The sequence below is a fragment of the Neofamilia massiliensis genome (genome assembly GCF_001299475.1).
Classification (GTDB): domain Bacteria; phylum Bacillota; class Clostridia; order Tissierellales; family Peptoniphilaceae; genus Neofamilia; species Neofamilia massiliensis.
In genome coordinates this window covers 57,672-519,044 of sequence record NZ_CYUJ01000003.1, presented here as the reverse complement: position 1 = coordinate 519,044, position 461,373 = coordinate 57,672, and the positions used below count along the sequence as shown (strand labels likewise).

The following is a 461,373-nucleotide window of genomic DNA, read 5'->3' as shown; positions in this document are numbered from 1 at the left end:
ATAACAAAAGTAGGAATTTATTTATCCCTTGAAAATTTTCAAGACATGATTAATGCATTATTGCCTATGTTGTCATTTTTAATAGGAAGTATTTTAGCATCACTGATTAAAATTAAGATCAATGATGAAAAAGAGTGGATCAATTTTATAATAATTTTTGAAATTGTTATATTTACATTAATTGGTTTAGTTCCTATAGAAACTACTTATATTTTAAATGAAATTTCAAAACTTACATGTAGCTTCATTAGTGCATTTCATTTAACGGCGTTTAGGAATTTAAGAGATTTAACGATTAATAGTACGATATGTACTGGAAATATTAGGACATTAGGAGATTTGATAGCAAATGCTATAAAGTATAAAACTTTAAACCATTTAAAAATTGTTTTTCTTTATTTTATTGTATTATTTTTTTTCCCTTTAGGTGCTTTCATTGCGATTAAGATAAGTGGAGTTATTTTTGAAAAATCTATTTGGGCATGTTCAGTAATTTGTTTCATAAAACTTTATTTAAAGAATAAAGAAGTTTAAAAAATGAAGAGGAGGTAAAAATATGTTATTTGATAATGTTTATTTTTGTGTTTTAGTGGTTTTTGGGATATTCGCTTTTGGCGATTTTTTAGGAGTTATTACCAAGGCTAAACTTTCATCAGTATTTGTTGCTTTAATGATTTTTTTAGTAGGATTTCTCTTAGGAATTATACCACCAGATATTATTGAAAGGGCAAACTTAACTCAAGTAAGTAAGTTAGCTACAGGTTTTTTAGTGTTTAACATGGGAACATCAATTGATATTAGACAAATGATAAGAGAATGGAAGGTATTATTAATGTCTCTTGTAACTATGGCCGTAGCAATTGTAGCTCTATTAGTAATGTCTCCTATTTTAGGTAAAGAAGCTTCTTTAGTAAGTATACCTATAGTAAATGGTGGAATTGTTGCAACGAATATTATGACAGAAGCTGCATTAGAAAAAGGCTTTAATTTAGCAGCAGCATTAGGCGCAATTGTATTTGCCATACAAAAATTTGTTGGTACTATACCAGCATCAAGAAGTGCTTTATCAGAAGCTAGATCTTTAATAGAAGATTATAGATTAAACGGACCTGATGTTTCTAATTTAGACGAAAAAGAAGATATTTTAGAAGTAGAAAATTTTGCAAGTAAAAATAAAAAATACTTTACAAACTATATGACATTAGGAATAGCTGCATTTTTTATTTTTATAGCTAGTATTTTAGGTAAAGTAACATTTTTGGCTATGTCCATTTGGTGCTTAATACTAGGAATTACTTTAAGATCATTTAATCTAGTTCCTAACAAAATATTAGATGTAGGAAAATCTTCTGGTTTATGGATGACTTTAACATTCACTTCTATAATCCCTGCCTTAGCAAAAATTAATTTAAGTGATTTAGCATCATTAGGAATTCAAACTGTTTTAGTATTTGGATCAGTTTTATTATTCACATATATATTTGTATATAAACTTCCATTATGGAAAATAGTTGGCTCTAGAAATTTAGCTATTGGAGTAGCGATGTCACAATTATTAGGATTCCCAGCGACCTTTTTAATAATTAATGAAGTTGCAACAGCAGTATCTGAAACAGATGATGAAAAGAACTATATCCTAAATAAATTAACTCCAGCTTATGTAATATCAGGTTTTGTATCTGTTACATCTATTTCAATAATAATTGCAGGTATATTTGCCTCACTATTGTAAAAAGTATATGAGTATATACTAATTTTTCAAAAACCATAAAACTTATACTTCAAGATAACTATATATTATTTGAGGAATTTCTTGATATAGCCATGGAGTATACTGTAGTTAGCTTAGAGTTTAATGAAAAAATTATTAGTTAAAGTTCCTACTTTTAATTAGCATAATATAAGAAAAACAATTCGTAAATCTAAATAAAAAAATTCCCTTGAATTTATTTTTCAGGGGAATTTTTTTCTATAGCTTTTTTTAATTCTTTAACTTCTTCTTCTAAGTCTTCCATTAGACTTAAAAGGTCTGATAGATAGTAGTTGTAGTTTTCTTCATAGTCTGGCGGGGTTATTTGAGATGCAACTTCTAGGTCTTTTTCAAAGTGAGATTTTAGTTTTTCCTTGTTGCCTTCAGATAGGATTGGGACTGTGCCGTCTTCTGACAATTGGGACAAAAATCCAAAGGCTGTAAAGAAGTTGGAATTAATTTTTGAAAGTTTATTTAGTTTTAAATAATACTTTGATCCGTACTTACCGTCGTTTTTTATATTTTTTAGGTCTTCGTTTAAAAGCTGAACTTCTTCTATAAACCAATCAATGGCAAGGCCTGAGCCAGATAAAATATTTATTAGGGCCTGGTCACACTCTACTAGAGACCTTTCGTAGGTCTTTAAAATAAATTCGCTTTGGTCTGGTCTTAGTAAAAAATAATTTACTAAAAATCCAATGACAAGGCCGACAAAGGTATCAAAAAACCTGTGGATGCCATAAAGCCAGTAGGGCATAAAATCAGGTTCAGATGGGGTGTAGACCATAATCATCATACATATCATAACGGCTAAAGTTGTAGAGTCTTCCCATTTAAAATAATTACAAATATTTATTACTATAATAATAGACAAAATCAGCGGGAAGAAACCTAAAAAATTTATATAGTTAAAAATTGATCCAATTACAACTCCAACAAAGGTTGAAACCAACCTGTCAATTGAAACTCTAAAGGAGTGGGAAATAGATGTTTTAATTGTTACAATTGCAGCAAGGCCTGACATAACAGGCATACGCAAGTCAAAGGCCATGGAAATATAAAGGGCCAAGGCAGTTGCCAAGGCTGTTTTTAAAGTCCTTATGCCAAAAAATCTTTTAAAAAATTGTGAAACATCATTTGCCATTAAAATTCTCCTCCAATATAAAAATTATACTATAAGATTGGCGGGCTTATTTGAAAAAGCTATGACAAATTATAAAAAAATTATCTTAAGCTTATTGACTTGGAGTTTGGTCTGTAATATTTTTTGAAAATGTACTATAATATAGACAGGAAGATGAAAATTAAATTTAGCCTAGGAGGGACAAATGAACAGAGAACAATTAGACATTATTAAGAACAAAAAAGGTTTTATTGCCGCCCTTGACCAAAGTGGTGGATCAACTCCAAAAGCCTTAGCTGCCTATGGAATTTCAGAAGATGCCTACAAGGATACAGACGAAATGTTTGACCTAGTTCACGAGATGAGAACTAGAATAATTAAGTCTCAAGCCTTTAATTCTGAAAAAATTATTGGAGCAATTTTATTTGAACAAACCATTGACAGAAAAATCGATGACAAGTATACTGGCGACTACCTTTGGGAAGAAAAGGGCATTGTTCCTTTCTTAAAAGTAGACAAGGGTCTAGCAGAAGTTTCTAATGGAGTTCAACTAATGAAGGACATTGACAACTTAGACGAACTTATTAAAAGAGCTAATGACAGACACATCTTTGGAACAAAAATGCGTTCAGTAATCCAAGAAGCCAACGAAAAAGGCATCAAAGATATTATTGACCAACAATTTGAAATTGGCCAAAGAATTTTTGATGGCGGCCTAATGCCAATTCTTGAGCCAGAAGTTTCTATTAACTCTAAGACAAAAAAAGAAGCTGAAGCTATAATGAAAGAAGAAATTCTAAAACACTTAGACGCCCTTAAAGGAGACACTAAGGTTATGCTAAAGCTTACTATACCAACAGAAGACGACTTCTTTAGAGAAATAATTGACCATGACAGGGTTATTAGAGTTGTTGCCCTATCAGGTGGCTACACAAGAGATGACGCCAACAAAAAGCTAGAAAAAAATCCTGGCCTAATTGCTTCATTCTCCAGGGCCCTAGTTTCAGAAGTTAGAGCGAGCCAAAGTGACGAAGACTTTGAAGCTGAAATGAAAAAATCAGTAGATTCAATTTATCAAGCATCAATAATTTAAGAAAAATTTAAAGCGTGGGAAAGACTCACGCTTTTTTACTAGGAGAAAATATGTATAAATTAGGAATAATCGGTTGTGGATCTATGGGCGGCGCCATAATTCGCGGAGCCTTAAAGGCAGGAGTGCTAAGTAGAACCGACCTTATAATCTACGACCACAATAAAGATAAGATTCAAGACCTCCTTGACCAAGGGGCAAGTCTTGCAAAGTCAGAAATAGATTTAGTAGGTCAAGTAGAAAATTTATTAATCGCAGTTAAGCCTCAGTCTTTTAAAAATTTAGCAAAAAGTTTAAAGGGAAAAATTCCAGGTCAGACACTTTTAATTTCAATAGCAGCAGGAATTTCTGTAGAAAAAATTAAAAATGACTTTGACCACGACAAAGTTTTAAGGGCCATGCCAAACACACCTGCTTTAGTAAATGAGGCAATGACTTCTCTATCAGCTGAGGAAAAATATTTAGGAGAAATTGATTTTGCCAAAGACCTTTTCCAAGCAGTTGGCAAAATAACTTTAATAGACGAAGAAAAAATCGACGCCTTTGCAGGCCTTGCTGGTTGTATGCCTGCTTTTGCCTTTATGTTCATTGAAGCAGCAGCTGATGCTGGAGTAAAAAACGGCATTAAAAGAGCAGACGCCTACGACTATGTGGCTCAAGCCATCCTAGGATCTGCAAAAATGCTTTTAGAAACCAAGGACCACCCAAGCAAACTCAAGGACCAAGTTTGTTCGCCAGGTGGAACTACAATTGAAGGAGTCTTGGCCTTAGAAGAAGCTGGCTTTAGAAATGCTCTAATTAAGGCAGTGGACGCAGCTAGCAATAAGAAAATAAAATTATAGGAGGATGGCCATGAAAAAAGTATTAGTTTTTATAGCAGACGGAACAGAAGAAATAGAAGTTTTCACCCCAGTAGATTTTTTTAGAAGGGCAGGGATCCAAGTAGACCTAGTTGCAGTTAAGGATTCAAAAAAAGTAAGACTAGCCCACAAGGTTTACGCAGGAGCAGACAAGACCTTTGACCAAGTTCAAGGTCAGGACTACGACGCCTTTTATATACCTGGAGGTCTGCCAGGAGCAACGAATATTAGAGACAATGAAAAGGTTATCGAATTAATAAAAGAAGCTAAAGACCAAGGAAAAATTCTTGCAGCAATTTGTGCAGGGCCAATAGTCTTAGAGGCAGGAGGACTTTTAAAGGACAAAAACTTTACCTGCTATCCAGGTTTTGAAAATGAAATAAGTTCAGGATCCTTTGTAGACGACCTTGTAGTTAAAGATGGAAATATTTTTACAGGCAAGGGGCCAGCAGCTGCAGCTAAGCTTTCCTTTGCCCTAATTGAAGAACTTTTAGGCAAAGACAAGGCAGAGGAAATTAAGGCCCAAACCCTTTTTAATCTTTTATAAAAACTTACTGTAACTTTTTAGTAAACACTTTTTTTCTCTAAGGTCTATAATTAAAATTAATAAGAAAATACAAGGAAGTGTTTATATGAAAAGGGGATTTAAAATTTTACTTGTCCTTATGACCCTAGGCTTACTAGTTTCTTGTAAAAAGGAAGAAGAGAAAGTTGTTGACTATGTCTTTCTCTATCCGGAAATAGACGACCAAGTTTTAGTTGACTTAGAAAACGGCCATTACACATCTTACTTTAACAAAGAAGACCTGGCCTACGAATATTTGGAAAAAGTTTATCCAGACAAGGACTTTGACCTAGTTGACTCAGCGTCCACAAGTGATACAGCTGACCTAAGTTTTAAAGCCAAGGACCAAGACCTTAAGGTCAATTTAAGCTTAGAAAAAGTTGATCTTGAAGGACCAAATGAAACTTTAAGTATTTGGACAGTAATGACCATAAAAGAAAATTAAAAGAGACAGCCAGATAAAACTTATCTAACATGTTTTCTCGGCTGTTTTATTTTTTGTCCTTTGAGGGTAAAAGAATTTAAACTTAAGGAAAATTTGGGATGTACTCTTAGGTCCGTCCCCTTTTTAAAAATTTTGTCTATACAAGACTAAGAGAAGTAAAAGTATTTAAACTTTAGTAAAAACTTTTAACTGTATTTAAAGCTTTGTGATATAATAAATGTTCGGGAGATGATTGTTATGAAAATTGAAAATATAAGAAACATCGCCATAATCGCCCACGTTGACCACGGAAAAACCACCCTAGTAGATTCGCTACTTAGGCAGTCTGGAATTTTCCACGAAAACCAACAGGTCCAAGACAGGGTTATGGATTCAGATGATATAGAAAGAGAAAGGGGAATAACCATCCTTTCTAAAAATACAGCAGTAAACTACAAGGGCAAGAAGATAAATATAATTGACACTCCAGGCCACGCCGACTTCGGAGGAGAAGTTGAACGTGTTTTAAAAATGGTGTCAGGAGTTGTCTTACTTGTCGATGCCTTTGAAGGCCCAATGCCTCAAACAAAATTCGTTCTTAGAAAGGCCTTTGAACTAAACCTGCCAGTTGTAGTTTGTATAAACAAAATTGATAGGCCAGATGCTAGGCCAGACGCAGTTGTAGATGAAGTCCTAGATTTATTTATAGAATTAGGAGCAGATGAATCTGCCTTAGAATGTCCCTTTGTCTATGCCTCAGCAAGGTCAGGCTTTGCAAGTCTTGATCCAGATGTTAGAGAAGGAAATATGGAGCCCCTACTTGATACAATAGTAGACTACATTCCAGCTCCAGAAGGAGACAAGGACGCTCCAGTCCAAGTTTTAATTTCTACAATTGACTACAATGACTATTTAGGAAAAATTGGCGTAGGAAAAATTGAAAGAGGAACTATAAAAATTAATTCAGATGTTTACAGACTAAACGCCCAAGACCCTAGCCAAAAAGAAAAAGTTAGAATAGTTCAGCTTTTTGAATTCCAAGGTCTTGAAAGAGTTGAAGTAAAGGAAGCCAGCGTTGGATCAATTGTTGCCATAGCAGGAATTGAAGACATAAACATTGGCGACACTTTAACAGATCCTAGCCAACCTGAAGCCTTAGACTTTGTAAAAATTTCTGAGCCAACAATAGCCATGAACTTTTCAGTAAACAATTCGCCATTTGCAGGCAGAGATGGAAAGTTTTTAACATCAAGAGAAATTAGGGCCAGATTATTTAAGGAACTTCAATCAGACGTTGGCCTTAGAGTTGAAGAAACTGATTCAGCTGACACCTTTAAAGTTTCAGGTAGAGGAGAACTTCACCTTTCTATTTTAATTGAAAATATGAGAAGAGAAGGCTATGAGTTTCAAGTTTCAAAACCTCAAGTCCTTTATAAGGAAGACGAAAATGGCAAAAAATTAGAGCCAATGGAAATGGCAACCATTGACGTAAACACAGAATACCTAGGCACAGTTATAGAAAAACTTGGCAAGAGAAAGGGAGAGATGATAACTCTAGAAGAAACTAGTCCAGGAACTTCAAGGGCAGAATTTAAAATTCCAGCCAGAGGCCTAATAGGTTACCGCCAAGAGTTTTTAACTGACACCAAGGGAACTGGAGTTTTAAATACAAACTTCGAAGGCTATGAAAGCTACAAGGGAGAAATTCCAACTAGACAAGTGGCGTCTCTAGTTTCCTTCGACACAGGAGAAGCAACAGCCTATGGACTTAACAACGCCCAATCCAGGGGAGAACTTTTTATTGAGCCAGGCGAAGAAGTCTACGAAGGCATGGTTGTAGGAATGAGCCCCAAGGGCATTGAAGTTGAAGTTTCTGTAACAAAAAGGAAAAAGCAATCAAACGTCAGGGCCTCAGGCTCAGATGAAGCCTTAAAACTTTCTCCAGTTAGACAAATGTCTTTGGAAAATGCCTTAGAATTTATAGAAGATGATGAACTAATAGAAGTAACCCCTCACAAGATGAGAATCAGAAAGAAAATCCTAGACTCAACTTTAAGATACAAGGCAGCAAAGAGAAAATAATAGATGAGTAAAGCTGGGTTAGTTTTGGTAAAAAGAAAAGCTGGGCATTCGAAGCCCTAGTCCAAATCTTCCCATTGCCCGCCACAACGTGGGGACTGACCCTTGTGGTCTGTCCCCCTTAACCACAGGGAGAATAACTACAACACAGTGGGGACATTCCTTTAGGTCTGTCCCCGTCACCACATACCACAGGGAGAATAACAATGACTGAATTTATTAGAATTTACCTATCCACCTTTGGTGTATTATTTTGGATAGACTTAATATTCGCCTTTATTGTAATTTTTAAAGAGAAAAAACCAGCAACATCAACCATCCTTTGGGTCATGGTTATTTTCTTGTTCCCAGTTATAGGAGTTATTTTCTACCTAATGATAGGAATTGACATGACCAAGTCTAGGTCCTTTAGAGAAAAAGACATTTCCTTTGGAAAAATTTATCCCCAAGACCTAGAGAGAATAGAAGCCATTAATGCAGGCTCCTACAACTATCACGACATAAAGTCCTACGACTACCAAAGTCTAATAAAATTACTATCAAATAACTCTCTGTCTAGATACAACGAACACAACAAGGTAGATGTCTTTTACGACGGAGTCAGCCTTAAAGACGATATGTTAAGAGAACTAAAAAAGGCCAAAAACTCAATTTACATGCAGGCCTATATAATAAAGTCAGGAGATTTTTTCGACGAAATCAAAGAAGTACTAATTGAAAAAGCTAAGGCAGGCCTAGATGTAAAAGTCCTAGTAGACGGCATGGGAGGCAGAAATCTTAGGCTAAGAGATAGAATAGAGTTAAGAGAAAATGGAGTTAAGTTAGGCATATTTTTCCCACCATTTTTAGGAAACTTAAATGTTAGGATGAACTTTAGGAACCACAGAAAGGTTATAGTTATAGACTCAAAAGTTGGCTATGTCGGTGGCTTTAACATTGGCGACGAATATATAGACATGTCAAAAAGATTTGGCCAGTGGAGAGACACTCATTTAAAGGTCCAAGGAGAAGCAGTTAACGATCTGACAACAAGATTTTATCTAGACTACAAGTTTGCCACAGGAGACGACTGCGGCTGCTACCAATCCTACATCTATGACGGCGAAGCAGACTACAATGTAGCCATGAATATAATCTCATCAGGACCAGACAACGAGCTAGAACAAATCAGAGACGGCTTTAGCAAAATGATTGAGTCGGCAACATCGAGAATTTATATCCAAACTCCCTACTTTATTCCAGACGAAGGCCTATTTAAGTCCCTTAGAATGGCAGCCTATTCAGGAGTTGACGTAAAAATAATGGTTCCAAAAAAACCAGACCACCCCTTTGTAAAATCAGCCTCTAGGTCCCACCTGGCAGAGCTAATGAAATACGGAGCAGAAGTTTACTACTACGAAACCCACGGATTTTTACATTCAAAGATGATTCTAATAGACAACTTTGTCTCAACAGTTGGCACAGCAAATTTTGATATTAGGTCCTTTGCCCTAAACTTTGAAGTCAACGCCTTTATGTACGACTACGGCATTAACAACGACCTAGCCAAACAATTTGAAGAGGATATGAAAAAAAGCGAAAAATATTCTATGGAAAAATACAACAACAGAAAAATATATTCAAGGATGGCAGAGTCAATATCCAGACTCCTATCCCCAATTTTATAGGAGGTTAGCTTATGATAAACGAAGCCCAAGGAAAATATTTAGTCTACAATGGAAATGTTTCTGAAGTTGAAGATTCGACTTACTTTGAAGCTATAAAAGAAGAGCCCCAATACGAAGTTTTTGTAGTCAAAGACTCAGTAGTGATGTTTTTTGAAGACCACATGAATAGACTTGAAGCTACAGCAAAAAAACTTGGCATAGAACTTTCAAGGACTGCTTCCCAAATTGAAAAAGATTTGTACACAGTAATAGAAAAAAATGGGATAACAGACTCACTATTAAAACTAATAGTCTACAAGGATTCCTATTTGGCCTACGAATTTTATGACAGAAAGGTAAGCGAAGAAGACTTGGCTGAGGGAATAAAGGTAGCGATCTTTGACTACGAAAGACAAGATCCAAATTTAAAAATCCTCCGCCACGAATTTAAAAGAGAAGTTGCAAAATTTATGCTAGACACAGAAAGTTTTGAAGCCCTTTTAAGAACAAAAGATGGAGAACTTCTAGAAGGCTCAAGGACAAATCTCTATTTCACTAAAGACGGCAAGGTCATATCTGCCCCAGCTGATAGAGTCCTTAGAGGCATAACCAGGTCCAGACTAGAAAAAATCTTTAAAAGACTTGGCGTTGACTTAGAAGAAAAAGTAATAAGAGACATAGACCTAGTAGACGTAGATGGAGCCTTTTTATCAGGCACAACAGTTGGCATCCTACCAATAAAATCCATTGAGTCCATAGACTTTGACGTCAAAAACAACGACCTAATAAAAAATCTAGTCCAAGGCTACAAGGACTTGCAAGAAGAATATATTAAAAGTAAGAGAAAATAAATTGTTTTGTTGAAAGGCAATGAAATTTTGGGGACATTCGAAGCCCGAAAGAGTGGGGACAGTCCTTTAGGCCTGTCCCCTTTACCAAACTGTCCCCTTTACCACAAACAATTTTTGTGTCAACAAATCCAAAAAGGGTAAATTACAAATAAGAAAAAATAATTACTTACAAAGGAGAAGCTTATGAAATGGCAAGGCAGAAGAAAAAGTTCTAATGTAAAAAGAGGAGGCCCTAAAGGAGGCGGCGTAGCCCTTGGTGGAGGGGGAGTAATCATCCTCCTAATAATGTATTTGCTATTTGGAAAAGTTCCAGCAGATGTCCTACCTAACCAAGCTACCCAAGGAGGCCAACAAAACCAAGAATATACCCAAACTGCAGAAGAAAAAGAGCTAGATGAATTTTTATCAGTAGTTTTAGCAGACACAGAAGACTATTGGAAGGAAATATTCTCTCAGTACGGCCAAACTTATAGGGAACCATCTTTAAATATTTATTCAGATTCAATAAACACAGGTTGTGGACTTGCAAGTTCAAACGTCGGTCCCTTTTATTGTCCAAATGACGAAAGGATTTATATAGACCTTTCCTTTTATCATGACTTAAAAAATGAATACGGAGCAGAAGGCGACTTTGCCTTGGCCTATGTATTGGCCCATGAAGTTGGCCACCACGTTCAAAAACAATTGGGAACTCTACAAGAAGTTTATAAACTTAGAGAGCAAATGTCAGAGGCAGACTTTAACAAGTATATGGTAAGACTTGAACTTCAAGCAGACTACTACGCAGGAGTCTTTGCCCACTACACCCAAGAAAATGGCTACCTTGAAAAAGGCGACTTCCAAGAGGCCATGGATGCAGCAGCAGGAGTAGGCGACGATAGGATCCAAGAAAAAGCCTGGGGCCAAGTAATTCCAGATAAATTCACCCACGGAACAAGTGAGCAGAGAATGAAATGGTTTAATCGCGGCTACGAGTACGGCGACTTAGACCACGGCGACACCTTTAGTGGAGACATATAAAATTAAGTATGAAAAAAGCTAGGAGTAAAATCCTAGCTAATTTTTTTATTTTGTTTTTTGTTAAAGAAATAAAATCGGGGACTGACCCTTGTGGTCTGTCCCCTTCTTCTCACATCTTACATCTTTTCCGGTGCCTTCATTCCCAAAAGTCCTAGGCCATTTTTAATTACAGTTTTCACTGCAAAAGAAAGGGCCAGCCTTGACTTCTTTAAGTCTTCGTCATCAACTAAAATTGAAGTGTTGGCATAGTAGGAATTATAGGCTTGACAAAGGGCCACTAGGTGTCTGGAAATAAAGAAAGGTTGGTACTTGTCTCCAGCATCTATAACAGTGTCCTTAAAGCCATAAATATTTTTCAAAATTTCAAACTCTTCATCTAAAGATAAAAGGGAATAGTCAACCTCATCACCAAGGTTAAAGTTTCCTTTTTCTAGTAGAGAAGAAATTCTTGCGTGAGTGTATTGAACATAAGGACCAGTTTCTCCTTCAAAAGATAATAACTTGTCCCAATCAAAGACATAATCCTTGTTTCTGTCATTAAATAACTCTTGGAAAATTACTGCTCCAATACCAATGTCAGCAGCTAGTTTTTCCTTGTCTTCAATGTCACGGTCGGCAATAATATTTTTTGTCTTGTCAATGGCAGTCAGTAGCACATCTTCAAGGTAAACAACATTGCCACGTCTAGTTGACATAGTTCCTTCAGGAAGGGAAACCATGCCGAAAGGAACGTGAACACAGTCTTCGGCCCAGTCCTTGCCTAAAAGTCCTAGAACAGTAAAAAGCTGTTTAAAGTGTAGGTTTTGTTGAGAGCCTACAACGTAAATGTTCTTATAAAAATCATAGGTCTTGTGCCTATAATAGGCAGCGGCTAGGTCCCTAGTTGCATAAAGGGTAGAGCCGTCAGACTTTTTAATTAACATTGGCGGCATAGAATATTTTTCCAAGTTTACAACAATTGCATTTTCAGATGGAACTAAAAGATTTTTATCTTCTAGATCTTTAACAACTTGGTCCATCTTGTCTGAATAAAAGGCCTCGCCGTTCCAAGAATCAAAGTCAATGTCTAGCATCTTATAAACTCTGTTAAATTCAGACAGAGAAACCTCTCTAAAATACGTCCAAAGTCTAACAGCCTCATCTTCGCCAGCTTCTAACCTTCTAAACCAATCTCTGGCCTGGTCTCTAAGACTTGGATCTTCTTCTGCCTCTTGGTTGACTCTAACATAAAGCTTTAAAAGCTCAGGAATTGGGTTTTTGTCAATGGCATCTTGGTCGCCCCAAAGTTTATAGGCAGTAATTAAAAGTCCGAACTGAGTTCCATAGTCGCCTAGGTGATTAACAGCTACAGTCTTAAAGCCTAAAAAGTCAAAAATATTTCTTAAGGAATTTCCAATAACAGTTGATCTCAAGTGGCCAATGTGAAAGGCCTTGGCAATATTTGGGCTAGAAAAATCTATAATTAAGTTCCTATTTTGTCCCAGGTCACTTGAACCAAACCTGTCCTTATTTTCGTAAACATCCTTTAAAACATCTTCAACCAAAAGTCCCTTGTTAATAAAAAAGTTTAAATAAGGTCCCTTGGCTTCGATTTTTTCAAAGTAAGGAGATTCTAAAGTCTCAGCTAATTCTCCAGCAATTAAATTTGGCGCCTTCTTCATTGTCTTTGCAAAGGAAAAGGCTGGTAGGGCAAAGTCGCCCATGGCAGGATTTGGTGGCACTTCAATAAGCTTCTCAAGTCCACTTTCATCTATGTCAGAAATTTTTCCCTCTATTAATTTTATTATTTCACCTTTAAAATCTATCAAAATCTATCCTCCCTAAAGTTAAAAAATTTTCGTCTTCGTATACTTCTCTAAATTATAACATAAAAATCAGCTACAAGGCTTTTAATTTTTCTCCAACAAAAAACTCGAAGTCATAAACTTCGAGCCTAAATTTATTTCTTTAAAAGATTTTCCCCAATTTTATAAACATCTCCTGCTCCCATAGTTACAATACAGTCGCCAGGCTTGGCATTCTCTAACAAATATTCTTCAACTTCTTCAAAGGACCCTAAATAAATAGCGTCCTTGCCATTATTATTAATTGATTTAACTAGCATCTTTGAGTGGATGTCGCCATAATCTTTTTCTCTGGCAGCATAAATATCTGGAATAATAATTTTGTCAGCATTGTCAAAGGACTGGGCAAAGGAATTTAATAGTAGCTTGGTCCTTGTATAGGTGTGAGGCTGGAAGATACAATAAATGTCGTTGGCATAGCTGTTTCTAATTGCAGCTAGGGCAGACTTTATTTCAGTAGGGTGGTGGGCATAGTCGTCAAGAACGTCTATACCATCAAAGGTCCCCTTAAATTCTAATCTTCTGTGAACTCCTGTGTAGGCAGATATTTTTTCAGCAATCATAGCTGGATCTAGGCCATAAATGTGACAGGCAGCAAAGGCAGCTAAGGCATTATAAATATTGTGTTTGCCCATAACACTTAAATCAAGGTGGGCAATTTTTTTGTGCTTAAAGAAGACGTCAAACTTTGGGAAACCAGATTCTCTAAAGTCAATGTTCTTAGCAGAATAGTCTGCCATTTTGTCCACACCAAAACTTATATATTTACAAGAACATTGGTCTCTTAAAGTATGAGAATTTTTATCGTCAGCGTTGACGAGAATATAATCATCTGGCCCTAGGTTGTGGCAGTAGTCTTCAAAGGTTTTAATAATATGGTCAATATTGTCAAAATAGTCCAAGTGGTCTTCGTCAATATTTAAAATTATAGCCAGCCTTGGAAAATATTTTTTAATGTTGGCCTTGTACTCACAAGCTTCAGTTAAAAACAACTTGTTAGATCCAAGTTTAATATTGCCGTGGATTTTATCTAACATACCTCCAAGCATAATAGTAGGATCTTCTTCCAAATCAAAAATAACTTCAGTAATCATAGAAGTTGTAGAAGTCTTGCCGTGAGTTCCAGAAACAGCAATAGAAAAATCAAAGTCTCTCATAAGATTTCCTAGAAACTCTGCCCTATCGACAATATCAATTTTTTCTCTAATGGCAGCCTTTAAATCTTCATTGTCCATAGAAATTGCATCAGTGTAGACAACAAGGTCAGCTCCATTTACATTTTCTGGCCTATGTTCATAAAAAATTTCTATGCCATCTGCCCTTAGTCTTTCTGTTAGCTCTGAAACTTTTGCATCAGAACCAGAAACTCTATAGCCCTTGCTGTACATATACTCAGCAAGTGCGCTCATACTAACTCCACCTATGCCGATGAAGTGAATTTTTTTACCCTTATTTTTATCTATATCAAAACGAAACATCTTTACCTCTCTTTTTTACAAAAACCATTATACCATAAAAAGTCTAAAGAATCTTAAAAATCTTTAATCTTAATTTATATACTTGTCCACCTTTAAAAAAGACTTGATTTAAGATAGAATATAAGAGAGGCATAAGATGAAAGAAATAAAATTTATAGACATATTTAACAGCGAAAAATTAGAAGAAAATCCAAAATTCCACCAGGACCTAATGGATTTTTTTGATAGCCTGGCAGATGGCATTTTAATAACCGACTCAAATGGCAAAATAATTATCTACAACAGGGCCAAGGAGATCCAAGAAAATAGGGACAGAAAAGATATGCTTGGCAAATACACCTGGGAGACCTATGGCTATTCAGGACCAGAAAACTCAGAGCACTATGAGGTTTTAAAATCTCAAAAACCAATTTTAAATAAGTACTCTGCCCACTCAAAACTAGGAGGAGTTGAAAGATATATTTCCTATTCCACCTATCCAATAATCCTAGACGGAAAGACCATTGCCGTCTATACAGTTGGTAGAAGCGAAGACTCTCTCCACCAGGTTTTAGTAGACACCATTGAAAAAAAGAGAAAGCACAATGCAAGTTTAGAAAAAGACCTGCCAGTCTATGCAGAAAACGGAACCAGATATACTTTTTCAAACATTGTTGGAGACTCAGAAGAAATTAAAAACGTAATTAACATTGCCCAAAACGTTTCTTTCTTAGATAATTCAATTTTAATAATTGGAGAAACAGGCACAGGCAAAGAAGTTCTATCTCAGTCCATCCACAACTTTGGCGATAGGTCCAAGGAACCATTTATTGGCATAAACTGTTCAGCCATTCCAGAAAACCTATTAGAGTCCATGCTCTTTGGAACAGTAAGGGGAGCTTACACAGGAGCAGTTGATTCAAAAGGCCTTTTTGAAAAAGCCAAAGGCGGAACTCTTTTTCTTGACGACATTAACACTATGCCTATGGGCCTCCAAGCAAAACTTCTAAGGGCCCTCCAAGAAAAACGAGTTACTCGAGTTGGCGACTCTCAGGCCTATCCAATTCAGTGCAGAATAGTTTCAGCAACTAACGAAGATCCCTTTGACCTAATTCAAAAGGGAAAACTCAGAGAAGACCTTTACTATAGAATCGCTGGCTTTACAATAAATATTCCACCCCTTAGAGACAGGAAGAAGGACATAATTATCCTAATCGAATACTTTATAAGAAGGTACAACAAGCCTCTAGGCAAACCTCACATAGGCATCGACTCAAGGCTGAAAAAAATTCTAGACTCCTATCCTTGGCCAGGAAATATTAGAGAATTAGAAAACCTAGTGGAAAATATGCTAGTAAATTCCTCTGGCGACTCGAGGTATTTGACAGTAGAAAATATTCCAGCCTATCTCAAAGAAAGATTTTTAGGTGAAGAAATAAAACCAGAAAAGAAAAAAGAAATCGAAAGACTTAGTTTCAACGATATGGTAGACGATTTCGAAAGAGAACTTTTAAGAAAATACTTAGAAGAAAACTCCTGGAATTATTCAAAGACTGCCAGGGTCTTAGACCTTAATCGCAACAGCCTCCTCTACAAAATAAAGAGACTAGGCCTAGAAAATGACTAAAAACTAAACAAAAACACAAAAATCGTTTAAAAACTAGGCACAAAAACTAAACACAAAGACAAAAAAATCATCGGCAAAGGCCCACAAGTCCATTGAAAAAATTTGGCACGGTTCTTGCGTTATATATAAGTGTTAGCAATCCAATATTTTGGAAGAAAGATATTGTCGGTCCTAAAGACCTGGAGATCTAGAGACCTTTAATTCTGGTAAAATTAAAGATGCTAGATATGTTAGAATGAAGCTCAAGTTTATTTCGCCCTCATAGCAGGGCGATGAAATCGAAAGACAAGTAAATTTAAATATAGATAAAACTTAAGGAGGACAAACTGTGAACAAAATACTTTTAAAGAATTGTAAATCCCTACTGACCTTAAAAGAAAAAAATGAGGACATAACAGGGGCTTTAGAAGGCTATAGTCTATTAATTGAAGGAGAAAAAATAAAGAAGATTGATTTATTTGAAAATCTAAAAAACGAAATTGACGACGAAACTGAAATTATAGACTGCTTAGGAAAAACAGTTCTTCCTGGTTTTGTAGACCCTCACACCCACTTAGTATTTGGTGGCGACAGGCTAGACGAATATGTAGCAAAACTTACAATGACAGACCCAGACGAAATTAAGAAAAACGTAAAGATTGGTCTAACAGGACTAGAATCATCAATAGTCCAAACAAGAGAAGCAGGATTTGACGGCCTTTTAAAAGAAGGAGAAGAAAAATTAAAGACCCTTCTTCTCAACGGAACAACAACAATTGAAATAAAATCTGGCTACGGCATAGATAAAGATGTTGAACTTACTCAACTTAGGGTAATAAAAGCATTGAGGGACAAGGTTCCACAAACCCTAGTTGCAACTTATCTTGGTGGCCACGACTGGGACAAGGAAATGGGCAAGGAAGCCTATCTAGACTTTATGCTCAAAGAAGTAATGCCAGTTGTTGCAGAAGAAAAATTAGCATCAATGGTTGATATTTGGGTAGAAGACTCAATCTTTTCCATTGACCAAGGCAGAAGATATTTACAAAAAGCCAAGGACCTAGGCCTAGCAGCAACAATTCACGGCGACGAACTATCCTCAATTGGCGCATCAAAAATGGCAGCAGAAGAAGGAGCCTACTGTGTAGCTCACTTAAACTACATTACAGAAGACGCCATTGACACCATGATAAAAAATAAAACAGTTGGAATTGTCCTACCAACAACTGACTATGTAAAAAAATATGACGACAACCTTGCTGACGCTAGACACCTAGTTGACAGAGGCATGGACGTAGCCATAGCAACAAATATAAACCCAGGAGACTATACAGTTTCAATGACCATCTGCATGGACCTAGTTTGTAAAAGACATGGCCTAACTCCAGCAGAAGCCCTAAGGGCAGCAACCTTAAACGCCGCAAAAGCTTTAAGATTAGATAGAGATTACGGATCCTTAGAAGAAGGAAAATACGCAGACCTACAAATTTGGGACACAGACGACTACAGAAACGTAGTTTATAGACACGGGTCTAACTTTGTAGAAACAGTAATCAAACACGGAAAAGTTGTTGTAAAAGACAGAAAGTTAGTTTATTAAAATTTTTAAGGAGAAAAAAATGGATTTTAAACACGTATTAGACCTAATACTTGACACAGACGACGTAACAGTAGGAGGCGGATCAGCATCAGCCCTAGCAGGAGCAAAAGCCTGTGGCCTAATAGGCATGGTTTGTAAGCTATCAACAAAAAAAGACTTTGGTCTACCAGCAGAAAAACAATTAGACTATGCCAAAGAGCTAGAAGAAATAAGAGACAAACTATTAAAAGGCGTAGTAGAAGACGCCAACGCCTATGGAGTAATTAGAGACGCCTACAAACTTCCAAAAGAAACAGACGAAGAAAAAGAAGCGAGAAAAAAAGCCATTGCCCACGCAGGTATAGTTGGAGCAACAAGCCCAATGAACAACGCAAAACTTTGTCACAGAGTCTATGAAATAGCAAATGAAGTAAACGGCAAAACAAATCCAAACTGTCAATCAGACTTAGAAATTGGTTTAGAGCTAGCAAAAATTGGAACCAACGGCTGCATTATGAACATAGAAGCCAACCTTCCTCTAGTAAAAGACCAAGAAAAAATTGACGAATTTAACAGTGTAATAGCTGATTATAAAATAAACTAAGACAAAGGAGTAATTATGACACAAGAATTCAAAACAGACGTACAAATAGCCCAAGAAGCAAAAATGCTACCAATCTCTGAAGTAGCAAAACAAATTGGAATTAGCGACGACTACCTTATCCACTACGGAAAATATAAGGCAAAAATCGACCTAAAACTTTTAGAAGAACTAAAAGACAAGGAAGACGGAAAACTAATTTTAGTATCAGCCATTAACCCAACTCCAGCAGGAGAAGGAAAGACTACAGTAAACATTGGTCTATCAATGGCCCTAAATAAAATTGGCAAAAAGACAATAACAACCCTTAGAGAACCATCCCTTGGACCATCTTTTGGAATAAAAGGTGGAGCAGCAGGTGGAGGATATTCACAAGTAGTTCCAATGGAAGACATTAACCTTCACTTTACAGGAGACTTCCACGCAATAACAACAGCCAACAACTTAATTTCAGCCTTACTTGACAACCACATCCAACAAGGCAACCTTCTTGACATCGACACAAGAAGAGTAGTTTGGAAAAGAGTTCTAGATATGAACGACAGGGCCCTAAGAAATATAGTAGTAGGTCTAGGCGGAAAACCAAACGGCGTACCAAGAGAAGACGGATTTGATATAACAGTAGCATCAGAAATAATGGCCATCTTCTGTCTAGCAACAGACCTAGAAGACCTAAAGAGAAGAATAGGCGACATAGTAATTGCCTACAATAGAAAGAACGAGCCAATCTATGCCAGAGACATAGAAGCCCAAGGCGCTTGTGCTCTACTATTAAAAGATGCAATAAATCCAAACCTAGTTCAAACCCTAGAAAACACACCAGCAATAATTCACGGTGGACCATTTGCCAACATTGCCCACGGATGTAACTCAGTAACAGCACTAAACATGGGTCTAAAACTTGGCGACTATGTAGTAACAGAAGCAGGCTTCGGTGCTGACCTAGGAGCAGAAAAATTCTTTAACATTACAGCAAGATACGGCGGCTTTGAACCAGACGCAACAGTACTAGTAGCAACAGTAAGAGCCTTAAAACACCACGGTGGAGCAGCCAAAGAAGATCTAGGAAATGAAGACCTAGAAAAACTAGAAATTGGAATGCCAAACCTTGAAAAACACATTGAAAATGTTAGAAAATTCGGCATCGAACCAATAGTTGCAATAAACCAATTCCCAACAGACACCCAAGCAGAAATCGACCTAATCGTTGAAAAATGTAAGCTTATGGGAGTAGAAGCAGTGCCAATCCAAGTTTGGGCAAAGGGCGGAGACGGAGCCATCGACCTAGCTAAAAAAGTAGTAGAAGTAGTAGACAAAGGCGACGCCAACTTCAAATTCCTATATGACGTAAACCAAAGCATCCCAGAAAAAATCGAAACCATAGCCAGAGAAATCTATGGAGCAGACGGAGTAGACTTTACAAAGAAAGCTCAAAAAGCAATAAGAGACTACGAAAAACTAGGCTACGATAAATTACCAATTTGTATGGCAAAGACCCAATACTCATTCTCAGATGACCCAAGCCTACTAGCAAGACCTGAAGGCTTTAGGATCACAGTAAGAAACTTTAAACTATCAAGAGGAGCAGGCTTTATAGTAGCCCTAACTGGAGATATAATGACAATGCCAGGACTACCAAAAGTTCCAGCAGCAAACAAAATCGATATACTTGAAAACGGAGAAATAGTAGGATTATTCTAAAAGATATCTTAAGGAGGATATTAAAATGGCAAGATTAGTTGAATGTGTACCAAATTTTTCAGAAGGTAGAGACCTTGAAAAAGTAGAAAAAATTGTCGACGAAATTAGAAAAATAGAAGACGTAACTCTATTAGACTACTCATCAGACCCAGACCACAACAGGTCAGTAGTAACAGTAATAGGCGAACCAGAAAAAGTAAAAGAAGCAGTAATAAACGCCATTAAAGTTGCAACAGAACTAATAGATATGTCAACTCACGAAGGCGCCCACCCAAGAATGGGAGCAACAGACGTAGTACCATTTACACCAGTATCAGAAGTGACAATGGACGAATGTATAGAATTAGCTAACGAAGTAGGAAAAGTAATGGGAGACATGGGCATTCCAGTTTACCTATACGAAGACGCAGCAACAAAAGCTGACAGAAAAAACCTAGCAAAAGTTAGAAAAGGCCAATACGAAGCCTTCTTTGACAAAATTCACGAAGAAGGATGGGAACCAGACTACGGCCCAAGAGAAATGAACAAGAAAAGCGGAGCAACAGCAGTAGGAGCTAGAGTTCCACTAGTAGCCTTTAACATAAACCTAGACACACCAGACGTAGAAATCGCAAACGCAATAGCAAAAAAAGTTAGACACATTGGTGGCGGCCTTAGATATGTAAAAGGAATCGGCCTAAAAGTAGAAGAAAGAAACATTACCCAAGTATCAATGAACCTAGTAAACTACGAAAAAACAAGAGTTTACCAAGCCTTTGAAATGGTAAAAATGGAAGCTAGAAGATACGGCGTAAACGTAGTAGGATCAGAAGTAATAGGAACAGTACCAATGAAATCCCTATTAGACGCAGCAGAATACTACCTTCAAATCGAAAACTTCGACATCAATCAAATTTTAGAAAAGAGACTACTAGACTCAATGAGCAAGTAAAAATAAAATATGAGAAACAAAAAAAATGGGGACATTGCTTCAGCTGTGTCCCCATTTTTTGTTGCTCTGTTTCTATGCCAGGGGACTGTCCCTTTGGGCCTGTCCCCTAGAAATCGGCGAAACCTACCACAAACTTTAAAAAGAAAGAAAAAACATTTTTCCTAAACTCAATTTGCCAACGGCGAAGCAAACCACAATTATCTTAAAAGAAAGAAAAACTATTTAACCTCAATTCTCTTGGCAATCGGCGAAGCAGCCTTCCGCAGGAACAGTTTAGGGTGAAGGGGGAGGAGGGTCTCGGGAGGAGGCGATGAGGGAGAATTAAAGCCCTAGTCCAAATCTTTGATTTGGCTAACAGGTCTTATGCAAAAGATTCCCAAGAGATCGACTGAAAGGAAGGTCGATTGGCTAGAATCTTACTGCCAGCTCCCTTAGCCTCCTCCTGAGGTGGCAACTCATTAAGTCAATGAGAAAGATTATGCGTCACAATAAATTTAGAATATGGCGAAGCCAACCACAATCATTCAAAAGAAAGAAAAAACATTTTTCCTAAACTCAATTTGCGATTGGCGATAGCCTACCACCATTTACCGGGGACACACATAAATGAATGTCCCCTAACAAATCTTACCAATCATTTAAGCAAAATCCTATTTAAGAATAATTCCAAAACGGAAATAAAATTAAATAGGCCTTTAGACTGTCACGAATGCTATACAAAATCCGTGACAAACTAAAGACCTACTATCTTAAATAAAAAAATAACTCTTGCTAACAGTGTATCACCGCAACTTGCTACAAATCTAAACTATTCTTATCCAATAAAAAGTCAAAGAGATTAATAGTTAGTATTCCATTTTCGTCTCTAAATGGTTTTACTCTGTCTTTTACTATAATAATTTTTTTAAAAGAATCATCTATATTTAACAAAGACGCTTTTTCTTGATTCATTTTATCAAGGGAAGGAAGACTGTAAGCAGACTGAATATAATATCTTTTACTTCCTAAATTCGCAATAAAATCAACCTCTAGTTGTTTTTTTATATCCCTATTATCATCACTTTCTCTTTTTATGACCATTCCTACATCAACCATATAACCACGAAATCTGAGTTCATTATAAATAATGTTTTCCATTAAGTGAGTTGGCTCTACCTGCCTAAAATTTAATTTTGCATTTCTAAGCCCTAGGTCCTCAAAGTATATTTTATAAGGAGTTCCAATATATTTACGGCCCTTAACATCATACCTGTAGACTCTTTTAATCATAAAGGCATCTTCAAAATATCCAATAAATTTATCAATAGTACTTGCAGAAATTTTTGAATTTTTAACAGATAAAAAAGTTGAAGAAATCTTTTTTGGATTAGTAAGAGTAGAAATACCAGAAGCCAAAATATTAAGCAGGTCCTCTAACTCTGAACCTAAACGAACATCATACCTATTTATAATATCGCGCAAATAGACATTCTCCAATTGATTTTTTAGATAATTCATTTTGTCTTCATCAGTTTTCATCAAAGCTTGTGCCGGCAAACCGCCATATACTTGGTATTCGGCAAAAGCATCTTCTTTATCACCATCAAAAGTTTGGAGAAATTCAGAAAAAGAAAGTGGCATAACGTGAATCTCATCACCTCTACCAGCAAATTCTGTAATAATATCCTTAGACAAAAACTTTGAATTACTACCAGTAACATAAACATCAAAATTATCTTGACGCAAAAATCCATTTAAGACCTGCTCAAAAGATGCTAACAATTGAACCTCGTCTAAGAGTATATAAAACTTATCAGTGTTATTAGTTTTACTATTTATATATTCTAGAAATTTCTTAGGATCAACTAACCTTTCACCACTCAAGGTATCTAAATCCATTAGATCTTCGCCAATTTTTAATAAATCATTTCCTGAATCGAAGGCAAATCTTATAATGTGTTTATCATCAACCCCACTTTCAAGTAGGTGATTATAAAAAAGATTATTAAGCAAAAAAGATTTCCCACATCTTCTAATTCCTGTAATAATCTTGATAAATCCGTTATCCATTTTTCTTATCAACTTATCCAAATAAAAATCGCGTTTAATGATCATAATATTTCCCCTATTTCTATTTAAGATTATTTCCATTTCGGAAATTAAATTAAATACATTATACAATTTAATTCTAAGACAAGCAAGTCTATTTAAGAATAATTCCAAAACGGAAATAAAATTAAATAGGATTTTAGTTTTTGACTGGGGAGATTCATTTTTTGGGGACATTCCTTCAGGTGTATCCCCGGTTTTTTGAGAATGTTTTTTGAGTTAGGGGACAGTCAAAGCCCTAATCCAAATCTGTCCCTTGCCCGAGAAAGCGTGGGGACTGACCCTTGTGGTCTGTCCCCCTTCACCGCAAAGAAGCCGACTGAAAGGAAGGTCGATTGGTTGAATCTGACTGCCAGCTCCCTTAGCCTCTTTCTGAGTTTAGAGAATCACTAAGCCAATGAGAAAGACTATTTAGCTTAAATTCTTTTCGCAAATGGCGAAGCAAACCACAACTCTTCTAAAAGAAAGAAAACACTATTAACTTAAACACTTCTAGCCAACGGTGCTAGCAGCCCTCTGCAAGAGCTCTACAGGGTGTAAAAAGAGGAGGGGATTGGGGAGGAGAACATGAGGGAGTCGAAGCCCTAGTCCAAATCTTTGATTTGGTTACAGGTCTTGTGCAAAAGATTCCCAAGAGACCGACCGATAGGGAAAGTCGATTGGTAGAATCTGACTGCTCGAGCTTCCCTTCGTTCTCCTCCCCAAGAACTGAGAATCTTTCTGCTAACAGAAAAAGTAACTAACCGAAATAACTTCAATAAACTGCGAAGTCAACCAAAATTATTTTAAAAGAAAGAAAGACTATTTAGCTTAAATTCTTTTCGCAAATGGCGAAGCCTAACACAATTTGTAAGTTAAGAAACTAAATTTTTTTCCTAAACAACTTCAACAAATAGCGAAGCAGCCTTCCGCAGAAAAAGTATATGGTTTAAGCGGCCTGCCCCCCGTTGACCACAACAACAAATCACAAAAAAAGGAAGAGATTCTAAAATCCATTCCCAAACGTCAGGGGACTGTCCCTTGCGGCCTGTCCCCGGTGTTCACCACAAAACCTTAGCTAACAGCAAATCTAATTCAAATCACAAAAAAAGGGAACAGATTCTAAAATCTTTCCCTTGCTCGCCATATTGTGGGGACAGTCCTTTAGGTCTGTCCCCTTTTCCATAAATACATTGATACCCAGCAAAAATAAAACTAAACACATAAAACCAGCAGACAAATAAAACAAATTCACAATTATATCATCTTTGTAACAAAAAAAGACAAAAATTACAAAAATAAAACAAAAAACAAAATTAAAACTATCAAAACCCCAACAACAAACTTTAATACATTAAAACGAATCCACTAACAATAAATCTAAAAACAAAAGACAAATTAGAAACGATTATCAATATACAGTGGCCTAAAAAACTTTTTCCCCATCCCCTTGGGGACAAAGAAAAATCTAAAAAATCCAAGCAAAAAATCAATAAAAGATTAAATTTAAGTAAAAACTAAAAAAATTAACAAAATTTTTAAAAAATTTAAAGATTACTACACTAAAACAGTTGACAATGTTGTTAATAAGATGTAATATTATTGACATAAGAATGTAATAGTGAAAAATATACGAAAATTAGAAAAAAACGAAAAAAAATAAAAATAAAATTTCTAGATTAAGGAGAGTAGTAACTTGAACAAAAAGAGAATAGTATCTCTTATCTTGGCACTAACAATCTTATTCCAATCATTAAGTTTGCCAGTATACGCCATAGACAGAGATCAATACGACCAAAGATTAGCCCAAAGGAGTATAGAATACAAAGAAGGAATTTATCAGGCAGACCTTTACAGACTTGACCCTGAAAAAATTCGCCTAGCAGATCCAAAGAAAGCCTACGGCCTAAGGATCTATTGGTCATGGGAAAACGTAAAAGAAGGATTCGGCTACAGAATAAAACTAGACGATCATATCGAACTAGCCGAAAGCTTTGTAGACAAAGATACTTATTTAGACCAAAAAGACTTTACTGAGTCAGCCTTCCCATACTTCAATCAATTCAACTCACATATCCAAGAATTTAATAAGGAAGAAGAGATAAGACAAGAAGGATACCTAGGCCAAGCCCTAGATGCCAATAACCTTCCAGCCTTAGACGTCTATTACAGAAATGGCTACCTAGACCTAGTACCTCTAGAAAACGTAGACAGTTCTTTTGGTGACCTATTTTTAGCAGGAGTAGATCTCCTTCACCTAGAAGACTTCATCGGAGAAGACGTCGATCCACAAATTGAAAAAATCTTAAAACTAGAAATTACAGAAATTCCAGTAACTCAAATGACAGAAGAAGAAAACCTAGCAGAGATCCAAGAAGAAAATCTTGAATCAGAAAATACCCTAGGTTTATTTGCAAACCCATTATTCTCAAGAAAACAAAAAAATGAAAACACTACTCTAGAAATAAATAACCAAGAAACAGAAGAACCAATAGAAGGAAAAAATCTATTAGAAAAAGCCAAAGACCTTTTTGAAATAGAAAACCAAAAACCACAAATAATTGACCTTGATCTAGAAAAAATTATAGATCTAAAAACAGAAAGTTTAGAAAGAGCATATATAATAGAAGAAAACCTAGAAGAAGAAATTCTAGACGCAGACCACCAAGGTCAAAACATGGATTCACAAATCCTAAACCTAGACGAAAATAACGAAATCGTCCTAGAACTACCAGGAGAAAAAGAAACAGAAGAAAAAGCTCTTCCAGAAGAAAACTTAGAACAAATAGAAACAAAAGAAACAGACAATATAATAGAAGAAACTACTGAAGAAGAAAATAATGCTGGCGAAGAAGAACCTAATATAGAAGAAACTAATATAATAGAAGAAAACTCTCAACCAATAGAAGAAAACTTCGAAGAAGAAAACCAACAAAATCCTCAAGAAGAAATCGTTAGAGACGAAAACAGTATCTTCAACCCAGACACAGAAGAAAAATCAATAATTCAAAAAGCAGAAAAACCACTAAGAGCAAACAGCATAATAAAAAAAGCCCCAGTAGAAAAACCTGAAGAAAAAGCTCCAGTGGAAAATAAAATAGAAAGAGAAATTGAAAAACAGCCAGTAGAAAAAACTGACTTAGAAAAACCACTAGATCAAGAAAGACCAAAAGAAAAGCTAGAAGAAAAAGAAACTCTTCCATGGACAGACCTAGTTCCAGCAGAAAAGCACGAAGACCAACTAGTAGACTTTCCAGAAGAAGAGGAAGAAATAGCAGTTAATGGCCTAATAAACTTAAGAGACAAATATATAAAAATAAAAGCAGAAAAAGGCCAAGAACTTTTCCTAGTAGACCTAGACCAAGAAGATCCACTTCTAGCCCAAATGACCTTAGACCAAAAAAACAATCTAAGACCCCTAGAAGAAAAAATCACTAGCTACAAGGCAGACGAAAACGGTAACCTAGCAATTAGTCTAGCCCCAGGATCCTATGACCTAATCGCAGGCGAAGAAAGTTACCACATAGACCTAAGAGAAAAATTAGAGGAAACTTTTTATGCCTTCGATATGACCGACTACAATATCGACAGGCCATTAGAACTATTAGTAGACGGCGAAGAAATAACTGACCCAACCTATGTCCTAGATTTAACAGCAACAGAAGACAAAATTATAAATGCGGCAATTGCTATGAGACTAGCAATGGACAAATTAGGCTTGAACGAACTTGGAGCAGAAACTATACACAACTTCCAAGTATCCTACAAGCTAAAAGATAGCCAAATAATAGCAGCCTATGATCTAGCTAAAGAAAATACTTTAGAAGACCTAGAAGCTATGGGCCAAGACCAACCAGCTGATCTAGAAATATCAGCCCAAGAAATAAAAGCAGCCATAGCTATGAGAATAGCCATGGACAATCTAATTGACCTAGCTGGCACAGACGAACTTGGAGAAGAAACAATAAACAACTTCCAAGCAACCTATGAGCTAACAGACGACCAAATAAAAGCAGCCTATGAATTAGCAAAAAACCATAGCCTAGAAGAATTAGAAAAAATGGTCCAAGACCAAGCAGAAAAAGAAAACCGTGGCCTAGAAGTTTCAGAAGAAGAATTTCCTGGGGCAGTAGGTGCAGGTCTTGAAGGTCTAGAAAATAAAAAGTTCCATATTATGACTAGGTTTGATACCTCAACAGCAGTTGGTCCAATTAAAAAGGATCAGTACTTTAGAATACATCTAGACGAAAAATTAACAGTCAAACCAGAAACAACACTGGAACCTATAAAATACAATAATGAAGTTATAGCTACTCCAAAATATAATAGTTCAGATAATACAATAACTTATACAATTACAAGAGATATAACAGAAAATATCCAAGTCCCATTAAATATTCCAGTAGACTATAACACAGCTAATATCCAATTAGATGAAAATGGAGAATTTGTGGTAACCAACAAGGTATCTGGCCTAGGAGTAAAAGCACCTCAAGACCTTGTTCCACAAAAAGTAGACAAAAATGGTAACCTAGCAGGTTCAATTATCGAACCAGATAGAAAAGATGTTACAGAAATAATAAGTCCAGACGACTCAAATTACAAAATAACTACTGACGCAGTAGCGAACCCAGTAATAAAAGACGGAAAATTAGTAGGCTACAACTGGACCATTAAAGTTGCATCAGACACTGACCTAAATACTCTTGGCTACAAAGCCAACTTTACAACAGTAAAGGGATCTGGTCTTGGTGTAATAAATGATGTCATTATAAATGGTAGTATAGGTGGCCTAAAAAAGCAGCTTGAAAATGCAACTGGAATTGTTGACTCCAAACACCATATACCAACATCTGGCGCTAGAGAAGTAACCTACAATTTCTTTACACCTACAAGAAATAAACAAGAAAAGTACATGATGGATATATCTATCGTACTTACTAATAAAAATAAAGTTGGTGCCAAGAGAATTGTAATAGACGAAGGCTGGCCAATAGAAAAGGTCAAAGAATCTACTCCAAATAGAGTAGATATGAACAACAGGACTACAATCCTTGGCGAGTTCACATCTAATACTAGCGCAAAATGGACAGTGACAGATGCAGTTTCAACTGGCGACGTAGACAAAGATAATAATATCTCCACAAGCCTACCATTAGAAACAAGAACACTCGGTGGTGGACAAACTTTAAACCAAAATGGTGGCCAAGTTGCAGTTTATAAAATAGACCCAACTTCAGGCAAGATGGTTCAAGTTGGACAAACTCAAACAAACGTAAATCCAATGCCATCTAAAGGCCAAAATCCAGGATCAAGTGACGTTGGAACAATTGCAGTCTATGAATACAACACAAGTATTCCTGCAGGAAACAAAAATCCTCAAGCACTTGGCGGAGTTGAAATTTCAAGATATGAAGATCTTAAGATAAACCAATCTTGGACCCTACAAGAAGGTCAAAAAATGCCAAGTCAAACTATTAAGGCAGTAGACCCTAATACAAATAATGAACTTGGAAAAGTTGAGGTCCCTGCATCACAAAGCACAGACCCAAGAAGATCTATAATAATTCCGCAAGTAAAAGTTTGGGATATAGATAATTTTGGAACAGCTACTAAAGCTCAACCAGAACTTACACAAGATTTCCCAACCAATGATAAAGATCCAAATACTGGAAAAACAATTAGATACTATGAAAACAACAACTATTATCTAAAAGAAACAGACGAATACTATATTCACAACGGTGCAACAGTAGAAGAAATCCCAACCTTTGCTAGCTTTACACTAATAAAGAAAGACAAAGAAGGTAATCCACTACCAGGAGCTACTTTCAAACTCCTTAATGGACCTCAAGTAGTTACAGATGAAAATGGTAAGGCACTATTTTCTAATATAGGACCTGGTCGTTATACTCTTAAAGAAACTAAGGCGCCTAAAGGCTTTAAGGTCAACACAGAAAATATAATTCTATATGTTGACGAAAATGGCAGACTTTCAAAAGAAGGCGGACCTGGAACTTTAGAAATAGGAGCAAACCCTACAAAGTCAGTTGCCCATGGCGGATATCCTGACTACATGAATGCAATGCAGTATGCAACAGTTGATGAAAACGGAGATGTAACAACTTATATCTACCTAAAAGCAAATGCAGCAAGTCATGGTGGCTCAACTGATAGGGATACAAGGCTAAATATAGTTTCAGAAGGTGGGGAAATTAAAAGATTAGATGATGTCCAAGTCTATGACGTAAATCCATACTACAGAGACTCACTTAGGACAGAAATGATCCAACAAAGTGTTGACCAGAACACCATAGACATGATAGGCAATACTAATGTTCTAAAATCACCAAATGATAAACCAATTAGAGCAAGTCGTAGACCTAGAGATCCTTACACTAAAGAACTAGGTTATAAGATTACCTTCCCTAAAGAAAGATTTACTAACGACTGGGGTTTCCTAGTTGTAGCAAAATCTACCAAAGATAGGAACTCTACACAACAAAGAATCCACTATGACTGGCTAACAGACCAAGATACTGCTACCCAAGCTAAACTAACAGATCAATACATCACTCCTACTACAGCAGAAGATGCTAAGAAGGACACAACCCTTACTATTACAAACGAAGCCTTCCAAACTCGTCCTGTAGAAGTATTAAAAATCGATAAGGATAAAAAACCGATTCAAGGTGCAACCTTTGTTATAAAAGACGAAAAAGGAAATCCTATCACAACGGTAACTTCAGACGCAGAAGGTAAAGCATCCTTTGGAAAACTTCCAGAAGGTAAATATATAATAGAAGAAACTGAAGCACCAGCAGGTTACAACAAATCAAATGTAATTTTCTATGTAACAGTAGATGATTCAAATCAAGTAACTTATGAAGCTAAATTTAAAACTGGTGCTGGAAACCCAGTAAATGGAAAAGATTACTGGATAGAAGATGAAGAACAAACTCAAGAAGATGCTAAAGCAGGAGTAAAACACGTAAGTCAAACCCTATCCATCCAAGAAGGAGAAGAAGGGGATATAGGTAAAAGACCAGGCGTATGGGAAGCATATAGACTTGAATCTTTAAAATACCAAGCAACTATTGACCTTGAAAACACAGCTCCTGGCAAGAGATTTTCAATCCAGTTTGACCCTAACCTAGACTTTACCCAATACTTTGGAGAACTTCCTAAGTTATTAGTAAATGGTAAAGAAGTTGCAGACCCATACTTTGACTATAGCACAAACAGACTAACCTATGTATTTAATGAAGACTCAGCTGGAGGTGAGGGTACTGCAAAGATTAACCTAAGAGGTATTATTCCAAGTAAATATTTTGCCCAATACGACGGAACTTATAACTTCACAGTAACAGTTGAACCAGGACAAGAAAATGTGACTGGCGATCAAACAATAACACAACCTGTCAAGGCCAATTATGAAGATTATGACTATGACCCAGCAGCCAAAAAAACATCACAATCATATTACTTTAGAGATGTCTACATGGGCGATGACGGCGAGTGGTATGTAACAGCTCTTGCATATTACAACCCTATATATGCAAATGAGGGAAATAATGACACACTAAACTTCAACTGGAAGTCCACTAACTACCAATATGGTAACTATGTTAACTGGAAAGGTAATGGTAAAACACCAGCCTTTACCCTAAGAGATGTTAAAGTTTATAGAACAAGTCCAAACATCATCACACAACCTATAGAGGGAACTGAGTACAATAAGAAGATTAACAAAAATATGCCATTATCATTTGGTATAAGGCCAGAACAAGACCCAACAACTTATACTTTGTTATACAGCAGAAGTATTAATCCTAACCAAACTATAACAAATGATAGACAAGGCAACATTACACTTAACTATGATCCAAATATGTTAAATCCATTTGGAACGATGAGTGACAAAGGGCCTTTAGATGTACAAATGCCAAGTGTAGGTCCTTACTCTAATTATGGTTACGTAGTTGAACAAACCTTCAAGATTGACGATATGAATAAGTTCAACAATACTTGGAGAGCATTTAATATGTCCAATGGGTCTTTCAACTCTGCCTTTGTAACAAGAGCAAACTATAACAAGGCTGTTGGTGACCAAACAGGTGGAGAAATTCCAAAATTCTTCAGCCAAAAAGTTGGACTTTTTAACTATAAGTTTACACCAGGTAAGTTCAGTATAGAAAAAGTAAATGAACTAAATAATAGTGAAAAACTAAAAGGTTCAACCTTCTCATTGACAGATGAAGATAATAACACAATTTATAGGACTACAGACGAAAATGGTAAAATAGATTTCAAAGATCTAAAACCAGGATCCTATACACTAAAAGAAGTTCAGGCACCAGAAAATTACAACAAATCTAACAAGACTTGGACAGTAGATGTAAGTAATGAAGGAAATGTAACAATAACTGAATTTAGTATAGGCTCAACTGGCAAGCAATTAAGTGGAGATAATATCACGCTTGAAGTTACCAACCAACCAGTTGCTCAAAAGTTTGTTGTCTACAAAAAAGACGGCGACAACAGACCACTAGAAGGTGCAGAGTTTAAGCTAACTAAAAAAGGCGAAGATGGTAAATTCACTGACTTTGCGACAGGCACATCAAATGATAAAGGTGTAGTAAGCTTTGATAAAGACCTAAGCCAAGGAATATATATCCTAGAAGAAACTAAGGCACCTACAGGCTACACTAGGCTAAATAAAAAATGGGTAGTAGAAGTAGATGCAAACAACAAGGTAAAAGTCTACAACTATGTAGAACCATCAGGAACAACAGACCCTGAAGTTAATAAGTCTATCCTTGGAGATCAAGGAACAAAATGGGTTAATGTTGCAAAAAGACCACTTGATGGATGGATTCTTGGAGATAATAGGCAAACTGGTTACTATAACAACTATCCAGTGCCATATAAACTAGGTACAAGAATTGTTGCTAAAAACACTGGGGAAAAATATGTTATCCAAAGATATGTAATAAACCCAGAAGCAGACTCAATAACTCTTAAAAACGCGTCAATCCATAGAGAAAAACCACAGTTTTCTAATATGGATTGGTATGCAGGAAATGGAGTTTATAAGATATTTGAACTTGACAAGGCAGTAGAAGGTAAAGTAGAAGATATTAGATTAGAAAACTATGGCCTTACAGAAATTAAAGGCGTAACTGCAACAAGTCAAAATATCTCAGGACAACCAAGACTTTATCTAGACTTTAACGACAGACAAATTACAAAACCTATTGTTATAGATGTCAAGGTACCTTACACATCAGAAGATGGTGGAGTAGGTACAGGAATGGACCTTCAAACTGATAAGGGTCTATATTGGAAATCAGACTACTACGATAGGGCAAACCAAATCGTTGAAGGAGAACCAGTTACAACAAGTAGTGAAGCTGGAAATATCAAGGGTGCATATATCTCAGAAGACTCACTTGACGTAACCAACACTCTTGACAAAAAGGACTTCTCTTTCAAAAAAATAAGAGCAGGTTCTACAGATGCAGTTTCTGGAGCAACCTTTAAACTTATAGGACCAGAACCAAAAGAAGACCACAGATACGCTAAGTCTGATGCGAATGGAAATGTAAAATTCAGAGACTTAGAACCAGGAGTTTACAAACTTATAGAAACAGGTGCAGCTCAAGGTTATGAAAAAGCCAATACAGATTGGACAGTAACAATAACCAGAGACGGCAAAACTTATATAAGAGATAACGATACTGAAGGTACTCAAGGTCCAAAATGGCAAAAAGTAAATGACTTTGATAAAGAAAATGCTGGTAGGGAAAGAGAATCATCTTCATACGATCTAAATCCTTATAATGCTGGCAAGGCCAATAAAAGTTATATTACTGAAGTAGATAAAGCAAACAAGAAGTTCAGACAAGTGTTTATTGTAAATAAACAAAGAAACTACTTGAATAACCCTAAACTTGAAATCCACTTCTATCCAGAAAATAGAAATCTTTCTGAAGAAAACACAAAGATTTTATCAATTAAAGAGGTAGGAGCAAATTCTGAACCTAATAAAATTGAAAATGCTGGAAAAGATGTACCATATACATCTAAAATAGAGACTAGAAAAACCAAAGAAGGACAAGACATTGACAGGTTTGTAATCAATACTACAGTTGACCAAAGTAAAACTCTTATGGTAGAAGTAGAATCAGTCCTACCAGAATCTGGACCTTTTGGTTTAGGAATGGACTTTATAAATAGGGGAACTTATTGGGCAGCAGAAAAATATAACAGCCTAGATAGTGTAAACCTAGATCCAGTTCCACCGTCTACTGTTGAAAAAAATGCAACAATAGTAGTAAAAGATGGAAATCCTACTGGAACGAACAACCTAGGTCCAGTAAGGACTATGGCCTTTAGAAGTTCCGGTCTAACTCAAGAACTAAGAGTAGACCCACAATCAGTAACAGCCCTAGCCCTAGACGAAAACCTAAGTCAAGCAACTAACCTTCCAGGAAAGATTCTAGAAGAATATATGACTGGAAAACAAACTTTGAACCTTGAAAATCAAATACAAAATGATGAAACTACAAGCCAAATAAATTCAGGCTTAGAAATAGGTGATGAGCTTGTAGGAACACCAGTTGGAGCAGGAGAAGGATGGCAAGCAATAGACCCAACAAGGTCAGAAACTCCAACTACAAAGGCAAATCCTAACAATCCAGTTCAAGTTCAAACAAAGATAACTGACATTAATAAGGATACAAAACAATTTAAGCAAGTATTCTTAATTAATGGTAGTTTGAACAATAATAATAAATTTCCATTGAATCTTCATAGAGAACCATTAGCAAGTCTTGTTCCAACTGACATTATTTCTTATGAAGTTTACACTACAAAGAGCACCTCAATTGATAATGTAGTAAAAGGAAGCAAAGTAAGAGCAAACAATCCATCAGAAGACCCATATAGTGACAATAAAGTTAGACTATATTGGGATACTGCAAAAAACAATTACTTCTATATTGAAGTTACAGCCAGGTATGTAGAAAATGGAAGCGTCGGTTTAGGAATGGATTACTTCTATTCCAAATCAGGAGCACCTAACACTTGGCCAAGCTATTGGGGAGCACAATACTACAACAGTGCAAATGACATCAACAAAACTCAAGAACAAACTTACGATGTAAATCTATTGACTACAAGTGATGTTGGTACAGGAGGAACATTAAATAGTTCAGTTAGAACTGCAAAAGCAGGAGATATTGTAAATGTAACACCAGAAATAAATCCTGGTTATATACTTGAAAAATTTGAGGTATTAGATTCAACAGGAGCACAAGTTTCTTACACTAATAACGGCACATCTTATAGCTTCACAATGCCAAATAGTGATGTTACTGTTAAGGCTAAATTTAAGAAACAAGCTGAAGAGCCAACTAAGCACAAGATTTACACCCAAACTCCATCACATGGATCATTCACAGTTGACAAGACCGAAGCTGCAAAAGGAGAAGTAGTTACAATTACTCCAAAACCAGCACAAGGTTACAGAGTAAAAGAAATCTACGTTGGAAGTGGAGCAGGACAAGTTCCTGTAAACAACAATAAATTTACAATGCCAGACACTGATGTTACGATAAGAGTTGAATTTGAACAAGTAAGTCAACCTCAACCAACTAAACACAACATCAATATAATCAAAACAGAAGGTGGTACAGTTAAAGCTGACAAGTCCACTGCAGAACAAGGTGAGACTGTTAAACTTACAATTACACCAGACACTGGCTATGAAATACAAGCCTCAATACTTTTAGACAAAAATGACTTGCAAGTACAAGGTTCATCTATCAGCCATCTAGATAATACCTTTACAATGCCTGATGAAGATGTGTGGGTAAAGATTTTATTTAAGAAGTCAGAAACCCCAGCTAAATCTTTCATTGTTGGTAAAGAAAATGATGGTGGAAGAGGAGGAGTAACTGTAGATCCAACACAATCAAGAGATGGCTATGCTAAGGTTGGAGAAAAAGTTACTTTCACCTTATATCCATACAATGGATATAAGGCTACTAAAGCTACTGTCACAAAGAATAATGGTCAGCGATTAAGCGATACCGAAGTAATCTTTGATCCAGCAACAAACAAGGGTTACTTCATAATGCCAGATATTAGTCCATCTACTGGAGTAACGGTTCGTGGAGTATTTGAAAAAATCCCAGAAGGAGAAAGAACTGCATCTGAGGAAAGAACTGAAACTCTTAACTACAAGACTGACGTAATTGTAGATGAAAATCTTGCACCAGGCGAAAGAGTTGTTGACCGAGAAGGTACTAACGGCCAAGTTAAGTACAGATACACTGCAACTTACAACAAAGCAAAAACTACAGGTCAAACAGATGTAGCTGCACCAGCAGACTGGCCAGCAGATGTAATAGCTGCCCTAAAAGCTGGTAAGCAATCTGGCGAAGTAATTACTAATTTTGAAAAGCTAGAATTATCAAGAACAGAACCAACTAATGCAAAGGTTCGTATTGGTAAATCAGATGATCCACTTGATAGCTTTGATCCAGACACAACTGGAGATATTCTAATACAAGATTTAGAAAATAATATCAACAAGGATTTACAAATCACTAACAAAACTGGTGGACTTGGACTTAAGATCCTAAAGAGAGACATCAATGACATTCCTCTAGAAGGAGCAGAGTTCACTATCAAGAAGATGACTGATGGAACTTATGAAAAAGAAGATACAGACTTCACACAACTTACTGGAAAATCAGACGCTAACGGTGATCTAGTCTTTAAAGACAAAGACGGAAAAGAAGTTAAGCTTGAAAAAGGATTCTATGTTATAACAGAAACAAAAGCTCCAGTAGGCTTTAAGGAATCATCTGCTGACTGGAAGATTGAGGTCAAAGATGACGGTGGACGTATTTACGCTGAGTACAAGGGTCCACAAGAAACTTCAGCAAGTCTTATCGAAGATAACGACAAAGCAAATGCAGGTAAATCTTTTGATAATGCTGGAATTAAGTATTACTCAAGACTTACCTACCTAGATCCAGAGGCAAAGACCTTTGTCCAAAGAATCTATGTAGATACTAGAGGATATACAGGCAGTGACCAAATCAATGTACAAATCACTCCTAAGTACAAGAGAGAAGAAATTGATACACCATCAAAACCTCCAGTAACAATAAAAGAAGGTGTAAAGACAGCCTACAGAACAACTTACGAAATCACAAACCCAGAAGCAAACGAAGACGTACAGAAAGGAAATTATGACACAATTCTAAGATCATATGACCTTTCTAAGAAAGATATGTCTATGGTAAACACTGCAAGGTGGAGACCATTTGACTGGGGCTTTGATGAAGACCAACTAAACTTAGGCAAGGGAGTCTACATCATCGACGTAGAAGGTTACTATGATACTTCAATAATAGACGGAGTTGTAACCAACGAAGTAAAATATGATGATAATTACAACCTTCTTGATGAAAATGGACAGATAATTTCTGATAAAGAACTATTCAAAACAAAGGACCCTGCTAAGAAGGAACCATATAAGAGAACTGATATACCAGAAGAGGACTTAGGTAAGATTGATTTAAAGATTGACTTCTTTGATGGAAAGAGAGAGTTCAAGCAACTTAAGTTTGATGAAAATGGTAACCCATACTATGAAGCATTCCCTGGTGCATCCTTCCAAGGCGGTGCTAAAGCACTTACTGAAGCGAAAAATGTAACAGAGTATAAAGCACCAGGTGCAAAATATGCTAACTTTGTAAGCAGAAAGATTACAGTTGATGGAAAGACTTACGATACAGGTATAATTGACCCATCAATAGATAAAAATCCAACTTATACTGCAAATACAAGTGTAAACCTAAAACCTGTTTATACTTCAGACAAGCCGACTGAGATACCAAAAGATGGACTAGTAGTTGAAAACGAAAGAGAAAAATTCAATATCACATTCTCTAAACACGGACGTGATAACCCAGAAGACGATCTTAACAGTGAAGCAGTAACAGAAAACAGACTTGAAGGAGCAATCTTCAAGCTTCAAAAACAAGTTGCTGGTGGTTATGAAGACGTTCCTGGATCTACAGTATCATCTGCATTTAATGGTTACTTTGGATTTAGAGGTCTTGAACCAGGTCGTTATAGACTACTTGAAGTTAGACCACCTAAGGACTATGCACCACTTAAGGGAGCTGTTCTTCAATTTACAATAGCCTATGAAAAGGGCGATATAGATAAGGAAACTGGAGAAATCACCCCAGGTAGAGGTGTCATAACCCTTGAATATGACAATGCCAATGGCATTATCCAATATGCAGGTAAAAATGCAGAAGGTTCAGGTCAGTTAACAGACTTCGTAACATCTGCTACTGCAAAGAACATGGGTAAGATCATAAACAACAAACCAGGAAAAGGTAAAGTTGTAATCAAAAAAAAGGACCTAGATGGAAAACTTGTTGAAGGAGCAAAGTTTAAACTTACAAGAACATCTTTGGCGAAAAACACTGATGGCACTACTCCAGAAGATGCAAGCCAAATTGGTGAAGTTGGAACAGATGGAAAACTTATATTTGAAGATTTAATTATTGGTAACTACGAACTTGAAGAGATAAAACCAGGAGACGGTCACCAAAACATTGGACAAAAATGGAGGTTTACTGTAGGTGGTAAGGGCTTAGACCCATACTCTGGACCAATCGAAAGAACAGGTCAAGATTTGACAAGCAAAATCACTCTTGAAAGTTCTAAAATGGAAATTATCAAACCAGATAATGATGAAGCAACAGCTACAGCAAATACAATCTATCCTAACTCAGCTCATCTATTGTCCTTTGACAATGACTTTAAAATAGCTGATGGAACTGTTATAAAACCTGGAGATTATTTCCAATTAGATATAAGTTCATATACAGACCTTTACGGAATCTACAACAAAGATTTAGTATCTGGACTTGATATATTTGCAGATGGAATTGGTACAATAGCCAAGGCTGAATATGACGATCAAAACAATGTGATAACATACACATTTACTGAGTATGCCAACACTTATGAACTTACAGACTTTAAGAACAAATTAATATCTCACATTGACAGGTTTGCATTCGAGCCTCAAAATGACAAGGCAGTTTATCAAAATGTTCCTGTAGGATTCAAGATGAAAGGGGACCAAGAAGGACAATATAAAAACATTAATGTAATATTTGATGCAGGAACTCATAGTACTCCTGAAAATGTTTATAGAAGGTACCCAAATATATCATCTAAGATAACCTACTTTGATTACAAGACTGGTGAGTTTGAGCACATTATCTATGTAAATAGAGATCAAATGAATATTATTGATGGTACTCTAAGATACACACCAGGAATGGATATAGAAAATGTTAGCTTTAATATTTATAAGGTTAATTACAACTATATAAATCCTAACTATCAATATGGTAATTACTATAAGAACTTGATTTTATCTCCATCTTATGCAGTCAACATCAACGACTTTGTAAACAAAGGTTATATCTCCTCATTTTATAACTACTATGGAGAAATAACTAAACAAGACGGTTACAGCTATACTTTCCCTTATTACTGGGACTCCTATAATAGAGTTTATCGTAACTTCCTAAGCTCAGATGACACTTATATAATAAGAGTTACAGGTAAGATCAAAGGTGAGGACAAGAGTTTCTATGGAGCAACAACTAACCTTGATAGATATAATATCTATGGCGTCCCATATATGGGTGTTGAAAGACAAGACTATGTCTATGGTTTGCAAAATGAAAACACAGCAGAAGGTAAACTTGAAATAACTGCTATAAATCCTAAGAATGAAATCAACTTCAAGAAAGTTGATCAAGAAGGTAAACCACTTGAAGGTGCAAAATTTGCTCTTATTAAATTCGACAAGAACACTAAAAAGTGGTCAGAAACACCAGTATCTGGATCAGTAAAAACTTCTGGAAAAGATGGTTTAATCCACTACGAAAAACTATCTCCTGGAAAATATGCCCTTATAGAAATCGAAGCACCAAAAGGCTACAAGAAAATAGAAGGACATATAGAAGAATTCACAGTAGAAGCAAATGGTACAATCACAAGACTTGTAGAAAAGCCAAAAGAAGAGAAAACAGAAACCACTGAAAACTCTTCAGCTTTAGCAAATATAGCAGAAAAATTAAAAACTGCAGCGAAAGCAATTGTTGGCGATACTACTGAAAAAGTAAGTCAAGCAGCTGGAACGGCTCCAATAAATGTTGTAAACTACAAAGATATTGAGTTTATAAAGGTTGATGGAGACAAGAAAGAAACCTTCTTACCAGGAGCAGAATTCGAAGTCTGGTATAAGGAAAAAGAAGATGAAAAGTATCAACCTTATAAGATTAAAACTACTGAAGATGGCAAAGAAGTCGAAAAGACTAAGACTGTAACATCTGGAAAAGACGGAAAATTTGTACTAAATCCAAGCAAACCAGGCTACTATGCGCTAAAAGAAACCAAAGCACCTAAGGGATATGCTAAATACCCAGGTTGGATCAAAGAATTTAAGCTAGAAAATGGAAAAATCCAAGTACTTGAAAAAGATTTGAATAAAGCAACTCACAAGACAAGTGCTAAGTCACTAATCACAAGTGAAATTCTAGAAGTGGATAAGGATACGGGAACATTTAAACAAAGAATTATAATTAACCCTAACCACACTGAAATGACAATTCCATCTTACGAGTCCTATATCCGTATAAAGGAAAATGACTGGAAGATAACACCAAAGTACAAGGAATCAACAGGAAATGGAAAAGGTATTGGTGGAGAAGTCAATGTAGCTATTCTTAAGAAAGACGGAGATAAAACTCTAGAAAGCTTAACAAAAGATGACTTTAAGGAATATGACGCAATAAGCTTCACAACAGCAGGCAATGTTACAGGTTCAAGATACGGCCTAAAGGAAATGCTTGGAGAAACATCTACAACAGATAAACCTCTTACAACAACAGATTCAATAGTAATGGAATTTACTGGTAAGCTTGATGATACTAACACAACAGGCATAGCCGACCAACTATTTGAACTAGTATTTGACTCACAAATAGACGATTCCATTGAAGATAAGCTAGACCTAAGCATACTAGCAGGCGATAAGCCACTTTATGGAGACCTTGACACAACAAAGCCAATCCAAATAGAAAACCGCAAGGCGGAATACCCTTGGACTGGTGGTCCTGGTACGGTGATCTTCATCTTAGCAGGCTTAAGTCTTATGACTGCGGCGGCTTATGTTTATAGGAGAAAGAGGGAGGTGTCTTATGGTGAATGATTTTAATAAGGCACTGAGGCTGCCTCCTTAACAGAGGAAGTTAGTTGATTCAGGGGACTGTCCCTTCGGGCCTGTCCCCGGTGATGAAAAGTTAATTGTGGTGAAGGGGGACAGACCTCAAGGGTCAGTCCCCACGGATCCACGATAAAATCCATTTTATCTTAATAGTTTTTGAAAATGGTGAGATATGGACAAAAAGCTGAAAAAACAATTAAAAGATACTAAATTCTTAAAAGAGAATTACCTAAAAGAAGAAATTTTTGTTTGTACACTATCTTATAAAAATGGAAAGACCTTAAAAAATCTAAAAAAAGATGAAATAATTAAATATATTGAAGACAATTATCTTAGTGATAAAACAATTGACAAAAATAATTTAATTAATGACTTAATAGGGTTTAAAATATATAGAGATAGATTAGAAATAAAATACAGGGACAATGAAGTTTTTATGTCTTTTGTTAGTTATATTGTTTCATTGATAGCATTGGTAGTATCAACTATTACTTCTTTTAAGAGCTCAATTGATTTTAATTTATTAACCTTTGTTATTAAGACTATGGTTTATATATATTTGCTTATGATATTGTTTAGGTTATTAAAAACAGTAAGCAAAAATGGAGAAGTAGGAAAATTGAATGTCATTAATTATGGCATATATATTCTAGAAGCTATTAAAGAGGAAATGGATGAGTGTTCAACTGATTATCACTCAGAGATAAAACGCAATGAAAATAATTCATGTAAGAAGCTTTGTAAGAAGCTAGAAGAAAAAATTAGTAAAAAAGCTGAGTCCATAAGGGCGAGGCGGGGTTAGTGAAAGACTAACAGGGTTTTAAACCCACACAATTTTAATAATCGATCTTTGGGTCGTTTATAATAAGGGAACTGGGACCCTTATCCCAGAGTTAAGAAGACTTGAAAGAGTCTAGGAAATTATGGGAACTGGGACCCAATCCCAGAAAAATAAAACGAAGGAGTTTATTATGAACAAAAAACAAATTTTATCACTAATACTTGCATTAGTGATGGTAGTTGGAGCATTTAGCCCACTAACAGCATTTGCTGCAAATGATGCAGTAACAGAACCAACTGGAACAGTTGAAACAAGTCAACTACAAGATACAAAACCAACAGAAACTACTGTTAATCTTTATAAGTTGACAACTAAGACAAGCTATAAAGCAGGTGCACCATGGCTTCACAATGGTGGAAAAATTGATCCGAAAGAATATGCTAATTTAGGAGCAGATGTTACAGCATTAGCAGGAGCTCAATTTACATTCTACAAAATCAATGGAGAAAATGATGTAGAAAATGAAAAAATCCTTGAACTTTTAAAAGCTAACCAAGGAAGCTTCAAAACAGTAGCTCAAATGAACGATTTAATTGCTAATGGAAAAACTGAATTAACACCAAGTAAAGTTGATAATACTATGAACTCAATCGCTGCAAATAAACTTGCAGTTGCTACTGGCACAGGTTTAACAGATGGACATACTGCTGATACAGCTGAAAATACAGGTCTAGCAACTGTTACACTTGCTGATGGTTATTACTGGGTAATTGAAAGTAAAGCACCAGAAAAAGTAACAGGACAAGTAGCAGTACCATTTGGACTAACACTTCCACTTACAAACGCATATGATGTTGAAGATGAAAATGGTAAAATTATAGCTGAAGCTGGTACTAAATACCTTAACCCAGTTCACATTTATCCAAAGAACATTGAAACTAATGATGTAAAAATTGACAAGAACTTCTTAAAAGAAAAAACTGGCAAAATGACAGATGAAGAATTTGCTCAATTTAAAAAAGAAGCTATTGCAAGCGGATATACTGAAGAACAAATTGCAAAATGGGAAGCAGATATCAACAATTATGATGCAGAAAAAGCTAAAATTGCTCTTACTGTAGGAACAAAGGCACCTTACGACATAGTAACTGAAATTCCACAAAACTATAACTATACTTCTATGTCTTGGTCAGATATTATGACTAAGGGACTAACATTTAATAACGACCTTAAAGTAACAGTTTCACAAGAAGGACAAGATGATAAAGTATATGAATTTTCAAATGCTGCTACAGTAACAGGAGCAACATATGCACAAGGAAGCTATGGATTCGATTTAACATTCGATGAAAATGGCGAAATAATGAAAGATATATTAGCAAAAGCTCAAAATGGAGCTGTAAAGGTTCGTTTACAATATTCTGCAACTGTAAATAACAAAACAGTAGCTGATGATTATGAAAACAACAAGGTTTCATTCACACCAGGTAAACCAAACCCAACACCAAATGTAACTCCTGCAGATAACAAGATTGAAGTTACAAAAACTTGGGATGATGGAAAAGGTGGAACAGATGCACCTACAGGTGTTGAAGTAACTTACTTCCTAATCAATAGCAAAGGTGTAGTTGTAGATTCTGTTACAAAGAAAGGTCCAGACTTCAACCACACATTTGAAATTGATGCAAAAATCGCAAACGACACATTCACTGTAAGAGAAGTTGTACGTGGATACGAAGCATCTTATAAATCAGAAGAAGATGGAAAAGTAACTGTAACAAATACATCAAAACCTGACGTTCTAGTACCAACAAATCCAGAAGTAACAACTGGCGGTAAGAAGTTTGTAAAAGCTGACCAAACAACTGGTGAAAGATTAACTGGAGCAGAATTCGAAGTTTATGATTCAAAAGAAAATGGAAAAGTTTTAGCTTATGTTACAACAGAAGACGCTGAAAATCTTAAAAAAGCAGTTACAGATGCAAAGGCAGAATTAGACAAAGCTATAAAAGCATATAATGATTTATCAGCTGAACAACAAAAAGGCGAAGATGGAAAACAAGCTAAAACAGCAATCACCACAGCTCAAGAAGCTTATAATAAGGCAGTAGTTGAAGCAGCTCAACAATACAAATGGGTTGAAACAACTGATGATACTGCTGAAAGAGTAAAATTAGTTTCTGATGGACAAGGTAAGTTTGAAATAACCGGTCTTGCTTATGGAACATACTACCTACAAGAAACTAAAGCTCCAAAGGGATATGCTCTAAATGAAGCTAGATATTCATTTGAAGTTAAAAAAGGTTCTTATAGCGCTACTGAAGGTGGAGTAACTTATGAATCAGACGATCCAGTAAGTGATGCAACTGTTGGTGGAGCTCAAAGAATAGACAACAAGAAAGTAACAATCCCACAAACTGGTGGTATTGGTACTGTAATCTTTACTGTTGTTGGTATTGGTTTAATGTCTGCAGCTGTTGTAGCTATGAGACGTAATAAAGAAGAATCTTTTGAAGCTTAGGATTTTATAAATTTAAGTTTCCCATACTGGCCTAGTGCCAGTGTGGTTACATAGGGGAGAGATGATTTTTGCTTCGCCGTATTCTAAAGTTATTGCGACGCATAATCTTTCTCTTTAACTAAAAAAGTTGGGGTTTGCTTCGCTGTTAGCGATAGAAATTAATATTAAGAACTCGTTCTTTCTTCTAAAAGAGTTTAGGTAAAATGGGGAGGAGAACGAAGGGAAGCTCGAACTCCCTCATGTTCTCCTCCCCAAACCCTACCTCTTTTTACACCCTGTAGAGCTCTTGCAGAGGGCTGATCTTCGTGTTAGCTAAAATATTTTCAGTGCTAAACTTAATTGCATTTTCAAAAGTTATTGGAGCTATCGCTTTTTAAAAACTAAAAATTAGTTTATAACTAAAAAACAACCACAATTCGTAGGTTAAGATAATGAATCTTTTCCTAAACAACTTTTGTCAATGGCGAAGCAGCCTTCCGCAGGAACAGTTTAGGGTGAAAGGGGAGGAGGGTCTCGGGAGGAGGCGATGAGGGAGAATCTGACTCCCTTAGCCTCCTCCTGAGGTAGCGACTCATTAAGATAAAGAGATAGAGTATGCGTCGAGGTAACTATTGTAATCGGCGAAGCATTACCACAGTTTGCTGAGAAGGGGACAGACCACAAGGGTCAGTCCCCACATCGAAAAAATAAACGGGGACGATTTGTCCCCACTACATAGCCTTTGGGCAAAATATTTTTTGTGGAAAGGGGACACAGCTAAAGCAATGTCCCCAGACAGGGCAAAATAAAAAAAACGGGGACATTGTTCCCATGTTAGACATTTTATTATATTATTAATTAGGGGAAATTATGAGAACTTTTAATAGAAACAAATTTACAATTTTATTATTTTTACTTGTACTGGTGCTTGTTTTTGGGCCTAGGCAGGTTTTTGCTACTGAATTAGATATGAGTCCAGGTGATGGGGCTGATAGGGGACCTAGGGATGTGGCTTTTTGGAAGATCAATGATGATCTTTTAAAGACCTATCCTGATCATTTTAGGCTTTTAGAAATTTTGTCTAGCTGGTCTGAGGACAGGTTAGATGAGATGAGTTCTAGGAATGTTTTTCATATTTCTAATAAGGATTCTTATAAGCTAAATCTTGATCTTGAGACTGGGGTTTATTATATGAGGGATGTTACTAGTCCTCGTGGTGATTACTGGCTAGTTGATAATATTATTGTAGTCGGTAAGGATGCTCCTCCTCTTATTAAGATTAAGTGGACTAAGGGCGAGACTCCGCCACCACCAGGGGATACTCCTCCTCCACCAGGAGAGATTTTACTTTTTAAGTCTGATGACAGAGGTAAACCTCTTGAAGGAGTAGTCTTTCATCTTTATGACGAAAACGGAAATCCTGTAAAGACTAAGAACTATGTCTACGATCCTGATGGGGAAGTCGAAGACCTAGTTACTGATAAGGACGGTTACATTAGAATTACTAACCTGCCAAAGGGAACTTATAAGTTCGTTGAGGTTAGGACTCTTCCTGGTTATGAAATGGAGAGAGGATCTTCTTATGTAAAGGTGGATTATTATACTGGCGGTTTTGTCCATGTTGTCAACAAGAGATTAAAGGGCGAGATTAATTTTAAGAAGATTGATGGGGAGGATTCTACTCCTCTTGCTGGTGCTGACTTTTTAATCTATAGGAAGATTAATGGAGAGAAGGTTTATTTGACTGATGAAAATGGGGACAAAATCCATGCTAGGTCTGATAAAGATGGTAGGTTTTCTTTTAAGGATTTAGATTTTGGTTATCATTATGTTATTGAGGCCGAGGCTCCTGAAGGTTATGTTTTGTGTCAGGATGAGATAGAGGTTGTTGTAAATTCTGAGTCTTTTGATAAGACTATTGATGTTGAGAATTTTAAGAAACCAATTCCTACACCTGATGATGAGGGTGAAACTCCTATTCCTAAGGTTGGGGATATTACTCTAATTATTATGTTTATTGCCGGTGCGATTTTCGTTCTTGTAGGCAAGTATTTAATTAAATCTGAGAGAAATTAGAAAATAGGGTCTAGGGCCCTATTTTTGTTGAAAGAAGAAAACCCCCAGTTAGACTGGGGGTTCAGTATAGCTTTAGCGATGAAAAACCAACAAAAAACCTCCTATGATATATAATTAAATTGTAGTTCGCCAACTGCAATAAAAAATATCAAGGAGGTAAGAAAATGTCATCAATAAATGACAAACATAGTTTATCACATACAAAATGGAACTGTAAATACCATATAGTATTTGCACCGAAATATAGGAGAAAAGAATTTTACGGAAGCAAAAGATTAGAAATAGGACAAATACTTCGAGAATTATGTAGCTGGAAAGAAGTAAACATAATAGAAGCGGAAGTATGCCCAGATCATATTCATATGTTAGTAGAAATACCACCAAAACTATCAGTATCAAGTTTTATGGGATTTTTAAAAGGAAAGAGTAGCATAATTATATATGAAAGATGGGGAAAATTAAAATATAAATACAGAGGAAGACAGTTTTGGTGTAGAGGATATTATGTAGACACAGCAGGTAAAAATGCAAAAGCAATCCAAGAATATATCCAAAACCAATTAAAACAAGATCAGTTAAGCGAACAACTAACATTTGATGTAGTTGACCCTTTTAAAGGGTAGCAAGTAGAAGTTGCAAGTGGCGAACTAACCAACGCCATTGAGGCGTGGCTGGTAATACAGGCCCTTTGGGCCGCATTAGAAAAACCCCCGGCTACGCCGGGGGATGATTATTATTAAAATATATTTTTTGTGAAATTTCTTTTAACAAAAGGGAGGTTTTTGCTTCGCTGTTTGCGAGGGTTGTGAGGGGACTGTTGAAGCCCTAGCCAAAATCTTAGATTTTGTAGCAGGTCTCATGCAAAAGATTCCCAAGAGACCGACTGAAAGGAAGGTCGATTGGTTGAATCTGACTGCCGATTTGTGGCCTGTCCCCGGTGGAATCGTGGTTAAGGCTTCGCTGTTAGCGAAAAGAGTTTAGGAAAAGCGTTTTTTCTTTCTTCAAAAATAATTTTATTTGGCTTCGCCGTTAGCGAAAATAGTTTAGGAAAATAGTTTTTTCTTTATTTTAGAATAATTGTGGTAGCTTCGCCGTGTAGTGAAGTTATTTCAGTTGATTACTTTTTCTGTTAGCAAAAAGATTCTCAGCTCTTGGGGAGGAGAACGAAGGGAAGCTCGAACTCCCTCATGTTCTCCTCCCCAAACCCTACCTCTTTTTACACCCTGTAGAGCTCTTGCAGAGGGCTGATCTTTGTGGTATCAGAAGTATTTTCTGCTTGATGCTTAATTATGTAATTAACTTTATTGGAGCTATCGCTAGCTGTTGCCGTTTGCATAAGTTTTTGCTGCTTTTAATTTTATTTAATAAGTGAGATAATTGGAGCTATCGCTTTTTTATTTGTGAATTTTACTTTTAATTAAAAATAATAACCAGAATCTGTGTGTTAAGAAATTAAGTTTTTTCCTAAAAAGATTTAGTAAACGGCGAAGCAGCTTTCCGCAGGAACAATTTAGGGTGAAAGGGGAGGAGGGTCTCGGGAGGAGGCGATGAGGGAGAATACTAGGCCGTCGAATTCTAGCCAATCGACCTTCCCTTTGGTCGGCCTCTTGGGAATTCTTGGCATGAGACCTGTAAGCCAAATCGGAGATTTGGACAAGGGCTTCAACTCCCTTAGCCTCCTCCTGAGGTAGAGAAATATCTTATTTAAAGAAAAAGACTTTGCGTTAGAATAAATCTAGTAAATGGCGAAGCTAATTTGTTTTGAAAAAGGAAAAGAGTTTTTATTTTATTTTTTGCTTGTTCAAAATAATTTTTGTGTTTTTATACTTAATTATAAAAGTGATTTTTTGTTTAATAAATGTTATTATAGTAGAGAGATTTTGTTAATTTATTTTTGTTATACCCCTCGATTTCGAGGGGGTTTGGATAAGGGGTCGGTTTCGACTCCTTTTGGAAAAGGGGACAGACAACAATTGGAAGTCCCAAGGAACCGTGTGCAATTCGACACGGTTAATAGAAAGGGGACAGACCACAAGGGTCAGTCCCCACACTGAGAGGTATTTTAAGTGAACGAAGATAAGAATTTTAAGAAAAAAAAGAAAAGAAAAAAGAAAAAGTCTAATTGGCCTTTTGTTTTGGTTTTTATTATTGGGCTGGGGATTTTGTCTTATCCTATGATTTCGGATTGGTATTATAGGGTTGAGGCGTCTAATGAGGTTTCGGATTTCCAAGAGGCTAGGTCTGAGCTTGATGAGGCAGAGATTGCTCGTCGTATGGACCTTGCCCAGGTTTATAATGATACTCTTGCTAATATTATTACTGAGGATCCTTATTCTGAGAATAAGAAGGAGGAGGCTTTTGAGAATTATGCTAGGATGCTTGAGCTTCATGAGAAGATCGGCCATATCCAAATTCCTCGTATTAATATCGATATTCCTGTTTATGCTGGTACGGCTGAGGAGGTTTTGCAAAAGGGGGCAGGGCATCTTGAGGGGACTTCTCTTCCTATTGGGGGGAATTCTACTCATTCTGTTATTACTGCTCATTCTGGGCTTCCTAAGGCTAGACTTTTTACTGACCTTCACGATCTTGAGGTTGGGGACAAGTTTTATTATCACAATATCGAAGGGACTATGGCTTTTCAAATTGACCATATTGATGTTATTGACCCTAGCGATTTTAGTCAGCTTTTAATTCAACCTGGCAGAGACCTTATGACTCTACTTACTTGTACGCCTGTTATGATTAATACTCACAGGCTTATTGTTAGAGGTCATAGGATTGATTATATTCCTGAGGTTGAGGAGCCTATTATTCAGGATCTTTCTTCTAACTTTATTTATAAGCAGGCCTTTATTGTATTGGCTGTAATTCTTTTAATTCTTCTTATCGCCTTTATTTTCTTAAATAGGAAGGCTAAGAGGCTTGAGCGTCAGCTTAGGGCTATTGCCAGAAAGCAAAGGGAGATTGATAAAGAGAAGGCTGCTGGTGGTCAAGGTCTTAATAATCAAGTTAATAAGGAAAGGGACGAGTCTAATGAAGATTAGTAAGGGTTTTAAGAAAAACTGGAAGATTATTTTGATTTTTGTCCTTGGTCTTTTGATTTTTGTTTATCCTATGGTTTCGAATTTTTATTATAGGGTGCAAAATAATAATGAGGTTATGGCTTTTGATGAAAGGGCTCAGGCTCTTGATCGTGAGGAAATCGAAGAGAGGATGAGACTGGCGAGGCTTTATAATCAGACTCTTGATCCTTCGAGGCTGGCGGATCCTTATTCTGATGAGGAGAAAGAGGGGATCGCAAATTATGCTAGGATGCTTGAGCTTCGTGAGCATATTGGTTATGTTTCTGTTCCTAAAATCAGGGAGAACATTCCTGTTTATGCGGGAACTTCTGAGGAAGTTTTGCAAAAGGCTTGTGGCCACTTGGAGGGAACTTCTCTTCCTATTGGGGGAGTTGATACTCATGCGGTTATTACTGCCCACAGGGGCCTTCCTTCTGTAAAGCTCTTTAGGGACCTTGACAAGATGGAGATGGGAGATATTTTCTATTATACGAATCTTGAGACGACTCTTGCCTATGAGGTGGACCAAATTCTCACTGTTGAGCCTAGTAATTTTGAGCCTGTTTTGGTTGTTGAGGGGGAAGATCTTATGACCTTACTCACTTGTACGCCTTATATGATTAATTCTCACAGGTTGTTAGTTAGGGGCCACAGGGTCGAATATGTTCCGCCTGTTGTTGAACCTATTCTCACTATGCCAACTGGCAGGGATTTAAGGCTGTGGGTTTATGGCCTTGGCCTTCTTGTTATTATCGTTGCGATTTTAACTGTGAAGAGGTTTAGAAGGATTAGGGAAATAGAGAAGAAGTCAAAGTTTTGGTAGTAATGTAGTAAAGGGGGACAGACCACAAGGGTCAGTCCCCACGTTGTGTGGAGACAGGGGAATTAGTAAGGGGACTGTCCCTTTGGGCCTGTCCCCGGTGAAACCACATTACCTTAGTTAACCAACAAAACGTTTTTTATAAAGGAGAATTTATGCCTAGAAGAGCAAGAGAGTTATCTGATTCTGGTGTTTATCATATTTTTGCTAGAGGAAATAATGGTAATAATATTTTTATCGATGATCAGGACAAGGATAAGTATATTTCTTTGGTTAAAGCTGCTAAAGAAAAGTACCCTATTAGTGTTTATTCTTATTGTATTATGGACAATCATGTTCATTTGCTTTTAAGGGCCGAGGGAGATTTGCTGTCTAGGGTTATGAAAAGCATTCAGCAGTCTTATACTTACTATTTTAATAAGAAATATAACAGGTATGGGGTTATATTTGCTTCTAGGTTTTCTTCTAAGGCTTGTAAGGATGATAGTTATTTGTTGGATGTTGTTAGGTACATACATTTAAATTCTGATAATGCTATGTTATCTAAGGATTATATTGATCGTTTTACTTCTCACAGGTTTTATCTTTCTAATGATAATTCTTTTTGCGATTGTGGGTATATTTTAGGCTATTTTTCTGATAATATTAATAGAGCAATTGAGTTGTATAATGAGTTCTTGTTTGGGAAATAGTTTTGTGGAAAGATAGTTTTTTGTGGATAAGGGAGACAGACCACAAGGGTCAGTCCCCACACTTTGGTGGGCAAGGAAGAAAGGGGACTGTCCCTTTGGGCCTGTCCCCGGTGAAACCACCATCGTGCTGAGAACGGGGACACACCTGAAGGAATGTCCCCAGAAAATACCGTGTGCAATTCGACACGTTTAGATGAAGATAAAGGGGACACACCTGAAGGAATGTCCCCAATATAAAGGAGGGAGAAGATGAGAAAAAAATCTCCATGGGTTGTTATTGGATATGTTTTGGTGATTCTTGGGTTGGCTTTGCCGCTTTGGGGGCTGACTAGGATTTCTTTTAGGGAGCTTTCTGCTTCTAGTACTTATGCGGATTTTAAAGCCGAGGAAGATCTTGATGCTAGGCAGTTTGTTGCCTATAATCAAAGGCTAATGGACCAGTCTTTTAATCTTTTGGTGGATCCTTTTAGGGATGACCAAGATGATGAGCTTGAAGCTAGTTATGATCTTGATTTTGATAAGGACCAGGCTTTTTCTTTTCTTTATATTCCAAAGTTAGATATTAGAAAACCTGTTTATCTTGATGCGACTTATGAACACCTTGATTGGGGTGTTGCCCAACTTGAGGGGTCGGCTCTTCCTATTGGTGGGAAAGGGCAAAGGTCTGTTATTGCTGGTCACAGAGGCTGGTGGGGAGACCTGATGTTTTTAAAGATCGAAGACCTTGTTGCTGGAGACAGGTTTTATCTTGATGGACCTACTGGGCTTTTGACTTATGAGGTTGTTGATCATGAGGTTATTGGGCCTTATGATTGGGATCTTTTGAAGGCCAAGGACGATTTGGATATGGTTTCTTTAATGGCCTGCCATCCGCTAAGACCGCCTAGACCTGACAGGTTACTTGTTAATGGGGTCAGAGTTGTTGAGGAAGAAGAGCCAGAGCTTATGGAATTGAAATCTTTTTCAGATATTCACGGTGAAGAACCTGATCTTTCGTCAAAGTTATTAAAGTACGGGACTTATGGTCTGACTGTGATTTTGTACTTGGCTATTTTTAAGAATTTTTATTCTTTAATTAAATATTTGAGAAAGTAAGAGAAGACGCTTAAGAGGCGTCTTTTTTTAAAGATTGTGGTTTGCTTCGCCGTTAGCAAGGATTGTTAGGGGACATTCGAAGCCCTAGCCAAAATCTTTGATTTTGTAGCAGGTCTCGTGCAAAAGATTCCCAAGAAGCCGACCAAAGGGAAGGCTGATTGGTTGAATCTGACTGCCTATTTATGTGTGTCCCCGGGGGAATCGTAGTAAAGGCTTCGCCGTTTGCTGAAGTTGTTTAGGAAAAATATTTTTCTTTCTTTTAGAAGAGATTTGGTAAGTTTCCCCAAGAGCTGAGAATTGTTTTGAAGATGAAAAAGAGTTTTTTACTTATAACTTTGTTTTTAATAGCGAAGCCTATGTACTTGATATAAAAACAGTAAATGATTTTGCCGTTGCTAAGACAAGAACAATGAAACAAAAAATTTTTGTCGGTCAAAATGACGGTCAAAATGACGGTCAAAATGTCGGTCAAAATGACGGTGAAAGTGAATGGCAAAATGTCACCAAAAATGTCACCCAAAATGTCACTCAAAGTGATAAATTAAAACCAGTAGATAGGCATAAAAAGATAGTTGAAATAATAAGAACAAACTCTAAAATTACTGCTAGTGAGCTTTCAAAACAGTTTAATGTAACAGAAAGAACTATAAAAAGAGATTTAAAAGTTCTCACTGATGAAAAAATAATAGAATACGTTGGCAGTGCTAGGGATGGTTATTGGAAGGTATATAAATAGAGTTAATACGTAAATAGATTTGTCCCAAATATGATGTGATTTTTGGGACGGAATTTTATAAAGTGTCGGTCAAAATGTCACTTAATATGAGAAAAATTTTTTGAAATTGAAAAAAAGGTCTATCTTTATGAGATAAACCCTAAATTTATTTTCTTTATTTTTCTTCTTTATCTTTTTTACCAAAGACCCCAAGTTTGTTTAGGACTCCTGTTAGGCCTAGTCCTACTAAAGCAAGGGCCAGGCTTAGGAAGTAGACCCAGTAGAGTTTATTTACAAATAAAAATGCTTTGAGGCCACTTAGGTCTGGCTTATCAATCATTACTACATATGAATCTTGCATTGAGCCGTATATGCTTAGGCCGATGGCCATTATTATTCCTATGGTTATTAGGATAATGCCAAAGGTTATTCGCATTTTATAGGCGTAAAGGTCTTTGGCTAGGCCGACTGTGTCTTTGTTGTCTTTTAGGTTTTCTAGGTCTGTTTGGACCAGGTCGTCTATGGATACGGAAAATATTTTTCCCAAGGCGATTATGTTTGAAAGGTCAGGAAGGGCCTGGTCTTGTTCCCAACGTGAGATTGTCTGTCTAGAAACTTTTAGTTTTTCTGCTAGGTCTTCTTGGCTCATTTGTTTTTCTTTTCTTAGTTTTTGGATTTTTTCTCCTAGGGTCATTTTTTTGCCTCCTTTTATTTTTATTATACTTGTCTTTGGAGATTTTTCTAGCAAATCTTCTAGGAATTTATGTAAAGTTGATGTTACATAGGGGATTTTTTTGGTTTTTCTTTAATTTTTATTTTTTTACTAAAGTATTGTGACGCATGATTTATCGTGTTAGTTAGAAATATGTGGTAGCTTCGCCGTTTGCTGAAGTTGTTTAGGCTAGTTAATCTTATTTTCTTTTAAAAGAGTTTAGATAAATTGGGGAAGGGAACGAAGGGAGCTGGCAGTCAGATTCTAGCCAATCAGCCTTCCTTTCAGTCGGCTTCTTGGGAATCTTTTGCATAAGACCTGTTAGCCAAATCAAAGATTTGGACTAGGGCTTTAATTCTCCCTCATGTTCTCCTCCCCAAACCCTACCCTTTCTTACACCCTAAACTGTTCCTGCGGAAGGCTGCTTCGCCGATGGCTGGGTGAGTTTAGGAAAAATGGTTTTTCTTTCTTTTAGAAGAGCTTTGATAAGGATTCGCTGTAGGCAAGGGCTGTGAGGGGACATTCATTTATGTGTGTCCCCATAAAATGGTGGTTTGGCTTCGCTGATTTCTAAATTATTATTGATTTTAAATTTTTACCTTAGCGTACAGATTGTGGTAGCTTCGTCGTATTTTAAAGTTATTGTGACGCATAATCTTTCTTTTTAACTTAAAGAATTTCACCCTCAGGAGGAGGCTAAGGGAGCTGGCAGTCAGATTCAAATCTGTACATAAGACCTGTTAGCCAAATCAAAGATTTGGACTAGGGCTTCGACTCCCTCATGTTCTCCTCCCGAGACCTACCTCTCCTTTCACCCTAAACTGTTCCTGCGGAAGGCTGCTTCGCCGTTTGAGTAAGTTTTTTTCTGTTCTTTACTCTATTTAATAAGTTAAAGAGTTGGAGCTAGCGCTGCTTCGCCTTTTTTGGCAAGGGCTGTGAGGGGACATTCATTTATGTGTGTCCCAGTGGAATGGTGGAAAGGTTTCGCCGTTAGCAAAAGTTGTTGTGACGCAGAGTATATTTCGTTAACTAACAAATTTCTGCTTTTGTATCTTTTAAATTTAAAATAAAAAATCTCTATTCCAGTATTTGGCTATTTTTCATTCCAGTATTTGGCTGTTTTTCATTCCAGTGTTTGTCCGTTTTTCATTCCAGTGTTTGGCGATAATTTTTATTTTTGCAAATACGCAGTTCAAAAAAGTCAGTTTTACTACAAATACGCAGTTCATTTGTGATTAAATGGGGACACAGCTAAATAGGCAGTCAGATTTTAGCCAATCGACTCTCCCTAGCGGTTGGTAGTAACGTGGTTAAGGGGGACAGGCCCAAAGTGTACCGATGTGCCCAAAGTAGACAGCGTAATTAATTAAAAATACGCTAGATACTTTGGAGGTATATCGATGAACAAACAATATGATTTAGAAACAAAAATTAAAGCTTGTAAAGATTATGAAAAAGGCAGAGAGTCATATGATAGCTTAGCAAGAAAATTATCTGCAGCAAAATCAACAATTAGAAGATGGTGCTTTAGATACAGAGAACATGGAGAAGAAGCCTTTAAAAAGCCAGATCATAAACAGGTCTACACAAAAGAATTCAAACACAAAGTAGTAGAAGAATATGTAAGTGGAGAATCTTCATATGCAGACTTATCCGCAAAATACAATCTAAACCACAGCACCATAGTTAGATGGGTAAACAAATGGTATAATGGAATAGAATTAAAAGACTATACCAAAGGAGCTACCATTACCATGAAAACTAGAAAGACCACATATGAAGAAAGAATAGAAATTGTAGAGTGGACAATAAAAAATAATATGAACTACAAAAAAGCTTCAGAAAAATATGAAATTCCATATGCAAACATATATAAATGGACAAAAAACTATCTAGAAAATGGTAAAGAAGCTCTAAAATACAAGAAACGTGGAAGAAAAACTAAGACTAAGATAAAAAAACAAAATCTAACAGAAACAGAAAGACTAAAGTTAGAACTAGACGAAGAAAGAGCCCTAAGATAAAAATGAGAAATAAATTAAAAATAATATAAATAAAAGAAGAAGGAAAAGTAACTGTAACAAAAGTAAGACAGCTAGCAGAATATCAAACAGTAGACTACTATAGAGAAAAAGGATATCCAGTAAAATTAATATGCGAAGTACTAAACATATCAAGAAGTAGCTACTACAAAAACAAAAAAAGAATAACACCAGAAAAAGAAAACCAGGACCTGTTGCTATGTATGTTAATATCAGAATATCATTTGACATTTGATGGAATACTAGGCTATAGAAATATGGCCATGTATATAAATAAATTTAACAGCACAAACTTTTCAGAAAGCTACATTTATAGACTAATGAAAGTATTAGGCGTATCATCAAGAGTCAAAAGAAAAAAAGTAAACAGAAAAACCATAATGCCAGAATACACCGGAGAAAACATACTAGCAAGAAACTTTACAGCAACAAGGCCAAACGAAAAGTGGCTAACAGACGTAACAGAATTTAAGATTCCAGGAGAAAACAGAAAGCTATATCTAAGTGCGATAAAAGATCTATATGACAACAGCATAGTAGAATACGAGATATCATATAGAAACAACAATAAATTAGTATTTAAAATGTTTGACAGAGCAATTGAGAGTAACCCAGACGCAAAACCACTATTCCACAGTGACAGAGGATTTCAATACACAAACAAAACATTTAAAAGAAAACTAGAAGAAGCAGGAATGACACAAAGCATGTCAAGAGTAGGCAAATGTATAGACAATGGACCAATGGAAAGCTTCTTTGGAACATTAAAATCAGAAATGTTTCATGACAAAAAATTCAAAAGCCTGGAAGAATTGAAGGAAAATATAGAACAATACATTAAATTTTATAACGAAGTGAGACTACAAAAAGGCTTAGGATGCATGAGTCCACTAGAATATAGAAATCAAGCATCCTAAAGATAAAATTAATTTAATTATGTGTCTACTTTATAAACATCAGTTCAAAGGGACAGTCCCCACGATATGGCGAGCAAGGGTAGATTTAGACTAGGGCTAAAACTGGAAAGGGGACACAGCTAAAATTGGCAGTCAGATTCTAGCCAATCAGCCTTCCTTTTGGTCGGCTTATTGGGAATCTTTTGCACGAGACCTGCTGCAAAATCAAAGATTTTGGCTAGGGCTTCGACTGTCCCCACATATAAAGTCGTAACGTGGAAAGGGGGCACAGCTAAAGCAATGTCCCCACACATACAACAAAATAAAAAAGGACCGATTTCTCGGTCCTCATTCTATTCATTTATTCGAATATTGTTACATAAACTGTGTTTGTTGAGCCTTGCCATTCGATGTTTTTGCCTTGGCCGTAGTTGCCGTGGCTTAGGCCTAGGGCCATGCCTAGTTCTGATACTGGAAGCATAATTCTTCCGTTTACTGTTACTGGCATTACTGATAGCATTGAGTTTTTACCGTTTACATAGATTTCTCTTGAGTATAGGTTTACTACTGCTGTGTTTGAGCCTTTAATAAAGACTGCATTCTTTGTTGCTTGGTCCCAGTTTACTTCATAGCCTAGGGCTTCTGCTACGTATCTAAGTGGTAGCATTGTTCTGCCGTTTTCAATATATGGGGCAACGTCCATTTTTTCTGTTTTTGTTGTGTCGTATTTTGTTTGGCTATAAGTTTTATCGCCGATTACAAATTTGCTTACGATTTTTTCTGATTTTTCTATGCCACCAACTACTACTGTTGTTGTCTTGTCAATGTAGTTGTTTCTAGTGCTTGTTAGTCTTAGGGCTTCTCCTGCTATTAGTTTTCTGTTTAAATCTATTGAGAAGCTTCCGTCTCTCTTTGCTGTTCCTGATCCAAGTAGGTTATCTTGGTAGTCTCTTACTATTACTTCTGCATATGGATATGCCCAAGCGCCTTTTATAAAGTCGTCTCCTGCTAGTGGTGTGCTTACTAGGTTTTTGTCATAGTCATAGTAGCCGTCAATGTAGTAGTTTTTAAGTGAGTAGCTTTGGCCAGCGTTTGATCTTAGGTAGTAGTTGTCTAGGTCATACCAATAGCCATAGTCTTTGTAGTTGTAGTAGTAGGCAAAGTCATAGTAGATAGTAAAGTCACCGTATCTGTCTGCTGTTACTGTTTTTAGACTGCCGTTACTATTATAAAGAGTTACTTCTGCATATGGAGCAGCTTTTCCTGTTACTCTGTCTTTATAAACATTTACTCCTGATATTGTGTCATAGTATGGAGTGTATTTGTCATATCTGTCGTATCTTCCATAGTAGTTTAGATAAACTCTTGAGCCAATTCCATTGTAATAAAATGGTTCTGAATAATAGTAGTCGCCATTATAATAAACTTTGGCTGTGTAGTCGCCTCTGTTTAAGTCTACAATGTTTCCATATCTTGTTGATGTTACATAATTGCCATCAGCATCATAGATTTCTATATAGTGGTCGTAGTAAGACCAATTCCAATAGTCTGTCCAATAGTCGTCTGGAACTATTTCTACATTTGATTTAGCAAAGGCACTTGTTGGTACAAGGCTAAGTACTAAAGCTAAAAGTAAAACTAGTCCAATAAGTTTCTTTTTCATAAAATCCTCCTATTTAAATTAATTTATTCTTATATCTTAAATATACCACAAAAAACCTTTGCCTAAGCTTTATTTTTCAAAAAAATAGTTAAGATTTGGTTACAAGTTATTTATTAGAAAAATAAAAGTGTAAAGTTGGAAAATGTTGGTATAAATATAATAACGAAATGATTTTTATTTTTTAAAGGAGGAAGAAATATATGAGTATTATAGGATGGTTAATTTTCGGAGCCTTAGTTGGCTGGATAGCAAGTAGAATTATGAAAACTGATGCCCAAATGGGTGGCGGCGCTAACATTGTCGTAGGTATTGTTGGATCCATGTTAGGTGGATGGATATCTACAGCTTTAGGTATTGGCGGAGGAAATGTTGACGGCTTTAATCTTCCAAGTATTTTAGTTGGAATAGCTGGAGCTTGTTTACTATTATTTATTGTTGGAAAAATTAAAGGCAGTAGATAAATAAAATAAATTATCCCCTAGGATTTTTAGTCTTAGGGGATTTTTTATGCCTGCTATTTAATTTTTTTAAATTTTCTTGTTCTTAAAGCTTCAAAAATTGGGAAAAGTAAGGAAGCAACTAAGCCTGATGCAAAGCCGTTGTTATAAAGGTGGAAACCATCGTGTAAAAGTCCTGTTTTTGAAACTAAACTTAGGTGCAAGAAACCAGAAAGAACTCCTGCAAGGGGACCGTAATAGCCTGCAAGTGGGGCAAGGGTCGTGCCAAAAAGGGCGGCGATTACAACTGATTCAGAGTTTACAACATAGTGGCCAAGATGACCTGCTAGGAAGACTCCTAGGAATATAGGAAGAATATTTCTAGGATTTATACCATACATTGCAAAGGCAACAACTGCACAAACTCCGCCTAGGTTTATGCCGTTTATGTTTGCTCCAACTATTTTTAAGTAGCAAAGTCCCATTAGGCCAACAAGACCCATATTAAAGAGGATGGCATAGTTTTCGTATTTGCCTATATAGTTACAAGGAGATTTTCCTGACTCCTTATTTATAGCTAGAATTTCTGCAAAACCTGACCTTGAATAAATTAATTTTGGAACCATAAGACCTACAAACATAAAGACAAAGACCAAAAAGAGCCTTAGGTTTTCTTTCATGTAGATAAGGTGGATATTTTCAACTGCCAGGCCGAACATCTTCATTACTGAGTGAAAAATTACATAAATAATTCCAAGGGCAAAGCCGTTATTATAAATTGTAAAGCCTTGGTGAAGGTTCCAAGAGTTTTTTGAAACTGCTGGCAGGAAAAATCCAATTAGCATACCTAAAGAATTTCCAAGTAGGATGCCTGCAATTATAGGTAGGTCGGCTTCAAAGGTCATATAGGAAATTAGTGGGCCGATACCTGTTGCAAAAAGGGCAAAGGCCACATAGTCTTTAAAGGCTTCTCTTTTGAAGCGGGAAAACAAATAAGCGCCAAACATTGGGGCGAAAATGTTGTAAATGTTTTTTCCTAAAAAGCAGAAGGCAGTTAGGTTTAAAACTCCAGCAACAACCACACTAGAAATATCTGCCCTAGAAAATTTCACCACAAGACAGGCAACTAGGGTGCAAAGGCCAGCATTAAAAAAAGCTGATCCAACATTTCCCACTTCCATATAGTCTGTTAGTAAAATTGATTTTGATGTGATAATTCTTTTTAGGCCTTGAAAAACTTCTAGGGGACTAGAAAATAAAAAACTTAGGGCCATTAAGCTAAAGGCAACTATAAATAAAAACCTCATCCAAAAAATATTATTTTCTCTAAGAGTCGACTTAGTTTCCATTAAAACCTCCAAAAATTTTTAATTATTTATATTATATATTATAGAGCAAGGGGCTGGCAAGATTGTTTTGTGGGAAAGGGGGAAGTTTGAAAAAAGGGACAGACCCAAAGGAATGTCCCCAACAGTACGTGAGACCTGCTAAAAAACAGGGATACCCATAAAAGATTTTGGCTAGGCTTTAGGAGTCATAAAGTTGAAATAAGATAATAAATGAAAAAAAGAAGATTTTAGAAATATAGAAAAATACAAGAGAGAAAAATTTAAACTATTATTTATTATTATATATTTGACAAGGCATATATATACTATAAGTAAGAAGTTTTAGCCTATAGATGAAAATAACTATTTTTCAAAGTCGTGTGATTTTTTATCAAATATGGCTTATACTTGTTATATAGGGCATAGGCAATATGAAAATGTTTATATAATAATTAATTTTTGCAATAAAGTTAATACTTTGAGAGGTGGAAAATGAAGTACGAACTAAAGTCTATTTTAAAAAATAAAGTATTTATTTTTATGCTAATACTTTCAATTGGTCTTTCTCTATATAATGCGCATTATATGGACAAGGCTATAAATGAGTCTGATAATGAGACCTACTTATACTATTTAAATCTTTATCAAGGTGGTCTTAGCCAAGAAAAAATTTTTAGGCAAACTATAGACAGCCATGACAAAATTCAAAACAACTGGTTAGATGCAGAATTATGGCAGAGTGAACTATACAGAGATTTTGGAAATTATTATAAATATAGAAATTTGACATCCGATGAAAGATTAGAGAAAAGAGCTCTAATGGCCTTGTTTTCTTTCGAAAAAAATGCGACACCTTCTTATAAGGACTTTGCCAGTGATCAATATAAGGAAGAAATAGAAAAGTATATGGACTTATCTTCTTATGATTTTGATTTTTCTTTAATTAAAGATTATGCATCCAGCTATAGACCTACTATTATTGATTATAACAATGCTATAGTTGAAGAGGAGAGAATGGTATTAGAAAGATATTTTTATCTTAAAGAAAATAATTTAAGTGAAGTAGATTCTGAAACTAATTCTCCTTGGACTTATCTTTATTACTCTTATTCCCACCATGATAGTACTATGTTCTTTTTGATGAACGTTTTGCCAATTTTTATTGTTTATATTATAGCAGATTTTAGAAGCAAAAAAACTTTAGAGTTAAATCAACTAAGACCAATTAGTAAAATGAAAGTCTTTAATCATTACTTATCTATAATGTTATTTATCAGCTTTATAATTATTTTTCTACCTAATATTCTTATGGTAATTTTTCAGGGGCTTAGATATGGTTTTTATGGCCTGAAAAATCCAATTTTAGTTTATAGGGATGGTTTTAAATCATTTTCTACTTATAAAAATTTAGGCTATGACTTGGATGTATTTGGAATTAATACCCTAGGTCTTAGTAAGTTAAAAGCTGTTTATGTAAATCCAGAAACTAATATTGCTTTTCCTTCTTTTGAATTAGAAAATATAGAGTTTTATAAGTTCATTTTCTATGCATTTGTTTTAGAATTATTTAAATTCAATTTATTAGTATTATTAGGTACTTCAATAGGTCTAAATATAAAAAACAAAAATGTTGCTATAATAATTGTTTCAATTTTAATAGCTATGTCTATTTTATTAAGCTATCTACCACAAACTAAGAATATCTTTAATCCCCTAAGTATGAATACAGGCTGGGAAATAACTTTAGGAGGAACAGGGACTTCATGGCTTAAGAGTCTTGTATATTTATTGTTGTTTACAGTTATTTTAGTAATTGTGTCAGTTAGTTTTTATAAAAAAACTGACGAGAAATAGTTAAATGAAAAAAACATATTACAAATTTATATTTTTTACAATTAGCAATTTGGAGGTTAATAATGAAAACAATAATTTCTGCAAATGATTTTATAAAAAATAATAATAGTGAAAAAGAAGACAGCGATAGATTACCAGTATGTCCAGGTTATAACTTTTGTCCAGGGTATGAATATTGCCCTTGTACAACTTATGAAAAATTAAGGTCAAAAGTAAGAAGATAGACTTTAGATATAATGTAATATGTTTTTTTCTATATATCTTGTTATAAAAATTATTAACTAATAAAGGAGACTAAAGTGAAAGGATTATTAAAAAATGAAATAAGCTTGTTTTTCAATAGAAGAAATCTTTTTATAATTATATTGTATTTCTTGATTTTGATTTTGTTTGTGCAATTTGTTTTTGTTCCTAATTATAATTCATATTATGAAGACCAGTACAATAAAATTTCCACTATAAAGAAGCCCTTGGAGGCAGTATCTAATTATCGGGAAATAGAAATTTCAAATAATTTTTTAGAGATACAAGATATTAATATGAAAATGTTTATGGCTGGTCCAGATAGACAAAAAAATTTGAAGAAAAAGCTTGAAAGACTAGAAGAAGAAATCGAGGAATTAGAAAAAAACAATGAGCCACTAAATCAAATTGTCTCTAATTTAGGAATGTTAGAAAGTGCCTATAAGGAACCGAAGACAAATTATGCACTAATAGAAGATAGCTGGCAGGAAATAGATGATTATTTAGATTATCTTGTTTCAAATGATGTAGACCTAAATACAGGTGGATTATTTTTAGAAGATGCTAGAGACTGGAACAAGAGAAAATTACTTAGAGATGCAGATGCTGATATTAATTTTACTTATGAGCTAAATGAAGAATATCCTAGCTCTATAAGGACAACTTATAATTTTCTAAATGGCAAGAACTGGTATTTTGCTGGTCTTATTGTAATAATTTTAGTGTTTTTAAATTATGATTTATGGTCTATGGAGTTTGACGAAAAAGAGGGAAAAATTATTTACACTATTCCTTTTTCTAAAAAAGCAATTTTTAGAAGTAGACTTTTTACTAGGCTTTGTTTAAATATTTTAGTAATTTTAGCTGGCCTACTTATTGCATTTATCTATTCAGCTTTTAGATTTGGAATAGGACCAAATTTTCATGTGATTATTAATTCTAATGTTGTAGATACAATGTTTAGAATTTCAACTGATCTTCAAAATCTTTGGAAAACTGATATTCCTATAAAGATGTCTACTTACATTGGATACTCTTTGGTCTTAGTAGTTTTCTTTATTATATTTATATTTTCTATTATAAATTTTATTTCTTTAGCCTTTAAAAATTCTAGTATTTCTATAATATCAGGCTTAGCCTTAGTTGGAACTTTAATAAATGTTGATTTAGTAAAAATTAAAAATCCTTTTAGCTTTTATCGGGTGGACGATATTTTAATGAATGGAACTTCTATAGCACCTAGTGTTATTGCTCCTACTAATATGGGTTTAGGCTACTATATTGTAGTTTTGTTATTAGCAAGTTTTGTTCTTAGTATAATTTCTGAAGTTATTTTTAGAGCTAGTAATTAATTGGAGGTCTCAAGTGAAAGTTTTACAAATTGAAAATTTAAGTAAGTCCTTTGGCGATAAAAAAGTTTTAAAAGATGTTTCCTTTGATGTTAATAATTCTGAAATTGTAGGTTTTTTAGGGAAAAATGGAGCTGGTAAGTCTACAACTATGAAAATTATTTGTGGCCTTCTTTCTGCTGATTCTGGAAGGGTTGAAATTTGTGGTCATGATATAAAAAGAGACAGGGTCGAGGCATTAAAGTCTATGGGAGTAAGTATAGAAGCTCCAGCACTTTACGACAACTTAACAGGCAGAGAAAACTTGAAACTTATGGCTAATTGGAGATCTGTTGACGATAAAAGAGTCAAGGAAATGGAAGAGTATTCGAGGTTAGGTCATAATTTAAACAGGTTAGTTAAGGGTTATTCTATGGGAATGAAGATGAGGTTAATGCTAGCCATGGTTTTAATGGCCAAACCGAAACTTTTAATTCTAGACGAGCCTATGAACGGTTTGGACCCTGATGGAGTTTTTGAGCTTAGAGAAGAAATGAAAAAACTAAAAGATGATGGCTGTTCTATACTATTTTCGTCTCATCAATTGGCTGAAGTTGAAAAAATTTCTGATAGAATTGTTATGATTGAAAATGGCCAAGTTGTTTATAATGATAAGTTTTCTGATAATATTTTAAGTGAAGATACTTATAATATTGTTACTGATGATTTAGAAAAAACTAAAAAAGTATTGGAAAAACTTAATATAAGTTATAGGGACTCTTATAATAGAAATGATGAAAAATGTTTAAATGTTAATATTCCAAAGGGATCTTTAGATACTTATATAGAAAATATAAAAAAAGAAAATATTGCTATTAATGATATTGATAGGGTTCATAAGACTTTAGAAGAGTTATATAAAGAACTAAGAAAAGAAACTGCAAGTCTTTAATAGAAAAATATTTAAGCTCAAGATTTTATTGTCTTGGGCTTTTTCTATTGTGAATTGATAAAGAGTTAGTTAGTGGAAAAAAAGTTTTTCCACCAAACAGAAAATGGGGACACACCTAAAGGAATGTCCCCACAATAAATCGGGCCTGTCCTCGGTTTTATTTTACAAAAAGTTTTTCTCTGTTTTCCTTGAAATATCTATTCTAAGCCTTATAATATTAAAGGGAAATGAGGTGGAAGGATGTACGATGGATATTTGACTGATGTTCCAGGGATAAGAGTTGGGCATTTTGAAGATCGCGATGCTATGACTGGGGCCAGTGTTATTATTTTTGATCATGGTGCTGTTGGGGGAGTTGATGTTAGAGGGTCTGCTCCTGGCACTAGGGAAACTGATTTATTTGATGAAAAGAAAATGATGGACAGGATTAATGCCATTGTCCTTGCTGGTGGGTCTGCGTATGGTTTAGATGCTGCTGGCGGTGTTATGAAATACTTAGAAGAAAATAATATGGGCTTTGATACTGGAGTTTGCAAGGTTCCCATTGTAGCTTCTGCTGTAATTTTTGATTTAGGCCTAGGAGACTTTTGTGTAAGACCTGATTTTCAAATGGGCTATAAGGCAGCAAGACTTGCGACCAAAGACGAAAACCGCCAAGGAAATGTTGGGGCAGGTTGTGGTGCTTCTGTTGGAAAAATTTTAGGAAATGACCATGCTATGAAGGCAGGACTTGGGTCTGCTTCTGTAAGCCATGGCGATTTAATTGTTTCTGCTATGGTTGTAGTTAATGCCATGGGCGATGTCTATGATCTTGAAGGAAATGAAATCGCTGGAGTCTATGACTATGAGAAAAGTGAGTTTTTAGATACTGTCGAGATTATGAAAAATGGATTTAAAAAGGACCTTGCGGGTAAAAATACTACGATAGGAGTTCTTGCAACTAATGCAAAACTTTCTAAGGCCCAGGCCAACAAGCTGGCAGAGTTAGGCCACAATGCCTATGCCAGACAAATTGTGCCTGTCCACACAAACTTTGACGGAGATACAATTTTTGCCTTAGGGACAAATGAGGTCCAAGCAGATGTAAACTTAGTTGGTCTTTTGGCAGTTGAAGCCATGGAAAAGGCCATAGTAAATGCTATTAAGTCAGCTCAGTCTTATAAGAATTTTAAGGCCGCTGCTGATTTATAATATATGCCTGCATCACTATGAGCAGGACAAGATGGTAAGCTTATTGCATGTAATTTTTTAGACCGGCACCTTAATGGGCTGGATCGGAGGTAAAAATGAATAAGATGATGGTAAAAAAAGGACTTACTACAAGGAATATTACAGTGATCGCCTTGTTAGGAGCCTTGACAGCAGTTTTAGGTATGACTCCTCTTGGATTTATACCAATTGGACCTACTAGGGCGACAATTATGCACATTCCTGTAATTGTTGGCTCAATTGTTTATGGTCCAGTAGTTGGTGGTTTTGTTGGCTTGATTTTTGGAGGGTCTTCCTTAATTAATGCCCTTATAAATATGACCCCAGTTTCTTTTGTCTTTTTAAATCCACTTGTTTCAATTGTGCCAAGGGTTTTGATTGGTATTGGAACTTATTATGCCTATGAGGCAGTAAAGAAAATTGGCGGAGACAAGACTAGGGGATTACTTCTTATAATTTGCCTGGCAATTGCTTCATATTTAATTTACGGATCATATAAGACTATCTTAGACAAAAACTGGATAAATTTAGGAGCAAATATTATTTTACTTGCCCTAACTTTATATATAGCCTATGCTGCAAGGACCAAGTACCAAGACCAGTCTTTTGAAATTGTAATTGCTGCTGCCTGCGGAACTTTAATTAATACACTGGGAGTTCTTTCTACAATTTACTTTTTATATGGGGAAGAATTTGTGGCAGCTATGGGCAAGGATATAGCCATGGCTAGGAAAATTATTTTTTCTATCGGCCTAGTTAATGGACTTCCTGAATGTATTATTGCTATAATTTTAGTAACTAATGTAGTTAACAAGATAAAAGAATTAAAATAGGAGAAGCCTATGCTACTTGTAATAGATGTTGGAAATACAAATATTGTCTTAGGAATTTTTAAAGGTGAGAAATTAATTTTCGATTGGAGAATTTCTACTGACAAAAACAAAACTGTTGACGAATATGGCCTTATGCTAAGGCAGATGTTAGGATCAGCTGACATTGACCCTAAAGACATTAAGGATATTATTATTTCTTCAGTTGTGCCAAATATAAATGATATTTTCCCAGAAATTGCCAACAAGTATTTTGACCTTGAACCAATTATTATTGGACCTGGGGTAAAAACTGGCATGAATATTCTCTACGACAATCCAAAAGAAGTTGGAGCTGACAGGATAGTAAATTCTGTTGCAGCCTTTGAAAAGTATGGCGGACCATTAATTGTTGTAGACTTAGGAACAGCTATAACCTTTGATGCCATTAATATCCACGGCGACTACCTAGGTGGGGCAATTTGTCCAGGAATAAAAATTTCTGCTGATGCCCTCTTCCAAAGGGCTTCAAAACTTCCTAAGGTGGAAATAATTCCTAAGGAAAAAGTCATTGGCAAAAACACAGTTGCATCTATGCAAGGGGGAATTTTCTTTGGCTACCTAGGCCTTATTGATGCTATTATTGAAAAGATGATAGAAGAGCTTAGGACTGGAGATGAAAAAGTTAAGGTTATTGCAACTGGAGGTTTTTCAAAACTCTTTGTAGAGGGAAGTAAGTACATTGAAGAAATTGATCCAATGCTGACCTTAGACGGACTTAGACTAATCTATGAGAGAAATTTAAAATAAGAAATTTTAAGCTACAGGTTGTAAAAAACTTGTAGCTTTTTCCTTGCGAAAAATAGCAAATTCATATAGAATATTGGTGGTGAAGAAAATTGGAAAAAGAAACTTTATTTTCAAAATTTTTAAGATATACATCTTTAAATATATTAGGCATGTTAGGTACCTCTCTTTATGTTGTAGCAGATGCCTTTTTTATTGCGTTTTTTATTGGAGCCAAGGGTCTAATTGCTGTTAATTTGACCCTGCCAATGTTTAATTTAATGACGGCCTTTGCCCTTGCCATTGGAGTTGGTGGAGCGTCAAGGTTTGCCATGCACAAGTCCTTGGGGCGGGATGAAGATGCTTATAGGGTTTTTTCTGCTGCCCTTAAGATAAACCTCTTTATAGCTTTAATATTTTTCTTAGGTTTATTTTTTGCAAATGATTTGGCCCTAGCCTTTGGTGCCAATGAAGAAACCTTAGAGGTAACTAGAACCTATATGAAGGTGGTTATGTTTTTCGCTCCCTCTTATATGTCCAACCACCTGATAACAGTTTTTATTAGAAATGACGGCAGGCCAAAACTAGCTATGGCTGCAATGATTTCTGCATCGCTTTTAAATATTATCTTAGACTATGTCTTCTTAAGATACTTTGAATGGGGAATTTTTGGAGCAGCTTTAGCAACTGGAATTGCTTCAGTGTTTTCTTGTACACTTATTATTAGTGCTTATTTAAGGGACAAGAAGAAGTTTTTCTACTTTGATGAAAAAGTTAGTTTATTTCATATAAAGGACCTAATAAACTTTGGTCTTCCAACTTTTATTGTAGATATTTGTGTGGCGATTTTAATTACTAGCTTTAACTTTATTATTTTAAAAACTGAAGGAAATCCTGGAGTTGCTGCCTATGGTATTATTGCCAACCTAAATTATATGTTTGTGGCAGTCTTTAAGGGAATTTCCTATGGAACCCAGCCGCTTATTTCAGAAAATTATGGCCGCAAGGATTTTGCAAGTATTAATTCTCTAATTAAATATTCTATTTACTATTCGCTTTTAGGAACTGTTGTAATTTATGGCCTTTCGTTTTTCTTTACTGACCAACTTGTAAGTATTTTCTTATTAAAGGGCGGGGCTGAAGTTTATGATTTGGCCTACAAGGGAGTTAGAATTTATTTTGCTGGCTTTTTATTTGCTGGTATAAATATGGTTTTAATTACGATTTTAGCAGCAGTAGAAGAGCTAAGAAAGTCTTTTATAATTACAGTTTTAAGGGGCATAGTACTTTCTCTGCCACTGGTAATTATTATGGGCGATCTTTTTGGAATGAATGGAATTTGGGCTTCCTTTATTGTTGCAGAATTTTTAACTCTGCTAATTGGAATTTATTTATTTAGAGCAAGTAAACTAAAGAAAATTTATGACTTAGGAGAATAAAAAAAAGTACCCTGGACAAGGGTACTAATTTTTTGCGAAATTTTATTTAAGTTTTTCTAAGGTCCTATCTAAGATGACATTGGCAAGATCTGTCTTTGTCATTAACTTTAAGTCTTCTACTTTTAAATCTCTGTCAACTATAAAGACCTTGTTGGTGTCAGTTTTAAAACCTGCGTCCTTGGCGGTTATATTGTTTATTACAATCATGTCTAGGTTTTTTTTCTGGATTTTTTTCTGGCCGTAGACTAGTTCGTTTTCAGATTCGGCAGCAAAGCCAACTAGGACTTGGCCTTTCTTTTTCTGACCCATGGTTTTTAAAACGTCAGGGTTTGGTGCAAGATTTAAGGTCATCTCATCTTTTTCTTCTTTTTTAATTTTTTGGGAAGACTTATCTTTTGGTTTAAAGTCAGCTGGGGCAGCGGCCATTATTAGGACATCTGTCTGGTCAAAGTTTTCATTAACTGCATCGAAGAGGTCTTGGGTTGATTTTATATTTATTAATTTACTTACCTTTGGTGGCTGGAGGGCTGTTGGTCCAGAGACTAAAGTAACTTCAGCTCCTCTTTTATAAGCTTCTCTTGCAAGTTCATAGCCCATTTTTCCTGACGAGTGGTTGGTCAAATACCTTACTGGGTCAATGGCTTCAATTGTTGGACCTGCTGAAATTAAAAACTTTTTCCCTGCCAGGTCTTTGACTCTCAAGGCTGTGTCAATTTCATCTACAATTTCATAAGGCTCTAACATTTTTCCATCACCAACGTCATTGCAGGCCAGTAAATCTATGTGAGTGCCTAAGACAATCATGCCTCTATCTCTTAAAGTCTGCAAGTTTTGTCTAGTTGCAGGATTATTTAGCATGTAGGTGTTCATAGCTGGAACAATAATAACTGGACACCTGTAGGCCAGCATCATTGAAGTAAGCAGGTTGTCGGCTATGCCATAGGCAATTTTTGCAATAGTATTTCCCGATGCTGGGGCGATGACAATTATATCTGCCCATTTTGCCAGTTCAATGTGGTCTACTTCTGCCACAACTGGATGATCATTAAACATTTCTGTATAAACTAAATTATCTGTCATTGTCCTAAAGGTTAGGGGACTTATAAATTCTGTTGCAGCCTGAGTCATTACAACCTTTACCTTGGCTCCAGCTTTTCTAAGTAGGGAACAAATTCCTGGAGCCTTATAGGCAGCAATGCCACCAGTAACTCCTAGGACAATTTTTTTATCTTTTAGATCCAAAAAAATCTCTCCTTTTTCTTCAACTTAAATATATCATACCACATTAAAGGCTGAGCTAAGCTATAAATTTACTTGAAAAAATTTTTCTTCTTTGCTATACTTAAAGACAGTTAAATATTGCGATGACAAGGACTAGTAAAAATTGGAAGCTTATAGAGAGCTGGCAGTTGGTGAAAAGCCAGTAGGGGAAGATTTTGAATCCACCTTGGAGCAAGTGTATTATTAAGAGAGTCTTTTAGACTAAGTAGGGTGGCAACGCGGGTAATCTCGTCCCTTGGTGGGATGAGGTTTTTTTGTATTAAAAATTCGGAGGATAAGATGATAGACATTAGATTAATTAGAGAAAATGCAAACTTGGTTAAGGAAAATATTAAGAAAAAATTTCAAGACGAAAAGCTTCCACTTGTTGACGAAGTTTTAAAATTAGACCAAGAATTTAGAGATAAGAAAACACTAGCTGATAAACTTCGTGGAGACAGAAATAGGATCTCCAAAGAAATCGGCGGCCATATGGCTAAAAAGGAAATTGACCTAGCTGAAGAGTGCAAGAAAAAAGTTGTGGAAATTAATAGTGACCTAGAAAAAATTGAAGCTGACGAAGTTGACCTTGAAAAGAAAATCAGGGACATTATGGTTGTAATTCCAAACATTATCGACCCATCAGTTCCAATAGGCAAAGACGACAGCGAAAATGTTGAAGTAAAAAAATACGGCGAGCCTCTTGTTCCAGATTTTGAAATTCCCCACCACATTGACATTATGGAATCAATTAATGGTGTTGACCTAGATTCTTCAAGATCTACATCAGGCCATGGTTTTTATTATCTCCAAGGAGACGTAGCTAGAATTCACTCAGCCTTAACTTCTTATGCCAGAGATTTTATGATAGACAGAGGTTATAGCTATAATATCCCACCATTTATGATTCGTGCTGATGTTGTTACTGGAGTTATGTCCTTTAATGAAATGGAAGATATGATGTACAAAATCGAAGGAGAAGACCTGTATTTAATTGGAACTTCTGAACACTCAATGATTGGAAAGTTTATTAATTCAATTACTGACGAAGATGCCCTGCCTCTAAAGATGACTTCTTATTCACCTTGTTTTAGAAAGGAAGTTGGAGCCCACGGCATTGAAGAAAGAGGAGTTTATAGGGTCCACCAATTTGAAAAACAAGAAATGGTAATTATCTGCAAGCCAGAAGATTCAATGGCCTTTTATGACGAACTTTGGCAAAATTCTGTAGACTACTTTGTGTCCTTAGAAATTCCTGTTAGGACCTTAGAATGTTGTTCTGGAGACCTGGCAGACTTAAAGGTAAAATCAGTTGACGTTGAAGCCTGGTCACCAAGACAAAAGAAATACTTTGAAGTTGGATCTTGTTCAAACTTAGGCGATGCCCAAGCTAGGAGACTGGGTATTAGAGTTAGGGGAGAAAAGGGAAATTACTTTGCCCACACTTTAAACAACACAGTTGTTGCAACTCCAAGGGCCCTAATTGCCTTTTTAGAAAATATGGTCCAAGCTGACGGCTCAATTAGAATTCCAAAAGTTTTACAACCTTATATGGGTGGCAAGGAAGTCCTTTATCCAAACAAATAAAACACTTTTGACCTTCAAGAAAACTTGGAGGTCTTTTTTTAAACTTGTTAACAGTTTGTAAGGATTTTAAGCTAAAATTAGTATATACTATAGATAGTATTAGTTGAGGTGAATTATGGAAAGAAAGAGAAAAAACAAAAAACAAGTTTATATGATAAGAAGACTTTTGGCTCTTTTGATTTTAATACTTTTAATTGCTGTAATCGTTAGTCTTTTTAAGAAACTTGGAACTGCTATTGCTAAACCAAAAATAGAGGACCACAATGTTTCAACTTATATCGACAAGGACAATGAAAATTTAAGTAAAAATGAGAGAAATGCCATAAGGATTTTAGAAAATTCTACAGTTGAAAATATCAACAAGGAAATAGCTTTTGCTAGCTATGAAAAAGCTGCTGAGCTAGAAGACCTATCTAAGTACAGGCTAGAAAAAATGAAGCTAAACTCTATGGGCAAGGGGGCCAAGCAGGCTTATTTGAAAAAACAAGTTTTCCTAACCTTTGATGACGGACCATCTTCAAAGTCTACTGAGGCGATTTTAGATATTCTAAAAGAAGAAGATGTCAAGGCCACGTTTTTTGTAGTAGGAAAAAATGCCCTTAATTTTCCAGATGTTTTAAAAAGGGTTTATGATGAAGGCCATACAGTTGCAATTCACACCTATTCACACGACTATAAAAATATTTATTCCAGCCCAGAGGCCTTGGAAGCAGATATTAATAAGGCAGCAGAAAGTCTAAAAAGTGTTTTAGGTGAAAACTTTTCTACAAATCTCTATAGGTTTCCAGGTGGATCTTGGAGAAAGAACAAGGAGGCCTTTGTAGAAAAAGTTGAATCCATGGGCTACATTTACTTTGATTGGAATGTATTAAATGGAGATGCTGAAGGAGCTAATCCATCTGTTGACTACCTAGTTAACAAGTTTGACTCAACTAGGAAGGGTTACAATGTAATTTTATCTCTAATGCACGACACCAATGCTAAGACCAATACTGTAAGTTCTTTGAGACAAATTATAAGAGATCTAAAAGATGAAGGCTTTGAATTTAAAAGTCTAGGAGAAGTATAATGACAAAGATATTAATAGTTGAAGACGAAGAAACTATAAGAAAGTTTGAAAAAATAAATTTAGAAATGGAAGGCTTTGAGGTTTTAGAAGCTGCCAGCGGCGAGGAAGGAATAGACCTTGCAAAAAATGAAAATCCCGATATTGTCCTTTTAGATGTTATGCTTCCAGGCATTGACGGTTTTGAAGTTTGTAGGCAGTTAAGGGCTATGGAAAGAGAAGTTGGTATTATTATGGTTACAGCTAAAAACCAAGACATAGACAAAATCGAAGGTCTTGAAGCTGGATCAGATGACTATATTTCTAAGCCCTTTAATCCAAGGGAGCTAACTCTTAGAATCAAGTCCTTAGAAAGAAGGCTGAGAAACATTAACGAACCTTCAGATGACAAGGTACTTGAAGTTGGACAATTTAAATTAGACAAGGCATCAAGAAAGTTTTATAAAGACGGCAAGGAAATCGACCTGACTCCAACTGAATATGCTGTTATGGTTTTATTTTTAGAAAACCAAAGAGAAGCTATTTCTAGAGACGAAATTTTAGACAGGGTTTGGGGCGAAGACTTTATTGGCGATTCAAAAATTGTAGATGTAAATATTAGAAGACTCAGGACGAAGATCGAAGCTGATTCATCAAAACCAGCCTATATAAAAACAGTTTGGGGTGTAGGCTATATTTGGGAACCATAAAATAAATGAAAAACTCTATACAAAAAAGGCTCTTTAAAAGTTTTACTGCAGTTATTGCCCTAGTAGTAATTCTTTTAGAGGCCTTTGTAATTTTTGCCACCAGTAAAATTTCATATCAGAATATGGAAAGGATTATGACAGACAACTTAGACTATGCTATGAACTCTATAGTCTTTCGTACAGAATCCCTAGACATAATGGACATCCTAGATCCGTCTTTTAGGCAGTACTTTAACGACAACAACGCCCAGGTCCAAATTATTAACCAAGACGGCTATGTTATTTTTGACTCTCTAGGTGTTTTTTATACGGAAAAAATTGTCTATCCAGATATTACTATGGCAAAAAACGGCCAAAGAGGTGTTTGGAGAGGCAAGGTCGACTACTCTGACGATCAAGTTATGGCTATGTCTGCTCCAATAATTAACTCAACTAACGAAAATATCGGTACCCTTAGGATGATAATTTCCCTAAACAAACTTAACAGCCTTAAGATCAAATACATTACTTATTTTATTGGTCTTGGTATTTTAACAATTTCAATTGCCCTATTAATCTCTAGGTATATGGCAAAAAATATTGTAACTCCACTAAAAAGTTTAAATGACGTTGCAGTAAAAATTGCCGACGGCCAGTTTAATGTAAGGTCGACTATAGATTCCAATGACGAAATTGAACAAGTTGCAAATTCAATAAATTATATGGCAGAAGAATTAATAAAGAGAGACCAGCTGAAAAACGACTTTATCTCCTCTGTCAGTCACGAACTTAGGACTCCACTAACTTCAATAGAGGGTTGGGCTCTGACTATTTTAAATTCAGAAAAAATTGACCCAAAACTTAGAGACGAAGGACTGGAAATCATTGTAAAAGAAGCAGACAGACTGTCAGATATGGTTGAAGAGCTTTTAGACTTTTCAAGATTTACCTCAGGAAAGATTAGCCTTAAAAAAGAAGAAGTTGACGTCAGCTTTTTCTTAGAAGAAATTGTCAAGCAAATGAAGCCAAGGGTCCTAGCATCTGGCCATATGTTTTTAACAGACTTTGGGGACAACCTTGGATTAATGGTTGTAGATAGAGACAGACTAAAGCAAGTCTTTATAAATGTCTTAGACAATGCCATTAAGTTTACTGAAGACCCTGGACTAATTTCAATTTGTGGCAGAAGGACTAAGGCAGATGAACTGATCTTTATAATAGAAGACACAGGCATTGGCATTGACGAAAAAAATATAAAGAGGGTAAAAGAAAAATTCTTTAAAGGCGCCTTAGGAAAAAGCCACACAGGACTAGGACTTTCTATATCTGATGAAATTGTAAACCTACACGGTGGTAACTTAGATATAGAATCAAGTCTAGGCCAGGGAACAAAAATTACTATAACTATTGAAGCAAATATTGTAGAGAAAAAAGATACAGGAGGGATTTAGTGAAAAGACATTTTAAAATCTTAGTAGTATTTTTCTTAGTCTTACTTGTAACTTCCTGTCAGTCTGAAAACTACACAGAAATAAATAGGACCCACAAACCAAGTTTAGAAGTGGCACCAGTTAATGGATCTTGGGAATTTATAAAATCCTTAGACGACAACAAGACAAACTTTAAGCCAGGAGACTTATTTCACCTGGACATAAATCTCTTTGCCAGCAAGGACAATATTTATTTAAATCCTGACTTCGAAGTCATAAGAGTAGACTTAGACAAGTATCTCTACTCTAGAAATATAAGTCCTTCAGTAAAGAGCAGCCTAAATGAAAAAGAAATATCTGTAATTGAAATAATAAAAGAAGGCCAGCTAATAGCAGAACTAATAGCCTTGGAAAAGGACAGGATGGTTATAAATATTTCTAACAATCTTTTAGAAATCAAAAGAGTTTCTAATAAATTATCTAAGGAAGAAATAGAAGAGCTAAAAAATCACTACTCTGAAGAAGAAAAGGTCTACCAGGCATCTAACACTTGGGCAGTGGCCCTAGGCCTAAGACTTCAAACTTTAGAAAATAGCGGAAGTATAAACTCAAGTAGTTCAACTTATGGCAGTTTAGTTTTTATTTCCAAGGACGGAAAATTGTCAACTAAGTTTGTAGACGGCCTCTTAGTAAAAAATGCCGACTCCTTAGACCTGATAAGTGTAAAAAAAGTCGGAGAAAACGGCCAAGACAAGTACCTGCTCTGTTTAAACGACAAGGAAGTACCTATAAACAATGCTAGAGAAGAGAAAATCGAAAACTTTTTTAGGATAGTATTTTTATCAGACAAGTATATTTCACTTGAATATATAAATCCAGGCCAAAATCTAAACACCTGGGCCACATATTCAACTAGCTCTAAGCTTGGATTTAACCAAATTAAAATTGACGACATAGCCCAGTATTCCTATGACAAGGTCTTAGATGGAATTATATCCCTAGGATCAAATGCAACCTTTCAAGAATCAATTTATAACATTGCCTTAGGCAGGGAAAATGGACTGACAGTTTTAAAGGGCAGGATTCCCTATATAATTAATGGCAAGAAAATGAACAGGGACTATATAGTTTCGTCTAGATTTACCTTTGCAGACCAAGGCTACCAAAGGTTTGATTTGCAAAACCTAGCGAAAATTTTTACAAGTGTTGAAGACGCAGTGCCAACACCGTCAAATGACTATGGAATTTTACTCTTTAAAGATTCCTTCCAGCTATATAAAATTGACCAGGCTAGTAGAAAATACGAAAAGGCCCTAGAGAAGAAAATAGAAGGCCCTTATGCTTTAGTTTCAATAACTATGTTAGAAGAAGGCGACCTAGACCTACTAAAGGCCTATGAACTAAAAGATAATTTGAAATAGTTGTTATAAAAAAAGAATTATTGTATAATTATCTTTAAGAGGTGAAAAATGGACAAAATTAGAGAATTAATCCAAAGCAATAATGAATATTTGACAATGATATTATTTGCCGTGCTTGCAATGATGGTAGTAGTTTTTGCTGTTCATTTCTTCACAGAGCGAATAAGATTTCCAAAATATTTACCAGGACTTATAGTTTTAATAGTAGGCATAGTAATGTTTGTAGGAGTAATTCCAAAACTAACAGACAAGGCCTATATAGACGATATAGTAATGGCCTGCCTTTTAATAGGCCTAGGCATAATCGGCCTTTGCTTCGGCCTTATCTTAGGAGTGATTTTTAAAGTTAAGAAGCAGCCGAAAAAAGAAGATATAGTTTATGATGAATACTAAAAGACTGACCCTAGAGGTCAGTTTTTTTAGTGGATTTGTTTTTTTATGATATAGTAGTAGATGAAGGAAATTTTTGTTTTTAAAATTAAATATTTATAAACTCAAGGAGGCGAATAATGGAAATTAAGATTCAAGATTTAACTTATAATTACTTAAAGGGGCCTACAATTATAAAGAATCTTTCTGCTTCTTTTAAGGAGGGAGAAATTTATGGGATTTTAGCTCCAAATGGTAGGGGCAAGACTACTTTTATTAATTTACTTATGGATTTTTTAACTCCAAAGGCTGGGGAAATTATTTTAACTGATGGCCTTAGCATTAAAGATTTTAGCCTAGTTCAAGGTGGAGATAAAAACCTCTATATGAAAAACACAGTAGAGGAAAATGTCTATTTCTTTTCAATTTTAAAGGGTCTAAGTGAAGAAGAAATTGCAAAAAACATAGACAAGTACAGGAAAATCTTTTATTTCTATGATGAAATAAAAAATAAACTTTGCGAAACTCTGTCTCATGGGCAAAAGCGCATGGTTGCAATTTTTGTTTCCCTAGTTTCTGAAGCCAAGGTTCTAATTTTAGACGAGGCTACAGAGGGTTTGGATATGGAAAATATAAACATATTAAAGGAGCTAATTTTATCTGTCCATAGGGACAAGATAGTTATTATAGTTTCTCACGACTATTCCTTTGTAGAAGAGATGTGTCAGATGATTTATTATCTCAAAGAAGGAAGCTTTATAAGTGGAAATCCTTCTCTTACTTTAAAGGAGAACTACTCAGAGATATTTAAGGGAGGAAGAAGCCATGTTTAAGACCTTGTTTTGGAAAATTAAAATGGATTTAAAATCTACCTTTCGTTACAAATTTTCTTTTATTTCAGACATTGTAGTAATGACTGTCCTTTTATTAATATTTTTATTTTCAAATACTGGCCAGTCGCTAGGAGAAAAATATGGCATGGAGTCCTACAAAAGCCTGCTTCTTATTGGTTACTTTTTGTGGATGATTTCCATAACTGCCATTTCAAGTTTGTCGACATTTTTAAATTCTGAAGCAAAAATTGGGACCCTGCCTTATTTAATGCACTCAGCCTATCCAATAGAGCTAATAGTTTTAGGAGAATTTATTTCATCTCTCCTTGTTCAAAGTTTAGTGATTATTATAATTAGCCTTTTGGCGAAAGTTATTTTTACAATAGACTTGTACTTTTCACTTTTCTTTATTCTAATAATTTTAATTTGCGCTCTTGGAATGTTTGGTATGGGTTTAATAATATCTGGCCTAAGCCTTTACTTTAAAAAAGTTGGAGCAGTAGTCTTAGTTTTACAAATGCTTTTGTTATTTATCACTGATACAATTCCTACATCTTCTGCAATTTTAAAGGTGTCTAGGTTTATTCCTTTGACTATGGCAAATAATGTAAGTAGACTTTATATGGCAGGAATGGCTTATTCTAGTGAGCTTATAGAATTAATTATATTTTCAATTCTTTGGTTAGGTCTTGGAATATTCGTCTTTAGAAAGTGCTTAAAAGCAGCCAAGAAAAGTGGCATACTTTTACTTTATTAAAAATAATTTTTTACTTTAAAACCATCCTTAGTAGAAAAACTAAGGGTGGTTATTTTATTTAAAGATTAAAATTGTCCTTGAAAAAATTTGAAACAGAATTGTAATTTATAAATTAGCCTATGTGATAGAATATAAAAAAATACAAGGGAGGACTCTTATGAAAATAGCAGAAGGACTTATAACTAAGGCAGATTTAGAAGAGAAGATTTATAACTTTTATAATAGGGCCAGAAATAATCTTTTGGTCCAAGAAGGGGAAGTGGCTCAAGAGGACCCAGAAAAATTAATTAAGTCACTGGAAGAGGCCAACAAATCTTTAGTTGAACTTACAGCTAAAATCCACAAGGCCAACAGCCAGTCACAGCTAGTTGATGAAGATGGAAATCCCTTGGACATAACAATTCAAGAGGCTCTAGCAAAAAAGGAAGGGCTAGTTTCTTTAGCTTCTAAGCTAAGGGACCTGGCAGAAAGTGCAACTCCACAAAATCGTTATAGCAAGTCAGAAATTAAGTTTATTGCAACTGTAGATTCAAAAGTCCTTCAGACCAAGGCAGACAAGCTTTCTAAGGAGGCAAGAAATTTAGATATAGCCATCCAAAGAACTAATTGGCTGGTAGATTTATAAAGAATTTTAGGTTAGCCAAAGGCGAATAGAAAAACACTAATATAAACAGATCGAACGATACTTCGAAGAGGTTAATGTTAGTATTCTTATTAAGATTTAAGATTTAATCTTATTTTTATTACCATCTATTGATTTGGCAGGGTGGGATTGGGGATTGAGGCCTTCGGGCCTCTTTTAGTACCATAAATAGTGTAAGAAAGGAAGTAGTTCCTATCTTGCACTATTTTTGTATAATGAAGAAGTAGTATGACGAGGCTGTTTTAGGGTTTAAACATCCGAAATAAAAACTGTCAACTACCTCTTCATTATTCATATTCGGTTAAGCAGGTTGGGCAAAACGTCCGTGTCACAAGCTAAAATGAGTGTAATGGTGCAGGTAGAAACTACAAAAGAAAAAAGAAAGAAGGCAAAACATGATATCTGTAGGTATAGACATATCAAAAGAAAAATTTACAGTTTGTGCATTAGAACAAGGAAGTAAAATAATTTGGAAACCATTTGATGTTTCACTAAACAAAACAAAAGTAGAAGAATTTCTAGCGAAACTAGAAAAAATAAAAGAAGAAGTAAAAATAACAATGGAAGCCACAGGAAAATATCATCTACCAATACTTTATGAATTAAAAGATAGAGGATACTTTGTAACAGTAATAAATCCATTAAAAATGAAACAATTTTGCCGAGCCTTAAACTTTAGAAAAGCAAAAAACGACAACATAGACGCAAGGCAAATAGCAGAATATGGAATAATGTATTGGAAAGAATTAGAAGACTACAAAGTAGATGAAGAAAACTACAGAGTCTTAAAAGAATTAAATAGAAACTACCAACATTACATGGATCTAAGAATCAACCAAATGAACTTCGTAGACCAAACAGTACATCAAACATTTCCAGGAATAAAAAAACTAATCCCCCATGGATCAGGAGACTTTTCAAAAGATAAACTATTAGACTTTTTAGAAAAATGGTGGCATAAAGACCTAATATTAGAAAAAACAGAAGAAGAATTTGTAGAAGAATATAAAACATGGGCAAAAGAAAAGAGATACCATCCAACTGTAAACAAAGCAAAAGCCATTTACAAATTAGCAGAGGACAGTATCTCAACCCAACCTTCCCATAACTCAAAAATAGAAACGAATATCAGAGAAGGAATAAATCTGATAAAGCAAATAAATCAGATTCTAAATAATATTTTATCACAAATGATAGAAATATCCGAGCCCTTAGAAGAATATCAAGAAGCAAAAAAATTCTCAGGTATATCAGACAAATTAGCAGTACAAATAGTAGCAGAATTTGGAAATCTATCAAAATTTAAAAACAAAAAAAGTCTAATATCCTTCATGGGGATAGATTCACCCCCATATGAATCAGGAAACTTTAAAGCAGACCAAAGAAAAATAAGTAAAAGAGGGAACGCAATACTAAGAAAAGTAGGCTACCAAGCAATGAAATGTATGATGAGTGCAAAAAATCCAGAAAATGAAATATATAACTACATGATAAAAAAAGAAAAAGAAGGAAAAGCAAAAAAAGTTTGCAAATTTGCCGGCTTAAACAAATTCTTAAGAATCTACTATGCAAGAGTTATGAAGTCAAAAGCCTGTAAAACAGAATTAAAAGTAGCTTAGAAATAAAAATAATATGTTACTAAGCCGAAAAACAGTCGGCTTAATTGTAATGATCAAAATTAATAAATCAGGAAAATAAAAATAACCTGAAAATAAATTCAGGTTATGCTTGACTTTTGTTAGCAGGTTTTTATTGTAAGAAGAAAACCCCCAGTTAGACTGGGGGTTCAGTATAGCTTTAGCGATGAAAAACCAACAAAAAACCTCCTATGATATATAATTAAATTGTAGTTCGCCAACTGCAATAAAAAATATCAAGGAGGTAAGAAAATGTCATCAATAAATGACAAACATAGTTTATCACATACAAAATGGAACTGTAAATACCATATAGTATTTGCACCAAAATATAGGAGAAAAGAATTTTACGGAAGCAAAAGATTAGAAATAGGACAAATACTTCGAGAATTATGTAGTTTGAAAGAAGTAAACATAATAGAAGCGGAAGTATGCCCAGATCATATTCATATGTTAGTAGAAATACCACCAAAACTATCAGTATCAAGTTTTATGGGATTTTTAAAAGGAAAGAGTAGCATAATGATATATGAAAGATGGGGAAATTTAAAATATAAATACAGAGGAAGACAATTTTGGTGTAGAGGATATTATGTAGACACAGCAGGTAAAAATGCAAAAGCAATCCAAGAATATATCCAAAACCAATAAAAACAAGATCAGTTAAGCGAACAACTAACATTTGATGTAGTTGACCCTTTTAAAGGGTAGCAAGTAGAAGTTGCAAGTGGCGAACTAACCAACGCCATTGAGGCGTGGCTGGTAATACAGGCCCTTTGGGCCGCATTAGAAAAACCCCCGGCTACGCCGGGGGATGATTATTTTGCAAGACATAAAAAAGGCCCTTAGAATTTTCTAGGGCGTTAATTTATGAACTGTATTTTTTATAAGTTTTTCTTTTTGTTTGCGACTTAATTTTTTTATTTGAATTTCTCTTTTTAAGGCAGAAGACTTGTCGTGGCCTTCTTCGCAGTAAACTAAAGTAACTGGAGTTCTTCCTCTGGTGTACTTGGCACCTTGTTTTTTATTGTGGGTCTCAATTCTCTGGTCTAAGTCTGTAGTGATTCCTGTGTAGAGACTGTCGTCTGAACATTTTAAGATGTAAACATAGTAGGAAGATTTAGTCATCTGTAAAGTAGGCTCCTATTAGGTCGGAAATCATTGGATAGGGATAGCCCTTGTTCATGAGGTATCTGATCATTTTGTTTTTGTCCTTGCCTCGGGATGTCTTTTTAGTTGCTGCCATTAGGTCTTTTAGGTTTTCTTCTTCCTTGTCTCTGTATTCTTCTAGATAGGGATCAACTTCAGCTGATGAAAAGCCCTTGAGAAAGAGCTTGTTTTTTATTTTCAAAGACCCGTCAGTTGAGTAGTTAAATCTTTCGTCTAAGTACATTTCTAAATATCTTTTATCATCTATAAGTCCAAGGTCTTCTAGTCTTTCAATAATTAGATCGTGGATTTCTACTGGGACCTTGTTTTTGTAGAGATAGTCTATAATTTCTTTTTTTGTCTTCATAGCTCGGGCCAGGTATCTAATGCACTTGTTTGTAGCTTTTTCTAAGTCGTCTTGGTCCATTAGCTTTTTAAAGTCTGCATCAGATATTTCAAATTCGCCATAGCCGTAGGGGCTTAGGTTTTCTGCTGTAGCTGAGCCGACGTATTCATCTCCTGAAAAGAGAGAAAATCTATTTTTATCGTTTTTTTGTTGGACTACTTTTGTAATTTTCATATCAACCTCACAAAGTTAGTTTATCATAAAGCTAAGAATATATACAAATATTTATTTTAATGGGCAAATATGATAAAATAGACCTATAATGGAGGCAAGTATGTTTGAGATTTTATCATTAGTACTTAGGTATGTATTCATTGTAATCATATACTTATTTATTTTAAATATTATTAGACTAATTTATCTAGACATAAGGTCGTCAGTTTCAATGACGCCAAAAACTGATGTGGCTTATTTAAAGGTCATTAACAGGCTAGACCAACTTGATTTTAAAATGCAAGAGTACTATCCAATTGTTGGCGAGATAACAGTTGGCAGAGGGTCTAGAAATGACGTCTTTATTAAGGACAGGGTTGTTTCTAAAAGCCACATGAAAATATTTTTAGCAGATGGCTATTATTATTTAGAAGACTTAGGATCTGCAAATGGAACTTTTTTAAATGGCAATGACATTGAAAACAATGTTGTGGAAATTGTTGACGGAGATTTAATTTCTGTGGGAAAAGTTCAATTTATGTTTGTAAATAGATAGGATAATTATGCTAACGAGAATTACTAAACTTAGAAAACCTAGAAATTTACTTTTGTTATTTGATATATTGGCTATTGGTCTTTTAATGTTCTACAAGGACGAGGAGGCATCAAAGGCAATGGGCATATATGCTTCAGCCTTAATAGCCCTACTTTATATTTCAAATATTCTTTTAGAAAAAGTAACTTCAGGTGACAGCTATATATTTATGATTGTGTCCATGCTAGTTTCTATTGGAGCTATTATGAATTTCTCCATAGACCAAAGTCTAGGCATTAAACACTTGGTTTGGGCCCTTATTTCCATAGGGGGATTTTTTGCTACCTATTTTTTAATTAAGTATGTAGATATTTGGGACAAGCTAATGACGCCGCTTATTCTTTTGTCTTTGGGACTTTTCCTAGCGACTATGGTCTTTGGTAAGGTCTACAATGGATCTAAAAACTGGATTATAATTGGCGGCGACGGCAGTCCAGGCAGTGGATTTTCCTTCCAGCCTGCTGAGTTTATAAAGCTAGCCCTTATTTTTATTATTGCCTCATTTTATTACAACAAGAAGTACTATGAAAATGTAAAATACTCATCTGTTATTATGATGGGCATAGTTTATCTCTTTATTGGATTTTTATTTTTACAAAAGGACCTGGGAACTGCTGTAATGTTTTTGGCTATCTTTATGGGTATCCAATTTATTTATGAGGACAAGAGGGGATTAATTTTCTTTTCTATTGTCCTTACGGTTTTAGCAGTTAGCCTGGGGTATTTTAAATTTGCCCACGTTAGAAAGAGATTTAATATTTGGCTAGATCCTTGGTCTGAAGCAGGGGGCCAAATTCTCCAATCCCTCTTTGCAATTTCATCTGGAGGTTTTACTGGAGTGGGCCTAGGCCTAGGTTATCCAAAACTTATTCCAGTTGTGTCTTCAGACTTTATCTTTGCAGCAATTTGTGAAGAGCTAGGAGTTTTAACTGGCATTGGAGTTATTATGATGTTTTTAATTTTAGTTTACAGGGCCTTTAAGGTTGCTCTTGTTCAAAGGCATCCCTTCTACAGGATTTTAGCCATTGGCATAGCCATTTCCTTTGGCATCCAAACATTTTTGGCCATAGGTGGAGTTACTAAATTTATTCCTATGACAGGGATAACGACGCCATTTATTTCCTATGGAGGGACATCTATGTTTACATCCTTTATAGCCCTGGGAATTTTGCAGGTTTGTTCAGAGGAACTAAAGCACAAGCCTATAGAATCGGAGCCAGCCTATGAGTGATAGAGAAAGACGAAGAATTTTAATTCTCCTAAGTGGCATAGTAATTTTATTAATTGGCCTAACAGTTTATATTTCTTATTTTATGGTCTTCCAAGGCGAGGCCTATAGGACATCAGCCCAAAATAAGAGAAACAGATTAGAAGCTGAAAATGTAATTCGCGGAGAATTTTATGACAGAAACAATTTAGCCTTGGTTCAAAATACAAAGACAGAAGATGGAATAAAGAGAGATTATTTATATCCTGAACTTTATTCTCACATAATTGGCTACACTTATCCAAATCTTGGAAAATCGGGTCTTGAACTTTCTATGGATACCTATCTTACCAACCAAAATAAAGCAGGCATTGTTGAAGCTGTTAAAAAATATTTTGAAAAAGAATCAGTTGGAAATTCAATTAAGTTGACTATTGATTCTAAAATTCAAAAAAAGGCTTCAGACCTACTTGGAGAAAACAAGGGAGCAGTTGTGGCCTTAAATCCAACAACTGGAGAAATTTATTGTCTGGTTTCAAAACCCACCTTTGATGTGAATAAGGTCCAAGAAAACTGGGAAGAAATTAGCCAAAACCCTGATTCAGTTTTATTTAACAGGGCCATTAACGGCCTATATCCACCTGGATCTGTAATGAAGGTCATTTCAACTGCAGCAATTTTAGACCAGGGCATTGACCTTGACTACGACCACACAGGCAGCCAAATAATTGATGGCTATGAATACAAGGACGCAACAGAAAAAAAATACGGAAAAATTTCTTTAGACAAGGCCTTTACTTCTTCTTTAAACACTTATTTCGTAAAGAAGATCCAAGATGTAGGCATGACTAAATTTGCCAGTGTTGCTGGAAAGTTTATGTTTGAAAAAGACCTTCCCTTTGAACTAAAGGTGTCTAAGTCTACACTAAACTACAACTCTACAACAAATATTAACCAAGTTTCTGCATCAGCCATTGGCCAAGGTAGGGTTTTAGCAACGCCTATGGAAATGGCTTTGACGGCAGCAGCAGTAGCAAACGACGGAATAATTATGGAACCTCATGTAGTTAAGGAAATTAGAAATTCTGATGGCGACTTAGTTAAGGATTTGGAAAAGAAAGAACTTTCTAAGGCCATGGACCCAGAAGTCGCTAGAGAAATTAAGGACCTAATGGTGAAAACAACCAACGAGGGAACTGGTAGAAATGCAGCGATAAAAAGTGTTCAAGTTGCATCAAAAACTGGAACAGCTGAAAACGAAACTGAAAACACCCACGCCTGGTATATAGGTTTTGCCCCAGCAGAAAATCCCCAAGTTGCAATTGCCGTTATAGTTGAACAAGGTGGCTCAGGAGGAAAAGTTGCAGCCCCAATAGCCAGAGACCTAATGATTTCAATTTTAAATAATATATAAAATAAAAAAATCTCCTCTGTTAATTTAACAGGGGAGATTTAAAATTTATCTAGGATTTTATGATGGCCAATGTCTAAGAGAAAAATTAAGTCATCGCCTTCATAAAACCAAATTATTCTAATGTCCATATTAATAGAAGATTCCCATATACCATCAGCTCCTTGAATTTTTTTAGTTCGCAAGGAAGGGTGTCTAGGATCTTCTACAAAAAATTTTATTTTATTCTTAGTTTGTTTCTTTTCTGAATCAGATAGGCTCTTATAATGTTTTTTAAAAGCTTTAGAATAAGTAATTTTATAAGCCATTACTTGTCCAAGTCTTCAAAAAGGACATCAAGAGAATCAAAAACTGGTTGTTTTCCATTTTTTATTGACTCTTTAATTTCATTAACTTCAGCCTTTAAATTTTTAATAACATGGTCAGGATAAATTGTTACTGGAACAAGGACAATTTTTCCTTGGTCTTCACTTATTTCAAATTGGCTGCCTTGTTTCAAGTTCATAGTCTTTACTATTTCTTTTGGAATAGTCACTTGAGATTTTGATTTTAATTCAACTAACATAATAAAGCCTCCTTAGTTAGAAAATCATACTTTCTAACTAAATTATATTTTTTCAAAAGAGAAAAGTCAAATAGATTCTTAAAATTAAAACAAAACCTATCTCAGCAAGATCGTCCTTGCTTTGATAGGTTTTTTCTTATAGAAATTTATCTTTTAAGTTGTGCCAGTAAAAATCTTTTTTAAAGACCAGGCGCCTAATGTACTTGTTAGACATGGTGATGTCAACTCGCAAAAGATCCCAAAATTCTTTTTCGCTGCCATCTACAACAAAGAGGCTGCCATTTCTATATCTAGAAGTTGGCTTTAGGGAAATTTTTGTTTGCCCTGGAACTATTATTGGAGACTTTAATGACCTGTAGGCCCTTGAATTTAGTGGGGCGATTGGAGTCATTTGCAGGGACTCTAAAGTCGAATAGACTATGGCTCCACCTAGGGAAAAGTTATAGGCAGTTGATCCAATTGGAGTTGAAACCATAATTCCATCTCCAGCAAAGTTTTGTAAATGGTTCTCATCAATTTCAACAGCCATTTGAATTATCTTTGAGTCCTTACCCTTTAAAATAACTTCGTTAATGGCGTGAAGGGTAAACTTTCTATTTTTTGTATAGACATCTGCCCTAAGCATATAAGATTGTTCTTCGTAATAGTCTCTATTTTCATAAAGGTCTAGAAACTCATCAATTTCTTCAGGAGAAATTTCTTGGAAGAAGCCTAGGGTGCCAGTATTAATTCCAACTATTGGCATTCTTGGAAAGCGGTTATTGTGGATGGCCTTTAAAAAAGCCCCGTCGCCTCCAATAGAAATAGTAAGTTCTGCCTCGTGGTCAAAGGTCTTAGAGATTTTATAGTCTCTTTTTATTAATTTGTCTTCTAAATCTTGCCTGACTTTTCGTGTTTCGAAATTTGTATTGGCAACTATATTAATTAATTTTCTCTTCATTAAGTTTTTACCTTTCTTAATCTATAGTTAGTATAACCAATTAAGGTAAAAAGTAAAAGGTTAAAGTGAAATATTTTAAGCTTTAGGGGCTAATTTGTTCAAGTTTATTTTTTTATAGACAATATAGGCGTAAAGGCAGGTTAAAAAGTTTGAAACTACCATGGAAATCCAAATTCCCCTTGGCCCTAGGTTTGTAAAAGTGTTTAAAGACCAAATTAGTGGAAGACGAATAAACCAAAGTCTGCCTATGGACATAAACATAGAATACTTAGTTTGACCAATTCCTTGGAAGTAGCCAGTAAAGCCTGAATAAAAGCCCATAAAAAATATTATAAAGGCTGAGAAGACTATATATTCAGAAGCCTGTCTCCAAATTTCTGGGTCAGACCCATCTTTGATAAATAATTTTAAAAGCTGGCTTTGGAAGGATAAAACTATTAGAGAAGACACTAGGGAAATAGATAAAACTATTAGCATGGCCTTCTTAAAAACTTCTTTTACTCTTTCTATATTTCCAGCTCCAATGTTTTGGCCAATAATTGAAGTAAGGGCAGTTCCAATAGCCATTTGTGGTTGAGTAACTAGGTCAGTGACCCTATTTCCAATTGCAAAGGCTGCCATAGTGTTAGTGCCAAAGGATTGGATAAAGCCGTGCATAACAGTAAAGCCAAAGGATGATCCTGAATAACCAACTGCTGTTGGGAAGGCGATTTTTCCAATCTCCTTCATTACCTTAAGGTCTCTTTGATTATTTTTATAGGAAATTCTAATATTTGATCTGCTATGGACTGTTCGCATGGCCAAAAGCATAAGGACAAACTTTGATGCAATTGTCGCCCAAGCAGCTCCAGAAATTCCCAAGTTGAGACCAGGTAGGTTAAGAAGGGGAACTCTTTCAAAAATAAAAATTGGATCTAGAATTACATTTACTAGAGACGAAAGGACACTCATTCTAGTTATATCCTTGGTCATGCCCTCTGCATTTAAAATAGCTTGGTAGGCAAAAAACATAAAGTCAAAAAACAAACCGAAAAAGGAAATTTGTAGGTAGGTTGTTGCTTTAATTAAAAAGCTGTCTCTGGCGCCCATCCAGTATAAAAAAGTTGGGGCAGTTAAATAACCTAAAAAAGAGGTTAAAATTCCCAGGATAAAAATCATTAAAATTGTATTGTCTGCATAGATGTCGGCCTTTTTATAATTTTTTGCTCCAAGTTGTTGGGAGATTAAAGACGTTGCACCAATTCCAATTCCAATGCCTATAGAAATGAAAATTGAATTTAAAGGCCAAACGAAGGACGTAGCTGCAAAGTCTTCAGCTGAAAGTCTAGCTACAAAAAGTCCGTCTGTAAGATTGTATAAAGTTCTAATTAAGTTGTTAAACATCAAAGGCAGGGACAGGGTCATTATAACTTTACTGATATTGCCTTGAGTAATAAAATTTTTGTCTAATTCTTTCATTTTTACCTCCTTTAAAAAATTTGTCGTAAAAATAATTATAGTACAAAGAAATAATTATAGCAAAGACTTTATAAAATAAAAAAGCCTAGCTAGGCCTTGGAAAAATTAAAAAAATATAAAAAGCCAAGTGTAGAAAGTTAAAAAATCTGTTATCATTAGATTTAGAATATAAAAAGGAATATACAATGAAGAAGAAATATAGAATTAACGAAATAAAACTAGACCTAAGAGAAAGTGAAGATAAATTAATAGAGAAAATTGCCAAAAAGGCTAGGATAAAAACTTCTGACATAAGTGATTATGAGCTAGTTAGAAAGTCAATAGACGCCAGAAAAAAATCTGCCATAAAGTTTGTCTACACCATTGACTTTACTTGCAAAAAATCTTTAAAGTTAGATCTTGCACCAGATAGGACCTATGTCTGGCCAGAGGAAAATCTTTCAAAGGATAAGAGAATTGTCGTAGTTGGCTTTGGTCCAGCTGGAATTTTTGCAGGCCTTTTACTTGCGCAAATGGGATACAAGCCTCTAATTATTGAAAGAGGTACAGATGTTGACCAAAGAACTGTAGACGTTGAAAATTTTTGGGCAGGTGGAGATTTTAAAGCAGAGTCTAATGTTCAATTTGGTGAAGGAGGTGCGGGAGCTTTTTCTGATGGGAAATTGACAACAGGAATTTCAGATCCGAGAATCCAAAAAGTCCTTAAAGAACTGGTAAATTTTGGAGCGCCAGAAGAAATTCTCTACAAGCACAAGCCCCACATTGGCACAGACCTTTTAAAGGGCGTTGTAAAAAACATTAGAAATGAAATTATAAACTTAGGCGGCCAAGTTTTATTTTCAACCAAGCTTGTTGACATAAAGTTAGATGAAGCAAATAAAGTTAGGTCTATATTAGTTGAAAAAAATGGTACAAGAGAAGAAATGGAAGTAGACCATTTAATTTTGGCCTTAGGTCATTCAGCTAGAGACACTTTTAAAATGCTCTACGAAAGAAAGCTTTCCATGGAACAAAAACAATTTTCCATGGGAGTTCGAATTGAACACCAGCAGGAATTAATAAATAAGGCCCAGTATGGAAATTCAAGTCTTGCTGAAATCTTAGGGCCAGCTGAATATAAACTTTCGACAAAGACTCAGGCAGGTAGGGGAGTTTATAGTTTTTGTATGTGTCCAGGTGGTCGAGTTATTTTATCGTCATCTGCCCCAGGCCAAGTGCTAACTAACGGCATGTCCTACCACGCCAGAGATGAAAAATTTGCCAACGCAGGAATTTTAGTAGATGTGAGAAAGGAAGACTTTCCATCAGACCATCCCCTTGCTGGTTGTGATCTCCAAGAAACTTATGAAAAAAAGGCTTTTGATTTAATGGGCGGCTATAAAATTCCTCAAACTACTATTGCAGATTTTAAGGGATCAGATTTAGAAAAATGTCTGCCAGACTTTGTGGGCCAGGCTCTCTTAGAAGCTCTTCCAGTTTTTGGAAAGAGAATTTCTGGCTTTGATAATCCTCAAACGATTTTAAAGGGACCAGAAACCAGGTCTTCGTCACCAGTCAGACTTTTAAGAGACGAAAACTTTGAATCTTCTATAAAAAACATCTATCCAGCAGGAGAAGGGGCAGGCTATGCAGGTGGCATTATGTCAGCAGCAGTTGACGGTCTAAGAGTTGCAGAAAAATTAATTGCAAGGACAGATAAATAGATTTAAGAAAACCCAGAGGAAAAATTCTTCTGGGTTTGTCTTTGTAAATTTTAATTTTTATTTGCTCAAGTACTTGTCGTTTTTCTTGTCTTGCAAGTAGACAAAGTTAAAATGCTCCTTTGATTTGGAAAATTCTTCATAGGCTTTTTCTTCGCAAGCCTGGCAGGCATCTCTTGGAATAGTTATCGCCTTTACAAAGGTCAGCCTGTCGTCTTCTGAATGAATTATATCAAGGCCTGAACAAGACGTGCACCTGTGGAAGTAGCGACTTTGTTTTTCTAGTATTCCATCTGTGTCATAGTAAATTTGCTTTTCCTTTCTTACAACTTTGGCATCTGCAAAAACTTCTTTGGCCAGGGCTTCTTTGTTTTTCCACCTATACATAACTTCTCTAGAAATATTTTTGATATAGGCTGTGACCTTAGGGTCTTGGGCAACTTTAGATGGATTAAAGTCAGGCTCAACTATATGAGAAAAATCTAAGCCCGCCATGGCAAGAACTATGGCCAAGTTTACATAGGGAAGGGCTCCTTCAATTGAATAGCCACCTTCTAAAACTGCCAGGTCAGGATTTAAAATTTTATTAAGCCTGCCATAACCTTGGGCAGAAAAATTCATCGAGGTTAGCGGGTCAGAATAGTGGTTGTCTTGGCCAGCAGAATTTATTATTAGGTCAGGTTTAAAGTCATCGAGAATTGGCATAATGACATTTTCTAGAACATATAAAAAGCCTGAATCTCCAGTTTGAGGAGGCAGGGGAATATTTATATTGTAGCCATAGGCAGAAGGTCCGCCTAGGTCGTCAAGATAACCAGTGCCAGGAAAAAGAGTTCGGCCGTCTTGGTGGATGGAAATAAATAAAGTGTCCTTGTCATTATAATAAATATCTTCTGTTCCATCTCCGTGGTGGCAGTCAGTGTCTACAATGGCAACTTTTAAATTTCCATATTTTTGTCTCATTTTTTCTAGGGCAACAGCTTCAATGTTGGCTATACAAAAACCACGGTCTCCGTAGACGATTTTGTGGGCGTGGTGGCCTGGCGGTCTAACAAGGGCAAAGGCCTTAGAAGCTTGACCAGAAAAATATAAGTCAAAGGCCTTGATGACTCCGCCAATAGAAACTAAATGGGACTTACTTAGGCGAGACTTAACATCTGGCACGCAAAAGTGAACTCTTTCAATGTCTTTTGGCTCAGCAATGTCAGGTTTGTACATTTGAATTTGGTCTAGGTCCTCTATGCCTTCTTCCATAAGTTGGTCCATAGTATATAAAAGTCTTTCTTCTCTCTCTGGATGGTCTGGACTTATGGCCCAGTCAAAGGCAGGAAAGAATACTAGCCCTAATTTATCTTTAGTCATTACAATCACCTTGGTCCCATAAATTATACAAAAGCCCTCCTTGGATTTGGGCCTTGATGCGAATATTTCGTCCAAAAGAATAATAGTCAACCATATTAAAAGACGAGGCCTCTAAAATTTCAACTTGTGGATCTTCAAGTTTAAGGTCCCTAGCTTTTTTTAAAATTTCTTCTTTAATTAATTCTTCTCCAGCCTTTAAATCAAAAGTGCCAGGAATTTTTTTATAAATACCTAGTTCAGGAATATTTACATAGCCCCTCTTAGTGTCGGCCTGTAAGTTTGCTTCAAAGGTTGGCTTTGATAGACAGGCTCCCAAGGCGTTGGCAACTTGAAAATATTTTGGAACTTGAGTCTCAAGGCCAAAGGCACTTTCAATAAAGGGAGCCAGAGCTTTAGCAGGACCGCCAATTAATTTTATCTTCTTAGGCTGAAGTTTTTTATTTTCCAAAACTTCTTTTACTGTGTAAAGAGGCTTAGAATTTATTTTTTCTAGGTCAGATTTTACTTCATCGAAAATAATTTTCGCAGCCTTATTTAAAATTTCTTCTGCCAGTTTTTTATAAGCTAAATCCATTTGGTCTCCTAAGATTTTTAATCCACTTATAGATTTATTTACATCTCCAAGGTCTGAAAGACCAAGGGCGTTAAAGGCATCAGTTAGGGTTAGATAGTTACCTTCAAAGGCTAGGGGCCTATCTTTTCTCTCAGGACCAATTTTAATTTGCTTACCTTCAAGGCGGACATAAGAGTCACCACCTAAGCCGATAGATTTGCTATAAAGGCCTTTGACTAGGGTCTTCATAGATTTTATTTCCATGCCAAGAGGCTGGTAAAGAGGACGACCATCTGTTAAAAAGAAAATATCTGTAGTTGTGCCACCAATGTCTAAATAAATTTCATCGTCTTTACTTTGGCTCAAGGCTGTCATGCCCATAAAGGAAGCAGCAGGGCCAGATAAAATCGATTCAATAGGTCTATCCTTTCCTTCTTCTAAAGTCATTGTTGCCCCATCTGCCTTTAATATATAAAGGGGAGCGAAAATTTTTTCTTGGGCCAAGGCTTTTTGAATATTTTCTGCAAAGCTAACAAAAACTTTGGCAACAGCTGAGTTTAAGTAGCTTGAATAAACTCGCCTTGGAAAGTTTAATCTGCCAGACATTTTGTGGCCTAGAGAAATATATGAAAAATCATCTGCAAGCAGGTCTTTTAATTTATTTTCAACCTCCGGATTTCTAGTAGAAAATTTTGTAACCAAGGCTAGGCTGTCAATATCTTTATAAGCCTCATTATTTTTTATTTCTACAACTTTTCCCACATCAAAGTCCACAACTGTTTTGCCTCTATGGTCAACATAGCCGTCAAAGTTTTCTAAATAGGGAATTTTTTCCTCGAAATCATTAACCATGCCAGGTCCTTCTTGGATTATAACTAAGACCTCAGAAATTTTATTTTCAATTATGGCATTGGTAGACAAGGTTGTAGATAAATTTATTCTTTCAATTTTTTCTACATCTTGGTCAGCAGTTAACTGAAAAATAGCTGTCTTTATAGTGGCCAATAAATTGTCTTTGTCTACAGGATTTTTTACGATTTTTAAAATTTTATTTCCATCAACTAAGACTCCGTCAATATTAGAACCACCAATATCAATTCCTACAAGCATTTGAACCTCCTTTTATATTAAGTATAGCAGAAAAATAAAAATGTTTTTTGAAAAAATTCTGACCTAAGCACAGTAGGTGAAAATTTACAAGTCTTGAATATAAAATAATTTTTTTTATAATAAGAAATAAGGAAGTGAAAAAATGCATCAATACAAAGGAAAACTTATTATTCATACAGGTTCAATGTTTTCAGGAAAGACATCTAGCTTAAAAAAAGATTTAAACAGATTTAAAATTGCTGGCTACAAGGTTGGCGCCTACAAACCTTTAGTTGACACCAGAGGTGGAGACAGAATTACTGTCCACAACGAAGAAGGCTTAGCAGCAACTTGTGTAAAGACAATTGACCAAATAATTAAGGACGTAGAAGAAAAAAATCTTCAGGTTATTGGCATAGATGAAGTCCAATTTTTATCAGGCCAAGGCGAAGAAGTTAGACAGGGGATTTTAAAAATTTTAGACCGTGGTCTTACAGTTGTTCTTGCAGGTCTTGACATGGACTACAATGCTGAAGCCTTTGAAATAATTAAAGAGCTAATGCCCTATGCAGACTATGTCAACAAGCACCACGCAGTTTGTACCATGTGTGGAGTTGACGCCTGGGTTTCTCACAGGAAGGTAGCAGGCGGAGACAGGGTCCTTATTGGAGCAGAAAGCGAATACGAACCTCTTTGCAGGTCTTGTTATAAAAAGGTAAGAGAAGAAGAGGAAAGAGAAGTAAACAAAAACCAAATGGCCTTGGAAATTAAATAAATTTTAAAACTAAGTTTAAGAGACTTAGTTTTTTAATGGAAAAATTTATAAAAAAATTCCCCAAGCTTATACTCAGGGAATTAATTACATTGGTTTTTATAAAAGATAAATTTTGTGGTCAGCACAAGTCTCAATCATTTCCTTTGGCCAAATTGAGGCTTGGACTTCGCCAACATGGGCCCTCTTAAGTAAGAGCATACAAAGACGAGATTGGCCAATGCCGCCGCCAATGGTGTAAGGAAGCTCTCCATTTAAAAGTTTTTTGTGGTAGTCAAAGGACTTTCTATTTTGGCAGTTAGCAAGTTCCAATTGTCTTTCTAAGGCTTCTTCGTCAACTCTTATGCCCATAGAAGAAATTTCCAAGGCGCACTTTAGTGGCTCAAACCAAAATAATATATCTCCATTTAAGGACCAGTCGTCATAGTCTGGGGCCCTACCGTCATGAGGCTTTCCGTTTGAAAGCCTGCTGCCAATTTCTTCAATAAAGACGCAGCCATATTCTTTGGCAATTAAATCTTCTCTTTCCTTGGGAGTCTTGTCAGGATATTTTTGTAAAAGTTCTTCTGATGTGATAAAGAAAATATCATCAGCTAATTTATTTACTGCCTGGGGATACTTGTACCAGACTCCGTGTTCTAGGTGCTTGATAACCTTGAAAATAGTTCTAACTGCATCTCTTAATGTTTCCTTGGTCCTTTGGTCTTTACTTATAACTTTTTCCCAGTCCCATTGGTCAACATAAGATGAGTGGAGGTTGTCTAAGTCTTCGTCTCTTCTAATGGCGTTCATATTTGTATAAAGGCCTTCCCCAGGCTTATAGCCGTATTTTGCTAGGGCCATTCTCTTCCATTTGGCTAGAGATTGAACAACTTCAATGTCCTCTCTTTGGATGTCTTTAATGTCAAAGCGAACTGGTCTTTCAATTCCAGACAAGTTGTCATTAAGTCCAGAAGATTTTTCTACAAAAAGTGGAGCAGAAACTCTTTCTAAGTTCATCTGCCTGCCAAATTCTTTTTGGAAAAGATCTCTAATAAATTTTATAGCCTCTTGGGTTTCTCTTATAGTTAAAACAGGGTCATAGCCTGCTGGTAATATTAATGCCATTTTTACACCTCTATTTTTAAAATTAAAATAAATTATATAGGATATCTTCAGTCCTTGCAAGAAAAATTAATTTATAGTAAAAACTTTTAGAGGTTTTTAAGTAAGGACAAAGAATTATTGCTACTTTTTAAAAATATTGGCGAAAAAATCTAAAAGGCTCTGCCAAGGAGATTTTTTTCTTTGAGTCTCCTTATTTTTATTAGGATCATTTGCTTCATTTCTTATAGGAATACTTTTTGCATTTATTATAGCCTGGTCCATAGAAGAATCTTGGGAGTTTATAAGGATATCTGACTCAGAAAGAGGAATTTTTTCATAGATTCCATGTTTGGTCATAATTCTGGCCTTGGTATTGTCAGCCCATTGGCCTTCCATATAGGCTATAATTTTTTCTTTTACAAGTGGATCTTTTATTGGGCTAGTTACTTCAATTCTCTTTTCAGTATTTCTAGTCATTAGGTCAGCTGAGCCAATAAAGACTTGGGCTTCATCGCCATCGCCGAAAATATAAATTCGAGGGTGTTCTAAAAACCTGCCGACAATAGACCTTATTTCAACATTGTCTGTATAACCTGAGACAGCTGGTCTCATACAAGAGATCCCGCGGATTATAAGTCTAACTTGGACGCCAGCCATTGAGGCCTGACAAAGTTTTATAATTAGGTCCTTGTCAGTAAAGGAATTGTATTTAAAAAATATTCTGCCTCTTTCTTTTTTCTCAATTTCCCTGTCTATTAGGTCCATAAGTCTGCTTTTAAAAGAGACAGGAGAGACTAATAGACTTTGGTAGTAGCCATTTACATTGCCAATATTAATATTTTTAAAGAGATTAGACACATCTGTTGATATATCTTGGTTAGCTGTTATTAGGCTTAAGTCTGTGTACTGCCTTGAAGTCTTTTCGTTGTAGTTGCCTGTTCCAATTTGGTTGATAAATTTTATTTGACCTTGGTCTTCTAGGGAAATTTGCATAACTTTTGAGTGGATCTTGTAGCCTTCAATGCCGTAGATTATATTACAACCTGCATCTGCTAAGACTTCAGAATAATTTATATTTGACTCTTCATCAAATCTGGCTTGGAGTTCCATTACAACAGTAACTTCCTTGCCATTGTCTAAGGCTCTTAAAAGACTTCTTACGATTTTAGAATTTTTTGCCAATCTGTAAATTGTAATTTTAATAGCAAAAACCCTAGGGTCTCTTGCAGCCTGGTCTAAAAGCTGGATAAATTGGTCAATGTCTTCGTAAGGGTAGATAAAAAGAAAATTTCTTTCCAAGGCCTGGTCCAATAGACTTTTATTTTTGTCTATCATTGGATTTGTCTGTGGGCTAAAGGGCTTGTAGAGAAGCTTTTCTAAATCCTTTTCTCTAACTAGGTCTTCTAAGCCAAAGACATAATCCATTACTAGGGGAGCAGAACTTGAAAAAATTTGGTCTTGGGAAATTTGAAGGTTGTTTATAAAAAAATGTTCCAAGTTTTTTGGCAGGGGCTCATTAGCAACTAGGTCCACAACTTGGAGCCTGGATCTTTTTTTCAAAATGGCCTTCATAAAGTTCTTGTAGTCTTTTTTCTTATAGATATCTTCGTCTTCTTCTAAATAATCTTCTATATTAATATCTGCATTTCTTGTAACTTTAAAAATGTAAGACTTCTTTATAGGATAATTTTCCAAAGTTGCTTCTATATTGGCCCTAATAATATTTTCAATCCTAATTATAGCCAGGCCATCTTCTCTATTTAGCTTTATAAAGGACTTTATCTTGTCAGGAACTTGGACTAGGGCATAGGCCTTGTCATCTTTGTCCTTAAGCTCAAGAATTATACAAAGTCTGTTATTTTCAATAAAGGGAAAGGGATGTCTAGAGTCAATTATTTGGGGAGATAAAACTGGCTCGACAAAATCTTTGTAGTAGTCAGTGACTAACTTCTTTTCTTTTTTTGTCAGGTAGTCAAAGTCTAGGTCGTAGATATTAGATTTTTCTAAGTCACTTATAACATCTTCATAGACCCTGTCTTTTAGTTTAAGTAGCGAAGCAGTTTCCTTATAAATTGCTGCTAATTGTTCTTCTGGGCTCATGCCTGTTTTGTTGTCTAGTTTTTTATTAAAGACATAGCTAAGATCAGATAGGGATCCAACCCTAACTCTATAAAACTCTTCTAGGTTTGAAGTGAAGATGGCTATAAACTTTAAAGACTCAAAGGCTGGAGTAGCAGGGTCTAAGGCCTCTTCTAAAACTCTTTTATTAAAATTCAACCAAGAAAGTTCTCGGTTTTTTGAATACTTAAAAATATCCTTAGACTTTTTTATTTGCTCTCTGTCCAAGACTTGAAGAGTATTTTTCTCTTCTTCTAAAATTTCTCCACTATTAATTTTCTCGTCAGACATTTCTTACTCCTTTAATTTACTTATTTGCAAGTTTGTCCTTTAAATAACCTTCGCGAACGCCGTTTTTACTTATATACAAGTCTGAAGCATTTAGGTATCTAAAAATTTCATATAAGACAATAGCTCCAGGGCCTATGGTGTGAATTCTCTCTGGCACAACTTGTAAAATAGTTTTTGTTAGCTCTGGGTCCTTGTTTTGCAAGTCCTTCCTCAGGCTCTTTAAAGAGTCCTTGTAAAGATGGCTGTTAGATGGCAGGTCAAAGTATTCCTGACAAATATTGCCGCAGGCCCTTATTGAACCGCCAAGGCCATAAATTGGCAGGCTCTTATTAAATCTCTTAACCTTGTTTTTTTCTAGGTCTATGCGAATGGCCTTTTTAATATTTTTGGCGGCTTTTTTATTTAAGAGAATGTCATTAGAATAATTTTTATAATAGGACAAGGCGCCGTTTTTTAAAGATGTGGCGTAGACCACCTTGTTATCTTCTACTAAGGAAATTTCTACAGATCCACCGCCGATGTCGACAATGTAACCGTTTGAAATATTGTATTCTTCTCTTATACCAAGATAGCCAAGTCTGGCTTCTTCTTCACCAGAAATCAGTTCGATTTTCTTTCCAACTTTTTCTTCTACATAGGTGAGAATTTGCTTGCTGTTTTTTGCATTACGAAGGGCAGCTGTAGCAAATAGGTATAAGCTTTCTATTTTTAAGTGGTCGACAATATAGATAAACTTATTTAAAACCTTGACTAACTTGTCCGCACCTTTTTTTGTCATTAGGCCATCTTCAACATAAGATGAAAGACCTGCAACTGTTTTTTTGTTTAAGAGAGAGTCTATGTTCTTAGATTCATCAACTGCATAAATTTGTAGTCTAATTGTATTTGATCCAATATCAATTACTGCGTATTTCATTTCAATCACCTTTTAAATATTTTCTTATCTATATAATAACCAAAATACTAGCAGATAAATGTTAAATCCATATAAAGTTCAATTATTCTGTTAGAAAAATCTTTTTTGTGGTATAATCATTTTAAATGAAGGGGAGTAGCATATTAATGTTTAGTCGTCAGTACGAAAAATTTTCCGGCTAAACGCGTAACCTACGTTTGCAAGACCTGAGTTTAGATTTTCTAAGCTTAGGCTATTTTTTATTTATGGAGGTAAGTATGAAAAACTGGTACAACTTAAGTATCCCAGATGCTCTGTCCCAGCTTGATTCAGACAAGGAAAAGGGGCTGACTTCACAAGAAGCCCAAAGTCGTCTGGAAAAAAATGGGAAAAACGAGCTAGACCATGGCAAGAAAAAATCCTTGGCTGCAAAATTCTTAGACCAATTTAAGGATCCAATGATTTTAATCCTAATAGCTGCGTCTATAATTTCTGCCTTTGTTGGTGAAATTGAGGATACTTTTATTATTTTAGCAATTGTAATTGTAAATTCACTTTTAAGTGTCTTCCAAGAAGGTAAGGCTGAGGCAGCAATTGAAGCCCTACAAAAAATGTCTGCCCCAAAGGCAAAGATTATTCGCGATGGCAAGGTGAGAGAAATTGATTCGACCCAAGTTGTAGTTGGAGATATAGTAATTTTAGAAACTGGATCTATTATTCCAGCAGACATAAGAATTATTGAATCCACAAACTTAAAGGTAGACGAGTCATCTTTAACTGGAGAATCAGTTCCTGTTGAAAAACACGCTGAAGCCATTTATGACGGAGAAATGGAAATTGGCGATAGGGAAAATATCGGCCATTCGTCAACAATAGTAACTTATGGTAGAGGTAAGGGCCTAGTTGTTGCAACAGGCAAGGATACAGAAATAGGAAAAATCGCCTCATCACTTTTAGCTTATGATGATGAACAAACTCCATTACAAAAGAAACTTGCAGGTCTTTCTAAGACTTTAGGAATTTTAGTTTTAGTAATTTGTGCCATAGTTTTTGCAGTTGGTCTTTTATATAAGATGGACCTACTTGAAACTTTACTAATTTCAATTTCCCTTGCTGTTGCAGCAATACCAGAAGGTCTGCCAGCAATTGTAACAATAGTATTGTCACTAGGTATGGGCAGAATGGCAGAAAAAAATGCCATTGTCAAAAAACTTTTAGCAGTTGAAACTCTAGGAACAACTACAGTAATTTGTTCAGACAAAACTGGAACCCTAACTCAAAATCAAATGACTGTTGTTAAGTCTTATGTAAACGGTGAAGTTGTAGAAGTTTCTGGAACAGGCTATGACCCAAAAGGCGACTTTGCCATTGACGGTCAAAAAATTAATCCAGCTGACAAGGAAGAACTTAGTATTCTAATGGGAATTTCATCCTTAGTTAATGACGCCGATTTAGTTGAAGACGCAGGTTCCTATCAAATGATTGGCGACCCAACTGAAGGAGCCCTACTAACTTTTTCTGAAAAAGCTGGCATAAACCAAGAAGATTTAAATTCTAAACATCCAAGACTTGCAGAAATTCCTTTTGACTCTGGAAGAAAGATGATGACAACCTTCCACAAGGATTTTGTTGGAGAAGGCTTTGCTTCACTAACTAAGGGAGCACCAGATATAATTATTTCAAAATCATCAAAAATTTTATTAAACGGCAAGGAAGTTGACTTTACAGACGAATTAAAAGACCAAGTTCTTCAAATGAACAAGACCTTTGCTAGAGATGCTCTTAGAGTTTTATCTTACGCCTATAAAAAATGGGATGCTCTTCCAGGAGAAGAAAATTTAGATTCAGATTTTGTAGAAAAAGATATGGTTTTTGTTGGCTTAACTGGTATGATTGACCCAGCTAGACCAGAAGTTAAAGACGCAATTAGAGAATGTAAGTCAGCTGGAATTGTTCCTATAATGATTACAGGTGACTACTTAGATACAGCCTATGCCATTGGCAAGGACTTAGGTATAGCAGAAAGCGAAGACCAAGCAATAATGGGTAGGGAATTAAACTCAATGAGCCCAGAAGAAATTCGCGAGATTGTTAAGACTAAGAGAATTTTCGCCAGAGTTTCTCCAGAAAACAAGGTACAAATCGTTTCAGCCTTAAAGGAAAATGGAGAAATCACTGCCATGACTGGAGACGGAGTTAACGACGCCCCAGCTATTAAAAAGGCAGACATTGGTATAGCCATGGGCATAACAGGAACAGACGTTGCAAAAAACACTGCAGAAGTTATTTTAACAGACGACAACTTTGCAACAATTGTATCAGCAGTTGAAGAGGGAAGAATTATTTATTCAAACATTAAAAAATTCGTGTCCTTCTTATTATCATGTAACATTGGAGAAGTACTAGTTGTTTTCATAGCAATAATTTTAAAACTTCCAGTTCCATTTACACCAAAGCAATTACTTTGGTTAAATCTTGTAACTGACTCCTTCCCAGCAATGGCCCTAGGAGTTGAACCTGGTGAAGAAGATATTATGGACCAGCCACCAAGAAAGGTAGACGAACCAATTGTAGACAAAAAGGCTACAATGACTATAGCAATCCAAGCTATAGCAATTACTATTGCAACCCTAGTATCCTATTGGTTTGGCCTTGAACACTATGGCAGGGACAACTTAAATGGAGCAAGGACCATGGCCTTTGTAACTTTAATATTAGCTGAGTTATTAAGGTCTTACACAGCTAGGTCAGACAAGTACACTGTTTGGCATTTGGGAATTTTTTCAAATATGAAATTAGTTATTGCAACAATAGTTTCCTTCTGTCTAATGCTTGCAGTTTTATATGTGCCAGTATTAGCAGACCTATTTGACACCCTTCCAATTCACTCAGACGGCTGGTTGGTAGTAATACCATGTGCCTTCTTGCCATTAGTTATGGGAGAAATTTATAAGGTTATTTCAAATAAAAAAGAAAAATAAGAAACGACATTAAATAAGGATGGTCAATTTACGGCCATCCTTTTTTAATGCTTAAAAATAGAATTACAAACAAAAAAGGGCCCTAAAGGCCCTAAAAATTTTAAAATTATTCTTCGTCAGTTTCTGCTTCTTCTTCGTCGTCACCAATTACTTCTGGTTCAGCTGAAGTTTCAGTGTCTTGAGCTTCCATAGCTTCAATTTCTTCGTCAGTAAGAACAACTGGTTCTTCTACTGCTAAGATAACTGTATCTAGTGGAAGTGAAACTTTTTTGTTTTCGTCATTAGCTATATCTAAATCAGCTAGAGTAATTGCAGTTCCACCTTCTAATCCGTCTACATCAATTACAACTTCAGATTCGAAGAATCTTGGTTCTGCTGAGTATGGAATTTCATCAACGTGTAGGTGAAGAATGTTTTTGTTCTTGTCTTCGTTTCTAAGAACAACTCTACAAACTGTGTTCATAGCTTCACCTTTTGTTAGGGCTTGGAACTCAATGTGTTCTACACTGTGGCTAACTGGTGAAAGTGACTCTTCTTTAAATAGAACATCGTGGTTGTCAGATCCTACTGCTACTGTTAATATTCCACCCTTTGATAATTTGTTTCTAAAAGTAAAGACATCAGAATCTTTTATTTGTATATAAATTGGTTCTTCAAGGTTTTTTCCATAAATTGTTGCTGGAACATAACCTTCACGTCTTAATTTTTTTGCCTTGTTGTTAAGGTCTCTTGTTTCTGCGTTTAACTTATACATAATTTTCCTCCTATATTATTTTCTCTTAAAATTCATGTATTAAATGTACCCATTTTTTAATTGAAAAATTCACATTCAATCCCTAATTATCTATTATATGCTAGTTAGATGAAAATGCCAAGTATAGAAAGGAAATTTCTTTAAATTCTAAAGAAAAATCTTAGAGAAAAACTTTTTACATTGATTTTTATCCTAGTAAACGGTATTATTAAAGCATAGTAATTTACTTGGAATTTTCGGAGGTAAAATGAAATTATCAACAAAGGGCCGTTATGGACTAATGGCCATGGAAGTTTTAAAAGATAAATATGGAAGAGGACCTGTTTCAGTTTCTTATATAGCAGGAGAAAAAAATATTTCAGAAGCCTACTTGGAACAACTTTTTTCTCTTATGAAAAAACGTGGACTAGTAAAGTCTATTAGAGGAGCTCAAGGGGGCTATGAACTTGCTAGAAGTCCTGAAGACATTAGCATTGAAGATATTTTAGTTTCCCTTGAAGGAGAACCTGAATTTTCTTGCTGCGATGGAGTATCTGAAACTGACTGCGTAGAAGGGAAAAACTGTAGGATGAAAAATATTTTAGATAGAATTGAAAATGGTTTTTCTGAAGTTACTGCTTCAATAAAATTATCTGAACTATAACTTAGCTTTAAATTTATAATAAGAGCGTGTTCTAAAAAAATATTTTTTGGGTATAAGGTCAGTGGAGGATGTGTATGAAACTAGATATTATTAACTTTGTAGACCAGGCTATGGATGATATTACAAAAAACTATGGCGACCTTGACCAGGCTAGGCTAGAAATTGTAGACCTAATGGAAGAGCTTTTTAAAGATGACGACTATATACTTAATGTAAACTCTAGGGTAAAATCTCCAGCAAGCGTCAAGGAAAAAATTTTAAGAAATAATATTTATAAAGACGTAGACAATGTAAAGGACTTAATTGGACAAATTTCAGACTTAATTGGAATTAGAATTGAATGTAGGTTTATTCCTGATGAGGAAAAGGTTTACAGCAAACTCTTAGAAAAATTCAACATAAATGTGGGAGGCGGCTATTATTCTTGTAAGAAAAACACCAATATTTCTATAAAACTAAATGAGCCTCAACCACAATTTCAAAAAAACGGCTTTGAAATTTATAAAATTGACGGCCACTTTTATAACAACCACAAGGTCTATAATTTTGAATTGCAAATAAAGTCTTTGGTAAATAATTTTTGGGGAGATATTGAACATAGAATTCTCTATAAAAACTACAACTACATTGTGTCTGAATCCTTTATTAAGGACATAATGGGATCTATTAAAGAAAATCTAACACTAATTGACAAGCAACTAAGGGTTGTTTATTATCACGTCTTTAATTTAGGCCTTAGCGACAGCGACCAAATTGAACAGATAAAAGACGTCTTAAAGAAAATGACCTACGATGTTTATTTCCACAAAATAAGAAAGCAACTTGGTTTTGTTGTAGACTTTAGAAGTATTGTCGATTTAATTGTAGACTATATTTTTATTAGAGATGGAGAAGATGGCAAGAGCCAAATTGCAAAAAACTTTTTAGATATTTTAGGAAAACTTTCTAATACCAAAAACCGCGACCAAGATTTTGGGCAGACTATTGTCTTAGAAGATCATATAGACTTTAAAGATCCAAGGGCTGAAAAGTTGGGCCAGGCTATTATTGAAGTTATAAATAAGGACTTTAAGTGGAATATTTTCTTTAAAATAATTTTAGATATTGAGGATATAAATGATCCAGGAAAAATTGTAGAAAAGTTTTCTATGTATCTTTTACAAAAGTTCGACAGAATTTGTAGCCAGGTAGTTGAAGAATCTAATTTTTATAAGCCTTTTGAATTTATAGAAATCAAAGAATTTTTATTAGACTCTGTAATTGATTCCTTTATAAAAGATGCTGAAGTTGAAAACCTAGACGACCTTACTTTAAATTCTCTAACTAGTAATTTAAAGGCCTATTTGTTGGGTATAGTTAGTTATGAAGAATGGCAAGCAAATAAAGAAGATATTAGAAGGGGAATTCTTTCTTTTAGGTCCCCAAAATAAGTAATGAAAATATCTTTTAGAAATGGTAAAATTAATAATAAAAAACAGGAGGTTTGTAAAATGACAGACAAAGATAAATGCTCATGTGGTTGCGAAAACCACGACCACAACCACGACCACGAATTTGAAGATGGAATAGAACTAGATACAATCTATTTGACCTTTGAAGGCGAAGATGGTGAAGATGAAGAAGTAGAATGTGGAATTCTAGGATTTTTTGATGTAGAAGATCAAAACTACATTGCCCTAGTAGTTCCAACAGACGAAGGCGAAGAAGGAGACCTTGAAGAAGAAATTTACATCTACAGATATGACGAAGATGTAGACGGCGAACCACTTCTAGACATTATTGAAACAGAAGAAGAATTTAACAAGGTTAACGAAGTATTTGAAAGAGAATTTTTCGAAGACGAAGAATAAAAACTAAAAGAGGCTTACTTGGTGAGTCCTCTTTTTTTATCTAAAGATTCAAGGAGGAAGAGACTATGGACTATAACTTTAATTTGGCAAGCAATAAAAGAGACGAAGTTTCCCTAGATTCTTTTAAGGGGAAAAAATTGGTTTTATATTTTTATCCAAAGGATAACACTTCAGGTTGTACAATCGAAGCCCAAGAGTTTACTGAACTTTATAAGAACTTTCAAGATTTAAATACTGAAATTGTTGGAGTTTCTAGAGATTCTAAAAAAAGCCATGACAATTTTTCAAATAAATATGATATTCCCTATGAATTATTAATTGACAAGGACAGAGAGCTTGCTGACCAATATGGAATTTTAAAGGAAGCAAAGATGTATGGTAAGGACGTTATTAAAACTATAAGATCTACCTTAGTCTTTGACGAAGATTCAAATTTAATAAAAGAGTTTAGAGATGTTAAGGCTCCAGGCCATGCCAAAGAAGTCTTAGACTTTATTAAATCTCTAGAAGCCTAATGGAAAGACTTTATTACAAGTATTCGGATTTTTTAAAAGACAAGTATGGGGAAAAAGTTTATAAACTGCCAATAAAACTTCCCCTTACCTGTCCTAATAGAGATGGAAAAGTAGGCAGGGGAGGCTGTATTTTCTGTTCAGAAACTGGCGGCTCTCACGAAAACCTTGAAGCCACTTTGTCTATTAAAGACCAATTAGAAAAAAATAAATCCTATATTGGCTCAAGATACGGGGCCAAAAAATTTATAGCCTATTTTCAATCCTTTACTAATACCTACCTATCCTTAGATGATTTTATAAAAAATATAGAAGAGGTTAGAGAAGTTTCCGACATTGTTGGAATATCTATTTCAACTAGGCCTGATTGTATAGGCGAAGAATTTTTAGATTATTTAGAAGGCCTTAAGGACCAATATATGATCACCTTAGAATACGGCCTCCAAACTGTTAACAACAAGACCCTAGAAAAAATAAATAGGGGCCACAGTCTTTCAGATTTTCTAGATGCTGTTTTGAGAACTAAAAAGAGAAATTTAAGAGTTTGTACTCATTTGATTTTAAACCTGCCTTGGGATGATATGGAAGATGCAATTGAAGCGGCAAATATTTTATCTATTTTAAAGGTGGATGAAATAAAGCTTCACTCCCTTTATCTGGCTCAGGGAACTAAAATGGCTGAAATGTATAAGAGAGGAGACTTTATCCTTAGGTCTAAGGAAGATTATATTAAAACAGTGGCAGGCTTTTTGGCCTATTTAGATAAAGATATTGCTATCCAGAGACTTTTGTCTAGAATTCCAGAAGAAGAATCTGTTTTTTCAAATTGGTCAACTTCTTGGTGGAAGGTCCAAGATGAAATTATTTCTTATATGGAAGATAATAATCTCTACCAGGGAAAACTTTGTAAATTTTAAAAATATCTAAAAACTAATGCAATTATTAGTAAATTTGGTATAATGGTAATATGGAAGTATATTCAAATATTGCAAAATATTTAATATAAGAAAGGATGTATGTTTATGATTAAATTTATTACAGGAGCTAAAGGCTCAGGAAAAACAAAATGGCTTATTGATAGTGCTAATACAGAATACAAGGCTGGAAATGGAAACATTGCCTTTATAGATGTAGATGACGACCATATTTTTTCACTAGATTATAATGTTAGACTAATTAATGTAACTGAATACACAATTAAATCAGTTGCTTCCCTATATGGTTTTCTTTGTGGCCTAATGGCTATGGACTATGACCTAGAAAAGATCTATGTAGACTCAGCCTACAAAATTGTAGACTTTAAAGATGAAGAACTAGTTAGAATTTTCAATGATTTAAATAAAATTTCTGATGAAAGAGAAACTGAAATTTTTATTAACCTTGACAAACTAACAGAAGAAATGCCTGAGTCATTAAGAGAACACTGTGTAGAGGCTTCTTTATAAAATATTTAAAGAAAGATTGAAGGTGAAAAAATGAGTAACAAAAGAAAAAATCACAGAATAGTTTGGATTGTCTTAGCTGTACTGATGGTAGTTACAGCAGTAATTCCAGTTGTAGCTCATCTATTTTAGGAGGTAAATGTTTTGAAAGACTTAAGAAGGCAAAATGCCTTTGATAAATTTTTCGAAAACAGGTCCTTCTTAATTCAGATGTACGAAAACAATGCTATTAGCAAAAGAGAGTTTTTAGAACTTAACTATGATGCTATTAGAAAAACTCCAATAAAACCTTTTGTAAAAATAGACAGTTTTGAAAAGGGATTATTTAACTACCAATATTACAACTCTTTAGCCAAGTACTATAAAACTATGGCTAGTGAGTTGAGATATTCTAAAAACTATAAAAGAGATAGGAATTCTTATATGAACAAGTGTTACCACTTTTATCACCTTAAGGACCTTTCTTCTTTTAAACTTATTAAGTTTTTAAATTATGAAGGCGTTGAAGCTTACTTTGTTGAAACTAAGTCTAATAGCCTAAAGGGAAAACTTTATGAAATTGTACTTAATAATTTTGAACAAGCAGTTTTTCATTCAAAAGCAGAGTGGCTACTAGAAGAATTAAGAAAGGCTGGAGTCTTTGTTGAAGGCAGGCACCAGTCTGTTATTTCAAATTATATAAATGAAGTTTATTAGAGAGATGATTTTTTTTTCATCTCTTTTTTATTTTAATTTTCTTCAAAGTATTTCTTTAGAAAATCGAGATTAAAAGTTTTTAAAGCACTTATGCTTCTATAATAATGAAATTTTTAAACTGAATTTGATTGATGATTATGATTAAAAACATAGGGTAATAGTATAGTAAGAAAAAAATGGAGGTTTTAATTATGTTAAGAGAAATTTATGAAGAAAGACGTAGAAAACAATTTAGAGAACAAGTTGGAAAGGTAGTTATATCTGGAACATTTGCAGCCTTAGTTGGTGCAGCAGCAGGAGTTTTATTTGCTCCAAAATCAGGCAAAGAAACTAGAAAAGATATAGCTGAAGGAGCTCAAGATATAGCAGACGAACTTTATATTAGAAGCCTAGAAGCTAAACACGCAGCACAAAAAACTGTAGAAAGAATTTCAGATAAAACAAACGAATATGTTGACCAAGGTGTAGAAAAGGCTCATGAATTTGCTGACAAGGCAAAAGACAAGGCTGAAGAAGTTGGCGACGAAATCGAAGAAAAGAAAGAAGAATTAGAAAAGAAAGCAGAAGAAAAAGCTAAAGAAGCAAAAGAAAAAGGCAAAGAAGTAAAAGAAGCTAGTAAAGACTTAAAAAAAGATCTAAAAGAAGAAAATAAAGAAGTAAAAAAAGACGTAAAGGAATTTAAAGAAAAAGTAACAAAATAATAGGAGCTAACTAATGATTACAATAAACATTAACCAAGTATTTTTAGTAATTTTAGGTATAGCTGGTTTAGTTGTTTTAGTATCCTTTGCAGCCTTACTAATTTCTTTGAGAAAACTAGTTAAAGATCTTAATGGCCTAGTAGACGATAAAAAAACACAAATTAATTATGTAGTAGATGGTATGCCTAAATTAATGGATGACGTTAGAGATGTAACAGACAAGGCATCTAATATACTAGCAGATGTAAATAACATAGTTGTAGATTCGAAAGCAGACATTAATGGAATTGTTCATTCAATAAACAATTCTATGGATGATGTAACTGGAATTGTCCGCTCAGTAAATGTAAGTATGGGTGATGTAAACAGAATCACCAATAAAGCCAGCAATTTAGTTGGAAAAGCTGAAGACACAGCTGAAAATGTTCAGTACTCAGTCCACTCTCTAGCTGACAACCTACTTGATATGTCAACTTTCGTAAACAGGGGTAGAGATAATTTCTTTGACTATGTATATATCTTTAAAGATTTTTTCGAGGAAATACGAAGAATACTTTTTGGAAGAAGATAAGATAGGGACCTAGATTTTTTCTAGGTCTTTTTTATTTGCAAATTATTAAATTAAAACAAAAAAAGGACTTCAAGAAAACTTGAAATCCGTATTTGTATTTACAATAATGGAATTGTAAATTGATGCAATTATTTTTTTTATTAGATAGGACAATAGATTATCTATTTACATTAAATTGTTGTCTTACAACAAGCATGTCAGAAGTTCTTTTTGCTTGTTCTTGGTTCCTTCTAATTTTTTCTATTCTTTTCTTTAAACATGTCATTTTATTCAGCCCCCTTCTATAAATATATGTAATATAAATGTAGAATTAAATATGTTTAGGACTTCTTTTTGACTTCATATACAGTATAAGATGAGTCAGGGAAAAAATCAAGGGTTTTTGAAAGATTTATTTCACTTTTCATATAATTTTAACAATTCTCTTATTTTATTCAAAAAAATACAAAAATGATTAAGCATTAAGGCAGTATTTAACAGAGATTGAACTGGTAGTACAATAATTTTATTCCAATGAAACAAAAAGGTCATAAATTATGAAAATGTGAAAACGATTATCATTGAGACTAAAAAACAAAAAGATTCTTGCAAACAATTTCAAATTTTAAAGTCATAGAAAAATCTTTTTTAAAAAACTTTTGGATTTTCTAATTAAATATCTTTATAATAGGTATATATTAAAATAGAGTATAAAAAACGGAGGTAAAAATGGACAAATATAATTGGGATTTAAGTAAAATGTACAAGGACGAAAATGCTTTTAACGAAAGCTACGAAACTTTAGCAGCTGATGTTAAAAAGATTAAAAGTCTTACAGAAGATTATGGAAAAAACTTTAAAGAATTTTTTCCACTAACTATGAAGACTGCAAGAGGTCTTGATAATCTTGCTACCTTTGCCCACATGAAATTTGACGAAAACACAAAAAATTCCAGCGGACAAAAAATGCAAATGAAGGCATTTTCACTTTATGACGACTTTGAAACAGCTATAGCAGGTTTTAAACCTTATTTATTAACTTTATCTGAAGATGAAATTGCAAGCTTAATAAAAGAAAACAAGTTAGAAGACTATGAAATTTATTTTTCTAGGATTTTAAGATACAAGGACCACACCTTATCTGCTGAAGAAGAAAAGGCAATTGGATCTTTATCATTTTTAGCTGGAGCTCCAGGAGAAGCCTACACTTTACTTAGAAATGCTGATATGGAATTTCCAACATTAGAAACAACTGGCGAAAAACTAACTGAAGCCAACTACATTCCACATCTTCTAAATAAGGATGTTAAAGTTAGAAAAGAAGCCTTTGAAAAATATTATAAGACTTTAAGGGGAGCAGAAAACACAATTGCATCTCTACAATTTAACAACGTAAAAGGTCTTACAACTATGGCTGAACTTAAAAAATTTGACTCAGCTAGACAAATGGAACTTTATGAAGACAATGTTGATGTAGGAGTTTATGATACTTTAATAAAAGTTATTCACGACTACCTACCAGTCCTTCACAAATACTATAAAATTAAAAAAGAATACATGGGCCTTGAAGACCAACACATGTATGATGTTTATCTACCAATGATTTCAAACTTCGATAAGAAAATTCCTTACGAAGAAGCCAAGGAGACAATTCTTGAAGCCTTAAAACCACTTGGAGATGAATATATTTCTATTTTAAAAGAAGGTTTTGAATCTAACTGGATTGACGTTTATCCAAAAGATGGCAAGAGATCAGGAGCTTATTCTTCAGGATCTTATGACTCAGAACCATATATCCTAATGAACTATAACGAAAACCTTGATTCAATGTTTACTTTAGCTCACGAACTTGGCCACTCTATGCACTCATATTTTTCTAAGAAGAACAATGTCTTTATAAACTCTTCTTATACAATATTTGTTGCAGAAGTTGCTTCAACAACAAATGAGCTTTTATTATTAAACTATTTAATTGACAAGGCTGAAAGCGAAGAAGAAAAACTTTATTTAGTCAACCACTATGTAGATAGCTTTAAGTCAACAGTCTTTAGACAAACAATGTTTGCAGAGTTTGAAAAGAAGACCCACGAAGCTGTTGAAAGAGGAGAAGTTCTAACTGCAGAAAACTTTAACGAAATTTATTATGACCTAAACAAAGAATATTATGGCGACGCTGTAATTTCTGACAAGGACATAGAATTTGAATGGGCGAGAATCCCTCACTTCTACAGAAACTTCTATGTATATAAATATGCAACAGGATTTTCAACTGCAGTAAGTCTTTCTGAAAATATACTATCTGGTGACAAAGACAAACTAGAAGCCTATCTAAACTTCTTAAAAGATGGAGGAAGAAACTTCCCACTAGACCAACTAAGAGCAGCAGGTGCTGATATTTCTAAAGAAGAAACCTTAGTTAAGGCCATGAAAGTATTTGAAGCCCAAGTTAATGAATTAGAAAAATTATTATAAGAAAATTTGGTTCTTTGTCAAATAGTGTTGATGAAGAGAAAAATAACTATCAAATGGCTCAGACAGAAATGTCTGGGCCATTTTCAATATACCGAAACTTTTCAAAGACCAAAATTATTCTTTTCTTGTAGTTATAGAAATTTCTATGACCAAAAGCATTTCTCTTAATAAGCTTAATCTTGTTGATTTTTCCTTCTAATGGGCCATTAGAAAGCTTGTATCTACAAGCATTTAAAATAAACTCCTCATACCTCCTACAAGTTTCAATTGCAACATTAACATAATGAGAAACCCTAGAATCAAGCTTTCTATCAAACAAAGAAGAAAGAATATAAGTAGGAGAAAGAATAATAGAAGCTAAAATAGCAAGAAAACACCGGTAAGACTGATCGAAAACAGGATCAATATCGAGAATAAAAGAAACAATAGAAGCCTGACTAATAAAATTTTTAAAATAAGGATACTATCAACGACCAGTATTTAAACTCAAACTCATTTAATAAAAACAACTTCCAATATCTCTTTAAAACCTTGTATTCCTGAGAATCACGAGCAAAACCATTCATAACAGAAATCCTAGTCCTATCCAAAGCCCGAGTAAGATTTTGAACAATATGAAACCTATCAAAAATAATCACGGCATTAGGAAAAACAGACTGAATAAGAGTAATATAAGGCTCATACATATCAATAACAACTCCCTTAACCCTTCTTCTAACCTCGATAGGATACCTTTGAAAATAAGAAATAAGCCTATGAATTCTTCTATCAGGCAAAATATCAATAACCCTTCTAGAAACAGCATCCATAAAAATAAAACTCATATTAAAATCAACACTCTTAACCGACTTAAACTCATCCATACAAATAAACTCAGGAAGAGAAGAAAAATCATTCTTAAGAGGCGGCACAGAATTCAAAACCCTTAAAACAGTAGAAGGAGAAACATGCCATCTTCTAGCAATAGACTTAAGAGAATAAACCTCCATTAAATCAATTAAGATAGCCTTTTTAAGATCATTAGACAAATTACAATAAGGATCCACAAAAGACGACTCAGCCATAAAAGAAGAACCACAATCCCTACACAAAAACCTTTGTTTCTTCAAAACCAAAAAAGCAGGCAAATTAGAAATAGGAAGAAGCCTAATCCTAGAAGACTTAAAACCATTCTTAACAATAGAATTAGAAGAATTTATAGCCCCACAACAAGGACAGAAAGAAGGCACATAAGACAAAGAAGCAAAGAAAAAATGAGAATCAACATACCTAAACTTCTTCTTAAGATAAAAATTATCAGAAAAAATAATATTATCATCTTTAATATTTAAGATATCTCTGATAGAATTAAGATTAATAGACATAACAAACCACTCCTTATTAGATTGATGATGACTATATTTTAGGAGAAAGTGTAAGTTATGTCTATTTTTTTACACTAAAAACTAAAAAATAGTGTCAATGGATATTTCCATCAACACTATTTAGTATAGAACCGAAAATTTTAGAAGCCTGAAAGATGGCTTCTTTTTTTTAATTGCATTTAAATTTGACTTTATGAAAATTAGGTGTAAAATGTTAATAAGGAAACGTTTTACTTTTATATTTTGTTTCCTAAGAAATTATTTTTTTTTCATAATCAAAAGGAGGGAAATGTATTATGGAAGCATTGCACGGAATTATTAATGTTATTAATGGTTATTTGTATTATCCAATACTTATAATCATGCTACTTGGAGTTGGTCTTTATTTTACTTTTAAGACCAAAAATGTTCAACTTTCACAATTTGGTGAAACTTGGAGAGTACTTAGAGAAGCGCCAGACAAGGAAGGTGGAGTATCATCTTTCCAAGCCCTAATGGTTTCAACAGCATCAAGAGTTGGAACTGGAAACATAGTTGGTGTTTCATCAGCTCTTTGCCTAGGTGGTTATGGTGCAGTATTTTGGATGTGGATTGTTGCTATAATTGGTGGAGCTTCTGCCTTTATAGAATCAACTCTTGCCCAAGTTTATAAGAAAAGAGACGACGAAGGTAACTCTTATGGTGGACCAGCTTATTATATTGAAGCAGGTTTAAAATCTAGACCACTTGCTATTATTTTTGCAATTTCACTTATTACTTGTTACGCAGTTGGCTTTAATATGCTAGCAGCCTTTAACATCCAATCATCATTTGCAGGTTATAGTTTTTATGATGAAAATGTAACTCCATGGATTATTGGAGCTATCTTAGCTATTTTAACTGCAGTAACTATTCTTGGTGGTGGTAGGAGAATTATAAAAATTACTGAAAAAGTAGTTCCTTTCATGGGAGTTATTTATGTAATTGCATCTCTTATTATGATTATAACTAATATCACAGCCATTCCATCAATATTTGGAAAAATTTTCTCAGACGCTTTTAACTTTAAGGCAATCTTTGGTGGACTTGCTGGTTCATCAATGATCCAAGGTGTTAAGAGAGGTCTATATTCAAATGAAGCTGGTATTGGTTCTGCTCCTAACGCAGCAGCTGCAGCTGATGTATCTCACCCTGCAAAGCAAGGTTTAGTTCAAATGTTTTCAGTTTTCTTAGATACAATTATTATCTGTACAGCAACTGCCTTTATGGGACTTTCTTCAGGTGTTGAACCTGTAGCAGAACTTAACGGAGCTCCTTATATCCAAGAAGCGCTTTCAACTCTATTTGGAAACTTTGGATACTACTTTATATCTATTTCATTAGTTCTATTTGGATTCTCAACTTTAGTAGGAAACCTTTATTATGTAGACTCTAACATTGCCTACATTAACAAAAAAGTTCCAACTAAAAACTTCCAAAATATCTATAGAATTATTTGCGCTATTTTAATATTTATAGGCGCAGGCCAAGACATTGGATTTGTTTGGGACCTATCAGACTTACTAATGGGAGTTATGGCCTTTATTAACCTACCTTGTATTTTAGTCCTAGGTGGTATTGCTACTAAGTGTCTATTTGACTATACTAAACAAAGAAAAGCTGGACAAAATCCAGTGTTTGTAGCTAAAGAAATTGGCATGGACGACAGCAAGTTAGATTATTGGAAATAGTTTTTAATTAAAAATAAGACCATCTCTTTATCAGGGATGGTCTTTTAATATGCTTTAATTTAAATTAAATTTTTATTTTAGGCTAACAGCAGTTCCAGAAATTGTAACCATTAACATAGAACCAGCTTGGCCTAAAACTTCGTAGTCCATTTTTGCGCCAACAACTGCATCAGCTCCAATTCTTTCTGCTCTCATCTTTAACTCTGCAAGGGCTTCGTTTCTAGCATCAATTAGCTCTTCTTCGTAGCCTTCACTTCTGCCGCCAAAAATATCTCTAAGGCCTGCACCAAAGTCTTTTATAAAGTTAACTCCTGTTATAACTTCGCCAAAGACCAGGCCCTTGTATTCTAAAATTTCTCTGCCTTCTATTGTAGGTGTGGTAGTAATAATCATAAGTCTTCCTCCTAATTTTATCTAAAAATAACTTGGCCGTCTTCAAACCTATCAATAATTGATTGGCTGTAAAGTTTGTAGCCGTCAGCTCGAAGATTTTTGCCCCCATTTTGGAAGGCCTTTTCAATGGCTATGTTAATGCCAGCAACATCAGCTCCAGCTTGTTTACATAGGTCAATTAAACCATAGGCAGCATTTCCTTCTGCAAGGAAGTCGTCTACTATTAAAACCTTGTCTCCTTCATTTAAAAATCTCTTGGCAACTGCAACAGGGTATTCAGTTTTGTAGGTAAAAGATTTTACCATTGTCACATACTTGTCCTTGTCTAAGTTTCTGGACGAAGATTTTTTTGCAAAAACAAAGGGAACTTTAAAAACCCTGGCAAATATTGCTGCAATAGCAATTCCTGATGACTCAATAGTTAGAATCTTATTAATTTCAGTATCTTTAAAATACTCTTTGGCATCTAGGGCCATGGCTTCTAAAACCTCTACATCAACTTGGTGGTTTAAAAAGCTATCGACTACAATTATATTGCCATCTAATACCTTGCCGTCTTTAAGGATTTTTTCATCTAAGTATTTCAACTTTCCACTTCCTTTTTATACTTATTTTTTAGTCTTTACATTATAGACTAAAAGGGAAGAGAATTCAACACTGACTTTGTAAACAATTTATTTCTAATATAAATAATAAAGCTTAGGTCTTGTGGTATAATATGATATAGTAAAAGTGGAAAATAAAAAGAGGTGGACTATGTTAGAAGATTTATTAAAAAAGAGAAGATCAATTAGAAAATTTACAGACGAAAAAGTTACAGATGATCAGATAAGAGAAATTATAGAGGCAGCCCTTTATGCTCCATCAGGCATGGGGAAAACTCCTTGGGAATTTTTAGTTTTATCAGACCCAGAGGATATGAAAAAGGCAGCTCTAGCTAAAAAAGATCAGCCAGTTTTTGAAGACAAGGGCTCTCATCTTATTTTAGTCTTGACAGACAAGGAAAAGTCTCAAACTTATATAGAAGACTCAGCTATTGTCTCCTTTCTTATGCAAGAAAAAATTTCTGAACTTGGTCTAGGTTCTTGTTGGATCCACTTAAGAGAAAGGTCTACTCCATCTATTAAAGATTCAGAAGAGTATTTAAGACAGACCTTTAATATTCCAGAAAAATTTGCAATATGCCAAATGCTAGTCCTAGGTCATATTGGAGAAGAAAAAGATGATAAAGAACCTGCAGACTTTGAAAGTAAGGTTCATTTTGATAGATATAAATAAGAGGTGACAAATGAAATTATATAACAGCTTAACTAGAAAGAAAGAAGAATTTATACCAATAAATGAAAACGAAGTAAAAATGTACAACTGCGGACCAACAGTTTATAACTACATTCACGTTGGTAATGCTAGGCCTTTAGTTGTATTTGATACCCTAAGAAGATATTTTATCTACAAGGGCTATGATGTAAAATTCGTTGTAAACTTTACAGACATTGATGACAAAATTATTCAAAGGGCCAACGAAGAGGGGATTTCTACAACAGAACTTTCTAATAAGTACATTGAAGCCTTTATGGAAGATGCCAAGGCTTTAAATCTTTATGACTATGAAACAATTAATCCTAGGGCAACAGAATATATTCAAAAGATAATCGACTTTGTCCAAGGTTTAGTTGACAAGGGAGCAGCCTATGAAGTCAACGGCGATGTTTACTTTAATATTGAAGCAGCAAAAAACTATGGAAAACTTTCTAAGAAAAATTTAGAAGACTTAATTTCTGGCGCCAGAGTTGACGTCAACGACCAAAAAAGATCCCCAGCAGACTTTGTTTTATGGAAGGCAAAGAAAGAAGGAGAACCATCTTGGCTATCACCTTGGGGCGAAGGCAGACCAGGTTGGCACATTGAATGCTCTGTAATGGCAAAGACACTTTTAGGCGAGACCATTGACATTCACTCAGGAGGAGTTGACCTACAATTTCCCCACCACGAAAACGAAATTGCCCAATCTGAAACCTTACACGACAAGACCTTTGCCAGATATTGGCTCCACAATGGCTTTATAACAGTTGACGAAGAAAAAATGTCTAAGTCTCTAGGGAACTTCTTTACACTAAAAGATGTTGCGGAAAAATACGACCTAGAAGTCCTAAGGTTTTTCTTACTGTCAGCCCACTACCGTCAACCTCTAAACTTTTCTGACTTTGTAATGGGTCAAATGAAAAACGGCCTAGAGAGAATGTATAATGCCAAGTATAGGCTAGAAGAACTTTTAGAAAAAACTACAGCGACTGATCTTTCAGATGCAGACAAGGACTTAATAAAGGCCTTGGAAACAAGAACTACTGAATTTGAAAATGCCATGGACGATGACTTAAATACAGCCGATGCAATTACTGCAGTCTATAATTTAGTAAAAGATATAAACACAAACCTAGACGAATCTTCTAATAAAAACTTAGTTCAAAGAGCCTATGAAGAGCTAATGAAATTAACTAACGTTTTAGGAATCTTAAAAAGAGCCAAGGAAGAAATTACTGACGAAGATATTTTAAAACTTATCGATCAAAGACAAGAAGCTAGAAGAAATAAGGATTATAAAAAAGCAGACGAAATTAGAGATGAACTTTTAGAAAAGGGCATTCAACTTGAAGACACTAGAGAGGGTGTTAAATATAGAAGAGTTTAATATTTTTAGGTCTGTAAATTCTGACCTAAGTAAAGAAGATATACAAATGATGAACCCATTAAGCCTGGCCTTTGTTGGCGATGCTGTCTTTGAAATCTTTATTAGAACTGAAATTTTAGGAAAAGGGAGAAAAAATTCTAACAAGCTTCACATAGAAAGTTCCAAACTTGTTAACAACAAGGCCCAAGCAGAATTTTTAGCTCGTATTGAAAAGGATTTGACAGCTGACGAAAGGGCAGTAGTAAAAAGGGGAATTAATTCTAAAAACCACACCATTCCAAAAAACGCCGACGTCCACACCTACAAAGAAGCCACAGGCCTAGAAGCACTTTTTGGCTATCTTTATTTATTAGGTAAGGACAATAGAATGATAGAACTTTATAGGAAGGGCTTAAAATGAAAGTAGAGTTATTAAACTACACGCCTAAGGGAGAAATGACCATAGCCCAGGCAGGGAAACTTTGTTATTCCCCAGTAGGTGTAGAAGAAATAAAAAAAGATTTGACTGAAGAAGAAATTTCAAAATATATACAAATGCTTATTAACCTAGGCCACTTTAGCCCCTTGGAGCATGTGTCTTTAACCTTTGCCATTGAAGGAGTTTCTAGAACCCTTACTCACCAGCTAGTGAGACATAGAATAGCTTCTTATTCCCAACAGTCTCAAAGATATGTTAGGCTAGATAAGTTTGAATATATTATTCCGCCAGCTATTTCCGAAAATCCCAAGGCCAAAGAAATTTTTTTACAGGCCATGGATGCAGATATGAAAGCTTACAACGATTTAGTTGACTGTCTTTATGAAAAAAATTATAAGGTCATGATAGAAAAAGGTTATAGCGAAAAAAAAGCCAAAAGCCAGGCTGAGAAAAAATCTATTGAAGATGCAAGATATGTCTTCCCAAATGCCTGTGAGACAAAAATTGTTATGACAATGAATGCTAGAAGTCTCTTGCACTTTTTCTCAGTGAGAACTTGTAATAGGGCCCAATGGGAAATAAGAAATCTGGCAACTGAAATGTTAAAACTAGCCAAAGAAGTTTATCCAGCAATTTTTTCTAAGGCAGGACCAGGATGCGTTAATGGCCCATGTCCAGAAGGAAAGATGACTTGTGGCGAGATAAATGCAGTTAGAGAAAAGTTTAGGAGTATATAATGAAAGAAAATTATATTTATGGAAAAAATCCAGTAATAGAAGCCTTAAAATCTGGCAAAGACATAGACAAGATTTATGTCCTTAAGACCATGAATGACAAGAGAATTTTTTCCCTTGCAAAAGATGCTGGAATAGTAATTACAAAAACTGACGACCACAAACTTGAAGCCATGGCAGGAACAAAGTCCCACCAAGGTGTAGTTGCTATGGTGACAGATTTTTCCTATTCGACAATAGAAGAAATTTTAAAATCAGCAAAAGACAAAGGCGAAGATCCCTTTGTAATAATTTTAGACCAAGTTGAAGACACCCACAATCTTGGCGCAATAATTAGGACTGCTGTTTGTGCTGGAGCCCATGGAGTTGTTATACCAAAGAGAAGGTCTGCAATAATAAATCAAACTGTCTATAAAACTTCTGCAGGGGCAGTTGAGTACATGAAAGTAGCCAAGGTTACAAACATTGGCCAGTGCTTAGATCAGTTAAAGGAAGAGGGTCTGTGGATTTACGGAGCTGACATGGAAGGATCTGAAAATTATTTTGACGCCAATATGACTGGACCTATAGGCCTGGTAATTGGTGGAGAAGATAAGGGGATTACAGACCACATTGGAAAAAAATGCGACGTTCTAGTAAAAATTCCAATGACAGGAAAAATTTCTTCCTTAAACGCTTCAACATCTGCAGCGATATTAATTTATGATATTATTAGACAGAGAGCTAAAAAAATATAAAGACCTACTTTTTGTAGACGGCTATAACATAATAAACTCTTGGGAGACCTTAAAAAAATATCCTAAAGATAATTTAGAAGAGGCCAGACGTGAGCTAATAAATATATTAATGGAGTACAAGGCCTATAGTAAAGAAGGAATAATTTTAGTATTTGACTCCTATAACGTAAGGTCAGATAGACAAGTTGAAATCCAAAACAAGCTTATAATCGTCTACACAAAAGAACTAGAAACAGCAGACCACTTTATAGAAAGAGCTACAGAAAAATACGGCCGCAATAAAAAAATTCGAGTTGCAACATCTGATAGACTTGAGCAAGATATAATTCTAGCCAAGGGAGCAAGTAGAATTTCTGCAAAAGAGCTAGAGTATGAAATAAATAATTTTTATAAGGACATCTCTCGCATCCAGGCCTATAAAAAAAGGCAAAACCGCCTTCACCTAGCAGGTCTAAGCCAAGACTCTGTAGAACTTTTAGAACAATTAAAAAAAGATTTTTATAAAACAAAAAAAGATTCTGACAAATAAAAATTTCAGAATCTTTTTTAGTGGTCAAATTTATTTTATCTCAACAACTTCATAGCCTGCCTCTTCAACTGCATTTTTTAAAATGGCATCGTCTAAGTTTTTGTCAAGTATAAGTTTAGCAAGTTTTTCTTCTAAGCTAACTTCAACCTTAGAAACTCCATCTAAAGCACCAAGGGCTTTTTCAACTGCAGTCTTACAATGGCCACAGGCCATACCTTCAATATAAATAATCTTTTCCATTTTTTCACCTCACCTTATAAAAAACTTATACCCACAAAGAAGAAATTCTAAAGATTTTTAAAATTTAATAATATCGCAATGATAATTTACTTGTTTTAGTTTATAATGTATGCAGGAGGTTTATATGAAGAAAATATTATGGACTCTATTTCTTTTAGCATTGCTTTTAATGCCTTTGACCCAAGCAAGTGCTAAGGCAGAAAATGGAGTAGAAGTAAATTTAATAGAACCAGAAGTTGACCAAGTAAATAAGGGAGATATTCTAACTTATAGATTAGATGTTAAGTTTATAGAAAAACTAAGTAACTTTAAAAATCTTTTTCTAACCTTTAGATTAGACGACTCTTTAGATTATGTAGAATCACAAATTCAAGGCGACTTAGAAAGGCCAGGTGCCTTTGAAACTTTTTCTAAGGAAAATGACCAAGGCAGAAAGGGCTTTATGACTCTTAGACTTTCTGATATAGATGCCTTAAATGGAAAGACTTCATTTTCTGTAAATGTTAGTGTTAAAGTTAATGATAGGGTAAAAATCGGCCAAAAGTTAGACAACCAAATAACAGCTTCTTATCAAAAGCAAGGACAAAAAAACAAAGCTGATTACTTTCAATTTAATCAAAAATCAGACTTTTTAATTGGGAAGGCTAACGGAACAAAGACCGAAGATAAAAAGCCTGAAGAAAAAAAACCAGAAGAAAAGAAAGTAGTTCCAATAGCAAATCCATTTTTAAAAATAAAAACTAGTCCAGTCTATGGTGAATTTATGAAAGAAATAGAAGGGCTAACAAATCCTGAAGCGAGAATAAAAGTATTGTTTCCAGATGGAGAAAAGGAAATTGCAGTTGATAAATCTGGAAAATTCACTATACCTTTAAACAAAAAATATACTGAAGATATAACTATTAATTCTCTTCAAGGAGATAAGATTTTAAATTCTATAACTTTAAAATTTGTAGACGAAAATACTATGAACGACCAGTATTTAAACTCTATAATTGCGTCTATGAAAGAATTCGGAGATGAAGAATTAATTAATAGGATTTTAGCAGACTATAAGGTCTATACAGATCAAATGTCTATAGTAATTGGTCTTGAAGGTGGAACCTACCAAGAAATGTACCACTTGTTTGAAAATCTTTACTTGGCAACAAGAAGAGGTAGAAGTCAAGAAACAGGCAACCATAAAAGCTTTATGCAAGGCTATCCAGATGGGACTTTTCTTCCTGGATCAAGTATAAAAAGATCAGAGACAGCTGCGATTTTATCTAGAATTATTGCAGGCGGAGAAGTAGGAGACAAGGCTACTAGCTTTGAAGATGTTCCTTCTAATGAATGGTACAAGAAATATATTGGCCACATGGAAGAGTTAGGCCTTATGAAAGGCTATGCAGAAGATGGAACTTTTAGACCAGATAGAAAAATTTCAAGAGCAGAATTTGCAAGTATTGTTTCTAGGTATTTAAATTTATCACAAAGTCAAGCTATTAACTTTCCAGACCTTAGAGCTGACCACTGGGCCTTTGAAGATATAAAGAAAGTTGTTGCAGCAGGAATAATGAAGGGCTACGAAGATGGCAGTTTTGGCCCGCAAAAACCTGTAACCAGGGCGGAGGCAGCTACAATTATAAATAGGGTCCTAAAGAGATATCCAGATGAAGCCTATATTAAAAATACTAAAATTAAAACTTTCTCTGATATAAAAAATCATTGGGCCTACTATCAAATAATAGAAGCAACTTATAGCCACGACTACACAATAGTAAATGGAGTAGAAAAATATAATTAAGCTAATAATTTTTTTTAAGATAAAGTTATAACAAAAATGAAAAATCTAAGTGGAGGTAAAAATTGAAAGATTATAAGGTTTTTGACATTATTGGACCTATAATGATTGGGCCATCGTCTTCTCATACAGCAGGAGCATGTAGGATTGCAAAAACTGCTAGGGCAATAGCAGACCCAGGTTTTGATGAAATAGAATTTCAACTTCATGGGTCCTTTGCTGCAACCTATAAGGGCCATGGAACAGACAGGGCCCTTCTTGCTGGAGCCTTAGGCTTTGATACTGATGATGTTAGAATTAAAGATTCTTTTGAACTTGCTAAAGAAGAGGGACTTAAGTACAAGTTTTCTAGGATCAACCTAGGTAAGGTTCATCCAAATACTGTAAGGATGATCTTTAAGTACAAGGACAAAAAAGACATAGCAATTGTTGGATCATCTATTGGTGGAGGAAATATTGAAATAATTGAAATAGACGGAGTAGCTATTTCCTATACTGGTATGTGGCCAACTTTAATTTTAAAATACCCAGACCAAAAGGGCGTTATCCATAACGTATCTGGCTTACTTAGTCTTTGTAACTACAATATAGAATCTATAAAGACAGTTAAAAATAGTGAAGGAATAGCTACATTAATAGTAGAAACTTCAGAAGTAGTTGACAAAGATATTGTTGAAAGAATAATGGAAGACAAGAGATTTATCTTCTCAAGATATATAGTGGGGGCCTAAGATGTTTACTAGTGTAGAAGAAATAAAAAAAGCATGTAAGGAGAAAAATTGTAGCCTAGCAGACTTAGTTATGGAAGATGAGCTTAGAACTTCTAAGCTAAGTGAAAAGACAATAAGAAAAAACCTAAAGGGAATGATTAACGTTATGGAAGAATCAGCCCTTTCAAACCTAGACCAACCAAGTGTAACAGAAATGAAAATGATAGACGGCTTTGCCTATAAGATGAAAGAATACGCAAAGGCAGGGGACACAATTACTGGTGAGTTTATTAATCTAACTATGGCCAATGCCTTTTCAACCTTAGAACTATCTGCATCAATGGGAAAAATTGTAGCCAGTCCAACAGCTGGATCTTCTGGAATTTTGCCAGCGGCAATAGTAGCTGCAAAAGCAAAAAAAGAAATTTCCGATGATGAAATGGTCAATGCCATGTTAGTTGCAGTTGGAGTTGGAAAAGTTATAGGTAGATATGGATCTTTCTCAGGGGCAGAAGGTGGATGCCAAGCAGAAACAGGTTCAGCAGCAGCAATGGCAGCAGGAGCTTTAACTTATCTAAATGGCGGCAACTTGGATCAAATTTTCCATGCAGCATCCTTTGCCTTTATTCACGTTCTAGGCTTAGTTTGTGATCCAATAGCAGGCTTAGTTGAATATCCATGTACTTTTAGAAATGCTATGGGAGTTGTAAACGCAATGATTTCAGCAGATATGGCCCTAGCTGGAGTGACATCAATTGTTCCATTTGAAGAAGTTTGTGTAACAGTTGGCCAAGTTGGAGAAGGTCTACCAACAAACCTAAGAGAAACAGGTCTTGGAGGCCTAGCAGGAACAAAAACAGGAAGAGAAATTAGGAAGAATTTCTTATCAGCAGCTGAAGAGCTTTAGAAAGATGACAAAGACATATGTATAAGGAAAAAATAAAAATTCCACCCTATGCAGGAGATGCAAATGCAAAAATAGCCCTAGGAAAGCTTTTTGATTATCTAATTAACATTGGCAGCTTACATGTTGAGTCCATTGGCCTTCCAACAGATAGGCTTTTAGAAAAAAATATTTCTTGGATGATTTACCAAGTACTAATAAAAATAAAGGACCTGCCAAAAATCGATACAGAAGTTACAATAGAAACTTGGGTATCAAAAATTGACAAGCTAAAAATTTACAGGCAGGTAAATGTTAGGGACCAAGAGGGCAGGCTTTTAATTGAATCGTGTTTTATCTGGCTCTTAGTTGATATTGAAAAAATGAGAGTCATTAGACCGGTAAAAGAAGTAAAAGACTTAGTTGAAGAAAATGATCAAAGCTTCTTTCCAGACTTTAGAAACTTTAGGTCTATGGATGACTATGATCAAAAAACTTCTATGCCTGTTTATAAATCAGACATAGACTACAACAACCACGTTCACTCAGCAACCTACCTAAGGTGGATAACAGACCTAGTTGACATAGACAATGACAAACTTAGGGAAGTAGAACTTTATTTTAAAGACCAAGTATTTAAAGAAGACAAGGTTGAAATCTTACAAAGAAGAGACGACCAAAGATACGACTTCCAATTAAACAAAAATAACTCAGAAGGAGTTTTTGCCAGTTGTATTTTTGAAAGAGACTAAAGACAAAGAAGGCTTTATGAGAAATAGCTCTTGATTTTTAAAGGCTACAATGGTATTCTATTTTAGAAAGCTTTAATCAAGTATTACGGTAGTGAATTCTTTTAGTATAAAACTTATCGGGATTTTTTCGTATTATTGTAGGTTAAAGAAACAAGGTTGAGCCTTGTTAATTCACAAAAAATTTCGGAGGTAGAAGAATGAACGGAAAAGTAAAATGGTTTAGTCCAGAAAAAGGATACGGCTTTATTACAAGTGAAGATGGTACAGATGTATTTGCACACTTTTCACAAATCAACATCGAAGGCTTTAAAACCCTTTCAGAAGGACAAGAAGTTTCATTTGAACTTGTTGATGGTGAAAAAGGACCACAAGCAGCAAATATAGAAATTATCTAATAGACTAAAACCTCTTTATATTAAGAGGTTTTTTTATAAGAAAAGGGAGGATTAAATGAGCAAATTAGTAGCAAAAATTGGAGACAAAGAAATAACTCAAGACGACGTAGTTAAATTTATAGAAGAAATTGGCCCACAAGTTGCCATGCAATTCCAATCAGAAGATGGAATTAAGGCAATAGTAAAAGAAATGGTCAACCAAGAACTACTACTACTTGATGCAAAGAAAAATAAACTAGACCAAGACGAAGAATTTTTAAGAGTTTTAGAAGAGACAAAAGACTCACTACTAAAAAACTATGCCTTTACAAAAGTTATTGGCAACCTTGAAGTAAGTGAAGACGAAATTAAAAAAGTCTTTGAAGAAAACAAAGATGTCTTTGCAAAAGATACAATTGACGCTTCTCACATTTTAGTTGACAGTAAAGAAAAAGCTGAAGAAATTAAAAAAGAAATCGAAGAAGGAAAGAACTTCGAAGACGCGGCTAGAGAATATTCAACTTGTCCATCAAAGGACGCAGGTGGAGCTTTAGGAGAATTTGGTAGAGGCCAAATGGTAAAAGAATTTGAAGAAGCAGCCTTTGCCCTAGAAGAAAAACAAATTTCAAAGCCAGTCAAAACTCAATTTGGCTACCATATTATTAGACTAAACAAGAAAAACTCTAAGGCTGAGACAGAATTAAAAGACGTTTACAATGAAGTAAGAGCAGAAGCCCTAAGACTAAAACAACAACAAGCTTATTTAGAAAAAATCGACGAGCTTAATAAAGAATACAAACCAGAAATTGTAGACGACAATCTTTATAAATAAGAGCTTAAAAGACAGGTGAAAAAATCATCTGTCTTTTTTTCATGGGATAAATTAAAAATAAGTTTTAAAAGACATTTTTAAACAAATAAAATAAATATTTAATTAATAGTCCTTAATTGTAAAAACCTGCTATAAATGATAAAATATGTATATATATGAATATACGGAGTTGATTGTTTGATTATAGATCAAAACTCAAAAGCAGCCCTTTACTTGCAGATCTATGAGTACTTTAAAGAAAAAATTGTCTCAGGTCATTTCAAAAGTGGAGACAGGCTGCCATCAAAGAGAAATTTAGCTGATAAACTTGGCCTTAGTTTGAATACGATTTCAAAAGCCTATTATCTTTTAGAAGAAGAAGGATTTATTTTAGCAGTGGAAAGGTCTGGTTACTTTGTAGAACAGTTAAATAACTTTTATCCTAGTTCTTACCAAGAAGACAAGGTAGAAGTAGAGAAAGAAAGAGAAGAGACAAAAGAAATTCTCTACGATTTTTCTCCCTATTCAATAGACGAAGAAAAATTTCCATACTATACTTTTTCTAAAATCTTTAAAGAGGTTATTGACTCAGGAGCTAAGGATGTAATTAGTCAGTCAGACCCCCTTGGCAAGTGGAATTTTAGAATGGCTATAAGCAAGTACTTAAATGATTCTAGGTCTTTAAATGTAAAAGCAGAAAACATAGTTATTTCATCTGGTATGGAATATCTTTATGAAATGCTCTTTTATATTTTTTCTAAGGACAGTGTCTTTGCAGTTGAAAATCCAGGCTATGATATTTTGCCTGAAATGATTTTATCAAGAGGCTTTTCTTGCAAGCCTATTAAAGTTGAAGGTGATGGAGTCTCCCTAGAAAATTTAAAAAATTCTGGGGCCAATATTTTAACTATAACTCCATCCCACCAATTTCCCACTGGATCAATTATGCCAATTTCTAAAAGGCTGGACCTATTAAAGTGGGCATCTTCAAAAGACAACCGCTATATAATTGAAGATGATTATGATACAGAGTTTCGCTATGTTGGTAGGCCTATTGATCCAATAAAAAAACTTGATGCCAAGGACCGGGTTATTTATATGGGATCTTTTTCAAAATCTCTGGCTCCGTCTATGAGAGTTTCTTATATGATTCTTCCAGACAAACTTATGGAAGACTTAAGGGTGAACTTTCCATTTTTTATTTGTCCAGTGCCTGCCATTAACCAACTTGTTATGACCAAGTTTTTAGAAGAGGGTTACTTTCAAAGGCACTTAAATAGAATGAGGAGAAATTATAAGAAAAAGAGAGAGGCCTTAATTGAAAAATTAAAGGCCTATCCCCAAGTTTTAGATATATCTGGGGCAGATTCGGGTATTCATATAGTAGTGGAAGTTAAAACTAAAAAGGATGATTTTGAAATTGAAAGCCTTTGCAAAAAAAGCGGCATCGAAATCTATCCGCTAGCAGCTTATTATAGCAAAAACTCCAAGGAAAAATCCTCAGGGAAATTCCTCTTTGGTTTTGGAAACTTAAATACTGCTAGTCTTAACAAGGGCTTAGATGAATTTTTTAAAGTCCTCTAGTTTTACTTATAAATTTAGTTGTTAAAACTTTTCTTTTTGGGAGGTGAGTCATTGATTATTGATTCAATAAATAGAATAAGAGAGTTAGAAGATGGTTTAGAAAGACAAATTAAAGAAGCAGAAAAAAACGCCAGCGACCTTTATAAAATAACTAGAGATGAAGCTGAATTTGAGTCTAGGGAAATTATTGACCAGGCTAAAAATGAAGCAAAAAATATAGTTGAAAGAAAAAAGGCAGAAGCCGAAATGGAATCTGACAGGCGTTTAGCAGAAGGGGAACTTGAATTTTCTCAACTAAAAAACTTAAGCGATAAAAAGCTTCAAGAAGCAGTTGATTTTGTATTAGAAAGGATAGTGATTTGATATGGCAATTGCTAAAATGCATCATTTCAAACTCTATTTTTTACGCAGTCTCAACAGTGAGTTTTTAGATTTTCTACAAGACTTTGGTGATGTCCACTTAAAGGACCTTACTGAAGAAACTGAATTACTTGATTCTGGATTAGAATATTTTTCAGAAGATGAGGCAATTTTAGATGTTAGAGAAGAAATTGGAGAGATTGAAAGTGCAATAAATCTTTTGTCTTCCTATCAGGAGAAAAAATCTGGCCTTAAGAATTTGCAAGAAGGCAATAAAAATTATAGCTACGAAGACCTTATGACTAAAGGAGCCCAGCTAGACTTTACAAGATTTCTATTAAACCTTTCTAATTTAAATAATTCTATTGAAAATAAGAAGAAGATTATTGAAAGAATTGAAAATGAAATATTGGATCTAAAACCTTGGATAGACTTAAAAGTTCCATCTAAGGCCATAGAAAAAACTAAACATGTAAACTTTATTACTGGTTATATTCTATCAGCCCAATATGAGTCTTTAAAAGAAGACTTAAAGGACTTTCAATATGGTTTAGTAGAGAGAGTAGGACAAGATGATAAGAACTCTTATATCCTTGCTATTGTAGAGGAAAGCGAACTTAGTAAAATGACAGAGCTTTTAAGAAAATATTCTTTTTATGAAGAAACTGTCAAAACTGAGAAAAATCCTGCCCAAGATATTAAGGCCAAGGAAAAAGAGATTGAGACCTTAAATAATGAAATTAAAGAAATTGAAAATAAGTATAGGTCTATGACAGAAGACTTAGATAATTTGAAATTAAGATATGAATACTTAAAACAAGTTGAAAAAAAACTTGCTTCTGTCGATAATTTTTTAGCAACTAAAAAAGTTAGTGTAATTGAAGGTTATGTAGCTAGCAAAAATGCTGACATCTTTCAAAGAAGACTAAGAAAAAACTTCCCTAAGGACTATTATCTAGAGATAAGCGAGGCAGACAAGGACGATCCTAATGTGCCTATAGAACTTGAAAACAACAAGTTTGTTTCAGTTTTTGAACCACTAACTGAAATGTATTCTATGCCTCGTTATAATGAAGTTGACCCGACGCCATTTTTAGCACCATTTTATTGGTTGTTTTTCGGCATGATGATTGCCGATGCTGGCTATGGTTTGTTACTTCTAATTGGCACTTATGTACTTTTAAGATTTAACCTAAGTGATTCTATGAGAAAAAATATTAAGTTTTTTAACTACCTAGGTTATTCGACAATTTTGTGGGGGCTAATTTATGGATCTGTCTTTGGCGGAGCTATAGAGATTCCACAACTTATTGATCCAGCTGGAGACTATATGACTGTTCTAATTATTTCTATAGCCCTAGGCGCTGTTCACATGTTTTTAGGTATGGCCATGAAGGCCTATGTCCTAATTAGAGATGGCCACTCAATTGATGCCTTCTTTGATGTCTTCTCTTGGTACATGGTTTTAATTGGAGCCATCTATATGATTTTAGCAGGCCCACTTTCTCTACCAGGAAGAAATATTGCCAAGTATGTGATGATAGCTGGTATGCTAATTATTGTATTTTTTACAGGCAGAGAGGCCAAGTCTCCTGTTGGTAGAATAGCATCTGGTGCCTACAACCTTTATGGGATTTCATCTTGGTTAGGAGACTTTGTTTCCTACTTAAGACTAATGGCCCTAGGTTTGGCAGGCGGCTTTATAGGTGTTGCTATTAATATGATAGCTGGCACTGTAGCATCAAGTGGTATAGTGGGAATAATTTTTGCAGCTGTAATCTTTGTTGGTGGCCAATTATTTAACCTGGCCCTATCAGCACTTTCAGCTTATGTCCACACACTAAGACTGACCTTTGTTGAATTCTTTGGAAAGTTTTATGAAGGTGGAGGCAAGAAGTTTAATAGAGTTAGAAAAGAAACAAAATATATTAATATTAAAAAATAGGAGGAAAAAAATGTCAGGATTCTTCGGACAATATGGCGGATTAATTTTTGGAGTGTTAGGTGTAGCAGTAGCAGTTTTCTTATCAGGAATGGGCTCTGCTAGAGGAGTTGGAATTGCAGGTGAAGCTGCAGCTGGAGTTATAGTTGAAGAGCCAGAAAAATTTGTATCAGCTCTTATCCTACAATTACTTCCAGGTACTCAAGGCCTTTATGGCTTTGTAATTGGATTATTCTCAATGTTTAGACTATCAGTTGGTATGCCTTTAGTTGAAGGACTTTATCTACTAATGGCAGCTCTTCCAGTAGGAGTTGTTGGATATTTTTCAGCAGTTTCTCAAGGCAAGGTAGCTATTGCTGGCCAAAACATTTTAGCTAAAAACTCTAAAGAAGTTACTAAGGCTATAATCCTTGCAGTAATGGTAGAAACTTATGCAATTTTAGCCTTTGCAATTTCATTCTTATTATTACAACAAGTTGCATTTTAAAGGAATTGATGTAGATGTCAAATATAGACAATATTATAAATAAAATCCAAACAGAAGCTGAGGAGCAAATTAAGGCCATTGAATTTGATGGCAAGACCAAGGCTTTTGAAGTAAAGGACAAAATCCTTAGTGAGGCCAATGCAGAAAAAGAAAAAATTCTAGCTGATGCAAATAATAAGGCAGATGTTATTTATAAGAGAATATTAGAAAATGTAGGAATTAGAATTAGAGACCAAAGACTTAAAGAAAGACAAAATCTTATAGACAGAGTCTTTGATTTTACTTTAGATAGACTTAATAATATTTCTGACGAAGAATTTATAGAAGAAGTTAAGGCTGCCATAGAAAAAATTGGATCAGATGATTTAACTCTTAGGCTGCCAAAGTCAAGATTAAATGCAGTAAAAAATTCTAATTTAAAGGTAAAAATAGACGAAGAAAATTTTGTAGAAAATGGTTTTGTCCTAGCTAAAGAAAAGATGGACTATAATTTTAAATACGAAGATATTTTAAATGATTGTAGAAATGAAATTGGACCTGAACTAATAAAATTTTTGACCAAATAAGATAGGAGGTAAGCTTTGAACAGAGAAGACTATATTCAAAATTCTGCAACTGTTAGAGTTTATGAAAAAAGGCTTATAGATATTCAGACCTTTAATAAGTTAATTGACTCTGAAGATCTTCAAGACTTTAAAAGAGTTCTTGCTGAAACTTCTTATGCTGATTTGGCTGACCTAGTAGGTCAAAGGACAAAGTTTGATAAGGCTTTAAATGACAGACTTTCAACTATGTACAAGGAATTTTTTAAAATGGCCAAGGATAGAGAGGTTGTAGAAATTTTAGCTTCTAAGTATATTTTCCACAACTTAAAAGTCATTATTAAATCTTATTTATTAGACCAAGACCTAACAGATCTTCTAATACCAATTTCTGATTATAACTATTTAGAACTTTTAGAAGATTTAAAGGAAAACGGCAGGGCAACTAAGGACTATAAGTTTAAGGCTGCAATAAATGCTGCCCTTGATGAATATGAAGAAAGCAAAGACCCTCAAAGACTAGATATGACTTTAGATACCTGGCACAGTGAATATGCCAGCGAACTTTCTGAAAAGCTTGGGTCTGACTATATAAAGTTTATGGTTAGAAACCGAATTGACAGTCAAAATATCAATATGACAGTTAGAGGGAAAAAACAAAACCACAGGGTCAACTGTGTAGCTGACTTTATGATTAAGGGAGGCAACATTCCAGCAGACCTTTATTCTAGGTATTATTATGAAAATACTGAAGACCTAATTGAAGTTTTTAAGCCTTATGATATTTACAAATTTTTAGACCAAGGTTTAAAGGCCACCATGGAAGATGGAAAACTTCTTCACATTAGACAAAAGGTCTTTGAGTATATTGATGAAAATACATTAAAGGGTCTAAAGATAACCTATGGCCCTGAGGTCTTATATTCATATATGTTGCGCAAGGAAAGAGAAGTCCAAATGATTCGAACTATTGCTGTAGGAAAAATTAACCAAATGACTCCTGAGCAAATTAGAGAAAGGACAGGTGAATTGATTGCATAAACAAAAAATTGCTGTTATAGGCGACAAGGATTCTGTTCTAGGTTTTAGGGCCTTAGGACTTAATGTTTTTATTCCTGAAGCAGATATTGAAATCAGAAAGACTATAGAAAGACTAGCCAAGGAAAACTATGGAGTTATTTTTATTACTGAACAAATGGCAAAGAGGGCCATGGAAACTATTAATCGCTATGACCATGAGCCAAATCCTGCCATTATTATGATTCCATCTAATGCTGGATCTTTAAATATTGGCCTAGACAGGATAAGTAAAAATGTTGAAAAAGCCTTAGGTTCCAACATTTTATAGAAAGTGAGGACTATTATTGAATACAGGAACAATAGTAAAGGTTTCAGGACCTTTAGTTGAAGCTGTTGGTATGAGCGAAGCCAATGTCTATGACGTTGTCGAAGTTTCAGAAGACAGACTTATTGGAGAAATAATTGAGATGAGAGGCGACAAGGCCTCAATTCAAGTATATGAAGAAACTACTGGAATTGGACCAGGAGAACCAGTTTATACTACAGGAATGCCCCTATCAGTTGAACTTGGACCTGGAATGATTGAAGGTATGTTTGATGGAATTCAAAGACCTCTAGAACACTTGAGACAAGAAGCAGGAGACTTTCTTACTAGGGGAGTTATTGTTCCATCACTAGATAGAAAAAAGACTTGGGACTTTGAAGCTACTGCAAAGGTAGGCGACAAAGTAGGCCAAGGTGACATTCTTGGTTTTGTTCAAGAAACTACTATAGTAAAACACCAAATTATGGTTCCACCTGGAAAGAGCGGAACTATTACAAAAATAAATTCAGGAACTTATCATGTAGATGATACAGTTTATGTTTTAAAAGACGAAAGCGGCAAAGAAGAAGAATTTTCTCTAATGCAAAGGTGGCCAGTTAGAAAGGGCAGACCTTATGCGAGAAAACTAGACCCAAAAAAACCTTTAGTTACAGGTCAAAGGGTTATAGATACATTTTTCCCAGTAGCCAAGGGAGGAACTGCAGCAATACCAGGACCTTTCGGATCTGGAAAGACAGTTATCCAACATCAGCTGGCAAAATATTCTGATGCCCAAATTGTAATTTATGTTGGCTGTGGCGAACGTGGCAACGAAATGACTGACGTACTAAACGAGTTCCCAGAACTTATTGACCCTCAAACTGGAGAGTCTCTAATGAAGAGGACAGTTTTAATTGCCAATACATCTAACATGCCAGTAGCAGCTAGGGAGGCCTCAATTTATACAGGAATTACTATAGCTGAATACTTTAGAGACATGGGATATTCTGTAGCACTTTTTGCCGACTCAACATCAAGATGGGCAGAGGCCCTTAGAGAAATGTCAGGTCGTCTAGAAGAAATGCCTGGTGACGAAGGTTACCCTGCATATTTAGGATCCAGGGCTGCAGAGTTTTATGAAAGAGCTGGTAGGGTTATATCTTTAGGAAAAGAAGGCAGAGAAGGAGCGCTTACAACAATTGGAGCAGTTTCACCTCCAGGTGGAGACCTTTCTGAACCAGTTACCCAAGCCACCCTTCGTATAGTTAAGGTCTTCTGGGGCTTAGACTATGCCTTATCTTATGCTCGTCACTTCCCAGCTATTAACTGGATAGAGTCTTATTCCCTATACCAAGATAAAATGGACAAGTACTTTGACAACTTAGAGGGAGATGACTTTTCTAAAAATAGAATTAAGGCCATGCAACTACTTCAAGATGAATCTGGCCTACAAGAAATTGTAAAACTAGTTGGTGCTGATTCACTTTCAGACCAAGACCAACTTAAGCTTGAAGTTTCTAAAATGATTAGAGAAGACTTTTTGCAACAAAACTCCTTCCACGAAATTGATACCTACTGTCCAATTGACAAGCAAAATCAAATGCTAGGAACAATTTTAGACTTTTATGACATGGGACTTAAGGCTTTAGATGCAAAAATCTATATGAAAGAGTTATTAAACTTAGACATTCGTGAAAAAATTGCAAGAATGAAATATATTAATAACGATACAGCAGCAGAAGAAATTAAAAAAATTAGAGAAGAACTAAAAGACCAAGTTGAAAAACTAATAGAAGAAGGAGGGGTCCTAGATGCTTAAAGAATATAAAACAGCCAGTGAAGTAGTAGGCCCTCTAATGGTTGTTGAAGGTGTAGAAGGAATAAAGTTTGAAGAACTTGTAGACATTAGACTACAAACTGGCGAAAAGAGAAGGGGCAGGGTTCTTGAAGTTGATAGAGACAGAGCCCTAGTACAAATTTATGAAGGAACCTCTGGTATAAACCTAAAGGAAACTTCAACAAGATTTTTAGGCAAGCCACTTGAAATTGGCGTTTCTGAATCTATGATTGGTAGAGTTTTTGACGGCCTAGGCAATCCAATTGACGGCGGCCCAAACATTATTGCTGACAAGTATTTAGATGTTAACGGAACTCCTATTAACCCAGTATCCAGAGACTATCCTGATGAGTTTATCCAAACAGGAATTTCTGTTATTGACGGACTTAACACCTTGGTTCGTGGACAAAAACTTCCAATATTCTCAGGCTCAGGTATGCCTCACAATAACTTAGCTGCCCAAATTGCTAGACAGGCTAAGGTACTAGGCAAGGATTCAAAGTTTGCCATTGTATTTGCAGCTTTAGGAATAACCTTTGAAGAGTACCAATTCTTTATTGATGACTTTAATGAACACGGATCCATTGACCAGTCAGTACTATTTATTAACCTGGCAGATGACCCAGCCATCGAAAGAATTTCTACTCCAAAAATGGCACTGACAACTGCAGAGTATTTGGCTTTTGAAAAGGGCATGCACGTTTTAGTAATTATGACTGACATGACCAACTATGCAGAAGCCCTTCGTGAAGTTTCAGCAGCTAGAAAAGAAGTTCCAGGCCGTAGAGGTTATCCAGGATATTTATACACTGACCTAGCTGGAATTTATGAAAGAGCAGGAAGAATTGTTGGCAGAGAAGGATCAATTACCCAAATTCCAATTCTTACAATGCCAGAAGATGACATCACTCATCCAATTCCCGACCTTACAGGCTATATTACCGAAGGCCAAATTTTACTTTCCAAGGAATTACACAAGAGAAATATTTCTCCACCAATTGATGTAACTCCATCCCTATCTCGTCTAAAGGACAAGGGTATAGGCGAAGGTAAAACTAGGGAAGACCATGCAGACACAATGAACCAAATTTATGCAGCCTACACTTCAGGAGTTCAAGCCAAAGAACTGGCAACAATTCTTGGAGAGTCAGCCCTATCAGATACAGACAAGGCCTTTATGAACTTTGCAGAAGAGTTTGAAGAAAGATATGTAGGCCAAGGTTTTTATACCAACAGGACAATTGAAGAAACCCTAGACTTAGGCTGGGAGTTACTTGATAAACTTCCAAGATACGAGCTTAAGAGAATTGATGACAGGTTAATTGAAAAATATATTGGACTAAAGAAGTCAGATAAAACTAAAGTAGAAGACAAAGAATAGGTGGGATATTATGGCAATATTAAAGGTCAATCCTACTAGAATGGAGCTGTCTCAGCTTAAGAAAAAGTTACAGACGGCAAAAAAAGGCCATAAACTTTTAAAGGACAAGCAAGACGAGCTTGTAAGAAGATTTATTGAAATAGTTAGACAAAACGAAGAACTAAGAAGGGAAGTTGAAGATGAACTTACCCAATCTTTTAAAGACTTTACTATGGCATCAGCCCTAGCTATTCCAGACTTTTTAGAGCTGGCACTTTCTATGCCTAAACAAAAAGTTTATGTAAATGTAGATGTAGAAAATGTAATGAGTGTAGCCATTCCCCAAATGGAATTCGTCAAGGAAAATGCAGTTGAAATAGAAGAAGGCAAACAATCTTCCTCAATTTATCCTTACGGTTTTACTCATACTAACGCAGAACTAGACGAGGCCATTATGCGTCTAGATGAAATTCTAGACAAACTTTTAAAGCTAGCAGAAATTGAAAAGACTAGCCAACTAATGGCTGATGAAATTGAAGTAACAAGGAGAAGGGTAAATGCCTTAGAGTATAGGACTATACCAGACCTTGAAGAGACAATTAAGTCCATAAGAATGAGACTAGAAGAAAGTGAAAGGGAAACTATCACTCGACTAATGAAAACTAAAGAACTAATAGCAAAGGCTGAATAAAATTAATTAATTTGGATTTAGACTTTGACAAGAGAAAGGCTCAGAATTTTTCTGGGTCTTTTTTAACTTGATTAAAAATTTAAGAAAAAATTAGAGCCGGCAAGATTTAAAATCCTGCTGGCTCAAATATTTTAAAAGTTAACCTTATAATTTTTTGTAAGCTCAATGGCCTTTTTTATATTTTCGTCAGGTGAATCGTTTGGAGCATTGCAGCCAAAGGCAACCATGTAGTTAGGATAGGCCTTCATATCTTCTAAAAGTTTATAGGTTGCTGCCTCTACGTCTTTTACTTTTCCCCTGCCAATTATATCAATAGGGTCAATGTTTCCTACGATAACCATGTCCTTAGGCATAATTTTTCCAGCCCAGCTTAGGTCCATAATTTGGTCCAGACTTATTGCATCAGGTCCTGCTTCAATCATCATAGGAAGAAACTTTCTAGTGTCGCCACAAATATGAAGCTGCTTCCAACAGTCAACTGACTGGTAGACATGTTTTAATCTAGGAACAACTAAGTCTTCAAAGTTCTCTGGACTTAGGGTAACTGATGCAGGCTCTGCTATGGACATGTACTTGACCCCTGCTTCAACAACAGCTTGGGCATAGGTGGTCACGCACTTGGTTGTAAAATCTAAAAGCTCAAGGACAAAGGCCTTGTTTTTAATTAGTTCTCTAAGAAGATGAGTGGCTCCTGCTAGTTGAACGGCTAGGGTAAAGGGCCCAAAAATTGAAACGTATAGGGGCTTGTCAATGCTCTCAGCAATTAGTCTTTGAGACTTTAAATTTGTTGGCATCCTGCCGTCAACTTTTGGATCTGGAACCTTTAAGGCCCTAACATCATCTATTGTTAGAATTTTATGTTCAAGGGGACTAGGAAAGTCATAGGCTGGTTTTAAAAGTTTTACTCCCAGGGTTTCACTAATAATATTCCCATCACTAAGTGGGAATACAAAGTCTCCAGGAAATTCTTCATCTAATCTCTTTGCCATTTCAAGTTGCAAGTTTGGATTTTCGTAGACCTCATAGACTTTTTTGCCTATAAATTTTAGGCCGTTAGTTCCTAGGTCAGTTAAGAAAAACCTCCTTGGCTCCGATAAAATATATTCCATTAAAGTCATATTTCTAAAGTCCACTTTTTAGCCTCCTTACTAGGTCAACTGCTTCAACTGCATTTTTTGAATAGCCATCTGCGCCAATTTCATCAGCAAAATTTTGGCTAATTGGGCCGCCACCAATAAGAATTAGGGGAGTCTTTCCTTCATTTAGCTTGACAACTTCTTCCATCTTGTGCATGGTTGTAGTCATCATTGTGCTTAGGCCAATAAAATCTGCATTAACTTCTTCAGCTTTTTTTATAAAGTCTTCGGCCTTTACATTTAGGCCTAGGTCATAGACATCAAAGTTAGCAGCTTGGAACATTATTTTTACAATATTTTTTCCAATTTCGTGGAGGTCTCCTTCTACAACTCCAAGGACAATTTTTGGCCCATCTTTTTCAATTTCATGGGCAGATTTTCCCTGCAAGTAGTTGACTCCCTTGTTTAAGGTATCAGCACATACAATAACTTCTGATACATAATAGACTTCTTCTTCAAAAAGTCTGGTGACTTCTAACATTCCAGCAGACAGGCCCTCGTTATAGATCTCCTCATCTGTAAGGCCATTTGCTAGAGCCTGGTCAATTAGGCCAGTGATGTTGTCTTCATCCATGTCGACAACTGCATTTTTAATTGCTTCTAAGTACTTATTCATCATATCCCCCTCTCATAGGACAAGAAAAATCACAAGAATCGCAAGGTGAAAGCTTTAAATCTGAAACTCCATCTTTTAAGTCTGCCCTTAGGGCAACAGTTTTTATTGGATAGAGCTGCTTGTAGGAATTTATTTTTATATAGCCAGTTTCTGGCACAAGTTTATAAATTTCCTCTTGCAGGTCCATGCCATAGTTCTTGGTGCCAGGATAATAAAACTTAGAAGGAGTTTTTCCATAGGAGTCTTTAATTTCTTCTATAATTAAAGACCTAAGTTCATCTAGGCACAAGACTCCAATTTTATCTAAGATCATTCCATTCATAGCCTGGCCGCTGTGTATTAGTTTTTCAACTTCTTCTTCAAACTTTGGGCCAACAGAATAAATTAAATTTAAGACATCGTCTTCAATCTTATAGTTATAAAAAATATCTAAAAGCCCAGGAAAAGTTTCCATTTGCTGGGCGATTTTTTTATTTATAACTTTTGGCGCTGGTCTGTCTTTAAAACCTAAAAATCTTTCAACAATATGCGATTTGCTTCTAACGTTTTCAATTAATATACTTTTATCTACACCCTTCATCATAAGTTAATGATAACAAAGATTGACTTCTTTTCCAAGACTTTAAAACTTTAGAATTTTTTATTTTTTCGTCTTGTGCTATACTTTAAACAGGTGATTAAGTGAAAATATTATTAGTAGGAATTAATGCCAAGTACTCCCATCAAAACTTGGCAATTGAATATATAAAAAGATATTTAAAATCAGAAAATGTAAAGACTCTGGACTTTAATATAAATCAAAACATAGACGACATTTACAGGGAAATTATAAAAGAGAACCCTGACGTCTTAGGATTTTCTTCCTATATTTGGAATATAAACTTTGTTGAAAGATTGACTTCTGACTTAAAAAAGGCCAAGGAAGATTTATTTATAGTCTGGGGCGGTCCAGAAGTTTCCTTTGACAGCCAGGAAATAATGGAGAAAAATCCAGCTGTCGATTTAATAATAAGAGGAGAAGGAGAAGAAACTGCCCTTAGACTTTTACAGGCCTTAGAAAATAAAAAACCACTTGATGACATTTTAGGCATAACTTATAGAAAAGATGGAAATATTATAAAAAACCTAGATAGGCCCTTAATCCAAGATCTAGATACAATTCCATCGCCTTTTATAGACTACCAGGCTCCTAAAGGGAAAATGGTCTATTTTGAAATGACCAGGGGATGTCCCTTTAAGTGTGCCTACTGTCTGTCTTCAACAACAAGGGGCTTGAGGAGATTTTCTACAGAGAGAATAAAGGCAGACATTTTAAGGTTAATTGACTCTGGGGCAGACACGATAAAGTTAGTTGACAGGACCTTTAATGCCAACGAAAAATTTTCCATGGAAATAATGGATTTTATTCTAGCAAATGCCAGACCAGGCATGTGCTTTCACATGGAATTAATGGCCCATTTAATATCTGACGACTTTTTAAAATTTTTAGAGAAGATGCCTGTTGGACTTTTTCAATTTGAAATAGGCATCCAATCAGCCAACGAAAAAACTTTGGCGGTCATTGACAGGGTTACAGACTTAGAAAGGTTGGCTAAAGTTGTTAGGACTATAAAATCCTATGGCAATATCCACCAACACGTTGACTTAATTGTAGGCCTGCCTTATGAGGATATGAAGTCTTTTAAAAAGTCCTTTAACTATGCCTCGTCTCTAGGGGCAGATAAACTGCAAGTTGGATTTTTAAAACTCTTAAGAGGATCAAAATTAAGACAGGAAGCATTAACCTATGGCCTAGTTTATTCAGCCTATCCAACTTATGAAATTATAAAAACTCCTTGGCTAAGTCCAAGAGAAATTAGAAGGCTTAAAATTATTGAAGACCTTGTTGAAAAATACTACAACGAAGGTTATTTTGAAAAGACCTTAGAAAAGTTAGTTGACCCAAGTAACCCTTTTGAGTTTTTTGAAAACTTTGGAGGCTATTGGGAAGAAAAGTCCTATCAAAATAAAAAGCACTCTAGAGAAAGTCTTTACAAGATCTTTTCTGATTATATAAAAATCAAGTATGTAGAAGATAAGGACTCACTAATTGAAAATTTACGTTTTGACTTCTTAGCTTCTAATAAGGGACAGGCAAAATCCTACTTAAATCCAAGGCCCCTAGAACAAAGGCTCTACCATGATTTATTAAAAGATGAAGAAGTTAGAAAGGCTTTTGGCCTTACCATGGACCTGCCAACAAAAAAGCTAGTTAAGGACTTTGCCTTTGAAAGTTTTACCTTTGACGCTGGCGAACCGTCAGTCTTTGGATTTTTCTATGACGACTTGGGTATAAAAATAATAGATATTACGAAATTTATGAAAGGATAAGATATGGATTATATAAAAGACTTTTTGGAAGTTTATAAAAAATCACTAGGGGAGACAGGGAAGATTTTAACAAAAGCTCCACTAATTATAATTTTGCCCTTACTTTTTTCTCTAGTTTCAACCTTGGTCTATACAGGCTTAATTGCTGCCTTGTCTAACCTAGGAATTATACTTGGTTTTATTTTAGCTATTGTTGAGGCGATTTTGCTTTCTGCCTACTTTAGCTTTTTAGATGAGGCCATTAATTATCAGAGGTTTAAGTTAGTAATAGACAAGTCCCTAATGAGATATGCCAGGGCAATTTATGCAGTGAAATTTATTTTCTACCTGGCGTCAATTTTACTGGGAAATCTTTTAGCCCTAGGACCTATTGCAATAATTGTATTTATTTTATTAAATCCCCTTGGCGAAAGTATTTATTTGGGCCAAAGATATGGGCTAGACGCCATTAACTATTCTTTTTCTTATTTAGGAGAAAATTGGTATCTGTGGATGCCTCATACCTTGCTATTTTTGCTTTTAGGAAAGTTTAGATATCTTTTCTTTACAGCTAACCCACTAAATATCTATGTAACAACTTTAAGCTTTAATCCAGTAGACTTAATTATTATGGCAGTACTAGGAATTTATTTTATCTTTAGGGGAGTTCTCTTTAAAAATACTAGAAATTCTTCTATGAGAAAGAGAAAATACATGGGGGCTTGGCAATGATTTATGAAAAATTTCTCCTTCCAAGCTTAGATGACCTGGCAGTTTTAGAATTAAAAGAAGGGGCCAGCATTGAAATAGAAGACCAGACTTTTAAAGGTTATTTGCCTCTTCCAATTTTAAATTCAAGGCTGGTAACCTTAGTTCAAAAAGACCTGGACCAAATTCCTCTAGCCTACTTTGTTGAGGGAATGATTTACTATCTTTCTCTATCAGCTGACGATAAGTACAAGGACACATACCTAGACTTTGTAAAGGAAACAAGCAAGGACATTAAAGGCTTTGTCTTTAAGGCGGCCCTAGAGCTAATGGCAGATGAAAACTTTTTAGATGCCCTAGTCTACTTAAACTTTTTAGTAAAAGAAGACCTAGCCGATCCAAAAATTTACTTTACTCTAGGCCAGGCCTTAGAAAATTTAGATATTTCAACTTTAAATGATAGGGAAAAAAATTCCTACGCAGTTGAAATAATGAACACTTACGAAAGAGTTTTAAACCTGGACCCAAGTTTTTCTCTGGCCTATTATAAGCTGGCCTATATTTACAGGGACTTTGGTCAATATATAAAGGCAAAACTTGTTATAGAAAAGTTTTTACAGCTAGACAAAAACGACTTCCGCCTTCACGAAGCTAGGCTTCTCTTAGACGACTTAGAGTCTGAAATAAAAAAAGAAGAAGCAGTTGTCGATATAAATGCAGGCGCTTATGAAGAGGCCATGAAAAAACTTATGGCAGTTAATGTTGAAAAGCGAGATGACATTTATTTTTATAACCTAAGTATTTGCTATTACTATCTTGGACTTTTTGAAGACGGCATCGATGCAATAAAAAGGTCCCTAGAAATAGAAGAATCTCCAATTTATAAAAACCAGCTAGCTTTATTTTACCAACAAGTTGGCAGTTTGGACCTGGCGAGAAAAGAGTTAGAAGAGGCCATTGACACTTACGGTCCAGACTATTTTCTAAATTACAATTTAGCCACCATTCAATATCAAACTGGTTTTAAAGATGCAGCCCTAGGAAATTTTGAAATTGCTTATGACATCGACCCAAATCCAGACCTGGGAAATCTAATTGAACAACTAAAAAAATAAAATTTTAATAGGCTTTCAAGGCCTATTTTTTTGTGGAAAACTTTAATAAAAATAAAACTAATATAAATAAAATTAAAATAAAAATAAAATTGACTTTAATAAAATTAAAGATTATAATATGATAAAGAGGTGAAAAATGAATATAGAATTTATTCCTCCATGGATGAAAAACCTAGACGAAGAGGACATGAATTTTGTAAAGAAGTTCATTTTAGCCTCAGGATCTTTAAAAGAATTGGCCAAAGAATATGAAGTCACCTATCCGACAATTAGGCTGAGACTTGATAGGCTAATTCAAAAGGTTGAAGTTGGAGACGAAGGAAGAAGAGACTCATACATAGATTTAATTAAAGACCTGGCCTTGTCAGAAAAAATCGATTTACAAACAGCTAGCCTTTTAATTAACCAGTATGAAAAAGCAAAGGAGCAAAGCTAATGGAAGTACTTTACTTATTTTTAGGCCTATTTACTATTCAAGGGTTTCTATCAGCCCTTAGAAACAAACTTTTTGTACTAATCTTGCCAGCCATAAACTTTTTGTGGTCGCTACTTATGTTTTTTAATATTTTAGCCCTGCCAGATATATCAAGGATTCAACTTTTCCTTACAAGCCTTATAACCTTAATTATTTTTAATGTTCCAACCTTTGTATTTTTAGCCATTGCCTTTTTAGTAAAAAAGAGACAAGAAAAGGTTCAAAGAGACTTACTTAGAGCCAAGGCTGAGGAAGCCCTCCAGGCATAAAATCTTTTTGCAAATTTTTTGAAAATAGGCTATTCTATTTGTAAGAAAATAAGAGGTGGACTATGAATAAGGTAACAGTTATAGGAGTAGCTGGTGGAACAGCTTCAGGCAAGACGACAATTGTAAATGAACTGAGAAAAAACTTTGAAAATGACATAGCAGTTCTCTGCCACGATTTTTATTACAAGTCTCATAAAAATTTACTCTTTGAAGAAAGATCAAAATTAAATTACGACCATCCCAATGCCTTTGATACAGATATTATGATTGACCATTTAAAAGAATTAATTGCAGGCAGGGAAATAAAAAGACCAGTTTACGATTACACCATCCACGATAGGTCTAGCGAAGAAGTTATTGTTCAGCCGAAAAAGGTTATAGTTGTTGACGGCATCTTGATTTTAGAAAACAAGGACCTAAGAGACCTAATGGATATAAAAATCTTTGTAGAAACTGACGATGACGAAAGACTAATTAGGAGGATTCGCAGAGACGCCATTGAAAGAGGTAGGTCACTAGAGTCAATCCTCGACCAATACGAATCTACTGTTAAGCCAATGCACGACCAATTTGTGGAACCTTCAAAAAAATATGCAGATATAATTATTCCTCGCGGCGGGGAAAATAAAATTGCTGTAGAAATGCTTCTTGAAAACATTAAAAAGAGAATAGGATAAGTTCTTGTAAAGAGATTCAAGAAAAGTAAAATTTAATTTCTAGGCCTTTAATTTGTTGACAAAAAGACCTAAAATTGCTAGTATAAATATGAAAGAAAGCTATATTTTAGAAAGTATGTCTAGGGATTCGAGGACTATCCTAAAGAACCAAGCGACATAGGTGCTGATTAATTTAGCACTACACCTAAGGGACAAAAGCCCAGGGGGGTAGGTTTCGTAAGCCTACCCTTTTGGGCTTTATTTTTTTGATTGGGAGGAAATCATGGAAAAAATTTACACAGGTAAGACAAAAGACGTTTACAAAATGGAAAGTGGCAACATTTGTCTAAAATTTAAAGATGATGTAACTGGCAAGGACGGAGTTTTTGATCCAGGTGAAAACCAAGTTGGCCTAAAAATTGACGGCGCAGGAAGAGAAGCCTTAAAGATTACAAAATTCTTCTACGAACTTTTAAACGACAGGGGAATAAAAACCCACTACCTTTCAGCAAACATTGATGACAACACTATGGAAGTTAAAAACGCCCATGTCTTTGGAGAAGGCCTTGAAGCTATTTGTAGGTTTAGGGCAGTTGGTTCCTTTATTCGCAGATATGGAAAATACATTGAAGACGGCACTCCACTTGATGCCTATGCAGAAATAACTTTAAAAGATGACGAAAGAAAAGACCCTCTTATTACAGATGAAGCCTTAGAAATGCTTGGGATCTTAACTAAAGACGAATACAAGACCATAATTTCTATGACTAAAGAAATAGCAAAAATCGTAAAAGAAGTACTAGCTGAAAAGGGGCTTGATCTTTATGATATAAAATTTGAATTTGCCAGAGATGATGATGGCGAAATTATGTTAATTGACGAAATCTCAGGTGGATCAATGAGAGTTTACAAGGGAGATAAAAAACTTTCTCCATTAGAAATTCATTCTTATTTAATTTAATTAGGAGGACAAAATGATAAGTGTAATTATGGGATCAGCCTCTGACAAGGCAATTGCAGAAAAAGTTATTAAGATTTTAAAGGAATTTGACGTTCCTTATGAAGTAAAAGTAATTTCAGCCCACAGGGCCCTTAATGTCCTTGAAGACTATGTTGGGTCAACTGATTCTAAAATTTTTATAGCCATGGCTGGCAAGGCTGCCCACCTAGCTGGAGTTGTAGCAGGTATGACAGTAAAACCAGTTATTGGTATTCCAATTAAGTCATCAACTATGGACGGCTTAGACTCTCTACTTTCAACAGTACAAATGCCAAAGGGCATTCCAGTTGCTACAGTTGCAATAGATGGCGGAGAAAATGCAGCCCTTCTTGCTATTTCAATGCTAGCCATTGAAGATGAGGCTTTAAGAGAAAAATTAGTAAAATACAGAAAAGACCTTGAAGCTGCTGTAGTTCAAGCTGACAAAGACTTAGACCTTAATTAAAGACAAAGGAGAAAATATTGAGCGGACATATTGGAATTTTTGGAAATGAAGATATAAACGTTGCTCCACTTCTTCACTGGTCCTTGTACGCCCTTCAACACAGGGGAGAGGTTGGAAGTGGCCTTGTTGTAGTTGATGATGATAAAATAAACGAACTTAGGGGACCAGGCTTGGTTTCTGATATTTATAAGGAAGAAGAAATCAATTCTATAAAAGGCAACAAGGGAGCAGCCCATGTAAGATATGCCTTTGAAGACGACGATAAAAACGCGACTTTTTTACCAGAGGTCTTTCCATGTGAAAAAACCCAGGCCCTACTTTCTATAGACGGAAACTTTTTAGAAAAGGCCCTTAGTAGAAAACACATAGCAGATTTTTTGTGTAATGAAGAAGACCTGCCAGAAAAAATTAAAAATTTAAAGGGCGCCTATTCTATTATTCACATTAACAAAGACAGGATGATAGCCATTAGAGACCCTTGGGGAATAAAAAACCTAGTCCTAGGCAAGTACGACAACTCCTATGTTGTAGCCTCAGAAACTGCAGCTATAGATTCAATTGGCGCAGAGTTTTTAAGAGACATCCTGCCAGGAGAAATTGTAACTATTGATAAAGACGGTCTTAAGTCTCAATTTACTGGCGAGAGACAAGAAAAAAATTGTATCTTCGAATATGTTTATATAGCCAGACAAGACTCCTATATTGGAGGAAAATCTGTTTATGAAGCCAGATACAATATGGGTAGAAGGCTGGCAGAAGAAGAACCAGTAAATGGAGACCTAGTAATTGGAGCGCCAGACTCTGGAACAATTGCAGCCCTTGGCTACTCTCACGAATCTAGAATTCCATATAAAGAAGGAATTTTAAAAAACAGGTATGTAGGCAGAAGTTTTATTCTCCCTGACCAAAGAATGAGAGAAAAGGCTGTAAAAATAAAGATGAATCCACTAAAGAAAAACCTTGACGGCAAAAGAGTAATCCTAGTAGACGACTCAATAGTTCGTGGAACTACAATTAAGTCTACAGTAAAAATGCTAAGAGATGCTGGAGCCATTGAGGTTCACGTTCGTATAGCCTGTCCACCTGTAAAACACTCATGTGACCTATGTGTAGATACACCAGACGAAAAATATTTAATAGGCGCAAACCTAAGTGTTGAAGATACCTGTAAGGAAATCGGTGCAGACTCTTTGGCCTATTTGAGCCTAGATAGTTTAGTAAGTGTATGTGGTGGCAATAGATTTTGTAAGCATTGTTTTGATGGAAATTATCCAATAGAGGTGGAAAATGGCAATAACTTATAAAGACGCTGGCGTAGACAAAGAAGCTGGCTACAAACAGGTAAAGTTGATAAAAGAAACAGTAAAAGCAACTCACATCGAAGGAGTTCTTAACGACATTGGCGGCTTTGCTGGCATGTTTGACCTTGGAAAATTAAAAATGGAAAACCCAGTTTTAGTTTCTGGGACAGACGGAGTAGGTTCAAAGGTTCAAATAGCCCAAATGATGGACATCCACAACACAGTTGGCGAAGACTGTGTGGCCATGTGTGTAAATGACATCTTGTGCCAAGGAGCCAAGCCAATATTTTTCTTAGACTATATAGCAACAGGAAAACTAGTTCCTGAAAAAATGGCGGCGATAGTAGAAGGAGTTGCATCAGGTTGTAAAAAAGCTGGAGCTGCCCTTTTAGGTGGAGAAACAGCAGAAATGCCTGGAATTTATAAAGAAAATGACTACGACCTTGCAGGCTTTGCAGTTGGAGTAGTAGAAAAAGACAAGATCATCGACGGCTCAAAAATTTCTGAAGGCGATGTGCTTTTAGGCCTTCCATCATCTGGAGTTCACTCAAATGGCTATTCACTTGTGAGAAAAATTATCTTTGACCACAAGAAGATGGACCTAAATGACTATATAGACGACCTTGGAACTACTTTAGGGGAAGCCCTCCTAGTGCCAACAAAAATTTATGTAAAAGACGTCTATCCACTAATAGAAAAGTACGAAATCAAAGGCCTTTGCCATATAACAGGCGGCGGCATTTATGAAAACCTACCAAGGATCCTGCCTGAAGGCCATGGAGCTGACGTAGACATGACCCAAGTAGAAATTCCTAAGATTTTTAAACTTCTTCAAGAATGGGGAGGCATTGAAACAAAAGAAATGTATGGCACCTTTAATATGGGCCTAGGCATGGTCTTAGTTGTTTCAGAAGAAACTGCCCAAGAAATTTTATCCAAGGAAGACCAAAAACTTTATAGGCTAGGCAAAGTTACTAAGGGTGACTTATGTGTAGAAATCTAAAGAGATTTGCAGTTTTAGTTTCTGGCGGAGGATCCAACCTCCAAGCCCTAATTGATGGAGTAGAAGCTGGAGAAATTAAAGGCGACCTTGGCCTAGTTGTTTCCAATCGAAAATCTGCTTATGGCCTTGAAAGAGCAAAGGCCCATGGTATTGAAGCCATATATTTAAGAGGCGACAACATAAGCGTTGAAGAATATGACAAGCAGCTTATAGAAATTTTAAGAGACAGACAAATTGACTTTGTAGTCCTAGGAGGCTTTTTAAAAATTCTCGGTCCAGACTTTATTAGAGCCTATGAAAATAAGATTATAAATATTCACCCATCATTAATTCCATCATTTTGTGGCGAAGGTTATTATGGACTAAGAGTCCACCAGGCAGCCTTAGACTATGGAGTGAAAGTATCAGGAGCCACAACTCATTTTGTTAGTGAAGTTGCTGACGCTGGACCAATAATCTACCAGGTTTCTGTTCCAGTTTTAGATGGAGACCAGGCAGAAGACTTGCAAAAGCGAATTATAAAAGAAGAACATAAACTATTAGTCAAGACAGTAAAAGACTATTGTGACGACAAATTTGAAATCCAAGGAAGAATAGTTAAAGTGAGGTAAAAAATGAAAAAGAAAGCACTAATTTCTGTATTTGACAAGACAAATATTGTAGATTTAGCCAAGGGCCTTGAAGACCTAGGCTGGGAAATAATTTCAACAGGAGGGACCTTTAAGCACTTAAAAGAAAACGGTCTAAACCCAATAGATGTTTCTCAAGTGACAAAGTTTCCAGAAATTTTAGACGGCAGGGTAAAGACCTTAAATCCAATGATCCACGGAGGCATCCTCTATAGAAGAGACCATGAAGACCATGTTGAGACAATAAAAGAAAACCATATTGAGTCAATAGACATGGTAGTCAACAACCTCTATCCTTTTGCGAAAAAGTTAAAGGAAAAGGCCCCTCATGAAGAGATGATAGAAAACATAGACATTGGCGGCCCATCAATGATTAGGGCAGCAGCTAAAAACTACAAGGACGTTTTGATCTTAACAGACCCAGCAGACTATGAAAGAGTTTTAGAAACTTTAAAAAATGGCGAAGATTCTATAGACCTAAGGGCAGACCTAGCTAGAAAGGCTTTTTCATACACAGCCCAATACGACAGCCTAATAGCCTCTTACTTTAACAACTACCTAGAAGTTTCTTATCCAGAAAAACTTACAATGACCTATGACAAGGTAGACCAACTTCGCTATGGAGAAAACCCACATCAAAAGGCAGCCTACTACAAAAACGCCTTTGACGACCTAGGCATAGAAATAAAACAACTTCACGGCAAAGAATTATCTTACAACAACCTAAACGACATCTTTGCAACAGTAAAGGCAGTAAAAGAATTTAAAGAGCCAGCAGCAGTTGGAGTAAAACACACCAACCCATCTGGAATAGGAGTTGGCGAAAACATTTATGACGCCTATATAAGGGCCTATGAATGTGACCCAACATCAATTTTCGGCGGCATCTTTGCCCTAAATAGGGAAGTTGACGAAAAAACTGCTGACCACATGAGCTCCTACTTCTTAGAAGTAATAATAGCCCCAAGCTTTTCAGCTGGAGCTGTGGAAATTCTAACTAAGAAAAAGAATCTTAGACTTATAGAAATAAAAGACCTAGCAGACTTTGACTTAGACAAAAAGAACTTTAAACAAGTACTGTCAGGCCTAGTCTACCAAGACCAAGACAAGTTTTCTCAAGAAGAAAAAGACTTTGCCTTTGAAACAGTAACGAAGAGAAAGGCAACAGATGAAGAGATAGAAAATTTAAAATTTGCTTGGAAGTGTGTAAAAAACGTAGCCTCAAATGGAGTAGTCTTAGCAAAAGACAAGGCCACAGTAGGAATTGGCCAAGGAGAAGTTAGAAGGTCCTGGGCAGTAGAAGAAGCCATAGAAAGAGCTGGCGACAAAATAAGTGGAGCAGTCCTAGCATCAGACGCCTTCTTCTTTGAGGACACAGTAGAAGCCCTTCACAAGGCTGGAGTAAAGGCCATGATAAGTCCAGGCGGATCAATAAAAGATCAAGGTGTAATTGATCTTTGTGACAAATACGACATGACCCTAATATTTACAAAGACCAGACACTTTAGACACTAAATAAATTTGAACTTAAAAAAGACCTAGAGGAAAAATTTCTCTAGGTCGATTTAGTATGACAGGTATGTCATCAATCTGTGGTGAAAGACCACGTAGGGCGCAGTTGCCAGCGAACCTCATAGCGACTCCCAAGGTTTGTATCGTGAGATGCAGGCGAGAAGAAGGGATAGCAAAATTGTTGCCTGACGAACAGAAACCTAATACTAAGGCTTGCGTGGTGGATAAGCGGGCTAAAAGTCGTGAAGTCCAAAAGACAACCGTAACCCATGTAAGTAAATTAGGCAGGTAGACAAGGAAAGATTGGTGACTTATCCCGTGAGGTCTCACTAGCGATTTAGAAGTAACAACTAATAGTGAGAAGTCAGCAGAATCCATAGTAGCAAAGAAGTTTCTGTAATGGAAATGGAGCGAAGGGAGGAACAATATTTATTGTAATATTGGAAAAGGGTGCACTATGACTTGATGGAATACAAGAAATGACGTATTTATTTCTCAAGGTTCGGATACAAAAAGAATAAAGTTAAATAGATGCATCAGAAATAAATAATATAATACAAGAAATATTGAACCGCCGTATGCCGAACGGCACGTACGGGTGGTGTGAAAGGGGCTAGTTCTTAGCCCCTATTCGATTTTTTGGCTATTTTGCAACAGCCCTTTTTTATTGAAAATATTTGGCCTGAGCCTTGTAGAGGTCAGAGTATTTGTTTTTGTATTTCATGAGGTTTTTGTGGCTGTCAAAGGCTACTGTTTTGGCATTGTCTAAAAGTAAAATCTTGTCGGTAAACCTTGATGAGCTCATCCTGTGGGAGATAAAGATTGCAGTTTTTCCCTGAGTCATCTCATTAAAATGCTCGTAGATCTTGCTTTCTGCAAGGGGATCGAGGGATGCTGTTGGCTCATCTAGGACTAGAAAGTCTGTATCCTGGTAGATAGCCCTAGCTATAGCAAGCTTTTGCTTTTGGCCAAGAGATAGGTCTGTAGCATTTTCGTATATGTCCTTATTGAGGTAGGTATCAAGACCATTTTCTAACTCACCTACTCTACCATCTAGGTCAAGCTCTTTTAGAATCTCATCAGTTTTTTCTTTGTCAAAATCCTTGTTTGCAATTATATTTTCCTTTATTGTAAAAGGCATGATGGCAAAGTCTTGGAAGACTCCGCTGATTTTCTCATAAAGAGATTTCTTGCTGATATTTTTGATGTTTACACCATTATATAAAATCTCTCCGCTATCTATGTCGAAAAACCTTAGGAGAATCTTAACTATAGTTGTCTTTCCTGCGTTATTTACACCAACGATTGAGATTTTCTCTCCTTTATTAATCTTAAATGATAAATTATCAATGATTTTCCTGTCTGATCCTGGATAGGTAAAGGTCACGTTTTTAAATTCTAGGCTCTCAAAATCTCCGGCTTCATCTAAATTTTCTTCTTTATCAGAATCTAGGACGTAGAAATCATAGAGAGGTTCAAGGTTTGCTAAACTCATAATAAAGTCCGCCAGCTCTGAAAACATGGTTTGGAAAGATTTCATAAAGTTTTCGTTGGCAGAAATTATAGCTGAGAAAGATCCAAAGGAAATTTGTGGACCGTAGGCAGCTGATAGAGTCCTCATCGCAACATAGGTGTAGGAAACTAGTCTTAAAATAGATTCTAAAAATATTTTAATAGCTCCCATATTTCCTTCATAGGCAAATTTATCTTCAAACCCATCCATCATTTGGTCTAAATATCCTTGGGTTTTGGACTTGACCATAGGTCCTAGGTCGAAAACCCTGATTTCCTTTTGGTAGTGGGGACTTGCCATGAGGGAGAAATAATAGGAAAATCTCCTATTTACATTTACAATCTCTAGGTTGAACTTGCTGGTATAGGCCGATTCTTTGCCATTTACAAAAATTATTAGCAGGGAAATCAGGATAGAAAATCCGACCAAGTAGGGTGAAAAGGATATGATGATGATAGCAGTACCAATCATTGTTGCAAGGCTTGTGATGATATCCTTGAGTGTATATAGGAGGTTGTGGATAGCTCCCATATTTATAGCAGCATTAGCCTTTTCCTTTAGGTCTAGGGTGTGGGGATTTTCTATATTTTGATAAGTCAAATCCATAGCTTTTTTTGCAAGTTCAAAGGTCAAATAATCATTAATTCCCTGGCGTCTTACAAATTCTTCTCGGCTTAGAAGTCTTTCAAGACTTTCTAGGAGGATTTTTCCTATAATTAACAAGACTACAATTTTTATAAACTGGTCAGCTGGCTTTGGGTCTGTGATTTGGTTAATAAAAATCATTGGCACAAAGACATTTACCATGGTTGCTGCTGCTGGAGCCAATGCGTTTAGGATAATTACCGGTATATAAAGAGGATCGTTTTTTGCAGTAATTTTCGCAAAAAGCCATAGGGCCCTTAATTTATTTTTCATGATTTTCCTCCAAGTAGTATTTTCTTTGGGATTCGTACATTTCCTTATAGAGACCATTTTCTTTCAAAAGCTCATCGTGAGTCCCGTATTCGGTAACCTTACCGCCATCAAGAAGCATAATTTTATCACAAAATCTAGTTGATGCTAATCTGTGGGAGATAAAAATTAAGGTTTTGTCCTTACTAATTTCATCAAGGTTCCTATAGATTTTCTCTTCTGCTAGGGCATCGAGGGCGGCTGTTGGCTCATCCATTATTAAAGCTTTTGCATCTTTCTTGTAAAGAGCTCTTGCGATTGCAAGTTTCTGGTTTTCTCCACCGGAGAAAAGTGTTCCGTCATCGTGGATATTTCGGGTCATTTGGGTGTCGATTCCCTTTGGTAATTGGTCAAGCTTATAGGCAAGCCCTGCTTTTTTTAGTGAGTCAATTACTCTTTCCCTATCAATGTTTTCATCAGTTGCTGCCACATTTTCTGCAATGGATACTGCAAGGGGCTCTACATTTTGTAAAACTGTTGCAAAGGCGGCGTACCTTTCCTTTAGGTCAAGGTCATTAGCATTTATCCCATTTATAAAAATGTCACCTGCTGTTGGCTTATAAAGGCCAAGGATAAGAGAAACTATAGTAGATTTGCCCGCTCCATTTACACCAACAATTGCGACTTTCTCTTTTTCACGAATTGTAAATGATAGATTTCCCAAAACATTTTTATCAGATAGGGGATAGGAAAAGCTCACATTCCTAAATTCAATTGACATTGGTCCTGTAATTTTATCATCTCCTGCGTCTGATTTGAGGTCTGCCCTTAGCATATCAAAACCATCTGATACATAGAGGAGGTTTGACCTGGTTTTGGCAATATTCATCACAAGACTTAAGATAACTTGTGAATAAATTGCTACTGATGTGATGATTAGAGTTAGGTTTTTTAGTGTGATTTGGTCTGATAATATTTTTCCTGTTAGGAAGTAATAAGCGATAGCCTCTACTCCTACAAGGAGGACTGCAAGAACAGGGGATAAATACATTTCAGGTTTGATAAAGGTCCTTGAAATCTTAACTACATCAGCCACAAGGGGTTTAAAACCCTCTATAAATTTGTCTTTGAAAGAGAAAACCCTGATATCTTTAGCAAAACGAAAATCGGATGCTTCCTTGTAATATGTGTCGGTTTTTCTTTTTACTTTTCTTAATTCTCCCATGTGGGAATGTCTGTATTTATTTGTATAAGATTTAATCGCCAGCTGAATCAGGATTGAAATTATGGCAAGGATAAAAATTAGGGGAGATAGTTTTGCCATAATCACTGATATTATCACAAAAGACATAAGATTTGCCAAAATCTTATACATATCGTGATAAATTCCTTCAAGACCCTCGACGTTGTTAGAAAAAGGTTCAAAACCTCGGGAAAATTCTGCCATGAAGAGAGAATTTTCACCAAGACCGTAGTCCATTTCCATGATAGGACCACTTGCTTTTATAAAGTATTCAAGCCTTGTACCCATATATGTTGCGTAAGTTCTGCGCTCTATCTGATTTGAGATTATTGAGCAGACGAAAACTATTAGGGCGTAGGCTAAAATTACAAAAATCATTGTCTTTAGTTCAGTGTTTTTTTCTATTAGACCTACTAAATAATACATGATAAAGGCCTCTATAATTGGTATGAGACCAGCAGTGAAAGGATAAATTATGAGGGATAATTTAATTTTAAGATTGTTCTTAAAGGGCTCATAGGCCATTTTTAGAAGGTCAAAATTCGAAAGTTTATTCGCTCTGAGATATGATTTTACAACCTCTTCGTCATTTAAATTTTGGGCTAGGTTTTCTTTTAAGTTTTTAAGATTCTTTTCCATGTTCTTCCTCCCTTATATCCTTAGAAAATTCAGTGAGTTCTTCTATAACTTTGTCAAAACCAGGTTTTCTCAAATAATAATAGGTCTTCCTGCCCTCGATATAGGCTCCAATAAAGCCGCAAACTTGAAGTTGGTTTATGTGGTAAGACAGGGTCGCTGGTCTTATAAAAAGCTTGTCAGAAAGCTCTTTGGCATAGTAATTTCTTTCCTTTAAGAGATCTAAGATGTCAATCCTAGTTGTGTCTCCTAGAATTTTTAGGTATTGGTTTAGGTGTTTTAGCTTATTTTCCTTTTCGATAAATTCTTTATTTGAATAAATTCCAAACTTCATAAAGGCGTAATCGTAATCTTCTGATATAAACTGAATCATGGTCATGTTTGGTGCAAGGATTAGTCCATAGATATTAAGTGGTTGTTCTCTTTTCCTAAGAAAATCATTAAGGCCAACTTGATTTATAATATCATAGACCTTTTTGTAATCATCTTTTTTTATTTTTTTAAAATGTTCCATGAATTCATCTTGAATTTTTGTAAAATTACTTTCTAAAATCTCACAAATTTTTTCTAGTAGTGGATAAAGCCTATCGTATATTGATTTTTTGTTGGAAAAAGATCTCAAAAGTGCCATTGAAAGCTTATCTTCGTAGGGAAGAGTAGGTATAAGGCTAAGAAAATCTGATTTAAGGGCTTTTTTCGTCCATTCTTTTATATTTGCTGATTTTAGTTCTGAATCATTTATGTCTACACCGACAAATTTTAAGAAAGAAAGGTCGAATACAAGTTCAAAGATATCGTAGGTGAAATCTTTTATATCAATGACATTAATATTTTGGAAAATTCCCGCCATAAAAGGCAAGTAATTCCCGTCATTTTCCGAAAATAGATAAAAAAGATTTAAAATATCTTCGTTTTTGTCATGGAAAAATTCCTCTAGATGGGGAAGGGATCCTTTTTTAATACTTCTAACAAAATCTGTATAGACCTTGTTGTTATAAAAGGCCGTATCTAGGTAGGTCAAATTCATATCCTGGGAGTAGTTAAAACCTGGGTAGGACTCCTCAAATGAGAAAAAGTTTTTGTTTTTTGCAGCCAAGTAATCTGTGTAAAGATAAATCATTACTCCTGCTTCATTAACAAGAATTGGTTTTTTTACTAGGTTAAAATTATTAAATTTAGGATTCATTTCATGTCCTTTCTTAGATTTATATCTAAATATTATTTTTATCTTAGATTTCTATTAAGGCAATCATAAGACAAATTCCACCTAATATCAATAGATACATATTCGATATTAATCTAAGATAAAACTCTTCTTGCTTGACCGAAACCTTTACAAGCTTTAAAATAAAAATATACAAGGGTGTTATTTTAAAGATCTGAGAGGAGGCTAAGCCTCGACCTTACCTGATTTGGATAATTTCTTATCCCCCAACAGATATTATAGAACCAATAAATTTGAACTTAAAAAAGACCTAGAGGAAAAAATTCTCTAGGTCGATTTTTTTATGAATGTAAATTTCTATGAAAAATATTTTTTGATTTTTTCTGCAATTAATATCTTAGTTTGGTCTTTGCCAGTTATAGTACAAAAATCTAAGGCCTTAGAAAATGAATCTTTATAAGTAGATATTCCTAATTTATACTCACAAGACCCTTTAGCAAAAAATAAAAGATCTAGCTCAGCTAAATAATTATTTTTTAAAGCTGCTTCAAGGCCAAGATTAAAAACTTCCAAGGCCTTTTCATAATTCGCATCTCTCTTATAGACATTTCCTAGGTTAATACAAGTAGAAATAAAAAATTTGTCCCTAGGATCGACAGAGGAAAAACAAAAATAAAGAATTTCTCTATAACTTTTATAATTATCTTCTAAATAATAGACTTTCCCTAAGATCATTAATAATCTTAGCTCTAAAGTAGAAAAAGAAAAATCCCTATAATTATTGACATCAAAGTTTTCTTTAGTGAGTTTTAAGGCCTTAGTAGTAAGTAGTTTTGCTCTGGAAGTATCATCTTCTTCCATAGCTAAAATAGAATCAATAAACAAAATATATTGGTCAATTCTTATTTTTAAAAAACCAGTTTCTACATGACTTCCAAGTCTTTCTAAATTATTTTTTTCGCTTATTAATTCATCAAAAAATCTTTTTTCAATTAAAATATCAATATTAGCCAAGATAGAAGAAAAGAGTTCAAAGTTTATATACCTAGACTCTAAGTATAATTTAATTAAGTCAGTTTTATAGACATCAGAAAGAACTTCTAAAGTTTCAATTTTAGGAATAACTGTCCCATTTTCAATTCGGCTAAGAGTTTTCTTACTTATTAAAGCCAAAGCAGCAACTTCTTCTTGAGTAAGATTATTTTCTAAACGCAAGTCCCTAAGTTTGTCAGCAAAATTTTTTATATTATAAATATTAACCACCTCAAAAAGGACTTTAATGTCCCTTGTTATATATAAAATAATACATTATACTTTTAACTAAGTAAAGTAGCTGACTAGATGAAGACAAATATTAATGATAATAAGAAAAATTATAAAATATAAGGAGAGATAAATGATAAATGCTAGCCAAATTATTAATATATCATCCCTCCTTCAAAATGTAAAGTGCAAACATTTGCACTTTTAAAAACTCCACTTTTATATTAATATTATATTAGCACAATTGGGGATAAATATCTATATTTAGAGTTTGATATAAATTATAATGGTGTAAATTTTTTATAAATACCAAATTTTCTAAAGGAGAGACATGAACAAAACAAAGAAAATACTAATAATTTTATCATTGCTTACTTTGACAATAATTTTTACTAGTTGCGAAAATAAAACAGACTATACTTATGAGCTTACTAAAGAACAGATGCTAGAAGATTATGATGAATTGTGGCAGGTTTTAGAGGACAACTACTTGTATTTTGATATTTTGAAAAATATGGGAATAAATGTAGAGTCTTTGAAAGAAGTTTATAGGGGACAAATTGAAAATGTAGAAAAGTTTGAAGACTTTTATTTTTTGCTTTGCGACCTTTTAGCAGTTGGACTCCATCAAGAAGGTCATCTAAATATGGTTTATGCCCAACAATATAAGCCTGTAGCAGAAAATATTGAAAAAACCCTACTTGAGAATATTCCTAAGGACACAGAGAAATATCTCAAAGATACAGTTTTAAATGAAAATACTAAAAAACGCTACAAAGACCTAGAAGAAAAAATATCAACTAATAATTCTTACTCAGCAAGTGATATTGTTGAAATGGAAATAATTAAAGAAGAGGCTTATAAAACATTAATTTTAGACCTTAACACCTTTGTAATTGAAGACTTGGATAAAAATAAAAAGCAAATACAAGACGCTCTTTTAGAAAGACCCTATGAAAATATAATTATTGACCTTAGAAATAATTACGGAGGCGATTTAAATGGATGGTACAATATTGTAAAGCTTTTAATTGATCAAGACATAGATATGAAAATCAACTATCTTGCCAAGGGAAAAATTGCAGAATATATTTACGATTCTTACGATTCGCATTTTGAAAAAAATATTTTACCAAGTCAAAAAGGCGAGGAATTAAATATCTTTACATTTGACTTTCATTTAGATTCTGAAAAAGAAATTAACTACGATCCAAAGATATATTTATTATTAAATGACCAGTCTCTATCAGCATCTATAATGTTTGCTCAATTTGCTAAAGACACAGGTTTTGGAAAAGTTATAAGTAGGAGCTCAATTAGCAGAGGAAATGGAAGTTTTTCTCAAGGCCACGGTCTAAACGCCTATAGGCTAAAAAACTCAAACTTGCTTTTTCAATTTTTCACTGGTAGAAGATGTGATGAAGATGGAAATCTCTTTAATATAATAATTGAGCCTGACATAATCCTTCGAGAAGATGATGATTATAAGAAGATTTTAAGAACAATTCGATAAAATTTATTTACAGATTTGCTTATATAGTAATTGAAAGATTTAAAATATCAATTATAGAAGGAGTATATATTTTGCAAACAGATATAAAGGCCATATTTAAAAACAAGCTAATAGTATTTATATTTGTCTTTTTGACGCTAATATATTTTAGCTTTACTTTTATTTCAAAAGACCATTCTATAGGGAAAGATGAACTTAGTTATCTGAGCTTAAAAAACACCTACCAGTCTTTGATGACATATAAAAGCCAGCATTTATACGAAGCCAAGCTTCAAGATCCAACTTCTGACAAAAAATATTACAATAACTACTTAACTTATTACGAAAATATTATGGCTGAGATGTCTGCCTTACTTGAAAAATATTCAAAGGGCCAAGATGTCAATCCTCAAGAAGTTGAAAAGTTATTAATATTGAAAATACTTGTTCATAATGAACGTTTTTCTGGAAATTATGGAGCTGACTTTGTAAGTCCCTACAAGGCCTATCCAGAAAAAATTGAAAAGTTTTTAAAGGAATTTGATTTTACATTTAATATTGAAGACATAAATTATTTCGAAGAATCTAATGGTAGCTTATACAAAGACCTGGTTGCCTATAATATAAAGACTGTTGAATCTATGATAGATGCCTATTTTGAAAAAGACCCATATCCGTCAACAGAATATAGCATCTACACCTATATTAGAAATATAAACTATGGAACAATTTCTAAACTTATCTATATGATGGAGACTTTTTCTCTTGGGATCTTGCCTCTAGTAATATTTTATCTAGTAAATCTCTATAAAAAAGATGGGACAATTAAAAATTTATACTTAAGACCTGAAAGAAAAATAAAAAATTACCTATATTTCATCCTGATATTTTTATGCCTAGCTATTTTTATTGTATATTTGCCTAGAATCATTTCCTATATTTATGTCTTAATAACAGGAGACCTCTATAAGACCAAGGCTCATGTTACAGTATTTCAAAAAGGTCTAAATACATTTGCAACAAGTTATGAAAATTTTTGGGCTGATGAACTACAAGGCTTTTCAATGACAGATTGGAAGCTTGGTAGCAAGGGAGACCTATTAGCCTACAATGACCTAGCAAATATTAGCTTCCTTAAATTTTTGTCCTACTATTTGACAATAGACCTACTAAAAATTATTTTATTAGTAATAACTGCAACAAGTATTAGTCTCTTTATGAAAAACAAAATTTTCGGATTTGTTCTAAATGGAGCCATTGGGACCATGACAATTTTAGGCGGGAAAATTAATAGCAGATTTTTCTTAAATAAATTTAATCCCTTTATCTTGCCAAATGGCTGGAAGCTAACCTTAGGCAGGGAATATATTTCCTACTTTAATGCCTTTGTTTTATTATTAGGGTGGATTATACTTATGCTAGGAATTTCTCTATTTCTTGCAAGGAAAAGAGATTTAGAGTAAGAAAGGTGGAGAAAAATGGAAAGTATTTAAATTATAAAATAGAAAAATGCTAGGATTTCTAAGCTTTATTAATAAACCAAGAGGTAATATATATGAAAACAGATTTAAAAGCCATGCTCAAGAATAAAGTAATAATTTTCATTTTACTTTTTTTAACTATATTGTACATTATTTTTGCAAGCGATTTAAAGAACACTTCTATAGCTAGAGAGGAAGCCAATTACTTATCTTTAGAAGGTCTTATGAAATTTGATGCGATGTGGAAAGAAAATGACCTTCTTAGAGCTAAATCTCAAGACACAAGTTCTGATAAAAAACTTTATAATAATTATAAGGATTCTTATGACTGGTCTACAAGAGAAGTTCATAGAATATTAAAAAAATATTCTGAAGATAAGAAGGTTCCAGATAGAGAATTTGCCCAATGTCAATGCTTAGCTTCTCTAATTAGAAACGAACATTATTCTGGACTTTATGGAGAGAACCAAATAAGTCCATACAAAGCTTATCCAAGAAAAATAGATAAATTTTTAGAAGATATAAATTTCCCATATAATTTTCAGGCCATTAATTTTCTTTCCCCTAGTGAGGAATTTATAAATCAAAAAGATCTTTTAAACTATAATATTCTTGCTATTGAAAATAAATTAGATTCATATTTTTTGAAAGCTACTCTTCCAAATACAAGTGATTATAATATCTATAATTTTATTAGACTTGTAAATTATGGTCAACTTGGAAGCTTTATTGAGTGGATGGAAAATTTCTTTATTAGCATTGTGCCACTTGTTATTTTCTATCTCCTAATACAACAAAAAAGTATGGGTACTATAAAAAATACATACTTAAGGCCCAAGAAGAAATATATGAATTATCTATACCTATTAATTTTATTTTTTATTTTTTCTTTAGTTTTAGTCTACTTACCAAAGATTATTTCATATCTTTATGTGCTAGTAACAGGAGAAAGATATAAGGCATTTACTGACATTACTGTTGTAGATAAGGGACTGAGGTCATTTGAAACAGCTTTCGAAAATAAATGGATTGATTCTGGCACTTTTGGAATGACTAATGTTGTTAATGGCTTGTTAGGAGATACTATAGAGTATTCAGATTTAAAAAATATTTCATTTTTAAGTTTTATATTTTATGTTATAAGCATAGACCTATTAAAGCTAACTTTACTAGTTATAACAGCGACCAGCATATCTCTCTTTATAAAAAACAAAATTTTCGGATTTGTTTTAAATGGAGCCATTGGGACCATGACATTTTTAGGTGGGAAAATTAACAGCAGATTTTTCTTAAATAAATTTAATCCCTTTATCTTGCCAAATGGCTGGAAGCTAACCTTAGGCAGGGAATATATTTCCTACTTTAATGCCTTTGTTTTGTTAATAGGGTGGATAATACTTATGCTAGGAATTTCTCTATTTCTTGCAAGGAAAAGAGATTTAGAATAAGAAAGGTGGAGAAAATGGAAGTTTTAAAAGTTGAAAATTTACAAAAATCTTTTGGAAAAAAAGAAGTTTTAAAAGATTTAAGCTTTACAATAAATGAAGGAGAAATCCTAGGCTTCTTAGGCCGCAATGGATCTGGAAAGTCTACAACAATGAAATGCCTATCAGGTCTTATGGCCTTTGACTCAGGAAGTGTTTCAATTTGTGGCTTTGATATAAAAAAAGATAGAATAAAGGCCCTAGAAAAAATAGGAGTAAGTATAGAATCTCCAGCCCTTTATCCAAACCTTTCAGCCTATGACCACTACAAGCAAATGGCAGCTTGGAGAAAAATTCCAAAAGCAAGAGTCCAAGAGATGATTGACTTTTCTAACCTTGGATCATATTTAAAAAAACCAGTTTCAACATATTCTATGGGAATGAAAATGAGACTAATGCTGTCTCTAGTAATAATGCACAAGCCAAAACTTCTAATCTTAGATGAGCCAATGAACGGCCTAGATTTTGAAGGAGTTTTAAATTTAAGAAAAACTCTAGTTGATTTAAAAAATTCAGGCTCAAGTATTTTATTATCTTCCCACCAGCTGTCAGAACTGGAAAAAATATCAGACAGGGTTCTAATGATAGAAAACGGAAAAGTTGTCTATGACGATAAAATTTCTGGCGGAATTTTAGAACTGTCAACTTATGACATAGATACAAGTGATAATTCTAAGCTAATAAAGATTCTAGAAGAAAGGGAAATAGAATATTCCATCAGCAAAAATCCTGCTACAGAAAACTATATATCCTTTAACTTAGAATCAAGTAAAATTGGATCTCTCCTTGAAAAATTATTTGAAGAAAAAATTTATATCAAAGACATTAGCAAGGAAAGTCTTGGCCTTGAAGAGCTTTATCAAAGTATAATTGAGGTGAAGAACCAATGAAAGACCTATTAAGGGGAGAATTAAGGACTCATACAAATAGAAGAATGATTCTTCTAGTCCTAGTAATTTTAATTTTAGCTACGACCTATAATTTTAAAATCTACAAGGACCTTAGGGCAGGACTCTTCCAAGACCAAATGTTAAAGGCCCAGGCCAACAGAATGGATGCCTATCAGTCTTATTTATACTTAGATGAACTTTCTATAGATATGACTAAAAGACTAAAAGAATTAAAAGAAGAAGGTGGGTCTGAAGAAGAAATAGAAGACCTACAAAAAGACCTGGCTAATATAGATACAGAAAAATTTCTAGTCTTAAATATTGAACCATATTATGGAAACATAGAAGCTGCTTTTAAAAATGGGCTAGAAGATGATAAGGCAGACTTAGACAAGAATTTTAAAACTGCTATAGCAAATGCAAACACAATTAACAAAATGACCTACAAGGATTTAATTGAAAAAGAAATTGTCCCAAAAAACACAGCCCTTTTATATAAATACAATATAGAAGATTTTTATAAGAGATTTGTAACAGTAAAGGCAAGGGCAGACCTTGGGGAAGGAGCAAACATAAGTCCAACAGGTCTATCAATGCTTGACTTTCAAATGAAAGAGAAGGTTCCTTATTTACTTATTGCCCTAGTTGTCTTACTAAATTACAATACTTGGTCCAAGGAATTTGAAGAAGGTCATATAAAGACTTTAAACAGCCAGCCCTTTGACAAAAAGAAAATATTTTTAGCTAGAACTTTGATAAGTCTTCTAAAGACCCTGATAGTTACCCTTTTAGTTTTTTTCTTGCCAGTTTTAATAGCGGGAATAATTAATGGAAGTGGGACAGACTTAGGCCATGCAGTAAACTCACTGGCCCTAGAAGGACTATTTTCTTTAAATTCGTCTAAAGAAATTTATAAATACCTAGTAGCTATGGGAACAAGCTCCTATAAGACCTATTATATAAGTCTAATGCTAGTCTATTTAATGTTTTTAATAGCAGTGATAAATTTTATTTCCATCCTTTTAAAGAGTGACTTTGGCTCTCTAGTTGGATCAATAATAGCCCTAAGTCTAATGCTTTTCCAAGGAGCCTACAATCCATTTTCTTACTTTAAAATAGAAGAGCTACTACAAGGCGACACAGGCATAGCCTTTAAAGGCAGCCTTTTAATCTTAGGAATATTTATCCTTGGTCTTAATATAGCAAGTTATTTCTTGTATAAAAATTATGAAAGTGACTAGGGAAAAATTAAAAGGAGAGTGTGTATATGAATAATTCAAAAAAAGAAAGAAGCCTATTTAATCCCTTATTGTTAGTTGCCATAATAATACCAGCAATTTGGAATTATTATTGTCTTAGTAAGAATGTAAGCCAAATGAATATGGTCGCCAATATCTTTTACGATCTAAGTAAAATAATAGTTGTTGTAATTTTTTATTTAGTTGTAGTAAAAAATGATTTTAAAAATATGTCCTTAAAACTATTTTTGTTATTATTTTCTACTGTCAATGCAATTAGCCTGATTGCTATGCAAATGATTATGGGTATAGACGAAAGAATATTAATTTTTCCATTACTATTTGTAATAGTAACTATTGTTAGCATAAAAGAATATACAAGTTTAAAAAATTGATTTTTATTTATTAGTGCTAGGTGTAAAAGCCTAGCATTTTTCAAGTTGAGATTCTTTAGTAGATTTGTTTTTATTAAACTTTATCGAGATAAGTTAATTAAATATTTCTTGACTTAGAACGCTAATGTCCCTTGTTATATATAAAATAATACTTTATACTTTTAACTAAGTAAAGTAGGTGACTAGATGAAGACGACCATTAATAATAAAAAGAAAAATTTTAAATTAGAAAAAAGAAAATATAGAGCCCTTGATATTATTTTTTTGACCTATAAAATTGCGCCTATGCAAGTAGGTTTTTTAATGTTCTTAACAATTATTGATGGTCTTGCTTCTACGTCACTTATGGCTCTTGCAACAGCAGGTTTTGTTGATAGAGCCCTTGATATTTTTCATGGGGCTAGGATATATTCTGAAATTTACAGGCCCCTTTGTTTTTTAATTTTTCTCACAGCCTTTATGAGCATGACAGGAAGTTTGTATATGCTTGTTGGTGCGAGGATAAAATTATTGTTAGAAGACCAGCTTCTTCCTTTAATTATTGAAGTCCAAGCTAAATTAAAATATTCCTACATGGAAGATTCAGCTTGTCAAGAAATGCTTGAGATAACAGCAGACGAAATGGAAGAAACATTTTTAGATGGCTTAGAAGCTTATATTGCAATTATTCGCAGTGTTTTTGCCCTTGGTTCTTTAGTATTTCTTTTAATTACACAAATGTGGTGGAGTGCACTTATAATTTTCTTTTGCTCTCTTCCACTTGTTTATATTGCCCTTTGGGCAGGCAAGAAAAATTATGGAGCCAAAGTAGATGCCAGAAAATACGAAAGACGCTATAGTTATTTTTCAGATGAAATGTTATGTAGCCGAGAAGCGGCCCTTGAGAGAACCCTCTTTGCCTATGCAGATAAAATGACAGACCGCTATTATGAAAATTTTTTAAAGGCAAGCAATATACAACTTGGCGTTCTTTTTAAAACCCGCCTTGCAACTAAGGCAACAAGCATTGGACTTTTAGTTATCAGTATGCTAACAGCCCTTACTTTAATTGAGCCTTTGCTTTTAGGAAATCTTAGTCCAGGAATGTTTACTGGCCTTGTGGCAGCCCTTATTGGCATGGGCAAAGGTTTAGGCTCTCAGTTTCAAGATGCAATTAAAAACATTGCAGAAGCAAAAGAATACATGGAAGGTTTGACCAAGTTAATGGAAATGGACTCAGTAACTGGGGCAACAGACTTGCCAGAAAAAGATCCTATGAATTTTGAAAAAATTGTCTTTAATAATGTTTCTTTTTCCTATCCTAACAGCGACCGTCTAATCTTAGATGACCTGTCTTTTGTTCTTGAAAAAGGCAAACACTATGCCTTTGTTGGATCCAATGGCGCAGGAAAAACTACAATTACAAAATTATTGACAGGACTTTATGATGACTATGAAGGAGAAATTTTAATTGATGGAAGAGATATTCGCTCCCTGCATCAGTCTCAATTAAAAAGTCTCTTTTCAGTTATTTATCAAGACTTTTCCCACTACCAAATCTCAATAAAAGACAATTTACTTTTAGGTAATACAGCCTATGGATTGACAGAAAATGATTTTAATCTTGCCTTGGAAAAAGTTGGTCTAAAAGAAATGGTGGACCAAGAACCAAGGGGAATAGAAAGTAAACTTGGAAAAATTCATCCTCATGGTATTGACTTATCTGGTGGCCAGTGGCAAAAACTTGCTCTTGCACGGTCTATTTTAAGCCAGGGGCCTATTAAAATATTAGACGAGCCAACTGCGGCCTTAGATCCTATTTCTGAAAACCAACTTTACCATCAATTTCAAGATTTAATGGCAGGTAAAACGGCGATTTTTATTAGCCATAGGTTTGGATCAACAAAATTAGCAGACCAAATCCTAGTTTTAGATGGAGGGAAAATTGTTCAAAGAGGTAGTCACCAGCAATTAATAAGTGAAAGAGGACTTTATGCTGAAATGTACCGAGAACAAAGTAGGTGGTACTCTATATGATAAAGAATAAATCTTATTTTTCGATAATTCTTCGAAATAGCCGAGAATATTTTTCCAAGGGCAGGGGCTGGGCTGTAACAGAACAGTTGATAGCTGTTTTCCGTGCCTTAGTTTGTGCTGCTGAAATTCTTATAAGTAAAAGACTTTTCGACAATGTATCTAAGGCAAAATCATTTTCGACTATAGCGACCAGTCTTTTTCTATTAATTTTTGTAATTATCTTCCAAGAGTTACTTAGTGGCCTAAGTCAATACTTGCTGAGCAAGGTATCCTATAGCAATATGGGAAAATTCATGGTTGATTTTCAAAAAAAGCTTGGTCGCCTGCCAGCAATATATTTTGAAGATGTAAACTTTTTAGACCAAATTGAAAAAACCAAAGAGTGTTTAGAATACGAAAGCCTAGGTCACTTTGCATCACTTTGTCTACAAATGGTCAGTTATTATTTTATATATTTACTTTTAGTAGGAAGTTACTTATTTTTCACATCTCCACTTTTAGGGACCATTCTTTTATTGGCCTTTGTTCCAGCTGTGTTAGGACAGATAATTAAGGCCAAATACTTTGTGGACTTAGAAGAAGGGCTTGCACCAGAGCGAAGAAGGTGTCAGGCCTATAAAAATAGTATTGTCCACGTGAGGTCTTATAAAGAAACGAGAATGCTTGGAGCTTACAAGTATTTTTTCAAGCTCTTTTTGGAATCACTCCATATAATGACAGAAAAAAGGTGGCAGACAGAGAAAAAAATAGCCTATATTCAAATGGGCCTTAATGGCTTTACCTTTTTAGGTCTCGGCCTTTCTATTTATATTTTATTTAGCCAACTTATGGCAGGCCTTATTAGTGTCGGTATGTTTGCAGCTGTCTTTCTAATGTTAGGAGATGTATTTGGAATTATAGATGAGCTTGTATCTTCTCAACTTAGCCAAGGAAGTGAACTTGTCGGCCAAGTTGCAAACTTTTATCAGCTAATGGACCTAGAAGAAGACTTAGAAGAAAATTTGCCAGCAGACTTTAGCCAGGGAATTAAAGCAAGGGGAATTTCTTTTTCCTATCCAGGCCAAAGTAAGGATGCTATAAAAAATCTTTCTCTAGAAATTAAAGCAGGAGAGACCATAGCTCTTGTTGGAACAAATGGCAGTGGCAAGTCAACACTGGTAAAGTTATTGACTGGCCTGTATGGACCTGATTCCGGGCAGCTAATAATTGGTGGACAAAAAGTCCAAGGACAAGGACTTGGAAAAAATTATGCAAGCATTTCAGCTGTATTTCAAAACTTTCAAAGATATAAGCTAAGCTTAAAAGAAAATGTGACGATTAGTAATTTAAATGCTAAGGACAATGTGGAAAGAATTAAATCTTCTTTAGAAGAAGCCAGCTTTAATTATCAGGGCCTTCCATTTGAAACTATTTTGGCTCCTGAATTTGCTGGAGTTGACCTTTCAGGTGGCCAGTGGCAGAGGCTGGCTCTTGCAAGAGGTCTATTTCGACCAAGTGAATTTATTATATTAGACGAGCCAACTTCTGCCATTGATCCAATTGAAGAATCAAAGTTGTATCAGCAGTTTAAAGAGATAGTTGCAGACCGCTGTGCTGTAATTGTAACCCACAGGTTGGCATCGACAAAATTTGCCGATAGAATTATCCTTATGGAAGCTGGACAAATTGTTGAAGAGGGAAGTCATGAGGAGTTAATGAAAAAGAGAGGAGAATATTATTCCATGTGGCAGGCCCAAGCTGCTTGGTATGATAATAAATAAAATTTGTAAATTTAATACTTGGATTGGAAGTAAATACAAAAATAATATTTAACCAAAAAAGACCTAGGATTTTTCTTTTCCTAGGTCTTTGTGTTTTTATTTTTCCATTAATTTGTCAAAGGATTCTTCGTCGAAGGATGATTGGCCTTGGGTGTAAAGTTTGTAATAGAGGCCCTTGTTTTGCATTAGTTCTTGGTGGTTGCCTTCTTCTTGGATGCCGTCTTCTGTTAGAACTATTATCTTGTCTGCGTTTAATATTGTAGACAACCTGTGGGCTATGGTTATTGTAGTTCTGCCGTTAGATAGCTGGTCAAGGGATGACTGAACTAGTTTTTCTGATCTGTTGTCTAAGGCTGAGGTTGCTTCGTCTAAGATTAGAATTGGTGGATTTTTTAAGAAAACTCTGGCTATGGAGATTCTTTGTTTTTGTCCACCTGAAAGTCTAACTCCTCTTTCTCCAACTGGAGTTTGATATCCTTGTGGCATTTGATCTATAAATTCATCTGCTCCTGCTAATTTTGCAGCTCTGATAATTTCTTCGTCAGATGCGTCAGGTTTTCCGTATCTAATATTTTCTAAAATTGTGTCGTTAAAAAGGTAGACGTCTTGTTGGACTATGCCAATATTTCCTCTAAGGGAATTTAATTTTATCTTTCTAACGTCTGTGCCGTCAATTTTTATTGCCCCTGAGTCAATGTCATAAAATCTTGGGATTAAATTTATAATTGTAGTTTTTCCAGCTCCAGATGGGCCGACTATGGCTACATTTTCTCCAGGCTTTACTGATAGAGAAAGGTCCTTAAGGACATAGTCTTCATCTTCGTTGTATCTAAAGGACACCTTGTCAAGGTCAACTTGGCCTTTAACATTTTTTAAGTCTATGGCGTCTTCGTCGTCAAATATTTCTATGCCAGTATCCATTACTTCTACAAATTTTTCTATCCCTGACATGCCCCTGTGAAACTGCTCAGAAAATTCTACGATTCTTCTAATTGTTGCAGTTAGAACATTGGCGTAGAGAACAAAGACTACTAGGTCTTTTGGGTCTAAGGATCCCTTCATCATAAAGATGCCGCCAAAGAGAATAATTACAATATACATAAGAGCGTCAAAGGACCTGGAAATTGCATGAAAGACTGAAAGATTTTTGTACATACCTTTTTTTATATCTAAAAAGGCGTTGTTGTCTACTTGAAATTTTTCTATTTCATAGTTTTCGTTAGTAAAGGATTTTACTACATTCATTCCAAGGAGAGAGTCTTCAATAGATGAATTTAGTTCTCCAATGTGGGTTCTTTGGTTAGCCATTGTCGCCCTTACGGCCCTGTTTTTCTTTGACATGGCAAAGATCATTACAGGAATAATTAAAAATAAAAGTAGGGTAAGGGGAAGGTTAATTCTCACTAGGATTATAAAGGAAACTAAAAGTTTTATTCCGCCAATGAAAAATTCTTCTGGACAGTGGTGGGCAAATTCTGTAACGTCAAAAAGGTCGTGGGTAATTCTTGACATAAGTTTTCCAACCTTGTTTTTGTTATAAAAGGACGTTGACATTTGTTGGAGGTGGGAAAAAATATCCATCCTCATATCAGTTTCGATTTTAGCTCCAGTGACATGGCCTACGTTGTTCATAAAATAGTAGGCGACTATGTCAATTAGTTTTAAAATAATATATAGAGAACTTATCCTTAAAATAAAGGACATAGTTAGTAGTTGTGCATTTGTTGTTGCTGTATCAGTTAACTTTCTTAGAATAATTGGAAAAGCAAGTTCGTTTAAGGTAGTAAGACCTGCACAAAAGAGGTCTAAAAATACTAGGCCCTTGTACTTTTTAAAATAGGGCAAAAATCTCTTCCAAAGGTCTAAGTTTGAATAGTTGTTTTTTGGCATTTATCCTCCTTTAGTTTTCGTCAGTGTCGTCTGTCTTTAAAAGTTCTTTTATTAAAATAAGTCTTTCATCTGTAGTGTTTTCAATTAAAATTAGGCCTCTTTCTGAATCAGTAAGGGTGATGTCCCCGTTTTCTCCATCCATTAAGAAGATTAAATAATTGTAGTTGGCCTGCATATTTGGAATATCAGGTAGGACAATATTTTTTAAAGATCCCTTTAGGTCTTCAACTACGTGGATCTCCTTGCCATTTGGTCCAGTTTGGGACATTTTTATAATTGAAATGTAGTCAGAATTTTCTTCTAGGGTTTTTATTTCATCCTCTAGGCTTTTAGAAACTTCTGGGTCTTCTTCAGAATTTTCTTCAGTTTCTTCTTCTTCAGTTTCTTCATTATTTGTATTTTCTTCGTTATTTAGATTTTCATCTGCTTGAAGATTTGTATTTTCTTCGTCTAAGTTTTCGCTTTCACTTTGTCTTTCAATAGTAACTGCAGGACTTTCAGATGGATTATTAATTTCTCCGTCTGAGTTTTTGTCCTTATTTTTTGAACAGCCAGTTAGAACTAGGGCTAGTCCTAATAGAATTATAAAAAATTTATTTTTCATTTGAGCCTCCAGCTAAGTCTTGGTGGGCTTTTTCTAAGCCAGCAATAATTTGTAACTGTTGTGGGCATTTACTTTCGCATTTGCCACATTTGACGCAAGCTTCCTTTCCTGCATTTCTCTTTTGTATTCTCTCATAAGTTTCTACAGATTTTTTCTCATCTTCAAAAATATACTTGTTGTTGTAGGCCCTAAAGATGTCTGGAATTTCAACTCCAGCAGGGCAAGGCATACAATAAGAACAACCTGTACAGTCGATTTTTATCCTAGCCTTCATTTCATTTTTTAAATAGTCGATTTTTTCTAAGCTATCAGCATCTAGTGAATCTGCTTCAACTTCAGAAAAAGTTTTGCAGTTTTCTATTATCTGCTCTTTGGTGTTCATGCCAGATAAAACTATATCTACTAGGCCCTTGTTTAATAAATACGAAAAGCCCAGGTTGGCAGGAGTGTCATCTCCTAATTTTTCTGTAATAGACTGAGGCAGGTTTGCAAGTTGGCCGCCTCTAAGGGGTTCCATAATTATTACGCCAAGTCCCTTGTCTTTGGCATACTTAAGTCCTTCAAGGCCTGCTTGGTAGCCTTCGTCTAAATAGTTAAGTTGGATTTGACAAAAATCAAAGTCATAGGTATCTATAATTTCTTTAAATAGCTCTAGGTTGTCGTGGAAGGAAAAACCTAAATATTTTATCTTTCCAGCTTTCTTTGCCTTTAAGGCTCTATTATAAACATTATGTTTTTTTACATTTTCAAATTTTTCTCGATCTAAACTGTGCAGCAGGTAGAAGTCGATATAGTCTGTTTGTAGTTTTTGTAATTCAATGTCTAATAGATAATCGAAGTCTTCTTCTTTTTCAATTTGCCAGACAGGGCACTTTGTAGCAATTTTTATTTTATCTCTATGGTCTTTTAAAACCTCGCCTGTAAAAATTTCACCTTGCTTGCCGTGGTAGACATAGGCAGTGTCAAAATAAGTTATTCCACTTTCTAAGGCTAGGTCAATTAATTCTCTTGATTTTTTATAATCAATAAGGGAGTTATCATCTTCTATAATAGGAAGTCTCATTAGTCCAAAGCCTAAGCGAGAAACCTCCACCTTATCTTTTGTAAAATTAATATATTTCATTATTACCTCCTACAATAATTTATTATAACATAAAAATTCTAATTTTAATTATAGACTGATTATAAGTTGATAAAATACTTACAAAAATAAAAAAATGTAGTATAATAAGACTGGTGATAAGTATAGAAATGACAAGTATTGGAGTAGACCTAGTAAAAATTAAAAGGATCAAAAACTTATATTACAAGTTTGGTCAGAAATTTTTAGACAAGTGTTTTACTGAAGATGAAATTGCATATATAAAAAAGAAAAATTACAAGGACGAAACTATAGCAGGGATGTTTTCCTTTAAAGAAAGTATAGGCAAGTGTTTGGGGACAGGTTTTGGCAAAGACTTAAAGTTTAAAGACATAGAAATCTGCCACGACGAACACGGCGCACCATATGCACTGGCAAAAGGAAGAGAATTTTACATATCATCATCCCACGATGGAGACTATGTTGTAACTGTTGGAAGTGAAAAACCTGGAAGAACAAAAGGCCATTTAGATATTCCAGAAGATATATTTAAGCTTTACAAACAAAGACCAGACAAGTCTCACAAGGGTAGTTTTGGCAGGACAATGATAATTGGCTCATCAAAGTCTATGCTAGGGGCAGGCTACCTATCAGCTCTAGCTTCTTTAAAGGCAGGTTGCGGTTATACATATCACTATGTCTTTGAAGAAGACGACATTCTTTTACCACTTTCAATAAAACACACAGAAGTTATTTTAAGGCAGGGAAATATTTTAAAAGATGCTAAGAAGATGGACGGAATTTTATTTGGTCCAGGTCTAGGTCTTTCTAGAAACAAAAGAGAAGTTTTAAAAGAGCTTTTACTTGGAGACAATAAACTCGTCCTAGACGCTGATGGCATAAATATCCTTGCTGAAAACGTGGACCAACTTTATGTAAATAATTCCCAGCTAATACTAACTCCACATATTTTAGAATTTTCTAGACTTATTAAAGAAGTAATTCCACCAGGTCCAAGACTTTATGAAAGGGCTAAAGAATTTGCCAAAGAATATAAGTTGGTCTTGGTCTTAAAAGATTCTGTAACTTTTATTACAGATGGAGAGAGCGGTCATTTTATAGAAAGGGAAAACTCTGGACTTGCAACAGCAGGATCAGGAGATGTTCTAGCAGGAATAATTACATCCTTCCTTGCTCAAGGTTATGGAATTTATGAAGCAGCCCTCTTAGGGGTAGAAGTTCATTCACTTGCAGGCCTTGGAGCTGCAGAAGAAAAATCTAAGACCTCGATGATTGCTGGAGATATAATAAATGGCTTAGACAGAGTTTTTAAAAATTTAGAAGAAAGGTGATTTTATGATAATAAATAGAGGCGACCTCTTTTATGCAAACCTAAGTCCAGTTTTAGGATCAGAACAGGGTGGACTTAGGCCAGTAGTAGTAATCCAAAATAACGTAGGCAATAAATATTCGCCAACAATAATTATTGCACCAATAACATCTAGGACTAACAAGGTAGACCTACCAACTCACGTAAAAATAAATGCCAGTGAAAAATATGGCCTGCCAAAAGATTCAGTAGTCCTACTTGAACAAATTAGAACCATAGACAAACAGAGAATCAAAGACAAAATAGGTAAGTTTGACCAAAGACGTTTAGACCAAATAGACTCTGCTATAATAATTTCCCTAGCCCTACAAAACGCCTATTAAGAGCCTACATAAAAAACCAAGCTAAGTTTTTTAGCTTGGTTTTTATCTTTATATTTTTACATTTTTATTTTACTTTTCAATATTATAGGCGACTTTAGTAACATCTTCTAGTCCTAAGATCCTACCTATAGCCACAAGACCTCCATCTCTATTATCTTCGTTTTCTAAATCCACTAGAAGAATTTCAAATTGTTTGCCAGATTCATTCATGGCATCTATTAAGAAATTTTTTGTTGATTCAGAAATAATTAGGTCTATATCATCATAAGTCAGGTCAGAAAGATCTGGATTTTTATAATCACCTATACTTTTTGCTTCAGGAAATAAATCTAAGGCATCTTCAGGAACAGCAACAACATTGTCATAGGCAATTTCATTTAAAACTTCAGCAATATCTCTAGTTCCTGCTGCAACCTTTAAGTCCTTTTTTGTATTCCATTTAAGCTTATTTTCCTCAGCTTTTTGAATTTCCTTTTGAAGAACAGATTGGGAACTTACTTTCTTAGGTTCTTCTGCAGGAGTTTCTTTAGCACTTTGATTTTCATTTGTACATGCCATTAGTAAACAGGCTAGGGCAAGAACGAGGCTTAATAAAATTAAATACTTTTTCTTCATGCTATCCCTCCTAGATAGATTTTTTCGTAAACGCTTCCTTCCTTTAGACCTATTATATCACAAAAAAACACAGTCTAGGATAAATTAATTTTAAATGAAATAAATTAGGCATTATGCTATAATAAAGAAAAGAAAGTTGAGGAGATCTTATGAAAAAATTATCCTTGGTCTTAGTTTTTTGTCTCTTGCTGGCCTGCAATAAAAATCCAGAGTCTCAAGAGCAGAGCGAAAACTCAAAGGCAAGTGAAGAAGAAATTCAAAGTGAAGAAGAAGTACAAGGTGAAGAAGAAGTCCAAAGTGGAAAGCAAGCTCTGCCTCCAATGGTTCAAGTAGATGACCATATCTATATAGACACAGGCTATGTAAATTCAATGAGCAAATGTGGAACAGCTGATGGACAAATTACTTCAACTGTAAGTACAAATGAAAGCCCAAGTGCAAATGATCAGGGAAACTTTGGCCCAGGTTATGACTACCAGTTTTCTTCAGATTCAGGCTATATAAGTTTAGAGATAGACGACAGGTGGATTATTTTTAGAGACATTGCTATCTCCTATAATGGCCCGCCAAAAATGGTTGCGAATTTTACCGCCAAGGTTATTGGGGCAGAAGATGATAGACTTTTAGTTGAAGTCACATCATATCCTGAAGAATTTTTATTTATGGACCAAGTGGATAAACCAGTATCACTTGAAATAGAAAACTTGGATTATAGTAAAGACGGCAGAGTTACAACTGAAGGACTAGAAGGAAGGTCGGTGAAAGTTTTCTTTGATGGAGACTTAATAAATACAGACCCATTAACTTCAAGTCCAGCAAGACTTGGACAAATTTATAAAATTGAAGTTTTAGATTAAAAATAAACCCTCTTAGGATAAAATCTTAAGAGGGATTTTTTATAAGATGCTAGTTTACTAGCTTAATTATTTAGTTTTTTGGAACCAAGATTCCATAGCCGCCTTTATTTCTCTTATAAAGTACGTTAACTTGGTTGGTTTCTGCGTTGTTAAAGACGTAGAAGTTGTGGCCAACTAATTCCATTTGTAAGATGGCTTCTTCTTCCATCATTGGTCTTAGGTCGTAGGTCTTAGTTTTTACAATTTTTTCTTCGCTGTGGTCTTCTTCTACTGGACCTAGGTCAGGAATGTTTTCTATTCTAATTGTATCCTTGCCACGGAATTTCTTTTGTAATTTTGCCTTGTGTTTAACTATTTGTCTAGTTAGGACTTCGCTAACTCTGTCTAAGGCTGTTCTAATATCCCTGTCAGTTTCTTCTGCACGAATAAAGGCACCTGGTAGGTTAATTGTCGCTTCTACAATAAGGTTGTCTTTAAAGTGAGAGAAGACTACATTACAATTTACATCTGTGTCAAAGTACTTGTCTAATTTTCCTAGAGTCTTTTCAGTTTGGTCTCTCATGTCGTCACTTACTTGTAAATTTCTACCTGTATAATTAAATTTCATAATATACCTCCTAGGTTTTTAACCTATTTTATTCTTATCTCATTCATACCCTAAAAAATAAAATGTTAACGTTTTATTAGCCATATTAAATTAAAGTTTTATTCTTGCTATATTTTAATTATAATATATACTTGTAATAAAAGAGGTGACTACTATAAAAATTATAAAGAAAGAAGAAATTTCAAAAATAATTAGCTTTAAAGATTTTGAAAACTTTGTTAGAAGCGAGGAAGATAATTTAAATAATATTATTGCAAATAGCCTAGGTTTTTCTAAAAATAAATTAAAACAAATTTCCAAAGAGCAAATGACCCTTTTCCATTTTGCAGTTGCCAAAGACTATTTAGTCCAAAGTCTAGTTTATATTGAAGATGAAGACAGGAATTTTGTCTATGACTATATTGAAAAAACTAGTTTTTTGTCTGTGAATTTTGAATTTTTTAAATTAATTTCTCAGACTGATGACTCTGTAAGAGTGGAGAGAATTCAGTCAGGAAAAATTACCGAGTTTAGAAAAGAAGAAGGAGTAACTTTTCCTGAAGGCCAGGTCTTTTATGCAATGACCTTTTACCAAGAGGGAGAATTTTATATGGCTAAGACCTTTGTCAGCCTAGATGACGAAGAAGCTGATAGCATTTATGATATTTTAATTAATTACGATGATACTAATGCCAGCCATATTTTTGTAGACAGAATTCTTGTAGGCAGGATGCTTAAAGGTTATTTAGCAAGCATTGATGACTTAATGAATGAATATGGAGGAGAACTTTTAGATAACTTTGATGAGGCAGAAGTGCTTAATTTTTACAATCATCTTAACGGCCTTACCAAGTATTTAATTATTTCGCCTGAAGATTTAGACCTTTATCAACTAAACTATTATGACTATATAAAAGGTCAATGTCAGGTTGGAAATTTTGTTGTCGATGGAGACCTAGAAAGTTTTATAGAAATTTGCAAGTACCTAATGGAATCAGTTAGCCAAGACCTAGGCCATGAAGTTCTAGGGAAAAAATATATTTTACAGGCTGAGGAAAATATACTTTCTCTAAGAAAAGAAATTCTAAAAAATCATCCTCTAACTGACCAAGAAACCATAGACTTTGTAGGTAAGGAAGTTATGAAAAACTCTGACGACTTAAATGAATTTGTAAAGCTAAGCTACTTTATAGACTGCCTAGCTAGAGACGCAAACCTAGACCTAACTGTAACTAATAAGATAAAATTAAAGTCTATAAGGTCATTTTTAGAAGAATTTATTCCAGACTACAAGTCTTCTGAAGACAAAGATTTTGAAAAAACTAAGATCTTAGTCGATCTATCTTTTGCAATTCTTTTAGCCAACAACTTAGTTTTTATAGATGAGGGCCAAGTTTTTCCAACTGATAGGCTAAATTTCTTTTTAGACTCTGACCCAGTTATTAGACTTGCAAATATTATTAAAGGTATCTTTAGGAAGGAGACCTTTACTTATTATTTGGCCAAAGCAGAAAAAACTGGCGAAGAAACTTTTACTAAGACCATGGAAGCCCTAAGGACCAATAACTTTTTTGATTTTGGTCTAGATAAAAAAGAAGTAGAAATTTTAAAACTTTTACAGGCCTTAGATATAATTAGAGAAAGAGACCACCAAGGAGAAATTTTTTACGACTACAATGAATTAGGAAAATTTCTTCAAGGCCAAGAAGAAAAGAAACAAAAAAAAGCCAAGGTCATTAACCTTGCTGACTTTAGATAAAAATAAAATCATACCTTTCTTTGGATCCACCAAGGAAAGGTTATTTTTTTGTAAAATTTAAAATCCCTATTGACTTTGAAAATCTATTTGCTAAAATGGTTTAGTAATAATAAACAAAATACTTAATAAGGATGGTCTTAAATGAATTTTGGCGAAAAAATAAAAGACATTCGACTAGCCCAAGGCCTTACTCAAGAAGAGTTGGCCCAAAGGTGTGAACTTACTAAGGGATTTATTTCTCAAGTTGAAAACAACCTGGCCTCTCCGTCAATAACATCTTTTATAGATATACTTGACGGCTTAGGAGTTAGTCCAGCTAAGTTTTTTTCTGAAAAGGAAGAAAAAATTGTCTTTGCAGAAGAAGAATTTTCAGAATACATTGATGAAGAAAATAAATATATTATAAATTGGCTAGTGCCAAACTCACAAAAAAATCACATGGAACCAACTTTAATGGAAATAAAGGGTGGAGGAAGGTCCTTGGACCTAGATCCCTTTGAAGGAGAAGAGTTTGGTTATGTTCTTGAAGGCCAAATTGATTTAGTTTATGGCGACCAAGTATTTAATATAAAGACAGGCCAAAGTTTTTATTTCTCTGCAGATAAAAACCACAGGCTAGAAAACCCAGGAAAAAGAAAGGCAAAAATAATTTGGATATCTAGCCCACCAAATTTTTAAGGAGTTAGTATGGAAAAGAAAGTTATAATCGATTTAAAAAATATTTCAAAGTCCTATGGAGACAACAAAATCCTAGACAAATTAAATTTAAAAATATATGAAAATGAATTTTTGACTCTTTTAGGTCCTTCAGGTTGTGGAAAGACTACAACTCTTAGAATTATTGGAGGCTTTGAAAACGCAGACGAAGGCCAAGTATTTTTTGACGGTCAAAACATAAATAACCTAGCTCCTTATAAGAGAGAGATTAATACAGTCTTCCAAAAGTACGCCCTCTTTCCTCACCTAACAGTAGGAGGCAACATTGACTTTGGTTTAAAATTAAAAAAGGTTCCGCCTAAGGAAATTGAAGAAAGGCGCAGGGAAGTTTTAAGGCTAGTAGGCCTAGCTGGCTATGAAAACAGAAATATTTCATCCCTATCAGGTGGCCAGCAACAGAGAATTGCAATTGCCAGAGCCTTAGTTAACAGGCCCAAGGTTTTACTTTTAGATGAGCCTCTAGGAGCCTTAGATTTAAAACTTAGAAAGGAAATGCAAGTTGAGCTAAAGGAAATTCAACAGTCAGTTGGCATTACCTTTGTCTATGTAACCCACGACCAAGAAGAAGCCCTTTCTATGTCTGACACAATTGTAGTTTTAAATGAAGGAATTATCCAACAAATTGGCAGTCCTATTGATATTTATAACGAACCAAAAAATGCCTTTGTTGCAGACTTTATTGGAGAATCAAATATTGATTCAGGAATAATGAAAGAAGATTTTGTCTTAGAAATGTTTGGGAAAATTTTTCCTTGCGTTGACAAGGGCTTTGACAAGGACCAAGAAGTTGATGTTGTCATTAGACCAGAAGACGTTGAAATTGTCAGGCCAGAAGAGGGCAAACTTCAAGGAGTTGTTGAGTCTCTTGTCTTTAAGGGAGTCCACTATGAAATGGTAATTAGAGGAGAAGACTTTTCTTGGTTGGCTCAGTCTACCATAGCCAAGGAAGTTGACGAATTAGTTGGCATCAATGTTATTCCAGAAAATATTCACATAATGAGGAAGATGGCATGAAAAAATACTCTATACCCTATTTCTTTTGGCTTTTAATTTTTGTAGTCATGCCCTTAGCTTTAATTACTTTAATGGCCTTTAGCCAAGGGGACATGATGAATATATCAACCTTTAGTTTTTCTCTGGATAACTTTGTAAGGTTTTTTGAAAAGACTTATTTGTCTATTTTAAAAAATTCCTTGGTCCTAGCAGCAGTGTCAACTGTTCTTTGTTTTATTATAGGTTATCCAGCAGCCTTTATAATTTCTAGGCAAAAGGAAAAGCTACAAAATATTTTGATTTTACTTTTTGTAATTCCAATGTGGATGAACTTTTTACTAAGGACCTATGCCTGGCTTAGCTTACTTGGCAGCAATGGCCTTATAAATAAATTTTTTGGTCTAATTGGCCTTGGACCTTTTGATATAATTTATAACAACAAGGCGATACTTTTAGGCATGGTTTATAACTTTTTGCCTTATATGGTTTTGCCAATTTATACAGTTTTAAATAAAATGGACGAAAGCCTAGTTGAAGCTGCCAGAGACTTAGGAGCCAGCGAAAGGGAAGTTTTTACAAAAGTAATTTTCCCACTTTCATTAGCTGGAGTTAGTTCAGGGGTTATTATGGTCTTTATTCCAGCCCTGTCTACCTTTGTAATTTCGTCACTTCTTGGTGGCAACAAGGCCATGCTTATAGGAAATGTAATTGAACAACAATTTAGATTTACAGGAGACTGGCATTTTGGATCTGCAATTTCAATGATCCTAGTTTTCTTAATGTTTATTTGGATTATTGTTTCATCAAAGCTTAATATTGACAGGGAAAGTGAGGGAGGCTTATGGTAAAGGATTTTAAAAATAAGTTTTATCTTTTTCTAGTTTATTTATTTTTATATTTACCAATTCTTGTCCTAATAGTTTTTTCTTTTAATTCATCAAGACTAAGAGGCTCTTTTGATTCCTTTAGCCTAATTTGGTACAAGAAATTATTTACAGACAGGGCAATAATGACAGCTCTTTCAAACACCTTGGTAGTTGCGCTTTTATCAACTATAATTTCCACAATTCTCGGCACAATTTCTGCCATAGGAATTTATCAGTTGAGAGGCAGATCTAAGGATTTAATTTTAAATTTAAACTATATACCGGTAATAAATCCAGATATAGTTACAGCAGTTGCAATGATGTCGTTATTTAAGTTTTTTAGCGTAAAGTTTGGCTTTTCAACTATGTTAATATCTCATGTGGTCTTTTCAGTTCCCTATGTAATATTAAATGTGCTTCCAAAACTAAACCAGTTAGACAAAAACCTAATTGATGCATCGATGGACCTAGGCGCAACTCCATTTTATTCTGCAGTCCATGTAATTGTGCCACAAATAAAAACGGGAATTATAACAGGAGCTCTAATGGCCTTTACTCTTTCCATTGACGACTTTATAATTTCCTATTTCAATACAGGCCATGGTTATTCTAACCTATCAATATTAATTTATTCTATGGCCAAAAAGGGAGTGAACCCATCTATAAACGCCCTTTCAACACTAATGTTTGGGGCCATGCTTTTATTAGTTTTAATAATTAACAAATCAAGTCAAGGAGAAAATGAAAATGAATAAAAAACTACTAGGAATTTTAGCCCTTTGCCTAATTTTATTAACAGGCTGTGGCAGTGATGACGGCAAGGAAATATTAAATGTTTACAACTGGGGAGACTATATAGATGAAAGCCTCCTTGGAAAATTTGAAGAAGAAACTGGAATTAAGGTCGTTTATGACACCTTCTCATCAAATGAAGACATGTATATAAAAGTAAAACAAGGCATCGACTCTTATGACATTCTAGTTCCATCTGACTATATGATTGAGAGAATGATTCAAGAAGATATGTTAGAGGAAATAGATTTAACGAAGGTTCCTAACTTTGAAAAAGTAAATGCATCTTTAAAAAATCCAGCCTTTGATCCAGAAAATAAATACTCTGTTCCATATTTTTGGGGAACAGGAGGAATAATTTATAACTCAAATGAAATTACAGATCCAATTGATTCTTGGATGGATCTTTTTAACGAAAAGTATGACGGAAAAATCGTTATGTACAACTCATCGAGAGATTCAATAGCCGTAGCCTTAAAAGCCCTAGGCTATTCAATGAACTCAACAGACCTGGGCCAATTAGAAGAAGCAAAAAACTTACTTTTAAAACAAAAGCCTCACGTTCTTGCCTACCAAGCTGACGAAGGGAGAGATACCTTAGTTTCAGGAGACGGTCATATTGGCTTTATGTATTCAGGTGATGCCCTAATGATGATAGAGCAAAATTCAGATTTAAAATATGTACTGCCAAAGGAAGGACCAAACATTTGGTATGATGCCATGGTTATTCCAAAGGGCTGCCAAAACTACGAGGCTGCCTTAAAATTTATTGACTTTATGTGCAGGCCAGAAAATGCAGCTTTAAATGCTGAATACTCTGTGGGTTTTTCATCTCCAATTGACGAAGCTGTAGACTTACTGCCAGATGAAATTAAAAACTCCAAGGTTGCCTATCCAGATGAAGCTGACCTAGCAAATGGAGAAATTTATAAAAACGATTCGTCAATTTTATCAACCTACGATAAAATTTGGACTGAAGTTACAAATGCAAATTAAAAATCCTGCCAGCTAGAAAGTTAAATCTAGCTGGTTTTTATATAAAAATTCTTCCAATAGGGTATAATGAATAAAGAGGTGAAAAAATTGAAAATAAAATTTTATGGAGCGACCAGACAAGTAACTGGATCTAATTACTTAATAGAGGCAGGAGGAAAGAAACTTCTCTTAGATTGTGGAATGTTTCAAGGAGGCAAGGAAGAAGATCTTTTAAACTTTGCAGACTTTCCCTACAATCCAGCAGACATTGACTATCTAATAGTTTCCCATGCCCACATAGACCACATTGGTAGGATTCCAAAACTTGTTAAAGAAGGTTTTAGCGGAAGAATTTTAGCGACAAAGGCCACAGTTGACCTAGCAAGAATTATGCTAGAAGACTCAGCCCATATTCAAGAATCAGACGTAGAATGGGAAAATCAAAAGAGAAAGAGGGCAGGGAAAAAACTTCTTGAACCCCTATACACTCTTGCAGATGCTAGCAGGTCTTTTTCATACTTTGAAGAATACTACTACGACCACTATATAGAAATAGATGAGACCTTTACCCTAAGGTTTTTAGATGCAGGTCACATTATTGGATCAGCAATTGTAGAATTGTGGATAAAAGAAAATGACAAGAACACAAAATTAGTTTTTTCAGGAGACCTAGGAGTTGACGAAAAAGCATTAATTAATAAGCCCCAAGTTGTTGAAGCAGCTGATATTCTCTTAATGGAATCTACTTATGGAAATAGACTCCACGAACCTTATGAAGAATCTGAGCACAAGTTAATAGATATAATAGAAAGAACTGCAGCCAGAGGCGGATCAGTAATTATTCCATCCTTTGCAGTTGGCAGGACTCAGGAACTTATCTATCAACTAAACAACTACTACGACAAAAAAGGCTTTGAAGAATATAAGAGGGTACCAGTTTATGTAGATTCGCCAATGGCCTATGAAGCAACTGAAGCCTATCAAAAAAACTCAGACCTTTTTAACGAAAAGACCAGAGAACAAATTCTCGGAGGAGACAATCCATTTTCTTTTCCAAACTTGAGATTTGTAAAGACAGTTGAAGAATCAAAGTCTTTAAACAAGTCGTCTTTTCCAAAGGTAATAATTTCAGCTTCAGGTATGGCAGATGCAGGTAGGATCCGCCACCACTTAAAGCACCATTTATGGGATCCAAAAAACACAATCTTGTTTGTAGGCTACCAAGCTAATGGGTCAACAGGAAGAAAGATTTTAGACGGAGCCAAAGAAATTAGACTCCTTGGCGAAGTAATAAAAATTCGTGCAGAAATCGAAGAGCTTCAAGGTCTTTCAGCCCATGCAGATAAAAATATGCTTTTAAATTGGCTGGGAGCAATTAAGTCAAAGCCAAAAAAACTTTATTTGGTTCACGGCGAACTTGATGCCCAAGAAAATATGCAAAAGGAAATCAAACAGAGATTTAATTTAAATGCAGAAATTCCAAAACCAGGAGAAATTGTAGAAATTGGTGGAAAAACTGACAAAATTTCTATAGACGAAGACTATGGAGTGGACCTAAAAGAAAACTTAGACAAGTCATTAGAAGAAGTTTTAGAATTAATGGAAGCCTATCAAAAGCAAGATGACAAGGACTTTGGCAAGGACTTTATAAAGAAAAATTATTCAGATTATTCAGAGGCCCTTTTAGATATAAAAAACAGGTTAATGGAACTTATTTTAATGGAAAACAAATAGGTTTTCAAAATTTTTTCATGTAAAATCAGGAATTTTGTGATAAAATTTTTTAGTAAAAAAATTGACATGTTATTAAATTTTTAAATTAATAAGGAGAACCTATATGAAAATATTTGTTGTAAAAAATTATGAAGAATTAAGCCAAATGGCAGCAGACCTAGTAGCCAAAGAAATGGCTGCCAAAGACCCTATTGTTTTAGGCCTTGCAACAGGTTCTACACCAGAAGGAATGTACGAAATCTTAGCTAGAATGTATGACCAAGGAAAATTGGATTTTAGTCATGTAACTTCATTTAACTTAGACGATTATTTAGGCATAGATGAAAACAATGACCAGTCTTACAGGTACTTTATGAACAAGCACCTTTTTTCCAAGGTCAATATAAAAAAAGAAAACACTTTTGTTCCACCAGCAATGACCAAGGACCCGACCCAAGCTGGCCTTGACTATGACCAAAAAATCTTAGACGCTGGCGGCATTGACTTACAAATACTAGGAATTGGCATTAACGGCCATATTGGTTTTAACGAACCAGGTCCTGCATTTGTCGGTCCAACCCATGGCATAAAACTTACAGAAGAAACTATTAAGGCCAACTCAAGATTTTTTGAATCAATAGATGATGTGCCAAGAGAGGCAATAACCATGGGAATGAAATCAATTTTAAATGCAAGAAAGATTATTCTCGTAGCCAATGGCAAAAACAAAGCTGATGCAATTTTTAAAACTGTAAAAGGACCAATTACACCAGAAGTTCCTTCAAGTATTTTACAATTGCATAACGATTTAACAATAATAGTAGATGAAGAGGCTGCAAGTATGTTAAAATAGATTTAAGCCTCTAGCTTTTAGTTAAGGCCTGAATAAAAATATTAGAGAAGTAAAAAGGAAGGTCTATGATGAACAAAAAGGTAAAAAATCTAATTATATATTTATTACTACTCCTAACCCTATTTTTGTCTAGCCTATCACCAATGTTTGGCAAGGACATATTATGGAAGGAAAAATACAATAAAACCATTCCATTTGCAGGAGTGTATTTTGATATTCCAACAAATGTAGCAAATTTAAAAATTAGAAGGTCTGAAACAGATGGTCTTTTAAATGATTTAATTTCCTATGATGTGGAATTTGAATACACAGGTGTTGACTCATCAATGAGAATTTTAGGAAAAACTGCTGAACAAAGTTTTTTTGGTGACTCAGTAGTTCCAAAACACTCAAAGGCCACCTTAAAAGGCGAATACGACAAGATCAACAATTTGATTTTTGACGAAAAACTAAACTACGGGCAAATGCACAAGAACTTAGAAAACTATAAGTTTACTTCAACTTCAGAAATTAGGGTTCCACTTTCAGAAGGAGTTAAAAACTATAAATTTAGAATCTCCTACGAACCAAAGAGACTAATTTATGATGAAGGAGAAGAGCTATCTAAGGTTTCAGTATTTTTAACAAACTCAAGAGTAGATAATTTTACAGACGGAGAATATATTAACGACTCAGAAACTCAAAGCTTTAACGAATCTGGCATGTATGTAAATGTTCTAGAAGTTTATGACGGAGAAAAAATTTCTTCTCTAAATTTCTGGCACAAGGTTAACAATGTAATTTTTATTTTATCAGCTGTCTTAGTCCTAGCCTTAATTTGGTTAGACAAGTCAAAGAACCCATATCTAATGATTTTGGCTATGATAATAAGTGTTTTAACCTTCTTTAGATTTTTTGAATTTGGAGTTTCAGTAAAGGCAGTTTTAATTTTCTTCCCAATATTTGGCTTCCTATCTGTGCTTTTAGGCAGACAAACAGTGAAAGATAAGATTGCATTTAACAAGTATGACTTTACCCAAGGTCTACTTGGAGCCATAATAATGTTCTTCCTTGCTATGATTATTTATCTACTACCAAAATTAATATAAGAAATGAGACAAGGGCTTTAGGGTCCTTGTTTTTTTCTTGAAAAAAATTTATAAGCTAATGAAAATTATTTGTCTTTGGTGTATTCTATAAGTAGAGAAAAATAATTTAAAGGAGAGATAAAATGGCAGAATTTAAATTTGAAATTGTAGAAAAAATTGGCGTCCTAGGAGAAAAAGAAAACGGCTGGACAAAAGAACTAAATCTAGTTTCTTATAATGACTATCCAGCAAAATATGACATTCGTGAATGGGATCCAGACCACCAAAAAATGTCTAAGGGAATTACCCTTTCAAAAGAAGAACTTCTTCAGCTTAAAGAATTATTAAAAGACATAAAATAAAATATGCTAGTTGTAGAGGGAATTTTAGAAAGCATCGTCTATAGAAACGATGGAAATTCTTATACTGTAGCAAGACTATCAACCGAGGACGGTATGCTTACTGTCGTCGGTTATTTTCCATACCAACCTATTGGCGCAAGTCTAAAATTAAGTGGAGACATGATTTACCACGACAAATATGGCGAGCAGTTTAAAGTGAAAAGACTTTTAAGTAAAACTACAACTTATTCAAATGCCTTTGACGCCTACTTAAGAAGTGGAGCCATTGACTTTGTTGGTCCAACCTTGGCTGAAAGAATTTTAGAAAAATTTGGCGAAGATGCCTACGATGTTTTTAAGTCTAGTCCAGAAAAACTTTTAACTGTTAAGGGCATTGGCAAAAAGACTTTTGATAAAATAATGGAGTCCTTTAACGACCAAGTTGACCTGAGAGATTTAATGATAGAACTTTCTAATTTTGGCATTAGCAAAAGCCTAGGAGAAAAGCTCTTTCAAAAATACGGCGACGGAGTTTTAGAAGTAATAAAGAAAAATCCCTATTTACTTATAAATTCTCATGATGGAATTTCCTTTAAAACTGCCGACCAAATTGCCAAGGAAGCAGGAGTAAAAGACAACGACCCTAATAGAATTGAAGCTGCCATGGTCTATCTATTAAAACTTTCAACTAACGAAGGATCTTGTTATCTTCCTTATGAAGAATTAAGGATGAGGATAAAAGATTATTTAGGAGTTAATGATAGGGATATAGAAGCTAGCGAAAAACAATTTATGACCAATAGAAATATTCGCATGGTCCTTGAAGGTGGAAGAGTTAAAGCCTACAACAACAATCTTTACTCCAGCGAAAATTATATTGCCTTAAAGATAAATAAGCTAAACAAAACTGGAGTCTACTGTCCTACATCTTCAATTGATTCAAAGATAAATATGATTGAATCCCTAGAGGGCCTAAGTTTTGCAAGTGAACAGAGACAGGCGATAAAGTCTGCCTTTGAAAATCGAGTTTTAATTATTACAGGCGGACCTGGAACAGGAAAGACTACAACCTTAAAGGCAATTTTGCACATAGCTAGAGAACTTGGCATAGGTTATTTACTTGCTGCTCCAACTGGCAGGGCTGCAAAGAGAATGGAAGAGGCAACTGGAGACGATGCAAAGACAATTCACAGGCTTTTAGAATATCAATTTAATGGATCTGCCATGGTCTTTGGGAAAAACGAAGAAAATCCCCTTGACCAAGAAATGATAATAGTTGACGAAATGTCTATGGTAGACACCCAGCTTTTAACAGATTTATTAAGGGCAATGTCTCCAAGGTCCAGACTAATTCTCCTAGGAGACGTCAACCAAATTCCATCTGTTGGACCAGGAAACATTTTAAAGGACATGATTAACTCAAATTTAATTCCTCTTGTCCAGCTAAATAAAATTTTTAGGCAAAGTGGCGGATCGAAAATTGTAGACAACGCCCATAGAATTAACCAAGGCTATTTTCCAATTTTAAACGAAGCAGATAGCGACTTTTTTATGATTGGCTCCAAGTCTGAAGTAGAAACTGTGGACCACATAAAAAGTCTAGTTGGATCAAGGCTGGAAAAATTTTATGGCATAGATCCAAAAAAGGACATACAAGTTATGACTCCAATGAAAAAAGGCCTAGTTGGAGTTGAAAATCTAAATTATGAATTACAAAACTCTTTAAACCCTCCAAACTTTGCTGTAGAAGAATTAGTTTTTGCAAACACAGTTTTTAGAAAAGGCGACAAGGTTATGCAAACAAAAAACAACTACCAAGTTGAGTGGGAGGCCTATACAGAGGATCGAATTAAATACGATTCAGGAACTGGAATTTATAATGGAGATATTGGTTTTATAAGTGAAATCGATAGTTTTCGAAAGACTATGGTTGTAGACTTTGACGGCAGAGAAGTGACCTATGGTGAAGACACTTTAGCAGACTTGACCCTGGCATATGCAATAACCATTCACAAGTCCCAAGGATCAGAATTTCCTGTAGTTATAATTCCCGTCCACTATGCCCCAGACTTACTTGCAAATCGAAATCTTATTTATACAGCCATAACCAGGGCAAAAAAACTTGTTGTCTTAGTTGGCAAAGAAGCTAGACTTAAAACCATGATAGACAACACCTATGTTAACGAAAGATATACAGGACTTAGAGAAAAAATCCAAGGCTTTTATAAGGTGGTTTTATATGACGGAGAAAAAAACTTGTTTAATTTGTAATAGAAAAACCCAAAACTATCTTTATATTTGTAACTCTTGTCTAGAATTATTTTCACCAAAGGCAGAAAAGGTAGTCAAAGATTTTTCTTATGTAGATGAAGCCTTTGCCTGTTTTTATTATGGGTCCCTACTTAGGGATTCAATTACATCCTTTAAGTTTTATAAAAAAAGGTATTTAGGAAAGGTCTTTGGAGAATTATTAACTGACAAGATATTTTATTTAGGTCTTAACAAAAAGGTAGACCTAATAATTCCTGTGCCAGTTCACAAGAAAACCCTGGTTGAAAGAGGTTTTAATCAAGTTGAACTTTTAGCAGATGAAGTTTCTTTAAACACAAAAATCCAAGTAGATGCAAATAATCTTATAAAAATAAAGAAAACTTTGGAGCAGGCTAGACTTGATAGGTCTTCTAGGGCTACAAATCTAGCTGACTCATTTGCCATAAAAAGGCCAGAAGCAATTAAGGACAAAAACATTTTACTTTTAGATGACGTTATAACAACAGGATCAACTGTTGAAGAATGTGCCAAGCTTTTAAAAAATGCTGGAGCAAAAAAAATTTACGCTATTTCCATAGCAACTAGCCACTAGCTTTTTATAAATAAACTTGAATTCCACTATCAACAAACATTATAATACTTATAGAGAGGGAAATATCTAGGGTGGTAGAAAATTTTATCGAAAAGAGGAAAAAACTTGTTAATGAATTTTGGACTTGTTGGCATTGACCACAAGAAGACTCCAATAGAAGTAAGAGAGAAGATACACTTTTATGACAAGGATAAAATTGAAAGCCTAAGTTATTTTTCAGAACATTTTGTAGAAGAAGCTTTGATTTTGTCAACCTGCAACAGGACGGAAATATATTTTGTAGGAGAAGATATAGATTCTGCCAGTGAAAAAATTCAAGGCTATCTAAGGGACTATTTTAAAGTTGATTTAAAAGAAGACCAAGTAGTTTTTTTAAAAAACGACCAGGCCCTTAGACATCTTTTTAATACAGCCATAGGCCTAGAGTCTTTGATCATAGGAGAGGATCAAATTCTAGGTCAAATTACTGATGCCCAAATTTTGGCAATTGAAGTTGGAGCTGCGAAGAAATATTTAAACAAGGTCTTTAGAGAGGCCATCACCTTTGCCAAGTGGACCAAGGCAAGGACAGGTGTTTCAAATATTCCAGTTTCCATATCCTATATGGGCATTAGAAAAATTGAAGAAGAGATAGACTTAAAAGACCAGGAAGCCTTGGTTATAGGTTTAGGCCAAATGGGAAAACTTGCAGCCATGTATTTACTTGAAAGAGGAGCAAAAGTTAGAGTAAGTAATAGAACTTACGAAAACTCTTTAAAGGTTGCAAGGGACCTAGGAGATTTAGAAATCGTCGCCTACGAAGACCTAGCCAAGGCTATTTTGTCGTGTAAAGTTTTAATTACAGCAACTTCATCTCCTCATACAATTATAAAGAAAAGTCATATAGGAAAAAGATCTTCTGACCTTTATATAATGGACCTTGGTCTACCAAGAGACGTAGCATCTGAGGTTTCTGACCTAGACCATGTCATCCTCTATGACATAGACAACTTAAAAGAACTGTCAGATGAAAACTTACAAAAGAAAAAAGAAATCTTAGATAAGTACCAAGGAGAAATTCAAGAAAAGATTTCTGAAATAAAAACCTGGTGGGGGCAAACTAAGGTTGACCCAATAATGGCAACAGCAGACGAAAGATGCAGGGAAATTGCTGACATGACCTTAAATTATATTTTTAGAAAAACTAACCTCAACCAGATGGAAAAGAGAAAAGTAGAAAAAATTGTTAGAGCCTCAATAAGAAGGGCAATGAGAGAGCCACTTTTGGCCTTAAAGGAAATGGAGTCATCAGAAGAAAAGACCATTGCAATTAAAGTTATGGAAGAGGTGTTTGATATATGAGATACCTAGCTGTAAGTATAGATACCAAGGATAAAAAAGTCTTAGTTGTTGGAGGCGGCAGGGTTGCTTTTAGAAAAGTTAAGGTCTTAGTCGAAACAGACTTTAGCATTGATATAGTTTCCAAGGACTTTGTAGACGACTTTAAAAGTTTAGAAACAAATTCAAAATTAAATTTTATATGGAGAGACCTTGATGAAAATTTTGTCCTAGGATCTTATGATTATTTAATAATTGCCAGCTCAGATAAAACTTTAAATAAAAACTTAGAAGACCAGGCAAGACAGAAGAAAATTCCATTTTTAAATGCTTCTACTTCAGAAAACTCAGACTTTATTATGAATAAAATTCTAAGCCAGGGAGACCTAACTATTAGCCTGTCAACTGGAGGGAAAAATCCAGGTCTTTTAGGAATTTTATCAGACCAAGTTGAAGAGCTTTTAGCTGACTTAGACTATGAAAAAATTGAAGCACTAAATAAAATTAGACAAGACCTAGTAGAAAGGGGAGAAAAAAATATAGGTCAGACAATTCGCGACCTTTATGCTAAACCCCTTGATCAAATAAAAAAATACGGAGAAGAAAATTGCAAATAACAATTGGTTCAAGAGGGTCAAACTTAGCCCTAATACAAAGCAAACACGTTAAAAAACTTTTAGAGGAAAAATTTCCTGAAATAAAAATTGAAATAGAAATCATCCACACTCTTGGAGACAAAATCTTAGACAGGGAAGTTTCAAAAATTGGCGACAAGGGAGTCTTTGTCAAAGAAATTGAAAAAGCTCTTTTAGATGGAAGAATTGATCTAGCAGTTCATTCAATGAAGGACATGCCAGGAAAATCTCCTGACGGTTTAGTTTTTGCTAGGCCGCCAAAGGGAGAAGATCCAAGGGATATTTTAGTTGCAAAAAAACCTATTAAGTCTCTAGATCAAATGGAAGGATTTTTAGTTGGAACAGGATCAGCCAGAAGAAAAATCCAACTAGAGAGACTGGTAAAAAATATTTCTACTAAAGCTATTAGAGGTAACATTGAAACGAGAATGGGAAAAATCCAAAGTGAAAATCTAGACGGAGTTATTCTAGCCAAGGCTGGCCTTCTTAGGGCTGGCTATGGAGACAGGATTTCCTATACCTTTTCTCCTGAAGAAATAATTCCATCTCCCTGCCAGGGAATTTTAGCCCTTCAATACAGGGAAGATAGCCAAGTAATAAAATATTTACAAGCCCTGGCAGATGAAGAAACTGGCCTTAGATTCGATGCAGAAAGGGCCTATCAAAGAGAACTTGACGCAGATTGCCACAGTCCAATTGGAATTTATTCAGAATTTTCCAGGTCTACTTGTAGGTTAGTGGCCTGTTTTGGAGACGCAGAAGAAAATATTTTAGTAAGACGTGAACTTGCAGGCGATTTAAATAAGAGAGTTGACCTAGCTAGAAAATTAGCTGACCAAGTGAAAGAGGCTGTTTATGAAAAAAGGAATAGTTAAAATAACTGGAGCAGGCATTGGCCCAAAAGACATGCTGACCATTAAGGCGAAAAAAGCTTTAGACGCTGCCGATGTAATTGTCTACGATAGACTTTTAAATTCAGACATTATAAAAGATTACGAAGGCAAAAAGGAAATGTACTATGCTGGCAAAACTGCAGGCGACCACTTTTTAACTCAAGACCAGATCAACGACTTAATTGTAGAAAAGTCCAAGGAAGGAAAAAATGTAGTTAGACTAAAGGGCGGTGACCCCTACATCTTTGGTCGAGGTGGAGAAGAGGCCCTTTATCTTTTAGAAAATGGCCTAGACTTTGAAGTAATACCAGGTGTAACTTCAGGAGTCCTATCTTTAATGTATGCTGGAATTCCTGCAACTTTTAGAGATGTGGCCACTTCAATAAGTTTTATTACTGGCCACAGGAGCCAGGGAACAGAAAATAATTTTTCTGCCTACGCAAAGCTAGACGGGACTTTAGTTTTTTATATGGGCCTAAAGAATTTAAAAGATTTAAGCGCAGATTTAATTGAAGCTGGCATGGACAAGGATAGGCCTGCAGCAGTAATAATGCACGGAGGCTATCCAGACCAAAAAATTCAAGTGTCAACTGTAGAAAATATTTATGCAGACATCCAAGACAAGGATTTTGGATCTCCATCTTTAATTGTAATTGGAGAAGTAATAAGACTAAGAGACCAACTAAACTTTTACGAAAACCTAGACTTGTTTTCTAAAAAAATTCTAGTAACAAGGGCAAGGACCCAAGCATCTAGTCTTAGTGAAAAGCTTACAGACCTAGGAGCTGAAGTTATAGAGGCTCCTTGTATAGAAATAAAGGAAAGAGTTGACGAAAACTTTACCCAGGCTCTTGAAGACTTTAAAGAAAAGAGATATAGCCACTTGGTTATCCATTCAGTAAACGGTGGAGAAATATTTTTTAAAAACTTTTTAAAAGACCACGATATTCGGGACCTGGCAGGAGTAAAAATTTGTTCAATTGGCAAAATGACTTCAAAACTAATTAAATCTTATGGCCTTAAGCCAGATATTGAACCAGATACCTATATTGGTGAAGAACTATTAGACGCAATTAAAAGAGATTTAAAAAATTGCGGATATAAACCGAGATTTTTCTTGCCTCACTCAAACTTAACTAGGGAAAAATTATTAAATGGCTACAGGGACTTAGGAACTTTAGATTCTTTTGTAGTTTATGAAAATACACTTCCAGAAGAAAAAGTAGATTTTGACAAGGTTGATTATATTTTATTTACTTCATCGTCAACAGTTGAAAACTTTATAAAACTTTATGGCAAGGAAAAAACAGCTGGAGCAAAAATTGTTTCCATAGGAGACATTACTTCAAAGACAATAGAAAAATTTGGCTTAAAACTTTATGGCCAATCTAAAGAAGCGACAATTGATTCTTTAATAGAATTTTTAAGGGAGGACAGCAAAAATGAGAATGAGAAGAACTAGAAACAATCCTATAATAAGGGAGATGATTAGGGAGACAAGTCTTGAAGTCAAAGATTTTATCTACCCACTTTTCCTAGTAGAAGGGGAGGGGATTAAAAGAGAAATTTCCTCTCTGCCAGGGGTCTATCATTTTTCTATAGACATGTTAGCAGATGAAATAAATGAACTAGTGGACTTGGGAATAAAGGCAGTAATCCTCTTTGGCATACCAGACCACAAAGACTCTTGTGGGTCTGAAGCCTATGCTAAAGATGGAATTATCCAAAAGGGCATTAGAAAAATCAAAGAGCTAACAGATGAGCTTTTAGTTATTACTGATGTCTGCATGTGCGAGTACACCGATCACGGCCACTGTGGAATCTTAAATGAGTCTGGCCAAGTCCTTAATGACAAAACGCTTGAATACCTAGCAAAAATTTCCCTTTCTCATGCTGAGGCAGGAGCGGATATTATTGCCCCATCTGATATGATGGATTTTAGAGTAAGGAGAATTCGTAAAGAGTTAGACGCAAATGGCTTTGAAAATATTCCAATAATGGCCTACTCAGCAAAATACGCTTCAGCCTACTACGGTCCCTTTAGAGAAGCGGCAAATTCTGCCCCACAATTTGGCGACAGAAAAGCCTACCAAATGGACTTTCACAACGGAGCAGAAGCCCTAAGAGAAATTGACTTAGACCTTAAAGAAGACGCAGACTTTATAATTGTAAAACCAGCCTTGGCCTACTTAGATGTAATTAAAGAAGCCAGCCAAAACTTTAATACAACCATTGTTGCCTATAATGTTTCAGGAGAATATTCAATGCTCCTAAAGGCAATTGAAGAAGGACTTTTAAATGAATCTGTAATTTACGAAAGTCTAATAGCTATGAAAAGGGCAGGAGCTAAATTAATTATTTCTTACCACGCCAAGGAAGTAGCCAAGTGGTTAAAGGAGGGAAGATATTGAACTTATATAAAAGAGCAATAGATGTAATGCCAGGTGGAGTTAACTCACCAGTAAGGGCCTTTGGATCAGTAGGCATGGAGCCAGTATTTTTTAAATACGCCAAGGGACCCTATGTCTATGACGTCGACGGAAATAAATATGTAGACTTTATCTGCTCATGGGGGCCAATGATTTTAGGCCACGGCAGAGAAGACTTTATAGAAAAAGCAAAAACTTATTTAGCAGAGGGAATAACCTTTGGTCTGCCAACAGAAATTGAAGTTGAAATGGCAGAGTTTTTAACCAAGGCTACAAATACAGACATGGTTCGTATGGTTAACTCTGGAACAGAGGCAACTATGTCAGCAATAAGACTGGCCAGAGGTTATACAGGCAGAAATAAAATAATAAAATTCGAAGGCTGCTACCACGGCCATTCAGATGCCCTTTTAGTTAAGTCTGGATCAGGAACTTTAACCTATCAGGCGCCAACATCACTTGGAGTTCCAGCTGATGTAATAAAGGATACCATTGTCTGCCAGTATAACAATATTGAAGACGTTAAGAAACAAATTGAAAGCAACAAGGACCAAGTGGCCTGTGTAATTATTGAACCAATAGCAGGCAACATGGGAGTTGTTGTTCCAGATAAAAAATTTATTCAAGACTTAAGAAAATTAACTGAAGAAAATGGCGTCGTCTTAATTTTTGACGAAGTTATTACAGGTTTTAGGACAGGCTTTGGATCAATATCCAAGGACTTTGAAATTGAAGCAGACCTTTACTGCTTTGGAAAAATAATTGGCGGCGGCCTGCCAGTTGGAGCCTTTGCAGGCAAGAGAGAAATCATGAAAAATCTTTCGCCAACAGGAGGAGTCTACCAGGCAGGAACCCTATCAGGAAATCCTCTGGCTATGAAAATGGGCCTAGATATTTTAAAATATTTAAAGGACCATGGAGAAATATATGAAGAGCTAGACCACTTTGCAGAAAAACTTGAAGCAGGCTTTAATAAAAACCTCAAAGAATCAGGAGTCAAAGGAAAAGTATCTAGGTACAAGTCAATGATCAGTCTCTTCTTTGGAGACTTTGATAAGATTAAATCCTACGAAGATGTTAAGCACGCCGACACAGAAACTTATAAGGTCTACTTTAAAAAGATGTTAGACCGAGGCTATATAGTTGCTCCAGCTCAATTTGAAGCCATCTTCTTATCAGATGCCCACACAGAAGAAATGCTAGATAAATTTTTAGAAGACAACTTAGAAGTCTTAAAAGAAATCGCAGCGAACAAATAAAAATAAAGTCAAGACCTAGGCAGAAGAATTTTTGTCTAGGTCTTTTTATCAAATTAATTCTATATAATTATTAGAGTGTCTTTTATATAAGTTGTATATAAATAGAATAGAGAGGACAATTCTCTTAATAATCCAATAAGATATTAGCTTAGAGGTAAAAATTATAAGACAATGAATTAGCTAGCAGAATAAAATTAAAAAGATTCAATAAATTGAAAAAAAAATATAACTATGATATAGTTTAATTATCTAAGTTTGTGAGTTTATAGAGAGAATTATGAATTAAAAAAAATTTAACATTAGTTTAATTTTAGGAATTGTGATAACGTTTTCGATAGCTAGCATAGTTTTTGCTGGTTTTACCGAATTAGCATCAATGTCTGAGGATACTTATGTGGCTCATTACCATCCAGATGGACTTTCAGACGACTATTATGGATTTTTATCTATTAAAGGTTCAGATAGAGAACTAAGGTATGGAACTTATTACTATCCAAGACTTGTAAAAATTACTTGGAATCTAAGAGGAACTTATAAGTCAAATATACTTGAAAGTAAAAGCGAAACAGATACTCAAGTTTTAAAGAAAAGAGTGACATTTAAAGATCCATGGGATTTTGGAGAAGTAACTAGAGTTAGCGGAGATATTAATCTTGTTCCAGCAAAGGTAACACCTTATAGATTAAGATAGCAACAATTATAAAGTGATAATATGTAAAGCTTAGGATTTTAATTTAGGAGAGTATGTATGAACAATTTAAAAAACAAAAAAATAATTTTACTTTTGATCTGCCTTTTTATTTCTTTATCTCTTTCTTCTAATTACTTATATAGAAGAATACTTGATAATGCAAAAACCCCTTTTAATCTAAGCTATAAGTATAAGGAGTTTACAAATACTGAGACAAACTTTCCTACAAATAGTATTTATGATCAAATTGATGATTTAGATATAACTCTAATAACTACTTATAATGAAAAATCTTATGCAGGATTCTTTGATACTAGATATTTTTATAATTTTTATCTTAAGTATAGCAATGGAGAAGGTAGATATTTCTCAAAAGATGATTACAAAAACAGAAGTGATATAGCTTTTTCAAAAGAATGGGATGAAAATAACGATAATCTTTACAAAATTAAAGACAATTCACCTTTAGATTATAAGGGCCTTACTCGTTATAAAAATTTATTTGCCTTAGATTATTTTGGGAATATTGTTTATCTTGACTCTGAAGATTCTGAGTCAATGGAAAAAATTTCTCGATTACTTAAAGACAATGGTTATAAGGAAAAACACAAAATTGGAGACTTATACTTTCTAAAATTAGTTAATAACTTTTCAATAGAAAAAAGAGCCTGGCTTGTTTACTATATTGTCTTAATAATATATTTATTAGCTGGAATATCTGCTTACTTTTATAAAAAAAATAATCTAAAAATAATACAACTTTATTATCTTTCGTCTAATTCAAAAGAAAAAATTTTAAAAGAGCTAAAAAGAATTGACTTGATGGCTATATTTTATAGTGTCCTAATAGCTTTTCCAATTTTACTCTTAATTCACTTTAATTACCAAATAAAACTGAATTCTTTTATATTCACAACAATTGTTCATATTTTGTATTTTATGCTTATTTTTAACTTAGGCAATTCATATTTAATTAAAAATATTAACAAGGACATGGAGGCTATAAAATGATTAACTTCAAGTTTGTAATTAATTTTATCAGAAAGAATTTATTGTTTATAATAATAAGTACAGTAGGAATATTCCTCTTCTCTAATATATTTTTTAGGCTTGTAGACTCATTTGAATACGAAAGTAAAATTCTAAATATAAGTATAAATAATAAATACAATAGAAAAGACGTTGAGACAATAATTCTGTCTAATGAAAAGCCTAAAGTAGATAATATAGAAGATTTTATAGCCTTATATGATGAAAATTTATATGGCTTAGGTGAAATTGCCTTTGATAAGTACATTTTATTAGGAGATAAGAGTATTTTTTTTGAGGAGGATAGTAAAGAAGACATTATTTTAGGTCTCAATAATTATAAGTTAGGAGAGGAAAAAGTTTCTATTAACAATAAGGATTATAAAATAATTAGAAGTAAGGATGAAAGCTTAATAGGCTTGTACAAAAAGTTAGATTTAGATGAAAACAGAGGTATAGTATTTGTAAATTCTTCTAATTACCAAAACTTTATAGAAAAAGAAGACTCAGAACTTATTGAGAAAATAATTAATCATTCTTTAATATTTGGGAACGATAGAAGTAAAATAGATGAGTTAAATGAATTTTTTGGAGAGAAAGATATTTTCTTTAGAGCAGCAGAATCTAGTCCAAATTTTATTTTGCTGTATATGATGCCTTTAATGTTAGCAAATTTTATAGCCATGCTTACTAGTTTAGAACTAATTTTAAAAAACAATTTGATTGAAATGAATAGATATATAAGCATTTATAAGATTTATGGCCTTAATAAGAAAACTATAGTATTAACGATATTTATTATGTTAGCTCTAATTTCTAGCTCTGTATTATTATTAGGGAAGAAACTAAATTGTCTAAACTTTTTCTTTGTTTTACCTCTACTGGCTACAAATATATATTTAATAATATCATTGTTATACTACAAAAAGAAAAATAGTTTAAAATAGGAACGAATTATGGAAATCTTACTTAAAAATATTAACAAATCATTTAAAGACAGAAATGTTTTGAAAGACCTTAATTTAAAAATAGAAGAAGGTGAAAAATTATTACTTACAGGACCATCTGGAATTGGTAAGACGACTTTATTAAAAATATTAGCTTTAATAGATAGAGATTTTACTGGTGAATATTATATTGATAAAAAGGATATAAGCACTTATAAAGAAAAGGATATAGAAGAAATCAAGAGAAATATTTCCTATATGTTTCAAGAGTATGCCTTAATAGAAGATGAAAGTGTATATGAAAACGTGCTAATCCCTTTATATTTTTCTAAAAGCAAGGATAAAGAATCTCAGATAAAAAAGATTTTAAAGATTGTCCAATTAGATGAATATATAAACGACAAAGTTTCTATCCTATCTGGTGGTCAAAGACAAAGGGTGGCTTTGGCTAGAAGTTTAGCTGTAGAAAAAGATATTATAATTCTAGATGAGCCTATTAACTCCCTAGATATAGATCTAGCTAAGTCTATATTAGATTGGCTAATGGAAAATTATAAGAATAGTACAATAATTATAACAGGTCATGATATAGATTTTTATAAAGCCTATAACTTTAGAATTGTAAATCTTAATAATTTTTAGTCAGAGCTTTTATCTTTACAAAGTAGAATTTTTATAATATACTTTGATAAAGATTAGATGGAAAGAGTAGACGAAAAATTTACTTATAGAGAGCTGACGACTGGTGGAAGTCAGTAGAAATTTTCCTTGAAGATGACTCCATTTTCGCGACAATGCCGTTTTACTTGCGTTAAAAGTTAAAGCTGATCTATTTTTATAGATAATTAGAGTGGAACCGCGGATAACTTCGTCTCTTTGTTGTGACGGAGTTTTTTTATTGTTAAGTAGAAAAAATTATAATATAAAGGAGACTTTAATGAATAAGAAGAGTTTGTATGTTACGACACCAATTTATTATCCTAATGACAACTTACACATAGGTCACACCTATTGCACAATTGCAGTAGATACCTATAAGAAATTTAAGACCTATCAAGGCTACGATGTATTTTTTACAACTGGAACAGATGAACATGGACAAAAGCTAGAAGACAAGGCTGGAGAAAATGGCTACGACAATCCATTAGATTATATTGATCCAATTGTAGCTTCTGCTAAAGACCTATGGAAAAGTTTAGATATTCACTACGACGCCTTTGTTAGATCAACTGACAAGGCCCATGAAAAAAATGTCCAAGACATCTTCCAAAAACTCTATGACAAGGGAGATATCTATAAGGGAGAATACGAAGGCTACTACTGCACTCCTTGCGAATCATTTTGGACTGAAACCCAAGTTGGCGAAGACCACATCTGTCCAGACTGTGGCAGGGAAGTAAGTCTTGCAAAAGAAGAAACTTATTTCTTTAGACTTTCTAAGTACAGGGAAAGACTTCTTCAATACTACAAGGACAACCCTAACTTTATTATGCCAAAGTCTAGGGAACACGAAATGGTAAATAACTTTTTAAAAGACGGCTTAGACGACTTATCAGTAACTAGGTCAAGTTTTTCCTGGGGAGTAAAGGTTCCCTTTGATCCAAAACACGTTGTCTATGTTTGGATCGACGCCCTTTCTTGTTATTTAACAGCTATAGGCTATGGCACTGACGAAGAAAAGTTTAATAGACTTTGGCCAGCATCAACCCACTTTGTTGGCAAGGAAATTGTAAGATTCCACACAATAATTTGGCCAGCCCTACTTATGGCCTTGGACCTAGAACTTCCTAAACAAGTTTTTGGCCACGGCTGGATTTTATTTGACAACGAAAAAATGTCTAAGTCTAAGAAAAATATTTTCTATCCAGAGCCAATTGTAGAAGCCTACGGAGTTGACTCCCTAAAATATTTCTTACTTCGCGAATTTACCTTTGGCCAAGATGGGTCTTTCACTAGGGAAAAGTTTTTAAACAGACTTAATTCTGACCTAGCCAACGACTTAGGAAATTTACTTTCTAGAACTGTATCCATGGTAGAAAAATATTCTGATGGCATAATTAATGAACCAGGAGCCTATGAAGCAGTTGATGAGGACTTAAAAAATGTTGCCACATCAATTTTAGACAAGGTCAACGAAAAAATGGAAGTCTATGATTTTTCTGGATCCTTAGAAGACATTTGGTCCCTAATTAGAAGGACTAACAAATATGTAGATGAAACAGAACCTTGGGTTGTAGCCAAAGATGAAAACAAGGAAAGGATTAACACAATTCTTTACAACCTTTGCGAGTCTCTTAGAATAATTTCAAACTTACTCTATCCACTATTAACTGAAACATCTTTAAAAATTAGAGACCAACTTGGTCTAAACGATTTACCAAAAATTGAAGATGCCAATGTTTGGGGCTTAACAAAGGCTGGAACAAAAGTTAAAAAATCTGAAATTATCTTCCCAAGACTTAATGTAAAAGTTGAAATGGAGGAAATGGTAAAGAGAAATGATGCCTTAATTAAAGAAAGAGAAGAAGAAAAAAAGGCACCAGGTTTTAAAGGGGAAGCAGAAGGTCTCGAAGACGACAAAAAGGCAGAAATAACCCTAGAAGACTTTGACAAGTTAGACATTAGAATGGGAACAGTTAAAAAATGTATAGATCATCCAAATGCTGACAGACTTTATGTCCTAACAGTTGATATTGGATCTAAAGACATAACTATAGTTACTAACTTAAAGTCTAAATATTCAATAGAAGAGATGGAAGGCAGGAAACTTTTTGTCCTTTACAATCTAAAGCCTCACAACTTTAGAGGCATTGACTCAGAGGGCATGTTACTTGCAGCTGAAGATGAAGATGGCAACTTAGACCTTCTAACTGTAAAAAAAGAACTTAGAAATGGAGCCAAGGTAGAATAATGATAGATGCACACGGCCACTTAGAAGACAGAGCCTTTGATACAGATAGAGATGAGATTTTAGGAAATTTAAAGGATTATGGAATAGATTATTTTTTCAACTGCGGGTCTAACATTCAAACATCTAAGACCTCAGTTGACTTTGCAAAAAAATACGACAATGTCTACGCCATAGTTGGCATCCATCCACTTGACGCAGATGAATATTCAGAAGATTCTTTAAAAATTATAAGAGATCTTTCAAAAAATGAAAAAGTCGTCGCCATTGGAGAAATTGGCCTAGACAACCACTATGACGACAGCCCAAGTCCAGAGGTTCAAGAAGAAGCCTTCTTAGGTCAACTTGACTTGGCTGTTGAATTAAAAATGCCAGTTGTCATTCACGCTAGGGAAGCTGACCAAAAGGTCTTTGATATTTTAAAGTCCTATAAGGACAAGCACGAAGACTTTGTCGCTCTTCTCCACTGTTTTTCTGGTTCAGTTGAACTAATGAGAGAGTATATGAAACTAGGTTTTTATATTAGCCTTGGTGGAGTGACAACCTTTAAAAATGCCAAAAAGCCAAAAGAAGTTGCAATAGAAGTTCCTCTTGATAGATTATTACTTGAAACTGACTGTCCTTATATGACGCCAGTTCCCTTTAGAGGCAAGAGAAATGAACCAAAGTATGTTCTTCATACGGCAAAAAATATAGCAAGTCTTAGAGGCATAAGTTTAGAAGAATTGGAAAAACAAACTGATGCAAATACTTTGAGATTTTATAGGTTATCAAATGATTAAAGAAGTTATTGTAGTTGAAGGCAGAGATGACGAGCAAATTGTAAAAAAAGCCTTAGACGCTGACGTCATCCAAACCCACGGCTATGCCTATGGCAAGGTCTTAATTGAAAAACTAAAGGTCCTAGAAAGGACTAGGGGAATAATTATTTTCACTGACCCAGACTATGTTGGCAAAAAAATTCGCAAGGACCTAGGAGAAAAAATTCCCAACGCCAAGCATGCCTTTTTGCCAAGGGGCAAAGCCATTAAGGGAGATGACATTGGTGTAGAAAACGCCAGCGCTGATGATGTTCGAAAGGCCATAGCAAAAGCTAAACCTCAAGTAAAGGACTTTGAGCCAACCTTTAAAAAAGAAGACCTAATAAAATACGGTCTAACAGGTAAGAAAAATTCAAAAGTCCTTAGAGAAAAATTGGCAGCGAAATTAAACATAGACTATGGCAATGGCAAGCAGTTTTTAAATATTTTAAACTCCTTTCAAATAAGCAGGGAAGATTTAGAAAGGGCCTTGGAGGAAATAAAGCTATGAAGCTAACATCAGCTAGAGAATTAAAAAACCTTTTAGACCAATATGGATTTTCCTTTAGCAAGTCTTTAGGACAAAATTTTTTAATTGACCAAAATATAGTAGATAAAATTGTAGACCAAGGACAAATCCAAGGAGAAAATATTTTGGAAATTGGCCCAGGTATTGGGACCTTAACATATTCAATGGCTCAGAAGGCAAAAAAAGTTTTGGCCATAGAAGTAGACGAAAGTCTAAGAGAAATTTTAGCCTACACACTGGGAGAGTTTTCCAATGTCAAGGTCCACTTTGCAGATGTTTTAAAGACAAATATAGAAGAAGTAACTAGGGAATATTTTGGCGACGAGCCCTTTAAAGTTGTGGCAAATCTACCTTATTATATTACTAGCCCAATTTTAATTTATCTTTTAAAGTCTCAGGCCAACATTTCTGAAATTATTGTAATGATGCAAAAGGAAGTTGCTCAGAGAATTGTTGCAGACAAGACCAAAAAAGAGTACGGATCAATTTCTGTTTTTATTTCCTACTTTGGACCTGCTGGGATACTAATGAATGTACCGAAGACTGTTTTTATGCCCCAGCCTAAGGTAGACTCTGCAGTTGTAAAAATAAAAATAGCTAGGGAAGACAGGCCTCTAACAATTGAAGACTTAGAAAGAGTTTTGCGGGCAGCCTTTGGCCAAAGGAGAAAGACTATTTTAAATTCTCTATCCAAGGGCCTAGACTTAGAAAAATCTTTTGTTGAAGGAGTGCTAAAAGACCTTGACCTGCCTACAACTTATAGGGCAGAAAATCTTTCCCTAGATGATTACTTGTTATTGGGAGAAAAATTATTAGACCATGGAGGTAAAAATGTTTGACCAAGAAGTTCTATTTAAATTAGCAGAAATTTTCAAATGCCTAAGTGACCCAACTAGGCTAAAGATTATTAAGTCTCTCTTAGAAGAAGAAAAAAATGTATCGACAATTTGCAAGGAAATTGAAATGGAACAATCAGCTACCTCCCACCAACTAAAAAAACTTAAGGACCTAAAGTTAGTTAAGGCTAAAAAGATCGGGAGAGAAGTTTATTATAGTCTAGACGACGACCACGTTGTTGAACTTTTAACTGCTGGTATAGACCACGTTTGTCATGATTAAAAAACCTTTATCTAGAAAAAATTTTATGACCTTTAGTGATTTTGTTTAAGCTTTTTTTAATCGGGTAAATTTAAATTAGTAAAGAGAAAATTTATTTTAGAAAAGGAGTTAATTATGAAAAACGTAATTGTATATACTAGTTCAACTTGTCCTTATTGCACACTTGCAAAAGATTATTTAACAGAAAAAGGTGTTGAGTACGAAGAAAGAAATATTTCAACATCAAGAGAAGCAAGAGAAGAACTTATGGCTAAGGGCCATACAGGAGTTCCTGTAATTGTTATTGACAACGACGAAATTGTTGGCTTTGACAAGGCAAAAATCGACACACTATTAGACAAATAGTTTTTTAAATCTTAGGAGTCTTTAAGGCTCCTATTTTTTATTGTGATTAAAAGTTAAATTTTATATCTATAAGATAGATTTTTACCTTTATTTATCATATAATAAATAGTGGAGGAATTTTATGAACGAACTAATAAAAGCTGGAAATTTTTCGGTCTTTGCTAGTACAATAACCTGGCTAGTAGGTATAGGTTTTATTTTGCTGGCAGGATATTATCTAATTAATATTGGCAACAGATATATTGAAAGATCAAAAAAAATAAAAATAAATACTGTTTTATTAAAAAGAATTTTAAGAGACCTTTTAATACTATTAATTGCCCTTGTAATAATGAGAAAAAATCCAATAATAGGAAAGGTATTAACTGCTGCAATTATATCGGCGATTTTAGCCTATATATTAAACCCCCTAGTCAACAAGTTAGAAAAAAAGGGAGTTAAAAGAGGTTGGGGAGTGGCAATTGTCTACTTATCAATTCTTTTGCTTTTAATTATTTTATCAGTAGTAGTTGTACCACAAATCACTAAGGAAGTTGCAAACCTAGTTACTGACCTTCCTAAGTATGCAGACTATTTGGCTAAAAAGTTTTCGACTATTGCTGAGATGACACCAGGCTATGAAGACTCAGAAGCCTACAAGACTGTTATGGATTCAATTAACAAGTCTTATAGAAAAATTATAAACTCTTTAATGGACTGGATTAGCAATTCTGCTTCGTCAATTACTACCATGGTTTCACATTCTGTACAAAACCTAATTTCGGTTTTATTTTCTATAGCCATGATTTTAATTATGACCTACTACTTCCTAGTAGACAAAAAGAGATATGTTGCTAAGACTAAAAATTTAATTCCAGAAGTCTATAAAGATGACCTAAGATATTTAAGTGAACGTATAAATAAAATTTTAAGTGAATTTATTAGAGGTAGAATTATCCTGGCAGTTTTTGTCGGTGCCTTTACTGCTGTTTTACTTTTAATTTTAAGAATAGACTTTGCCATTGTAATAGGTATTATTACTTGTATAGCAGATATTATTCCATACATTGGACCTCTACTTGGTTTTATTCCAGCGTTTTTATTTGCTGTAATCCAATCACCAATAAAGGGACTTATTGTAGCTATATTCTATTTAGTAATCCAATGGGCTGAAAACAATGTACTGGCTCCAAAGATTATTGGAAACTCAATGGGCCTAAATCCACTATTTATTTTCTTAGCCATAATTATTGGCGGGGGAATGTTTGGTGTTTGGGGAATGGTTGTGTCTGTTCCACTAGCAGCAATTGGCTTAGTATTAATTGAATTTTTTAGAGATAAACTTAAGGCGAAAAAACAAGAAAAGGATGAAAGTATAAAGAAATGAGAAAGTTAGGACTGCACGAAGTTAGAAAAGAGTTTTTAGATTTTTTTGCAAGTAAGGGTCATCTAGTTCATGACTCTTATTCACTTGTTCCAGTAAATGATAAGTCACTATTACTTATAGGAGCAGGAATGGCTCCACTTAAAAAATATTTTACAGGAGAACTAGTTCCACCAAAAACTAGAATGTCCACCTGCCAAAAATGTATGAGAACAGGAGATTTAGAAAATGTTGGAGTAACAGCCCGTCACGCAACATTTTTTGAAATGCTAGGAAACTTTTCCTTTGGAGATTATTTTAAAAGAGAAGCCATCCACTGGGCCTGGGAATTTTTAACTGAAAGATTAGAAATAGAAAAAGACCTTCTTTGGGTTACTGTTTATTTAGATGACGACGAGGCCTTTGATATTTGGGAAAAGGAAATTGGCCTACCTAAAGAGAGAATTATTAGACTAGGCAAGGAAGACAACTTCTGGGAATTAGAAGTTGGACCATCTGGACCTTGTTCTGAAATCTATATAGACAGGGGACCTGAATACGGCGACGATACTAAACCAGGTGGAGAAGGAGACAGGTTTTTAGAAGTTTGGAACCTTGTATTTACCCAATTTGATAAAGACGAAAACGGCAACTACAATCCTCTAGCTCATCCAAACATTGATACAGGTATGGGACTAGAAAGAATTACTGCTGTCCTTGAAGGAGCAGACAATATTTTTGAAATTGCAGCTATCCAAGATATTATAAAAGAAATTGAAAAAATTTCTGCCTACAAGTATGGAACTGACGAAGAAAAAGATATGTCAGTTAGAGTAATTACAGACCACATTAGGGCTATGACCTTTTTAGCTTCAGACATGGTTATACCATCAAACGAAGGTAGGGGCTATGTTATGAGAAGAATTATTAGAAGGGCGGCTAGACATGGAAAACTTCTAGGCATTGACGATCTTTTCCTAACAGACCTAGCTCAACTTGTAATTGATTCTTGGTCAGTTTCTTATAGAGAACTAAAAGAAAAAGAAGACAAGATTCTTTCTGTAATAAAAACTGAAGAAGAAAAATTTGCAGAAACCTTAGACAAGGGCATAGAAATTCTAGCTTCTTATATAGATGATTTAAAAAAATCAAAAAAGACTACCCTAGCTGGAGCTGACGCCTTTAAACTATACGACACCTACGGCTTTCCACTTGACCTTACTAAAGAAATTTTAGTAGAAAAAAATATTTCCGTTGACGAAGAAGGCTTTAAAGCCGAAATGGAAAAACAAAGACAAATGGCAAGGTCTGCCTCTCACGCTGGAGAAAATGTTGGTTGGTCAGCCCAAAGTTCAGACTTAAAAATCCAAGGAGACGAAACTAAGTTTTCTGGCTACGACTCTACTAAGGGAGCAGGAAAGATTTTAAAAATCTTAAAAGACAAAAACGAAGTTGAAACTTTGGACCAAGGAGACCAAGGAGCCTTAATTTTAGATTCTTCATCTTTCTATCCAGAAGGCGGAGGACAAGTTGGCGACACAGGACAAATCCTTGGAGACGACTTTGTCTTTGAAGTAGAAGACACTAAAAAGACCAAGGACGGAATAATTATCCACCTAGGCCACTTAGAAAGTGGATCTTTAAAAGTAAATGACCAAGTTTCAACTTGTGTCAACCAGGCTAGAAGAAGGGCTATTGCTAGAAATCACTCAGCAACCCACTTATTAAATGCAGCACTAAAAAAAGTTTTAGGCGACCATGTTAACCAAGCTGGATCAGAAGTAACTGACCACTCCTTTAGATTTGACTTCTCTCACTACGAAGCAGTTTCAAAGGACAAGTTAAATGAAATTGAAGACTTGGTAAATAAATATATATACGAAGAAATTCATTCTGACATCTACGAAAAACCTATTAGCCAAGCCTATGAAGAAGGGGCTGTAGGAATTTTTGAAGACAAGTACAAGGACCAAGTTAGAATTGTTTCCTTCCCTAATGTTTCCAAAGAACTTTGTGGAGGAACTCACGTAGAAAAAACTTCTGACATTGGAATTTTTAAAATTTTATCTGAAGCAGGAATTGCATCAGGTGTTAGGAGGATTGAAGCAACAACTGGTGAAAATGTCTACAAGCTTTTGAAAAATCTTGAAGGCAGAGAAGAAATTTTAATTGACACCCTAAAGGCCAATAAGGGCAACTTATTAGAAAAGGCCCAAGCCCTAGTTGAAGAAAATAAAAATATTTCTAAGGACTTAGAAAATTTAAAGAAAGAAAATGCCAGGGCGGGAATTGACGACCTATTAAAGACCTACAAAGAAGTTTCAGAAATAAAAGTTTTATCAGCTAGAATAGATGGCCAAGATGTTAACAGCCTAAGAGAACTAGCAGATGAACTTAGAGACAAGCTAGGCTCAGCTGTTGTTGTTTTAGGAACAGCAAGCGAAGGCAAGGTAAATTTTGTAGCAACTGTTTCTAAGGATTTAATTGATAAGGGACTTAATGCAGGTAAGATTGTAAAAGAAGTTGCAGCAATAACCAAAGGTGGCGGAGGTGGTAGGCCAGATATGGCTACAGCAGGAGGAAAAGATCCTGAAAAACTTGACGAAGCCTTGGATTTTGTGTACCATATAGTTGAGAATTTATTGTAAAGAAAAGAGAGTGAGCAAATGACTAACAAAGATATGTTCGAAACTCAAAAATTTTCAAAACTTAATGATTTACTATCAGTTAAGACTATTTTAAAAGAGGTTTACAAGGCCTTAGAAGAAAAAGGCTATGAACCCTATGATCAAATTATTGGCTATATCCTTTCAGGAGATCCAACTTATATAACATCTTATAATAACGCTAGAAATTTAATTCGCGAAGTTGAAAGAGAAAATCTGTTGGAAGAACTTTTGAAAGAATATTTGAATGAAGATAATTAAGAGGTTTAGGTAGTCATTTTCCTTGAGAATTTGACTACCTAATTTTTTGCTTTATGGAATATAGAAAATTAGGAAATACAAACATAGAAGTATCTAGACTTTGTCTAGGCTCTTTGACTATGACTAAGTCTCAAGGAAACTTATCTAAAGACCAGGCAGGTAGACTTATATCCTTTGCCTACGACCAAGGTGTAAATTTTATAGATACAGCAGAACTCTATGACAATTACGATTTAATTAGCCAGGCCTTTTCTCATGTCAAAAGAGAAAATTTAATTATAACATCAAAGACCTATGCTTATTCAAAAGAGGGAGCAAGAGAGTCAGTAAATAAATATTTAAAAGAGTTAAAGACAGACTATGCTGATATATTTTTGCTCCACGAACAAGAAAGCGAACACACCCTAAGAGGTCACTACGAAGCTTTGGAAGAGCTGTGGAAATTAAAAGAAAAAGGGTATATAAAAGCTATAGGAATATCGACCCACAAAATTAGAGCAGTTAAGGCTGCCAGAGACTTTAAAGAAATAGATGTAATCCATCCTATGACTAATATGGAAGGTCTAGGAATTTTAGATGGAACTATTGAAGAAATGTTAAAAGAAATTCACCTAGCCAAGGAAGCTGGCATAGGAATTTATGCTATGAAAGTTTTAGGCGGAGGCCATCTTAGGTCCAGAAGTGAAGATGCAATTAAGTGGGCAGTAGACCAAGAAGATTTTGATTCTATAGCCTTAGGCATGCAAAGTCAAGATGAAGTTCTTGCCAATGTTAAGCTTATTAATAGACAAGACCTTCCTAAAGATCTTAAAGAGAGATTGTCAAAGAGAAATAGGACTATAGATGTAGAAGAATATTGTGTAGGCTGCGGCAGATGCAGAGCAAAATGTAAGGCTGGAGCAATTGAAATTGTAAATGGCCAGGCAGTAATTAATAGGGACAAGTGTATTTTGTGTAGCTATTGTGCCTCTGTCTGCCCAGATTTCTATATAAAGGTATATTAATGGAAAGATATTTAGGACTAGACGTTGGGGAGAGGACTATTGGACTTGCAGTTAGCGATCCTCTAGGCCTAACAGCCCAGGGTCTAACGACAATAATGAGAACAAGTAATAAAGAAGACTATGAAAAAGTAAAAGAGTATATTGATAAGTACAATATAAAAACTCTAGTAGTGGGTCTTCCTTATAATATGAACGGGACCCAAGGCCCATCAGCAGAAAGAGCAAAGAAGTTTGCTGAAAAACTAAAAAACAAATACCAGTTGGAAATAATTTACCAAGATGAGCGTATGACAACTATGAGTGCCGAAAGAGTTCTTATAGAAGCTGGTATGAGGAGAGAAAAGAGAAAGGCTCATATAGATAAAATAGCAGCAGTTTTTATTTTACAGGCCTTTTTAGACTCTAAGTAATAATAGGAAGGATGCTAATATGGAAAAATTAGCCTTTGAAGATGACCAAGGAAGATTTGTAGACTTTATTGTTAAAGCCAAATTTAAAATAGGTTATTCTAAGTATATAGCAATTTTGCCAGTTGAAGAAATTCAATCACCAACCTATATTTTAAAAGTAGAAATGGACGACAATGGAAATGAAATTTTTGTAGGCATAGATGACGAAGAACTAAAAGAAGTTAGTCAGGCTTACGAACAAGCAAAAAACCAAAACATACAATGAGGTGGATGCCATGAATAGAATAGATAAGGCTTATAAAATTTTAGCCGACCAAGCTTATAAGACAACAGAGCCAAGAAGGGTTCTAATTGAATTTTTAGACGATGATAAAAATAAGCACCTATCTTGTGATGAAATTTATGACAGAATATCTAAAGACCATCCCAATATGGGCATAGCAACTATTTATAGAAATATGCAGCTCTTTGAAGAGTTGGGAATAGTTACAAAACTTACTCTTGACGACGGCATAAGTAGGTATGAACTTGCCAACCTAGAAGAAGATGTTCACCAACACCATCATCTTGTATGTTTAAATTGCAATAAATTAATAGAAGTAAAAGAGGATTTATTAGGAGCACTAGAAGTAGAAATTGAACAGGAACACGACTTTAAAATTGTGGACCACGATCTTAAATTCTACGGCTATTGTTCTAAATGCAAATAAACACAAGGAGATAGAATGAAGAACAATAACAAAGTGAAATTAATACCCCTAGGAGGTATGAACGAAATAGGGAAAAATATGTTTGTAGTCGAATATAGAGACGACATTATTATAATCGACTGCGGCATAACCTTCCCTGAAGAATCAATGCTGGGTATAGACGTAGTAATCCCAGACTTTTCTTACTTAAAAGAAAACAAGAAAAAGATTAGAGGAATGGTTTTAACCCATGGTCACGAAGACCATATTGGAGCCATTCCCTACTTTATTAAAGAAGTAGGAAATATAGACATCTATGGTAGAGACCTAACCCTAGGACTTTTGAAAAACAAATTACAAGAACACAGACTATCAGATACGAAGATTCACAGGGTTGATGCAGGAGATGTAATTAAGCTTGGAAAAATGGAAGTTGAATTTATCCAAACTACCCACTCAATTCCCCAAGCTTGTGCCATAGCAATAAAGACACCTCAAGGAAACATTATCCACACAGGTGATTTTAAAGTAGACTTTACGCCAATTGACGGTGGCTCAATAGACTTAAACAGATTAGCCCAATATGGGGAAGAAGGAGTCGAACTTTTAATATCTGACTCAACTAACGCCCACAGGTCGGGCTACACAATGAGTGAAAGAGTTGTTGGAAAAACTCTTAACAACTTATTTTCCAAGTACTCAAATAAGAGAATAATTGTTGCAACCTTTGCATCAAATGTTCACAGGGTCCAACAAATTATTGCTGCAGCTGAAAACCAAGACAGGAAGGTAGCCCTTTCTGGCAGATCAATGTCAACTACAGTAAAAACAGCCCAAGAACTTGGCCTCTTAAAAGTAAAAAAAGATACTCTAATAGATATAAACGAAATTCACAAATACGACGACAACAAAGTTTGTCTAATTACAACTGGATCACAAGGTGAACCATTTTCAGCCTTAACTAGGATTTCAAATGGCGACCATAAAAAGATCCAAGTTACAAAAAATGACGTAGTAATCCTATCTGCATCATCAATCCCAGGAAATGAACTTGCCATAGGAGGAGTTATTAACAACCTAATGTCAAGGGGAACTGAAGTAGTTCACGAAGCCCTTTCAGAAATTCACGTTTCAGGCCATGCCTGTGAAGAAGAATTAAAACTAATGATGAGCCTAACTAAGCCTAAGTATATTCTTCCTTTCCACGGAGAAATGATGCAAATGAAGGCCCACGAAAAAATAGCTCAAAAAATGGGCATAGCAGATAAAAATATTTTAATGATAGAAAACGGCGATGTTTTAGAACTTGACTACAAGGGCATTGATGTTTCTTCATCAGTCCAAGCTGGAGCAGTTTTAGTAGACGGCCTAGGTATTGGAGACGTAGGAAACATTGTCTTAAGAGATAGAAAGTGGCTTTCTGAAGACGGCCTAATAATTGTAGTAGTAACCCTATCTAAAAAGACTAAAAAAGTTCTTGCAGGTCCAGATATTATTTCTAGAGGTTTTGTCTATGTTAGAGAATCAGGAGACCTAATGGACGAAGCCAGAGAAGTAGTTACAAAGACCCTAGAAAGATTAGAAAGAGAAGGAAACTCTGACTGGAATTATTTAAAGACAGAAATAAAAGACGACCTTAAAAACTATATCTCTAGGGAAATAAAGAGAAAACCAATGATATTGCCAATAATAATGGAAGTATAATGAACGAACTAAATTACGATTATGTAGAAAATTTTTTATATGAAAATATTAAGAGGAAAAGTGATTTTTTAGAGTCTCTGGAAAAAGAGGCTTTGGAAAATCACGTTCCTATTATAAGCCCAGATGTTGGCCAGTTTTTAAAATTTTTAATAGCCTCTAAGAAACCGAAGAAGATTTTAGAAATTGGAACTGCAGTTGGCTACTCAGGCCTTTTAATGTTAAGTGGATCTGAGCAAATAGAAAAATTTGTTACCATAGAATTAAATGAGACTACAGCAAATATTGCCAAAGAAAACTTTAAAAAGGCAGGAGAAGATTCTAGGGTCCAAGTCATTATTGGAGACGGCCTAGAGCAAATAAAAAAACTTGACGAAGACTTTGACCTTGTCTTTATAGACGCAGCCAAGGCCCACTACCAAGAATATTTTAACGAAATAAAAAGACTTATTAAGCCTGGCAGCTTAATAGTTTGTGACAATGTCTTATATAAGGCCATGGTAACAACAGATGATTTACTAGTAAGAAGAAAAAAGACCATAGTAAAAAGGCTAAGGGCCTTTATAGATGAAGTTATTAACTTAGAAGACTTTGAATCTTCTTTAATTCCCATGGGAGATGGTCTATTAGTAGCAGTGAGGATAAAATGAAAAAGATCGAATTATTAGCACCAGCAGGTGATTTAGAAAAATTAAAAATGGCTCTTACCTACGGGGCAGATGCCATTTATTTAGGTGGGGAAGCCTTTGGCCTTAGAAAAAGGGCGAAAAACTTTTCCCTTGACCAAATAGAAGAAGGAGTAGCCTACGCTCATGAAAGAGGCGCCAAGGTCTATGTAACCTTAAACATAATTCCCCACAATGACGACATGGATGGGGTAGAAGACTATATTAAAGCCTTAGATAAAATTGGTGTAGATGCAGTTTTAGTTGCAGACCCAGGTATGTTTATGAAGGTAAAAACCCATGCCCCAAATATGGAAATTCACATTTCAACCCAGGCCAATGTAACTAACTTAGAAACGGCTTTATTTTGGTATGCTCAAGGAGCTAGGAGAATTGTCTTAGCCAGAGAATTGTCTTTAGAAGAAATTAAAAAAATTACAGCAAACATTCCAGACGACATGACCATAGAAACCTTTGTCCATGGAGCTATGTGTATGTCATATTCAGGCAGGTGTTTGATTTCCAACTACATGATCGGAAGAGATGCCAACCGTGGCGACTGCGCCCAACCTTGTAGGTATAAGTACAATCTTGTAGAAGAAACAAGACCAGGAGAATACTTCCCAGTTTTCGAAGACGAAGAGGGAACTTTTATTATGAACTCCAAAGACCTTTGTATGATTCAAAATTTAGAAGACCTAATAGATGCAGGAATTGATTCTCTAAAAATCGAAGGCAGGATGAAAACTGTCTATTATTTGGCGACAGTTATTAGGTCATATAGAATGGCCCTTGATGAATATTACAAGGACCCATCGACCTATAAGTTCAACAAAAAATATTTAGAGGAGATAAAAAAAGTTTCTCACAGAGACTTTACAACAGGTTTTTATTACGGAGAGGCAAAATCAGACGCCCAAGTCTATACAACTAACTCCTATATAAGAGGCTATGACTTTACAGGCCTAGTCTTAGACTATGACGAGGAGACAAAGATCGCCACAGTTGAACAGAGAAATAGAATGTTTTTAGGAGATGAAATTGAAGTCTTTGGACCAAACAGAGATTTCTTTAGCCAAAAAATTTCTTATATGACAGATGAAAAGGGAGAGGATCTTGAAGTAGCCCCTCATCCTCAACAAATTTTAAAAATAAAAATGGACCAAGACGTTTCTAAGGACTTTATAATAAGAAAGGCCTTTGACGAAGAAGAATAAGTATTAATGCAAGTTCAAAGGGGACTTGCATTTTTAAAGAAAAAGTTTAAGGAGTGCTTAGGTGAAAATACTTTTAAGCTATGTAGAATGGAAGAGAGAAAAATTTGAATATCAGTCAATGGATGAATTTAGAAAGACCTTAAAAGGTCTAGGCCTAGACGGCATTGAATTAGTATCTTGCTGGGAAGATAATTTTATTGCAAGAGACTTAATCCATGGAGTCCACCTGCCATTTTTTACATCCTGGATGGACTATTATTTAAAAAAGGAAGACAGGGTAATAGAAGAATTTGGATCAATGGATATAGCCAGAGAACTTTTTTTAAACAAGCCAGAAGAAATTTACAAATATTATCTTCAGGCCCTTGCTTATGCAAATTCTCTTGGCTCCTATTCGGTCTTTCACATGGCCAACTGTAACAGCCTAGAATACCTGGGCCAAAATCATTTCTATTCAGACAAGGACGTCATTGACGCAGGAGCAGACCTAGTAAATAAGTTAATAAAAGAGGCGAATATAAAATCGCCACTTTTATTTGAAAACCTCTATGTGCCAGGTCTAAAGTTTACAAACTTAAGTCTAACAAAAAGACTCCTTGAAAAAGTTTCTTATGACAACATTGGCTTTGTCTTAGACACAGGGCATTTAATGTGCACCAATGAAAATATTGAAACAGAAGGTGAGGCCTGGGAATATGTTGACCAAATAATTGAATACAACAGGGAAATTCTTCCATTTATAAAAGTTGTCCACTTGCATGGGTCCCAGTCAGGAAAATTAATAAAAGCCTACAAGGAAAATCCTCCTCAAATGACAGGAGATTTTTACGAAAATCTAAAAGACTATTACAAGTATGTAAATAAAATCGACACTCATTCCCTTGTAAGATCAAAAAAAGCAAGAGATCTTATTGAAAAAATAAATCCAGATTATTTGGTCTTAGAATTTTCTTATAGAGACAGAAAAGACATGGAAGAAAAAACAAAAAGGCAACTTGAAATATTTAAATAGGAAATTAGTGAAAAATTATTTTAAATATTATTTGACAAAGCTAGGAAAGTATGGTTTAATATTAAAGGTAAGACAAGTAGAAGTACCGCTTCTCACCTCGTGGCTGGCGCCTATAGGTTACAATTTATTATTATAAGATAGTAATTTTTTGTGCGGGTACTTTTATGGTATCCGCATTTATTTATTTCCGGGGGTGTAAACATAAAGGAATTAAAAATTAATCAGGAAATCAGGGATAAGGAAGTTAGGCTAATAGGAGCCGACGGAGAACAATTAGGAATTATCCCAAACGCAAGGGCACAAGAACTTGCACAAGAAGCTGGACTAGACCTAGTATGCGTTTCTCCAAATGCAAAACCAGCTGTTTGTAAGATTTTAGACTATGGCAAGTACAGATATGAACAAATGAAAAAAGCCAAAGAAGCTAAAAAGGCTCAAAGAGTTATCAATGTTAAAGAAGTTAGGATGACTCCAAACATTGAAGAGCACGACCTAAATGTAAAAGCCAAACAAGCAGAAAAGTTTTTAGGAAATGGAGACAAAGTAAAAGTATCTGTTAGATTTAGAGGCAGAGAGCTAGGCCACACAGACCAAGGGAAAGTAGTATTAGATGATTTCCTAGAAATCCTTGGGGATAAGGCAGTAGTTGACAAAAAAGCAAAAATGGAAGGCAGAAATATGACAATGTATTTAATGCCTAATGACAAATAATAGGAGGAAGAAAAATGGGTAAAATGAAAACTCATAGAGGTTCTGCTAAAAGATTCAAAAGAACTGGTAGCGGAAAACTAGCTAGAATGCAAATGGGAGTAACTCACATGACTGGAAAGATGTCTCCTAAAAGAAAAAGAAAACTAAGAAAACAAACACTTGTTAGCAAAGGCGATTTAAAGAGAATCGACCACATGTTACCAAGAAAGTAGGAGGCGAAAGAAATGGCAAGAGTAAAAAGAGCAGTAAACGCAAAGAAAAAACACAAAAAAATATTAAAACAAGCTAAAGGTTACTTTGGAGCAAAATCCAAATTATTTAAAACTGCCAACCAAGCAGTAATGAAGTCACTAAACTATGCATATATAGGAAGAAAACAAAGAAAAAGAGACTTTAGAAAACTTTGGATCCAAAGAATTAACGCTGCAGCTAGAATTAACGGTCTAAGCTATTCAAGATTCATTAACGGCTTAAAGAAAGCTGGAGTTGAAATCAACAGAAAAATGCTTGCTGAAATAGCTATTCACGACGACCAAGCTTTTGCAAAGTTAGTAGACCTAGCAAAAGAAAATTTATAATAAAAAACAAAACCTCAAGATCAAAAATGATTTTGAGGTTTTTTGTATTTTATGTTTTTGGGGACATTCCTTCAGGTGTGTCCCCATTTTCTATTGACCTGTGAGTGGTAGGGGATAGTCCTTGATTGTTAGGGGACATTCCTTCAGGTGTGTCCCCGGTTAATTTTAAAAATCAATCCTACCTATGAACCCTAGCTGCAAGCTTAGTAACAACAGTAAAAATTACAACAGCAGCAACAGAGGCAGTAGTATTATCCTGGTCAAACCTTGGAGAGACTTCGCAAATATCAAAAGAAATAGTCTTGCCAGAGTTTAGAACATACTTAATTAACTTGACAACCAGCTCTGGATTTAGACCAAAAGGTTGGGGAGCAGAAACTCCAGGAGCATTTGATGAATTAAAAACATCAGAACAAACTGTCATATAGACATGGTCCATGTCAATTAAAAAATCATCTAGCCTGTCAAAAACAGGATACAAGTCTCCATTTGCAATTTCTCTAGCTAGGACATACTGGGTCTTTGTCTCATCAGCATACTTAAAAAGAGAAACAGTGTTAGAAGACTTTTGGATGCCCATAACCATATAATTATAGGTCAAATCATTTTCTAAATTAAGGTCGTGGATTTGCCTAAACATAGTTCCAGAAGAAGGTCCTTGGTCCTTGTAAGGTCTGTTGTCAAAGTGGGCATCAAAATTTACTATAGCAATGTTAGGTTTGTCCTCTCTCTTGTTTAAATAAGAAAAGACGCCTTTGTAATGGCCAAAGGTAGTTTCGTGGCCTCCACCTAAGACAATAGGAAAGTAATTTAATTCTAAAAGCCTTTCAACACAAGAAGCTAAAATTCCTTGGGCCTCATCTAAGGACAGACCATCAGCAGAAACATTGCCAGCATCAAAAAGCCCCAGGTCCTTAGAAAAGTTACAAGGTTTGTTGGCTAGCTCGTGGCGAATAGCCTCAGGTCCCATAGCAGCTCCTAGTCTGCCCTTGTTCTTTTTTATTCCCAAGTCAGACTCAAAACCAATAAAACAAAAGGCCAACTTGCCGTCAAAGGTCTTTAAATTTTCGTCATTTAAGTCTAAAGGTTTTACAACTTGATGCCAGCGAAAAGAATCGTAGTCAGATTCTGAATCAACCCTGCCTTCCCAAAATTTCATATTTTGAACTTTATAATTTTTAATCATAATATCACCCAAAGATATTATAGCACAAAAGAAGGCCTTTAAACTTTAGGCCAAAGAAAAAAGAGACAAGGTCTGCCTCTTTTTATAAATTTTATTTAGCTCTTTCAATTTGTATTTCACTGTCGTATAGGCTCAAGTAGTCTGATGAAAAACTTTCTACAAATAAATAATAGACTCCAGTACTTTCAATTTGGTATTCAAAGTTGTCACTGATATTTTTAAATATATCTGAATAAATTATATCATCGTCTTTGATTAAGCCTACTAGTAAACTTTGTTCTTCAATTATTTCAGAAGGATATTTTTCAAATTGAAAAGTTATTGTATCTCCCTTATTGAGATCAAAGCCACTGTCTTTTTCAAGGGTAAAGACAAGGGGACTATTTGGGGTCAAAATAAGGCCAGGTACTTGAAACTTATTTTTATCGCCACTAACTTCAACTTTAACTAATTTTTTATTTTCTAAAATATTTTTATCTTCATAGGCTTCTTCTGTTGCTTGTTCATTAATACCATCAGGGGATTTACTTATATTACTTTCATCAATTTCAAGAAAAATACTCTTGCCTATATATTTTTTATTGTCTGCTGAAATAACTTGAGATTGGTCCAAAGACGGTTTAGGAGACCCAACAAAATCGTTTTTAAATTCATTTTTGCTTGCTAGGTTGTTAGAACAAGCAGTTAAACAAAGTGCAATTAACAATATTGAAAATAAAAGTTTTAATTTATTATTCATTTTAATAGTTTACACCTACTGAAAATTCTATAGTTTTTGAACTTAAATTTCTAACTTCTACCCAATATCTCCCATAATTTTTAGCAGTAAAACTTCTATTTTGTTTTTGCATATCACTTTCCATGCGAAGCATTTCATTTACTGAATAGTTATAATCTCCATATACGATTGTTCTTCTATTCATTCCTTCTCCCCTTGCATGGTTTAAAATAGTAACTCGAGTATTATTTGATATATAGAAACCGTCTTCACCTAAAGGCTTAACAGTAACTTTCTCATTTACTCCTAATCTTATAGGATCACTAGCGTATCTTAAAAAAGTATCTACAGTAATTATATCTTTTATATTATTATTTGAATCATATATAGTATACTGTATAAACCTATAATTTTCAGAACTAGGATTTTCACTAGCATAAACATTTGATGCAATAACAAAAATTAATACTAAAACTAATAACATACTTATAAATTTTTTCATAATTTTTTTCCTTTCTTAAATAGATTTTAAAGTTATAAACTTACATAATTTGATATCGTTGTGAAATTTTCACCCCCTATGTTTACGGTAACTCTCGCTCTATAAGTAGATCCAGCTTGACCTGAATATATTTTCGATAATGAAATAAATCTGTTTCCACTTATTGGCCAAATATTAACATTTTCCCATCCATAATCTGTATATTTTTCTAAGTATAAGTTACCATAAATAGTATGATTAGAATTGATGGAGAGATCTACAAATAATTTTGAACCTCTAGAATCTAAATCTAAAGAAATAGTATTACTATTATCCCATTTAAGTTCGTTTTGGTAATTTATTTTAGAAAATGCCAAAACATTGTCTGTAACTAATAAACAAAGAATAAAAACACAAACTATAAATAATATTCTTTTTTTATTCAATTTTCTCACCTCCGTTAAGTTTTATAATATTTTATCTTCTCATATATATAACGCACTAAAGACAAAAACGTGACAAAAAAATTTACTTATTTACAAATATTTTTTGCAATTTCAAAAAGTTCATCTTTATTAATTTTTCCAAATACACAGATTTCCAGGCCATTTTGTTGCCAAAGAAGAAAATTTATATCACGTTCCCAATAGTAACCGTTGTGATTATTTACTAATATTTCTTCTAATTGAGCATCTTCGGTGTTATATTCTGTATGATTATTTGCAAGAGAAAGATTTTTAATAAATATAGTAATGGTATCCCCTTTAGTGTTTTCATAATAATGAGATCTTGTAATTCTACTTTTAAAAGTATCAACAAGTTCATATCCATCTGGCATATAAGATATTTTCAAATCATCAAGACCTAAAATTTCTTCGTCTGTTTCTTCTAATTGTACAAAGCTAAAGGTTGAATAGGTACCAAAGTCTTTTATTATCCAGTCGTAGACCTTGGACCTGGCTGCTGTGTTTATTGAAAAAAACAAAGAGATAGATCCTGCTAGGACTAGGAAGATGACGGCAACTTTTTTTAGAATTTGTCTCCTTGGTCCTTGGACTTTTAATCCTAGGTCTTGCATATTTTTTCTAAAGGCCTTAGATGGGTCAAAGGAAGTTTTTGGAATCCTATAAAGCTTGTCTGTATAAGTATTTATTAGCATGAGACAGGCCAGGTCTAGGTCAGAATCTTTAATAAGATGGTCGTCTAGGCCTAGGCTTTGAGATAGTAGGTCTAAAGTCCAGGAGTATTTTTCTCTAGGATTTTCTATATCAAAAACTTTTTCTAGGCTAGAAGGTGGGTTTTTAAAGTAGTGTTTTTCTAAAAGAATTGTCTGCAAGTCTACTGGCAAAATTTTTATTAGATCAACTAAGTTTTCTAAGTCTTCTTGGCTTAGATTATTTTTAGAAACAGATTTTTCTTTTCTCAATGAACTTTCTATTTGTTCTTGCAAGGTCAGGTCAAGGGCTTGGCCTAATAAGAAATCCATATTTTTCTCAGTCATTTTTATCAACTCCTTTAAGTTTATTTTCTAAAGTTTTTACAAGTCTTTCCTTTCTCTTTCTAGCTGCCCGAGGACTTATATTTAATAGCTTAGCAATATCTTTATAGGCCATATCGTATTTATATTTTAAAATTAAAAGCCTTTGGTCATCTAAGGGCAGGGCCTTAATGTGTTTTAACAAGTCGGCAACTAGGAGATTTGTTTCAACTTGGTCATAGGTTGATGGATTTTTCTCATCTACTAGCTGGTCAAAGTTTTCAATTTCGGAAAATTTATTTTTCTGGCGGAAAATATCCATGGCCTGGTTGTAGAGGATTACAAAAATATAAGAGGAAAGTTTTTCTTCTGGCAGGGCTTTAATTCTCTCTATATTTTCAATTATTTTTATGTAAGTTGTAGACAAGGCGTCTTCTGCATCTGCCTTGTTTTTTAATAGGGACAAGGCAAGACTGTAAAGGCGGTCCTTGTAGGATTTATAAAGATCGGAAACAAAGTCCCTGTCTTCTTGGTTTAGGTTTAAAAATAATGCCAGCATACTTCCTCCTCATCTTCATTCTACCATAAAGAAGCTTCATATATATAACGGGCCAGGGCAGAAAATGTGACAAGGTATTTTAAATTTTTCAAAAAAAAAAAAAAAAGAGAGACTTAAAATTTAAGTCCCTCCTTAAAATCTATCTTAGATTATTCCCATGTCTTTGCCAGCTTTTTCAAAGGCTGCTACTGCCTTGTCTAGTTCTTCTTTTGAGTGGGCTGCTGAAATCATGCAACGAACTCTACCTGTTCCCTTTGGAACTGTTGGGAATACAATTGCTGATCCAAATACTCCGTATTCTCTAAGTTTTTTAGAAAATTCCATAGTCTTAGCTTCGTCGCCAATTATTACTGGTGTAATTGGTGTTTCAGAATGGCCAGTGTTAAAGCCAAGTTTGCCAAGTCTTTCTTTAAAGTACTTAGCATTGTCCCAAAGTTTCTTTTGTAGTTCATCTGATTCCATTAATAGTTCAACTGATGCTATACAAGCTGCTGTGTCGCCAGGTGATAGGGTAGTAGAGAATAGAACTGGTCTAGCTCTGTGGTTTAGCCATTGATAAGCAACTTCGTTACAAGCTACATAGCCACCCTTAACTCCAATAGCCTTTGATAGGGTACCAATTACAAAGTCAACCTTGTCATGTAGGCCAAAGTGGTCAACAGTTCCTCTACCGTGGCTGCCCATAACTCCTGAACCGTGAGCATCATCTACATAAGTTATTGCGCCGTATTTTTCTGCAAGTTCTACAATCTCTGGAAGTTTTGCAAGGTCGCCATCCATTGAGAATACGCCGTCAGTTATAATTAACATAGTCTTATACTTGCCAGCATTTTCTTTTAAAACTCTTTCAAGGTCTTCCATGTCAGAGTGTTTGAAGATGGCCTTGTCAGCCTTAGTCATTCTAATACCGTCGATAATAGATGCGTGGTTTAGTTCGTCAGAAATTACTAGGTCTCCCTTTTCAACTATAGCTTGAACTGTTCCAACGTTACAGTCATAACCTGATTGGTAAATAAATACTCTTTCAGTGTGTTTAAATTCTGCTAGTTTCTTTTCTAATTCTTCGTGGATGTCCATGTTACCAATAATTGTTCTAACAGCACCAGCACCAACGCCGTATTTTTCTATAGTTTTAATAGCTGCTTCTTTTAGTTTTGGGTGGTTGGCTAGGCCAAGGTAGTTGTTTGAAGATAGGTTAACCATTTCCTTGCCATCAAGGACAATTGTTGAAGAGTTTTTGCCTTCTAGAACTGGAAGAGTACGATAAACTCCGTCTTTTTTAAGTTGGTCAACTTTTTCTTCTAAAAATTTTAGATCATGTACGCTCATTTTAAAATCTCCTTATCTATATTATTTTAATTTCTTTTCTAAGTTTTCTAACATGTCCTTAGTCATTTTGTCTAAGTCATATTCAGGTTTCCAGCCCCATTCTTCTCTGGCTGCTGAGTCATCAAGAGAATTTGGCCAGCTTTCTGCAATTGCTTGTCTAACTGGGTCTACATCGTAGTCTAGTTTAAAGTCAGGCATATATTTTTTAATGCTTTCGTCTAAAATTTCTGGTGTAAGACTCATGGCAGTTATGTTAAAGGCGTTTCTGTGAATTAATTTATCTGGATCTGCTTCCATTAAATCAACTACTGCCTTAAGGGCGTCTGGCATATAAAGCATGTCCATTTGAGTTCCTTCAGCAATGTAAGAAGTGTAGGCGCCTTTTTTAATTGCGTCATAGTAAATGTGAACTGCATAGTCAGTTGTGCCTTGGCCAGGAAGAGTTTCGTGAGAAATAATTCCAGGATAACGAACTCCTCTTACGTCTACGCCAAATTTGTGGAAGTAGTAGTCACAAAGAATTTCTCCAGCAACTTTTGTAACACCGTACATAGTGTTAGGTCTTTGGATAGTTACTTGTGGAGTCTTGTCAAGGGGAGTTCCTTCGCCAAAGGCTGCTATTGAAGATGGAACAAATACTTGGCATCCTAGTTCTCTTGCAGCTTCAAGAGAGTTAATAATTCCATTAACATTGATGTCCCAAGTTTTTTGTGGCATAGTTTCTCCTTTAGCTGAAAGAATAGCAGCAAGATTTATTATTGTATCTGCCTTAAAGTCTTTAGCTAGGTCAAATAATTTTTGGCCGTCAGTAACATCTAGGGTTTCAAAGCGAATATCGCCAAGGGCTTCTAGATTTTTTTCTGAACGATTTGTAGCGAGAATGTTTTCCCTGCCATAAATGTTTCCTAAGTAGTTGGCTAGTTCGGTACCAATTTGTCCACTGGCACCTGTAATTAATATTCTCTTCATTTATGCATCTCCTTAAAATATTTTTAGGTTTTCAGGCAACCTATAAGCCTAAATTAAACTATATTAAGTTTTCACTCACAAAATTATTATACAGCAGAAAAAATAACAATTCAAGGAAAAGGAAAATGATTGCAAAAAAATTTTATAAGTATGAGAAAAATTTTTCGAAAAATTAAAAGTGGCTAAAATACTTTAGTTGATTTTAAGTATAAATTAAGCTAGGCTAATGAAATAATTTTTTAAATACTATATAATAAAATCCAAGAGCAAGTAAATATTTTAAGTACATGACTTAAAGATTTCTAATTTGAAAAACTAAAGAGATTAAAAAACTTGTCAAAAGATCTAGGAACTTATATGAAAAGATAATTAAAGAGAAAGGAAGAAGACAATGACCTATAAATTTGATTTTGAAACTTATATTGATAGGACCAATACCAACGCCAGGGCCTTAGAAGAAAACCACTTTCCAGACGTTGTTACTAGAGAGGGCTTTTCTAAAATTCCTATGTGGGTTGCAGACATGAGTTTTCCAACTGTGCCTGCAGCAATTGAGAAAATGAAAAAGAGACTGGACCATCCAATTTTTGGTTACTTTATAACTCCAGATGAATACTTTGATGCAATTATCTCCTGGCAAAAAAGGCGAAATGGAGTAGACATTGAAAGAGAAAATATATCTTACGAAAACGGAGTCCTTGGTGGAATTGCATCTATAGCTAGAGTCCTAGCAGCTCCAGGAGACAATGTGCTTATTCATGCTCCATCTTATGTTGGTTTTATAAATACTATGAAAGCCAATGGCTACAATCCAATTTTTTCAAATCTTTATTTAGATGAAAATAATATTTGGCGTATGGACTATGAAGACATGGACAGAAAAATTAAGGAAAACAATATTAATTTAGCAATTTTCTGTTCTCCTCACAACCCATCAGGTAGAGTTTGGACTAGGGAAGAATTAGAAAGGGCCTATGAAGTTTTTAAAGAAAACAATGTCTATGTAATTACAGATGAAATTTGGTCTGACCTAATTTTAGCTGACAATGTTCATATACCAGCCTGGTCAATAAACGAAGATGCAAAGATGAGAACTATAACAACTTATGCACCATCAAAAACCTTTAACCTTGCAGCCTTTATTGGGGCCTATCACTTAGTTTTCAATCCATATTTAAAGGCTAGAATTGATCGCCAAGTAGAGAAAACTGCCTACAACCGCCAAAACGTCTTATCTTGTGCGGCCTTAATTGGGGCTTATAGTGATGAGGGCGCTGCCTATGTAGATGAGCTTAGAGAAGTTCTTGCAAAAAATATTTCCTATGCAATTGATTTTATTGAAAAAAACTTTAAGGGTGTAAGCCTAGCTAGACCCCAAGGAACTTATGTAATTTATTTAAATACAAAAGAATGGGAAGAGGCAAACAATAAAAGCCATGACGAGCTTTTAAATAGAGCTGTTGAATATGGAGTGATTTGGCAAGACGGCAGACCTTTTATGATGGACCACACAATTAGAGTAAACCTAAGCCTACCTTTTGCAAAGTTAGTTGAAGCTTTTGACAGGCTAGACAAGTATGTCTTTAATGGAGACTGGTAAAATGATATTTTTATATGTGCTTTTAGGCCTTTGTGCAATATATTTATTAATTGGCCTTTACTTTTATAATATTTCTCTCAATGCCAAATCTGACAAGACTAGCGTTATGGAAGGTAACAGGTCAGTAAATGGCTTTGACGAAAGCAAAAACGAAAATGCCTGGTTTGATGAAAATTCTATAGAGACTTCTATAAAATCAAAGCGTGGTGAAAAGCTAGTTGCCTATAAGTCTATTAATGACCAAGCCAAGGATTGGGTTATTGTAGTTCACGGCTACCTTCTAAGTGGCAGATCCATGTCTGTATACACAAAGAAGTTTTTTGAAATGGGCTACAATGTTTTAACCTTAGACCTACTTGGCCACGGAAAATCAGAAGGCAAGACTATTTCAATGGGAGGTTTTGACTCAGACAATTTAGTTCTTTGGGCAGAAAAATTGACTGAAGAATATCCTGAATGTAAGATCATTCTCTTTGGAATATCAATGGGAGCAGCTACAGTTTTAAATTCTCTAGGCAAGGGACTGCCAGCAAGTGTAAAGGCCTTTATAGAAGACTCAGGCTATGTAAGACTAGAAGAAATTTTCAGCCACCAGCTTAAAAAACTTTACGGTCTTCCAAAATTTTTAGTTATCCCACCTGCATCATTAATGACAAAACTTATTGGCGGCTACAGCTTTAAAGAAGTTGATGCTACTCAGGGAATTAAAGATACAAAACTTCCAGGACTTTTAATCCATGGAGACAAAGATGGCTTTGTGCCAGTTGAAAATGTAGATATGGTTTATAAACTAATGAATTCAAGAAAAGAAAAACACATTTTCACAGACTCAATCCACTGCCAAGGACCCTTTAAATATCCAGAAGAATATTGGACCCTGGTAGAAAATTTTTTAAAAACTCTAGACAAATAAAAAGCGTAAAAAAAATAGCTAAGACATTTTTTGTCCTAGCTATTTTTATTTTAAAAACTATTTGTGGTCCTTAGATTTTTCTACTAAAGCAAAGACTAGGCCAAGGACAATTGCTGGAACTATCCAAGCAAAGCCTTTTGAAGAAAGAGGTAGAGATTCAATAACGGCAATTGGCGTATCGAAGTTTACCTTTTCTGGTGTAATATTTGCAAAGAAAGGACTAAGTCTGATTTTTTGTAAAATTTGATTAATTTTATCTTCTGCTCCTAAAATATTTTGGCTCAAAGATATAATTAAGGCTCCTAAAGAAGCTCCCTTGTAGGCAGACTTGTGTTTAATTAGTCCATCAAAAAGGGACATGGTTATTATTACAATAGTAACTGGATAAAGAACAGTTAGTATTGGTACGGCAAAGTTTATTAGGGTGTCTACTCCGTTAATGGCAGAGAAGGCAGAAAAGCCACAGACCATTAAAACAACTCCCTTATAAGAAATTTTATCGTGGAAGACTTGGGAGAAGAAATTTCCTGCAGTTGCAGTTAGGCCAACAGCTGTTGTCAAACAAGCCAGTGAAATTGCTAGACCTAAAATAAAATTACCCTTGCTTCCTAAAATTTCGTTAACCAAGGCTATAAGTAAATCAGCCCTTGATAGGTCTTTTGATAAAACTCCTGAGGCAGTTGCACCTAAATAAATAAAACCTCCATAAACTAAAAATAATCCAATTGCTGCAATTATTCCTGCAAAAACTGTCATTTGAAATTTTTGTTTTTGGTCAGTGTAGCCTTTTTGAATTACGGCTTGGATTATAATTGTTGCTAAAACCAAGGATCCAAGGCCGTCCATAGTTTGATAACCTTCTTCAAAACCTCTAAGGAAGTGTTGGGTGTTACCAGTATCTACAGGTTTGCCAATGGGGTTAGTTACGCCTACAATAATTAATATTGCCAAGACCACTAATAGAAGTGGAGTTAATAATGAGCCAATTTTGTCTACAACAGACATGGCATTTAAAGTAAAATATAAAACTATGGAAAAAAATATTATAGCTGAAATAACTGGGCTGATATTAAAAACTGGTTTGACTCCAATTTCGTATGTAACAGCAGCAGTTCTTGGAATGGCAAGTAAGGGCCCAATGGCTAGTAAAATAATAAAAGTTAAAAATCCTGCAGCCTTGTTGCCTAAATGCTTAAAAACGTCTGTCGTCTCACCGCCAGCCTTGGCAGTTGCAATAACTCCTAAAACAGGTAGACCAACACCTGTAAGCATAAAGCCAATCATTGTAAAAAGCCAGCCCTTACCAGCTATAAGACCTAGAGTTGGTGGAAAAATCAAGTTTCCAGCTCCTAAGAAAATAGCAAAGAGGGCAAAGCCAACGATAATTATATCCTTAGTTTTTTTCAATTTAATCAACCTCCATTTAACAATTATAGACCAGAAAACCTTTTCAGTCAAAGGATTTTTAGAAAAAATTTTCATCCTTAGAAAAAATTATCATAAAAAAGAGAAGCACGAAACTTCTCTTTATGATCTGCCAATCCTAACCTTAAAAGTCTTTGGCGCCAACTTATAAACTAAAATTAAGGCGAGAATTGAATATAAAATTGATGCGCCGATAAATATTGGACCAATCATTGGACCTTCAAGGCCTAGTTGCATGGTAAAGTAACAAACATAGTAGACAGCCAAGTTAATAATAAAGTAAATTGGACTTTTAGCCTCTTGGGCGTCGTTGTAAGGTTGAAAAATATAATACAAAAACAAAGTGTGAACTGAAAAGAAAACCCAAAGGGCTAAAAATTGTACTCCTAAAATTATACAGTCTTCGAGACCAGCTGAATTTATTCTATTCATTAACAGTAAAAATACAAAGAAGGGAATAAGCCCTAGGCCATTCCAGAAAATTAATTTTTGTAGTCTTAAGAAAAACATTTTTAACAGGTCCTTAGGCCTTCTATAAAAACCATATTGCATTAGAGCCTGGTCACAATTTGCAAACATAGTTCTAGTAATAGATTCATTTGCAAATAAAATATAAGTTACAAAAGGTAAAATTCCAGTTAGTCTTTTTACTAAAAGACTGCCATAGTCAGCTTGAAATTCTTCTTGTAAGCCTTTAATTGGAATAAAGGGAATTATAACCATGACTAAAACCACAACAGCTAAAATACCTGATTTTACAATAATTGGCTTTAAAATATGCCTCCTGTGCCTTTGGAAAAATAGTTCATTTAAAAGCTTGTAGCCAGAAAGATTTTTGTTTAAGAGGGTCTTTGAAGCTTCAAAATCTTCTATTTTAAGCTGGTTGGCCTTGTCAATAGCTTCCTTTTTCTTGTCCTTATAAGTCTTTACATTTTCGTAGTCTTGGCTAAGGTCATTTAAAATTATAGAGTAGCCTGAAAATTTTATTAGACCTATTATAGATAAAAGACCAAGGATTAAAAAAATTAATTTAAAATATAAATTTTCTAACAAAATCTCAGAAGATATATTAAAGAAAACCATGGCTACAAAGACTAGGATCATTATCAGTATTGAAAAGTAGCCTAACTTTGTAAGGGAGTTTTCATTTAATTTCTTCTTGGCTAAAAGCCTGGCATTTATATAATTATAAATACTTGAAGCCAGATAGGAAAGTACAGCTAAACTAAGGGCCAGACTGACAGAAAATCCTGCAAGCTTTCCTACAAGGGCCAGGGCCAAAAAGCTAGCTAAAGTCTTTATAGGCAGGTTAATAAAGTGATTTGCTACAAAAATTGTCCTAGGGTCGACCTTAAAAAGATTATAGTAAATCAGTGACTTGTCTTTCTTTTTCATAAAATAAAATTCTGTAAAGTCAAGTAAGAAGGCTATTAAAGTCATATTTAAAAATACATCTCTAAAGGCCATGTCTTTAAAAATAGAAATTATTAACTTAGCCCACAGGGAGAAGAGAGCTAGAATTCCAATATCAAATAAAGACTTAAATACAGAAAAAACCAATATAGCCAGAGGAGATAAAAATACCAAAGTCCTTTTTAGACTTTCGTTTTTGTAAGATGATCCAGGAGCCAGCCACTTTAGGATAGGAATTTTTCTAAAGTAATATAAGACCATATTTAAAATAGTCCTAATGTCGTACTCAGCTGACTTTAAGAAAAAATTAAACATCAGCATCATCTCCCTTTTCATAAATATCTCTAGAACTAACTTGAGAATCTTCAGCTAAAACTTTTGCCATGTCAGATTCTTTGCCCTTAGGACCTGCCTTGGATAAAATTCTAATAATTTCATCTTCAAAGTTAGGGTCCTTTAATTTTTCGTCAGGAAGTTTGTATAACTTTCCGTCAGAGAGAATAACTAACTGGTCGCAAAGGTCTGTAGCCAGTTGAAGAATGTGGGTGGAAAATAAAATTATGTGGTCATTTTCCATGGCCTTAAGTAATTTTTTAATTTGCAATTGAACTACAACGTCAAGGGAAGTTAGAGGCTCGTCCATGAGAATGACATTTGGTTTAATTAAAAGAAACATTAGCATTTGCAACTTGTTTCTAGTTCCTAGAGAATAAGTTTGGATAAGATAGTCTCTTTCAAATTTATCAAAGTCAATCCAATCAAAAAGCTCATCAAGACTTCTGTTTTCTTTAACTCTTTCCTTGTTAACATCTATAAAAAACTGCAAAAATTCCCTACCAGTTAAAAAGTTTGGTAGGAGGGGATTGGCAACCATATAAAATAGGTCTTCTTGGACTAGGGGCCTTTGCTCGCCGTCAATTTCTAAAAGCACTTGGCCGTCGTCTGCCTTTTTCTTTTGGGCAATAATATCAAAAAGAGTAGTTTTTCCAGAACCATTTCTCCCTAATAGGGCATAAATTTGTCCAGCTTGAAAAACTTCTTCTGCTCCTTTGAGAACGTCATTGGCCCCAAAGGACTTGTGTATATTTTCTATAAGTAATTTCATAATTCACCTCTAGGCTATTATAACAGAAAAATTAGGGTAAAAATATTAAGAAAGAATAAAGAATAAAAAAGATTATCTTTAGGAGGGACCTATGGGAGACATGGAACTTAGAAAAATAGAATACGGAACTCCAGCCTACGAAGAGACAATTGATCTTAGAAATGAATATTTTAGAAAGCCTCAAGGCATGGACATTAGAAATGAAGACTTAACAGGTGATGCCAAAGTTAATATGTACGGAGGCTATATTGACGATTGTCTCATGGCAACAGTTTTTTATGCAGAAAAAGATAGAGCCACTGCCCAAGTAAAGGCTTTAATTGTAGATGAAAAATACCAGGGCCAAGGCTATGGCAAGTACTTAATGAACTTCATTGAAGGTCTAATTAGAGAAAAAGGTTATAAAAAAGCCATCCTCCAAGGAAGAGTTTCAGCCCAAGGCCTATACGAAAAATTAGGCTATGTGCCTACATCTGAAGTCTTTGACTACAATACAATTCCCCACTTGTGGATGGAAAAAGATTTAAAATAAAATAAAGAGATGAGAAGTGGAAAATTTATCCAGAGTCTCATCTTTTTTTAAATTTTTATTTGTTTGATAATTCTTCTATGGCCTTAACAGCCTTCATAATTTCTTCTTCAGTATTATAAGAAGAAAGTGACAATCTAACTATGCCTCGGTCTTCTGTGCCAACCCATTTGTGAAAAAGGGGAGCACAGTGGCTGCCAGTTCTGACACAAAGACCATATTCGTCATAAAGTCTTTGGCCAACTTCGTTAGCTGCCATGTCCTTGATGTTAAAGGAAACAACAGGGGCATTTTCATGAGTAAAGGAAGTATAAAATTCTAACTTGTCATTTTTCTTTAGCTCAGTATATAAAAGCCTAGTTAGGTCTTGGATTTTTTTGTAAGGCGGATTTTTAATTAGCTCTTCAATTCCAGCCTTTAAACCTAAAAACGATGGAACGTTAGCAGTTCCTGGTTCAAATAATTCTGGCAGGACATTTGGTTGGTGTTTAGAAAAAGAATCAAAACCAGATCCGCCAGCAAAAACTTGATCAAAGGCAAAGTCTCCCTTAATCAAACATCCACCTGTGCCTTGAGGACCGTGAAGGGACTTGTGGCCAGTAAAACAAAAGATAGTTTGGTCAAAGTCCTTCATAGAAAATTCAAGACAGCCAGCACTTTGGGCCCCATCAATAATTAAAATTAAATTATTAGCCCTGGCAATCTCACTAACTCTTTTTAAGTCAGTTATCCTGCCAGATACATTTGAGGCTGCAGTTATAACTATGGCCTTGGTGTTTTTGTTAATGTGCTTTTCTATGTCTGCAATTTTTATAGAAAAATCCTCGTTGAGACCTAAGAAGGAAAGAGATCCCCCTCTTTCTTCAAGGTCATAAAGAGGCCTAAGAACAGAATTATGTTCACTAACTGAAGTAATAATATGGTCAGGTGCCTTAAACAAAGACTTAATTACAAAATTTAGTCCATAGGTAATATTAGGAGTTAGAACAACTTTTAAAGGATCGTCTAAGGAAAAATAATCAGCCACAGTCATTCTAACTTCCATCAAGGCCCTTAGGGCATTAAGACTTTGGTCATAGGACCCCCTAGATGGATTGCCATAGTCTTCAGAAACAATAGCCTGATAGACTGCATCAGCAACTGCCTTTGGTTTTTTTAAAGAAGTGGCACCATTATCAAGATAAATCATAAACTTTCACCTCAGGTTTTCTTTGGCCATCGACATATGATAAAACATAACGGCCTTCATAAGAAAAGTTTTCAGCTACAAATAAGTCTTCAACCTTCTTATAATCCTCTATATTAAAGCGAAGGGCAAGGCCACAGCTTGCATCAATTTCAGCAAGAAGTGGCACTAGCCTACAGTTTATTTTATTTTTTCCTAAGAGAATTTCAGACTTCATAGCCTGTGAACTAGAAGAAAAAGTATAAAGACAGTAGTCCATTAAGGTCTAACCACTTTAAACTGAGTCATTAGCTCACAAATCCTATACATATTTGTAATTTCACCAACTCTTAGTTTGTCCTTTAGATGATAGTTGTCTAGGCAAAGGCCACAAGATAGAACTTCGACACCAGCATTTGTAAGTTTTTCTAAGTCTTCAACTGCATTGTCAACAATAGTTGTTAGCTCGACTCCCTTGTTATAACAAATTACATATTCTGGATACTTGTCTTGTTCAGTTAAAGCGAGCAAGAAACTTTCTATTAATTTTTTAGAAAATTCTTCTTCGCCATGGCCTAGTTTGTTTGAGTCAAAGACAACAACATAGGCATCTTCTTTTTCCTTACTTGTTTCTTTATTAGTTGTCTTTGTAAAGACAACTTCATATTTTTCGTCATCAACTTTCTTAATGTCTACATCAAAACCAGTTTGTTTGGCCATTTTAGAAAGATTTTCTGTAGCAACTTCATTGTCAACTAAAACTAAAAAATTATCTTCTCCTTCTTTAATAACTCTCTTAGCCATAATTACTGGCATTGGACATTCAATTCCTAGTGCATCAATTGTTTTCATAATAAAATTCCTCCTTAAATAATAATTATATCCTTGTCAAATCTCTTGTGAATTTGACCAATAATACTTGCATCAATATTTGCGTTTTTTAATTCTTCAAGAGCCTCCTCAGCTTGGTCTTCTCTTAGACAAACTAAAAGTCCGCCAGAAGTTTGTGGATCGTAGAGAACTTCTTCTAAGGCAAAGTCATCAACTTGAAACTCAACCCTATCTTCCATAAAGGACCTGTTTCTTTGGCCGCCTTTAGTGAAGATAAATTCTTCAGCACATTTTTTTGCTCCTGGCAAAATTGGAAGCTTATCAGCCTCGATTATAGCTGTGTACTGGCCGTCAATTATTTCACCTAAATGACCTAAAAAGCCAAAGCCTGTAACATCAGTTCCACAAGAGACATCGTATTTACAAAAGATATCTCTGGCGTATTTATTTAGCTTAGTCATAGATGCTAGGGCAGCTTCATACTCTTCTTCACTAGAAAGGCCAACGCTGTAACCATTTGTTATTAGGGTTACACCTAGGGGCTTGGTGAGAATTAAATAGTCTCCCTGTCTTGGCGTATTGTTTTGCCAAATATTTTTTGGATGAACTTTGCCAAGAACACTTAGGCCATACTTGACTTTTGGGTCGTGGATAGAGTGGCCACCAACTAAACTTGCTCCAGCTTCTTTAACTTTTTCTGCTCCGCCTCTTAAAATTTCTTCCAAGGCCTTAACATCTCCTTCTTCAGGAAAGGCTACAATATTTAGGCCACAAACTGGTTCAGCTCCCATAGCATAAATATCTGATAGGGCATTGGCAGCAGCAATTTGGCCAAAGATATATGGGTCCTTAACCATAGAAGGAAAAAAGTCCAAGGTTAAAATAACGGCAACTTCATCTGAGATTTCAATAACAGCTGCGTCGTCTTTTGAGTCAAAGCCTACAAGAATGTCAGGCCTTTTTAGTAGGGGAATGGACTTTAATATTTCATCAAGAGAGCCTGCAGGGATTTTTGCATTACATCCACCACAAACTTCTAATTCTAAATCTTTCATAGTAGCTCCTTTCTGTAAAAGCAAATTTACAATAAGAATTTTTACTTATAGCTATTATAACATTTCTATAAAGGCAGAAACTCTAGTATTAAGTTGGCCTATGTCAGCTTGTGAGTAGTCAGTTTCAATGGAGATAAAAGGAATGTTCTTTTCTTCAGTTATAAACTTTCTTATACTGTGACTTTCAATTGCATAAGTGTGACAGGCTTGAAGGTTCATTTCAACAACACCGTCTACTTTGTACTCATCAATTAGTCTGCTTAAAAGGTCAAATCTGTTTTGGTCTGGAGTCATTACAGAACATCCAATGTCTAGGTACCTTCTAGCTATAGCCCTGTAAAGGTCGTCAGCATTTTCATCTACAAAGTTATCATAATTTTTTTCGCCAGTACAGTTTTCATAAGAGACAATTACAGCACCATTGTCTTCAATGGCCTTAATAATTTTTTCAGTAGCTCCACCAAGAGGACAACCAGTTACTAAAATTCTAGGTTTCTTTTCTCTACTTGTATCTGGATTTTCCACAATCTCCTTGGCAAGGGCATTTATTTCCTCAGGTAATTTTTCTCTTTCAAGTTTAAAAGTTGAGCCATATAAAACCTTAAATAAATCATAGCCAGAAATTGGAGTAGGATCAGCTTTCATTACTCCAGCTAGGTTTTTCATTGCCTTTCTAATATTGTTTTCAATTTTAACAGTTTCCAATAACTTTTCGTCAGTAATTTCAGTTTCAAATTTTTCTTCTAAGAAATTTTTTAGATCAATTACTTCTTGAACCCAAAGGTCCAAAGATCTTTCAGACTGGCTGTTAGGAAGTTCCATTAAAAACACTGGCTTAAATTCACTCATTAGCTCATACATTTTTTTCTTGCCGTCACAAGTAGTTTCGCCTACAACTACATCAGAAAAATAGAAGAAAGGGCACTTGTCAGCTTTTGCAAAGCCATAAGAAGATTTAATTAGGGGACAAAGGTTTTTTGGTAGGTCCTTTTCTGCTTCAGCTATAGTTTCATCAGAAGTTGAACAAAGAGAAACAGTAGCTGCTCCAGCTGCTTCAGCAATTTCTCTAGGGAAATAAGTACAATAAGAACCAACTACTGGAATGTTTTTGTCCTTGTATTCTTTTACAGCTAAAAATGAATTTTTTCTCTGATCGGCAAATTCTTCAAAAATTTCTGGCAAGTCTTTTATAATTTTCATATTATTTTTTCTCCTTTGCAAGTAATGCGGCACCAATTGCTCCTGCATAGATGCCATTTTTTGTAGTTTTAACATTTCTTCCTAATTTTTCAGACAAGATCTTAGTAAAAAATTCATTGTGACTGAGACCACCTGTCAAAATAACAGTTTCAGGAAGGTCTAACCTTTGGACCAGTTGGCTAACCTTTGTTGCAACAGAATCAACAACTCCAGCAGCAATATCTTCTCTTTTCTTTCCTTGGCCAATGTAGCTAATAATTTCTGACTCAGCAAAAACTGTACACAAACTAGAAATAGGAAGAACTTTTCCTTCCTTGGCAAGTTCAAATAGATCATCTATAGTTACAGACAACTTGTTAGCCATAACTTCTAAAAATTTTCCAGTTCCAGCTGAACACTTGTCGTTCATTAAAAAGTTTGTGACCATGCCATTTTCAATTAAAATCGCCTTGGTGTCTTGGCCACCAACATCAATAATGCCGACATTATCTCCTGCAATTTCTCTACCGCCTCTACCATGGCAGGTGATTTCTGTAATAACCTTATCAGCATAGTCAACTGCAACTCTGCCGTAACCAGTAGCTACAACTTTAGTGTCAGAAGAGGAAACATCAATTCCTTCTTTTAAAAGTTTTTCTCTAATAGTCTGAGCAGTTTCAACACTAGACCAGCCAGTAGGTAGTCTAAAGAGTAAATCTTTGTCTCCCTTTACACAGACTTTAGCAGCAGTTGAGCCAATATCAATTCCAATAAAATTCATATCCACCTCAATTCTTAAAAGTCTAATAAGACCATCTTTTCCCAGGCTAAATTATTAACCCTTAAAAAATCTTCTAAGTCAGCTTCGCTTTTATAGGCGTCCTCAAACTTCCAGGCAAGGCCACAAGAAGTTGAAAGCTCTTTAGGATTTGCAATAAGTCTGCCAGGAACCTTATTTTTTTTACAAAAATATTCCATGGCCATAGCATCACTTGTACTAGCAAAGCCAATAACAAAATATTTCACTTGACCTCCTATTAAATTAATAATTACTTAACTAGCTTTAGTATAGCATCAAAAAAAACCTTAGACTAATAAAAAAAATCTATTTATATCACTTATATATTGAAATTTATGATAAATACATATAGAATAGAAGAGGAGGGAAAAAATGGACATAAGACAACTTGAAACTTTTGTAGAAGTAGTAGAAGCAAAAAACTTTTCCAAGGCAGCAGATAATTTATACCTAACCCAACCAACAGTATCTGCCCATGTTAATGCCTTAGAAAAAGAATTTAAGGTTCAACTAATAAAAAGGACAACTAAAGAATTTCAAATAACAGAAGCAGGACAAAAACTATATGACTATGCAATAAAAATCTTAAGCATAAAAGATAAAATAAACGAAAGTTTACTTGGTTCAAGAGGGGAGGTTCTTAGAATTGGATCCTCATCTGCAATTACCATAGGCGACCTGCCATTTATTATAAAAAATTTCCACGAAAAGATGCCAGAAGTGAAATTTGATATAATAAATTCTGACTCCATGGACATAATAAACAAGGTAAATGACGGAGTTTTAGAAATCGGCCTAGTTGGAACAAAAGTTTTAGACTACGATTTACAGTTCATACCCTTTACAAATGATGAACTTTTATTTATAATGCCTAAGACAGATGAATATAAAAAAATCCACTCTAAGAAAAATCCTAGAGAAGAAATTTTTACAAAACCCTTTATAATGAGGGAAGACCAGTCTGGAACAAAAAAGGAAATACTAAAATACTTTTCATCAAAAAAACTAAACCCAAAAGACTTAAATGTAGTTGCTTCAATGTCAGATCCAATAAGTATCTTAGAAGCAGTAAAAATTGGCCTTGGAGTATCAATATTATCTAGCAAGGTTATAAGCGCCCTTAACTATGACGACTTAGTTTTAACCTATCCATTAAAAGATATAGGATCAGCTAGAGACTTTTATATAGTTTGTCAAAAAGAAAAGTATATGTCTATTTTAAGTAGGGAGTTTTTAGATTTTTTACTAGACCTATATAAAATAAAAAACTAAAAATCTGAAGGCGAATGAGTTTCTGGTGTGCTCTGCGGTCTTCAAAACCGTTGTGAGAGGAGTTCCTCTTAGGTGGGTTCGATTCCCACTCGTCTTCGCCATAATGTATTTAAACGTTGAAAATTAGCCATTAAAAAAATAAGTGATACTAATTTGATACTAAAATTAAAAGAAGCATATTGCAGGCCAATCAATTATAATCTGGCTGAATGCAATATGCTTCTTTTTGTTGTGTTTGTTTTATTTATTTTCTAGTTGTTTGTTTATGTTCTCCATTAGGTTTATTTCTTCAGTAGGGAAGAAGTGGCTATAGGTGTCTAGTGTTATTGATGTGTCTTTGTGGCCTAGTCTTTTTGATATTAGGACTATATTAACTTTTTGATTTATTAAATAGCTTGCGTGGCTATGTCTTAGGCCGTGAACGTGGATTCTTTCTATTCCTGCATCTTGTGAGCCTTGTTTTATTCCATTTTCTATAAATCTTTTATTCCATTGGAAAACTGGTGCGTCAGGGCTAGTGTCATAACATTTGGCTTTATATTCTAGTAATTGATTTACTGTTGTATCAGGGATCATTATTAGCCTGTTTTCATAGGTCTTTGTTGGTGTTATTACGTCTTTTCCTTTTAGTCTTTGATATGACTTGTTTATGTTTATTGTTTTGTTTTCTAGATCTATATCTGCCCAAGTAAGAGCGAACAACTCTCCTTTTCTCATACCTGTCCAGTACAAGAGATTTATAGCCGTTTTTGCTTTTAAATCGTTTATTAATGCTATTACATGGCTATATTCGTCAAAGGTCCAGAATCTCATTTTAGAGGGAATTTCATCAGGTATGTTAACCCTGCCTGCTTTTCTTGCTGGATTTTCTTTTAGGCCATAGAATTTTACTGCATGATTTAATATTGCTGATAGTTGATTTTGTAGGTTGTTTATATATGAGCTTTTAAAGCCTAGTTTTATCATTTCATTTTGCCACTTTACTATATCTATTGATGTTATGTCTTTTAGTGGTATATCTTCAAAGTATGGCAGGATTCTAACTAATCTATATTTTTTATTTTGTATTGTATGCTCTCTTAATTGGGGATAGGTGTCTTTCTTATAGATCTCTATAAAATCCTTGAATGGGATTTCAGGTTGAAACTGGCTTGACTGTAAGAAATTCCTTTCAAATTCTTGGGCGTCTTTCTTTCTTTTAAAGCCTCTTTTAAATTTTGTCTTTGTTTCTCCCTTGTAGTCTTCATAATAAAATTTACAGTACCATGTGTTGTTATTGGTGTCTTTGTATGCTGGCATATTATTTCATTCCTTTCTTTGACTGTTGGGGTTAGTCTATATTGTTTAAATTGTCTAGTAAGCTATTTAATGTTGATGTTCTGTTTTTTTGATTATCATCAATTGTCGCTGATTCTAATAGATCATTAATGGCTGGAATTTTGCTTGAATCTCCTATTTTTATTATTTTGTAATCACTGCAATAGAATTCTGTCATTGCATCAAATTCAATGTCAGTCTCCACATAATAAAGATGAATAACAGTTTCAATATCTATTAGTACATAGAAATTACCTGAAATATCAGTGTAGTATACGTTATAACATATATTCTCAGCATCAATATCTACTATTTCACTTAGTTTTTGGAGAAAATAGTTCCTGTTGAAAACCCTAGAATAATTTTCAAGCAATCTGTCATTAAACTCATTGTAGTTCTTTGATGGATCGTCTTCATACCATTTAATAGTATTGTCATCAGTTTTCTCAGTTAACCTTTTTACAATTTCTTCTTCTTGGGATTTTTCACTAATTCCTAGAAGGTAGTTAGTAGAAACATTAAAATAGTTAGCTAAAGCTTCTACTATTTTTAAATCGGGAATGGTAGCCCCATTTTCTTCTCTTTCATAATAGGAAATATTTCTATTTGAAAAATTAATATCATAAAGCTTTTTTAATTCACTAGATAACTCTTTTTGTGTTAGCTCTTTTTCAGTTCTTAATTTCTTTAATTTTGTTGAAAAGCACATTTTAAAACCTCCTCATAAAACAATTATAAACTTTTTCCGTAAATTTGCAATAAAAACTATTGACAACAGTAAAAAAACACTTATAATAATAATTAACGGATACAGTAAAAAGTAAATACCGTAAAACAGGAAAGGAGGTGTAAAAGTGAATCCAAACAAATTAAAGGCTAAAATGGTTGAGTGTGGAGATACTCAAGTAGACCTAGCGAAAGCTATTGGCATAAGTGCATCTAGGTTAAACTTAAAAATTAATAATAATGCACAATTTAGACAAGAAGAAATAGTAGCTATAAGTGAGAGATATAAGCTTACTGCTATTGAAATTGGGGAGATATTTTTTAATACTGGAGGTGTAAAATGTCAAGATTAGCGACTATTGATGACGTTATGGATATGTTAAGCGTCAAGCAAGGTAAGGGATATCAGATTATTAGAGCCTTAAATCGTGAGCTTGAGGATCAAGGTTATATGACTGTTAATGGTAGGGTCCCTATAGACTATTTAAAAGAAAGGTTTAATTTAAAAGATGATGATGTTAGGCAGTAGGAAACAAAAAAGGACCATGGCCTATAAAAGTTCCCCAACTAAAAGCCATGGTCTAAAGAAAGGATAAATTAATATCCTTTCTAATTATAGCATATTTATTAGAAAAGAGGTGAGGAATTTTTGAATGAATTTAATTACAGAAGATTTTAAACTTATTGAGCAAATAAAGGCAGATGATAAAGATTATTTTAATGGCCTTTACAATTCTTCTAAGCTTGAATTTTCATCAATTGAATCTTATAAAGAGGCTTATAGCAATTTTTTAGCTTATTGGACGGCCAAGGACGGGGAACAGATGAAAAGAATTATTGTTAATTCTAAGCCTTATAAGACTTTTAATGATGTTGATGATATTGATGACTATATTAGCAGGGCAATTTCAAGTTGCAAGAAAGTGAATAAGAATAAGCCTAGGCCAGTTAAATCTAAGTATAAGGCTATATCTTTTGAAGATATAGAGGCTAAAGATGTAGAATGGATATGGTTTCCATGGATCCCTAAAGGCTGTATAACTGTTATAGCTTCAGAACCTGGAACAGGTAAGACTTATTTATCCTTGAATCTTGCAGCAGTATTGTCAAGTGGTGGTTATATAGATAACCCCAATTCTATATTCTATGGATTAGATTTTAAAGAGTATAAAATTATATACCAAAGTGCTGAGGATAGTCCTTCAATGTTAAAAAACAGGTTAGAGGGTTTTAAAGAAAAGCCTAATTATAAAAATATAATTATGATGTCAGAAGATGAAAAATCAACTAACTATAAAGATAAAGAACTGGAAAATTTTATAATAGAACATAAGCCAGATATTATAATCTTTGACACTTTACAGGCATTTTTACCACCTAATACTAAAGGTAATGATCAAGCTAGTATGAGAGAGGCCCTCAATCCTTTGTTTTACCTTTGTGAAAAATACGATATGACAGTTATATTGCTGGCTCATACAAATAAAAACACTGGAGCAAAAGCCATTAATAGGGTTACTGGATCAATAGATACAGTTGCCGCTGCTAGGAATGTTTTGGCCCTTGCTAGAGATAGGGAAAGTTCATTAATAAATTTATGTGCAGTAAAAACTAACGTTGCAGATATAAGAAAAATAAAAACAATACAGTTCCATATTGATCCAAAGGCGGGCGGAATTGTTTTTGACGGATATAGTAATTTATCAGCAGATGAAATAATGAATGATTTTGAAGTAAGAAGAGCAGCACCTAAAAAAGATAAGGCAAAGGATTTTCTTTATGAATTGTTAGAAGACGGGCCAATGCTAAAAGAGACAATTGTACAAAAGGCTGAAGCTGAAGGAATATCAAACAGGACACTAGAGGAAGCCAAAAAGGAATTAAACATAAAGTCTAAGAGATATGAGTATCAAGGCCATTATTATTGGGGCTGGCCTGAAGATCTTGAAAATTTTGTAGTGCCTATTCAAGAAGAAGTTAAGTTCTCTATAGACAATAAATAAAATGTATTCTAGTTATAAATGGCTAAATATATATATATGTACTAGTTAACATAAAAATGTATTCTAGTATAAAGTAGCATGTTACTAGCTAACATTGTGTAAGCTAGTGAAGTAAAGTAAAATAGCCAACATTAGCTAGTTAACACTCTAATATAGGAGTATAGAAAAAAGAAAGGATAAGTAAATGGAAAAGAAATATAAACAAATATGGGTTTTAAGTTTTCTTGAAGATGACGAAATAGAAAGTCATGTAAATGGAACATTAAACTATTTGCAAGATTACGGCACGGAGATATTAAGCATTAAATATAATGCAGTAGCTTATGGTGAAGATCCATATTATAACGTATTTATATTGTATGAAGGTACAGAGGATAGCTACGAAAAAATAAGAAATTCAGGCGGAATATGTTATTTGGGAAATAGCGTTGCATATGATAAGCCACAAATATAACCCCAACTAAAAGAAAGGATAAATTTAAAATGTTATTTATAAACGAAAAAGATATTAGAGAAATTGCGACAGAAGGTGGAATAGTTTTAAAGAGTCCTGAGGACTTTGCTTTGATTGTTCGAGGATCTTTAAACTGTATTGATATTTCATTAGATGACGAGACAGAAGTTAATTGGCTTCTTATGATGATTTTTGAATGTGGTAGACTTCAAGGTCTTAGGGAAAGATCGTATCTTGAAGATGGTTTCACTTTAGGGCTTCGCTAATGAAGTATGTTATGGTTAATTTAGATAAGCCTGATTCTTGGGAAAATAATTTTATTTTAAAAAATTTGACTATGGGTGAGGTTTATAAGATTGACACTTTAAATATTAAGGGCAAGGCTGTTGCTGTTGTTTATTATTGTACTAAGCCTAAGAGGTATGAACATGATGATGTAGATATTTACAAGTAAAAATTTTTGTATGTTTTTTAGGGCTATAGGTTTATTAATTGTAGGCTTATAGTCCTAAGCTTCTTGATGGTTACTTGGTTAGGAGGTGTTTTTATTGGGGAAAAAATATTCTAATAGATTGAATACTATTGCAGGTGTTAATAGGTTCTTGCAAAGGATCATTATTGATCTTGCTAATGATGAAATTGATGAGAGTAAGGCTAGGGCCTTGGGCTATTTATGTAATATTAGGCTTGTAGGCTTTGAAAAGGCTGAGCTGGAAGAAAGGTTGAATGATCTTGAGGAAAAAATTAATTATAGTGCTGATAAGCTTAAGTTAGTAAAGTAGGTTAAATATGAGTTTTAAAAGAAAGCTGATCGAACTTGAAAATAGGTTTAATGAGGCTAATGTTAGCTTGCTGGCTATTGTTTCTAAGGACAAGGCGACTATAGATGTTACTATTAACGGGATCTATAGGCAAATTGTTTGCGATAGTGAGGAAGATGCCTTATTGCAGATTGATAGTTTGAAGAAACAATTTAATATTAAGTCGTCAGTTGTAATTTTTGACGATATTTAAAGGTCGCTTATTAGTGGCCTTTTTTTATTTTATGTTATGTATTTTATTAAGTGCTATTATTCCTATATAATGACACATACTACATATAGTTGAAAATCCTTTAAAATTGAAAAATATATCAATATATAGTATAATTAAGTTACTGCTATGATGCAGGAAATACTTTATAAAGGGGTTTTATAATGGAAGCAAAAGAAACTAATCAAGAATTAGGACAAGACCACGAAAGTGGCGAAAAGTTATTTACTCAAGATGAGGTTAACTCTATTGTTCAAAAAAGAGTTGCTAGGGAAAAAGATGCTAGCAATGAGGACTTAGAGGAAAGGGAAAGATTATTGCTTGAAAGGGAGTTAAAGGCTGATTGTAGGGATGCCCTTTCTGAATCAGGGCTATCAATTGAGTTTTTAGATCTCTTTAATGGAGAAACTAAGGAAGATGTTGATACTTTTGTTAAAAGGGTTAAGGAGATCACTGACAGCGTGAAAGGTTCTGAAGATAATAGATATATTCCTCACATTCCTGAAGTTGGATCTTCTGTAAAGGGAGACCCTATAAAAGAAGCTTTTAAACCTCCTACTGTTTTGTAAAGGAAGGTGAAAAATGGCTATTGATTTAGCTACACAATATTTGCCTTATGTTGATGAGCAGTTTACTACTGAAAGTAAAATGGCCCTAATTTCTAATAGGGACTTTGATTTTACTGGTGCCAATACTGTAAAAGTGTATAAGATTAATACCGCTCAACTTAATAATTATGATAGAGACGGCGAAGGTAAGTACGGTTTTTCTAGGTATGGAAAAATTGAAAATCTTGGCGGGTCTACTGAAGAGTTTATTATTAATAATGACAAGTCTTTTACTTTTGCTATTGACAGGCTAGATGAAGATGAAACTAAAAGAAATCTTCAAGCTGCTTCTGCATTGGCTAGGCAAATTAGGGAAGTTGTTATCCCACATAGTGAGCATAGTGCTATCGCTAAGATTTTAGCAGGTGCTGGAACTAAGGCTGAGGCTTTAAAGCTTACTAAGGAAAATATTTATGATGAAATTTTAAAGGCCAATAGTGTGTTAGATGAGGCTAATGTTCCTACTTATGGTAGGGTACTATTAGTTAATGCTAAGACTTATATGCTTTTAAAACAGAATAAAGATTTTCTAATGAGTACAGATATAGCTCAAGATATGAAGATTAAAGGGGTTATAGCTATGGTTGACGGCTTGACTGTTGTTAGGCTTTCTGAATCTGTTTGCCCTGATAATTTTGGCTTTGCTTTAGTACATCCAAGTGCTATTGTATTTGTACAAAAATTAGAGTCTTATAGAATCCATGAAAATCCACCTGGAATCAGTGGAGCATTGGTTGAAGGTAGGATAGTCTTTGATACTTTTATCTTAGACAATAAAAAGACTGCTATTTATTCTCAAGTAGTACAGATCTAAAAAATAAAAATTCTCTAAACATATAAAATTTCTTAACATTACGTTTTTTTATAAATGGCTGCATATAATAAAAATATGTGGCCTTTTACATATCAAGGGGGCTTTTATGGATAATTTATATCAAGCTTATATTAATGAGATCAAAAAAATAAATGTTCTAACAGCAGATGAAGAGATTGAATTGGCTAAGGAAATTGAAAAGGGAAATGTTGAGGCTAGAGATATTTTCATTAAAGCTAATTTAAAGTTGGTTGTTAGTATTGCCAATAGTTTTCATTCTAAGAGTTTAACAGCTATGGATCTAATTCAAGAGGGAAATATAGGACTTGTTGAAGCGGTTGAAAGTTTTGATTATAGAAAGGGTAACAAGTTTTCTACTTTTGCTAGTTGGAAAATTAAATCGGCTATTTATAGGGCCATTGAAAATAAAGATAATACTGTTAGGATCCCTGCCTATGCCTTTAAGATTTTAAATGACTATAAAAAGATACAGGGAGACCTAGAAAAGAAATTATTAAGAGAGCCTACTATAGAGGAAATAGCCTACACTATGAAAATATCTGTTGAAAGCCTTAAGAGCATATTGCCCTTTAAAGATAGGCTAGTTTCTTTAGATATGCCTATAGAAACATTAGAGGGAGATTATTTGCTTGTTGATCTGATAGAAGATGAGGAAGCAAGCTTTGAAGATGATTTAATAAACAACCTTGCATCTCAGGAAATTAGAAAGGAAACTAGGGGCCAGCTATCTGAAATTGAATATATTTTACTATGTAATTTATTTGGTATAGGAACCTATGGCAAGGGAATGAAAGAAATTGCTGATTTACTTGGTTGTCCTATTAAAGATATTAAATCTATTAGGGACAGGGCTTTTAAAAAGCTTAGGACCTGTAAGTATTTTATTAATTATTATAATGAGTTCTTAGATCCTATTTCTTATTATGGATCTCCGTATGATTTTGACAGTCTTAGATCAAAGACTAATAAGGTTTCTGATTTTACGTCATATCTAGCTATTAATAATATTGAAATGGAGCAAAAGGCTATGAAAAAGTTTTTAATCAGGAATCAAGGGAAATAGCCTGTATTATTTAGGCTGATATGGTATAATATATATAATCTTAAAGAACGGCCAGTGTTATTGGCCAACAAATTAGATCTCCTAGGGATCCTTTTTTTGATACTATTTTGATACTAAAAGAGTTTAATCTGTCTTAAATTGATAGAAAAAGCTATATTTATATAAATAGAAATGGCTATAAATACACGTTGTAAAAGCTATAAAAAGCTTATACTGTCCCCACTCGTCTTCGCCATGACCAACTATAAGACTTACTTGTAGTTGGTTTTTTTATACTTAATGTTATAATGAAAATAGAAAAACTTAAGAAAAAAAATAAAATAGGAGGAAAAATGAAAGACATCTTAGTTGTAGTAGACATGCAAAAGGACTTTGTAGACGGAAGCCTGGGAACAAAAGAAGCAAAAGAAATTGTAGCAAATATGCTAGACCTAGTAAAAAACTTTAAAGGCGACATATACTTTACCAAAGACACCCATGAAGTCGATTACTTAGCTACTCAAGAAGGAAAAAATCTTCCAGTAGAACACTGCATTAAGGGAACAAGTGGATGGGAAATAATTGACGCCCTAAAACCTTATGCAAATGAAGATAATATTATTGACAAACCAACCTTTGGCTCTAAAGACCTGGCAGAAAGATTAAAAGAGATAAATGACAAAGAGGGAATAATATCAATAACTCTAGCAGGTCTTTGCACAGATATTTGCGTAATCTCAAACGCCATGGTCCTAAAGGCCTTTATGCCAGAAGTTCCAATAAAAGTTGTAGAGTCTGCCTGCGCAGGAGTCAGCCCAGAAAGCCATAAGAGAGCTCTAGATGCAATGAAAGTCTGCCAGGTTGAAATAATTTAAAAAACAAAGAAAGAGCGTCTAAGAATTTGAGAAAATTCAAAAGATACTCTTTTTTATTTTATTCTATTGGAATTTCAACATTTTTTCCTCTAAAAACTTTAAAAAATCTTCGTAGCCAAAAGCCATAGCCAAGGACCTACTTATCTCAAAAGAATTTTTATAATTTTCATCTCCTAGCTTATATTCAATTAATCCCTTTTCATAGTAAGTACTATGAAGTTTAGAAGAATTCCTATATTTATTAGAAAGAAAAATTGCCCTATTTATTACAGCCAAGGCTTGCTTATATTCATTATTTCTAATCTTAAAAATCGCTAGGTTATGAAGACTTGATACATATAGCTGAGACTTCTTGTCTAAGTTTTTCAGTAGAAATAAAAAAACTTTTTTTGAAAAATCAAATTCCTTTAACTTACTTAAAGTCAAGGCAATGTTCATTAAAATTCTCAGCTCAAAAGTATTATAAGTATAAGTTTCAAAGTTATTAATGTCGAATTTTTCAATAGTTAAGCTTAGAGCTTCTAAAAAGTTTTCATAAGCCAGCTTATAATTTTTATCATTGCTGTCTAGGTATATCCCATCTAAGAATAAAATAATTTGATACAAGTGTGTAGACAGATCCTCATCGTAAGAAAAATTATCATAAAGGTTATTTAATATATCCAAAACTTCAGTAAGGTTAGAAAATTGATTATTGTCTAACATTTTCTCTACTAAAATTTCTAGCTCAGAAATGTCTTTCATATTAAAATAATTTTCTAAACCATAAGATGAAGAAAAAGTTTTTAAAAGATCAGTTTTTAAAACAGCAGAAAGGGCAAGTAAAGTGTTTACAGAAGGAACATGGTCTTCATTTTCAATTTTAATTATAGTATTTTTTGAAACTCCAGAGAGATTTGCTAAATCAACTAAGGATAAATTTAAATTTTGTCGCCTTTCTTTTAAAACAATAGCTAAATTATTAATATATCATCTCTCCTTTAAAATGTAAAGTGCAAACATTTGCGCTTTTTAAAATTCTATATCCATGTTAATATTATCTTAGCATGCTTAGAATGTAAAATCTATATTTAAAGCTAAAATCCAAATTTAAAAAAATCATTTTACTAAGGAGGTATAAATTGGTCTATCAAATTAAGGCGCTTTTTAAAAACAAAATTACTTTTTTATTGTTAGTCCTAAGTTTTACCCTATCTTTTACAGCTATTTATAAGATTTATCAAAGGGTCAATCTTCCCAATGAAGGGGTTTATTTGTCTTATCAAGATTATTATGTTCAGGCCTATAAAAATTTAGCCTATGAAGAGAAGTTTTTGGACCTAACTGATCCCTACCAGGAAAATTATTTAAAGTATTTAAAGTGGACTGTGGACAGGAGGCATAAGCTGGGGAATTTTTACTTAGATTCTTATAAAAACCACAAGGCCGACATTGATGCCTACAAGGATCTTTATTTAATGGCTGAGATGAATATTTCTATGGATAGGGGAGTGGGAGATGAAAGTCTTCGGGAAAGATATGGAGACAGCTACTTAGACCTTGTTAATAAAGACTTGTACGACTTTGATTTAGACTTGTTAGAAGAGTATGGGATGAATTATTTAAATTATGCAGAGGTCAAGTCCTATGCCTATCCTGTTTATAAGTCTTTTGTAATGGGGCTTGACCACAGGTTTGATTTAAAGGAAAAGGGCTATAGGGAAGTGGATTTTTTCACGGAGTCTCCATGGACTTATTTGGCAGAGATTTATTCTAAGAATTCTATTAAGGGCAAGGTATTTTTCCCCTGCTTAATAATTTTTTCTACTTATGTTGTGAACCTAGCTAGACAGGAGAGGACCTTTAATCTTTTAGCTAGCAAAAAGGGAAAGAGGTCTTTTGCATTTAGGAATTATGTTTTACTTAGTTTTATTATGCTTTTAATAGTTGTCTTTTTTTCTGATCTTATTTCTATTTTATTTATGGGAATAAAAAATGGTTTTGCTGGTTTAAAAAATCCTATGTATATTTATAGAGATGGCTTAAAATCTTTTTCAACTTATGAAAATATAGGAGCTTCGGCTTTGAGTCTAGGACTATCTGACTTATATCCACTTCCTAGCAATAGCCAAGAATACTATTATCTTTCAGACCTATATCAACTTGAGCTTTGGAAATTTTTAGGCTTAAGTCTTTTGATGGATATTTTAAAACTAGGATTTTTTGCTGTTCTAGGTGCCTCAATAGGGCTTATTATTAAAAGTCCCTTGCTTTCAATTGCCCTATCTAGTTTTTTAGCTATGGTGGGAATTATTTCTGGCCAAGTAAGGGGAGCTTGGCATTTTCTCAATGTATTTTCTATTAATACTGGTTGGAACCATGTTTTAGGTTGGCCTAGATTTTCTTGGGCCTGGGCAACTTTGTTGTTGTTAATAAGTAGTTGTCTTGTTTATTTTGTAGCTGCTAGTGTTTTTAAGAAAAGGGATTTGGTGTAGGACTTATGAAAAATTTAATGAAGAATGAAAGAAGATTATTTTTAAACAAAAGATTTTTTATAGCCCTAACCTTTGCCCTTGTTAGTGTATTTTTTCTAAACCAAAGGGAGTATATAAACTTTTACCAGTCTTATTACCCTAATATGCAAAGCGTCTACAAGTCTTATCTTATTCCACTTGAGTCAGCTCAGGTGAGATACGAAGTTGAAATAAAGGCCTACAAAGACAAGCTGCAAAATTCATCTGAAGATGAAAAAGAAGAGATTAAAGAAATAATTTCTGACCTTGAAAAAAAGGAAGAAAAATACAAGGACCTAAGCGGCCTAGTAAAACCTCTGTCTTTAAATTTAAAACAAGTTCAAGATAGGGACTTTATAGACAAACAGTTTTTTGTTATAGATCAATATATTGAAGAAAATTTTATCGAGGATATAAAATCTAAGGGAAGAGATGGCTACGAAGAGGGCTTTGCCCTTTATTCAGAACTAGACTGGGCCAACAGGGTCCAAAAAAGAATCTGGGACCAAAGTCATGAGGATAATATTCCCTACGGAGAAATAACTGCCAGTGAAGCTGTGTCTTATCTCCTTGATGGATCAATAAAGCACTATTATATTATTGCCATTGGCTTAATATTATTTTTAAACTATGATATATGGTCAAAGGAATTTTCTGACAACGAGGGGAAAATGATTTTGACCCTAGCCTATAAGAGAAAAAAAGTTTTTGCATCTAGGTTTATTGTAAGATTGTTATTTACTCTCTTAGCCCTCTTGCTTCCAATTTTAATTTTATTTGTCTACATGTCAATAAGATACAGGCCAGGCTTTGGTGGAACAGTTTCAGTAAGTGCCCTTTTAGGCCAGTGGAAACTTTCTAATGGACCTCTTATAGCCAGCCTTGAAAATTTAGACTTTCTAGCAGTTAATAAGATTGTACCTATTTGGAAGGCCAACCTTTTAATTTTAATTTTATTCTCAATGTGGTCAGTTTTGATTTTTTCTCTTCTAAGTCTTTTAGATTTATTTTTTGAAAATGGAATTGTCACTATCTTGACAGGTTTGGTTTTAGTCTTTGTGACTGTTGCTGCAAAAAAACTTTCTATTTTTAATATCGGGACTTATCCTATGCAATACAACTTGCTCTATGGATTAGAAAGAGAAGGACTTTATAACTATAAGGCCCTTAGCCATACCTATGAGGCCTATCTTTTAGTTACTATTATTGGCAGCATTATTTTATATTTACTTGGAAGTCTGGTACTAAGGAAAAAAAGAGTTTAGGAGCGTACAATGGAAAAATTTTTACTTGTAGATAATATAAAAAAATCATTTGGACAAAAAACTGTATTAGATGGCATAAGTTTTGAAATAAATAAAAATGAAATTGTTGGACTCTTAGGTAGAAATGGATCAGGAAAATCTACCTTGATGAAAATTATTTGTGGCCTACAAAATCCAAGTTCAGGAAATGTTAGGGTTTGTGACTTTGATATAAAAAAAGAAAGAGAAAAAGTTTTAGAAAACCTTGGAGTTTCTATAGAAAACCCAGCCCTCTATACATCACTTTCTGGCCTAGATAATTTAAAACTAATGGCAACTTGGACTAATTCGCCTAAGGAGAGAATTGACGAAATGGTAGCCTATAGCGGCCTAGGTCACAAAATAAATTACAAGGTTTCAACTTATTCAATGGGAATGAAAATGAGATTGATGTTGGCCATGGTTTTAATGTCAAAGCCAAAATTAATTATGCTAGACGAGCCAATGAATGGCCTAGATCCTGATGGAGTAATAGAACTGAGAAAAGAACTTGAAGACCTAAGAGACCAAGGCTGTGCAGTATTATTATCATCCCACCAACTTTCAGAAATGGAAAAAGTTACAGACAGAATAGTTATGATAGAAGGAGGCAAGGTTGTCCTAGACGATTATATTGGAGACTTAAAAAACACCAACACCTATCTCATTAAAACATCAGACAAGGAAAGGGCCATTAAAGAACTAGAAACATCAGCTTATAAAGTAGAACCTTGCAAAAATCCAGACAAAAAAGACTACTTAGAAGTAGCCATAGAAGGTGAGAAGCTAGAAGCCCTAATCCTGTCTTTAGTTGAAAAGAAAATTAACGTTTTAGACATAGAAAAGTCCTTTAGAACTCTAGAAGACCTATATGAATCTATAATTTCTTAAGAGACTTGAGCGAAAACTAAATTTGAAAAATGTAATAAAAACAAAACCTTGTAATTTCCTTTTTTTCTCTCAAATATAGTATATTATTAAAGTAAGAAAAAAGAGAGAAAGCTTGTATGAAAAAGTATTTTTTACAAAGATAAAATTATTATAAATCTAAATATTTAAGGGTGAAGAATGGATCAGGTAATAAGAGTCGAAAATTTAGTAAAAGAATATGACAATAAAAAATCAAATAAAAAAATAAGGGCAGTTAATAATATTAACCTGAGAGTCAATAGAGGAGAAAAAGTTGGCTATATAGGTTTAAATGGAGCAGGGAAGTCAACTACGATAAAGCTTCTGACAGGTTTGATTTGCCCAACTTCTGGAAAAATAAATATTTTAGGTTTTGAGCCTTTTAAGGATAGAAAAACTTATGTCAACCATATAGGAGTACTGTTTGGGCAGAGAAACCAAATGTTTTGGGACTTAAAGGTTAAAGATTCATTAGAGTTTAATAGACATATTTATAAGTTAAGTGAAGACCAGTATGAAGAAAAGATTAAGTTTTTTAACAAATATATTGACCTAGAATCACTTATGGACTCAAAGGTTATGACCCTATCTCTGGGACAAAAAATGAGATGCAATCTTGCAATGGCCCTATTACATTCGCCAGAAATCATTTTTTTAGATGAACCTACTATCGGTATTGATATTTTTGTTAAAGACGAAATAAGAAATTTAATTAATGAAGTAAATAGGAGTTTTAATACTACAGTCCTATATACATCCCACGATATGAAGGATATAGAACAAATATGTGACAGGATAATTATTTTAGAGCAAGGAAAAATTATTGAAGATCTACCAATTCAAAAATTCAATAATAAATATGGTGGAATAAAAAGAGTAAAATTATTTTTTGATGGCGATGAAGAAATAGAAACTTTAGAAAGTGAATTATGGAGACTTAGTTCTTATAAGTTTATTTCTTTTGATCTTGATAAAAGTCGCAAAAGTTTAAGTTGTTCTTTTAATGACAAGGAAATAAGCACTTTAGATCTTTTAAAGACTTTTCAATCAATTGGTCTTTGTATTGAAAATGCAGAAATCAACTCTTCTAGCTTAGAAGATGCAATAAAAAACATTTATCAATCATAATTTTTTTAATAGGTGTGCGATGATCAAATACTTATCTATAATAGGAATTTCATATAAGAATTCTGATGCTTATAAATTTAAGCTGCTGTTTTATTCTCTAACAGGCATCGTTTCTTTCTATATTTATTATTCTTTATGGAAGTCTCTATATAGTAATCACAACTTTTTTAATGGTTATAGTAGTAGCGAAATAATTTTATATTTTGTACTTTCATTTGTATTGCAAAGTATTTTACCTAGATGGATTTCTATGGAAATAGGCTGGAAGGTAAAGAGGGGTGAAATAGCAGATGTTTTATTAAAACCTTTGGATTTTAAAAAATTTTTTTTATTCTATAGCTTTGGAGATGTTATACATACCTTTATTTTTATGGGGTTGCCGTTAATATTATTCTATTTAAAGACAAATACTTTATTAGCTTGTGCCAATCCAGCTATGTTTATTTTGTCTATTATTTGCTCTTATGTTATATCCTTTAATTTGTATTATATTTTAGGCTTAATGAGTTTTTGGCTAATTAATATTTGGGGAGTTTTTATAACCTTTGACTTAATATATTTATTTTTTTCTGGGGCCTTTATACCTCTTGATTTTATGCCAAGCCAGATACATTCTTTATTTAATCTTCTTCCATTTAGAGCTATAGTTGATATACCTATTAGCTATTGGCTTAGAGAGGGAATTGGCATAAAAAATCTTTTTTTCCAGATTTTTTGGTTATTAATTTTAACTTTTCTATCAAAGGTTATTTACAAAAGAGCTAGAAACAAAACTGATGTCTATGGTGGTTAAATGACTAATATATATTTAAAAGTATTTATAAATAGAATAAAAATTTTAATGGCAGCAAAGTACGATTTTATTTTAGGACTTAGTTCATCTTTAATTAAGGCACTTTTAAGTATAATTTTTTTGCGTTTTATACTTTTAAAATTTAATAGCATAGAAGGCCTTGAGGATAATGTGCTTATGTATATTTACTTTTCAATAGAGCTAGTAAAGTCTTTTATAAATTTATTTTTTATGGGGATTATTACCTTTTCTAGTTCTTATATTCAAAAAGGTGACCTAGATATGTTATTAATAAAACCAGTAAATAAAATTGCTTATATTATTGCAGATAACATAAATATCAAAGAGTTTCCAAATGTTGTTGTTAACTTAATAATTTTTTTAATCACATTGAAGAAATTAAGTTTTTCTATAGGGACTAAGCTTATTTTATTTGTCCAACCGCTAGTGATTGTAGTTATAATTTTTTCTCTCTTACTAATTATGAATAGTTTTAGTTTTAAGTACAAAGATACTTTAATGGCGAATAAATTTATAATAGAACTTTTAGACTTTTCTAAATATCCATTGACTATATACGGTGTACTTATTAGAAAAATTTTTACATTTATTATTCCTTTAGCGATTTATAATTATTTACCGATAATAAATCTGCAATCAATATATATATATTTTCTACTAGGGATTTTTGTAGCTGGAGTATTTTTATTTATATCACAAAGGGTATTTAATAGGGCTTTTATTAATTATGAAAGCTCAGGTTCATAAGATAAGTATAAAATGATATACACAAGGAGACCAAGAAAATTAATTTGAAAAAAACTAAAATTTCCAATAAAAAGCCCTGTACATTTAGTACAGGGTTCTTTTGTCGTCTGATCTCTTTGTAATTTTTTCGTCGTCAAAGTGCTCTAAAAGGGCCAGGGCCATTTTTCTGGAGAAGCCGTTTAGGTCTCTAAAGTCTGCTACTGTTATTTCCTTATTTTCTTCTAGGTAGCCAACTAGTTTTTCTTTGATTTTTTGGTAGTAGTCTCGTCTTAGGACAAAGGAGTCTACTTTTATAACTTCATTTTTTAAAAGGAAGCTTAGGGTTTTCTTTTCTTCCTTAGTTGAGGCAAAGTCTGAGCCTTTTAAGAGGCCAGGTTCTGCTTTTTTTAGTTTTTCTAAAATTTCTTCAGAGATTTTCATGTGGTCGTCAGACATTTTTACTTCAAAGTCCCTTAGGCTGACGTAGACTTCTTGGGTTTTAATTTTTTCTTTTAAGACGCTAGAATCTAAAAGGGAGTTAAAGTCTTTTGGATTTATTTTTTTTCCAACTTTTTCTCTTAGCTCTTCTTTTTTCATGCCAGCTACTAGAGGATTTTCCTTGTGGTAGACCTTTAGGGCTGAAGTAATTTTTTCTCTTAAAGTTTCTAAAAATCTTCTAGAGAAGTAAAGGTCGTTTATCTTATATATTTTTTCTTCTTGAGAAAGTTTTTCTAAATTTTTTTCTATGTCTGCTTCTAGGTGGCCAGTGTAGGAGTAAAGGTCAGCAAAGGATGTTCCAAATTCTCCTCGGTCAATGTAGTCGTATACCATTTCTTCTAGGCCAAACTTTTCTTTTTCTAAAAGGTCTTTTAGGTGGTCGGTGTCCTTGATATTGTACTTGTCTGAAATTGTCTCTAAGACTCTTCCTCCACCAATTGTTGCAACAGGTGAGTAGGACCTTAGGACAAATGGGTCGCCAATTTTACAATAAACTGGCTCTTCTAGGCGAAGTTGGACAAAGGCCTCGTCGCCTTTTTTTATATATTTTTCATTGAGGGGAACAATTCTCGCTAGGACTTCTCTAGTTCCTAAAAAGACCCTAACCCTAGACCAGTGTTCTAAAACTAGGTCAGTGTGGTTGGATAGTTTTAGTTTGCAGTCAATTATTGTAGACTCAACTAGGGAATTTTTGCTGGCAATAGTATCTCCTCTAGAAATTTCTTCCTTAGACAAGTTTGAAATATTGAGGGCAGTTCGTTGCCCTCTGTAGGCTTTTTTTACATCTTCGCCGTGGACTTGGATGGACCTAATTTTTACTTCTTTCTTTGATGGATAAAGTTCGTAAGTTTGGTCTACAGTGATTTCTCCTTCTAAGAGAGTTCCTGTTACAACTGTTCCTAGTCCTTTCAGAGAAAAGGACCTGTCTACATTTAATCTGGTTGATAAATCTATTTCTTGGTCCTTACTTTCAACTTCAGCGTATTTTTCTTGGATAAGTTTAATAAGTTCATCTAGGCCTCTTTTCGAAAGAGAATCGACTTTAACTATAGGGGCGTCATTTAAAATTGTGTCCTTTAGTCTGTGCCTAATGTCAGCTTCAACTAAGTCTAACATTTCTTCGTCAACTGTATCTGCCTTAGTTATAACTATAATAGAAGACTTTACTCCCATGTAGGTTAAAATTTCTGCGTGCTCAAGGGTTTGGGGCATAACTCCGTCATCTGCTGACACTACCATTAAGACTATGTCAATGCCAACAGCTCCAGACATCATATTTTTTACAAAACGTTCGTGGCCTGGGGCGTCAATTATGCCAACTCTGTTGCCGTCAGGTAGGTCAAAGTAAGTAAAGCCTAAGTTTATGGAGATCCCCCTTCTTTTTTCTTCTTCAAGTTGGTCTGTGTCTCTTCCTGTTAGGGCCTTTATTAAGGTGGTTTTTCCGTGGTCAATGTGGCCAGCTGTGCCTAAAATTATATATTTCATTAAACTTTATAGTACTCCTTTAATACTTGAACAATTTTTTCAAAGTCACTTTCGTCAATAGTTCTCAGGTCTAGGTGGACTTGGTCCTTGTAGACACTTGTAATTATATGGTAGGGAGACAGTCTTAAAAACTCTTCTAGATTTTTTGAGTCTCCTTTAGTTTTTATTGAAAGTTTTTTTGATGGTAATTCTTCTTCTGGATAAGCTCCACCGCCAACTAGAGAAGAAGCATCTTCAAGACTTAAATCAATTTGTGGAATCTCTTTTAAAATCATGTCTCTTAATTTTATTGCCTTTTTTTCAATTTCTTCTAGAGGCATGGAGATCATTCTAAGGGTAGGATTATTTTTCATTAACAAGTCTTCGTCTAAGTATTCAAACAAAGTTGCCTCTAAGGCAGCTAAAGTTAATTTTCCAACTCTAAAGGCTCTAAGGAGTTGGTTTTTCTTAATCTGATCAATTAAATCTTTTCTACCAACAATAATTCCACCCTGAGGACCACCAAGAAGTTTGTCACAGGAGAAACTTACTAGGTCGATGCCTTCCTTGAGACACTGAGAAACTGTTCTCTCTCTTGATAGGCCGTATTTACTTAGGTCAATTATAGATCCTGATCCAAGGTCTTCTAAAACTAAAAGGTCCTTATTCCTAGCCAGGTCTTTTAGTTCTGGTGCAGTAACTTCCTTGTGAAAGCCTAGGACTTTAAAGTTAGAAGTGTGAACCTTCATTAAAACTTTAGTTTCTTCGTTTATTTGTCTTTCATAGTCTTTAAGATGGGTCCTGTTAGTTGCACCAACTTCAATTAATTTTGTTCCAGACCTTTCCATAATTTCTGAAACCCTAAAGGAGTCGCCAATTTCTACTAGCTCTCCTCGGCTAATAATTGTTTCCTTATTATAGGCCAGGGTGTTTAGCATTAAAAATACTGCAGCAGCATTGTTGTTTACAATTATTGCATCTTCAGCACCTGTTAGGTGTTTAATTATGTCTACAACTTGTTTATATCTAGAACCTCTTTGGCCAGCGTCTAGGTCGTATTCTAAATTTGAATAAGATGAAGAAATTTCAACTAGCCTTTGGCAGGCGTTTTTAGAAAGTAGGGCCCTGCCTAAGTTAGTGTGAAGGACAACTCCTGTTGCATTAATTGTCTCTTTAAAAGAATAGTAGTCGCCCTTGGCTAAAGTCTCTTCAATTTTTTTGTAAACATTTTCTTTTTCAAAATCAAAATCTGGATTTGATTTTATTTCATTTCTATAGTCATCGAAGATTGAAATTGCTATATATTTAATCAGGTCCTTAGACGCATCTATATTTTCATTTTCAAAGTAACTAAGCACATCATTGACCTGAGGAATTTTTCTGTATTTGTTAGTCATAGTCTCTCCTTATAAAAGTCTGAATAGTTATAGAAAAAAATTATAGATATCCCAAAAATCTTTAAGAATTTCTATAAATCATCTTGATTTATTCACTAGCTTATTATATTATAATTATAGGTGAATATTTTAATTAGTTCAAGTTATATCAGCTAGAGATTTTTCTTAAAGCCCTTTAGAAAACCATTCTAAGTAAGTGAAAATTTTTTAAGAATTATGTCTAACTATTTTAATAAAGATACTAAGGCTTTTTAAGATGCACCTAAAAAGAGGCAAAGCTTTTCTTTTTCAGCTGAGCCAATAATTTTAAAGGATAGATTATTTTGAAATTAATAACTAACAATAAGAGTTTTTTAGCCTATAAAAAAATTCCAGTGGAATTTATAGACGGCTCTTACTTAGATGTTTTTACTAGGGTGAGAGACTATGTTCACAAAAACTATAAGGTCGTAACCCATCCTCTCTACGGAAATATTCCACCAACAACAACTCTCTTTAGGTCAGTTGTTATTGAAGAAGGAGGAGATTCTATAGACCTTGAGTCTTTAGAGTTAATAGAAAATTCTATTATAAAGGTAGAGAGAATTATAAAAACAGATAAGGTCAAGGAAATTAATGACGATATTGAAAAAGATCTAGAGTTTATCGACTACACTTTAATTAGCGAAACTTTAGAAAACATAATACTTTAAGGAGGTTTTTACCATGTATGATTTAGTAATTATTGGAGGAGGTCCAGGAGGACTGTCAGCTGGCCTTTATGCAGGCAGGGCTAGACTAAACACTCTTATAATTGAAAAGGGTTCAATAGGTGGCCAAATTGGAATTACTGATTCCATTGAAAACTATCCAGGATCTCTAGTTGGAGAACATGAATCTGGAAAAACTTTAACTGAAAGAATGAGGAAGCAAGCTGAACACTTTGGCTGTGACTTTGTTTTTGAAGATGTAGTTGAAGTTGATTTAAAAAGCCAACCAAAAAAAATTACTCTTGGCAATGGAGATGTAGTTGAAGGTAAATCAGTTATAATTGCAACTGGTGCCAGCCCTAGAAAGCTTAATGTACCTGGAGAAAAAGAATTTTCAGGTAAGGGAGTATCTTACTGTGCAACATGTGATGCTAACTTCTTCGAAGACTTTGAAGTCTTTGTTGTAGGTGGAGGAAACTCTGCTGTTGAAGAGGCAATTTATTTAAAGAAATTTGCTAGAAAAGTTACTATTGTTGTAAGAAGAGATGTTCTAAGATGTGACGCTGTTGTAAAAGAAGAGGCTGACAATACTGAAGGCCTAGAATTTATGTACAACACATCTATTAAAGAAATCCATGGCGATCCTCTAGTAAATAAACTAATCCTTGTTGACAACAAAACAGGAGAAGAAAGTGAATATTTAGCTGACGAAGACGACGGCCTAATGGGTGTATTTGTCTTTGTAGGAACTGACCCACAATCTGAAATTTTCAAAGGTCAGGTTGAAATGACTGATAATGGTAATATAATTACTGATGAACTAATGAGAACTAATATTCCACTAGTTTATGCAATTGGAGATGTTAGAGACACTCCACTAAGACAGGTGGTTACAGCAGCTAGTGATGGATCAATAGCAGCTGTTACTATAGAAAAAGAAATAAAGACATTAAAGTAAAGGAGGAAAAAATGTTAGAACTAGATAAGAAAAATTTTGACGAAGTGGTTTATGATTCAGAAGGTTATGTGTTTGTAGACTTTTGGTCAGAATCTTGTGAACCATGCAAGGCATTAATGCCAGGTGTTCACGAACTTGCAGAAAAATATGGTGACAAAATTAAATTTGCATCTCTAGACATTACTAAGGCTAGAAGAGCTGCTATTAAATGTGGTGTACTTGGCCTACCAACAATGTTAATGTTTAAAGATGGCGAAAAAGTTGACACTATAGATGCAGACACAGCTACTATAGAAAATATAGAAGCTATGATCAAAAAATATTATTAATTTAAAGGAGGACCTATGCGTCTAGAATTAGGTGAAATCTTTATTAAGGATATTAAGTTTGCTGAAGAATCAAAAATTGAAGACGGCATTCTTTTCCTTAATAAAGAAGACCTTGTTCGAGAATCAGGCTTTGAAGAAGACGAATATCTTGAAGATATAGACTTTGACATCGTCCATCCAGGAGAAAGTGTAAGAATCACACCTGTTAAAGACGTTCTTGAACCAAGGTATAAAAAAGAAGGCGGAGAATTTTTCCCAGGAGTTTTAGGAAAAGTTGATACCGTAGGATCAGGTAAGACTATTTGTTTAAAGAATATGGCAGTAATGACTACTGGTAAGATTGTTGGTTTCCAAGAAGGAATTATCGACATGACTGGACCAGGAGCAGACTACACTCCATTTTCTAAGTTAGTTTCATTAGTAGTAGCTACTAATCCAAAAGAAGGAGTTAAGCAACACAACCACGAACACTCAGTTAGAATGGTTGGCTTAAAAATTACTAGATTTATTGGAAGCCTAGCTAAGGATCTTGAAGCTGAAGAAGTTAAGGTTTATGAAACTAAACCTCTACTTGAACAAGTTAACGAGTATCCAGACCTTCCAAAAGTAATTTATGTTTATATGCTACAAACTCAAGGTCTACTACACGACACTTATGTTTATGGAGTAGATGCTAAGAAGATTATCCCAACATATCTATATCCAACAGAAATTATGGACGGGGCAGTAATCTCAGGTAACTGTGTATCAGCATGTGACAAAAACCCAACTTACGTTCATTTAAACAACGACGTAATTAAATCACTTTACGAAGAACACGGAAAGACTTTAAACTTCCTAGGAGTAGTAATAACTAATGAAAATGTATATCTAATGGACAAGCAAAGATCATCAGATACTACTGCTAAATTAGTAGAATTCTTAGGTGCAGATGCAGTAATTATTTCTCAAGAAGGATTTGGTAACCCAGATACTGACTTAATAATGAACTGCAAGAAGATTGAAAAGAAGGATATTAAAACAGTTATAATAACTGACGAATACGCAGGCCAAGACGGACTAAGCCAATCTCTAGCAGACGCTGACCCACTTGCTAATGCTTGTGTAACTGCAGGTAATGCAAATGAAGTTATTGAACTTCCAAAACTTGACAAGGTAATTGGAGATATCCAATATGTAAACATCATTGCTGGTGGTAATGACAAGTCATTAAGAGAAGATGGAACTATAGAAGTTGAGCTTCAAGCTATAACTGGAGCTACTAACGAAACTGGTTTCACTAAACAATCAGCAAGAACTATTTAAAAATTTAGAATTTAGAAAAGGAAAGAAGAGGAACTATGAACTTATTAGAAAACAAGAAAATAGTTATCATAGGTGACCGTGACGGTATACCTGGACCAGCTATTCAAGCTTGTGTTGAAACTGTAGACAACACAGAGGTAGTATTTTCAGCTACAGAATGTTTTGTCTGAACTAGTGCCGGAGCTATGGACCTAGAAAACCAACAAAGAGTAAAAGATTTTGCTGAGCAATATGGCCCAGAAAATATTGTTGTTATTTTAGGCGGAGCTGAGGCAGAGGCTGCAGGTCTTGCAGCTGAGACATGTATAGCAGGAGACCCAACTTTTGCAGGACCACTTGCTGGTGTAGAATTAGGGCTAGCTTGCTACCACGTAGTAGAAGACGAAATGAAAGAACTATTTGACCCAGATGTTTATGACGAACAAATTGGAATGATGGAAATGGTTCTTGATGTAGATGAAATTGTAGAAGAAATGCAAGACATCAGAGAGGATTTGTTAGGATAATAAAGGGGTAACAAATGGCAAAAATTAAAGTTGTGCATTATATCAACCAATTCTATGCAGGTATTGGTGGAGAAGAAAAAGCCGATACAAAACCTCACATAGCCGAAACCCTACCACCACTAAGTGTTCAATTTCAACAAAAACTTGGTGATGACTTTGAAATAGTGGCAACAGTAGTTTGTGGAGACACTTATTTCAATGAAAATATGGAAGATGCGAAAGCAGAAATCCTAGGCTTTGTAAAGAGTTTTGAACCTGACTTCTTTATAGCAGGACCAGCATTTAATGCAGGTAGATATGGTGTTGCTTGCGGTACTATTACTGCAGCAGTAAAAGAAGAATTAAATATTCCAGCTATGACAGCTATGTATGTTGAAAACCCAGGTGCAGACATGTTCAAGAAACAAGTTTACATCATTGAAACAAAAGATAGCGCAGCAGGAATGAGAAAGGCCATTAAGGCTGTAACAGCTTTTGCACAAAAATATGCAAAAGGCGAAGAAATTGGCGATCCAGAAGTTGAAGGCTATATGCCACAAGGTAGAAGAAAGAACTTTTTCACAGAAGAAACTGGATCTAGAAGAGCCGTTAATATGCTTATAAAGAAAATTAATGGCGAAGAATTTAAGACAGAATATCCAATGCCTGAATTCGACAGAGTTGAACCTCACGAAGCAGTAAAAGATATGTCTAAGGCTAGAATTGCTTTAGTAACATCAGGTGGTATTGTTCCAAAAGGAAACCCAGACCATATTGAATCATCTTCAGCTTCAAAATATGGCAGATACAGTCTTGCTGACATTGATGATTTAACTCCAGAAAATTCTGAAACTGCCCACGGTGGTTATGACCCTGTTTATGCAAACGAGGACTCAGACAGAGTTCTTCCAGTTGACGTACTAAAAAACATGGTCAAAGAAGGAAAAATTGGTTCCCTACACGATTATTGGTATGCAACAGTAGGAAACGGTACTGCAATACTATCAGCAAAACAATACGGTAGAGAAATAGCTGAATACCTAAAAGAAGACAAGGTTGACGCAGTTATTCTAACCTCTACGTGAGGTACCTGTACACGTTGCGGTGCAACAATGGTTAAAGAAATAGAAGCAGCTGGATTCCCAGTTGTTCACGTATGTACAATTACTCCAATTTCAATGACAGTTGGAGCAAATAGAATTGTACCTGCGATAGCTATTCCTCACCCTCTAGGCGATCCAGCCTTAACAAAGGATGAAGAATACAAGTTAAGATATCACTTAGTAGAAAAAGCTTTAAAAGCTTTAGAAACAGAAGTACAAGAACAAACAGTTTTCGAAGACTAAGGAGGCAAAATGAGTTTTCCTGTATTGAAATCTGCAGGGTTTGTACTAGTGAATACTCCCGACATGGTTGTAAATGCCGGGAGTACTTTCACTACTGAAAAAATACTAAATCCTGACTCAGATTTATTAAAAAATGCAAAAGACCACATAAGATCTTTTGAAGAATTTGTTAGTTATTTACCTAATCAAATTTATATCGGTAATGAAAGACCAGAAATGTTAGCAGGCCACAAACTTCCATATTCAGCTATCGACTACAAGTCTGATAAAGTTATGGGAAAGATGGGCTCTATAGTAAGAGAAGAAGAATTTATTGGTGCTATGAAGTACTGTGATGAATTCGACTTAGTTATCCTATCAGAAGCCTATGTTAACAAATATAAGGACCAAGTTGAAAAACGCTTTCCAGAATTAGAAAAATCTTTTGGAAAATTAGTTGCTGAAGATACTTCTAAGGGAGAAGACCTAATTGCAAACGACAAGGCTATGGGACTTTATCTTGAAGGCGAGCTAGTAGGTTATGTTCGTCAAGCTCATGACACTGACGTAAACTTAAATGCCCACACTATGTTTGAAAATATAGTTTCAAAAACTTCAGCAGTTATTGCAGCCATAGAAACTTTTAGACATTCAGAAGTTAAGAGAGAAGAAATTGACTATGTAATTGAATGTTCAGAAGAAGCCTGTGGTGACATTAACCAAAGAGGTGGAGGAAACTTTGCCAAGGCTATAGCAGAAATTGTAGGAATTGGAAACGCAACAGGATCAGACATTAGGTCTTTTTGTGCAGCTCCAGTTCACTCAATAATTCATGCAGCAGCTATGGTTAAGGCTGGAATTTTTAAAAATGTTTTAGTTGTAGCTGGTGGATCAACTGCAAAACTTGGAATGAACGCCAGAGATCATATAAAGAAGGACCTACCAATTTTTGAAGACGCTGTAGCATCTTTTGGTGTAATTATTTCTGAAAATGATGGCGTAAGCCCAGTTCTTAGAACTGATATCATCGGTAAGCATACTGTTGACACAGGCTCATCTCCACAAGCAGTTATTACTTCACTAGTACTTGAACCACTAAAGAGAAATGGCCTAAAGATTACAGATATTGACAAGTATTCACCAGAAATGCAAAACGCTGACATCACTAGACCAGCAGGAGCAGGTAATGTTCCAGAAGCTAACTACAAGATGATCGGTGCTTTAGCAGTAATGGAAAAAGAAATTGATAGAAAGGGTCTAGCTGACTTTGTTGCAAACAAAGGATATCCAGGCTGGGCACCAACTCAAGGTCACATTCCATCAGCAGTTCCATATTGTGGTCACATGATTACTGACCTAACAACAGGAGACTATAATAGAGCAATGTTAATTGGTAAGGGCTCTCTCTTCTTAGGAAGACTTACTAACTTATTTGACGGAGTTTCAATAGTAGCAGAAAGAAACACTGGTAAAGTTGAAGAAGATTCAGCTGCAGGAAACAATGAAGATGTAGTAAGAAAAGTTGTAGCTGATGCTATGAAACAAGTAGCTGAAAAGATCTTAGAAGAAGAGGAATAAGCCATGGACAAAAAGAAAATAGCTCATTCAATTATGAATTTAGCAGAATCTTTAGAAAGTGGCGTCTTAAAAGACAATATAAAAATTGCAGTTACTAATTTTGGCTCAGAACTTGGAGTAGAAAATGTCAATGAGGCAATTCTTGCATCTAAGTCAGCCTTATTTGATATAGTTGTTGTAGGTACACCCTTAGAAGGCTTTGAATCTTATGAAGCCTGTGGCGATGATGAGGTTGCCAAGGTTTTAGAAGACCTTTTTAACAAGGGAGAAATCCAAGCTGCTGTTACTATGCATTATCCATTTCCTATAGGTGTTTCAACAGTAGGAAAAATAATAACCCCTGCCTTTGGCAAGGAAGTATTTTTAGCTACAACTACAGGTACAACCCATGCAAAAAGAGAAAAGGCTATGGTTTTAAATGCCATTAACGGTATAGTTGTTGCTAAGGCCAATGGCATAGAAAATCCAAGTCTTGGAATTTTAAATATCGAAGGGGCAGTAACTGTAGAGAGAAAACTTAAGGAACTAAAGGAAAATGGCTTTGATATTAACTTTGCTAAGTCAAAAAGATCTGACGGTGGATCACTACTAAGAGGTAATGACCTAGTAGCAGGAGTTCCAGATATTTTAGTCTGCGACTCTCTAACAGGAAATGTTTTAGTCAAGACCTTTGCTTCTTATACTTCAGGTGGTTTTTATGAAACTACAGGTTATGGCTATGGACCAAGTGTTGGTGAGGGCTATGACAAGGCAGTTTTTATAGTATCTAGGGCATCAGGTGCTCCAGTAATTAAAAATGCCATCTCCTATGCTTATGATAGCGTAAAGGGAGACCTAGTTAAACTTTCTAAGACCTACTATGAAAAAGCTAAAGCTGCTAAATTAGATGAAATTTTAGAATCACTAGATGACAAGGCTAAGGAAGAACTTCCACAAGCCCCAATGCCAGACAAAGAAATAGTTACAGAATCTATTGGTGGCATTGATATATTAGAAATAGAAAATGCAGTTCAAACACTTTGGGCTGAAAAGATTTATGCAGAATCAGCCATGGGTTGTACAGGTCCTATGGTAATGGTAAGCTCAGCAAACATTGACAAGGCTAAAGAAATTTTAGCAAATAAAGGCTTTATTTAGGCCCTAAAAGTTAGATATCCTTTTAGGATATCTTTCTTTTTAGCTAATATATAGACTTATTAAATATATAAGCGACGTTTATAAATTTATTTAATAGCCCAATAAATAAGTTTAAAGCTTACAGGTTAAATTTTAAAAATTTATATCTTAAACAAAGAGCGAGAGTAAAACAAAGACAAAATAATAAACCTTTTCACTTTATTGTATTTTGTCCTTAGAATAAAAGCTCCAGGATTTATAAAAAATATAAAATGTCACTAAAGACTTTAAACAAAAAGGTATTTTAAAATTATAAAATATCAATCATTCTAAAACTAAACAAAGGAGATGACCAATATGTTAGATAGTCTAACTCAAGTTGTCGTAAAGATTAATAGTATCTTATGGGGACCTCCTATGATGATATTACTTGTAGGTTTTGGTTTAGTATCAACAATCTACCTTAAATTTCCTCAGTTTACAAAACTGGGATACGGATGGAATGAAACTTTTGGAAAATTATTTAAGAAAGATCAAAGAGAAGACGCAGATGCGCAGTCACTTTCATCTTTCCAAGCCCTTGCTACAGCAATAGCTGCACAAGTTGGTACAGGTAACATCGGCGGTGTAGCTGGAGCTATAGTTTCAGGTGGACCTGGAGCAGTCTTTTGGATGTGGATTACAGCGATTTTAGGAATGTCTACTATTTCTGTAGAAGCAATGCTTGCTCAAAAGTATAGAGAAAAAAGAGGAGACCAATTAGTTGGTGGACCTGCTTATTATCTAAGCAAGGGTCTAGAAGGAAAAGGCAAGGCTGGCCTTGGAAAAGTTTTGGCTGCAACCTTTGCAATTTTAATTGTTCTTGCCCTTGGCTTTATAGGAAACATGGTTCAATCAAACTCTATTTCTACAGCTATTACAGAAGCCTTTAGTGTTAATCCATTAATTGTTGGAATAATTATAGCTATACTAGCAGCTTTTATTTTTATCGGTGGAATTAAACGTATAGGTAAGTTTGCTGAATATGTAGTTCCATTTATGGCTGCCCTATATATTGTTGGATCAATTGTCGTTTTAGTAAAATTTGCTGACATGATTGGCCCTGTATTCAAGGCTATTTTCTCAGCAGCCTTCACTGGCCAAGCCATGCTTGGTGGTGCAATTGGTGTATCCATTAAAACAGCAATAAGATATGGTGTTGCTAGAGGACTTTTCTCTAACGAAGCAGGTATGGGATCTACTCCAAACTCTCACGCAGTAGCCCACGTTCCTCATCCAGCAGTTCAAGGAACAGTAGCTATGGTTGGTGTACTAATTGATACAATAATTGTGTGTACAGCAACATCACTAGTTATCCTAGCTACAGGAGCCAACAATGCAGGCAAGCAAGGCGTAATGATTACTATGGAAGGCTTTAGAATTGCCTTTGGCGAATTTGGAGCTCAATTCCTAGCAATAGCCCTAGTATTCTTTGCCTTTACAACAATTATAGGCTGGTACTATTTTGGCGAAACAAATATTAAATATTTATTTAAATCAAAAACTGCCTTGAGAATATACCAAGTAATTGTACTATTCTTTATAGTAGCTGGCTCAGTTCAAAAAGTTGACCTTGTTTGGGAACTTACAGACATGTTTAATGGTCTAATGGTAATTCCAAACATAATTGGATTATTTATCTTATTGTCAGAAGCTAGAGAAATGCTTTTCGACTTTGATGCTCAAAGAAAACGTGGAGAAAAATTAACCTACCACTACAAATACCAATAAAAATTTAATTATTAAAACTAACAAAAACAAATCAGGATGTTTTCGAAAAAACTAACCAGGCAGGCTCTTAGGAGTCTGCTTTTTTAAGAAAAAAATATAAGAAAAATTATTTTGCTTAAAGTCAAAAAATATTTAAATGTTCAGCCATGAAGTTAAAGAAGGAACAATAAAGCTTTTGATAAAAATAAAAATGAAAGTTTTAAAAGATAAAAAATTACAAAAACACTAACAATTTTTCTAAAAATAGGATATAATATAGGTGTCCAAGAAATAATTTATATTGTTGATTATAGGGGAAGATTTTATGTCTTTCTCTTTTTTTATATGAAAATAGAGAAATTATTAATAAGAACCCTATAGAATAAAGATTCTTATTTGGAAAAGCACTAAGGAGGAAGAAGATGAAGAATAATCCAATTCACATAGGATCAGAAATCGGCAAATTAAATTCTGTTATCCTACACAGACCAGGCAGGGAACTTTTAAATGTAACCCCAGAAATTATGGGCGAGTTACTTTTTGATGAAATCCCATTTTTAGATGCAGCAAGAGAAGAACACGACGCCTTTGCCCAAGTCCTAAGAGACAATGGAGTAGAAGTTTTCTATTTAGAAAAACTTGCAGCTGAAGCCATTACCAGCCCTGAAATAAGAAAAGAGTTTATTGAAACTTATTTAGACGAAGCTGGAATAATTATTCCTAGGGAAAGAACTTTTGTAGAAGAAATTTTTAAAGACCTAAGTAACCAAGACTTAGTTTTAAGAATGATGGAAGGAACAAGAAAAAGTGAAATTCCATCTTATGCAAAGAAAACCTTAGCAGAAATGGTAGGAACAGAAAATAATTTTGTCATCCAACCTATGCCAAACCTTTACTTTACTAGAGACCCATTTTCATTTATAGGTGACGGAGTTTCAGTAAACCACATGTGGTCTAACACTAGAAGAAGAGAAACACTTTTTGGAAAGATGATTTTCGACAACCACCCAATGTTTAAAGACTGTGGAGTTAATAGATGGTACCACAGAAACGACCTACCATCAATTGAAGGTGGAGACATTATTGTACTTTCAGACAAGGTCCTAGCAATTGGAATTTCTCAAAGGACCAAAGCCCAAGCTGTTGAAGCCCTAGCTAAAAATCTACTAAGTGCTGATTCAGGTTACCAAACAGTTTTAGCCTTTACTATTCCAAATAAACACGCTTTTATGCACCTAGATACAGTATTTACTATGGTTGACAAGGATTTATTTACCCTGCACCCAGAAGTAGACGAAACCCTTTGTGTTTATTCTCTACAAATGGAAGATGGAGAGCTAGTAACTAGGGAAGAATCTCATATAATAGAAGAAGTGCTAAAGAAGTTTTTAGAAATAGACGAAGTTCATTTAATTAGAGAAGGATCAGGAACTATGATGGACGCCGTTAGAGAACAGTGGTCAGATGGTTATAATACTCTAGCTATTGGACCAAGAGAAGCTGTAGTTTATGACAGAAACACCATAACAAACGCAGAGTTAGACAAGTTTGGTGCAAAACTTCACATAATAAAATCAGGGGAACTTTCTCGTGGTAGAGGAGGCCCAAGATGTATGTCTATGCCAATTAACAGAGATAGCGTAAAATAAAATAAAATTACCAAACAAAAAGCCTCTAAGGAATTAAAATCTTAGAGGCTTGTTTTTTAATTTTTACTTGGATCAGAAGAAAGAGCTAAAATAGTTTCAAAGTCTACATAAGAAACTAGGCCAGGCTTGTTGGCAGGATGTCTTTTGACATTTTGTTTTTTTGTATAGTCAACTTCAACTGAACCTGAATTTCTAGCCTTGGAATTAAAGGCAGCAAGTCTGGCAGCAAATTCGATTACTTCTTCTGGTAGATCTCTGCCTTCAGTTTTTACGATTACATGGCTGCCTGGCAGACCTTGAATATGAAACCAATAGTCGTCTCGTCTAGCTACCTTGTGGGTTAAAAAGTCATTTTCTCTATTGTTTTTGCCAACATAAATTTTAAAACCATGGCAGTCATATTCTTTAATATTTGTCTCTTTAGAATTTTTGTTTTTCTTCTTGCTTTTCTTTCTCTTTATATAGCCTTCTTTTATTAGCTCATCTTTAATTTCGTCAATGTCAGTAACCATATCTGCCAAATCAATTTGAGACAAGATAGATTCAAAATACTCAATTTCAAGTTTTGTTTGGTAAATTTGTCTGGTCAAAATATTTTCTGCATTTTTTAACTTGCCGTATTTTTTATAGTACTTTTGAGCATTTTGTGGGCCAGAAAGTTTTACGTCTAGGGGAACTAAAACTTCTTCTAGGTCTTCAGAATAAAAATTTTCTAGGGAAATTTCGCTGGCTCCTGGTTGAATCCTATGGAAGTTAGCAGAGAGAAGGTCTGCATAGACCTTGTATTTTTCACGGTTTTCTGCTTCCAAAAGATCTCTTTCAAGTTTTCCAAGCTTTGACTTGTCCTTAGAAAGTTTATTAGTAACTAGACGTCTAAGGGCTTGAGATTTTTGGCCCAGGCGGTCGTCCTTGTCCCTCTTATAATAAACTGCGTCTAACATCTTTGAAGGGGAGTCAAAGGTCTTTGTCTCAATTCCCTCCATGGACTCAAGCCTTAGGACGTGAAAATCTAAAATTTTTTCCCCCATCAAGTAGATAGCCGGCTCATATTTATTATTTTTAATTTCATCTATAAGATCTACAAGGGCTGCTAAAAGTTTTTCTTTTTCTTCTTGGTCTAAAGATGCCACTGGTCTGTCAGGATCAAGACCAGCGCGGGCACAAACTTCTATGCCAATGGACTTTGAAAAACCAGTAAAGGAAGTGAAGATTCCCTTGGATATTGTTGTTGCCCCTTTAAGACCTTGAAGCTTTTGAAAAATTTCTTCATTACTTGCCTTGTAAGGATCTAATTTATTTTCATCGCCAATATAGACATAAGGTAGGTGGGGAAGGACTTCTCTAACCCTGGACATAGTAAAGTTGACCCTTTTTATTGCGTCAATAATCACCTTGTCAGGGTCAAGTAAAATAATATTTGAATGCCTGCCCATAATTTCTACCACTAGAGACTTTTCAATTTTTTCGCTAAAGTCATCCCAGGCATCAAAGACCAGTTCAATAACTCTGTCGTTGCCATATTGGACTACATCTTTTAAAATCGCGCCATTTAAATGTTTTCTCAAAACCATAGAAAAAATCGGCGCCTTTTGTGGGCTGTCCTTTTTTTCTTCTGTCAAATAAATTCTCGGGTTGTTGCCAGAAGAGGAAATTAACAGCCTAAATTTTCTAAAACTAATATTTATTTCATCATTTTCAACTTGATATATTTTATCAACTCTAAGGCCAACTAAGGTAGACTTTAATTCTTCTACTAAGGCCCCAGTTACAATTCCATCAAATGCCATTTCATCACCTAAAAAATATTATAACACAAAGACTCATCCTTTGATATAATAGACCTTGGAGGATTAAATGGATATATATATAACCAGACACGGACAAACTGAATGGAATTTAATAAATAAAATCCAAGGCCACCTAGACTCACCTTTAACAGAAAAGGGAAGGGAAGATGCAAAAAAACTTGGCCTTAGATTAAAAAATAAAAACATCGACCTAGCTTATAGCTCAGATTTAAAAAGAGCCATAGACACGGCTGAGATAATTATCGGATCAAGAGACAAAGTTAGACCCTTAAAAGCCCTAAGAGAAATTGGCGTAGGCAAGTGGGAAGGCATGTTTTATGAAGACATAGAAAAAACTTATCCAGAAAAATTCAAAGCCTACAAGACAAATCCAGATGCCTACCAACCAACTCCTGGCGGAGAAACTTTTAAAGACTTTGAAAAAAGGGTAAGAGACTTTGTAGAGGATTTAAAAAACGAAGACCATGATTCGATTTTAATTGTAACCCATGGCCTAACTTATATGATGCTTTTAAATATTTTTGAAGGCAAAGAATTAAAAGATATAAGCAAAAGAGTTTTGCCAGCAGGAACATCCCTGTCTCACATTAAATACGAAAATGGAAAGTACAATATAATAGAAGAAAACTGTTTAGAACATTTATCTTAAGGAGGAAAAAATGGAATTAAAAAGTGTTAAGAGAAGTGAGGTAGACGAAAAATATACCTGGGACCTATCAGCCATGGCCAAGGACGAAAATGAATTTAAACAAGGTCTTGACCAAGTTGCTAAAGACCTAGAAACTTTTGAAAAAACTTACAAGGGAAAAATCAAAGACGTAGACTCAATTACAAAAATGAGAGAAGCCTACGAAGATATTTACCAAAGATACAATCGTTTTGCAGGCTATGCCTATTTACAAATAACAACAGACCAAGGCAACCACAGCTTCCAAGAATACGAAGCCTATGCAGCTAACGTTGGAGCCCTAATGGCAGAAAAACTTTCCTTTGTTGAAAGCGACCTTATCCAACTTGATGAAGAAATTTTAAAAGAAGCAGGAAAAATCCCAGCTAACAAGTCACTAATAAAAGACGTTTTGAGACAAAAGGCCCACTACCTAGGCGCAGATGTTGAACAAGCCTTATCATCTCTGTCTAGGGTTTTTGACGGACCTTATTCAATTTATGCCCAAGCAAAACACGCAGACTTGACCTTTGAAGACTTTGAAGTAGGTGGAAAAACTTACCCAAACTCCTTTGTACTTTTTGAAAACTACTACGAAGGGTTAAAGGATACAGAAGTAAGAAGGGCAGCCTTTGACGCCTTTTCCAAAGACCTAAGAAAGTATCAAAACACTATGGCAGCAACAATGTCAGCTCAAGTCTATAAGGAAAAATCTCTAGCCAACTTGCGTGGTTTTGATTCAGTAATAGACTATTTATTATTTGACCAAGAAGTAACTAGAGAAATGTATGACAGGCAAATTGACATCCTAATGGAAGACTTTGCACCAATAATGAGAAGGTATGTAAATCTAATTAAAAGAGTAAACAAGCTAGACAAATTAACTTATGCAGATTTAAAAATCGCCTTAGACCCAGACTTTACAGAGACAATAACTATAGAAGAATCTAAGGACAAGCTAATAGAAGGCTTAAAAGTTTTAGGTGACGACTATGTTGAAATGATTAGAAAAGCCTTTGACGAAAGATGGATTGACTTTCCAATTAACGATGGCAAAGAAAATGGAGCCTTCTGTTCATCACCTTATGGAGTTCATCCATATATTTTAAATTCATGGACAGGATCTCTAGAAGACTTATTTGTTTTAGGTCACGAACTAGGTCACGCAGGCCACTTTAGCCTAGCAGGCAAGGCCCAAAACCTAACTAACACTAGACCAAGCCTTTACTTTATAGAGTCACCATCAACAACTAATGAACTTATTATTGGTAACGACATGCTAACTTGGAATGACGACCCAGCCTTCCAAAGATTTGTCTACTCATCAATAATTTCAAGGACCTACTACCACAACATGGTAACCCATCTACTAGAAGCCCACTTCCAAAGAGAAGTTTATAAGCTAGTAGACAAGGGCCAAGGCATAAACGCCACAGTTTTAAATAAATTATTTATGGAAACTCTAGAAAAATTCTGGGGAGATACAGTTGACTTGACTTCCGGGGCAGAATTAACGTGGATGAGACAGCTTCACTATTACAGGGGCCTATATCCTTACACTTATTCAGCAGGCCTAACAATTGGAACAGTTGTGTCTCAAAAAATTGTAAAAGAAGGTCAGCCAGCAGTTGATGCTTGGAGAAAGACTTTAAAGGCTGGAGGAACTGAAAATCCAGTTGGCCTTGCAAAAATTGCAGGAGTTGATATTACAACTGACCAGGCTCTAAGAGATACCTTAAAGTATTTAGACGGAGTTGTTAATAAAATAGAAGAGTTGACAGACGAACTTGAAGGCAAATAGAAAATAAATTTTAAAATATCTGTTGGGAAAAATCCTAGCAGATATTTTTTTCTTTAAAATAAAAATCTATTTACTTGAAAAAGAGGATAGAATAAATTTGAAAATAAAAAATGGGAAAAGAAAAAACTGGCTTCAAAAACGAAACCAGTTTAAATCTTTTATTCATATCTCATAGCATCTAAGGCAGAAATTTTCATAGCCTTTCTTGCTGGGAAGTAGCCAGAAATTACTCCAATTAAAGAAGTAAAAACTAAGGCAGCAACAGACAAATAAATCGGTATAATAGAAATTTTTGTTTCTCCCATTCCCATTCCACCAATCATGCCTCCTAAAAGATTATTTAAAAGAGCAGAGGCTCCGTAGGATAGAATGAGACCAACAATACCACCTAAAAGTCCAATGGCAGCAGCTTCTAAAAGGAACAAGGCTCTAATGTCCTTAATAGATGCGCCAATAACCTTCATAATACCAATTTCCTTGGTTCTTTCTTGAATAGACATAACCATGGTGTTGGAAATACCAATAGCTGCAACTAAAAGAGAAACTGCTCCAATGCCTCCAAAGATAGCCTGAGTTACAAGCATATCTTGTTTCATTGAATCTAGCCAGTCAGTCATAGCTTCAGCCTGGTAGCCTTCGTTGTCTACTAACTCGTTTTTTAAATCCTTTACATAGTCAATGTCTTCCATAACTACAACAATTCGATTGTATTTTGTTTTTAAGTCCTTGTCTTGTTGGGCCTTGTCTAACTTGTCATTTTCATCTAAGAGAATTTTTCTAACTGCCTGGATAGGAAGGAAGATGGCAGAAGACTTTTGCCAGTCTTGAGACTCTACAAGTTCTCCTGAATACTTTATTTCCTTTTTGTCAGAATTTTTAACTTCTCTCATTCCAGTTTCAGAATATTCTACCTTTACAAGCTCAAACTTTATTTTTTTAAGATCTCCATCGAGTTGGCGGTAGGTGTTACCAGCCATGTAACCAAAAGAATCTTTGACACGAGAGCCAAAAACTGCATTTAGGCCATCACCAGCATTTGGATATTTCCCATCAGCCAGTTCAAGGCCGTAGGCTTCCATATTTGCAGGATCAATTCCTACAATTTCTGCATAGCCGTCGTATTTTCTATTGGCAATAACTGAATATTCACCTTGGAGATTTAAAATCCCGAAGACATTTTTTACATGAGGTTTTTTTGTAAGTTCAGCTACAAGTTTTTCGTTTAAAACTTCATTTTTTCCATTAGTTGGGTTAGTCTTGCCATAAATTGTTATGTCAGTAAGGTTTCCCATAGACTTTACCCAATCTTCACTTTGCTTGGTCATCCCATAGCCTAAAGACATCATAACCACTATAGAAGTACAACCTATAACAACACCTAAAACAGTTAGAAAGGTTCTTAACTTTCTAGCGCCTAGGTTTTTAAAGGCCATGGCGATGAGATCTTTAGTCTTCATCTATTTTCAAATCCTCTTCTTCTTTTTTCTTTTTATGTTTCTTAAATAAAACTGCGCCAAGACCAAGGGCCACAAGACCAATTAGAGAACCAATTATTATCGGCTTCTTTGAAGAACTTTCAGGTTCCATTGGCATTTCGCCCATGTCTTCGTCAGGCATTGGCATATCTTCTACAGTTACTTCAAATTCTTTTTCCATAGTGTGGCTTTGACCAGTTGTATCTTCGTAGGAGAAAATTAATTTTCCCTTTTTAGCCTCTGGAGAATTTACTGTTAAAGTAGCTGAATAAGTGTCAGTAGTTCCAGAAGGGAAGTTGCCCTTATAATAAGTTGGCATATCTACAGACATGTCGTCATCTGATTCAAACTCTACCATAAAGTTAGAAAGAGTTACCTTACCAGTGTTATAAAAATCGACAGAAATATTTCCAGGCATACCAACAAAGAAAGTTGGATCTAAAACGACTTCGCCTATAGAAAACTTCGAATCTTGAACAACAGTTACTCCAATAATTTCCTTAGAAGTATATTGTTTAGCTTGGGAGTCTTCGTAGGTAACATCAGCAGTTAAGGTATAAGTATTAGCTGCAGTGTCGTGGCTTGTAGTCATAGTAATTTGCTTGTCAACCTTTTGGCCAGCTGGAATAGAATCTATGAAGAAAGTATTAGAAGACTGCACTGGTGTAAATACAGATGCTTGAGTTGCAGGTTTGCCTTCAGTTGATGATTGGGCAGCATCTGATGAAAGGGCAATTTTTATATTTTTAATTGCCTTGTCAGAAGTATTTCTAATTACTAGGTCCATTTTAAATTGGGTTCCAGCATAAATTAATTCTGGGTCAAAAGAATATTTTTCGATTATTAAAATCGGTGTAGAAGTTGGAAGGTCTTTGTCCTTTTCAGCTTCAGCCCTCCAGTCAACACCATTAACTCCAACAATTTGAGTAATCTTGTGAGGTTCTTCTGAAACGGCGCTGTCTGTGTACTCAACTGTAATTTCTACAGGATAAGATTTTGTAGCAACTGAGTTAGTTGTTTTAAAATCAAATTGGTAGTCTGCACTTTGGCCAGGAAGAATTTTTTCAACTATGGCAGTTGAAGAAGAAACTGGAGTTAGGCCTTCAACGTCTTGGCTAATAGCAGTTATTTTAATATTTTGAGCATTTTTTGTTCCAACATTTTTTAAAGTAAAAGTTACTGGAACATTTTGATTTTTTCCAAGTCTGCCAGTAGGGAAGTTAATCCTTTCAAAAATTAAGGCAGATGGATCTCTGTCAGCTTGGTTAACATCAACTGATAGGGCATAGGATCCAGAAATTGGAGAAGTTGTTTCATTGCCCTTGGCATTTTTTCCATTAAAATCGTATTTTAAAGTAAGTGGATACATGCCACCTTTAGCTGATGGTGGAATTTTCATATCGTAAATAAGAGTTGTTTCTTCTCCTGGTTTTAAGATAGTTATATCTTTTGTTGCTAAACCTTGGGCAATATTTATTCCCTTAGGGTCCATGCCTTCAAGAGTAGCCTTAATGTTTTTAGCTTCTGCATCTCCAACGTTTTTAACTGTAAAGACTAGGGAGAAGTTAGATCCAGGAACGACATAACCATTAGGGTGGATGTCAACCTTTGAAATTTCAAGGGCAGAGTTTGAAGCTAATTTTTCTGCACGGTGGATTACATAGATAGTTGTTGTAACTTCTCGAGTTTCCATAATCATAGAGCTGTCATTAGATTTTTTAACTTCAGTATCAATAGTTAAGTTAGTGCCATTTTTATCTTTTGTAAAAGTAGTTGTGTTTGGCTTTTCCTCTTTACTAGTGTCTGTCTCAGATTTTTCAACGTCATATTTAATAGTGATATCAATTGGAACGGTAACATCTTCATTGGTATCAAGAGTTGAAACATCAATTCTAAAAGTGTTGAAATCTGTAAAATCACTTAAGTAATAAGTACCGCTTCCATTTATATAAACTGTCTTAGGTGAATTGATTTTTGCGTAGGCAACGGCATTTGAAAACTTTTTATCCTTTCCTCTAACAGATACATTTACATCAATATATCTATTGTTAAAGTCACCTGCTATAGTTGACTGTTTTGCAGAAATTATTAAATCATCACTAGTGTTATTAGTTTTTGTATTAGTATTAGTTGTCACTGTTCCGCTTTTTTCTTGGTAGAAAATACTTTTTTCTTCTTCCTTTTCCCCTTCAGCAAAAACTGTAGAAAAACTTCCAATTACAAGCACTAGGGCAAGTAGACTGGCTAACACATTTTTAAACAGCTTGGTCTTCTTCTTTTGCATCACTTTCTTCTCCTTCATCATCTTCTTCTTCATTCTTGTTTTGTCCTCCATTAAATATAGAAATATTGTCTCTAATATCTATTATTTTTCCGTCTCGAATTTCTACAATCCTGTCAGCATACTTGGCTGTTTGAGGGTCGTGAGTAACTATAATCATAGTTTGATTGTGAGACTTAGTCATTCCTACTATCATATCCATAATCTCTATGGAAGTTTTTGAGTCTAGGTTTCCCGTTGGCTCGTCGGCAAAGACAATTTTCGGTTGGTCTACAAAGGCTCGAGCAATTGAAACTCTTTGTTGCTGGCCACCAGACATTTCATTAGGCCTGTGCTTTAGTCTAGTTCCAAGGCCAACGTCTTTTAAAATTTGAGTAGCCATTTGCTCTCTCTTTTTCTTGTCGACGCCTTTAAAAATAAGTCCAAGGGCAACATTTTCAACAGCAGTAAGTCCTTGGATCAAATTGTAGGCCTGAAAAACAAAACCTACATTTAGCTGTCTAAATTTTGTAACTTGGGCTTCACTAAGCTTTTCAATATGTATGCCAGCGATTTCAACAGAACCCTTGGTCAGCTTGTCTAAACCTGCAATCATATTTAAAAGGGTAGACTTACCAGAACCAGAAGTTCCCAGTAGACATAAGACTTCGCCTTTGTAGACATCGAGATCAATGCCATTTAGGGCGACGACTTTTTCTTGGCCCATACGAAAAACCTTTTTTAAGTTTCTAATCTTTATTAATGTTTCCATATCCACTCCTATTTATATATTTATTTTATCATTAATGGCCTTAAAAGTGTAACAAAGAAGTAACAAAGTTTTTAAAAATTCACTAAGTTTGCAGGCTTTTAACTTGTTTGCAAAGTAGATATTAATCTGATAAAATTTTGATATTGAACAAGGAGAAATAAAAAATGGGAAAACTTATGATTTATGGAACTACATCATCAGCTGGCAAGTCTCTACTTACAACTGGTCTATGTAGAATTTTAGCAAACAAGGGCTACAAGGTAGCGCCTTTTAAAAGCCAAAATATGTCGAGAAATTATTACAAACTAAGTGACGGCAAAGTAATTGCAGCAGCCCAAGTTCTTCAAGCCAAGGCTGCACGAATTGATTTAGACCCAAGACTAAATCCTCTAGTTTTAGTACCGCAAGAAACTAATGGCTCAGACATTTATTTTATGGGAGAAAAAGTTGCCTACATGAAGGCCAAGGAGTATTTTTCTTATAAAAAAGATTTGGGACCTAAGATCAAAGAAATTTTCGACGACCTTAAAGAAGACTACGACGTTGTTGTCATTGAAGGAGCTGGATCTCCTGCAGAAATAAATCTACTAGAAAATGATTTTGTCAACACAGGCATGGCAGAAATTGCCGACTGTAATTGTATTTTAGTTACAGACATAAATAGGGGAGGAGCCTTTGCTCATCTTTATGGAACTGTAAAAATTTTAAATGAAAAAGACGCCAAGAGAATAAAAGGCTTTGTCATAAACAAATTTAGGGGAGACAAAAGCCTACTAGATTCAGGAATCGAAGAAATTGAAAGATTAACTGGCGTTTCTGTTTTAGGAGTTCTTGATTATGGAGACTATAATCTTCCAGACGAAGACTCTCTAGTTGATGGCAAAGACGAAAGGACCTTTGGAAATATTTCAGAAGAACTTTTAGACTCTGAACTAAATAGACTGGCTAAGGACATGGAAGAAAGTCTAGACATGGACAAGATAATGGAGTTAATGGGCCTATGATTTTAATTTTTATTGCAGTTGCCATTGATTGGATTGTTGGAGACCCATACTTTCTCCCTCATCCAATTAGGCTAATGGGATCTATTATTGCCTTTGAAGAAAGATTTTTTAAAAAATATTTTTCAACTAAGACTGGCTTAGAGTTTGCCGGTCTTTTAATTGTCCTTATAAATATAAGTCTTGCAATTTTTCCTATGTACTTTATATTTTCATTTTTAGGACCAAGGACAAAAAATGTGCTTACTGTAATTATTTATTACTATTGTATATCTGCAAGGATGCTTCACTATGAAGCCATGGAAGTAAAAAAAGCCTTGGACATCTCCCTTGAAGCTGGCAGAGAAAGAGTCAAGTACATTGTCGGCAGGGATACAGAAAACTTAAATGAAAATGGAGTTGTCAGGGCGACAGTTGAAACTGTTGCAGAAAATACTTCAGATGGAATTATCGCTCCGCTTTTTTATATGGTTATTTTTGGCCCTCTTGGTGGACTGACTTATAAGTTTGTAAACACAATGGACTCAATGATCGCCTACAAAAACGAAAGATACATTCACATAGGAAGAGCTGCAGCAATAGTTGACGATATTTTCAATTATATCCCTGCTAGACTAACAGGACTTTTAATGGCTTTAACAAATATTTATCCAAAAAAAATCGTTGAAACTTTAAAAGATATAAAGAAATTTGCTAGGCACCATTCATCTCCAAATGCTGGCTATCCAGAATCTGCTGTCGCATCAATTTTAGGAGTTCAACTTGGCGGTGGACAATTTTATAAGGGTCTCTGGGTTGAAAAACCAAAAATTGGCTACGAAAAAAACTTCTTAACTAGGGAATGTATTTTTTCTACTATAAAAGTCATGTATAAGACAGAAATTCTCTTTTTGATTTTTTATTTTGTAATCAGTATAATTTTTTAAAAATTAACTCTTTTGTAACTAAATAAATTTTAACTTAACTTATAATTGATTTTACAAGGAGGATTTTATGAGAAAATCTATACTATTAGTAGTCCTTATAATGGCTAGTCTCTTAGTAGGTTGTGATGAGTCTCCAACAAAAAGTCTAAACACAGACCCAGAGTCTTTTAACACAGCGGCCAAAGAGACAGAAGAAAAGGACCAAGAAGACCTTGTCTCAGAAGAAGACAAGCAAATAACAAACGAAAATAAAGAAGCAGAAAATATAAATATAGAGGCAGACCAAGTTAAAACCATAGCCACTAATAAAGAAGAAATGTCTATTGAAGAAATAATTTTAAAGTACAAGGAAATTCTAAAAATTTCTCCAGACTTTGACGAAGTTTCAACAGAAGAGTCAAGCGAAACAGATGGAAACAAGTACTACACAGTAAATTATTATGATTCAAAGACAGATGAGTCCATGTGGTTTTCTGCAGATATTTATGGAAACTTAATGAATTTTTCAGCCTTTACCAAAGACACTGATAATAAAAGTGAAGGCCTAACTTCAACAGAAGCAATGGATTTGGTTAGAGAAACATTAAATGACTTATACGGTCCAGTATCAGAAGACTTTATAATCTCTAAAAATGCTGACATAAACACCCTAGGATCAACTTCCTATTATTTTAATGTTATTAGAACAGTAAATAAAATTAAAGTTCCAACTGACACAATCCTATTTGAAGTTTCTAAGGGCCAAAAGAAGATTACATCATTAAATGTCTACACTGCCAGCAACTACGATTTTTCTGACACATCTAATTTTGAAGACCTAGATGGAATAGTTGATGAAATTACAGCCTTTGATGCCTTTATGAAGGAAAATAAAATTTATCCACTGCAATTAAAGATTTTAAACAGGGACAATTTCCATCTTTACGAAAAATATAACTTGCAGCCAGCCCTTGGCTTTATTGAAAAACAAATTCCAGTAAATGCCAAAGACCTAAGTCCCTATTACTTAGATCCTTTTAGACTAGTAGGTTATGGAGGAGAAAAAGCTGAAGAAGCAGCTCAAGTTGCAGAAGGAGCTTTAAGCCCAGCAGAACAAGAACAATTAGACACCGTTAAAGACCAGTACAGTCTAGAAGATGCAGAAAAAAAAGCTAGATCCTTATTTTCCTTAAAGGACTATAAGCTTTCTTATTCTAATTTTTCAACTTATAGGGGAACAAAAGGCTATAACAAGTGGTCCCTAAGTTTTAACAAAGACGATTCATACGTTTATGTTTCCTTACTTGCAAACGACTTGTCTTTAGTTTCTTATTCAAACTATGAAGAAGGAAACAAGGCAGAAGCAGATGCAGAAAATTATTTAAACCTAGCCAATGACTTTTTAGTTTCAAAGGCAGGCCTAGATTTATCAAAACTTACCTTGACAAAAAGATCTAGCCAAAAACAAGGAGACAACTATCACATAGTTGAATACCACAGAAACTTAGATGACGGCCAAATTCTTTATAGCGATACAGTAACAGTTAATATAAACAAAAAATCTGGCAAGGTCGAGTACTTTGACAAGGCCTGGACCTATGATCTTAAAGACCAAGTTCAAGCAGGAACTATTAACGAAGCAGAAGCCTATAAAAAACTAAAAGATTCCTTTGGCTTTGACCTAGTATACCTAAGAGATACTCAGGCAGATGACAAAATTCTAAAGGCCTACTACTCTTTTGATTCCTCAAAGTTAGACTACACAGGAATATTTTTAGTAGATGGCAAAACTGGCCAAGTTATAAACCTTGAAGGTAAGGAATTTTTAACAGGCGACCTTGTAGAATATGAAGACATAGATTCTGCTAAACATCCAGAAATAATAAAAACCCTTTTAGAAAACAACATTGGTTTTCCAGGAGGAGAACTTCTTCCTACAAAGGCAGTAACCCAAGAAGAAGTATTTAGAATTTTATTAGCTGGAGATATATACGGAGACTTTTCTTCAGCATCTACAGACGATATTTACAAACTTGCAAAAGATCGAGGACTTTTAAAGGACGAAGAAAGAAAAGAAGAAAAAATAATTAGAAATAGAGACTATGCTAGATATTTAGCTAGATATTTGTCTTACGATGAAATCGGCCTTCACAACGAAATCTTTAAAGACACCTATAAAGATATAAGTTCAACAGATTCAGACTATGGATATTTAGTCTTAGCAAAATTGAAAAAACTTATGGACTTTCCATCAGATAATCTACTAGAAGCCGACAAAGAAGTAGATAGAGAATCCTTACTATATTACTATTACTATTTAAAAGCAAATAACTAAAAACAGACAGAGAGCTTGTTATAAGTCAGGCTCTCTATTTTATTAATAAAAAAATAAATAATACTTATAAGACTTGCAAAAAATTAAAAAAAGACTTATAATATAAATATGAAAATTTAAAAACATAAATTTTCAAATTCAAGAAGTCTATCTCTATAAATCTAAAAAAAAAGAGAGGAGGCTATCTTGATAAATGTTTTTCATTTTTGTTTTCTCCGATTTTTTTATTTTTTGAATGCGACTAAACACGAAGATCGGCAAAAAAGACTTGGGTCTCCTTTTCCAAGTCTTTTTTGGTTGGGGAAAATTTAAACATTCTTTACTAGAAAGAAAAGCGTCTTAGTTCATGTTATAATTAAAGAGACTTTCATTCAAAGGAGCAGTTTATGAATTTAAAAGAAACTTTTAATAAATTTTTTGTAAAAGATGGGTCCTATGATATTTTTTATTTTATTCTAGGCCTTGAAATTATATTTACCTTTGGCCTTATAAATCTTAAAGATTGGCAGTGGGTTATAGCCCTAGTCTTAGGCCTCTTACTATCATCCATCTTTCACTATATCACTAGAGACGAAAAATATTTTGCAAAAGAACTTCCTAGACTAAAGAGAGAAGAGCTTTCATCATACATACTAGGGAAAAATATCTTCAGCATATTATTTGCTGCTATGATTTTAATAGACGCTCTTATAATAAGCCTAATCATAAATTGGCTCGGTCTTATAGGCAGGGTCAACCTAGATTTAAAACTTCTCATAAATGTGTCCTTATTTGTCCTAGGAACAGAAAATATAGTTTTTATCTTTAATAAAAGTACTGAAAAATCCTATAAAAAAGGCTACAAAAGAAATGCAGCTGAAGATAAAAAAGTTGGATTAGAAAACTGGAAAAACTTATTTCCATCAATACTAATAAACATTGCCTATGTGATAATGTTTTATTATTTCAAAGCCAATGTTCCAGTTTATAGTGGAATTTTATACTTGTTAGTTACCATGGGAATTTTTATTTTTATTGAAAGAGAGAAGATGAAGAAATAGTGTTGTATAGAACCTTAAAAATTACTAGTCTAAGCCCAGCCTGAGCTGGGTTTTTTTCTATAAAATTATAATCATTGATAAAGGTTATGGAATTTATGATTATAAGATTTTTGTGGTTTATAAAATATGCTTATCAAATAAAATTTACAAGAATCAAATACTAGGCTAACAAATATCTAAAATAATTTTAAAAGAGATAAAATATTTAAATTAGACACTCTTGTCTAGAAGAAAAAATAAAATTCTCAGCCCTTGTCCTTAAAAAATATCCATAAGAGTCATAAAATTATCTTGAAGGAGGAAAAAATGGATTTACAAAAAATGGGTTTGTTTTTAAAAGATCTTAGAAAAGAAAAAGGACTAACCCAAGAAGAGTTGGCAGAAAAATTTTATGTATCTAGCAGGTCCATCTCCAGGTGGGAAAGGGGATCAAATATGCCTGACATTGAAACCCTTCTTATCCTTGCAGATTTTTATGGAGTTGAGCTGGTGGAAATTTTAAATGGATCTAGGAGGTCTGAGATGAAAAACGAAGAAAGAGAAACTAACATAAAAGTTTCAGAATACGAAAAAGAAAACAACAAAATATTTTTAAAGGCCCTTAGGGGATTTTTACTAGTATCATTTCTAGGAAGCGTTCTTGCATATTTCTTAGAAAAGATAATACCAAATTTAAGTGGAAAGACCCTTGACCTAGTTGAATTTGCAATTGGATTTTTCCAAGGCTTTACTATGGCCTTTTTGCTTTTAGGTCTTTTATATTCCTTTGGAGTTTTTAAAAGCGACTTTTTTAAAAAAATTAAGGGAGAAAAATCTTTCAACTAATTAAAGCCAAGGAAAAAATTTAAAAATTTCATAGCTTAAAAATAAGTCTATTCTAAAGAGAATAGGCTTTTAATTTGAAAATAAAAATAAAAACAAAGAGAAAATGTGTTATAGTTGAAGAAAGAAAAGAGGAGAAGGAAAATGACTTTTAAATTATGTTGCGACCATAGACAGGCTCATACTTATAACATCGACCACAGACCAAAGCCAAAAGATTGGGACAAGGACCTTTTAGATTCCATCCAAATGCTCTTGTGGTATATACCAAACATCGATTCAGTTCAGTCTAAGCCAAGTTCGCTAATTAGAAACAAGGCCTATGACAATATTTTCTTTACCTATATCTTAGAAGTCTTAGGGATGACAGATGACGATGTAAAATTTATTAACCAAGGAGAGGAAATTGATAAGAAGATCTGGGACTACTATCAGGGTGAAATTTGTACATCTTGTCAAAAAATTATTCTAGTCAGAAGACCCTACAATACAAAAACAGAAAACCTCCTTAGGTGCATAAGAAATTCAGTTGCCCATGGAGACTTTAACCTTGTAGGTGACACGTTTATAGGCTTTAACGAATACAAGGGCGAGAGAAAGGCCATAATAAAAGTAAAGCCAAAAAAACTACTAGAAGCCTTAAACCTAAGTTTAACAGTTAGTGAACTTTCAAGGACCCAAATGGTAGAAAGAATCTTAAGAAAAAACGGCTACGAAGTAGAAAGAGAACCAGCCATTCGCGGACCAAAATCTACGATAAGACCAGACCTAATCGTCAGAAAAAATGACAAGACCTATATAATAGAATTTAAAAGAAGCTACAAGGGCACATACATGCCGCCAGAAAAATTTGAACAAATTCTTACGCAAATATCAAAATACGAAGACATAATAAAAGAGCCAAACACAGAACTCGTTTTAATCCTCGACGACACTAGACTAACAAAAGCATCAAGAGATTTAATAAGGGAAAAGAAAAATTTAAAAGTAATAGACATAAATATTATGAAAGACATGACAGTGAAAATTTAATTATATTGAGTAAATGCCAGACTAAAGTGACTTAGTTTGGTATTTTTTTATTTAACAACATTGTTTGAAATTATACCCAAAAATTCATTAAAAAAATAAGACGATGCTTTAAAAAATTCAGGCAATTATGAAAAATAAAGAGTCATAATTCAAAAAAATAAAAATAATTAAGTCATTTTTCTTGACAATTTGATTATCATGTTATACACTCTTATCAAATACAGCTGTGTTAAATAAAAAATATATAAAGGAGTTTATAATTATGATTTTTGATTTACCTCCAATTATTGGTTTCCTTCCGCTGTTGGTGTACATAATTCTTATGTTAAGAAATACAGAGATGAATGTAGCCGTAATAATCAGTGTAGTTATAGGTGCAGTCTTGACAGGTGAAAACGTTATTGGTTTTGGAAGTAAGGTAGCTACATCACTTGGATCTTTTACAGCTTTAATTGGTTTTATAATTGTATTAGGTTCTGGCTTGGGAGAAGTAATGACTCGAACTAAAGTAGCTCATAATATAGTTTATAAAGTAGTAAACAAAGCTAATATTAACAGCAAACCTAAGGGAGTCATTGTATCAATGTTAATCTCGACATTATTAGTTTCTCTACTAGGCACTTTATCTGGTGCAAATGCTATTATAGCACCAATACTTATACCAATAGTTGCTAGTATAGGTCTTAGTCCAGATACATTAGGAGTATTATTACATGGTGCAGGAGCTGCGGGTTATTCTTTAGGACCTTTTTGCCCAGTACCAGTTACAATAATGGGCTTAACAGGAATTTCTTATGGACAATATTTATCTAATATTGGTATACCTTTATTCATTTTATTATGGGGATGTACATTATTTAATGCCTGGAGAATGGAAAAAAATAAAGAAAAGTTAAAATTGGCTAAGTACAGTGAAGAAGATGAATTAGAAAGTGAATTTGTACCAAATAAAAAAGCAAATAGTGCAACAATCGCTTTCCTAGTAACAATGTTTGGATTATTAATTTATGGAATTATAGTTAAAGCAGGTGCTTCTCATGCGATATTCGTAATGTTAGCTTCTTCTATTATTACTGGTGTTGTAGGCGGACTTGGATTTAAGGGATCTATTCAAGCAATGCTTGATGGTGCATCTAGAATGTTTTATATGTTCTTTATGTTCATTATGTTTGAATTGATGTTAAATTATGTATCAAGTTCTGGAGCCTTTGAGGCTGTAACAAGCTATATGCAACCATTTATAAATATTGGTGGGGATTTTGCTTTCTTAATGTTAAGTGCAGCCATAGGAGTATTTGGTATATCAGGTGCAGGCGTAGCTCAAATTCAAATTATTGATGAGCTATTTAAACCTTTAGTAAATAGCTTGGGAGTAGCAATGCCTATGTGGGCTATCATTCTATCAATAGGATCTCAAATAACATTCTTTGTTAGTCCTACAGTTGACATGGTAGCGCAAATGGGATTAGCACGTTCTGAAAACATTAAAGAGATGCTTAAAAACGGTTGGACTATAAGTATAGTAGTTTTCATTGCCTTAGCTATTAGAGCTTTAATTTATACAATGTAATTTGTTAAATACGATAAGAAAGGAAGATATATATGACTAAAATTATTATGTTACAAACTGACATACACTTTGCAAATCCTGAAAAGAATTATGAAAATGTAGATAATTTATTTAGAAAAGCTATGAAAGAAAATCCAGAGACAGATTTGATCCTTCTGCCAGAAGATTGGAATTCAGGATTTTCGGATAAAATGTTTCACGAAATAGATAAGCATGCTGAAGATGTTAATGGACCTTCACTTACATTTTTAAGAAACTTAGCTAAAGAATTTAAAGTTTGGGTTGTAGCTGGATCTTTATCAATAAAACATGAAGATGGATTATTTAGAAATACAACCTATTTAATTAATAGAGATGGAGAAATAGTTGGAGACTACAGCAAAATGCATCTCTATAATGATATGGATGAAAATGTTGCATTTGAAAATGGATCAAAAACTGAAGTTTACGACACGGAATTTGAAAAGTTAGGATTTATGATATGCTATGACATCAGATTTCCAGAACTAGCAAGGACTTATGCTTTAAAAGGAGCGGATGCATTAATTGTTGTTTCTGACTTTCCAGAACCAAGGCTAGACCATTGGAAAACTTTACTAAAAGCAAGAGCTATTGAAAATCAAATGTATGTTGTTGCTTGTAACCGAGTAGGAGATAGCCCTATGGGAACATATTTTGGGCACTCATTAATTATAGATCCGTGGGGAGAAATTATTAGCGAAGGCACTAAAGAACAGGAAATAATTACAGGTGAAGCAGACTTTAAAGAAACTGAAAATGTAAGGAATTTAATTCATGTGTTTGATCATAGACAGCCACAATTTTATGGTGAAGTAGTAAAATAATTTAGTAAAAAATAAAGGGCAAATAATTAGATTTTGCCCTTTATATTTTCAAAGGAGATAATAAAACTAAAATGGAAAAAATTTTAAGTGATTATATAAAAAAGCAACAAAATGCTCTAAAGGATATAAGATGGGAAATACATAACAATCCTGAACTTAGTAATAATGAAATTGAGACTACAAATACTATCGAAGAATTTCTATGTGAATATGGAATTAAATTCACAAGATTTAAAAACATTCATGGTGGATATGTATTTATTGATAATAAGAAAGCAAGCAGTATAGCTTATAGGTCTGACATTGACGCTCTCCCTATAACAGAAAAAACTAATTGTAATTATTCATCAAAAAATAATGGTATTATGCATGCTTGTGGACATGACATCCATACAACTATAGCTTTAGGCTTATGTCTTGTTTTAAATAATTTTAAAGAAAAACTTGATAATAATTTTATTATAATTTTTCAACCAGCTGAAGAAAATAATCCGGTGGGTGGATCTAAAGATGTAATAAATGAAGGAATATTTAATGAATATAATATAAAAGAAGTATACGGAGCACATTGTTGGCCAAAATATAAAGTTGGAGATGTATTGGTTAGACAAGGAACTCAACAAGCATCTTCTAATAAATTTATTGCACATATAGAAGGTAAGAATTCTCATGCTGCTGAACCTCATTTAGGAATTGATGCTATAAATATATCTATTCAATTCATAGATTATGCTCTTAATAAATTGAGAAGGGAGATAAGCCCCAATGATGTATGTGTAGTATCTATAGGAAAAATGGAAAGCACAGGGAGATACAATGTTATTTCTAATAATGTATCAATAGAAGGTACTATTAGAAGTTCTAGCGAAGAAGTTAAACATTTAATATTTGATAGATTAAATTCTTATATAAGAGTGTTAAATGAATTCTATGGAACCAATAGTGTAATAGAAATAGCTGATGGATATGGCCCTGTAATAAATGATAGAGATCTAGTTAGAAAATTTATTGAAAAACAAAGTAATTATAATGATATCAATATAATAAGCGATTTTAATATGTCATTGATTGCTGAAGACTTTTACGCCTATGGGAAAGTGGCAAAATCAATGTTTGCTTTTTTAGGTTGTGGAGTAGATGAATCTCTTCATAGTGACAAATTTTTACCAGATGAAGATTTAATTTATTTTGGAGTATTAGCATTTGCAAGATATTTTATTCTATGATATATTTAATTAATGAAAATATTTAACGAAATTAATGAAAAATATAATGAAATGTCAAAATCTCATAAATTAATATCTGATTTTATTTTGAATAATAGAAACATAGTTCCTTTTTTATCTATTATAGAATTATCTGATGAATGTAGAGTTAGTACATCAACAATAACTAGATATTCTAGATTATTAGGATTTAATGGTTTTACCGAATTACAAAAGCAACTAAAGAGAGAAGTTACTACCGATTTAGTATCTTTTGAAGAAATTCGAAAATTAAATGAAAGCAATAGTAATAGCGAGAGTATTTTTAATACGATAGTAGACAGCAATATAAGGGCTTTAGAAGCAATAAGAAATAAAAAAACAATTATAGATTTAAATGAAATTACTGATCTAATGATTAAGTCTAAAGATATATATATAGTCGGTTCAAGAAGTTCAATGTCTGTAGCGTATTATCTATATTTCTTACTAAAATCAGTTAGAAAAGATACATTTTTAATTTCAAATCAAAATGATGGGTTTATAAAAGAAGTCCAATATATTGATAAAGATGATTTATTAATATCTATAAGTTATTCTAAATATACTAAGTTCACTTATAGGGTTACAGAATATTTTAAATTACAACATAGCAAAATTGTTGCGATTACTGATAGCACTGAATCACCTTTATATAATATTGCAGATAAAACTTTAATTATTAAAAATGGAGAAGAATCTTTTTCGTTTGTTTCTACTATGACAATATTAAATATTCTTGTAATGTTGTATAACAAAAGCTCTAACTTAGGGGACCAACTGTATGAAGTTCAAGACCTAGTTTCTACTTTCTTTGATGTTTATCTCTAATAAAGCATTCTGAAGCACACTTAACCAAAATAAATTTTTCATTAATATAAAAATAAGGCTAGTTTTTCTAGTCTTATTTTAATTTTTTTATAAATTCTTAGCCTATATAATTTTTTTGTAGTATAATAATAGGCAAGTTATTTTTAAATCTTAGAGAAATTTTTATTTATATATATTGGAGGCACTATGAACAAGTACAATCACGCTGATGTGGAGAAGAAATGGCAGAAGTTTTGGCAGGACAATAAGTCTTTTGAAGTTGATATTGATAAGGACAAGGAAAAGTTTTATGCCCTTGTTGAGTTTCCTTATCCTTCTGGCCAAGGTTTGCATGTTGGTCATGCTAGACCTTATACTGCCTTAGATGTTGTTTCTAGAAAAAAGAGATTAGAGGAAAAGAATGTCCTTTATCCAATGGGTTGGGACGCTTTTGGTTTGCCTACTGAAAACTATGCTATTAAAACTGGCATCCATCCTAAAAAGGTTACTGAAGATAATGTAGCTAACTTTAAAAATCAATTACAGTCTATTGGTTTTTCTTTTGATTGGTCCAAGGAAATTAATACTACTGATCCTGACTACTACAAGTGGACCCAATGGATTTTTATTCAAATGTTTAAAAAGGGCCTAGCCTATAAAAAGGAAATGCCTATTAACTGGTGTCCTTCATGCCTTTGTGGTCTTGCTAATGAAGAAGTTGTAAACGGCAAGTGCGAAAGGTGTGGGGCTGAAGTTGAACAAAAAGTTAGGTCCCAATGGATGTTAAAGATAACTGAATATGCTGACAGGTTAATTGAGGACCTTAAAGATGTTGACTACTTTGACAGGATCAAGGCCCAACAAATTAATTGGATCGGCAGGTCTATTGGTGGCCAACTTAAGTTTAACATTGCTGGCACTGAAGACTACTTAGAAGTTTTTACTACTAGACCAGACACAATTTATGGGGCGACTTATATGGTTATTGCTCCTGAACATGAAATTATTGAAAAGTATGCCGACAAAATTACAAACATTGACCAAGTTAGAGACTACAGGCACAAGGCCTCTCATCTTTCTGAGTTTGAAAGAACTGAACTTGTTAAAGACAAAACTGGAGTTGAACTTCTTGGCCTAAGGGCAATTAATCCTTTTACAAAAAAGGAAATTCCAATTTGGATTTCTGATTATGTCCTAGCTAGCTATGGAACTGGAGCGATAATGGCTGTTCCTGCCCACGACCAAAGAGACTATGACTTTGCTAAAAAGTTTAATCTTCCTATGGTCCAAGTTGTAGACGGCGGAGATATTTCTAAGGAAGCCTTTACTGATATTGAATCTGGAAAGATGATTAACTCTCCACTTTTTGACGGCCTAAGTGTTAAAGAAGCCAAGGACAAGGCCATTGAATATGCAAGGGTAAATGGTTTTGGAGATAAAAAAGTAAATTACAAACTTAGAGACTGGATTTTCTCTAGACAAAGATACTGGGGCGAACCAATTCCAATGATCTATTGTGACAAGTGCGGCTGGGTTCCTCTTGATGAAAAGGACCTACCTCTAACCCTACCAGAAGTTGAAACCTATGAGCCATCTAAAGACGGATCATCTCCAATTTCTAAAATGACTGACTGGGTAAATACTACTTGTCCATCATGTGGTGGCCCTGCCAAGAGAGAAACTGATACAATGCCTCAATGGGCTGGATCATCTTGGTACTTTATGAGATACATTGACCCTCACAACCACGAAGAGCTTGCATCTAAAGAAGCCAGAGACTACTGGTTAAATGTAGATTGGTACAATGGCGGCATGGAACATACAACTCTTCACTTACTTTATTCAAGATTTTGGTACAAGTTCTTATATGACCTAGGCATTGCTCCAACTAAAGAACCCTATGCAAAGAGAACTTCTCACGGCATGATCCTTGGTTCAAATGGAGAAAAAATGTCTAAGTCTCGTGGAAATGTCATCAATCCTAACGACATTGTGAGCGAATACGGCGCCGACACTTTAAGGACCTATGAAATGTTTATGGGCGACTTTGAAAAGTCTGCTCCTTGGTCAACTGAATCTCTAATTGGAACTAGAAGGTATTTAGACAGGGTTTGGAAACTTGCAGATAACTTAGTTGATGGAGATGAATATTCTAAGGACTTAGAAATTGAATTTAACCAAACTATTAAAAAAGTTTCTGAAGACTACGAAACACTAAAGTTTAACACTGGAATTGCAGCCTTAATGGAACTATTAAATACCATTAACAAAAAGGGATCTATAAATAAGACAGAGTTTAAAACTTATTTGATTTTATTAAACCCAGTTGCCCCTCATATTACCGAAGAGCTTTGGGAATCTTGTGGTTTTGAAGGTCACATTGTTGACCAAACTTGGCCGACTTATGATGAGGCTAAAACTGTTAGAGATGAAATCGAATATCCAGTTCAAATAAATGGAAAACTTAGAATGAAACTTCAAGCATCTAAAGACGCAAGTAAGGACGAAGTTTTAAAAATGCTTTATGAATCTCAAGAAGGCAAAGAAATCTTCGGCGGACAAAATATTGTAAAAGAAATTTTTGTTCCAGGAAAGATTATAAATATAGTTGTAAAATAAAATAAATCGAGGAGTTTAGGACTTGTGCTTAGGCTCCTTCTTTTTCGGGTAAATCCATAGTGAATAACTAGGAATTAAAAAGGTGATATAAATGCAAAAACAATTTAATGTTGAAGGAATGACTTGCGCCGCTTGTGTCTCTGCAGTTGAAAAGTCTGTGGGCAAACTTGACGGTGTAGACAAGGTTGAAGTAAATCTACTGACTAAGTCTATGGAAGTTTCCTTTGACGAAAAACAAGTAAATGATTTTGAAATCATAAAGGCAGTTGACAAGGCTGGCTACAAGGCGGAAGTTTTTAAAAAAGAAAAATCTGCTAATAATACTTCTCAGACAAATGAATCTACAGATATTTATAAAAACGAATTAGAGGACAAGGTCTTTCGCCTAAAAGTTTCCTTTCCTCTAATGATAATTTTAATGTATGTGGCCATGGGACCAATGATGGGCCTTCCAAGTCCAGGTTTTTTAGTAGGAGCAGAAAACTCGCTAATAAATATTTTTATTCAGTTTTTACTAGCCAGTCCAATTCTATTTGTAAACAAGGCCTATTTTATAAATGGCTTTAAGTCTCTTTTCAATAGAAATCCAAATATGGATTCGCTAATTGCCATTGGATCTGGAGCTTCATATCTCTATGGCATCTATGCAATTTTTATGTTGATAATCGCCTTTAGAGACCAAAACATGGACATGGTCCACAAGTTTAGCCACGATATTTATTTTGAATCGGCGGCAATGATTTTGACTTTAATAACTTTAGGCAAATACTTTGAAGCCAGGTCCAAGAGAAAAACTTCTCAAGCTATTACAAAGCTAATGGACCTTGCACCAAAAACTGCCAGAATTTTAAAAGACGGAGAGGAAATTGAAATCCCAGTTGACCAAATAAAAATTGGCGACGTCTTAGTAATTCGACCTGGAGAAAAAATTCCAGCTGACGGTAAAGTTATTAATGGCTCAAGCGCAGTTGACCAAGCCTTACTTACTGGAGAATCTCTTCCTATAACAAAAGATCTTGGTGACGATGTCTTTACTGCAACTATAAACAAGACAGGAGCTCTTGAAGTTGAAGTTACCAAGTCCCAAGAAGATTCAACTCTTGCACAAATTGTTGACCTTGTAAAGAAGGCATCTTCATCAAAGGCGCCAATTGCAAAGCTTGCTGATAAAATTGCTGGAGTCTTTGTGCCAATAGTTTTAGTAATTGCTTTAATTACTTTTATAACTTGGTCTATCCTAGGCCAAGGCTTTGAATTTGCCATGCAAATGGCTGTAGCAGTTTTAGTAATTTCATGTCCATGTGCCTTGGGACTAGCTACTCCTGTTGCAATTATGGTTGGAACAGGTAAGGGAGCGTCTTTTGGAGTTTTAATTAAATCTGCAGAAAGCCTTGAAGGTCTAGGCCATATTTCAACTGTGGTCTTAGACAAAACTGGAACAATAACTTTTGGCAAGCCTTTTGTAACTGACCTTATTTCTATAGCAGCTGACGAAAAGACTTTAATCAACTTAGCTCATGCTATGGAAAAATCATCTGAACATCCACTAGCTGAAGCTATAGTTGCCTTTACCAAAGAAGAAAAAACTTCTGACCTTGAAGTTAAAGACTTTGAAGCCCAAGTCGGTATGGGAATAAAGGCCAAGGTTAATGACAGGGAATACTTTGCTGGCAATAATAAAATTCTCGACCAGCTAGGTCTTGAGTCTGAAGAAATTTTAGCTGAGGGAAGAAGGCTGGCTGAAGAAGGAAAGACTCCTATGTACTTTGCCAATTCTGAAAGTGTTTTAGGAATAATTGCCGTAGCTGATGTAATTAAAACAAGTTCTAAAGAAGCTATTTCAAAATTAAAGGCTGAAGGCATTAAAGTTGTCATGTTAACAGGTGACAATGAAGTAACAGCCAAGGCTATAGGAAAGAATTTGGAAGTTGATCAAATAATTTCTGACGTCCTTCCTCAAGACAAGGAGGCGGCAATTTCCAGTCTCCAAGACCAGGGAGAAAAAGTTGTTATGGTAGGAGATGGTATTAACGATTCGCCTGCTTTAGTAAAGGCCGACATTGGTATGGCAATTGGAGCTGGAACTGACATAGCTATGGAATCAGCTGACATTGTCTTAATGAAAAACAATTTATTAGATGTTGTAAACGCCATTGACCTAGGCAAGGCCACCTTGAAAAACATTAAGGAAAATCTCTTCTGGGCATTTTTCTACAATGTTATAGGAATCCCAATTGCTGCTGGATTATTTTACAAAGCCTTTGGTCTAAAATTATCTCCAATGCTAGGAGCCTTGGCCATGTCTTTTTCATCAGTTTTTGTTGTGACTAATGCCTTGAGATTAAATGGATTTAAACCACTTAAAAGTCAAGATGTTTCTGATATGAAAATGGAAGACGTTCAAGTTAATAGGTCTAGGTTGACAGCAGATTTTTCTAAAAAAGAAGTAGAAGAAGTTAAAATTTTTGTAGGCGGCATGACTTGTAAGCACTGTCAAAGAAGAGTTAAGGAAGCCCTTGAAAGTCTTGACGGCCTTAGGGCCCAAGTTGACCTTGACGAAGGAGCTGCCTATATAAAAACATCTGTTAGCTATGATGAAGAAACTTATAAAAAGATAATTGAAGATGCAGGCTATGATTTCAAGGGAATGAAATTATAATCTATTATTGAAAAAAACTTTTTTATTTGATATAAATTAAGAGGGAATAAACTTCCCGTGAAAATTTTAAAATTAAATTATTTATTATAAAGATAGGACGGGGGATTGCAGTTGGAAAAACTGGTAGTTGAAAAAAGTATGAACCTAAGGGGTCACATTAGAGTTAGTGGGGCAAAAAATGCCTGCCTGCCAATTCTTGCAGCAACTCTTTTAGGAACAGAAGATATTATTTTAGAAGATGTGCCAAAACTAAAAGACGTTGAAATAATGTGTGAGGTTTTAAGGGCTCTAGGAGCTGAAGTTGAAGACCTTGGCGGTGGAGTAGTAAGGGTAAATGCAAAAAACATAAACACTTATGAAACCAAGTATGAACTAATGAGCAAGATGAGGGCATCATTTTTAGTAATGGGACCACTTCTAGGTAGGATGAACAAGGCAAAAAACTCCTTGCCAGGTGGATGTACTATTGGCGCAAGACCAATTGACCTTCACTTAAAAGGCTTTAGGGCCTTGGGAGTTGAGTGTGAAGAACACTATGGAGAAGATGACGACGGTGAAGATTCTTATATCCTAGCCCACACAGAAAATTTAGTTGGCAACAAGGTCTACCTAGACTTTCCATCTGTTGGCGCCACAGAAAATATAATGATGGCAGCAGTTTTAGCCAAAGGCAGGACTATAATTGAAAATGCAGCTATGGAACCTGAAATAGTTGACCTTTCTAACTTCTTGAGAAAGTTAGGTGGAAATATTAAAGGAGCTGGAACTAACACAATTATTATTGACGGAGTTGAAAAACTTTATGGGGCCAAGCACCAAATTATTCCTGACAGAATTGAGGCAGGAACTTTTATGGTTGCAGCAGCAATCACCCAAGGGGATGTAATTATTGACAATGTAATTCCAAATCACTTAAGACCAGTTATTTCAAAACTTGAAGAAGCTGGCTGCCAAATCGAAGAGTTTGACGAGTCAGTTAGAGTAGTAGGCCCTGAATTTTTAAAGGGCATTGACATTAAGACTTTGCCTTATCCAGGTTTTCCTACAGATATGCAGGCCCAGTTTATGGCAATGATGACCCAATGTCAGGGAACTAATACTGTAATTGAAACTGTTTTTGAAAACAGGTTTATGCACGTTGACGAGTTTAGAAGAATGGGTGCAATGATAAGTGTAGACGACAGATCTGCAACTATTAAAGGCGGGAGGAAACTTGTAGGCAATAAAGTTTATGCAACAGATTTAAGATGTGGGGCAGCTTTAATCCTAGCTGGTTTTGTAGCTGAAGGCCAAACTGAAGTTTATGACATCTATCACATAGACAGAGGTTATGAAGATATAGAAGCCAAACTCAAGGGTATTGGTGGAAATATTAAAAGAGTAAATGAATAGAATTTTTAACTAGGGCTAGAGATTTTTCTGGTTCTTTGTCAAATAGTGTTGATGAAGAGAAAAATAACTATCAAATGGCTCAGACAGAAATGTCTGGGCCATTTTCAATATACCGAAACTTTTCAAAGACCAAAATTATTCTTTTCTTGTAGTTATAGAAATTTCTATGACCAAAAGCATTTCTCTTAATAAGCTTAATCTTGTTGATTTTTCCTTCTAATGGGCCATTAGAAAGCTTGTATCTACAAGCATTTAAAATAAACTCCTCATACCTCCTACAAGTTTCAATTGCAACATTAACATAATGAGAAACCCTAGAATCAAGCTTTCTATCAAACAAAGAAGAAAGCATATCAGTATTAGAAAGCCTAATCGCAGCTAAAATATCCTGAACACACATGTAAGACTTATCTAAAACAGGATCAATATCTCTCATAAAAGAAACAATAGAAGCCTGACTCATAAAATTTATAAAAGCAGTATACCTTTGAATAAAACTAGGATGTAACTCAAACTCATTTAATAAAAACAACTTCCAATATCTCTTTAAAACCTTGTATTCCTGAGAATCACGAGCAAAACCATTCATAACAGAAATCCTAGTCCTATCCAAAGCCCGAGTAAGATTTTGAACAATATGAAACCTATCAAAAATAATCACGGCATTAGGAAAAACAGACTGAATAAGAGTAATATAAGGCTCATACATATCAATAACAACTCCCTTAACCCTTCTTCTAACCTCGATAGGATACCTTTGAAAATAAGAAATAAGCCTATGAATTCTTCTATCAGGCAAAATATCAATAACCCTTCTAGAAACAGCATCCATAAAAATAAAACTCATATTAAAATCAACACTCTTAACCGACTTAAACTCATCCATACAAATAAACTCAGGAAGAGAAGAAAAATCATTCTTAAGAGGCGGCACAGAATTCAAAACCCTTAAAACAGTAGAAGGAGAAACATGCCATCTTCTAGCAATAGACTTAAGAGAATAAACCTCCATTAAATCAATTAAGATAGCCTTTTTAAGATCATTAGACAAATTACAATAAGGATCCACAAAAGACGACTCAGCCATAAAAGAAGAACCACAATCCCTACACAAAAACCTTTGTTTCTTCAAAACCAAAAAAGCAGGCAAATTAGAAATAGGAAGAAGCCTAATCCTAGAAGACTTAAAACCATTCTTAACAATAGAATTAGAAGAATTTATAGCCCCACAACAAGGACAGAAAGAAGGCACATAAGACAAAGAAGCAAAGAAAAAATGAGAATCAACATACCTAAACTTCTTCTTAAGATAAAAATTATCAGAAAAAATAATATTATCATCTTTAATATTTAAGATATCTCTGATAGAATTAAGATTAATAGACATAACAAACCACTCCTTATTAGATTGATGATGACTATATTTTAGGAGAAAGTGTAAGTTATGTCTATTTTTTTACACTAAAAACTAAAAAATAGTGTCAATGGATATTTCCATCAACACTATTTAGTATAGAACCATTTTTCTAAGCCCTATTTTTTATTGAGGACATTTCGTTATGTGCTTTGGAATTAGGTACATTGCTTCAGCTGTGTCCCCATTTTTTTAATGAAATAACTTTAGATTTAAGATATAATATATGTAAGAGAAGTAATTGGAAGTTTTGAATTTTAAAAGGAGAGAAACTATGCCAAATTATTCTATGATGATTAAAGACTTTTATTTAACAGCTTTAAAAGTTTATGGACCGCTTACTTTAATATTTTTAGTCTTACTTTACTTTGTAATTTATTTTGCAGTAAAGAGGGCTATAAAAAAATCAGGCTTGGTAAAATAAGCCTGATTTTTTAAATGTCATTTTTAAATTTTAATTTCTGTCCACTTGCCTTGTTTAAACCTGTGTCTAAGTAAAGTGAACCTTGAAATTTGGTCTGACAAAATTCCAATCCAAATTCCATAAAGGCCAAGGTTAAAAATATTTACTGTAACTAGGGTTACTGATGAACGAATTATTGTTACAGCAATTATTCCAGCAACTAAAGTGTATTTAACATCTCCACCTGACCTTAGGCAGCCGCCATAAATGATTTGAGAAATTTGTAAAAGGACAATTACCATCATAAATCTAGTAATGATAACTCCATCTTCAATTATAGCAGGGTCTTTAAAGTATAGGCCCATAATATTTTTTCCAAAGAAAAACATTACTAGAGAAAAAATTACAGAAATCATAAAGCCAATTCTCTGACAGACATGGCCGTAAGTAATTGCTTCCTCTCTATTGCCAGCGCCTAAGGACCTGCCAGCTAGGGCAACTGCAGCAACTTGCATGCCGTCTGCAAAGGAAAATCCTAGGGACAAAATATTCATTCCTGCGTTGTGAACTGCAAAGGCTTGGGTCCCAAGTTTTGCAGCTGTAACTGCTGTAATTAAAAAACCGATTCTCATAGCAAGGTTTTCAAAAAATATATTAAAGGAAAGTTCAAAAATTGACTTAAAGGAAGCGAGAGATAATTTTATCTTGCTAGCTAAAATATATTTTATATCAACTAGGGACAGAGGATTAAAGAGAGACCTAATTGCCATAAGCATAGCTATAAATGATCCAAAAACTGTAGCAATGGCAGCTCCTCTAACGCCTAAGGCAGGAAAGCCAAAGTTTCCTTCAATTAACAAATAGTTAAAAATAATATTTACAATTGAAGATACAAGATTAGTAACAAAGGCAATTTTTGTATTGCCTGATCCTCTTTGGGCAGCGTTAATTATCATAGCAACAACATTAAAGACCATGCCTCCCATAATAATTCTAAAGTATTCAACTGAATAGACATGGGTTTCGTGGTTGGACCCAGACATTCTCATAAGTGGGTCTGCTAAACTAACTGCAATTATAGAAACTAGAAGGACCAAAACAAGGGCCAAGATAAAGGCAGTAACAAAAATTTCATTTGCTCCTTTTTTGTCTTCTTCTCCTCGTCGTCTGGCAACCAAGGCAGAAAGAGAAACGTTAATGGCTATAAAAATAATAAAGCCAATTAACTTTGGTTGAGTTGTTAGTCCAACTGATGCAATAGCATAGGGGCCTAAATTTCCAACCATCATTGTATCAATCATAGCAGCTAAGGCTATGAAAAAACTTTCTAAAACCGAGGGCCAAGCAACTTTCAAAGCCCGACTATAATATTTTTTATCTTCCATAATTTAAAACCTCATTTATAAATAAAACACTTAATTAAAATAGTACATATCTATCTTATATCTTTTAAAAATAAAATTCCAGTAAATATTAATTTAACATCACTTTGACATTTAAAATAAGAAGCTTAACTTTAAAAAAATTTGGCAATAAATATAAGGAAGAGAAAAATAAATTGTAATTAATTTTTTGGAGGGCCTATGGATATAAAAATTAGAAAAGCAAAATTAACTGATCTTGAAGATATAAAAAAAATAATAACAAAAGCCAAGACCTTTATGGCAGCCAATGGCAATCCAAGTCAGTGGGGCGGAGCTTATCCAGGAGAAGATGTTCTTATAAAAGACATTGAAGCTGGCAACTCTTATGTCTGCATCTTAGATGAAAAAGTTATTGGAACTTTCTCTTTAATCTTTGGCCAAGAAGAAACTTATAAAAAAATTTATGATGGAGCTTGGTCAGAAGATATTCCCTATGGAACCATTCACAGATTAGCATCTGATGGAAGTGTCAAAGGCCTTTCCTAAATAGTTTTTGACTATGCCAAAGACCAAATTAATTATTTAAGAGTAGATACCCACAGAGCCAATGAAAAAATGTTAGCAGCCATAGAAAAAGCTGGCTTTAAAAAATGTGGAATAATTTATGTTAAAGACGGCAGTGAAAGAATTGCCTTTGATTTTGTAAAAAAATAAAAATACAGCTACAATAAAAAATAAACTTATGCTATAATAATAGTGAAATTAATTGGGGAGAGACTTATGTTTTTATTTTCTTTTAGATATTTAAGAAAAATTTTACCACTATCTAAAACTAAGGCTTGGAGTGTCTCTTCTTTTAGCTTTAACAAAATAAGTGTAAGTATTTAGAGAACTTTATTAGTTCTCTTTTTTGTATACACTTATAAATTTGTAAGAAAGACATGTTTTATATCATGAGGAGGATGTATGAATAATAGTAGTACTTGTGTAAACAGGGTGTTTGTAAGGAGAAAAGATGACAAGAGAGAAGAAGCTTTAATTAGTGAAATCAAAGACTTCTTACACATAGACCTAGGATCTTTAAAAACCTATAGGCTCTATGACATTGAATCTTCAAAGGAAACTTTAGATTCAATTTTGTACACTGTTTTAGCAGAAAAACCAGTTGACGAAGTTTTTGTAAATGCTGATGCAAAAAAGCTTCAAGATAGCTTTGACAAATACCTTTGTGTAAACCTACTTCCAGGTCAATTTAACCAAAGAGACCAAGGTTTGTTAGATAATATTGCCTTATTTACTGGCGAAGATGTAAGGGTCAGGTCAGCTGAAGTCTATGTTTTTGAAGGCTTAAGTGACAAAGACCTTGAAAAAATTGAAGAATACTTAGTAAATCCAGTTGACAGCCAAACTATTGATCTTTCTAAGGAAGTAAAGACTTTAAAGAAAAATGCATCGGACAACTTAGAAAATCTTATTTATGATGGCTTTAGAGACTATGACGAAGAAACTTTAAAACAATTTTTAGTTGACGAAAACCTAGCTATGAACCTAGATGATTTAAAATTTTTCCAAGACTATTTTAAATCTGAAGATAGGGACCCTAACGAAACTGAACTTGCAATTATCGACACTTATTGGTCAGACCACTGCCGTCATACTACTTTTAACACCCAGTTAGAAGTAGCCTTTGATGATGTAAAAACAGACCTAGATAGAGAAATTAAAAAGGCCTTTGATTATTATTTATCTCTAAGAGAAGAATTAAAAATCGAAAAGCCAATATCTTTAATGTCTTTTGGTACAATTCTTGCCAAATATTTGAGACAAAATGACAAGCTAGAAGACTTAGAAGTTTCTTCTGAAATCAATGCTTGTTCTGTAAAAATTAAAGTCAGGGTAGAAAAAAATGGCAGGGAAGAATTAGAAGACTACTTGTTATTATTTAAAAATGAAACCCACAACCACCCAACAGAAATTGAACCTACTGGTGGCGCATCAACTTGTTTAGGTGGAGCCATTAGAGATCCACTTTCTGCTAGAGCCTTTGTTTACCAAGCAATGAGAGTTGTTGGAGCAGGAAATCCTCTTACTCCTTTTGAAGAAACTCTTGAAGGAAAACTTCCACAAAGAAAACTTGCCATTGATGCTGCCAAAGGTTATTCATCTTATGGCAATCAAATTGGTCTAGCTGCAGGTTATATGGACGAAATTTATCATCCAGGTTATATGGCCAAGAGAATGGAAGCAGGAGCAATTATGGCCTGCGCTCCAATTGAAAATGTAAAGAGAATTGAACCAACACCTGGCGATGTGGTAATTTTATTAGGTGGCAAAACTGGTAGAGATGGAATTGGTGGAGCAACTGGCTCATCTAAGTCTCACAATGTTGAATCAATTGTAACTGAATCTGCCCAAGTTCAAAAGGGAAATGCCCCTGAAGAAAGAAAAATTCTAAGATTATTTAGAAATGAAAAGGCGGCTAAGTTAATAAAGAAATGTAATGACTTTGGTGCTGGCGGAGTTTCTGTTGCCATTGGCGAACTTGCTGACGGAATTGAAATTCACTTAGACAAGGTTCCTGTAAAATATCCAGGCATGGCTCCAAAAGAAGTTGCCATTTCTGAATCCCAAGAACGTATGGCAGTAGTTGTTGGAAAAGATGACCTTGATGAATTTATAAAATTAGCTGATGCAGAAAACTTAGACGCAAGCATTGTAGCTGAAGTTGTAGACACAAACAGGATGACCATGTACCATGACGACATGCTAATAGCTGACCTATCCTATGATTTTATAAACACAGCTGGAGCAGACAGGTTCCAAAAAGTTAAGGTTAAATCTGAAGAAGTTGCTAAATCTTTAAAAGTTTCAGATACAGACCCTAAAAACTTAAAGACTTATTTAAAAGACTTAAATACAACTTCAAAGAAAAATATTATAGAATTATTTGACGGCTCAGTAGGCAGGGCAACAGTCCTAGCTCCACTTGGTGGTAAAAAACAAACAGTTCCAATCCAAGCTATGGCAGCAAAGATTCCAGCCCTAGAAGGAAATGTAAATACAGTTTCCCTAATGTCCTATGGTTTTAACCCATATCTTTCTGAAGAATCTCAATTCCTAGGAGGCTACTATGCAGTAATCGAATCTCTAGCAAAGTTAGTAGCAACAGGATCTGACCTAGATAAGATCAGACTTTCCTTCCAAGAATTTTATCAAAGACTTTCATCAGAAGAATCTTGGTCCAAGCCATTAAAATCTTTACTTGGTGCCTTAGTTGCTTCAGCACACTTTGACGCTCCACCAATTGGAGGTAAGGACTCAATGAGTGGAACCTTTGAAGACATTGACGTTCCGCCAACACTAATTTCCTTTGCTGTAACAACAACAGACATAGAAAACATTTTGTCTCCAGACTTTAAAGGCAAGGGCAAGTTAGGTTTAGTTGAAGCCCAATATGACAAAAACGGCTTACTTGACTTAGATAAATTAAAAGACAACTTTGAAAAATTACACGCAGATATTAAAGCAGGAAATATTTTAGCTGCATCAACAATTACCCACAAGGGAACTCTTCCACAAATTTATGAACAAGCCCTTTATCAAACAGGCTTTGACATAAAACTTGATGACTTGTATTCACCAAAATACGGATCCTTTATAGTTGAGTACCTTGAAGACAGAGACTTCATTAAAAACATCGGTAGCTTTGCTGACAAGATGATAGTAAATGGCGTAACCTTAGATGAAGAAGACTTAGAAAAGGCCTATTTAAATACCCTTGACCCAGTTTTCCCTAGCGAAAAAGTTTCTGAAGCTAAAGATTTAACTAATGCTGAAGTTGAAAGAAAACTTCACTCAACAAAGAAGACTGACAGACCAAGAGTATTAATTCCAATTTTCTACGGAACAAATGGAGAATACGACTTGACCAAGGCCTTTGAAGAAGAAGGCGCTGAAGTTGTGACCCTTGTTTATAAAAACAGGACCCAAGAAGAACTTGAAGCCTCAAAGTTAGCCCTTGCTGAAGAAATTAAAAAAGCACAAATCCTAGCTATTCCTGGTGGAGCAGTTACAGGAGATGAGCCAGATGGAGCAGGCAAGTATATAGCAAATATTTTAAAGAAATCTGAAGTTAAAGAAGCTATTGAATATCTCCTTGAAGAAAATGACGGCTTAATTTTAGGACTTGGTAACGGCTTCCAAGGTCTAGTTAAGTCAGGACTTCTTCCTTATGGAGAAATTAGAGACCAAGAAGAAAGTGATATGACAATTTCCTTTAACTCATCAGGCAACTTTGTTTCAAGACTAGAAGAAATTGAAATTAAAACAACTAATTCACCTTGGTTAAAGAATTTTGAAGCAGGCAAAACTTATAAGACTCCAATAGCCCACTACGATGGCAGACTTGTCGTTTCAGAAGAAATCTTAAAAGAACTTTTAGAAAACGGCCAAGTTGCTTCAGTTTATAAGACAGCTGTCAATGGATCTTCATACAACATTGAAGGCCTAATTTGCAAGTGTGGAAAGATCTACGGCAGAATGGGTCATCCAGAGAGAAATGAAAAAGACTTATTTAAAAACATTGAAGGTGTAGAAGAAAATAATATTTTCAAAGCTGCAGTAGAATACTTTAAATAAAAGTTAAATTGAGAAAACCTTGTTAATCGCAGGGTTTTCTTTTTATTAAAGAGAAATTTTGCAGATTAATTTAAGTATTTTTAAAAATTTTCCTTGACAAGTGAAAAAAGTTTTGCTAAAGTGTTATTTAATTAAATGCTTTGATAAGAAGATTAGCCCTATGATATATTTACAGAGAGTCTTTGGTGGTGAGAGAAGATAATGTTAGTAGGAGTGAAAAAAGACTTGGAGCAGCAGCCTGGATTTTTGATAAGTTGTCGGGACTTCCCGTTATAGAAGGAGAGTATGATAGTACTTGATAAGGTTTAAGGTGTGAACTTTAAATAAATATGGGTGGTAACACGGAAATTTTAACGCTCCGTCCCTAGTTGGAAACAACAGGGATGGGGCTTTTTTATATTCAGTATTGTCATAAATAAATTTAAGGAGAAAAAAATGAGAAGAAGAATTGTAAATTTGATTTTAGTTTTAGGAATTTTACTTCCTAGCATCTTTGTCTTTTCAAGTCCAGTTGAAGCAGAGGAAGACACAATAAGAATAGGCCTTGAAGCAGCCTATCCACCATTTAATTGGACTCAAAAAACTGCAGACAATGGAGCCCTTCCTATTGAAGGATCAAATGAATATGCCAATGGCTACGATGTTCAAATGGCGAAAAAAATTGCCAAGGTCCTAGGCAAGAAGCCAGTAATTATTAAAATTGAATGGGACGGTCTTGTTCCAGCTTTAACATCAGGACGAATTGACTTAATAATGGCTGGCATGAGTCCAACAGCAGAAAGGGCCAAGCAAATTGATTTTTCAGATGGCTATTACCAGTCAGACTTGGTTATGGTTGTAAATGCAAAGGGACCTTACGCCGACGCAAAGGTTCTAGAAGATTTTTCTGACGCGGACATTGTCGCCCAGCTAAACACCTTCCACGATACAGTTATAGATCAAATTCCTGGCGTCAACCATCTTGAACCAATGTCAGACTTTTCAATTATGAGAGTTGCAGTTCAAACAGGAAAAGCCGACGGCTATGTAGCAGAAAGACCTGAGGCCATGGCAGCAGCAAGGGCAGGAGTTGGCCTAAAAATGGCTGAACTTGATCCAGGTTTTGAAACCAGTCCAGAAGATACACAAATTGCCATTGGAATAAAAAAAGGCAGTCCCCTAAGAGACCAGCTTAATGAAATCTTAGCTACAATTTCTCAAGAAGAGCGAATGGATCTAATGGACGAAATGAATATCCTACAAGACAAGGACGATGACGACAGAGATGGCCTAGAAAGATTTTTATCTAATATGAAAAATATTTTCGTAGAAAACAAGGACAACTTTTTAAGGGGAACAGCCTTTACAATAATTATTTCCTTTGTTGGAACAGTCCTAGGACTTGTAATTGGACTAATAGTTGGAATTATAAGAACAATTCCACCGTCTCTTAACAAGGGCAAAAACTTTTTCTTGAACTTGTTAAAAGTTCTAGTAAACATTTATGTCCAAGTTCTAAGGGGAACGCCAATGATTGTTCAATCGGTTTTAGTTTATTTTGGCCTCTTACAATTTGCTGGCATAAACTTATCGCCAATGGAAGCAGCCTTTTTAGTTGTATCAGTTAACACAGGTGCCTATCTTTCTGAGGTTGTTAGAGGAGGAATAAATTCTATTGACTCAGGTCAATTTGAAGCAGCAAGTTCATTAGGTATGACTCATTTTCAAACAATGACCCAGGTTATCCTTCCACAAACTTTAAAAAATATAATTCCATCAATTGGCAACGAGTTTATTGTAAACATAAAGGACACATCAGTTTTAAATGTAATTGCAGTTAACGAATTGTTCTTTACAACCAAGTCAATTGTCGGCGGCAATCTAATGTATTTTGAAACGTATTTTATAACTTCATTAATCTACTTGACTTTGACTCTGTCTATAGCCTATCTTCTTCATTTAGTTGAAGAAAGACTAGCAGATCCAGGTTCATATTCAAGGGTTAACAAAACCGACGTAATGAGAAGCGCAAATTAGGAGAGAAAAATGGAAAATATAATTGAAATAAAAAATTTAAAAAAATCTTTTGGCTCCAAAAAAATACTAAAGGGCCTATCCTTAAATTTAGAAAAGGGCCAAGTTGTAAGTTTAATTGGCCCATCAGGATCAGGTAAGTCAACTTTTCTAAGGTGTATTAATCTTTTAGAAAGACCTGACTGTGGAGAAATTATTTACAAGGGCGAAAATATTTTACAGGGAGATTTTAAAACAGCTGACTTTAAAGGAAAACTTGCCATGGTCTTCCAAAACTTTAATCTCTTTAACAATATGAGTGTTTTAGATAATTGCACCAAGGCGCCAATAAAAGTTTTAAAAGCATCAAGAGAAGAAGTTGAAGAAAAGGCCATAAAAAATTTAGACCTAGTTGGCATGGGAGACTTTATTAAGGCAAGACCTAGTCAACTTTCAGGTGGCCAAAAACAAAGGGTAGCAATTGCAAGGGCCTTAACTATGGATCCAGATATAATTTTATTTGACGAGCCAACTTCAGCCCTGGATCCAGAAATGGTTGGAGAAGTTTTGTCTACTATTAATAATCTAAAAGACCTAGGTCTAACAATGTTAATAGTTAGTCACGAAATGGACTTTGTTAGAAGGGTTTCAGATAAAATAATATTTATGGACCAGGGGAAAATTTTAGAAGAAGGAAGTCCAGATCAAATATTTACTAGTCCTAAGTACGATAGAACCAGACAATTTTTAAATGTAAATTTATAGGCAAAAAGGGTGGAGACCAAGGCTCCATCCTTTTTTAATATTTAAGTGTTTTACTTATATACTTTGATATTTTATATCATTTCTATTGACTTTAAATTAAAATTTAGGGTATTATATACTATAACAATGAAAGCGTTTATTTGAAATTTAAAAATAAGCAGCTTTAATATAAGGAGGAAAATATATGAAAAAATTTAAAGGACTTATAGCTTTAATTTTAGTCTTAGCTGTAGTTCTAACTGCTTGTGGAAAATCATCTACAGATAAGCCAGCTGACAATGGAGAAGCAACTCCAGCAGCAGGTAGCTTAAAGGGTGAAATTTCTGTTCAAGCTGAAACTGATTGGATGGATTATTACCAAGCGGCAGCAGACAAAATTATGGAAGCTAACCCAGATGCAAAGATCAACATTATTGAAGTAGGAGCCTTTGACCACCTAGATACTCTAGATGCAACTGATGCTCTTAACGAAGACGTAGCTGACCTTTTTGCTATTCCAGCTGATAGATTATATGGCCTAAACGATGCCCAAGTTTTAAATCCAATTGATTCAGAAGCCTTGGCAGCAGAAATAGGAGGCTGGGACGATTTTACAGCAGGTCTTGGTGGCCAACTTAAAATCGATGACGAATATTTAGCCTTCCCATATAATATTGAAACTTTAATCACTTATGCTAACAAGGCCAACGCTGAAGCTACTGGCGTAGACTTATCAAAGGCAGTTGACCTAAATGCAGGACCTAATGAGTCTACAGTTTTAATACCAATTTTTGATGCTTGGTTTGGAGTTGCATTAACAAATGCAGCCAACATTGAACTTTTAGGCATGGATGAAAATGGAAACTTTTATTCTGACCTTACTAAAGAATATGCAGACCTAAGCTCTGACCAACAAGCAGTTATTGCAGCTGTTTATGATTACTGGAAGGTCCACAACGATGCTGGAACTGCCTTATTTGACGCAGATGCTGGCTGGGGTTATATTGACGACTCTTTTAGAACTGGATCAGAAGGCGTTATTAGACTAGCCGGACCTTGGGAACAAGCAACCATGAACGAGCTTGCAGGAGAAGACCTAGTAATTGATTCTATTGACAAGATTACTGTTGCCGGCAAACCACTAGCTCACTGGAAGGGCGGCTGGGGATTTGCAATTAATTCTAGAAATGAAAAGGACCCAGACAAGATTCAACTTTGTTATGCAATGATCAAGGAACTAGTAAATCCAGACAATGCTGTAGAATTATTTAAGGCTACTGGAAAGATCCTTGAAAATGCCAATGCTGATGTTTATAAAGACTCAGACCTATCCGACACTCAAAAAGAAATTATAGAAGCAGCTTATGCATCTTATGCAGATGCACCATATAGACCACTTTTCTCTGAATGGGGTAAGGTTTGGGATACATGGAAAAATGCTGTTCTTTCTTGGAACAGTGTTAAGCCAGCAAGTGTAGAAGACGCCTATGGCGAACTAAAAGCATCCTTTGATGCAATGATGGCAAACTTTAAATAATTTATAAAAGTTAGTGGGGGAACTTAGGTTCCCCTCTTACATATAAGTATGTACAGGATTAAAAATGAAAAAAATCAACAAAAACCTCAGCTATATTTTAATAGTATCCCTAGCAATAATTCTTTTATCCTCTCTTGAAGCCCTTATTACAGCTAAAAGCTCAGAGGCCTTTGAACTTTTTAAGGCAGCCTACCCAGGAAGTCAGGGAAGTGACTACCTTAGCTTTGTGCTAGTTTATTACCTATCAAATATCATTGAACCTATTATTCTTTCAGTTTTTTTATTTTTGACCTTTGACAAAATTAAAATCAAGGGCATCCACAAGCTGGTTTTTGCTGGCATAGTTTTAGTGAGAATACTGAGATTGATCTTTTCTTTTAATATAGCTTCAATATTTTTTTATATTATTTTAGCCTTGTATGTTGTTTTATTTATTTTACTTGTAAGATACGAAAATTAATGGAGGAAGTTATGAGATATGAAAAAACTTTAATAGACGAGATTGGCAACTCCCATCCTAGAAAAAATCTCTATCTATTAGATTTGGCTCAGGCATCTGGAGAAGACTTTGAAAAAATAAAGAAAAATAGGGACTCCCACCCTTATATTATTGAATATAAAAAATATAAGGACCAGGAGAAGGATTTTCTATCTGATCTAAAAAAGCAAGTAGCCAGCTTTGAAAAGTCATCTAAGGCTGTAAAGGAAATCAAAGCCTTAGAAGTTGAGTTTTTTATAGCAGAAAAAAAATTAGATTTTTATAAGCCCTATGTAGACTTAGACTATGATGCCCAGCTAGAGTATGAAATTTCTGCCCACAAGCTTAGGCACATACCAGATATAATAGACAACCACAAAAATCTATCTAAGCTTTTAAAGGAAAAGAAGGAAGCCCTAGCTAAAATAGATGCAAAAGAAGTTGCAAAAAAAGAAGCAGAAATAAAAGCCTATAAGGAAGCTAGAAAGGCAGACCTTGAAAAAGAAATTTTAGAAATTAAGGCCAAGGAAAAATCAGGTTTAATTTCTCAAAAGGCCTACAACAACGAGGTAAAAATAGCCAAGACTAGGGCCAAGGAAGACGTCTTAGTTTATTCCTATGAAAATCCAAAAAAATCCCTGGAAGAGGAAATTGAAAATATTAATCACCACCTTAAGCTAGATACAAAATCTATGATCAAGGTTATGAAGTCAGATATAGCTGACACAAAGAGAAAAATTCCAGAAGAAATAGAAAAAAGTTCTTTAATTAACACTATAATTGGCGCCCTTGTACCTGGTCTAGGTCAACTGTTAAACAAGCAGCCAGTTAAGGCAGGTCTATTTTTCTTAGGCTCTCTCTATATTTATTTTCTTGCTATCCCTTATTTTTTAGGTTTTGGCAATTATCAAGGCGAGGGCTTCTATGGTCTAATTTCACTGGCCCATGATGGAGCTAGAATGGACAGGTCTATTATCTTTATGATAGAGGGAATAATTTCAATTTTACTAATATTAATAGCAATATTTTTATTTGTCTTTTCCTTTGTAGACGTCTATAGGACTGAAAAGAAAAATATTAAAGGAGTTAGGGTAAACACTTGGTTTGAAACTAAGCAGACTTTAAACAGAGAAGGCTTTCCATATTTGGTTTCTATACCAGCCTACTTGTTAATAGCCTTTATAGTTTTGATTCCAATAGTGACCACACTCTTAATATCCTTTACTAATATGGATCCAGACCACCAAAATAAATTTTCTTGGATTGGCCTAAGTAATTATGCCCTTATTGCCAAGGGTGAGGGGGTAGCTGGAGGAGCCTTTTGGCTAATTTTAAGGTGGACCATTGTATGGACTCTAGGAGCTACTACTTTGGCCATAGCTATTGGTTTTATTTTAAGCTTACTTGTTAACCAAGACAGAGTTAAGGGCAAGAAAATTTTCAGAACTATTTATCTACTACCTTGGGCTGTGCCTGCCTTTATAACCATTATGTTCTTTTCTCTAATGGTATCTAGAGGTGGACCTTTGACAGATGTAATAAATTCTACCTTTAATGTCAATGTTGATATAAAAAACTCAACCCAATTAACAAGGCTGAGCCTAATTTTATTACAAGGCTGGTTGGGATCTTCTTATATCTTCTTATTGTCAACTGGAGTTCTTCAAGGAATTCCAAAAGACCTTTATGAGGCAGCTGAAATTGATGGGGCCAAGGGATTTCAACAGACCTTGCGAATAACTATTCCCCTAGTTTTATATCAAACAGCACCTCTACTAATAAACCAGTACACCTTTAACTTTAATAACTTTTCAATAATTTATTTGTTTAACAGAGGTGGACCGTTTTTCCCAACCCTTTATGGTAATTTAGCTGGATCTTCAGACTTGTTAATTTCTTATATTTATAAGCTAACTATAGAAAACCAGTACCAGGGTATTGGGGCAGCAATAACCATAGTAATTTCCCTAGTCATAATGTTTGTTTCATTTTTAGGCTACAGGAATACTAAGGCCTTTAAGGAGGATTAAGATGTTTAAGAAAAAGAAAAAAGATTCCCAACTTTATTTGTCTGACAAACAGCCTCTTACAGGAGTGGGCAAGGTCTTACTTGTTATTTCTTATGTCATTATGATAATTTGGGCCTTTGTTATTCTTTGGCCCCTATCAGTGATGGTAGTATCTTCATTTAATGGCAACCAAGGAAGAAACATTTCTCTAAACTCTGAATTTGTCTTCTCCTTAAAGAATTTTCAGTATCTTTTTGAAGAAACCTACTTTTTATATTGGGTGAGAAATACTATTTATATAGCAATTCTAACGGCGATAATTACCTTACTAATTGTCTCCTTTACAGGCTATGCCTACTCAAGGTTTAGGTTTAGGGGAAAGAAGATGAGTCTACTTGCAATTATGCTAATCCAAACAATCCCAACCTTTGCAGGTATTACAGCCTACTATGCTATTCACTCAATTATCTCTGGAGTCCTTCCAGTTTTTTCGAGAAGGTTTATGTTAATTTTAATTTATGCAGCAGGAGGGATAGCTTCTAATACCTTTATTTTAAAGGGCTATATAGATTCAGTATCTACAGAGCTAGACGACGCTGCTAGAATAGATGGCTGTAACAATATGCAGGTTTACAGGTTAATTATTATGCCTATAGCAAGGCCAATGCTTGCAATTATTGCCCTTTGGTCTTTTATAGGACCCTTTATGGATTATATGCTACCAAGTATTCTACTGACAAATCCAAAAAATTATACGCTGGCAACAGGACTCTTTACTTTAATTAACGACGTTAGGACCATGAATCAACCTGCCTTTGCAGCAGGAGGTTTGTTGACAGCTATTCCAATAATAATCTTATTTATTTCCTTGCAAAAGGAATTAGTATCAGGACTATCTGCAGGATCAGTTAAAGGCTAGGAGGAAAAAGTGAAAGTTGAATTAAAAAATATCGGCAAGAAGTACGAAGGACGAGAAAACTTCACCATTAGAAATATAGATTTGCTTATAGATGACCAAGAATTTTGCGTAATATTAGGGCCTTCTGGCTGTGGAAAGTCAACCCTTTTACGTATGATTGCAGGGCTTAACTCTATTACCGAAGGTGAGCTTTTATTTGATGGCAAGTTAATGAACAAGGTTGACCCATCAGACAGGGATATAGCCATGGTTTTCCAATCTTATGCACTATATCCTCATATGACAGTTTATGAAAATATGGCCTTTTCTCTAAAGATGAAAAAAGAGAGAAAAGAAGTCATCCATCAAAGGGTATTAGAAGCGGCCAAGGTCTTACAAATTGAAGACTATCTTTATAACAGGCCATCTGATATTTCAGGCGGCCAAAGACAGAGAGTTGCTTTGGGCAGGGCCATGGTTAGAAAACCTGGAGTATTTTTAATGGACGAGCCCCTATCAAACCTAGATGCAAAACTTCGTGAACACATGAGAGTTGAACTAGTAAGGCTCCATAAGCAACTGGGAACAACATCTATTTATGTAACCCACGACCAAACTGAAGCAATGACTATGGCAACAAAAATTGTTCTCTTAGACAAGGGAAAGGTCCAACAAGTAGGCAAGCCTGAAGAATTTTATAACAGACCAGAGAATCTTTTTGTAGCCCAATTTATTGGGTCACCAACTATTAATATTTTTGAGGGTAAGATGAAGGACAATAAATTTGTTTCTGACTCAGGAGTAATAATTGTAGACCCAAGGGATGAAGACAAGGAAAAGTTAAAGGCCTATGAAGGGAAAAAAGTGGTAATGGGCATTCGCTCTGAAAGATTTTTATCAAAAAAAGAAGATAAAAATTCCTTTGTTGCTAGAATTGATGTAATAGAAAACCTAGGTAAGGAAAAACTTCTCTATACTGTCCTTGAAGATGGCAATGAATGTGTAATGAGTGTGCCAGGCCACTATGAATATGCAGTAGATGAAAAGCACAACTTTACCTTTGACCTAGAAGCCTTACACTTTTTTGATGGAGAGACAACCCTTAGAATAAATTAGTAGGTAAAAATATATGTTAGATGAAAAATACGACTACAAAGAAACAAAACAAAATAGAGGTTCAGGAATTCTCATGCATATAAGCTCTCTACCAGGCCCTTATGGAATTGGAACCCTAGGAGACAAGGCCAGAGATTTTGCAGATTTTTTAAAAGCTGCAGGACAAAAGTATTGGCAGCTTCTGCCAGTTGGACCAACAGGTTATGGAGACAGTCCCTATGCTTCATTTTCTTCCTTTGCTGGCAATCCTTACTTTATAGACTTAGACTATTTAGTTAGAGATGGCCTTTTAACCAAGGAAGACTTGGCGTCATTAGAAGAAGGTTTTGATCCTGAAAAAGTTGACTATGCAAGACTTTACAATGAAAGATATCCAATTTTACAAAAGGCCTTTGCAAATTTTGATATTGGCAATATGGGCTTTCAAGACTTTGTGGCCAAAAAAAAAGATTGGTTAAACGACTATGCCTTGTTTATGGCCCTGAAAAATAAGTTTGCTGGAAAAAATTTTTACAGTTGGCCTGACTCTTACAAGTATAGAGACCCTATAGCCTTAGAAGAATTTGCTAGAGACCATCAAGAAGAAATAGATTTTCAAAAGTTTATCCAATATGAATTTTTTAAACAATGGACAGACTTTAAGGCCTATGTCAATGAAAGAAATATAAAAATTATAGGAGACCTGCCAATTTTTGTGGCAGCAGATTCTTTAGAAATTTGGACCAAGCCTCAGCTATTTCAAATGGAAAAGGACCTAAGGCCCAAGTATGTAGGAGGCTGTCCACCAGATTATTTTTCAGAAGATGGTCAGCTTTGGGGTAATCCAGTTTATGATTGGGAGGCCAACAAAGAAGAGGGCTATAACTTTTGGATTAATAGGATCAAACACAATTTAGAAATTTTTGATGTCCTAAGACTAGATCACTTTAGGGGATTTGAATCTTATTGGAAGATTCCCTATGGAGATGAAAATGCCAGAAGAGGGTCATGGGAACTAGGACCAGCCATGGACTTGTTCAATAAGGTAAAAGAAGAACTTGGAGAACTTTCTATTATTGCTGAAGACCTAGGTTATATAACTGAAGAAGTTGTTAACTTTAGAAAAGAAACAGGTTTTCCATCTATGAAGGTCCTTCAATTTGCCTTTAATCCAGATGCAAGTAGTGACTACCTTCCTCACAACTTAGTTGACAATTCAGTTATTTATACTGGCACCCACGACAATGACACCATCAAAGGCTGGGCAGCAAATGCCAGAGAAGATGAATTACAATTTGCTAGAAAATATTTTAATATTGATGAAGAAGAAGGCTTTAACCACGGCCTAATTAGAGGGGCAATGACCTCTGTTTCATTTATGGCAATTTTCCAAATGCAAGACTTCTTAGACCTAGGCAACGAGGCAAGAATGAACAACCCAGGTAAAATTGGAGACAATTGGACTTGGAGAATGAAAGACGATGGCATAAACAAGCAAATTATTGATGAACTTAGAGAGCTAACTAGGATTTCTGGAAGACTGTGATGGAAGACTTTAGACTTTACAGTAAAAATTTTATTTTGAGACCCTTTAAGACTGAGGATGCAAAAAAGGTGGCGGAACTTTGTAACGACAAGAGTATTTATGACAACACATTTTTGCTTCCATTTCCTTACAAACTTATTGATTCTATTGAATGGATAGAATATTTGCAAAAATCTTGGGATTTAGATAGACAAATTACCTTGGCAATTTGTAGAAAGGAAGATGGAGAAGTAATAGGTTGTATAAGTTTAGATTTATCTCAAGTCCACAAGAGGGCGACTATTGGCTACTGGTTAGGAGCTCCTTATAGAAATCAGGGAATAATGACTGAGTGTTTAAAGAGAATTATTTCTTATGTCTTTGACGAAAGATCTTATAACAAAGTCTATGGAGAGCACTTTGCTTCAAATCCTGCATCTGGCAAGGTTATGAAAAAGGCAGGACTCAAATATGAAGGAACTCTCAAAGGCCACTTAAAAAAGGGACCTACTTATATTGATTTAGTTTGTTATGGTCTAACTCGAGAAGACTATAAAAAACTTTCTAAGGGATAAATAGGAGAAAAAAAATGTACGGAATAGAAATTTTAGAAAGAGAACACGAAAATATTTTAAACTTTACTAATATTTTAGAAGAGAAATTTATAAATATTTTAGATGGCAAAGAAGAAATTGGTATAAATTTTTTTGAAAAATCAATTAACTTTATTAGAGTCTATGCTGATGGCCACCACCACAAAAAAGAGGAGGATATTCTCTTTAAGTATATGTTAGAAGATTTAGGACCTTTAGCAGATAAACTAATTCGCTCAGGTATGTTAGTTGAACATGACCTAGCTAGGTTTACAACCCTTGAACTTGAAAAGGCTCTTAAGTCTTATGAAGCTGACCCGTCTACAAAAAATAAATTAGACATAATCGGCCACGGTATGGCCTATGTTTATTTATTAAGACGACATGCAGAAAAAGAAAACCAAGTTCTTTATCCCTTTGCAGCAAAGAACTTGTCTGAAGAAAAATTAAATTTAATAAATGAAGAGACCAAGGCCTATGAAGAAAACTTTAATAAAGAATTTCTTGCAGATTTTGAAATGGTTTTATTAGGTTAGGGTTTTATAAAGACTTAAATTTATTTTACAAAAACAAAAAGCTTCTAGAAAATCTAGAGGCTTTTTTTATTTTGTGGGTATAGGTATAATAATAGTTAAATTAAATACATGTTGATGAAAAAACTTTAAATAAAAAAATTAAGAAAGGAGTAGAAACTTTGGGAAAGAGATCACTTAAAAAAATAATAATTTTTCTATTTATTATTTTACTGGCAACATCAAATTTAGTTTTTGCTGAGGCAAAAGAAGACACAATTTATATTCTTCCCCTTAAAGAAGAAATAACCAAGGCATCTTCTAGGTATGTAGACCAGGCTATTAAAGAAGCAGAAGACCTTGGAGCCAGTCATTTAATTGTAGACTTAGATACTTATGGCGGCTTAGTTGATGGGGCAGAGGAGATAAAAAATTCTCTTTTAGACTCAAGTCTTTCAACAACTTGCTATATTAATTCTAAGGCAGAGTCAGCTGGAGTTTTAATTAGTCTATCTTGTGATCATATTTATATGAGCCCAAGAGGGACAATAGGATCTGCAGAAACTATTCCTAATACGGAAAAAGTATTATCTATGTGGAAGTCCCTCCTTAGAAACACAGCCCAAGTCCAAGGCCGAGACCCTGAAATTTTTGAAGCCATGGCAGATTCTCAAATGGATATTCCAGGTATAAGCCCAAAAGGCAGTTTACTCAATCTAACTGCCAAAGAAGCAGAAGATTTAAAAGCTTCTGACGGGACAGCAAAAGATCTTGACGACCTTATAAAAACTTTGGGTTTTCAATCATACTCTAAGGTCTATGCCAGTGAAGATTGGGCAACAAAGTTTGCTAAAAGTATTTCTAAGCAGTGGGTTTCTTCTATATTAATAGTCCTAGCCTTTGTTGGTTTAGTTGTTGAACTATTAATGCCAGGCTTTGGAGTCCCAGGAATTATTTCCCTAGTTTCCTTTGCCCTTTTCTTTGGCTCAAACTTAATGGTAGGAAATGCCTCTTGGATTTCACTAATTTGCTTTATGGTAGGGGCAGTTTTAATTGTTGTAGAGTTATTTATTCCAGGTTTTGGCCTACCAGGCATAGCTGGAATAACCCTTTCAATAATAGGCCTTGCAACTTCTATGGCTAGTCTTCAGCAGGCTTTAACTTCAATTGTTATAGCCATTGTTGTTACAAGTGGAGTTATATATTTGATTTTCAAATTTGGTCTTAACTCTAGGACTTTTTCTAATATAACCTTGACTACTGCCATTAAGGGAACTTCTGGACCTGACAAAAAGGTTGATGATGCAAAGATTAAAATTGGAGATAGGGGAAAGACTCTTACAATGTTAAGGCCTTACGGCTTTATAGAAATTAATGGTATAAAATTTGACGCAAGTTCAGAGTCAACTTTTATAGATAAGGATCGCACAGTAGAAGTAATAAAACTTCACGGAAACACAATAATTGTAAAGGAGATTTAAAAGTATGGGTGGATTAGGTATTGGTACAATTTTAATTACTATTTTAGTTATCTTTTTGCTGGTAATGTTTTTTACATTTATTCCAGTAGGACTATGGGTAACAGCATTTTTCTCTGGAGTTAGAATTAAACTTTCTAACCTAGTTGGAATGAGACTAAGAAGGGTTGTCCCTTCTAGGATAGTTAATCCTCTTATTAAGGCAACAAAGGCAGGACTAGACTTAGATATTTCTGAATTAGAAGCTCACTATCTAGCAGGTGGTAATATTAACACCTTAGTAGATGCATTAATTGCAGCCCAAAGGGCAAACATCCCTCTAGTATTTGAAAGGGCAGCAGCCATTGACCTTGCAGGAAGAAATGTTTTAGAAGCAGTCCAAGTTTCTGTTAACCCAAAGGTAATTGAAACTCCAAATATTTCTGCAGTTGCCCAAGACGGAATTGAAGTTATTGTAAAGGCAAGAGTAACTGTTAGGGCAAATATTGACAGACTTGTTGGTGGTGCTGGTGAAGAAACTATTATAGCCAGAGTTGGTGAAGGTATTGTAACAACAGTTGGTTCTTCTGGATCCTACAAGGGAGTTTTAGAAAATCCTGATAACATTTCTAAGGTAGTTTTAGACAAGGGCCTTGATTCAGGTACAGCCTTTGAAATTTTATCTATTGATATAGCAGACGTTGACGTAGCTAGAAATATTGGCGCAAAACTTCAAGCTGACCAAGCTGCAGCTGACAAGAAGATTGCAGAAGCAAAGGCATCAGAAAGAAGAGCCATGGCCCTAGCTAGAGAACAAGAAATGAAGGCCCAAGTTGTTGAAATGAAGGCCAAGGTTGTTGAAGCAGAATCTCAAGTTCCACTAGCCTTGTCAGAAGCATTAAAATCTGGAAAGCTTGGAGTTATGGACTACTATAATATGAAAAATGTAATGGCAGATACTGACATGAGAGAATCTATTGCAAGAGTAGATGAAAAATCAAAGGCAGACGACGATAAGGACAAAATAAACAACTAGGATGTGAAATAGATGTGGAAATTTATCCTATTAATAGTCTATTTGGTAATTAGTAAGTCTTTGGAAAAAGGAAAATTTACTAATAAATATGAAAAATACGAAGATTATAAGGCAGATAGACCAAAGAAAAATACCTTTGACTCTTCAGTTCAAAGGAAGAAGGCTCAAAGACAGGCAAATAAAAGAGACCTTGGTGAATTTTTAGGCGGTTTAGAAAAATCTTTGTATAGAAATTCTAAAAATCCAAAAGATAGAGACCAATCAACTTATATTTTTGAAAAAAGCAGGAAAAAAAGAGCTGAAGAAAATAAAGCTTATAGTATGGATCCTGACTATTTAGAGCCAGAAGTCCTTCAGGTCCAAAGATTTAAAGAATATGAACTTTCTCTTTATGGGTCTGATGAAGAAAATCCAATGTTTGATTATGACTACGATGCAATAAATAATGTTGATGAAGATTTTGAATTAGAAATTTTTGAAGGCTCTAAAAAATCTTTAGACTTGAAAGAAGCTATAATTATGAAAGAGATTTTAGACAAGCCTGTGGCTTTGAGAAGAAATTAAAAAAGGAAAGACGAAGGTGGCAAGATGCTGCCTTTGTTTTTTGCCTTGAACTTGTATTTGTTTTTATAGTAAAATAAGATAAAGCGAGGTATAAATGACAGAATTTAAAAGAGAAATAGACATTAATCACATTGACACTATAGATCTAAGCCAACTTTTTGGCAGGCTAGATGAAAATATTAAATTCCTTGAAGACAAGTTTCAAGTTAGGATTAAATTAAAAGAAGGCTATTTATTAATAAGTGGACCTAGTGAAGAAAATATTTCTAAGGTCGAAAAACACTTAAAGTCCCTTTTTAAAGTTTTAAAACAACAAAAATCCCTAAGCCTAAGAGATGTAAAATATCTTGTCTACCAGGGAGAGAAAAATCCTGAAGTAGATTTAAGCAAACATTTTAAAGAGGCAATTATTTATTCATCAACTGGCAAGGTCATTAGACCAAAGACCCTAGGTCAAAAAAGATACATTGACGCCATAAAAACTAACAATGTAACCTTTGGCGTAGGGCCAGCTGGAACTGGAAAAACTTATTTGGCTGTTGCCATGGCAGTTAAAGCCTTTAAAGAAAAGGAAGTTGCTAGAATAATTTTAACTAGGCCAGCAGTTGAAGCAGGAGAAAATTTAGGATTTTTGCCAGGAGACTTGCAAATGAAAGTCGATCCTTATTTAAGACCTCTTTATGATGCAATTTTTGATATGCTTGGAGCAGATGTTTTCTACGATCTTTTAGAAAAAAACATAATCGAAGTTGCACCTCTTGCTTATATGAGAGGAAGGACCTTAGACAATTCTTATATTATTTTAGACGAGGCCCAAAACACAACTAGCGAACAAATGAAAATGTTCTTAACTAGACTTGGCCAAGGATCAAAGGCAATTGTAAATGGAGACATAACTCAAATTGACTTAAAAAGGGGACAAAAGTCAGGTCTCTTAGAAGTAATTGACATTCTCCACGATATAGACAAGGTCAGCTTTATATTTTTAGATAAAAGTGATATTGTTAGACACTCTGTAGTTCAAAAAATTATTGAAGCCTATGAAGAGGCAGAAGAAAAGAAAAAAGCATTAGAGAAAAAATTGGAATCCTAGGATTCCTTTTTTTAAAATCTGGGTTTTTAAAGTGAAATTTTAGGGGAAAAGTGGTAAAATAATATTATGTATGCCAAAGACTGGAGGAGATTTTATGCTAGACTTAGAAATTTTAAACGAAAGTGGCAAAGATGTTGATGAAAACTCTTATGCCTTAATTGAAAATGCCATAAAAACTTCTTTGGCCTTTATGGGAATAGATGAAAATATTTCTGCCAGTGTTTTTTTAGTCAATGGAGAAAAAATTCAGGAAGTCAACAGAGACTACAGAAATGTAGACAAGGTCACTGATGTTTTATCCTTTCCTATGGACCTAGTTGAATTTATTTCATATGAAGGCAGGGCAAAAGAATTTTTTGAAGCTCAAGAAGTTCACCAAATCCAATATTTTTTAGGAGATATTTTTATTAACTTAGATAGAATAAAAGACCAGGCTTTAGAATATGGTCACAGTGAAGAAAGAGAACTTTCTTATTTAACTGTTCACAGCCTCTTACATCTTTTAGGCTACGACCATATTGAAGAAGGGGACAGGCTTATTATGAGGCCTAGGGAAGATGCAATTATGGAAAGACTAGGGATTTTAAGATGAAAAGAGACAAGAACAAAAATATAATCTTAGCCTTAATTGATTCTTTTAACTATGCCATTAATGGTTTGATTATTGCAGTTGAAACTGAGAGAAATATGAAGATCCACTATAGTGCAGCTTTAATAGTTTTGTTTCTCTCTATGTTTTTTAATTTTTCAAGGGTAGAGTACATTCTCTTGCTTCTAACTATTTCTTTTGTTATTGTGGCAGAGCTTATGAACACGGCTATTGAAAAGACCATTGACTTAGTTACAGAAGATTACCATCCACTGGCAAAAGTTGCCAAGGATATAGCAGCAGGTGGAGTGCTTCTTGCAGCAATAAATTCAGTTGCTGTTGGATATTTATTATTCTTTGATAGACTGGACCAAGTTAGGTCAGCTGTAGTTTTGAGAATTACTCAATCCCCATCTCATTTAACTTTGATGGCGATATTATTAGTTTTAGTAATAACTCTAGGCTTAAAGGCCCTCTTAAAAGGTTATTCTAAAGGCAGCCATCTTCAAGGTGGGGCAGTTTCAGGCCACTCATCATTGGCTTTTTGTTGTGCAACAATTATTTCAACTAGTGCAGACAATACAATTATTACAATTCTCGCCTACATTATGGCTCTATTAGTTGCAGAGTCAAGAGTAGAGGGAAAAATTCACTCGACCTTAGAAGTTGTAGCAGGGTCTTTATTAGGCATCTTAGTTGGGGTACTTATTTTTCAAATTTTATAAAGGAGATTTTAATGACAAAATCAGGTTTCGTATCTGTAATTGGTAGGCCCAACGTTGGAAAGTCTACCTTATTAAATAGGCTTTTAGGAGAAAAGATTTCTATTATTTCTAACAAGCCACAAACAACCAGGGACCAAATAAAAATGATTTACAATGACGATGAGTCTCAGATTATTTTTGTAGACACTCCTGGCATGCAAAATCCTAGAAACAAACTAGGTGACTATATGCTAAATATTTCAAAAGAATCAGTAGTTGATGCTGATTTAATCTTATATATAGTAGATGCTAGCCCTTATATTGGAGCTAGAGACACAGACATTATTAATTTTTTAAAGACCTTAGACCTGCCAGTAATTTTGGCGATTAACAAGGTAGACACAGTTGAAAAGGGAAAAATCTTAGAATTAATTTCTCTCTACAAGGACTTAGATTTTATAAGCGAAATTATTCCATTTTCTGCAAGTATGGGAGACAATGTTTCTCAGCTTTTAAATACAATAAAAGAATATTTGCCTCAAGGACCCAAGTATTATCCAGAAGACTATATTACAGACAAGTCTGAGAGATTTATAATTTCAGAAATAATTAGAGAAAAGACCTTGACCAACTTAAGAGAAGAGGTTCCCCACGGTATTGGAGTTATAGTTGACTCTGTAAAGGACAGTAAAGATGGAAATAGCTTTAACATTGGAGCAACAATTTATACAGAAAGAGACTCTCACAAGGGAATTATTTTAGGAAAAGGCGGGTCTATGATAAAGAAAATCCGCCTGGAGGCCACTGAAGATTTAGAGAAATTTTTAGATAAAAAAGTAAACTTAGACCTTTGGGTCAAGGTTGAAAAAAATTGGCGAGAAAAGGAAGACAAGTTAAAGAACTTTGGATACAAATAAGCTTATAAAGACTAGGGGCCTAGTTATTTTCCAAAACAGGTACAAGGAGTCTTCTAAAATTGTAAATATTCTCACCAGAGACAGGGGCAAAATCAATGTATTTGTATCAGGAGCCATGCTTCCAACTAGGGGGCTAATGCTAGTTACAGAAAAATTTGTTGAGTCAGACTTTACACTAAGGCTTAATAAAAATTCTTATTATATAGAAAAGGCAAAAATTATTGACTCAAACCTATCCCTAGGCCAGGACCCAAAAAGGGTAATTATTGGAGATTTAATTTGTGAAATTGTAGATCTGACAATGTTAGAAAACCAAGTTGACAGCACAGTCTATGACCTGGTAATAAAGACTTTTAAATACTTACAAGATTTCAGTCTTGACCCTGATTTAATAAATTTGGCCTTTATGATTAAATATATTTCTCACATTGGTTTTAGGCCAAGGTTAGAACTTTGCTCATCTTGTGAGACTAGAAATTTTTCAAATATTTATTTTTCTAACGAAAGTGGCGGCATTGTCTGTGATAATTGTTTGAATAATTTTGATGACTGTGTTAAATTAAACAAATCCACCTATGAGGCACTTATAAAATTACTTTTTTCCAAGTATGAAGATTTTTATTCTTTTGACTTTGATGAAAAGACAATGAAGGACCTCCATAGGCTTATATATGGATATTTGACTTATAATATAGAAATAGATGGATTAAAATCTCAAATTCGCTATGACAAGTTTTTTGGGATTTAGAGGAGGAAAAAATGTATTTTCAAGATTTAGTTTTTAAACTTAAAGAATATTGGGGCAAGCAAGGCTGTTTAGTTATGGAGCCCTATGATGTAGAAGTAGGGGCAGGAACTATGAACCCTAATACTTTTTTAAAGGCCCTAGGCCCAGAACCTTGGAAGGTTTGTTATGTTGAACCTTCAAGAAGACCTGATGATGGTAGATATGGAGAAAATCCCAATAGACTTTATCAACACCATCAATTTCAAGTTATTTTAAAACCTGCACCAGAAAACATTCAAGACCTATACTTAAACTCTTTAAAAGCCATAGGTATCGACCCAACTGTCCACGACGTAAGATTTGTTGAAGACAACTGGGAGTCACCAACTCTTGGAGCTTGGGGCCTAGGCTGGGAAGTTTGGATTGACGCCATGGAAATAACTCAGTTTACCTACTTCCAACAAGTGGGAGGAATAAATTGCGATCTTGAATCTGGTGAACTTACTTATGGTTTAGAGAGAATTGCCCTTTATTTACAAGAAGTTGACAATGTCTATGACATCCAGTGGAATGAAAATATAAAATACGGCGACATTTTTAAAAAGGCTGAATACGAACATTCAGTTTATGCCTTTGAAAAATCAGACAAGGACCTTTTAAGAAACTTGTTTAACGAATACGAAAAAGAAGCTCTTAGAATTATAGATGAAGACGCCTTAGTTCTTCCAGCCTATGACTATGTTCTAAAGTGCTCCCATGTTTTCAATCTCTTAGACGCTAGGGGAACAGTTTCTGTTTCTGAAAGAACTGGCTATATCCAAAGAGTTAGAAATCTGGCTAGAAAAGTTGCCAGCCTTTATGTAAAACAAAGGGAAGAAATGGGCTATCCTTTACTTAAAAAGGAGGAAAAATAAGTGAAAGATTATTTATTAGAAATTGGAGTTGAAGAACTTCCAGCTAGATATATAAATAGGGCCATTGACCAATTTGAAGGAGACTTTAAAAAACTCCTTGAAGAAAACAAATTAAGTTTTGATAAAATAATAAAATACTCTACACCAAGAAGACTAAGCCTTCTTATAAAAGATTTAGAAGCTGACCTTTCTGACAGTGAAGTTGAACTAAAGGGACCAAGTGCAAAAATTGCCTACGACGAAGCAGGCAATCCATCAAAGGCCCTTCAAGGCTTTATGAGATCTCAAGGTTTTACTGAAGCTGACATAGAAATTAAAGACGACTATATTTATGGCAAAAAAACTGTAAAGGCAAAAACTGTTGAAGAAATTTTTGCTGACCAAGTTCCAGCTTTAATTAAGGGAATAAACTTTCCTAAAAATATGAAATGGGGCGGCAAAAACCTAAGATTTGCCAGACCTATTAGATGGCTAGTTTCTCTTTATGGATCAGAGGTTCTTCCTCTAGACCTTGAAGGCATTAGTTGTTCAAATATAACTAGGGGCCACAGGTTCTTAGGCTCAGACCATATAGTTTTAACTGAACCTAGTGCTTACGAAAAAGTTTTAAAAGAAAACTATGTAATTGTAGATGCTAAAGAAAGAAAAAATATAATTAAAAGAGAAGCTAATAGGTTAGCCAAGGAAGTTTCTGGAGATATTATTGAAGACTCAGATCTAATTGACGAGCTTACAAATATAAATGAATATCCTACACCAATTTTAGGATCAATAAAAGAAGAATATCTAGAGTTTCCCAACATTGTAATTACAACAACAATGAAGGAGCACCTAAGATATATTCCTATATACAAGGATGAGAAAACTCTACTTCCATACTTTATTTCAATTGTAAATGGAACAGATGACCACAAGGATGTAGTTATAAAAGGCAATGAAAAAGTTCTTTCTGCCAGACTTGAAGATGCTAAGTTTTTCTATGGCGAAGATTTAGCTACAGACTTTGCAGGATTAAACGAAGCCCTAAGTGGAATTATCTATCACGAAAAACTAGGTTCAATGAAAACCAGAGTTGATAGGATTGAAGAACTAGTAGAAAAAATTGGCGACCAATTAGATATTGCAAAAGAGTCCCAAGACCAAGTAAAAAGAGCAGCATATTTATCAAAAAACGACTTGCTTACTCACATGGTTGATGAATTTTCTGAACTTCAAGGTATTATGGGAGAAATTTATGCAAAAAAATCTGGCGAAGACAGTTTAGTAGCAGAAGCTATTAGAGAACAATATAAGCCTAGATTTAATGGAGATAGCCTACCAGAGACAACAGTTGGTTCTATACTTTCAATTGGAGAAAAGTTAGATGCCATAGCTGGAATGTTTGCAATAGGAATGGCACCAACAGGATCCCAAGATCCATTTGCTTTAAGAAGGTCAACCCTTGGTATAATAAGAATTATTAGAAAAAATAACTGGAGACTGTCAATTAAAGAGGCAATAAAAGACGCCTTATTTATCTATGTTGAAAATAATTCTCTAGTTTTTGACTATGAAAGTGTGTCTAAGGAAATTTATGACTTCTTCTTATCTAGGATTAAGGTAATTTTACTTGACGAAGGAGTAAGATACGACCTAGTAGATGCGATTATAGACACTCAAGACGACGACATTTACAATATTTTCAAAAAAGCCTTTGACTTAAAAGAATGGTTTGATCAGACAGACAGGTCTAAGGAAGTTGAAACCTTTGCTAGATTAAATAATATTGCTGTTAAGGCTGAAAGCTTTGACTTTAGTGAAGACTACTTTAATGACTACGAAAAAGATCTTTATAAGACCTACCTTAGTGTTAAAGACCAAATTGAATCAACAGTTGGGGATTTAGACTATAAGAAAGTTTTAGAAGAGGCTGTAAGTATGCAAGAGCCAATTAATAACTTCTTAGATAATGTCCTAGTTTTTGATGAAGATGAAACACTTAAAAATAATAGGCTAGGTCTACTTGATACAATAAATAAATTTATGCATACCATTATTGATTTTTCTAAAATTGTTATGTAAGGAGTCTCAAGTTGAACTTTAATAAAAAGCAAGAGCGAATTATTAACTTATTAAAAGAAGAAGGAAGGCTATCTGAAAATGAAATAGCCGATAAACTACAAGTGCCAAAGTCAGATCTAGAATCTGACTTGGCCTTGTTAGAAAACCTTAGCGTAATAGCCTTTAATGAAAAATTTGGCTATTATTATCAGGGAAGTAAAAATTACATAGTTTTCACTGAGGTATTAAAATACTATGCAGTTGAAAACATTATGAGCATGCCAGTTATAGTTGAAGACTTTGTCTCAATTTATGACACTATTGTGTTTTTGTTTTTAGAAAATGTTAGCAGCATTTATATAACTAAAGACTCGTCCTTAGTTGGTGTTGTTTCGAGAAAGGACCTTTTGAAAGCAGCCATTAGCGACCTTGATATAAAAACGACTCCAATAAAGTCAATTATGACAAAGATGCCAAATATAAAATCAGTTGAAAGAACTACATCTGTTTACGAGTGTGCAAAGAAAATTGTAAATTCTCATATTGATGGAGTTCCAGTTATTGAAAGGACAGCTAGTGGAATAAAAGTTGTAGGCAGGGTTACTAAAACAAATATTACCAGCCTTTTTGTAAAAATGGGCTACAATTATGATGGTGAGGAATTATTATGAAATATTTAAAAATTTATGTATTATCAGATTCTATAGGAGAAACTGGAGAACAAATAGCCAAGGCAGCAATTAGACAATTTGACTTAGATGATTATGAAATAAAAAGATTTCCCTACCACAATTCAATTGGAATGATTGAACCAATTTTATACGAGGCTGCCAAGGAAGAAAATTCTATGGTAGTTTATACAACTGTAGAAGAAAAAACCAGAAAATTTATCCAAGACAAGGCTGAGGAATTAAATGTAGCCCTAGTTGATGTAATGGGACCACCTTTAGATGCTATGGAAAAAGTTCTTAAAGAAGCTCCTCTTAGAGAACCTGGTTTAATAAGAAGGTTAGACGAAAACTATTTTAAAAAAGTTGAGTGTATAGAATTTGCAGTAACTTATGACGACGGCAAGGACCCAAGAGGAGCCAAGAATGCAGATATATGTTTAGTTGGAATTTCTAGAACTTCAAAAACACCACTTTCAATTTATTTAGCCAACAAACACTTTAAAGTTGCAAATATTCCACTTGTGCCAGAGGTTCCTGTTCCAGATGAAGTTTACAAAAAAGATAAGAGAAGGGTCATTGGATTAATCGCCAATCCTTATAAGATAAATGCAATTAGAGAAGAACGACTAAAGACCCTTGGACTTTCTTCAAGTGCTAGTTATTCATCTCTAGACAGGATTGAAGAAGAATTAGATTATTCAAAAAAAATCATGAAGGACCTAGGATGTTTAGTAATTGATGTAACTAACAAGTCTATTGAAGAGACAGCTGGAATAATAATAGATCACATGAAAGAAAACTTTGGTGAATAAAGATAAAAGGCCACACATTGTGGTCTTTTTTTAGTTACATACATGGACATATAGGGTATAAGTAAGTAGGACTTATAGGTGGTGATTATATTGAACATTAGAGAAGAAATTGAAAACCTAGAAGAACAAAACTTATCTAAATGGGCCAGCCTTTCTAAAAACTCTTTAGGCAGAGAGGTTTATGAAGAAGAATCAGAAATTAGAACTGCCTTTCAAAGAGACAGGGATAGGATTTTACATTCAAAGGCCTTTAGAAGATTAAAGCACAAGACCCAAGTTTTTATCGCTCCTGAACAAGACCATTATAGGACTAGACTTACCCATACCCTAGAAGTTTCTCAAATTTGTAGGACTATGGCCAGGGCCTTAAAATTAAACGAAGACTTGGCAGAGGCAATTTCTCTTGGTCATGACCTAGGCCACACTCCTTTTGGCCACTCAGGAGAAGAAGTTTTAAATAGGCTTCATCCAGGAGGCTTTAAACATTACGAACAAAGTGTGAGAATAGTAAAATATTTAGAACAAAGAAGGGCAGGCCAAGGACTAAATTTAACTGCAGAAGTTATAGATGGCATTAGAAATCATTCAGGCACTAACAAGGCAGCAACCTTAGAAGGAGAGCTATTAAAATTTGCAGATAGAATTGCTTACTTGAACCACGACATTGACGATTCAATTAGGGCAGGAGTAATTTCTTTAGAGCAAATTCCAAAGGGATACATTGAAGTTCTAGGCCAAAGTCATTCAAAGAGAATTGACACTATGATTAAGGACTTAATTTATTCTTCTCAGGATAAGAAAAAGATAACAATGAGTGACCATGTTCTAGAAGCAATGAACGGCCTTAGAAAGTTTATGTTTGAAAATGTCTATCTTAATCCTCTTGTAAAAAGCGAAGAAGATAAAATCAGTCATATACTTACAGAGCTTTATCATTATTATTACAAGGACTTGAGCAGAATACCCAAACACCATCTAGACATTTATAAAAATTTAGACGCAAGTGACGAAGATATTGTTTGTGATTATATATCAGGAATGACAGACACCTTTGTAATAAAAATTTGGAAAGAAATTTATGAACCGAAAATGTGGAAATAGGATGTTTTTATGGCTTATTTTATAGATGATAGAACTTTAGAAGAAATTAGAGATAGGGCAGACATAGTCGATGTAATTTCTCAGTATATGGATTTAAAAAAAGCTGGAGCAAATTATAAGGGCCTTTGTCCTTTTCATGGTGAAAAAACTCCATCCTTTACAGTTTCTCCTCAAAAGAAAATCTACAAGTGTTTTGGCTGTGGCGAAGGAGGAAATGTGATTAGCTTTGTTATGAAAATGGAAGGCCTATCATTTCCAGAAGCCTGCCAAAGGCTAGGAGACCAATACGGAGTAGAAATTAAGTCAAAAGGAAACATTGACAACTCTTATCAGGATATGATGGACGAAATGTATACAATGACTAGAGATGTAGCCGCCTATTATATGAAAAACCTAAGAGTAGCCAAAGAACCATTAAGGTATTTAAAAAATAGAAATATTGGACCAGGTGGAATTAAAAGATTTGGCCTAGGTTATGCAAAAAATTCTTGGGATGACCTAGTAAGTTATTTAAAAGCTCAAGGTTATGACCTTGAACTTGCCTTTAAAGCTGGTTTAATTGGAAAAAATAAGTCTGGATCATATTATGATTTTTACAAAAATAGAATTATCTTTCCAATTATTGACACCAAGTCCAGGGTTTTAGGTTTTGGTGCCAGGGCTATGGGTGATGAAATGCCCAAGTATATAAATACAGCAGATTCGCCAATTTATAACAAGGGCAGGACAATTTATGGCCTAAATAGAATGGAGAAACACAAAAAGCTAGACAGGCTAATTTTGTGCGAGGGTTATATTGATGTAATAGCCTTAGACCTAGCTGGAATTAAGGGATCAGTTGCCTCCTTGGGAACAGCTTTTACTCCTGACCAGGCCAGACTTTTGAGAAAGTACACAGACAACTTATATATATCCTATGACGGAGACCAGGCAGGAAGGACTGCCATAAAAAGAGCCTTAAAGGTTCTGCATTCTTTAGATTGGGACGCATCTGTAGTCTTATTACCTAGAGACCTAGACCCAGATTCATTTATTCAAGAAGAAGGTCCTATCCAATATGAAAGCCAACTTAAAGGGGCCAAATCAGGTTACAATTTTTTAATTGACGACTACAAGGACAGCTTAAATCTAAATGAAATTGACGACCAGGTGAAGTTGATTAAATACATTGGAGACATTATAAAGACTATAAAAAGTCCAATAGAAAGAGAATTACAGATAAAAAAACTATCAAAAGACTTTGACATTTCAGTAGATGCTATAAAGGCGGAAATTTTTGCTGGCAAAGGCAAGCAGCCTAGGATAAATAATGTTAAGCCAACAAAGAGGCCTGAAAAAATTAACTTGTCTCAAAAAGACAAGGATATTATAGAAATTTTTAAGCTAATGATGGACGACAAGGAGCTTTTTTTAGAGTTTTCAAAGACCTTAGATGCCTCTATGATTGACAACAAAAAACTAAAAGAGGTTTACCAATCTATTAAGTCTAGCTTTGATGAAGAAGAAAACTTAGACAAGGATACAGTCTTGCAATATTTGAGAAATAATTATATAATTGATGAGTTTTTATATACCGAATTATCTAAGGACGTTTTAGAATTTGAAAAAATAGACAAAAAACAACTAGTTCAAGAAATGATTGACAGGTTAATAGAAACAGACTCTATTAATTCTAGAAGAGATATTGTAGAGAGAATTAGAATATTAGAAGCAAAAAAAAATAAAAGTCCAGATGAAGTTGAACTTTTAAATGACCTAATAAACAAGCTTATAAATATAAATTTGTAGTCTTAGATTAAAGCGAGGGGATACTATGACAGATACGAAAGAATTACTTGAAGAGAACAGAGAACTAGGAGAAGTTTTAGAAGAACTTATTAAGGCAGGCAAGGGCAAGGGCTACTTGACCTATGAAGATGTAGCCAAGGCCTACGAAGACCAAGAAGACATAGACGCTGAACAAATAAACTCTGTTTATGAAAGATTAGAAAAAGCACATATAGATGTAATGACAGAAAATGAAGCTGAAGAAGACGATATTGACGTCGATGCTGATATAGATGACGAAGATGATGAAGAAATAAATATCGAAGACGAAGACTTGTCTGTTCCTGCAGGTATTTCTGTAGATGACCCTGTCAGAATGTATTTAAAGGAAATTGGAAAAGTCGATTTGCTTACTGCAGAAGAAGAAGTTAAACTTGCCAAGGCTATTGAAGCAGGTGACCAATTTGCCAAACAAAGACTAGCTGAAGCCAACCTAAGACTTGTTGTCTCTATAGCAAAGAGATATGTAGGCAGGGGCATGATGTTCTTAGACCTAATCCAAGAGGGAAATCTTGGTCTAATGAAGGCTGTAGAAAAATTTGATTACAGAAAAGGCTTTAAGTTTTCAACTTATGCAACTTGGTGGATAAGACAGGCTATAACTAGGGCCATTGCCGACCAAGCTAGGACTATTAGGATACCAGTTCACATGGTTGAAACTATTAATAAGTTAGTTAGAACCCAAAGAAAACTTATAGTAAAACTTGGAAGAGACCCACTTCCAGAAGAAATTGCCAAGGAAATGGGCATAGACGAAGCCAAGGTTCATGAGATTTTAAAAATTGCCCAAGAACCAGTTTCTCTAGAAACACCAATTGGTGAAGAAGAAGACTCTCATCTTGGAGACTTTATTCCAGATGATGAAATAGTTTCGCCATCAGATGCTGCTTCTTTTACACTTTTGAAAGAACAACTTACAGAAGTTTTGGATACTTTAAATGAAAGGGAAAAGAAGGTTTTAATTTTAAGATTTGGTCTAGAAGATGGCAGGTCTAGAACTCTAGAAGAAGTTGGCAAGGAATTTGACGTAACTAGAGAGAGAATAAGACAAATAGAAGCCAAGGCCCTAAGAAAGTTAAGACATCCTAGCAGAAGCAAAAAACTAAAAGACTATTTAGAATAAAAATTATTTAGAATAATGAAAAAACTTATTTTAGACCAAAGACTTAGTGCAATTGTTGATTTAGTTGGAAAAGCTGACATAGTAGTAGATGTTGGTTGCGACCATGGGTATGTAGCAAACTATTTAGTAGAAGAAAATTTAGCAAAAAAAGTTTATGCCACTGATATTTCTGAGCCATCTTTGAGAAAAAATGAGAGATTTGCCTACAACAGAGGCAATGACCAAAGAGTTATTTCTCTTTTAGGCGACGGCCTTGTCCCCCTTAGAGACAAGGACTTTGACCTAGTTATTATAGCAGGCATGGGCGGAGACTTAATTATAAAAATTCTTCAGGAGTCCTTTGACTTAGTGAAGGATAAAACTCTAATCCTGCAACCAATGACCCAAAGAGACCAAGTTAGAAAATATTTAGTAGCAAATGGTTTTAAAATCACAAAAGAAGCCATAGTCAGAGATAAAAATAAATTTTATGAAATAATGAAATTTATTCCTGGTAAAGATTTAGGATCTAGCTGTGACTACTATTTTGCTAAAAATCTTTTAGAAGAAAAAGATCCAGTGCTAAAAGAATATTTGGAGCATCTTTTAGAAAAAACTGAAAATTATATAAAAAAGGCCAGCCAGTCACAAAGTATAAAGGCCATAAAGAGAAGAGAAAACTTAGAAAGACAAGCTAAACTTTATAAGGAGCTATTAGATGACTATTAAAATTTCAGAACTTATAGATTATATAGAAGCCATTGCACCCTTAAATACCCAAGAAGATTGGGACAACTGTGGCCTGCAATTAGGAGATAAACAAGCTGACCTTAAGGGAGTTTTGCTTTCTATGGACCTAACAGATCGAGCAGTTGATAAGGCTTTAGTAGAGGGAAAAAATTTAATTCTCTGCCACCATCCATTTTTCTTTAATGAGATTAAGAAGATTGACATTGGAACTTATAAGGGAGCTTTAATAAAAAAACTAATTGACAATTCAATCACTGTTTACTCAGCCCACACTAACTTAGACAAGGCTGTAGGTGGAGTTAATTATGCTCTAGCAGAAAAGTTTCCACTTAAAAAGTTAGAAAACATATCCCAGTACTTTGAAGATGAAATTGGAACTGTAGGAGAGATAGAAGAAGTTTCTCTTGGAGATTTTAAAAAGGTTTTAGATAAAAATTTCAAAGACTATAAAATCTATGGCAGAAGTAAGGACAATATTAAAAAGCTAGCCTTTATTGGCGGATCAGGTGCCTTTGGAATAAAAATTGCCAAGGCCCTAGGCTGTGACGTTTTAATAACAGCAGATATTAAACATCACGATGGTCAATTAGCTTATGAAGAAGACTTGCTATTAGTAGACCTAGGTCATTTTCAATCAGAATTTCCAGTCCTCTATTCCATGAAAAATTTAATTGAAGAAGAATTTAAAGACTTATCTGTAGATATTTTTACAGATCCAGTATTTTTTTAAATCTTACTTGCACAAAGCTTGGTTTAGGCCAGGCTTTTTTATTTTATTAATCTAGTCCTTGTATTGAGGAGATTTATAATATTTGCTATAATAAAAAAGAGAAAAAGTTGTTTGTTAATTTTTGGAGGACTTATGAAAATTTTAATTGTCGGTTCTGGTGCAAGAGAACATGCCATTGGAGAAAAAATAAGCCAGTCACCCATGTGTGATAAAATATATTTTGCTCCAGGCAATGGCGGCACTGGAAAAGTAGGAGAAAATGTAGATATAAAAGTTACAGACCTTGATGGCCTAGTAGCTTTTGCAGAAAAAAATAAAATAGACTTTACTATTGTCGGTCCAGAAGACCCACTAAACCTAGGTCTAGTTGATGTCTTTGAAGATAAGGGGCTAAAAATATTTGGACCAAGAAAAGAAAGTGCAAGGCTAGAAGGCTCTAAGGCCTTTGCCAAAGACTTTATGGTTAGACATAATATTGCAACTGGTCAATATATAGAAACATCAAACCTTAACCAGGCGATTGATTTTACAAAAAAACTTTTAGACGAATCATCTAAGGCTGTAATTAAAGCTGATGGTCTTTGTGCAGGTAAGGGAGTTTTCATTGTAGATAATCTTTCAGATGGAGAAAAGTACTTAAGGAGAATTTTAAAAACTGGAGACTATGGAATTAAGAAAGTAATTATTGAAGAGTTTCTCGAAGGCTTTGAAATGAGTTTAATTGCCTTTGTAGACAACCACACAATAAAAATGCTTCCAACATCCAAGGATCATAAAAATATTTTTGACAAGGACCAGGGTCTAAATACAGGTGGTATGGGAACTTATAGCCCAAATATTCAAGCAAGTCCATATTTAGCTGATCTTGAAGAAGAGATTCTAAATCCATTTCTAAAAGGGATCCAAGCAGATAAAATGGATTTTAGAGGAGTTATTTTTATTGGCCTAATGATTACAGCAGATGGCATTAAGGTTTTAGAATTTAACACTCGCTTTGGAGATCCTGAAACCCAATCAATTTTAAATAGACTGGATTCAGATCTTTTAGACCTAATGATAAAAACCAGCGAAGACAAATTAGCTGAGGCCGATCTTGTCTTTAATGACAAAAAAGTTTTAACTTTGATTTTAGCATCAGCTGGATACCCAGAAAGCTACAAAAAAGGCTATGAAATATCAAACATTCACCAACTTGAAGGCGTAAAAATTTATCATGCAGGAACTAAACTTGAAGATGATAAATTAGTGACAGCAGGTGGTAGAGTTCTTTCAGTAGTTGCCATAGAAGATTCTTTTGAGGAAGCAATAAATAAAGCTTATAAAGCAGCAGAGACAATTGATTTTGAAGGCAAGTATTATAGAACAGATATTGGACCTCAAGTTCAAAGATTTTATATAGAAGAAGACCTTGGAGATTTTGAGGAAATTGAAAAACTTTTAGAAAAAAATAATATTGATAAAAGCAAAATAAAAGTCTACTCAAGATACGACTACGAAAATTTAAATCAAGAAGAAGGAAAAGACCTTTGTAAGACCTTAGCTGGAAATAAAAAATCTTTTTATAACTTAAAAGCCTTTGATTTACAAAAAACTTTTGAAAAGGCCCTAGTAGTTGACTTAGAAAAAGAAGCTGAATTTGAAAATATGTATTTAGAAAAGTCTTTAGTTCTTGCTAGCAGCAAAGAAGTTAATAAGAATGATTTTATAAATTTAAAAAGAGCCTTGTTAGAAATTCTTCAAGGATCAGATGGAAAACTTTTAGGCGTTCCAACAAAAATATCATAAAGACTTGATAAAAAAAGAGATTTAAAATATAATATGGAAAGAGTAAACTGACTAATCGCGCTTAAAGTGAGGAAAGTCCGTGCTCCTACAATAGGTGCTGGATAACGTCCAGTAGGGGTGACCCTAAGGCTAGTGCAACAGAGATATACCGCCTTATTTATATAAGGTAAGGGTGGAAAGGTGAAGTAAGAGCTCACCAGCATATAAATGATTATATGGCTATGTAAACCCCACCTGGAGCAAGATCAAATGGGGCAAGCAATTGTCAGATGGTAGATCGCATGAACTTATTGGCAACAATAAGGCTAGATTAATGATTAGATAACACAGAACACGGCTTATAGGTTTACTCTTTTTTGTGAAATAATTATGAAAAGTTACAAAATATTTACAATTGTAAACATTTTGTAACTTTTTTTCTTGCATTAAGGCCTAGTTTAGTCTATAATTTTATTAGTTATTAGAAGTAAAGAGAAAAGGAGTGCTTAAGTTGCAAAAACGCAATTTTAAAGTTCCAGTAGGCCTGGCCTTTACATTAGTAATTGGCCTAGTAGGCTTTAAAGATACGGGAATTTTTGTAAATAACTTCAACGCAAAACTTAATAACGGAACAGAAGTTTCTTATAGCCCTAATGACAGGGCTGAAATAACAGGCGAAGGTGCCAGCAAAACAACTTACAAGGTTGAAGCTGATGGCAATACTTTCTATGTACCAAAAGAAAGTCTATTGAAAGTTGACAATGGAGTAAATGGTTACACTGTTATTAAAAACACAACTTTATATGATGAAAATGATCAAGTAATTAGAGTACTTGCTAGTAATGAATATTTAAAATTCCTTGAATCTCAAGGAGACAAAGACCTTGTTCTAACTGAAGATGGTCTTAGGGGATTCGTAAAAAAAGATGATTGTTTGGATCCAGACAGAATTAGAAACATAGTTGATGGAAAGGCCAATGAGGATTTATTTTTAGATAATGGTAGAAGTAACTTTTCTATTAACCAGGGAGATTCTGTTAAAGTTGCATGGTTCCAAGAAGACTATTACATAGTTTTCGACAACAACCAAAACAAGTACCAAGTAGCAAAAGAAAAGATTTCAATTTATACTAAAGAAGAAACTTTAGTAGAAAAAATTAAAAGAACAACTTATGAAAGACCACTAAGCCTAAGTGCTGAAAGTGCTGGTTTAGTTGAAAAAATTATTGACAAGGCCTATACCCTAATTGGCAGCCCATACGTTTATGGAGACACTGGTAAGGAAGGTTATGACTGTTCAGGTATGATTTATTCTTTAATGGGTGAATTTACTGACAAGAAATTACCTAGATCCTCAAAGGATATGGCCGAAGTAGGAGAACTTGTTTTTGAAGAGGATTTAGAACCAGGAGATTTCTTATTCTTCACTAGCAAGGGTGGTAGTGTTATTAATCACGTTGCCCTTTATGTTGGTGGTGGAAAAATGGTTCATGCATCAAACTCTGCCAAGAGTATTATTGAAACGCCAATAGATTCATATTATTTCAAAAACTGTTTTTCTCATGCAAGAAGAGTATTAGACTAATAACTGAAAAAATTTTAGTCCTTAACATTTAACTGTTAGGGACTTTTTTTGTTTAGATTGTATTATTTAAAATCGGGTAAATTTGAGATGAGGTGATTTGTTTGTCTTATGTAGAGTTAAAAAATGTTTCAAAAATTTATACTATGGGTGAAAACAAAATTATTGCCAACAATGATATTAGTTTTGACATAGATGAAAGAGATTTTAATGTAATAGTTGGCGCATCAGGTGCTGGAAAATCTACAATTTTAAATATTTTAGGTGGCATGGATAGGCCGACTAAAGGAGAAGTCTTTGTTGACGGGCAAAACATTGCAAATTTTTCAGAAAAGGACCTTATTAAATACAGAAGATATGACGTAGGTTTTGTCTTCCAATTTTATAATCTAGTTCCAAATCTTACAACCTTAGAAAATGTTGAACTTGCAACCGAACTTTCTAAGTCTCCTTTAGATGCAAGAGAAGTCCTTGAACAAGTTGGCCTATCAAATAGGCTCAATAACTTTCCATCTCAACTTTCAGGTGGAGAGCAGCAAAGGGCAGCAATAGCTAGAGCTATTGCAAAAAACCCTAAGCTTTTACTTTGTGACGAACCTACTGGAGCCTTAGATTACCACACTGGCAAGCAAATTTTAAAACTTCTTCACTCTACAATTGAAAAATTTGACTCAACAGTTATAGTTATTACTCATAACAAGGCTATAGCACCAATGGCAGACAAATTAATTGAAATAGCAGACGCAAGGGTAAGAGATATTTCGACAAACGAAAACCCACAATCAATTGATTTAATAGAATGGTAGTTTTAATTAATGAACAAAACTGTTTTAAAAGATATTTTTAGAGAGATAAGAAAAAACAAAGGCAGGTTCTTCTCTATAATGGCCCTGCTTTTTATAAGCATTCTTGCTTTTTCAGGAGTCTTTATGGCTACTAAACTTTTAGAACTAACACCTGAATATTATTATAACGAAGCAAATATGCACGATGTCATCATTACATCTACTTTAGGCTTAGGAGAAAAAGATAAGTATATTATCGAAAATAATCCCTTGGTAGATGATTTTGAAATGCTCAAATTTGTTGACGTCTTAAATGGAGACAATAATGAAATTGTAAGACTGGAAAATCTTTCAAAGAGAATAACTAGGCCTATTTTAGTTGAAGGAAGACTTCCTCAAGCAAGTGACGAAATTGCTCTTTCTTACCAGCAATTTAAAGACCTCATTGACCTTGGGGATACAATTAGTTTTGTAGACGTTGATAATGATGAAGATATTAAAACCTTAAGATCAAATGAATTTAAAGTAACAGGCCTTGTAAACAGCGTTGAACACATTTCTGAACTTTCTACTGAGTTAACCTCAATTGGCTCTGGAACAATTTGGTCTTATGGATATATCTTAGATGAAAACTTTGACATGGATTATTATACCAAGGCTAAAATCAAGGGTGTGGGTCTAGACCAGTATAAGTCCTACGACAAGGCATATGAAGACGGAGTAGACACACTTATAACTTCACTAGAGGCAGACTTTAAAGATAGACCAAGACTTAGGCTAGATGAGTTTAAAGAAGAACTTCAAAATCAAATAAAGGAAGCAGAAGAAAAGCTAAAGGATGCCAAGGACCAACTTGCTCAAGCCAAGGAAGAATTAGACGATGGAAAAGTTAAGCTTTTAGATGGCAAGGTAGAACTTGAACAGGGAAGAGTCGACCTTTTAAAGGGAAGAGAAAAACTTGATGATGGCTGGGAAAACTATCACCAGGGCCTAAGAGATTTAGAAAAAGGAAAGCTTGAAGGCGAAAAAAAACTAGCAGATGGAAAGATAAAGTTAGACCAATCAAAAATAGAATTAGCAGATGGAAGAGTAGAACTGGAAAAAGCTAGAACAAAGCTTGAAGACGGAAGGAAAGAATTAGACAAGGCCAAGGCCGACTTTAAAAAAGGCGAAGACCTTTACTTAGAAAACCTAAAAAAACTTGAAGATGGCAAAAGAGAACTTGAAAAACAAAAAGAAAAAATTAAAATTTCCAAGGAAATTAAATACGGCGACCTAAGCCACTATAAGTCAAAAGAAGAAATCACAAGAGCCATTACTGATTTAAATAATCAAATAGATAGGCACAAGGAAAATTTAGAAAACTACAAGGCCCAACTTGCCTATAATGAAGAGATTGTTGAAACTGATTTAGAAAAAGACCTAGTAGAGAAAAAAATTGCAGACCTAAAAAGTTTAATTTCTAATGAAGAAAACGCTCTTAATGAAAAGACTAACAAACTTGCAGCCTTAAATAAAAACCTTGAAAACTTTAAAGAAGTTGAAAGTGAGGGACCAGCCAAGGACGAAGTTATAAAATACGGCGACGAGGCCATTGAAGAGGCAGAAAAAAAACTAGCCCAAGGCCAAGCTGAACTTGACAAGGCCAAGGAAGATTTAGATGCAGGTAGAAAAAAATTAAATGCAGCTATAGAAGAATTTGAAGCTGGCGAAAAAGAGTTTAAGAAAAACGAACAAAAACTAATAGATGGAGAAAAGGCCTACAAAAAAGGTCTAATTGATTATGAAAATGGCAAAGAAACCTTAGCCAAGGAACTTGCTGACGGCAGAAAAAAATTAGCAGATGCTAAAAAAGAACTTGAACAAGGAGAAAAAGATTTAATCCAAGGACAAAAAGACCTAGACCAAGGCTGGATTGACTATGAAAAAGCCAAGGAAGATTATGAAAGTGGACTAAAAGAATACAACAAAGAAGAAAAAGATGCTAGAAAGAAAATCGACAAAGGCGAAAAGCAAATTATTGATGCAAAGGATAATATTGTTAAACTAAAGGCTCCAACCTTTATGATCGATTCTAGAAAGGCTGACCAAATGTATTATATGGTAAATTCTTTCCCAGGATCTTTAAAAATTTTAGCCCTAGTTTTTTCAATTCTCTGCCTATCTGTTGCAGTTTTAGTTGCTTCGACAACTATGACTAGAATGGTAGACGAAAGAAGAATTTTAATAGGAACCTTTAAGGGTCTAGGCTATGAAAATAAAATTATAGCCTTAAAGTTTATAGTTTTTGGAACAGTATCAGGCCTGGCTGGAAGTATTTTAGGAAATTATGTAGGGCAAAAAGTAATTGCACAGATGATTTACGAAATCTACATGGGCAATATGTTTTATTCAAAAGCACTTAAGATAACTTCACCAACCCTACTTGTAATAGCTATAATCTTGGCAATAATTACAACAAGTCTTTCAGCATATCTTTCTGTCAATAAGACTCTAAAAGAAAATACAGCCTCTCTTCTTAGACCAAAGGCACCAAAAATGGGAAAGAAATTGTTTATAGAAAAAGTTACTCCACTTTGGAAGAGACTTTCTTTTATGAACAAGATAACTGCTAGAAATATATTTAGATACAAGGGCAGGATGCTAATGACTATAACTGGAGTTGCAGTATGTATGGCTTTAATGATCTTAGGTTTTGGTATGAAAAATTCTATGCAAAATATTGTAAGTATCCAATTTGGTGAGCTTGTCCACTATGATATGACCCTAATTTTAAAAGAAGACCTAGGCGTAAGTGATTTAAAAGATAATGAAAGCTTTGTAGATTCATATAAAAATGTAAGAGATAGAGTAGGAGTTTCAATAAATTCACTGAAACTTCCTGTAAAATCTGGCTACACCCAAGATGTAAATTTAATAGTAGACTTAGAAAAAGATTTAGACTCTTTAGTAAATTTTGTTGACTATAAGTCTGAGGAAGTTTTAGACTTAGATGATTCTGGTGTATTTTTAACAGAAAAAATTTCTAAACTTGCAGGAGTAAAGCCAGGAGATTCTATTATTTTAGAAATTGATGGAGAAGATGTTGAAGTTAAAGTTTCAGCTATTGTAAAAAATTATTTGGCCCACTATATTTACGCCAGTCCAGCCTATATGGAAAAAGTTTCTAAAAAAAATTTTACAGTCAATGCTTTACTACTTGACCTTTATGAAAATGACTCTGAGTCCATAGATGATCTTTCAAAGACCTTACTTGAAAATGAAAATATAATTTCCTCAATTTCAACTAAGGATGCATCAGAAATTTTAGACAACACCTTAAATTCTCTAGACTTAATTATAGTTATTATTGTTGTGGTTTCAATGCTACTGGCCCTAGTGGTTTTATATAACCTGACAAATATTAACGTGTCAGAGAGAATTAGAGAGTTGTCTACAATGAAGGTTCTAGGTTTTTATAATGGAGAACTAACCCAATATGTTTATAAGGAAACCTTTTTTCTATCTCTAATAGGAATATTTTTAGGCATGGGCCTAGGAAGGGCCATAGTTGAATTTATACTTGCAGCCTTTGCGCCAGACAATATTTTATTTGGAGACCCAGTTTATCTTTTAGCATTTTTAATTTCATCAGTTTTTACTATTTTCTTTACACTAATAGTAATGGTGTTAATGCATATAAAACTAAAGAACATTGATATGATAGAGGCCTTAAAGAGCGTAGATTAGGAGATTTAATATGAAAATTGGAATAATAGGTGGCGGACCAGCTGGTATGCTTTTAAGCGTTCTTATAAAAAAACAAAAACCAGACTTTGAAGTCAACCTATACGAGAGAAATGAAAGAGTAGGAAAAAAACTTTTAGCAACAGGTAATGGCAGGTGTAACTACACAAACGTCAGCCTTGAAGCAAATAATTTTCACAGTGAAAATTCAGACTTTCCTATGGAAGTTGTAAGCAAATTTAATAACCAAGATGCCATTGAACTTTTAAAAACTCTGGGAATTTATCCTATTTCAGAAGCTGATGGCAGAGTTTTTCCCCTGTCTCTTCAAGGATCTTCAGTTTTAGATTTTTTAAGACTTGCAATGGAAAGATATGAAGTAAATGTCATCTTAGAAGAAAAAATCGATAGAGTTAGAAAAGTTGGCGAAAGTTTTGTCCTGGAAGGAAAGAAAAATTATAAGGCTGATAAAGTTGTAGTTGCAACTGGCGGCATGGCCCTGCCATCATCTGGATCAGATGGAATTGGCTATAGAATTGCCAAAGACTTTGGCCACAGAATAATAGAACCAGGACCAACTATTGTTCAGTTAGAGTCAGACTATAAAAGGATCAAGGCCTTAAAGGGAGTTAGAATAAATACATGGGCGAGTCTATATATAGATAAGAAAAAAATTGATGAAAAATTTGCCGACGTTTTATTTACAGATTACGGCTTGTCAGGACCAGCAATAATGGACTTATCCCGAAAGTCTATTGCAGCCTTAAATCAAAATAAGAAAGTTGAGATTTCTATAAACCTAATAGGCCTGCCTAAGGATGAGGTCAAGCAAATGATTAAAGACAGGGCAGAAAACTTAGAGGGAATTAGCTTTGAAAACTTTTTACTTGGAATTGTAAATAAAAAATTGATAATTAGTGTAGTAAACCAATACAAATTATTGTATAATAGGGATTATGAAGAGCAAATAAGATGCACTACCAATTTTGTTAATGCAATGACAGAAATATTAACAGACTTTAGAATGAATATTTCTGGATACAAGGGTTTTGCCTTTGCCCAAGCTACAACTGGCGGAGTTGATACTAGAGAAATTGATCCAATGTCTTTAGAGTCAAAAAAAGTTAAAGGATTATATTTTATCGGCGAAGTTTTAGATGTAGATGGAGATTGTGGAGGCTATAATCTTCAGTGGGCTTGGTCAAGTTCTTATATAGCGGCAAAAAATATTTTAGAAAGAGGTAAATAGATGAAGCTCAATTTAGAAAACGACTATGGTTTTAGAATTATTTATGCTTTTTGTAAAAACCCAAAGGGAGAAATTTTAACAGCTTTACAACTTTCTCAAGAATTATTAATTCCAGAGAGATTCACCTATAGAATTTTGAGAAAACTTATGGCAGCAGATTTAATTGAATCAATAAGAGGACCAAAAGGCGGCTATGTTTTATGTAAAGATCCAAAAGATATAAGTTTATATGATGTATATACTGCTATATCTGGAGATTTAGTTATTAATGCCTGCGTTAATGAAGGCCTTTGTGACGCTGGCTCAAAAATGGGCCACTGTGCAGTCCACAATAGTCTTACTGGTATTCAAAACACCCTTTTAGACGAGTTTAAAAGCGTAATTTTTTCTGATTTAGTTAAAGAAGAGAAAAATATTTAACTATAGCTAAATATTTTTTTGAAAAATTTATTGTAATAGTCTATAATATTACTAGATTTCAAATCCTAAAACTCCCTTTTGAAACAGGGAGTTTATTTATTAATAACAAAATTATTTACTTATAAGACAAAAGGAGGAAATTTTTTGGACTTATTAAAAGAATTATCTGAAAAGTCTGTTGATGATCGTGAAAGAGACTTAATGGAATATTGGAAGGACATTGACCTTCTTCATCTTTCTATAACAGAAAGAAACGATGCACCGCCATTTATTTTTTACGAAGGACCACCAACAGCAAACGGCAGACCTGGTATCCACCACGTTATGGCCAGAACCTTAAAAGACTTAACTTGTAGGTATAAAACCATGCAAGGCTTTCAAGTTAAAAGAAAGGCTGGCTGGGACACCCACGGCCTTCCTGTAGAAATTGAAGTTGAAAAGAAACTTGGCCTAAAAAATAAACAAGATATAGAAAAATATGGAATTAAAGCATTTAACAAAATGTGCAAGGATTCTGTATTTGAATATGAAAAAGAATGGCGTGATATGACTGAGCGTATGGCCTATCTAATTGACTTAGACAATCCATACATTACCTTAGACAATAATTACATCGAATCAGTTTGGTGGATTTTAAATTCAATGTTTGAAGATGGACTTTTATATGAAGGCCACAAAATTTTACCTTACTGTTCTAGATGTGGTACTGGACTTGCATCTCACGAAGTTGCCCAAGGCTATAAGTTAGACAAGGTTGAAACAGTCTACGTAAAGTTTAAGAGAAAAGATGCAGACGAGTACTTCCTAGTTTGGACTACAACTCCTTGGACCCTACCATCAAATGTACTATTAACAGTTCACCCTGATGTAACCTATGTTAGAGTTAAAAACCAAGGGGAAACTTATATTTTAGCCAAGGCCCTAGTAGATGAAGTTATTAAAGACGACTACGAGATTGTAGATGAATTTTTAGGCAAGGACCTTGAATATGTTGAATATGAACAATTACTTCCTTTCTTACAAGCAGACAAGAAGGCCTTTTTCGTAACCCTTGCTGACTATGTTACAACTGATTCAGGTACAGGTGTAGTTCATACAGCTCCTGCTTTTGGTGAAGACGACTACAATACTGGAAGAAGATATGACGCTCCAGTTTTAAATCCAGTTGACGACAAGGGCCAATTTACAGACACTCCTTGGAAGGGAATGTTTGTAATGGATGCTGACCACGAAATCCTTCACTACCTATATGACAACAATATCTTATATAGAAAACAAAAAATAGAACACAACTATCCTCATTGCTGGAGATGTGATACACCACTTATTTACTATGCAAAACCATCTTGGTACATTAAAGTAACAGACTTTAAAGAAAAACTAATTGCAAACAACAATGAAGTAAACTGGTATCCATCCTTTGTTGGAGAAAAGAGATTTGGCAACTGGTTAGAAAACTTAAACGACTGGGCAATTTCTAGATCTCGTTATTGGGGAACCCCACTGCCAGTTTGGAGATGTAATGACTGCGGCCATATAAGTTCAGTTGGATCAAGAAAAGATCTAGTTGAAAGAGCCATTGAAGATATAGCTGAATCAATAGAACTTCACAGACCTTATGTCGATGACGTACATTTAAAATGCGACAAGTGTGGCGGTACAATGACTAGGGAAGAAGATGTTATAGACGTTTGGTTTGACTCTGGAGCCATGCCATTTGCCCAACATCATTATCCATTTGAAAACAAAGAAAACTTTGACGAGTTATTCCCAGCTGACTTTATTAACGAAGGTATTGACCAAACAAGGGGCTGGTTCTACTCCCTACTTGCAATAGCAACTTATGTCAAAGGTAAGTCTCCATACAAAAACGTCTTAGTTAACGACCTTATCCTAGACAAGGAAGGCAAAAAAATGTCTAAGTCTAGAGGCAACACAGTTAATCCAATAGAACTATTTGAAAAATATGGAGCAGACGCCTTAAGATATTATTTAGTTTATGTGTCACCACCATGGACACCAACTAAATTTAACGAAGAAGACATTAAAGAAGTTCAATCAAAGTTCTTCGGAACAATTAGAAATATTTATAACTTCTTAAGCCTATATGCAAACACAGATGAAATAGACCTTCAGTCCTTTAATATTCCTTATGAAGAAAGGCCAGAAATTGATAGATGGTTACTTTCTAAGTACAACAACCTAGTAAAAGAAGTAACTGATGCCTTTGACCATTATGATGTAAATAAAGTCGTGAAAATTATCCAAGACTTCTTAGTTGAAGATTTTTCTAACTGGTATATAAGAAGAAACAGAAGAAGATTCTGGAAGGAAGACTTAGATACAGACAAGAAGGCAGTTTATAATACAACTTACGAAGTTCTCCTAGGCCTAGTAAAAATGGTAGCACCAATAACACCATTTATTGCAGAAGAACTTTATAGAAATCTAACAAACGGCAAAACAGTTCATCTAGAAAAATATCCTAAAGTTAATGAAGACTTGATTGATACAAAGCTAGAAGAAAAAATGGACTTAGTAAGAAAAATTGTATCCCTAGGTCGTGTGTCTCGTGAAAATGCCCAAATAAAAGTAAGACAACCACTACCAAGTGTTGTAATTGATGGCAGTTTCAAAGATACAATTGGAAACCTAACAGACCTAATCAAAGAAGAACTTAACGTTAAAGAAGTTAACTTTGGTGAAGACATAACTGAGTATATGAACTACAGTCTAAAACCAAACTTCAAAGTTGCAGGATCAATATTAGGTTCAAAGATAAAACTTTTTGCCAAATATTTACAAGAAGTAAAGGCCAAAGACTTTATCGACAAACTTAGGGCAGATGGAAAAGTCCTTGTAAACTTAGATGGAGAAGACGTAGAAATCATTGAAGACTATGTTCTAATAAACATAGAAGGAAAAGAAGGCTTTGATGTTTCTCACGAAAACAATGTCTATATAATTTTAGACACCCACATCAGCCAAGAACTTAAAGACGAAGGCTTTGTAAGAGAAGTTATTTCAAAAATCCAACAACTTAGAAAACAAGCTGATTTTGATGTACTTGATAAAATAAAAGTCTATATCCAAGCAGATGACGAAATTAAATCTGCTCTTTCAAAAGACCTAGACTATTTAAAAACAGAAGTCCTTGCAGACGAAGTTATCTTTGATGAAGCGATTGAAGAAAAATATAATATTAACGGCCTAGACACAGGCATAAAAGTTCAAAGAATATAAAAAAAATCCCTGGAAGATTTAAATCTCCAGGGATTTTTTAAGTTATAAAATTATTTCAAACCATCTAACATCTTTTGAAACATTTGATCAGATGTTGAATTATAAATATTATATCTTGAAATTTTTAAAACATTGTCAGCATTAAATTGGTCAGGTCTGCCTAGGCCTTCTTTAGTAGTGACTGCAGTTTTAAAACCTAGTTCTTTTACAGCCTTTATAACTTCGTCATTATAAATTCCAAAAGGATAGGAAAAAGTATCAACCTTAATATCTAATTCACTTTCTAAAAAGTCCTTACAAGAAGAAATTTCTTTATACATTTCTTCATAGGAAAGTTTAGTAAGGTCAGGATGAGAATAAGTGTGAACGCCAATTTCTTGGCCGCTTTCATATAGTTCTTTTAGGCCATAAAGGTCTCTACTATAAATTCCCATTTCTAGCCTGTCTTGAATTATATAAAAAGTTGCCTTAACTTTTAGACGAGTCAAAAGATTTTTTACAAAAGTAAAATGAGATGCATAACCATCATCAAAGGTAAGTAGAACTGGCTTTTCAGGAAGTTCTTTGCCATAGGCCCAATTATCATATAGGTCCTTAGTTGTAATAGTAGTATAGCCATTGTCAATTAAAATATTTAGCTTTCTCTCTAAGTTGTCTTTGAAAATAAAGTTAGCATCAGAATATTCTTTGACTCCAACATAGCCAACATCGTGAAACATTAAAATAGGAACAGGTCTAGCCTTTGAGTCAGTAGTGTATTTAGGAGGCTGAACTTCTTCTACTGTTTCAATCTCACTTGTTTTAACATCTTCACTTTCCTTAGAACTTTCTACTTGGTCATTGGCATAGGACATATTTGGAAAAACTAATGTCAAAGCCAAGGCCAAAAATAAAATAAATTTTTTCACAAAAAATATACCTCTTTTCTATAATGTATACAATTATACCATAAAACAAGAAAAAATTAAGTGAAAGTTGTAATAAGAAAAAATATCAATTAGCCAAACAAAAACTAAAAACTTATAAGCTTATATGATAAAATAAATAAGACAAAAAGAAAAAGAGAGGTTAATAATGGCCAAAAAATTAAAGACGACAAAAATTCTTTCGACAACTTACCCAAACATTGGCATAGGCCATTGGGAAGAAGGAGACGAAGAAATTCATATAAAGGGAGCAATAGAAGGACAAGTAGTAGAGTATACCCTGGGACGAAAACGACCAGACCACAGAGACGGAAAACTTTACAGGGTGGTTGAAAATTCGCCCTTAGAAGACCAGACAGGTTGTGTTCACAAGGACAAGTGTGGCGGCTGCGTCTACCAGTCCTTGACCCAAGAAAACGAAATAAAATACAAGCAAAAGCAAATTCAAAACCTTTTTAATAAAGAAGGCATTGAAATTTCAAAAGTCATAGACAGTCCAACTTATACATCTTATAGAAACAAAATGGAATATAGCTTTGGCGACGAGTACAAAGACGGACCATTGACTTTAGGCATGCACAAGAAAAATAGATTTTATGACATAGTAAACACAGAATCCTGCCTAATAGTCCATGAAGACTTTAACATCTTACAAAAATCTATAAGAGACTACTTTGCAGCTTTAGGCCTTGACTACCTCCACAAAAAAACAAGAGAGGGAAATCTTAGACACTTAGTAATAAGAAGGTCAGACCTAGGAGAAATATTATTAAACCTAGTTGTCACATCAGATACGAAAATTTCAAAAGAAGCTTTTGTAGACTTTCTTTTAAACTTAGACCTAGAAGGGGAGGTAAAATCAATTTACTTAACCTATAACGATGCTCTTTCTGATGCAATAATTCCAGAAAAGGTCGAAAAACTTTTTGGCAGAGACTATATAATAGAAGAACTTGCAGGCTTAAAATTTAAAATCGGCCCATTTTCATTTTTTCAAACAAATACAAAAAGCGCCGAAGTTCTTTATAAAGAAGCCATAGGCATGTTAGAAGACATTGAAGATAAAATAATTTTTGACCTTTACTCAGGAACAGGAACAATAACTCAAATCCTAGGAAAAAAAGCAAAAAAAGTCTATGGCATAGAACTAGTAGAAGAAGCCGTTGAGTCTGCAAAAAAATCAGCTGCAGAAAATGGCATAGAAAACGTAGAATTTATTGCAGGCGACGTCTTAGAAAAAGTTGATGAGCTTCAAGTAGATGCAGACATAATAGTTGTAGACCCACCAAGAGAAGGCATCCACCCAAAGGCCCTAGGAAAAATAATCGCCTTTAGACCAAAAGAATTTCTCTACATTTCCTGCAACCCAAAGACCATGCTAAGAGATTTAAAAATCTTTAAAGAAGAAGGTTATGAAATAGTTGAAACAAAAATGCAAAATCAATTCCCAAGAACCAGCCATTGTGAAATGATTTCAATTTTAAAAAGGAAAATGATTTAGAAATAATGATAATGCAAGAAAATATTTTATAAGATAATTGGAGGAATAATGAGTAAAACTGCTGTACTAATTTATGATTCTTTTTGCAACTTTGAAATAAGCGTCACACTTGAAATTTTAGCTCTTAACAATAGAGAAATTGTTGTATTTGCAAAGGATACTGAAGTTGTAGTAAGTGAAGAAGGCCTAAAAATATTTCCTGATAAAGCTATTTATGATATAGATATTGCTGAGTTTGATAGTTTATTACTGCCAGGTGCAGCAGATATAGAATCTGCTGTAGAAGATCAAGAAATAATAGAATTTATAAAAAAATTTAATGGAAAAATAATTGGTGCTATATCAATTGCTCCAATTTTGTTAGTTAAAGCAAGCATACTAAATGGAAAATCATTTATGGCTGGAGTAAACAAAGAAGATCTTTTAGAAGAAGGATTTTTAGAAGCTGAATTAGTTAAGATGAAAGACTGGAATGAATGTATAGAAAATCCTATAGAAGATGGATATATTTTAGAAGATAAAATTATTACTTCAGTTTCTTATAATTTTGTAAAGTTTGGAATACAGTTTGCAAAAATGTTAGGAATAGAAATTTCTCCAAAAAGTTTTGGAATTTAAAAATTAAAAGAAATGTAACTTTATTAAATTAAGGGAGAAGTTAAAGTGAAAATGAAAAAACCAAAGAAAAAAATAATACTAACTGTTGCCATACTTATACTTGTTTTATTAGTAGGAGGCTTTGGATTATTTTCAGCATCTATATATGACCAGAATATTAATCAGCGCTATGAAACTTATAAGCCACTAATGCTAAAAGTTTCTGACTTTGAAGGACTAGAAGCTACAAGCTATGAGTTTCCATCAGACAAAGGTCAAATCCTATCAGGCGCTATGTATAAGGCAGGAGATGACCAAAAGGGAATCATAATTTTAGCCCACGGCTTTGGCGGCGGTTATAATTCGTATTTGGACATCATAAATTATTTTGCCCAAAATGGCTACTATGTCTTTGCCTATGATGCAACTGGCAACGATGAGAGCCAAGGTGAAGGAGTAGGCGGCTTTCCTCAAGGACTAATTGATTTAGACTATGCCATATCTTTTGTTGAAGATAGTGGAAACTTCCCAGCTTTACCTATAGGCCTGTTCGGCCACAGTTGGGGAGCTTATAGTGTTTCTAGTGTACTAAGCTACCACCCTGAGGTGAAGGCAGTTATTGCCTGTTGTGGGGCCAATAAGTCTTCAGATTATTTTGAAGCTGTAGGAAAAAAAGAAGCAGGTGATTTTATTTATACCATGATGCCCTTTGTAAAGCTTCATGAAAGGATAAAATTTGGAAGATATGCTAGTAACACGTCTATAGACGGTTTTGAATCAAGTAATGCGAAAGTTTTACTTGCCCACAGCGAAGACGACCAAATGATCCCCATCTCCTATGGCTACAACTTGTTCTATGAAAAATATAAGGACAATCCAAGGTTTACCTTTATGCACTTTGAAGACAGGGGCCATAATAATTTCTTTGTAGACCCTAATAACACTTACAAAGATGAGCTGGATCAAACAATAGAAAAATGGGCTGAGACACTTCCATATGATTATCAAGCCGAAGAAAATAAAGAAAAATTTAAAAAAGACAAGGCAGACTTTATTGAAAAAAATTTAGATAGACAAAAATGGGCCAATGCTTTAGACCTTAAACTCTTTAAAAAGTTTCTAGACTTTTATGATGAGAATTTAATTTCAAAGTAAAAATCACTTATAAAGTAAGCACAAGATAGAAAATAGAAAAGAGAAGATGATAAAATGATAAAAGTAGGAATAATAGGTGCTGGCCACAGGGGCAGACAGACCTATGGAACTTTAATGAAAAAATTTGGCTGCCAGATTAGCGGAGTTTGTGACACCGACCCAATAAAACTTGCAGTAGCCAGGGAAGAATATAATTTAGACAATGAATATTTATTTGAAAATAAGGAAGACTTTTTTAAAAAGCTAGACAAAGAACAATTTTGCAATGCCTTAATTATAGCAACACCTGACAAGGACCACTACGAAACTGTAATGAAAGCCTTAGACTATGACCTGGACATCTTATTAGAAAAACCAATTTGTCAGACCAAAGAAGAGGCTATAAATATTTCTAAAAAAGCAGCTGGGTCTAAGAACGTACTTATGATGTGCTATGTCCTAAGGTATGCACCGTTTTATAGAAATCTTAAAGAAATTTTAGACTCAGGAGAAATTGGAGACATAATGTCCATAGTCCACAACGAAAACATTGGCTACTATCATTTTGCCCATTCCTTTGTCAGAGGCAATTGGGGAAATGAAAAAAGATCATCGCCTTTGATTTTACAAAAATCCTGCCACGACATGGATATTTTATTATACCTAACAGGCTCTCGGCCAAAATCAATAAATTCCTACGGCAGCCTTTCTTATTTTAAAGAAGCCAGACAGCCTAAGGGGGCAGCGGACAGGTGCTTAGACTGTAAGTTTAAAGAGACTTGCATCTATTCAGCTCCAAAGTTTTATGGAAATCTTCCTCTTTCTGGTTGGAGATTAGTTGTTACAGAAGACAAAACTGAACTTGGACTAGAAAAAGCCTTGAGAGAGGGACCTTTCGGCAGGTGTGTTTGGAAGTGCGACAACGACGTCTGTGACCACCAAGCTATTTCAATTGACTTTGAAAATGATATTAGCGCAGTTTTTAATTTGTCAGCTTTTTCAAATGAAATTCACAGGAATATAAAAATCCAAGGGACCAAGGGCGAAATAATTGGGGATGATCTTGATGGAGAAATTGAAGTTAATCTCTTTGGATCTGATAAAAAGACCATTTATAAAAAAGTAAAAGTAAACGGCTCCCACGGTGGAGGAGATGAAGAACTAATAAAGGCCTTTATAGCCGCCATAAAAGGTGATAAAGAAGCAGTAAAAACTGGGGCCCAAGAATCAATAATGAGCCATCTAATGTGTTTTGCTTCAGAAGTATCTAGAAAAGAAAATATAAGAGTCAACATTAAAGACTATATAGAAAAATAAAAACAACCCTCTTGCTGACTTTTCAGTAAAGAGGGTTTTGCTTTTTAATTTTTAAAATTCTAATCCTGCGTCTTCCATTACGGCGCGAATAGTTTTTTGTTCGCGGAAGGGTAAGTTTACTTCGCGACCTGCATACTCAACTTCAATGTCAGGAGTAGTTTGGTCTCTTTCGTTTATGGATCCTGATTCTGTTACGCCCATATTAGCAGAATATCTTATAGCATAGCCTGTATTTGGTAGGTCAAATATTAAAGGGTCAAAACCTATCCCATCTCCACCAGTTCTAGTTCCAACTAAGGTTGCAAGGCCTGACTCCTTACAAAAGCTGGCAAAGGCTTCAGCAGAAGAATATACTCTTTCATCAACTAAAAGATAAATTTTCCCTTGATAATTAATTGAATCATCAGCAGGATAGACAGGAAGAGTACCTGAACAATAAAAATCAAAGTCTTTTAATATATTTTTAGTTTCCTGATCAAAGGAAGAAGATTCTAAAAATTTTGAAACATTGGAATTATAATGGCCCTTATTAATCACTAGTTTATTTACTGACCCATTTTTCATAAAGTCATAATTCATTACATGGTAGGGTTCAGCTACAATATTTTGTAATAAAAGATACATCCAATAATCAGTGTTGCCACCGCCATTGCCTCTAATATCAATAATTAAATTGCTATAATCTTGAAAGTCAATTAAGGCCTCTTTTATTAGATCTCTGTCAAAGTTAATATTGGTATTCGCAAAACTTTTTATTCCAATATAGGCAAGTTCATTATCAATAATACTTCTTATTTTTAAATTATTATTTGTTTGAAGATTAGATTCTGGTTCTTCTTTAGAATAATATCTATTGACATAGGCTTTAAGGCTTTCATTATTGAGATTATATCTTCTGCGGACATTTTCTTTTTCAAGGACTTTTGATAGATTATGTCTCCAACTATTTTTTGGAGACGTATAATATATTGTATAGACATCTATAACAAAATCTCTAGTTAACATATTAGTGTGGCCATTATTGATTTCTCCTAGGATTCTATTCATCCTATCGAAAAAGTCATTATCATTCAATGACCTAGAAATGTAGTCTGCATATTGGTCCTTGTTGGCTAACCAGTCTACACCATGAACTTGTTTGTTAATTTCAAAGTAAGGATAATTGTCCCTTAGAACCCCATAGGCATAGAGGAAATCTTCTACATAGTCTTTACTTGTTAGATTAAATTCTTTAGGTTCTAAGTCTTTTAGATATATTTTACTAAGATCTCTTGGCATATAATAGTCATTATAAAAGTAGCTGCCAATAACATATAATAAAAGGACGATAATTATTTTTAGATTTTTATTTTTCTTATTCATTTAATCACCAGCTTAAGTATATCATAAGAAAAAGTTTTTTAGACTAAAGATTAAAGAAAGTAACTTATTAAAAGGAGTTATTGGGTATCAACATAAAAGGAGGGAAAGTATGGATATATTTATTGTTGGACTTAGATTATTTTTAGCAGCTCTTTTAGTGGCCATTATTGGCGTAGAAAGAGAAATAAAAAACAGGGCGGCCGGTTTTAGAACTCATATTATAGTAAGTGTCGGTGCTTGTTTAATTATGCTTATAGGAATAGATGGCATAGGAGAAATTTCTACTGACAAGGCTAGAGACACAGCAAGACTTGCAGGCCAAGTTGTTAGTGGTATAGGTTTTTTAGGAGCTGGAACTATACTACAAAGAAAGGAAGGAGTTTCAGGTCTTACTACTGCTGCAACCTTGTGGTTATCTGCAGCAATTGGACTTGCAGTTGGAATTGGTTATTATGAAGGAGCAATAATTGCAACTGTAGTTTGTCTAATAACTTTAATTTCACTTAAAGGAGTTAGCGACTTTATCAATAAGAGAACTACAAAATCTTATTCTATGGTATTTGCTAGTTCTGATTTTGACCAAGAGACTTTTTTAAACTTTATATCAAAAGAAGGAGTAGAGCTAAGAAAAATTGATATTCTTGATGAAGATTTAGATGATAAGTTTATGGTTGAAGCTAGCTTTTCCTTTCATAAAAATTATAATATAAGTGGATTTTTTAAGAAGTTAAAAGAAGACTTTAATTTAAAATCAGTAAAATTAATGGATGATGAAGATTAGTTTTAAGATTATTATTTTTTCTTAGACAATTTATTTATCGTTTAAGAATTTCAATAAAAACAAAAACCCTTAGGAAGAAAAATCTTTCTAAGGGTTTTCTAATTTCAATTCTAATTTTTATTTAGAATATTTTTTTGCTAGCTTGTAAAGAGTTTTTACATGAACTCCTGTTGCTCCTTCGTCAAAGCAGTCGTAGCTAGATGATAGATAGGCTGTTCCTGCTATGTCCATGTGGATCCAGTTGGTTCCTTCTTTGACAAATTCGCCAACAAATTGGCCAGCTGTTATTGTTCCACCAAGTCTGCCGCCTGAGTTTTTAATGTCGGCAACTTTTGATTTGTTTAATTCTTTAAAGGCGTCGTCATTTGGTAGCATCCAAATTTTTTCGTGAGCCTTATCAGCTGCTTCTTGTAGGTCAGCAAAGGATTCTTCTGAGTTTGTAATTACACCTGAAAATCTTTCGCCTAGGGCAACAAGGCAGGCACCTGTTAATGTCGCAAGGTCAATTAGAAGTCTTGGTTGGTATTTTGTTGATCCGTAGCAAACTGCATCAGCAAGAGTTAGTCTTCCTTCTGCGTCAGTGTTGTCAACTTCAATTGTCTTTCCGGCTAGAGAAGAGATAACATCTCCTGGTTTATAGGCTCTGCCTGATACTAGGTTTTCGCAGGCAGCAACTATGGCAACTACATTTGTCTTTACTTGGTTTTTAGCTATGGCAGCCATGGCTCCAATTACTGTTGCTGATCCGCCCATGTCTGAGTTCATAGTCTTCATTCCGTTACTTGGTTTTAATGAGTATCCTCCAGCGTCATAGGTTAGGCCTTTACCAACTAGGACTAGAGGTTTTTCGTCTCCTCCATTTAGGTATTCCATTACTATAAACTTAGGTTCCTTGTCCGAACCTTTTGCAACTTCCATAAAGGCTTTTAGGTTCATCTTTTCAATTTCTTCCTTATTATATACCTTTACATTTACTCCAAGTTTTTCTAATTCTTCTTTGGTGTAGTTAGCAAGACTTTCTGGATAGATGTCATTTGATCTTTTATTTACTAGGTCTCTAGCTATAGTTTGGGCTTCTAGGACATTTACTAGTTCTTCAACTTGGTCTAAGTTATTTGTATTTGAGTTTATATTAACTGTTTCTAAGTTAAAGTCGCATTTTTCTGTCTTGTAGAAGTCGAAATTATAGGAACTTAGGAAAAGTCCTTCAACTAAAGCTAAGATACATTCATCTTTGTCGATTTCTGGACTTTCTTTTAAGTTAAGAGTTATGGCCTTACAGTCTTTGTCAGCAATATATTTTCCTAATTTGTTAGCTGCAAGTCTTAGTGAAAGATAGTCAAGGTCTTCTTTGCTACCTAGACCTACTAAAATTAGGTTTTGGCAAAGAACTGGAAGGATTTCTCCCTTTTCGCCTTTAAAAAATTCTGCGTATTCTTTTTCAGAATTTGTAAAAGCAAATTTTACTTGAAAAGCTTGATCGTCGTTAAATTTAAATTTCATAAATACCTCCAATTAGTAATATCATTCTTATAATATCATATTTTCTCCTAAAATGTTATGATAGTAGTAAGAATAAATTAGGAGGGAAACTTATGACTTATATACCAAGTAGACAAGACGCTGAAGACTTATTTTTAAAATACAACAAGTCTGAAAGTCTTTATAGGCACGCCAAACAAGTTGAAGTAACTTTGAGATACTTTGCAAAGAAATATGGGGAAGATGAAGAGAAGTGGTCCATAATTGGATTTTTACATGATCTGGACTATGAAATGTATCCAGACCTTCACTGCCAAAAGACAGAAGAAATCTTGAGAGAAAATTCTTATCCAGAAGATTATATCAGGGCAATTATGGCCCACGGTTATGGAATGAGAACTGATGTAAGGCCTGAGAGCCAAATGGAAAAAATCCTATATGCAACTGATGAACTAACTGGCCTTATAAATGCTACTTGTTTAATGAGACCATCTAAGTCTGTTTTAGATCTTAGCTACAAGTCTTTTAAAAAGAAATACAAGGACAAAAAATTTGCGGCAGGTGTTGATAGAAGTATTATTGAAAATGGGGCGCAAATGTTAAATATGGATTTAGAAGAGCTTGTAAATGAGACTCTAGCAGCTTTAAGCGAGTATGCAGAAGAAGCCCAACTCAAGGGGAATTTGTAAAACTTTACATGAACTTTACAATAGAAATATAAAGACCTAATAAAATTAGACTATCCTAGATATTGTTAAAACAAATAATTAATTTCTAGGAGGAACATTAATGAACTTAAGAAAAATTGCATCAGTATTTATGGTAATGCTTTTACTAGTAGGCCTAGTAGCCTGTGGTGACAAAGCTAATGAAAGTACTGGAGAAAAAGAAACACCAGCACAAACAGAAGAAAGTGCTAAAGTAGAAGAAAAAGAAGCAGAAGAAACACCAGAAGCTACTGGAGATTTTGATACTTCAGCTGAAATTACACTAGTTTCAAGAGAAGACGGATCTGGAACAAGAGGAGCCTTTATTGAAATTACAGGTGTAGAAGGAAAAGTTGACGGAGAAAAAGTTGACCAAACTTCTGAAGAAGCTATGATCCAAAACTCTACAAATGGAGTTATGACAGCTGTAGCAGGAGACCCAAATGGTCTTGGTTATATTTCTCTTGGTTCTTTAAACGATACAGTTAAGGCCCTTAAAGTAAACGGAGTAGCAGCTACTGCTGAAGGTGTTAAAGATAAGACCTATGAACTTGCAAGACCATTTAACCTTGCTTGGAAAGAAGATGTTATTGGAGACATTGGCAAAGACTTATTAGTATTTATTGCCAGCCCAGAAGGCCAACAAATTATTAACGACCAAGGCTATGTTGGACTAGAAAATGGAGAAGCTTATACACCAGCAAACCTTGAAGGAACTATTACTGTAGCAGGTTCAACTTCTGTTACACCTTTAATGGAAGCTCTAGTAGAAGCTTATGAAGGATTAAACCCAGGCGTATCTATAGAAATTCAATCAACTGGTTCATCTGCAGGAATGACTTCTGCTATGGAAGGATCAGCAAATATAGGTATGGCATCTAGAGAACTAAAAGGCGAAGAAGCTGAAGCCTTAACTTCACAAGCCATTGCCATGGACGGAATTGCTGTAATCGTAAATAATGAAAACCCACTTGACGATTTAAGTCTTGAACAAATTAAGAATATTTACGTTGGCGAAATACTAACTTGGTCAGACCTTGAAAAGTAAGATAGTATTCTTTAAAAGCCTGAGGATTAAAATCCTTGGGCTTTATCTTTAAGATTGGAGAACTTATGAAGAAAAAATATTTTTTAGAGTCATTAATGAAATATGTTTTTTTAATCTCTGCCTTAATTTCTGTTTTGTCAATAATATTAATTTGTTTTTTTATTTTTCAAGGCGGACTTCCTTTTATAAAAGATTATGGCCTAGGAAATTTTTTATTAGGAACAAAATGGAAACCAACTTCTTCAAATCCACAATTTGGAATTTTGCCAATGATTTGGGGAACAGTTTATATAACACTAATAGCCTGTGTAATTGGTATTCCTATTGGAGTGTTGACTGCAGCATATTTGGCTAAATCTTGCAATAAAAAACTTTATAAATTTTTAAAACCTGCCCTAAATTTAATGGCTGGAATTCCTTCTATTGTATATGGATTCTTTGCCTTAGTTGTAATTGTTCCCCTAATTAGAGACAACCTTTCTGGTAAGGGAACAAGCATACTAGCAGCAGGAATTTTACTTGCAATTATGATTTTACCTACAATAATTTCTCTTTCTGAATCCGCAATTAGGGCAGTGCCAGAAAGTTATTATAATGGATCCTTGGCCTTAGGTGCCACTGAAGAGAGATCAATTTATAAGGTAGTTATTCCTGCAGCAAAGTCAGGGATTTTTGCATCAGTTGTATTAGGTATAGGCAGGGCAATTGGAGAGACAATGGCAGTTATTCTCGTTGCAGGCGGCCAACCTAGAATTACCTTTAATCCATTAAAGGGTATAAGAACCTTGACTACAAATGTTGTAACAGACATGGCCTATGCCCAAGGCCAACATAGGGAAGCCCTAATTGCCTCAGGTTTGGTTTTATTTGTATTTATTTTAATAATTAACGCTGCCTTGTTTGCTGTAAAGAAAAGAGGTATGGCCAATGAATAAAAAATCTAAATCAAAAAAAGATTTTGGATCAATAGTTTTTTCTTTTTTCACTAAACTTGCCTGCTTTTTAACGTTTTTTGTACTTTTGTATTTGATATTTCATATTATTTCAAATGGAATTAGACATATAAACTTAGATTTATTTGCTTGGAATTATACAACAGAAAATGTATCTATGATGTCTTCAATTATAACTACACTTATTCTTGTATTCTTAGCTATATTAATTTCTGGTCCTCTTGGAGTCTTTACTGGATTTTACTTAGTTGAATATGCAAATAAGGGAAGCAAGTTAGTAGATTTAATTAGGCTTTCTGCTGAAACTCTGTCGGCAATTCCATCTATTATTTATGGTTTATTTGGTATGTTGTTTTTTGTAAACAGGCTGAACTTTTCCTATTCGATTTTGTCTGGTGTCCTAACTGTGGCTATAATGATTTTGCCACTAATAATTAGGTCAACAGAAGAGGCTCTACTATCTGTAGACCAAGATCTTAGAAACGGATCATTTGCCCTTGGAGCAGGGAAGCTTAGAACTATATTTAAAGTTGTTCTTCCAACTGCTATGCCAGGTATTGTTGCTGGTATAATTCTAGCCATAGGAAGAATTGTTGGAGAAACTGCAGCTTTACTATACACCCTAGGTTCAACAACAAAAATGCCAAATAGTATTTTTTCATCTGGAAGAACTCTGGCCTTACACATGTATGTCTTATCAAACGAAGGCTTCCATGTTAACCAGGCCTATGCAACAGGAGTAATACTTCTTGTTCTAGTAATAATCTTAAACCAACTATCAGTGTATTTATCTAATAAATTGACAGGAGTAAAAAAATGAGTAAAATTGAAGTAAGAGACCTAGACTTGTTCTATGGCGACTTTCAGGCCTTATATTCAGTTGATATGGATATAAAAGCCAATGAAGTTACAGCTTTTATAGGGCCATCAGGTTGTGGGAAATCAACTTTTATTAAGACCCTAAATAGAATGAACGACCTAGTTGAAAATTGTAAAATAAATGGAACAGTTAAAATTGATGGAGTAGATATTTATAAGCCATCATATGACGTAAACCTTTTAAGAAAAAATGTTGGCATGGTTTTTCAAAATCCAAATCCATTTCCAATGTCTATCTTTGATAACATTGCCTACGGACCTAGAACCCATGGTATAAAATCAAAAAAAGATTTAGAAGAAATTGTAGAAAGATCTTTAAAAAATGCAGCTATTTGGGATGAAGTTAAAGACAAGTTAAATAGAAATGCAAAATCCCTATCAGGTGGCCAACAACAAAGAATTTGTATAGCTAGAGCCTTGGCAGTTGAGCCAGAAGTCCTACTAATGGACGAACCAACTTCGGCTCTTGACCCAATTTCTACAATGAAAATAGAAGACCTAGTTAGTGAACTAAAGGAAAAGTACACTATTGTTATGGTAACTCACAATATGCAACAAGCAGCGAGAGTTTCAGACAAGACAGCCTTTTTCTTACAAGGTAAGGTATTAGAGTTTGGAGAAACTGATCAGATATTTAATACACCTAAAAACGAAGAAACAGAAAGATATGTTACAGGAAGATTTGGTTAAAAGGAAGGTGGCTTATGAGAAAAAAATTTGATAAGCAAATGACAGAGCTTCACGAAAAAATTGTAGACATGTGTTCTTTTGTAGAAAACTCACTTAAAGACTTAGAAAGTGCCTTGGTAAACAAAGACAAGGACTTGGCCAGTGAAATTTATAAAAGAGATCCTCTTGTAGATGATATGGAAAAGGACATTGAAGACCTTGTAAGTAGAATTATTATTAGGCAACAACCTGTAGCAACTGACCTTAGAAAACTTACAGCTGCCTTAAAAATAATTACTGACTTAGAGAGAATCGGTGACCAAACCCAAGACATTTCAGCCTTAATTTTAAAAATGGAAGACAAGCCTTATAAAATACAACTTGTAGTTCTTTCTACAATGTTTAGGGAAGTAAGAGATATGCTAAAAATTGCCATTGATTCTTATGTAGTTGGCGACTTAGACCTAGCTTTAAAAATTCAACAAAGAGATGATTTAATAGACGAATGTTTTTTAAAGGTGAGAAACAACTGTGTCAATGCCATTAAAGAGGATTCGACCTATGCTGACCAATTTGTCGATTTAATTCAAGTTGGCAAGTATTTAGAAAGAATTGGTGACCATGCAGCTAATATTGCTGAGTGGGTTGTCTATGTAGAAACTGGCAAGCACAGAGACTTAAATTAGTAGGAGTTAGTATGATCTATATAGTAGAAGATGACGAGAATATAAGAGAGCTTGTAAAATATACCCTAGAGTCCTATGACTTTAATGTTAAAGCCTTTGAATCAGGGAAAAATTTAAAGGAAAATCTTTTAGAAGACCAGGTTGAATTATTAATTTTAGATATTATGCTCCCTGGCCAAGATGGAATTTCTATTCTCAAAGATCTAAGAGATGATAAGAAAACTACAGACCTGCCTGTAATACTTTTAACTGCAAAGTCAGCTGAACTTGATAGGGTTAAGGGCCTAGACCAAGGAGCAGATGACTATATTACTAAGCCATTTTCTGTTTTAGAATTAGTTTCTAGAGTCAAGGCCTTACTGAGAAGGTCTAAAAGTGAATCTAACACAAGTATTTATAAGTACAATGGCTTGTCCCTAGATGAAAACAAAAGAGAAATAGACTTAGAAGGTAAGCCTATAGAACTTACCTACAAGGAGTTTGAACTACTTTTGTATATGCTAAAAAACAAGGGCCTGGTCTTAGACAGAGAAACAATTATTTCTAAAGTTTGGGGTTATGACTTCCAAGGGGAAACTAGAACAGTTGATGTTCACATAGCAACTCTTAGAAATAAACTAGGATCTTGGGCCAAGTATATTCACACAGTGAGAAATATTGGCTATAAAATCGGTGACTAAAGGTGAAGAAACAAATGATGAAAACCCTAGTAGTGCTTTTGCTACTAGGAATATTTTTAAGCTTTACAGTCTTTTTTTTCAACTTTTATAAAATTAATTACCAAAGAGAAATCCAAGTCAACAAAGACCTAAGAACCTATACCATGTCTTTAATAGAGGACGTAGACCTAGATGAAAGAGATGCTATATTAAAAGATTTGAGCAAAAACAAAAATTCTAAATTTTTTATAATAAATAGCCAAGAAGACTTAGAGAACATTTTAAAAAGTATTGACAAGGACTTGCACTTAGAAAAATATGAAGATTTTTTGGAAAAAAAAGAGCCTACAAATTTATATAGTAAGATAAACAAAGAAAGCTATTATTTATTGGCGACAAATTTAAGTGAAGAAACTTATCTGCTTACTTTAACTAAAACCAATAATTTATTCAAAAACTTTTCTGAAAGCCTACCATATCTATTAATTATTTTAGCTATAGGTTATTTTTTTTCCTATTATGCAACAGAGAAAAATATAGACAACTTAGTTTCTGTAATTGAAGATGAAGCTATGATGGCGGGTAAAAATGAAATAAATTTAGATCCTAAGTACAAGGAAATCTATCCTCTACTTAGAATAATAGAAGACCAAGCTAAGGACATTGACAGAAAAATTGAAAAGTTAGAAGAGCAGTCTTCTACAATAGATTCAATAATTTCAAAAATGGAAGAGGGAATGATTCTTTTAGACCAGGACTTAAAAATTCTTTCTATAAACCAGGCTGCAATAAACTTTTCCCAAGTTTCTAAAAACGACTTAGACTTTAAGGGCCTGTACTTTTTTGATATTTTTAGAGATAGGTCTTTAAAAGAAAAAATACTAGCTGCCTTAGGCGAAGACGATGGAAGCTTTTCCTACGAAATCCACCAAGATGGAAAAATTTTAAACCTCTTATTTTCAAAGGTAGAGCAAAACGACAGAGAAATTGGCTATGTAATTTTATTAGTAGATGAGACTAAAGAAAAATTACTTGAAATTCAAAGAAGCGAGTTCTCTGCCAATGTATCCCATGAGCTAAAAACTCCTCTTACTTCTATTAACGGCTATGCAGAAATGTTAATGGCAGGATTAGTTAAAGAAGAAGATACAAAAAAGTTTGCTGGAATAATTTACGAAGAAGGCAAACACCTACTAAGTATGATAGAAGATATAATAAAAATTTCAAAGTTAGACGAAGAAAAAACTGCTTTGGAAAAAGATAATATCGATCTAATTCCTCTAGCTAAAAAGATTACAGAAAACTTAGAAACAAAGGCCCAAGCCAATAAAGTAAACACAAACTTTATAGGACCAGATAGCCTTTTTATAAATACTAACAAGGGCTTAATTACTGAGCTTATAACAAATCTCTATGACAATGGAATAAAATATAATAAGGAAAATGGAAACCTTAGCCTTGAAATTAAAGACGACTTAAAAAATATTTTTTTAATCTTTTCAGATACAGGTCTAGGAATTTCCAAAGAAGACCAGGCTAGGATTTTTGAAAGATTTTATACTGTAGACAAAAGCCACAACAAAAAGGACTCATCAGGCCTAGGCCTATCTATAGTAAAACACATTGTGAGAATTTTAGATGGAGATATTATTTTAAAAAGTGAGCTTGGTAAGGGGTCAACCTTTACTATTAGATTAAAAAAATAAAAAATTTTTGAAATGGGATTGTACTAAATGTACAGTCCTATTTTTATTTTTAATGTTATAATAAGAATGGAGGTATTTATGTATAAGGCAATTTATAGAAAATATCGACCTAAGACTTTCGAAGACTTAATAGGTCAAGACCATATAACAAAAATTTTACAAAATCAAATACAAACTAATACAATTTCTCATGCTTATTTGTTTTCAGGAACAAGGGGAACAGGAAAGACTTCTTGTGCAAAAATATTTGCCAGAGCCATAAACTGTTTAGACCCAGATAACAAACCTTGCAATAAGTGTGAAAACTGCTTAGAAAGTTTAGATGAATCTTCAATAGACATTATAGAAATTGACGCAGCTTCTAACAACGGCGTTGATAATATTAGAGATTTAAAAGACAGGGCCTTTTATCAGCCAACATCACTAAAGTACAAGGTCTATATAATAGACGAGGTCCACATGCTAAGTAAGGGAGCCTTTAATGCACTTTTAAAAATTTTAGAAGAGCCTCCAGACCATTTGGTTTTTATACTTGCAACCACTGAGCCAGATAGAATTCCACTTACAATTTTATCAAGATGCCAAAAATTTCAATTTAAGCGCATAGACACAAATGAAATGTTTTTGGCCTTAAAATCTATTGCAAAAAAAGAGGGAGTAACCATAGACGATGATTCCTATAATCTAGTAATAAATGCAGCAGACGGATCAATGAGAGACGCTCAGTCAATACTGGAGCAATTAGTTTCTTCTGGCAGGGACCAGATAACTTATGACTACGCAATAAATCTACTAGGCATTGTAGACAAGTCTAACATTATAAAAATTGTAGACTCAATTATTGAAAACGATGCAGCAAGTCTTATTGAGGAGATTGACCAAGCCCTTTTACAAGGCAAGGACACAGAACAACTTGCTAAGGATATTTTAGACCACTTTAGAAATCTAATGCTAGCTAAGGTTTCGCCTGAGTCAGCAGACAGACTAATTAGATCTAATGTAGAAGCCTATCTTAATCAAAGTAAAAAACTTTCCTTAGAAAAAATTTTGCAGGCCATGGAAAAGTTAATTAACCAGCTTAATGAAATAAAATACTCCCAACAACAAAGGGCTTTTTTGGAAATAACTCTTTTAGAAGTCTTTCAGCTGGTAAATTTTAAGTCTGAAGTTTTTACAAGAGAAGAGAGACCAGAAACTCCTAGAAAAGAAAAAACTCAAGTTAAAACTGCTGATGTAAAAGATAATTTAGAAAAAGAAAATAAAAAAATTGAAACAAAAAAAACTAGTCCAAGTCAGACAGAAGAAAAATCTTTAGACTTAGAAGAAAGTTCTAAAAAACCATCTTCAAGCCCTGCTGACACAAAACTTACTAAAGAGAGAATCATTTCGGACTGGAAGGATATTTTAATAGAAATAAAAAAAGAAAAGCCAATGGTCCACGCATTTATTGTTGAGGCAACTATTAGCGATTGTGTAGATAACACAGTTACCTTTGGTTTTCATAAGGAATATGATTTCCATATGGACAAATTACTAAAAGATAATAACCGAGAACTTGTTGAAAAGGTTCTTAGTTTGTTCTATAATACTAGTGTGAAGATTAATGCAAAATTTATAGAAGATGAAAAAGAAGCTTCTATAAATAAAGACATTGATACTTTAACAAAGCTAGTTGGCGAGGAAAATATTAAGATATTTTAGGAGGATATATGGCAAAAGGATTTGGCAAGATGCCTAACATGAACAACATGATGAAGCAATTTGAAAAAATGCAGCGAGAAATGGAAAAGACTCAAGATGAATTAAATCAAAAAACCATTGAAACCACTGCAGGTGGTGGAGCTGTAAAGGCTGTAATGAACGGTCAAAAACAATTAGTTGACCTAGTTATAGATGAAGATATTGTCGATCCAGATGACATTGACATGCTTCGCGATCTTATTATTGCTTGTGTGAATGCAGCTATGAAAGAAGTAGACGACCTTCAATCTAAAGAAATGTCTAAGTTCACTGGCGGACTTAATATTCCAGGTCTATAAAAATGGAAAATCCAATAGGTAATTTAATTAATCAATTATCTAGATTGCCTGGCATAGGTGAAAAGACAGCCCAAAGGCTTGCTTATTATATTATTGAATTAGATGAAGCTAGGGTCAAAGACCTAACTGACTCTATAACAAGGGCCAAAGAAAATTCAGGTTTTTGTAGTATTTGTAACAATATTACAGACAAGGATCCTTGTGAAATTTGTTCTAACGATAGTAGAAACAAAAAGCTAATTTGCGTTGTTGAACAACCTAAAGATGTTATGGCTATAGAGAGAGGCAAAAAATACAAGGGCCTTTACCATGTTCTTCATGGCGATATAATTTCATCTGTAGATGGAGATGAAAAAATTAAAAAGCTTATTGAAAGAATAAGAGATAACGAAGTAGAAGAAATAATCTTAACATTCACCCCCAATGCTAGCGGTCAAGCTTCGATAATATATTTATCAGAGCTTTTAAAGCCTCTGGGCATTAAAGTAACAAAGATAGCATACGGTCTTCCTTACGGAAGCGACATGGACTTCTTCGATAAGGATACAATCAATATTGCGATTGCTAACCGTACAGAAATTTAATCGCAAAGGATGATGACAAATGTTTACAAATGATCAAATTGCAAATGCAATGAAAATTAAACTTGACGATGTTTTACCAGAATATCCAGAGTTTGAACAAGGAATAAGAAGAGCACCAAAAAGAGAAGCTGATCTTTCAGACCAAGAAATTGAAATAGCTTTAAAAAATGCTCTTAGATATATTCCAGAAAAATTTCATGAAGAATTAGCTCCAGAATTTTATGACGAGCTAATGACTAGGGGAAGAATTTATGGATATAGATTCAGACCAGATGAAAGAATTTATGGCAAGCCTATTGATGAATACGAAGGAAAATGTATTGAAGGTAAGGCCTTCCAAGTAATGATTGACAACAACCTTTCATTTGAAATAGCCCTTTATCCATACGAACTTGTAACTTATGGAGAAACTGGCTCTGTTTGTCAAAACTGGATGCAATACAGACTTATTAAAAAATACCTTCAAGAACTTACTGATGACCAAACACTAGTATTATATTCAGGTCACCCAGTAGGACTATTCAATTCAAAAAAATCATCTCCAAGAGTAGTAATTACTAATGGACTAATGATTGGTATGTATGACGACCTTGAAAACTTTAACAGAGCTGCAGCAATGGGAGTTGCTAACTATGGTCAAATGACTGCAGGTGGCTGGATGTATATAGGACCTCAAGGTATTGTCCACGGAACCTACAACACTTTACTAAACGCTGGTAGATTAAAATTAGGTATTCCTGATGATGGAAACTTAGCTGGAGTATTATTTGTAACTTCAGGTCTAGGCGGAATGAGTGGAGCTCAAGGTAAGGCGTGTAACATTGCTGGAGGAGTTTCAATTATTGCTGAAGTAGATGATTCAAGAATTGGTACTAGATATGAACAAGGTTGGGTTGACGAAAGAGTAGAAAGCCCAGAAGAAGCTTTCAAGATGGCCTTTGAATATGTTGAAAAGAAAGAAGCAAGAGCTATTGCTTATCACGGAAATGTTCTTGACCTATTAAGATATGCTGTTAAAGAAAACATTAATATCCCACTACTTTCTGACCAAACTTCATGTCACGAACCATACACTGGAGGATACTGCCCAGTAGACATTACTTTTGAAGAAAGAACAAGACTACTTGCAGAAGACAAAGAAAAATTCCACAAGTTAGTTGACGAAACACTTAAAGAACACTTCTCTTTAATTAAGACATTAACTGAAAGAGGAACTTACTTCTTCGACTATGGTAACTCATTTATGAAGGCAGTTTTTGATGCTGGAGTAAAAGAAATTTCTGTAAACGGAGTAGACGACAGACACGGCTTTATTTGGCCTTCTTATGTAGAAGACATTCTTGGACCAAGACTATTTGACTTTGGATATGGACCATTTAGATGGGTATGCTTAAGTGGCAAACCAGAAGACTTAAGAAGAACTGACAAGGCTGCTATGGAAATCATCGACCCTGACAGAAGATACCAAGACAGAGACAACTGGATTTGGATTAGAGATGCTGAAAAGAACAAATTAGTTGTTGGAACTCAAGCTAGAATTCTTTATTCAGATGCCCTTGGAAGAAGAGACATTGCTCTTGAATTTAACAGACTTGTTAGAGAGGGAGAAATTGGACCAGTTATGTTAGGTAGAGACCACCACGACACAGGTGGAACTGACTCTCCATTTAGAGAAACATCTAACATCAAGGACGGTTCTAATGTAATGGCTGACCAAGCTACTCAAATCTTTGCTGGTAACGCAGCTAGAGGTATGTCTCTAATTGCTTTACACAACGGTGGAGGAGTTGGTATTGGTAAGTCAATTAACGGAGGATTTGGTTTAGTATTAGACGGATCTGAAAGAGTTGACGACATCATCAAGACAGCTATGCCTTGGGACGTTATGGGTGGAGTTGCTAGAAGATCTTGGGCTAGAAATGAAAATGCTATAGCTACTTGTATCGAATACAACGAAATCACTGAAGGTAAGGACCATATTACAATCCCATATCTAGCAGATGATGAATTAATTAAAAAGACTATTGCTAATTACAATAAATAAGAAATAAACTGGTAGAGTATCAATTTTTTGGTACTCTACTTTTTTAATTTATCAACTTTAATAAAGGCCCTTTGTTTTACTTTTGTTAGATTATTATTAAGGTTAAAGGGGTATGATTACATATGTAAAATGATAATTAGAAAGAGGATATTATGAAAAATAATAATAAGAAAAAAATACCTAATACAGCTTATTATGTTATAGTTGTTGCAATTATGATAATAATAAATTTCTTTCTTCTACCAAGGCTCGCTCAAGAAAAGATAGTTGAACAAACCTACGACCAATTTATTAGCCAAAGTGAAGAAAAGAAAATCGAAAAGGTAAATGTATTAGATACATCAATAGAATACAAATTAAAAGATGACGATAAAATATACACTGTTAAAAAATTTGAATACGGTGAAGACAGAGATTTAGTAAATCGTCTTTATGAAAACGGAGCTGAAATAAAAAGAGTTTCAGAAAAAATGAACCCAGTTCTATCTGCCTTTTTAAGCTTTGGTGTTCAAATGCTCTTTATAGTTTTACTTTGGATGTTTATCTCTAAGGTATTTCTAAAAAAAATGGGACCAGGTGGAGGAGCAATGAATCTTGGGAAATCTAATGCCAAGATTTATGCTGAATCAACTGAAGGCATAACCTTTGAAGATGTAGCAGGCCAAGATGAGGCCAAAGAAGCCTTGACAGAAATTGTAGACTTTTTGCATTCACCAGAAAAGTATGCAAGCATTGGAGCTAAACTTCCTAAGGGAGCTCTTTTAGTAGGCCCTCCAGGAACTGGTAAGACTTTACTTGCTAGAGCAGTTGCAGGCGAGGCAAAAGTACCATTCTTTTCCATAACTGGATCAGACTTCGTTGAAATGTTTGTGGGCCTTGGAGCTGCTAAAGTTAGAGATCTTTTTCAAGAAGCAAACAAAAAAGCTCCTTGTATAGTTTTTATTGATGAAATTGATACCATTGGTAAGAAAAGAGACGGGGCAGGATTTTCAGGCAATGACGAAAGAGAACAAACTCTAAACCAACTACTATCTGAAATGGACGGTTTTGATTCTAACAAGGGAGTTGTAATTTTAGGAGCAACAAACAGACCAGAATCCCTAGACCCTGCCTTACTAAGACCAGGTAGATTTGATAGAAGAATTCCTGTTGATCTACCAGATTTAAAAGGCAGGGAAGATATATTAAAGGTTCACCTTAAAAATGTTCGCCATGCACCAGACTTAGATGTAAACTTTATTGCCAGGTCAACTGCAGGAACAAGTGGAGCAGACCTTGCAAATATTGTAAACGAAGCAGCCTTAAGAGCAGTTAAACACGGAAGAAAAAGAGTTGAAACTGAAGACCTGGCTGAAAGTGTTGAGGTTGTAATAGCAGGCTATCAAAAGAAAAATGCTGTTATATCAGCCAAGGAAAAGGAAATTATCGCCTACCACGAAGTTGGCCATGCCTTAGTTGCAGCCAAACAAACTCACTCAGCTCCAGTTACAAAAATTACTATTGTACCAAGAACTTCTGGAGCCCTAGGCTATACTATGCAAGTTGACGAAGAAGAAAAATATATTTACACTAAAGACGATGCCTTTAATAAGATTGTCACCTTTACAGGAGGAAGGGCAGCCGAAGAACTAGTCTTTAATACAAGGACTTCAGGAGCAAGTAATGACATTGAACAGGCAACTAGAATTGCCAGGGCCATGATTACTCAATATGGTATGAATGACGAAATTGGTTTTGTAAATATTGAATCAAGGGTAAACCCTTATTTAGGTAACGAAACAGTTTCAAATGCCTCAAACGAAACTGCAAGACTAGTAGATGAACAAGTTAGAATTCTTGTAGAAAGAGCACACGAAAAAGCAGTTAATATTTTAAAAGAAAATATGGACAAGCTTCACGAAATTTCAAGACACCTACTAGTAAAAGAATCTATTACTGGCGAAGAATTTATGGCCATACTAGAAGGTAAAACTGAAGTAGAAGAAGAAAGCGAAGAAAATAATATAGGAGAAGAAAATAAAGCAGTAGAAGAAAATCAAGTAGTAGAAGAAAGTCAAGAAGGAAGCGAAGACTAAGGAGCATAAAATGGAAAAAGGATATGTCCAAATTTATACAGGCTCTGGCAAAGGCAAAACTACTGCAGCCTTAGGACTAGCTCTTAGGGCAGCGTGTTCAGGTTTGAATGTTTATATTGGTCAATTTTTAAAGGGCTTTGACTATTCAGAGCTTAAAGTAGTCGACCACTTTTCTAACATTACCATCGACCAATATGGCAGAGACTATTTTATAAAAGGTCAAGCAGAACAAAAAGACAAAGACCTTGCTGATATAGGTTTTTCTAAGGTCAAAGAAATTTTACAAGATGACAAGTACGACCTGGTAATCTTAGACGAAATTTGCATAGCCATAATGATGAACTTAGTTGATGAAGATGAGCTTCTGGAACTTTTAGAAAACAGAAAGCCAGGAATGGAAGTAGTCTTAACTGGAATAAATGCATCAGAAAAATTAATAGACTTTGCAGACCTGGTTACAGAAATGAAAGAAGTCAAACACTATTATAAAAATGGAGTCCTTGCTAGAAAGGGCATAGAAAATTAAAAATAAAACTGTTAGGAGAGAAAAATCTTCTAGCAGTTTTTTATATGTCTTTGATTTTAAATTTTACTTAAAAGCCTAGTAGCAAGAATTAATGAATTTGTCCGCCAACAGTTTTTATATCGTCCTTGCCTTTAAATTCAACAAGAGTTTCTATAGCAAGTTCCAAGGCCTTTGTAATATGAGCTAGGGACATTGATGGCTCTTTGGCCTTAGTTACAACCTGGTCTGGCAAAAATGGAATGTGAATAAAGCCGCCTATGGTATTTGGAAATTCACTGTCAATAAAATATAGGTTTTGATACATAATGTGGTTACAGACAAAAGTGCCAGCCGTATTTGAAATTGAGGCAGTGATGCCACTGTTTTTTATATTTTCGACAATGGCCTTAATAGGTAGCGACGAAAAATAAGAAGGGCTGTCAACAGATCTTATAGGCTCATCAATTGGCTGATTTCCTTAGTTGTCTGGAATCCTTGCGTCATCTAAATTTATGGCCACTCTTTTAGACTTATATCAAAACGTCCGCCAGCCTAGCCAATATTTAATCCTTTTTTACATGAGCATCTTATTGTGCTTAAGTATTTTAAAAATTTTATGCTATAATAAAATTAGAATAAATCTTTTATGATTTAAAGTCGATTAAAAAGATTATTATAAATTTGGAGGCAACAATGAAAATAAAAATTAGATATATTATTATCCTGCTTTTGCTAGTTCCCTTTATTTATAGTTTATTTACTAAAAACTATAAAAATTCAAACTTAGATGGAGAATTTTATCCAGCAAAAAATGTAGATTTTCTACATGACCTGACCTATATGAAAGATGGTCAGCTAGTTAAAGACCAAAGTATTTTTAAAGAACAGATAAAACTAATAGCAAATGCAAAAGAATTTATTATCCTAGACTTATTTTTATACAATGACGAATACGACAGGAGCAAGATGGATTTTGCTAATCAAGTTGAAGAGATGACCGAGGCCTTAATAAAAAAACACAAGGAAGATCCAAGTCTTGACATAGTTTTTATAACGGATGAACTAAATAACTTTTATGGATCGTACAAACAAAAACACTTAAAGAGACTAGAAACTGAAGGCATTAAAGTAAATCTTGTAAACTTAAATACAATTAGAGATTCAAATCCACTATACTCAGGACTTTATAGGTTTTATATTAAACATTTTGGCCAAAGCGACAAAGGCTTTATAAAAAATATTTTTGATCCCCAAGGTCCCAAACTTTCAATCAGGTCGTTTTTAAGACTGCTAAACTTTAAAGCTAATCACAGAAAGGTTTTGATTACAGAAGAAGCTGCCTTAGTTTCATCTTCAAACCCTCACGACCCTAGCTCTAAGCACTCAAATGTAGCAGTGAAGTTTTATGGAAAGGCTATGGAAGATTTAATTAAATCAGAACTGGGCTTAGTAGCAGACAAATATGAAAACATCCAAGCATTTAAGGCTGAAGAAGTTTTAGATAAGAATATAAAAATTAGGGCCATAAGCGAAAAGAAAATTTTTGACGCATTGGAAGAAAATATTTTAAAGGCAGAAGAAGGTGACCAGATTAATATTGGCATCTTCTATATTGCAGATAGAAAACTTTTAAAGTCACTAGCAGATGCTTCTAAAAGAGGAGTTGAAATTAGAATTATAGCAGACTTAAACAAGGACGCCTTTGGCCTAGAAAAAAACGGAGCACCAAATAGGCCAGCCCTAAGTCAGTTAGTTGATGAAAATCCTGAAATCCAAGTTAGATGGTATCAAACTCACGGCGAACAGTTTCATACAAAAATGGCAATATTTTCTTATAAGGACAAGGATCCTAGGATCATATTAGGGTCAGCAAACTTTACTAGAAGAAACCTACAAAACTACAACTTAGAAACAGACTTAGAATTAAGCCTTTCAAAAGATTCTGACCTTTACAAGGAAGTCGAATCCTACTATGAAAAAATTTGGACCAACCAAGATGGAAATTACACTGTGCCTTTAGAAGACTACTACGAAGACGGGAAATTTTTAAGACTTTTATGGAAGATTCAAGAGTTTACTGGTTTGTGTACTTGGTAAAATATTTATAATAACTAATAAGTTTTCTGCTAGGTGTCAGCTTGATTTGCAGACAATGATAAGGGTATAAATATTTTGATAGAATAACAATCAATAGAAAATTTAAGGAGGACCAAATGACAGACAAGAAAAAAATGAAAAAAGACCCTATGGACAAAAATAAATTAGGGGACCACTTAGCTAGCAAAAATGATACTAAAGGAAAAAATCCTAAGATAACAAGAGCATCTGGTGCTCCTGTTGAAAACAATCAAGACTCAATGACAGCAGGACAAAGAGGACCTCTTGTTTATGAAGATACTTGGTTGTTTGAAAAACATGCTCACTTTAACAGAGAAGTTATTCCTGAAAGACGTATGCACGCCAAAGGATCAGGCGCTTTTGGAACATTTACAGTGACAAATGATATTACTAAATACACTAAGGCAAAAATATTTTCAAAAGTTGGCAAGCAAACAGAAATGTTCGCAAGATTTTCCCTTGTTGCAGGAGAAAGAGGCTTTGCTGATGCAGATAGAGACATTAGAGGCTTTGCCTTAAAATTTTATACAGAAGAAGGTAATTGGGACCTAGTTGGAAATAATACTCCAGTATTTTTCTTTAGAGACCCAATGAAATTTATTGATTTAAATCACGTTGTAAAAAGAGATCCTAGAAATAACATGAGAAGTGCAAATAGTAACTGGGACTTTTGGTCATCACTTCCAGAATCACTTTTACAAGTGACAATTACAATGAGTGATAGGGGAATCCCATCATCATATAGATACATGCATGGTTTCGGCTCTCACACTTATTCATTAATTAATAAAGACAATGAAAGAACTTGGGTGAAATTCCACTTTAGATCAGTCCAGGGCATACAAAACCTTACAGACCAAGAAGCTGAAAAAGTAAAGGGCATGGATCCAGATTCCCATCAAAGAGATTTATTTGAAGCTATTGAGAAGAAGGACTATCCTAAGTGGAAGATGTATATTCAAGTTATGAGCGAAGAAGAGGCTAACAAGATGGAAGTTAATCCATTTGACCTAACTAAAATGTGGTTAAAAAAGGACCATCCATTTATTGAAGTTGGAGAATTTGAATTAAATAAAAATCCAGACAACTACTTCCAAGATGTAGAACAAGCTGCTTTTAGCCCAGGTAATAATGTTCCAGGAATAGCCTTTTCACCAGATAAAATGTTACAATCTAGAATTTTAATGTACGGAGATGCTCAAAGATATAGACTAGGCGTAAACTTTAATCAAATTCCAGTTAATTCTCCAATGGGAATGAAAAAGGGAGATTACCATACATTCCATAGAGATGGACTAATGAGAGTTGACGGTAACTTAGGAGGAGAAAACCACTATGAGCCTAACTCCTATGGAAACTGGGAAGAAGACCCTAGAGGATATGAGCCAAAACAAAGTGGCGGAGATGTTTATAGGTATGATTATAGAGAAGATGATCAAGACTATTATACACAACCAGGTTTACTTTATAGGGCAATGACAGAAGATCAAAAACAAGTCTTATGCGAAAATACAGCAAGACATATGAAAGACACAACACTACAAATTAAACACAGGTGGATTGGACATTGCTACAAGGCAGACGAAGATTATGGTAAAAGGCTTGCTAAGGTTTTAGAAATTGATATTGACGATGTTGATTTAGATTTACCACAAAGGGATTCAAGAGAGAATAATTATAAAGCCAATAATGCCCATCCAGAACTTGATAAAGTAACTGAAGACTTATCAATGAGAGAATGGGAAGAAATAAAAACAGATTATGATCCAAAATCTTTTGTTGACCCAATGGAAGATCCATATGTTCTATAAGAATAAAATTAAGACTCAAGATTTTTCTTGGATCTTAACTTTTAATATCTAGGACTTTTATAAAGAGAAGGCCTATATATTTATTTATAATCAAAGGAAATAAGAAAAAGTTTGTAACTGCTTTGTTTATTTTTCGTAACCCTTTTGTATATTTTTAACTTTATGCCTGTGATAAAATGCTTTATAAGAAATAGCTATTAAGCACAAGGAGGATTTTTATGAAAAAGATTTTATTTTTTAGCATGGCCTTAGTATTAATGTTTTCAAGTCTAGCTCTTGCAAAAGAAGAGCCTGTAAAATTTGCTATGGACTTTGCAAAAGTTGAAGAAGTAAATGAAAAAGATGACTCTAACAAAATTTTAGTTGCCAGTGATTCTGATTCAGAAACTGCCTTAGACAAGGTATATTTATTTACCAAGGATGTTCCAGTAATGGATTTAAAAACTGGAGAACTTGTTGAAAATTATAAGTTTAAAAAGGGAGAAGAAATCCAATACTTCTATAGAGAAGACACACCAATGTTGATGTCTTATCCAGGCCAAATGACTCCTAACTTTATTGGAGTCAATGTTAAAGATAGCAAATATTCTTTAGAGGTTGACTATTTTAACAAAGAAGGTAAGGGCATTAGTAATAGATTAGAACTTAATCTTACAGATGAGAACGTGGCTAAAAACTTAAAAGGTGAGGAAGTTAAAGACTTTTTAGAAAAAGATTTAGCTGTTCTTTATACTGTAGCCACAAGATCACTTCCACCAATTGCCCGACCTGAAAAGATAATAGTTTTAGATATTCCAAAAAAAGTTGTCGACCTAATGGATTATAAGTCTGACGATGACAAGGGATATTTATTGAGAGCTTATTATGAAGACCTTGGCGCCCAAGTAACTTGGGAAAAATCAGATGACACAACAACAATTAGCCTTAAAGATAAGACAATTAAAATTTATAACAAGGAAGCTAAGTTAGAAATTAATAAAAAAGTTGAGACAATGAAAGATTTTTCTGTTGTAGACGGAATATCTTATATTCAAGAGGAAGATATAAATAAAATAAACAAATTTTTATTTGAATAAGATTTCTAAGAAAGGACAAAATGGAAAATAATTTACCAAGACAAAGAAATATAGAAATAGGAAAGGCCCTTTGTGGTCTTTCCCTTATACTTATAATAATATTTGCCTTATTAAGGAGTTTTTTTACTGGCTTATTTTTAGCCCTGCCAATTTTTTCTTGCGGCCTGATATTAATTTTTAAAAGAGAAAATGTTCTTCTTTATTGTCTTTGGACCATATTTTTCTTTGCAGATATTTATATCCGCTATGGCACTGGAATAACTTGGAGATTAATATTTTTGACCAAGGATTTTCTTCCTCAGTGGAATTATTCTAGGCTAGTAGTTGCTTGGATAGAATTTATTATTTTTATTCTGCTTACTATAATTACAATAGTAAAAGAAAAGAATAAGCCAATAATCTTAAATAATAAGAAAAAAGTTTTTTATATCCTAGGTTGGATCTTATTCTTTGTTCTTCTAGTCCCATTTAACTTTAATGATTTAAGTATCTTTGCAAATATTTATTATATTTTTGGAGACTGGCTAAGAGTTTTCCTTTATATTTTCTTAATTACTTGGTCCCTTAGACTAAGAAGCCATAAAAACTCTTAAGACATAAAATTAAATAAAAATAAAAATATCTGCTAGAGGGTTGACCTTTAACAGATATTTTTTTGCTTTTATAAAATTTTTTCTAATTTTTCTAAAAACTCAGCGACTTCTTCCTTAGTGGTCCTATAAGATGTGCAAAGTCTAAGGCTAGCTTCATAGCCGCCAAGACTTTCTAGGTCAATGTTTGCAAATTTTCTAACTTCTTCAATTTGTTTATCACTTAACTTAATAAAAAGCTGGTTGGACTCTGGTGGATAAGTAAAGGAAACTCCTAATTTTAAAAGTCCATCACTTAAGGCCCTAGCACTTTCATAAGAATTTTTTCCCAGCTGATAATAAAGTCCGTCATCAAAAAGGGCATCAAATTGGGCAGCGAGAATAAAGCCTTTGGCCATAATTGCTCCTTTTTGTTTCATATGGTTTCTAAGTCTTTCCTTTAACTTGTCTTCTACGACAACTAGAATTTCTCCAAAAAGCGCTCCGTTTTTTGTTCCACCAATGGTAAAGGCATCACAAGAATTAGCAAGTTCATTTAAAGTGAAGTTTTCAACAGCCATAGCAACAGCAAGTCTAGCCCCGTCTACATAAAGATAGCAGTCATAGTCCTTACAAAGCTTATGCAAGGCCTTTATTTCTTTAATAGAATAAACTGTTCCTGCTTCACTTGTATTTGAAATGTAGACGATTTTTGGAATAACATTTGTTTCAGCTCCAAATAGTTCAAGCTCTTTTCTTAAAAGGTCTGGAGTAAGTTTTCCATTTTCAGCAGTTATAGTTACAAGCTTGTGGCCAGTGGCTTCAATTGCTGCAGTTTCATGGATGGAAATGTGGCCAGTTTTTGCACAGATAATAGCCTCATAAGGTCTTAGGTTGTTGGTGCAGGCGACAATGTTTACAATAGTTCCTCCAGGAAGAAATTCTACTAAAATATCATCTCTTTCAATTTCTTTTTTTATTTTCTCTTTAACAGCTAAGGTATAGTCATCTTGGCCATAGCCTGACATTTTGTCTTGAGGCAGTCTTTCTAAAAATTCATAGACTTTTTCGTGGCCTTTGTCATTATAGTCATTTAAAAAATTTATCATAAGTCCCTCTCCTTGGAAAATTTTCTTTACTAATATTATACTACAAGTAGATTTTTTTATGATATGATTATGTAAATAGAGTAAATATAAAATAAAACTTAGAAGGGAGTAGGTATGAAAGATTTTACTTTTGAAATATCAACTAAAATATTATTTGGCAAAGATACCTTAGAAAATTTAGGAAAAGAAATTTTGCCCTATGGAAAAAATGTACTTTTAGTTTATGGCCAAGGGTCAATTAAAAAAACTGGCCTCTATGACAAAATCGTAAATAATTTAAAAAACATTGGAATAAAAACTTTTGACCTAGATGGAATTGTTCCAAATCCTAGAATCGACAAGGTTAGAGAAGGAGTTGTGCTTGCTAAAGAAAATCAAATTGATTTTATTCTAGCAGTAGGAGGCGGATCAGTAATTGATTCAGCAAAACTTATTGCTCTTGGAGCCTACAGCGAGGCTGATCCTTGGGACATAGTTATAGGAAAAGAAGAACCCAACAAGGCCATTCAATTAGGAGCAGTTTTAACCTTATCAGCAACTGGGTCAGAAATGGATACAGCATCTGTAATTTCAAATGAAGAGACTGGACAAAAATTAGGCTGGGGATCAGAACTGGTTAGACCAAGATTTGCTATCTTAAATCCAGAACTTACTTATACAGTTGATGCCTATCACACAGCAGCTGGAACAGCAGACATTATGAGCCACACCATGGAAAATTATTTTAGCCTTAATGACGGAGCATTTTTCCAAGATAGGACGGCAGAAGGAATTTTAAAAACTTGTATCAAGTACGGACCAATAGCCATAAAAGATTCAAATAACTACGAAGCTAGAGCAAATTTAATGTGGGCAGGATCTTGGGCCATTAATGGCCTTCTTGATACTGGCAAGGACACAGCCTGGTCTGTTCACCCAATGGAACACGAACTGTCAGCCCTAAGAGACATTACTCACGGAGTTGGCCTTGCAATCTTAACTCCATATTGGTTAGAATACTGTCTAAATGATCAGACAGAAGAAAAAATTGCAGACTTTGCGACAAATGTCTTTGGAATTAAAGAAAGTTCAAAAAGGGAAACTGCCTTAAAGGGCATAGATGCCTTGAGAAAGTTTTTTACTTCAATGGGCATTTCTGAAAGATTAAGAGAAGAAGGCTTTACAGAAGAAGACCTACCGTTAATGGCAAAAAATTGTGTCAACAATAGATCCAAGGCAGAAATAACAGGCTTTGTTCACTTAGAAGAAAATGACATTTTAGAAATTTATAAGAAAGCCTTTTAAAAAAATTAAGAAAAGAAAAGTCCACTAAGCCTTTTAGTGGATTTTTTTTACTGCTTTGATATAATTATTTTATATTAAGGAGGAGACAAGCTATGGCAAGAGAAAATTTTATAAGTTCAAAGAAAAAGTTTTTTATAGACATCTTACTTATTTTTCTTTTGGCCTTTGTTTTAACCCTAGTTAGCATTTTATTTGTGGACCAAGTTGTTGACTTAACTTTGATCAAAGCACTTTTGACCCACAAAATAATTTTTATAATGAATTATATTCCAATTTTTATTTTTTTACTTATAGGATATTTTTTAACTGGAAGTTTAGGCCTTAGTTTTTGTATAAATTCCACCCTCTTGTTTTTAATGGGCATTGGCAATCAAAATAAACTTTTTTATAGAAATGACAACCTTAGACTTACAGACCTGGGCCTAATTAAAGAAGGACTTTCTATGCTTGCAGAAGGAAATCCACTAAAGGTCCACAAGATATATTTTGTCTATCCAATTTTTATTATTTTAGGAAGTTTTTTACTTATAAAATTTTTAAAAACAAAAATGCCCAAGGCCCTTAGACTTGGAGGCTTAGTATTTTCTCTAGTCCTAGGAGGCTTAATTTTAAATACCATAATGATCGACAGAGACACTTATTGGACCAACTCAATGGGCAGATACCATCCCTATATTGAAGTTGAAAGAGCCAAGGACAGGGGCCTAGTCTACACTTTTACCTATGCATATAGGGATTTATTTAATCATCCGCCAGAAAACTACCAGCCAGAGGAGGCTAAAAAAATTCTAGCTTCTTATAAGGAGTCAATGCCAGAAGACAAAGACAAGGTAGACATTATATTAATTTTAGGCGAATCTTATGGAGATTTAGAAAGCCTCGGAGCCAAAGTCGATCCAGAAGTTTATAAGCCTTTTAAAGAATTGAGAGAAAAAAGCCTTTATGGAAAAATTCAAAATTATACCTTTGGTGGTGGGACAATTGAAACTGAGAGAAATATTCTTACAGGAGCTTATTCAAATATTCCCTACATTAAAAATCGCAATTCTCTTGTGTGGATGTTAAAGGACCAAGGTTATATTAGTCACACAATGCATCCCTTTACAGGCACCTTTTATAACAGGCTTAACACCAATAAATTTTTAGGCTTGGATAATTTTTTATACTCAGAAAATTTCTTTGACCAATATTATGTCAACCAGCCAGGTAAGTATTTCCCAGATAATCTTTTGTTTCCTTTGATCTTAGAAAATTATGACCAAAGAGCCAAGGACCATCCTTACTTTAACTTTGTTGTTACTATGCAAAATCACACGCCTTATAGTCAAGAAGACCAGGGTATAGAAGATTATTTAGACAGGGAGACTTTTAATGGAAGTGACGGCGACTATAACTCTGCCAATAATTATCTCTACGGCATTAAAAATACTGGAGAAAATCTTTTAAAACTGACTCAAGAACTCGAGAAGAGAAAAGAGCCAGTTGTAGTAATATTTTTTGGCGACCACTTGGCCAGACTTGGAGGAGAAGGAGAACTTTATAAGATGATGGGCATAGACATAGGATTAGATAACGTCGATGGTTGGCTTAATCATTACACCACTCCCTATATTTTCTGGGCAAGTTCAGAAGCGCAAAAACATCTTGCAGATAAAATTAAAGGCCAGGGACCCTATATGTCTAACTACTATCTCTTTGCCTACTGTTTAAACAAGCTAGGCTTTAAAAGTTCCTATGTTAAGTATCTAAATGACATCTTAGAAGAAATGCCAATTGATGCAAGTTCCTATACAAGCGAAAACGGTAGCTTAACAGCAAATCCAAAAGAAGAAACTCTGCTTAATAAAAATCGCTTCAAAAATGTAGAATACTATTATAAAACTAACTTTTTTTATTAGAAGAAAATATAAAGAAACGAGAAAGAAAATGCAAGTAGACAAAATTGAAATCAAAGAAACTATTATGCCAAACAAAGACCAAATTTTAAATCTATATAAAGACGCAGGCTGGACTGCCTATACTAATGAGCCAGAAAAATTATTAAAGGCCATAGAAGGATCTTTAAAAGTTTGGACTCTTTGGGATGAAAATGTTTTAGTAGGCTTGGCTAGGGTTGTTGGAGATGGACAAACAATAATTTATCTCCAAGACCTGCTTATCTTAAAGAAATATCAAGGTCAGGGCCTAGGCTCAAAAGTTTTAAAAAAAATTTTAGATGAATACAAGGACGTCAGACAATTTATTTTACTAACAGACCAAGTCCAAGAGAATATTAATTTCTATAAGAAAAATGGTTTGAAATTAGCAAGCGATTATGAGAGTGTAGCCTTAATGAAATAAGAAAAATATTATTAGAAAATTCTGCCAAGGAGATTTTGATTAGTGAAAAAGATTTTTAAAAAATTTAAAAAATTTATCCTAGGCCGTGGCGACTATGGTTTTTTAGATACAGACCAGCTGCCTAAGGGAAACTTTACTGACTTTTATATAGACGGCTTAGCTAATTTAGAATTTATTACAACAGCTGACAACAAAGACCTAGCAAAAAACCACTGCGGGGCAACTGCTGCCACAAATCTTGGTCACTATTATATAAGAGACATAGACCAAGACAGCTTGTTTAAAAAATTTTACAGTGAAATTGGCAATGGGCCAGTATTCTTTATTGCTAAAAAAATTCAAAGGACCTTTAAAGACCTAGGCAAAGATGTTGAATATTTTTCAACTAGAAATATAAATGAAATTAAAGCTGCCTTAGACCAAAATCACATGGGCATCTTGTTATTGGCCAATGGACTTTTTGACTGGCACTATGTTGTGGCCTTAGGCTATAGGTTTTATGAAAATGAAGAGCTTTATTTAATAATAATGGACGGCTGGACCAAGGATAGAAGAAGATTTTATAAAATAAACTCTGGGTCACTTTTGCTTTCTGCAAGTTTTTATAAATTAAAAGGAGAGGGAAGTTTGAAAGAAGACAAGGAAGAGGGAAGAAAAATGAAGAAAAAATATTTTTTATTTTTTATTTTAATGTTTCTTGGGGCTGTAGGCTTTGTTTCTTATGCCCTAAAAAATCCCCAAGGAAGTTTTAGCATTCCTCTAAGTTTACTTTACTGCCTTTACTTGCTTTATATTTTTCTAATGTTTTATTTTCTCTACAGGGCTTTAAAAAATAAGACAATTTAAAATGCAATTTAAAAAACAAAAATCTAGATTTAAAATTTTTCTTGACAAGTATCGAGTATCGATATAACATATAAGTATCGAGACTCGATATTTGATTTGAAAGAAAGGTAAGCTATGATTAAATTTAGATTTTTAACTTATACAAACTTTGGCCTTTTTGAAAAATGGTATGAAGATCTGGCCAGAGAAGGTTGGCAAATTGAAAGCCTACCACTTCCATTTGTCCACAAATTTAAAAAAGCTCCAGCAGCTGAAGTGAAATACAGGGTCATTATGGCCCCTAACGAAGGATTTTATTCTGCATTTTCAAAAGATGAACTAGATGATTATAAAAATATGGCTGAAGGCTTTGGTTGGAAACTAGTGGATAAGTCTTTTAACAACAATGTTTACAAACTAGAAGAGGGAGCTGCAGATTCTCTTTATAATGATGCTAAGGAAGAAAAAGAAATATTAACTAAAGGCATAAAGGGAGAAATAATCGCCATGGCATTAAGCTTATTTATTTTTCTAGGCTTATTTTTCTTAATAAGTGGATCTTTCCATTCTTCTTCAATATTTTACTCTAATGCAACCTTATTTAACTACCCAGCAAGCATATTACTTTTGGTTTTTATTTTTCTTTCAATTGGAGATTATATAGTTTTTAAGAAGAGAAATAAAGATGTTGCAGCTGTAAAAGACATGAAATTTTCAAAATTGAGTTTTTCCAAAACTTACACTTTTTTAATTTGCCTAAGTTTGATACTTATAATTTTAGGCTTAATTGCTCAAATTTTATATTTTGGAGGAAATGTTGAAAAAATTTGGATTTTATTACTTCCATTAGTAGTATTTTTTGTTACATTTTTTTCTATAAAGAAGGTTAAAAGACTAAATAAAAAAACTAGAACAAAAAAGGTATTAATGTTTGTTATTCCAATTTTAATTATTATTTTACTAAGTATAGCTGGTTCTATCTTAATGGGTCAATGGACAAATAATAATTTTGTCTTTAAAGATGCTGGAGACTTTAAAAAACTTCCTATGGAAAAAAGTTTTTTGACATCATCTCACGACCTTTATGAAAGTAAAGACAGAGACCTAAGAATAGAAAAAACAAAAGTTAAAAATGAAAAACTTGCTAGGGTACTTTCTGAAAGAATAATAAAAAACGCTAAGGACCATCCTTATGAAAGCGCCTTAGTCAAAGACTTGACAGGAGACTTTCCTTACGAAAAAACTTATAGCTTGGCTGGAGAAAAATCTTTCTTAGTCCTTTATGGACCTACAGTTTTAGAAGTCAGTGGAGATATCTATGACAGTGAGGTCCAAGAGCAGATAGAAAAATTATTGGAGGTAGAAAGATGGCAAGGGATCAATTCCAAACACTAACTGAGCCAATGTACTACACTCTTTTGGCTCTCGGCCAAGTTAGAAATGGATCAGAAATAACCAGCTGGGTAAGTCAAATTACAAATGGCAGAATTAATCTGGCTCCTGGAACTCTTTACGCCCTTCTAGCCCAGTTTTTAGAAAATGATTTAATAAAAAGGGTAGACGCAGACAAAAAAGGCAAGCACTACATTCTTACAGAAGAAGGGAAAACCTTGTTAAAAGAAGAAGTTGAAAGGCTTAAACTTTTAATTTCAAATTACGAAGACAATTTCAAAAAATAAGAATAAACCTAGGACGAAAATTATTTGTCTTAGGTTTTTGTTTTTGCGTGGAATATTTTTTTAATAAAGCCTATAATTAAATTAAGAAACTTAAAAGGAGAAAGATATGGACAGTAATTTTAATTTTAAAAAAGTTTTTGAAGAAAAATTTTTATCATATATAAAAATATCCAGTCAAAGTAATGCTAGTGCTAAAGAAGTTCCTTCGAGCCAGGGCCAATGGACTTTAGCAAAAGTTTTAGCAGCTGAACTAGAAGACCTAGGCCTAGAAGACGTTTATATAAATAATTTTTGTGTTGTACATGGAGTATTGAAAAAAAGATTAAAGACAGATAGAGATACTCCAGTGGTCGGCTGGGTTTGTCACTTAGATACAGTTGACGTATCTCAAAGCCCTGACATAAAGGCAAAAGTAATTAGAAGCTATCCAGGTGGCGACATAGTTCAAAACGAAGACTTGGGAATAATTTTAAAAGAAGCAGATCATCCAGAATTAAAGGCATATGTTGGCCAAGACATAATTATTTCTGACGGCACTTCAGTTCTTGGAGCAGACAACAAGGCGGCAATAGCAAATGTAATGACAGTGCTTCAGTACCTAAAGGAAAATCCACAGGTAGACCACGGTGAAATTCACATAGCCTTTGTGCCAGATGAAGAAATTGGCCTAAGGGGAGCTAGAAAAATTGACTACGACAAGTTTAAAGTTGACTACGCCTACACCATCGACTGCTGCCAACTGGGAGAAGTTGTTTACGAAACCTTTAATGCAGGAAGTGGCCGAGTTCATATTAAAGGAGTCTCTGCTCATCCAATGTCTGCCAAGGGAAAATTAGTAAATCCACTTATGATATCCAACGATTTTATAAATATGCTAGACAGAAATCAAACTCCAGAAAATACTGAAGGCAGAGAAGGCTATATTTGGGTAAACGGCCTCAACTCAAATGTAATAGAGGCAGAAATTTCTTTAAATATCCGTGACCATTCAAAAATAGGTTATGAAAATAAAAAAGCCTATCTCAGACAGGCAGTTGACTTATTAAAATTAAAGTATCCTAAGGCAGAAATTTCTATAGAATTAGAAGATGTCTATGCCAATATTTATGATGCAGTAAATGATGACAACAGAGAATGCATTGACAATATTTATAAGGCCTTTGAAGAATTAGATATTGAACCAATTACACTTCCAATGAGAGGGGGAACTGACGGATCTTTCATTTCTAGCCTAGGCATTCTTACGCCAAATTACTTTACTGGCGCCCACAACTTTCATGCAACTAGTGAGTTTTTGCCAATGGATTCAGCAGAAAAATCCTGCTTAGTAACTTTAAAGTTGATAGAAGAGGCAGCCAAATAAAATGAAATATTTTTCTTTTTACAATTCGCCACTTGGCCAAATGCTAATGATTAGTGATGGAGATCATCTTTTAGGTTTAGACTTTGAAGACAGCAAATACATTCCTAAGGACTTAAAAAATTTTCAGGAAAAATCTGATTTAAAAGTCTTTATTCAGACAAAAAAATGGTTGGACCTTTATTTTAATGGCCAGGTCCCAGACTTTTTGCCGAAAATTAAACTTGAGGGAACATCTTTTAGGAAAAAAGTTTGGGAAAGACTTTTAGAAATTCCCTATGGCACAAGCAAAACTTACGGAGACCTTAGCCAAGAAATATTTGCAAATAAAAAATATTCACAAGCCCTTGGCGGAGCAGTTGGTCACAATCCTATTTCAATAATCGTCCCTTGCCACAGGGTCTTAGGAGCAGATGGAAAGTTAACTGGTTACGCTGGCGGCCTTGAAAGAAAAAAATTCCTTTTAGATTTAGAAAAGATCCCATATAGAAAGTGATTAAGATGAAAGACTCAAATTTATTTAAAATAGAGAAAGTAAAATTTAAAAATATTTTGTCTATAGATGACTTAGAAATAAAAGAAAATAAAATTACCTGTATAGTTGGCCCAAGTGGAAGTGGCAAATCAACTCTTGTAAAACTTTTAAACAAGATGATTTCTCCAGACTCTGGAAAAATTTATTACAGGGGCCAGGACCTTGACGAAATTAATTCAATAAACTTAAGGCGCAAGGTTTTAATGGCAAACCAAAGTCCAGCTATTTATAAGGGAACGGTTAAAGATAATTTATTAATTGGCCTAAAGTTTTCTGAAAAGCCCTTGGCATCAGATGAGACTTTAGAACAAATACTCTCTGATATTAAAATAAAAAAATCTCTAAATGACCAAGTTGAAAATCTTTCTGGCGGAGAAAAGCAGAGAATTTCCTTAGGTAGACTTCTATTAATGGACGGAGAAGTTTTAATTTTAGACGAGCCATCATCAGCCTTGGACCAAGATACAGAGGCCTTTGTTATGGATTATATTCTTTCTTATGTAAGGACAAAGAACAAGTCTCTCCTAGTTGTAACTCATTCAAAAAAATTAGTCCAAGACTATGCTGATGCTCTAATAGAGATAAAAGAAGGAAGAGCTATTTATGAATAATAACTTAGACATTAGCCTGTACAGGCTGGCAGCTGCCTATATTTTTGTCATAATACTTTTAATAATAGTTAGAAAAAAGAAAATTTCTAGGGAAAAAGAAATACTCTTAGCCAGTTTTCGAATGACTGTTCAATTGATTTTGGCAGCCTATCTTTTAGTTTATATTTTTAAGGCCAATAACCCTCTTTATATAATTCTTCTGACCTTGGTAATGGAGGCCTTTGCAGTTAGAAATATAATTAAAAGGACCAAGAGAAAGCTTTCAGAAGACTTAAAAAAAGTTATCGCTTTTTCCATTGTTACATCGACTTTATCTTGCCTAATGTATTTTATCCTAGTGGTTTTAAATGTAAGGCCCTGGTATGACCCAAAAACTTTTATTCCAATAGCAGGTATGCTAATAGGAAACTCTATGACAGGAATAACATTAGGAGTAAATAATTTGTTGGAAGGCATACACGCCAACAGAAATCAAATTGAAAGTGCCTTGATGTTAGGCGCAAAGCCCAAAGATGCAGTAAAAGAAATAGTCGACAAGGCCTTTGACTCAGCAATAATCCCAACAATAAACTCCATGCTAGGCATGGGCATAGTATTTTTGCCAGGTATGATGACAGGCCAAATCCTATCAGGCCAATCGCCACTAGTAGCAACCCGCTACCAAATAGCAATAATGCTGGGAATTTTAGGAGCTGTATCTTTAAGTGTAATAATCTTTGTCCATCTTGGATCAAAGACATTTTTTAACGACAAAGACCAGTTTATATTAGAAATAGAAGAGGAGAAGTAGAATATGCTTTGTAAAATAATGGACAGGTGTGGAGGTTGTCATTACAACCACGACAACTATCCCTTGTCCCTAGAAGGAAAAGAAAAACACATAAGAGAACTTTTTCCAAATGAAAATATTGAAGCCATAGAAGGTGAGTGGAATCCATATTATTACAGAAACAAAGTTCACGACGCCTTTGCCTTTGATGGTAGGGAAGTTATTATGGGCAAGTATGAAGAGTACACGAAAAACGTCTTAGAAATAGACTCATGTTTAATCGAAGACACCAAGGCCCAAGAAATAAATGCTACAGTCAAAGACCTGGCCAAGTCCTTTAAGTGGTCAATTTATGACATAGATACTAAAGAAGGACTTCTAAGAGGGTCCCTAGTTAGAGTTGGCAAAAGTTCCAAGGAAATTTTACTAGTAATAATTGTAACAGATTCAATAATCACATCATCAAATAACTTTGTTAAGGCAATAAAAAAAATTCACCCAGAAATCACATCTATTGTCTTTAACATAAATGACAGAGACACATCAATGATAATTGGCAAGAAAGACCTTGTCGCCTATGGAGATGGATATATTTTTGATGAATTATTAGGATTATCTTTTAGAATATCTCCTCAATCATTTTATCAAGTCAACTCAAGGATGACAGAAAAATTATACAAGACAGCCCTTAAGTGGGGCGACTTTAACGAAGACGACACTCTTGTTGACGCCTACTGTGGCATAGGAACAATCTCCCTCTATGCCAGCCAGTTTGTAAAAAAAGTACTAGGAGTAGAATCAAATCCCCAAGCAGTCAAAGACGCAATTTATAATAGCAAACACAATAAAATAAAAAACACCTACTTCACAGCCATGGATGCAGGCCTTTATCTACAAGATTTAAAAGCAAATAAGGTAAAAGTCGATGGCATAATAGTAGACCCAGCCAGAAGCGGCCTAGACGAAAATGCCATCAAAGGCCTTTTAGACCTTCAAGCAGAAAAAATAATCTATATATCCTGCAACCCTTATGCTCTTAAAGAGGACTTAGAAAAACTAAGTGAGAAATATAAGGTTGAAAAGATGAAGGGTTTTGATATGTTCCCGTGGACCAGCCACGTCGAGACTATAGCGTTGATACAAAAGATGTAAATATAGAAATCCTGCATTTTAAGCAGTTTTATAAGCATTTTGTCTTCGATAAAGATGAAGAAGGATACGTCAAAAAGACCCAAAAAAACTACATGGACGTAAGAGTAGTTTTACAACTGGTATGAGGAGACACAAGGAAAAATATAATAAGATAAAACCCATTTTATACTTTCTACAAGAGTAGCTTAAATAAGGCTGCTCTTTTTTATTTTAAAGAGAGGAGGTAGGAATGAATTTTGATTATTTTTATAATAGGCAATCTGAGATGTATAACTTCATTAGGTTACCTATGGTATTAATGGAAGATGAGGTTTTTGAAAGCATATCTATTGAAGCTAAAGTTTTGTATTCATATATGCTTAATCGAATGGGTCTTTCATATAAAAATGGCTGGATAGATGAAGATGGAAAAGTCTTTATCTACTACACAATTGAAAGTATAAAAGAGCAATTTAACTGTGCTAATGATAAAGCCTTAAAGATTATAAATGAGCTTGATACAAAATCAGGAATTGGATTGATAGAAAAGAAAAGACAAGGACTTGGAAAACCAAATAGGATATATGTTAAAGATTTTATGAGTGTTTTCTCTGATTCAAATAATAGAAATCCAGATTTCCGAAAAGCAGAAGTCCAGACTTCCGATAATCGGAATTCAAGAACTCCGAATAACAGACTTCAAGATTTCCGAAAATCGGAAGGTAACTATAACAATATTAGTAATAATGAGTTAAGAAAGAATGATTTTAATAAAGGGCAAAAGCCTTATGGAATATATAAAAATATATTTTTGACTGATGAAGAATACAAGGACTTAACAAATGAGTTAGGAAGCAGAATTAGTGAATACATTGATAGGCTTTCGTCTTATATGAAAGCAAATAACAGAGATTATCAAGATCACAAAGCAACAATAATCAATTGGTATCTTAATGATCAGGCAAAAAACATTAATGAAAGTTCAACAAGAAAAATGAATTACGATATAGGAGAGAGTTTATGAAAAACTTAAAAGATTTTGTATTAAGAGAAAATGATATTGAAAGAAATGGACATATTTATTGCAAGGTATGCGGTAAAAGGGTCGATGGAGAATTACTTGACCTTGGATTTACAAAGTTTATTCCAAGAATTAAATGTGAATGTGAAATAAAAAGAGATAAGGAAAATGCAGAGAGAGAAATATTGACGAGAATATCATCGCTAAAAAGAGATTGTTTTTCATCGCCGCTCCAACACCAATATACTTTTGAGGAATTCCTAAATGAAAAAGGTCAAGCCTATAAGGTTGCTTATAATTATGCCAAAAGTTTTGAGCAAATGAAGGAAGACAATGTTGGACTTTTATTTTATGGAGATGTTGGTAGTGGAAAAACTTATCTTGCTTGTTCTATTGCAAATGAATTAATTGAAAGAGAACAAGTTAAAGTTAAGATTATGAATTTATCTCAGGTTATAAATCAAATACAAAAATCTGCATTTAAGGTTGATTCAAATGAAATAATAAGTAACCTCTCTAATGTTCCTTTGTTGATCTTAGATGACCTTGGAATTGAAAGGGATACATCTTATGCAAGAGAACAAGTATATAACATTATAAACTCAAGATACTTAAAGGGTAGGCCGACAATTTTTACCACAAACTTATCATTGGAAATAATTCAAAATCCAAATATTGACCTTGAGTATCAGAGAATATATTCAAGAATACTTGAAATGACAATACCAGTTAAAGTTACGGGAGAAGATTTTAGAAGAAAAATTCATCAAGAGAAGTTAAGAAAATACAAAGAGTTACTTTTATATGGAGGTGGAATAGATGATTAATGAAGAAGTATCTAGGTCGAGTCTTAACCTTGAAGTAAGACTTGCAAAAGCAACGAGCAAGGCAATTCTTGATGCATTAAAGAAAGTACACAAGCAAATAGAGGAACAAGGAGGCTTGAAAAATGTAATAAAAAATAACGGAGAAGAAGTAAAGCTAAAGGATATGGTAAAAAAGGGACAGTTAGAAGAAATTAATCTAAAAGATCCTGAGTTAAAAGAACTAAAGAAAATTTTAAATAAACACGGAGTGAAGTTTTCTGTAATGAAAGATAAGGAAACTGGTAACCACTCTGTGTTTTTTCAATCTAAGGATATAAAGGTAATGGAACATGCTTTTAAAAAAGCAGTTAAAGCTTCTGAAAAAAAGGCCGATAGAAAAGATTCAATAACAAAGACAATAAATAAGTTTAAAGATATGGCTAAGGACACCATCAGCAAAGATAAAGTTAAAAATAAACATAAGGAGCAAAGCTTATGATAAGTGATTTAAAAACATTTGAAAATAAGAATTTTGGGAAACTCACTGTTATAGAAAAAGACGGTGAGTTTTTCTTTATAGCAAATGAAGTAGCAACTATGTTAGGATATGTTAATCCAAGAAAAGCTATTTATGACCATGTAGACGAGGAAGATAAGGGTGTAACGAAATGGAACACCCCTGGAGGAATACAGAATATTTCAATAATTAATGAATCAGGATTGTATTCACTTATCCTTTCATCAAAACTACCACAAGCAAAAATATTCAAGGCTTGGGTAACGAGAGAAGTCTTACCAAGTATTAGAAAAAATGGAGGATATATAGTAGGGCAAGAAAAGAAAACCAATGAAGAGTTACTTGCAGATGCAATTTTAGTAGCCAATAGAATTATTGCTGAAAGGGAAGAAGAAATTGAAGAATTAAGACCAAAGGCAGACTATTATGACAAATTAGTAGATTATAACCTACTTACAAATTTTAGAAATACTGCCAAAGAGTTAGGAATACCACAAAATCAGTTTATAAGTTTTTTAATGGATAAGGGATTAATTTATAGAGATAAGAAAAAGAAGCTCTTACCTTATGCAGATAAGAATAAGGGATATTTTGAAGTAAAAGAATGGGTTGATCCACTAGGTACACTTGTAGGCATACAAACATTTATAACACCAAAAGGAAGGCACTACCTACTAATTTTATTAGATAGTGAAGGTTTTTACGATGAATAAGATATTGGAAGCTATTCTTTCTGATATTAAAAACCTAATTAAAATAGACAACCCAAAGAAATTTATATTATCAAACATTCCTTATCTATCATTTTTCTACATTGGAAATATCTTTTCTAAGCACATAAATTCTTATGTAGGAGGAGATATTATTGATAGAATAATGGTGGGGATTTCTGATATAGGAACTTTATCTTATGTACCAAGTCTTAATCCAAGGGACTTATTAGTAGGTATTTCAGTTGCTGGTCTTGTTAAGCTAATTGTTTATAGCAAAGGAAAAAATAAAAAGAAATATAGGCAAGGCAAGGAATATGGATCTGCAAGATGGGGAGAAAGCAAGGATATTGCTCCATACATTGACCCTAAGTTTGAAAATAATGTTCTAATAACTAATACTGAAAGACTTACAATGAACTCAAGACCTAAAAATCCTAAATATGCTAGAAATAAAAATGTATTAGTAATAGGTGGTTCTGGATCAGGTAAGACAAGATTTTATGTAAAGCCAAACCTAATGCAAATGCACTCTTCTTATGTAGTAACAGACCCTAAGGGAACACTTGTGTTAGAGTGTGGAAAAATGCTCTATGAAAATGGATATGATATAAAGATATTAAACACAATAAACTTTAAAAAATCTATGAAATACAATCCCTTTGCTTATTTGAGAAGTGAAAAAGATATTTTAAAGCTAGTCCAAACAATTATTGCTAACACCAAGGGAGATGGAGAAAAGGCAGGAGAAGATTTCTGGGTAAAGGCTGAGAAACTATATTACACTGCCCTCATCGGTTATATCTATTATGAAGCACCAGAAGAAGAAAAGAACTTTAAGACACTTTTAGATATGATTGACGCAAGTGAAGTCAGAGAAGATGACGAAACCTATATGAACCCAATTGATAGGCTCTTTGAAGCTCTTGAAAAGAAAGACCCAAGTCATTTTGCAGTTAAGCAATATAAGAAATATAAGCTGGCAGCAGGAAAAACTGCTAAGTCAATTCTAATATCTTGTGGAGCAAGACTAGCACCTTTTGATATAAGAGAGCTTAGAGAGCTAATGAGTGAAGATGAATTAGAACTCGATAAAATTGGAGATAGGAAAACTGCTTTATTCGTAATAATATCAGATACTGATGATACTTTTAACTTTGTAGTATCAATAATGTATTCTCAATTATTTAATCTACTATGTGATAAGGCAGATGATGTGTATGGTGGTAGACTTCCAGTTCATGTTAGGTGTCTACTTGATGAGTTTGCGAATATAGGCTTGATTCCAAAATTTGAAAAACTAATAGCGACAATTCGTTCAAGAGAAATATCTGCAAGCATAATTCTACAAGCACAATCTCAATTAAAAGCAATATATAAAGACCATGCAGATACAATAGTTGGTAACTGTGACTCTACACTCTTTTTAGGAGGAAAAGAAAAAACAACAGTAAAAGAATTATCAGAAACCTTAGGAAAAGAAACCATAGACCTATATAACACATCAGAAACAAGATCAAATCAAAAATCTTTTGGACTAAATTATCAAAAGACTGGCAAGGAACTTATGAGCCAAGATGAAATAACTGTAATGGATGGTGGTAAGTGTATTTATCAGTTAAGAGGAGTAAGACCTTTCTTATCTGATAAATTCGATATTACAAAGCATAAAAATTACAAGTTATTGGAAGATTATGATAAGAGAAACTTGTTTGATGTAGAGGAGTATTTAACAAATAGAGATAAGGTAAAGTTAAAATCAAGTTATAAAATAAATAGGTTAAACATTTGAGTATATGGAGAAAGCAAAATGTGTGAAAATAGAAAATCATCTTTAATTATATTAAATATAAATGGTGAGCAGTTTATTCTAGAAAGTGATACAGAACTCACTATGGATAAGAAAAATTATATTCAAGCAATATGTGAGACAATGTACGATGAAAGTAATGAATGGTATGAAGATATATATGATATGTCCCCATATGATATAGCTGATCTATTTGAAAAAACAGTAAAAGACGAAGTAGGAATAACTGTTACATTTAAAGCGATAGACCTTGAAGTATCAATTTTAGAAGACTAGAAATAAGGTATTAATGAGCGATAGAAATTAAAAACTCTATCGTCTTTTTTTATACTCAAAATTAGGAGGTTAAGATGGTAAGGATAAGAAGTCCCACTTAAAACAATTTAATATATAAGACATTTAGCGATTGAAATATAAGTTCATTCGCTTTTTTAATTGAAATTTTTAGAATAAGTAGAAGAAATTAATGGATAGAGAAATGATAAATATTAATGCAAATTTAGTTAAGGAAGCTGAATTCTCAGAATTTGAAAAAGATGGAGAAAGTGTTCAAGTAGCAAATTTTGCTCTTGTTAAAAAATATGGAAAGGACAAAGAATATACAAATTGCTCAGTATATGGAGAAAAGGTAGAAATTGCAAAAGAATTTGAAAAAGGAGATCTAATCCATGTCTTTGGATATTTCAAAGAAAACAAAAAAGGAGATAAGGTCTACAAGAACTTTATAGTTAAATCACTAAACAAAATAGAAAATAAAGAGAAAGAAAACGAGGAGGAATAATATGGAATTTTTTACAGCTGGAGTTGGAGTTTTAAAGACACTTGTAACTGCAATTGGTGCAGGTTTAGGAGCATGGGGAGTTATTAACTTAATGGAAGGTTATGGTAATGATAACCGTGCGACACGTTCATAAGTGAAAAGCTTATGCACTAAATCGAAGGACTGAAAGTTCAAAACTTAGGAGAACTGGCAATCTGATAGGTAGAATGACGGGGTAACGCCCTGAAATGCCTACACTGATACTCCGATTGGCAATGAATATTAGACTATTTCATTGTCAAAAGCTCGGTGAAGTCGGCAGAGAGTAGCCGTAAGACTGATATTAACATCAGACACGAAAGCTGTTCAGAGGTGGACGGTGCTACCTATATGTCGGGTGTCGAATACGCATGGTGAGAATGTGTATACCAAAGTACTGACGTACTTCCGAATGTAAGGGTCTAAACGTTTGAATTTGCCTAACGGCAATTCCCATCAAAGATGGGGTGTTTGTGGATGAGTAAGAATGGTTGTTATGAAAATCCATATATCGTTACAGGCGATATGGTGAAAACTAAACACAGGCTTAGAGGAAGAACCTAAACGTATGCAAAGATAAGATTGTCGGAACGTGGTAAGCCAAGAGCATGGAAGCAGTCTAATGCTAATGAAGTGTTGAATGGGAAAATGACTGAAAAAAACAGCATATAACCGTTCTTTATCTTGGTGAAAGCGGTGGCACAGTACCTATGAAGCGAAAATAATAAGTTCGTGGAGGGATAGCCACCAGTCACAGGAAAGTACAAGAACTGAAATTAAGACAAACACAGCTTCGAGTATGACAAAGAAAATCAAATCCGAAAGGAGATGGTGACTGTGTCCACTTCGAAACAAACACTGAAACAAAGCAAAATCCGTTATACGGAATACTATGACTTGCAAAAAGTCCTTGATGATTTATATGAAGATAGCAGTAAGAATAAAGTATTTTCAAATTTAATGGAGTTGATAACTTCAAGAGAAAATATAAAACTTGCCTATCGCAGTATCAAAGGGAACAAAGGAAGTCATACAGCCGGAGTAGATGGCAGAACAATAAAACATCTATCAAGGCTAAATGAAGAAGAATACATTTCTCTCATACAAAAACAGTTTCATTGGTATAAACCACGCCCTGTAAAGAGAGTGGAGATACTAAAGCCTAATGGGAAAATAAGACCTTTAGGAATACCGACTATTGTAGACAGAATTGTACAACAATGTATCTTGCAAATATTAGAGCCGATATGTGAAGCCAAGTTTCATGACAGCTCCTATGGGTTTCGACCTAACAGGAGTACGGAACACGCTATTGCAGAATGTGCGAGACTAATGCAGATACAGCACTTACACTATGTAGTTGATATTGATATACAAGGATTTTTCGACAATGTATATCATGCAAAGCTCATAAGGCAACTTTGGAATTTGGGTATCCAAGACAAAAAGCTACTTTGTATCATTAAGGAAATGCTGAAAGCAGACATAGTTATGCCCGATAAAAAGGTAATTACACCAACAAAGGGAACACCACAAGGCGGTATATTATCACCGCTACTATCTAATGTAGTCTTGAACGAATTAGATTGGTGGGTTTCTTCTCAATGGCTGACAATGCCCACGCATTATCCATATAAACAGAGAACGAACAGTCAAGGAACAGAGATAAAAAGCCATACCTACAGAGCTTTAAGAACAAGCAACCTAAAAGAAATATACATTGTAAGGTATGCTGATGATTTTAAGATATTTTGCCGTAATTACTACGATGCAAAAAGAACCTATCAGGCAGTTACAAAATGGTTGCAAGACAGATTAAAACTAAATGTAAGTGAAGAAAAATCTAAAATAACAAATCTAAAACAAAAGTATTCGGAGTTCTTAGGTTTCAAGCTGAAGGTTAAACCAAAAGGCAAAAAGTTTGTTGTACAGTCGCATATAAGTGATAAGGCACTGAAAAATGCAAAAGAAGATATTTCTAAATGTGTTGCGGATATAAAAAGACCTGCAAACAAAAAGGAACAGTACAAAGCAATAGCCAAGTATAATGCCACTGTTTCAGGCTTGCATAATTACTACCAAATAGCAACAAATGTAAGTTTGGACTTTGCTAAAATAGCCTTTCACATTAAAAAGCAGATGAACAACAGACTTGATATTAAAACCAGTGGAACGCTAAACAAAGGATTTATCAAAGAAAAATATGGAAAAAGTAAACAGCTTCGCTTCCTTAATGGACATCCGCTAATTCCAGTTGGATATATTAGGACAAAGGACGCAAAACACAAGAAAAAGGTTGTAAATAAATACACTGTAAAGGGCAGAGCTTTTATTCATAAAAATCTGCAAATTGATGTAGATACACTTGTTTGGTTGATGAGACATCCTGTGCTTGATAAAAGCATAGAGTTTGCAGACAACAGAATCTCGCTCTTTGCAGCTCAATATGGCAGATGTGGAGTAACAGGTGTAAAACTTATACCAAACGACATACATTGCCATCACAAGATACCGCTTGAACAAGGCGGTACAGATAGTTACAGCAACTTAATTCTTGTTACAGAAGCAGTTCATATACTCATCCATGCAACAAAAGTAGATACAATCCAAAAATATATAAAAGAGCTTGGGTTAACAGTCAAGCAGATTGAGAAATGTAATAAGCTTAGAAAAATGGCAGAACTGCCACTAATTTAGAGAAAAAAATAATTTGTTACGAAGTGTGTAAGTCTTAGTTAAAACGTGAAAATCTTTCTTGTGATGGAACGCCGTGTGCGGTGAAAGTCGCATGCACGGTGTGAAGTGGGGGAAAATCCGGAGATAACATCAAAGGATTACCTATCACTATCTGGTGCTAAATCTCAAGGTATTAAGCAGCTTATGGCTGGTGGGGGAATTGTACTAATCGGTATTAAATTAATTCCACTACTTGCAAATGTTTTAAATTAGGAGAAAGTCTATGTTTGGTATCTTTGACAAGCTAACTGAATTTTTTTAGGATATGCTACTCGGAGGTATCAAAGCAAATCTTGAGTCCATGTTCTTAGATATAAATGACAAGGTAGGAGTTATTGCAACTGATGTTGGGAAGACGCCAATGGGTTGGAATGGAGAAGTATACAACTTCATAAAAAACATGAAAGATAATGTGATTGTCCCAATAGCAGGTCTTATCATAACAGCAGTTTTATGTATTGAACTCATAAATATGGTTATGCAAAAAAATAATATGCATGATACAGATACTTTTGAGTTTTTCAAATACATTATAAAGATGTTTATAGCAGTCTACCTTGCAAGCCATGCCTTTGAATTTTCAATGGCAGTCTTTGATGTGGCACAAAATCTTGTAAACAAAGCGGCAGGGGTAATCACTACTTCTGCCACTGTTTCAGGAGATCAGATAGTTGCAATGGTTGATACATTAAAAGAAAAAGAAATAGGTGAGCTGATAATGATATTAGTTGAAACAAGCCTAGTGAGGATTGCAATTCAATGTATATCTTTAACTATTACCTTAATAGTATATGGGCGTATGTTTGAAATATATGTCTACTCATCAGTATCATCCATACCATTTGCGACTATGGGAAATAAAGAATGGGGTCAGATTGGAACAAATTATATCAAGGGACTTTTTGCCTTGGGACTACAAGGTTTGTTTTTGATGATATGTTTAGGTATCTACACCGTTTTAATAAGAACGGTACAGATTACAGATATTCACGCAAGCTTGTTTAGTATATTAGGATATGCTCTACTACTTGGACTTATGATGTTTAAGAGTGGAACAGTTGCAAAAAGTATTATGAATACGCACTAGGAGGAATAAATGTTAAAAAAGAAAAATTATGCTTTATTAGGACTTGGAATTTTATTGGGAGGAACTTATGAAATCTTAAAAGAGAAGAAAAGAAATGAAGAGATTAGAAACTTAAAGAGGAGAATAAATAGACTCGGAAGATGTCACAATGAATTTGTTATTTATCAAGGAGAATACAATGACAGAAATGAAGAAAAACAAGAAGAATTAGAAGAAAGAATTAGCTACCTAGAAGAGGAAACAACATCTAATTATGACCATATACTTGAACTTTCCAAAGAAGAAGTAGAGGGAGATTAAAATGGCGTATGTACCAATACCAAAAGATTTGGACAAGATTAAAACAAAGGTTGCCTTTAACTTAACTAAAAGACAACTTATAGGTTTTTCTATGGCAGGACTAATTGGCATACCAACCTATTTATTTATGAAGAAATATCTACCTAATGATGTTTCAATCATTGTAATGCTAATAGTAACCCTGCCAATCTTTTTTATAACCTTATATGAAAAAGACACCTTAACTTTTGAAAAGTATTTTAGATTTTTCTATCTTCATAAGTTTTATCAACCAACTAAGAGAATAAGAAAGGAGGCATACCTTGAAGCAAAGAAAAAAGCAAATCAGCGACTTAAATCTAAGGGAAAAACAATTAAAAAAAGACAGAAAGGAAGTAAGAAGGCTAAAAACAAAGAAAGAACCAACAAATAGTCTACTAAGTGTACTTTTAAAGAAAGAGAAAAAGAGATTTACTGTTGAGGATACAATTCCCTATATAAGAATGTTACCAGAGGGCATTTGCCAGTTAGATGAAAAAAATTATTCAAAGACAATTTCATTTCAAGATATAAATTACCAGTTGGCATTGGAAGAAGACAGAGATTTAATCTTTAACCAATTTGCCAACTTTTTAAATTCTTTTGATCCAAGTGTCCACATTGAACTTTCATATGTAAATCAATTAGGAAGAAATAGAGACCTACAAGATGCAATTAAAATTGCTGATAAGGGAGACTTCTATGACGATGTAAGAAAAGAGTTTAGGGANAATGTTAAAGCTTCAACTTGCAAAGGGCAATAACGGACTTAAAAAGATGAAGTATATAACTTTTACCACAGAAGCAGATAACCTAGAGCAAGCAAGAGCAAAGTTAAATAGACTTGAAGTAGATATTTTATCTAACTTTAAATCTATGGGAGTAAGAGCAGAAAGCCTTGATGGCGAAGAAAGGCTAAGACTTGTTCACGATATGTTAAATCCAGACAAGAACTTTGGTTTTTCATATAAAGATTTGAAGAAGAAAGAGTCTACAAAATCACATATAACTCCCAATATCTTTAATTTTGCACCAGCAAATAATTTTAAATTTGGGAAATTCATTGGAGCTGTAAGCCATTTTCAAATACTTGCAAGTGAGTTATCAGACAGAATGTTATCTGAGTTTTTAGATATTGATGACAATATTTATGTAGCTTTTCATATAGATGTAGTTGAACAAGCAGAAGCTATTAAACTTATTAAGAGAAAGAACACAGACCTAGACAGAATGAAAATCGAAGAACAAAAGAAAGCAGTTCGAGCAGGATATGATATGGATATTATTCCATCAGATATAAATACTTTTGGGGCTGATGTTAAGTCCATGTTATCTGACTTACAAAATAGAGATGAAAGGCTCTTTGTAGTATCTATAGTAATGATGAATTTTGCAAGGACTATTCAAAAATTAGAAAACACTATTGCTCAAATCTCATCAATTGCTAACAGACATAATTGTCAGGTAAAAAGATTATCTCATCAACAAGAACAAGGACTTGTTTCTGTCTTACCTCTAGGAGTTAACCAAGTCGAGATAAAAAGATTTTTAACTTCATCATCAACGGCAGTATTTATGCCTTTTACGACAGAAGAGCTATTTATTGATTCGGCAAATTCTTTGTACTATGGCTTAAATGCCCTTAGCCAAAACTTGATTATGGCAGATAGGAAGAAACTAAAGAATCCTAACGGATTAATATTAGGTACACCAGGTTCTGGTAAATCTTTCTCGGCAAAGAGAGAGATGGCAAATGCAATTCTTGTAACAGACGATGATGTAATTATTTGTGATCCTGAGGGCGAGTATTCAAACCTTGTAAAACAATTTAATGGAGAAGTTATTAAAGTTTCGGCAAAGTCAAAGGACTATCTAAATCCATTAGATATTAATATGAACTATGGAGATGGGGACGCACCTTTAAAGGATAAGGCAAACTTCATAATGTCTATGCTTGAACTTGTAGTAGGAGGATCTGGTCTTACTGCTGCAGAAAAATCTGTTATAGATAGGTGCTTACCAAAGATATATCAAAAATATTTTGAATACCCAAAACCAGAAAATATGCCAATATTAGGAGATTTATACGATATGCTCCTATCCCAAGAAGAGGGAGTTGGTAGAAAACTAGCAACAGAAATGGAAATTTATGTTAAGGGAAGTCTTAATGTCTTTAATAATAGGTCAAATGTTGACCTAAATAGGCAATTGCTCTGTTTTGATATAAAAGAGCTAGGAACACAACTTAAAAAAATAGGTATGCTTGTAATTCAAGACCAGGTTTGGAACAAGGTTTCCCTTAATAGAGGAAGCAAGTCTACAAGATACTATATAGATGAGTTCCACCTTTTATTAAAAGATCCACAAACTGCTTCATATTCAGTAGAAATCTGGAAAAGATTTAGAAAATGGGGTGGTATTCCAACAGGCATAACTCAAAACGTAAAAGACCTTTTAACAAGTCAGGAAATTGAAAATATCTTTGATAATACAGACTTTGTTCTAATGTTAAATCAAGCATCTGGAGATAGAGATATTCTTGCTAAGAAATTAAAAATATCGCCTTATCAGTTAAACTATATTACTAATTCAAACGCAGGTGAGGGACTATTATTCTTTGGAAATACTATTGTTCCATTTATAGATAAATTCCCTAAAGACACAATGTTATATAAGCTGATGACAACAAAACCAGAAGAAGCTAAGTAGGTGTGATATGGATAAAAAACTAAAAAAAGATTTTCAAAAGAAAATTATACGAAATAGGGACGCTCCTGAAAAGAATGTAGATAGTAAACTTGTTCATTCAGATGATTATACCAATAAGATTATTAAGACTAAGGATAGGTTCGGAGATAAAATTTCAGAAAAAGAATCTAAACTTATTCATGAGAATGTATTAGCTAAAGATCAAAAACAAGATAAACTAAAAGATTTTCAGAAGGCTAAAAACAAGGAAAGAATTAGAAAAGAAGTTTTAGATAATAAGGATAAGGCTGGAGAAACAAAACAAACTAATCCTGAAATAAGGGCAGATGAAAGCTTTAAACTTGATGAAGACTTAGATGTAGACTTCAAAAAGGTGAATTTTGATAGTGAAAACAGTAGAAATATTAATTCTAATAAACTAACAACAGATGATATTTCAGCTAAGGCTCAACCAATAAGTAATAAGAAGGCATCAAGTAAAAGACAAGTTCTTAAAAATTATGAGGATAAACTTATCCATAGTAAGGATAAATTCCAAGACAAAATCAACGAAAAAGAGTCTAAGCGAATCCAGACAAGTGAAGATAAACCTATTGAAGCAAAGAAAAGCAAGAGAATATATAGAAAAGATAAGCTTGTTAAAGATGAAGTAAGTAAGAACGAAAGTAATACTAATATCGATAAAAAGCAAAAGCAGAAGCTTTATCAAGAAAAGAAGTTTAGAGATAAGGAAAAATTTTCTAAAGAAATAGATAAAGAAAGTAAGCTAAGCGAAGTCGAAACAGATAAGACTTTTGATAATCCTGAGCTTAAAGACAATAATCAAGAATTTATAAAAGATGAAAAAGAAACAAGTCTTAAACCTTTAGAACAAAAGAAAGTTAATAAAAAGAAGACTTACTACAAAAGAAAAAATTATGAGAGTGATAAATTCACTCGAAAGAAAATTGATAACTTAAAAAATGAATCTAAGAAAGTTTCAACGAAAGATTCTAAGAAAGCACAAGATGTTAAAGATTTTATCTCAGATAAAAAGATTGGAGAGCTTGAAAAGTCTAAAAGCAAGCTAAAGGATAATATCTTAAAGAATAAAACTAAAGGAAGTCTATCCTCTGGGGTTTTATTATCTGGAGCTAAGTCTTCAGAGTTAGTGAGAGATTATTTAAGTTCAGGATCTGACAATACTGGTGTAGAATCTGGAGAAAAAGTCGCTAATGTAAGCTCTAAACTCCAGCATGGAATAAGGAAGTATAAGTTAGACAAAAAGAAAAAGTCCTTAAAAAAATTATCTAAACTTGATAAGAAAATAAGAAAGAGAAAAAGCAAGTTGGAGTTTAAAAGTGGCTTGGAAGATTTAAAAAAGTCAGATACCTATATAAAGAAAAATAGATTTAAGAAGTTTTACCAAAGAAAGCAAATGAAGAGCATGATAGCTAAAAAGCACGAAACAAGACTTGTAGATAGAGTTAAAAAAGCTATTTTAAGTTTAGGCAAGGCTTCTAAAGAGCTAATAGTAAGAAAAAGCAAGATGGTTCTATTTCTAGTAATAGGGCTAGGTCTTATGCTATCAATCATGATTGGTGGTGGAAGTGTTGGTATGAGTGGATTAAGCAACTCTGTTAACTCAGTAATGACAACAACATACCTATCACAAGATACAGTTCTAAGTGAAGTTAATCAAGAATTTTCATCAATGGAATATGACCTACAATCACAAATCGAAAGTGTAAAAACAAGTCATCCTGGATATGACGAATATATAATAAACAAAGAAGGAGAAATTGGTCATAATACCCATGAACTTTTATCCTATATAACTTCAAGATGCGGAGAAGTAAAATCAGCATCTGAAGTAAAAGGAATTTTAAAAGAGCTTTTCGATAAGATGTATAAGCTTGATTTTAAGGAAGAAATTGAGATTAGAACAAGAACAGTAGCAAGAACAAGATATGATAGTCGTGGTAATCCTTATACTAGCTATGAAAAAGAAGAGTACGAATATAAGAGGTTAATTGTAACTTTAAATAAAAGAGAAATGGATGAAGTTGTTAGGGAAATATTTAAAGATTATCCAGACAATGTAGTTCATTATGAAGCTCTTCTTGAAGCTAAGGGAAATATGGGAGATGTTTTTGGATCAGGTAATGGGGACTTAGGAGAAATAGTAGACAATCCAAACTTTGGAAATCCTGGTCTTGCTTTTGATTCAGCTACTACCAAAGCCTTATTTAATGAAGCAGAAAAACATATAGGCAAAAGATATGTGTTTGGAGCAAGTGGACCATCTAACTTTGACTGCTCAGGATTTGTATGTTGGTCATTCACAAAGTCAGGAGTAAAGAGAATGCCAAGAACAACTGCATGGAGAATATATAAAGACTATTGTAATCCAGTAAGTCCAAGTGAAGCTCAGCCTGGAGATATTATATTTTTCCACTCAACATATAACAGTGGAACACCAATATCTCACGTAGGAATATACGCAGGTAACGGAATGATGATTCACGCAGGAGATCCAATTCAATACACATCAATAAATTCAAAATATTGGAAATCACACTTTTATGGTTTTGGAAGACCAAGATAGAAGGGAGATATTATGTGAACAGAAAACTTATAAGTATTAGGAACAAAAAGAAAAAAATAGAAGAGAAGTTAAAAGATTTAAATGCAAAATACAAGGAAATTTGCGATGAAGAAATACAAGTTGAAAATGAAGAAATAATTGTAACTCTTAGGAGGAACAATATTAGCTTGGAAGAATTAATGGAGAAAATTAATGACAGAAAAAGAGAAGAAAAATTAAAAGAAAAGGAGAACATTCATAATGAAGAAATTTAATACGAACAGACTAAGAGCCTTTTTTATGGCTCTTTTATTAGTTTTAACATCAACTTCAACTACTAATGTACTAGCTAAAGCTGATGATACAGATGGTAGTAAAAAAGTGATAGAAAGTTCTATAAGTAAAATTAGTGATTTAGAAAATCAGATCAAAGACTTAAATGATAAGAAACAAGAAGACCAATCAAAGATAGATGAATTAAAGGAAAAGTTAGAATCTTGCAAAGATAATGGAGAGAAACTAAAACAAGAAAAAGCTAAGCTAGAAGAAGAGATTAGAGATAAAGATAATAATATTGCTCAATTGAATAAAGAAATAGAGGATCTTAAAAACTCTAATAATGATGAACTAATAGCAGAAATTACTCAGCTTAAAGATGAATTAAAAAGATTACAAGATGAAAATGCAAAACTAAAAGAAGATTATTCATCTACAAAATGGGAGTTAGAATCTGAAAAAGAAAAGACAGACAAAAACGAAAATAAAATCAAAGAAATGCAAGAAAAGCTCGAGTCTTTAGAAGAGAAACTTGCAAAGAAGACTAAAGAAATTGAGGATAAAGATAATAAAATAAAGGACTTAGAAAAAGCTCTTGATGAAAAAGATAATAAGATAAAAGAATTAGAGAATAAAAAGAAAGAAACAGAAAATTCTAAGTCAGAATGCTGCAAGAAAATTGAAGAGCTTCAAAAGGCTATTGATAGCTTAAAAGAATCTTCTGAAAATACGAAAAAAGAATTAGAAGATAAGATTAAAGGACTAGAAGAAAAACAAAAAGCTTCTGATGAAGAAATTAAAAGGCTAAAAGAAGAATTAGATAAGAAAATTGAAGAAGCAAAGAAGTTAATCGAGGAAGCAAATAAAAAAGCAAAAGAAGAACTTGAAAAACAAGCTAAAGATGAAAAAGAAAAAAATCTAAACCAAGACTTATCTAAGAAATTAGATGAACTTCTAAAACTCCAAAAAGAAAACAAAGAGAAGAAAGAAGATAAGAAATCTCAAGATAAGAAGTGGGACGAACTTTTGAAAGCTGATGATAAGAACATCCTAAATCAATTTGATCTTAACAAGATGAAAGAGCAAGATAAACAATTGGACAAAAAACAAGCTAAAGATGAAAAAGAATTTGCAGTTTTCCAAGTAGACAAAAACTTTTATAACATTATCAACAAAGATGGTAAGACAACAGTCTACATGGATGTAAAAACTTATGTGTATCAAGGAAGAACTATGATTCCAGTAAGATATATTGCTTATACTCTAGGTTTTAATGTTGAGTATGACAACTCTACTCGTGAAGCTATTTTCTCAAACAAAGAGAATAATATCTTAGCTAAAAAGACATTAAGACTAAATATTGATACTGGTGTTATGAAAGATTCAGATGGAAAAGTCTACAATTCAGATGTTAAGCCAGTGATTATAAATGGAAGAATTCATGCTTCAATTTCAAATATTGCCAAAGCTTTTGGAGCAAGTCATGGAGATATCAAAGATGGTAAAAACCAAACAATAGAATGGGACAATGCTAGAAAAGCAGTCTATGTATTTAAAAATGTAAGATAAGAAAGGATAGAAAAATGAATATGAGCATTAAACGAGGAGTAGCCATAGCGTTACTCCTTTTTACATTTACAGTACCAGCAACTACATTTGCAATGACAAATGAAGGGCAAATAAAAAGTCAAAACGAATCAATCTATGAACCACAAAAAGAAGAATTTGAAAAAATGTTGAAAGATGATGTTTTTACACCATCAAAAGAAGAAATTCCTTATCAAGACGTTCCAAGAATACCAGGAAATACAAGTGAAGCAAATAAGCCTTCAAATAATCCTCCAAAGAAAACCCCACTTGTAAAAGGTGGTAATACTAAGGCAGTAAATAATCTTGCGACTGGGGAAAATAAGGCAAGAGGTTCAGTAATTGAAAATGTCGATAGGAATGGAAAAGATATTACACCAAGTGGAGATACAGAAAAAGATAAAGAAAATCCAGTAGATGTAAGACAATTTTTAACATTTCAAACTAAAAGTGGAAAAACTATGCACCTAATAGTGGATCACTCATCAAATCAAGATAATGTAAGATTATTGACAGAAGTAGGAGAGCAAGACCTACTTAATATGATTGAATCAGAAGATAAAAACACTATAAAGGTTGAAGAGCCTAAGAAAGAAGAAGTAAAAAAAGAAGAACCTAAGACTGTTCCAGTAAAAGAAGAAAAGAAAAGTGGAATAGGTTCATTTCTAATTGTTGCACTTGTAATTGGAGGAGTTGTAGGAGCAGGATATTATTTTAAAGTAGTCAAAGCAAAAGAAGATAGAATGTTGGAAGACTTTGAAGAAGATGATGAGGATTATATTAGTGAGTCAGAAGATGAATCTTACAATGAAGAAAGTCATGAAGAATCTTTAGATGAAGATGATGAACTATTATAAATCTCAAGTCCTATTATCGAATAAACAATACAAAAATATGGTATAATTAAATATAATGTTTGCCAGAGAGGAGGGATACTTTGAACTTAAAAGATTATCTAGGAGAAACAAATCTATATGATAAAAAAGAAAAATTAGAAATAAATAAGTCAAAGTCTTGGTTAAAATCTGTGTCAGCCTTTGCTAATGGTAGAGGTGGGAAGCTAATATTTGGAGTAAAAGATGATAACACAATTCTTGGACTTAGTGACTATCAAGAAGTTTCCGAAAATATTTCTGAATTCATAAAAATTAAAATGGATCCGAATCCAGAATTTGATATGGAAATCAAGGAGCTTGATGGAAAAGTTATATTGATTTTAAGTGTATTTACTGGGAAAAACACTCCATATTTTGTAGTAGATGGTGGAACGAGAACAGCCTACAAAAGAGTAGGAAATCAAAGTGTCTCTGCAAGTCGAATTGATCTTTTTAATTTGTCTTTAAAGGGAGAACATATAAGTTACGATTCACTTCAGTCAAAGAAAAAACTAGAAGATGTAAGCTTTAAGGAACTTAAAATCGAGTACAAAGAAAGAACGGGAAAAGATTTTGAAGAAAAAGATTTGAAATCTTTCGGACTTGTAAATGATGAAGGAAACCTAACTATAGCAGGAGCTTTATTTGCAGATAACTATCAAGTTTATCAGTCAAGGGTATTTTGTACTAGGTGGAATGGGCTTACTAAAGCTAATGGGAGAATGGATGCCTTAGATGATATAGAATTTGAAGGCAACATTATTTATCTGCTAAAATCGTCTTTGAACTTTGTGAAGAGAAATTCTAAAAAGATGTGGAAAAAGGGTCCAGTCTATAGAATAGAATATCCAGAATATCCTGAAAGGGCAGTCCAAGAAGCTCTAGTAAATGCATTAATTCACAGAGATTACTCAATAATTGGCAGTGAAGTCCATGTTGATATCTATGATGACAGACTGGAAATATATTCTCCTGGAGGGATGTATGATGGTACATTTATTCAAGATATAAATCCACTAGATGTATTTTCATCAAGACGAAACCCAATCATAGCGGATGTATTTGCTAGGATGGATTTAATGGAAAGGAGAGGATCTGGACTTAGAAAAATCATAGAAGCTTATGAAGCTGAAGAAAATTATAAAGAAGAATTAAAACCAAAGTTTAAGTCAACAGAATCTTCATTTACTACAATTTTAAAGAATTTAAATTATGATACCCAAAATGTCACTCAAAATGACGGTCAAAGTGAGGGGCAAAATGAGGGTGAAAATGAAGGTCAAAATGACGGTAAAAAGTTAAAACCAAAAGATAGACGAAATAAGATAGTGAAACTTATGAAAGAAAATTCAAACATAACAACAATTGAATTATCTCATATATTATTGGTGTCTGTAAGCACGATAGAAAGAGATTTAAAAATTCTCACAGATGAAAAAACAATCGAGTATATAGGCAGTGCTAAAGATGGATATTGGAAAGTAAACAAATAAAGTTAAAAAAGAAAATAGAATTCTCCCGAAAATAATATGATATTCAGGAGAAATACTTTGAGCGAGAGAGAAATCTTTCGCTCTTTTTTTATTTATGGAGGTATTAATGAAGTTAGTAATAGCAGAAAAGCCAAGTGTAGCAGTTACAATTGCAAAAGTAATTGGAGCAAGAACAAGAAAAAACGGATATTATGAGGGAGGTGGATACATTGTTTCCTGGTGTGTAGGTCATTTAATTCAAATGGCAAGTCCAGAAAGACACGACGAAAAATGGAAGAAATGGACAATAGACACTCTTCCTATAATTCCAGAAGAATATATTTATGAAGTATCTAAAAGCACTAAGAAACAATATGGAGTTTTAAAGAAACTTTTAAACGATAAGAACATCGACACAGTTATAAATGCTTGTGATGCTGGAAGAGAGGGAGAACTTATTTTTAGGCTTGTATATAATCAAGCTAAATGTAAGAAGAAGATTCAAAGACTTTGGATATCTTCAATGGAAAACAAGGCTATTGAAGATGGATTTAGAAATCTTAAAGACGGAGAAAACTTTGAAGACTTATATAGATCAGCAAGTGCAAGAGCAATTGCGGATTGGCTGGTGGGAATGAATCTAAGTAGGCTTTATTCTTGCATTTACAAGGAAACACATTCAGTTGGTAGAGTACAAACACCAACTTTATATCTAATAGCTAAAAGGGATAGTGAAATAAACCTATTTAAGAAGCAAAAATATTATACAGTTGACCTATCTTATGGAGAATTAAAACTTGTATCTGATAGGATTGATAAAATTGAAGTTGCAGAGCAACTTTTAAATCTACTAGAAGATGAAATAGTTATTACAGAGGTAGAAGATAAAGAAATAAGCACAAAACCAGATAAGCCTTATGATCTCACTACCTTACAAAGAGAAGCAAATAAATATTTTGGATATTCAGCAAAAGATACTTTAAACCTGGCACAAAGTTTGTATGAAAAGAAGCTAATAACATATCCAAGAACAGATAGCAGGTATTTAACCAATGATATGGTTAATACTATGAAAGAATTATTAGAAGGACTTGAAGAAGATTTTAAGATAAATGAATCAAACTTTAAGTCTATTTTTAATTCATCTAAGGTTACAGACCACTATGCAATTATTCCTACTATATCAGGTATTGGAAAAGCCAAAGGTTTATCTGATAAAGAAAGCAAAATCTATAATTTAATTAAGGATAAATTACTTGCTTCATGTTCGGATAACTTAAAGGAATCTAGTAGAAAAATTAGATATGAATATGATAAATTTAACTTCAATGCAAGTGGCAAGACTGTAATCGATGAAGGTTATACAAAGTATCTAAAGACCTATGGAAAGGGAAGACAAGAAAATGAATTACCAGATATAAAGACTGGAGATAAAATTAAGCTAACTTCTAAAAACATATCTGAGAAATTTACAAAAGCTCCAGGTCATTATAATGAAGATACACTTTTAAAGGCTATGGAGAATGCAGGGATTGAATCACTGGATAAAGATATAGAAGTAGAAAGAAAAGGCTTAGGAACACCAGCTACAAGAGCAGGAATTATTGAAAATCTTATCCACAAGGATCTTATAAGAAGAGATAAGAAAAACTTACTTGTAACAGAGAAAGGCAATAGGCTTGTATCAATTGTAGAGGATAAGTTTAAATCAGCAGAAACAACATCTGAATGGGAAATGAAACTTGCAAAGATTAGCTCTGGTGAAGTAGATAAAGAAGACTTTTTAAGAGAAATTGAAGATAGTATAAGGGAGCTTGTAGATAGGTACAAGAATAATCTAAATGAATAAGGTAAAAATATTAGAGCTTTTCGGCGGCATAGGTGCTATTAGAAAGGCTTTTATTAATTTAAAGATACCTTATGAAGTTGTTGATTATGTAGAAATAGATAAGGCTTGTGTTAAATCATACAACGCACTTTATGGAGAAGACTATAAGCCAAAATCAGTAGTAGGATATAAAGCTCCTAATGAAAAGATAGACTTAATTATGCATGGAAGTCCTTGCCAAGACTTTTCAAGAATAGGAAAAAAGCAGGGAGGAGTAAAGAATTCAGGAACTAGATCAAGCTTACTATTTGAAACAATTAGAATAATTAAAGAAATGAAAGAAAAACCTAAATGGATAATTTGGGAAAATGTAAAGGGAGTCCTTGATAGAAATATGAGGGACTCCTTTTTTATTTATCTAAAGGAGCTAGAAGACCTTGGATATGAAAGCAAGTATGAAATATTAAATGCAATGGACTTTGGAATTCCTCAGAAAAGAGAAAGGATATTTGTTGTTTCATGTCTTGGAGCAAATAACTTTTCTTTTAATAAATTGGAGAGGAAAGAAACAAGACCACTAAGTGAATTTTTAGAAAAGAATGTAAGTGAACTTTATACAATGACCCAACCTTATATGCTCAAATTTTTAAATAAAGGCATAGATAACAGTTTTAGAGGGCGATTAAAAGTGATTAAAGATTTTACTTATACTATTTCTACAAAACAGATGAGAGTTCCTAATTCTGGAATAATAGATATTGGAAATGGTAAGTATAGGTATTTAACAGAAAGAGAATGTTTAAGACTCATGGGTTTTGATGACAGTGATATTAACAAACTAGAAGACGCACATCCAAGAAGAAAAAATTGCACTTCAAGCAAACTATATAAGCAGGCCGGCAATTCTATTGTGGTTGATGTTTTAATGGTTATTATAAAAGAAATTCATAGAATGGAGGTAGAAGATGCAAGTAAATGATTTTAAGAATATACAAGAAGCAATAAAGTATGAAGTGTTACAAGATGAAAAAGAATATTTAAAACTCTTAAAGGTTATAGGTAATAATCAGAAATATGATTTTTCTAGTCAATTGAGTATATATAACAAGGAACCCGAAGCTAGAGCTTGTGCGACTTTTGACATGTGGAAAAAATATTTTGGAAGAGTTGTTATGAGAGGAGAGAAGGGTATTCCAATTTTAGTTGGAAGTGATGTAAATCAAAGAATTTCATACATTTTTGATATTAGTCAAACCACATCAATGGATAGGAATATTAATGAGGTTAGCTTATGGCAGTTTGACCACGAAAACCATAACGAGGCTTTAAAAGAAATAATAAGAGATTTTTCATTTGAAGCTAGTGATTTACTTAATGAAAATATATTTTCTTTAAGTCGAATTTATGGAGATGAATATATTAATTTGGCTCTAGCTGATTTGAGGATAGATATAGAGGATAAACTGAGTTTTGAAAAGTTTATGAGAGACTCAATATCCTATGCAGTAGCTAATAGGTTTAATACTATCTATCCTATGGACATGGAAAATTTAAAAAATAATTTTTCTAGGATTAATACAATTTCTTTAGAACAGATAGGTCTTGTAATATCAAGGGTTAGTGAAGATATTATAGATAGCACAATAGAAAAATCTAAGGAAATAGATCGTGCTAGGCTGCTGACAGAAAGGGTCGCTGCCGACTATAATAGAGATATAGAAAATATAAATGAAGATAGAGGAGGTCAAGATGATTTATATAGACGAGATGATAGGTCAAGAAGTAGAGATGGACGAGTTTTCACAGATGGAAGCGACAGAAGAAATAGCAATGAAGATCGAAGAGAAAACCTTGGATATGATGGAGAAGGATCTGGAATTTATGGAGAGATTTCCGAATCCGACTTACGCAGTTCAAAGACTGTCTTACCTAGTAGGGAGCGAGGACATGGAGAACTGGAAGAAACTTCAGGAAATGTACGAGGAGAAAACACTTTTGAATCATCTGAAGGAAATTCAGAATCAGGCAGTGGACTTTATCAAGAGAGAGAAAGTCAAGATGATGAAAGCACAAGGATTGACAGAGAAGATGATGAGAGAGAATCCAGAAGAATACCAAGGACAGATGAACAACTTGATGGCAACAGTGAAGAAAATGGCAATCAAGGAATACGTAGAAGCTTAGAAAATGAAATAAGTCAAGAAAAGGAAGCTGATGAAGCTTCTTTTTTTGATGACAACGAAATTGAAAATAGAAAAGATTATTGGATTGTAGAATTTAATGAAAACCACGAATTAATTCCAGATTATAGTGGGCAGATAGTAACTAAAGACTTAATTAATGTCCTAAGACAAAAAGATATAGATGTTAAAGACCATAATCAAACTCTTGGAGAAAATGAGTTTGGAGAAATGACTGATGATTATATCGGATATTTCAAATTCTATTTTGACCACTATGTAGACGGAGAAGTTGTCGAGCATTATAGGATTGACCTTGGTGATGGTGAAGAAGTAAATGAGCGTGAATTTTCATATTTAGAAGAACAAGTTGCACTAAGTGAGGAGAAATCTTTACAAGAAGAAGCTAAAGAAAATATAGAGCCTAAATTTAAGATAGGCGATCAGGTTAGATATAAAGATAAGGACTTTACTATTACAGATTTTGATGAACTAAGTGGAGGACTTAAAACTGTCACTATCAGAGACAATATGGAGTATATGGGAGGTATGATTAGGGGTTCGGAAGTAATTCCATATAGAAACGATTCGTACCTTGAAGAAATCTTTGAAAATCTAAGTCAAACATCAGAAAAACTAGCAGTAAAAGTTGGTAAAGAATTTATTTTAGAAGATGAGAATACCTTTGATGGAATTAACTTGATTGAAACTGGAACAAAAGCAGAAGTTAATGGGGAAGAATTTCCTTTATATAAGGGCGAAACATTTGAAGAAAGTAGAAAGATTGATGACCTTTTAGATAGTGGAAATTATGAGATATACAAATTATCTGAGCATGAAAAACAAATTGAAAGACAAGTAGAACAAGAAAGCTTTATAGATAACCACAATCTTGAAATTGACCAAATGATGGATAGATACAATGTTCCAAGAGAAGCAGCCGAAAACTTATTGAGGGGTAAAGAAGAGTTAAAAAATCTAGGCTATGAACCTAATAAGGAAAGACTAAGTTTTGCTAGAAATTATGACTTAAAAAATCATATCTACTCAGAATACCTAACACCATCAGAAAGGCTAGATAAAAATATAAAAGCTATTAAAATGCTAAAAAGACTTGAAAATGAAAATAGGAGTCCAAGGGAGTATGAGCAAGCCTATCTTGCTGATTATCTAGGTTGGGGTGGTCTTGCCGATGTCTTTGATGAAGAAAAGGGAGGACAATGGCTTGAAGCAAGAAATATTTTAAAGGAAAATCTAACAAATGAAGAGTATTTGAATGCTAAAGAGTCTACTTTAACGTCATTTTATACACCTAGAGAGGTAATGGATGGAATATATAAGACTCTAACAGATATGGGTTTTAAGACAGGGAATATTCTTGAACCATCGGCAGGAGTCGGTAACTTCATTGGTAATATTCCAAATGAAATTAAAGCGTCTAAAATCTATGGAGTAGAAAAAGATAGTCTAAGCGGAAGAATAGCAAGAGAACTTTATCCTGAAGCTAATATACAAATTAAAGGCTTTGAAGAAACAAACTTCTCAAATAATTTCTTTGACTTGGTAATAGGAAATGTTCCCTTTGGAGATTTTAAAGTTAACGATCGTGAATATAACAGAAATAACTTTCTGATTCACGATTATTTTTTTGCAAAGTCAATAGATAAGGTTAGGAATGGAGGAATTATTGCCTTCATAACTTCGTCTGGAACTATGGATAAAAAAGATGAATCTGTTAGAAAATATATTAATGCAAGATGTGAGTTTTTAGGAGCTATGAGGCTACCTAATACAACATTTAAAGGACTTGCTGGTACAGAAGTTACTTCGGATATTATTTTTTTAAAGAAGAGAGATTCAGTTATAGAAAGAGATGACGATTGGATTCATCTAGCAACTGATAAAAAGGGTTTGACTTACAACAAATATTTTGTAGATAATCCTCAAATGGTATTAGGGGATATGAAAGAAGTATCTGGAAGATTTGGAAATACAATTACTTGTGATGAAAGAGAAGACGAAAATCTAAAAGATTTAATGGATCTTGCAAGTAAGGAAATATCTTCAAATTCAAAATATGAAGAGGTCGAACTATTGGAAGATGAAGAATTAAGTCTTCCAGCAACAGATGATGTTAAAAATTTTTCTTATACTATTATTGACGAAGAAGTCTACCTAAGAGAAAACTCAGTCTTAATTAAGCAGAATATATCAGATAAAAATAAAGAAAAGATAAAAGATTACCTTGATGTAATGAATGCTTTAAAAGATGTAATAGAAAAACAAAAGGACGATTTTTCTGATGAAGAAATAAAAGAATCACAAGCAAAGTTAAATGAAGTCTATGATAACTTTTCAAAGAAACATGGCTTTATTAACTCCCTATCAAACACCAGAGCCTTAAAGGAAGACTCAAACTTTCCTTTAGTATCATCAATAGAAATACTTGATGATGAGGATAATTTCAAAGCTAAGAGTGATATATTTTCAAAAAGAACAATAACAAAGGCAAAAGTAGTAGACCATGTAGATACTTCCCTTGAAGCCTTAGTCTTATCAGTTTCACAAAAAGGATATGTAGACTTTGAATATATGGAATCTATCACTAATAAAGATAGGGACACCTTAATTGGTGAACTTGAGGGCGAGATATTTTTAGATATTAAGGACACAGACCTAATAAATAACAGAATGCCCTTTGAGAACTTTGACAATGACGATCCATTTCATTTTTCATATGTATCGGCTGATGAATATTTAAGTGGTAATATCAGAGAAAAAATTGGCTACCTCAATTCATATATCGGAGAAATTGAAAATGTAATAGATTTAGCACCTTCTGAAAAGAAAGACACATTATTGAACGAGTTAGGCAAACTTAAATATCAAAGAGAAAAATTACAAGAAGTTATGCCTGAAGAACTCACTGCTTCTGATATAAATGTAAGGCTAGGAGCAACATGGATACCTCAAAAAGATATAGAAGACTTTACTTTTAATCTTTTAAAAACACCAGGTTATGATAGGTGGAATATAAATGTTAGGTTCTCACCACACACAAGTGAATGGAACATTGAAGGTAAAAGTGTTGACTCGACTAATGACCTTGCTAATATGACTTATGGTACAAGTAGAGTGAATGCCTATAAGCTAATTGAAAATGCCCTTAATCTAAAAGATACAAAGGTATTTGACCAAGTAATAAATGATGATGGGTCTAAGACTTCTGTATTGAATAAAAAAGAAACTATGCTTGCAAGTCAAAAGCAAGAACTGATTAAAGAAGAATTTAAGAATTGGATATTTGAAGATCCTGGTAGAAGATATAGGCTAGAAAAGATTTATAATGAAAAATTCAATTCAATTAGAAATAGAGAATTTGATGGCTCTAACTTAACTTTTGATGGAATGAATACTGAAATCAGACTACGAGAACATCAAAAAAATGCCATAGCAAGGACTCTTTATGGTGGAAATACACTACTTGCCCATGTTGTGGGAGCAGGAAAAACTTTTGAAATGGTAGCTTCTGCTATGGAATCTAAAAAGTTAGGACTTGCAAGTAAGTCATTATTTGTAGTTCCTAACCATTTAACTACTCAAATTGGTAGAGAGTTTATGCAATTATATCCGTCAGCCAACATTATGGTGGCCGATAAAAAAGACTTCCAACCTAAAAATAGAAAAAGATTTATTGGTAGGATTGCAACTGGAGAATATGACGCAGTCATCATAGGACACTCTCAATTTGAAAAAATACCAATGTCCAAGGAATACCAGGTAAGGCATATACAAGACCAAATAGATGATATAGTTTCCTTTATTGACGAGAATAAAAGAAATAGAGGGGAAAATTTCACTGTAAAACAACTGGAAAAGACAAAGAAGAAACTCTTGGTAAGACTTGAAAAACTAAATGATGACTTTAAAAAAGATGATGTAATAACCTTTGAAGAACTAGGAGTAGATAAGTTATTTATAGACGAAGCTCATAATTACAAAAATTTATTCTTGCATACCAAGATGAGAAATGTTGCGGGTATTGGTCAGAGTGAAGCCTTTAAGTCTTCGGATATGTATATGAAATGTAGGTATATGGATGAAATGACAGATGGAAAGGGAGTTGTATTTGCTACTGGTACACCAATATCAAATTCAATGACAGAGCTTTATACCATGCAAAGATACCTTCAGTATGACGATTTAAAGGCAAGAGGATTAGAACATTTTGACGCTTGGGCTTCTACTTTTGGAGAAACAGAAAACACCTTTGAATTATCTCCAGAAGGCACTGGATATAGGCAAAAGACAAGATTTTCAAAGTTTTATAACTTGCCAGAGTTGATGAGCATGTTTAAAGAAGTAGCAGATATAAAGACTTCAGATATGTTAAATTTGCCAGTGCCAGAAGCAAATTTTGAAGTTATTAAAACAAAACCTACTGAGGAACAAAAAGAAATATTAGAAGCTATTTCAGAAAGAGCGGACGCAGTTAGAAATAACCAAGTAGAACCAACAGAAGATAATATGCTAAAGATTACAAATGATGGTAAAAAACTTGCCCTAGACCAAAGATTAATAAACCCACTACTTCCAGATGATCCTAATTCAAAGGTAAATGTATGCGTTAAAAATATCTTTTCAATCTGGGATAAGACAAAAGAAAGCTCATCAACCCAGTTAGTATTTTCAGATATGTCTACACCAAAAGGAGATGGTGAATTTAATATCTATGATGATATTAGAAACAAGCTAGTGAATATGGGAATACCAAAAGATGAAATAGCCTTTATCCACGAAGCAGATACAGACAAACAAAAAGATGAATTGTTCTCTAAGGTAAGAAGAGGAGAAGTAAGAGTATTATTAGGATCTACTCAAAAAATGGGAGCAGGTACAAATGTACAAAATAAATTAATAGCCTTACACGATTTAGACGTCCCATGGAGACCGTCTGACCTAGAGCAAAGAAGTGGTAGAATTGTTCGTCAAGGTAATGAAAATGATAAGGTAAATATCTTTAGATATGTAACAGAAAATACCTTTGATGCCTATTTGTGGGTGCGACATGAAGTCGCTTAATTTAACTGTTTGGCAAAATGACCAAACCAACTGTTCCGTTAGTTGAGCCGAGTATCGACTGCACTTAGGTGTGGTAAGCCGATATTAAAGTAGCCCTACTTGAGGTAAAACCGTGAGGGAATACCGAAACTGCTAGCAACAAGGTGGTTAGGGAGCGAGGCTTGATAATATGGCTAACATATGTGAACTACTGATAAATGTCGTTAAGGCGAACAGGCTAAAGTTGCTGATAAGCCTGAACAAAATGGTGTGTAGTCGGATAATTCTTTCCACAGTGGGATTACACGGACAAAAAGACTACCGGCAGAGAGGTAGAGCCTAAGTTATCAATGTTAATTAAGTGAAACATGGTAAGCCTGTACTATTGCCATAAGGCAAGGCAAATCGTAAGAAATGCTGATAATGGTGCAGGTAAAGGAGAATGGAAAAAGCGAATGCCATCTTGTAATGAGATGGATAGGGGTTCAAAATTTGCCCTAACTTGAAAGAGTGCAGACTTCCATTTGGTTTTTAATCACAAGAGAACTTGTAGAATTTTTGAAAGGAGAAAGCAAATGAACAGTAAAATGTGTGCTACTACTAACAGAGCTAAAAACTGGGAAAGTATAGATTTTTCTCTAGCAGAAAGCTATGTTAAAAAACTACAAATGCGTATTGTGAAAGCGTGGAAAATGAGTAAATATGGAAAGGTAAAATCTTTACAACATTTACTCACAACTTCATTTTATGCAAAAGCCTTGGCTATTAAGAGGGTAACTGAAAATCAAGGCAAGAAAACAAGTGGTGTAGATGGCGAATTATGGCTAACACCACAGGCAAAGTATAAGGCGATAGAAAAGTTAAATTTAAGAGGATATAAACCTAAGCCTCTTAAAAGAGTGTATATACCAAAGAAAAATGGCAAGAAAAGACCTCTCAGCATTCCTACAATGACAGATAGAGCAATGCAAACCCTATATAAATTTGCACTTGAACCCATAGCAGAAACTACTGCTGACCCTAATTCTTATGGATTTAGGGCAAAAAGATGTACACAAGATGCTATCGAGCAGTGTTTTACATCACTTAATAAAAAGAAATCTGCAAAATGGGTACTTGAGGGAGATATAAAAGGTTGTTTTGATAATATAAGTCATGAATGGATATTAAATAATATCCCAATGAACAAGAAATTATTAAAACTTTGGCTTGAGTGTGGATATATAGAAAAACAAAAACTATTTCCAACAGAAACAGGAAGTCCCCAAGGCTCTCCAATATCACCTATTATTTCCAATATGGTATTAGATGGTTTAGAAAAAGCAATCAAAGAGAAATACCATAGAAGAACAGTAAATAAGAAAACATATTTCCCAAAGGTTAACTTTGTTAGATATGCAGATGATTTCATCGTTACAGGGGAAAGTGCAGAATTACTTGAAAATGGTGTAAAGCCAATCATTGTAAAATTCTTGGCTGAAAGAGGTTTAGAATTATCAGAGGAAAAGACACTCATAACACACATAAATGACGGTTTTGATTTTCTTGGAGTTAATATTAGGATGTATAAAGATAAGTTGCTTACAAAACCATCTGATAAGAACTTTAAGGCTATTGTCGATAAAATCAGACGAATCATAAAAGATAATCCGTCAATGAAACAAGAAATTTTGATTAGAAAATTAAATCCAATCATTATAGGTTGGGTAAACTATCAGAAATATAATGTTTCATCTAAAACCTTTGGAAGAGTTGTTATGAAATATATAAAAGCTTGTGGACCTGGTGCGTTCGTAGACACCCAAAGAAAGGTAGAAAATGGATAGCTAAGAAATACTTCCATACCATTGGAAATAGAACCTGGACTTTCAGTGTAGCAACTGGCGACAGAATGGAAAATGGCGAGAAATACTATCTTCGTCTTAAATATGCTACAGACACTGATATTAAAAGATTTACCAAAATACAAGCTGAAGCAAATCCATTTGATGAAAATTGGCAAATATACTTTGAAGAAAGAGAAGAGTTAAAAATACGAAACGAACTTAAAGGACGTACAGTTATAAATAGACTGTATAAAACGCAAAATGGAATATGCCCTGTTTGTGGAGAGAAAATAACTATTGATACAGACTTTAGAGTACATCAAACAATTCAAAATAATATTACTCTTAAAACTTTAGTACACCCTTGGTGTCATAGAAAATTGCATATAGATGATGAAGAAAACACGCTGGCTCTTTAATTAGGGCTTATAAAAACTTGAGCCGTGTGAGGGGAAACTCTCATGCACGGTTCTTAGAGGGGAAAGGGATAGTAATATCCCCGACCTACTCGACCAGACAATAGAGAATAAGCAGAAATTCATTTCTCAAATTATGACAAGCAAGACACCTGTGCGTGTTGCAGAAGATGTTGATGAAGCAAGTCTATCTTATTCAGAAATTAAGGCTTTAGCTACTGGTAATCCTCTAATTAAAGAAAAAATGGATTTAGATAACAAAGTTACAAAGCTAAAAATGCTGGAAGCAAACTACAAGTCTAATAAATATAAGCTTGAAGATAAGGTAAATAAAATTTATCCTCAAAGTATTTTAAAAACTGAAATGGAAATACAAGCAGTTAAAGAAGATATTGCAAATGTTGAGAAATTAGGAGAAGGAGATAGCAAATTCACTTCAATCAGTCTTGGGACAAATAAAATTTTAGATAAGAAAGAAGCTGGAGAGAAGCTATTAGAAGAAATAAAAAAGGTAAAGATAAATGATAGCAAGGTTATTGGTAAATATAGAAATTTAGACTTACAAGTTTCATATAACTTTATGACTAACACTCACACTTTTAAACTTCTAGGAAAAGCAGAATACTTTGGAGAGTTTTCAAACTCTACTGATGGTAATATAACAAGGCTTGATAATGCCATTGAAAAAATGCCTTCAAAACTTGAAAGATTAAATCAAAACCTTGAAAACTATAAAGAATCTTTAGAAAATGCCAAAGTAGAATTGACAAAACCATTTGAAAAAGCAGATGAGTTAAGGGATAAGACGCTAAGATTAGCTGAGATTAATAAACTTTTAGATATGGGAGAAGTAGAAGAGTTAGAAAACCAATCACCACTATTAGAAGATTTAAAGAGGGCGATAGTTGATTATTCTAACTATGAGTTTTCAGAATCTAATAGCTATGAAGACTTTGACAAACTATATCCCGATTTAAGCCATATAGGACTTGCCTATACAGAGACACCAGATGGTAAGCACTCTATTCAATATGAGGTAAATTTGGAAGAAAAAACATGGACTCAGTATGTAGATGATGTAGCTATTAGAACAGAATCTTTTGTAGATGAAGATATATCTAATTCACAAGCTCTTAAAGATATGACTGAAGCCATAAAGATGTCAAGTTTTGATGATCTGGTATCAGTAGATGAAGAAGATTTGAAACAAGCTTTAGGCTTAGAAATAGATGATGATGGAAACTTCTATGATCCACTTGCAAAAGATCTTGATAATGACGGGATACCAGATAGGTATGACAATGATTTTAAAGATAGTGATTACTTTGAATCAACTTATGATGTAGAAGATAATCTTAACGCAAGGGAAGAGAAGCCATCAATATTAGGACAAATATCAAAATTCAAATCAGAAGAAGAAAAAGATAAAAACCAAGAAAAAAGTGAAAAAGGACAAGAACGATAGAGGAGAGCGAAAGGCTCTCCTTATTCATTACAAGGAGGAAAATATGGAATACAAAGATATTAGAGAAAACTTAGAAGAAATGATTAATGATAATTACAAAGATTTTATAAAAGCACTTGTGAGTATAGAAAAGGGTGTTAATGATGAAAAGGCACTTGAAGAAGTCTATGTTTTATATATGAACAATGATACAACAGGTCTACTAAGCGATGACTTTGATTATATGATTGATGATATGAAAGAACAAGGTAAGATTGTTGAAAATACCAATGAACTTGAAGAAAAAGATAATCTTATAAATCTCGTGGGTAATATATCAGGTCAAGTAGAAAATCTTGAAAGAGAAAACGCTAATGGAGAAAAGTTCAAAGTAAGTAATTTTTCAATTGTTTCAAAAGATGACAATGGAAATAAAGTTTATACCAATTGTTCAGCCTATGGAGATAAGACAAAAGATTTAGAGAACCTTAAACAAGGCGATTTTGTTAAAATCTTCGGACAAGTAAAAACAAGCATTGATAACAACGGAAAGGAACATAAAAATGTTCGTATTTTGTCTTCTAAGCTCTTAAAAGCAAAAGAACAAGTAAAGAGTCAAGACAAGGATAAAAAGTCCATATTAGGGCAAATAAAAAGCTTTAAGATAGATGACAAAACTAAGTCAACTAAGAAAGACCATAGCAAAGGTGCAGAAAGATAAATATCGGCAGTCTTCGGACTGCCTTTATTTTTTTGGTTTTTTATTACAATGAAGCGAGGCATTGAAAATGAACAATAATTCATGATACAATAAAGTATATATTAAATTCGAGAAAGTGTAAAAATAATATAGGTGAATTAAATGAATAGATTAAATGAAATAGAAAAGAAATATATAATAAACCTTATAGAAAATGGAGAGCAAATACCAGAAGATTATAAATATATGCTATTTCCAAATCTTCAAGAAGAATATGAATTAACATATGCAGGGAAAATGAGAAAAGAAGATATCCTTGCTGGTGAAGATGGAACATTCCCTGTACCACTACAAATAGATCGCATATTTAATGGTGATGAACATCCAGCTTTTGAAGATGGATGGAGGAATATGATAGTATTTGGAGATAATCTTCAGTTTTTAAAAACAATAAACGAAAATAAAGATCCGTTAATAAAAGACAAAGTTAAAGGAAAAGTAAAACTTATTTATATAGATCCACCTTTTGCTACACAAGATGAATTTGAAAATAAAGAAGGAGCAAAAGCTTATAGTGATAAGAAAAAAGGGTCTGAGTTTCTTGAATTTATAAGAAGGAGACTTATTTTAGCCAAGGAAATACTATCTGATGATGGTTCAATATATGTTCATTTGGATGAAAAGATGGTTGATTATATAAAAACTATTATGGATGAAATTTTCGGCAAAAATAATTATAAAAGACAAATAATATGGTTTACAAAAACATCTTCAGGATATAAAACAAAAGCAGAAAACTGGATTAGAGGTCATGACGTAATTTTATACTATTCAAAATCAGACAATCCCATATTCAATAAACAATATATTTTAGATTATAAAAAAGAGTATTTGGCACGATTTAAAAAAATAGATGATAATGGGAGAAAGTATAGAGATGATAGAAGTAACGGTGAGAGACAATATTTAGATGAATTGAAAGGTATTGCTATAAATGATGTTTGGGATGATATAATGTCTTTTCAACAAGCTGCAACATCAAAAGAGATAACAGGATATCCAACTCAAAAGCCAGAAGAATTATTATCACGAATAATAAAAGCTTCCACCAACGAAGGAGATCTTATTATGGATTTTTTCGGAGGATCAGGAACAAGTATGGCTGTGGCAGAGAAACTTGGAAGACGTTGGATAACATGCGATTTAGGGAAACTAGCTTTTCTTACCATGCAAAAGAGAATTCTACAGAGCAAAAGAGAATTCTACAGATTCAAGACAGCAAGAGCTTAGAAGATAAATCAAAAATATATAGTAAACCAGCAAAGTCTTTCATAACTTGTAAACTTGGAATGTATGATTTAGGAACTACATTAAATCTTGAATGGGATAAATATAAAGATTATGTATCTCAACTTTTTGAATATGATACTAAAGAAATAAAATCTTCAGGAGTAAAATTTGACGGAGAAAAAAGAGGATTTCCAGTAAAAGTTTAGAATTATATTGAACATAAAGAGTCGGCTGTAGACTATAATTATATAAATGAACTTCACAAGAATATAAAATCTAAGAGATATAGTAGAGTATATATTGTTGCTCCTGCAACAAGAGTGGATTTTATTGCAGACTATGAAGAACTAGATGATACAAGATATTACTTTCTAAAAGTTCCGTATGAAATGATAGAAGAACTTCATAAAACACCATTCACAAAGTCTAGACAGCCAAGAAGTAAAGATGATGTAAATGATATAGAAGAAATGAAGGGATTTCAATTTATATATACACCAGAGGTTATTTCTGGGAAATATCCAACTCAAAAGCCAGAAGAATTATTATCACGAATAATAAAAGCTTCCACCAACGAAGGAGATCTTATTATGGATTTTTTCGGAGGATCAGGAACAAGTATGGCTGTGGCAGAGAAACTTGGAAGACGTTGGATAACATGCGATTTAGGAAAGCTATCGTTTCTTACCATGCAAAAGAGAATTCTTCAGAGCAAAAGAGAATTCTACAGATTCAAGACAGCAAGAGCTTAGAAGATAAATCAAAAATATATAGTAAACCAGCAAAGTCTTTCATAACTTGTAAACTATGGATGTAAGAATTAGGAACTACAATAAAGCTGGTAAGGGATATATATAAAGATTATGTATCTCAACTTTTTGAATATGATACTAAAGAAATAAAATCTTCAGGAGTAAAATTTGACGGAGAAAAAAGAGGATTTCCAGTAAAAGTTTTTAATTATATTGAACATAAAGAGTCGGCTGTAGACTATAATTATATAAATGAACTTCACAAGAATATAAAATCTAAGAGATATAGTAGAGTATATATTGTTGCTCCTGCAACAAGAGTGGATTTTATTGCAGACTATGAAGAACTAGATGATACAAGATATTACTTTCTAAAAGTTCCGTATGAAATGATAGAAGAACTTCATAAAACACCATTCACAAAGTCTAGACAGCCAAGAAGTAAAGATGATGTAAATGATATAGAAGAAATGAAGGGATTTCAATTTATATATACACCAGAAGTTGAGTGTGAATTAGTAGTAACGAAAAAAGAAGCAATTTTAAAAGTTGCAAAATTCATTAGCGATCCACTTAATGGCATAGTATCAGACAATTTTTTAACACTATCAAGTATATTTGTGAACTATGATTATAATGGAAAAGAATTTTTATTAGACGATGTAAGATTTTGGAATGAGATAGAAAGCAACAAAAAGGAAGATAGAGATACAAAAATAAATTACAACGATAATAAAATTGAAAGTATAGAGTGGCATATACCAAATAAATTATTGGGAGATAAAACAGTATTTATATTTACGGATGTTTACGGTAATGATGTTACTGTATCTTTATCTAAGGAGAAATAGAATGGAAAGTAAAATTGTATTTAATCAAAAGGATTTGATTCTTAAAGTAAATGAAAATTATAACAGATCATGTCTTAACTTAGATAAGTGGGAAAGATTTTTGGACATTTTATGTGGAGATAGAGTATACCAAAAAGAGGCAATAAAATCTGCGGTAGTTTATTTAGCTTCAGGTATGTATAATTCATTAGCTGATATAGTTGAAGAAAATTATAGAAATAATTCAGAATTAATGAAAAAGTATTTAAAGCTTGATGATTATAAAAAAAGTCTTCAAATTAAGGATAAACTATTTGCTAATATAGATTTAGCTACAGGGGAACGTGTCATAATAGTGATGGGTGCAGTTAATGTTATGAAACCAAGGGTTTCAGGAACTTTAAATAAATATATTTTGTGTATTGCTTAGAGTAATTAAAGTTGATTGCTGTAAGCAATGTATGAGAGGGGGCAAGAATATTAGTTCTTTAATAGTTGACAATTAGTTAGTATAATTACATTTAAAATAATAATAATAATTACGTATATGTAGTATTAAGCGAACTTAATTGAAATTAAAGGAGTGAACTCATATGATTAATGTTTTACCTTCACTTTTTATTTCATTACCTTTATACCTAGGAATACCAGCAATAATCCTATATTTTGTAATAAAAACAGCCGTGAAAAAGGCAATAAAAGAACTAAAAGATGAAAATATATTATAATTAAAGAAGCGTGTAGTTTATAAACTGCGTCGTGGATATAGAAAAATGTGCAACAAATCTTTTGGGTTTAGTGATAATTTTAATAGTTAAAAGCTGATAACTTCTTACATAAAAGAGTAAGATTTTCAGAAGGCATAATCCCAAAAGAGTTTATAGAATAACAGGGGGAATATGGAACAAGAGATATGTTATATGAAAAGGAGGTATGATTTATGTGGGAAAATACAGAATTAACAAAAAAGAGCTTATGAACTTTTTGATGACGGAATAATAGATACCTTTGAAGTAGGAACATTTAAGGGAGTGCAACAAATTCATCATTATATATTTCAAGATGTATTTGATTGTGCAAGAAAAATAAGGACAGTTAATTTATCAAAAGGTAATTTTCGTTTTGCTCCTGTTGGATTTTTAGAATCTAACCTGGAAGTTATTGAAAAGATGCCAGGGTCCGATTTTGATAGTATTATTGAAAAATATGTAGAAATGAATGTTGCACATCCTTTTAGGGAAGGGAATGGTAGAAGCCAGTAAAATAAATATTCCATCAGAAAACTATAGGAAACAAGCAAGAAACATTGCATAATGCTGCTAAGTCCATTGAGCAGAGAATTGAAGGTTTGGGGGAAATAAAAGCTCTAGAAAACGTCAGCGCTATTCGTTTTAAACAGAGCAAGGCATTTGAACTTCATAATCCCTACCCTATTATTGGAGAAGAAGGGAATAGGAACTTTGGGGATAATGTGCTATTTAAAAAAGCCTCCTTCCAAATTCCTATCGGGGCAAATGTGGCACTAACTGGAGAAAATGGTACTGGAAAACAACTCTAATCGAAATGATATTAAACCATGAAGATGGTATATCAATATCCCCTAAGGCAGAAGTAGGCTAATTTTCCTAAAATGGGTATAAATATAACCATAATCGAAAGGTTATGGAATTTATACAGGAGGATTGTGATTACAATATTTCCAAAAACCGCTCATTACTCACTTCCATGGGAATTAAAGATGGGGATATTAACAAAAAACCATCTGTTTAAGTGGGGGCGAAATTATTAAATTAATGCTGGCCAAAAAGCTTATGGGTAGTTATAATATATTATTAATGGATGAACCAAGTAATTTTCTTGATATACCTAGCCTGGAGGCACTGGAAGTGTTAATGAAAGGGTATGCTGGAACGATAATTATTTTATTTTTAGTACTGATAAATTGTAAGTGGACCAATAAAAGGGACTATAGCTTTTGATATTAAAGGGATGTATTAGTATGGTAGACAATGCTATTCAAATGGTAACAGAGAAATTATCTTCTTGGCCTTGCGTGAGAGGTATTATATTAGGGGTTCATGTGCAAGAGGCACCCATACAGAAGATTCTGATATAGATGTGGGAATTTATTACAATGCGTAATCATTTGACCTGATAGCGATTAATCAAATTGCTACAGAATTGAATGATGAAAGATGTGGAATTGGGAATGTAAAAGCCATTTTATAAAAGACTAGTTCAACAAATGGGACAGATTACTTAATAAATTATTAATTTTAGGAGAATGATAAATGAATGTAAAAACCTTTACTGCGATGACTGAGGCAGGCTTAGACAGAAAAGTAAATAATCTTTTAAATGGTAATTCTTTTGATGTCGTAGATATAAAGTATTCATCCTCAATTTTTTATATGAGGGCTGTATAGTAGGTACAATAGAATATGGACCTGCCAGTGACCTAATTAATAGTTGTACACATGGAAAATATAAGAACCTTTATGAAATAGGTACAGTTTTTGTAAGACCAGATTACCAAGGACAGGGTATAGGTAATTTACTATTGAATGCTATGATTCAAGAATTACAATGTAAAGGAATCAAAGAGTTTTGTATGGATAGTGGATATTCCAATGCACAGAAAATATGGAGAAAAAGGTTTGGTGAACCTGAATATTTCCTAGAGAATTATTGGGCAGAGGGTCAACATCATCTAATCTGGAAAATTAAGATTTGAATATATCATGTAAAGATGAATTCCTATAAAAATCTCTACGAGTTATTAGTAATATGACAAGTTAAATGCGTTAAGGGATCAAATCTTCCTTGACAAATATAATAAAAACAAATATTATAATATGTAGTATTAATTAAAGGAGTTTTATCATATGAGGCATAGTATTTTTAAATAACTATTAATAAAATAGAACAAGTACATTTTCCATACTAGTTAATATTTGTATGGCTTGTTAATTGTACTTTTATTTAAAAATATTCTCATAATAATAAATTTATATTTTTATGTATTATAAGGCATTGACCAGATTAAAGATATAGCACGATTATGCTATATCGAATTGTATATGTCATATTTACTTTAAGCAGTTATATAAAAAATAAGTTCCCCTGTGAAGAGAGTATTTTATCACAGGGGATTTTTTATATAATTATGGAGGTATAAAATGAAAATTATTAATATAGGAATATTAGCACATGTTGATGCAGGTAAAACAACTGTTACAGAAGGTTTATTATATAAAAGTGGGGCGATTAATAAAATTGGAAGAGTTGATAATGCTACAACGACAACGGATTCGATGGAACTTGAAAGAGATAGGGGAATAACTATACGGGCGTCTACAGTTTCATTTAATTACAATGATACAAAGGTAAATATCATAGATACACCTGGGCACATGGATTTCATAGCCGAAGTTGAGCGAACTCTGAAAGTGTTAGATGGAGCTATTTTAGTAATTTCAGCAAAAGAAGGAATTCAAGTCCAAACTAAAGTGATTTTTAATACTTTAGTGAAATTAAATATACCAACACTTATATTTGTGAATAAAATAGATCGAAAGGGAGTATGTTTGGATGAGATATACACTCAAATACAGGAGAAATTAACTTCTAATCTTGCAATAATGCAATCAGTTAAAATAAAAGATAAAGGTGATTTTGAATTGACAAATGTAAGGGATGATAAAGTAATTCAAAGTCAAATAATAGAGAAGTTACTGGATATAAATGATTATCTAGCAGAAAAATATATAAATGGCGATGTCATTGCAGAAAAAGAATATAATGATGTATTTTTGGATGAGATTAATAACTGCAATCTTTATCCTGTATTTCATGGTTCGGCTTTAAAAAATATTGGAATTGACGAGCTATTATTTGCCATTACTAAATATCTTCCTACCAAGAGCTATAATACTGAAGACCTTTTATCAGCGTATGTTTATAAGATTGATAGGGATGAAAAATCTAGAAAGATGACTTTCTTAAGAGTATTCAGTGGGAATATAAGGACACGTCAAGATGTTTATATAAATGGCACAGAAGAAACTTTCAAGATAAAAAGTCTGGAATCAATTATGAATGGTGAAATTGTGAAGGTAGATCAGGTTAATAGTGGGGATATTGCTATTATTTCTAATGCTAATTCTCTGAAGATAGGTGATTATATTGGTAAGAAATATGACGGGATTTTAGATATAAAGATAGCCCAACCGGCATTGAGAGCATCAATTAAACCTTGTGATTTAAGCAAAAGAAGCAAACTGATAGAAGCACTATTTGAATTAACTGAAGAAGACCCATTTCTCGATTGTGAAATTAACGGAGATACTGGAGAAATCATATTGAAGCTATTTGGAAATATTCAAATGGAAGTAATAGAATCACTACTTAAAAGCCGATACAAAATAGATGCTAGATTTGGTGAATTGAAAACAATATATAAAGAACGACCTAAGAGAAACTCTAAAGCAGTAATCCATATAGAGGTTCCACCAAATCCTTATTGGGCATCTATTGGACTGTCAATAGAACCACTACCAATAGGGTCAGGATTATTATATAAGACAGAGGTGTCCTATGGATATTTAAATAATTCATTTCAAAATGCAGTAAAAGATGCTGTAGAGAAGGCTTGTAAAGAAGGGCTTTATGGATGGGAAGTTACAGACTTAAAGGTAACTTTTGACTACGGATTATACTATAGCCCGGTAAGTACCCCCTCTGACTTTAGGAATTTAACACCATATGTATTTTGGGAAGCTCTTCGAAAAGCAGGAACTGAAATATTAGAACCTTATTTAAAATATACAGTTCAAGTTCCAAATGATTTCTGCGGAAGGGTTATGAGTGATCTTAGAAAGATGAGGGCTTCTATTGAAGATATAATAGCCAAGGGAGAGGAGACAACTTTAAGTGGAAAGATACGTGTTGATACATCGAAGTCCTATCAGTCAGAATTACTTTCTTATTCAAATGGAAAGGGTATATTTATTACTGAGCCTTATGGGTATGATATATATAATGATAAGCCTATAATTAATGATATTGGGAACGACAATAATGATAGCAACAAGGAAGGGTTAAGATATTTATTTCAAAAACAGGATGAAAATTGAGGCCTAAATATAAAATTTAAAATAGAATCGAGAAATCATAGTTTTAAAATAGTTGATGAGGGAGCATACCTGTATCAATTAGAAAACTTGAATGGTAGTACATTACTAAAAAAATGAAATTGGTGTTTTTTTACTTCTGAATGATAGGAAAAATATAATTTAGATGACAGATTTAAAACGAGTATTTGGATCAAATTGAATTTTATGAAGTAAAAGACATATATTCAAAGTGGAAATATTCTATTCAAATCAAATGAAGTGGGGGAATCCCTACGTAATAAAATTGAACATAAGATCAAGGCAGTTTTCGGGACTTTCATAAAGATTATTTTGAGGATTTCTATAGTGTTAGAACAGATTATTTTGGATTGCCCATTCTCTAAGGATGAAGTAACATAAGCAGAGACATTATCAGAAGTAGTAAGTCTATATGCTGTATTATTGACACATAATCTTGTAAAAGATAAGATTGAATACATAGATATTTATCGAAGTGAAAGTGATAAATATCATATTGTAGAGAGGGATGTATATCTTTTATTCTATATTAAACTAATATTGGCTTGAAAACTTATTTATAATAAAATAATAAATTTCAAAGGGGCAGATCAAATAATCTGGACATTTTTTTCTTGCCACCGAGGAACGTGTCATAATAGTGACAGGGTGCATAAATGTTTTAACATAAGGGTTTCAGGGATTTTTATTGAAAGCATTCATGCATTGGTTAGAGCAATTGGGTATAATTGTTGTAAGTAGTGCATGAGAAGTTATGAATTGGAATATTTAATATAACATATTCAGGAGGAGTGTTTAAATGATTGCTAATAAATTAAAAATTGGAGATGAGATAAGGGTTATAGCTCCTTCTCGAAGTTTGAGTGTAGTAAGGCAAGATACTTTTGATAAGGCTTTAACATTGTTAACGGAAAAAGGTTTTAAAATAACTTTTTCACGAAACAGTCGTGAAATTGATGAAGTGAACTCTTCAAGTATCGAGTCTCGTGTTGAAGATTTACACGAAGCCTTTTTAGATAAAAATGTTAAGGCTATACTTACCTGCATAGGCGGATTTAATGTTAATCAAATATTGGAGTATATAGATTATTCTTTAATAGAGGCTAATCCCAAAATTATATGTGGATTTTCTGATATTACTGCTTTGCTTAATGCCATTTATTCTAAGACAGGTTTAGTTACTTATCATGGACCCCATTTCTCAAGTTTTGGCTTTGAAAAAGAAACTGACTATACATATTCATATTTTGAAAGATGTCTTATGAATTCTGATAAGTATAATATAAGACCATCTAAAGATGCAAAAGAATACTATCTTATACAGGAAGGAAGTTGTGAGGGAGAACTTATAGGAGGAAACCTTTGCACACTGAATCTTTTGCAAGGAACAAAATTTATGCCTAACTTAAAGAACAAGATATTATTTTTGGAAGATGATAATATTATGGGGAATTATTTCGCTGCCGAGTTCGAAAGAAATTTGCAATCTTTAATTCAAATCTTAAAATTTAATGGAGTAAAAGGAATATTATTTGGGCGATTTGATGATAGTTGTAAAATAGATATAAATGTAATTCAAAGAATAGTATCAACTAAAAAACAACTTAAAAATATACCTATTGTATTTAATGTTGATTTTGGACACGTATTCCCCTTTGCAACATTTCCAATAGGTGGACTAGTAAGGGTGAATGCAACAGAAACTTCCATTTTATTGGAGGTAGTGAAGCATTAGTTAATAATCTCTAAAGGCATATAGAACACTTCTATCAACCATTAAAAGAGAAAAGTTAACCAAAGAGGGAGATGTTATAAATGAAAATGGAAGTTAGAAGGGTTTTAACAAAAGATGCTGATGATATAGATGGTATTATGTAAATGATGGAGAAAAACTTCCTTAGATTCCTACAAAAAACTTAAAAAATTACAACATAAAGTCTAGATTTATTGGTGAAAAAATAGAAGAAATTCTTAATAGCGATAAAATTATACATATTATCAATGCAGAGAATGTATTTTGAATAGAGGATGATGTTAATAATTTAATAAAGTAATCAAATATTAGTCTTCCAGATATAATTGTTTGATTTTCTATCCACAGGTACAGGTAAGTCATATGTTATATATGGAATAGCTCAGATTTTATTATCGGAAAAACTAGTAAAAAGGGTATTAGTTTTATGTCCTTCATTAACAATTGAAAAAGGGTTGACAGAAAAATTTGAAGATTTAGTTTCAAATCCAGAATTAAGGAATGCAATACCTGAAGAATCCAAAAATATACTACCTAGGATAATAAATGCAAATTCAACAATAATAGAAGGAGATATATGTATAGAAAATATACATGCAGTATATGAATCTACTGGATCTTCTATAAAAGATAGTTTTAAAAATGGAGGTGAAGATACACTTGTTTTAAACGATGAATCTCACCATATTTTTAATAAAACAAACGAAAAAGATATAAAAAAATGGAAAGCATTTCTTTTAAATGAAACTTATAATTTTAGATATATACTTGGATTTACAGGCACTGCATATATAGATGACGAATATTTTAATGATGTTATATACAGGTATTCGCTAAGAAGTGCTATAGATGATAAAGTTGTAAAATCTATAGATTATGTTCAGAAAGATGATGTTTCTAGAGATAGAGAATACAAATTTCAAAAAATTCATAAAAATCATGAAAATAATAAGATAAAATACAGTAAAATTAAGCCCATTTCAATTTTAATTACAAAGGATATTAGAAGTGCAAAGAATCTATATGAAGATTTTATTGATTTTTTATGTGATTTTGAACAAATAAACAGAGAAAAAGCTGAAAGAAAAGTTCTTATAGTAACATCTGATAAAAAGCATAAGGCAAATCTAAAAATGTTAGATTTTGTAGATGAGAAAGAAAATTCTTTTGAATGGATAATTTCGGTTAGTATGCTTACAGAAGGATGGGATGTTAAAAATGTATTTCAAATTGTGCCATGGGAAGATAGAGCCTTTAATTCTAAGCTATTAATTGCTCAAGTGTTAGGAAGAGGTCTTAGAATCCCACCTGAATATTCTACTCCTCAACCTTCAGTTATAGTATTTAATCACGATAGTTGGAGTAAAAATATAAAATCTTTAGTTAATGAAGTTCTTGAAATAGAAACGAAAATAATAAGTACTGTAAAATTTGAGGGAGATAGGAATAAATATAATTTTTCAGTTAAAAATTTGCTGTACGATAAAGAGGAAAAAGAAGTTAATACGGAATCTAAGCAATTAAATTATAAAAAATCTTGGAATCAAGGTATAAAACTTAAAAGTCAAATTTTATCCTCAAAAAAAGAAACAGAATATGAAAATTTATTAACGGGTAAAAATACCAATATTAAATATGACATAAAGTTGAGAACTAAAACTGTAGATGAAGTTTTAGATAAGATATACCATGAATTTAGGTTAAGAGACTGGGAAACGGAAATACTAGGTCTTGGAGATGAAGTTTATTCAAAAGATAATTTACCCCCTAGAGAAAAGTTGAAAGAAATTATTAAAAATTCTATGCAAAATGCAGGTATAGAAGGAGATATCTTAATAGAAGAAAATGCGAATAAAATATTTACTGCATTTTCAACATTATTTAGATCAAGAAGTAAAACTGTAATAAATTCTATCAAATCAACTGATTTTATTGAGGTTAACACAAATGATATAAGAGATGAAACAAGAGGAATATTATCATTTAGAACGGATTCAATGCTTTTTTATTCAGATAGATATAAAGACGAAATCTCAAATGAAGAACAGAGGGAAATAATAGAAAAATTTTTAGAAGATGATAACTTGCCAAGAAAGGCTTGCAATGAAATAAATTTTTTTGATTTTAAAACACCCCTAAATCTAGTAATATCAACAAGAGATCCAGAATATAAATTTATAAAAAAATATCTTACAGATAATAAAAATGCTCAGAAAATAGATGCTTGGATTAAATCAAGAGATATGGGATTTTATAGTATAGAGTACTCATATAAAATGAATTCTCATACAAAAATTGCAAATTTTAATCCTGATTTTATACTAAAATTAAAAAGTGATGAAGATATTTACGTTGTTATTGAAATTAAAGATAATAAAGATGATTCTGCTGAAAATAAAGGTAAAAATAGAGCGGCAAGAGAACATTTTAAGTTGTTAAATGAAAAGTTAGAAGCGTCTGGAATCAAAGAAAAGTATCTTTTTCATTTTCTAAGTCCAAATGATTATGAAATATTTTTTGAATATTTAAGAAATGACAAACTAGATACTTTTGTAAGTGAATTGGATAATTTGCTTGATGAGATATAGAAGTAGAGAAGGTTTACCTCTCTACTTCCTTTCCATAATAATTTTCATAGTTTTTCCTATATTGAACAAGGTCAGAAAATTGTTCTTTATTTAAAGAATACTCTTGCATAAGGGTGTTCTTTTTTTCTTGCAATTTATCGAGATTTGATAGTATTTCTTTTGTTTTTGGAAGCTTTTTATAGTTTTCTAAAATTTCTTTAGCAGCTATTTTGTAGACGGAAAGTTCACTATAATACTCATCTACAAATTGCTTGTCTTCAGGATTTTTCTTATGGTATTTATAGATTTCACGATACTTATTTATAGTATTTATATTTTCCATATCTTGAGATAAACTCTTCATTTCAGTTTCAATCTTCTTTATTTTATCCAACAAGTCTTGTCTATCATCAGCAGATTTTTTGATTAGATCATCTAGTTGAGTGATTGAATTAATTCCTTGTTCTCTAAGTTTAATTATTGAATCAGCCATTGTTTTGATATTGTGTTTTCTTGCCCAAACTTCGTAACCTTTAGAGGATTGTGCTTTTTCATTAGTAGATATATCAATAACATTTCCTACTCGTTTTTTAATAGGATTAGCTTTATTTTTGATAGCTAAATCTATTCTTTCTTTGATTTTTTCTTCAGTATAATCTTCTCCGATAGTCTTCGATCTTGTAAATCTTTGCTTATCTTTATGACGAAAAGCAATGTGTTTACAAAACTTAATTTCATAATCAAGAGACTTCATATTTTCTAAAAACTCTTCCCACGTTTTAGACTTATTAATCATTCTATCTATATCAAATTGCAGTTTAGACTTCCAAGAATTTCCTTTCTTATTTTGGTCATATTCGTACCAAGACTTACCAGCAGTTTTATATTTTCTTTTGTAAGCTTCATAGTATTCATCAATGACTGTAAGCTTATTTTCTTTACATAATTCGTCACTTTGATACCTGATTTTGTGGTAAGATTTTTTGTTAGATTGGTAGCATTTGCCAGTCTTGTATTTAACATTATTAAAGATTATATGGTTGTGGATATGCCCTCTATCTATATGAGTTGCAAAAACAAATTCATAATCTTCTTTTAAAATTTTCTTACATAATTCCATTCCAATTTCGTGAGCTTTTATAGGATCAACCTCTCCTGGTAGAAAAGATTGGATTAAATGTCTAGCCAAAACTGTACCTTTAGTATCATTATCTTCTCGTCTTTTTATAAATTGAATATGAGCAGTAGGTGGATGTCATTTAAATGAAGATACCAAGACTTTTTCATCAGTTTTTTCACTCTTAGTTATATAGTCTATTGCCAAATTTAGAGTTGATTTTATAGGATGTATTTTTGTAATTGCCATACTAATCACCATAATTTCCTTTTGACTTATTAAGAAGTAAGGAATGGATCTGCCATATTTCTTTTGATAATTTTTCTATCTGTTTATTCATTGATTCGATTTCATTTTTGTAAATAATTCCAGTTGTATTAGTAGCTTTTGCAATTTGGTTTATATTATTTGTTGCATTTGAAAGTAGCCATTGTAGGTTTCTAAATGGTTCTAAATCTACAACATAAATCTCTTTTTCTAATACACACTTTCTAAGAAAGTGGGACATAGTTTTACAATTAGCAAGTTTCATTTTCTTTTCAAAAACTTCCTTTTCTTCTTTAGTTAGTTTTATTTCTATTCTTTCATTTCTAAATCTATTTGCCATTTTATTCTCCTTTATAAAATATATTTCGGGGTCTTAGGGTTCTCCCTAACAAGGTAAAAATTAAAAAAATGGAGCATTCCGTAAAGGTCTGCTCCATTAATTTTTTCGTAAGTGTCCGTACACTTACTGTGCTTGCTATTAAAGTTATAAGCATTAAGCGTATATTAAGTTATTCTTCTAATTTTTTAGTATCATTTTCTAGTTCTAAGAACTTATCAAAATCACTTTTGTAAAGTCTATCTTGTATAATTCTATATTTTTCAAACTCACTCTCTGCGTGCTTTTTAGCAAGAGCTGCAGACACTTTTCCTGCATCGTTTAAGATTTCTTTATCCCATAATTGTAAAAATCCATTTAATCTTTTTTCCCAATCTTCCATAGTCATAGGGATATGCCTTTCTGCTTGTAGTTCTGCCATGTCCAAATATGATGAAACAATTCTTTGCATTTGATTTAATTCTTCTTCATTTAGATAATTTTTTGCAACAACTACATCATATTTATGAATTTTTGAATCTGGAGATCCTTCCCAAGTAGTAAGTCCCATATTTTTAGTTTTGTGGTTGGCTCTATCTACAATTAATTCAGCTGCAGTTTTTCCATGAATTGCATAGTGCAATTTGTTTTGAATAGCTGCAAAAAATCTTTTTGTTGCTTTTGCAGATGGATCATAGTCTAAAGAAGTGGCATAAATATCTGTGATTTTTTGATAGAATCTTCTTTCAGATAATCGAATCTCACGAATTTTTACAAGTAATTTTTCGAAATAATCCTTGGTAAGTTTTGTGCCAGAATTCTTGAGTCTTTCATCATCCATTGCCCAACCTTTAATTGTAAAATCTTTTACAATTTGGTTTGCCCACTTTCTAAATTGGACAGCACGTTCGTTATTTACTTTAAACCCTACTGCAATAATTGCTTGTAGGTTATAGTGTTTTGTATTATATGATTTTCCGTCGTTTGCAGTTATTAAGTATTTCTTAATAACTGAATTTTCGTCTAGTTCGTTATCGTCAAATATTTTTTTTAGATGCTGATTTATTGCCGATACACTTACATCATAAAGAGCTGCCATCATTTTTTGAGTTAGCCAAATATTCTCATCTTCATATCTAATTTCGATAGCTTCTTGATCATCACCATTTGCTGCAACAAAAGTCAAGTATTCAGCAGCAGAGGACCTAATTTGAAGTTCTTTTTTTTTCTGATTTTCGTCTTTATTTTTATCCATTTCTCTACTCATAATTTCCTCCAAGTATAAATTTCATTCTACCTTTAAACACTGGAATACTAATCAAGAATACAATTACATAATGTATAAAGGAATTTATCATCATACTTTTTGTTATTGGTAATTGATGATAAGTTTGACCTATTATTTTAAAAGCGGCTAGAGTGTTTGTTATAAAATCAAGTGCCAACCATAGGGCGACTGATGAGCCTATAAAAGCAATTATATAGTTTAAAAATCTGCTAACCTTTGGTAGCTTTCGATTTATTAAAACTAGCAATATTCCATAAATTATTACTACTGTAATTGAAAGGGGAATAGCTAATTTGCTATCTAGTTTATCTTTTATGGATATGTAAAATCCTAAACCTACAACTATAAAATCAATTAAAAATGCTGAAATTTTTACAGAGTAGGTAGTGATGAGATAATAGAAAACTATTCCAGAAAGGATTAATAAAAAATATCCTGCAATAAAAATTCCCATAGAGTCTCCTAATAATAATCATCATGTTCAGGGCGATAATTTTTAAGAAAATCTCCCTGAGGTATATTAACATTAACTGGTTTATTAAACTTGCCCATTTTTGCTAACTCAGAAATTTTTAAATTTAGTAAATTTATATCTACGCCTAACTGTCCAGCGATTTCATAATCACAAACTTGATCATTGATATTATCTAGGATATCTTCATCACTTATTAATAAATGAGCTGCAAAAATATTAGCTTCAGTTTCAAATTTATTTGTAGGGTTTAGCACTGTTTGGTCATGGAAAGCTCCGCCACTCATACAATAATCTCTGTGAAGTTGATCGTGACCTAATTCATGTGCTAATATAGTCTTTCTATTAAAATTTGTGTTGCTACTGATAAAAATAAATCTGTTCCTTTGAATATAATGGTACATTCCTAAAAGTATTTTTGTTTCAGGTAGATATACCAGGTTAATATTCAAAGCTTCTATTAATTCGATAGGATCTCGTGTCTTATATTTTTTTATAAGTCGATTAACCTTATCATATATATAGCGATTCATGCTCATAAAATCACCTAATCTTTTTTCTTACGACCATATTTCTTGTTTTCTCTTTTAGCCTCCCAATAAGCACGAGTAATAGCTTCAAAAGCAGCATCTTTATCTTCGTCAGAAATTTCTCCACCAGCAAATAAAGAGCTTAGACCTTCTGTTAATGCTCTAGCTTTTTCTAATTCTCTTTTGCCACCCATGTTATAAACTCTATTTAAAAACTCATCACTTTCTTCTAGAAGATAATTGTAATCACAGTCCATAACTTCAGCTATTTTTTTGTAAACCTCGACATCTCTTGGGTATCTTTCTCCGTCTTCATAATGTACAAGAGTTCTTGTACTTATTCCTATCATCTTTGCAAAATCTGCTTGACTTAACTTTTCTTTTTCACGAAAATCCTTTAATCTATCCGCAAAAGCCATAACTTTAACCTCCTGAACTAATGTGCATTTATAACTTTCAATACGAACAATAGTGCTTGAATTATTTTTCAATTTGAGATATAATACAAACTGAACTTATATTCATATTATAGCACAAACATTCAAGTTTGCAAATAAATTGTATTGAGGTGATTAGATTGAGAATAAGTAAAACTTTAAAGAATATAATGAACATGTATGCAGATAGCAACTTGAAATTTGAAGAAATCAGTTCAGCTGCAAAACTTATTTTAAGTTTATATAGACAAGTTACCTGGGCAGTAGATAGCAGGGCAAATTTTATGATGTTTGAGAGTAAAGAAAACTATGGATCAACTTCAGAATCTGCTTACTTGTATCTTTCTACATTTGCTCCAGAAAGAGTTGAAGAAAAGTTTAATAATAGAGTTTCCAATGTAATGGATAGTAAGCTTATGCTTTTAATAATTTATGATGCCTGTGTTAGGCTAAAAGTTTATCCAGAATATGGAGAAATATATCATAAGATTATTTATAACTACTACATTGCTGAAAAAAAGATTACTGATGAAGCTTGTATGAGAAGTGTATCTTTAGAGAGAACTGTTTATTATCAAAGAAAAAAGGAAGCAATTGCATTGGTTGGTGTAATAATTTGGGGATATACTTTACCGACTGCTATTAGCCAACTTAAAGACGGTCGTAGCATTGAAGAAATAATGAACATCTAAGAAATTAATTTATGACGAACTTATTGCGTACTATTTCCGAATGAAAAAAGTACCATATACGAATTTTATGTGTACTTAGGTGCATATATAGTATCCATGATGGGTGATCTGCACCTAAATTTAATATTGGCATTTATTGACTGAAAGAATTTATTTTCTTTCGGTCTTTTTTTATGCCCAGGAGAATATATGCATAGAATTAGAAGTCCTCCTTGTGTGAATTTTATCTTTAAATAAAAGAAATTCATGTCAACAAGGAGGAAAAATTAATGGACAAAGAATATTATTTATTTGTAGAAGGGAAGAAAGTAGTTGTTAGCAAGGAAGTATATCTTGCTTATCATAGTGAATTGAATAAAGAGAAATATCAAATGAGAAGGGACAGGTTAAATAACTGTTTCTTTTTTTGTTCCTATGATCATGATGGTAATTTTGAAGAAAATTTAGAAGATCTGGAATTTGATGTTGAAAAAATTATCGAAACAAAGGAAATGATTGAAGAAGTAAGAAGAGCTATTTCTAAACTCAACACTGTTGAAAGGGATTTGATAGAAAGTCTTTTTTATAAAGAAGAAACAATTAGAGAAGTAGCTGCTAAACTGAATATTTCTCATCCAGCAGTTATTAAAAGGCGTAATAAAGTCTTAGAAAAACTAAAGGAAATGTTGGAAGACTTTTAGATGACATTTAGCAAGAGGGTCTAATTTTCACTGTTACTTATGCAGTGGGAATTGGACCTTTTTATTTAACCAAATTTATTTTTGAAAATTGGTTACCAAGAAAGACTTCTTTTCACTGTTAATTATAAGAGGGTAATTTTAAACAATTTTGTTTCATCAAGATAAGTATTTTCTGATGGTCAAATTTTAAAAAGATTAATAACTCTCGATAAATTTTGAACCTTAACAACTGAATAGACCAAGACAAGACGTTAATCATTTTTGGAGCGTAATAACCTATCCGCCAAGATCTATCTGCTGAATAATTCGGCAAAACAAGTACTGCTAAGCTAAAAGCAAGGGTAGAAGAAAGGGAGCGATAAGTAAGAGTTTGAATATAGGGAGGGATACCCTATTCGCTATGAAGAAAATGAGGATAATGATACTTCTAAGGTTGAAGCCGGCTCATCCTGAACAGAGGCGGAGGTGAGATTCCTATGTTGCTAATCCAAGGCACTTGTCAATGTCAAAAAACTTAAATTTACATAGGAGGTTATTATGAAAGCAATAAAAGTTTATAGCATGAGAGTTGCTATGTTATGTAGACTTTATGATCTTAAATTAATTAATGATAAGGAATATACAAAAATTAAGAACAGAATAGAAAATGATTATAAGAAGAGAGATAGAAAGTAGTTAATTTTGTGATATAATAACACTGTAGAAAGATACAAAATGGGAAGGAGGTAAAATGAATACTAAAGTAAAATTAATAAAAGCTTCAAATATAGGAGCAAGAAATAGAAATGCACTACATTTAGATTTAAAACGAGTTGCAGCATATTGTCGAGTAAGTACAGATAGTAAAGACCAACTTGAATCATATAAATCGCAAGTTGATTATTACACAAATCTAATAAAAAATAATAAGAACTGGACTTTGGCTGGTATATATGCAGATGAAGCAACAACAGGAACAACTGCTACTAAAAGAGCAGATTTCATGAGACTAATAAGTGATTGCCAAAATGGAGATATAGACATGATAATTACTAAATCTATATCAAGATTTGCTAGAAATACATTAGATACTTTGAAATATGTAAGGCTTCTAAAGGAAAATAACGTTGGTGTAGTATTTGAAGAAGAAAATATAGATACTTTGACAATGGATGGAGAGCTATTACTAACAATATTAAGTTCAGTAGCTCAACAAGAAGTAGAAAATACCTCAGCCCATGTGAAAAAAGGACTGAAAATGAAAATGGAAAAAGGGGAACTTATTGGTTTTCAAGGTTGCCTTGGATACGACTATGACCCTATAACAAAAAGTATCTCTATAAATGAAGAGGAAGCTAAAATTGTTAGATACATCTTTAAAAGATATCTAGAGGGCAATGGTGGCTCAGTCATTGGTAGGGAATTAGAAGAACAAGGTTATCTCACCCCTAGAGGTAAAACAAAATGGTCTGATACTACAGTGTTGGGAATAATTAAGAATGAAAAGTATATTGGAGATATACTAATGGGAAAGACCTTCACAGTTGATCCCATAACAAAAAGAAGACTAGCAAACTTTGGTGAATCTGATAAATACCACATTGAAAATCATCACGAGCCAATTATATCAAAAGAAGATTTTGAAAAAGCACAGGAGATTAGACTCAGGAGAGCACAAAATAGAAACACCATTGCTAATAAGGATAGGAAGAGAGAAAAACTATCAAGGCAATACGCTTTTTCAAGTATGTTAGAATGTGGATTTTGTGGAGAGATACTTTCAAGAAGAACATGGCATACAAGTTCAATTTATAAAAAAATTAACTGGCAATGTGTAAAGTCAACAAAAAAAGGTAAAAAATATTGCCCTCATTCAAAGGGAATACAAGAAGCAGCAATAGAAAAAGCATTTGTTGAAAGCTATAGGCAATTATGCCATGCAGATTCAACAGTAATAGATGACTTTTTAAAAATTGTTGAAGAAGAAATAAATGATAATACGTTAGTCAAAGATTTGAAAAAGTTAGAAAACCAATTAAACAGAATCATTAGTCAAGAAAGAAAGTTAGTTGATCTTCATTTAGAAGATAGTATAGACGAAGAAGTTTATGCTAAAAAGTATAAAAAACTTACAAAGCAAAAAGAAGAATTACTCGATGAAAAGAAAACATTGGAACTAACGATAAAAGATGAAGACTCTATTAAAGAAAGATTAAAGCAATTTAAAAAGGTCTTAGAGAATAAAGAAATTATAGAGGAATTTAACAGAACAGTATTTGAAAGCATAGTTGATAAAGTCGTGGTGGGAAGAATTGACAAAGACGGAACAGTTCATCCTTATGACTTAACATTTTACTTCAAAACAGGAGTTAAAGATAGTCAAGATTCTAATAACTTTAAAGATAAAAGAAAAAATGCCAAAGACAATGACATTAATAAATTGTGTTCCTACAAGAATGACGAGGATAAAAAATTATGTTCCCAATCAAAAGACAACGCACGTGGAGACTATAGTATTGATGTCAAGAAAATAAGGGAAAAAGGGAAGGAGGGACTGAATGATTAGCGAACGATTAAAGATAAGAAAATTTACCAACAATGATCTAAGGGACCTATACAATCTACTTTCAGATGAAGATGTCATGGAATTTATAGAACCGCCTTTTTCATGGGAAAAAACAGCGAATTTTCTAAATAGTGTCGCACTTATTGATCCTCCTTTAATCTATGCGGTAGAAGATTTTAATCAGAAGTTTATCGGATATGTAATATTTCATGAGTATGACAAAGACTCCTTCGAACTTGGTTGGATACTAAATAAGAGAGACTGGGGGAAGGGATATGCCAATGAACTAACAAAAGCCTTTATAAAGCGTAGTTCAAAGATAGGGAAAAACTTGATTATTGAGTGTAACCCCAACCAAGAAATCTCCAAAGAAATTGCGATAAAAAATGATTTTGAATTTCTAGGAGAAAGTGATGGTTGCAGTGTATTCAAAAGAAGTCTTTAAATGTCAATCGAGAAATGGTCCACTTCTTTTTCATATTTAATATTAGTTTTAATACCTCTATCTTATTTCTGTCATTTATTGTAAGACATTTATAACTCATATTAACCTCTGTGTGTTTTATGCTTATTTACATTTAACACAAAGTTAGTATGAGTTTTTTATTTAGTCAAAGTGTCGCATTTAATTTTACAGACTATTAATTGGAAAAAAAATACTATGCAGAACATTAATTAAATTATCAGAGAATAGCTATTAATTATGGTTGCTTTTTCGAAGCTTCCCGAAAATCTTCAAACTCATCAACTCTGATAACTTTTTAAGTCAAAACTACATTAAGTAATTGCAAATGTTAATGAATCAAAAAAATTAATATTGATTTAATATTCGGTCTTAGTTTTGTTAATATCCATCTTTTATAATTAATTTAAGATTAAAGAGGAGGACATAATGAAAAGGAATATTTGGATATTTATCATTATAACTTTATTTTTAGTTTTACTGAGTTCTGAAAATAGTTATGCAAAAGAGTTATATAATAGAGATGAGGATATTAAAAAGATAGAAATAAACATAGACGAATATGTAGAAAAATATAAGGAAGGTCTTGTATCTTGTCAGATAGCTGTTTTTAATGGAGATAGAATCTCACTTAAAAAAACTTATGGCTATAAAAACATAAAAAATAAAGTATTAGCAGACTTTGATACAGTTTACGATTGGGGGAGCTCTTCCAAGCTTTTAGTTTGGGTCTCTGTCATGCAGTTGTATGAAGAAGGCAAGATTGATCTAGATGAAGATATAAGAGTTTATCTTCCAGATGGATTTTTAAAAAAGATAAGATATAAAGATGAGAAAATTACCATTAGAAACCTCATGAGTCACAATGCAGGTTTTCAAGAAAGTTTCTATGAAAATCAGTTAGCAAATGAAGATCAGTTATATAGTAATCTTGAAGAAGCCGTCAAATCATGTGAGCCATACCAAGCATATCATGTCGGGGAATACACAGCGTATTCAAATTGGGGGACAGCACTTGCTGCATTGATTGTAGAAAATGTGAGCAAAGAAGATTATATATCCTATGTGAATAATCATATTTTCAAACCTCTAAACATGAGTCATACCTCAATAGACCCTAAACTTTTAGATAATGACTATGTTAAGGATAAAAGAAATGACTTATATTGTTATTATAGAGGTGAAAAAATAGAAGACAATCAAGATTTAGGAATAGCTCGTTCTTACGTGCAGCTATATCCTGCAGGTGCCTGTGTAGGTACTTTACATGATTTTGCAACATTTGGACAAGCCTTTGTTTCAAAAGAAAATCCATTGTTTAAAAAAGAAGAAACCAGACGCGAAATGTTTGAGCCGACTTCACATTATACAGATAGCAATATAAGTAAAAATTGCCACGGCCTGTGGACTTTAGAATATGGAGTTCAAGTTCTAGGGCATGCTGGCAATACTATGGGATGCTCTTCTAATCTAGTTTTTGATCCAAAATCGAATACCGGTATTGTAATAATGACCAATGAGCCTGGTGAAACCATATTTAATTATGGATTGCCTAAAGTATTATATGGAAGTATTACAGATAGGAAAGGAATAGATACTAGTGGTATTTCATCCGATGATATTTCAGGTTTTTACATACAAAAGAGGAATATATCAGAGGGCATGGGTAAATTTCAGCAGTATTTTGGGGGAATCTTACCTATAAAGAAAGCGGCTAAAGACAAGTATTCACTAAATCTTTTTGGCTTTAGTATAGGAGACACAAATATTTTCAAAATTGGTAAAAATTCATATCTTATGGATAATGGAAATGGTTTAGAAATGTTTATGCACAAATCAAAAACCAAAGCGAACGATAACAGACTTGAGATGATGTCTACCGACTACGTTGCCCACAAATCGAATAAATCAATGTTTTTATTCTTATGCATAGCAATATTATTAGGAATAATAAGCCTAATTTTATTAGTTGGAAAGTTTATTATTTTAATATTTAAAAATATAAAGAATAACACTGTAAACTTCAATAAAAACATTAACCTGACACAAATATTATGGGTTACTATTACGGTTGGGATAGTATTTTATTTAGCAAGTGACAAGGTATTCACGCCCAAAAATGCAGTGATTACCGGAATCGTTATTGCAGTAATGGGACTTGTATCATTAATTAATGGACTTAAGTTGTTTATGATATCTGCTAATGGAAAATCAAGAAAAGAAAAAATATATTTTATATTTTGGGGATTTATTTCTTTTGTTTTTACAATATTTGTCATATTATTTAAGCTCTATAATTTTTGGAATATATAAGGAGATTTTAGAAAAAAGATATCGACCTTGCGATAATAGATTTTATGATGCCAAAGATAAGCGGATATAAACTCATAAAACACATTAGAGATAAAAATTATTTAGCATGAAGAAAATATTCCTATTATTGTGATTTTGGCTAAAGTTCATCTAAGTGATAGGATTTTAGGACTAGACCTAGGTGCTGATGATTATCTTACAAATTCTTTTGAGACTTTAGAGTTACTGGCAAAGGTAAAAAGGGAATTTAGAACATAAGAAATATACTTTTGGACATATCCTCACATATGAGGCTTCCTTAAAACATTAAATTTTATCCATACTGATCACTCAAGCCATTTAGAAATAATAACTTCTTTGAAAAGAAAATTAAATAGAAAATTATAAGGCTATGAGAATTAAATATTAGATTCCAAAAGACTTATTTGTAAGAAGCTTGATAAGATTAAGAGTTTATAGTAAATCATAAATTAGAAATAGACAGCTATGCTGAATACTTGGTTAAAAACTAGTAGATAAAGTAGTTGTTTACGAGGAAAAATTAAAGGTAATATTATAGTCTAGAATTGAAACTTATATTGACAAGTAGCAGATCCATAAAGGGTCTGTTTTTTAATATAAGTGATAATGGTATACTATAGATGTAATTATTGGTATAGAGTCTTAATTTTCTTATAGACGAATGCTGTAAAACAAAAATTTTTAATAGATTTCAAAGTTGATACATGAAAGGGTTAAAATGAAGAGTGTTTTGATTATAGAGGATAATAAAGAAATTGCCTCACAAATGGAAAAGTATTTAGTTAATAATGGCTATGAGGTAGAGCTTGCATCATCTTTTTACGAGGCGACCTATAAGATGAATGTAGACATTGATGTGGCGCTACTTGATATAAATCTACCAGATAAAGATGGCCAACATTTGATAGATAAGTTAAAAGATAAGGACATAAGAGTTATTGTAACAACAGTAAAAAAAGATGAAGATTTTATAATTGAATCTTTAGATAGGGGAGCAGACGACTATTTAACTAAACCATTTTCCCTTGCCATATTAAGAGCGAGAATTGATGCCGTTTTAAGGACAATAGCTCTAAGTCAAGACAAAAAAATTACTTACAAGGATATCAAAATAGATTTAAATGATTCAAAAGTTTATTTTAAGGGAAATCTGGTGGATTTAACTTCTCTAGAATATGAAATCCTAATCTTATTTATCAAAAATCCTCACCGAGTTTATACCAGAGGTCAGCTGTTAGAAATGTTTTGGGAAGACAGGGATAAGTTTGTAAATGACAATACTCTCACATCAACTATTAAGAGAATTAGAGAAAAACTTGATAAGGAAGTAATTTCTACTGTTAGAGGAATTGGATATAGGATGGATTGAGATGATATATGTATTTTGGATAATAAGTCTGGGGCTTCTTTATTATTTTTTAGAAAAAAGAAAGAAAAATAGAATAAATGAGCTTATAGTTCTGATAGAAAATATGAAAAATCAGGACTACAAAATTCCTATGAAGCAAGATGATTTTTCGATTTTAGAAGATAAAATTTATAAGCTATTTATAGAAATAGTAGAAGCCAAAGAGAAAAGTACTAAAAACAGCGAAAAACAAATTGAATACCTAGAAGACATCGCCCACCAAATTAAAACTCCCATCACATCTATGCTTTTTTCCATAGAAAATTTGGAGATGGATTTTCCAGATAATGATGATATAGAGATTTTAAAAAGGCAACTCTTAAGATTAAACTCTTTATCAGATATTTTACTCAAACTATCAAGCCTTGATGCAAACAAAGATTTAATGAAAGCAGAACAAATTCGTTTAGATGAATTAGTAGATTATGCCTTAGATAGTTTGAATATAAAGAGATCTACTAATGTAGAAATAAAGAAGAGTTTAAAAGAAAATAGCATTTGTGGAGATTTTTATTGGCTGGCAGAAGCTCTCATTAATATCATAAAGAATGCTGATAATAGACCGACTTGTGACAAAATTGTGGTTTCATCATACAAAAATCCCCTCTATACAAGCTTAATCATTGAAGACAATGGCGGAGGAATAGAAAAAGAGAAAATGAAAAAAATCTTTAAACGCTTTTATAAAACTCCCGACTCAAATGGTTTTGGAATTGGCCTTGCTATGGCGAAGACAATTGTCGAAAAGAATAACGGAGAAGTTTCTGTTTCAAATATTGATGCTGGAGCAAGATTTGAAATTAAATTTTACAATGTCACCTAAAAATCACTTTACTTTTATATGCTTACCTTGACATAAGAAAAAGGAGGCAGTTATGGAAATATTAAAAGTAGAAAATTTAAGAAAAGAATACGGCGAGGGTAATTCTAATGTCATAGCCTTAGACGGTGTTAACCTTACAATAGAAAGAGGAGAATTTGTCGCTATTGTTGGACCAAGTGGGTCTGGTAAATCAACGCTCCTACATATCATAGGAGGAGTAGATAGTCCAGATGATGGCAAAGTTTATATAGATGGTAACGACATCTCAAATTATTCTTCAAAGGAATTAGCCTACTTTAGAAGAAGAAAAGTCGGACTGATTTACCAGTTTTATAATTTGATTCCCAACTTAACGGTTCGTCACAATATAGAACTTCCATTAAAACTAGATAAAAGAAAAATAAATCAAGATGAATTTTCAGATATAGTAAACAAACTGGGTATAGAAAGTAAACTTGACTCTTTTCCAAGTGAATTATCAGGAGGTCAGCAGCAGAGAGTTGCCATAGCCAGAAGTCTTATCTACAATCCATCTATCATATTGGCAGATGAACCGACTGGAAACTTGGATAGAAAAAATTCTAAGGAAATAATTGAAATTTTTAAATATTTTAACAAAACTTTAAAACAGACGATTATCCTAATCACCCATGACGAAGAAATAGCCTTACAAGCACATCGTATCATTACAATAGTGGATGGAAAAATTGTAGGAGATGAAAGAAATGAATAAGAAGAATTTTCCTATTTTTATTTCACTATTAATCGTAAGTTTATTTTTTACTGTGGTATTTTATTATGGTTATATAAACAGACAAGCCAACTATGGTTATGCCATGTCAAATAATTTTTATCATGCTGAGATTAAGGATGAGTTATCAAATGATGAAGTAGAAAAACTAAGGTCTATTGAAGATATCAAATTAATTGGAAAAATGTCCAATGACCCTGATAATGCTAAATATAATAATGATTTACTTGTCATTAATTATCAGGATGAAGCAATAAATAAAATGAGAGAGTATTCAAGACTTCAAAAAGGTAGATTTGCAGAAAATGAAAATGAAATTGTTCTATCAGAAAGCTTCATAAATGAAAATAGCATTAATTTAGGTGATGAAATAAAACTTGAAATAGGTAAAAGGTTTATAGATGGGGAAGAAATAGGACCTACTAGTGCAAATACTGATAAGGAAAAATTTAAAAAAGTTTCCACTAAATCTTTTACTGTAGTAGGAGTTTATGGGGACGTTTATAACAAATATAGTAAACTAAACTTTGCTTTAGGATTACAAGAAAAGATGTCATCCTTTAAAACATATGTGAAGTTTGATTCATTTGAAAAAACTTATAAAAATAAAGAAAATATTCAGGAAGATATAAATAATAAGCTTGGTAGGGATGTAGAGCTAGAATTTTCTGATGGATTAATATATTATTATGGTGTCGAAAATGATCCTTTACAAAAAATTATGAGTAAAGCGGTTATAGTATTATCTATACTTGGATGTATAGCCGTCTTTGTATTCTTTATAAAAAATATCTTTTGGGTGTGGGGTCTTCGAAAAATTAGAGAACTGTCTATATATAAATCTATAGGGTCAACTAATGGTCAAATTTATTTGATGCTTTTAAAGGAAGGGTTAATTATATCAGCCATTCCAATAGTTTTAGGTCACATAGCTGGTTTTTCTTTTATATATTATCTGTATAGAAATTTACAAAAAGGTGAGGGAGTAAGTGCCTTTGAAGTAGTAAGATTTAATCCATTATTAAGTTTAGCCATACTATTTGTTTCTTTTATAATTGTTGCTTTGGCTATAAAATCTCCTGCAAAAAAGATTTCGAAAATAAATATAATAGATGGTATTAGAGGAAATATAGATTTTTCCAAGTATCAGAAAAAGAAGAAACAGAACTTATGGCAAGAACTAAGAATTAACAACTTAGCTTCAATAAAATCACAAAGGTATATTTCAGCTATTGGAATTCTAATCATCTCAGTATTTGTAATTGTAATAGGAATTGGAAATTATCTTAGAGACTATTCGTATTATGATAATGGATATAACTTTTCTGTAGATTATTATAGTGATAAGGATGAAGTGCCATCGGTACTAAAAGAAATTGATGAGAAAACTCCTAATGAAAAATCCTATATTTCTAAACAAAAATATGTAACAGTTGAAAATAATAAAGATTTTTCAAAAGAAGCTAGGAATGCAGGATTAGATAAAGAGGCTGAAAAAAACATTGAAAAATATAATGCGGAAGGAATGGATGGATTTTTGATAGCCTTAGAAGATGATGATTTAAAAGAGCTTGGAGGAAATAAGGGAGAATTTCTACTTTATAATATGATCCAAGAAGATTCTTCCATACCTATATCTAAAGCAAAGAAAATTCCATATTTTGAAAATCCAACAAGTCTTGATATAAGTATTGGAGATGATTATCAAAAAAATATTAAGATTTCAAAGTCAATAAGAGACTTGGGAAAATTTAATTCCAAAACCATGCCTTTCGATGTGAAAATCTACACCGACTTTGATACATTTTTCAGTCTAATGAAAGAAGCAGGCGATGAAAAATATAAAAACTATCCTTATACTTTGAATATGAAAATAAAAGATTCTAAAGCAGAAGATGCACAAGATTATGCGGAAGCATTAATTAGGGAACAAATTTTACCTGAAGATAGATTTAACATTATTATTGGTAATGAGATAGAAGAAAAAGAGTTTAAAAGCTTACAAAGTTTTATGAAAATTGTGGTAAGTATTGGATTAATAATCTTTGTATTAAATATAACAAACGGATATTCATTCATTAATTTAAGCTTGATGAGTAGAAGAAAAGAAATAGGAAGCTTTTATTCTTGTGGAATGGATTTGGATGAACTCAAAAGGGTTTATGAAAAAGAATATTTAAATGAACAGATAAAATCATTGCTTATAGTTATATTAACTAGTATAGGTGTAATGTTTATAATTTCTATATTCTCATCAAGATTGACTTTTTTAAATCTCGTAAGATACTATGACTATAAATTATTTATAGCATTTTCGTTAGTAGTCTACGGAATAAATGTGCTAATTTATCATTTATCTTTAAAAAGAATTCTAGACAGATCAACTATTGATTTAATTCGAACAATATAATTTCAAAGAAAGAGAAGTATATGAAGAAAAATATCAGTAAAAAATTTTTTTTACTTGGACTCACGATTTTTATGATTTCTTACCTACTGCCAATAGACATCTTTGAAAGCTATACAAGTCTAAGACCAACTGGACTCACATTAATGTTTGTCTGCCCAATTATTGGACTAATAGGTTTAATATTCGAGGTAAAGGAAAAGGACAGATTATTTATAGTGTTGAATATTATGTTAATCTTATTACTGCCTATAGCCATTTTTATAGGTCATCTAATATAAGTAATGCGACAAAAACAAGAAAATAATAATCTAAACAGCTCTTTTATGAGCTGTTTTTTCTGTGCTTAAAAATGATATAATAGATTATAAGATGAATACTAATTAGACATATTCCCACATACGAGGCTTCCTTAAAATATTAAATTTTATTCATACTGACCGTTCAAGCCATGTGGAAATTATTTCTTATTTGACAAAAAATAAGGACTTTAAAGTTTGAAAATAAAAAATTAATTATATTAAATTGATTTGTGAGGTTTCTATGTTTATAAGAAGATTTCTCCCTAGAGATGGGGAAGCAGTTGCATCTATGGTTGCTAAAACTCTTAGGGAAGTTAGCAGTAAAGATTATGATAATGAATATATTGAAGATTTAATTTCAAGATGGCCAGCTCAGTATTTTATTAAAAGCAGCCAGGTCAATCATTTTTATGTTTTAGTTGATAATGATGAAATTGTCGGCTGCGGGGCAATTGGTCCTTATATGGATAGGTCGGACGAAAGTATTTTGCTTTCAATTTTTGTCCATCCTTCTTATCAAGGTAGAGGGCTTGGGAAAAAGATCCTTGAAACTTTAGAAGCTGACGAATATTTTTTAAGGTCAAGACGAATTGAACTGCCGGCATCACTAACAGCTGAAAATTTCTATTTAAAAATGGGATATATTTATAAAAATGGCAAAAGAAAAATTAATAACCTCCTTCTTGTTGAAATGGAAAAGGTCTTAGTAGAAAAATAAATTTTTTATATGTTAGAATATATATATAAATACTTTTAGGAGGAAAATATGTCATTACCTAAATGCCCTAAGTGTGGCGAGACATACACTTATCAAGGAGGTCATCTTTATATTTGTCCTATGTGCTTTCACGAGTGAACTGACAAGAGCCAAAGAGAAGCAGAAGAGGCAGAAATTATTAGAAACTCTAACGGCAATATCCTTGAAAACGGTGATGATGTTATTGTAATTCGCGACCTAAAGTTAGGCAAGGATATAATTAAACAAGGAACCAAGGCCAAGAACATTCAAATTTTAGATGAAGAATATAACGGCCATAACATCCAAGGCAGAGTTGATGGCTTTGGAGTGGTTTATTTAAAATCATCAGTAGTAAAGAAATAAAATTAGCTTGGGTATTTTTATATCCAAGTTTTTTTGTTTAGAAATTTTTTAAAGATAAAATTTTCCTTGACCTGGCCCCTGGGTCCAGGCTTATCCTTTAATTAAGGAGGGATGAAAATGCTAAGAAGTGAAGTTGAAGAAAAAACTGGTCTAAGTAGAAAGGCTATTGAGTACTACGAAGATAAGGGCTTAATTGATCCACAAAGACTTGAAAATGGTTATAGAGATTATAGCATTGAAGATGTAAAGCTTTTAAAAAAGATTTCTCTTTTAACAAAACTTGGTCTAAGCCTTGCAGAGATTAAAGATATTCTATTAAATAAGACGTCCTCTCTGTCTTCAGTTTTAAGAAAAAAAGAATATGTCTTAGAAGTTGAAGAAAAGAAAAAAGAGATTTTAAATCTTTTTCTAAAGGGAGCAGACCAAGCTTTAATTGAAGAGAGGGTAAAGGCCCTTGAAGGTCAAAAGACTCTTTATGAAAGGCTGACAGATATTTTTCCTGGTTACTTTGGTCAAATGTTATTTTCTTCTTATAAGCCATTTTTAAATGCGCCCTTAGAGGCTGAGGGAGAAATTTATTTTAAAGAATTTGTGGATTATTTAGACAAGCTTCCAAATTTTAACTTGACTAAAGAAGAAGAGAATTATTTAGAAGAGCTCTCAAAAGAATACTCTATGGAAAGCCTTGCTGATGTTAACGAAAGAAAAATCCAGGCAGTTTATGATAGTGAAAAATGGCTAGAAGAAAACAAGGACATAATTGAAACTTATGAGGCCTACAAAAATAGTCAAGCTTATAAGAATAGCCAAATGAAAGTGATTCAAGACAAGTTAAAAGATTATATGATTAGCAACAATTATTACGAGATAGCCATTCCATTAATTAGAAAATTTTCTAAAAGCTATGATGCTTATTATGAAAAACTTTTAGCAGCCAATGAAAATTATTTGAAAAAGAAAAATTAATTTTAAATTTATTTGATCTAGGCCCTTGGGACAGACAGGATTTGTTTGTATCTTAGGGCCTTGTTTATTATAATGAAAGTGACATAAAAAAATTTATAAAAAAAAGGAAGGAGACCTATGATTTTATATTTTTCAGGAACAGAAAACAGCAAGTATCTAGCAGAAAAATTAGGAGAACTTTTAGATGATGATGCTTTAGACCTTTTTACTTATATAAAAGCAGGCAAGGAAGGAAACTTTAATTCTACCAAACCTTTTGTCCTAGTGGCGCCAACATATAGCTGGAGGTTGCCAAGATTTTTAGAAGACTTTCTATTAAAGTGCAAGTTTTCAGGCTCTGCTGACATTTATGTTCTTATGAACTATGGCGACTCTTTTGGCAATGCAGAAAGCTATCTTAAAAAAGATTTTGAAAAGCTTGGCCTAAATTTTAATGGCCTTTACGGAATAAAAATGCCAGAAAATTATCTGCTACTTTTTAATTTGGATTCAGACCAGACCAATAAAAAAATCGTAGAAGAGGCAAATTTAGAACTTGAAAAAGTTACTTCAATAATAAAGAGTGGAGAGAACTTTCCTAAAACGAAAGTTAGCTTAGCAGGTCGCCTGCAATCATCTTTAGTCAATAGTCTTTTCTATAAGTTTATTGTCAAGGACAAAAAGTTTTATGCTAGTGGTAAGTGTATTGAATGTGGTTTGTGCAGCAAAGTTTGTGTTCTAAATAATATTTCTTGTGAAAATGGAAGACCAAAGTGGCTGGGATCCTGCACCCACTGCTGTGCTTGTATAAGCAAGTGTCCTACAGGCGCTATTGAATACGGTGAGAAAACTATTGGCAAGGACAGGTACTTGTTATCAAAGTTATTAAAAAATTAAAGGATGCTATGAGATGGAAATAAAGAGATTAGATGAAGCATATCTTGAAGATATTATTGCCATAAATAAAGAAAACTTTCCCAATGACTTTTGGAAAAGGGAAGATTGGACAGAATTAATTTCTGATAAAGATTGTTTTTACTTTGCTTGCCTTTGTGAAGACAAAATTGCTGCCAATATATTTGTTTACAAAAATCCAGATGGCTATATTAAAATTATGAATATTGGAGTAAGGGAAGAATTTAGAGGCAATAACTTAGCAGCAAAACTTTTAACCTACGTTACTGATACCTTTTATGACGAAGGCTATAAGATCTTTTACGGCGAGACAAGAAAGTCAAATTTTGCCATGCAAAAGTCTTTTGAAAAAGCAGGCTATAGTTTTAGGTGTCTGGCAGAAGATATGTACGAAAATCCTAAAGAAGATGGATATAAGTATCAGTTACTAGTAGGGGACAATTACTATTTGACTAAAATTGGAAAATGCGGATTTTATTGTGGCTCTTGTCCATCATATCCTCTAGAATGCCTAGGATGTGTAAGTGGCAATAAAGGTGGAGTTTGTTATTCAAGAGATTGTGTATTAGAAAAAGAAATTGGTTTTTGCGGTCAGTGTTCAGAATTTCCTTGTGATGAAATTATTGATAATAAAAAGGCTACTGTACTAGATGAAAGCTGGTTAAGATGGAAAAGAAAAGAGAAAAATAAATAATTATTAGGTCGATGGTAGAGCTTAAAAAAATTAATCTGAGTTTGACTTTTCTTATAAATCTTGATATCATTTATCGAGATAAGGGAAGTTAGCTCAGTCGGGAGAGTGCTACGTTGACATCGTAGAGGTCGCTGGTTCGATCCCAGTACTTCCCACCAAGTTTTGCAGTTAAAGTTATTTTTACTTTGACTGCTTTTTTTATTTAGAAAAATTCTTAGGGACAGACATTAAAAAGAAAAAATTCATAATGATTTATTAAGTTGTGTATTAGATATAGGTTTAAATTATGTTTATAGCGTGAAGTAAAATACTTTGGGTAGAAGTATAATATCAAGAAAGAAAGGAGAAAGTATTATGTCAAGTGCAATGTTAGCGGATTTATTAAAAAGTTTAGGACTACTTGGACTATTTTTATTAATTGGTTTTGGACTAAGGGCTAAACTTAAATTTTTGCAAAAAACATTTATGCCAGCAAGTGTAATTGGAGGATTTTTATTATTAATTCTAGGACCAATTGGTTTTGGACTACTTAAAATCCCTGAAGAATGGATTAAAATGTGGGCATTACTTCCTGGAATTTTAATAGTTCCAGTTGTTACTGCCACACCATTAGGCTTAGATTTAGGAGGTAAGTCTAAGAAGGAACTTTTAAATATAGTTCCCCTAGTTTTAATTATGTTTGGAGTTTATTATTTACAAAATGCCATTGGCTTTATTGTAAATTTAATCTTCAATTCTAATGGTAATATGTACCCAACTTTTGGCTGGGAGTTATCAATAGGATACTCTGGAGGCCATGGGACAGCAGGTATTCTTGGTAATATGTTACAAGAACTTAACTTACCTTATTGGGAAACTGCCCAAGGTGTAGCTGTTACAACTGCTACATTTGGTATTGTTGGTGGTATATTAATAGGTATGGTTGTTATTAACTGGGCTGCTAGAAAGGGTGAAACTTCTATTCTAGAAAAACCTTCAGACATTCCTGAAGAAATGGCTCTAGGCTTCCAAAAAGATGTTTCTAAACAAGGATCATTAGGAAGAGAAACAACAAAGTCTTCATCTATTGATACTATAACCTTCCATGCTGCAATTATTTTCTTAGGTTGCTTTATTGCCTATGCCTTATTAGGCCTTGCTAAGGCAAAGAATATTCCAGGTTTTAAATCAATTTCAGTTTGGGCCTATGGTATTTTAGTAATGTTTATTATTTGGGGAATAATTAAAAAATTAAATCTTGATTTTTTAGTTGACTCAGGTGCAAAGGGAAAAATTACTGGACCATTTACTGAGTTTGCAGTTATAGCAGCTATTGCATCTCTACCAATTCAAGCTGTTTTAGAATATATAGTTCCAATTTTAGTCCTATGTATTTTAGGTTTTATCTTTACTACATTTTATTTATTGTTTATGTGCAAGAGATATTTATCAGATTATTGGCTAGAACACATGATGGCAACATTTGGAATGTCAACTGGTGTATTCTTAACAGGTTTACTTTTACTTAGAGTTTGTGACCCAGAATACAAGAGCCCAGTTATAGGTAATTATTCAATTGGTTTCTCTATATTATCAGCAGTAACCTTTGCAATAATGCCTTTGATTTTAAACACTATTTTAGCATCTGGTCCAAGTGGAGCTTTGATGTTAACAGGTGGCATTACTATTGTAGCAACAATAGGGGCCATTATAACATCTAAATTAGTAAAATAGTCAAGGAGTTTGATGCTAATGGTAAATTATGAAGAACTTGAACAAATTGCAAAAAATATTTGGGACCATCCTGAACTAAAGTTTCAAGAAACCTACTCTGCAAATATTTTAATTGAATATTTAAATGACCAAGGTTTTGAAGTTAAAGATAACTTAGCTGATATACCAACAGCTTTTTCAGCCACTTTTGGTAGCGAAGGACCTCACATAGGATTTTTAGGTGAGTTTGACGCCTTGTCAGACCTAAGCCAAGTTCCAGATAAAACTTGCAAAGAGGCTTTAGAAGAAGGTGGATCTGGTCATGGTTGTGGGCATCATCTTCTTGGAGTTGGTTCAATGGAAGCTGCAATTAGATTGAAAAATTATATTGAAGAAAATAATATTAAGGCTAGGGTATCATTTTTTGGTTGTCCAGGTGAAGAGGGTGGATCAGGCAAGGCCTTTATGGTTAAGGCTGGAGTCTTTGATGATGTAGACATTGCCCTTACTTGGCATCCGTTTAATCACAACCATGTAATGACTGGATCTTTACTAGCAAACATTCAAACTTATGTCAGCTTCAAGGGAGTTAGCTCTCACGCAGCAGGTAGTCCTCAACTAGGCAGGTCCGCTTTAGATGCCTTAGAATTAACTAATGTTGGTATTCAATTTTTAAGAGAGCACATGGATGACACAGACAGAATTCATTACTCAATAATTGATGGTGGAAGTAAGTCGCCAAATGTTGTCCAAGCTTATGCCCAAGGCCTTTATCTAGTAAGGTCTAAGGACAATGAATCAGTAATTAAACTAAACAAGAGATTGGAAGATATTGTTAAAGGAGCAGCTTTAATGTCTGGAGTTGACTATGAAATAAACTTTGACAAGGCTTGTTCAAATATTATTCCTAATGGAGTCTTAGAAGATGTGCTATACAATAACTTTTTCAAGGCTGGACCTTGTGAATATACTGAGGAAGAAATAGCCTATGCTGAAAGCTTTAAGAAAAATTTCCCAGAAGAAAACTTCAAGGGACAATTTATTCTTTCAGCAACTGACGACCCACAAAAAGAAATTGATTATATGAAAACCAGACCCTTAGATGAAAAGATTTTAGAACACAAACACAAGGACATGGTTTCTATGGGGTCATCAGATGTTGGTGATGTTTCAAATGTCGTTCCAACAGCCCAAATTTCTGTTGCCTGTTATGCAATGGGAACTAATGGCCACTCTTGGGAACAAGTTGCCCAAGGCAAGTCTTCAGTTGCAATGAAGGGAATGCACAAGGCAGGAGAAGTTTTATATCTATCTGCAGTTGACCTACTTGAAAATCCAGAGCTAATAGAAAAAGCCAAGGAAGAATTTTTAAGTAGAACCAAGGGAAAGTTTGTAAGTCCAATTCCAGATGGGAAAAAACCAAATATTGTATAAAAATTAATTCAAATCTGTCAGAGTTAATTCCTTTGGCAGATTTTTTATTTTTAAATAATTAGCTAGATTGATTAAAGTATAAATAAAAAATTTTTGAGAAGAGGACTAGGGAAAAATAAATAATATTATGTTATAATGTAGATAAATAAATATTTTGGAGGTAGGCATGAAAAAGTCAAATGTAATTTTTATTATTCTGCTAGCTTTACTTATTTTAATCCCAAGCGAAGCCTATGCTAGGGAAGTTCCAGCAAGTAAAACTAGCCAGTCTATGACCTTAGACGGCAAGGCAGTTGATGCCAATGCATATTTAATTGAAGACAACAACTATTTTAAACTAAGAGACATTGCAGCCTTGTTAAAGGACACTGAGGCAAAATTTAATGTCTATTATGACAAAGATGCAAACTCAGTTGTAATTGAAAATAATAAGACTTATAAAGTTTTAGACACAGACCTTGTTCCTATTACAGTTCAAAAGGCCAAGGCAATAACAAGTTTGCAAAAAATTATTTTAGACGGACAAGTTTTGGACCTAACAGTTTATTCAATTAATGACAACAATTACTTTAAGCTAAGAGACCTAGCAAAAGCTTTAAAATTTGGTGTAGACTACAATGCAGAAAAAGAAGAAATTGTCGTTTTATCAAATGAAGACTACAAAGAAGTTGAAGAAGTTGAAGAAGTTGAAGTTAAAGCAAAGAAAGAGCCAGAAGAGGTTTCTACTAGCAAGGGCACAATAACTTATTCTAATGAAAAAGTGCTAGGCCTTAATCTAAATATATTGACTATACCAAACACTGACAATATTGACTTTAAAGTTGTTAGAGGAAAGGACAGTATAAGCGGCACAGAAGCTTTTTCATCTTTAATTGGAAGATTTAATCCAAAGGCAGCTGTTAATGGAAACTTTTTTGATGCCTATAAGACAATGGTTCCTTATGGCTCAATTATTTCTAACTATGAGCTATTAAAATTAATAGGTAATGACCCAGGCTTTTATGTAACAGAATCAGGTAAAAGAGGAGTTGTAGATTCTGCAATGACTATTAGCGCGACTACATCAGCAGGCAAGTCTTTCTCAATTTGGTACAAAAATACTCCAGCAAATGATTCAACAGGAATTTATGAGTTCTCTCCTTATTACGGGGAAGCTGTAAATGTAAAAGGCGGCCACGCTGTTATTGTTAAAAACAACCAAATTACAGCAGTTGAAAAAGTTGATGGCAAGGTTCTTATTCCAAGTGATGGATATATTATTTATCTAGGACCAGATGCAGTTGATGAAACTTATATAAGTAATATGTTCCAACCTGGCCTTAGTATTTCAAAAGAACTTTCTTTTAAGGCTCCTGAGTTAAAGGGAGAAAGAGTGAAAGAAATGGTTTGTGCAGGGCCAATACTTTTAAAGGATGGGGTAGACGTCTCTGCTGCCAACAAAGGCGGCTACGAAGGAAAAATTTCTAATCAAAATGCTCAAAGATCAGCAATTGGAGTTACTAAAGACGGCACAGTAAAAATCGTAACTACCAAGGCAACAACAGCAAATCTTGCTAAGGTTATGAAGGCTATAGGTTGCGAATCTGCTACAAACTTAGACGGTGGAGCATCATCAGCCCTTTACTTTAATGGAAAAACTCTTACAAATCCAGGCAGAAAATTATCTACACTTTTATTGATTTACGAAAACTAAATCTTTAAATAAAAAAACTGCAAGGAAGACTACTTTGTCTCCTTGCAGTATTTGTTTTAAAATCTTTTTAATACATAGGCCATGTTGGTGTCTGTAATAAAAATATCTAAACTTGCTGGATCAGATGGATTTATTGTTACTTTTCTATAACCACTTTCCAGACTTACTCTAGTTGATGATCCAGGAAGGATTATAAAAATATTTTTTCCTGCCTTTAGACCTTGGTCAATTTTTTCAAAGAAATATTCTTTTTCCTTGGCACCAGAAAGATTTTCTGGGTCAATATTCATAGTTATTAGAATATTTTTTACGCTGTCATCTGCTACTAAATTTTTAAAGGCTATAAGTTGGTCTGCGTTTTTAGAGCGAAGGCCATTTTTATTGGCCTCTAAGTTTATTAAAGCCATATTTTTAAATTTCTTAATATCATAAGCATCTTTGTTTTCACTAGTAAAAGTTGACTTTACTGGAATTAGATTTCCGTCTTTATAACAGAAGGATTGATCTCTATTTTGTAAATGACTGGAAATATCTCCGTTATTAGTTGATCCAATTGAAAGCCTAGTTGGACTTCCTTCATTAATTTCATAAATCTTTAAGTCAATTAACTTTGAAGATTCTTTTGCTGCTTCCCAATTTAATTCTGGTTTTATTAAAGCTTTTAAATCAGAAAACTTTAGGCTAGACTGGATAACTTTGTTATCTTTTAGGCTTACTTGAAGTCTTTGCAAATAAATATTTCCACTTAAGCCCTTAGGTAGATTTGCTTCTACATATTTCCAATCTTCAAAAGAAATTTTGCTAACAATATCTGCAGTTTTGCTTACACCATTGTCGTCCACAAAAACTCCTTGTAACTTTGCACCCTTGCCGTCGCCTTTAATCAAAAGTCCTAGACCTGATGCAGATCCTAAAGAAATTTTTTCATTAAAGTTTATGCCAGCAACTTGGATATCTTTGTGGTTGGCAAAATTATAATTTAATGCTAGGGAAGGAAGGTCGTTTTTTCCTTCTTGGTCTAAGGCTATGGATCCAGAAATTATTCCCTTATCATCAATTGATTGGTAAAATGATTTTCCATCTATGTTAGAGAAAGTATCTATAGATATTTTTTCGGATGATACAGTTACTGGAATAATTCTCTTTACGCCATTGTAATTAGCTGTAATTATTCCTGAGCCAAGGCCTTCAGCTTTTGCTATAAATTTATTGCCTTCTATTGTGCCAATTTCTGGACTGGCTTCGAAGGTAACCATTGATGCTGGAATTTTTTTCTTATAGCCCATGTCGTCAAGACCGTAAATTGTTTCGAATATGTGTGTCTTTCCATTTTCAATTTGTAGATAATCTACATCTAAGGAAAATTCTTTTAGGCCAGAGTGGAAGAAGACATCAGCTGAAGCATTAAGGTTCTTGTAAGTTGCTTTTATTTTTCCAAAACCTTTTTGGTTTACAGTAATATTGTTTCCATTAAAAGAGCCATTGTCTGAAGATAATACTATTTCAGCTGGATCAACTGGAAGTCTATTGTGATTTTTGTCAAAAACTTTTACTTCTACTGGATAAGAAAATCCAGCAAACATATTTTTCTGAGATGGACTTACTGTAAGATAACTTGCTTCTTCTATTGGTGCCTTTGACTTAATGCCAACTCCTGATACGATTTTTCTCTCTTGGCCATCTGATGGGGTGTTTTTTATAGTAACAGCATTGTCTCCAGAATATTTTATTCCCATTGTTGTTGATCCACCACCGTCAAGATTTATAGAATTAAAAACTCCTATGGACCTTAAAAATTCTGCAAATTCTTTTTCTCCCATGCCTATAGAAGAATTATTTCTACCATCAACAGTTACTAAATATATAATTTTATTATTTTTATCTGTACCAATAGCAGTTCTTGGAGCCCTTCCATTAGAAAGTTTTTCTGCAACTTGACCATTTTTAATTAAGACATTTCCTCCGCCAATGGCAAATTTTAAATTTTTATAAGACCCGTAGTCAATATTAACTTGGTCGCCAACATTAAATTTATTTAAAGAATCTCCAACTTGGGTGAGAACAATAGTTCCAGGAAGAATATCAAAAGGATTGCCGCCAACTCTTTTTTCGATAATTGTTCCATTTGCTATTAATAGTTCAACATTTTTTGCACCAAGATTTTTTCCTAGAGAAGTAGGTCCCCAGTTTTGATCTAAAATTGTAAGAATTTTATAAGGTCTTGCAAGTTTATTAAGAGCGTGAACTTCAAAGACCTGGTTGTTAATTGCAACTTTAATGTCATTAGTTAAAGGTCCAACTCCAGCCTTTCCTTCCTTGTTTATATAAAAAGAATTTCTAGAAAAGGCTGCTTCGGGTGTTGAAAGAATTGGATTTCCGTCATTTACTAAAGACCCTAGGGCCATAGGATATTTTGTAACTTCAAAAAAGTCTCCATTTATTCCAGCAACAGCTTCACTTGTTTCTATCATTTTTGTTAGGACTTCTCTTTTAGAAACTCCTTCTTTGGCAAACAGGGGTATTAGTGACGAATAAGGATTAGATGCATCAAGTTTTAGTACATCAATATCAATAAATCCCTTGTCAGTAAAGCGGTCGATTTTAACGTGTTCAACTCCGCTAGCTATGTCCATTCTCTCTTTTCTATCTTCAATTACTTTTGCCGATGTCTTTGTACTCTTTAATAAAAAGGCACAAGCTGCCAAGAGGCAAAAGGCTTTTTTTATATTTTTGTTCATATTAACCTCCAATATATTAATTATAGGCCAAAGTGTTGATTTAGTTGGTTACAGCCTTGTTACATTTGAACTTTGAAATTATGAAAGTTTATATTATAATAACAAATGAGGTAGATATGAAAACACTAATAATTAATTCCTTGGACGAAATGAAAACCTTAGGCCTTAAAATCGGAAAGAAACTAAAAGGCGGCGAAACTCTTTGCTTGTCTGGAGACCTAGGCGCTGGCAAAACTCATTTGACCAAGTTTATTGGCCAGGGGATGGGCATAGAAGACTATATAACTAGCCCAAGTTTTGCAATTTTAAATATTTATTATGGAAAAATAAATTTAAATCACTTTGATTCTTACAGACTTGAAGGCGATATTGACTTTGATGACCTAGGCTTTGATGATTATTTATTTTCAAATGATGTCAACATAGTCGAGTGGCCAGAAAAAATGGAAAATATTTTGCCTAAGGATAGACTGACAATAAAAATAGAAAAAACTTCTGACACAGGAAGAAAACTTATTTTTACTACAAATAATGAAGACAAGTACAAGCACATTTTGGAGATATTATAATGAGAATTTTAGGAATAGATACATCAACAAGGACTATGTCCATTGGCCTAATTGAAGATGATAAAATTTTAGGAGAAATAAATTTTTTCTCTAATATGGACCATTCAGAAAGACTTATTGCCAATATTTCTTTCTTATTAAGTTCAAACAATCTAACAATTAAAGACTTAGATTTAATAGGAGTGGCAGTTGGACCAGGGTCTTTTACTGGAATTAGAATTGGCCTTGCTACAGTTATGGGCCTATGCGAATTTTCAAACATTCCAGTGGTGCCAGTTTCATCTTTAGAAGTCTTAGCTAGAAATTTTTCTTCATCAGAATATGTTGCTCTTGCAGTTGATGCAAAAAGAGACAGGGTCTACGGAGGAATTTATTCTTATAAAAATGGCCAGGCAGAAAAAATTGTTGAAGACCTCTATGATATTTCTGAGTTTTTAGATCTGGCATCTGCTTATGACAAAATAGTTTTAGCTGGAGATATAAACGACCAAATTAAAGAAAGGACAACACATGACTTTGTCTATGGTCATGATTCAAATTTAATTAACAGAGGGTCCAACCTTTGTTTTATAGCCAAGAGAGACTTTGAAAAGGGTCTAGCTCTTAGTCATAAGGCCCTGAAGGCAAATTATATGACAAGGTCCCAGGCCCAAATAGATTTTGAAAAGAAAAATGAAGGCAAGTGATTATAAAATTAGAAAGGCAAAGTTTTCTGACCTGCCAGCTATATATGAAATAGAAAAAAGACAGGAAGATGCTTGGACTTATAAAATTTTAGCAGACGACTTTTTAGCAAACCAGTTTAGCCTTTACCTAGTTGCAGAAGATAGGGAGAAGATTATTGGCTTTGTTGTTCTAATGGACATAGCTGGAGAAATTCATATTAATAACATTGCCGTCAAAGAAGACTATAGGAGACAGGGCCTAGGTGAAAAATTACTTACTTATGGAATGAACTCTTATAATAAAGAAAATCTTTTTGGCTACACTCTTGAAGTTAGAGAAGATAATGTTCAGGCCATAGGCCTTTATGAAAAACTTGGATTTGTTAAGCTTGGAATGAGAAAAAATTATTATAGAAACAATAAAAATGCTTTAATAATGTGGAAATTTTTAAAGGAGAACCAATGATAGTTTTAGGAATAGAATCATCTTGTGATGAAACTGCATCTGCCATAGTCAAAGACGGCAGGCAAATTTGTTCAAATATTATTTCATCTCAAATTGATATTCACAAAAAGTATGGAGGAGTAGTTCCTGAAGTTGCTTCAAGAAAACATATAGAAATGATTTCTTTTGTAGTTGAAGAGGCTTTAAAGGAGGCTAAAATAGATATTTCAGATGTAGACTTAGTTGCTGCAACTAGGGGACCAGGTTTAATTGGATCGCTTTTAGTAGGCCTATCTTATGCCAAAGCCTTGGCCTTTGCTAACGACATTGATTTTGTTGGAGTAAACCACATGGAAGGCCATATAGCAGCAAATTATTTAGATTCAGATTTAAAACCGCCATTTCTATCTTTAGTTGTTTCTGGTGGCCACACATATTTAATTCATGTAAAGGACTACACATCTTATGATGTCATTGGAAGAACTAGAGATGACGCAGCGGGAGAAGCCTATGACAAAATTGCCAGAACTCTTGGCCTAGGTTATCCAGGTGGACCAAAAATCGATAAGCTTGCAAAACTAGGTCATGCAAACATTGAACTTCCAAGAGTAATGCTCAAGGAAGACCACTACGATTTTTCTTTTTCTGGTTTAAAGACAGCAGTTTTAAATTATATTAATTCCCAACAAATGAAGGGAGAAGAAATTGTTGCTGAGGATTTAGCTAGGTCTTTTCAAGATGCAGTTTTAGATGTCCTAGTTGGAAAGACAATGAGGCTAGCAAGAGAGCTAGACATAAAAACAATTGCCGTTTCAGGTGGAGTCTCTGCCAATGATGGACTAAGAAATAGATTTGCAGACCTTGAAAGGAAAGAGGGAATAAAAACTTATTTTCCATCAAAGATCTTATCAACAGACAATGCAGCTATGATTGCAGCAGCAGGCTTTAATCAATACAAGAGCCAAGGACCAAGTGATTTTTCTATAAAGGCCATTGCAAACTTAGGCTTATAAATTTAAGACAAGAAAAAAGTGACTTTTCGCAAGTCACTTTTTTTAATTTTCTGCATATTCCATCCATTTATCATAAGTTTCTTCTAGGGTCTTTGTTAGCTCGTCTCTTTTTTGGCTTAGGGCTAGGATATTTTCATAGTCAGCTGCCACTTCAGGTTTTGCAAGCTCTAAATCAATATTTTCAATTTGTCTTTCTATAGATTCAATTTCATTTTCTAGGCCTTGAATTTTTTTTCTTTGCTTTTGTCTTTGGTTAATTTTTTTTCGCTCTTCTTTTTGCAAGGCCTTTTTCTGAGTTTGGGTCATTTCTTCTTTGTCAGAATCTTCGATTTCTAGGCTAAGTTTCTTTTCTATATAATAAGAATAGTTGCCTAGGTATTCATCAATGCCATCATTTTTCATTTCCCAAACCTTGTTGGCAAAGTTATTAAAAAAATACCTATCGTGAGAAATTGCAATTACTGTGCCTTCATAATTTTTTAGAGCGTCTTCTAAAATTTCTTTTGAATCAATGTCCAAGTGGTTAGTCGGCTCGTCCATTAAAAGGACATTTGAATCAGATAACATTAATTTTAAAAGAGATACTCTGGCTTTTTCACCACCAGATAGATCTTCTATCACTTTAAAAACATCGTCTCCAATAAACATCATCTTGGCTAGATAAGACCTAATTTCAAAATGAGTCAAACTTGGATAGGAGTTCCAAATTTCATCTATAATTGTATTAGTAGAAGTCAGGTGGTCCATTTCTTGGTCAAAATATCCTATGAAAACATCTGTACCAATTTTTAATTCTCCAGCCGAAAGGTTAGTCTCTCCCATAATAATTTTAAAAAGGGTAGACTTGCCAACTCCATTTTCTCCAACAATACCAATCCTATCTCCATTAAAGACCTTAAAATTTATATTAGAAAAAATTTTTCTGTCTCCATAAGTTTTCGAAAGATCTTCTCCAATAAAAATATCATTTCCTGCTTTAATATTAGTTTGAAATTTAATTCTAGCTGTGTTTTTTAAATAAAGAGGATCGACAGGTTCTAGAGATTCTAATCTTTTTAATCTGGACTTTCCTTGTTTAATGGCTTTGGCACCAGCACCGTGCAAGAATCTTTCGACGATTTTACTTTCTCTGGCAAACTCTCTTTGCTGGTTTTCGTATTGTTTTTTTCTAACTTCAAGTTCTTTTTTTCTAATTTTTTGAAAGTTAGTGTAAGATCCCTTATAAGTTGTCAGCTTGTGATTTTCTAGTAAAAATATTTTATTTACTACATTGTCTAGGAAAAACCTATCGTGAGATACGACAATAAAAGATCCCTTGTAGTCTCTTAAAAATGCTTCTAGCCAGGCAATTGATTTAATATCAAGATGGTTGGTAGGCTCGTCTAAAAACATAAAGTCAGGATTTGAGAGTAAAAGTTTTGCTAAATTAATTCTAGACTTTTGTCCACCAGAAAGATTATTTACGACCTTTGACAAGTCTTCGTCAGCAAAACCTAAACCTTTAAGAACACCTTTTATTCTAGAATCAACTTCTTGGCCTTTTAAATTATTAAATCTTTCGAGAAGCTTTAAATGGTCGTTTAAAAGTCTGTCTAAATCTTCACTAGCCTCAGTAAACTTAGAAATTTCTCCTTCGATTTCCCTTATTTTGTCTTCAAGATCAAAGACCTCATCGAAGATTGTTAAGCACTCATCGTAAATAGATTTGTCTGAAGAAATTTTTGTGTACTGTTTTAAATATTTTGGATGGGCATCTTTTTGATAAAAAATTTCGCCACTATCATAAGAAAGATCGCCTGCTAAAATATTTAATAGAGTTGTTTTTCCTGACCCATTTTGCCCAATTAGTCCGATTTTATCTCTTTCTTCTACATGAAAATTTATATCAGTTAGTATTGGATTTATTATAAATTCTTTATTTAGATTTTTAACACTAAGTATTGCCATCTTTACCTCCTCATACATTTTACAATATTTCGTACTTAAGTAAAAGTCCTTAGATAGATAAAAATTTGACTTAGCAAGTTCAATCATATAAAATATCTTATAGTTATATTAATTTAAAAGAGGGAGTAATAAAATGGCAGACAAAAGAATTTCAATAGCAGTTATTAGAAGACTACCAAAATATTACAGGTACTTAGAAGAATTAGAATCCCAAGGCGTTAAAGGTGTTTCTTCACAAGAACTAAGTGAACTTACAGGATTTACAGCTTCACAAATTAGACAAGACTTTAATAACTTTGGTGGTTTTGGCCAACAAGGTTTTGGTTATAATGTAAAAAGTTTAAAACAAGCAATTAGTGACATTCTAGCTCACGACCAAGTTAAAAATGCAGTTATGGTTGGAGCTGGAAATTTAGGAAAAACTATAGCCAAATACAGCGGATTTAAAGATTGTGGCCTAAACTTAATTGGAATCTTTGATAGAAATCCAAACAACATTGGCCAAGAACTTGATGGCATACAAATTCAAGATGTAAAAAAAATTGAAGGCTTTTTAGAAAAGAAAAAAGTAGACATAGGAATAATTGTTGTAGACAAAGAGTCAGCTCAAGATATTTGCGATATTCTTGTTAAGCATGGACTAAAGGGAATTTGGAACTTTGCTCCAATTGATTTAGATGTTGAAGATGATGTTTATGTAGAAAATGTAAGTTTTACAGAAAGTCTCTTAGTGCTATCATATTTCTTAAATAACAAATAAGAAAAAATAATGGCGTCTTTTATAGACGCTTTTTAAATTGAAAAGGAAAACATTATGAATATAAGTATACACAATGACCAAGTAAGAATAAAAAATTTAGAAAACTTTAATCCTGAACATATTTTTGAATGCGGTCAGGCCTTTAGATGGGAAAGACAAGAAGACGGATCTTATACTGTAGTTGCTTTTAATAGGGTTATAAATGTATCACTAGATAAAGAAGATGTTGTAATTAAAAATACAAGTCTAGAAGATTTTGAAAATGTTTGGATAGACTACTTTGATTTAAAAGCTGATTACAAGTCTATGCAAGAGACCTTTAATGAGGATCCAATTATGCAAGAGGCAATAGAATACGGGAAAGGCATTAGAATATTAAAACAAGATCCTTTCGAAACTACTATTTCTTTTATAATTTCTGCCAATAACAGAATTCCTCAAATAAAAAAATCTATAGAGTTAATAGCTAGGACCTATGGAGACTCAATTGGTTTTTATGAGGGTAAAGAATATTTTTCCTTTCCGAGTCCACAGGCCTTGGCCCAAGTCGATGTATCTGAACTAAGAGAAATTTGTCGAGTTGGCTTTAGAGACCAAAGAATAATTGATGTTTCAAAAATGGTTGCTTGCGGAGACTTGGATTTAAATATTTTAAAAGAAAGAGACAGGGAAGACATAAAAAATGTTTTAATAACCTTGCCTGGAATTGGACCAAAAATTGCAGACTGTATAACATTATTTGCCTACAACAAAAAAGATTCTTTTCCAGTTGATGTTTGGATAAAGAGGGTTATGGAGTTTCTTTATTTTAAAGAAGATGTAAATAAAAATAAACTAGCAATGCTTTCTAGAGAAAAGTTTGGCCCTTTTGCAGGCCTTGCCCAACAATATTTATTTTACTATGGTAGGGAAAACTCCATAGGAGTAGAAAAGTAAGATTTTTAAAAATTAGTGTTTAAAAAATTAAATACTGGTAATATATAGCTTGTACGGATTAGCACTCAACACTAAAGACTGCTAACATAAAACATTTTTAGAAAGGATGAAAATAATGAACCTAAAACCAATTGCTAATAAAATTATAATAAAGAAAATTGAAGTTGAAGAAAAATCTATTGGTGGAATAATCCTACCAGATTCAGCTAAAGATGAATCATTTATAGCTGAAGTTTTAGCTATCGGTCCTGACATTTTAAATGACGAAAAGAAAAAAGACCAAATAAAAGTAGGAGACAAGGTTGTATATAGTAAGTTTGGCCTTAATACAGTTAAACTTGATGATGAAGAATACATTATCTGCAAATTAGATGACTTATATGCAGTTGTTGAATAGGAGGAAATTTTATGGCAAAAGAAATAAAATTTAGAGAAGATGCTAGAAAGGCAATGGAAAAGGGAATTAACCAACTAGCAGATACAGTTAAAATTACCCTTGGACCAAAGGGAAGAAATGTTGTACTCGACAAGCAATTTGGTGCCCCACTTATTACAAACGATGGTGTAACAATAGCTAGAGAAATAGAATTTGAAGATAGATATGAAAATATGGGAGCCCAACTTGTTAAAGAAGTTGCTACAAAAACTAACGATGTAGCAGGTGATGGAACTACTACAGCTACCTTACTTGCCCAGGCCATCATCAGAGAAGGCTTAAAAAACATTGCAGCAGGAGCAAATCCAATCCAATTAAAAGAAGGTATTAACGGAGCAGTAGATGTTGTAGTTGATGAAATTAAAAGATTCTCTCATCCAATTGAATCGAAAGAATCAATTTCTCAAATTGCAGCAATTTCAGCTGGAGATGTAAAAATTGGCCAGCTAATTTCTGAAGCAATGGAAAAAGTTGGCAGAGATGGAGTTATTACAGTTGAAGAATCAAGATCAACTGGAACAACTTTAAAGACAGTTGAAGGTATGCAATTTGACAGAGGTTATATTTCTCCATATATGGTAACTGATTCTGAAAAAATGATTGCAGAATTAGACAGACCTTATGTTTTAATTACAGATAAAAAAATCACTAACATTCAAGATATAATTGGTTTATTAGAAGCAATAGTTCAAGAAGGCAGACCACTATTAATTATTGCTGACGACATTGAAGGCGAAGCAATGGCTACTTTAGTTCTTAACAAACTAAGAGGAACCTTTAATGTTGTAGGAGTTAAGGCTCCAGGCTTTGGAGATAGAAGACACGACCTACTTGAAGACATTGCAATTTTAACTGGCGCAACAGTTATTTCTGAAGAACTTGGCCATGACATTAAAGAAGCTAGTATAGACATGTTAGGAACAGCTGAATCCGTAAAAATCGACAAGGATTCTACTGTAATAGTTGATGGTGGCGGAAAAAAAGAAAATCTAGATGCTAGAATCAACCAAATTAAAGGTCAAATGGAAAACTCTGACTCAGACTTTGACAAAGAAAAACTTCAAGAAAGACTAGCAAAACTTTCTGGCGGAGTTGCAGTAATAGAAGTTGGTGCAGCTACAGAAGTTGAACTTAAAGAAAAGAAAATGAGAATAGAAGATGCCCTAGCAGCAACAAGAGCAGGGGTTGCAGAAGGAATGGTAGCAGGTGGAGGAACAGTATTAATTGACTCTATAGCTGCTGTAATTAAATATTTAGAAGATTTAACTGGAGACAAGAAGACAGGAGCTATGATTATAGCCAAGGCCCTAGAAGAACCAGTAAAACAAATTGCAGAAAATGCTGGAATAGAAGGTTCTGTAGTAGT

General features: G+C 33.9%; 412 protein-coding genes, 2 tRNA genes, 1 other RNA gene, 7 pseudogenes and 4 other annotated features (2 of these 426 running past the window's edge). Of the genes and pseudogenes, 342 read left to right on the top strand and 80 right to left on the bottom strand.

Features of this window, described 5'->3' with window-relative positions:
* Together BN2667_RS06875 and BN2667_RS06870 are read left to right on the top strand one after the other, a co-directional pair.
* Positions 1-534, top strand: partial view of a YoaK family protein gene (locus tag BN2667_RS06875; protein WP_054252593.1) — the 3' portion only. The gene continues 165 nt to the left of window position 1, outside the view; only the last 534 of its 699 coding nucleotides appear in the window; the start codon falls outside the window, past its left edge; it ends in the stop codon at positions 532-534.
* A gap of 22 nt (positions 535-556) precedes the next feature.
* Positions 557-1,732, top strand: a complete 1,176-nt coding sequence (locus tag BN2667_RS06870; protein ID WP_054252592.1) for a hypothetical protein — start codon at positions 557-559, stop codon at positions 1,730-1,732.
* A 214-nt stretch (positions 1,733-1,946) separates the two neighbouring features.
* On the opposite strand, the gene BN2667_RS06865 is transcribed toward BN2667_RS06870, so the two are convergent.
* The gene (locus BN2667_RS06865; protein ID WP_054252591.1) at positions 1,947-2,894 is read right to left on the bottom strand and encodes an FUSC family protein; all 948 of its coding nucleotides are present in this window, start codon (positions 2,892-2,894) and stop codon (positions 1,947-1,949) included.
* Between the two features lie 184 nt (positions 2,895-3,078).
* Between BN2667_RS06865 and BN2667_RS06860 the strand changes: the two genes are divergently transcribed.
* The 8 genes from BN2667_RS06860 (at position 3,079) to ypfJ (ending at position 11,408) form a co-directional block, all read left to right on the top strand.
* Entirely contained in the window at positions 3,079-3,966 is an 888-nt protein-coding gene (locus BN2667_RS06860; RefSeq protein WP_054252590.1) for a fructose bisphosphate aldolase, read from the top strand.
* Positions 3,967-4,016: 50 nt separating this feature from the next.
* The gene (gene proC / locus BN2667_RS06855; RefSeq protein WP_054252589.1) at positions 4,017-4,805 is read left to right on the top strand and encodes a pyrroline-5-carboxylate reductase; all 789 of its coding nucleotides are present in this window, start codon (positions 4,017-4,019) and stop codon (positions 4,803-4,805) included.
* A gap of 10 nt (positions 4,806-4,815) precedes the next feature.
* Complete coding sequence (locus tag BN2667_RS06850) at positions 4,816-5,370, top strand: DJ-1 family glyoxalase III (RefSeq protein WP_054252588.1); 555 nt, start codon at positions 4,816-4,818, stop codon at positions 5,368-5,370.
* 85 nt (positions 5,371-5,455) lie between these two features.
* Positions 5,456-5,833 (top strand): hypothetical protein, encoded by a 378-nt coding sequence (locus BN2667_RS06845; RefSeq protein WP_054252587.1) that lies wholly within the window; start codon positions 5,456-5,458, stop codon positions 5,831-5,833.
* Positions 5,834-6,064: 231 nt separating this feature from the next.
* Positions 6,065-7,894 (top strand): translational GTPase TypA, encoded by a 1,830-nt coding sequence (typA, locus tag BN2667_RS06840; RefSeq protein WP_202903579.1) that lies wholly within the window; start codon positions 6,065-6,067, stop codon positions 7,892-7,894.
* Between the two features lie 203 nt (positions 7,895-8,097).
* Positions 8,098-9,558 carry a cardiolipin synthase gene (cls, locus tag BN2667_RS06835; protein ID WP_054252585.1) on the top strand — a complete coding sequence of 487 codons (1,461 nt, stop codon included), beginning with the start codon at positions 8,098-8,100 and terminating at the stop codon, positions 9,556-9,558.
* Between the two features lie 11 nt (positions 9,559-9,569).
* Positions 9,570-10,388 carry an aminotransferase class IV gene (locus tag BN2667_RS06830; protein ID WP_054252584.1) on the top strand — a complete coding sequence of 273 codons (819 nt, stop codon included), beginning with the start codon at positions 9,570-9,572 and terminating at the stop codon, positions 10,386-10,388.
* A gap of 183 nt (positions 10,389-10,571) precedes the next feature.
* Positions 10,572-11,408, top strand: a complete 837-nt coding sequence (gene ypfJ / locus BN2667_RS06825; protein WP_054252583.1) for a KPN_02809 family neutral zinc metallopeptidase — start codon at positions 10,572-10,574, stop codon at positions 11,406-11,408.
* Positions 11,409-11,524: 116 nt separating this feature from the next.
* On the opposite strand, the gene argS is transcribed toward ypfJ, so the two are convergent.
* A complete protein-coding gene (gene argS / locus BN2667_RS06820; protein WP_202903578.1) occupies positions 11,525-13,213 on the bottom strand; it encodes an arginine--tRNA ligase in 1,689 nt (562 codons plus the stop codon).
* A 134-nt stretch (positions 13,214-13,347) separates the two neighbouring features.
* The gene (murC, locus tag BN2667_RS06815; RefSeq protein WP_054252581.1) at positions 13,348-14,730 is read right to left on the bottom strand and encodes a UDP-N-acetylmuramate--L-alanine ligase; all 1,383 of its coding nucleotides are present in this window, start codon (positions 14,728-14,730) and stop codon (positions 13,348-13,350) included.
* Between the two features lie 136 nt (positions 14,731-14,866).
* Here murC and BN2667_RS06810 point away from each other — a divergent pair, with 136 nt between their 5' ends.
* From BN2667_RS06810 to ftcD, 5 genes are all read left to right on the top strand, one after another.
* On the top strand, positions 14,867-16,336 hold the full coding sequence (locus BN2667_RS06810; RefSeq protein WP_054252580.1) for a sigma-54 interaction domain-containing protein: 1,470 nt from the start codon (positions 14,867-14,869) through the stop codon (positions 16,334-16,336).
* Between the two features lie 328 nt (positions 16,337-16,664).
* Positions 16,665-17,915 (top strand): imidazolonepropionase, encoded by a 1,251-nt coding sequence (gene hutI, locus BN2667_RS06805; protein ID WP_054252579.1) that lies wholly within the window; start codon positions 16,665-16,667, stop codon positions 17,913-17,915.
* 19 nt (positions 17,916-17,934) lie between these two features.
* A complete protein-coding gene (locus BN2667_RS06800) occupies positions 17,935-18,498 on the top strand; it encodes a cyclodeaminase/cyclohydrolase family protein (RefSeq protein ID WP_054252578.1) in 564 nt (187 codons plus the stop codon).
* Between the two features lie 15 nt (positions 18,499-18,513).
* Positions 18,514-20,196, top strand: coding sequence for a formate--tetrahydrofolate ligase (locus BN2667_RS06795; RefSeq protein WP_054252577.1), 1,683 nt, complete (start codon positions 18,514-18,516; stop codon positions 20,194-20,196).
* A 25-nt stretch (positions 20,197-20,221) separates the two neighbouring features.
* Complete coding sequence (ftcD, locus tag BN2667_RS06790; protein ID WP_054252576.1) at positions 20,222-21,127, top strand: glutamate formimidoyltransferase; 906 nt, start codon at positions 20,222-20,224, stop codon at positions 21,125-21,127.
* A gap of 795 nt (positions 21,128-21,922) precedes the next feature.
* Here ftcD and BN2667_RS06785 read toward each other — a convergent pair.
* A complete protein-coding gene (locus tag BN2667_RS06785) occupies positions 21,923-23,221 on the bottom strand; it encodes an ATP-binding protein (protein ID WP_054252575.1) in 1,299 nt (432 codons plus the stop codon).
* A 1,669-nt stretch (positions 23,222-24,890) separates the two neighbouring features.
* Between BN2667_RS06785 and BN2667_RS06780 the strand changes: the two genes are divergently transcribed.
* From BN2667_RS06780 to BN2667_RS06735, 10 genes are all read left to right on the top strand, one after another.
* Positions 24,891-40,520 carry a SpaA isopeptide-forming pilin-related protein gene (locus tag BN2667_RS06780; RefSeq protein WP_054252574.1) on the top strand — a complete coding sequence of 5,210 codons (15,630 nt, stop codon included), beginning with the start codon at positions 24,891-24,893 and terminating at the stop codon, positions 40,518-40,520.
* Between the two features lie 187 nt (positions 40,521-40,707).
* A complete protein-coding gene (locus tag BN2667_RS06775; RefSeq protein WP_054252573.1) occupies positions 40,708-41,337 on the top strand; it encodes a hypothetical protein in 630 nt (209 codons plus the stop codon).
* A 169-nt stretch (positions 41,338-41,506) separates the two neighbouring features.
* Complete coding sequence (locus BN2667_RS06770; RefSeq protein ID WP_054252572.1) at positions 41,507-43,837, top strand: SpaA isopeptide-forming pilin-related protein; 2,331 nt, start codon at positions 41,507-41,509, stop codon at positions 43,835-43,837.
* Between the two features lie 849 nt (positions 43,838-44,686).
* On the top strand, positions 44,687-45,892 hold the full coding sequence (locus tag BN2667_RS06765; protein WP_054252571.1) for an MSCRAMM family protein: 1,206 nt from the start codon (positions 44,687-44,689) through the stop codon (positions 45,890-45,892).
* A 173-nt stretch (positions 45,893-46,065) separates the two neighbouring features.
* Entirely contained in the window at positions 46,066-46,515 is a 450-nt protein-coding gene (gene tnpA / locus BN2667_RS06760; RefSeq protein WP_154865173.1) for an IS200/IS605 family transposase, read from the top strand.
* Between the two features lie 1,443 nt (positions 46,516-47,958).
* The gene (locus BN2667_RS06755) at positions 47,959-48,939 is read left to right on the top strand and encodes a class C sortase (protein ID WP_075967903.1); all 981 of its coding nucleotides are present in this window, start codon (positions 47,959-47,961) and stop codon (positions 48,937-48,939) included.
* A complete protein-coding gene (locus tag BN2667_RS06750) occupies positions 48,929-49,780 on the top strand; it encodes a class C sortase (RefSeq protein WP_054252569.1) in 852 nt (283 codons plus the stop codon). The genes BN2667_RS06755 and BN2667_RS06750 overlap by 11 nt, the downstream gene beginning before the upstream one ends.
* Positions 49,781-49,932: 152 nt before the next feature.
* A complete protein-coding gene (locus tag BN2667_RS06745) occupies positions 49,933-50,469 on the top strand; it encodes a transposase (RefSeq protein WP_054252568.1) in 537 nt (178 codons plus the stop codon).
* Positions 50,470-50,718: 249 nt separating this feature from the next.
* Complete coding sequence (locus tag BN2667_RS06740; protein ID WP_054252567.1) at positions 50,719-51,564, top strand: sortase; 846 nt, start codon at positions 50,719-50,721, stop codon at positions 51,562-51,564.
* A 409-nt stretch (positions 51,565-51,973) separates the two neighbouring features.
* Entirely contained in the window at positions 51,974-52,300 is a 327-nt protein-coding gene (locus tag BN2667_RS06735) for an HTH domain-containing protein (RefSeq protein ID WP_054252566.1), read from the top strand.
* Between the two features lie 154 nt (positions 52,301-52,454).
* On the opposite strand, the gene BN2667_RS06730 is transcribed toward BN2667_RS06735, so the two are convergent.
* On the bottom strand, positions 52,455-52,973 hold the full coding sequence (locus BN2667_RS06730) for a helix-turn-helix domain-containing protein (RefSeq protein ID WP_054252565.1): 519 nt from the start codon (positions 52,971-52,973) through the stop codon (positions 52,455-52,457).
* A 1,418-nt stretch (positions 52,974-54,391) separates the two neighbouring features.
* Between BN2667_RS06730 and BN2667_RS06725 the strand changes: the two genes are divergently transcribed.
* Together BN2667_RS06725 and BN2667_RS06720 are read left to right on the top strand one after the other, a co-directional pair.
* On the top strand, positions 54,392-55,015 hold the full coding sequence (locus tag BN2667_RS06725) for a helix-turn-helix domain-containing protein (protein WP_054252564.1): 624 nt from the start codon (positions 54,392-54,394) through the stop codon (positions 55,013-55,015).
* 29 nt (positions 55,016-55,044) lie between these two features.
* Positions 55,045-55,950, top strand: a complete 906-nt coding sequence (locus BN2667_RS06720) for an IS3 family transposase (RefSeq protein WP_154865165.1) — start codon at positions 55,045-55,047, stop codon at positions 55,948-55,950.
* Between the two features lie 340 nt (positions 55,951-56,290).
* Here the strand turns inward: BN2667_RS06720 and BN2667_RS06715 are convergent, their stop codons facing one another.
* Positions 56,291-57,592: a stalk domain-containing protein gene (locus tag BN2667_RS06715; protein WP_054252562.1), complete on the bottom strand. Its 1,302-nt coding sequence runs from the start codon at positions 57,590-57,592 to the stop codon at positions 56,291-56,293.
* A gap of 200 nt (positions 57,593-57,792) precedes the next feature.
* Between BN2667_RS06715 and BN2667_RS06710 the strand changes: the two genes are divergently transcribed.
* Entirely contained in the window at positions 57,793-58,053 is a 261-nt protein-coding gene (locus BN2667_RS06710) for a GlsB/YeaQ/YmgE family stress response membrane protein (protein ID WP_054252561.1), read from the top strand.
* Between the two features lie 53 nt (positions 58,054-58,106).
* Here the strand turns inward: BN2667_RS06710 and BN2667_RS06705 are convergent, their stop codons facing one another.
* Positions 58,107-59,378, bottom strand: coding sequence for a DUF1576 domain-containing protein (locus tag BN2667_RS06705; protein ID WP_054252560.1), 1,272 nt, complete (start codon positions 59,376-59,378; stop codon positions 58,107-58,109).
* Positions 59,379-59,849: 471 nt separating this feature from the next.
* On the opposite strand from BN2667_RS06705, the gene BN2667_RS06700 reads away from it, so the two are divergent.
* The 8 genes from BN2667_RS06700 to BN2667_RS06670 all read left to right on the top strand — a co-directional run bounded on the left by BN2667_RS06700 (position 59,850) and on the right by BN2667_RS06670 (position 67,977).
* Positions 59,850-61,211, top strand: a complete 1,362-nt coding sequence (locus tag BN2667_RS06700) for a hypothetical protein (RefSeq protein ID WP_054252559.1) — start codon at positions 59,850-59,852, stop codon at positions 61,209-61,211.
* Positions 61,212-61,273: 62 nt separating this feature from the next.
* Positions 61,274-61,435, top strand: coding sequence for a hypothetical protein (locus BN2667_RS09365; RefSeq protein ID WP_156191368.1), 162 nt, complete (start codon positions 61,274-61,276; stop codon positions 61,433-61,435).
* Positions 61,436-61,510: 75 nt separating this feature from the next.
* Positions 61,511-62,806: an ABC transporter permease gene (locus BN2667_RS06695; RefSeq protein ID WP_054252558.1), complete on the top strand. Its 1,296-nt coding sequence runs from the start codon at positions 61,511-61,513 to the stop codon at positions 62,804-62,806.
* Between the two features lie 13 nt (positions 62,807-62,819).
* Positions 62,820-63,734: an ABC transporter ATP-binding protein gene (locus tag BN2667_RS06690; protein ID WP_054252557.1), complete on the top strand. Its 915-nt coding sequence runs from the start codon at positions 62,820-62,822 to the stop codon at positions 63,732-63,734.
* Positions 63,735-63,974: 240 nt separating this feature from the next.
* Entirely contained in the window at positions 63,975-64,925 is a 951-nt protein-coding gene (locus tag BN2667_RS06685) for a P1 family peptidase (RefSeq protein ID WP_054252556.1), read from the top strand.
* A gap of 95 nt (positions 64,926-65,020) precedes the next feature.
* A complete protein-coding gene (locus BN2667_RS06680; RefSeq protein WP_075967902.1) occupies positions 65,021-65,776 on the top strand; it encodes an ECF transporter S component in 756 nt (251 codons plus the stop codon).
* A gap of 9 nt (positions 65,777-65,785) precedes the next feature.
* A complete protein-coding gene (locus tag BN2667_RS06675; protein WP_054252555.1) occupies positions 65,786-66,562 on the top strand; it encodes a type III pantothenate kinase in 777 nt (258 codons plus the stop codon).
* 89 nt (positions 66,563-66,651) lie between these two features.
* Positions 66,652-67,977, top strand: coding sequence for an MATE family efflux transporter (locus tag BN2667_RS06670; RefSeq protein ID WP_054252554.1), 1,326 nt, complete (start codon positions 66,652-66,654; stop codon positions 67,975-67,977).
* A gap of 42 nt (positions 67,978-68,019) precedes the next feature.
* Here the strand turns inward: BN2667_RS06670 and coaBC are convergent, their stop codons facing one another.
* Positions 68,020-69,219, bottom strand: coding sequence for a bifunctional phosphopantothenoylcysteine decarboxylase/phosphopantothenate--cysteine ligase CoaBC (gene coaBC, locus BN2667_RS06665; protein ID WP_054252553.1), 1,200 nt, complete (start codon positions 69,217-69,219; stop codon positions 68,020-68,022).
* A 113-nt stretch (positions 69,220-69,332) separates the two neighbouring features.
* Positions 69,333-69,497 (top strand) — a binding site (T-box leader).
* Positions 69,498-69,537: 40 nt separating this feature from the next.
* Between coaBC and serS the strand changes: the two genes are divergently transcribed.
* The 11 genes from serS to tnpA (BN2667_RS06610) all read left to right on the top strand — a co-directional run bounded on the left by serS (position 69,538) and on the right by tnpA (BN2667_RS06610) (position 80,299).
* Complete coding sequence (gene serS, locus BN2667_RS06660; protein ID WP_054252552.1) at positions 69,538-70,824, top strand: serine--tRNA ligase; 1,287 nt, start codon at positions 69,538-69,540, stop codon at positions 70,822-70,824.
* A gap of 115 nt (positions 70,825-70,939) precedes the next feature.
* Entirely contained in the window at positions 70,940-71,893 is a 954-nt protein-coding gene (locus tag BN2667_RS06655) for a polysaccharide deacetylase family protein (RefSeq protein ID WP_054252551.1), read from the top strand.
* The gene (locus tag BN2667_RS06650; RefSeq protein WP_054252550.1) at positions 71,893-72,579 is read left to right on the top strand and encodes a response regulator transcription factor; all 687 of its coding nucleotides are present in this window, start codon (positions 71,893-71,895) and stop codon (positions 72,577-72,579) included. Before BN2667_RS06655 ends, BN2667_RS06650 begins: the two co-directional genes overlap by 1 nt.
* A gap of 5 nt (positions 72,580-72,584) precedes the next feature.
* Positions 72,585-74,009 carry a sensor histidine kinase gene (locus BN2667_RS06645; protein WP_054252549.1) on the top strand — a complete coding sequence of 475 codons (1,425 nt, stop codon included), beginning with the start codon at positions 72,585-72,587 and terminating at the stop codon, positions 74,007-74,009.
* A complete protein-coding gene (locus tag BN2667_RS06640) occupies positions 74,009-75,409 on the top strand; it encodes a hypothetical protein (RefSeq protein WP_054252548.1) in 1,401 nt (466 codons plus the stop codon). The genes BN2667_RS06645 and BN2667_RS06640 overlap by 1 nt, the downstream gene beginning before the upstream one ends.
* A 48-nt stretch (positions 75,410-75,457) precedes the next feature.
* Positions 75,458-75,802, top strand: a complete 345-nt coding sequence (locus BN2667_RS06635) for a hypothetical protein (RefSeq protein WP_054252547.1) — start codon at positions 75,458-75,460, stop codon at positions 75,800-75,802.
* Between the two features lie 116 nt (positions 75,803-75,918).
* Positions 75,919-76,611: an ATP-binding cassette domain-containing protein gene (locus BN2667_RS06630; protein WP_054252546.1), complete on the top strand. Its 693-nt coding sequence runs from the start codon at positions 75,919-75,921 to the stop codon at positions 76,609-76,611.
* A complete protein-coding gene (locus BN2667_RS06625) occupies positions 76,604-77,368 on the top strand; it encodes an ABC transporter permease (protein WP_054252545.1) in 765 nt (254 codons plus the stop codon). The genes BN2667_RS06630 and BN2667_RS06625 overlap by 8 nt, the downstream gene beginning before the upstream one ends.
* 157 nt (positions 77,369-77,525) lie before the next feature.
* Positions 77,526-77,993, top strand: a complete 468-nt coding sequence (locus BN2667_RS06620; protein WP_054252544.1) for a DIP1984 family protein — start codon at positions 77,526-77,528, stop codon at positions 77,991-77,993.
* A gap of 413 nt (positions 77,994-78,406) precedes the next feature.
* Positions 78,407-79,630, top strand: coding sequence for an IS110 family RNA-guided transposase (locus BN2667_RS06615; protein WP_054252543.1), 1,224 nt, complete (start codon positions 78,407-78,409; stop codon positions 79,628-79,630).
* Positions 79,631-79,909: 279 nt separating this feature from the next.
* Entirely contained in the window at positions 79,910-80,299 is a 390-nt protein-coding gene (gene tnpA, locus BN2667_RS06610; RefSeq protein ID WP_154865172.1) for an IS200/IS605 family transposase, read from the top strand.
* A 204-nt stretch (positions 80,300-80,503) separates the two neighbouring features.
* On the opposite strand, the gene BN2667_RS06605 is transcribed toward tnpA (BN2667_RS06610), so the two are convergent.
* Together BN2667_RS06605 and BN2667_RS06600 are read right to left on the bottom strand one after the other, a co-directional pair.
* Positions 80,504-80,776 carry a GIY-YIG nuclease family protein gene (locus tag BN2667_RS06605; RefSeq protein WP_054252541.1) on the bottom strand — a complete coding sequence of 91 codons (273 nt, stop codon included), beginning with the start codon at positions 80,774-80,776 and terminating at the stop codon, positions 80,504-80,506.
* The gene (locus BN2667_RS06600; RefSeq protein WP_054252540.1) at positions 80,769-81,377 is read right to left on the bottom strand and encodes a regulatory protein RecX; all 609 of its coding nucleotides are present in this window, start codon (positions 81,375-81,377) and stop codon (positions 80,769-80,771) included. Before BN2667_RS06600 ends, BN2667_RS06605 begins: the two co-directional genes overlap by 8 nt.
* A gap of 100 nt (positions 81,378-81,477) precedes the next feature.
* Here BN2667_RS06600 and BN2667_RS06595 point away from each other — a divergent pair, with 100 nt between their 5' ends.
* The 3 genes from BN2667_RS06595 to BN2667_RS06585 are packed head-to-tail and all read left to right on the top strand — an operon-like array spanning position 81,478 to position 84,572.
* Entirely contained in the window at positions 81,478-81,912 is a 435-nt protein-coding gene (locus BN2667_RS06595) for an FHA domain-containing protein (protein ID WP_054252539.1), read from the top strand.
* 7 nt (positions 81,913-81,919) lie between these two features.
* On the top strand, positions 81,920-83,182 hold the full coding sequence (locus BN2667_RS06590; RefSeq protein ID WP_054252538.1) for an FtsW/RodA/SpoVE family cell cycle protein: 1,263 nt from the start codon (positions 81,920-81,922) through the stop codon (positions 83,180-83,182).
* A complete protein-coding gene (locus tag BN2667_RS06585) occupies positions 83,175-84,572 on the top strand; it encodes a peptidoglycan D,D-transpeptidase FtsI family protein (protein WP_054252537.1) in 1,398 nt (465 codons plus the stop codon). The genes BN2667_RS06590 and BN2667_RS06585 overlap by 8 nt, the downstream gene beginning before the upstream one ends.
* 38 nt (positions 84,573-84,610) lie before the next feature.
* On the opposite strand, the gene BN2667_RS06580 is transcribed toward BN2667_RS06585, so the two are convergent.
* From BN2667_RS06580 to BN2667_RS06565, 4 genes are all read right to left on the bottom strand, one after another.
* On the bottom strand, positions 84,611-84,877 hold the full coding sequence (locus BN2667_RS06580; protein WP_054252536.1) for a type II toxin-antitoxin system RelE/ParE family toxin: 267 nt from the start codon (positions 84,875-84,877) through the stop codon (positions 84,611-84,613).
* Positions 84,877-85,134, bottom strand: a complete 258-nt coding sequence (locus BN2667_RS06575) for an AbrB/MazE/SpoVT family DNA-binding domain-containing protein (protein ID WP_054252535.1) — start codon at positions 85,132-85,134, stop codon at positions 84,877-84,879. Before BN2667_RS06575 ends, BN2667_RS06580 begins: the two co-directional genes overlap by 1 nt.
* A 136-nt stretch (positions 85,135-85,270) precedes the next feature.
* Positions 85,271-86,074, bottom strand: coding sequence for an NAD(+)/NADH kinase (locus BN2667_RS06570; protein ID WP_054252534.1), 804 nt, complete (start codon positions 86,072-86,074; stop codon positions 85,271-85,273).
* A 75-nt stretch (positions 86,075-86,149) separates the two neighbouring features.
* Entirely contained in the window at positions 86,150-87,532 is a 1,383-nt protein-coding gene (locus tag BN2667_RS06565; RefSeq protein WP_054252533.1) for an MATE family efflux transporter, read from the bottom strand.
* Positions 87,533-87,717: 185 nt separating this feature from the next.
* Between BN2667_RS06565 and BN2667_RS06560 the strand changes: the two genes are divergently transcribed.
* A complete protein-coding gene (locus tag BN2667_RS06560; RefSeq protein ID WP_054252532.1) occupies positions 87,718-89,235 on the top strand; it encodes an NAD(P)/FAD-dependent oxidoreductase in 1,518 nt (505 codons plus the stop codon).
* Between the two features lie 57 nt (positions 89,236-89,292).
* Here BN2667_RS06560 and BN2667_RS06555 read toward each other — a convergent pair whose 3' ends face one another.
* Together BN2667_RS06555 and BN2667_RS06550 are read right to left on the bottom strand one after the other, a co-directional pair.
* Positions 89,293-90,594: a histone deacetylase family protein gene (locus tag BN2667_RS06555; protein WP_054252531.1), complete on the bottom strand. Its 1,302-nt coding sequence runs from the start codon at positions 90,592-90,594 to the stop codon at positions 89,293-89,295.
* On the bottom strand, positions 90,587-92,257 hold the full coding sequence (locus BN2667_RS06550; protein ID WP_054252530.1) for a hydantoinase/oxoprolinase family protein: 1,671 nt from the start codon (positions 92,255-92,257) through the stop codon (positions 90,587-90,589). The genes BN2667_RS06555 and BN2667_RS06550 overlap by 8 nt, the downstream gene beginning before the upstream one ends.
* A gap of 142 nt (positions 92,258-92,399) precedes the next feature.
* Between BN2667_RS06550 and BN2667_RS06545 the strand changes: the two genes are divergently transcribed.
* Positions 92,400-93,011 carry a thymidine kinase gene (locus tag BN2667_RS06545; protein WP_054252529.1) on the top strand — a complete coding sequence of 204 codons (612 nt, stop codon included), beginning with the start codon at positions 92,400-92,402 and terminating at the stop codon, positions 93,009-93,011.
* 96 nt (positions 93,012-93,107) lie between these two features.
* Here BN2667_RS06545 and asnA read toward each other — a convergent pair whose 3' ends face one another.
* From asnA to BN2667_RS06530, 3 genes are all read right to left on the bottom strand, one after another.
* Positions 93,108-94,115, bottom strand: a complete 1,008-nt coding sequence (gene asnA, locus BN2667_RS06540) for an aspartate--ammonia ligase (protein ID WP_054252528.1) — start codon at positions 94,113-94,115, stop codon at positions 93,108-93,110.
* A gap of 120 nt (positions 94,116-94,235) precedes the next feature.
* Entirely contained in the window at positions 94,236-96,503 is a 2,268-nt protein-coding gene (gene ppk1 / locus BN2667_RS06535) for a polyphosphate kinase 1 (protein WP_054252527.1), read from the bottom strand.
* Between the two features lie 16 nt (positions 96,504-96,519).
* Entirely contained in the window at positions 96,520-97,419 is a 900-nt protein-coding gene (locus BN2667_RS06530; protein WP_054252526.1) for a Ppx/GppA phosphatase family protein, read from the bottom strand.
* A 257-nt stretch (positions 97,420-97,676) separates the two neighbouring features.
* On the opposite strand from BN2667_RS06530, the gene BN2667_RS06525 reads away from it, so the two are divergent.
* Positions 97,677-100,379 carry a cation-translocating P-type ATPase gene (locus BN2667_RS06525; RefSeq protein ID WP_054252525.1) on the top strand — a complete coding sequence of 901 codons (2,703 nt, stop codon included), beginning with the start codon at positions 97,677-97,679 and terminating at the stop codon, positions 100,377-100,379.
* A gap of 106 nt (positions 100,380-100,485) precedes the next feature.
* Here BN2667_RS06525 and BN2667_RS06520 read toward each other — a convergent pair whose 3' ends face one another.
* Entirely contained in the window at positions 100,486-101,133 is a 648-nt protein-coding gene (locus BN2667_RS06520) for a 50S ribosomal protein L25 (protein WP_054252524.1), read from the bottom strand.
* Positions 101,134-101,380: 247 nt separating this feature from the next.
* Between BN2667_RS06520 and BN2667_RS06515 the strand changes: the two genes are divergently transcribed.
* From BN2667_RS06515 to pepF (BN2667_RS06470), 10 genes are all read left to right on the top strand, one after another.
* Positions 101,381-101,776: an RrF2 family transcriptional regulator gene (locus tag BN2667_RS06515; RefSeq protein WP_054252523.1), complete on the top strand. Its 396-nt coding sequence runs from the start codon at positions 101,381-101,383 to the stop codon at positions 101,774-101,776.
* 74 nt (positions 101,777-101,850) lie between these two features.
* Entirely contained in the window at positions 101,851-103,206 is a 1,356-nt protein-coding gene (locus BN2667_RS06510) for a GTP pyrophosphokinase (protein ID WP_054252522.1), read from the top strand.
* 60 nt (positions 103,207-103,266) lie between these two features.
* Positions 103,267-103,626: a DUF1292 domain-containing protein gene (locus BN2667_RS06505; protein WP_075967901.1), complete on the top strand. Its 360-nt coding sequence runs from the start codon at positions 103,267-103,269 to the stop codon at positions 103,624-103,626.
* A gap of 65 nt (positions 103,627-103,691) precedes the next feature.
* Positions 103,692-104,141, top strand: coding sequence for a peroxiredoxin (locus BN2667_RS06500; protein WP_054252521.1), 450 nt, complete (start codon positions 103,692-103,694; stop codon positions 104,139-104,141).
* Complete coding sequence (gene mnmL, locus BN2667_RS06495) at positions 104,141-105,055, top strand: tRNA modification radical SAM protein MnmL/YtqA (RefSeq protein WP_054252520.1); 915 nt, start codon at positions 104,141-104,143, stop codon at positions 105,053-105,055. The genes BN2667_RS06500 and mnmL overlap by 1 nt, the downstream gene beginning before the upstream one ends.
* A gap of 105 nt (positions 105,056-105,160) precedes the next feature.
* Positions 105,161-105,583: a P-loop NTPase family protein gene (locus tag BN2667_RS06490; RefSeq protein WP_054252519.1), complete on the top strand. Its 423-nt coding sequence runs from the start codon at positions 105,161-105,163 to the stop codon at positions 105,581-105,583.
* 141 nt (positions 105,584-105,724) lie between these two features.
* Positions 105,725-106,276 (top strand): DUF6648 family protein, encoded by a 552-nt coding sequence (locus BN2667_RS06485; RefSeq protein WP_054252518.1) that lies wholly within the window; start codon positions 105,725-105,727, stop codon positions 106,274-106,276.
* Positions 106,277-106,467: 191 nt separating this feature from the next.
* Positions 106,468-106,977 (top strand): YtxH domain-containing protein, encoded by a 510-nt coding sequence (locus tag BN2667_RS06480; protein WP_054252517.1) that lies wholly within the window; start codon positions 106,468-106,470, stop codon positions 106,975-106,977.
* Positions 106,978-106,990: 13 nt separating this feature from the next.
* Positions 106,991-107,548: a hypothetical protein gene (locus BN2667_RS06475; RefSeq protein ID WP_054252516.1), complete on the top strand. Its 558-nt coding sequence runs from the start codon at positions 106,991-106,993 to the stop codon at positions 107,546-107,548.
* 708 nt (positions 107,549-108,256) lie between these two features.
* A complete protein-coding gene (gene pepF / locus BN2667_RS06470) occupies positions 108,257-109,999 on the top strand; it encodes an oligoendopeptidase F (RefSeq protein WP_054252515.1) in 1,743 nt (580 codons plus the stop codon).
* 58 nt (positions 110,000-110,057) lie between these two features.
* On the opposite strand, the gene BN2667_RS09260 is transcribed toward pepF (BN2667_RS06470), so the two are convergent.
* Positions 110,058-110,318, bottom strand: a complete 261-nt coding sequence (locus BN2667_RS09260) for a transposase (RefSeq protein ID WP_054252514.1) — start codon at positions 110,316-110,318, stop codon at positions 110,058-110,060.
* A gap of 130 nt (positions 110,319-110,448) precedes the next feature.
* Complete coding sequence (locus tag BN2667_RS06460; protein ID WP_054252513.1) at positions 110,449-111,363, bottom strand: ISL3 family transposase; 915 nt, start codon at positions 111,361-111,363, stop codon at positions 110,449-110,451.
* Between the two features lie 296 nt (positions 111,364-111,659).
* Between BN2667_RS06460 and BN2667_RS06455 the strand changes: the two genes are divergently transcribed.
* On the top strand, positions 111,660-113,072 hold the full coding sequence (locus BN2667_RS06455; RefSeq protein ID WP_054252512.1) for an alanine/glycine:cation symporter family protein: 1,413 nt from the start codon (positions 111,660-111,662) through the stop codon (positions 113,070-113,072).
* Positions 113,073-113,144: 72 nt separating this feature from the next.
* Here BN2667_RS06455 and BN2667_RS06450 read toward each other — a convergent pair whose 3' ends face one another.
* A complete protein-coding gene (locus tag BN2667_RS06450; protein WP_054252511.1) occupies positions 113,145-113,465 on the bottom strand; it encodes a heavy metal-binding domain-containing protein in 321 nt (106 codons plus the stop codon).
* Positions 113,466-113,482: 17 nt separating this feature from the next.
* On the bottom strand, positions 113,483-114,052 hold the full coding sequence (locus BN2667_RS06445; protein WP_054252510.1) for a xanthine phosphoribosyltransferase: 570 nt from the start codon (positions 114,050-114,052) through the stop codon (positions 113,483-113,485).
* A 169-nt stretch (positions 114,053-114,221) separates the two neighbouring features.
* On the opposite strand from BN2667_RS06445, the gene BN2667_RS06440 reads away from it, so the two are divergent.
* From BN2667_RS06440 to BN2667_RS06415, 6 genes are read left to right on the top strand one after another with little or no spacing between them, the layout of a single operon-like run.
* Positions 114,222-114,743, top strand: coding sequence for a nitroreductase family protein (locus BN2667_RS06440; RefSeq protein WP_054252509.1), 522 nt, complete (start codon positions 114,222-114,224; stop codon positions 114,741-114,743).
* A gap of 10 nt (positions 114,744-114,753) precedes the next feature.
* Positions 114,754-116,154, top strand: coding sequence for a cysteine--tRNA ligase (gene cysS, locus BN2667_RS06435; protein WP_054252508.1), 1,401 nt, complete (start codon positions 114,754-114,756; stop codon positions 116,152-116,154).
* Complete coding sequence (locus tag BN2667_RS06430) at positions 116,132-116,554, top strand: Mini-ribonuclease 3 (RefSeq protein ID WP_242848720.1); 423 nt, start codon at positions 116,132-116,134, stop codon at positions 116,552-116,554. Before cysS ends, BN2667_RS06430 begins: the two co-directional genes overlap by 23 nt.
* Positions 116,551-117,309 (top strand): FAD-dependent thymidylate synthase, encoded by a 759-nt coding sequence (gene thyX / locus BN2667_RS06425; protein ID WP_054252507.1) that lies wholly within the window; start codon positions 116,551-116,553, stop codon positions 117,307-117,309. The genes BN2667_RS06430 and thyX overlap by 4 nt, the downstream gene beginning before the upstream one ends.
* Positions 117,309-118,043, top strand: coding sequence for a 23S rRNA (guanosine(2251)-2'-O)-methyltransferase RlmB (gene rlmB / locus BN2667_RS06420; protein ID WP_054252506.1), 735 nt, complete (start codon positions 117,309-117,311; stop codon positions 118,041-118,043). The genes thyX and rlmB overlap by 1 nt, the downstream gene beginning before the upstream one ends.
* Positions 118,009-118,572 carry an NYN domain-containing protein gene (locus tag BN2667_RS06415; protein ID WP_075967899.1) on the top strand — a complete coding sequence of 188 codons (564 nt, stop codon included), beginning with the start codon at positions 118,009-118,011 and terminating at the stop codon, positions 118,570-118,572. Before rlmB ends, BN2667_RS06415 begins: the two co-directional genes overlap by 35 nt.
* Positions 118,573-118,602: 30 nt before the next feature.
* Here BN2667_RS06415 and BN2667_RS06410 read toward each other — a convergent pair whose 3' ends face one another.
* The gene (locus BN2667_RS06410) at positions 118,603-118,812 is read right to left on the bottom strand and encodes a heavy-metal-associated domain-containing protein (protein ID WP_054252505.1); all 210 of its coding nucleotides are present in this window, start codon (positions 118,810-118,812) and stop codon (positions 118,603-118,605) included.
* A gap of 124 nt (positions 118,813-118,936) precedes the next feature.
* Between BN2667_RS06410 and BN2667_RS06405 the strand changes: the two genes are divergently transcribed.
* The 16 genes from BN2667_RS06405 (at position 118,937) to BN2667_RS06330 (ending at position 134,252) form a co-directional block, all read left to right on the top strand.
* Complete coding sequence (locus BN2667_RS06405) at positions 118,937-120,598, top strand: S-layer homology domain-containing protein (RefSeq protein WP_054252504.1); 1,662 nt, start codon at positions 118,937-118,939, stop codon at positions 120,596-120,598.
* A gap of 62 nt (positions 120,599-120,660) precedes the next feature.
* On the top strand, positions 120,661-121,326 hold the full coding sequence (gene sdaAB / locus BN2667_RS06400; RefSeq protein WP_054252503.1) for an L-serine ammonia-lyase, iron-sulfur-dependent subunit beta: 666 nt from the start codon (positions 120,661-120,663) through the stop codon (positions 121,324-121,326).
* 1 nt (position 121,327) lies between these two features.
* Positions 121,328-122,212, top strand: a complete 885-nt coding sequence (gene sdaAA, locus BN2667_RS06395) for an L-serine ammonia-lyase, iron-sulfur-dependent, subunit alpha (RefSeq protein ID WP_054252502.1) — start codon at positions 121,328-121,330, stop codon at positions 122,210-122,212.
* Between the two features lie 17 nt (positions 122,213-122,229).
* Positions 122,230-122,940, top strand: a complete 711-nt coding sequence (locus tag BN2667_RS06390) for an acyl-[acyl-carrier-protein] thioesterase (RefSeq protein WP_054252501.1) — start codon at positions 122,230-122,232, stop codon at positions 122,938-122,940.
* A gap of 197 nt (positions 122,941-123,137) precedes the next feature.
* Positions 123,138-123,335: a cold-shock protein gene (locus BN2667_RS06385; RefSeq protein ID WP_054252500.1), complete on the top strand. Its 198-nt coding sequence runs from the start codon at positions 123,138-123,140 to the stop codon at positions 123,333-123,335.
* A 55-nt stretch (positions 123,336-123,390) separates the two neighbouring features.
* Positions 123,391-124,146, top strand: a complete 756-nt coding sequence (locus BN2667_RS06380; RefSeq protein WP_054252499.1) for a peptidylprolyl isomerase — start codon at positions 123,391-123,393, stop codon at positions 124,144-124,146.
* Positions 124,147-124,323: 177 nt separating this feature from the next.
* On the top strand, positions 124,324-125,709 hold the full coding sequence (gene pdxR, locus BN2667_RS06375; protein WP_054252498.1) for a MocR-like pyridoxine biosynthesis transcription factor PdxR: 1,386 nt from the start codon (positions 124,324-124,326) through the stop codon (positions 125,707-125,709).
* 51 nt (positions 125,710-125,760) lie between these two features.
* Positions 125,761-126,072, top strand: coding sequence for an ATP synthase subunit B family protein (locus BN2667_RS06370; RefSeq protein WP_054252497.1), 312 nt, complete (start codon positions 125,761-125,763; stop codon positions 126,070-126,072).
* Between the two features lies 1 nt (position 126,073).
* Complete coding sequence (locus tag BN2667_RS06365) at positions 126,074-128,014, top strand: V-type ATP synthase subunit I (protein ID WP_054252496.1); 1,941 nt, start codon at positions 126,074-126,076, stop codon at positions 128,012-128,014.
* Between the two features lie 10 nt (positions 128,015-128,024).
* A complete protein-coding gene (locus tag BN2667_RS06360) occupies positions 128,025-128,498 on the top strand; it encodes a V-type ATP synthase subunit K (RefSeq protein WP_054252495.1) in 474 nt (157 codons plus the stop codon).
* 14 nt (positions 128,499-128,512) lie between these two features.
* On the top strand, positions 128,513-129,064 hold the full coding sequence (locus BN2667_RS06355; protein WP_054252494.1) for a V-type ATP synthase subunit E: 552 nt from the start codon (positions 128,513-128,515) through the stop codon (positions 129,062-129,064).
* A 15-nt stretch (positions 129,065-129,079) separates the two neighbouring features.
* Complete coding sequence (locus BN2667_RS06350) at positions 129,080-130,081, top strand: V-type ATPase subunit (protein WP_054252493.1); 1,002 nt, start codon at positions 129,080-129,082, stop codon at positions 130,079-130,081.
* Positions 130,074-130,388: a V-type ATP synthase subunit F gene (locus BN2667_RS06345; protein ID WP_054252492.1), complete on the top strand. Its 315-nt coding sequence runs from the start codon at positions 130,074-130,076 to the stop codon at positions 130,386-130,388. Before BN2667_RS06350 ends, BN2667_RS06345 begins: the two co-directional genes overlap by 8 nt.
* Positions 130,389-130,404: 16 nt before the next feature.
* The gene (locus BN2667_RS06340) at positions 130,405-132,183 is read left to right on the top strand and encodes a V-type ATP synthase subunit A (protein ID WP_054252491.1); all 1,779 of its coding nucleotides are present in this window, start codon (positions 130,405-130,407) and stop codon (positions 132,181-132,183) included.
* Positions 132,176-133,582: a V-type ATP synthase subunit B gene (locus tag BN2667_RS06335; RefSeq protein WP_054252490.1), complete on the top strand. Its 1,407-nt coding sequence runs from the start codon at positions 132,176-132,178 to the stop codon at positions 133,580-133,582. The genes BN2667_RS06340 and BN2667_RS06335 overlap by 8 nt, the downstream gene beginning before the upstream one ends.
* A gap of 10 nt (positions 133,583-133,592) precedes the next feature.
* Positions 133,593-134,252: a V-type ATP synthase subunit D gene (locus BN2667_RS06330; protein ID WP_054252489.1), complete on the top strand. Its 660-nt coding sequence runs from the start codon at positions 133,593-133,595 to the stop codon at positions 134,250-134,252.
* Positions 134,253-134,383: 131 nt separating this feature from the next.
* Here BN2667_RS06330 and BN2667_RS06325 read toward each other — a convergent pair whose 3' ends face one another.
* The 3 genes from BN2667_RS06325 to BN2667_RS06315 are packed head-to-tail and all read right to left on the bottom strand — an operon-like array spanning position 134,384 to position 136,587.
* Positions 134,384-135,385, bottom strand: a complete 1,002-nt coding sequence (locus BN2667_RS06325; protein ID WP_242848719.1) for a uroporphyrinogen decarboxylase family protein — start codon at positions 135,383-135,385, stop codon at positions 134,384-134,386.
* Complete coding sequence (locus tag BN2667_RS06320) at positions 135,375-136,004, bottom strand: cobalamin B12-binding domain-containing protein (protein ID WP_054252488.1); 630 nt, start codon at positions 136,002-136,004, stop codon at positions 135,375-135,377. Before BN2667_RS06320 ends, BN2667_RS06325 begins: the two co-directional genes overlap by 11 nt.
* On the bottom strand, positions 135,997-136,587 hold the full coding sequence (locus BN2667_RS06315; RefSeq protein ID WP_154865163.1) for a hypothetical protein: 591 nt from the start codon (positions 136,585-136,587) through the stop codon (positions 135,997-135,999). Before BN2667_RS06315 ends, BN2667_RS06320 begins: the two co-directional genes overlap by 8 nt.
* Positions 136,588-136,685: 98 nt before the next feature.
* On the opposite strand from BN2667_RS06315, the gene BN2667_RS06310 reads away from it, so the two are divergent.
* The 12 genes from BN2667_RS06310 to purH all read left to right on the top strand — a co-directional run bounded on the left by BN2667_RS06310 (position 136,686) and on the right by purH (position 147,469).
* Positions 136,686-138,374: a B12-binding domain-containing radical SAM protein gene (locus BN2667_RS06310; RefSeq protein ID WP_054252486.1), complete on the top strand. Its 1,689-nt coding sequence runs from the start codon at positions 136,686-136,688 to the stop codon at positions 138,372-138,374.
* A 3-nt stretch (positions 138,375-138,377) separates the two neighbouring features.
* Complete coding sequence (locus BN2667_RS06305; protein ID WP_054252485.1) at positions 138,378-139,085, top strand: hypothetical protein; 708 nt, start codon at positions 138,378-138,380, stop codon at positions 139,083-139,085.
* Positions 139,082-140,176, top strand: a complete 1,095-nt coding sequence (locus BN2667_RS06300) for a tetratricopeptide repeat protein (protein ID WP_054252484.1) — start codon at positions 139,082-139,084, stop codon at positions 140,174-140,176. The genes BN2667_RS06305 and BN2667_RS06300 overlap by 4 nt, the downstream gene beginning before the upstream one ends.
* Positions 140,177-140,312: 136 nt before the next feature.
* Positions 140,313-140,612 carry a DUF2089 family protein gene (locus BN2667_RS06295; RefSeq protein ID WP_054252483.1) on the top strand — a complete coding sequence of 100 codons (300 nt, stop codon included), beginning with the start codon at positions 140,313-140,315 and terminating at the stop codon, positions 140,610-140,612.
* Complete coding sequence (locus tag BN2667_RS06290) at positions 140,612-140,920, top strand: hypothetical protein (RefSeq protein WP_054252482.1); 309 nt, start codon at positions 140,612-140,614, stop codon at positions 140,918-140,920. The genes BN2667_RS06295 and BN2667_RS06290 overlap by 1 nt, the downstream gene beginning before the upstream one ends.
* A gap of 62 nt (positions 140,921-140,982) precedes the next feature.
* The gene (udk, locus tag BN2667_RS06285) at positions 140,983-141,597 is read left to right on the top strand and encodes a uridine kinase (protein ID WP_054252481.1); all 615 of its coding nucleotides are present in this window, start codon (positions 140,983-140,985) and stop codon (positions 141,595-141,597) included.
* 262 nt (positions 141,598-141,859) lie between these two features.
* Complete coding sequence (locus tag BN2667_RS06280; protein WP_054252480.1) at positions 141,860-142,537, top strand: phosphoribosylaminoimidazolesuccinocarboxamide synthase; 678 nt, start codon at positions 141,860-141,862, stop codon at positions 142,535-142,537.
* A 13-nt stretch (positions 142,538-142,550) separates the two neighbouring features.
* Positions 142,551-143,021, top strand: a complete 471-nt coding sequence (purE, locus tag BN2667_RS06275) for a 5-(carboxyamino)imidazole ribonucleotide mutase (protein ID WP_054252479.1) — start codon at positions 142,551-142,553, stop codon at positions 143,019-143,021.
* A 17-nt stretch (positions 143,022-143,038) separates the two neighbouring features.
* Complete coding sequence (locus BN2667_RS06270; RefSeq protein ID WP_075967898.1) at positions 143,039-144,325, top strand: amidophosphoribosyltransferase; 1,287 nt, start codon at positions 143,039-143,041, stop codon at positions 144,323-144,325.
* Positions 144,309-145,325, top strand: coding sequence for a phosphoribosylformylglycinamidine cyclo-ligase (gene purM / locus BN2667_RS06265; protein WP_054252477.1), 1,017 nt, complete (start codon positions 144,309-144,311; stop codon positions 145,323-145,325). The genes BN2667_RS06270 and purM overlap by 17 nt, the downstream gene beginning before the upstream one ends.
* The gene (purN, locus tag BN2667_RS06260; RefSeq protein WP_054252476.1) at positions 145,310-145,936 is read left to right on the top strand and encodes a phosphoribosylglycinamide formyltransferase; all 627 of its coding nucleotides are present in this window, start codon (positions 145,310-145,312) and stop codon (positions 145,934-145,936) included. Before purM ends, purN begins: the two co-directional genes overlap by 16 nt.
* A 3-nt stretch (positions 145,937-145,939) precedes the next feature.
* On the top strand, positions 145,940-147,469 hold the full coding sequence (purH, locus tag BN2667_RS06255) for a bifunctional phosphoribosylaminoimidazolecarboxamide formyltransferase/IMP cyclohydrolase (RefSeq protein WP_054252475.1): 1,530 nt from the start codon (positions 145,940-145,942) through the stop codon (positions 147,467-147,469).
* A 661-nt stretch (positions 147,470-148,130) separates the two neighbouring features.
* Here purH and BN2667_RS06245 read toward each other — a convergent pair.
* The 4 genes from BN2667_RS06245 to BN2667_RS06230 form a co-directional block, all read right to left on the bottom strand.
* The gene (locus tag BN2667_RS06245) at positions 148,131-149,897 is read right to left on the bottom strand and encodes an ABC transporter ATP-binding protein (RefSeq protein ID WP_054252473.1); all 1,767 of its coding nucleotides are present in this window, start codon (positions 149,895-149,897) and stop codon (positions 148,131-148,133) included.
* Positions 149,887-151,755 carry an ABC transporter ATP-binding protein gene (locus BN2667_RS06240; RefSeq protein WP_054252472.1) on the bottom strand — a complete coding sequence of 623 codons (1,869 nt, stop codon included), beginning with the start codon at positions 151,753-151,755 and terminating at the stop codon, positions 149,887-149,889. Before BN2667_RS06240 ends, BN2667_RS06245 begins: the two co-directional genes overlap by 11 nt.
* The gene (locus BN2667_RS06235; protein WP_054252471.1) at positions 151,739-152,938 is read right to left on the bottom strand and encodes an ArsR/SmtB family transcription factor; all 1,200 of its coding nucleotides are present in this window, start codon (positions 152,936-152,938) and stop codon (positions 151,739-151,741) included. The genes BN2667_RS06240 and BN2667_RS06235 overlap by 17 nt, the downstream gene beginning before the upstream one ends.
* A gap of 336 nt (positions 152,939-153,274) precedes the next feature.
* On the bottom strand, positions 153,275-154,180 hold the full coding sequence (locus BN2667_RS06230; RefSeq protein ID WP_054252470.1) for a helix-turn-helix domain-containing protein: 906 nt from the start codon (positions 154,178-154,180) through the stop codon (positions 153,275-153,277).
* 331 nt (positions 154,181-154,511) lie between these two features.
* Here BN2667_RS06230 and BN2667_RS06225 point away from each other — a divergent pair, with 331 nt between their 5' ends.
* The 8 genes from BN2667_RS06225 (at position 154,512) to BN2667_RS06190 (ending at position 164,936) form a co-directional block, all read left to right on the top strand.
* Positions 154,512-155,693: a S41 family peptidase gene (locus tag BN2667_RS06225; RefSeq protein WP_054252469.1), complete on the top strand. Its 1,182-nt coding sequence runs from the start codon at positions 154,512-154,514 to the stop codon at positions 155,691-155,693.
* 71 nt (positions 155,694-155,764) lie between these two features.
* Positions 155,765-157,135, top strand: a complete 1,371-nt coding sequence (locus tag BN2667_RS06220; RefSeq protein WP_054252468.1) for a hypothetical protein — start codon at positions 155,765-155,767, stop codon at positions 157,133-157,135.
* Between the two features lie 92 nt (positions 157,136-157,227).
* Positions 157,228-158,601, top strand: a complete 1,374-nt coding sequence (locus BN2667_RS06215; protein ID WP_054252467.1) for a hypothetical protein — start codon at positions 157,228-157,230, stop codon at positions 158,599-158,601.
* 14 nt (positions 158,602-158,615) lie between these two features.
* Positions 158,616-159,527: an ABC transporter ATP-binding protein gene (locus tag BN2667_RS06210; protein ID WP_054252466.1), complete on the top strand. Its 912-nt coding sequence runs from the start codon at positions 158,616-158,618 to the stop codon at positions 159,525-159,527.
* The gene (locus BN2667_RS06205; protein ID WP_054252465.1) at positions 159,524-160,768 is read left to right on the top strand and encodes an ABC transporter permease; all 1,245 of its coding nucleotides are present in this window, start codon (positions 159,524-159,526) and stop codon (positions 160,766-160,768) included. The genes BN2667_RS06210 and BN2667_RS06205 overlap by 4 nt, the downstream gene beginning before the upstream one ends.
* A 26-nt stretch (positions 160,769-160,794) precedes the next feature.
* Positions 160,795-161,160: a hypothetical protein gene (locus BN2667_RS06200; protein WP_054252464.1), complete on the top strand. Its 366-nt coding sequence runs from the start codon at positions 160,795-160,797 to the stop codon at positions 161,158-161,160.
* Between the two features lie 186 nt (positions 161,161-161,346).
* Positions 161,347-163,176, top strand: coding sequence for an ABC transporter ATP-binding protein (locus BN2667_RS06195; protein ID WP_054252463.1), 1,830 nt, complete (start codon positions 161,347-161,349; stop codon positions 163,174-163,176).
* Positions 163,173-164,936, top strand: a complete 1,764-nt coding sequence (locus BN2667_RS06190; protein WP_054252462.1) for an ABC transporter ATP-binding protein — start codon at positions 163,173-163,175, stop codon at positions 164,934-164,936. Before BN2667_RS06195 ends, BN2667_RS06190 begins: the two co-directional genes overlap by 4 nt.
* Before the next feature lie 96 nt (positions 164,937-165,032).
* Here the strand turns inward: BN2667_RS06190 and BN2667_RS06185 are convergent, their stop codons facing one another.
* Genes BN2667_RS06185 through BN2667_RS06175 form a run of 3 tightly spaced genes read right to left on the bottom strand, consistent with a single transcriptional unit; the run spans position 165,033 to position 168,553 of the window.
* Entirely contained in the window at positions 165,033-166,826 is a 1,794-nt protein-coding gene (locus BN2667_RS06185) for an ABC transporter ATP-binding protein (protein WP_054252461.1), read from the bottom strand.
* Positions 166,827-166,836: 10 nt separating this feature from the next.
* The gene (locus tag BN2667_RS06180; protein ID WP_054252460.1) at positions 166,837-167,430 is read right to left on the bottom strand and encodes a hypothetical protein; all 594 of its coding nucleotides are present in this window, start codon (positions 167,428-167,430) and stop codon (positions 166,837-166,839) included.
* Complete coding sequence (locus tag BN2667_RS06175) at positions 167,420-168,553, bottom strand: aldo/keto reductase (RefSeq protein WP_054252459.1); 1,134 nt, start codon at positions 168,551-168,553, stop codon at positions 167,420-167,422. The genes BN2667_RS06180 and BN2667_RS06175 overlap by 11 nt, the downstream gene beginning before the upstream one ends.
* A gap of 128 nt (positions 168,554-168,681) precedes the next feature.
* Here BN2667_RS06175 and BN2667_RS06170 point away from each other — a divergent pair, with 128 nt between their 5' ends.
* Both BN2667_RS06170 and BN2667_RS06165 read left to right on the top strand, forming a co-directional pair.
* Entirely contained in the window at positions 168,682-169,863 is a 1,182-nt protein-coding gene (locus BN2667_RS06170; protein ID WP_054252458.1) for an NAD(P)H-hydrate dehydratase, read from the top strand.
* A 4-nt stretch (positions 169,864-169,867) separates the two neighbouring features.
* Complete coding sequence (locus tag BN2667_RS06165) at positions 169,868-170,224, top strand: type II toxin-antitoxin system PemK/MazF family toxin (protein WP_054252457.1); 357 nt, start codon at positions 169,868-169,870, stop codon at positions 170,222-170,224.
* 69 nt (positions 170,225-170,293) lie between these two features.
* Here the strand turns inward: BN2667_RS06165 and BN2667_RS06160 are convergent, their stop codons facing one another.
* Positions 170,294-170,839: a hypothetical protein gene (locus BN2667_RS06160; protein WP_054252456.1), complete on the bottom strand. Its 546-nt coding sequence runs from the start codon at positions 170,837-170,839 to the stop codon at positions 170,294-170,296.
* 149 nt (positions 170,840-170,988) lie between these two features.
* On the opposite strand from BN2667_RS06160, the gene BN2667_RS06155 reads away from it, so the two are divergent.
* Positions 170,989-171,696, top strand: coding sequence for a hypothetical protein (locus BN2667_RS06155; RefSeq protein WP_054252455.1), 708 nt, complete (start codon positions 170,989-170,991; stop codon positions 171,694-171,696).
* Between the two features lie 70 nt (positions 171,697-171,766).
* Here the strand turns inward: BN2667_RS06155 and hpf are convergent, their stop codons facing one another.
* Positions 171,767-172,303 carry a ribosome hibernation-promoting factor, HPF/YfiA family gene (hpf, locus tag BN2667_RS06150; protein ID WP_054252454.1) on the bottom strand — a complete coding sequence of 179 codons (537 nt, stop codon included), beginning with the start codon at positions 172,301-172,303 and terminating at the stop codon, positions 171,767-171,769.
* Between the two features lie 145 nt (positions 172,304-172,448).
* Here hpf and BN2667_RS06145 point away from each other — a divergent pair, with 145 nt between their 5' ends.
* The 42 genes from BN2667_RS06145 to rplT all read left to right on the top strand — a co-directional run bounded on the left by BN2667_RS06145 (position 172,449) and on the right by rplT (position 212,378).
* A complete protein-coding gene (locus BN2667_RS06145) occupies positions 172,449-174,041 on the top strand; it encodes a hypothetical protein (RefSeq protein WP_054252453.1) in 1,593 nt (530 codons plus the stop codon).
* Positions 174,042-174,182: 141 nt separating this feature from the next.
* Entirely contained in the window at positions 174,183-174,719 is a 537-nt protein-coding gene (locus BN2667_RS06140; protein WP_054252452.1) for a helix-turn-helix domain-containing protein, read from the top strand.
* Between the two features lie 9 nt (positions 174,720-174,728).
* The gene (locus tag BN2667_RS06135) at positions 174,729-175,772 is read left to right on the top strand and encodes an ABC transporter ATP-binding protein (protein ID WP_054252451.1); all 1,044 of its coding nucleotides are present in this window, start codon (positions 174,729-174,731) and stop codon (positions 175,770-175,772) included.
* The gene (locus BN2667_RS06130; RefSeq protein ID WP_054252450.1) at positions 175,769-176,599 is read left to right on the top strand and encodes an ABC transporter permease; all 831 of its coding nucleotides are present in this window, start codon (positions 175,769-175,771) and stop codon (positions 176,597-176,599) included. Before BN2667_RS06135 ends, BN2667_RS06130 begins: the two co-directional genes overlap by 4 nt.
* Complete coding sequence (locus tag BN2667_RS06125) at positions 176,593-177,372, top strand: ABC transporter permease (protein WP_054252449.1); 780 nt, start codon at positions 176,593-176,595, stop codon at positions 177,370-177,372. The genes BN2667_RS06130 and BN2667_RS06125 overlap by 7 nt, the downstream gene beginning before the upstream one ends.
* Positions 177,365-178,405: an extracellular solute-binding protein gene (locus BN2667_RS06120; protein WP_054252448.1), complete on the top strand. Its 1,041-nt coding sequence runs from the start codon at positions 177,365-177,367 to the stop codon at positions 178,403-178,405. Before BN2667_RS06125 ends, BN2667_RS06120 begins: the two co-directional genes overlap by 8 nt.
* An 87-nt stretch (positions 178,406-178,492) precedes the next feature.
* Positions 178,493-180,118, top strand: a complete 1,626-nt coding sequence (locus tag BN2667_RS06115; RefSeq protein WP_054252447.1) for an MBL fold metallo-hydrolase RNA specificity domain-containing protein — start codon at positions 178,493-178,495, stop codon at positions 180,116-180,118.
* 103 nt (positions 180,119-180,221) lie between these two features.
* Entirely contained in the window at positions 180,222-180,950 is a 729-nt protein-coding gene (nagB, locus tag BN2667_RS06110) for a glucosamine-6-phosphate deaminase (RefSeq protein WP_054252446.1), read from the top strand.
* Between the two features lie 65 nt (positions 180,951-181,015).
* Positions 181,016-182,038 carry an energy-coupling factor transporter transmembrane component T family protein gene (locus tag BN2667_RS06105; RefSeq protein WP_154865162.1) on the top strand — a complete coding sequence of 341 codons (1,023 nt, stop codon included), beginning with the start codon at positions 181,016-181,018 and terminating at the stop codon, positions 182,036-182,038.
* Between the two features lie 122 nt (positions 182,039-182,160).
* Complete coding sequence (locus BN2667_RS06100; protein WP_054252444.1) at positions 182,161-182,379, top strand: YdbC family protein; 219 nt, start codon at positions 182,161-182,163, stop codon at positions 182,377-182,379.
* A gap of 3 nt (positions 182,380-182,382) precedes the next feature.
* Positions 182,383-184,629 carry an SF1B family DNA helicase RecD2 gene (gene recD2 / locus BN2667_RS06095; protein WP_054252443.1) on the top strand — a complete coding sequence of 749 codons (2,247 nt, stop codon included), beginning with the start codon at positions 182,383-182,385 and terminating at the stop codon, positions 184,627-184,629.
* The gene (locus tag BN2667_RS06090) at positions 184,598-185,221 is read left to right on the top strand and encodes a ComF family protein (protein WP_054252442.1); all 624 of its coding nucleotides are present in this window, start codon (positions 184,598-184,600) and stop codon (positions 185,219-185,221) included. Before recD2 ends, BN2667_RS06090 begins: the two co-directional genes overlap by 32 nt.
* Before the next feature lie 111 nt (positions 185,222-185,332).
* A complete protein-coding gene (hemA, locus tag BN2667_RS06085) occupies positions 185,333-186,562 on the top strand; it encodes a glutamyl-tRNA reductase (protein ID WP_154865161.1) in 1,230 nt (409 codons plus the stop codon).
* Positions 186,559-187,155, top strand: a complete 597-nt coding sequence (locus tag BN2667_RS06080; RefSeq protein ID WP_054252440.1) for a precorrin-2 dehydrogenase/sirohydrochlorin ferrochelatase family protein — start codon at positions 186,559-186,561, stop codon at positions 187,153-187,155. The genes hemA and BN2667_RS06080 overlap by 4 nt, the downstream gene beginning before the upstream one ends.
* Positions 187,146-188,048, top strand: a complete 903-nt coding sequence (gene hemC / locus BN2667_RS06075; protein WP_054252439.1) for a hydroxymethylbilane synthase — start codon at positions 187,146-187,148, stop codon at positions 188,046-188,048. Before BN2667_RS06080 ends, hemC begins: the two co-directional genes overlap by 10 nt.
* Positions 188,029-189,528, top strand: a complete 1,500-nt coding sequence (gene cobA / locus BN2667_RS06070; protein ID WP_054252438.1) for a uroporphyrinogen-III C-methyltransferase — start codon at positions 188,029-188,031, stop codon at positions 189,526-189,528. The genes hemC and cobA overlap by 20 nt, the downstream gene beginning before the upstream one ends.
* Positions 189,509-190,477 (top strand): porphobilinogen synthase, encoded by a 969-nt coding sequence (gene hemB / locus BN2667_RS06065; protein ID WP_054252437.1) that lies wholly within the window; start codon positions 189,509-189,511, stop codon positions 190,475-190,477. The genes cobA and hemB overlap by 20 nt, the downstream gene beginning before the upstream one ends.
* Entirely contained in the window at positions 190,474-191,754 is a 1,281-nt protein-coding gene (gene hemL / locus BN2667_RS06060; RefSeq protein ID WP_075967897.1) for a glutamate-1-semialdehyde 2,1-aminomutase, read from the top strand. Before hemB ends, hemL begins: the two co-directional genes overlap by 4 nt.
* Positions 191,755-192,073: 319 nt before the next feature.
* Positions 192,074-192,445, top strand: a complete 372-nt coding sequence (locus tag BN2667_RS06055; RefSeq protein ID WP_154865160.1) for a hypothetical protein — start codon at positions 192,074-192,076, stop codon at positions 192,443-192,445.
* A gap of 57 nt (positions 192,446-192,502) precedes the next feature.
* Positions 192,503-193,456 (top strand): hypothetical protein, encoded by a 954-nt coding sequence (locus BN2667_RS06050; protein ID WP_054252435.1) that lies wholly within the window; start codon positions 192,503-192,505, stop codon positions 193,454-193,456.
* On the top strand, positions 193,453-194,421 hold the full coding sequence (locus tag BN2667_RS06045; protein ID WP_054252434.1) for a hypothetical protein: 969 nt from the start codon (positions 193,453-193,455) through the stop codon (positions 194,419-194,421). The genes BN2667_RS06050 and BN2667_RS06045 overlap by 4 nt, the downstream gene beginning before the upstream one ends.
* 9 nt (positions 194,422-194,430) lie before the next feature.
* On the top strand, positions 194,431-195,063 hold the full coding sequence (locus BN2667_RS06040; RefSeq protein WP_054252433.1) for an ATP-binding cassette domain-containing protein: 633 nt from the start codon (positions 194,431-194,433) through the stop codon (positions 195,061-195,063).
* A gap of 45 nt (positions 195,064-195,108) precedes the next feature.
* Positions 195,109-195,300, top strand: a binding site (T-box leader).
* Between the two features lie 58 nt (positions 195,301-195,358).
* Positions 195,359-197,332, top strand: a complete 1,974-nt coding sequence (metG, locus tag BN2667_RS06035) for a methionine--tRNA ligase (protein WP_054252432.1) — start codon at positions 195,359-195,361, stop codon at positions 197,330-197,332.
* Positions 197,332-198,111, top strand: a complete 780-nt coding sequence (locus BN2667_RS06030; protein WP_054252431.1) for a TatD family hydrolase — start codon at positions 197,332-197,334, stop codon at positions 198,109-198,111. The genes metG and BN2667_RS06030 overlap by 1 nt, the downstream gene beginning before the upstream one ends.
* Entirely contained in the window at positions 198,104-198,640 is a 537-nt protein-coding gene (gene rnmV / locus BN2667_RS06025; protein ID WP_054252430.1) for a ribonuclease M5, read from the top strand. Before BN2667_RS06030 ends, rnmV begins: the two co-directional genes overlap by 8 nt.
* Positions 198,637-199,497: a 16S rRNA (adenine(1518)-N(6)/adenine(1519)-N(6))-dimethyltransferase RsmA gene (gene rsmA, locus BN2667_RS06020; protein ID WP_054252429.1), complete on the top strand. Its 861-nt coding sequence runs from the start codon at positions 198,637-198,639 to the stop codon at positions 199,495-199,497. Before rnmV ends, rsmA begins: the two co-directional genes overlap by 4 nt.
* Entirely contained in the window at positions 199,490-199,777 is a 288-nt protein-coding gene (locus tag BN2667_RS06015; protein ID WP_054252428.1) for an ArsR/SmtB family transcription factor, read from the top strand. The genes rsmA and BN2667_RS06015 overlap by 8 nt, the downstream gene beginning before the upstream one ends.
* 114 nt (positions 199,778-199,891) lie before the next feature.
* On the top strand, positions 199,892-200,122 hold the full coding sequence (locus BN2667_RS06010) for a glutaredoxin family protein (protein WP_054252427.1): 231 nt from the start codon (positions 199,892-199,894) through the stop codon (positions 200,120-200,122).
* A 121-nt stretch (positions 200,123-200,243) separates the two neighbouring features.
* Positions 200,244-201,488 carry an AI-2E family transporter gene (locus BN2667_RS06005; RefSeq protein ID WP_054252426.1) on the top strand — a complete coding sequence of 415 codons (1,245 nt, stop codon included), beginning with the start codon at positions 200,244-200,246 and terminating at the stop codon, positions 201,486-201,488.
* The gene (alaS, locus tag BN2667_RS06000; protein WP_054252425.1) at positions 201,485-204,112 is read left to right on the top strand and encodes an alanine--tRNA ligase; all 2,628 of its coding nucleotides are present in this window, start codon (positions 201,485-201,487) and stop codon (positions 204,110-204,112) included. The genes BN2667_RS06005 and alaS overlap by 4 nt, the downstream gene beginning before the upstream one ends.
* 18 nt (positions 204,113-204,130) lie before the next feature.
* Positions 204,131-204,391 carry an IreB family regulatory phosphoprotein gene (locus BN2667_RS05995; protein WP_054252424.1) on the top strand — a complete coding sequence of 87 codons (261 nt, stop codon included), beginning with the start codon at positions 204,131-204,133 and terminating at the stop codon, positions 204,389-204,391.
* Between the two features lie 53 nt (positions 204,392-204,444).
* A complete protein-coding gene (locus BN2667_RS05990; RefSeq protein ID WP_054252423.1) occupies positions 204,445-205,395 on the top strand; it encodes an aldo/keto reductase in 951 nt (316 codons plus the stop codon).
* On the top strand, positions 205,395-205,805 hold the full coding sequence (gene ruvX, locus BN2667_RS05985) for a Holliday junction resolvase RuvX (RefSeq protein WP_054252422.1): 411 nt from the start codon (positions 205,395-205,397) through the stop codon (positions 205,803-205,805). The genes BN2667_RS05990 and ruvX overlap by 1 nt, the downstream gene beginning before the upstream one ends.
* 19 nt (positions 205,806-205,824) lie before the next feature.
* Complete coding sequence (locus BN2667_RS05980) at positions 205,825-206,070, top strand: DUF1292 domain-containing protein (RefSeq protein WP_054252421.1); 246 nt, start codon at positions 205,825-205,827, stop codon at positions 206,068-206,070.
* Between the two features lie 10 nt (positions 206,071-206,080).
* Positions 206,081-206,515: a Fur family transcriptional regulator gene (locus tag BN2667_RS05975; RefSeq protein ID WP_054252420.1), complete on the top strand. Its 435-nt coding sequence runs from the start codon at positions 206,081-206,083 to the stop codon at positions 206,513-206,515.
* Between the two features lie 15 nt (positions 206,516-206,530).
* Positions 206,531-208,198 (top strand): ribonuclease J, encoded by a 1,668-nt coding sequence (locus tag BN2667_RS05970; RefSeq protein ID WP_054252419.1) that lies wholly within the window; start codon positions 206,531-206,533, stop codon positions 208,196-208,198.
* Positions 208,198-208,845 carry an O-methyltransferase gene (locus BN2667_RS05965; RefSeq protein ID WP_054252418.1) on the top strand — a complete coding sequence of 216 codons (648 nt, stop codon included), beginning with the start codon at positions 208,198-208,200 and terminating at the stop codon, positions 208,843-208,845. Before BN2667_RS05970 ends, BN2667_RS05965 begins: the two co-directional genes overlap by 1 nt.
* Positions 208,842-210,077, top strand: coding sequence for a peptidase U32 family protein (locus BN2667_RS05960; protein ID WP_054252417.1), 1,236 nt, complete (start codon positions 208,842-208,844; stop codon positions 210,075-210,077). Before BN2667_RS05965 ends, BN2667_RS05960 begins: the two co-directional genes overlap by 4 nt.
* A gap of 61 nt (positions 210,078-210,138) precedes the next feature.
* Positions 210,139-211,089: a TIM barrel protein gene (locus BN2667_RS05955; protein WP_054252416.1), complete on the top strand. Its 951-nt coding sequence runs from the start codon at positions 210,139-210,141 to the stop codon at positions 211,087-211,089.
* Between the two features lie 68 nt (positions 211,090-211,157).
* Positions 211,158-211,278 (top strand) — a sequence feature (ribosomal protein L20 leader region).
* Positions 211,279-211,290: 12 nt separating this feature from the next.
* Positions 211,291-211,800: a translation initiation factor IF-3 gene (gene infC / locus BN2667_RS05950; RefSeq protein ID WP_411913850.1), complete on the top strand. Its 510-nt coding sequence runs from the start codon at positions 211,291-211,293 to the stop codon at positions 211,798-211,800.
* 14 nt (positions 211,801-211,814) lie between these two features.
* Positions 211,815-212,012, top strand: coding sequence for a 50S ribosomal protein L35 (rpmI, locus tag BN2667_RS05945; protein WP_054252415.1), 198 nt, complete (start codon positions 211,815-211,817; stop codon positions 212,010-212,012).
* Positions 212,013-212,024: 12 nt separating this feature from the next.
* On the top strand, positions 212,025-212,378 hold the full coding sequence (gene rplT / locus BN2667_RS05940) for a 50S ribosomal protein L20 (protein ID WP_054252414.1): 354 nt from the start codon (positions 212,025-212,027) through the stop codon (positions 212,376-212,378).
* Positions 212,379-212,556: 178 nt separating this feature from the next.
* Here the strand turns inward: rplT and hutG are convergent, their stop codons facing one another.
* The 8 genes from hutG to BN2667_RS05900 all read right to left on the bottom strand — a co-directional run bounded on the left by hutG (position 212,557) and on the right by BN2667_RS05900 (position 219,097).
* The gene (gene hutG / locus BN2667_RS05935; RefSeq protein ID WP_054252413.1) at positions 212,557-213,564 is read right to left on the bottom strand and encodes a formimidoylglutamase; all 1,008 of its coding nucleotides are present in this window, start codon (positions 213,562-213,564) and stop codon (positions 212,557-212,559) included.
* Positions 213,565-213,655: 91 nt separating this feature from the next.
* The gene (locus BN2667_RS05930) at positions 213,656-214,303 is read right to left on the bottom strand and encodes a hypothetical protein (RefSeq protein WP_054252412.1); all 648 of its coding nucleotides are present in this window, start codon (positions 214,301-214,303) and stop codon (positions 213,656-213,658) included.
* 1 nt (position 214,304) lies between these two features.
* Positions 214,305-214,784 (bottom strand): hypothetical protein, encoded by a 480-nt coding sequence (locus tag BN2667_RS05925; protein ID WP_054252411.1) that lies wholly within the window; start codon positions 214,782-214,784, stop codon positions 214,305-214,307.
* A 32-nt stretch (positions 214,785-214,816) separates the two neighbouring features.
* A complete protein-coding gene (locus BN2667_RS05920) occupies positions 214,817-215,209 on the bottom strand; it encodes a hypothetical protein (protein ID WP_054252410.1) in 393 nt (130 codons plus the stop codon).
* Positions 215,210-215,295: 86 nt separating this feature from the next.
* Positions 215,296-216,264 carry a DUF4367 domain-containing protein gene (locus BN2667_RS05915; protein ID WP_054252409.1) on the bottom strand — a complete coding sequence of 323 codons (969 nt, stop codon included), beginning with the start codon at positions 216,262-216,264 and terminating at the stop codon, positions 215,296-215,298.
* On the bottom strand, positions 216,257-216,799 hold the full coding sequence (locus BN2667_RS05910; RefSeq protein ID WP_054252408.1) for an RNA polymerase sigma factor: 543 nt from the start codon (positions 216,797-216,799) through the stop codon (positions 216,257-216,259). The genes BN2667_RS05915 and BN2667_RS05910 overlap by 8 nt, the downstream gene beginning before the upstream one ends.
* Positions 216,800-216,943: 144 nt before the next feature.
* Positions 216,944-218,128 carry a glycine C-acetyltransferase gene (locus BN2667_RS05905; protein WP_054252407.1) on the bottom strand — a complete coding sequence of 395 codons (1,185 nt, stop codon included), beginning with the start codon at positions 218,126-218,128 and terminating at the stop codon, positions 216,944-216,946.
* A gap of 21 nt (positions 218,129-218,149) precedes the next feature.
* Positions 218,150-219,097: an NAD-dependent epimerase/dehydratase family protein gene (locus tag BN2667_RS05900; RefSeq protein WP_054252406.1), complete on the bottom strand. Its 948-nt coding sequence runs from the start codon at positions 219,095-219,097 to the stop codon at positions 218,150-218,152.
* Between the two features lie 391 nt (positions 219,098-219,488).
* On the opposite strand from BN2667_RS05900, the gene BN2667_RS05895 reads away from it, so the two are divergent.
* Both BN2667_RS05895 and BN2667_RS05890 read left to right on the top strand, forming a co-directional pair.
* Entirely contained in the window at positions 219,489-220,697 is a 1,209-nt protein-coding gene (locus tag BN2667_RS05895) for a MalY/PatB family protein (protein WP_054252405.1), read from the top strand.
* Position 220,698: 1 nt separating this feature from the next.
* Positions 220,699-221,610 (top strand): alpha/beta hydrolase, encoded by a 912-nt coding sequence (locus BN2667_RS05890; RefSeq protein ID WP_162200280.1) that lies wholly within the window; start codon positions 220,699-220,701, stop codon positions 221,608-221,610.
* A gap of 57 nt (positions 221,611-221,667) precedes the next feature.
* On the opposite strand, the gene brnQ is transcribed toward BN2667_RS05890, so the two are convergent.
* From brnQ to BN2667_RS05875, 3 genes are all read right to left on the bottom strand, one after another.
* Positions 221,668-223,017 (bottom strand): branched-chain amino acid transport system II carrier protein, encoded by a 1,350-nt coding sequence (gene brnQ / locus BN2667_RS05885; protein WP_054252403.1) that lies wholly within the window; start codon positions 223,015-223,017, stop codon positions 221,668-221,670.
* Between the two features lie 120 nt (positions 223,018-223,137).
* Positions 223,138-224,763, bottom strand: a complete 1,626-nt coding sequence (locus BN2667_RS05880; protein WP_054252402.1) for a hypothetical protein — start codon at positions 224,761-224,763, stop codon at positions 223,138-223,140.
* Entirely contained in the window at positions 224,756-225,553 is a 798-nt protein-coding gene (locus tag BN2667_RS05875) for an ATP-binding cassette domain-containing protein (RefSeq protein ID WP_054252401.1), read from the bottom strand. The genes BN2667_RS05880 and BN2667_RS05875 overlap by 8 nt, the downstream gene beginning before the upstream one ends.
* Before the next feature lie 91 nt (positions 225,554-225,644).
* Between BN2667_RS05875 and BN2667_RS05870 the strand changes: the two genes are divergently transcribed.
* Positions 225,645-226,085: a GNAT family N-acetyltransferase gene (locus tag BN2667_RS05870; RefSeq protein ID WP_054252400.1), complete on the top strand. Its 441-nt coding sequence runs from the start codon at positions 225,645-225,647 to the stop codon at positions 226,083-226,085.
* Positions 226,086-226,140: 55 nt separating this feature from the next.
* Here the strand turns inward: BN2667_RS05870 and BN2667_RS05865 are convergent, their stop codons facing one another.
* From BN2667_RS05865 to BN2667_RS05835, 7 genes are read right to left on the bottom strand one after another with little or no spacing between them, the layout of a single operon-like run.
* Positions 226,141-227,271: an aminotransferase class V-fold PLP-dependent enzyme gene (locus tag BN2667_RS05865; RefSeq protein ID WP_054252399.1), complete on the bottom strand. Its 1,131-nt coding sequence runs from the start codon at positions 227,269-227,271 to the stop codon at positions 226,141-226,143.
* A complete protein-coding gene (locus BN2667_RS05860; RefSeq protein ID WP_054252398.1) occupies positions 227,258-227,527 on the bottom strand; it encodes a putative Se/S carrier protein in 270 nt (89 codons plus the stop codon). The genes BN2667_RS05865 and BN2667_RS05860 overlap by 14 nt, the downstream gene beginning before the upstream one ends.
* Positions 227,527-228,099 carry a sulfurtransferase-like selenium metabolism protein YedF gene (gene yedF / locus BN2667_RS05855; protein WP_054252397.1) on the bottom strand — a complete coding sequence of 191 codons (573 nt, stop codon included), beginning with the start codon at positions 228,097-228,099 and terminating at the stop codon, positions 227,527-227,529. The genes BN2667_RS05860 and yedF overlap by 1 nt, the downstream gene beginning before the upstream one ends.
* Before the next feature lie 14 nt (positions 228,100-228,113).
* The gene (gene selD / locus BN2667_RS05850) at positions 228,114-229,133 is read right to left on the bottom strand and encodes a selenide, water dikinase SelD (protein WP_054252396.1); all 1,020 of its coding nucleotides are present in this window, start codon (positions 229,131-229,133) and stop codon (positions 228,114-228,116) included.
* Between the two features lie 54 nt (positions 229,134-229,187).
* Positions 229,188-230,333, bottom strand: a complete 1,146-nt coding sequence (locus BN2667_RS05845) for a double-cubane-cluster-containing anaerobic reductase (protein WP_054252395.1) — start codon at positions 230,331-230,333, stop codon at positions 229,188-229,190.
* Position 230,334: 1 nt separating this feature from the next.
* Entirely contained in the window at positions 230,335-231,093 is a 759-nt protein-coding gene (locus tag BN2667_RS05840; RefSeq protein WP_054252394.1) for an acyl-CoA dehydratase activase, read from the bottom strand.
* Between the two features lie 14 nt (positions 231,094-231,107).
* The gene (locus BN2667_RS05835; RefSeq protein WP_082380209.1) at positions 231,108-231,338 is read right to left on the bottom strand and encodes a putative Se/S carrier protein; all 231 of its coding nucleotides are present in this window, start codon (positions 231,336-231,338) and stop codon (positions 231,108-231,110) included.
* 145 nt (positions 231,339-231,483) lie between these two features.
* Here BN2667_RS05835 and BN2667_RS05830 point away from each other — a divergent pair, with 145 nt between their 5' ends.
* Together BN2667_RS05830 and BN2667_RS09360 are read left to right on the top strand one after the other, a co-directional pair.
* Positions 231,484-232,383 carry a selenium metabolism-associated LysR family transcriptional regulator gene (locus BN2667_RS05830; RefSeq protein ID WP_054252393.1) on the top strand — a complete coding sequence of 300 codons (900 nt, stop codon included), beginning with the start codon at positions 231,484-231,486 and terminating at the stop codon, positions 232,381-232,383.
* 6 nt (positions 232,384-232,389) lie between these two features.
* Positions 232,390-232,484, top strand: a tRNA-Sec gene (locus BN2667_RS09360).
* A 139-nt stretch (positions 232,485-232,623) separates the two neighbouring features.
* On the opposite strand, the gene BN2667_RS05825 is transcribed toward BN2667_RS09360, so the two are convergent.
* Positions 232,624-233,682, bottom strand: coding sequence for a tyrosine-type recombinase/integrase (locus BN2667_RS05825; RefSeq protein WP_054252392.1), 1,059 nt, complete (start codon positions 233,680-233,682; stop codon positions 232,624-232,626).
* 31 nt (positions 233,683-233,713) lie between these two features.
* The gene (locus BN2667_RS05820; RefSeq protein ID WP_054252391.1) at positions 233,714-234,409 is read right to left on the bottom strand and encodes a helix-turn-helix domain-containing protein; all 696 of its coding nucleotides are present in this window, start codon (positions 234,407-234,409) and stop codon (positions 233,714-233,716) included.
* Between the two features lie 145 nt (positions 234,410-234,554).
* Here BN2667_RS05820 and BN2667_RS05815 point away from each other — a divergent pair, with 145 nt between their 5' ends.
* The 12 genes from BN2667_RS05815 to BN2667_RS05760 all read left to right on the top strand — a co-directional run bounded on the left by BN2667_RS05815 (position 234,555) and on the right by BN2667_RS05760 (position 241,275).
* A complete protein-coding gene (locus BN2667_RS05815) occupies positions 234,555-234,779 on the top strand; it encodes a DUF739 family protein (protein WP_054252390.1) in 225 nt (74 codons plus the stop codon).
* Complete coding sequence (locus BN2667_RS05810; protein WP_054252389.1) at positions 234,767-234,955, top strand: hypothetical protein; 189 nt, start codon at positions 234,767-234,769, stop codon at positions 234,953-234,955. The genes BN2667_RS05815 and BN2667_RS05810 overlap by 13 nt, the downstream gene beginning before the upstream one ends.
* 124 nt (positions 234,956-235,079) lie before the next feature.
* Complete coding sequence (locus BN2667_RS05805) at positions 235,080-236,429, top strand: AAA family ATPase (RefSeq protein ID WP_054252388.1); 1,350 nt, start codon at positions 235,080-235,082, stop codon at positions 236,427-236,429.
* A gap of 184 nt (positions 236,430-236,613) precedes the next feature.
* Positions 236,614-236,883, top strand: coding sequence for a hypothetical protein (locus tag BN2667_RS05800; protein WP_054252387.1), 270 nt, complete (start codon positions 236,614-236,616; stop codon positions 236,881-236,883).
* 29 nt (positions 236,884-236,912) lie between these two features.
* On the top strand, positions 236,913-237,149 hold the full coding sequence (locus BN2667_RS05795; protein WP_054252386.1) for a hypothetical protein: 237 nt from the start codon (positions 236,913-236,915) through the stop codon (positions 237,147-237,149).
* A complete protein-coding gene (locus BN2667_RS05790) occupies positions 237,149-237,337 on the top strand; it encodes a hypothetical protein (protein ID WP_054252385.1) in 189 nt (62 codons plus the stop codon). Before BN2667_RS05795 ends, BN2667_RS05790 begins: the two co-directional genes overlap by 1 nt.
* 94 nt (positions 237,338-237,431) lie before the next feature.
* Positions 237,432-237,665: a hypothetical protein gene (locus BN2667_RS05785; protein ID WP_054252384.1), complete on the top strand. Its 234-nt coding sequence runs from the start codon at positions 237,432-237,434 to the stop codon at positions 237,663-237,665.
* A gap of 7 nt (positions 237,666-237,672) precedes the next feature.
* Complete coding sequence (locus BN2667_RS05780) at positions 237,673-237,897, top strand: hypothetical protein (RefSeq protein WP_054252383.1); 225 nt, start codon at positions 237,673-237,675, stop codon at positions 237,895-237,897.
* 182 nt (positions 237,898-238,079) lie between these two features.
* Positions 238,080-238,484: a DUF4355 domain-containing protein gene (locus BN2667_RS05775; protein ID WP_054252382.1), complete on the top strand. Its 405-nt coding sequence runs from the start codon at positions 238,080-238,082 to the stop codon at positions 238,482-238,484.
* A 13-nt stretch (positions 238,485-238,497) separates the two neighbouring features.
* Positions 238,498-239,337 carry a hypothetical protein gene (locus BN2667_RS05770; protein ID WP_054252381.1) on the top strand — a complete coding sequence of 280 codons (840 nt, stop codon included), beginning with the start codon at positions 238,498-238,500 and terminating at the stop codon, positions 239,335-239,337.
* A 106-nt stretch (positions 239,338-239,443) separates the two neighbouring features.
* Positions 239,444-240,421, top strand: coding sequence for a sigma-70 family RNA polymerase sigma factor (locus BN2667_RS05765; protein WP_054252380.1), 978 nt, complete (start codon positions 239,444-239,446; stop codon positions 240,419-240,421).
* A gap of 332 nt (positions 240,422-240,753) precedes the next feature.
* Positions 240,754-241,275, top strand: a complete 522-nt coding sequence (locus BN2667_RS05760; protein ID WP_054252379.1) for a cysteine hydrolase family protein — start codon at positions 240,754-240,756, stop codon at positions 241,273-241,275.
* A 63-nt stretch (positions 241,276-241,338) separates the two neighbouring features.
* On the opposite strand, the gene BN2667_RS05755 is transcribed toward BN2667_RS05760, so the two are convergent.
* The gene (locus tag BN2667_RS05755; protein WP_054252378.1) at positions 241,339-242,019 is read right to left on the bottom strand and encodes a hypothetical protein; all 681 of its coding nucleotides are present in this window, start codon (positions 242,017-242,019) and stop codon (positions 241,339-241,341) included.
* A gap of 57 nt (positions 242,020-242,076) precedes the next feature.
* Positions 242,077-242,226 (bottom strand): annotated as a pseudogene (locus tag BN2667_RS09610) (helix-turn-helix transcriptional regulator); the annotation flags it as partial.
* A 170-nt stretch (positions 242,227-242,396) separates the two neighbouring features.
* Between BN2667_RS09610 and BN2667_RS05750 the strand changes: the two are divergent.
* From BN2667_RS05750 to BN2667_RS05725, 6 genes are all read left to right on the top strand, one after another.
* Entirely contained in the window at positions 242,397-243,749 is a 1,353-nt protein-coding gene (locus BN2667_RS05750; protein WP_054252377.1) for a hypothetical protein, read from the top strand.
* Positions 243,750-243,754: 5 nt separating this feature from the next.
* Positions 243,755-245,032 (top strand): ABC transporter permease subunit, encoded by a 1,278-nt coding sequence (locus tag BN2667_RS05745; RefSeq protein ID WP_054252376.1) that lies wholly within the window; start codon positions 243,755-243,757, stop codon positions 245,030-245,032.
* 9 nt (positions 245,033-245,041) lie between these two features.
* The gene (locus tag BN2667_RS05740) at positions 245,042-245,941 is read left to right on the top strand and encodes an ABC transporter ATP-binding protein (RefSeq protein ID WP_054252375.1); all 900 of its coding nucleotides are present in this window, start codon (positions 245,042-245,044) and stop codon (positions 245,939-245,941) included.
* 177 nt (positions 245,942-246,118) lie between these two features.
* A complete protein-coding gene (locus tag BN2667_RS05735; RefSeq protein WP_054252374.1) occupies positions 246,119-247,087 on the top strand; it encodes an ABC transporter ATP-binding protein in 969 nt (322 codons plus the stop codon).
* Between the two features lie 19 nt (positions 247,088-247,106).
* Positions 247,107-247,880 carry an ABC transporter permease gene (locus tag BN2667_RS05730; protein ID WP_075967894.1) on the top strand — a complete coding sequence of 258 codons (774 nt, stop codon included), beginning with the start codon at positions 247,107-247,109 and terminating at the stop codon, positions 247,878-247,880.
* Positions 247,881-248,648 (top strand): ABC-2 family transporter protein, encoded by a 768-nt coding sequence (locus BN2667_RS05725; protein WP_054252372.1) that lies wholly within the window; start codon positions 247,881-247,883, stop codon positions 248,646-248,648.
* Between the two features lie 84 nt (positions 248,649-248,732).
* Here BN2667_RS05725 and selB read toward each other — a convergent pair whose 3' ends face one another.
* Entirely contained in the window at positions 248,733-250,610 is a 1,878-nt protein-coding gene (selB, locus tag BN2667_RS05720; RefSeq protein WP_054252371.1) for a selenocysteine-specific translation elongation factor, read from the bottom strand.
* Positions 250,610-251,986, bottom strand: coding sequence for an L-seryl-tRNA(Sec) selenium transferase (gene selA / locus BN2667_RS05715; RefSeq protein ID WP_054252370.1), 1,377 nt, complete (start codon positions 251,984-251,986; stop codon positions 250,610-250,612). The genes selB and selA overlap by 1 nt, the downstream gene beginning before the upstream one ends.
* A gap of 323 nt (positions 251,987-252,309) precedes the next feature.
* Here selA and BN2667_RS05710 point away from each other — a divergent pair, with 323 nt between their 5' ends.
* The 10 genes from BN2667_RS05710 (at position 252,310) to arcA (ending at position 263,169) form a co-directional block, all read left to right on the top strand.
* Positions 252,310-252,678 (top strand): GrdX family protein, encoded by a 369-nt coding sequence (locus tag BN2667_RS05710; RefSeq protein WP_054252369.1) that lies wholly within the window; start codon positions 252,310-252,312, stop codon positions 252,676-252,678.
* Between the two features lie 13 nt (positions 252,679-252,691).
* Positions 252,692-253,633 carry a thioredoxin-disulfide reductase gene (gene trxB / locus BN2667_RS05705; RefSeq protein ID WP_054252368.1) on the top strand — a complete coding sequence of 314 codons (942 nt, stop codon included), beginning with the start codon at positions 252,692-252,694 and terminating at the stop codon, positions 253,631-253,633.
* An 11-nt stretch (positions 253,634-253,644) separates the two neighbouring features.
* On the top strand, positions 253,645-253,962 hold the full coding sequence (gene trxA / locus BN2667_RS05700; protein ID WP_054252367.1) for a thioredoxin TrxA: 318 nt from the start codon (positions 253,645-253,647) through the stop codon (positions 253,960-253,962).
* 15 nt (positions 253,963-253,977) lie between these two features.
* Positions 253,978-255,267: a glycine/sarcosine/betaine reductase component B subunit gene (locus BN2667_RS05695; RefSeq protein ID WP_054252366.1), complete on the top strand. Its 1,290-nt coding sequence runs from the start codon at positions 253,978-253,980 to the stop codon at positions 255,265-255,267.
* A 35-nt stretch (positions 255,268-255,302) separates the two neighbouring features.
* On the top strand, positions 255,303-255,773 hold the full coding sequence (gene grdA, locus BN2667_RS05685; protein WP_082380208.1) for a glycine/sarcosine/betaine reductase complex selenoprotein A: 471 nt from the start codon (positions 255,303-255,305) through the stop codon (positions 255,771-255,773).
* A gap of 14 nt (positions 255,774-255,787) precedes the next feature.
* The gene (gene grdB / locus BN2667_RS05680) at positions 255,788-257,098 is read left to right on the top strand and encodes a glycine reductase complex selenoprotein B (protein WP_082380207.1); all 1,311 of its coding nucleotides are present in this window, start codon (positions 255,788-255,790) and stop codon (positions 257,096-257,098) included.
* Between the two features lie 9 nt (positions 257,099-257,107).
* Entirely contained in the window at positions 257,108-258,655 is a 1,548-nt protein-coding gene (gene grdC / locus BN2667_RS05670; RefSeq protein WP_054252361.1) for a glycine/sarcosine/betaine reductase complex component C subunit beta, read from the top strand.
* Positions 258,656-258,658: 3 nt separating this feature from the next.
* Positions 258,659-259,792 (top strand): glycine/sarcosine/betaine reductase complex component C subunit alpha, encoded by a 1,134-nt coding sequence (grdD, locus tag BN2667_RS05665; RefSeq protein ID WP_054252360.1) that lies wholly within the window; start codon positions 258,659-258,661, stop codon positions 259,790-259,792.
* A gap of 336 nt (positions 259,793-260,128) precedes the next feature.
* On the top strand, positions 260,129-261,541 hold the full coding sequence (locus tag BN2667_RS05660) for an alanine/glycine:cation symporter family protein (RefSeq protein WP_054252359.1): 1,413 nt from the start codon (positions 260,129-260,131) through the stop codon (positions 261,539-261,541).
* A 401-nt stretch (positions 261,542-261,942) separates the two neighbouring features.
* On the top strand, positions 261,943-263,169 hold the full coding sequence (gene arcA / locus BN2667_RS05655; protein ID WP_054252358.1) for an arginine deiminase: 1,227 nt from the start codon (positions 261,943-261,945) through the stop codon (positions 263,167-263,169).
* Positions 263,170-263,225: 56 nt separating this feature from the next.
* On the opposite strand, the gene BN2667_RS05650 is transcribed toward arcA, so the two are convergent.
* A complete protein-coding gene (locus BN2667_RS05650) occupies positions 263,226-264,956 on the bottom strand; it encodes an Rqc2 family fibronectin-binding protein (RefSeq protein WP_054252357.1) in 1,731 nt (576 codons plus the stop codon).
* Positions 264,957-265,023: 67 nt separating this feature from the next.
* On the opposite strand from BN2667_RS05650, the gene BN2667_RS05645 reads away from it, so the two are divergent.
* Together BN2667_RS05645 and pepF (BN2667_RS05640) are read left to right on the top strand one after the other, a co-directional pair.
* Positions 265,024-265,626: a histidine phosphatase family protein gene (locus BN2667_RS05645; RefSeq protein ID WP_054252356.1), complete on the top strand. Its 603-nt coding sequence runs from the start codon at positions 265,024-265,026 to the stop codon at positions 265,624-265,626.
* A 10-nt stretch (positions 265,627-265,636) separates the two neighbouring features.
* Positions 265,637-267,445 (top strand): oligoendopeptidase F, encoded by a 1,809-nt coding sequence (gene pepF, locus BN2667_RS05640; RefSeq protein WP_054252355.1) that lies wholly within the window; start codon positions 265,637-265,639, stop codon positions 267,443-267,445.
* 158 nt (positions 267,446-267,603) lie between these two features.
* Here pepF (BN2667_RS05640) and BN2667_RS05635 read toward each other — a convergent pair whose 3' ends face one another.
* From BN2667_RS05635 to BN2667_RS05625, 3 genes are read right to left on the bottom strand one after another with little or no spacing between them, the layout of a single operon-like run.
* Positions 267,604-268,902: an ABC transporter permease gene (locus tag BN2667_RS05635; RefSeq protein WP_054252354.1), complete on the bottom strand. Its 1,299-nt coding sequence runs from the start codon at positions 268,900-268,902 to the stop codon at positions 267,604-267,606.
* Positions 268,892-271,237 carry a COG1361 S-layer family protein gene (locus BN2667_RS05630; protein WP_162200279.1) on the bottom strand — a complete coding sequence of 782 codons (2,346 nt, stop codon included), beginning with the start codon at positions 271,235-271,237 and terminating at the stop codon, positions 268,892-268,894. The genes BN2667_RS05635 and BN2667_RS05630 overlap by 11 nt, the downstream gene beginning before the upstream one ends.
* Positions 271,176-271,952, bottom strand: coding sequence for an ABC transporter ATP-binding protein (locus BN2667_RS05625; RefSeq protein ID WP_054252352.1), 777 nt, complete (start codon positions 271,950-271,952; stop codon positions 271,176-271,178). Before BN2667_RS05625 ends, BN2667_RS05630 begins: the two co-directional genes overlap by 62 nt.
* Before the next feature lie 164 nt (positions 271,953-272,116).
* On the opposite strand from BN2667_RS05625, the gene BN2667_RS05620 reads away from it, so the two are divergent.
* The 13 genes from BN2667_RS05620 (at position 272,117) to murA (ending at position 290,226) form a co-directional block, all read left to right on the top strand.
* Complete coding sequence (locus tag BN2667_RS05620) at positions 272,117-272,956, top strand: cobyric acid synthase (protein WP_054252351.1); 840 nt, start codon at positions 272,117-272,119, stop codon at positions 272,954-272,956.
* Complete coding sequence (cbiB, locus tag BN2667_RS05615; RefSeq protein ID WP_054252350.1) at positions 272,953-273,879, top strand: adenosylcobinamide-phosphate synthase CbiB; 927 nt, start codon at positions 272,953-272,955, stop codon at positions 273,877-273,879. The genes BN2667_RS05620 and cbiB overlap by 4 nt, the downstream gene beginning before the upstream one ends.
* Before the next feature lie 67 nt (positions 273,880-273,946).
* Positions 273,947-276,193, top strand: coding sequence for a hypothetical protein (locus BN2667_RS05610; RefSeq protein ID WP_054252349.1), 2,247 nt, complete (start codon positions 273,947-273,949; stop codon positions 276,191-276,193).
* A 386-nt stretch (positions 276,194-276,579) separates the two neighbouring features.
* Positions 276,580-277,233, top strand: a complete 654-nt coding sequence (locus BN2667_RS05605; RefSeq protein ID WP_054252348.1) for a hypothetical protein — start codon at positions 276,580-276,582, stop codon at positions 277,231-277,233.
* A 306-nt stretch (positions 277,234-277,539) separates the two neighbouring features.
* Positions 277,540-278,058 carry a helix-turn-helix domain-containing protein gene (locus BN2667_RS05600; RefSeq protein WP_054252347.1) on the top strand — a complete coding sequence of 173 codons (519 nt, stop codon included), beginning with the start codon at positions 277,540-277,542 and terminating at the stop codon, positions 278,056-278,058.
* Between the two features lie 141 nt (positions 278,059-278,199).
* Positions 278,200-279,087, top strand: a complete 888-nt coding sequence (locus tag BN2667_RS05595) for a PDDEXK family nuclease (protein ID WP_054252346.1) — start codon at positions 278,200-278,202, stop codon at positions 279,085-279,087.
* Positions 279,088-279,349: 262 nt separating this feature from the next.
* Positions 279,350-280,657, top strand: a complete 1,308-nt coding sequence (locus BN2667_RS05590) for a GntT/GntP/DsdX family permease (protein ID WP_054252345.1) — start codon at positions 279,350-279,352, stop codon at positions 280,655-280,657.
* A 32-nt stretch (positions 280,658-280,689) separates the two neighbouring features.
* The gene (locus BN2667_RS05585) at positions 280,690-281,502 is read left to right on the top strand and encodes a carbon-nitrogen family hydrolase (protein WP_054252344.1); all 813 of its coding nucleotides are present in this window, start codon (positions 280,690-280,692) and stop codon (positions 281,500-281,502) included.
* Positions 281,503-281,573: 71 nt separating this feature from the next.
* The gene (locus BN2667_RS05580) at positions 281,574-282,728 is read left to right on the top strand and encodes a M20 metallopeptidase family protein (protein ID WP_054252343.1); all 1,155 of its coding nucleotides are present in this window, start codon (positions 281,574-281,576) and stop codon (positions 282,726-282,728) included.
* 12 nt (positions 282,729-282,740) lie between these two features.
* On the top strand, positions 282,741-283,577 hold the full coding sequence (locus tag BN2667_RS05575) for a MurR/RpiR family transcriptional regulator (protein WP_054252342.1): 837 nt from the start codon (positions 282,741-282,743) through the stop codon (positions 283,575-283,577).
* A gap of 186 nt (positions 283,578-283,763) precedes the next feature.
* Positions 283,764-286,175, top strand: a complete 2,412-nt coding sequence (gene leuS / locus BN2667_RS05570) for a leucine--tRNA ligase (RefSeq protein ID WP_054252341.1) — start codon at positions 283,764-283,766, stop codon at positions 286,173-286,175.
* 91 nt (positions 286,176-286,266) lie between these two features.
* Complete coding sequence (locus BN2667_RS05565) at positions 286,267-288,834, top strand: heavy metal translocating P-type ATPase (RefSeq protein WP_054252340.1); 2,568 nt, start codon at positions 286,267-286,269, stop codon at positions 288,832-288,834.
* A 111-nt stretch (positions 288,835-288,945) separates the two neighbouring features.
* Positions 288,946-290,226, top strand: a complete 1,281-nt coding sequence (murA, locus tag BN2667_RS05560) for a UDP-N-acetylglucosamine 1-carboxyvinyltransferase (RefSeq protein WP_054252339.1) — start codon at positions 288,946-288,948, stop codon at positions 290,224-290,226.
* Between the two features lie 79 nt (positions 290,227-290,305).
* Here the strand turns inward: murA and BN2667_RS05555 are convergent, their stop codons facing one another.
* The gene (locus tag BN2667_RS05555; RefSeq protein ID WP_054252338.1) at positions 290,306-291,613 is read right to left on the bottom strand and encodes an ISL3 family transposase; all 1,308 of its coding nucleotides are present in this window, start codon (positions 291,611-291,613) and stop codon (positions 290,306-290,308) included.
* A gap of 301 nt (positions 291,614-291,914) precedes the next feature.
* On the opposite strand from BN2667_RS05555, the gene BN2667_RS09355 reads away from it, so the two are divergent.
* Positions 291,915-292,064 carry a hypothetical protein gene (locus BN2667_RS09355; protein ID WP_156191367.1) on the top strand — a complete coding sequence of 50 codons (150 nt, stop codon included), beginning with the start codon at positions 291,915-291,917 and terminating at the stop codon, positions 292,062-292,064.
* A gap of 23 nt (positions 292,065-292,087) precedes the next feature.
* Here the strand turns inward: BN2667_RS09355 and BN2667_RS05550 are convergent, their stop codons facing one another.
* Positions 292,088-293,428: an MATE family efflux transporter gene (locus BN2667_RS05550; protein WP_054252337.1), complete on the bottom strand. Its 1,341-nt coding sequence runs from the start codon at positions 293,426-293,428 to the stop codon at positions 292,088-292,090.
* A gap of 198 nt (positions 293,429-293,626) precedes the next feature.
* Here BN2667_RS05550 and BN2667_RS05545 point away from each other — a divergent pair, with 198 nt between their 5' ends.
* The 37 genes from BN2667_RS05545 to ileS all read left to right on the top strand — a co-directional run bounded on the left by BN2667_RS05545 (position 293,627) and on the right by ileS (position 339,231).
* The gene (locus BN2667_RS05545) at positions 293,627-293,953 is read left to right on the top strand and encodes a hypothetical protein (RefSeq protein ID WP_082380205.1); all 327 of its coding nucleotides are present in this window, start codon (positions 293,627-293,629) and stop codon (positions 293,951-293,953) included.
* A 420-nt stretch (positions 293,954-294,373) separates the two neighbouring features.
* On the top strand, positions 294,374-298,045 hold the full coding sequence (locus BN2667_RS05540; protein ID WP_054252336.1) for a phosphoribosylformylglycinamidine synthase: 3,672 nt from the start codon (positions 294,374-294,376) through the stop codon (positions 298,043-298,045).
* 131 nt (positions 298,046-298,176) lie between these two features.
* Positions 298,177-298,414: a binding site (T-box leader), on the top strand.
* A 66-nt stretch (positions 298,415-298,480) separates the two neighbouring features.
* Positions 298,481-300,061: an ABC transporter substrate-binding protein/permease gene (locus BN2667_RS09525; protein ID WP_054252335.1), complete on the top strand. Its 1,581-nt coding sequence runs from the start codon at positions 298,481-298,483 to the stop codon at positions 300,059-300,061.
* A 9-nt stretch (positions 300,062-300,070) separates the two neighbouring features.
* Positions 300,071-300,802 carry an amino acid ABC transporter ATP-binding protein gene (locus BN2667_RS05530; RefSeq protein WP_054252334.1) on the top strand — a complete coding sequence of 244 codons (732 nt, stop codon included), beginning with the start codon at positions 300,071-300,073 and terminating at the stop codon, positions 300,800-300,802.
* Between the two features lie 184 nt (positions 300,803-300,986).
* Entirely contained in the window at positions 300,987-302,318 is a 1,332-nt protein-coding gene (locus tag BN2667_RS05525) for a sugar ABC transporter substrate-binding protein (protein WP_054252333.1), read from the top strand.
* 64 nt (positions 302,319-302,382) lie between these two features.
* Positions 302,383-302,778, top strand: a complete 396-nt coding sequence (locus BN2667_RS05520) for a hypothetical protein (protein ID WP_054252332.1) — start codon at positions 302,383-302,385, stop codon at positions 302,776-302,778.
* Positions 302,779-302,789: 11 nt separating this feature from the next.
* On the top strand, positions 302,790-304,826 hold the full coding sequence (locus tag BN2667_RS05515) for an ABC transporter permease subunit (RefSeq protein WP_054252331.1): 2,037 nt from the start codon (positions 302,790-302,792) through the stop codon (positions 304,824-304,826).
* A 1-nt stretch (position 304,827) separates the two neighbouring features.
* Positions 304,828-305,724, top strand: a complete 897-nt coding sequence (locus tag BN2667_RS05510; protein ID WP_054252330.1) for a sugar ABC transporter permease — start codon at positions 304,828-304,830, stop codon at positions 305,722-305,724.
* A gap of 9 nt (positions 305,725-305,733) precedes the next feature.
* On the top strand, positions 305,734-306,819 hold the full coding sequence (locus tag BN2667_RS05505) for an ABC transporter ATP-binding protein (protein WP_054252329.1): 1,086 nt from the start codon (positions 305,734-305,736) through the stop codon (positions 306,817-306,819).
* A 13-nt stretch (positions 306,820-306,832) separates the two neighbouring features.
* A complete protein-coding gene (gene malQ, locus BN2667_RS05500) occupies positions 306,833-308,344 on the top strand; it encodes a 4-alpha-glucanotransferase (protein WP_054252328.1) in 1,512 nt (503 codons plus the stop codon).
* Entirely contained in the window at positions 308,344-308,898 is a 555-nt protein-coding gene (locus tag BN2667_RS05495) for a GNAT family N-acetyltransferase (RefSeq protein ID WP_054252327.1), read from the top strand. The genes malQ and BN2667_RS05495 overlap by 1 nt, the downstream gene beginning before the upstream one ends.
* 14 nt (positions 308,899-308,912) lie before the next feature.
* Complete coding sequence (locus BN2667_RS05490; protein WP_054252326.1) at positions 308,913-309,452, top strand: hemerythrin domain-containing protein; 540 nt, start codon at positions 308,913-308,915, stop codon at positions 309,450-309,452.
* Between the two features lie 158 nt (positions 309,453-309,610).
* Positions 309,611-310,909, top strand: a complete 1,299-nt coding sequence (locus BN2667_RS05485; RefSeq protein ID WP_054252325.1) for an NfeD family protein — start codon at positions 309,611-309,613, stop codon at positions 310,907-310,909.
* Positions 310,910-310,913: 4 nt separating this feature from the next.
* A complete protein-coding gene (gene floA, locus BN2667_RS05480; RefSeq protein ID WP_054252324.1) occupies positions 310,914-311,921 on the top strand; it encodes a flotillin-like protein FloA in 1,008 nt (335 codons plus the stop codon).
* A gap of 12 nt (positions 311,922-311,933) precedes the next feature.
* The gene (locus tag BN2667_RS05475) at positions 311,934-312,485 is read left to right on the top strand and encodes a hypothetical protein (protein ID WP_054252323.1); all 552 of its coding nucleotides are present in this window, start codon (positions 311,934-311,936) and stop codon (positions 312,483-312,485) included.
* 94 nt (positions 312,486-312,579) lie between these two features.
* Positions 312,580-313,578 (top strand): PhoH family protein, encoded by a 999-nt coding sequence (locus tag BN2667_RS05470; protein ID WP_054252322.1) that lies wholly within the window; start codon positions 312,580-312,582, stop codon positions 313,576-313,578.
* A 94-nt stretch (positions 313,579-313,672) separates the two neighbouring features.
* Entirely contained in the window at positions 313,673-314,170 is a 498-nt protein-coding gene (ybeY, locus tag BN2667_RS05465) for an rRNA maturation RNase YbeY (RefSeq protein ID WP_054252321.1), read from the top strand.
* Positions 314,167-314,892 carry a diacylglycerol kinase gene (locus tag BN2667_RS05460; protein WP_054252320.1) on the top strand — a complete coding sequence of 242 codons (726 nt, stop codon included), beginning with the start codon at positions 314,167-314,169 and terminating at the stop codon, positions 314,890-314,892. The genes ybeY and BN2667_RS05460 overlap by 4 nt, the downstream gene beginning before the upstream one ends.
* A gap of 11 nt (positions 314,893-314,903) precedes the next feature.
* Entirely contained in the window at positions 314,904-315,788 is an 885-nt protein-coding gene (gene era / locus BN2667_RS05455) for a GTPase Era (RefSeq protein ID WP_054252319.1), read from the top strand.
* Positions 315,775-316,536: a DNA repair protein RecO gene (recO, locus tag BN2667_RS05450; RefSeq protein ID WP_054252318.1), complete on the top strand. Its 762-nt coding sequence runs from the start codon at positions 315,775-315,777 to the stop codon at positions 316,534-316,536. The genes era and recO overlap by 14 nt, the downstream gene beginning before the upstream one ends.
* An 11-nt stretch (positions 316,537-316,547) precedes the next feature.
* Positions 316,548-317,429, top strand: a complete 882-nt coding sequence (gene glyQ / locus BN2667_RS05445) for a glycine--tRNA ligase subunit alpha (RefSeq protein WP_054252317.1) — start codon at positions 316,548-316,550, stop codon at positions 317,427-317,429.
* Positions 317,430-319,490, top strand: a complete 2,061-nt coding sequence (gene glyS / locus BN2667_RS05440; protein WP_054252316.1) for a glycine--tRNA ligase subunit beta — start codon at positions 317,430-317,432, stop codon at positions 319,488-319,490. It begins immediately after the preceding gene.
* An 11-nt stretch (positions 319,491-319,501) separates the two neighbouring features.
* Positions 319,502-320,140, top strand: coding sequence for a CBS domain-containing protein (locus BN2667_RS05435; RefSeq protein ID WP_054252315.1), 639 nt, complete (start codon positions 319,502-319,504; stop codon positions 320,138-320,140).
* Complete coding sequence (locus BN2667_RS05430) at positions 320,137-320,952, top strand: pyruvate, water dikinase regulatory protein (protein WP_054252314.1); 816 nt, start codon at positions 320,137-320,139, stop codon at positions 320,950-320,952. Before BN2667_RS05435 ends, BN2667_RS05430 begins: the two co-directional genes overlap by 4 nt.
* Positions 320,953-321,042: 90 nt before the next feature.
* Positions 321,043-322,053: a deoxyguanosinetriphosphate triphosphohydrolase gene (locus tag BN2667_RS05425; RefSeq protein ID WP_054252313.1), complete on the top strand. Its 1,011-nt coding sequence runs from the start codon at positions 321,043-321,045 to the stop codon at positions 322,051-322,053.
* Between the two features lie 9 nt (positions 322,054-322,062).
* On the top strand, positions 322,063-323,841 hold the full coding sequence (gene dnaG / locus BN2667_RS05420) for a DNA primase (protein ID WP_054252312.1): 1,779 nt from the start codon (positions 322,063-322,065) through the stop codon (positions 323,839-323,841).
* 25 nt (positions 323,842-323,866) lie between these two features.
* Positions 323,867-325,003 (top strand): RNA polymerase sigma factor RpoD, encoded by a 1,137-nt coding sequence (gene rpoD / locus BN2667_RS05415; protein ID WP_054252311.1) that lies wholly within the window; start codon positions 323,867-323,869, stop codon positions 325,001-325,003.
* 15 nt (positions 325,004-325,018) lie between these two features.
* Positions 325,019-325,711 carry a tRNA (adenine(22)-N(1))-methyltransferase gene (locus BN2667_RS05410; RefSeq protein ID WP_054252310.1) on the top strand — a complete coding sequence of 231 codons (693 nt, stop codon included), beginning with the start codon at positions 325,019-325,021 and terminating at the stop codon, positions 325,709-325,711.
* The gene (locus BN2667_RS05405; RefSeq protein ID WP_054252309.1) at positions 325,701-326,462 is read left to right on the top strand and encodes a Nif3-like dinuclear metal center hexameric protein; all 762 of its coding nucleotides are present in this window, start codon (positions 325,701-325,703) and stop codon (positions 326,460-326,462) included. The genes BN2667_RS05410 and BN2667_RS05405 overlap by 11 nt, the downstream gene beginning before the upstream one ends.
* A gap of 132 nt (positions 326,463-326,594) precedes the next feature.
* A complete protein-coding gene (purD, locus tag BN2667_RS05400) occupies positions 326,595-328,247 on the top strand; it encodes a phosphoribosylamine--glycine ligase (RefSeq protein WP_075967893.1) in 1,653 nt (550 codons plus the stop codon).
* Between the two features lie 39 nt (positions 328,248-328,286).
* An RNA gene (gene rnpB / locus BN2667_RS09055) (RNase P RNA component class A) lies at positions 328,287-328,604 on the top strand.
* 133 nt (positions 328,605-328,737) lie between these two features.
* Positions 328,738-329,811: a C40 family peptidase gene (locus BN2667_RS05395; protein WP_054252308.1), complete on the top strand. Its 1,074-nt coding sequence runs from the start codon at positions 328,738-328,740 to the stop codon at positions 329,809-329,811.
* Between the two features lie 101 nt (positions 329,812-329,912).
* On the top strand, positions 329,913-330,614 hold the full coding sequence (locus BN2667_RS05390) for an ABC transporter ATP-binding protein (protein WP_054252307.1): 702 nt from the start codon (positions 329,913-329,915) through the stop codon (positions 330,612-330,614).
* A 9-nt stretch (positions 330,615-330,623) separates the two neighbouring features.
* Entirely contained in the window at positions 330,624-334,322 is a 3,699-nt protein-coding gene (locus BN2667_RS05385) for an FtsX-like permease family protein (RefSeq protein ID WP_054252306.1), read from the top strand.
* A gap of 10 nt (positions 334,323-334,332) precedes the next feature.
* Positions 334,333-335,568: a BaiN/RdsA family NAD(P)/FAD-dependent oxidoreductase gene (locus tag BN2667_RS05380; RefSeq protein ID WP_054252305.1), complete on the top strand. Its 1,236-nt coding sequence runs from the start codon at positions 334,333-334,335 to the stop codon at positions 335,566-335,568.
* Positions 335,569-335,988, top strand: coding sequence for an RrF2 family transcriptional regulator (locus tag BN2667_RS05375; protein WP_054252304.1), 420 nt, complete (start codon positions 335,569-335,571; stop codon positions 335,986-335,988).
* Between the two features lie 144 nt (positions 335,989-336,132).
* Complete coding sequence (gene ileS / locus BN2667_RS05370) at positions 336,133-339,231, top strand: isoleucine--tRNA ligase (RefSeq protein ID WP_075967891.1); 3,099 nt, start codon at positions 336,133-336,135, stop codon at positions 339,229-339,231.
* A gap of 50 nt (positions 339,232-339,281) precedes the next feature.
* On the opposite strand, the gene BN2667_RS05365 is transcribed toward ileS, so the two are convergent.
* On the bottom strand, positions 339,282-340,139 hold the full coding sequence (locus BN2667_RS05365; RefSeq protein WP_054252303.1) for a polysaccharide deacetylase family protein: 858 nt from the start codon (positions 340,137-340,139) through the stop codon (positions 339,282-339,284).
* Between the two features lie 166 nt (positions 340,140-340,305).
* On the opposite strand from BN2667_RS05365, the gene rlmD (BN2667_RS05360) reads away from it, so the two are divergent.
* The 4 genes from rlmD (BN2667_RS05360) to BN2667_RS05345 are packed head-to-tail and all read left to right on the top strand — an operon-like array spanning position 340,306 to position 344,706.
* Positions 340,306-341,658, top strand: a complete 1,353-nt coding sequence (gene rlmD / locus BN2667_RS05360) for a 23S rRNA (uracil(1939)-C(5))-methyltransferase RlmD (protein WP_054252302.1) — start codon at positions 340,306-340,308, stop codon at positions 341,656-341,658.
* A 48-nt stretch (positions 341,659-341,706) separates the two neighbouring features.
* The gene (locus BN2667_RS05355) at positions 341,707-342,276 is read left to right on the top strand and encodes a DJ-1/PfpI family protein (RefSeq protein WP_054252301.1); all 570 of its coding nucleotides are present in this window, start codon (positions 341,707-341,709) and stop codon (positions 342,274-342,276) included.
* Between the two features lie 51 nt (positions 342,277-342,327).
* Positions 342,328-343,410 carry an alpha/beta hydrolase gene (locus BN2667_RS05350; RefSeq protein WP_054253002.1) on the top strand — a complete coding sequence of 361 codons (1,083 nt, stop codon included), beginning with the start codon at positions 342,328-342,330 and terminating at the stop codon, positions 343,408-343,410.
* 54 nt (positions 343,411-343,464) lie between these two features.
* Positions 343,465-344,706, top strand: a complete 1,242-nt coding sequence (locus BN2667_RS05345; RefSeq protein WP_054252300.1) for a Gfo/Idh/MocA family protein — start codon at positions 343,465-343,467, stop codon at positions 344,704-344,706.
* 51 nt (positions 344,707-344,757) lie between these two features.
* On the opposite strand, the gene BN2667_RS05340 is transcribed toward BN2667_RS05345, so the two are convergent.
* Entirely contained in the window at positions 344,758-346,068 is a 1,311-nt protein-coding gene (locus BN2667_RS05340; RefSeq protein WP_054252299.1) for a S41 family peptidase, read from the bottom strand.
* Positions 346,069-346,177: 109 nt separating this feature from the next.
* On the opposite strand from BN2667_RS05340, the gene BN2667_RS05335 reads away from it, so the two are divergent.
* The gene (locus tag BN2667_RS05335; protein ID WP_054252298.1) at positions 346,178-346,849 is read left to right on the top strand and encodes an MgtC/SapB family protein; all 672 of its coding nucleotides are present in this window, start codon (positions 346,178-346,180) and stop codon (positions 346,847-346,849) included.
* A gap of 117 nt (positions 346,850-346,966) precedes the next feature.
* Here the strand turns inward: BN2667_RS05335 and BN2667_RS05330 are convergent, their stop codons facing one another.
* Positions 346,967-348,352 carry a leucyl aminopeptidase gene (locus tag BN2667_RS05330; RefSeq protein ID WP_054252297.1) on the bottom strand — a complete coding sequence of 462 codons (1,386 nt, stop codon included), beginning with the start codon at positions 348,350-348,352 and terminating at the stop codon, positions 346,967-346,969.
* Between the two features lie 92 nt (positions 348,353-348,444).
* On the opposite strand from BN2667_RS05330, the gene BN2667_RS05325 reads away from it, so the two are divergent.
* From BN2667_RS05325 to BN2667_RS05260, 14 genes are all read left to right on the top strand, one after another.
* Positions 348,445-349,020: an HD domain-containing protein gene (locus BN2667_RS05325; RefSeq protein ID WP_054252296.1), complete on the top strand. Its 576-nt coding sequence runs from the start codon at positions 348,445-348,447 to the stop codon at positions 349,018-349,020.
* A gap of 100 nt (positions 349,021-349,120) precedes the next feature.
* Positions 349,121-350,086 carry a substrate-binding domain-containing protein gene (locus BN2667_RS05320; RefSeq protein ID WP_054252295.1) on the top strand — a complete coding sequence of 322 codons (966 nt, stop codon included), beginning with the start codon at positions 349,121-349,123 and terminating at the stop codon, positions 350,084-350,086.
* A 65-nt stretch (positions 350,087-350,151) separates the two neighbouring features.
* Positions 350,152-351,021: a phosphate ABC transporter permease subunit PstC gene (gene pstC, locus BN2667_RS05315; RefSeq protein WP_054252294.1), complete on the top strand. Its 870-nt coding sequence runs from the start codon at positions 350,152-350,154 to the stop codon at positions 351,019-351,021.
* Positions 351,014-351,859, top strand: coding sequence for a phosphate ABC transporter permease PstA (pstA, locus tag BN2667_RS05310; RefSeq protein ID WP_082380203.1), 846 nt, complete (start codon positions 351,014-351,016; stop codon positions 351,857-351,859). The genes pstC and pstA overlap by 8 nt, the downstream gene beginning before the upstream one ends.
* Positions 351,856-352,608, top strand: coding sequence for a phosphate ABC transporter ATP-binding protein PstB (gene pstB, locus BN2667_RS05305; protein ID WP_054252293.1), 753 nt, complete (start codon positions 351,856-351,858; stop codon positions 352,606-352,608). Before pstA ends, pstB begins: the two co-directional genes overlap by 4 nt.
* A gap of 14 nt (positions 352,609-352,622) precedes the next feature.
* Positions 352,623-353,273, top strand: coding sequence for a phosphate signaling complex protein PhoU (phoU, locus tag BN2667_RS05300; RefSeq protein ID WP_054252292.1), 651 nt, complete (start codon positions 352,623-352,625; stop codon positions 353,271-353,273).
* 11 nt (positions 353,274-353,284) lie between these two features.
* Entirely contained in the window at positions 353,285-353,953 is a 669-nt protein-coding gene (locus BN2667_RS05295) for a response regulator transcription factor (RefSeq protein ID WP_054252291.1), read from the top strand.
* A 2-nt stretch (positions 353,954-353,955) separates the two neighbouring features.
* Positions 353,956-355,638: a sensor histidine kinase gene (locus BN2667_RS05290; protein WP_154865159.1), complete on the top strand. Its 1,683-nt coding sequence runs from the start codon at positions 353,956-353,958 to the stop codon at positions 355,636-355,638.
* Between the two features lie 78 nt (positions 355,639-355,716).
* A complete protein-coding gene (gene dnaX / locus BN2667_RS05285; protein ID WP_054252289.1) occupies positions 355,717-357,339 on the top strand; it encodes a DNA polymerase III subunit gamma/tau in 1,623 nt (540 codons plus the stop codon).
* Positions 357,340-357,347: 8 nt separating this feature from the next.
* Positions 357,348-357,677, top strand: coding sequence for a YbaB/EbfC family nucleoid-associated protein (locus BN2667_RS05280; protein ID WP_054252288.1), 330 nt, complete (start codon positions 357,348-357,350; stop codon positions 357,675-357,677).
* Positions 357,678-357,679: 2 nt separating this feature from the next.
* Entirely contained in the window at positions 357,680-358,261 is a 582-nt protein-coding gene (gene recR, locus BN2667_RS05275) for a recombination mediator RecR (RefSeq protein WP_054252287.1), read from the top strand.
* A gap of 19 nt (positions 358,262-358,280) precedes the next feature.
* Complete coding sequence (locus BN2667_RS05270; RefSeq protein ID WP_054252286.1) at positions 358,281-360,305, top strand: urocanate hydratase; 2,025 nt, start codon at positions 358,281-358,283, stop codon at positions 360,303-360,305.
* Between the two features lie 152 nt (positions 360,306-360,457).
* Positions 360,458-362,380 carry an ATP-dependent zinc metalloprotease FtsH gene (ftsH, locus tag BN2667_RS05265; RefSeq protein WP_054252285.1) on the top strand — a complete coding sequence of 641 codons (1,923 nt, stop codon included), beginning with the start codon at positions 360,458-360,460 and terminating at the stop codon, positions 362,378-362,380.
* Positions 362,381-362,390: 10 nt separating this feature from the next.
* Positions 362,391-362,906, top strand: a complete 516-nt coding sequence (locus tag BN2667_RS05260; protein WP_054252284.1) for a cob(I)yrinic acid a,c-diamide adenosyltransferase — start codon at positions 362,391-362,393, stop codon at positions 362,904-362,906.
* A gap of 88 nt (positions 362,907-362,994) precedes the next feature.
* On the opposite strand, the gene BN2667_RS09520 is transcribed toward BN2667_RS05260, so the two are convergent.
* Complete coding sequence (locus BN2667_RS09520; protein WP_341436727.1) at positions 362,995-363,339, bottom strand: pyroglutamyl-peptidase I family protein; 345 nt, start codon at positions 363,337-363,339, stop codon at positions 362,995-362,997.
* A gap of 239 nt (positions 363,340-363,578) precedes the next feature.
* Here BN2667_RS09520 and BN2667_RS05250 point away from each other — a divergent pair, with 239 nt between their 5' ends.
* From BN2667_RS05250 to BN2667_RS05235, 4 genes are all read left to right on the top strand, one after another.
* Positions 363,579-364,982 carry a phospholipase D-like domain-containing protein gene (locus BN2667_RS05250; RefSeq protein WP_054252282.1) on the top strand — a complete coding sequence of 468 codons (1,404 nt, stop codon included), beginning with the start codon at positions 363,579-363,581 and terminating at the stop codon, positions 364,980-364,982.
* 116 nt (positions 364,983-365,098) lie between these two features.
* Positions 365,099-366,814, top strand: coding sequence for a catalase (locus BN2667_RS05245; RefSeq protein ID WP_278308137.1), 1,716 nt, complete (start codon positions 365,099-365,101; stop codon positions 366,812-366,814).
* Between the two features lie 218 nt (positions 366,815-367,032).
* Positions 367,033-367,890 carry a stalk domain-containing protein gene (locus tag BN2667_RS05240; RefSeq protein ID WP_054252281.1) on the top strand — a complete coding sequence of 286 codons (858 nt, stop codon included), beginning with the start codon at positions 367,033-367,035 and terminating at the stop codon, positions 367,888-367,890.
* Positions 367,891-367,910: 20 nt separating this feature from the next.
* Positions 367,911-368,483, top strand: a complete 573-nt coding sequence (locus BN2667_RS05235) for a hypothetical protein (RefSeq protein WP_054252280.1) — start codon at positions 367,911-367,913, stop codon at positions 368,481-368,483.
* A 68-nt stretch (positions 368,484-368,551) separates the two neighbouring features.
* On the opposite strand, the gene BN2667_RS05230 is transcribed toward BN2667_RS05235, so the two are convergent.
* Positions 368,552-369,568 carry a threonine aldolase family protein gene (locus tag BN2667_RS05230; protein WP_054252279.1) on the bottom strand — a complete coding sequence of 339 codons (1,017 nt, stop codon included), beginning with the start codon at positions 369,566-369,568 and terminating at the stop codon, positions 368,552-368,554.
* 114 nt (positions 369,569-369,682) lie between these two features.
* On the opposite strand from BN2667_RS05230, the gene BN2667_RS05225 reads away from it, so the two are divergent.
* The 53 genes and pseudogenes from BN2667_RS05225 (at position 369,683) to BN2667_RS05010 (ending at position 425,212) form a co-directional block, all read left to right on the top strand.
* The gene (locus BN2667_RS05225; RefSeq protein ID WP_054252278.1) at positions 369,683-370,852 is read left to right on the top strand and encodes an iron-containing alcohol dehydrogenase; all 1,170 of its coding nucleotides are present in this window, start codon (positions 369,683-369,685) and stop codon (positions 370,850-370,852) included.
* A gap of 92 nt (positions 370,853-370,944) precedes the next feature.
* Positions 370,945-372,750 (top strand): LTA synthase family protein, encoded by a 1,806-nt coding sequence (locus BN2667_RS05220; RefSeq protein WP_054252277.1) that lies wholly within the window; start codon positions 370,945-370,947, stop codon positions 372,748-372,750.
* Between the two features lie 28 nt (positions 372,751-372,778).
* Positions 372,779-373,192 (top strand): GNAT family N-acetyltransferase, encoded by a 414-nt coding sequence (locus BN2667_RS05215; RefSeq protein ID WP_054252276.1) that lies wholly within the window; start codon positions 372,779-372,781, stop codon positions 373,190-373,192.
* A gap of 42 nt (positions 373,193-373,234) precedes the next feature.
* Complete coding sequence (locus BN2667_RS05210; RefSeq protein WP_054252275.1) at positions 373,235-374,038, top strand: cysteine peptidase family C39 domain-containing protein; 804 nt, start codon at positions 373,235-373,237, stop codon at positions 374,036-374,038.
* A gap of 114 nt (positions 374,039-374,152) precedes the next feature.
* Positions 374,153-375,412 carry a DUF2812 domain-containing protein gene (locus BN2667_RS05205; protein ID WP_054252274.1) on the top strand — a complete coding sequence of 420 codons (1,260 nt, stop codon included), beginning with the start codon at positions 374,153-374,155 and terminating at the stop codon, positions 375,410-375,412.
* Positions 375,385-375,696: a PadR family transcriptional regulator gene (locus BN2667_RS05200; protein WP_054252273.1), complete on the top strand. Its 312-nt coding sequence runs from the start codon at positions 375,385-375,387 to the stop codon at positions 375,694-375,696. The genes BN2667_RS05205 and BN2667_RS05200 overlap by 28 nt, the downstream gene beginning before the upstream one ends.
* A gap of 106 nt (positions 375,697-375,802) precedes the next feature.
* Positions 375,803-377,059: a peptidase T gene (gene pepT, locus BN2667_RS05195; protein WP_054252272.1), complete on the top strand. Its 1,257-nt coding sequence runs from the start codon at positions 375,803-375,805 to the stop codon at positions 377,057-377,059.
* Between the two features lies 1 nt (position 377,060).
* Positions 377,061-377,552 (top strand): methylated-DNA--[protein]-cysteine S-methyltransferase, encoded by a 492-nt coding sequence (locus BN2667_RS05190; RefSeq protein ID WP_054252271.1) that lies wholly within the window; start codon positions 377,061-377,063, stop codon positions 377,550-377,552.
* Positions 377,553-377,557: 5 nt separating this feature from the next.
* Positions 377,558-378,202, top strand: a complete 645-nt coding sequence (locus tag BN2667_RS05185) for an ABC transporter ATP-binding protein (RefSeq protein ID WP_054252270.1) — start codon at positions 377,558-377,560, stop codon at positions 378,200-378,202.
* Positions 378,195-378,992: an ABC transporter permease gene (locus BN2667_RS05180; RefSeq protein ID WP_054252269.1), complete on the top strand. Its 798-nt coding sequence runs from the start codon at positions 378,195-378,197 to the stop codon at positions 378,990-378,992. Before BN2667_RS05185 ends, BN2667_RS05180 begins: the two co-directional genes overlap by 8 nt.
* A 3-nt stretch (positions 378,993-378,995) precedes the next feature.
* Positions 378,996-380,123, top strand: a complete 1,128-nt coding sequence (gene rlmD / locus BN2667_RS05175) for a 23S rRNA (uracil(1939)-C(5))-methyltransferase RlmD (RefSeq protein WP_054252268.1) — start codon at positions 378,996-378,998, stop codon at positions 380,121-380,123.
* 229 nt (positions 380,124-380,352) lie between these two features.
* Positions 380,353-381,126, top strand: a complete 774-nt coding sequence (locus BN2667_RS05170; RefSeq protein WP_054252267.1) for a replication initiator protein A — start codon at positions 380,353-380,355, stop codon at positions 381,124-381,126.
* Positions 381,123-381,950, top strand: a complete 828-nt coding sequence (locus tag BN2667_RS05165) for an ATP-binding protein (protein WP_054252266.1) — start codon at positions 381,123-381,125, stop codon at positions 381,948-381,950. The genes BN2667_RS05170 and BN2667_RS05165 overlap by 4 nt, the downstream gene beginning before the upstream one ends.
* Positions 381,943-382,428, top strand: a complete 486-nt coding sequence (locus tag BN2667_RS05160; RefSeq protein ID WP_002839711.1) for a PcfB family protein — start codon at positions 381,943-381,945, stop codon at positions 382,426-382,428. Before BN2667_RS05165 ends, BN2667_RS05160 begins: the two co-directional genes overlap by 8 nt.
* Entirely contained in the window at positions 382,425-383,159 is a 735-nt protein-coding gene (locus BN2667_RS05155) for a phage antirepressor KilAC domain-containing protein (protein WP_054252265.1), read from the top strand. Before BN2667_RS05160 ends, BN2667_RS05155 begins: the two co-directional genes overlap by 4 nt.
* Positions 383,152-384,948 (top strand): VirD4-like conjugal transfer protein, CD1115 family, encoded by a 1,797-nt coding sequence (locus BN2667_RS05150; RefSeq protein WP_054252264.1) that lies wholly within the window; start codon positions 383,152-383,154, stop codon positions 384,946-384,948. Before BN2667_RS05155 ends, BN2667_RS05150 begins: the two co-directional genes overlap by 8 nt.
* An 18-nt stretch (positions 384,949-384,966) precedes the next feature.
* Positions 384,967-385,242 carry a hypothetical protein gene (locus BN2667_RS05145; protein WP_054252263.1) on the top strand — a complete coding sequence of 92 codons (276 nt, stop codon included), beginning with the start codon at positions 384,967-384,969 and terminating at the stop codon, positions 385,240-385,242.
* Positions 385,243-385,444: 202 nt separating this feature from the next.
* Positions 385,445-385,747: a hypothetical protein gene (locus tag BN2667_RS05140; protein WP_461786644.1), complete on the top strand. Its 303-nt coding sequence runs from the start codon at positions 385,445-385,447 to the stop codon at positions 385,745-385,747.
* Between the two features lies 1 nt (position 385,748).
* Positions 385,749-385,877 (top strand): annotated as a pseudogene (locus tag BN2667_RS09185) (Maff2 family mobile element protein); the annotation flags it as partial.
* A gap of 716 nt (positions 385,878-386,593) precedes the next feature.
* Positions 386,594-388,462, top strand: a complete 1,869-nt coding sequence (gene ltrA, locus BN2667_RS05135; protein ID WP_263434030.1) for a group II intron reverse transcriptase/maturase — start codon at positions 386,594-386,596, stop codon at positions 388,460-388,462.
* 153 nt (positions 388,463-388,615) lie between these two features.
* A pseudogene (locus BN2667_RS09180) lies at positions 388,616-388,714 on the top strand (Maff2 family mobile element protein); the annotation flags it as partial.
* Between the two features lie 52 nt (positions 388,715-388,766).
* Entirely contained in the window at positions 388,767-389,588 is an 822-nt protein-coding gene (locus BN2667_RS05130; protein WP_242848717.1) for a VirB6/TrbL-like conjugal transfer protein, CD1112 family, read from the top strand.
* A gap of 9 nt (positions 389,589-389,597) precedes the next feature.
* Positions 389,598-389,888, top strand: a complete 291-nt coding sequence (locus tag BN2667_RS05125; protein ID WP_054252261.1) for a hypothetical protein — start codon at positions 389,598-389,600, stop codon at positions 389,886-389,888.
* 1 nt (position 389,889) lies between these two features.
* Positions 389,890-390,300, top strand: coding sequence for a PrgI family protein (locus BN2667_RS05120; RefSeq protein ID WP_054252260.1), 411 nt, complete (start codon positions 389,890-389,892; stop codon positions 390,298-390,300).
* Positions 390,212-392,615: pseudogene (locus BN2667_RS05115) on the top strand (VirB4-like conjugal transfer ATPase, CD1110 family). Before BN2667_RS05120 ends, BN2667_RS05115 begins: the two are co-directional and overlap by 89 nt.
* 7 nt (positions 392,616-392,622) lie before the next feature.
* Positions 392,623-395,202, top strand: coding sequence for a CD1108 family mobile element protein (locus tag BN2667_RS05110; RefSeq protein ID WP_054252259.1), 2,580 nt, complete (start codon positions 392,623-392,625; stop codon positions 395,200-395,202).
* A 14-nt stretch (positions 395,203-395,216) separates the two neighbouring features.
* Positions 395,217-395,456 (top strand): hypothetical protein, encoded by a 240-nt coding sequence (locus BN2667_RS05105; RefSeq protein WP_001080402.1) that lies wholly within the window; start codon positions 395,217-395,219, stop codon positions 395,454-395,456.
* Positions 395,443-397,026: a copper amine oxidase N-terminal domain-containing protein gene (locus tag BN2667_RS05100; RefSeq protein WP_054252258.1), complete on the top strand. Its 1,584-nt coding sequence runs from the start codon at positions 395,443-395,445 to the stop codon at positions 397,024-397,026. The genes BN2667_RS05105 and BN2667_RS05100 overlap by 14 nt, the downstream gene beginning before the upstream one ends.
* 14 nt (positions 397,027-397,040) lie before the next feature.
* Complete coding sequence (locus BN2667_RS05095) at positions 397,041-397,901, top strand: CD1107 family mobile element protein (protein WP_054252257.1); 861 nt, start codon at positions 397,041-397,043, stop codon at positions 397,899-397,901.
* An 80-nt stretch (positions 397,902-397,981) separates the two neighbouring features.
* Entirely contained in the window at positions 397,982-399,412 is a 1,431-nt protein-coding gene (locus BN2667_RS05090; protein ID WP_054252256.1) for an AlbA family DNA-binding domain-containing protein, read from the top strand.
* Positions 399,413-399,518: 106 nt separating this feature from the next.
* Positions 399,519-401,240, top strand: a complete 1,722-nt coding sequence (locus BN2667_RS05085; protein ID WP_054252255.1) for a DNA topoisomerase 3 — start codon at positions 399,519-399,521, stop codon at positions 401,238-401,240.
* Entirely contained in the window at positions 401,233-402,198 is a 966-nt protein-coding gene (locus BN2667_RS05080; protein ID WP_054252254.1) for a DNA cytosine methyltransferase, read from the top strand. The genes BN2667_RS05085 and BN2667_RS05080 overlap by 8 nt, the downstream gene beginning before the upstream one ends.
* A pseudogene (locus BN2667_RS09665) lies at positions 402,185-405,136 on the top strand (Eco57I restriction-modification methylase domain-containing protein); the annotation flags it as partial. The gene BN2667_RS05080 and the pseudogene BN2667_RS09665, both read left to right, overlap by 14 nt.
* A gap of 999 nt (positions 405,137-406,135) precedes the next feature.
* A pseudogene (locus BN2667_RS09660) lies at positions 406,136-408,460 on the top strand (DEAD/DEAH box helicase family protein); the annotation flags it as partial.
* A gap of 575 nt (positions 408,461-409,035) precedes the next feature.
* Positions 409,036-410,286, top strand: a complete 1,251-nt coding sequence (gene ltrA / locus BN2667_RS05070) for a group II intron reverse transcriptase/maturase (protein WP_461786643.1) — start codon at positions 409,036-409,038, stop codon at positions 410,284-410,286.
* A 65-nt stretch (positions 410,287-410,351) separates the two neighbouring features.
* Positions 410,352-410,705, top strand: coding sequence for a hypothetical protein (locus BN2667_RS09655; protein WP_461786642.1), 354 nt, complete (start codon positions 410,352-410,354; stop codon positions 410,703-410,705).
* A gap of 133 nt (positions 410,706-410,838) precedes the next feature.
* On the top strand, positions 410,839-412,167 hold the full coding sequence (locus BN2667_RS05065; RefSeq protein WP_054252252.1) for a hypothetical protein: 1,329 nt from the start codon (positions 410,839-410,841) through the stop codon (positions 412,165-412,167).
* A gap of 43 nt (positions 412,168-412,210) precedes the next feature.
* Positions 412,211-412,867: a hypothetical protein gene (locus tag BN2667_RS05060; RefSeq protein ID WP_013670042.1), complete on the top strand. Its 657-nt coding sequence runs from the start codon at positions 412,211-412,213 to the stop codon at positions 412,865-412,867.
* A 141-nt stretch (positions 412,868-413,008) separates the two neighbouring features.
* Positions 413,009-414,136 carry a DNA methyltransferase gene (locus BN2667_RS05055; RefSeq protein WP_054252251.1) on the top strand — a complete coding sequence of 376 codons (1,128 nt, stop codon included), beginning with the start codon at positions 413,009-413,011 and terminating at the stop codon, positions 414,134-414,136.
* A gap of 59 nt (positions 414,137-414,195) precedes the next feature.
* Complete coding sequence (locus BN2667_RS09345) at positions 414,196-414,342, top strand: hypothetical protein (RefSeq protein WP_156191365.1); 147 nt, start codon at positions 414,196-414,198, stop codon at positions 414,340-414,342.
* 114 nt (positions 414,343-414,456) lie between these two features.
* On the top strand, positions 414,457-414,888 hold the full coding sequence (locus BN2667_RS05050; protein WP_054252250.1) for a DNA methyltransferase: 432 nt from the start codon (positions 414,457-414,459) through the stop codon (positions 414,886-414,888).
* 320 nt (positions 414,889-415,208) lie between these two features.
* Positions 415,209-415,739: a hypothetical protein gene (locus tag BN2667_RS05045; RefSeq protein ID WP_054252249.1), complete on the top strand. Its 531-nt coding sequence runs from the start codon at positions 415,209-415,211 to the stop codon at positions 415,737-415,739.
* Between the two features lies 1 nt (position 415,740).
* Complete coding sequence (locus BN2667_RS09455; RefSeq protein WP_039121406.1) at positions 415,741-416,148, top strand: hypothetical protein; 408 nt, start codon at positions 415,741-415,743, stop codon at positions 416,146-416,148.
* Positions 416,149-416,311: 163 nt separating this feature from the next.
* Entirely contained in the window at positions 416,312-416,446 is a 135-nt protein-coding gene (locus BN2667_RS09560) for a hypothetical protein (RefSeq protein ID WP_255371036.1), read from the top strand.
* A 303-nt stretch (positions 416,447-416,749) separates the two neighbouring features.
* Positions 416,750-416,980 carry a Fic family protein gene (locus tag BN2667_RS05035; RefSeq protein WP_425329677.1) on the top strand — a complete coding sequence of 77 codons (231 nt, stop codon included), beginning with the start codon at positions 416,750-416,752 and terminating at the stop codon, positions 416,978-416,980.
* A gap of 44 nt (positions 416,981-417,024) precedes the next feature.
* Complete coding sequence (locus BN2667_RS09650; RefSeq protein WP_051403570.1) at positions 417,025-417,276, top strand: hypothetical protein; 252 nt, start codon at positions 417,025-417,027, stop codon at positions 417,274-417,276.
* A 485-nt stretch (positions 417,277-417,761) separates the two neighbouring features.
* Entirely contained in the window at positions 417,762-417,860 is a 99-nt protein-coding gene (locus BN2667_RS09170; RefSeq protein WP_439096147.1) for a nucleotidyltransferase domain-containing protein, read from the top strand.
* Between the two features lie 149 nt (positions 417,861-418,009).
* On the top strand, positions 418,010-418,144 hold the full coding sequence (locus tag BN2667_RS09555) for a hypothetical protein (protein WP_258451868.1): 135 nt from the start codon (positions 418,010-418,012) through the stop codon (positions 418,142-418,144).
* Complete coding sequence (locus BN2667_RS09605; protein WP_111829051.1) at positions 418,114-418,452, top strand: GNAT family N-acetyltransferase; 339 nt, start codon at positions 418,114-418,116, stop codon at positions 418,450-418,452. The genes BN2667_RS09555 and BN2667_RS09605 overlap by 31 nt, the downstream gene beginning before the upstream one ends.
* Before the next feature lie 445 nt (positions 418,453-418,897).
* The gene (tet(T), locus tag BN2667_RS05020) at positions 418,898-420,853 is read left to right on the top strand and encodes a tetracycline resistance ribosomal protection protein Tet(T) (RefSeq protein WP_054252248.1); all 1,956 of its coding nucleotides are present in this window, start codon (positions 418,898-418,900) and stop codon (positions 420,851-420,853) included.
* Positions 420,854-421,111: 258 nt separating this feature from the next.
* On the top strand, positions 421,112-421,252 hold the full coding sequence (locus BN2667_RS09510; protein WP_236879656.1) for a hypothetical protein: 141 nt from the start codon (positions 421,112-421,114) through the stop codon (positions 421,250-421,252).
* A 418-nt stretch (positions 421,253-421,670) separates the two neighbouring features.
* Positions 421,671-422,606, top strand: a complete 936-nt coding sequence (locus BN2667_RS05015) for a S66 peptidase family protein (protein ID WP_013669676.1) — start codon at positions 421,671-421,673, stop codon at positions 422,604-422,606.
* Positions 422,607-422,950: 344 nt separating this feature from the next.
* Positions 422,951-425,212, top strand: coding sequence for a DEAD/DEAH box helicase (locus tag BN2667_RS05010; RefSeq protein ID WP_013668689.1), 2,262 nt, complete (start codon positions 422,951-422,953; stop codon positions 425,210-425,212).
* 13 nt (positions 425,213-425,225) lie between these two features.
* Here the strand turns inward: BN2667_RS05010 and BN2667_RS05005 are convergent.
* The 6 genes and pseudogenes from BN2667_RS05005 to BN2667_RS04980 all read right to left on the bottom strand — a co-directional run bounded on the left by BN2667_RS05005 (position 425,226) and on the right by BN2667_RS04980 (position 429,600).
* Positions 425,226-426,557, bottom strand: a pseudogene (locus BN2667_RS05005) (relaxase/mobilization nuclease domain-containing protein).
* Between the two features lies 1 nt (position 426,558).
* Entirely contained in the window at positions 426,559-426,915 is a 357-nt protein-coding gene (locus tag BN2667_RS05000) for a plasmid mobilization protein (protein ID WP_054252247.1), read from the bottom strand.
* Positions 426,916-427,084: 169 nt separating this feature from the next.
* On the bottom strand, positions 427,085-428,158 hold the full coding sequence (locus tag BN2667_RS04995) for a virulence RhuM family protein (protein ID WP_054252246.1): 1,074 nt from the start codon (positions 428,156-428,158) through the stop codon (positions 427,085-427,087).
* Positions 428,151-428,633 (bottom strand): ligand-gated ion channel, encoded by a 483-nt coding sequence (locus BN2667_RS04990; RefSeq protein ID WP_054252245.1) that lies wholly within the window; start codon positions 428,631-428,633, stop codon positions 428,151-428,153. Before BN2667_RS04990 ends, BN2667_RS04995 begins: the two co-directional genes overlap by 8 nt.
* An 8-nt stretch (positions 428,634-428,641) precedes the next feature.
* Positions 428,642-429,190 (bottom strand): ImmA/IrrE family metallo-endopeptidase, encoded by a 549-nt coding sequence (locus tag BN2667_RS04985; RefSeq protein WP_000062395.1) that lies wholly within the window; start codon positions 429,188-429,190, stop codon positions 428,642-428,644.
* Positions 429,191-429,198: 8 nt separating this feature from the next.
* Positions 429,199-429,600, bottom strand: coding sequence for a helix-turn-helix domain-containing protein (locus BN2667_RS04980; RefSeq protein ID WP_000852880.1), 402 nt, complete (start codon positions 429,598-429,600; stop codon positions 429,199-429,201).
* Between the two features lie 158 nt (positions 429,601-429,758).
* On the opposite strand from BN2667_RS04980, the gene BN2667_RS04975 reads away from it, so the two are divergent.
* From BN2667_RS04975 to BN2667_RS04885, 21 genes are all read left to right on the top strand, one after another.
* Positions 429,759-430,310, top strand: a complete 552-nt coding sequence (locus BN2667_RS04975) for a hypothetical protein (protein WP_236879655.1) — start codon at positions 429,759-429,761, stop codon at positions 430,308-430,310.
* A gap of 269 nt (positions 430,311-430,579) precedes the next feature.
* Positions 430,580-430,990: a sigma factor-like helix-turn-helix DNA-binding protein gene (locus BN2667_RS04970; RefSeq protein ID WP_054252244.1), complete on the top strand. Its 411-nt coding sequence runs from the start codon at positions 430,580-430,582 to the stop codon at positions 430,988-430,990.
* 537 nt (positions 430,991-431,527) lie between these two features.
* The gene (locus tag BN2667_RS09445) at positions 431,528-431,665 is read left to right on the top strand and encodes a hypothetical protein (RefSeq protein WP_162832783.1); all 138 of its coding nucleotides are present in this window, start codon (positions 431,528-431,530) and stop codon (positions 431,663-431,665) included.
* Positions 431,666-431,720: 55 nt separating this feature from the next.
* A complete protein-coding gene (locus BN2667_RS04965) occupies positions 431,721-433,535 on the top strand; it encodes a recombinase family protein (protein ID WP_054252243.1) in 1,815 nt (604 codons plus the stop codon).
* The gene (locus BN2667_RS04960; protein ID WP_054252242.1) at positions 433,528-433,980 is read left to right on the top strand and encodes a GNAT family N-acetyltransferase; all 453 of its coding nucleotides are present in this window, start codon (positions 433,528-433,530) and stop codon (positions 433,978-433,980) included. Before BN2667_RS04965 ends, BN2667_RS04960 begins: the two co-directional genes overlap by 8 nt.
* A 447-nt stretch (positions 433,981-434,427) precedes the next feature.
* Positions 434,428-436,311: a serine hydrolase domain-containing protein gene (locus BN2667_RS04955; RefSeq protein ID WP_054252241.1), complete on the top strand. Its 1,884-nt coding sequence runs from the start codon at positions 434,428-434,430 to the stop codon at positions 436,309-436,311.
* Between the two features lie 129 nt (positions 436,312-436,440).
* The gene (locus tag BN2667_RS09550) at positions 436,441-436,569 is read left to right on the top strand and encodes a response regulator (protein WP_278308134.1); all 129 of its coding nucleotides are present in this window, start codon (positions 436,441-436,443) and stop codon (positions 436,567-436,569) included.
* Between the two features lie 481 nt (positions 436,570-437,050).
* Positions 437,051-437,701, top strand: coding sequence for a response regulator transcription factor (locus tag BN2667_RS04950; RefSeq protein WP_054252240.1), 651 nt, complete (start codon positions 437,051-437,053; stop codon positions 437,699-437,701).
* 1 nt (position 437,702) lies between these two features.
* Positions 437,703-438,563 (top strand): sensor histidine kinase, encoded by an 861-nt coding sequence (locus tag BN2667_RS04945; RefSeq protein ID WP_054252239.1) that lies wholly within the window; start codon positions 437,703-437,705, stop codon positions 438,561-438,563.
* Positions 438,564-438,615: 52 nt separating this feature from the next.
* Positions 438,616-439,296, top strand: a complete 681-nt coding sequence (locus BN2667_RS04940) for an ABC transporter ATP-binding protein (protein ID WP_054252238.1) — start codon at positions 438,616-438,618, stop codon at positions 439,294-439,296.
* On the top strand, positions 439,289-441,724 hold the full coding sequence (locus tag BN2667_RS04935; RefSeq protein WP_054252237.1) for an ABC transporter permease: 2,436 nt from the start codon (positions 439,289-439,291) through the stop codon (positions 441,722-441,724). Before BN2667_RS04940 ends, BN2667_RS04935 begins: the two co-directional genes overlap by 8 nt.
* A 540-nt stretch (positions 441,725-442,264) precedes the next feature.
* Positions 442,265-442,741 carry a GNAT family N-acetyltransferase gene (locus BN2667_RS04925; RefSeq protein WP_054252235.1) on the top strand — a complete coding sequence of 159 codons (477 nt, stop codon included), beginning with the start codon at positions 442,265-442,267 and terminating at the stop codon, positions 442,739-442,741.
* Between the two features lie 48 nt (positions 442,742-442,789).
* A complete protein-coding gene (locus BN2667_RS09570; RefSeq protein WP_341436272.1) occupies positions 442,790-442,879 on the top strand; it encodes a hypothetical protein in 90 nt (29 codons plus the stop codon).
* Positions 442,880-442,915: 36 nt separating this feature from the next.
* Positions 442,916-443,125, top strand: coding sequence for a PhnA domain-containing protein (locus tag BN2667_RS09565; RefSeq protein ID WP_341436725.1), 210 nt, complete (start codon positions 442,916-442,918; stop codon positions 443,123-443,125).
* A gap of 117 nt (positions 443,126-443,242) precedes the next feature.
* A complete protein-coding gene (locus BN2667_RS04915) occupies positions 443,243-444,091 on the top strand; it encodes a MerR family transcriptional regulator (RefSeq protein ID WP_054252234.1) in 849 nt (282 codons plus the stop codon).
* Positions 444,092-444,208: 117 nt separating this feature from the next.
* Positions 444,209-444,967 carry an EFR1 family ferrodoxin gene (locus tag BN2667_RS04910; protein WP_054252233.1) on the top strand — a complete coding sequence of 253 codons (759 nt, stop codon included), beginning with the start codon at positions 444,209-444,211 and terminating at the stop codon, positions 444,965-444,967.
* Between the two features lie 13 nt (positions 444,968-444,980).
* The gene (locus BN2667_RS04905; RefSeq protein WP_054252232.1) at positions 444,981-445,679 is read left to right on the top strand and encodes a GNAT family N-acetyltransferase; all 699 of its coding nucleotides are present in this window, start codon (positions 444,981-444,983) and stop codon (positions 445,677-445,679) included.
* Positions 445,680-445,761: 82 nt separating this feature from the next.
* Positions 445,762-445,837 (top strand) — tRNA-Val (locus BN2667_RS04900).
* Positions 445,838-446,033: 196 nt separating this feature from the next.
* Positions 446,034-447,392 carry a sodium/glutamate symporter gene (locus BN2667_RS04895; RefSeq protein ID WP_054252231.1) on the top strand — a complete coding sequence of 453 codons (1,359 nt, stop codon included), beginning with the start codon at positions 446,034-446,036 and terminating at the stop codon, positions 447,390-447,392.
* An 18-nt stretch (positions 447,393-447,410) separates the two neighbouring features.
* The gene (locus BN2667_RS04890; protein ID WP_054252998.1) at positions 447,411-448,805 is read left to right on the top strand and encodes an amidohydrolase; all 1,395 of its coding nucleotides are present in this window, start codon (positions 447,411-447,413) and stop codon (positions 448,803-448,805) included.
* A gap of 166 nt (positions 448,806-448,971) precedes the next feature.
* Entirely contained in the window at positions 448,972-450,498 is a 1,527-nt protein-coding gene (locus BN2667_RS04885; RefSeq protein WP_054252230.1) for a phosphodiester glycosidase family protein, read from the top strand.
* 56 nt (positions 450,499-450,554) lie between these two features.
* Here the strand turns inward: BN2667_RS04885 and BN2667_RS04880 are convergent, their stop codons facing one another.
* Positions 450,555-453,236: a phosphodiester glycosidase family protein gene (locus BN2667_RS04880; RefSeq protein ID WP_054252229.1), complete on the bottom strand. Its 2,682-nt coding sequence runs from the start codon at positions 453,234-453,236 to the stop codon at positions 450,555-450,557.
* A 116-nt stretch (positions 453,237-453,352) separates the two neighbouring features.
* Here BN2667_RS04880 and tsaE point away from each other — a divergent pair, with 116 nt between their 5' ends.
* The 4 genes from tsaE to tsaD are packed head-to-tail and all read left to right on the top strand — an operon-like array spanning position 453,353 to position 455,928.
* The gene (gene tsaE / locus BN2667_RS04875; RefSeq protein WP_054252228.1) at positions 453,353-453,805 is read left to right on the top strand and encodes a tRNA (adenosine(37)-N6)-threonylcarbamoyltransferase complex ATPase subunit type 1 TsaE; all 453 of its coding nucleotides are present in this window, start codon (positions 453,353-453,355) and stop codon (positions 453,803-453,805) included.
* Positions 453,805-454,491: a tRNA (adenosine(37)-N6)-threonylcarbamoyltransferase complex dimerization subunit type 1 TsaB gene (gene tsaB / locus BN2667_RS04870; protein WP_054252227.1), complete on the top strand. Its 687-nt coding sequence runs from the start codon at positions 453,805-453,807 to the stop codon at positions 454,489-454,491. Before tsaE ends, tsaB begins: the two co-directional genes overlap by 1 nt.
* The gene (gene rimI, locus BN2667_RS04865; RefSeq protein WP_054252226.1) at positions 454,478-454,936 is read left to right on the top strand and encodes a ribosomal protein S18-alanine N-acetyltransferase; all 459 of its coding nucleotides are present in this window, start codon (positions 454,478-454,480) and stop codon (positions 454,934-454,936) included. Before tsaB ends, rimI begins: the two co-directional genes overlap by 14 nt.
* Positions 454,933-455,928: a tRNA (adenosine(37)-N6)-threonylcarbamoyltransferase complex transferase subunit TsaD gene (tsaD, locus tag BN2667_RS04860; protein WP_054252225.1), complete on the top strand. Its 996-nt coding sequence runs from the start codon at positions 454,933-454,935 to the stop codon at positions 455,926-455,928. The genes rimI and tsaD overlap by 4 nt, the downstream gene beginning before the upstream one ends.
* A 42-nt stretch (positions 455,929-455,970) precedes the next feature.
* On the opposite strand, the gene BN2667_RS04855 is transcribed toward tsaD, so the two are convergent.
* A complete protein-coding gene (locus tag BN2667_RS04855) occupies positions 455,971-457,875 on the bottom strand; it encodes an ABC-F family ATP-binding cassette domain-containing protein (protein ID WP_054252224.1) in 1,905 nt (634 codons plus the stop codon).
* Between the two features lie 133 nt (positions 457,876-458,008).
* Here BN2667_RS04855 and BN2667_RS04850 point away from each other — a divergent pair, with 133 nt between their 5' ends.
* The 4 genes from BN2667_RS04850 to groL form a co-directional block, all read left to right on the top strand.
* Positions 458,009-458,635: a redox-sensing transcriptional repressor Rex gene (locus tag BN2667_RS04850; RefSeq protein WP_054252223.1), complete on the top strand. Its 627-nt coding sequence runs from the start codon at positions 458,009-458,011 to the stop codon at positions 458,633-458,635.
* A 54-nt stretch (positions 458,636-458,689) separates the two neighbouring features.
* Entirely contained in the window at positions 458,690-459,571 is an 882-nt protein-coding gene (locus BN2667_RS04845) for a DNA-3-methyladenine glycosylase family protein (protein ID WP_054252222.1), read from the top strand.
* A gap of 115 nt (positions 459,572-459,686) precedes the next feature.
* Entirely contained in the window at positions 459,687-459,968 is a 282-nt protein-coding gene (locus tag BN2667_RS04840; RefSeq protein WP_054252221.1) for a molecular chaperone GroES, read from the top strand.
* An 11-nt stretch (positions 459,969-459,979) separates the two neighbouring features.
* Positions 459,980-461,373, top strand: partial view of a chaperonin GroEL gene (gene groL, locus BN2667_RS04835; RefSeq protein WP_054252220.1) — the 5' portion only. 226 nt of this gene lie beyond the right edge of the window; the window shows 1,394 of its 1,620 coding nt (coding positions 1-1,394); it begins with the start codon at positions 459,980-459,982; its stop codon lies off the right edge, out of view.

Bases quoted from the DNA above. Each gene is read 5' to 3' on its own strand.
- BN2667_RS06870 (WP_054252592.1), top strand. From the start codon at position 557: ATGTTATTTGATAATGTTTATTTTTGTGTTTTAGTGGTTTTTGGGATA.
- BN2667_RS06865 (WP_054252591.1), bottom strand. From the start codon at position 2,894: ATGGCAAATGATGTTTCACAATTTTTTAAAAGATTTTTTGGCATAAGG.
- BN2667_RS06860 (WP_054252590.1), top strand. From the start codon at position 3,079: ATGAACAGAGAACAATTAGACATTATTAAGAACAAAAAAGGTTTTATT.
- proC (WP_054252589.1), top strand. From the start codon at position 4,017: ATGTATAAATTAGGAATAATCGGTTGTGGATCTATGGGCGGCGCCATA.
- BN2667_RS06850 (WP_054252588.1), top strand. From the start codon at position 4,816: ATGAAAAAAGTATTAGTTTTTATAGCAGACGGAACAGAAGAAATAGAA.
- BN2667_RS06845 (WP_054252587.1), top strand. From the start codon at position 5,456: ATGAAAAGGGGATTTAAAATTTTACTTGTCCTTATGACCCTAGGCTTA.
- cls (WP_054252585.1), top strand. From the start codon at position 8,098: ATGACTGAATTTATTAGAATTTACCTATCCACCTTTGGTGTATTATTT.
- BN2667_RS06830 (WP_054252584.1), top strand. From the start codon at position 9,570: ATGATAAACGAAGCCCAAGGAAAATATTTAGTCTACAATGGAAATGTT.
- ypfJ (WP_054252583.1), top strand. From the start codon at position 10,572: ATGAAATGGCAAGGCAGAAGAAAAAGTTCTAATGTAAAAAGAGGAGGC.
- murC (WP_054252581.1), bottom strand. From the start codon at position 14,730: ATGTTTCGTTTTGATATAGATAAAAATAAGGGTAAAAAAATTCACTTC.
- BN2667_RS06810 (WP_054252580.1), top strand. From the start codon at position 14,867: ATGAAAGAAATAAAATTTATAGACATATTTAACAGCGAAAAATTAGAA.
- BN2667_RS06800 (WP_054252578.1), top strand. From the start codon at position 17,935: ATGGATTTTAAACACGTATTAGACCTAATACTTGACACAGACGACGTA.
- BN2667_RS06795 (WP_054252577.1), top strand. From the start codon at position 18,514: ATGACACAAGAATTCAAAACAGACGTACAAATAGCCCAAGAAGCAAAA.
- ftcD (WP_054252576.1), top strand. From the start codon at position 20,222: ATGGCAAGATTAGTTGAATGTGTACCAAATTTTTCAGAAGGTAGAGAC.
- BN2667_RS06785 (WP_054252575.1), bottom strand. From the start codon at position 23,221: ATGATCATTAAACGCGATTTTTATTTGGATAAGTTGATAAGAAAAATG.
- BN2667_RS06775 (WP_054252573.1), top strand. From the start codon at position 40,708: ATGGACAAAAAGCTGAAAAAACAATTAAAAGATACTAAATTCTTAAAA.
- BN2667_RS06770 (WP_054252572.1), top strand. From the start codon at position 41,507: ATGAACAAAAAACAAATTTTATCACTAATACTTGCATTAGTGATGGTA.
- BN2667_RS06765 (WP_054252571.1), top strand. From the start codon at position 44,687: ATGAGAACTTTTAATAGAAACAAATTTACAATTTTATTATTTTTACTT.
- BN2667_RS06750 (WP_054252569.1), top strand. From the start codon at position 48,929: ATGAAGATTAGTAAGGGTTTTAAGAAAAACTGGAAGATTATTTTGATT.
- BN2667_RS06745 (WP_054252568.1), top strand. From the start codon at position 49,933: ATGCCTAGAAGAGCAAGAGAGTTATCTGATTCTGGTGTTTATCATATT.
- BN2667_RS06740 (WP_054252567.1), top strand. From the start codon at position 50,719: ATGAGAAAAAAATCTCCATGGGTTGTTATTGGATATGTTTTGGTGATT.
- BN2667_RS06735 (WP_054252566.1), top strand. From the start codon at position 51,974: ATGAAACAAAAAATTTTTGTCGGTCAAAATGACGGTCAAAATGACGGT.
- BN2667_RS06730 (WP_054252565.1), bottom strand. From the start codon at position 52,973: ATGACCCTAGGAGAAAAAATCCAAAAACTAAGAAAAGAAAAACAAATG.
- BN2667_RS06725 (WP_054252564.1), top strand. From the start codon at position 54,392: ATGAACAAACAATATGATTTAGAAACAAAAATTAAAGCTTGTAAAGAT.
- BN2667_RS06715 (WP_054252562.1), bottom strand. From the start codon at position 57,592: ATGAAAAAGAAACTTATTGGACTAGTTTTACTTTTAGCTTTAGTACTT.
- BN2667_RS06710 (WP_054252561.1), top strand. From the start codon at position 57,793: ATGAGTATTATAGGATGGTTAATTTTCGGAGCCTTAGTTGGCTGGATA.
- BN2667_RS06705 (WP_054252560.1), bottom strand. From the start codon at position 59,378: ATGGAAACTAAGTCGACTCTTAGAGAAAATAATATTTTTTGGATGAGG.
- BN2667_RS06700 (WP_054252559.1), top strand. From the start codon at position 59,850: ATGAAGTACGAACTAAAGTCTATTTTAAAAAATAAAGTATTTATTTTT.
- BN2667_RS09365 (WP_156191368.1), top strand. From the start codon at position 61,274: ATGAAAACAATAATTTCTGCAAATGATTTTATAAAAAATAATAATAGT.
- BN2667_RS06685 (WP_054252556.1), top strand. From the start codon at position 63,975: ATGTACGATGGATATTTGACTGATGTTCCAGGGATAAGAGTTGGGCAT.
- BN2667_RS06680 (WP_075967902.1), top strand. From the start codon at position 65,021: ATGAATAAGATGATGGTAAAAAAAGGACTTACTACAAGGAATATTACA.
- BN2667_RS06675 (WP_054252555.1), top strand. From the start codon at position 65,786: ATGCTACTTGTAATAGATGTTGGAAATACAAATATTGTCTTAGGAATT.
- serS (WP_054252552.1), top strand. From the start codon at position 69,538: ATGATAGACATTAGATTAATTAGAGAAAATGCAAACTTGGTTAAGGAA.
- BN2667_RS06655 (WP_054252551.1), top strand. From the start codon at position 70,940: ATGGAAAGAAAGAGAAAAAACAAAAAACAAGTTTATATGATAAGAAGA.
- BN2667_RS06650 (WP_054252550.1), top strand. From the start codon at position 71,893: ATGACAAAGATATTAATAGTTGAAGACGAAGAAACTATAAGAAAGTTT.
- BN2667_RS06645 (WP_054252549.1), top strand. From the start codon at position 72,585: ATGAAAAACTCTATACAAAAAAGGCTCTTTAAAAGTTTTACTGCAGTT.
- BN2667_RS06635 (WP_054252547.1), top strand. From the start codon at position 75,458: ATGGACAAAATTAGAGAATTAATCCAAAGCAATAATGAATATTTGACA.
- BN2667_RS06630 (WP_054252546.1), top strand. From the start codon at position 75,919: ATGGAAATTAAGATTCAAGATTTAACTTATAATTACTTAAAGGGGCCT.
- BN2667_RS06625 (WP_054252545.1), top strand. From the start codon at position 76,604: ATGTTTAAGACCTTGTTTTGGAAAATTAAAATGGATTTAAAATCTACC.
- BN2667_RS06620 (WP_054252544.1), top strand. From the start codon at position 77,526: ATGAAAATAGCAGAAGGACTTATAACTAAGGCAGATTTAGAAGAGAAG.
- BN2667_RS06615 (WP_054252543.1), top strand. From the start codon at position 78,407: ATGATATCTGTAGGTATAGACATATCAAAAGAAAAATTTACAGTTTGT.
- BN2667_RS06605 (WP_054252541.1), bottom strand. From the start codon at position 80,776: ATGACTAAATCTTCCTACTATGTTTACATCTTAAAATGTTCAGACGAC.
- BN2667_RS06600 (WP_054252540.1), bottom strand. From the start codon at position 81,377: ATGAAAATTACAAAAGTAGTCCAACAAAAAAACGATAAAAATAGATTT.
- BN2667_RS06595 (WP_054252539.1), top strand. From the start codon at position 81,478: ATGTTTGAGATTTTATCATTAGTACTTAGGTATGTATTCATTGTAATC.
- BN2667_RS06590 (WP_054252538.1), top strand. From the start codon at position 81,920: ATGCTAACGAGAATTACTAAACTTAGAAAACCTAGAAATTTACTTTTG.
- BN2667_RS06585 (WP_054252537.1), top strand. From the start codon at position 83,175: ATGAGTGATAGAGAAAGACGAAGAATTTTAATTCTCCTAAGTGGCATA.
- BN2667_RS06580 (WP_054252536.1), bottom strand. From the start codon at position 84,877: ATGGCTTATAAAATTACTTATTCTAAAGCTTTTAAAAAACATTATAAG.
- BN2667_RS06575 (WP_054252535.1), bottom strand. From the start codon at position 85,134: ATGTTAGTTGAATTAAAATCAAAATCTCAAGTGACTATTCCAAAAGAA.
- BN2667_RS06570 (WP_054252534.1), bottom strand. From the start codon at position 86,074: ATGAAGAGAAAATTAATTAATATAGTTGCCAATACAAATTTCGAAACA.
- BN2667_RS06565 (WP_054252533.1), bottom strand. From the start codon at position 87,532: ATGAAAGAATTAGACAAAAATTTTATTACTCAAGGCAATATCAGTAAA.
- BN2667_RS06560 (WP_054252532.1), top strand. From the start codon at position 87,718: ATGAAGAAGAAATATAGAATTAACGAAATAAAACTAGACCTAAGAGAA.
- BN2667_RS06555 (WP_054252531.1), bottom strand. From the start codon at position 90,594: ATGACTAAAGATAAATTAGGGCTAGTATTCTTTCCTGCCTTTGACTGG.
- BN2667_RS06550 (WP_054252530.1), bottom strand. From the start codon at position 92,257: ATGCTTGTAGGAATTGATATTGGTGGTTCTAATATTGACGGAGTCTTA.
- BN2667_RS06545 (WP_054252529.1), top strand. From the start codon at position 92,400: ATGCATCAATACAAAGGAAAACTTATTATTCATACAGGTTCAATGTTT.
- asnA (WP_054252528.1), bottom strand. From the start codon at position 94,115: ATGGCATTAATATTACCAGCAGGCTATGACCCTGTTTTAACTATAAGA.
- ppk1 (WP_054252527.1), bottom strand. From the start codon at position 96,503: ATGTCTGACGAGAAAATTAATAGTGGAGAAATTTTAGAAGAAGAGAAA.
- BN2667_RS06530 (WP_054252526.1), bottom strand. From the start codon at position 97,419: ATGAAATACGCAGTAATTGATATTGGATCAAATACAATTAGACTACAA.
- BN2667_RS06525 (WP_054252525.1), top strand. From the start codon at position 97,677: ATGAAAAACTGGTACAACTTAAGTATCCCAGATGCTCTGTCCCAGCTT.
- BN2667_RS06520 (WP_054252524.1), bottom strand. From the start codon at position 101,133: ATGTATAAGTTAAACGCAGAAACAAGAGACCTTAACAACAAGGCAAAA.
- BN2667_RS06515 (WP_054252523.1), top strand. From the start codon at position 101,381: ATGAAATTATCAACAAAGGGCCGTTATGGACTAATGGCCATGGAAGTT.
- BN2667_RS06510 (WP_054252522.1), top strand. From the start codon at position 101,851: ATGAAACTAGATATTATTAACTTTGTAGACCAGGCTATGGATGATATT.
- BN2667_RS06505 (WP_075967901.1), top strand. From the start codon at position 103,267: ATGACAGACAAAGATAAATGCTCATGTGGTTGCGAAAACCACGACCAC.
- BN2667_RS06500 (WP_054252521.1), top strand. From the start codon at position 103,692: ATGGACTATAACTTTAATTTGGCAAGCAATAAAAGAGACGAAGTTTCC.
- mnmL (WP_054252520.1), top strand. From the start codon at position 104,141: ATGGAAAGACTTTATTACAAGTATTCGGATTTTTTAAAAGACAAGTAT.
- BN2667_RS06490 (WP_054252519.1), top strand. From the start codon at position 105,161: ATGATTAAATTTATTACAGGAGCTAAAGGCTCAGGAAAAACAAAATGG.
- BN2667_RS06480 (WP_054252517.1), top strand. From the start codon at position 106,468: ATGTTAAGAGAAATTTATGAAGAAAGACGTAGAAAACAATTTAGAGAA.
- BN2667_RS06475 (WP_054252516.1), top strand. From the start codon at position 106,991: ATGATTACAATAAACATTAACCAAGTATTTTTAGTAATTTTAGGTATA.
- pepF (WP_054252515.1), top strand. From the start codon at position 108,257: ATGGACAAATATAATTGGGATTTAAGTAAAATGTACAAGGACGAAAAT.
- BN2667_RS06460 (WP_054252513.1), bottom strand. From the start codon at position 111,363: ATGTCTATTAATCTTAATTCTATCAGAGATATCTTAAATATTAAAGAT.
- BN2667_RS06455 (WP_054252512.1), top strand. From the start codon at position 111,660: ATGGAAGCATTGCACGGAATTATTAATGTTATTAATGGTTATTTGTAT.
- BN2667_RS06450 (WP_054252511.1), bottom strand. From the start codon at position 113,465: ATGATTATTACTACCACACCTACAATAGAAGGCAGAGAAATTTTAGAA.
- BN2667_RS06440 (WP_054252509.1), top strand. From the start codon at position 114,222: ATGTTAGAAGATTTATTAAAAAAGAGAAGATCAATTAGAAAATTTACA.
- cysS (WP_054252508.1), top strand. From the start codon at position 114,754: ATGAAATTATATAACAGCTTAACTAGAAAGAAAGAAGAATTTATACCA.
- thyX (WP_054252507.1), top strand. From the start codon at position 116,551: ATGAAAGTAGAGTTATTAAACTACACGCCTAAGGGAGAAATGACCATA.
- rlmB (WP_054252506.1), top strand. From the start codon at position 117,309: ATGAAAGAAAATTATATTTATGGAAAAAATCCAGTAATAGAAGCCTTA.
- BN2667_RS06415 (WP_075967899.1), top strand. From the start codon at position 118,009: ATGATATTATTAGACAGAGAGCTAAAAAAATATAAAGACCTACTTTTT.
- BN2667_RS06410 (WP_054252505.1), bottom strand. From the start codon at position 118,812: ATGGAAAAGATTATTTATATTGAAGGTATGGCCTGTGGCCATTGTAAG.
- BN2667_RS06405 (WP_054252504.1), top strand. From the start codon at position 118,937: ATGAAGAAAATATTATGGACTCTATTTCTTTTAGCATTGCTTTTAATG.
- sdaAA (WP_054252502.1), top strand. From the start codon at position 121,328: ATGTTTACTAGTGTAGAAGAAATAAAAAAAGCATGTAAGGAGAAAAAT.
- BN2667_RS06390 (WP_054252501.1), top strand. From the start codon at position 122,230: ATGTATAAGGAAAAAATAAAAATTCCACCCTATGCAGGAGATGCAAAT.
- BN2667_RS06385 (WP_054252500.1), top strand. From the start codon at position 123,138: ATGAACGGAAAAGTAAAATGGTTTAGTCCAGAAAAAGGATACGGCTTT.
- BN2667_RS06380 (WP_054252499.1), top strand. From the start codon at position 123,391: ATGAGCAAATTAGTAGCAAAAATTGGAGACAAAGAAATAACTCAAGAC.
- BN2667_RS06365 (WP_054252496.1), top strand. From the start codon at position 126,074: ATGGCAATTGCTAAAATGCATCATTTCAAACTCTATTTTTTACGCAGT.
- BN2667_RS06360 (WP_054252495.1), top strand. From the start codon at position 128,025: ATGTCAGGATTCTTCGGACAATATGGCGGATTAATTTTTGGAGTGTTA.
- BN2667_RS06355 (WP_054252494.1), top strand. From the start codon at position 128,513: ATGTCAAATATAGACAATATTATAAATAAAATCCAAACAGAAGCTGAG.
- BN2667_RS06335 (WP_054252490.1), top strand. From the start codon at position 132,176: ATGCTTAAAGAATATAAAACAGCCAGTGAAGTAGTAGGCCCTCTAATG.
- BN2667_RS06330 (WP_054252489.1), top strand. From the start codon at position 133,593: ATGGCAATATTAAAGGTCAATCCTACTAGAATGGAGCTGTCTCAGCTT.
- BN2667_RS06320 (WP_054252488.1), bottom strand. From the start codon at position 136,004: ATGAATAAGTACTTAGAAGCAATTAAAAATGCAGTTGTCGACATGGAT.
- BN2667_RS06315 (WP_154865163.1), bottom strand. From the start codon at position 136,587: ATGATGAAGGGTGTAGATAAAAGTATATTAATTGAAAACGTTAGAAGC.
- BN2667_RS06305 (WP_054252485.1), top strand. From the start codon at position 138,378: ATGGATTATATAAAAGACTTTTTGGAAGTTTATAAAAAATCACTAGGG.
- BN2667_RS06300 (WP_054252484.1), top strand. From the start codon at position 139,082: ATGATTTATGAAAAATTTCTCCTTCCAAGCTTAGATGACCTGGCAGTT.
- BN2667_RS06295 (WP_054252483.1), top strand. From the start codon at position 140,313: ATGAATATAGAATTTATTCCTCCATGGATGAAAAACCTAGACGAAGAG.
- BN2667_RS06290 (WP_054252482.1), top strand. From the start codon at position 140,612: ATGGAAGTACTTTACTTATTTTTAGGCCTATTTACTATTCAAGGGTTT.
- udk (WP_054252481.1), top strand. From the start codon at position 140,983: ATGAATAAGGTAACAGTTATAGGAGTAGCTGGTGGAACAGCTTCAGGC.
- BN2667_RS06280 (WP_054252480.1), top strand. From the start codon at position 141,860: ATGGAAAAAATTTACACAGGTAAGACAAAAGACGTTTACAAAATGGAA.
- purE (WP_054252479.1), top strand. From the start codon at position 142,551: ATGATAAGTGTAATTATGGGATCAGCCTCTGACAAGGCAATTGCAGAA.
- purM (WP_054252477.1), top strand. From the start codon at position 144,309: ATGGCAATAACTTATAAAGACGCTGGCGTAGACAAAGAAGCTGGCTAC.
- purN (WP_054252476.1), top strand. From the start codon at position 145,310: ATGTGTAGAAATCTAAAGAGATTTGCAGTTTTAGTTTCTGGCGGAGGA.
- purH (WP_054252475.1), top strand. From the start codon at position 145,940: ATGAAAAAGAAAGCACTAATTTCTGTATTTGACAAGACAAATATTGTA.
- BN2667_RS06245 (WP_054252473.1), bottom strand. From the start codon at position 149,897: ATGAAAAATAAATTAAGGGCCCTATGGCTTTTTGCGAAAATTACTGCA.
- BN2667_RS06240 (WP_054252472.1), bottom strand. From the start codon at position 151,755: ATGGAAAAGAATCTTAAAAACTTAAAAGAAAACCTAGCCCAAAATTTA.
- BN2667_RS06235 (WP_054252471.1), bottom strand. From the start codon at position 152,938: ATGAATCCTAAATTTAATAATTTTAACCTAGTAAAAAAACCAATTCTT.
- BN2667_RS06225 (WP_054252469.1), top strand. From the start codon at position 154,512: ATGAACAAAACAAAGAAAATACTAATAATTTTATCATTGCTTACTTTG.
- BN2667_RS06215 (WP_054252467.1), top strand. From the start codon at position 157,228: ATGAAAACAGATTTAAAAGCCATGCTCAAGAATAAAGTAATAATTTTC.
- BN2667_RS06210 (WP_054252466.1), top strand. From the start codon at position 158,616: ATGGAAGTTTTAAAAGTTGAAAATTTACAAAAATCTTTTGGAAAAAAA.
- BN2667_RS06205 (WP_054252465.1), top strand. From the start codon at position 159,524: ATGAAAGACCTATTAAGGGGAGAATTAAGGACTCATACAAATAGAAGA.
- BN2667_RS06200 (WP_054252464.1), top strand. From the start codon at position 160,795: ATGAATAATTCAAAAAAAGAAAGAAGCCTATTTAATCCCTTATTGTTA.
- BN2667_RS06195 (WP_054252463.1), top strand. From the start codon at position 161,347: ATGAAGACGACCATTAATAATAAAAAGAAAAATTTTAAATTAGAAAAA.
- BN2667_RS06190 (WP_054252462.1), top strand. From the start codon at position 163,173: ATGATAAAGAATAAATCTTATTTTTCGATAATTCTTCGAAATAGCCGA.
- BN2667_RS06185 (WP_054252461.1), bottom strand. From the start codon at position 166,826: ATGCCAAAAAACAACTATTCAAACTTAGACCTTTGGAAGAGATTTTTG.
- BN2667_RS06180 (WP_054252460.1), bottom strand. From the start codon at position 167,430: ATGAAAAATAAATTTTTTATAATTCTATTAGGACTAGCCCTAGTTCTA.
- BN2667_RS06175 (WP_054252459.1), bottom strand. From the start codon at position 168,553: ATGAAATATATTAATTTTACAAAAGATAAGGTGGAGGTTTCTCGCTTA.
- BN2667_RS06170 (WP_054252458.1), top strand. From the start codon at position 168,682: ATGACAAGTATTGGAGTAGACCTAGTAAAAATTAAAAGGATCAAAAAC.
- BN2667_RS06165 (WP_054252457.1), top strand. From the start codon at position 169,868: ATGATAATAAATAGAGGCGACCTCTTTTATGCAAACCTAAGTCCAGTT.
- BN2667_RS06160 (WP_054252456.1), bottom strand. From the start codon at position 170,839: ATGAAGAAAAAGTATTTAATTTTATTAAGCCTCGTTCTTGCCCTAGCC.
- BN2667_RS06155 (WP_054252455.1), top strand. From the start codon at position 170,989: ATGAAAAAATTATCCTTGGTCTTAGTTTTTTGTCTCTTGCTGGCCTGC.
- hpf (WP_054252454.1), bottom strand. From the start codon at position 172,303: ATGAAATTTAATTATACAGGTAGAAATTTACAAGTAAGTGACGACATG.
- BN2667_RS06140 (WP_054252452.1), top strand. From the start codon at position 174,183: ATGAATTTTGGCGAAAAAATAAAAGACATTCGACTAGCCCAAGGCCTT.
- BN2667_RS06135 (WP_054252451.1), top strand. From the start codon at position 174,729: ATGGAAAAGAAAGTTATAATCGATTTAAAAAATATTTCAAAGTCCTAT.
- BN2667_RS06130 (WP_054252450.1), top strand. From the start codon at position 175,769: ATGAAAAAATACTCTATACCCTATTTCTTTTGGCTTTTAATTTTTGTA.
- BN2667_RS06125 (WP_054252449.1), top strand. From the start codon at position 176,593: ATGGTAAAGGATTTTAAAAATAAGTTTTATCTTTTTCTAGTTTATTTA.
- BN2667_RS06120 (WP_054252448.1), top strand. From the start codon at position 177,365: ATGAATAAAAAACTACTAGGAATTTTAGCCCTTTGCCTAATTTTATTA.
- nagB (WP_054252446.1), top strand. From the start codon at position 180,222: ATGAAAATATTTGTTGTAAAAAATTATGAAGAATTAAGCCAAATGGCA.
- BN2667_RS06105 (WP_154865162.1), top strand. From the start codon at position 181,016: ATGATGAACAAAAAGGTAAAAAATCTAATTATATATTTATTACTACTC.
- BN2667_RS06100 (WP_054252444.1), top strand. From the start codon at position 182,161: ATGGCAGAATTTAAATTTGAAATTGTAGAAAAAATTGGCGTCCTAGGA.
- recD2 (WP_054252443.1), top strand. From the start codon at position 182,383: ATGCTAGTTGTAGAGGGAATTTTAGAAAGCATCGTCTATAGAAACGAT.
- BN2667_RS06090 (WP_054252442.1), top strand. From the start codon at position 184,598: ATGACGGAGAAAAAAACTTGTTTAATTTGTAATAGAAAAACCCAAAAC.
- hemA (WP_154865161.1), top strand. From the start codon at position 185,333: ATGAATTTTGGACTTGTTGGCATTGACCACAAGAAGACTCCAATAGAA.
- BN2667_RS06080 (WP_054252440.1), top strand. From the start codon at position 186,559: ATGAGATACCTAGCTGTAAGTATAGATACCAAGGATAAAAAAGTCTTA.
- cobA (WP_054252438.1), top strand. From the start codon at position 188,029: ATGAAAAAAGGAATAGTTAAAATAACTGGAGCAGGCATTGGCCCAAAA.
- hemB (WP_054252437.1), top strand. From the start codon at position 189,509: ATGAGAATGAGAAGAACTAGAAACAATCCTATAATAAGGGAGATGATT.
- BN2667_RS06050 (WP_054252435.1), top strand. From the start codon at position 192,503: ATGAACAATTTAAAAAACAAAAAAATAATTTTACTTTTGATCTGCCTT.
- BN2667_RS06045 (WP_054252434.1), top strand. From the start codon at position 193,453: ATGATTAACTTCAAGTTTGTAATTAATTTTATCAGAAAGAATTTATTG.
- BN2667_RS06040 (WP_054252433.1), top strand. From the start codon at position 194,431: ATGGAAATCTTACTTAAAAATATTAACAAATCATTTAAAGACAGAAAT.
- metG (WP_054252432.1), top strand. From the start codon at position 195,359: ATGAATAAGAAGAGTTTGTATGTTACGACACCAATTTATTATCCTAAT.
- BN2667_RS06030 (WP_054252431.1), top strand. From the start codon at position 197,332: ATGATAGATGCACACGGCCACTTAGAAGACAGAGCCTTTGATACAGAT.
- rnmV (WP_054252430.1), top strand. From the start codon at position 198,104: ATGATTAAAGAAGTTATTGTAGTTGAAGGCAGAGATGACGAGCAAATT.
- rsmA (WP_054252429.1), top strand. From the start codon at position 198,637: ATGAAGCTAACATCAGCTAGAGAATTAAAAAACCTTTTAGACCAATAT.
- BN2667_RS06015 (WP_054252428.1), top strand. From the start codon at position 199,490: ATGTTTGACCAAGAAGTTCTATTTAAATTAGCAGAAATTTTCAAATGC.
- BN2667_RS06010 (WP_054252427.1), top strand. From the start codon at position 199,892: ATGAAAAACGTAATTGTATATACTAGTTCAACTTGTCCTTATTGCACA.
- BN2667_RS06005 (WP_054252426.1), top strand. From the start codon at position 200,244: ATGAACGAACTAATAAAAGCTGGAAATTTTTCGGTCTTTGCTAGTACA.
- alaS (WP_054252425.1), top strand. From the start codon at position 201,485: ATGAGAAAGTTAGGACTGCACGAAGTTAGAAAAGAGTTTTTAGATTTT.
- BN2667_RS05995 (WP_054252424.1), top strand. From the start codon at position 204,131: ATGACTAACAAAGATATGTTCGAAACTCAAAAATTTTCAAAACTTAAT.
- BN2667_RS05990 (WP_054252423.1), top strand. From the start codon at position 204,445: ATGGAATATAGAAAATTAGGAAATACAAACATAGAAGTATCTAGACTT.
- ruvX (WP_054252422.1), top strand. From the start codon at position 205,395: ATGGAAAGATATTTAGGACTAGACGTTGGGGAGAGGACTATTGGACTT.
- BN2667_RS05980 (WP_054252421.1), top strand. From the start codon at position 205,825: ATGGAAAAATTAGCCTTTGAAGATGACCAAGGAAGATTTGTAGACTTT.
- BN2667_RS05975 (WP_054252420.1), top strand. From the start codon at position 206,081: ATGAATAGAATAGATAAGGCTTATAAAATTTTAGCCGACCAAGCTTAT.
- BN2667_RS05970 (WP_054252419.1), top strand. From the start codon at position 206,531: ATGAAGAACAATAACAAAGTGAAATTAATACCCCTAGGAGGTATGAAC.
- BN2667_RS05965 (WP_054252418.1), top strand. From the start codon at position 208,198: ATGAACGAACTAAATTACGATTATGTAGAAAATTTTTTATATGAAAAT.
- BN2667_RS05960 (WP_054252417.1), top strand. From the start codon at position 208,842: ATGAAAAAGATCGAATTATTAGCACCAGCAGGTGATTTAGAAAAATTA.
- rpmI (WP_054252415.1), top strand. From the start codon at position 211,815: ATGGGTAAAATGAAAACTCATAGAGGTTCTGCTAAAAGATTCAAAAGA.
- rplT (WP_054252414.1), top strand. From the start codon at position 212,025: ATGGCAAGAGTAAAAAGAGCAGTAAACGCAAAGAAAAAACACAAAAAA.
- hutG (WP_054252413.1), bottom strand. From the start codon at position 213,564: ATGATTAAAAATTATAAAGTTCAAAATATGAAATTTTGGGAAGGCAGG.
- BN2667_RS05930 (WP_054252412.1), bottom strand. From the start codon at position 214,303: ATGAATAATAAATTAAAACTTTTATTTTCAATATTGTTAATTGCACTT.
- BN2667_RS05925 (WP_054252411.1), bottom strand. From the start codon at position 214,784: ATGAAAAAATTTATAAGTATGTTATTAGTTTTAGTATTAATTTTTGTT.
- BN2667_RS05915 (WP_054252409.1), bottom strand. From the start codon at position 216,264: ATGACTGAGAAAAATATGGATTTCTTATTAGGCCAAGCCCTTGACCTG.
- BN2667_RS05910 (WP_054252408.1), bottom strand. From the start codon at position 216,799: ATGCTGGCATTATTTTTAAACCTAAACCAAGAAGACAGGGACTTTGTT.
- BN2667_RS05905 (WP_054252407.1), bottom strand. From the start codon at position 218,128: ATGAGCGTACATGATCTAAAATTTTTAGAAGAAAAAGTTGACCAACTT.
- BN2667_RS05900 (WP_054252406.1), bottom strand. From the start codon at position 219,097: ATGAAGAGAATATTAATTACAGGTGCCAGTGGACAAATTGGTACCGAA.
- BN2667_RS05895 (WP_054252405.1), top strand. From the start codon at position 219,489: ATGACCTATAAATTTGATTTTGAAACTTATATTGATAGGACCAATACC.
- BN2667_RS05890 (WP_162200280.1), top strand. From the start codon at position 220,699: ATGATATTTTTATATGTGCTTTTAGGCCTTTGTGCAATATATTTATTA.
- BN2667_RS05880 (WP_054252402.1), bottom strand. From the start codon at position 224,763: ATGTTTAATTTTTTCTTAAAGTCAGCTGAGTACGACATTAGGACTATT.
- BN2667_RS05875 (WP_054252401.1), bottom strand. From the start codon at position 225,553: ATGAAATTACTTATAGAAAATATACACAAGTCCTTTGGGGCCAATGAC.
- BN2667_RS05870 (WP_054252400.1), top strand. From the start codon at position 225,645: ATGGGAGACATGGAACTTAGAAAAATAGAATACGGAACTCCAGCCTAC.
- BN2667_RS05865 (WP_054252399.1), bottom strand. From the start codon at position 227,271: ATGATTTATCTTGATAATGGTGCCACTTCTTTAAAAAAACCAAAGGCA.
- BN2667_RS05860 (WP_054252398.1), bottom strand. From the start codon at position 227,527: ATGGACTACTGTCTTTATACTTTTTCTTCTAGTTCACAGGCTATGAAG.
- yedF (WP_054252397.1), bottom strand. From the start codon at position 228,099: ATGAAAACAATTGATGCACTAGGAATTGAATGTCCAATGCCAGTAATT.
- selD (WP_054252396.1), bottom strand. From the start codon at position 229,133: ATGAAAGATTTAGAATTAGAAGTTTGTGGTGGATGTAATGCAAAAATC.
- BN2667_RS05845 (WP_054252395.1), bottom strand. From the start codon at position 230,333: ATGAAAATTATAAAAGACTTGCCAGAAATTTTTGAAGAATTTGCCGAT.
- BN2667_RS05840 (WP_054252394.1), bottom strand. From the start codon at position 231,093: ATGAATTTTATTGGAATTGATATTGGCTCAACTGCTGCTAAAGTCTGT.
- BN2667_RS05830 (WP_054252393.1), top strand. From the start codon at position 231,484: ATGGACATAAGACAACTTGAAACTTTTGTAGAAGTAGTAGAAGCAAAA.
- BN2667_RS05825 (WP_054252392.1), bottom strand. From the start codon at position 233,682: ATGCCAGCATACAAAGACACCAATAACAACACATGGTACTGTAAATTT.
- BN2667_RS05820 (WP_054252391.1), bottom strand. From the start codon at position 234,409: ATGTGCTTTTCAACAAAATTAAAGAAATTAAGAACTGAAAAAGAGCTA.
- BN2667_RS05810 (WP_054252389.1), top strand. From the start codon at position 234,767: ATGTCAAGATTAGCGACTATTGATGACGTTATGGATATGTTAAGCGTC.
- BN2667_RS05805 (WP_054252388.1), top strand. From the start codon at position 235,080: ATGAATTTAATTACAGAAGATTTTAAACTTATTGAGCAAATAAAGGCA.
- BN2667_RS05800 (WP_054252387.1), top strand. From the start codon at position 236,614: ATGGAAAAGAAATATAAACAAATATGGGTTTTAAGTTTTCTTGAAGAT.
- BN2667_RS05795 (WP_054252386.1), top strand. From the start codon at position 236,913: ATGTTATTTATAAACGAAAAAGATATTAGAGAAATTGCGACAGAAGGT.
- BN2667_RS05790 (WP_054252385.1), top strand. From the start codon at position 237,149: ATGAAGTATGTTATGGTTAATTTAGATAAGCCTGATTCTTGGGAAAAT.
- BN2667_RS05780 (WP_054252383.1), top strand. From the start codon at position 237,673: ATGAGTTTTAAAAGAAAGCTGATCGAACTTGAAAATAGGTTTAATGAG.
- BN2667_RS05775 (WP_054252382.1), top strand. From the start codon at position 238,080: ATGGAAGCAAAAGAAACTAATCAAGAATTAGGACAAGACCACGAAAGT.
- BN2667_RS05770 (WP_054252381.1), top strand. From the start codon at position 238,498: ATGGCTATTGATTTAGCTACACAATATTTGCCTTATGTTGATGAGCAG.
- BN2667_RS05765 (WP_054252380.1), top strand. From the start codon at position 239,444: ATGGATAATTTATATCAAGCTTATATTAATGAGATCAAAAAAATAAAT.
- BN2667_RS05760 (WP_054252379.1), top strand. From the start codon at position 240,754: ATGAAAGACATCTTAGTTGTAGTAGACATGCAAAAGGACTTTGTAGAC.
- BN2667_RS05755 (WP_054252378.1), bottom strand. From the start codon at position 242,019: ATGAAAGACATTTCTGAGCTAGAAATTTTAGTAGAGAAAATGTTAGAC.
- BN2667_RS05745 (WP_054252376.1), top strand. From the start codon at position 243,755: ATGAAAAATTTAATGAAGAATGAAAGAAGATTATTTTTAAACAAAAGA.
- BN2667_RS05740 (WP_054252375.1), top strand. From the start codon at position 245,042: ATGGAAAAATTTTTACTTGTAGATAATATAAAAAAATCATTTGGACAA.
- BN2667_RS05735 (WP_054252374.1), top strand. From the start codon at position 246,119: ATGGATCAGGTAATAAGAGTCGAAAATTTAGTAAAAGAATATGACAAT.
- BN2667_RS05730 (WP_075967894.1), top strand. From the start codon at position 247,107: ATGATCAAATACTTATCTATAATAGGAATTTCATATAAGAATTCTGAT.
- BN2667_RS05725 (WP_054252372.1), top strand. From the start codon at position 247,881: ATGACTAATATATATTTAAAAGTATTTATAAATAGAATAAAAATTTTA.
- selB (WP_054252371.1), bottom strand. From the start codon at position 250,610: ATGAAATATATAATTTTAGGCACAGCTGGCCACATTGACCACGGAAAA.
- selA (WP_054252370.1), bottom strand. From the start codon at position 251,986: ATGACTAACAAATACAGAAAAATTCCTCAGGTCAATGATGTGCTTAGT.
- trxB (WP_054252368.1), top strand. From the start codon at position 252,692: ATGTATGATTTAGTAATTATTGGAGGAGGTCCAGGAGGACTGTCAGCT.
- trxA (WP_054252367.1), top strand. From the start codon at position 253,645: ATGTTAGAACTAGATAAGAAAAATTTTGACGAAGTGGTTTATGATTCA.
- BN2667_RS05695 (WP_054252366.1), top strand. From the start codon at position 253,978: ATGCGTCTAGAATTAGGTGAAATCTTTATTAAGGATATTAAGTTTGCT.
- grdC (WP_054252361.1), top strand. From the start codon at position 257,108: ATGAGTTTTCCTGTATTGAAATCTGCAGGGTTTGTACTAGTGAATACT.
- grdD (WP_054252360.1), top strand. From the start codon at position 258,659: ATGGACAAAAAGAAAATAGCTCATTCAATTATGAATTTAGCAGAATCT.
- BN2667_RS05660 (WP_054252359.1), top strand. From the start codon at position 260,129: ATGTTAGATAGTCTAACTCAAGTTGTCGTAAAGATTAATAGTATCTTA.
- arcA (WP_054252358.1), top strand. From the start codon at position 261,943: ATGAAGAATAATCCAATTCACATAGGATCAGAAATCGGCAAATTAAAT.
- BN2667_RS05650 (WP_054252357.1), bottom strand. From the start codon at position 264,956: ATGGCATTTGATGGAATTGTAACTGGGGCCTTAGTAGAAGAATTAAAG.
- BN2667_RS05645 (WP_054252356.1), top strand. From the start codon at position 265,024: ATGGATATATATATAACCAGACACGGACAAACTGAATGGAATTTAATA.
- pepF (WP_054252355.1), top strand. From the start codon at position 265,637: ATGGAATTAAAAAGTGTTAAGAGAAGTGAGGTAGACGAAAAATATACC.
- BN2667_RS05635 (WP_054252354.1), bottom strand. From the start codon at position 268,902: ATGAAGACTAAAGATCTCATCGCCATGGCCTTTAAAAACCTAGGCGCT.
- BN2667_RS05630 (WP_162200279.1), bottom strand. From the start codon at position 271,237: ATGAAGAAGAAGATGATGAAGGAGAAGAAAGTGATGCAAAAGAAGAAG.
- BN2667_RS05625 (WP_054252352.1), bottom strand. From the start codon at position 271,952: ATGGAAACATTAATAAAGATTAGAAACTTAAAAAAGGTTTTTCGTATG.
- BN2667_RS05620 (WP_054252351.1), top strand. From the start codon at position 272,117: ATGGGAAAACTTATGATTTATGGAACTACATCATCAGCTGGCAAGTCT.
- cbiB (WP_054252350.1), top strand. From the start codon at position 272,953: ATGATTTTAATTTTTATTGCAGTTGCCATTGATTGGATTGTTGGAGAC.
- BN2667_RS05610 (WP_054252349.1), top strand. From the start codon at position 273,947: ATGAGAAAATCTATACTATTAGTAGTCCTTATAATGGCTAGTCTCTTA.
- BN2667_RS05605 (WP_054252348.1), top strand. From the start codon at position 276,580: ATGAATTTAAAAGAAACTTTTAATAAATTTTTTGTAAAAGATGGGTCC.
- BN2667_RS05600 (WP_054252347.1), top strand. From the start codon at position 277,540: ATGGATTTACAAAAAATGGGTTTGTTTTTAAAAGATCTTAGAAAAGAA.
- BN2667_RS05595 (WP_054252346.1), top strand. From the start codon at position 278,200: ATGACTTTTAAATTATGTTGCGACCATAGACAGGCTCATACTTATAAC.
- BN2667_RS05590 (WP_054252345.1), top strand. From the start codon at position 279,350: ATGATTTTTGATTTACCTCCAATTATTGGTTTCCTTCCGCTGTTGGTG.
- BN2667_RS05585 (WP_054252344.1), top strand. From the start codon at position 280,690: ATGACTAAAATTATTATGTTACAAACTGACATACACTTTGCAAATCCT.
- BN2667_RS05580 (WP_054252343.1), top strand. From the start codon at position 281,574: ATGGAAAAAATTTTAAGTGATTATATAAAAAAGCAACAAAATGCTCTA.
- BN2667_RS05575 (WP_054252342.1), top strand. From the start codon at position 282,741: ATGAAAATATTTAACGAAATTAATGAAAAATATAATGAAATGTCAAAA.
- leuS (WP_054252341.1), top strand. From the start codon at position 283,764: ATGAACAAGTACAATCACGCTGATGTGGAGAAGAAATGGCAGAAGTTT.
- BN2667_RS05565 (WP_054252340.1), top strand. From the start codon at position 286,267: ATGCAAAAACAATTTAATGTTGAAGGAATGACTTGCGCCGCTTGTGTC.
- BN2667_RS05555 (WP_054252338.1), bottom strand. From the start codon at position 291,613: ATGTCTATTAATCTTAATTCTATCAGAGATATCTTAAATATTAAAGAT.
- BN2667_RS09355 (WP_156191367.1), top strand. From the start codon at position 291,915: ATGCCAAATTATTCTATGATGATTAAAGACTTTTATTTAACAGCTTTA.
- BN2667_RS05550 (WP_054252337.1), bottom strand. From the start codon at position 293,428: ATGGAAGATAAAAAATATTATAGTCGGGCTTTGAAAGTTGCTTGGCCC.
- BN2667_RS05545 (WP_082380205.1), top strand. From the start codon at position 293,627: ATGGATATAAAAATTAGAAAAGCAAAATTAACTGATCTTGAAGATATA.
- BN2667_RS05540 (WP_054252336.1), top strand. From the start codon at position 294,374: ATGAATAATAGTAGTACTTGTGTAAACAGGGTGTTTGTAAGGAGAAAA.
- BN2667_RS09525 (WP_054252335.1), top strand. From the start codon at position 298,481: ATGAGAAGAAGAATTGTAAATTTGATTTTAGTTTTAGGAATTTTACTT.
- BN2667_RS05530 (WP_054252334.1), top strand. From the start codon at position 300,071: ATGGAAAATATAATTGAAATAAAAAATTTAAAAAAATCTTTTGGCTCC.
- BN2667_RS05525 (WP_054252333.1), top strand. From the start codon at position 300,987: ATGAAAAAATTTAAAGGACTTATAGCTTTAATTTTAGTCTTAGCTGTA.
- BN2667_RS05520 (WP_054252332.1), top strand. From the start codon at position 302,383: ATGAAAAAAATCAACAAAAACCTCAGCTATATTTTAATAGTATCCCTA.
- BN2667_RS05515 (WP_054252331.1), top strand. From the start codon at position 302,790: ATGAGATATGAAAAAACTTTAATAGACGAGATTGGCAACTCCCATCCT.
- BN2667_RS05510 (WP_054252330.1), top strand. From the start codon at position 304,828: ATGTTTAAGAAAAAGAAAAAAGATTCCCAACTTTATTTGTCTGACAAA.
- malQ (WP_054252328.1), top strand. From the start codon at position 306,833: ATGTTAGATGAAAAATACGACTACAAAGAAACAAAACAAAATAGAGGT.
- BN2667_RS05495 (WP_054252327.1), top strand. From the start codon at position 308,344: ATGGAAGACTTTAGACTTTACAGTAAAAATTTTATTTTGAGACCCTTT.
- BN2667_RS05490 (WP_054252326.1), top strand. From the start codon at position 308,913: ATGTACGGAATAGAAATTTTAGAAAGAGAACACGAAAATATTTTAAAC.
- floA (WP_054252324.1), top strand. From the start codon at position 310,914: ATGGGTGGATTAGGTATTGGTACAATTTTAATTACTATTTTAGTTATC.
- BN2667_RS05475 (WP_054252323.1), top strand. From the start codon at position 311,934: ATGTGGAAATTTATCCTATTAATAGTCTATTTGGTAATTAGTAAGTCT.
- BN2667_RS05470 (WP_054252322.1), top strand. From the start codon at position 312,580: ATGACAGAATTTAAAAGAGAAATAGACATTAATCACATTGACACTATA.
- ybeY (WP_054252321.1), top strand. From the start codon at position 313,673: ATGCTAGACTTAGAAATTTTAAACGAAAGTGGCAAAGATGTTGATGAA.
- BN2667_RS05460 (WP_054252320.1), top strand. From the start codon at position 314,167: ATGAAAAGAGACAAGAACAAAAATATAATCTTAGCCTTAATTGATTCT.
- era (WP_054252319.1), top strand. From the start codon at position 314,904: ATGACAAAATCAGGTTTCGTATCTGTAATTGGTAGGCCCAACGTTGGA.
- glyQ (WP_054252317.1), top strand. From the start codon at position 316,548: ATGTATTTTCAAGATTTAGTTTTTAAACTTAAAGAATATTGGGGCAAG.
- BN2667_RS05430 (WP_054252314.1), top strand. From the start codon at position 320,137: ATGAAATATTTAAAAATTTATGTATTATCAGATTCTATAGGAGAAACT.
- dnaG (WP_054252312.1), top strand. From the start codon at position 322,063: ATGGCTTATTTTATAGATGATAGAACTTTAGAAGAAATTAGAGATAGG.
- rpoD (WP_054252311.1), top strand. From the start codon at position 323,867: ATGACAGATACGAAAGAATTACTTGAAGAGAACAGAGAACTAGGAGAA.
- BN2667_RS05410 (WP_054252310.1), top strand. From the start codon at position 325,019: ATGAAAAAACTTATTTTAGACCAAAGACTTAGTGCAATTGTTGATTTA.
- BN2667_RS05405 (WP_054252309.1), top strand. From the start codon at position 325,701: ATGACTATTAAAATTTCAGAACTTATAGATTATATAGAAGCCATTGCA.
- purD (WP_075967893.1), top strand. From the start codon at position 326,595: ATGAAAATTTTAATTGTCGGTTCTGGTGCAAGAGAACATGCCATTGGA.
- BN2667_RS05385 (WP_054252306.1), top strand. From the start codon at position 330,624: ATGAACAAAACTGTTTTAAAAGATATTTTTAGAGAGATAAGAAAAAAC.
- BN2667_RS05380 (WP_054252305.1), top strand. From the start codon at position 334,333: ATGAAAATTGGAATAATAGGTGGCGGACCAGCTGGTATGCTTTTAAGC.
- BN2667_RS05375 (WP_054252304.1), top strand. From the start codon at position 335,569: ATGAAGCTCAATTTAGAAAACGACTATGGTTTTAGAATTATTTATGCT.
- rlmD (WP_054252302.1), top strand. From the start codon at position 340,306: ATGGCCAAAAAATTAAAGACGACAAAAATTCTTTCGACAACTTACCCA.
- BN2667_RS05355 (WP_054252301.1), top strand. From the start codon at position 341,707: ATGAGTAAAACTGCTGTACTAATTTATGATTCTTTTTGCAACTTTGAA.
- BN2667_RS05350 (WP_054253002.1), top strand. From the start codon at position 342,328: ATGAAAAAACCAAAGAAAAAAATAATACTAACTGTTGCCATACTTATA.
- BN2667_RS05345 (WP_054252300.1), top strand. From the start codon at position 343,465: ATGATAAAAGTAGGAATAATAGGTGCTGGCCACAGGGGCAGACAGACC.
- BN2667_RS05340 (WP_054252299.1), bottom strand. From the start codon at position 346,068: ATGAATAAGAAAAATAAAAATCTAAAAATAATTATCGTCCTTTTATTA.
- BN2667_RS05335 (WP_054252298.1), top strand. From the start codon at position 346,178: ATGGATATATTTATTGTTGGACTTAGATTATTTTTAGCAGCTCTTTTA.
- BN2667_RS05330 (WP_054252297.1), bottom strand. From the start codon at position 348,352: ATGAAATTTAAATTTAACGACGATCAAGCTTTTCAAGTAAAATTTGCT.
- BN2667_RS05325 (WP_054252296.1), top strand. From the start codon at position 348,445: ATGACTTATATACCAAGTAGACAAGACGCTGAAGACTTATTTTTAAAA.
- BN2667_RS05320 (WP_054252295.1), top strand. From the start codon at position 349,121: ATGAACTTAAGAAAAATTGCATCAGTATTTATGGTAATGCTTTTACTA.
- pstC (WP_054252294.1), top strand. From the start codon at position 350,152: ATGAAGAAAAAATATTTTTTAGAGTCATTAATGAAATATGTTTTTTTA.
- pstA (WP_082380203.1), top strand. From the start codon at position 351,014: ATGAATAAAAAATCTAAATCAAAAAAAGATTTTGGATCAATAGTTTTT.
- pstB (WP_054252293.1), top strand. From the start codon at position 351,856: ATGAGTAAAATTGAAGTAAGAGACCTAGACTTGTTCTATGGCGACTTT.
- phoU (WP_054252292.1), top strand. From the start codon at position 352,623: ATGAGAAAAAAATTTGATAAGCAAATGACAGAGCTTCACGAAAAAATT.
- BN2667_RS05295 (WP_054252291.1), top strand. From the start codon at position 353,285: ATGATCTATATAGTAGAAGATGACGAGAATATAAGAGAGCTTGTAAAA.
- dnaX (WP_054252289.1), top strand. From the start codon at position 355,717: ATGTATAAGGCAATTTATAGAAAATATCGACCTAAGACTTTCGAAGAC.
- BN2667_RS05280 (WP_054252288.1), top strand. From the start codon at position 357,348: ATGGCAAAAGGATTTGGCAAGATGCCTAACATGAACAACATGATGAAG.
- recR (WP_054252287.1), top strand. From the start codon at position 357,680: ATGGAAAATCCAATAGGTAATTTAATTAATCAATTATCTAGATTGCCT.
- BN2667_RS05270 (WP_054252286.1), top strand. From the start codon at position 358,281: ATGTTTACAAATGATCAAATTGCAAATGCAATGAAAATTAAACTTGAC.
- ftsH (WP_054252285.1), top strand. From the start codon at position 360,458: ATGAAAAATAATAATAAGAAAAAAATACCTAATACAGCTTATTATGTT.
- BN2667_RS05260 (WP_054252284.1), top strand. From the start codon at position 362,391: ATGGAAAAAGGATATGTCCAAATTTATACAGGCTCTGGCAAAGGCAAA.
- BN2667_RS05250 (WP_054252282.1), top strand. From the start codon at position 363,579: ATGAAAATAAAAATTAGATATATTATTATCCTGCTTTTGCTAGTTCCC.
- BN2667_RS05245 (WP_278308137.1), top strand. From the start codon at position 365,099: ATGACAGACAAGAAAAAAATGAAAAAAGACCCTATGGACAAAAATAAA.
- BN2667_RS05240 (WP_054252281.1), top strand. From the start codon at position 367,033: ATGAAAAAGATTTTATTTTTTAGCATGGCCTTAGTATTAATGTTTTCA.
- BN2667_RS05235 (WP_054252280.1), top strand. From the start codon at position 367,911: ATGGAAAATAATTTACCAAGACAAAGAAATATAGAAATAGGAAAGGCC.
- BN2667_RS05230 (WP_054252279.1), bottom strand. From the start codon at position 369,568: ATGATAAATTTTTTAAATGACTATAATGACAAAGGCCACGAAAAAGTC.
- BN2667_RS05225 (WP_054252278.1), top strand. From the start codon at position 369,683: ATGAAAGATTTTACTTTTGAAATATCAACTAAAATATTATTTGGCAAA.
- BN2667_RS05220 (WP_054252277.1), top strand. From the start codon at position 370,945: ATGGCAAGAGAAAATTTTATAAGTTCAAAGAAAAAGTTTTTTATAGAC.
- BN2667_RS05215 (WP_054252276.1), top strand. From the start codon at position 372,779: ATGCAAGTAGACAAAATTGAAATCAAAGAAACTATTATGCCAAACAAA.
- BN2667_RS05205 (WP_054252274.1), top strand. From the start codon at position 374,153: ATGATTAAATTTAGATTTTTAACTTATACAAACTTTGGCCTTTTTGAA.
- BN2667_RS05200 (WP_054252273.1), top strand. From the start codon at position 375,385: ATGGCAAGGGATCAATTCCAAACACTAACTGAGCCAATGTACTACACT.
- pepT (WP_054252272.1), top strand. From the start codon at position 375,803: ATGGACAGTAATTTTAATTTTAAAAAAGTTTTTGAAGAAAAATTTTTA.
- BN2667_RS05190 (WP_054252271.1), top strand. From the start codon at position 377,061: ATGAAATATTTTTCTTTTTACAATTCGCCACTTGGCCAAATGCTAATG.
- BN2667_RS05185 (WP_054252270.1), top strand. From the start codon at position 377,558: ATGAAAGACTCAAATTTATTTAAAATAGAGAAAGTAAAATTTAAAAAT.
- BN2667_RS05180 (WP_054252269.1), top strand. From the start codon at position 378,195: ATGAATAATAACTTAGACATTAGCCTGTACAGGCTGGCAGCTGCCTAT.
- rlmD (WP_054252268.1), top strand. From the start codon at position 378,996: ATGCTTTGTAAAATAATGGACAGGTGTGGAGGTTGTCATTACAACCAC.
- BN2667_RS05170 (WP_054252267.1), top strand. From the start codon at position 380,353: ATGAATTTTGATTATTTTTATAATAGGCAATCTGAGATGTATAACTTC.
- BN2667_RS05165 (WP_054252266.1), top strand. From the start codon at position 381,123: ATGAAAAACTTAAAAGATTTTGTATTAAGAGAAAATGATATTGAAAGA.
- BN2667_RS05160 (WP_002839711.1), top strand. From the start codon at position 381,943: ATGATTAATGAAGAAGTATCTAGGTCGAGTCTTAACCTTGAAGTAAGA.
- BN2667_RS05155 (WP_054252265.1), top strand. From the start codon at position 382,425: ATGATAAGTGATTTAAAAACATTTGAAAATAAGAATTTTGGGAAACTC.
- BN2667_RS05150 (WP_054252264.1), top strand. From the start codon at position 383,152: ATGAATAAGATATTGGAAGCTATTCTTTCTGATATTAAAAACCTAATT.
- BN2667_RS05145 (WP_054252263.1), top strand. From the start codon at position 384,967: ATGTGTGAAAATAGAAAATCATCTTTAATTATATTAAATATAAATGGT.
- BN2667_RS05140 (WP_461786644.1), top strand. From the start codon at position 385,445: ATGATAAATATTAATGCAAATTTAGTTAAGGAAGCTGAATTCTCAGAA.
- ltrA (WP_263434030.1), top strand. From the start codon at position 386,594: ATGGTGACTGTGTCCACTTCGAAACAAACACTGAAACAAAGCAAAATC.
- BN2667_RS05130 (WP_242848717.1), top strand. From the start codon at position 388,767: ATGCTACTCGGAGGTATCAAAGCAAATCTTGAGTCCATGTTCTTAGAT.
- BN2667_RS05125 (WP_054252261.1), top strand. From the start codon at position 389,598: ATGTTAAAAAAGAAAAATTATGCTTTATTAGGACTTGGAATTTTATTG.
- BN2667_RS05120 (WP_054252260.1), top strand. From the start codon at position 389,890: ATGGCGTATGTACCAATACCAAAAGATTTGGACAAGATTAAAACAAAG.
- BN2667_RS05110 (WP_054252259.1), top strand. From the start codon at position 392,623: ATGGATAAAAAACTAAAAAAAGATTTTCAAAAGAAAATTATACGAAAT.
- BN2667_RS05100 (WP_054252258.1), top strand. From the start codon at position 395,443: ATGAAGAAATTTAATACGAACAGACTAAGAGCCTTTTTTATGGCTCTT.
- BN2667_RS05095 (WP_054252257.1), top strand. From the start codon at position 397,041: ATGAATATGAGCATTAAACGAGGAGTAGCCATAGCGTTACTCCTTTTT.
- BN2667_RS05085 (WP_054252255.1), top strand. From the start codon at position 399,519: ATGAAGTTAGTAATAGCAGAAAAGCCAAGTGTAGCAGTTACAATTGCA.
- BN2667_RS05080 (WP_054252254.1), top strand. From the start codon at position 401,233: ATGAATAAGGTAAAAATATTAGAGCTTTTCGGCGGCATAGGTGCTATT.
- ltrA (WP_461786643.1), top strand. From the start codon at position 409,036: ATGAACAGTAAAATGTGTGCTACTACTAACAGAGCTAAAAACTGGGAA.
- BN2667_RS09655 (WP_461786642.1), top strand. From the start codon at position 410,352: ATGGAAAATGGCGAGAAATACTATCTTCGTCTTAAATATGCTACAGAC.
- BN2667_RS05065 (WP_054252252.1), top strand. From the start codon at position 410,839: ATGACAAGCAAGACACCTGTGCGTGTTGCAGAAGATGTTGATGAAGCA.
- BN2667_RS05060 (WP_013670042.1), top strand. From the start codon at position 412,211: ATGGAATACAAAGATATTAGAGAAAACTTAGAAGAAATGATTAATGAT.
- BN2667_RS05055 (WP_054252251.1), top strand. From the start codon at position 413,009: ATGAATAGATTAAATGAAATAGAAAAGAAATATATAATAAACCTTATA.
- BN2667_RS09345 (WP_156191365.1), top strand. From the start codon at position 414,196: ATGTATGATTTAGGAACTACATTAAATCTTGAATGGGATAAATATAAA.
- BN2667_RS09455 (WP_039121406.1), top strand. From the start codon at position 415,741: ATGGAAAGTAAAATTGTATTTAATCAAAAGGATTTGATTCTTAAAGTA.
- BN2667_RS09560 (WP_255371036.1), top strand. From the start codon at position 416,312: ATGATTAATGTTTTACCTTCACTTTTTATTTCATTACCTTTATACCTA.
- BN2667_RS09555 (WP_258451868.1), top strand. From the start codon at position 418,010: ATGAATGTAAAAACCTTTACTGCGATGACTGAGGCAGGCTTAGACAGA.
- BN2667_RS05015 (WP_013669676.1), top strand. From the start codon at position 421,671: ATGATTGCTAATAAATTAAAAATTGGAGATGAGATAAGGGTTATAGCT.
- BN2667_RS05000 (WP_054252247.1), bottom strand. From the start codon at position 426,915: ATGGCAAATAGATTTAGAAATGAAAGAATAGAAATAAAACTAACTAAA.
- BN2667_RS04995 (WP_054252246.1), bottom strand. From the start codon at position 428,158: ATGAGTAGAGAAATGGATAAAAATAAAGACGAAAATCAGAAAAAAAAA.
- BN2667_RS04990 (WP_054252245.1), bottom strand. From the start codon at position 428,633: ATGGGAATTTTTATTGCAGGATATTTTTTATTAATCCTTTCTGGAATA.
- BN2667_RS04985 (WP_000062395.1), bottom strand. From the start codon at position 429,190: ATGAGCATGAATCGCTATATATATGATAAGGTTAATCGACTTATAAAA.
- BN2667_RS04980 (WP_000852880.1), bottom strand. From the start codon at position 429,600: ATGGCTTTTGCGGATAGATTAAAGGATTTTCGTGAAAAAGAAAAGTTA.
- BN2667_RS04970 (WP_054252244.1), top strand. From the start codon at position 430,580: ATGGACAAAGAATATTATTTATTTGTAGAAGGGAAGAAAGTAGTTGTT.
- BN2667_RS09445 (WP_162832783.1), top strand. From the start codon at position 431,528: ATGAAAGCAATAAAAGTTTATAGCATGAGAGTTGCTATGTTATGTAGA.
- BN2667_RS04965 (WP_054252243.1), top strand. From the start codon at position 431,721: ATGAATACTAAAGTAAAATTAATAAAAGCTTCAAATATAGGAGCAAGA.
- BN2667_RS04960 (WP_054252242.1), top strand. From the start codon at position 433,528: ATGATTAGCGAACGATTAAAGATAAGAAAATTTACCAACAATGATCTA.
- BN2667_RS04955 (WP_054252241.1), top strand. From the start codon at position 434,428: ATGAAAAGGAATATTTGGATATTTATCATTATAACTTTATTTTTAGTT.
- BN2667_RS04950 (WP_054252240.1), top strand. From the start codon at position 437,051: ATGAAGAGTGTTTTGATTATAGAGGATAATAAAGAAATTGCCTCACAA.
- BN2667_RS04945 (WP_054252239.1), top strand. From the start codon at position 437,703: ATGATATATGTATTTTGGATAATAAGTCTGGGGCTTCTTTATTATTTT.
- BN2667_RS04940 (WP_054252238.1), top strand. From the start codon at position 438,616: ATGGAAATATTAAAAGTAGAAAATTTAAGAAAAGAATACGGCGAGGGT.
- BN2667_RS04935 (WP_054252237.1), top strand. From the start codon at position 439,289: ATGAATAAGAAGAATTTTCCTATTTTTATTTCACTATTAATCGTAAGT.
- BN2667_RS04925 (WP_054252235.1), top strand. From the start codon at position 442,265: ATGTTTATAAGAAGATTTCTCCCTAGAGATGGGGAAGCAGTTGCATCT.
- BN2667_RS09570 (WP_341436272.1), top strand. From the start codon at position 442,790: ATGTCATTACCTAAATGCCCTAAGTGTGGCGAGACATACACTTATCAA.
- BN2667_RS04915 (WP_054252234.1), top strand. From the start codon at position 443,243: ATGCTAAGAAGTGAAGTTGAAGAAAAAACTGGTCTAAGTAGAAAGGCT.
- BN2667_RS04910 (WP_054252233.1), top strand. From the start codon at position 444,209: ATGATTTTATATTTTTCAGGAACAGAAAACAGCAAGTATCTAGCAGAA.
- BN2667_RS04905 (WP_054252232.1), top strand. From the start codon at position 444,981: ATGGAAATAAAGAGATTAGATGAAGCATATCTTGAAGATATTATTGCC.
- BN2667_RS04895 (WP_054252231.1), top strand. From the start codon at position 446,034: ATGTCAAGTGCAATGTTAGCGGATTTATTAAAAAGTTTAGGACTACTT.
- BN2667_RS04890 (WP_054252998.1), top strand. From the start codon at position 447,411: ATGGTAAATTATGAAGAACTTGAACAAATTGCAAAAAATATTTGGGAC.
- BN2667_RS04885 (WP_054252230.1), top strand. From the start codon at position 448,972: ATGAAAAAGTCAAATGTAATTTTTATTATTCTGCTAGCTTTACTTATT.
- BN2667_RS04880 (WP_054252229.1), bottom strand. From the start codon at position 453,236: ATGAACAAAAATATAAAAAAAGCCTTTTGCCTCTTGGCAGCTTGTGCC.
- tsaE (WP_054252228.1), top strand. From the start codon at position 453,353: ATGAAAACACTAATAATTAATTCCTTGGACGAAATGAAAACCTTAGGC.
- tsaB (WP_054252227.1), top strand. From the start codon at position 453,805: ATGAGAATTTTAGGAATAGATACATCAACAAGGACTATGTCCATTGGC.
- rimI (WP_054252226.1), top strand. From the start codon at position 454,478: ATGAAGGCAAGTGATTATAAAATTAGAAAGGCAAAGTTTTCTGACCTG.
- tsaD (WP_054252225.1), top strand. From the start codon at position 454,933: ATGATAGTTTTAGGAATAGAATCATCTTGTGATGAAACTGCATCTGCC.
- BN2667_RS04855 (WP_054252224.1), bottom strand. From the start codon at position 457,875: ATGGCAATACTTAGTGTTAAAAATCTAAATAAAGAATTTATAATAAAT.
- BN2667_RS04850 (WP_054252223.1), top strand. From the start codon at position 458,009: ATGGCAGACAAAAGAATTTCAATAGCAGTTATTAGAAGACTACCAAAA.
- BN2667_RS04845 (WP_054252222.1), top strand. From the start codon at position 458,690: ATGAATATAAGTATACACAATGACCAAGTAAGAATAAAAAATTTAGAA.
- BN2667_RS04840 (WP_054252221.1), top strand. From the start codon at position 459,687: ATGAACCTAAAACCAATTGCTAATAAAATTATAATAAAGAAAATTGAA.